407 protein-coding genes, 5 tRNA genes, 3 rRNA genes, 1 pseudogene and 1 riboswitch (1 of these 417 cut by a window edge) are annotated in these 461,373 nt (G+C 70.4%); of the genes and pseudogenes, 257 read left to right on the top strand and 159 right to left on the bottom strand.

Going from position 1 to position 461,373, the window contains the following annotated elements; all coding sequences use genetic code 11:
* Positions 1–107: 107 nt before the first annotated feature.
* Positions 108–482 carry an FKBP-type peptidyl-prolyl cis-trans isomerase gene (locus HNR07_RS14955; RefSeq protein WP_184365526.1) on the top strand — a complete coding sequence of 125 codons (375 nt, stop codon included), beginning with the start codon at positions 108–110 and terminating at the stop codon, positions 480–482.
* A 125-nt stretch (positions 483–607) separates the two neighbouring features.
* Here HNR07_RS14955 and HNR07_RS14950 read toward each other — a convergent pair whose 3' ends face one another.
* Positions 608–1,783 carry an acyl-CoA dehydrogenase family protein gene (locus tag HNR07_RS14950; protein ID WP_184365525.1) on the bottom strand — a complete coding sequence of 392 codons (1,176 nt, stop codon included), beginning with the start codon at positions 1,781–1,783 and terminating at the stop codon, positions 608–610.
* 226 nt (positions 1,784–2,009) lie between these two features.
* Between HNR07_RS14950 and HNR07_RS14945 the strand changes: the two genes are divergently transcribed.
* Positions 2,010–2,651 (top strand): TetR/AcrR family transcriptional regulator, encoded by a 642-nt coding sequence (locus tag HNR07_RS14945; protein WP_184365524.1) that lies wholly within the window; start codon positions 2,010–2,012, stop codon positions 2,649–2,651.
* Between the two features lie 74 nt (positions 2,652–2,725).
* Here the strand turns inward: HNR07_RS14945 and HNR07_RS14940 are convergent, their stop codons facing one another.
* Complete coding sequence (locus HNR07_RS14940; protein ID WP_184365523.1) at positions 2,726–3,307, bottom strand: TetR/AcrR family transcriptional regulator; 582 nt, start codon at positions 3,305–3,307, stop codon at positions 2,726–2,728.
* A 70-nt stretch (positions 3,308–3,377) separates the two neighbouring features.
* Here HNR07_RS14940 and HNR07_RS14935 point away from each other — a divergent pair, with 70 nt between their 5' ends.
* Positions 3,378–4,736 carry an MFS transporter gene (locus tag HNR07_RS14935; protein ID WP_184365522.1) on the top strand — a complete coding sequence of 453 codons (1,359 nt, stop codon included), beginning with the start codon at positions 3,378–3,380 and terminating at the stop codon, positions 4,734–4,736.
* Positions 4,737–4,777: 41 nt separating this feature from the next.
* On the opposite strand, the gene HNR07_RS14930 is transcribed toward HNR07_RS14935, so the two are convergent.
* Complete coding sequence (locus HNR07_RS14930) at positions 4,778–5,740, bottom strand: SDR family NAD(P)-dependent oxidoreductase (protein WP_184365521.1); 963 nt, start codon at positions 5,738–5,740, stop codon at positions 4,778–4,780.
* Positions 5,741–5,848: 108 nt separating this feature from the next.
* Here HNR07_RS14930 and HNR07_RS14925 point away from each other — a divergent pair, with 108 nt between their 5' ends.
* Positions 5,849–6,097, top strand: coding sequence for a hypothetical protein (locus HNR07_RS14925; protein WP_184365520.1), 249 nt, complete (start codon positions 5,849–5,851; stop codon positions 6,095–6,097).
* Between the two features lie 57 nt (positions 6,098–6,154).
* On the opposite strand, the gene HNR07_RS14920 is transcribed toward HNR07_RS14925, so the two are convergent.
* Positions 6,155–7,813, bottom strand: a complete 1,659-nt coding sequence (locus tag HNR07_RS14920) for a hypothetical protein (protein WP_184365519.1) — start codon at positions 7,811–7,813, stop codon at positions 6,155–6,157.
* Positions 7,798–8,589, bottom strand: coding sequence for an ABC transporter ATP-binding protein (locus tag HNR07_RS14915; protein WP_184365518.1), 792 nt, complete (start codon positions 8,587–8,589; stop codon positions 7,798–7,800). Before HNR07_RS14915 ends, HNR07_RS14920 begins: the two co-directional genes overlap by 16 nt.
* A gap of 169 nt (positions 8,590–8,758) precedes the next feature.
* On the opposite strand from HNR07_RS14915, the gene HNR07_RS14910 reads away from it, so the two are divergent.
* The gene (locus tag HNR07_RS14910; RefSeq protein ID WP_184365517.1) at positions 8,759–10,003 is read left to right on the top strand and encodes a sensor histidine kinase; all 1,245 of its coding nucleotides are present in this window, start codon (positions 8,759–8,761) and stop codon (positions 10,001–10,003) included.
* Positions 10,003–10,725 (top strand): response regulator transcription factor, encoded by a 723-nt coding sequence (locus HNR07_RS14905; protein ID WP_184365516.1) that lies wholly within the window; start codon positions 10,003–10,005, stop codon positions 10,723–10,725. Before HNR07_RS14910 ends, HNR07_RS14905 begins: the two co-directional genes overlap by 1 nt.
* A 33-nt stretch (positions 10,726–10,758) precedes the next feature.
* On the opposite strand, the gene HNR07_RS14900 is transcribed toward HNR07_RS14905, so the two are convergent.
* Positions 10,759–11,334, bottom strand: coding sequence for a TetR/AcrR family transcriptional regulator (locus tag HNR07_RS14900; RefSeq protein WP_184365515.1), 576 nt, complete (start codon positions 11,332–11,334; stop codon positions 10,759–10,761).
* 104 nt (positions 11,335–11,438) lie between these two features.
* Here HNR07_RS14900 and HNR07_RS14895 point away from each other — a divergent pair, with 104 nt between their 5' ends.
* Positions 11,439–12,911, top strand: a complete 1,473-nt coding sequence (locus HNR07_RS14895; protein ID WP_184365514.1) for an FAD-dependent monooxygenase — start codon at positions 11,439–11,441, stop codon at positions 12,909–12,911.
* Here the strand turns inward: HNR07_RS14895 and HNR07_RS14890 are convergent.
* Positions 12,886–14,304 carry an MATE family efflux transporter gene (locus HNR07_RS14890; protein WP_184365513.1) on the bottom strand — a complete coding sequence of 473 codons (1,419 nt, stop codon included), beginning with the start codon at positions 14,302–14,304 and terminating at the stop codon, positions 12,886–12,888. The two genes, HNR07_RS14895 and HNR07_RS14890, sit on opposite strands and share 26 nt — an antisense overlap.
* A gap of 95 nt (positions 14,305–14,399) precedes the next feature.
* Here HNR07_RS14890 and HNR07_RS14885 point away from each other — a divergent pair, with 95 nt between their 5' ends.
* Entirely contained in the window at positions 14,400–14,846 is a 447-nt protein-coding gene (locus HNR07_RS14885; protein ID WP_184365512.1) for a carboxymuconolactone decarboxylase family protein, read from the top strand.
* On the opposite strand, the gene HNR07_RS14880 is transcribed toward HNR07_RS14885, so the two are convergent.
* The 3 genes from HNR07_RS14880 to HNR07_RS14870 form a co-directional block, all read right to left on the bottom strand.
* Positions 14,815–16,038 carry a hypothetical protein gene (locus tag HNR07_RS14880; RefSeq protein ID WP_246420313.1) on the bottom strand — a complete coding sequence of 408 codons (1,224 nt, stop codon included), beginning with the start codon at positions 16,036–16,038 and terminating at the stop codon, positions 14,815–14,817. The two genes, HNR07_RS14885 and HNR07_RS14880, sit on opposite strands and share 32 nt — an antisense overlap.
* Positions 16,035–17,153 (bottom strand): hypothetical protein, encoded by a 1,119-nt coding sequence (locus HNR07_RS14875; RefSeq protein WP_184365511.1) that lies wholly within the window; start codon positions 17,151–17,153, stop codon positions 16,035–16,037. Before HNR07_RS14875 ends, HNR07_RS14880 begins: the two co-directional genes overlap by 4 nt.
* 173 nt (positions 17,154–17,326) lie before the next feature.
* Positions 17,327–17,884, bottom strand: a complete 558-nt coding sequence (locus HNR07_RS14870) for a DUF7144 family membrane protein (RefSeq protein ID WP_184365510.1) — start codon at positions 17,882–17,884, stop codon at positions 17,327–17,329.
* A gap of 207 nt (positions 17,885–18,091) precedes the next feature.
* Here HNR07_RS14870 and HNR07_RS14865 point away from each other — a divergent pair, with 207 nt between their 5' ends.
* From HNR07_RS14865 to HNR07_RS14830, 8 genes are all read left to right on the top strand, one after another.
* Positions 18,092–18,637, top strand: coding sequence for a winged helix-turn-helix domain-containing protein (locus HNR07_RS14865; RefSeq protein WP_184365509.1), 546 nt, complete (start codon positions 18,092–18,094; stop codon positions 18,635–18,637).
* Between the two features lie 29 nt (positions 18,638–18,666).
* The gene (locus HNR07_RS14860) at positions 18,667–19,755 is read left to right on the top strand and encodes a serine hydrolase domain-containing protein (RefSeq protein WP_184365508.1); all 1,089 of its coding nucleotides are present in this window, start codon (positions 18,667–18,669) and stop codon (positions 19,753–19,755) included.
* Positions 19,752–20,129: a hypothetical protein gene (locus tag HNR07_RS14855; protein WP_184365507.1), complete on the top strand. Its 378-nt coding sequence runs from the start codon at positions 19,752–19,754 to the stop codon at positions 20,127–20,129. Before HNR07_RS14860 ends, HNR07_RS14855 begins: the two co-directional genes overlap by 4 nt.
* A gap of 362 nt (positions 20,130–20,491) precedes the next feature.
* The gene (locus tag HNR07_RS14850; RefSeq protein ID WP_184365506.1) at positions 20,492–22,396 is read left to right on the top strand and encodes a sensor histidine kinase; all 1,905 of its coding nucleotides are present in this window, start codon (positions 20,492–20,494) and stop codon (positions 22,394–22,396) included.
* 82 nt (positions 22,397–22,478) lie between these two features.
* Complete coding sequence (locus HNR07_RS14845) at positions 22,479–22,898, top strand: roadblock/LC7 domain-containing protein (RefSeq protein WP_184365505.1); 420 nt, start codon at positions 22,479–22,481, stop codon at positions 22,896–22,898.
* On the top strand, positions 22,895–23,317 hold the full coding sequence (locus tag HNR07_RS14840) for a DUF742 domain-containing protein (protein WP_184365504.1): 423 nt from the start codon (positions 22,895–22,897) through the stop codon (positions 23,315–23,317). The genes HNR07_RS14845 and HNR07_RS14840 overlap by 4 nt, the downstream gene beginning before the upstream one ends.
* Positions 23,298–23,975 (top strand): GTP-binding protein, encoded by a 678-nt coding sequence (locus tag HNR07_RS14835; protein ID WP_376769923.1) that lies wholly within the window; start codon positions 23,298–23,300, stop codon positions 23,973–23,975. The genes HNR07_RS14840 and HNR07_RS14835 overlap by 20 nt, the downstream gene beginning before the upstream one ends.
* Entirely contained in the window at positions 23,972–25,288 is a 1,317-nt protein-coding gene (locus HNR07_RS14830; RefSeq protein ID WP_184365503.1) for a cytochrome P450, read from the top strand. The genes HNR07_RS14835 and HNR07_RS14830 overlap by 4 nt, the downstream gene beginning before the upstream one ends.
* Before the next feature lie 48 nt (positions 25,289–25,336).
* On the opposite strand, the gene HNR07_RS14825 is transcribed toward HNR07_RS14830, so the two are convergent.
* Positions 25,337–26,578: a cytochrome P450 gene (locus tag HNR07_RS14825; protein WP_184372042.1), complete on the bottom strand. Its 1,242-nt coding sequence runs from the start codon at positions 26,576–26,578 to the stop codon at positions 25,337–25,339.
* A gap of 449 nt (positions 26,579–27,027) precedes the next feature.
* Between HNR07_RS14825 and HNR07_RS14820 the strand changes: the two genes are divergently transcribed.
* The gene (locus HNR07_RS14820) at positions 27,028–27,948 is read left to right on the top strand and encodes a MerR family transcriptional regulator (RefSeq protein WP_184365502.1); all 921 of its coding nucleotides are present in this window, start codon (positions 27,028–27,030) and stop codon (positions 27,946–27,948) included.
* On the opposite strand, the gene HNR07_RS14815 is transcribed toward HNR07_RS14820, so the two are convergent.
* Complete coding sequence (locus HNR07_RS14815) at positions 27,945–28,286, bottom strand: UBP-type zinc finger domain-containing protein (protein ID WP_184365501.1); 342 nt, start codon at positions 28,284–28,286, stop codon at positions 27,945–27,947. The two genes, HNR07_RS14820 and HNR07_RS14815, sit on opposite strands and share 4 nt — an antisense overlap.
* Positions 28,287–28,446: 160 nt before the next feature.
* On the opposite strand from HNR07_RS14815, the gene HNR07_RS14810 reads away from it, so the two are divergent.
* Positions 28,447–29,211, top strand: coding sequence for an enoyl-CoA hydratase/isomerase family protein (locus HNR07_RS14810; protein WP_184365500.1), 765 nt, complete (start codon positions 28,447–28,449; stop codon positions 29,209–29,211).
* A gap of 68 nt (positions 29,212–29,279) precedes the next feature.
* Here the strand turns inward: HNR07_RS14810 and HNR07_RS14805 are convergent, their stop codons facing one another.
* On the bottom strand, positions 29,280–29,561 hold the full coding sequence (locus tag HNR07_RS14805) for a SelT/SelW/SelH family protein (RefSeq protein WP_184372038.1): 282 nt from the start codon (positions 29,559–29,561) through the stop codon (positions 29,280–29,282).
* 117 nt (positions 29,562–29,678) lie between these two features.
* On the opposite strand from HNR07_RS14805, the gene HNR07_RS14800 reads away from it, so the two are divergent.
* Positions 29,679–30,620 carry an aldo/keto reductase gene (locus HNR07_RS14800; protein WP_184365499.1) on the top strand — a complete coding sequence of 314 codons (942 nt, stop codon included), beginning with the start codon at positions 29,679–29,681 and terminating at the stop codon, positions 30,618–30,620.
* Positions 30,621–30,635: 15 nt separating this feature from the next.
* On the opposite strand, the gene HNR07_RS14795 is transcribed toward HNR07_RS14800, so the two are convergent.
* Positions 30,636–31,433, bottom strand: coding sequence for an SAM-dependent methyltransferase (locus HNR07_RS14795; protein ID WP_184365498.1), 798 nt, complete (start codon positions 31,431–31,433; stop codon positions 30,636–30,638).
* Between the two features lie 2 nt (positions 31,434–31,435).
* On the opposite strand from HNR07_RS14795, the pseudogene HNR07_RS34945 reads away from it, so the two are divergent.
* The 3 genes and pseudogenes from HNR07_RS34945 to HNR07_RS14785 form a co-directional block, all read left to right on the top strand.
* Positions 31,436–31,699, top strand: a pseudogene (locus HNR07_RS34945) (Scr1 family TA system antitoxin-like transcriptional regulator); the annotation flags it as partial.
* Between the two features lie 214 nt (positions 31,700–31,913).
* On the top strand, positions 31,914–32,054 hold the full coding sequence (locus tag HNR07_RS14790; RefSeq protein WP_184365497.1) for a hypothetical protein: 141 nt from the start codon (positions 31,914–31,916) through the stop codon (positions 32,052–32,054).
* On the top strand, positions 32,054–33,193 hold the full coding sequence (locus HNR07_RS14785; RefSeq protein ID WP_184365496.1) for a methyltransferase domain-containing protein: 1,140 nt from the start codon (positions 32,054–32,056) through the stop codon (positions 33,191–33,193). The genes HNR07_RS14790 and HNR07_RS14785 overlap by 1 nt, the downstream gene beginning before the upstream one ends.
* Before the next feature lie 194 nt (positions 33,194–33,387).
* Here the strand turns inward: HNR07_RS14785 and HNR07_RS14780 are convergent, their stop codons facing one another.
* Together HNR07_RS14780 and HNR07_RS14775 are read right to left on the bottom strand one after the other, a co-directional pair.
* Positions 33,388–33,726 (bottom strand): hypothetical protein, encoded by a 339-nt coding sequence (locus tag HNR07_RS14780; RefSeq protein ID WP_184365495.1) that lies wholly within the window; start codon positions 33,724–33,726, stop codon positions 33,388–33,390.
* A 125-nt stretch (positions 33,727–33,851) separates the two neighbouring features.
* On the bottom strand, positions 33,852–34,418 hold the full coding sequence (locus HNR07_RS14775) for an ATP-binding protein (protein WP_184365494.1): 567 nt from the start codon (positions 34,416–34,418) through the stop codon (positions 33,852–33,854).
* 240 nt (positions 34,419–34,658) lie between these two features.
* Between HNR07_RS14775 and HNR07_RS14770 the strand changes: the two genes are divergently transcribed.
* Both HNR07_RS14770 and HNR07_RS14765 read left to right on the top strand, forming a co-directional pair.
* A complete protein-coding gene (locus HNR07_RS14770; protein WP_184365493.1) occupies positions 34,659–35,519 on the top strand; it encodes a helix-turn-helix domain-containing protein in 861 nt (286 codons plus the stop codon).
* Entirely contained in the window at positions 35,519–35,761 is a 243-nt protein-coding gene (locus tag HNR07_RS14765; protein ID WP_184365492.1) for a DUF397 domain-containing protein, read from the top strand. Before HNR07_RS14770 ends, HNR07_RS14765 begins: the two co-directional genes overlap by 1 nt.
* 92 nt (positions 35,762–35,853) lie before the next feature.
* Here the strand turns inward: HNR07_RS14765 and HNR07_RS14760 are convergent, their stop codons facing one another.
* The 5 genes from HNR07_RS14760 to HNR07_RS14740 form a co-directional block, all read right to left on the bottom strand.
* Positions 35,854–37,830 (bottom strand): ABC transporter permease/substrate-binding protein, encoded by a 1,977-nt coding sequence (locus tag HNR07_RS14760; protein ID WP_184365491.1) that lies wholly within the window; start codon positions 37,828–37,830, stop codon positions 35,854–35,856.
* The gene (locus HNR07_RS14755; protein ID WP_184365490.1) at positions 37,820–39,358 is read right to left on the bottom strand and encodes a sugar ABC transporter ATP-binding protein; all 1,539 of its coding nucleotides are present in this window, start codon (positions 39,356–39,358) and stop codon (positions 37,820–37,822) included. Before HNR07_RS14755 ends, HNR07_RS14760 begins: the two co-directional genes overlap by 11 nt.
* Positions 39,351–40,394 (bottom strand): LacI family DNA-binding transcriptional regulator, encoded by a 1,044-nt coding sequence (locus HNR07_RS14750; RefSeq protein ID WP_184365489.1) that lies wholly within the window; start codon positions 40,392–40,394, stop codon positions 39,351–39,353. The genes HNR07_RS14755 and HNR07_RS14750 overlap by 8 nt, the downstream gene beginning before the upstream one ends.
* 148 nt (positions 40,395–40,542) lie before the next feature.
* Positions 40,543–41,670 (bottom strand): winged helix DNA-binding domain-containing protein, encoded by a 1,128-nt coding sequence (locus HNR07_RS14745; protein ID WP_184365488.1) that lies wholly within the window; start codon positions 41,668–41,670, stop codon positions 40,543–40,545.
* Between the two features lie 329 nt (positions 41,671–41,999).
* Positions 42,000–43,532: a BCCT family transporter gene (locus tag HNR07_RS14740; protein ID WP_184365487.1), complete on the bottom strand. Its 1,533-nt coding sequence runs from the start codon at positions 43,530–43,532 to the stop codon at positions 42,000–42,002.
* Between the two features lie 860 nt (positions 43,533–44,392).
* Between HNR07_RS14740 and HNR07_RS14735 the strand changes: the two genes are divergently transcribed.
* On the top strand, positions 44,393–45,067 hold the full coding sequence (locus HNR07_RS14735) for a GAP family protein (RefSeq protein WP_184365486.1): 675 nt from the start codon (positions 44,393–44,395) through the stop codon (positions 45,065–45,067).
* 230 nt (positions 45,068–45,297) lie between these two features.
* Here HNR07_RS14735 and HNR07_RS14730 read toward each other — a convergent pair.
* From HNR07_RS14730 to HNR07_RS14710, 5 genes are all read right to left on the bottom strand, one after another.
* Positions 45,298–45,371, bottom strand: a tRNA-Val gene (locus HNR07_RS14730).
* A gap of 20 nt (positions 45,372–45,391) precedes the next feature.
* Positions 45,392–45,466, bottom strand: a tRNA-Cys gene (locus HNR07_RS14725).
* Positions 45,467–45,515: 49 nt separating this feature from the next.
* A tRNA-Gly gene (locus HNR07_RS14720) sits at positions 45,516–45,588 on the bottom strand.
* A 70-nt stretch (positions 45,589–45,658) separates the two neighbouring features.
* A tRNA-Gly gene (locus HNR07_RS14715) sits at positions 45,659–45,731 on the bottom strand.
* Positions 45,732–45,891: 160 nt separating this feature from the next.
* Positions 45,892–46,323, bottom strand: coding sequence for a roadblock/LC7 domain-containing protein (locus HNR07_RS14710; protein ID WP_184365485.1), 432 nt, complete (start codon positions 46,321–46,323; stop codon positions 45,892–45,894).
* A gap of 399 nt (positions 46,324–46,722) precedes the next feature.
* Here HNR07_RS14710 and HNR07_RS14705 point away from each other — a divergent pair, with 399 nt between their 5' ends.
* Positions 46,723–47,565, top strand: coding sequence for an aminotransferase class IV (locus tag HNR07_RS14705; RefSeq protein WP_184365484.1), 843 nt, complete (start codon positions 46,723–46,725; stop codon positions 47,563–47,565).
* 188 nt (positions 47,566–47,753) lie between these two features.
* Here HNR07_RS14705 and HNR07_RS14700 read toward each other — a convergent pair whose 3' ends face one another.
* Complete coding sequence (locus HNR07_RS14700) at positions 47,754–48,176, bottom strand: SsgA family sporulation/cell division regulator (RefSeq protein WP_184365483.1); 423 nt, start codon at positions 48,174–48,176, stop codon at positions 47,754–47,756.
* 480 nt (positions 48,177–48,656) lie between these two features.
* Here HNR07_RS14700 and HNR07_RS14695 point away from each other — a divergent pair.
* Positions 48,657–48,730: transfer RNA gene (locus HNR07_RS14695), tRNA-Val, on the top strand.
* Positions 48,731–48,929: 199 nt separating this feature from the next.
* Here the strand turns inward: HNR07_RS14695 and HNR07_RS14690 are convergent.
* On the bottom strand, positions 48,930–49,262 hold the full coding sequence (locus tag HNR07_RS14690; protein WP_184365482.1) for a PGPGW domain-containing protein: 333 nt from the start codon (positions 49,260–49,262) through the stop codon (positions 48,930–48,932).
* A gap of 615 nt (positions 49,263–49,877) precedes the next feature.
* Here HNR07_RS14690 and thrS point away from each other — a divergent pair.
* The gene (gene thrS, locus HNR07_RS14685; protein ID WP_184365481.1) at positions 49,878–51,854 is read left to right on the top strand and encodes a threonine--tRNA ligase; all 1,977 of its coding nucleotides are present in this window, start codon (positions 49,878–49,880) and stop codon (positions 51,852–51,854) included.
* A 94-nt stretch (positions 51,855–51,948) separates the two neighbouring features.
* Here thrS and HNR07_RS14680 read toward each other — a convergent pair whose 3' ends face one another.
* The 8 genes from HNR07_RS14680 to HNR07_RS14645 all read right to left on the bottom strand — a co-directional run bounded on the left by HNR07_RS14680 (position 51,949) and on the right by HNR07_RS14645 (position 60,292).
* The gene (locus tag HNR07_RS14680) at positions 51,949–52,107 is read right to left on the bottom strand and encodes a hypothetical protein (protein WP_184365480.1); all 159 of its coding nucleotides are present in this window, start codon (positions 52,105–52,107) and stop codon (positions 51,949–51,951) included.
* Positions 52,108–52,251: 144 nt separating this feature from the next.
* Positions 52,252–52,941: a hypothetical protein gene (locus HNR07_RS14675; RefSeq protein ID WP_184365479.1), complete on the bottom strand. Its 690-nt coding sequence runs from the start codon at positions 52,939–52,941 to the stop codon at positions 52,252–52,254.
* A 355-nt stretch (positions 52,942–53,296) separates the two neighbouring features.
* Positions 53,297–54,241, bottom strand: a complete 945-nt coding sequence (locus tag HNR07_RS14670; RefSeq protein WP_184372035.1) for a serine/threonine-protein kinase — start codon at positions 54,239–54,241, stop codon at positions 53,297–53,299.
* A 352-nt stretch (positions 54,242–54,593) separates the two neighbouring features.
* Complete coding sequence (locus HNR07_RS14665; protein ID WP_221318820.1) at positions 54,594–54,980, bottom strand: PIN domain-containing protein; 387 nt, start codon at positions 54,978–54,980, stop codon at positions 54,594–54,596.
* Positions 54,931–55,194: a type II toxin-antitoxin system Phd/YefM family antitoxin gene (locus HNR07_RS14660; RefSeq protein WP_184365478.1), complete on the bottom strand. Its 264-nt coding sequence runs from the start codon at positions 55,192–55,194 to the stop codon at positions 54,931–54,933. Before HNR07_RS14660 ends, HNR07_RS14665 begins: the two co-directional genes overlap by 50 nt.
* Positions 55,195–55,330: 136 nt before the next feature.
* On the bottom strand, positions 55,331–56,488 hold the full coding sequence (locus tag HNR07_RS14655; protein ID WP_184365477.1) for an acyl-CoA dehydrogenase family protein: 1,158 nt from the start codon (positions 56,486–56,488) through the stop codon (positions 55,331–55,333).
* Positions 56,485–58,674 carry an acetyl/propionyl/methylcrotonyl-CoA carboxylase subunit alpha gene (locus HNR07_RS14650; protein WP_376769922.1) on the bottom strand — a complete coding sequence of 730 codons (2,190 nt, stop codon included), beginning with the start codon at positions 58,672–58,674 and terminating at the stop codon, positions 56,485–56,487. Before HNR07_RS14650 ends, HNR07_RS14655 begins: the two co-directional genes overlap by 4 nt.
* Before the next feature lie 7 nt (positions 58,675–58,681).
* Entirely contained in the window at positions 58,682–60,292 is a 1,611-nt protein-coding gene (locus HNR07_RS14645; RefSeq protein ID WP_184372030.1) for a carboxyl transferase domain-containing protein, read from the bottom strand.
* A gap of 148 nt (positions 60,293–60,440) precedes the next feature.
* Between HNR07_RS14645 and HNR07_RS14640 the strand changes: the two genes are divergently transcribed.
* Positions 60,441–61,088 (top strand): SACE_7040 family transcriptional regulator, encoded by a 648-nt coding sequence (locus HNR07_RS14640; RefSeq protein ID WP_184365476.1) that lies wholly within the window; start codon positions 60,441–60,443, stop codon positions 61,086–61,088.
* Between the two features lie 102 nt (positions 61,089–61,190).
* On the top strand, positions 61,191–62,657 hold the full coding sequence (locus HNR07_RS14635) for a catalase (protein WP_184365475.1): 1,467 nt from the start codon (positions 61,191–61,193) through the stop codon (positions 62,655–62,657).
* Between the two features lie 92 nt (positions 62,658–62,749).
* Here the strand turns inward: HNR07_RS14635 and HNR07_RS14630 are convergent, their stop codons facing one another.
* Positions 62,750–63,217, bottom strand: a complete 468-nt coding sequence (locus tag HNR07_RS14630; RefSeq protein ID WP_184365474.1) for a hypothetical protein — start codon at positions 63,215–63,217, stop codon at positions 62,750–62,752.
* A 303-nt stretch (positions 63,218–63,520) separates the two neighbouring features.
* Here HNR07_RS14630 and HNR07_RS14625 point away from each other — a divergent pair, with 303 nt between their 5' ends.
* A complete protein-coding gene (locus HNR07_RS14625; protein ID WP_184365473.1) occupies positions 63,521–64,897 on the top strand; it encodes an NAD(P)/FAD-dependent oxidoreductase in 1,377 nt (458 codons plus the stop codon).
* Here HNR07_RS14625 and HNR07_RS14620 read toward each other — a convergent pair.
* Positions 64,882–65,664 carry a metal-sensitive transcriptional repressor family protein gene (locus tag HNR07_RS14620; RefSeq protein ID WP_184365472.1) on the bottom strand — a complete coding sequence of 261 codons (783 nt, stop codon included), beginning with the start codon at positions 65,662–65,664 and terminating at the stop codon, positions 64,882–64,884. The two genes, HNR07_RS14625 and HNR07_RS14620, sit on opposite strands and share 16 nt — an antisense overlap.
* 128 nt (positions 65,665–65,792) lie before the next feature.
* A complete protein-coding gene (locus tag HNR07_RS14615; RefSeq protein ID WP_017581550.1) occupies positions 65,793–66,083 on the bottom strand; it encodes a metal-sensitive transcriptional regulator in 291 nt (96 codons plus the stop codon).
* Positions 66,084–66,386: 303 nt separating this feature from the next.
* Here HNR07_RS14615 and HNR07_RS14610 point away from each other — a divergent pair, with 303 nt between their 5' ends.
* The 6 genes from HNR07_RS14610 to HNR07_RS14585 all read left to right on the top strand — a co-directional run bounded on the left by HNR07_RS14610 (position 66,387) and on the right by HNR07_RS14585 (position 74,505).
* Positions 66,387–67,823, top strand: a complete 1,437-nt coding sequence (locus HNR07_RS14610) for an LPXTG cell wall anchor domain-containing protein (protein ID WP_184373096.1) — start codon at positions 66,387–66,389, stop codon at positions 67,821–67,823.
* A gap of 61 nt (positions 67,824–67,884) precedes the next feature.
* Positions 67,885–68,130 carry a DUF2630 family protein gene (locus HNR07_RS14605; RefSeq protein ID WP_017581553.1) on the top strand — a complete coding sequence of 82 codons (246 nt, stop codon included), beginning with the start codon at positions 67,885–67,887 and terminating at the stop codon, positions 68,128–68,130.
* A 128-nt stretch (positions 68,131–68,258) separates the two neighbouring features.
* Entirely contained in the window at positions 68,259–68,987 is a 729-nt protein-coding gene (locus HNR07_RS14600; protein WP_246420312.1) for a DUF4126 domain-containing protein, read from the top strand.
* 1,174 nt (positions 68,988–70,161) lie between these two features.
* Positions 70,162–70,839, top strand: coding sequence for an HAD family hydrolase (locus HNR07_RS14595; RefSeq protein WP_184365471.1), 678 nt, complete (start codon positions 70,162–70,164; stop codon positions 70,837–70,839).
* Positions 70,840–71,084: 245 nt separating this feature from the next.
* Entirely contained in the window at positions 71,085–73,085 is a 2,001-nt protein-coding gene (locus HNR07_RS14590; protein ID WP_184365470.1) for an acetoacetate--CoA ligase, read from the top strand.
* 154 nt (positions 73,086–73,239) lie between these two features.
* Positions 73,240–74,505 (top strand): heparan-alpha-glucosaminide N-acetyltransferase domain-containing protein, encoded by a 1,266-nt coding sequence (locus HNR07_RS14585; protein WP_184365469.1) that lies wholly within the window; start codon positions 73,240–73,242, stop codon positions 74,503–74,505.
* 40 nt (positions 74,506–74,545) lie between these two features.
* On the opposite strand, the gene HNR07_RS14580 is transcribed toward HNR07_RS14585, so the two are convergent.
* On the bottom strand, positions 74,546–75,238 hold the full coding sequence (locus HNR07_RS14580) for a hypothetical protein (RefSeq protein ID WP_184365468.1): 693 nt from the start codon (positions 75,236–75,238) through the stop codon (positions 74,546–74,548).
* A 358-nt stretch (positions 75,239–75,596) separates the two neighbouring features.
* On the opposite strand from HNR07_RS14580, the gene deoC reads away from it, so the two are divergent.
* The 7 genes from deoC (at position 75,597) to HNR07_RS14545 (ending at position 83,118) form a co-directional block, all read left to right on the top strand.
* Positions 75,597–76,544, top strand: coding sequence for a deoxyribose-phosphate aldolase (gene deoC, locus HNR07_RS14575; RefSeq protein WP_184365467.1), 948 nt, complete (start codon positions 75,597–75,599; stop codon positions 76,542–76,544).
* 3 nt (positions 76,545–76,547) lie between these two features.
* Positions 76,548–77,978, top strand: coding sequence for an aldehyde dehydrogenase family protein (locus tag HNR07_RS14570; protein WP_184365466.1), 1,431 nt, complete (start codon positions 76,548–76,550; stop codon positions 77,976–77,978).
* Positions 77,971–78,975 carry an aldehyde dehydrogenase family protein gene (locus HNR07_RS14565; protein WP_184365465.1) on the top strand — a complete coding sequence of 335 codons (1,005 nt, stop codon included), beginning with the start codon at positions 77,971–77,973 and terminating at the stop codon, positions 78,973–78,975. Before HNR07_RS14570 ends, HNR07_RS14565 begins: the two co-directional genes overlap by 8 nt.
* Before the next feature lie 67 nt (positions 78,976–79,042).
* Positions 79,043–79,711 (top strand): GNAT family N-acetyltransferase, encoded by a 669-nt coding sequence (locus HNR07_RS14560; RefSeq protein WP_184365464.1) that lies wholly within the window; start codon positions 79,043–79,045, stop codon positions 79,709–79,711.
* Positions 79,708–80,382 carry a GNAT family N-acetyltransferase gene (locus HNR07_RS14555; protein WP_184365463.1) on the top strand — a complete coding sequence of 225 codons (675 nt, stop codon included), beginning with the start codon at positions 79,708–79,710 and terminating at the stop codon, positions 80,380–80,382. The genes HNR07_RS14560 and HNR07_RS14555 overlap by 4 nt, the downstream gene beginning before the upstream one ends.
* Positions 80,379–81,176, top strand: a complete 798-nt coding sequence (locus HNR07_RS14550) for a purine-nucleoside phosphorylase (RefSeq protein WP_184365462.1) — start codon at positions 80,379–80,381, stop codon at positions 81,174–81,176. Before HNR07_RS14555 ends, HNR07_RS14550 begins: the two co-directional genes overlap by 4 nt.
* A gap of 268 nt (positions 81,177–81,444) precedes the next feature.
* Complete coding sequence (locus HNR07_RS14545; protein WP_184365461.1) at positions 81,445–83,118, top strand: phospho-sugar mutase; 1,674 nt, start codon at positions 81,445–81,447, stop codon at positions 83,116–83,118.
* Positions 83,119–83,136: 18 nt separating this feature from the next.
* Here the strand turns inward: HNR07_RS14545 and HNR07_RS14540 are convergent, their stop codons facing one another.
* Complete coding sequence (locus tag HNR07_RS14540) at positions 83,137–83,631, bottom strand: Lrp/AsnC family transcriptional regulator (RefSeq protein ID WP_017581567.1); 495 nt, start codon at positions 83,629–83,631, stop codon at positions 83,137–83,139.
* A 703-nt stretch (positions 83,632–84,334) separates the two neighbouring features.
* Here HNR07_RS14540 and HNR07_RS14535 point away from each other — a divergent pair.
* The 10 genes from HNR07_RS14535 to HNR07_RS14490 all read left to right on the top strand — a co-directional run bounded on the left by HNR07_RS14535 (position 84,335) and on the right by HNR07_RS14490 (position 95,561).
* Complete coding sequence (locus HNR07_RS14535; RefSeq protein WP_184365460.1) at positions 84,335–85,372, top strand: thiamine pyrophosphate-dependent dehydrogenase E1 component subunit alpha; 1,038 nt, start codon at positions 84,335–84,337, stop codon at positions 85,370–85,372.
* Positions 85,369–86,394: an alpha-ketoacid dehydrogenase subunit beta gene (locus tag HNR07_RS14530; RefSeq protein WP_184365459.1), complete on the top strand. Its 1,026-nt coding sequence runs from the start codon at positions 85,369–85,371 to the stop codon at positions 86,392–86,394. Before HNR07_RS14535 ends, HNR07_RS14530 begins: the two co-directional genes overlap by 4 nt.
* 5 nt (positions 86,395–86,399) lie before the next feature.
* On the top strand, positions 86,400–86,744 hold the full coding sequence (locus tag HNR07_RS14525; RefSeq protein WP_184365458.1) for a biotin/lipoyl-containing protein: 345 nt from the start codon (positions 86,400–86,402) through the stop codon (positions 86,742–86,744).
* 203 nt (positions 86,745–86,947) lie between these two features.
* Positions 86,948–87,691, top strand: coding sequence for an alpha/beta fold hydrolase (locus HNR07_RS14520; RefSeq protein ID WP_184365457.1), 744 nt, complete (start codon positions 86,948–86,950; stop codon positions 87,689–87,691).
* A 376-nt stretch (positions 87,692–88,067) separates the two neighbouring features.
* Entirely contained in the window at positions 88,068–89,129 is a 1,062-nt protein-coding gene (locus tag HNR07_RS14515) for a BMP family lipoprotein (protein ID WP_184365456.1), read from the top strand.
* Between the two features lie 186 nt (positions 89,130–89,315).
* Positions 89,316–90,923: an ABC transporter ATP-binding protein gene (locus tag HNR07_RS14510; protein ID WP_184365455.1), complete on the top strand. Its 1,608-nt coding sequence runs from the start codon at positions 89,316–89,318 to the stop codon at positions 90,921–90,923.
* Positions 90,920–92,518 carry an ABC transporter permease gene (locus tag HNR07_RS14505; RefSeq protein ID WP_184365454.1) on the top strand — a complete coding sequence of 533 codons (1,599 nt, stop codon included), beginning with the start codon at positions 90,920–90,922 and terminating at the stop codon, positions 92,516–92,518. The genes HNR07_RS14510 and HNR07_RS14505 overlap by 4 nt, the downstream gene beginning before the upstream one ends.
* Positions 92,515–93,774, top strand: coding sequence for an ABC transporter permease (locus tag HNR07_RS14500; protein WP_184365453.1), 1,260 nt, complete (start codon positions 92,515–92,517; stop codon positions 93,772–93,774). The genes HNR07_RS14505 and HNR07_RS14500 overlap by 4 nt, the downstream gene beginning before the upstream one ends.
* Positions 93,753–94,169: a cytidine deaminase gene (locus tag HNR07_RS14495; RefSeq protein ID WP_184365452.1), complete on the top strand. Its 417-nt coding sequence runs from the start codon at positions 93,753–93,755 to the stop codon at positions 94,167–94,169. The genes HNR07_RS14500 and HNR07_RS14495 overlap by 22 nt, the downstream gene beginning before the upstream one ends.
* 102 nt (positions 94,170–94,271) lie before the next feature.
* Positions 94,272–95,561 carry a thymidine phosphorylase gene (locus HNR07_RS14490; protein WP_184365451.1) on the top strand — a complete coding sequence of 430 codons (1,290 nt, stop codon included), beginning with the start codon at positions 94,272–94,274 and terminating at the stop codon, positions 95,559–95,561.
* Positions 95,562–95,628: 67 nt separating this feature from the next.
* Here the strand turns inward: HNR07_RS14490 and HNR07_RS14485 are convergent, their stop codons facing one another.
* From HNR07_RS14485 to HNR07_RS14465, 5 genes are all read right to left on the bottom strand, one after another.
* Positions 95,629–96,222, bottom strand: a complete 594-nt coding sequence (locus tag HNR07_RS14485; RefSeq protein ID WP_184365450.1) for a hypothetical protein — start codon at positions 96,220–96,222, stop codon at positions 95,629–95,631.
* 79 nt (positions 96,223–96,301) lie between these two features.
* A complete protein-coding gene (locus HNR07_RS14480) occupies positions 96,302–97,822 on the bottom strand; it encodes a tripartite tricarboxylate transporter permease (RefSeq protein ID WP_184365449.1) in 1,521 nt (506 codons plus the stop codon).
* On the bottom strand, positions 97,822–98,328 hold the full coding sequence (locus HNR07_RS14475) for a tripartite tricarboxylate transporter TctB family protein (protein WP_246420311.1): 507 nt from the start codon (positions 98,326–98,328) through the stop codon (positions 97,822–97,824). The genes HNR07_RS14480 and HNR07_RS14475 overlap by 1 nt, the downstream gene beginning before the upstream one ends.
* On the bottom strand, positions 98,325–99,323 hold the full coding sequence (locus HNR07_RS14470) for a tripartite tricarboxylate transporter substrate binding protein (RefSeq protein ID WP_184365448.1): 999 nt from the start codon (positions 99,321–99,323) through the stop codon (positions 98,325–98,327). Before HNR07_RS14470 ends, HNR07_RS14475 begins: the two co-directional genes overlap by 4 nt.
* Positions 99,324–99,574: 251 nt before the next feature.
* Positions 99,575–100,063, bottom strand: coding sequence for a hypothetical protein (locus tag HNR07_RS14465; protein ID WP_184365447.1), 489 nt, complete (start codon positions 100,061–100,063; stop codon positions 99,575–99,577).
* Between the two features lie 142 nt (positions 100,064–100,205).
* On the opposite strand from HNR07_RS14465, the gene HNR07_RS14460 reads away from it, so the two are divergent.
* The 6 genes from HNR07_RS14460 (at position 100,206) to HNR07_RS14435 (ending at position 108,351) form a co-directional block, all read left to right on the top strand.
* Positions 100,206–102,017, top strand: a complete 1,812-nt coding sequence (locus HNR07_RS14460; RefSeq protein WP_221318816.1) for an acyclic terpene utilization AtuA family protein — start codon at positions 100,206–100,208, stop codon at positions 102,015–102,017.
* A complete protein-coding gene (locus tag HNR07_RS14455) occupies positions 102,014–103,612 on the top strand; it encodes an acyl-CoA carboxylase subunit beta (RefSeq protein ID WP_184365445.1) in 1,599 nt (532 codons plus the stop codon). Before HNR07_RS14460 ends, HNR07_RS14455 begins: the two co-directional genes overlap by 4 nt.
* A gap of 16 nt (positions 103,613–103,628) precedes the next feature.
* On the top strand, positions 103,629–105,785 hold the full coding sequence (locus HNR07_RS14450; RefSeq protein WP_184365444.1) for an ATP-binding protein: 2,157 nt from the start codon (positions 103,629–103,631) through the stop codon (positions 105,783–105,785).
* Positions 105,782–106,954 carry an acyl-CoA dehydrogenase family protein gene (locus HNR07_RS14445; RefSeq protein ID WP_184365443.1) on the top strand — a complete coding sequence of 391 codons (1,173 nt, stop codon included), beginning with the start codon at positions 105,782–105,784 and terminating at the stop codon, positions 106,952–106,954. The genes HNR07_RS14450 and HNR07_RS14445 overlap by 4 nt, the downstream gene beginning before the upstream one ends.
* 37 nt (positions 106,955–106,991) lie before the next feature.
* A complete protein-coding gene (locus HNR07_RS14440) occupies positions 106,992–107,612 on the top strand; it encodes a TetR/AcrR family transcriptional regulator (RefSeq protein ID WP_184365442.1) in 621 nt (206 codons plus the stop codon).
* Between the two features lie 163 nt (positions 107,613–107,775).
* Positions 107,776–108,351, top strand: a complete 576-nt coding sequence (locus tag HNR07_RS14435; protein ID WP_184365441.1) for a hypothetical protein — start codon at positions 107,776–107,778, stop codon at positions 108,349–108,351.
* Between the two features lie 22 nt (positions 108,352–108,373).
* On the opposite strand, the gene HNR07_RS14430 is transcribed toward HNR07_RS14435, so the two are convergent.
* Both HNR07_RS14430 and HNR07_RS14425 read right to left on the bottom strand, forming a co-directional pair.
* The gene (locus tag HNR07_RS14430) at positions 108,374–108,778 is read right to left on the bottom strand and encodes a hypothetical protein (protein WP_184365440.1); all 405 of its coding nucleotides are present in this window, start codon (positions 108,776–108,778) and stop codon (positions 108,374–108,376) included.
* Between the two features lie 61 nt (positions 108,779–108,839).
* Positions 108,840–110,120: an MFS transporter gene (locus tag HNR07_RS14425; protein ID WP_184365439.1), complete on the bottom strand. Its 1,281-nt coding sequence runs from the start codon at positions 110,118–110,120 to the stop codon at positions 108,840–108,842.
* Between the two features lie 126 nt (positions 110,121–110,246).
* On the opposite strand from HNR07_RS14425, the gene HNR07_RS14420 reads away from it, so the two are divergent.
* From HNR07_RS14420 to HNR07_RS14410, 3 genes are all read left to right on the top strand, one after another.
* Positions 110,247–110,990 carry a VOC family protein gene (locus HNR07_RS14420; protein ID WP_184365438.1) on the top strand — a complete coding sequence of 248 codons (744 nt, stop codon included), beginning with the start codon at positions 110,247–110,249 and terminating at the stop codon, positions 110,988–110,990.
* A gap of 69 nt (positions 110,991–111,059) precedes the next feature.
* Positions 111,060–112,043: an ATP-binding cassette domain-containing protein gene (locus HNR07_RS14415; protein ID WP_184365437.1), complete on the top strand. Its 984-nt coding sequence runs from the start codon at positions 111,060–111,062 to the stop codon at positions 112,041–112,043.
* A complete protein-coding gene (locus HNR07_RS14410; protein ID WP_184365436.1) occupies positions 112,040–112,897 on the top strand; it encodes an ABC transporter permease in 858 nt (285 codons plus the stop codon). The genes HNR07_RS14415 and HNR07_RS14410 overlap by 4 nt, the downstream gene beginning before the upstream one ends.
* Positions 112,898–112,919: 22 nt before the next feature.
* On the opposite strand, the gene HNR07_RS14405 is transcribed toward HNR07_RS14410, so the two are convergent.
* The 3 genes from HNR07_RS14405 to HNR07_RS14395 all read right to left on the bottom strand — a co-directional run bounded on the left by HNR07_RS14405 (position 112,920) and on the right by HNR07_RS14395 (position 116,042).
* On the bottom strand, positions 112,920–113,528 hold the full coding sequence (locus HNR07_RS14405) for a PadR family transcriptional regulator (protein ID WP_184365435.1): 609 nt from the start codon (positions 113,526–113,528) through the stop codon (positions 112,920–112,922).
* Positions 113,529–113,598: 70 nt separating this feature from the next.
* Positions 113,599–115,614: an acyl-CoA dehydrogenase family protein gene (locus HNR07_RS14400; RefSeq protein WP_184365434.1), complete on the bottom strand. Its 2,016-nt coding sequence runs from the start codon at positions 115,612–115,614 to the stop codon at positions 113,599–113,601.
* Positions 115,615–115,769: 155 nt separating this feature from the next.
* Positions 115,770–116,042 (bottom strand): helix-turn-helix domain-containing protein, encoded by a 273-nt coding sequence (locus HNR07_RS14395; protein WP_184365433.1) that lies wholly within the window; start codon positions 116,040–116,042, stop codon positions 115,770–115,772.
* 78 nt (positions 116,043–116,120) lie between these two features.
* On the opposite strand from HNR07_RS14395, the gene map (HNR07_RS14390) reads away from it, so the two are divergent.
* Positions 116,121–116,888 carry a type I methionyl aminopeptidase gene (map, locus tag HNR07_RS14390; RefSeq protein WP_184365432.1) on the top strand — a complete coding sequence of 256 codons (768 nt, stop codon included), beginning with the start codon at positions 116,121–116,123 and terminating at the stop codon, positions 116,886–116,888.
* Between the two features lie 240 nt (positions 116,889–117,128).
* Here the strand turns inward: map (HNR07_RS14390) and HNR07_RS14385 are convergent, their stop codons facing one another.
* The 6 genes from HNR07_RS14385 to map (HNR07_RS14360) all read right to left on the bottom strand — a co-directional run bounded on the left by HNR07_RS14385 (position 117,129) and on the right by map (HNR07_RS14360) (position 123,619).
* Complete coding sequence (locus HNR07_RS14385) at positions 117,129–117,614, bottom strand: hypothetical protein (RefSeq protein ID WP_221318815.1); 486 nt, start codon at positions 117,612–117,614, stop codon at positions 117,129–117,131.
* 51 nt (positions 117,615–117,665) lie between these two features.
* Positions 117,666–118,691: a S66 peptidase family protein gene (locus tag HNR07_RS14380; RefSeq protein WP_312893800.1), complete on the bottom strand. Its 1,026-nt coding sequence runs from the start codon at positions 118,689–118,691 to the stop codon at positions 117,666–117,668.
* A gap of 33 nt (positions 118,692–118,724) precedes the next feature.
* Positions 118,725–120,116 (bottom strand): M20/M25/M40 family metallo-hydrolase, encoded by a 1,392-nt coding sequence (locus HNR07_RS14375; RefSeq protein WP_184365430.1) that lies wholly within the window; start codon positions 120,114–120,116, stop codon positions 118,725–118,727.
* Positions 120,117–120,275: 159 nt separating this feature from the next.
* Positions 120,276–121,109 carry a M55 family metallopeptidase gene (locus HNR07_RS14370; RefSeq protein WP_184365429.1) on the bottom strand — a complete coding sequence of 278 codons (834 nt, stop codon included), beginning with the start codon at positions 121,107–121,109 and terminating at the stop codon, positions 120,276–120,278.
* A 350-nt stretch (positions 121,110–121,459) separates the two neighbouring features.
* Positions 121,460–122,269: a HEAT repeat domain-containing protein gene (locus HNR07_RS14365; protein ID WP_184365428.1), complete on the bottom strand. Its 810-nt coding sequence runs from the start codon at positions 122,267–122,269 to the stop codon at positions 121,460–121,462.
* Between the two features lie 498 nt (positions 122,270–122,767).
* Positions 122,768–123,619 carry a type I methionyl aminopeptidase gene (gene map / locus HNR07_RS14360; protein WP_221318814.1) on the bottom strand — a complete coding sequence of 284 codons (852 nt, stop codon included), beginning with the start codon at positions 123,617–123,619 and terminating at the stop codon, positions 122,768–122,770.
* 129 nt (positions 123,620–123,748) lie between these two features.
* Here map (HNR07_RS14360) and HNR07_RS14355 point away from each other — a divergent pair, with 129 nt between their 5' ends.
* Together HNR07_RS14355 and npdG are read left to right on the top strand one after the other, a co-directional pair.
* Positions 123,749–123,940 carry a hypothetical protein gene (locus HNR07_RS14355; protein WP_184365426.1) on the top strand — a complete coding sequence of 64 codons (192 nt, stop codon included), beginning with the start codon at positions 123,749–123,751 and terminating at the stop codon, positions 123,938–123,940.
* Between the two features lie 126 nt (positions 123,941–124,066).
* Positions 124,067–124,762 (top strand): NADPH-dependent F420 reductase, encoded by a 696-nt coding sequence (npdG, locus tag HNR07_RS14350; RefSeq protein WP_184365425.1) that lies wholly within the window; start codon positions 124,067–124,069, stop codon positions 124,760–124,762.
* 105 nt (positions 124,763–124,867) lie between these two features.
* Here npdG and HNR07_RS14345 read toward each other — a convergent pair whose 3' ends face one another.
* Positions 124,868–125,908: an LLM class F420-dependent oxidoreductase gene (locus HNR07_RS14345; RefSeq protein ID WP_184365424.1), complete on the bottom strand. Its 1,041-nt coding sequence runs from the start codon at positions 125,906–125,908 to the stop codon at positions 124,868–124,870.
* 183 nt (positions 125,909–126,091) lie between these two features.
* Between HNR07_RS14345 and HNR07_RS14340 the strand changes: the two genes are divergently transcribed.
* Together HNR07_RS14340 and HNR07_RS14335 are read left to right on the top strand one after the other, a co-directional pair.
* Positions 126,092–126,748 (top strand): ArsR/SmtB family transcription factor, encoded by a 657-nt coding sequence (locus HNR07_RS14340; protein WP_184365423.1) that lies wholly within the window; start codon positions 126,092–126,094, stop codon positions 126,746–126,748.
* On the top strand, positions 126,745–127,998 hold the full coding sequence (locus tag HNR07_RS14335; RefSeq protein WP_184365422.1) for an MFS transporter: 1,254 nt from the start codon (positions 126,745–126,747) through the stop codon (positions 127,996–127,998). The genes HNR07_RS14340 and HNR07_RS14335 overlap by 4 nt, the downstream gene beginning before the upstream one ends.
* A 126-nt stretch (positions 127,999–128,124) precedes the next feature.
* On the opposite strand, the gene panB is transcribed toward HNR07_RS14335, so the two are convergent.
* Positions 128,125–128,979: a 3-methyl-2-oxobutanoate hydroxymethyltransferase gene (gene panB, locus HNR07_RS14330; RefSeq protein ID WP_184365421.1), complete on the bottom strand. Its 855-nt coding sequence runs from the start codon at positions 128,977–128,979 to the stop codon at positions 128,125–128,127.
* A 435-nt stretch (positions 128,980–129,414) separates the two neighbouring features.
* On the opposite strand from panB, the gene HNR07_RS14325 reads away from it, so the two are divergent.
* The 5 genes from HNR07_RS14325 (at position 129,415) to HNR07_RS14305 (ending at position 138,914) form a co-directional block, all read left to right on the top strand.
* Positions 129,415–131,109, top strand: coding sequence for an MFS transporter (locus HNR07_RS14325; RefSeq protein ID WP_246420310.1), 1,695 nt, complete (start codon positions 129,415–129,417; stop codon positions 131,107–131,109).
* 72 nt (positions 131,110–131,181) lie between these two features.
* On the top strand, positions 131,182–131,628 hold the full coding sequence (locus HNR07_RS14320; protein ID WP_184365420.1) for an RrF2 family transcriptional regulator: 447 nt from the start codon (positions 131,182–131,184) through the stop codon (positions 131,626–131,628).
* A gap of 131 nt (positions 131,629–131,759) precedes the next feature.
* The gene (locus tag HNR07_RS14315) at positions 131,760–132,956 is read left to right on the top strand and encodes a globin domain-containing protein (RefSeq protein ID WP_184365419.1); all 1,197 of its coding nucleotides are present in this window, start codon (positions 131,760–131,762) and stop codon (positions 132,954–132,956) included.
* A gap of 86 nt (positions 132,957–133,042) precedes the next feature.
* Positions 133,043–136,000, top strand: a complete 2,958-nt coding sequence (locus tag HNR07_RS14310; RefSeq protein ID WP_184365418.1) for a helix-turn-helix transcriptional regulator — start codon at positions 133,043–133,045, stop codon at positions 135,998–136,000.
* A gap of 40 nt (positions 136,001–136,040) precedes the next feature.
* Positions 136,041–138,914, top strand: coding sequence for a helix-turn-helix transcriptional regulator (locus HNR07_RS14305; protein WP_184365417.1), 2,874 nt, complete (start codon positions 136,041–136,043; stop codon positions 138,912–138,914).
* A gap of 7 nt (positions 138,915–138,921) precedes the next feature.
* Here HNR07_RS14305 and HNR07_RS14300 read toward each other — a convergent pair whose 3' ends face one another.
* Positions 138,922–139,500 carry a rhodanese-like domain-containing protein gene (locus tag HNR07_RS14300; protein WP_184365416.1) on the bottom strand — a complete coding sequence of 193 codons (579 nt, stop codon included), beginning with the start codon at positions 139,498–139,500 and terminating at the stop codon, positions 138,922–138,924.
* A gap of 214 nt (positions 139,501–139,714) precedes the next feature.
* The gene (locus tag HNR07_RS14295; RefSeq protein WP_184365415.1) at positions 139,715–141,076 is read right to left on the bottom strand and encodes a glutamine synthetase family protein; all 1,362 of its coding nucleotides are present in this window, start codon (positions 141,074–141,076) and stop codon (positions 139,715–139,717) included.
* Positions 141,077–141,337: 261 nt separating this feature from the next.
* Between HNR07_RS14295 and HNR07_RS14290 the strand changes: the two genes are divergently transcribed.
* Positions 141,338–143,116, top strand: a complete 1,779-nt coding sequence (locus HNR07_RS14290; RefSeq protein ID WP_184365414.1) for an NAD+ synthase — start codon at positions 141,338–141,340, stop codon at positions 143,114–143,116.
* A gap of 28 nt (positions 143,117–143,144) precedes the next feature.
* On the opposite strand, the gene HNR07_RS14285 is transcribed toward HNR07_RS14290, so the two are convergent.
* Positions 143,145–143,753: a dihydrofolate reductase family protein gene (locus tag HNR07_RS14285; protein ID WP_184365413.1), complete on the bottom strand. Its 609-nt coding sequence runs from the start codon at positions 143,751–143,753 to the stop codon at positions 143,145–143,147.
* A gap of 127 nt (positions 143,754–143,880) precedes the next feature.
* Here HNR07_RS14285 and HNR07_RS14280 point away from each other — a divergent pair, with 127 nt between their 5' ends.
* The 3 genes from HNR07_RS14280 to HNR07_RS14270 all read left to right on the top strand — a co-directional run bounded on the left by HNR07_RS14280 (position 143,881) and on the right by HNR07_RS14270 (position 145,879).
* Positions 143,881–144,459, top strand: coding sequence for a TetR/AcrR family transcriptional regulator (locus tag HNR07_RS14280; RefSeq protein ID WP_184365412.1), 579 nt, complete (start codon positions 143,881–143,883; stop codon positions 144,457–144,459).
* 269 nt (positions 144,460–144,728) lie between these two features.
* Positions 144,729–145,610: a DUF4258 domain-containing protein gene (locus HNR07_RS35905; protein WP_184365411.1), complete on the top strand. Its 882-nt coding sequence runs from the start codon at positions 144,729–144,731 to the stop codon at positions 145,608–145,610.
* 35 nt (positions 145,611–145,645) lie between these two features.
* Positions 145,646–145,879, top strand: coding sequence for a DUF2283 domain-containing protein (locus HNR07_RS14270; protein ID WP_246420960.1), 234 nt, complete (start codon positions 145,646–145,648; stop codon positions 145,877–145,879).
* Here the strand turns inward: HNR07_RS14270 and HNR07_RS34380 are convergent.
* Genes HNR07_RS34380 through HNR07_RS14255 form a run of 3 tightly spaced genes read right to left on the bottom strand, consistent with a single transcriptional unit; the run spans position 145,767 to position 146,585 of the window.
* Complete coding sequence (locus tag HNR07_RS34380) at positions 145,767–146,228, bottom strand: LuxR C-terminal-related transcriptional regulator (protein ID WP_246420309.1); 462 nt, start codon at positions 146,226–146,228, stop codon at positions 145,767–145,769. The two genes, HNR07_RS14270 and HNR07_RS34380, sit on opposite strands and share 113 nt — an antisense overlap.
* Complete coding sequence (locus tag HNR07_RS14260; RefSeq protein WP_184365409.1) at positions 146,228–146,383, bottom strand: hypothetical protein; 156 nt, start codon at positions 146,381–146,383, stop codon at positions 146,228–146,230. The genes HNR07_RS34380 and HNR07_RS14260 overlap by 1 nt, the downstream gene beginning before the upstream one ends.
* 49 nt (positions 146,384–146,432) lie before the next feature.
* Complete coding sequence (locus HNR07_RS14255; protein WP_017581624.1) at positions 146,433–146,585, bottom strand: hypothetical protein; 153 nt, start codon at positions 146,583–146,585, stop codon at positions 146,433–146,435.
* Between the two features lie 307 nt (positions 146,586–146,892).
* Between HNR07_RS14255 and HNR07_RS14250 the strand changes: the two genes are divergently transcribed.
* The 3 genes from HNR07_RS14250 to HNR07_RS14240 all read left to right on the top strand — a co-directional run bounded on the left by HNR07_RS14250 (position 146,893) and on the right by HNR07_RS14240 (position 150,171).
* On the top strand, positions 146,893–147,573 hold the full coding sequence (locus HNR07_RS14250) for a hypothetical protein (RefSeq protein WP_246420307.1): 681 nt from the start codon (positions 146,893–146,895) through the stop codon (positions 147,571–147,573).
* A gap of 89 nt (positions 147,574–147,662) precedes the next feature.
* Entirely contained in the window at positions 147,663–148,001 is a 339-nt protein-coding gene (locus HNR07_RS14245; RefSeq protein ID WP_184365408.1) for a hypothetical protein, read from the top strand.
* Between the two features lie 355 nt (positions 148,002–148,356).
* Positions 148,357–150,171 carry a carbohydrate-binding module family 20 domain-containing protein gene (locus HNR07_RS14240; RefSeq protein WP_184365407.1) on the top strand — a complete coding sequence of 605 codons (1,815 nt, stop codon included), beginning with the start codon at positions 148,357–148,359 and terminating at the stop codon, positions 150,169–150,171.
* 841 nt (positions 150,172–151,012) lie between these two features.
* On the opposite strand, the gene HNR07_RS14235 is transcribed toward HNR07_RS14240, so the two are convergent.
* Together HNR07_RS14235 and glnA are read right to left on the bottom strand one after the other, a co-directional pair.
* A complete protein-coding gene (locus HNR07_RS14235; RefSeq protein WP_184372018.1) occupies positions 151,013–154,102 on the bottom strand; it encodes a bifunctional [glutamine synthetase] adenylyltransferase/[glutamine synthetase]-adenylyl-L-tyrosine phosphorylase in 3,090 nt (1,029 codons plus the stop codon).
* A 179-nt stretch (positions 154,103–154,281) separates the two neighbouring features.
* The gene (gene glnA, locus HNR07_RS14230) at positions 154,282–155,706 is read right to left on the bottom strand and encodes a type I glutamate--ammonia ligase (RefSeq protein WP_184365406.1); all 1,425 of its coding nucleotides are present in this window, start codon (positions 155,704–155,706) and stop codon (positions 154,282–154,284) included.
* A gap of 331 nt (positions 155,707–156,037) precedes the next feature.
* Between glnA and HNR07_RS14225 the strand changes: the two genes are divergently transcribed.
* The 6 genes from HNR07_RS14225 to HNR07_RS14200 all read left to right on the top strand — a co-directional run bounded on the left by HNR07_RS14225 (position 156,038) and on the right by HNR07_RS14200 (position 161,614).
* Positions 156,038–156,544 (top strand): RDD family protein, encoded by a 507-nt coding sequence (locus tag HNR07_RS14225; protein ID WP_184365405.1) that lies wholly within the window; start codon positions 156,038–156,040, stop codon positions 156,542–156,544.
* Between the two features lie 224 nt (positions 156,545–156,768).
* The gene (locus HNR07_RS14220; protein WP_184365404.1) at positions 156,769–158,184 is read left to right on the top strand and encodes an LCP family protein; all 1,416 of its coding nucleotides are present in this window, start codon (positions 156,769–156,771) and stop codon (positions 158,182–158,184) included.
* 444 nt (positions 158,185–158,628) lie between these two features.
* Positions 158,629–158,808, top strand: coding sequence for a hypothetical protein (locus HNR07_RS14215; protein WP_184365403.1), 180 nt, complete (start codon positions 158,629–158,631; stop codon positions 158,806–158,808).
* Between the two features lie 409 nt (positions 158,809–159,217).
* Positions 159,218–160,606, top strand: coding sequence for an LCP family protein (locus tag HNR07_RS14210; protein WP_449407607.1), 1,389 nt, complete (start codon positions 159,218–159,220; stop codon positions 160,604–160,606).
* A 124-nt stretch (positions 160,607–160,730) separates the two neighbouring features.
* Positions 160,731–161,390 (top strand): DUF2975 domain-containing protein, encoded by a 660-nt coding sequence (locus tag HNR07_RS14205; RefSeq protein ID WP_184365402.1) that lies wholly within the window; start codon positions 160,731–160,733, stop codon positions 161,388–161,390.
* Positions 161,390–161,614 carry a helix-turn-helix domain-containing protein gene (locus tag HNR07_RS14200; protein WP_017581659.1) on the top strand — a complete coding sequence of 75 codons (225 nt, stop codon included), beginning with the start codon at positions 161,390–161,392 and terminating at the stop codon, positions 161,612–161,614. The genes HNR07_RS14205 and HNR07_RS14200 overlap by 1 nt, the downstream gene beginning before the upstream one ends.
* 117 nt (positions 161,615–161,731) lie before the next feature.
* On the opposite strand, the gene HNR07_RS14195 is transcribed toward HNR07_RS14200, so the two are convergent.
* The 10 genes from HNR07_RS14195 to HNR07_RS14150 form a co-directional block, all read right to left on the bottom strand.
* On the bottom strand, positions 161,732–162,448 hold the full coding sequence (locus HNR07_RS14195) for a DUF4191 domain-containing protein (RefSeq protein ID WP_184365401.1): 717 nt from the start codon (positions 162,446–162,448) through the stop codon (positions 161,732–161,734).
* A gap of 222 nt (positions 162,449–162,670) precedes the next feature.
* Positions 162,671–163,624, bottom strand: coding sequence for a lipoyl synthase (gene lipA, locus HNR07_RS14190; RefSeq protein WP_184365400.1), 954 nt, complete (start codon positions 163,622–163,624; stop codon positions 162,671–162,673).
* A 96-nt stretch (positions 163,625–163,720) separates the two neighbouring features.
* A complete protein-coding gene (lipB, locus tag HNR07_RS14185; protein ID WP_184365399.1) occupies positions 163,721–164,425 on the bottom strand; it encodes a lipoyl(octanoyl) transferase LipB in 705 nt (234 codons plus the stop codon).
* A gap of 9 nt (positions 164,426–164,434) precedes the next feature.
* Positions 164,435–165,367 carry a TIGR01777 family oxidoreductase gene (locus HNR07_RS14180; protein ID WP_184365398.1) on the bottom strand — a complete coding sequence of 311 codons (933 nt, stop codon included), beginning with the start codon at positions 165,365–165,367 and terminating at the stop codon, positions 164,435–164,437.
* A 431-nt stretch (positions 165,368–165,798) separates the two neighbouring features.
* On the bottom strand, positions 165,799–166,362 hold the full coding sequence (locus HNR07_RS14175) for an NADPH-dependent FMN reductase (protein ID WP_184365397.1): 564 nt from the start codon (positions 166,360–166,362) through the stop codon (positions 165,799–165,801).
* Between the two features lie 208 nt (positions 166,363–166,570).
* The gene (sucB, locus tag HNR07_RS14170) at positions 166,571–168,361 is read right to left on the bottom strand and encodes a 2-oxoglutarate dehydrogenase, E2 component, dihydrolipoamide succinyltransferase (protein ID WP_246420958.1); all 1,791 of its coding nucleotides are present in this window, start codon (positions 168,359–168,361) and stop codon (positions 166,571–166,573) included.
* A 122-nt stretch (positions 168,362–168,483) separates the two neighbouring features.
* Positions 168,484–169,860 carry a dihydrolipoyl dehydrogenase gene (gene lpdA, locus HNR07_RS14165; RefSeq protein WP_184365395.1) on the bottom strand — a complete coding sequence of 459 codons (1,377 nt, stop codon included), beginning with the start codon at positions 169,858–169,860 and terminating at the stop codon, positions 168,484–168,486.
* A 147-nt stretch (positions 169,861–170,007) separates the two neighbouring features.
* On the bottom strand, positions 170,008–171,528 hold the full coding sequence (locus HNR07_RS14160; protein WP_184365394.1) for a leucyl aminopeptidase: 1,521 nt from the start codon (positions 171,526–171,528) through the stop codon (positions 170,008–170,010).
* A gap of 311 nt (positions 171,529–171,839) precedes the next feature.
* Positions 171,840–172,631: an adenosylcobinamide-GDP ribazoletransferase gene (locus HNR07_RS14155; RefSeq protein WP_184365393.1), complete on the bottom strand. Its 792-nt coding sequence runs from the start codon at positions 172,629–172,631 to the stop codon at positions 171,840–171,842.
* Positions 172,628–173,620, bottom strand: coding sequence for a bifunctional adenosylcobinamide kinase/adenosylcobinamide-phosphate guanylyltransferase (locus tag HNR07_RS14150; RefSeq protein ID WP_184365392.1), 993 nt, complete (start codon positions 173,618–173,620; stop codon positions 172,628–172,630). The genes HNR07_RS14155 and HNR07_RS14150 overlap by 4 nt, the downstream gene beginning before the upstream one ends.
* Positions 173,621–173,826: 206 nt before the next feature.
* On the opposite strand from HNR07_RS14150, the gene HNR07_RS14145 reads away from it, so the two are divergent.
* The 3 genes from HNR07_RS14145 to HNR07_RS34370 all read left to right on the top strand — a co-directional run bounded on the left by HNR07_RS14145 (position 173,827) and on the right by HNR07_RS34370 (position 175,454).
* Positions 173,827–174,030, top strand: a complete 204-nt coding sequence (locus HNR07_RS14145) for a hypothetical protein (RefSeq protein WP_184365391.1) — start codon at positions 173,827–173,829, stop codon at positions 174,028–174,030.
* 252 nt (positions 174,031–174,282) lie between these two features.
* Entirely contained in the window at positions 174,283–174,603 is a 321-nt protein-coding gene (locus HNR07_RS34375) for a helix-turn-helix domain-containing protein (RefSeq protein WP_221318717.1), read from the top strand.
* Positions 174,600–175,454, top strand: coding sequence for an IS3 family transposase (locus HNR07_RS34370; RefSeq protein WP_312893595.1), 855 nt, complete (start codon positions 174,600–174,602; stop codon positions 175,452–175,454). The genes HNR07_RS34375 and HNR07_RS34370 overlap by 4 nt, the downstream gene beginning before the upstream one ends.
* 125 nt (positions 175,455–175,579) lie before the next feature.
* Here HNR07_RS34370 and HNR07_RS14135 read toward each other — a convergent pair whose 3' ends face one another.
* Positions 175,580–176,584, bottom strand: a complete 1,005-nt coding sequence (locus tag HNR07_RS14135; RefSeq protein WP_184365390.1) for an aldo/keto reductase family protein — start codon at positions 176,582–176,584, stop codon at positions 175,580–175,582.
* Positions 176,585–176,744: 160 nt separating this feature from the next.
* Positions 176,745–177,407 carry a DUF3043 domain-containing protein gene (locus HNR07_RS14130; protein WP_184365389.1) on the bottom strand — a complete coding sequence of 221 codons (663 nt, stop codon included), beginning with the start codon at positions 177,405–177,407 and terminating at the stop codon, positions 176,745–176,747.
* Positions 177,408–177,503: 96 nt separating this feature from the next.
* On the opposite strand from HNR07_RS14130, the gene HNR07_RS14125 reads away from it, so the two are divergent.
* From HNR07_RS14125 to rpsD, 7 genes are all read left to right on the top strand, one after another.
* A complete protein-coding gene (locus tag HNR07_RS14125; protein ID WP_184365388.1) occupies positions 177,504–178,274 on the top strand; it encodes a PspA/IM30 family protein in 771 nt (256 codons plus the stop codon).
* Entirely contained in the window at positions 178,271–178,549 is a 279-nt protein-coding gene (pspAA, locus tag HNR07_RS14120; RefSeq protein WP_184365387.1) for a PspA-associated protein PspAA, read from the top strand. The genes HNR07_RS14125 and pspAA overlap by 4 nt, the downstream gene beginning before the upstream one ends.
* A gap of 298 nt (positions 178,550–178,847) precedes the next feature.
* Positions 178,848–179,774 (top strand): zinc metalloprotease HtpX, encoded by a 927-nt coding sequence (gene htpX / locus HNR07_RS14115; protein ID WP_184365386.1) that lies wholly within the window; start codon positions 178,848–178,850, stop codon positions 179,772–179,774.
* A gap of 83 nt (positions 179,775–179,857) precedes the next feature.
* Complete coding sequence (gene pspAB / locus HNR07_RS14110; RefSeq protein WP_184365385.1) at positions 179,858–180,463, top strand: PspA-associated protein PspAB; 606 nt, start codon at positions 179,858–179,860, stop codon at positions 180,461–180,463.
* A 313-nt stretch (positions 180,464–180,776) separates the two neighbouring features.
* Complete coding sequence (locus HNR07_RS14105; protein WP_017581678.1) at positions 180,777–181,127, top strand: HesB/IscA family protein; 351 nt, start codon at positions 180,777–180,779, stop codon at positions 181,125–181,127.
* A gap of 231 nt (positions 181,128–181,358) precedes the next feature.
* Positions 181,359–182,330, top strand: coding sequence for a carbohydrate kinase family protein (locus HNR07_RS14100; protein ID WP_184365384.1), 972 nt, complete (start codon positions 181,359–181,361; stop codon positions 182,328–182,330).
* Positions 182,331–182,668: 338 nt separating this feature from the next.
* Positions 182,669–183,280 carry a 30S ribosomal protein S4 gene (gene rpsD / locus HNR07_RS14095; RefSeq protein ID WP_017581680.1) on the top strand — a complete coding sequence of 204 codons (612 nt, stop codon included), beginning with the start codon at positions 182,669–182,671 and terminating at the stop codon, positions 183,278–183,280.
* A gap of 219 nt (positions 183,281–183,499) precedes the next feature.
* Here the strand turns inward: rpsD and HNR07_RS14090 are convergent, their stop codons facing one another.
* A complete protein-coding gene (locus tag HNR07_RS14090) occupies positions 183,500–183,757 on the bottom strand; it encodes a sulfurtransferase TusA family protein (protein WP_184365383.1) in 258 nt (85 codons plus the stop codon).
* 365 nt (positions 183,758–184,122) lie between these two features.
* Between HNR07_RS14090 and ctaC the strand changes: the two genes are divergently transcribed.
* From ctaC to HNR07_RS14070, 4 genes are all read left to right on the top strand, one after another.
* Positions 184,123–185,109 carry an aa3-type cytochrome oxidase subunit II gene (ctaC, locus tag HNR07_RS14085; protein WP_435873514.1) on the top strand — a complete coding sequence of 329 codons (987 nt, stop codon included), beginning with the start codon at positions 184,123–184,125 and terminating at the stop codon, positions 185,107–185,109.
* Positions 185,109–186,782 (top strand): aa3-type cytochrome oxidase subunit I, encoded by a 1,674-nt coding sequence (ctaD, locus tag HNR07_RS14080; RefSeq protein ID WP_184365381.1) that lies wholly within the window; start codon positions 185,109–185,111, stop codon positions 186,780–186,782. Before ctaC ends, ctaD begins: the two co-directional genes overlap by 1 nt.
* A 12-nt stretch (positions 186,783–186,794) precedes the next feature.
* A complete protein-coding gene (locus HNR07_RS14075) occupies positions 186,795–187,220 on the top strand; it encodes a cytochrome c oxidase subunit 4 (RefSeq protein WP_184365380.1) in 426 nt (141 codons plus the stop codon).
* Between the two features lie 259 nt (positions 187,221–187,479).
* Positions 187,480–188,847 (top strand): L,D-transpeptidase, encoded by a 1,368-nt coding sequence (locus HNR07_RS14070; RefSeq protein WP_184365379.1) that lies wholly within the window; start codon positions 187,480–187,482, stop codon positions 188,845–188,847.
* Here HNR07_RS14070 and HNR07_RS14065 read toward each other — a convergent pair.
* The 6 genes from HNR07_RS14065 to HNR07_RS14040 form a co-directional block, all read right to left on the bottom strand.
* Positions 188,844–189,977: a glycosyltransferase family 4 protein gene (locus tag HNR07_RS14065; protein ID WP_184365378.1), complete on the bottom strand. Its 1,134-nt coding sequence runs from the start codon at positions 189,975–189,977 to the stop codon at positions 188,844–188,846. The genes HNR07_RS14070 and HNR07_RS14065 overlap by 4 nt on opposite strands.
* A 97-nt stretch (positions 189,978–190,074) precedes the next feature.
* Positions 190,075–191,121, bottom strand: a complete 1,047-nt coding sequence (locus HNR07_RS14060) for a C40 family peptidase (protein WP_184365377.1) — start codon at positions 191,119–191,121, stop codon at positions 190,075–190,077.
* A 371-nt stretch (positions 191,122–191,492) separates the two neighbouring features.
* A complete protein-coding gene (gene ltrA, locus HNR07_RS14055; RefSeq protein ID WP_184360845.1) occupies positions 191,493–192,740 on the bottom strand; it encodes a group II intron reverse transcriptase/maturase in 1,248 nt (415 codons plus the stop codon).
* Positions 192,741–193,393: 653 nt separating this feature from the next.
* Positions 193,394–194,398, bottom strand: coding sequence for a C40 family peptidase (locus HNR07_RS14050; RefSeq protein ID WP_184365376.1), 1,005 nt, complete (start codon positions 194,396–194,398; stop codon positions 193,394–193,396).
* A gap of 393 nt (positions 194,399–194,791) precedes the next feature.
* Positions 194,792–196,186, bottom strand: a complete 1,395-nt coding sequence (locus tag HNR07_RS14045; RefSeq protein ID WP_184365375.1) for an NYN domain-containing protein — start codon at positions 196,184–196,186, stop codon at positions 194,792–194,794.
* Positions 196,183–196,464 carry a hypothetical protein gene (locus tag HNR07_RS14040; RefSeq protein WP_184365374.1) on the bottom strand — a complete coding sequence of 94 codons (282 nt, stop codon included), beginning with the start codon at positions 196,462–196,464 and terminating at the stop codon, positions 196,183–196,185. The genes HNR07_RS14045 and HNR07_RS14040 overlap by 4 nt, the downstream gene beginning before the upstream one ends.
* Before the next feature lie 133 nt (positions 196,465–196,597).
* On the opposite strand from HNR07_RS14040, the gene HNR07_RS14035 reads away from it, so the two are divergent.
* The 3 genes from HNR07_RS14035 to HNR07_RS14025 are packed head-to-tail and all read left to right on the top strand — an operon-like array spanning position 196,598 to position 199,393.
* Positions 196,598–198,322, top strand: coding sequence for a DEDD exonuclease domain-containing protein (locus HNR07_RS14035; RefSeq protein WP_254417702.1), 1,725 nt, complete (start codon positions 196,598–196,600; stop codon positions 198,320–198,322).
* Positions 198,300–199,064 (top strand): rhomboid family intramembrane serine protease, encoded by a 765-nt coding sequence (locus HNR07_RS14030; protein ID WP_184365372.1) that lies wholly within the window; start codon positions 198,300–198,302, stop codon positions 199,062–199,064. The genes HNR07_RS14035 and HNR07_RS14030 overlap by 23 nt, the downstream gene beginning before the upstream one ends.
* 53 nt (positions 199,065–199,117) lie before the next feature.
* Positions 199,118–199,393 carry an Lrp/AsnC family transcriptional regulator gene (locus HNR07_RS14025; RefSeq protein ID WP_017581693.1) on the top strand — a complete coding sequence of 92 codons (276 nt, stop codon included), beginning with the start codon at positions 199,118–199,120 and terminating at the stop codon, positions 199,391–199,393.
* A 67-nt stretch (positions 199,394–199,460) separates the two neighbouring features.
* On the opposite strand, the gene trpD is transcribed toward HNR07_RS14025, so the two are convergent.
* From trpD to HNR07_RS14010, 3 genes are all read right to left on the bottom strand, one after another.
* Entirely contained in the window at positions 199,461–200,582 is a 1,122-nt protein-coding gene (trpD, locus tag HNR07_RS14020) for an anthranilate phosphoribosyltransferase (RefSeq protein ID WP_184365371.1), read from the bottom strand.
* Between the two features lie 65 nt (positions 200,583–200,647).
* Entirely contained in the window at positions 200,648–200,845 is a 198-nt protein-coding gene (locus tag HNR07_RS14015; protein WP_184373093.1) for a hypothetical protein, read from the bottom strand.
* A 5-nt stretch (positions 200,846–200,850) separates the two neighbouring features.
* Positions 200,851–201,288 carry a hypothetical protein gene (locus HNR07_RS14010; RefSeq protein ID WP_184365370.1) on the bottom strand — a complete coding sequence of 146 codons (438 nt, stop codon included), beginning with the start codon at positions 201,286–201,288 and terminating at the stop codon, positions 200,851–200,853.
* 483 nt (positions 201,289–201,771) lie between these two features.
* Between HNR07_RS14010 and ctaE the strand changes: the two genes are divergently transcribed.
* From ctaE to qcrB, 4 genes are read left to right on the top strand one after another with little or no spacing between them, the layout of a single operon-like run.
* Positions 201,772–202,398 (top strand): aa3-type cytochrome oxidase subunit III, encoded by a 627-nt coding sequence (gene ctaE, locus HNR07_RS14005; RefSeq protein ID WP_169542743.1) that lies wholly within the window; start codon positions 201,772–201,774, stop codon positions 202,396–202,398.
* Positions 202,399–202,415: 17 nt separating this feature from the next.
* Positions 202,416–203,357: a cytochrome c gene (qcrC, locus tag HNR07_RS14000; RefSeq protein WP_449406952.1), complete on the top strand. Its 942-nt coding sequence runs from the start codon at positions 202,416–202,418 to the stop codon at positions 203,355–203,357.
* On the top strand, positions 203,350–204,486 hold the full coding sequence (gene qcrA, locus HNR07_RS13995; protein WP_184365369.1) for a cytochrome bc1 complex Rieske iron-sulfur subunit: 1,137 nt from the start codon (positions 203,350–203,352) through the stop codon (positions 204,484–204,486). Before qcrC ends, qcrA begins: the two co-directional genes overlap by 8 nt.
* Positions 204,487–204,489: 3 nt before the next feature.
* Positions 204,490–206,145 (top strand): cytochrome bc1 complex cytochrome b subunit, encoded by a 1,656-nt coding sequence (qcrB, locus tag HNR07_RS13990; RefSeq protein WP_184365368.1) that lies wholly within the window; start codon positions 204,490–204,492, stop codon positions 206,143–206,145.
* A 426-nt stretch (positions 206,146–206,571) separates the two neighbouring features.
* Here qcrB and HNR07_RS13985 read toward each other — a convergent pair whose 3' ends face one another.
* Positions 206,572–208,380, bottom strand: coding sequence for an AMP-dependent synthetase/ligase (locus HNR07_RS13985; RefSeq protein WP_184365367.1), 1,809 nt, complete (start codon positions 208,378–208,380; stop codon positions 206,572–206,574).
* A 626-nt stretch (positions 208,381–209,006) separates the two neighbouring features.
* Between HNR07_RS13985 and HNR07_RS13980 the strand changes: the two genes are divergently transcribed.
* Together HNR07_RS13980 and HNR07_RS13975 are read left to right on the top strand one after the other, a co-directional pair.
* Entirely contained in the window at positions 209,007–209,492 is a 486-nt protein-coding gene (locus HNR07_RS13980; protein WP_184365366.1) for a hypothetical protein, read from the top strand.
* Between the two features lie 166 nt (positions 209,493–209,658).
* The gene (locus HNR07_RS13975; RefSeq protein WP_184365365.1) at positions 209,659–210,606 is read left to right on the top strand and encodes an ROK family glucokinase; all 948 of its coding nucleotides are present in this window, start codon (positions 209,659–209,661) and stop codon (positions 210,604–210,606) included.
* A 103-nt stretch (positions 210,607–210,709) separates the two neighbouring features.
* Here HNR07_RS13975 and HNR07_RS13970 read toward each other — a convergent pair whose 3' ends face one another.
* Positions 210,710–211,576, bottom strand: coding sequence for a lysophospholipid acyltransferase family protein (locus HNR07_RS13970; RefSeq protein WP_184365364.1), 867 nt, complete (start codon positions 211,574–211,576; stop codon positions 210,710–210,712).
* A gap of 429 nt (positions 211,577–212,005) precedes the next feature.
* On the opposite strand from HNR07_RS13970, the gene HNR07_RS13965 reads away from it, so the two are divergent.
* The 3 genes from HNR07_RS13965 to macS are packed head-to-tail and all read left to right on the top strand — an operon-like array spanning position 212,006 to position 214,908.
* Positions 212,006–212,803, top strand: a complete 798-nt coding sequence (locus HNR07_RS13965) for an alpha/beta hydrolase (protein WP_184365363.1) — start codon at positions 212,006–212,008, stop codon at positions 212,801–212,803.
* Positions 212,800–213,726 (top strand): hypothetical protein, encoded by a 927-nt coding sequence (locus HNR07_RS13960; protein ID WP_184365362.1) that lies wholly within the window; start codon positions 212,800–212,802, stop codon positions 213,724–213,726. The genes HNR07_RS13965 and HNR07_RS13960 overlap by 4 nt, the downstream gene beginning before the upstream one ends.
* A gap of 3 nt (positions 213,727–213,729) precedes the next feature.
* Entirely contained in the window at positions 213,730–214,908 is a 1,179-nt protein-coding gene (macS, locus tag HNR07_RS13955) for a MacS family sensor histidine kinase (protein ID WP_221319445.1), read from the top strand.
* On the opposite strand, the gene HNR07_RS13950 is transcribed toward macS, so the two are convergent.
* On the bottom strand, positions 214,892–215,440 hold the full coding sequence (locus tag HNR07_RS13950; protein ID WP_184365360.1) for a helix-hairpin-helix domain-containing protein: 549 nt from the start codon (positions 215,438–215,440) through the stop codon (positions 214,892–214,894). The genes macS and HNR07_RS13950 overlap by 17 nt on opposite strands.
* A gap of 82 nt (positions 215,441–215,522) precedes the next feature.
* Complete coding sequence (locus tag HNR07_RS13945; RefSeq protein WP_184365359.1) at positions 215,523–216,161, bottom strand: molybdopterin-dependent oxidoreductase; 639 nt, start codon at positions 216,159–216,161, stop codon at positions 215,523–215,525.
* A 391-nt stretch (positions 216,162–216,552) separates the two neighbouring features.
* Here HNR07_RS13945 and aroF point away from each other — a divergent pair, with 391 nt between their 5' ends.
* Complete coding sequence (gene aroF, locus HNR07_RS13940; protein ID WP_184365358.1) at positions 216,553–217,599, top strand: 3-deoxy-7-phosphoheptulonate synthase; 1,047 nt, start codon at positions 216,553–216,555, stop codon at positions 217,597–217,599.
* Positions 217,600–217,692: 93 nt separating this feature from the next.
* Here the strand turns inward: aroF and thiI are convergent, their stop codons facing one another.
* From thiI to HNR07_RS13905, 7 genes are all read right to left on the bottom strand, one after another.
* Entirely contained in the window at positions 217,693–218,985 is a 1,293-nt protein-coding gene (thiI, locus tag HNR07_RS13935) for a tRNA uracil 4-sulfurtransferase ThiI (RefSeq protein WP_184365357.1), read from the bottom strand.
* Positions 218,986–219,159: 174 nt separating this feature from the next.
* Positions 219,160–220,185 (bottom strand): 6-phosphofructokinase, encoded by a 1,026-nt coding sequence (locus HNR07_RS13930; RefSeq protein WP_184365356.1) that lies wholly within the window; start codon positions 220,183–220,185, stop codon positions 219,160–219,162.
* 218 nt (positions 220,186–220,403) lie between these two features.
* The gene (locus HNR07_RS13925; protein ID WP_184365355.1) at positions 220,404–221,057 is read right to left on the bottom strand and encodes a response regulator; all 654 of its coding nucleotides are present in this window, start codon (positions 221,055–221,057) and stop codon (positions 220,404–220,406) included.
* A gap of 89 nt (positions 221,058–221,146) precedes the next feature.
* Positions 221,147–223,183 (bottom strand): Stk1 family PASTA domain-containing Ser/Thr kinase, encoded by a 2,037-nt coding sequence (gene pknB, locus HNR07_RS13920; protein ID WP_184365354.1) that lies wholly within the window; start codon positions 223,181–223,183, stop codon positions 221,147–221,149.
* 355 nt (positions 223,184–223,538) lie between these two features.
* Entirely contained in the window at positions 223,539–224,360 is an 822-nt protein-coding gene (locus HNR07_RS13915; protein ID WP_246420303.1) for a thiazole synthase, read from the bottom strand.
* Positions 224,361–224,365: 5 nt separating this feature from the next.
* Positions 224,366–224,578, bottom strand: coding sequence for a sulfur carrier protein ThiS (gene thiS, locus HNR07_RS13910; RefSeq protein ID WP_184372006.1), 213 nt, complete (start codon positions 224,576–224,578; stop codon positions 224,366–224,368).
* A gap of 17 nt (positions 224,579–224,595) precedes the next feature.
* Positions 224,596–225,855, bottom strand: a complete 1,260-nt coding sequence (locus tag HNR07_RS13905; RefSeq protein ID WP_184365353.1) for an FAD-dependent oxidoreductase — start codon at positions 225,853–225,855, stop codon at positions 224,596–224,598.
* Positions 225,824–225,934: riboswitch (TPP riboswitch) on the bottom strand. (Overlaps the previous gene by 32 nt.)
* A gap of 119 nt (positions 225,935–226,053) precedes the next feature.
* Here HNR07_RS13905 and HNR07_RS13900 point away from each other — a divergent pair.
* Together HNR07_RS13900 and thiE are read left to right on the top strand one after the other, a co-directional pair.
* A complete protein-coding gene (locus HNR07_RS13900) occupies positions 226,054–226,413 on the top strand; it encodes an Rv2175c family DNA-binding protein (RefSeq protein WP_184365352.1) in 360 nt (119 codons plus the stop codon).
* Between the two features lie 81 nt (positions 226,414–226,494).
* On the top strand, positions 226,495–227,166 hold the full coding sequence (gene thiE, locus HNR07_RS13895; RefSeq protein WP_184365351.1) for a thiamine phosphate synthase: 672 nt from the start codon (positions 226,495–226,497) through the stop codon (positions 227,164–227,166).
* Positions 227,167–227,307: 141 nt separating this feature from the next.
* Here the strand turns inward: thiE and HNR07_RS13890 are convergent, their stop codons facing one another.
* From HNR07_RS13890 to HNR07_RS13865, 6 genes are all read right to left on the bottom strand, one after another.
* Positions 227,308–228,477: an acetyl-CoA C-acyltransferase gene (locus HNR07_RS13890; protein WP_184365350.1), complete on the bottom strand. Its 1,170-nt coding sequence runs from the start codon at positions 228,475–228,477 to the stop codon at positions 227,308–227,310.
* A 76-nt stretch (positions 228,478–228,553) separates the two neighbouring features.
* Positions 228,554–228,814 (bottom strand): hypothetical protein, encoded by a 261-nt coding sequence (locus HNR07_RS13885; protein ID WP_184365349.1) that lies wholly within the window; start codon positions 228,812–228,814, stop codon positions 228,554–228,556.
* A gap of 24 nt (positions 228,815–228,838) precedes the next feature.
* Positions 228,839–229,843 (bottom strand): zinc-binding dehydrogenase, encoded by a 1,005-nt coding sequence (locus HNR07_RS13880; RefSeq protein WP_184365348.1) that lies wholly within the window; start codon positions 229,841–229,843, stop codon positions 228,839–228,841.
* Positions 229,844–230,015: 172 nt separating this feature from the next.
* Entirely contained in the window at positions 230,016–230,909 is an 894-nt protein-coding gene (locus HNR07_RS13875) for an SDR family oxidoreductase (protein WP_184365347.1), read from the bottom strand.
* Between the two features lie 68 nt (positions 230,910–230,977).
* Positions 230,978–232,312, bottom strand: a complete 1,335-nt coding sequence (locus tag HNR07_RS13870) for a DUF418 domain-containing protein (protein ID WP_184365346.1) — start codon at positions 232,310–232,312, stop codon at positions 230,978–230,980.
* A 174-nt stretch (positions 232,313–232,486) separates the two neighbouring features.
* Positions 232,487–233,572 (bottom strand): polyprenyl synthetase family protein, encoded by a 1,086-nt coding sequence (locus HNR07_RS13865; protein ID WP_184365345.1) that lies wholly within the window; start codon positions 233,570–233,572, stop codon positions 232,487–232,489.
* Positions 233,573–233,827: 255 nt separating this feature from the next.
* On the opposite strand from HNR07_RS13865, the gene metF reads away from it, so the two are divergent.
* Positions 233,828–234,757 (top strand): methylenetetrahydrofolate reductase [NAD(P)H], encoded by a 930-nt coding sequence (gene metF, locus HNR07_RS13860; protein WP_184372003.1) that lies wholly within the window; start codon positions 233,828–233,830, stop codon positions 234,755–234,757.
* Here metF and HNR07_RS13855 read toward each other — a convergent pair.
* On the bottom strand, positions 234,675–235,283 hold the full coding sequence (locus tag HNR07_RS13855) for a GNAT family N-acetyltransferase (protein ID WP_184365344.1): 609 nt from the start codon (positions 235,281–235,283) through the stop codon (positions 234,675–234,677). The genes metF and HNR07_RS13855 overlap by 83 nt on opposite strands.
* A 297-nt stretch (positions 235,284–235,580) precedes the next feature.
* Complete coding sequence (bldD, locus tag HNR07_RS13850; RefSeq protein WP_013154123.1) at positions 235,581–236,075, bottom strand: transcriptional regulator BldD; 495 nt, start codon at positions 236,073–236,075, stop codon at positions 235,581–235,583.
* Between the two features lie 502 nt (positions 236,076–236,577).
* On the opposite strand from bldD, the gene pyrR reads away from it, so the two are divergent.
* From pyrR to HNR07_RS13775, 15 genes are all read left to right on the top strand, one after another.
* Positions 236,578–237,360 (top strand): bifunctional pyr operon transcriptional regulator/uracil phosphoribosyltransferase PyrR, encoded by a 783-nt coding sequence (gene pyrR, locus HNR07_RS13845; RefSeq protein ID WP_376769920.1) that lies wholly within the window; start codon positions 236,578–236,580, stop codon positions 237,358–237,360.
* The gene (locus HNR07_RS13840) at positions 237,360–238,268 is read left to right on the top strand and encodes an aspartate carbamoyltransferase catalytic subunit (protein ID WP_184365343.1); all 909 of its coding nucleotides are present in this window, start codon (positions 237,360–237,362) and stop codon (positions 238,266–238,268) included. Before pyrR ends, HNR07_RS13840 begins: the two co-directional genes overlap by 1 nt.
* 75 nt (positions 238,269–238,343) lie before the next feature.
* On the top strand, positions 238,344–239,645 hold the full coding sequence (locus tag HNR07_RS13835; RefSeq protein WP_184365342.1) for a dihydroorotase: 1,302 nt from the start codon (positions 238,344–238,346) through the stop codon (positions 239,643–239,645).
* Between the two features lie 56 nt (positions 239,646–239,701).
* Positions 239,702–240,844 carry a glutamine-hydrolyzing carbamoyl-phosphate synthase small subunit gene (gene carA / locus HNR07_RS13830; protein ID WP_184365341.1) on the top strand — a complete coding sequence of 381 codons (1,143 nt, stop codon included), beginning with the start codon at positions 239,702–239,704 and terminating at the stop codon, positions 240,842–240,844.
* 15 nt (positions 240,845–240,859) lie between these two features.
* Positions 240,860–244,168: a carbamoyl-phosphate synthase large subunit gene (gene carB / locus HNR07_RS13825; RefSeq protein WP_184365340.1), complete on the top strand. Its 3,309-nt coding sequence runs from the start codon at positions 240,860–240,862 to the stop codon at positions 244,166–244,168.
* Positions 244,169–244,423: 255 nt separating this feature from the next.
* A complete protein-coding gene (locus HNR07_RS13820; protein ID WP_184365339.1) occupies positions 244,424–245,323 on the top strand; it encodes a dihydroorotate dehydrogenase electron transfer subunit in 900 nt (299 codons plus the stop codon).
* A 62-nt stretch (positions 245,324–245,385) separates the two neighbouring features.
* On the top strand, positions 245,386–246,327 hold the full coding sequence (locus tag HNR07_RS13815) for a dihydroorotate dehydrogenase (RefSeq protein ID WP_184365338.1): 942 nt from the start codon (positions 245,386–245,388) through the stop codon (positions 246,325–246,327).
* A 332-nt stretch (positions 246,328–246,659) separates the two neighbouring features.
* The gene (pyrF, locus tag HNR07_RS13810; protein ID WP_184365337.1) at positions 246,660–247,367 is read left to right on the top strand and encodes an orotidine-5'-phosphate decarboxylase; all 708 of its coding nucleotides are present in this window, start codon (positions 246,660–246,662) and stop codon (positions 247,365–247,367) included.
* A gap of 392 nt (positions 247,368–247,759) precedes the next feature.
* On the top strand, positions 247,760–248,083 hold the full coding sequence (gene mihF / locus HNR07_RS13805; RefSeq protein WP_017581736.1) for an integration host factor, actinobacterial type: 324 nt from the start codon (positions 247,760–247,762) through the stop codon (positions 248,081–248,083).
* A gap of 330 nt (positions 248,084–248,413) precedes the next feature.
* Positions 248,414–249,004, top strand: a complete 591-nt coding sequence (gmk, locus tag HNR07_RS13800) for a guanylate kinase (RefSeq protein ID WP_184365336.1) — start codon at positions 248,414–248,416, stop codon at positions 249,002–249,004.
* 135 nt (positions 249,005–249,139) lie between these two features.
* Positions 249,140–249,406, top strand: a complete 267-nt coding sequence (gene rpoZ / locus HNR07_RS13795) for a DNA-directed RNA polymerase subunit omega (RefSeq protein WP_017581738.1) — start codon at positions 249,140–249,142, stop codon at positions 249,404–249,406.
* 143 nt (positions 249,407–249,549) lie between these two features.
* A complete protein-coding gene (gene coaBC, locus HNR07_RS13790; RefSeq protein ID WP_184372000.1) occupies positions 249,550–250,755 on the top strand; it encodes a bifunctional phosphopantothenoylcysteine decarboxylase/phosphopantothenate--cysteine ligase CoaBC in 1,206 nt (401 codons plus the stop codon).
* Between the two features lie 290 nt (positions 250,756–251,045).
* Positions 251,046–252,239: a methionine adenosyltransferase gene (gene metK / locus HNR07_RS13785; protein WP_026116706.1), complete on the top strand. Its 1,194-nt coding sequence runs from the start codon at positions 251,046–251,048 to the stop codon at positions 252,237–252,239.
* Between the two features lie 164 nt (positions 252,240–252,403).
* Positions 252,404–253,066, top strand: a complete 663-nt coding sequence (locus tag HNR07_RS13780; protein WP_184365335.1) for a DUF11 domain-containing protein — start codon at positions 252,404–252,406, stop codon at positions 253,064–253,066.
* Positions 253,067–253,206: 140 nt separating this feature from the next.
* Complete coding sequence (locus HNR07_RS13775) at positions 253,207–254,181, top strand: hypothetical protein (protein ID WP_221318804.1); 975 nt, start codon at positions 253,207–253,209, stop codon at positions 254,179–254,181.
* An 89-nt stretch (positions 254,182–254,270) separates the two neighbouring features.
* Here the strand turns inward: HNR07_RS13775 and HNR07_RS13770 are convergent, their stop codons facing one another.
* Positions 254,271–255,503 carry a DUF349 domain-containing protein gene (locus HNR07_RS13770; RefSeq protein WP_184365334.1) on the bottom strand — a complete coding sequence of 411 codons (1,233 nt, stop codon included), beginning with the start codon at positions 255,501–255,503 and terminating at the stop codon, positions 254,271–254,273.
* A 470-nt stretch (positions 255,504–255,973) separates the two neighbouring features.
* Here HNR07_RS13770 and HNR07_RS13765 point away from each other — a divergent pair, with 470 nt between their 5' ends.
* The 3 genes from HNR07_RS13765 to HNR07_RS13755 all read left to right on the top strand — a co-directional run bounded on the left by HNR07_RS13765 (position 255,974) and on the right by HNR07_RS13755 (position 260,540).
* Positions 255,974–256,651 (top strand): MBL fold metallo-hydrolase, encoded by a 678-nt coding sequence (locus tag HNR07_RS13765; protein ID WP_184365333.1) that lies wholly within the window; start codon positions 255,974–255,976, stop codon positions 256,649–256,651.
* A 208-nt stretch (positions 256,652–256,859) separates the two neighbouring features.
* A complete protein-coding gene (gene aspS / locus HNR07_RS13760) occupies positions 256,860–258,626 on the top strand; it encodes an aspartate--tRNA ligase (protein WP_184365332.1) in 1,767 nt (588 codons plus the stop codon).
* A 237-nt stretch (positions 258,627–258,863) separates the two neighbouring features.
* The gene (locus HNR07_RS13755) at positions 258,864–260,540 is read left to right on the top strand and encodes an ABC-F family ATP-binding cassette domain-containing protein (protein WP_184365331.1); all 1,677 of its coding nucleotides are present in this window, start codon (positions 258,864–258,866) and stop codon (positions 260,538–260,540) included.
* Positions 260,541–260,625: 85 nt separating this feature from the next.
* Here the strand turns inward: HNR07_RS13755 and HNR07_RS13750 are convergent, their stop codons facing one another.
* Positions 260,626–260,766, bottom strand: coding sequence for a hypothetical protein (locus HNR07_RS13750; RefSeq protein WP_184365330.1), 141 nt, complete (start codon positions 260,764–260,766; stop codon positions 260,626–260,628).
* A gap of 578 nt (positions 260,767–261,344) precedes the next feature.
* On the opposite strand from HNR07_RS13750, the gene HNR07_RS13745 reads away from it, so the two are divergent.
* Together HNR07_RS13745 and HNR07_RS13740 are read left to right on the top strand one after the other, a co-directional pair.
* Positions 261,345–263,405: a SpoIIE family protein phosphatase gene (locus HNR07_RS13745; protein ID WP_184365329.1), complete on the top strand. Its 2,061-nt coding sequence runs from the start codon at positions 261,345–261,347 to the stop codon at positions 263,403–263,405.
* A gap of 81 nt (positions 263,406–263,486) precedes the next feature.
* Positions 263,487–264,821, top strand: coding sequence for a replication-associated recombination protein A (locus HNR07_RS13740; protein WP_184365328.1), 1,335 nt, complete (start codon positions 263,487–263,489; stop codon positions 264,819–264,821).
* Between the two features lie 79 nt (positions 264,822–264,900).
* Here HNR07_RS13740 and HNR07_RS13735 read toward each other — a convergent pair whose 3' ends face one another.
* Entirely contained in the window at positions 264,901–266,484 is a 1,584-nt protein-coding gene (locus tag HNR07_RS13735; protein WP_184365327.1) for a serine/threonine-protein kinase, read from the bottom strand.
* A 406-nt stretch (positions 266,485–266,890) separates the two neighbouring features.
* On the opposite strand from HNR07_RS13735, the gene HNR07_RS13730 reads away from it, so the two are divergent.
* From HNR07_RS13730 to alaS, 5 genes are all read left to right on the top strand, one after another.
* Entirely contained in the window at positions 266,891–267,283 is a 393-nt protein-coding gene (locus tag HNR07_RS13730; protein ID WP_026117097.1) for a DUF948 domain-containing protein, read from the top strand.
* The gene (locus HNR07_RS13725; RefSeq protein WP_184365326.1) at positions 267,280–267,558 is read left to right on the top strand and encodes a hypothetical protein; all 279 of its coding nucleotides are present in this window, start codon (positions 267,280–267,282) and stop codon (positions 267,556–267,558) included. Before HNR07_RS13730 ends, HNR07_RS13725 begins: the two co-directional genes overlap by 4 nt.
* 148 nt (positions 267,559–267,706) lie before the next feature.
* Positions 267,707–268,291, top strand: coding sequence for a hypothetical protein (locus HNR07_RS13720; RefSeq protein WP_184365325.1), 585 nt, complete (start codon positions 267,707–267,709; stop codon positions 268,289–268,291).
* 1,041 nt (positions 268,292–269,332) lie between these two features.
* Positions 269,333–269,734, top strand: a complete 402-nt coding sequence (locus tag HNR07_RS13715) for a hypothetical protein (protein WP_184365324.1) — start codon at positions 269,333–269,335, stop codon at positions 269,732–269,734.
* Between the two features lie 242 nt (positions 269,735–269,976).
* Positions 269,977–272,646, top strand: coding sequence for an alanine--tRNA ligase (alaS, locus tag HNR07_RS13710; protein WP_184365323.1), 2,670 nt, complete (start codon positions 269,977–269,979; stop codon positions 272,644–272,646).
* On the opposite strand, the gene HNR07_RS13705 is transcribed toward alaS, so the two are convergent.
* Positions 272,643–273,602: an IS481 family transposase gene (locus HNR07_RS13705; RefSeq protein ID WP_184362065.1), complete on the bottom strand. Its 960-nt coding sequence runs from the start codon at positions 273,600–273,602 to the stop codon at positions 272,643–272,645. The two genes, alaS and HNR07_RS13705, sit on opposite strands and share 4 nt — an antisense overlap.
* Before the next feature lie 252 nt (positions 273,603–273,854).
* Here HNR07_RS13705 and HNR07_RS13700 point away from each other — a divergent pair, with 252 nt between their 5' ends.
* The 30 genes from HNR07_RS13700 (at position 273,855) to HNR07_RS13555 (ending at position 309,035) form a co-directional block, all read left to right on the top strand.
* Positions 273,855–274,253 carry a transposase gene (locus HNR07_RS13700; RefSeq protein WP_312893788.1) on the top strand — a complete coding sequence of 133 codons (399 nt, stop codon included), beginning with the start codon at positions 273,855–273,857 and terminating at the stop codon, positions 274,251–274,253.
* Between the two features lie 659 nt (positions 274,254–274,912).
* Complete coding sequence (ruvX, locus tag HNR07_RS13695; RefSeq protein ID WP_184365322.1) at positions 274,913–275,401, top strand: Holliday junction resolvase RuvX; 489 nt, start codon at positions 274,913–274,915, stop codon at positions 275,399–275,401.
* The gene (gene mltG, locus HNR07_RS13690) at positions 275,398–277,899 is read left to right on the top strand and encodes an endolytic transglycosylase MltG (RefSeq protein ID WP_184365321.1); all 2,502 of its coding nucleotides are present in this window, start codon (positions 275,398–275,400) and stop codon (positions 277,897–277,899) included. The genes ruvX and mltG overlap by 4 nt, the downstream gene beginning before the upstream one ends.
* Positions 277,899–278,735 (top strand): shikimate dehydrogenase, encoded by an 837-nt coding sequence (locus tag HNR07_RS13685; protein WP_184365320.1) that lies wholly within the window; start codon positions 277,899–277,901, stop codon positions 278,733–278,735. The genes mltG and HNR07_RS13685 overlap by 1 nt, the downstream gene beginning before the upstream one ends.
* A gap of 404 nt (positions 278,736–279,139) precedes the next feature.
* Positions 279,140–279,724, top strand: a complete 585-nt coding sequence (infC, locus tag HNR07_RS35590; RefSeq protein ID WP_184371994.1) for a translation initiation factor IF-3 — start codon at positions 279,140–279,142, stop codon at positions 279,722–279,724.
* A 186-nt stretch (positions 279,725–279,910) separates the two neighbouring features.
* The gene (rpmI, locus tag HNR07_RS13675; RefSeq protein WP_184365319.1) at positions 279,911–280,105 is read left to right on the top strand and encodes a 50S ribosomal protein L35; all 195 of its coding nucleotides are present in this window, start codon (positions 279,911–279,913) and stop codon (positions 280,103–280,105) included.
* 166 nt (positions 280,106–280,271) lie between these two features.
* The gene (rplT, locus tag HNR07_RS13670) at positions 280,272–280,643 is read left to right on the top strand and encodes a 50S ribosomal protein L20 (RefSeq protein ID WP_026117095.1); all 372 of its coding nucleotides are present in this window, start codon (positions 280,272–280,274) and stop codon (positions 280,641–280,643) included.
* 45 nt (positions 280,644–280,688) lie between these two features.
* Positions 280,689–281,537: a TrmH family RNA methyltransferase gene (locus tag HNR07_RS13665; protein ID WP_184365318.1), complete on the top strand. Its 849-nt coding sequence runs from the start codon at positions 280,689–280,691 to the stop codon at positions 281,535–281,537.
* A 572-nt stretch (positions 281,538–282,109) separates the two neighbouring features.
* Positions 282,110–283,237, top strand: coding sequence for a sensor histidine kinase (locus HNR07_RS13660; RefSeq protein ID WP_017583947.1), 1,128 nt, complete (start codon positions 282,110–282,112; stop codon positions 283,235–283,237).
* Positions 283,238–283,422: 185 nt separating this feature from the next.
* Entirely contained in the window at positions 283,423–284,541 is a 1,119-nt protein-coding gene (gene pheS, locus HNR07_RS13655) for a phenylalanine--tRNA ligase subunit alpha (RefSeq protein ID WP_184365317.1), read from the top strand.
* Positions 284,541–287,030, top strand: a complete 2,490-nt coding sequence (gene pheT / locus HNR07_RS13650) for a phenylalanine--tRNA ligase subunit beta (RefSeq protein WP_184365316.1) — start codon at positions 284,541–284,543, stop codon at positions 287,028–287,030. The genes pheS and pheT overlap by 1 nt, the downstream gene beginning before the upstream one ends.
* A 544-nt stretch (positions 287,031–287,574) precedes the next feature.
* Positions 287,575–288,801, top strand: a complete 1,227-nt coding sequence (locus HNR07_RS13645; RefSeq protein ID WP_184371991.1) for an aminotransferase family protein — start codon at positions 287,575–287,577, stop codon at positions 288,799–288,801.
* A 174-nt stretch (positions 288,802–288,975) separates the two neighbouring features.
* Positions 288,976–289,464 (top strand): MarR family winged helix-turn-helix transcriptional regulator, encoded by a 489-nt coding sequence (locus tag HNR07_RS13640; RefSeq protein ID WP_184365315.1) that lies wholly within the window; start codon positions 288,976–288,978, stop codon positions 289,462–289,464.
* A 197-nt stretch (positions 289,465–289,661) separates the two neighbouring features.
* Positions 289,662–291,083 carry an NAD(P)/FAD-dependent oxidoreductase gene (locus HNR07_RS13635; RefSeq protein ID WP_246420297.1) on the top strand — a complete coding sequence of 474 codons (1,422 nt, stop codon included), beginning with the start codon at positions 289,662–289,664 and terminating at the stop codon, positions 291,081–291,083.
* Between the two features lie 155 nt (positions 291,084–291,238).
* Positions 291,239–292,267: an N-acetyl-gamma-glutamyl-phosphate reductase gene (gene argC / locus HNR07_RS13630; RefSeq protein ID WP_184365313.1), complete on the top strand. Its 1,029-nt coding sequence runs from the start codon at positions 291,239–291,241 to the stop codon at positions 292,265–292,267.
* A gap of 22 nt (positions 292,268–292,289) precedes the next feature.
* Positions 292,290–293,081 carry a bifunctional ornithine acetyltransferase/N-acetylglutamate synthase gene (locus HNR07_RS13625; protein WP_184365312.1) on the top strand — a complete coding sequence of 264 codons (792 nt, stop codon included), beginning with the start codon at positions 292,290–292,292 and terminating at the stop codon, positions 293,079–293,081.
* Positions 293,082–293,125: 44 nt separating this feature from the next.
* Positions 293,126–294,079, top strand: a complete 954-nt coding sequence (argB, locus tag HNR07_RS13620; RefSeq protein ID WP_221319433.1) for an acetylglutamate kinase — start codon at positions 293,126–293,128, stop codon at positions 294,077–294,079.
* Positions 294,076–295,284, top strand: coding sequence for an acetylornithine transaminase (locus HNR07_RS13615; RefSeq protein WP_184365310.1), 1,209 nt, complete (start codon positions 294,076–294,078; stop codon positions 295,282–295,284). The genes argB and HNR07_RS13615 overlap by 4 nt, the downstream gene beginning before the upstream one ends.
* Positions 295,281–296,228, top strand: a complete 948-nt coding sequence (gene argF, locus HNR07_RS13610) for an ornithine carbamoyltransferase (protein WP_184365309.1) — start codon at positions 295,281–295,283, stop codon at positions 296,226–296,228. Before HNR07_RS13615 ends, argF begins: the two co-directional genes overlap by 4 nt.
* Entirely contained in the window at positions 296,225–296,758 is a 534-nt protein-coding gene (locus HNR07_RS13605; RefSeq protein WP_017583928.1) for an arginine repressor, read from the top strand. The genes argF and HNR07_RS13605 overlap by 4 nt, the downstream gene beginning before the upstream one ends.
* Before the next feature lie 50 nt (positions 296,759–296,808).
* Complete coding sequence (gene argH / locus HNR07_RS13600) at positions 296,809–298,227, top strand: argininosuccinate lyase (protein WP_184365308.1); 1,419 nt, start codon at positions 296,809–296,811, stop codon at positions 298,225–298,227.
* Positions 298,228–298,528: 301 nt separating this feature from the next.
* Entirely contained in the window at positions 298,529–301,210 is a 2,682-nt protein-coding gene (locus HNR07_RS13595) for a sensor histidine kinase (RefSeq protein ID WP_184365307.1), read from the top strand.
* 1 nt (position 301,211) lies between these two features.
* Positions 301,212–301,643: a roadblock/LC7 domain-containing protein gene (locus HNR07_RS13590; protein ID WP_184365306.1), complete on the top strand. Its 432-nt coding sequence runs from the start codon at positions 301,212–301,214 to the stop codon at positions 301,641–301,643.
* Positions 301,643–302,185 (top strand): DUF742 domain-containing protein, encoded by a 543-nt coding sequence (locus HNR07_RS13585; protein ID WP_184365305.1) that lies wholly within the window; start codon positions 301,643–301,645, stop codon positions 302,183–302,185. Before HNR07_RS13590 ends, HNR07_RS13585 begins: the two co-directional genes overlap by 1 nt.
* Positions 302,166–302,786 carry a GTP-binding protein gene (locus HNR07_RS13580; RefSeq protein ID WP_184365304.1) on the top strand — a complete coding sequence of 207 codons (621 nt, stop codon included), beginning with the start codon at positions 302,166–302,168 and terminating at the stop codon, positions 302,784–302,786. Before HNR07_RS13585 ends, HNR07_RS13580 begins: the two co-directional genes overlap by 20 nt.
* Positions 302,787–302,929: 143 nt before the next feature.
* A complete protein-coding gene (locus tag HNR07_RS13575) occupies positions 302,930–303,847 on the top strand; it encodes a sirohydrochlorin chelatase (RefSeq protein ID WP_184365303.1) in 918 nt (305 codons plus the stop codon).
* Between the two features lie 345 nt (positions 303,848–304,192).
* Positions 304,193–306,604, top strand: a complete 2,412-nt coding sequence (locus HNR07_RS13570; protein ID WP_184365302.1) for a nitrate- and nitrite sensing domain-containing protein — start codon at positions 304,193–304,195, stop codon at positions 306,602–306,604.
* Positions 306,594–307,043, top strand: coding sequence for a DUF742 domain-containing protein (locus HNR07_RS13565; RefSeq protein WP_184365301.1), 450 nt, complete (start codon positions 306,594–306,596; stop codon positions 307,041–307,043). The genes HNR07_RS13570 and HNR07_RS13565 overlap by 11 nt, the downstream gene beginning before the upstream one ends.
* 87 nt (positions 307,044–307,130) lie before the next feature.
* Positions 307,131–308,357, top strand: coding sequence for an L-2-hydroxyglutarate oxidase (gene lhgO / locus HNR07_RS13560; RefSeq protein WP_184365300.1), 1,227 nt, complete (start codon positions 307,131–307,133; stop codon positions 308,355–308,357).
* A gap of 171 nt (positions 308,358–308,528) precedes the next feature.
* Complete coding sequence (locus HNR07_RS13555; protein ID WP_184365299.1) at positions 308,529–309,035, top strand: hypothetical protein; 507 nt, start codon at positions 308,529–308,531, stop codon at positions 309,033–309,035.
* A gap of 137 nt (positions 309,036–309,172) precedes the next feature.
* Here HNR07_RS13555 and HNR07_RS13550 read toward each other — a convergent pair whose 3' ends face one another.
* The 4 genes from HNR07_RS13550 to HNR07_RS13535 form a co-directional block, all read right to left on the bottom strand.
* Positions 309,173–309,937 (bottom strand): HNH endonuclease family protein, encoded by a 765-nt coding sequence (locus HNR07_RS13550; protein ID WP_184365298.1) that lies wholly within the window; start codon positions 309,935–309,937, stop codon positions 309,173–309,175.
* A gap of 127 nt (positions 309,938–310,064) precedes the next feature.
* The gene (locus HNR07_RS13545) at positions 310,065–310,643 is read right to left on the bottom strand and encodes a permease (RefSeq protein ID WP_184365297.1); all 579 of its coding nucleotides are present in this window, start codon (positions 310,641–310,643) and stop codon (positions 310,065–310,067) included.
* Positions 310,643–311,293, bottom strand: coding sequence for a TetR/AcrR family transcriptional regulator (locus HNR07_RS13540; RefSeq protein ID WP_312893787.1), 651 nt, complete (start codon positions 311,291–311,293; stop codon positions 310,643–310,645). The genes HNR07_RS13545 and HNR07_RS13540 overlap by 1 nt, the downstream gene beginning before the upstream one ends.
* The gene (locus tag HNR07_RS13535; protein WP_184365296.1) at positions 311,286–312,116 is read right to left on the bottom strand and encodes an alpha/beta fold hydrolase; all 831 of its coding nucleotides are present in this window, start codon (positions 312,114–312,116) and stop codon (positions 311,286–311,288) included. Before HNR07_RS13535 ends, HNR07_RS13540 begins: the two co-directional genes overlap by 8 nt.
* A gap of 293 nt (positions 312,117–312,409) precedes the next feature.
* On the opposite strand from HNR07_RS13535, the gene tyrS reads away from it, so the two are divergent.
* The 4 genes from tyrS to rrf all read left to right on the top strand — a co-directional run bounded on the left by tyrS (position 312,410) and on the right by rrf (position 319,881).
* Positions 312,410–313,708 (top strand): tyrosine--tRNA ligase, encoded by a 1,299-nt coding sequence (gene tyrS, locus HNR07_RS13530; RefSeq protein ID WP_184365295.1) that lies wholly within the window; start codon positions 312,410–312,412, stop codon positions 313,706–313,708.
* A 1,005-nt stretch (positions 313,709–314,713) separates the two neighbouring features.
* Positions 314,714–316,246, top strand: a 16S ribosomal RNA gene (locus HNR07_RS13525).
* Between the two features lie 332 nt (positions 316,247–316,578).
* A 23S ribosomal RNA gene (locus tag HNR07_RS13520) occupies positions 316,579–319,674 on the top strand.
* A 91-nt stretch (positions 319,675–319,765) separates the two neighbouring features.
* Positions 319,766–319,881, top strand: a 5S ribosomal RNA gene (rrf, locus tag HNR07_RS13515).
* The 16S, 23S and 5S rRNA genes sit together here, the layout of an rRNA operon.
* 203 nt (positions 319,882–320,084) lie before the next feature.
* Here the strand turns inward: rrf and HNR07_RS13510 are convergent.
* Positions 320,085–321,014, bottom strand: coding sequence for a hypothetical protein (locus tag HNR07_RS13510; protein ID WP_184365294.1), 930 nt, complete (start codon positions 321,012–321,014; stop codon positions 320,085–320,087).
* On the opposite strand from HNR07_RS13510, the gene HNR07_RS13505 reads away from it, so the two are divergent.
* Both HNR07_RS13505 and HNR07_RS13500 read left to right on the top strand, forming a co-directional pair.
* A complete protein-coding gene (locus HNR07_RS13505; RefSeq protein ID WP_312893786.1) occupies positions 320,985–321,791 on the top strand; it encodes a tetratricopeptide repeat protein in 807 nt (268 codons plus the stop codon). The genes HNR07_RS13510 and HNR07_RS13505 overlap by 30 nt on opposite strands.
* A gap of 62 nt (positions 321,792–321,853) precedes the next feature.
* Positions 321,854–322,279 (top strand): NUDIX hydrolase, encoded by a 426-nt coding sequence (locus HNR07_RS13500; protein WP_184365293.1) that lies wholly within the window; start codon positions 321,854–321,856, stop codon positions 322,277–322,279.
* On the opposite strand, the gene HNR07_RS13495 is transcribed toward HNR07_RS13500, so the two are convergent.
* Both HNR07_RS13495 and HNR07_RS13490 read right to left on the bottom strand, forming a co-directional pair.
* Positions 322,255–323,193 (bottom strand): N-acetyltransferase, encoded by a 939-nt coding sequence (locus HNR07_RS13495; protein WP_184365292.1) that lies wholly within the window; start codon positions 323,191–323,193, stop codon positions 322,255–322,257. The genes HNR07_RS13500 and HNR07_RS13495 overlap by 25 nt on opposite strands.
* A gap of 70 nt (positions 323,194–323,263) precedes the next feature.
* A complete protein-coding gene (locus tag HNR07_RS13490; RefSeq protein ID WP_184371985.1) occupies positions 323,264–324,268 on the bottom strand; it encodes an MBL fold metallo-hydrolase in 1,005 nt (334 codons plus the stop codon).
* A 194-nt stretch (positions 324,269–324,462) separates the two neighbouring features.
* On the opposite strand from HNR07_RS13490, the gene HNR07_RS34935 reads away from it, so the two are divergent.
* On the top strand, positions 324,463–325,131 hold the full coding sequence (locus HNR07_RS34935) for a single-stranded DNA-binding protein (protein WP_312893785.1): 669 nt from the start codon (positions 324,463–324,465) through the stop codon (positions 325,129–325,131).
* Between the two features lie 5 nt (positions 325,132–325,136).
* On the opposite strand, the gene HNR07_RS13480 is transcribed toward HNR07_RS34935, so the two are convergent.
* Both HNR07_RS13480 and HNR07_RS13475 read right to left on the bottom strand, forming a co-directional pair.
* The gene (locus tag HNR07_RS13480; protein ID WP_184365291.1) at positions 325,137–326,156 is read right to left on the bottom strand and encodes an HAD-IIA family hydrolase; all 1,020 of its coding nucleotides are present in this window, start codon (positions 326,154–326,156) and stop codon (positions 325,137–325,139) included.
* 175 nt (positions 326,157–326,331) lie between these two features.
* Positions 326,332–327,156, bottom strand: a complete 825-nt coding sequence (locus HNR07_RS13475) for an aminoglycoside N(3)-acetyltransferase (protein WP_184365290.1) — start codon at positions 327,154–327,156, stop codon at positions 326,332–326,334.
* Positions 327,157–327,305: 149 nt separating this feature from the next.
* On the opposite strand from HNR07_RS13475, the gene HNR07_RS13470 reads away from it, so the two are divergent.
* Positions 327,306–328,967 (top strand): cation:proton antiporter, encoded by a 1,662-nt coding sequence (locus tag HNR07_RS13470; RefSeq protein WP_184365289.1) that lies wholly within the window; start codon positions 327,306–327,308, stop codon positions 328,965–328,967.
* Positions 328,968–328,972: 5 nt separating this feature from the next.
* On the opposite strand, the gene HNR07_RS13465 is transcribed toward HNR07_RS13470, so the two are convergent.
* Together HNR07_RS13465 and HNR07_RS13460 are read right to left on the bottom strand one after the other, a co-directional pair.
* A complete protein-coding gene (locus HNR07_RS13465; RefSeq protein ID WP_184365288.1) occupies positions 328,973–330,253 on the bottom strand; it encodes a DUF1015 family protein in 1,281 nt (426 codons plus the stop codon).
* A 65-nt stretch (positions 330,254–330,318) separates the two neighbouring features.
* Complete coding sequence (locus HNR07_RS13460; RefSeq protein WP_184365287.1) at positions 330,319–330,669, bottom strand: SCP2 sterol-binding domain-containing protein; 351 nt, start codon at positions 330,667–330,669, stop codon at positions 330,319–330,321.
* Positions 330,670–330,912: 243 nt separating this feature from the next.
* Between HNR07_RS13460 and HNR07_RS13455 the strand changes: the two genes are divergently transcribed.
* The 16 genes from HNR07_RS13455 (at position 330,913) to HNR07_RS13380 (ending at position 350,051) form a co-directional block, all read left to right on the top strand.
* The gene (locus tag HNR07_RS13455; RefSeq protein ID WP_184365286.1) at positions 330,913–331,707 is read left to right on the top strand and encodes a coiled-coil domain-containing protein; all 795 of its coding nucleotides are present in this window, start codon (positions 330,913–330,915) and stop codon (positions 331,705–331,707) included.
* 62 nt (positions 331,708–331,769) lie between these two features.
* Complete coding sequence (locus HNR07_RS13450) at positions 331,770–331,949, top strand: hypothetical protein (protein ID WP_026116872.1); 180 nt, start codon at positions 331,770–331,772, stop codon at positions 331,947–331,949.
* Between the two features lie 30 nt (positions 331,950–331,979).
* Entirely contained in the window at positions 331,980–332,780 is an 801-nt protein-coding gene (locus HNR07_RS13445; RefSeq protein ID WP_184365285.1) for a TlyA family RNA methyltransferase, read from the top strand.
* Positions 332,781–332,889: 109 nt separating this feature from the next.
* A complete protein-coding gene (locus HNR07_RS13440; protein ID WP_184365284.1) occupies positions 332,890–333,816 on the top strand; it encodes an NAD kinase in 927 nt (308 codons plus the stop codon).
* 49 nt (positions 333,817–333,865) lie between these two features.
* Entirely contained in the window at positions 333,866–335,578 is a 1,713-nt protein-coding gene (gene recN, locus HNR07_RS13435; RefSeq protein ID WP_184365283.1) for a DNA repair protein RecN, read from the top strand.
* A gap of 195 nt (positions 335,579–335,773) precedes the next feature.
* On the top strand, positions 335,774–336,946 hold the full coding sequence (steA, locus tag HNR07_RS13430) for a putative cytokinetic ring protein SteA (RefSeq protein ID WP_184365282.1): 1,173 nt from the start codon (positions 335,774–335,776) through the stop codon (positions 336,944–336,946).
* Entirely contained in the window at positions 336,943–338,070 is a 1,128-nt protein-coding gene (locus HNR07_RS13425) for a copper transporter (protein WP_184365281.1), read from the top strand. The genes steA and HNR07_RS13425 overlap by 4 nt, the downstream gene beginning before the upstream one ends.
* Before the next feature lie 23 nt (positions 338,071–338,093).
* Positions 338,094–339,128 (top strand): hypothetical protein, encoded by a 1,035-nt coding sequence (locus HNR07_RS13420; RefSeq protein WP_184371979.1) that lies wholly within the window; start codon positions 338,094–338,096, stop codon positions 339,126–339,128.
* Complete coding sequence (murJ, locus tag HNR07_RS13415; protein WP_184365280.1) at positions 339,125–340,747, top strand: murein biosynthesis integral membrane protein MurJ; 1,623 nt, start codon at positions 339,125–339,127, stop codon at positions 340,745–340,747. Before HNR07_RS13420 ends, murJ begins: the two co-directional genes overlap by 4 nt.
* Positions 340,744–341,826: a glycosyltransferase family 4 protein gene (locus tag HNR07_RS13410; protein ID WP_184365279.1), complete on the top strand. Its 1,083-nt coding sequence runs from the start codon at positions 340,744–340,746 to the stop codon at positions 341,824–341,826. Before murJ ends, HNR07_RS13410 begins: the two co-directional genes overlap by 4 nt.
* A gap of 373 nt (positions 341,827–342,199) precedes the next feature.
* On the top strand, positions 342,200–343,225 hold the full coding sequence (locus tag HNR07_RS13405) for a TerC family protein (RefSeq protein WP_184365278.1): 1,026 nt from the start codon (positions 342,200–342,202) through the stop codon (positions 343,223–343,225).
* A gap of 382 nt (positions 343,226–343,607) precedes the next feature.
* Entirely contained in the window at positions 343,608–346,442 is a 2,835-nt protein-coding gene (gene uvrA, locus HNR07_RS13400) for an excinuclease ABC subunit UvrA (protein ID WP_184365277.1), read from the top strand.
* A 649-nt stretch (positions 346,443–347,091) separates the two neighbouring features.
* Positions 347,092–348,339, top strand: coding sequence for a group II intron reverse transcriptase/maturase (gene ltrA / locus HNR07_RS13395; RefSeq protein ID WP_184360845.1), 1,248 nt, complete (start codon positions 347,092–347,094; stop codon positions 348,337–348,339).
* 83 nt (positions 348,340–348,422) lie between these two features.
* On the top strand, positions 348,423–348,791 hold the full coding sequence (locus tag HNR07_RS13390; RefSeq protein WP_184365276.1) for a VOC family protein: 369 nt from the start codon (positions 348,423–348,425) through the stop codon (positions 348,789–348,791).
* Between the two features lie 107 nt (positions 348,792–348,898).
* Positions 348,899–349,555, top strand: coding sequence for a hypothetical protein (locus HNR07_RS13385; protein ID WP_184365275.1), 657 nt, complete (start codon positions 348,899–348,901; stop codon positions 349,553–349,555).
* Between the two features lie 109 nt (positions 349,556–349,664).
* The gene (locus HNR07_RS13380) at positions 349,665–350,051 is read left to right on the top strand and encodes a Rieske (2Fe-2S) protein (RefSeq protein ID WP_184365274.1); all 387 of its coding nucleotides are present in this window, start codon (positions 349,665–349,667) and stop codon (positions 350,049–350,051) included.
* 95 nt (positions 350,052–350,146) lie between these two features.
* On the opposite strand, the gene HNR07_RS13375 is transcribed toward HNR07_RS13380, so the two are convergent.
* Positions 350,147–351,304, bottom strand: a complete 1,158-nt coding sequence (locus tag HNR07_RS13375) for a mechanosensitive ion channel family protein (protein WP_184365273.1) — start codon at positions 351,302–351,304, stop codon at positions 350,147–350,149.
* Between the two features lie 178 nt (positions 351,305–351,482).
* On the opposite strand from HNR07_RS13375, the gene uvrC reads away from it, so the two are divergent.
* From uvrC to HNR07_RS13325, 10 genes are all read left to right on the top strand, one after another.
* A complete protein-coding gene (gene uvrC, locus HNR07_RS13370; protein WP_184365272.1) occupies positions 351,483–353,546 on the top strand; it encodes an excinuclease ABC subunit UvrC in 2,064 nt (687 codons plus the stop codon).
* The gene (gene rapZ / locus HNR07_RS13365) at positions 353,543–354,427 is read left to right on the top strand and encodes an RNase adapter RapZ (protein WP_184365271.1); all 885 of its coding nucleotides are present in this window, start codon (positions 353,543–353,545) and stop codon (positions 354,425–354,427) included. Before uvrC ends, rapZ begins: the two co-directional genes overlap by 4 nt.
* 206 nt (positions 354,428–354,633) lie before the next feature.
* A complete protein-coding gene (locus HNR07_RS13360; protein ID WP_184365270.1) occupies positions 354,634–355,611 on the top strand; it encodes a gluconeogenesis factor YvcK family protein in 978 nt (325 codons plus the stop codon).
* Positions 355,612–355,684: 73 nt separating this feature from the next.
* Positions 355,685–356,155 carry a DUF488 domain-containing protein gene (locus tag HNR07_RS13355; protein ID WP_184365269.1) on the top strand — a complete coding sequence of 157 codons (471 nt, stop codon included), beginning with the start codon at positions 355,685–355,687 and terminating at the stop codon, positions 356,153–356,155.
* A 165-nt stretch (positions 356,156–356,320) separates the two neighbouring features.
* Positions 356,321–357,301, top strand: a complete 981-nt coding sequence (gene whiA, locus HNR07_RS13350; protein ID WP_017546454.1) for a DNA-binding protein WhiA — start codon at positions 356,321–356,323, stop codon at positions 357,299–357,301.
* A gap of 341 nt (positions 357,302–357,642) precedes the next feature.
* Entirely contained in the window at positions 357,643–358,647 is a 1,005-nt protein-coding gene (gene gap / locus HNR07_RS13345; RefSeq protein ID WP_184365268.1) for a type I glyceraldehyde-3-phosphate dehydrogenase, read from the top strand.
* A 142-nt stretch (positions 358,648–358,789) separates the two neighbouring features.
* A complete protein-coding gene (locus HNR07_RS13340; RefSeq protein WP_184365267.1) occupies positions 358,790–359,974 on the top strand; it encodes a phosphoglycerate kinase in 1,185 nt (394 codons plus the stop codon).
* A gap of 48 nt (positions 359,975–360,022) precedes the next feature.
* The gene (tpiA, locus tag HNR07_RS13335) at positions 360,023–360,802 is read left to right on the top strand and encodes a triose-phosphate isomerase (RefSeq protein WP_184365266.1); all 780 of its coding nucleotides are present in this window, start codon (positions 360,023–360,025) and stop codon (positions 360,800–360,802) included.
* Between the two features lie 287 nt (positions 360,803–361,089).
* Positions 361,090–361,326, top strand: coding sequence for a preprotein translocase subunit SecG (secG, locus tag HNR07_RS13330; RefSeq protein ID WP_184365265.1), 237 nt, complete (start codon positions 361,090–361,092; stop codon positions 361,324–361,326).
* Positions 361,327–361,403: 77 nt separating this feature from the next.
* Positions 361,404–361,775: an RNA polymerase-binding protein RbpA gene (locus HNR07_RS13325; protein ID WP_083926821.1), complete on the top strand. Its 372-nt coding sequence runs from the start codon at positions 361,404–361,406 to the stop codon at positions 361,773–361,775.
* A gap of 377 nt (positions 361,776–362,152) precedes the next feature.
* Here HNR07_RS13325 and HNR07_RS13320 read toward each other — a convergent pair whose 3' ends face one another.
* Positions 362,153–362,413 carry a hypothetical protein gene (locus HNR07_RS13320; protein ID WP_017582643.1) on the bottom strand — a complete coding sequence of 87 codons (261 nt, stop codon included), beginning with the start codon at positions 362,411–362,413 and terminating at the stop codon, positions 362,153–362,155.
* Between the two features lie 135 nt (positions 362,414–362,548).
* Between HNR07_RS13320 and HNR07_RS13315 the strand changes: the two genes are divergently transcribed.
* Positions 362,549–363,244 carry a hypothetical protein gene (locus tag HNR07_RS13315; protein ID WP_184365264.1) on the top strand — a complete coding sequence of 232 codons (696 nt, stop codon included), beginning with the start codon at positions 362,549–362,551 and terminating at the stop codon, positions 363,242–363,244.
* 20 nt (positions 363,245–363,264) lie between these two features.
* On the opposite strand, the gene HNR07_RS13310 is transcribed toward HNR07_RS13315, so the two are convergent.
* The 3 genes from HNR07_RS13310 to tnpA form a co-directional block, all read right to left on the bottom strand.
* Positions 363,265–364,020 carry an IclR family transcriptional regulator gene (locus HNR07_RS13310; protein WP_184365263.1) on the bottom strand — a complete coding sequence of 252 codons (756 nt, stop codon included), beginning with the start codon at positions 364,018–364,020 and terminating at the stop codon, positions 363,265–363,267.
* A 142-nt stretch (positions 364,021–364,162) separates the two neighbouring features.
* The gene (locus tag HNR07_RS13305; protein WP_184365262.1) at positions 364,163–365,428 is read right to left on the bottom strand and encodes an RNA-guided endonuclease InsQ/TnpB family protein; all 1,266 of its coding nucleotides are present in this window, start codon (positions 365,426–365,428) and stop codon (positions 364,163–364,165) included.
* A gap of 16 nt (positions 365,429–365,444) precedes the next feature.
* Positions 365,445–365,843 (bottom strand): IS200/IS605 family transposase, encoded by a 399-nt coding sequence (gene tnpA / locus HNR07_RS13300; RefSeq protein ID WP_184365261.1) that lies wholly within the window; start codon positions 365,841–365,843, stop codon positions 365,445–365,447.
* Between the two features lie 66 nt (positions 365,844–365,909).
* Between tnpA and HNR07_RS13295 the strand changes: the two genes are divergently transcribed.
* The 7 genes from HNR07_RS13295 to hutI all read left to right on the top strand — a co-directional run bounded on the left by HNR07_RS13295 (position 365,910) and on the right by hutI (position 373,821).
* Positions 365,910–366,194: a hypothetical protein gene (locus tag HNR07_RS13295; RefSeq protein WP_184371976.1), complete on the top strand. Its 285-nt coding sequence runs from the start codon at positions 365,910–365,912 to the stop codon at positions 366,192–366,194.
* Entirely contained in the window at positions 366,191–366,592 is a 402-nt protein-coding gene (locus HNR07_RS13290; RefSeq protein WP_184365260.1) for a type II toxin-antitoxin system VapC family toxin, read from the top strand. The genes HNR07_RS13295 and HNR07_RS13290 overlap by 4 nt, the downstream gene beginning before the upstream one ends.
* Before the next feature lie 84 nt (positions 366,593–366,676).
* A complete protein-coding gene (gene hutH / locus HNR07_RS13285; RefSeq protein WP_184365259.1) occupies positions 366,677–368,224 on the top strand; it encodes a histidine ammonia-lyase in 1,548 nt (515 codons plus the stop codon).
* A gap of 38 nt (positions 368,225–368,262) precedes the next feature.
* On the top strand, positions 368,263–369,936 hold the full coding sequence (gene hutU / locus HNR07_RS13280; RefSeq protein ID WP_184365258.1) for a urocanate hydratase: 1,674 nt from the start codon (positions 368,263–368,265) through the stop codon (positions 369,934–369,936).
* Complete coding sequence (locus tag HNR07_RS13275) at positions 369,933–371,171, top strand: allantoate amidohydrolase (protein ID WP_184365257.1); 1,239 nt, start codon at positions 369,933–369,935, stop codon at positions 371,169–371,171. Before hutU ends, HNR07_RS13275 begins: the two co-directional genes overlap by 4 nt.
* Positions 371,168–372,589: a formimidoylglutamate deiminase gene (locus tag HNR07_RS13270; RefSeq protein ID WP_184365256.1), complete on the top strand. Its 1,422-nt coding sequence runs from the start codon at positions 371,168–371,170 to the stop codon at positions 372,587–372,589. Before HNR07_RS13275 ends, HNR07_RS13270 begins: the two co-directional genes overlap by 4 nt.
* Complete coding sequence (gene hutI / locus HNR07_RS13265; RefSeq protein ID WP_184365255.1) at positions 372,586–373,821, top strand: imidazolonepropionase; 1,236 nt, start codon at positions 372,586–372,588, stop codon at positions 373,819–373,821. Before HNR07_RS13270 ends, hutI begins: the two co-directional genes overlap by 4 nt.
* A gap of 69 nt (positions 373,822–373,890) precedes the next feature.
* Here the strand turns inward: hutI and HNR07_RS13260 are convergent, their stop codons facing one another.
* A complete protein-coding gene (locus HNR07_RS13260) occupies positions 373,891–375,360 on the bottom strand; it encodes a potassium/proton antiporter (protein WP_184365254.1) in 1,470 nt (489 codons plus the stop codon).
* Positions 375,361–375,405: 45 nt separating this feature from the next.
* Here HNR07_RS13260 and HNR07_RS13255 point away from each other — a divergent pair, with 45 nt between their 5' ends.
* Positions 375,406–376,236: a universal stress protein gene (locus HNR07_RS13255; RefSeq protein WP_184365253.1), complete on the top strand. Its 831-nt coding sequence runs from the start codon at positions 375,406–375,408 to the stop codon at positions 376,234–376,236.
* A 70-nt stretch (positions 376,237–376,306) separates the two neighbouring features.
* On the opposite strand, the gene HNR07_RS13250 is transcribed toward HNR07_RS13255, so the two are convergent.
* Entirely contained in the window at positions 376,307–377,305 is a 999-nt protein-coding gene (locus tag HNR07_RS13250; protein ID WP_246420296.1) for a DUF2867 domain-containing protein, read from the bottom strand.
* A 53-nt stretch (positions 377,306–377,358) separates the two neighbouring features.
* Here HNR07_RS13250 and HNR07_RS13245 point away from each other — a divergent pair, with 53 nt between their 5' ends.
* The 3 genes from HNR07_RS13245 to HNR07_RS13235 all read left to right on the top strand — a co-directional run bounded on the left by HNR07_RS13245 (position 377,359) and on the right by HNR07_RS13235 (position 380,003).
* Positions 377,359–377,958 (top strand): TetR/AcrR family transcriptional regulator, encoded by a 600-nt coding sequence (locus HNR07_RS13245; protein ID WP_184365251.1) that lies wholly within the window; start codon positions 377,359–377,361, stop codon positions 377,956–377,958.
* Between the two features lie 139 nt (positions 377,959–378,097).
* Positions 378,098–378,733 (top strand): CueP family metal-binding protein, encoded by a 636-nt coding sequence (locus HNR07_RS13240; RefSeq protein WP_184365250.1) that lies wholly within the window; start codon positions 378,098–378,100, stop codon positions 378,731–378,733.
* 178 nt (positions 378,734–378,911) lie between these two features.
* Positions 378,912–380,003, top strand: a complete 1,092-nt coding sequence (locus HNR07_RS13235; protein WP_184365249.1) for a GNAT family N-acetyltransferase — start codon at positions 378,912–378,914, stop codon at positions 380,001–380,003.
* A 142-nt stretch (positions 380,004–380,145) separates the two neighbouring features.
* On the opposite strand, the gene HNR07_RS13230 is transcribed toward HNR07_RS13235, so the two are convergent.
* Positions 380,146–380,427: a hypothetical protein gene (locus HNR07_RS13230; RefSeq protein ID WP_184365248.1), complete on the bottom strand. Its 282-nt coding sequence runs from the start codon at positions 380,425–380,427 to the stop codon at positions 380,146–380,148.
* Between the two features lie 551 nt (positions 380,428–380,978).
* On the opposite strand from HNR07_RS13230, the gene HNR07_RS13225 reads away from it, so the two are divergent.
* Complete coding sequence (locus tag HNR07_RS13225) at positions 380,979–381,416, top strand: DUF485 domain-containing protein (protein ID WP_184365247.1); 438 nt, start codon at positions 380,979–380,981, stop codon at positions 381,414–381,416.
* Positions 381,416–383,170: a solute symporter family protein gene (locus tag HNR07_RS13220; RefSeq protein WP_246420293.1), complete on the top strand. Its 1,755-nt coding sequence runs from the start codon at positions 381,416–381,418 to the stop codon at positions 383,168–383,170. Before HNR07_RS13225 ends, HNR07_RS13220 begins: the two co-directional genes overlap by 1 nt.
* A gap of 22 nt (positions 383,171–383,192) precedes the next feature.
* Here HNR07_RS13220 and HNR07_RS13215 read toward each other — a convergent pair whose 3' ends face one another.
* Positions 383,193–384,251: a hypothetical protein gene (locus HNR07_RS13215; RefSeq protein ID WP_184365246.1), complete on the bottom strand. Its 1,059-nt coding sequence runs from the start codon at positions 384,249–384,251 to the stop codon at positions 383,193–383,195.
* A 304-nt stretch (positions 384,252–384,555) separates the two neighbouring features.
* Between HNR07_RS13215 and HNR07_RS13210 the strand changes: the two genes are divergently transcribed.
* The gene (locus tag HNR07_RS13210; RefSeq protein ID WP_312893783.1) at positions 384,556–385,017 is read left to right on the top strand and encodes a DUF1697 domain-containing protein; all 462 of its coding nucleotides are present in this window, start codon (positions 384,556–384,558) and stop codon (positions 385,015–385,017) included.
* Positions 385,018–385,133: 116 nt separating this feature from the next.
* Positions 385,134–386,081, top strand: a complete 948-nt coding sequence (gene cas6 / locus HNR07_RS13205; protein WP_184365245.1) for a CRISPR system precrRNA processing endoribonuclease RAMP protein Cas6 — start codon at positions 385,134–385,136, stop codon at positions 386,079–386,081.
* Between the two features lie 224 nt (positions 386,082–386,305).
* Here the strand turns inward: cas6 and HNR07_RS13200 are convergent, their stop codons facing one another.
* On the bottom strand, positions 386,306–386,494 hold the full coding sequence (locus HNR07_RS13200; RefSeq protein ID WP_184365244.1) for a hypothetical protein: 189 nt from the start codon (positions 386,492–386,494) through the stop codon (positions 386,306–386,308).
* Between the two features lie 261 nt (positions 386,495–386,755).
* On the opposite strand from HNR07_RS13200, the gene HNR07_RS13195 reads away from it, so the two are divergent.
* Genes HNR07_RS13195 through HNR07_RS13170 form a run of 6 tightly spaced genes read left to right on the top strand, consistent with a single transcriptional unit; the run spans position 386,756 to position 396,269 of the window.
* A complete protein-coding gene (locus HNR07_RS13195) occupies positions 386,756–388,573 on the top strand; it encodes a hypothetical protein (protein WP_376769919.1) in 1,818 nt (605 codons plus the stop codon).
* Positions 388,570–389,247, top strand: a complete 678-nt coding sequence (locus tag HNR07_RS13190; RefSeq protein ID WP_184365243.1) for a hypothetical protein — start codon at positions 388,570–388,572, stop codon at positions 389,245–389,247. Before HNR07_RS13195 ends, HNR07_RS13190 begins: the two co-directional genes overlap by 4 nt.
* A complete protein-coding gene (locus HNR07_RS13185) occupies positions 389,244–391,328 on the top strand; it encodes a type III-B CRISPR module-associated Cmr3 family protein (RefSeq protein ID WP_246420290.1) in 2,085 nt (694 codons plus the stop codon). The genes HNR07_RS13190 and HNR07_RS13185 overlap by 4 nt, the downstream gene beginning before the upstream one ends.
* A complete protein-coding gene (locus HNR07_RS13180) occupies positions 391,322–393,169 on the top strand; it encodes an RAMP superfamily CRISPR-associated protein (RefSeq protein WP_184365241.1) in 1,848 nt (615 codons plus the stop codon). Before HNR07_RS13185 ends, HNR07_RS13180 begins: the two co-directional genes overlap by 7 nt.
* The gene (locus HNR07_RS13175; RefSeq protein WP_184365240.1) at positions 393,166–393,954 is read left to right on the top strand and encodes a hypothetical protein; all 789 of its coding nucleotides are present in this window, start codon (positions 393,166–393,168) and stop codon (positions 393,952–393,954) included. Before HNR07_RS13180 ends, HNR07_RS13175 begins: the two co-directional genes overlap by 4 nt.
* Before the next feature lie 2 nt (positions 393,955–393,956).
* Complete coding sequence (locus tag HNR07_RS13170) at positions 393,957–396,269, top strand: TIGR03986 family type III CRISPR-associated RAMP protein (protein WP_376769918.1); 2,313 nt, start codon at positions 393,957–393,959, stop codon at positions 396,267–396,269.
* Here HNR07_RS13170 and HNR07_RS13165 read toward each other — a convergent pair.
* Positions 396,199–396,678, bottom strand: a complete 480-nt coding sequence (locus HNR07_RS13165; protein ID WP_246420289.1) for a hypothetical protein — start codon at positions 396,676–396,678, stop codon at positions 396,199–396,201. The two genes, HNR07_RS13170 and HNR07_RS13165, sit on opposite strands and share 71 nt — an antisense overlap.
* Positions 396,679–396,944: 266 nt before the next feature.
* Positions 396,945–398,243: a hypothetical protein gene (locus HNR07_RS13160; protein WP_184365239.1), complete on the bottom strand. Its 1,299-nt coding sequence runs from the start codon at positions 398,241–398,243 to the stop codon at positions 396,945–396,947.
* A 375-nt stretch (positions 398,244–398,618) separates the two neighbouring features.
* On the opposite strand from HNR07_RS13160, the gene HNR07_RS13155 reads away from it, so the two are divergent.
* Positions 398,619–398,993, top strand: a complete 375-nt coding sequence (locus tag HNR07_RS13155; protein WP_184365238.1) for a hypothetical protein — start codon at positions 398,619–398,621, stop codon at positions 398,991–398,993.
* Positions 398,994–399,010: 17 nt separating this feature from the next.
* Here the strand turns inward: HNR07_RS13155 and HNR07_RS13150 are convergent, their stop codons facing one another.
* Positions 399,011–399,820 carry a transposase family protein gene (locus HNR07_RS13150; RefSeq protein ID WP_184371353.1) on the bottom strand — a complete coding sequence of 270 codons (810 nt, stop codon included), beginning with the start codon at positions 399,818–399,820 and terminating at the stop codon, positions 399,011–399,013.
* A 771-nt stretch (positions 399,821–400,591) separates the two neighbouring features.
* Between HNR07_RS13150 and ltrA (HNR07_RS13145) the strand changes: the two genes are divergently transcribed.
* The 5 genes from ltrA (HNR07_RS13145) (at position 400,592) to HNR07_RS13125 (ending at position 409,704) form a co-directional block, all read left to right on the top strand.
* Complete coding sequence (gene ltrA / locus HNR07_RS13145) at positions 400,592–402,061, top strand: group II intron reverse transcriptase/maturase (RefSeq protein WP_221318691.1); 1,470 nt, start codon at positions 400,592–400,594, stop codon at positions 402,059–402,061.
* Between the two features lie 233 nt (positions 402,062–402,294).
* Complete coding sequence (locus HNR07_RS13140; RefSeq protein WP_184365237.1) at positions 402,295–404,487, top strand: NERD domain-containing protein; 2,193 nt, start codon at positions 402,295–402,297, stop codon at positions 404,485–404,487.
* Positions 404,488–404,608: 121 nt separating this feature from the next.
* Positions 404,609–406,270 (top strand): alpha/beta hydrolase, encoded by a 1,662-nt coding sequence (locus tag HNR07_RS13135; RefSeq protein ID WP_312893781.1) that lies wholly within the window; start codon positions 404,609–404,611, stop codon positions 406,268–406,270.
* A 129-nt stretch (positions 406,271–406,399) separates the two neighbouring features.
* Positions 406,400–408,007, top strand: a complete 1,608-nt coding sequence (locus HNR07_RS13130) for an alpha/beta hydrolase (RefSeq protein WP_184365236.1) — start codon at positions 406,400–406,402, stop codon at positions 408,005–408,007.
* Positions 408,008–408,141: 134 nt separating this feature from the next.
* Positions 408,142–409,704, top strand: coding sequence for an alpha/beta hydrolase (locus HNR07_RS13125; RefSeq protein ID WP_312893780.1), 1,563 nt, complete (start codon positions 408,142–408,144; stop codon positions 409,702–409,704).
* Here HNR07_RS13125 and HNR07_RS13120 read toward each other — a convergent pair.
* Complete coding sequence (locus HNR07_RS13120) at positions 409,647–410,933, bottom strand: MFS transporter (RefSeq protein WP_184365234.1); 1,287 nt, start codon at positions 410,931–410,933, stop codon at positions 409,647–409,649. The genes HNR07_RS13125 and HNR07_RS13120 overlap by 58 nt on opposite strands.
* Before the next feature lie 111 nt (positions 410,934–411,044).
* Here HNR07_RS13120 and HNR07_RS13115 point away from each other — a divergent pair, with 111 nt between their 5' ends.
* Together HNR07_RS13115 and HNR07_RS13110 are read left to right on the top strand one after the other, a co-directional pair.
* Positions 411,045–411,758 carry a TetR/AcrR family transcriptional regulator gene (locus tag HNR07_RS13115; protein ID WP_246420286.1) on the top strand — a complete coding sequence of 238 codons (714 nt, stop codon included), beginning with the start codon at positions 411,045–411,047 and terminating at the stop codon, positions 411,756–411,758.
* Between the two features lie 117 nt (positions 411,759–411,875).
* On the top strand, positions 411,876–412,403 hold the full coding sequence (locus HNR07_RS13110) for a hypothetical protein (protein ID WP_184365232.1): 528 nt from the start codon (positions 411,876–411,878) through the stop codon (positions 412,401–412,403).
* Here the strand turns inward: HNR07_RS13110 and HNR07_RS13105 are convergent.
* Positions 412,300–413,367: an AraC family transcriptional regulator gene (locus HNR07_RS13105; protein WP_184365231.1), complete on the bottom strand. Its 1,068-nt coding sequence runs from the start codon at positions 413,365–413,367 to the stop codon at positions 412,300–412,302. The genes HNR07_RS13110 and HNR07_RS13105 overlap by 104 nt on opposite strands.
* Positions 413,368–413,495: 128 nt before the next feature.
* Between HNR07_RS13105 and HNR07_RS13100 the strand changes: the two genes are divergently transcribed.
* The 3 genes from HNR07_RS13100 to HNR07_RS13090 all read left to right on the top strand — a co-directional run bounded on the left by HNR07_RS13100 (position 413,496) and on the right by HNR07_RS13090 (position 416,723).
* Positions 413,496–413,921 carry a DUF6069 family protein gene (locus tag HNR07_RS13100; protein WP_184365230.1) on the top strand — a complete coding sequence of 142 codons (426 nt, stop codon included), beginning with the start codon at positions 413,496–413,498 and terminating at the stop codon, positions 413,919–413,921.
* An 84-nt stretch (positions 413,922–414,005) separates the two neighbouring features.
* Positions 414,006–415,484: a UDP-N-acetylmuramoyl-L-alanyl-D-glutamate--2,6-diaminopimelate ligase gene (locus HNR07_RS13095; RefSeq protein ID WP_184371961.1), complete on the top strand. Its 1,479-nt coding sequence runs from the start codon at positions 414,006–414,008 to the stop codon at positions 415,482–415,484.
* A 378-nt stretch (positions 415,485–415,862) separates the two neighbouring features.
* On the top strand, positions 415,863–416,723 hold the full coding sequence (locus HNR07_RS13090) for a MerR family transcriptional regulator (protein WP_184365229.1): 861 nt from the start codon (positions 415,863–415,865) through the stop codon (positions 416,721–416,723).
* Between the two features lie 98 nt (positions 416,724–416,821).
* Here HNR07_RS13090 and pgl read toward each other — a convergent pair whose 3' ends face one another.
* From pgl to tkt, 5 genes are all read right to left on the bottom strand, one after another.
* A complete protein-coding gene (gene pgl, locus HNR07_RS13085) occupies positions 416,822–417,568 on the bottom strand; it encodes a 6-phosphogluconolactonase (protein WP_184365228.1) in 747 nt (248 codons plus the stop codon).
* A complete protein-coding gene (locus HNR07_RS13080; protein WP_184365227.1) occupies positions 417,565–418,491 on the bottom strand; it encodes a glucose-6-phosphate dehydrogenase assembly protein OpcA in 927 nt (308 codons plus the stop codon). The genes pgl and HNR07_RS13080 overlap by 4 nt, the downstream gene beginning before the upstream one ends.
* A gap of 25 nt (positions 418,492–418,516) precedes the next feature.
* Entirely contained in the window at positions 418,517–420,067 is a 1,551-nt protein-coding gene (zwf, locus tag HNR07_RS13075; RefSeq protein ID WP_184365226.1) for a glucose-6-phosphate dehydrogenase, read from the bottom strand.
* A gap of 122 nt (positions 420,068–420,189) precedes the next feature.
* Positions 420,190–421,296, bottom strand: a complete 1,107-nt coding sequence (tal, locus tag HNR07_RS13070) for a transaldolase (protein WP_184365225.1) — start codon at positions 421,294–421,296, stop codon at positions 420,190–420,192.
* A gap of 92 nt (positions 421,297–421,388) precedes the next feature.
* Positions 421,389–423,482 carry a transketolase gene (gene tkt / locus HNR07_RS13065; RefSeq protein WP_184365224.1) on the bottom strand — a complete coding sequence of 698 codons (2,094 nt, stop codon included), beginning with the start codon at positions 423,480–423,482 and terminating at the stop codon, positions 421,389–421,391.
* A 796-nt stretch (positions 423,483–424,278) separates the two neighbouring features.
* Here tkt and HNR07_RS13060 point away from each other — a divergent pair.
* Complete coding sequence (locus tag HNR07_RS13060; RefSeq protein WP_184365223.1) at positions 424,279–425,247, top strand: heme o synthase; 969 nt, start codon at positions 424,279–424,281, stop codon at positions 425,245–425,247.
* A gap of 79 nt (positions 425,248–425,326) precedes the next feature.
* Here HNR07_RS13060 and HNR07_RS13055 read toward each other — a convergent pair whose 3' ends face one another.
* Positions 425,327–425,752, bottom strand: coding sequence for a hypothetical protein (locus HNR07_RS13055; protein WP_184365222.1), 426 nt, complete (start codon positions 425,750–425,752; stop codon positions 425,327–425,329).
* Between the two features lie 195 nt (positions 425,753–425,947).
* On the opposite strand from HNR07_RS13055, the gene HNR07_RS13050 reads away from it, so the two are divergent.
* Positions 425,948–427,267, top strand: a complete 1,320-nt coding sequence (locus tag HNR07_RS13050) for a PrsW family intramembrane metalloprotease (RefSeq protein ID WP_184365221.1) — start codon at positions 425,948–425,950, stop codon at positions 427,265–427,267.
* Here the strand turns inward: HNR07_RS13050 and HNR07_RS13045 are convergent.
* Positions 427,170–428,372 (bottom strand): COX15/CtaA family protein, encoded by a 1,203-nt coding sequence (locus HNR07_RS13045; protein ID WP_184365220.1) that lies wholly within the window; start codon positions 428,370–428,372, stop codon positions 427,170–427,172. The two genes, HNR07_RS13050 and HNR07_RS13045, sit on opposite strands and share 98 nt — an antisense overlap.
* A gap of 153 nt (positions 428,373–428,525) precedes the next feature.
* Positions 428,526–428,714 (bottom strand): hypothetical protein, encoded by a 189-nt coding sequence (locus HNR07_RS13040; RefSeq protein WP_184365219.1) that lies wholly within the window; start codon positions 428,712–428,714, stop codon positions 428,526–428,528.
* Positions 428,715–429,128: 414 nt separating this feature from the next.
* Between HNR07_RS13040 and HNR07_RS13035 the strand changes: the two genes are divergently transcribed.
* Together HNR07_RS13035 and HNR07_RS13030 are read left to right on the top strand one after the other, a co-directional pair.
* Positions 429,129–429,536: a MerR family transcriptional regulator gene (locus HNR07_RS13035; RefSeq protein WP_246420284.1), complete on the top strand. Its 408-nt coding sequence runs from the start codon at positions 429,129–429,131 to the stop codon at positions 429,534–429,536.
* Between the two features lie 561 nt (positions 429,537–430,097).
* Entirely contained in the window at positions 430,098–431,597 is a 1,500-nt protein-coding gene (locus HNR07_RS13030) for a SulP family inorganic anion transporter (protein WP_184371955.1), read from the top strand.
* 138 nt (positions 431,598–431,735) lie between these two features.
* Here HNR07_RS13030 and HNR07_RS13025 read toward each other — a convergent pair whose 3' ends face one another.
* Together HNR07_RS13025 and HNR07_RS13020 are read right to left on the bottom strand one after the other, a co-directional pair.
* Positions 431,736–432,683, bottom strand: a complete 948-nt coding sequence (locus HNR07_RS13025) for an EamA family transporter (RefSeq protein WP_184365218.1) — start codon at positions 432,681–432,683, stop codon at positions 431,736–431,738.
* Positions 432,684–432,689: 6 nt separating this feature from the next.
* Entirely contained in the window at positions 432,690–433,076 is a 387-nt protein-coding gene (locus tag HNR07_RS13020; RefSeq protein ID WP_184365217.1) for a hypothetical protein, read from the bottom strand.
* Between the two features lie 198 nt (positions 433,077–433,274).
* Here HNR07_RS13020 and HNR07_RS13015 point away from each other — a divergent pair, with 198 nt between their 5' ends.
* Entirely contained in the window at positions 433,275–434,003 is a 729-nt protein-coding gene (locus HNR07_RS13015) for an RICIN domain-containing protein (RefSeq protein ID WP_184365216.1), read from the top strand.
* A gap of 207 nt (positions 434,004–434,210) precedes the next feature.
* On the top strand, positions 434,211–435,512 hold the full coding sequence (locus tag HNR07_RS13010; RefSeq protein ID WP_184365215.1) for an MFS transporter: 1,302 nt from the start codon (positions 434,211–434,213) through the stop codon (positions 435,510–435,512).
* Here the strand turns inward: HNR07_RS13010 and HNR07_RS13005 are convergent.
* The 4 genes from HNR07_RS13005 to HNR07_RS12990 all read right to left on the bottom strand — a co-directional run bounded on the left by HNR07_RS13005 (position 435,454) and on the right by HNR07_RS12990 (position 438,933).
* Positions 435,454–436,257: an inositol monophosphatase family protein gene (locus HNR07_RS13005; RefSeq protein ID WP_184365214.1), complete on the bottom strand. Its 804-nt coding sequence runs from the start codon at positions 436,255–436,257 to the stop codon at positions 435,454–435,456. The genes HNR07_RS13010 and HNR07_RS13005 overlap by 59 nt on opposite strands.
* 38 nt (positions 436,258–436,295) lie before the next feature.
* Positions 436,296–437,096, bottom strand: a complete 801-nt coding sequence (locus HNR07_RS13000) for an inositol monophosphatase family protein (protein WP_184365213.1) — start codon at positions 437,094–437,096, stop codon at positions 436,296–436,298.
* A gap of 62 nt (positions 437,097–437,158) precedes the next feature.
* Positions 437,159–437,995 (bottom strand): ABC transporter permease, encoded by an 837-nt coding sequence (locus tag HNR07_RS12995; protein WP_184365212.1) that lies wholly within the window; start codon positions 437,993–437,995, stop codon positions 437,159–437,161.
* Positions 437,995–438,933, bottom strand: coding sequence for an ABC transporter ATP-binding protein (locus HNR07_RS12990; protein ID WP_184365211.1), 939 nt, complete (start codon positions 438,931–438,933; stop codon positions 437,995–437,997). Before HNR07_RS12990 ends, HNR07_RS12995 begins: the two co-directional genes overlap by 1 nt.
* 463 nt (positions 438,934–439,396) lie before the next feature.
* On the opposite strand from HNR07_RS12990, the gene HNR07_RS12985 reads away from it, so the two are divergent.
* From HNR07_RS12985 to HNR07_RS12950, 8 genes are read left to right on the top strand one after another with little or no spacing between them, the layout of a single operon-like run.
* The gene (locus HNR07_RS12985; RefSeq protein WP_221318799.1) at positions 439,397–440,188 is read left to right on the top strand and encodes a helix-turn-helix transcriptional regulator; all 792 of its coding nucleotides are present in this window, start codon (positions 439,397–439,399) and stop codon (positions 440,186–440,188) included.
* Between the two features lie 19 nt (positions 440,189–440,207).
* Positions 440,208–441,620 carry a Fe-S cluster assembly protein SufB gene (sufB, locus tag HNR07_RS12980; protein WP_184365210.1) on the top strand — a complete coding sequence of 471 codons (1,413 nt, stop codon included), beginning with the start codon at positions 440,208–440,210 and terminating at the stop codon, positions 441,618–441,620.
* Position 441,621: 1 nt separating this feature from the next.
* Positions 441,622–442,782 carry a Fe-S cluster assembly protein SufD gene (gene sufD / locus HNR07_RS12975; protein ID WP_184365209.1) on the top strand — a complete coding sequence of 387 codons (1,161 nt, stop codon included), beginning with the start codon at positions 441,622–441,624 and terminating at the stop codon, positions 442,780–442,782.
* Positions 442,775–443,110, top strand: a complete 336-nt coding sequence (locus HNR07_RS12970; RefSeq protein ID WP_017582565.1) for a non-heme iron oxygenase ferredoxin subunit — start codon at positions 442,775–442,777, stop codon at positions 443,108–443,110. The genes sufD and HNR07_RS12970 overlap by 8 nt, the downstream gene beginning before the upstream one ends.
* Positions 443,111–443,118: 8 nt before the next feature.
* The gene (gene sufC / locus HNR07_RS12965) at positions 443,119–443,880 is read left to right on the top strand and encodes a Fe-S cluster assembly ATPase SufC (RefSeq protein WP_184365208.1); all 762 of its coding nucleotides are present in this window, start codon (positions 443,119–443,121) and stop codon (positions 443,878–443,880) included.
* Positions 443,881–443,882: 2 nt separating this feature from the next.
* Positions 443,883–445,181, top strand: coding sequence for a cysteine desulfurase (locus HNR07_RS12960; RefSeq protein ID WP_184365207.1), 1,299 nt, complete (start codon positions 443,883–443,885; stop codon positions 445,179–445,181).
* 20 nt (positions 445,182–445,201) lie between these two features.
* Positions 445,202–445,675, top strand: coding sequence for a Fe-S cluster assembly sulfur transfer protein SufU (sufU, locus tag HNR07_RS12955; protein WP_017582562.1), 474 nt, complete (start codon positions 445,202–445,204; stop codon positions 445,673–445,675).
* Positions 445,676–446,083 (top strand): metal-sulfur cluster assembly factor, encoded by a 408-nt coding sequence (locus tag HNR07_RS12950; RefSeq protein WP_184365206.1) that lies wholly within the window; start codon positions 445,676–445,678, stop codon positions 446,081–446,083.
* 253 nt (positions 446,084–446,336) lie between these two features.
* Here HNR07_RS12950 and HNR07_RS12945 read toward each other — a convergent pair whose 3' ends face one another.
* On the bottom strand, positions 446,337–447,512 hold the full coding sequence (locus tag HNR07_RS12945; protein ID WP_184365205.1) for a hypothetical protein: 1,176 nt from the start codon (positions 447,510–447,512) through the stop codon (positions 446,337–446,339).
* Between the two features lie 341 nt (positions 447,513–447,853).
* Between HNR07_RS12945 and HNR07_RS12940 the strand changes: the two genes are divergently transcribed.
* The 4 genes from HNR07_RS12940 to HNR07_RS34360 all read left to right on the top strand — a co-directional run bounded on the left by HNR07_RS12940 (position 447,854) and on the right by HNR07_RS34360 (position 450,334).
* On the top strand, positions 447,854–448,036 hold the full coding sequence (locus HNR07_RS12940; protein WP_221318798.1) for a helix-turn-helix transcriptional regulator: 183 nt from the start codon (positions 447,854–447,856) through the stop codon (positions 448,034–448,036).
* Between the two features lie 434 nt (positions 448,037–448,470).
* Positions 448,471–448,902, top strand: a complete 432-nt coding sequence (locus tag HNR07_RS12935) for a hypothetical protein (RefSeq protein WP_184365203.1) — start codon at positions 448,471–448,473, stop codon at positions 448,900–448,902.
* 260 nt (positions 448,903–449,162) lie between these two features.
* The gene (locus HNR07_RS34365; protein WP_221318717.1) at positions 449,163–449,483 is read left to right on the top strand and encodes a helix-turn-helix domain-containing protein; all 321 of its coding nucleotides are present in this window, start codon (positions 449,163–449,165) and stop codon (positions 449,481–449,483) included.
* The gene (locus tag HNR07_RS34360) at positions 449,480–450,334 is read left to right on the top strand and encodes an IS3 family transposase (protein WP_312893595.1); all 855 of its coding nucleotides are present in this window, start codon (positions 449,480–449,482) and stop codon (positions 450,332–450,334) included. The genes HNR07_RS34365 and HNR07_RS34360 overlap by 4 nt, the downstream gene beginning before the upstream one ends.
* Positions 450,335–450,394: 60 nt before the next feature.
* Here HNR07_RS34360 and HNR07_RS12925 read toward each other — a convergent pair whose 3' ends face one another.
* The 5 genes from HNR07_RS12925 to HNR07_RS12905 all read right to left on the bottom strand — a co-directional run bounded on the left by HNR07_RS12925 (position 450,395) and on the right by HNR07_RS12905 (position 460,017).
* Positions 450,395–450,898: a hypothetical protein gene (locus tag HNR07_RS12925; RefSeq protein WP_184365202.1), complete on the bottom strand. Its 504-nt coding sequence runs from the start codon at positions 450,896–450,898 to the stop codon at positions 450,395–450,397.
* A 79-nt stretch (positions 450,899–450,977) separates the two neighbouring features.
* Positions 450,978–454,271 (bottom strand): collagen-like domain-containing protein, encoded by a 3,294-nt coding sequence (locus tag HNR07_RS12920; protein WP_184365201.1) that lies wholly within the window; start codon positions 454,269–454,271, stop codon positions 450,978–450,980.
* Positions 454,272–454,372: 101 nt separating this feature from the next.
* A complete protein-coding gene (locus tag HNR07_RS12915) occupies positions 454,373–456,610 on the bottom strand; it encodes a hypothetical protein (RefSeq protein ID WP_221318797.1) in 2,238 nt (745 codons plus the stop codon).
* A gap of 60 nt (positions 456,611–456,670) precedes the next feature.
* Positions 456,671–457,567, bottom strand: a complete 897-nt coding sequence (locus HNR07_RS12910) for a hypothetical protein (RefSeq protein ID WP_184365200.1) — start codon at positions 457,565–457,567, stop codon at positions 456,671–456,673.
* Between the two features lie 224 nt (positions 457,568–457,791).
* The gene (locus HNR07_RS12905) at positions 457,792–460,017 is read right to left on the bottom strand and encodes a DNA topoisomerase (protein WP_184365199.1); all 2,226 of its coding nucleotides are present in this window, start codon (positions 460,015–460,017) and stop codon (positions 457,792–457,794) included.
* A gap of 765 nt (positions 460,018–460,782) precedes the next feature.
* On the opposite strand from HNR07_RS12905, the gene HNR07_RS12900 reads away from it, so the two are divergent.
* A complete protein-coding gene (locus HNR07_RS12900) occupies positions 460,783–461,238 on the top strand; it encodes a hypothetical protein (protein ID WP_184365198.1) in 456 nt (151 codons plus the stop codon).
* Here HNR07_RS12900 and ltrA (HNR07_RS12895) read toward each other — a convergent pair.
* On the bottom strand, positions 461,186–461,373 hold the end of the coding sequence (ltrA, locus tag HNR07_RS12895) for a group II intron reverse transcriptase/maturase (protein WP_221318691.1). 1,282 nt of this gene lie beyond the right edge of the window; only the last 188 of its 1,470 coding nucleotides appear in the window; the start codon falls outside the window, past its right edge; the stop codon is at positions 461,186–461,188. The genes HNR07_RS12900 and ltrA (HNR07_RS12895) overlap by 53 nt on opposite strands.

Below are 461,373 nucleotides of genomic sequence, written 5' to 3'. Positions count from 1 at the left end.
CCGGCCGCACCCGCCAGCGCGGTCGGTCCTACGGGAGCGCGGGCAGTACCGGTCATCAGCGATAGCCTGGGCCCCTCTGTTCACGTCAGTAACTAGGGGGAACCACTATGGCGCTTGAGCGTCCTGAGATCGACTTCATCGAGGGCCCGGCGCCCGCGGACCTGAAGATCACCGACATCACCGTCGGCGAGGGCGACCAGGCCGGGCACGGCAACACCGTCAGCGTCCAGTACGTCGGTGTCGCGCACTCCTCCGGCGAGGAGTTCGACGCCAGCTGGAACCGCGGCGAGCCGCTCCGCTTCAAGCTGGGCGCCGGTCAGGTCATCCCCGGCTGGGACCAGGGTGTCCTGGGCATGCGTGTCGGCGGCCGCCGTCAGTTGGTCATCCCGCCGCACCTGGCCTACGGTGACCGCGGCGCCGGCGGCGTCATCAAGCCGGGGGAGACCCTGGTGTTCGTCGTCGACCTGGTCGGCGTCAACTAGGTTTCGTCAGATCCCGTCACGAGGTTCGGTCACCGGACCCCGTGACGAACACGAGGGCCCGTGCCGCACTTGAACTGCGTGAACTGTTCACACGCGCGGCACGGGCCCTTTCTGGCTCCCGCGGGCTACCCGAGGGTTGCGCCCACCTTTACATGGCCCTTGAGCAGGTCGCGGGCGATCGTGCGGCGCTGGATCTCGTCGGTGCCCTCGAAGATGCGCAGCAGCCGAAGGTCCCGGTAGAAGCGCTCGATGGGCAGTTCACGGGTGTAGCCCATGCCGCCGTGGATCTGCATGACGCGGTCCACGATCTCGTTGGCCTTCACCCCGCCGAAGAGCTTGGCGATGGACTGCGCGTGCCGGGAGTCCCTGCCCTGGGACACCTGCCAGGCGGCGTGCAGCACCAGCAGGCGCAGCGCCTCGATCTCGGTCTGGGAGTCGGCGATCATCCACTGGATGGCCTGCCGGTCGGCGATGGGCGCGCCGAAGGTCTCGCGGGTCTTGGCGTACTCGATGCCCATGTCGAGCAGGCGCTCGCAGCCGCCCAGCGCCCTGGCGGGCAGCAGGTAGCGGCCCTTGCCGATCCACTTCATGGCGAGGGCGAAACCCTGGCCCTCCTCACCGAGGATGTTCTCGTGCGGGACGCGCACGTCCTGGAAGATGAGCGCGGCCGGGCGCCGCTCTCCCATCGTGTCGATGGGCTCGGAGGTCCAGCCCATGTCGCGGTCGACGAGGAAGCATGTCACACCGCCGTTGGCGCCCTTCTCGGGGTCGGTGACCGCGAAGACCATGGCGAAGTCGGCCTCCTCGCCGCCGGTGATGAAGGTCTTCTCACCGTTGATCACCCATGCATCGCCCTCGCGTACGGCCTTGGTGCGGATGGCCTTGGCGTCGGAGCCCGCACCGGGTTCGGTGATGGCGAAGCAGGACTTGCGCTCGCCCTCGATGGTGGGGAGCAGGTAGGTGCGCTTCTGCGCCTCGTTGGCGTAGTAGAGGATGTTGTCGGCCTCGCCGCCGAACTTGAAGGTGAGGAAGGTCCGGCCGAGTTCGATCTCGATGAGGGCCTCGCTGATCGGGTCCAGGCCCATGCCGCCGTACTCCTCGGGGGTGGCCACACCCCAGAAGTCGGACTTGCGGGCGAGCGCGCGCAGGCGGGTGCTCTCCTCGCGGGTCAGGCCGGGCGGGTGGCCCTCGCGCTCGCGGCGCAGCGCCTCGTTCTCCAGCGGCATCAGCTCCCGCTCGACGAAGGTCCGCACCCAGCTCTGGATGGCGCGCTGCTCTTCGCTCAGTGAGAAATCGATCACGGCTGCTCCCAAATAACCTAACGCTGTTCGGTTATTTGAGGGTACGCTGGCCCGGACGGTCCGCGCAAGGGTGTGAGCGAACGGTGTGCGGTTGCGGTGGAATCACCGATACCGGGCCGAATCCGGATCGCCGCCGTGCGATGATCAGCGCGAACGCCGGACGAGCCGGCAACGGGTGCCGGATGGACCGGCGCACGACGGCGCAGCGCAGAAGGAGAGCCTTTCCGTGGCCCGACCCAAGACACCGATCCTGAGCAAACCGGCGATTCGCGAGGCCGCACTCACGCTCATCGACCGGGACGGGCTGGAGAAGCTGTCCATGCGCAAGCTCGCCCAGGAGCTCGCCGTGCAGGCGGCCTCGCTGTACAGCCACTACCGCACCAAGGAGGAGCTGCTCAGCGAGGTGGCCGAGGAGGTCACCACGCACATCGACGTCTCCGGTTTCGACGGCGGAGACTGGCGCGAGGGGCTGGTGGTGTGGGCGCGGTCCTACCGTGCCGCCCTCGCCGAACACCCCAACCTCCTCCCGGTGATCTCCGCGGGCCCCGGCCGCCGCGAGGAGGCGCTGCGCCGCGCGGACGCCGTGCACGGCGGGCTCGTGGGCGCCGGCTGGCCGCCCCGTTACGCCACGATGATCGGGGCCTCCACCAAGTACCTGGTGGTGGGTGCCGCGACCAACTCCTTCGCGCGCGGGTTCGATGACGACGTGCGGGTCTACCAGGACCGTTACCCGAACCTGTCACAGGCGCACCGGCTGGCCGAGGTCGCCGCCGAGATCGACCAGGACAGCTTCGAGCTGGCGCTGACGGCCTTCCTCGACGGGCTCGTCCCGGTCTACGAGAAGGTCCGGGTCGGGGCTTCGGACTGAGCTCTGCCCGAGCGGTCGGCTGGGCGGCCGGCCGCCGGGGGAGTCGCGGGCCGGTCAGCGGGGGCGGGGGCGGGTCAGCGGGCGGGCGCCATGGAGTCGATCCACTCGCACAGCAGGTCCAGGCCGCTCTCGCCGCGCCCCCGGTCGCCGGTGACGAGGTAGTCGGTCTCCAGTCCGGAGAAGGCCGAGTTCAGCAGGGTGGCCAGGGTGAGGGCCCGGTCGGCGGGCACCTCCCGCAGGGTCAGGCAGGAGGCGACGAACTCCGCGCGCCCGCGCACGAACCCCGCACCGGCGGCGGGCAGGCGCCCCGCGGCGGCCAGCCCCTCGATCTCCCGGACGAGCCGGGTCATGGGTAGTTCTTCGTCGCCGAGGTTGCGCCGCCAGGCCTCGCGAACGATGTCGCCGACCGGGACGGCGGGGTCCTCCCAGCCGCGGGTGGCGCGCAGGGATCGGTGCTGGCGCTCGTCCAGTCGGGCCAGGACCGCCGACAGCAGGTCCTCGCGGTCGGCGAAGTGGTGGGTGAGCACGCGCGTGCTCTGCCCCAGTCCCTGAGCGAGGCCGCGCAGCGTGAACCCGCTGATCCCGGTGTGCGCGAGCTGTTCGATCACGGCGTCCAGGACCTCGCGGCGCCTTGTGGGGTCGGCCTTCCGAGCCATGTGTACCTCCTGCTCCCAACGGCCCCAACTCTGACACAAGCATTTGGGTAACAAGTGTTACCTTTATTGGATGCGTGCTCTCCCCACCTGGCTGCTGGCGCTCACCCTGGCCGCGTTCACCGTGCAGACCGACGACTTCATCGTCATCGGAGTCCTGCCCGCCCTCGCCTCGGACGTGGGAGTCTCCGAAACCGCGGCGGGGCAGTTGGTCACCGTCTACTCGCTGGTCTACGCCCTCACCGCCCCGCTCTGGGCGGTGCTGCTCGCCCGGCTTCCAACGCGCGGGGTACTGCCGGTGGCCCTGGCCGCCTTCACCCTCGCCAACCTGGCGGTGCCGTGGGCGCAGGGGTTCGGGGCGCTGATGGCGCTACGGGTGGTGGCGGCCCTTGCCGCCGCCGTGGCGCTGCCCGCCGCGCTGGCCGCGGCGACCACCCGGGCCCCGGAGGAACACCGGGGCCGCTACCTGGCCACGGTGATGACCGGCCTGACCGGCGCGATCCTGCTGGGGGTCCCCGCCGGGACCTGGATCGGCGCTGCCTTGGGCTGGCGGGCCACGTTCGTCTCCTGCGGCCTGCTCGGAGCACTCGCACTGGTTCTGGCGGCCCGGTCACTACCGAGACCCGGGTCCGGAGCACGTGGAACACCCGGGTTGGGGAGCGGGCAGGACCAGCCCCTGACCGGCCGCGCGGGGTCGGAGGTCGGGGCGCCGCCGCCGGGGGAGCCCAAGGCCGGGGCGGAGGCGCACGGAGCGGACGGCCCAGGGCGTCAGGGACGCTCGAGCCCTTCGGCGCAAGAAACGGGTTCTGGTTCGGGTGCGGCGACGGGGGACCGCGCCGAGTCGCGGGCTGCGCTGCGGCCGCTGTTGAACCGGGTCGTCGTGGGGCTGCTGGTGGTCATCGTGCTGGTGGTCGCGGGCAACCTCGCCTTCCAGACCTATCTGGCGCCCTTCCTCGCCGGGCTGGCCGGGGTGGGGCCGCACCAGCTGGCCGCGCTGCTGGTCGCCGCCGGGATCGGCGGGGTGGCGGGCACCCGGTACGCGGGTCGGATGGTGGACCGGGTCGGCGCCAGGTCGGCGTTCGGGCTGGCCTGCGGAGCGTTCTGCCTGACGATGGCCGCCTTCGCGCTCCTGTGGTTGGCCGCGCCGGTCCCGGTCTGGTCGGCCGCCGCGCTGCTGGTGTGCTGGTCCGCCACGGCCTGGGCGGTGCCGACCACGGTGCAGGCGCTCACCCTGGCCCGGGTCGGACCACGGGCCGCGACCCAGGCCATGGCGGTGCTCAGCAGCGCGGTGTACGTGGGTGCCGCGCTCGGCGGGGTGGTCGGCGGGCTCGCCGTGGCCGCCAGTGCCGGCCTGGTCCCGGCGGCCGCCACCCTGTCCGCTGTTTCCGGGTTGGTCCTGGCCCTGCTGGTGACCCGGGCCAAGGCGCGGTAGACGCCGGGGAGGCCGTCCTCGGCCCGGGCCCCGGTGCGGCGTCAGTCGCGGGCGAAGGCGTCCGCGCCGGTCAGTTCGGCGGACCAGGTCCACAGGCGCTCGGCCTGCTCTGGGTCGGTGGCGTGGGCGGCCACCCCGCCCTCGCCCTGAGCCGGGTCGGCCTTCTCCGGGAGTTCGGCGACGTCGCTGTTCTCGCAGTACAGCCCGCCCAGGCCCGCCAGGCGTGCAGAGGTGGCCGCCCACACCTGGGTGGCGGCGCCCTGCTCGGGTGACTTGAAGGTGGGGTTGACCGCGTTGCCCTGCTCGTCGATCCAGCCGCGCTCGACCATCTCCTCGGTGCGCATGTGCCGCTGGAGCGGGGTGAGGATGGCACCCGGGTGCAGGGAGAAGGCCCGGACCCCGTGCTCTCGGCCGAGCCGGTCCAGGTGCACGGCGAACAGCGCGTTCGCCGTCTTGGCCTGACCGTAGGCCTGCCACCGGTCGTAGCCCCGCTCGAACCACGGGTCGTCCCAGCGGATGCCGGAGGCGTGGTGCCCGGCTGAGGACACCGAGACCACGCGGGCGCCCTCGCCGAGTTTGGGCCACAGCCAGTTGACCAGGGCGAAGTGCCCCAGGTGGTTGACGGCGAACTGCGACTCCCAGCCGGGGCCGACGACGGTGTGCGGGTTGGCCATGATCCCGGCGCTGTTGATCACCAGGTCGATCCGCTCGTAGGGGAAGGAGTCGGCGAAGGAACGGACGCTCTCCAGGTCGGCCAGGTCCAGCTCGGCGACCTCCGCCCCCGGGATGTCCGTGAGCGCCTCCTTCGCCTGTCCGGGCCTGCGCGCCGGGACGACCACGCGGGCCCCCGCCCCCGCGAGGGCCCGCGTGGTCTCCACTCCGATCCCCGAGTAGCCGCCGGTCACCAGGGCGGTCCTGCCGGTCAGGTCGATGCCGGCGAGGACTTCGGCCGCGGTGCTGCGCATGCCGAAGCCGGAGCCGATCTTGCTCTGTTCCGTGGTCATGCGGACCACGCTAGGAGCTGGAGCGCACTCCAGGTCAAGCCCTGAGCCGGAGATTTCCGGTGCGGGGCGTGGACGTGGCTCCGGCGGCGGATACGCGCACGGATCCGCATGCCGCGTGGGGCTTTCGACGACCTGGCCCACGCCGCCAGGGCGGCCAGCGGAGGACGGTTCTCCGTGGGTGTTGAGGGGCGCCTGGCTGTGGTGTCGTCGGTCTTCGACGCCATGGCCGGTCCGGAAGGACCGTGGGACCCGGAGGACCTGGACCGTTCACCGCGGTGGGCCGAGGTCCGCCGGGCCGCTGCCGACTTGCTGCGAAACCTCCAGGACACCCCTTTGTGGTCGGGCTACCCGGAGTGACGCAAGAACGCCGGGGAGGGCCCGGGGCCGCCACCGGCACCGCTCTTTCGGAAGGCTTCAGGAGCCGGTTGGCTTGGTCTCCGCGTTGCTGGCCAGTGCGCCCCGTTCCAACTGGTCCAACAGGCTGCCCCCGGACTCGGGTACGGCCTGGGCGGCGATGTCCTTGCCGTAGCGGATGCGGGTGAACATCTCCGGGAGCCGCCGCTCCAGGCGCCGGTAGGCGACCCTGCCCAGCAGCCAGGAGACCAGCGCGCCGTTGGCCAGGGCGATCGGTAGCGCCAGCCACGGCATCCCCTGGAGGCCAAGCCACACGGTGGCCGCTATGGCCGGGGCGGAAAGCACGGGAAAGGCGGCCATCGAGAACCACACCTGGAGCTGGTTGTCTCCGCTGTCGTTGGCGTCCACCCGCTGGTGCGGGTCCACCCCGGGGGTCACCGCCACCACGGACAACAGCACCGCGAGCCCGTTCGTCACACCGACGAACAGCACCAGGCCGGTCAGTACGAACGGCACCGCCCAGTACTCACCGGTGGCGACGACCATCACCGCGCTCATCAGCGCGGTGAGCGGGACGATGAGCACGGCGATCGCGATCTGCCGCCCCCGGATCTCGACGCGGTGCGTGTCCCGGCCCTGACCGACCACGGTCAGCCACAGGGCGGTGCCGTCGTGCCCGTACAGGTTGGAGCTGGCCATGCCCATGATGAGCACGGCGACGACCCCGGAGAAGGGAGCGACCTGGGGAAGGTAGCTGATCAGCCCGAGCAGACCGATGAACAGGCCCGCGTACAGCGAGGAACGCAACTCCAGCCCTCGCCACGGGTCGCGCCACCACTGGCGCAGCTCCTTGCCGACCACCGCGCCCAGCGGGGTGTCCGGCAGGAACGAGCGCCCGCCGTCGAACACGCGCGAACCGAGCGGCCGCGACCGCCGCCGCACCCCACGGGAGGTCACGCTCGGAGCCAGCAGGCGTACGGTCACCAGCACCGTGGCCAGGGTGAGCGCACCGAAGGCGCCCAGCCAGCCGAAGGCCGCGCCCCACGCCCCCATGGTGGCCGCGTCCACCGCCAGCAGCGGCCACGAGGTCGGGATCAGCGACAGCACGGTCGCCGCCGTTCCCTGGACACCGACCTGGGGCAGGCTCCCCATCGCGGCCAGGGCGGGCTGGACGGCCGCCCAGCCGAACATCAGACCGGCCAGGATCAGCCCCCACTGCACCGAGGCGATCTCCATCCCGATCCGGCTGTGCATGGCCGCGCCCAATGCCCGGAACACCAGGCGGGACAGCGACACCATGAACACCACCAGCATCAGCATGCCGAGCAGCCCCAGGAACAGCGTGGCCGGATCGGAGGCCCAGGCGTGCCAGGCCACCGACGCGGCCACGACCAGGGTGAGCAGCGCGCCCGGGCCGACGAACATGGTCACCAGCAGACCGGCGCCCACCCGGTTCCGGTCCAGGGGAAGGAGCGTGAAGTACTGCGAACGAAGCACCCCCACACCGTTGGTGATGGTGGGCCCCAGCACCCAGGCTCCGGCCCACACCGCCAGCACGAGCATCAGCAGACCGGACCGGACCTGGTCGGAGGCGGCGGTGACCGCCAGGTACCAGGTGAGGGCGGCGCCGAGGGCGATCACCGACAGCGTGAACCACCGGGCGCCGCCGAAGGAGTGCCGCCCCAGGGTGAACCTGAGCCGGATCAGGAGTTCAACCACGTCAGATCCTCCTCACCGACCTCGCGCGCCCCGACCAGCCGGACGAAGGTGTCCTCCAAGGTGGCGTCCACACCGCGTACCTGGTCGAGTGAACCGTCGGCCAGCACACGGCCCTCGGCGATGATCGCCACCCGGTCGGTGAGCTGCTCCACCAGGGCCATCACGTGACTGGAGATGATCACGGTGCCGCCGCCGTCGGTGAACCGGCGCAGGATCGCGGTGAGCACCCGGGCCGACACCGGGTCCACGGCCTCATAGGGCTCGTCCAGGACCAGCACCTCGGGCGCGTGCAGCAGCGCTGTGGCCAGACCGATCTTCTTGCGCATACCGGTGGAGTACTCGGCGACCAGCACACCGTCGCGTTCGGCCCCGTCCAGTTCGAGGACCTTGAGCAGCTCCTCGGCGCGGCTGCGGGTGACACCGCGGCCCAGACCGCGCAGCCGCCCCCAGTAGTCGAGCAGTTCGCCACCGGTCAGCCGCTCGGGCAGCGACAGTCCGTCCGGCAGAACCCCGAGCCGCTTCTTGGCCTCGACCGGATCCCGCCACACGTCCACTCCGAGGACCCGGGCGGTCCCGGAGTCGGGGCGCAGCAGCCCCACCGCCATCGAGAGGGAGGTGGTCTTGCCCGCACCGTTGGGGCCGACGAGCCCCAGCATGGCCCCGCGCGGCACGGCCAGGCTCACACCGTCCGCGGCGCGGGTCCCGTTGAAGGTCTTGGTGAGTCCGTCCAGCTCCAGCGCCGGAACGGCTGCCGCTGGTGGGTCGGGGCTAGTCATGGCACCCATGTTTTGCCAACTCCGGTCGGAGCGCATCGGTCACCCGGACAGATTCCCCGGCCGAGTGGCCAGCGTGCCGGCCCCGCCGCTGGCCTGGTGGTGGAAGTGCCGGACGGGGCGCCGTTCTAGGCTGGAAGCCGGACGGGAACGTGAACAGGGGGAGGGGTACATGGAGTCGAGGCGCCGCAGCCGCCGCGACATTGTCGTCGACGTCCTCCTGACGGTGTTCGCGGTGGTCTACGGGTTGATCTCCTTCTCCGGATACGCCCTGGACCTGCACCCGCCGGACCGGGTTCCGACCTGGGTCCTGTGGCTGGACCTGGCCTGCCTTCCCCCGGCCTGCGCGGCCCTGTGGTGGCGCCGGAGCCACCCGCTGGCGGTGGCGGTGGGGATCGTCCTGGTCGCCACCTTCTCCGTCGCAGTGGTCGGCGCGCTGTTCGTCTCCCTGATCTCGCTGGCCGTCTACCGTCCCTTCCCCCAGGCCGCCACTCTGGCTCTGCTGACCATCGTGCTGTCACTGCCCTGGCTGCTGCTCGTCCAGCCGAGCGGCCTCGACGCGCTCGTGACGGGGGTGGTGATCGTTCTGATGATCGGCGTCTGTGTCGCCTGGGGCGCAGCCATCCGTTCCCGGCGGCGCCTGGTCGAGCGCTTGCGGGAGGACGTGCGGCGCGAACGCGAGCTCAGGGGGGAACGGTTGGCCGTCGCGCGAGTGGAGGAGCGCCGCCGGATCGCCCGCGAGATGCACGACGTGGTCGCCCACCGGATGTCCCTGCTGTCCGTGCACGCCGGGGCGCTCGCCTACCGCACCGAGCGGGCCGAGGCCGGACAGGCCGAACCCTTGAAGGCCGCCGAGGTGGGCGCGGCGGTCCGGGTGATCCGTGACAACGCCCACCGGGTGCTGGACGAGCTCAGCGACATCCTCACCGTGCTGCGCTCGGGGGACCTCACCGGGGAGGAGACCGAGGAGGCCGGGCCCCAGCCCCGGCTGGCGGACGTGCCCCGGCTGGTGGCGGAGGCGGTCGCGGCGGGGGAGAAGGTGTCCTACACCTCGGACCTGCCCGAGGGGGCCGCCCCTCGTGAGCAGGTGCAGCGCACCGCCTACCGGGTGGTTCAGGAGGGGCTGACCAACACCCGTAAGCACGCTCCGGGGGCCAAGGCCGCGGTGACGGTCTCCGGGGCTCCGGGGCGCGGCCTGGTGGTGGAGGTGAGCAACGTGCTCCCGGTCGGGAAGGCCGATCAGGAGATCCCCGGAGCCGGGGCCGGTCTGACTGGGCTGGCCGAACGTGTGGAGCTCGACGGGGGGCGGTTGCGGCACGGCCCCGCGCGCGGCCGGTTCGGGCTGACCGCCGTGCTTCCCTGGCCTGAGGAACAGGCTTCGGGGGCCGCCGGGGACGATCGTCGGAAGGTGTCATAGTGGTGGCCGTGAACGCTCCTGTCCGAGTCCTGCTCGTGGACGACGACGCCCTGGTCCGCGCCGGTCTGCGCCTGATGCTCTCCGGGGACGAGCGCATCGAGGTCGTGGGGGAGGCGGACGACGGCGCCGGGGTGGTGGCCGCGGTGGCCGAGCACCGGCCCGACGTGGTCCTCATGGACGTGCGGATGCCGGGGGTGGACGGCATCGCCGCCACCGAGGAGCTGCGTTCGGGCGCGGCCTCCAAACCCAACGGCGCGGGCGGCGGAACCGGACCCCAGGTCCTGGTGCTCACCACCTTCGACGCCGACGCCACCGTGGTGCGCGCCCTGCGTGCGGGAGCCGCCGGTTACCTGCTCAAACACACCGACCCGGCCCGGATCGTGGAGGCGGTGCTGCGCGCGGCCTCGGGCGAACCGGTGCTGTCGCCGAGCGTCGCGCGCGCCCTGATGGACCAGGTGGCCGGTGCCGACCCGGTGGAGCGCTCCGCGGCGCCCACCCGCCGTGAACGCGCCCGCGCCAGGCTGGCCCTGCTTTCGGACCGGGAACGCGACGTGGCCGAGGCGGTGACGGAGGGGCTGTCCAACGCGGAGATCGCCGACCGCCTGTACATGTCCATGGGCACGGTCAAGGCACACGTGTCCAGCGCGCTCACCAAACTGGACCTGTCCGGCCGCATCCAGCTGGCACTGCTCACCCACGACGCCCACGGGCCCGAGGACTGAGACCGGCGAAGGCGGCCGGGGTGGACGGCCGGATCAGGTGCCCGCGGCGGTGGCCATGGCTTCGGCGAGGGCTCGGGCCTCGTCGGCTTCGGGCAGCGGGAGGCCGGTGGCCATCCGGGCCATGATCACCCCGGAGAGCAGGTCAGCGACCAGCCGGGCCCGGGTGGTGTCGGTGAGTTCACCGCGTGCGACCGCGCGTTCGAGGAGCCCGGTGACCAGGGCCAGCCTGCGGTCCAGGATCGCGTGCATGGTCGCCGCGCCGGTCTGCTCCCGGAGCGCGGCCACCAGGGCGTGCCTGGCCAGGGTCTGGGGCTCGGCCTCGCCGAACACCCGGTAGACGGCGCGGACCAGGGCGGCCAGGTCGCCGCGGAGCGAGCTGGTGTCGGGTACCTCGATCCGCTCGACGGTGAGCTGTTCGGCGGCGGACAGCACCAGCTCCTGTTTGGTGGCGTAGCGGCGAAAGACGCTGGTACGCCCCACGCCCGCGCGTTCGGCCACCTCGTCGAAGGTCAGCTCGAAGCCCCGCTCCAGGAGGAGTTCGACCGCGGCCCGCCGGACGGCCTCGTCCACGGCCGGGTCGGGGCGGCGGCCGCCGCTTCCCTTGGCCATCTTCCTCTCCCCGGGGTCTTGACAACAGTTGCGGTACTCATAGTATCGATACTAAGAGTTCCGATATTAAGAGTACCGGAATGCCCTCCGCAAGGAGCACCGCCATGAGCGTGATCGTTGTCGGAGCCGGTCCCACCGGCCTCATGCTCGCGGGAGACCTGGCCGAGGCCGGGGTCGAAGTCACCGTGCTGGACAAGCGCGCCGAGGAGTCCAACCTGACCCGCGCCTTCGCCCTGCACGCCCGCACCCTGGAACTGTTCGACATGCGCGGAATCGCCGACGAGATCGTCGGACAGGGCTACCGGGTCCCCGAGGTCCGAGTCGCCCTCGGATCCAGGGACCTGGTCCTGGACCTGCGTCACCCCGAGAGTCGTTTCCCGTACGTGCTGACCGTCCAGCAGGCCCGCACCGAATCCCTCCTCCAACGCCGTGCCGAGCGCCTGGGGGCCAGGATCCAGCGCGGCGCCGAGGTCACCGGGATCGACCAGGACGAGGACGGCGTCACCCTCACCGTCCGTACCGCCGACGGCCCGCACACCGAGCGCGGCTCCTACGCGGTCGGCGCCGACGGCGCGCACAGCACCGTCCGCGAACGGCTCGGGGTGGGGTTCAGCGGGCGCAGCTACGACACGCGCATCATGCTCGCCGACGTGCGCCTCGAACAGGATCTGCCCCGCGCGGTCAACCCGTTCGTGGGCACCGACGGCGTCGCCCTGCTGCCGCCCTACGGCGACAGCTGGTTCCGCGCCACCGTCTGGGACCGCACCCGGCAGGGGGTGCCGCTCGACCAGCCGGTCAGCCTGGACGAACTCAACGACTCCCTGGACCGCATCACCGGCGGACAGCTGACCGCTGCCGAGACCCGCTGGTCCACGCGCTTCCTCAGTGAACGCCGTCAGGCCGACCACTACCGGGTCGGCCGGGTCCTGCTCGCCGGGGACGCCGCGCACGTGCACTCGCCGTTGGGCGCCATGGGCATGAACACCGGGATCCAGGACGCCGCCAACCTGGCCTGGAAGCTCGTCGCCCTGGAACGGGGCTGGGCGCCGCCCTGGCTGCTCGCCACCTACGAGGCCGAACGCCACCCGGTGGGCCGCGCTACCCTGCGTGTCACCGACGTCATACTGCGCATCGCCGTCGCCCCCGCCCCGATCCGGGCCGTCCGCCCGTTTCTGGCGCCCGCCGCGCTTCGGTTCAGCAAGGTCTCCCGAACGACGCGCAGACTCCTCTCCGGGCTCGGTGTGCGCTACGACCGCCCCGCACAGGTGGCGGACACCGTCTCGGTGGGACAGCGGGTGGACGACCTCCCCCTGATCAGCGAGGGCGAACGCACCCGGTTCCACGAGGTGGCCGACCCCACTCGGTTCACCCTGCTGGACGCCACCGAGGCCGGGTGTCCGGCCGAGGCCGCCGAACCCTGGGCCGACCGGGTCCGCGCCCTGCGCGTCCGGGGTGAGCTGCCCGAGGGCGCGGACGTCCTGCTGGTGCGTCCCGACGGCTACGCCGCCTGGAGTGGTGAACGCCCCTCCGCCGACCAGGTCCGCACCGCTCTCAACGAGTGGACGGGTCCCCCGTGACCGAGGAGCCGACCCCGCGGCACATCCGGCCGAACGAGACCCACTGCAGGACGACCAGTGACGCCACGGCGGCCGCGGAAGCCGACCACAGGCCGGTCAGCCCGCCCAGCTCCACCGCCGGAACCGAGACCAGCGCCAGCAGCCCGTAACCGAAGGCGAAGGCGTACACGGCGGGCCGGGTGTCCTTGAGCCCGAGCATCCCCGAGTTGGGTGCCGACTGCAGGGCGTCGAACAGCCCCACCAGGCACAGCAGCGGCACCAGCGCGACGACCCCCGCGTGCACCCGGGGGTCGTCGGTGAACAGCCACACCAGGGGCCCGGCGGCCCACCACATCAGTGCTCCGCTGGTCAGCACGACCGGCACCGAGACCAGATAGCTCGCCAGCACGGTGCGCACGACCAGCGTCCCGGAGCGCGCTCTGGCCGCCCGCACGGTGAACGGAACGGTGGCCTGACCCACCGCGACGCAGGAGATGAAGGACATCCCGAGGAGCACCGCCACGAGTTGGTGCACGGCGGCTTCCTGGGGGCCGATCCGGGCCACCACCACGGCCACGACACTCAGCGAACCCGACTTGATCAGCAGCGTGGACCCCGAGGGCAGCCCGACCTTCGCCATCCGCCCGATCCCCGGCCACCGGGGCGCCCCGAAGCCGATCCGGTGACCGCGCAGAACGGTCACGCGTCCGACCACCGCGAAGTTCAGCCCCAGGGTGAGCACGTTCATGCTCAGCATCGCCAGGCCCGCGCCGAGCAGACCCAGCTCGGGGAAGGGGCCGGGCCCGAGGACCAGGAGCGGGGTCAGGACCAGGCTGAGCGCCACGGCCGTCAGGGACAGCGCCAGCACCGCCTTGGTGTGTCCCAGCGCCACCATCAGCACCGTGGTGGAGTTCTTGACCGAGGCCAGTACCACGTACCCGGCCATGAGCAGCGGGTAGAGGCCGAGCGCCGCCACGGTCGGTTCGGCCACCCCGATCAGCCGGGCGCCCGGGGGCACGGCGAGGATCAGCAGCCCGCCCACACCTCCCAGGAGCAGGCTCAGCCACAGGCTGTCGCGCACCACCGGGGCCAGGGCCCGCGGCGAGTCCTCGTTCTCGGCGAAGAAGGGCGTCGACCCGCGCAGGGTGCCGTGCACGACCATGATCATCGGGTTGAACACGGCGAGCACCAGCGCGTAGGCGGCCAGTTCCACGGTGCTGGTGTTGCCCAGGACCGCGGCGGTGACCGCGCTGCCGATCAGGGTGGACAGCATGGACAGGTACAGCGGCAGCGCCTTGCCCGCGATCCGCCGGGCGATCAGCCCCGGCTCCTTCGGAAGCTCGGGGGGCTCAGCGGTACCCTGCGGAATCTGGGGGGTCTGGGAAGTCTGGGCGGGTTCCGGGGCGGCTGACATACGGGGGTGACTCCTCGGGGGTTGGGCGTCGCCGCGGGGGAGCGGTCAGTAGTGTCTGATCCGACACTGCGTTCGATGACGAGGGGACGGCTCTCATGGCCGAAAAGCGCGTTGTATGGGCGAAGAAGCTGCCGGAGGTCTACAAGAAGCTCGACGAGATCGACCTCATCCTCGCTGATCACCTGGACGTTCAGCTGCTGGAACTGATCAAACTCCGCGCCTCCGTGCTCAACGGCTGCGCGTTCTGCGTGGACCTGCATACCCACAAGGCCCTGAAGGAGGGCGAGTCCCAGCAGCGGCTCTTCCTGGTCTCCACCTGGTACGAGGCCGGTGACCGGTTCACCGAGCGCGAGCGGGCAGCCCTCGCCCTGACCGACGAGATGACCGAGCTGGGCGGTACCGGGGTGTCCGACGCGGCCTACGAGGAGGCCGCCGAGCACTTCGACGAGACGGAGCTGGCCGCGCTGATGTCGGCCATCGCCATGATCAACCTCTACAACCGTCTCGCCGTCACCAGCCAGCTGCACCCCAAGGAGCGCTAACCACCCGCTCCTGCCCGGCCCGCGCCGGCGGCCGGAACCGGCCACCGGCGCGGGCCGGGTTGCGCCGGACGTGGTTCGGGTGGTCGGGGCTCGGGGTCAGTGCGCGCGGGCGCGGGTTCTGGTGCCGTAGCCGAAGGCTGACCAGAGGAGGTCGGACAGGTCCTGGCTGGTACCGGGGCTGTTCAGGACCTGGGGTACCACCGTGCGCAGGCCCCCGGGGGGCCAGGGTCTCCATCGCCTTGCGCGCCGGGGGCGAGACATCGCTGAGCGCCTCCTCCGGGAGCGGGGCCCAGGCGGCCACGGCGGTGGCGGTCAGCCATAGTTCGTGCAGCAGTCCGTAGCCGAGCGCACCCTCCAACCGTCGACCGGGCGCGCTGGACAGCCAGCCGTCCAGTTCCCGGACCAGGTCGGCGTGGGGCACACCCGTATCGGCCAGGGCCGTGCGCACGTGGGAGCGGTGGCCGGAGTGTCTGCGCCGGTCGGCGTCCCACACGGCCGCCGAGGCGCGTGCCCGGCGCCAGCTGACGAAGGGCACCAGGGACGGGGCGCGCAGGACGCGGGTGTCGGGCGGGGGGTCGGTCCTGCTCCGCAGCAGGACCGAACGGCGCACCCCCATCCGGTGGCCGTTGCCGACCAGACTGAGATCGCCGTCGTGTTCCACCAGGTTGGGCACGGTGACCAGCGCCGCGCGTCCGGTGCGTTCCAGGAAGCGGGCCAGAGCCTCGTCGTCGGGCTCCTCCTCCCGGCCCTCGGGGCTCACGGCGGCCACCAGTTCGCTGGCCGTGGCGGCGGGCAGCAGGATCCCGACCGTGGGCACGTACTGGTCCACGCACTCGGCCAGCCCGTACCCGCCGAGAGCCGCCCACCGGGCCATCGTCGCTGTCGCCGACCCCCACTCGCAGAACAGGCTCACCGGCTCCGCCGGATGGGCGCCGACCAGCGCGGTGAGCGCCTCGACCAGGCCCGGCCGGGGTTCGGCGTCGTCCTGCAGGACCAGGTGGTGGGTGGCCCAGGCGGGGACGGCGGCCCAGGCGGCCAGCGAGGTGCGCAGGGTGGACGGCGGCCCCTCGGGGTAGGGGTCCACGACCACCGCCGGTGCGAGTTCGGGCAGGGATTCGGCCAGGCGGCGGGCGGCCTCGGCCCGGCGCGGGTGGGTCATCACCGCGCAGGAGATCCGCACGCTCGCGCTCACAGGGCCTCCTTCGGGGCGGGGCAGTGTTCGGCCCCGTGCTCCAGAGCGGCCAGGGTCAGCCCGACCACCTCCGACCGGTGCTCCTCCAGGGCCGTGACGTCCACGCGGGTGCGCAGGGCTCCGGGCACCAGCGTGGCCAGCGCCCGTTCCACCGCGGGCTCGCCCAACCGCGCGCGCAACCCGCCGACCACCCCCGGCCAGCGGCCCTCCAGGACGGCCCCGTTGGCCACCGCCGTGTGCCACACCGAGGTCAGGTGCGGTTGCGGCAGCAGGGTCCGCAACGAATCCGCTCCGGGGCGGGCCGTCAGCGCGGCGGTCAGCCCCGAGGCCAGCCCCGCCTCGTGGGCGCCCCAGGACACCAGGCCCCGGGCCAGCGGCAGGTGTGCCCCGGGTACGTCGTTGTCCAGGTCGATCAGGGAGGGCACCCCGGTGGTCCAGTTCAGGTGGGGGAGGGGCCGGGGCGGTTCCAGCACCGAGGTTTCGGGCGCCGCCACTGCTTCGGAGGCGAAGCACGCCGAGAGCCGTGCCCCGTGCCCGGCGTTGCCGACCAGGCTGGGCAGTTCCTCGTGTTCCACCGGGTTGGGCACGGCGACCAGCGCGGACACCCCGGCGCGTCGGACGAACCGCAGTACCTCCCGGTCGTCGGGCTCGGCCGTGCGCCCCTCCTCGGCCAGGAAGCGGCCCAGTGCCACGGACAGCTCCGAGGGCAGTGCCAGGGCCACCGTGGGCACGTAGGGGTTGACCACCGGGACCGCTCCGGCCCCGGTGAACACCGCCCAGCGGGCCAGGGTGGCGGTGCGCGAACCCCACTCGACGAAGAAGGAGACCGCCGCCTCCGGGTGGGAGCCCAGGTAACGCTGAACGGTCCGCGCGAAACCCTCGGCCGGTCGTGCGTCGTCCTGCAGGACCAGGTGGTGCGTGGTGTCGTACCGGGCGGCCGAGCCGAAGGCCACGGCCGCGCTGCGCAGAGCGGTGGGCGGGCCGTCCGGTTCGGGGTCCAGGGCCAGCCCCGCCAGGGGGAGGCCGGTGCGTTCGGCGACCCGTCCGGCCGAGTCGGAGCGGGAGGGGTGGGACATCACGGAGGCGGACACACGGATGCTCTGGGGGGCGTGCATGTTTCCGATCCTAAGCTCTTGTTCCCCACAGAACCGGTTGTCCACAGGCATGGGCCGGTGGGCCGAGAGCTCTCGGGCCCGGGCCGGTGCCCCGCCGCCCAGCGGGGCCGGACACACGAGCGCCCCCGTCCCGTCGACGCGGGCCGGGGGCGCTCGGAGGCGCCCGGCGGGGATCAGCTGGTGGGCTGCTGGCGCTGCCCGGAACCGGAGCCCTGGCCCCGGCCCTGCGCGGTCCCTTGTTCCGGGGACGCGGTCGGACGGGGCGCGGCGGTGGGCTTCTCGTGGGCGGCCTGGTAGCCGGCGCGGTAACTCGACCGGTGGCTGGATTCCCGGGAGCCCTCGGGGTCCTCACCGCGGATCGCGGCGGGCCAGCCCGCGGTGAGGCCGTAGATGACCAGGACGTCGATCGCGATGACCACCACCGACCACAGCGGCATGGCGATGAGGAAGGCCAGCTGGGCGATGGCGTTCATGGCGGCCAGGACGACGGCGAAGATCCGGGCCCAGGTGCTGCCGGACAGGATCGCCAGACCGGCGACGACCAGCACCACCCCCCACAAGCCGAGCAGGATCCCCCAGGCGCCGTATTCCAGGACGAGCATCTGGGCCTCGCCGGCGATGTAGAAATCGGGGGTGAACATCGCCGCCAGACCCTGGATCACGTTGATCGCGCCGGTGACGACGAGCAGCGTGGAGACGAAGTACTGCCAACCGTTGGGCTGTGTCTGCATGGGTGCTCCTCTACCGGCCACCCAGTAGACCGACAGGTCTGACAGGGGTGACCTCTCGGGTGTCTCGAGCAGGCGGGTCCGTACGCCGCATCTTCATCATCGGGCACGTGACGTAAGGGGCACGGCAGCGGTTCACCCGGATCCGGCAAAGCCCGGTCGTGTGCTCCCGGCGATTGAATATCTGTTTTTACGTAACAACGTAGAATCGTGTATCGTGGTCCCGTGCCAGAACCAACGCCCGAACGAGCCACCGCTGAACGCCTCGCCGACCTGGAGGCCCGGGTCGCCGAACTGGAACAGCGCGCCCGGTCGGCCGCCGCCCCCGCCGAGGCCGCCGAGACCGCCTACAGGGATCGCTTCTTCGCCCTGGAGGCGCTCAGGGAGCGCGTCCCCGAGGACGGCATGGTGGTCTATGCCGGTGTCGTCCCCGTCGAGGGCGGCGAACCGCTCCAGTGGCAGTACGGCAGGACCGTCGGCGACATCGAGGGTCTCGACTGGTCCTCCCTGGCCGGGAACCTCGACGCCCTGGGTCACCCCGTCCGCCTCAGCCTCCTCCAGGCCGTCCACGCCGGCACCGCCACCGTCGCCGAACTCAAGGAACGCGCGGAGTTCGGCACCAGCGGTCAGATCTACCACCACATCAACCTGCTGGTCGCGGCGGGTTGGCTGGTCAACCTCAGACGCGGCCACTACGTCATCCCCCCGGAACGGCTGGTCCCCCTGATGGTGGTGCTCACCGCGGCGAAGGGCTGAGCCCAGGGGCGGGACGAGGAGAGGAAACCATGCCCAGCAGCACGCGGGTCACCAACACCCGGGCCAGGGTGAGCGCCGCCGTCGCGGCCGTCGCCGTCCTGGCCGCCGGGTTCGTCCTGCGACCGCAGCCCCCGACCCTGTCCCCGGACACCACCGGCGACGCCGGACTGGCCGAACGCGCACGTCCCCTGCTGGAGGAGGCGCCGCGGGCCACCGCCGCCGTCGTGGAGGTCGACGACGGGCTGATCCGCGCTGCCTACTTCGGCTCGGACGAGACCACCCGCTACGAGATCGGTTCGGTCTCCAAGAGCCTGACCGGGCTGCTGCTGGCCGACGCCGTCGAGCGCGGGGAGGTCACCGAGGACACCGAACTCGGCTCCCTGCTGGACCTGGGGGAGGCGCCCGCCGCCTCGGTCACCCTGGCGGAGCTGTCCGGGCACCAGTCCGGTCTGCCCAGCAACCCGCCCGGAGCGCTGGACCGGATCGCCCAGGCCGTCAACCACACGCGCAACCGGCAGCCCTACACCGCCCAGGACGTCGACGCCCTGGTCGGGATGGTCGCCGACGCCGAACTCTCCGGCCGGGGCGAGCACTCCTACTCCAACCTCGGCGCCGCCGCCCTCGGCCAGGCCCTGGCCGTCGCGGCCGGCACCGACTACCCCACCCTCGTCCGGGAACGGATCCTGGACCCCCTGGACATGAACGACAGCCTCGTCCCCGCCACCCCCGAGGACGTGCCCCCGCAAGCCGCCACCGGGCACGCCAACAACGGCCGCCCGTTCGCCCCCGTGGCCGACGCCGTCTGGGCGCCCTCGGGCGGGGTGTACTCCACCGGCGCGGACATGGGGCTCCTCGCCCTGGCCCTGCTGACCGGCGAGGTCCCCGGAGCGGCGGCCATGGAACCGCGCTGGGAGGACGAGGCCGGAGACGGCGTCGGGCTGGGCTGGTACGTCACCGACCACGACGGCACCGAGGTGACCTGGCACAACGGCATCACCGGCGGTTTCTACACCATCCTGGCCCTGGACCGCGAGGGCGAGCGCGCCGTGGTCATCCTGTCGGACACCCCCGCCGGCACGTACTCGGCCGCCGTCGACCTCCTGCTGGAGGAGGCGTGACCGACCTGTTGCTTCCGGCCCTCAGCTGGGCGGTGCTGACCCTGTTCGCGGCGTCCCAGTCCTGGGAGCTGCTCCGGGACGGGCGCGGCGCCGAGAAACCGCGCGCCTTCCCCGACCGCTGGGGTCTGTTCGGCAGAGGCGCCCTGGTGGCCTTGTTCACCGTGATCCCGCTGTACTTCAACCAGTGGTTGGTGGTCCCGGCGGCCCTGTGGTGGGTCAACGTCGCCGTGCTCGCGGTGACCTTCGCCGTCGGTGCGGCCCGCTGGCACACCCTGCCCCGGAGCGCGGCGGACGAGGGCGCGCGCGGCCGCAGGCGCCGGGCCCTGTTCACCTCGGCCCTGACCGTCTCCTTCGTTCTCTTTTTGGCACTCTGAGTCCTGCTGAGACGGCCGCGGCGGGAGTGCTGTTCGAGGTCGCCCCGTGGCCCGGTCCCTCTTTCCCTCGACTCCGAAAGCCGCAAAGGGTCATCAATGTCCCCGTTCGGCAAAAACTGCCAATAGCTAAATATCATTTCAAAGCGGACTTCGGGCGAGGCGTTTCGCGGGTTTTCGTGCTGGCAGCAGCCCTTCGTTGCGAGAAAGTACCCGTTTCTCTCGGGCGTGGACTAACGTAAAATCCACCCGCCCCGGAAAATCCCGCCGCCGGGATGACCGGGTGCTCTCCCCTGCCCGTGAAACGGCGGGGGAGGTGTCAAACGGCTCCTCCATCCGCACGAAACGCCGCGAGGAATCCATTCATGGCAGTACACCTGTCCGACCGGAAACGGCCTCTTCCGCGCCCCGGCCAACAGGCACTCGTCGCTCTCCTGGTCACCTCCGCCCTGGTCGCCCCGGCCTGGTCCTGGACGGTGATCGAGAGCCCCGAGCCCGCCCGCCCGGTCATCGCCCTGGTCGGCGGTGTGGTCGGACTGCTGCTGTGCGCGGCCGTGGCCACCGCCGTCTACCAGGCGGCCGTCGCGCGTATCGCCCGCGCCCACAGCACCAGGGTCAGCGGCGGCGCCCGGACCCTGGAGGAGGAGGCGGGGTGGGTCGTGGACGCGCTCCTGCCCGCCCTCGCCCACGCCGCCCGTGAGGGGAACCCGGTGAAGACCGTGCTCTCCGAACACCCCCGCCCCACCCACCCCACGGTCGACCGGCTCGCCCACGCGGTCGCCACCCAGGTCGCCGATGCCGAACAGCGCTCCGCCGAGGACCGGGCGGCGCGCACGGAGATCGAGAACGAGGTCATCGATCTGGCGAACGCCGCCCTGCCGCTGATCGTGCACCGGGTGCGCCAGGACCGCACCATCGCCGTCGAGGTACTCAACCAGGAGTTCCAGAATGTCCACCCGCCCGTCGCCCACCTGCGCCGACGCGTGCTGGAGGAAATCCTGGCCGGGGAGCGCCGCTGCGCCACCGCGCTGGTCTCGGCGGCCAACTCCGGCGGGCGCATCCAGGCCCACCTGACCACCCTGCTCGCTCAGCTGCGCACCCTGGAGGAGCGGTACGGCGACCGGCCCGACATCTTCCACGACCTCCTGGCGGTGGACCACAACGTCGCCCGCACCGGCCGCCTCGCGGACGCGTTCGTCGTCCTCGCCCAGGGGCGCTCCGGGCGCCGCTGGACCCGCCCCATCGTCATGGAGAGCATCCTGCGCGGGGCGATGGGCCGTATCACCGCCTTCCGCCGCGTCCGCCTGCACTACACCAGCAAGGTGGCGGTGGTCGGCTACGCGGCCGAGGGGGTCATGCAGGCGCTCGCCGAGCTCATGGACAACGCCGCCAACTTCTCCGCCAACGGCACCGAGGTGCACGTCTACGTGCAGGAGGAGGACACCGGGGTCACCATCACGGTCGAGGACAGCGGGCTGGGCCTGCGTCACCGGGAACGCAGGATCGCCGAGAACCTCATCGCCGAGCCCCGCACCCTGGCCACCCTCCCCGGCACCCGGATGGGGTTGGCGGTCGTGGGCTGCCTGGCGGACAAGTACGGACTCACGGTGAGCTTCCGGCCCTCGGCCCGGGGCGGGATCGGGGTGGTCGTGCTCATCCCGCCCAACCTCATCACCGAACCCCGCATCCCCGAACGCCGTCCGCTCGCCGACGCCCCGCCCCCGGTCAGCGCGCCCGCGGACCCGGCGGAAGGCACCCCGGCGCGAGGGGTGCCGACGGCCCACACGCCGCCCAACGGCACGCCCCGTCCCGTACCCCGGGCCGCACCCCAGCCCGAGGTGCCGGCGGCCAGCGCGCCTTCGGTCGCGGACGCCCACAGCGGACCGAACCGGTCACTCCGGGCTCCGACCCACCAGGGTCCGGCCGCACCCGCTTCGACCAACCAGGGCCCGGCCGATCAGGAGCCGACCGAGAAGGGCACCGGCCGTCCGCCCCTGGCCCGGCGCGACGCCGCCCGCCCCGCTCCCGCCGCCGGCGACGCGGAGCGGCCCGCCCAGCCGGTCAACCTGCCCCAGCGCCGTCGCGGACACACCCTGGCCGAAGCGGTCCGGGAGAACCCCGAACAGCTCTTCCCGACCCGGCGCCGTTCCTTCGACCCCCGGGCGCGGAACGAGCTCCCCACCCGGTTCGCCGCCTTCCGTGACGCCGGAGACACCGACGGCTCACCCGAGGGGGACGGCCCGGACACCACCTGGGAGGACCGGCGTTGAGCACGGCCTCCACCACCATCAGGAAGGAGCAGGGCGTTCGCGCCCGGCCCTGAGCGGCCGGGTTCGCACGCCCGAACGATCGATGACGACCACGGACGCCGGCCTCGACTGGCTGTTGGAGAACCTACGGCACCGCACACCGGGCATCCGACACGTCCTGGTGCTGTCCAGGGACGGGCTCAAGATGTGCCACACCCGGGAGCTGGACATGGACCGGGCCGACCAGCTCGCCGCCATTTCCGCCGGGATCCAGAGCCTTTCCCTCAGCGCCTCCGCGGAGTTCGGTGACGCGACCGGATCGGGCCAGGCGATGCTGGAGTACGGCGGCGGGCTCCTGCTCATCGTCGGTGCGGGAGAGGGCGCGCACCTGGCCGTCATCGCCGACTACGAGGCCGATGTCGGCGTGGTGGCCCATCACATGAACGAACTGGTCGAGCAGATCGGGGCGCATCTGACGGCCGGGCCCCGCCGCAGGCCCCACGAGGTGGACCCGTCCCGATGAACACGGACCCCCTCCCCAGCGGTGGCCCCGGTACCGACCCCCGCGGTGGCGACTCCCTCAAGGCGGAGGCGCCGGACCGGCTGTACACGGTCACCGGGGGGCGCGGTGACGCCGACGACCCCGCCCTGGACGCCGTCGCCCTCGTCGTAGCCGAGTCCGAACCGGCCCCCGACATGCAGTCCGAGCACGCCGCCATCCTCCGGCTGTGCCGCCGGCCCGTCGCCGTGGTGGAGATCTCCGCGGAGCTCGGGCTCCCGGTGAGCGTCGTACGCATCCTCCTCGTCGACCTGCTGGACACCGGGGCGGTGACCGCCCGGCACCCGGTACCCGCCCCCTCCCGGCCCTCTTCCCCCCAGACCGGGCCACGGCACGACCCCGACACCCTGAAGCAGGTGCTCCTTGCCCTCCAACGCCTCTGAAGCCCCCGCCTCCGGAGTCCCATCCTCCGAAGTCCCAGCACAGGCGGCAGCCACCGCCCCCACGGCCACCGGACGGCTGCCCCTCGCCAGCACCGCGAGCAACGCGCTCAAGATCGTCATCGTCGGAGGTTTCGGCGTGGGCAAGACGACCATGGTCGGCTCGGTCAGCGAGATGCGCCCGCTGAGCACCGAGGAGGTCATGACACAGGCCAGCGCCGGAGTCGACGACCTCAGCGCGGTCCGGGACAAGCGCACCACCACGGCCGCGTTCGACTTCGGCCGGATCACCGTGGACGCCACCCGGGTCCTCTACCTCTTCGGCGCCCCCGGCCAGAAGCGCTTCTGGTTCCTGTGGGAACAGCTCTTCACCGGCAGCCTCGGCGCGGTCATCCTGGTGGACACCGCCCGGGTGGAGGAGTCCTGGTACGCCATCGACCGCTTGGAACACCACCGCACCCCGTTCATCGTCGCGGTCAACCGGTTCGCTCCGGGACCGAACCTGGACGAGGTGCGTACCGCCCTGGACCTGTCCGACGACGTCCCCCTGCTGGAGTGCGACGCCCGCCGCCGCGAGTCCAGCCGCGACGTACTCATCGCCCTCGTCCACCACCTGGCCAGGTACCGTCCGCCCGCGTCCGCACCGGAGAGGTCGTCGTGAACAACACCGTGGGAGACCCCGGGATACAGGGGGCGGCCGTCCCCCCGGTCCGGGGGCCCGTGCCCCTGTCCCCCGAGCACCAGCACGCCATGCGCTTCTACGGACCCGACATCGCCCGGGACCCGGTGCCGCTGTACGAGGAGATGCGCCGCCGCTTCGGTCCGGTCGCCCCCATCCTCCTGGACGGCGACATCCCCGCGTGGTTCGTGCTCGGCTACCGGGAACTGCACCACGTCACCGGCCGACCCGAGTGGTTCGCCCGGGACTGCCGCCGCTGGAACATGTGGGACCACATCGGCGAGGACTGGCCGCTCATGCCGTACGTGATGTGGACCCCCTCGGTGATGTTCGCCGAGGGCGCCGAACACCAGCGGCGGGCCGGAGCGATCGGCGACGCCCTCGACGCCACGGACCGCGCCGACCTGCGCGTGCTGTGCCAGCAGGTCGCCGACGGCCTCATCGACCAGTTCGCCGGGGACGGTGAGGCCGACCTGGTCAGCCAGTACGCCCACCACATCCCGGCGGGGGTGATCGCCCGGCTGTACGGCCTGCCCGCGCAGGAGGTCCCCGACATGGTCCGGGACATCCTCATCTCGCTGGACGTCACCGCCGACGCGGGCGCGGCCCACCAGCGGGTCCAGGAGCGGATGCGGCGGACCGTCGGTGAGCGGCGGGCCCACCCGCGCGACGACGTCCCCTCCCGGCTGCTCCTGCACCCGGCCGGGCTCACCGACGACGAGGTGGTCATCGACCTGCTGGTGATCATGTCGGCGGCCCAGGCGCCCACCGGGAACTGGATCGGCAACACGCTGCGGCTCATGCTGATGGACGACGACTTCTCCCTCTCCCTGCAGGGCGGCCGCAGCAGCTCGGGCGAGGCGCTGAACGAGGTGCTGTGGAAGAACACCCCCACCCAGAACTTCATCGGCCGGTGGGCGGTGCAGGCCTGTGAGCTGGGCGGGCGCCACATCAAGCGGGGCGACCTGCTGGTGCTGGGCCTGGCCGCGGCCAACTGCGACCCCCGGCTCAACACCGGTGACCTGGGCATCTACGGAACCAACCGGGCGCAGATGTCGTTCGGGCACGGGGAACACGGCTGTCCGTTCCCCGCGCCCGAGACGGCGGAGGTGATCGCCCGCACCGCCGTGGAGACCCTCCTCGACCGGTTGCCGGACGTGCGGATGGCGGTCCCCTCGGACCGGTTGCGGTGGCGGCCGTCGGTGTGGATGCGCGGACTGTACGAACTCCCCGCCCGGTTCAGCCCCATCGTCGGTCAGGGGCGCGGTATCGGCCCCGGGTGGCGGCTGGGTTAGCGGCAAGGGCCGGGCCGGCGGCGGACAGGGTCGTGGTGGCGGGCCCGGCTAACGGGCTCCGCGCTGCTGCGGGACCGGGGAGAACTCCAATGGCAGCTCGCGCAGCCCGCGGGTGAACAGGCCCTGTTCGACCAGCTCGGCGCCCTCGGCCAGCCGCAGGTCGGGCATGGCGTCGAGCAGGTCGTTCACCCCCACCCGCACCTCGGCCTCGGCCAGCAGCGCCCCCACGCAGAAGTGCCGCCCCAGGGCGAAGGAGAGGTGTTCGGCGGCGGCGGAGAACGACGTGGTCTCCGAGAGCTCCGAGCGGTACAGGTCGAAGGCCTCCGGCGCGTGGAAGCGGTCGGGGTCGCGGTTGGCCGATCCGATCAGGCAGGTGACGGTGGCCCCCGCGGGCACCGTGCCGCCGCCGATCTCCACGTCCCGGGCGGCCTGGCGCATGATCATCTGCACTGGCGGGGTCAGCCGCAGCGACTCGGCGAAGGCGCGGGGGATCAGGGAGCGGTCCTCCCGGACCGCCGCGAGCTGCTCGGGGTGCGTGATCAGGTTGGCGAACAGACTGGCCAGGGCCTTGTCCGTGGTCTCACCGCCGGCGGCCAGCAGGAGGCTGCAGAAGGCCTTGACCTCCTCGTCGGTCATCCGGGTGCCGTCGACCTCGGCCTGACAGAGCTTGGAGAGCAGGTCGTCTCCGGGGTTCTTTCGGCGTTCGGCGATGATCGGCAGCAGGTAGTCCGCGAACTCGTCCCGGGTCCGCAACCCGGCCTCGGTCACCCCGGGGTCCTGGCTGAGGTTGCCCAGGAAGGCGATGATCGCGCTGTACCAGTCGTGGAAGCGGTCGTGGTCGCCCTGGTCCAGGCCGAGCATGTCCACGATGACGTTGATCGGGAACCGGGTCGCGTACTCCGAGACCAGGTCGACCCGGCCCCGGTGGCGGAAGCCGTCGATCAGGGCGCGGCTGTTGCGCTCGATCACGGGCAGGAAGCGCTCCTGGAGCTCCCGGCCGCGGAAGGCGGGCGCGACCAGGGCCCGGCGGGTCGAGTGGTCGCGCCCGTCGAGTTGGAGGATGGTCCGCCCGTGGACCGGCTCCAGCTGCCACCCGTAGTTTTCCGTGGAGAAGGCGCCCTCCCGGTCCTGGAAGACCCGCCGCACGTCCTCGTACCGGGAGAGGACGTAGCTGGAGGTGGGCTCGTGCCAGAGCAGCGGGGAGTGTTCGCGGAGCAGGGAGTAGGCGCGGTAGGGGTCGGCGGCGAACTCGGGGGAGATCAGGTCCGGGGCCTTGCCGGTGCGGGTCACAGCGATCACGCTCCTGGTGGTTGACCGAGGGCCCACAGTAGGCAGGCGTGCGGCCGCAGACCAGTTCCGGAGGCTCATCGGGGCCGTATCCAGGCCGAAAGCGTGATACGTCCGGCTTTTCCTCCTCCGACGTGCTGTCCGCAGCCGGGGGATTCGGCCGACCGGGAGTGTGACGGATGGGGCCCGTGCCCCCACGCCCGTGTGTTCGACAGACTTGCGTTTCGGTTCGAGACGAGGGTTCGGCTCGCGGCGGTTCATCAGTGGCTGGGAACCCTCGGTCTGCCGTCGTGCGGATGCCCCAGCAGGAAACGACGGCCCTGCGGTCACTGCGGAGGAAGGGCACGTTCTCTGGCCTCGGCGCTGGGCGGTGTGTATGGATTTGCACCTTCCGTAACGGCATGTGGTCTGCTGGGCTTACATCCCGGTCCCTTGAGGAGAGGTCACTGCTCATGCGTTCGTCCTTCATGCCGCCCCGCCAGGTCAAGATCGGTGACGCGGCGGCCTTCATCGGCAGCACGCCACGGGCGATCCGTCACTACCACGAGATCGGCCTGCTCCCCGAGCCTGAGCGGGGGTGCGACGACCGCCGCCGCTACAGCTACGAGGACATGATCCGCCTGCTGTGGATTCGCAAGATGGCCGACGCGGGGATCGCCCTGGGCGATATCCGTGTCGCCCTTACCACTGGCACGACTTCCGCCAGCGCCGACAGCGGAGACGGTATCGCGGGCATCCTGGAGCGGTTGGAGGAAACCCTCGCCGAGCAGGAAGCGGAACTGAGGCGGCGACGGACCGCCGTGCAGCGGATGCGCACCGAAGGCAGCCGGACGGGCCTGCTCTCCGACTTCGTCACCGAACGCCTCAAGAGCCTGCCCGAGGGCTCCCTGCGTCAGGCGGACCTGGACAGTCTGCTGGTCACTGAGCGGATCTTCGGCCCGCTCGGCGCGGCCGTCCAGGCCACCCGCTTCGTCGCCCTGGCCACGCATCCCGCTCTGAGGGAGGACTCCGACCGCATCGACGACGCTGAGGAGGCCCTCGACGACAGCGTCGCCGTCGATGATCCACGGGTGGCTCAGGTGGCCGCCGAACGGCACGCCTTCGAAACCGCCCTGCAGGCCGTCATCGAGGAGTCCGGCCTGGGGAAGGACGACGATGCCCTCTTCGACGCCTGGGATACCCTGCACCCCGCACCTGCCGATGACGACGAGGCCGACCTCAGCTTCGGCAGGCGGGAGGCAGACTCCATGAGCGCGTTCGAAGCCATCGGCAAGATGCCCTACGACTTCTCTCCAGCCCGCCAACGCTGTATGGAACTGGCCGCGGAACTGTCCGCCCAGGACTCACCCGCCACCTGGAACACGGCCTACTAGTGGATGAGTTCCCGCCAGTTGGCCGGAACCCGGTCGGCGGGCGCTGGGACCGGTTGGTCCTGCGGGTGCGAGGTCGGCGCCGCCAGCTCGGGGCCCTGACCGGCCTGCTTGGTGCGGAAGTCGTAGAACCACTCCTCGCCAGGCTCGAAGCTCTGGATGATCGGGTGGCCGGTGGACTCGAAGTGGCGGCTGCCGTGCTGGGCGGGCGAGGAATCGCAGCAGCCCACGTGTCCGCAGGCCGCGCACCGGCGCAGGTGCACCCACCAGCCGTCGCCCGCGAGGCACTCCTGGCAGCCTTCCCCGCTGGGCGGAGCGGTCGGGTCGATCTCGTTGCTCATGGGCAGCACGCTACCCACCGGCTCCGTCCCCGGGAGGGAACCACGCCCGGGGCGACGTGCGGCTCTTGCGGTGCCCGGTGTCAACGGACGGGGTGACCGACCGGTAGCCTCGTCGCCGGTCGCACCGACCACCCTGGAAGACAACCTGGAAGGCACCCTTATGAGCGAGGAGCTGTCCGTCCGCGTCGACGGTCACGTCGGTGTGCTGGAGATCCACCGCCCGCCGAACAACCACTTCGACCTCGACGTCCTCACCGAGCTGGCGGACACCGCCGAGGAGCTCGCCGCCGGGGGGTGCCGTGTGCTCGTGCTCTGCTCGGAGGGCAAGAACTTCTGCGCCGGGGTGGACTTCGCCTCCGGCGGGGTGGGCGACACCCCGGTCCGTACCCTCAGCGCCATCTACGGCCAGGGGCTGCGGCTGTTCTCGCTGCCGATTCCGGTGATCGCCGCCGTCCAGGGCGCGGCCGTGGGCGGCGGGCTCGGCCTGGCCTGCGCGGCCGACTTCCGGGTGGCCGCCCCCTCGTCCCGCTTCCACGCCAACTTCGGGTTGCTGGGCCTGCACCAGGGCTTCGGCCTGAGCGCCTCGCTGCCCAGGATCGTGGGTCAGCAGAAGGCCGCCGACATGCTCTACACGGCCCGCCGCGTCACCGGTACCGAGGCGCACGCCATCGGCCTGGCCGATCTGCTGGTGGACGAGCCGAACCTGCGCGAGGAGGCCTTGCGCCAGGCGCACCGCATCGCCCTGTCCGCCCCGCTGGCGGTGCGCTCGATGAAGGCCACCATGCGCGCCGACCTGCTCGCCGAGCTGCCCGCGGCCCTGGACCGGGAGGTCGTCGAACAGACCAAGCTGCTCGGCACCAAGGACAACGAGGCCGGGGTCACCGCCTCCCTCAACCGCACCAGGCCCGCGTTCACGGGGGAGTGACCCAGCTTCGGACCCCCCTCTTCAGCGTGATCTTGCTCCTGGTAGCAAGATCACGGGGGATACGGGGGTCAGGGGCGGCGGTCGGAGTGGCCGAGCGGGCGGTCCGGGGCGATCCGGTCCCGGACCAGCTTCTTGATGTCGGCGGCGTCGGTGAAAGCCGCGTCGCTCTTGCGGGACCAGAGGGTCTCGCCGTCCACACGCACCTCGAACACCCCGCCGGTGCCGGGGACCAGCGCCACCTCACCGAGTTCGGCCTCGAAGGTGGTGAGCAGCTCCTGCGCCATCCAGGTCGCGCGCGGCAACCACTTGCAGCGCGTGCAGTACTCGATTTCCAGCCGTGGGGTCCTCACCTGTTCTGACACGGTCCCCAGTATGCCCGGCACGGGTACGGCACCGGTGCGCGCCCCGGTGGACTTCGCGCTCGAAGCGCCCTAACGTGAGCGCGACCTCGGAAAGGAACCCTCACTGTGCAGAAGTTCAACCTGCCCGGAACCGACATCGCGGCCCCGAACGTGGTGCTCGGCCTCATGCGCATCGCGGACAGCAGTGACGAGGAGATCCGTACTCTGGTGCGCACCGCCCGGGACGCCGGTGTGGACTTCTTCGACCACGCGGACATCTACGGCGGCAGCACGCACGAGTGCGAGCGGCGCTTCGCCGAGGCGATGCGGTTCACCCCCGCCGAGCGCGACGCCGTCACCCTCCAGACCAAGGCCGGTATCGTCACCGGCCCGGAGGGGCCCTACTTCGACCACTCCTACGAGCACATCGTCGCGTCGGTCGAGGGTTCGCTGCGGGCGCTGGACACCGACCGCGTCGACCTGCTCCTCCTGCACCGGCCGGACGCGCTGGTCGAACCCGAGGAGGTGGCGCGGGCCTTCGACGACCTGGAGTCGGCGGGCAAGGTGCGCGCGTTCGGGGTGTCCAACCACACGCCCCGCCAGATCGACCTGCTCCGCCGCCACGTGCGCCAGCCGATCGTGGTCAACCAGTTGCAGCTGTCGATCTCCCACGCGCCGATCATCGCCCAGGGGCTGGCGTCGAACATGGTCGACGAGCCGGGGGCGGTGACCCTCGACGGCGGCGGGGTCGTGGACTACTGCCGACTCCACGACATCACCGTCCAGGCGTGGTCGCCGTTGCAGGCCGGGTTCTTTGACGGGGTCTTCCTCGGCTCGGCCAAGTACCCGGAGCTCAACGCCGTCATCGACCGGATCGCCGACAAGTACGGTGTGCCGCCGATCGCCGTGGCCACCGCGTGGATCACCCGGCACCCGGCCCGCATGCAGGTCGTGCTCGGCACCACCACCCCCGAACGGGTGACCGGGGCGACCCAGGGCTCAGACCTGCCGCTGACCCGCCCCGAGTGGTACGAACTGTTCCGAGCGGCGGGCCACCGACTGCCCTGAGCCCGGCCTCCGGACTCATGGCTTGCGGGCGACCGCGCCGAACTCGTCCATGAACTGCGGCTCACCGACCTCCGCGGGGGCGGGGCGCCACATCGGGATCGACACCAGACCGGGCTCCACCAGCTCCAGGCCCTCGAAGAACCGCTCGATCTCCTCGGGGGAGCGCAGGACGATGGGCACGGGGGAGGCCTCGTTCCACTGGCGCACAGCCTTCTCCATGGCCTCACCGGTGGCGGCGTTGGTGGAGTGTGTGACCACCACGTGGCTGCCGGAGGGCAGGGCCGCCACCAGCTCCCTGACGATGTCGTAGACCGACTCGTCGGGGATGTGGAAGAGCAGGCCGAGGAGGACGAGGCCGACCGGCCGGGAGAGGTCCAGGTGCTCGGCGGCCGCGCGCAGGATGACGTCCGGGTCCCGCAGGTCCGCGTCCACGTAGGCGGTGTGCCCCTCGGTGGTGCTGGTCAGCAGGGCCCGGGCGTGCGCCAGGACCAGCGGGTCGTTGTCGACGTACACGATCCGGGCGTCCGGGGCCGCCCGCTGGGCCACCTCGTGGGTGTTGTCCGCGGTGGGCAGCCCGGTGCCGATGTCCAGGAATTGGCGGATTCCCTGCTCCTCGACCAGGTACCGCACCGCGCGCTGGAGGAAGGCCCGGTTCTGCACGGCCATCTCACCGATCATCGGCAGTACCGACAGGATCTGGTCACCCATGGCGCGGTCCGCCGGATAGTTGTCCTTGCCGCCCAACCAGTAGTTGTAGATGCGGGCCGAGTGCGGTTCGGCGGTGTTCGGGGCGTCGTGGGGGGTGCGCGACATGTGTGCCTCTCGTTGTGGTCCGCGCCCAGAATAGGGCGCGGGACCGCAGGGTCTACGAGCGCACCGTCATCCCGGGGACCCTGCGAACGGAGCCCTGCATCCGGGCGGTGCTCGACCGGTACGCGAGGTTTCGCGGGATGCCCGTCGGGGTGGAGGAGGCGGTCCGCAAACACCTCCAACGCCAGGAAGCCCTCTACAGCAGGCGCAAGAGATTCCGCTTCCTCATCACCGAAGGCGTGCTCCACACCCGCTACACCGACCGTGACGCCATGGCGGAACGGCTCGACCGGCTCACCGCCGTTTCCGCGCTCTCCAACGTCTCCCTGGACGGAGAACAGGCAGGCGTGTTCACATCTGTTCACCCGTGCCCGACCAACACCGGTTCCTCCCGTATAGTCGCGCATTCCGCTTCCGCCCGTTCTGGGTCATCCCTAGTCTGGCTCTGCAAACAGAAACGACGCCCCCACCTCTGGAGCGCCCGTGTTCATCACCGCCATCTCGTACGGCAAGCACGACGACAACTCCACCGCAGACGAATACAAACCCGACCGGCCGGTGCCTTCGCCCGCACCCGACGACGGCGGATCCGGCGGAGGCAAGTACGAGAGGGATGACGAGTAGTGATTCCTCCACACGAGAAGCTGGTCGCCCACCTTGTGCAGGCGGGCGACCTGCCCCGGCACTGGCGGACCGCGTTCGAACAGGTCGAGCGGCACCGCTTCCTCCCCGACCGGTTCACCGACCCGGACGGGGCCACCGTGGACCGGGCGAGGGACGAGGACCGCTGGTTCACGCTGGCCTACGACGACATCCCGGTCATCACCCAACTCGACGACGGCGCCGAGGACGGCCCGGGGTACCCGACCAGCTCCGCCTCACAGCCCTCGATCGTGGCCGACATGCTCCGCCGCCTGGACGTGTTCCCCGGGATGCGGGTCTTGGAGGTCGGGACCGGGACCGGGTACAACGCGGCCCTCCTGGCTCACCTGCTCGGCGACGAGGAGGTGACCAGCATCGAGGTCGACGCCGAGCTGGCCGAGCTGGCACGGGTCCGGTTGATGTCGGCCGGTTTCACACCCCTGGTCGTCACCGGGGACGGAACCCAGGGCTGGCCCGCCCGCGCTCCCTTCGACCGGGTGATCAGCACCGCCGCCGTGCAGCGGGTTCCCTACCACTGGGTGGCCCAGATTCGGCCGGGCGGGAAGATCCTCACCCCCTGGGGCAGCGCCTTCCACAACGGGGTGCTGGCCGACCTGCGGGTCGGCTCGGACGGCACGGCGTGCGGGCGCTTCGACGGTGACGTGGCCTTCATGTGGGTGCGTCACCAGCGTGTGCCGAGGCGGGTCGTCGAGACCTACGTCCACCCCGAGCGACAAGGGTTCGAGAGCACGCGCACGGAGCTGCATCCGTATGAGCCGATCGGCGACTTCGACGCGAGCTTCGCCATCGGGCTGCGCATGCCCGGCGTGCTGAACCGGCTGGAGTTCGCGGAGGGCGAGGAACAGCGGTTCACGGTGTACCTGGTCGATCCCGATACCGGTTCCTGGGCGTCCTGGCACATTGCCCCGGAGCGTCAGGGGTCCGGTTACGAGGTCCGCCAACACGGCCCACGACAGCTGTTCGTCGAGCTGGAGGCCGCCTACCGGTGGTGGCGACGGCAAGGCCGCCCCGAACACACCCGGTTCGGTCTGACCGTGTCGGCCGAGCACCAACTGATCTGGCTGGACAACGAAACCAGCCCCGTCGCCTCCACTCCCTGAACCGAGGCTCCGTCGCTGTGGTTGGGGCGCCGCGTCAACGAGGTCCACTTGGACGCCGTCCCCGCCGTCCCCGCCGAGCTTCCCGGGCCCCCACGGGACAAGCAGCAGTCCGGGGATGACTCCTGACGGCACCGGCCGTGCCGTGCCCGTCCGGTCTGACGGAGAAGGCAGCGGCACGGCGGTGGCCGACGGAATCACCAGAGTTCGAGCAGGGCCGGGAAGAGACGGTCCAGGGTTTGGGCGTCGGGGACCTCGGCCAGGCCGGTGGAGGAGGCCACCCAGTAGGAGCCGGTGTTTTCCCCGTACCAGATGATCAGGTGCGGGTTGCGGGCCTGCACGGCGGCGGCCAGGACGTGCTCGGAACGGTATTCGGCCAGGTGGCCGCCGAGCCGGGGCAGGTGTTGGGCGCGGCGTCGGCGGCAGGAGGGGTGCTCACAGGTGGTGCAGTAGGGGCCGGGCAGCGGGCCGCGCCGGGACGGGGTCCGGTGGAGAGGGTCGCTGGAGGGTCGGGGTGCGGGGATAGGATGCGTCATCGATCCTGCTTTCTGACTTGGCTAGGTCTGGAATTCGGGGTTGTTGGGGCCCGGGAAGCGTTGCAGCGCTTTCCTGGGCCCTTTTTCGTGCGTGGGTGTTGCTCGTGGTTGGTGCTGTGTGGTGGCTAGCGGTTCAGGTCGGGCCAGGCGCTGTCCTTGAGGTCGTGGGCGAGGAAGAACCAGACCTCGCGGTGTCCGGGGCGGCCGTTGTCGCCCCATGCGGTGGCCAGGGCGTCGACCATGGCCAGTCCGCGTCCGGAGTCGCTGCTGGGGTCCAGCCCGCCGGGGTCGGCGGTGAGGTAGTGGCGCTCCTTGGCGCTGATCATTCGGTCGGTGGCCACCCCGTCGTCGCGGCAGCGCAGACGGAGTCCGCCGCGCCGTCGCTCGCAGAGCAGCGTGTAGGAGCGCCCGGGTAGACCCGACCGCGAGTGCTTGAGCGCGTTGCTGGCGAGTTCGCTGCCGATCAGGGTGAACAGGTAGCGGTAGTCGGTGCTGTGCTCGGCCGCGCAGGTGTCCAGGAAGGCCCGCACGAGGGGGAGGAGGAGCGGGGAGGCCCCGAAGTCGTAGCGGCGGGTCTTGTAGTGGGGGCGGTCGGGTCGGCCGTTGAAGTAGTGCCGGTAGGCGTGCGGCACCAGTTCGTTGAGTGCGATGGTCACCTGAGCCATCGGGGGCACGGGGGCGAGTACGGGCATGACGAACAGACTCCTTACGCAGGCGGAAGCAGAGCGAGGTTCGGGGGAGTGCCCGCAAGGCCGAGGGGCCTTCGCGATTTCCCTACGGAGGGAAAGGGGCACGGCGTAGCCTGAGCAGCGGAGGCCTCGCTAGCTGTGAGTGAGATCCCAGTCACTGGCTACACACACATCATGCAACTCGACATTGTCGAGAGTCAAGCGATTCAGGAAAATATCGAGAGCATCGGCTAGGCTTGCCTCATGCGCATCCCTTACAGCCCCACCCTCAGGCTCCGTCTGCTCGTCTCTGAGCTCAAACAGGGCCGTGAACGCTCCAAGCTGACGGTCTCCCAGGCAGGCAAGGCGCTGGGATGGACCGCATCCAAAATCAGCAAGATCGAGACCACCGAGACTCGTCGCATCACCACCGGTGATCTGGACAAACTCATGGATCTCTACAAGATCGACGACCCGTCCAAACGCCTGGCCATGCACGCTTTGGCACGCGACGCCAAGGAGCGGGGCTGGTGGTCGAAGTACCGCGAGGTCTTCGGGGAACAGGCTCTGCCGGACTTCGAGGCAGAGGCCTCAGTCATCCGCAGTTTCGAGGGCCTGGTCATCCCCGGGCTACTCCAGACACCGGAGTACGCCGAAGCCCTGTTCCAGGGTGGGCGCTACACCGATGCCAAGGACATCGCCCACCGCGTGGACGCTCGGATGACACGGCGCGAGATTCTGTCCCGGATCAACCCCGTGCACTTCCGGGTCGTGATGGACGAGGCTGCCCTTCGGCGCATGGTAGGCAACGCCTCGATCATGGCGCAGCAGCTACGGCACCTTCTCGACATGGCGAAGATGCCCAACGTGGATGTTCAAGTAATCCCTTTCTCAGTAGGCTCTCACGCTGCTCTGGTCGCCCCGTTCAGCATCCTGGAGTTCCCCGAACACCTGGCCCCGCCTATCGTCCACGTAGACACCGTGACGGATTCAGTATTCTTCGAGCAGCCCAAGGATGTCGCGCGTTACGGCGCTACGTTCGGTGACATCCAGGGCACCGCACTGAGCACCACCCAGAGCGCCCGGTTCATCGCCGATGTGCTCACATCCCTAGAGAGCGACTGATGAGCAACGAGCTGGTTTTCCACAAGAGCAGCTATAGCGGGCAGGCGCCGAACTGCGTTGAGGTCGCCCACATCCCCACGGACTTCCGGAAGAGCAGCCACAGCGGTGCTGGTGAGAACTGCGTAGAGGTCGCCGACCTCCCCTGCGGTGCGGCCGTCCGGGACTCGAAGAACCCCGCCAAGGGGCACTTCCCCTTCCCCGCTACCGAGTGGTCCGCCTTCCTCCGCTCCGCCCGCCGCTAGGAACACGAACCCCACACGCGGCTTCGCCAGCAACGACAGGGGGTCCGGGGCACATGCCCCGGACCCCCTTGTTCGGTCGGTCAGTCACCCGGTCAGGAGAAGTCCTCGACGTTCTCCTCGGTGACGACCTCGACCGGGACCATCACGCTCTCCTCCAGGTCCTCCCCGTTCGCGGCGGCGATGGCGTTGCGCACCGCCACCCGGCCGATTTCGGCGGGCTGCTGGGCGACGGAGGCGTACAACGTGCCCCCGGTCACCGCTTCCAGTCCCTCCGGGGTGCCGTCGAAGCCGATCACCACGGCCTCCTCGCCCCGGGAGGACAGCGCGGCCGCCGCACCGAGCGCCATCTCGTCGTTCTCCGCGAACACCCCGTCGACGTCCCCGTTGCCCTGGAGCATGTTGGTCATCACGTCCAGGCCCTTGGAGCGGTCGAAGTCGGCGGGCTGCTGCGCGACCACCTCGATGCCGGGGTACTCGGCGATGCCCTCCGCGAAACCGGAGCCGCGCTCGCGGCTGGCGGAGGTACCCGGGGTGCCCTGCAGGACCACGATCCGGCCCTCTCCGCCGAGCTCCTCGGCCAGGGCCCGGGCCGCCAGCCGACCGCCCTCGACGTTGTCGGAGGCCACCAGGGTCTCGATGTCGGCTTCGGTGACCCCTCGGTCGGCCGCGATCACCGGGATGTCGGCGTTGTTGGCGCCGCGCACCGGAGGACCGGCGGCGTCGGAGTCCACCGGGTTGATCACCATCGCGTCCACCCCGGTGCTGATGAAGTTCTGGATCTGGTCGGCCTGCTGCGAGGCGTCGTCCTGGGCGTCGGTGACCACCAGGTCCACCCCGGCCTCGTCCGCCTCGGCCTGCGCGCCGTCGCGCATCTGCAGGAAGAACGGGTTGTTCAGGGTGGACAGCGACATCCCCACCCGGGGGCCGTCGGAGGAGGGGGTCGGCACCAGGAAGGACAGCACACCCACCACGGCCGCCGTGGCGGCCGCCGCGACCGCCAGCTGGATCCCGCGTCGGCGCCCGTTGCCACCGGAACCAGAACCGGTACCGGCACCGGCACCCGCGCCCGCTCCGCCGCCCGCACCGCCGGAGCGGCGGCGCAGGGTGTCGAACAGCACGGCCAGCGCGATGACCACACCGATCACGACCTGCTGCCAGAAGGCGGAGACCGAGAGCAGGTTCAGGCCGTTGCGCAGTACCGCCAGGATCAGCGCGCCGATCAGGGTGCCGAAGGCCGTGCCCACGCCGCCCGCGAGGCTGGCGCCGCCGATCACCACGGCGGCGATCGCGTCGAGCTCGTACCCCTGCGCGGCCTGCGGCTGCGCGGAGGCCAGACGGGAGGCGAGGATGACACCGGCCACCGCCGCGAACAGGCCGGACAGCGCGTAGATGCCCAGCTTCTGGCGCTTGACCCGGATACCGGACAGGCGCGCGGCCTCCTCGTTGCCGCCGATCGCGTACATCGCGCGCCCGGTGAGGGTGCGGCGCAGGATCACGGCGGTGATCAGGCCCATCACGACCATGATGACCACCGGAACCGGCAGCCAGCCACCCAGCGAGCCGCCCAGCTGGGCCACCGAGTCGGGCAGCGCGATGGGACTGCCCTCGGAGATCACCAGGGAGAGCCCGCGCCCCACCGACAGCATCGCCAGGGTGGCGATGAACGGCGGCAGTTTGCCGTAGGCGATCAGGGCGCCGTTGACCAGACCGCAGGCGGTGCCCGTGGCGGCGGCCAGCGGCAGCGCCAACCAGACCGGCACCCCCTCGACGGTGGCGAGGAAGGCCAGCACCGTCGCCGAGAGCGCGGCCACCGAACCCACGGACAGGTCGATCCCGCCCGCGATGATCACGAAGGTGACACCGAAGGCCAGGACCGCGATCACGGCGGCCTGCACGCCCACGTTGAGCAGGTTCTGCGCGGTGAGGAAGTCGCCGGAGAGCAGCGACATGACCACGACCAGCAGGGCCAGGGCGGTCAGGGCGCCGTTCTCCAGCAGGAAGCGGCGCAGGACGGGCCAGACGCCGCCGCTCCTCTGCGCGCCGCCGGTCTTCACTGTGTCAGTGGCCATCGTGGCCCTCCGCTCCGTTCGTGCCTGTGTTGCTTGCGGGGGTGGCGGCCAGCGCCAGGGACATCACGGCGTCCTGCGTGGCGTCCTCGGCGTCGAGCTCCCCGGTGATGCGGCCCTGGGCCATGACGAGGATCCGGTCACTCATCCCCAGCACCTCGGGCAGGTCGCTGGAGATCATCAGCACCGCGTGACCGGAGGCGGTGAGTTCGTTGACGAGCCGGTAGATCTCGACTTTCGCGCCCGCGTCGACACCCCGGGTGGGCTCGTCCAGGATCAGCACCCGTGAGTCGGCCAGCAGCCACTTGCCGATGACGACCTTCTGCTGGTTGCCGCCGGAGAGGGTGCGCACGTGCTGGTCGATACCGGACATGCGCACGCCCAGCTCAGCGGCGATCCGTCGGGCCGAGGCCCGCTGACCGGACCGGTCCACGAAGCCCGCGCGGCTGGTCGGGCCCAGGGTGACCAGGCCGAGGTTCTCCTCCACGGAGGCGTCCAGGACCAGGCCCTGGCCCTTGCGGTCCTCGGGCACCAGGCCCAGCCCGGCGTTCAACGCGGCCCTGACGTCGCCGCCGGGCAGCGGACGGCCCAGCACCTGGACCTCACCGGAGTCGTAGGGGTCGGCGCCGAAGACCGCACGCGCGACCTCGGTGCGGCCCGCGCCCACCAGCCCGGCCAGACCGACGACCTCGCCCGCGCGGACCTCAAGGTCGATGTCCTGGAACTGCCCGGAGCGGGTCAGGCCGCGCACCCTCAGCAGCGGCTCACCCGCTTCGGGGCGCTCACGCGGGTACTGCTCGTCGATGCTGCGGCCCACCATCAGCCGCACCAGCTCGTCCTGGGGGGTGTCGGCCCCCACGTGGGCGACCGAGCGGCCGTCGCGCAGAACGGTCACGCGGTCGGCGAGGGCGGCGATCTCCTCCAAGTGGTGGGTGATGAAGACGATGCCCACGCCCTCCTCGCGCAGCCGCCCGGCGATCGCGAAGAGCCGTTCGATCTCGCCGCTGGTGAGCACGGCCGTGGGCTCGTCCATGATCAGGACCCGGGCGTCCAGGCTGAGCGCCTTGGCGATCTCCACCATCTGGAGCTGGGCGATGCCCAGCCCGCGCACCTTGGCGCGCGGGGAGACGTTGACGCCCACCCGCTCCAGCAGCGCGGCCGCCTCGGCCTCCATACGCCGGTAGTCGACGAGGCCGAACCGGCGGGGCTGGCGGCCCAGGAAGATGTTCTCGGCCACCGTCACGTCGGGGACCAGGTTGAACTCCTGGTAGATGGTGGCGATACCCAGGCGCGCGGCGTCCTGGGCGTCCTTGATGACGACCTCGGCGCCGTCCACCAGGACGTGCCCGCGGTCGGGCCGGTGCGCGCCGGAGAGCACCTTGATCAGGGTGCTCTTACCGGCCCCGTTCTCGCCGAGCAGGGCGTGCACCTCGCCGCGGCGGAGGTCGAAGTCGACGTCGTCGAGCGCGACCACCCCCGGGAAGGCCTTGCGCAGGCCCTCGATGCGCAGCAGTTCGTCCGGACTACTCACGTGCGGCTCCTCCGGTCGCGGCTCGGTCGGTCTGGGGCGGTGTCGCGGGTTCGCCGCAGGAGCGGCGCACCACGAGGTGGGCGGGCAGGACGGTCGAGGCGGCCGGTTCCCCGGCGATGAGCGCGGCCAGCGCCCGCACCGCGACCCGGCCGAGCTCGGCGGTGGGCTGGGAGATCGTGGTGATCGGCGGGTCGGTGTGCGAGAACCACGGGATGTCGTCGAAGGCCGCCAGTCCGATGTCGTCCGGAACGCGCAGTCCGCGCGCGGCGATCGCGTCGAGGGCGCCCAGCGCCATGAGGTTGTCGGTGGCGAAGACGACGTCCGGGGGTTCGGGCAGCTCCAGGAACCGCTCGGTGGCCAGCCGTCCGCTCTCGGCCTGGAAGTCGCCCCGGCCCACGTACTCCTCCGGCAGCGGGATCCCGTGGGTGGTGAGCGCCTCGCGGAAGGAGTCGATGCGTTCGAGGCCGGTGGTGGTGGCCGTCGGCCCGGTGATGACCGCGATCCGGCGCCGGCCCAGGGCGTGCAGGTGGTCGACCAGGTCGCGGATGGCATCCCGGCCGTCGGCCCGCACCACGGGTGCGTCGGCGCCGGGGATCCAGCGGTCCACGAAGACCACCGGGGTCGGGCCCGCCGCGGCTTCGAGGGTCATGGGGGAGCGGCCGTCAGCGGGGGAGACGAGCAGCCCGTCGATGCGCCGCTCCAGCAGTCCGCGGACGTGGTGGTCCTCCAGGTCGGCCCGCTCGTCCGCGTTGCCGATGATCACGCTGTACCCCAGGGCCCGGGCTTCCTCCTCCACCGCTCTGGCGAGTTCGGTGAAGTACGGGTTGAGGACGTCGCTGATGACCAGGCCGATGGTGCCGGTCCGGTCGGTGCGCAGGGAGCGCGCGACGACGTTGGGCCGGTAACCGAGCGACTCGACCGCCGCGAGGACCCTTTCCCGAGCCCCGTCGCTGACCGACGGATGCCCGTTGAGCGCCCGGGACACCGTCGCCACGGACAGCCCCGACTCCGTGGCGACGTCCTTGATGCTCACCAAACCCGCTCACCCCCTCCTCGACCCGCGGCTACGGGCCGCTGCCGCGCCGCATGGAAACGTTTACATGGTTGAAAACGATTACATCATGCGTCATGACCACAGGAATTCACAAATCAGCTGCTCAGCGGGGTGGGGCCGTTCGGGCTGGTCAGCCTGTCGGCGCGTCGATCCGGGCGCGGTCGCTCCCGCCCTCGGACAGGAACAGGGCCAGCCGCTCCGCCTGCTCGACGACCTCGTCCTGTTCGCTGCTGTGCAGCGGCCGCAACGGGATGACGGCCACGGCGCCGTCCTTCCCGGTACGCCAGGTGGCGGCGACGCGGCCGTCCACCAGCACCACGCGTTCACCCGCGACCGACAGGCCCCGGTGCTCGTCGTCGATGATCCGGCTCCGGTAGTGGTAGCCCAGGACCGCGTTGTCGAAGGCGGGCAGGAAGCGCACCGGGGCCGGGGCGTCGGGGTCCGGGCGCGGGGCGTCGGGCAGGTCCAGTAGTTCGCGCCCGCGCTGGTCGCGGAAGGAGACGAGTCCGGGACGCAGCGCGGACACCGCCGCGGGCAGTCCGGCCAGCCCGCACCAGGAGCGCAGGTCGGTGGAGGTCGCGGGGCCGTACGCGGCGAGGTAGCGCCGGACCAGAGCCTGGCCGACCGGGTCCGCGCCCTCGGGCCCCTCCGGGGTGAGCGGGTCGATCTCCCGGCCCAGCCAGGACGAGAGCAGGACGTTGCGCACCCCGCCCCTGGCCCGCCAGAGGCCGCGTGGCGGGGCTTGGGCGACGGGAAGCAGCGCCGAGACCAGCATTTCGCCCAACGGCCGCCTGCCCACCGCGGGCCAGCGCTCGGCGAGCGCGGCGACCAGTTCGCTCATGCTGCGCGGCTCACCGTCGGACATCACCGCGCGGCCCGCCGCGGCCAGCTCGGCCAGGTCCACGTCCTTGAGGTCCTCGCGGTACACGCCCATGACCCTCTGGCGCAGCATGGCGTCGAACCGCGAGCGCCAGGCGAGGGCGTCCTCGGCGGTGACCAGGTGCACGGTGCGCCGCATGAGATGGACGCGTACCGCACGGCGTTCGGTCAGCAGGTCCGACAGCTCCACCGGGGCGAAGGAGCGCAGCCGCGCCCAGAGCCCGACGAACGGTTCCTGGGGTTCCTGGGCCTGGATGCCGCCGAGGTGGGCCACGGTGTCCAGGGGTGAGAGGTCGGTGGGGGCCAGCAGCGCCTGCCGGGCCAGGGTGGCGCGGTTGAGCGCCCGGTCGTCCAGCACGGTCGCGGTCTTGGCGGGCATCGTGTGTTCCTCTGTTCCGGTTGTTCCAGGAGCACCATGGCAGAAGTGGAGGTCAGGTTCTGTCCTCTTGACCCGTGTCCCGGCTCAGCGGGGGAGGGCAGGTGGAACGGCAGCGGCTTCGAGGCGGTCGCGGTGCCGCTCCTGGTCTGGGTCTTCTCCGGGTTGAGGGGACGGTGAGAAGGGGCTGAGCGTGTCCGATTCCGGGCAGCGGCCTATTCACCGGCTTCCAGCCAGGGCTGCGACCACAGGGCCGGGGAGCGGAGGAGCAGGGCAGCAGGGGAGACGACGCAGGCGGGCCCCGAAGGAGCCCGCCTGCGTTTCCTGCATCGTCAGTCCGATCTGGGTGGTTCCGTGACCGCCGGTTCCGCGGTGCGGGAGTGGTGCTGGCAGCTGGTGTCGTCGGGTTCGGTGCGCAGGTCGCGCAGGAAGCTGACGACCACGCCCACGATCACCACGAGGAAGGGTGCCGACGCCACGATGACGGTCTGCTGGAGGGCGCCGAGGCCTCCCGAGAGCAGCAGGATGATCGCCAGGGCTCCGGTCATCGCACCCCACAACAGCAGGATCGGGGTCCTGGGTCGGATGGAACCGTGGGTGGTGAGCATGCCCAGCACGTAGGTGTTGGCGTCCGCCCCGGAGACGAAGAAGAGCACCGCCAGGACCACCACCAGCGTCGCCGTCACCACGGGGAACGGGAACTCCGCCAGGGTCGCGAAGAAGGCGCTGTTCAGGTCTGCCGCCGTGGCGCCCGCGATGTCCGTGCCCTGGTCCATGTCCAGCTCGATGGCCGTACCGCCGAAGACCGAGAACCAGGCGAAGAAGGCCAGGCTCGGCATGCCGAGCACGACCAGGATGAACTGGCGGATGGTACGGCCGCGCGAGATACGCGCGAGGAACAGGCCGACGAAGGCGCCCCAGGACACCCACCATGCCATCATGAAGTAGGTCCACCCCTGGAGCCACTCGGTGTCACCGAAGGCCGGGCCGCGCAGGCTCATCAGCAGGAAGTCGCCGCCGTACTGGCCGAAGGACTCCAGGAAGAGCGAGAGCAGGAACGCCGTCGGGCCCAGGAACAGCACGAACAGGAAGAGCACCGCTGCGACGGAGAGGTTGACCTCGCTGATGTAGCGGATACCGCGCTTGATCCCGGAGGCCGCCGAGAGGCTGAACAGCACCGTGACCGCGACCACGATGACGACCTGGGTGGTGGTCCCGGTGGGCGTGCCCAGGATCCGGTTCAGTCCGTTGTCGATCTGCAGGGCCCCCAGACCGAGCGACGTGGTGGTGCCGAACAGGGTGGCGAAAACCGTGAAGACGTCGATGGCCTTGCCGACCGGCCCGTCGGCGTGCCGTCCCAGCAGCGGCCGGAACAGGGCGCTGACCAGGCCGGGCCGCTGCTTGCGGTGCATCGAGTAACCCAGGGCGAGACCGAAGACCGCGAAGATCGCCCAGGCGTGCAGGCCCCAGTCGAAGAAGGAGTACTGCAGCGCCAGGACCGCGGCCTGCGGGGTGCCCGGCTCGGCCAGGCCGTGCGGGGGAGTGGTGAAGTGCGAGATCGGCTCGGCGATGCCGTAGGAGACCAGGCCGATACCCATCACCGTGCACAGGATCATGGCGATCCAGGTGTGCGTGGCGAACTCGGGGCGGTCCTCGTCGGCGCCCAGCCGGATCCGCCCGAACCGGCTGAAGGCCAGTCCGACCAGCAGCGCCAGCAGGAGCAGCGGGAGCAGCAGGTACGCCCAGCCGAAGCCGGAGGTGACCCGGTTCAGGGCGGCGTTCATCGTGGCCGTCTGGTGCTCCGGGGCGAGGACGCCCCAGACCACGAACAGCGCCGAGAGCGCCAGGGAGGCCCAGAAGACCACCCCGACCCGTCCTCCTCCGGCCGTGACTTCCCGTCCGTCCGGTCCCTCCGGTTCAGCTCGCTCGTCTGTGCTCGGGCCATGGGTGGCTTGCAAGGAAGTGGACCGCCTGTGTGTCGGTGGATGCTGGAGAGCCTGCCTGTGGCGCGCACGACGGATGACGCGAAGCTACGCGGAGAACCTGTGTGCCGTGCGAAGAATCAGCCGGTCGGTTTCAAGGCGAACGTGACGGATCCCAAGGGGGAGCAAGCGCGGTGGCGAACGCAACGCCGCGGAACGGTCGGAAACCGCCTCCTGGCGTCGGCATCCGCACACCGAACCCGCGCGGGGCGAACGGTGGATGATCCAGCCGCCCGGGCCGCGGGGTCGGCAGAAGCCTCTGACGAGCGTACTCGCACGTGGGGGCAGGTGTACTACCAGGAGGTACGGGAGGCGGGTCACACTTTCCGGGACGGGTGACCGGGTGGCCCGCTCTGCTGGGAAGGGGATCGACACGATCACGCTCGTCGGCTCCATCAGGTCAAGGGGGCCAAGCGGGTGCCTCCCGGCCGCAGGTAACCGTGGGCCGAGCCCAGGAAGCCGCTGTTCCGCTGCCCTGCCTGTGCGGGGAGCAGCCTCCTCGGAACGGAGGTTGGCTCCTCCCGAGCGCCCGTTGGCACCCCGGACGGCTCGTGTGGCAGTGACCCTTATATACGGTGTGTTCTGGCGGGCTTCTTCGCCCGCACGCATCACGAGCACATCCCGGCTGACTGCCCGTCCCGCCGTGTGAATCTCTGGCGGGAACAGGCGACCGACCACCGGTCAACGCACCTTCCACTTGGTTCCCCACCCGGCTTCGCGGGCCCGGGGGAGAGGAAGCCGAGTTGAGCTGGGGGATCCTGGGGACTCTCGTCTGCCTGTCTTTTCTCGACATGGCCAGCCCGGCCATCATCGGGGTCACGCTCTACATCCTCCTGAGCCGGTCGAACTCCGCGGCCAGGCCGCTGGCCGTCTACCTGTCCACCATCACCGCGTTCTACTTCGCGTTCGGCTGCTCGCTCATACTCGGCCTGGGGAAACTGGTCGACCACCTGGTCGAGCTTTCCCACAGCCCCGTGCTGGCCTGGGGAGCCCTCGTGGTCGGTGTCGCCCTGTCGGCCCTGGGCCTCGTCGTCCGCTCCAAGCCGGGGCTCCGGCTCAGACCGCCCGCGCTGAAGGCCAGGTCGATGGTGGGACTGGGGCTGGCCACGGCAGTGGTGGGGGCGGGCACGGCGTTGCCCTATCTGGGAGCGATCGGTGTCATGACAGCGGCGGGGCTCCCAGCGGTGCAGTGGGTCCCCGCCCTCGCCGTCTACAACATCGTGATGGTGTCGCCGTCGATCCTGCTCTACCTGGGCCACCGCACCCTGGGAACGGGGTTCCGCGACCATCTGAGGCGCTGGCGGGAGCGTTTGGAGGCCGGTTCCCGGAAGGTGACCGGATGGATGCTGACCATCTCAGGCGCAGCACTTGCGGTCTCCGGCCTCGTGGGAACCGGTGTGTTCACGGGCGCCGGGTAGCGATCCGACGGGGGCGTGACAGAGTCAGGACGAAGCGCTGGCCCCGAGCCTGTGAAGAGCGTTGGGGCCGTGGGAGGGTCTGACAGCAGCTGGGCTCGGTGTGCCCTCTGGTGAAGTACTTGAACGGCCGGGTTCGCTCGGAGGCCCCCAAGCCCCCCGTGTGACGCGGACACGCCTAGGGGCGGGTGCCGGATGTCTTCCGGTACCCGGCCCTAGGCGATCAAACCATGTGGGCGATACAGGACTCGAACCTGTGACCCCTACCGTGTCGAGGTAGTGCTCTAGCCAACTGAGCTAATCGCCCTTATGGAAATGTGGTGCGCATGGAGCCGGAGACGGGAATCGAACCCGTGTGCAGGGATTTGCAGTCCCTTGCCTCAACCACTCGGCCACTCCGGCTTGCAGAAGCACGGGGGAACCGAGTGGCACCCATGCGTGCCTTTCTCCGAGCGGACGACGGGATTCGAACCCGCGACCCTCACCTTGGCAAGGTGATGCTCTACCAGCTGAGCCACGTCCGCGTGTGGTCCGGGGTCTCCCCCGGGCCCGATCCGATTGTGCCACCTGTGGCGGCCCAACGCGAATCGCTCGAGCGGACGACGGGATTCGAACCCGCGACCCTCACCTTGGCAAGGTGATGCTCTACCAGCTGAGCCACGTCCGCGCGGCGAGTTCCTGTGTGGCCCCGGTGTCCCCGGCGCCGCGTCCCTCGCTGCGTTAAGAACTCTAGCGGAAGGTTGGGGGAAGTGCGAAATCGGTTGTGTGCGGGGGCTCGTGCGCGCCCTGCCGGGGCAGGCCTGGCCGGCCCGCCGCGGCGACAGGAGCTACTTCTCCACGTGCGCGGGGGTGGACGGCATGTCCGGGCGCGGAGGAGCGGACAGGTACTGGCCGACCCGCTCGATCACCTTGTTCATCTCGTAGGCGATCAGGCCCACGTCGCTGTCGGCGTCCGACATCAGGGCCATGCACGCACCCTCGCCGGCGGCGGCGACGAAGAGGAACGCTCGGTCCATCTCGATGATGCTCTGTCGGATGTTCCCCGCGGCGAACTGCTTGCTCGCTCCTCCCGCGAGACTGTGCAGACCGGAGGCGATGGCCGACAGGTGCTCGGCGGCGGGGCGGTCGAGCCCGCTGGAGGTGGCCATGAGCAGGCCGTCGGTGGACAGGACGATGGCGTGTTGTGTGCCCGAGGCGCGGGTGAGGAGGTCGTCCAGCAGCCAGCTGAGTTCGCCGCGGGCGGTGCTCGGTGGGGTCATGTCTCTCTTTGCTGTGTCTGGTGTGGTCGTGCGTGGCGGGACACGCGCGCTGCGGGACGCTTCGCGTGCACCGGACTGCAGAGGCGGCTAGGGGAGGCTGCCACCGGTCCCGCATAAGCGTTGCCCAGATGATAGTCATTCGTAACTTATCTGTCCGGCTGCAGCCATCGGCCCCGGGTGGGCCACCCCGCGTGGCCAACGGTTCTGACCAGTGATGACGGGGGCCCGCGCAGAGTTGGAAAACCGGACCAGCGGCCGGTGCCGGACAGGGGACTTGTCAGGGTCTCGCCCCGGCGGTACGGCTGGCCTGTCGGATCTCCAGGCGAGGGGAGGGCCCGAGGTGGGAGGATTCGAGGTGTCACCGGCCCGAGCAGGGCCCTTGAGGACTTGGGGGTTGGAATGAGGGTGTGGATCGCTGGCGCCGGTTACGGTCGCGGCGCCGTTCTGGAGGAGAAGGAAGCGCGGATCCCGGTGCTCGACCACGGGATCACCGTGGGGGACGGCGTCTTCGAGACGGTACGCGCGCGCAACGGCAGGCCGTTCGCGCTCACCCGGCACCTGAAGCGGCTGGCCCGCTCCGCGCGGGGGCTGGGTATGGACGAGCCCGACCTGGAACTGATCGGGGACGGGGTGGCCCAGGCCATCGCGGCCAACCCGGAGCTGACCGACGCCCGCGTGCGCGTCACCGTCACGGACGGGGCCGGACCGCTCGGTTCGGACCGCGGCACGGGGGAGCAGACCGCGATCGTGGCGCTGGGCCCCTTCCCCGGTATCGCCCCGGTCACGGACGTGTCCCTGGCGCCCTGGCCGCGTAACGAGTTCGGGGCGCTGGCCGGGCTCAAGACCACCTCTTACGCGGACAACGTGCGGGCCCTGGCCTACGCGCGCGAGCGCGGGGGCAGCGAGGCGATCTTCCGCAACATCAGCGGGAACCTGTGCGAGGGAACCGGGAGCAACATCTTCGTGGTGCTCGACGGCAAGCTCGTCACCCCGCCGCTCTCGGCCGGTCCGCTGGCCGGCATCACCCGGGAGCTGGTCCTGGAGTGGTTCGGCGGAGAGGAGGAGGACGTTCCGATGGAGCGGCTTCCGGAGGTCTCCGAGGCCTTCCTGACCTCCACCGGCCGTGACGTGCAGCCGATCCTCAACATCGACGACCAGCGCGTGTCGGACGAGGCGGGGCCGGTCACGGCGAAGGCGATGGCGGTGTTCGCCGAGCGCTCGGCGGCCGACATCGACCCGTGAGGGGTTGACGGCGCACGGGAACCCGTGCGGAAGACGACAGGGGAGGGGGACGGCGCCCAGGCGCCGTCCCCCTCCCCGCCTCCTGCGGTCCCGCGACTTCTCGGGCGCGCCCGCTCCTGGGGGCGAGGGGCGGCGTGCGCTCCCGCGGGCGTGTGCTCCTGGGAGCGGCTCGGGAACGCGCGTGACCCTCAGGAGTGGAGGTGCTGCTCGATCTCGTCGTCGAGGTCCACGAACTGGGCCTCCTGGCCGGCCGGGACGATCTCGTAGGTGCGGTGGAGGAACTCCGCCAGCGGGGAGACCTGGGTGTCGAACTCGGCCTGGCCGAAGGGCGAGGAGAGCGCGATGCTGACCGAACGGTCGCCGCTCTCGTCCTTGGAGGGCCACACGCGGACGTCGCCCTCGCCGACGGGGCGCACGATGCCCACGGTGAGGAGTTCGCGCGCGAAGATCCACTCGACGGGGTTGTCCTCGCCGGTGTGGAACGCCACGCGGATCGCGTACGGGTCGTCAGCGCTGTAGTCGAGTCGTGCGATCAGGGGAACCGCGGTGCGCTCCGGGACCACGAGTCGCAGGCCCAGCTCGGCGGTGGCAGTCGTGTCGCTACTGTTCATGTTCGCCAAACCTTTTCTCGTCCGGCCCAGAGTCCTGGGTCGCGGGCCGGGTTGCCGTCTCACTCGCTCCAACGCGGCTGGCCGCGGACTATGACGTGAGTACGGAGAATTTCTTGGTCGGTGGGACCGGAGGTCTCGCTGCCCGCCCAGCGGGGCCAGCGCGCCGCGTCGCGGCACCACGATCCTTCGTCACTGTAATGACCAGGGGAAACCAAAGATTTCCCCATGATGAGTGGCCCGTGTCACGCGGAGGTCAATCCGCGGTCGCTTCGGGAGGGTCCACGGGTGCGGGAACTCCTACTCATTGCGGGGATCGCGGTCGGCAAAGGAAACCTGTGGGATCCCGCCGACCATTAAATGTGACCTCGGTCACATGCCTCTGGGGTCGCTGGGCGAAGCCGGGTGCGTCGACCACTCCCGAACATGCGCTAGAGTTTTTCTTGTCAGGCCGACGAGGCCGGACGGGGCGGCAGCCCAGAGGGGCGATTAGCTCAGTTGGCTAGAGCGCATCGTTCACACCGATGAGGTCACTGGTTCGAGTCCAGTATCGCCCACATGGCAGAGGGACCCACTCCGTATCACGCGGACTGGGTCCCTCTTTTTTGTTTTTGGTCCGGGCAACCCCGGGCAACGTGCGGGTATGCGGCCGGGGCCGGGTTTCGGTATCGGGTCGGAACGGGAAAAGTTCCCGCCCGTAAGTCCCGCCCAGGATCAGGTCCCCGCGGGCGGGCTCCGCTCACCCCGTCGAGGTGCTCACTCGCTCGGACTGCCCGCAGGAGGGGAGTCCGGCCCGGAGGCGTTTCCACGGCGCGCGGCCTTGACGTCCCTGCGCTCGCGTCGGCGCTCCAGGTACTGGTTCTTGGTCCTGACCGCCCACTTCTCGCCCCTGCGGGCCCATACGCGCGCGGGGCGCAGCAGACGGTGGGCCCAGCGGAACTCGGTGCTGAGGATGAGCAGTCCGAGGAGGACCGAGGCGATCCCGGGGCCGGGCAGGACCATCATGACGATCCCGGCCAGGACGACGACGGTGCCCACCGTGCCGACCAGGACACGCCAGGGGATGTGCAGGACGGGGTGGGTGTGCATCCGCTTCCGGAACAGGCGAAGCCGTGCGCGCAGGCGCCTCCACCGTCGTACGCGGGCATGGTGAGTGGGGGATGTCTCCGGGGCCGGGGGCCCGTTGGGTGGGCTCGGTGACATGCGCTCACAGTATTCGGTCGGTGCGACGGATGCATTCAGGTCGAGCTTGATGGGCGTGATCGGATGTCTGCTGATTCTCACCGATCCCGCTGGTCTGATCAATGGTTCCCGCGGGGGCTGCGGAGAATCCCCGGAAAACGTGATGATCTATGACAGAACCTTCCGGTGCCGGCCGCTCCAAACTCTCCAGTGAGCTTCGCGGGTACGGCGGAGAACCGGGCGAGGGTGCTCCCTCGCGGCCGAATCCCCCGGCCGAATCAGGACGGTTCGCCCTTGGTCCCCCCGTGCCCCCCTCCGAGACCCCGGGCCGCTGTCGCCGCCTCAGGGCCTCTCGCCCGCCGCTCGGGCGCACCCGCCGCTCCCCTGTGGACAACCAGAAGCACCTCCACCCCGGAGCCGATAGCATCGGGGGAGCGAAACGCCTGGCCTCGAAGTGTCGGCCACTGGCCCGGCCGTCGGCCGGTTCGCTCCACGACATCGACGTAATCCCTAGGAGTCACCGTGTCCGCCGCGTCTGAGCTGCACATCACCCTCGCCGGAACCCAGCGTGCGGTGGCGGCCACGACTACCGCGGGGCAGGCGCTGGAGGCGGACGGCAGGACCGTGATCGCCGCCCTGGTCAACGGTGAGCCCCGCGACCTCGCCTGGGAGCTCTCCGACGGCGACGCCGTCGAGCCCGTCGCGATCGACTCCGAGGAGGGGCGGGCGATCCTGCGCCACTCCACCGCGCACGTGCTCGCCCAGGCCGTCCAGGAGCTCTTCCCCGAGGCCAAGCTGGGCATCGGCCCGCCCGTCGACAACGGTTTCTACTACGACTTCGACGTCGCCGAGCCCTTCACCCCCGCCGATCTCAAGAGCATCGAGAAGAAGATGCAGCAGATCATCAAGCAGGGGCAGCGCTTCGACCGCCGCGCCGTCTCCGACGACGACGCCCGCGCCGAACTGGCCACCGAGCCCTACAAGCTGGAGCTGATCGGCCTCAAGGGCGGCGCCGCGGAGGCCGCCGAGGGCGCCTCCGCCGAGGTCGGCGCCGGTGAGCTCACCATCTACGACAACATCCACTCCCGCACCGGCGAGCTGTGCTGGAAGGACCTGTGCCGCGGTCCGCACGTCCCCACCACCAAGGCCATCCCGGCCTTCAAGCTGATGCGCACCGCCGCCGCCTACTGGCGCGGCAAGGAGACCAACCCGCAGCTCCAGCGCGTCTACGGCACCGCCTGGGAGTCCAAGGACAAGCTCAAGGAGTACCTGGCCTTCCTGGAGGAGGCCGAGAAGCGCGACCACCGCAAGCTCGGCTCCGAACTTGACCTGTTCTCCATCCCGGACGAGATCGGCTCCGGCCTGGCCGTCTTCCACCCCAGGGGCGGCATCATCCGCCGGGTGATGGAGGACTACTCCCGCAAGCGCCACGAGGAGGGCGGCTACGAGTTCGTCTACTCGCCGCACGCCACCAAGAGCGCCCTGTTCGAGAAGTCGGGGCACCTGGACTGGTACGCGGACGGCATGTACCCCCCCATGCAGCTCGACGGCGGTCAGGACTACTACCTGAAGCCGATGAACTGCCCGATGCACAACCTGATCTTCGACGCGCGCGGGCGCTCCTACCGTGAGCTGCCGCTGCGCATGTTCGAGTTCGGCACCGTGTACCGGTACGAGAAGTCCGGTGTGGTGCACGGCCTGACCCGCGCCCGCGGCTTCACCCAGGACGACGCGCACATCTACTGCACCAAGGAGCAGATGGCGGACGAGCTCGACTCGCTGCTCACCTTCGTGCTGGACCTGCTGCGCGACTACGGCCTGGAGGACTTCTACCTGGAGCTGTCCACCAAGGACCCGGAGAAGTACATCGGCGACGACGCCAACTGGCAGGAGGCCACCGACACCCTGCGTCGGGCGGCCGAGAAGCAGGGCCTGGAACTGGTCCTGGACCCGGGCGGCGCCGCCTTCTACGGCCCGAAGATCTCCGTACAGGCCAAGGACGCCATCGGCCGCACCTGGCAGATGTCCACCATCCAGGTGGACTTCAACCTGCCCGAGCGCTTCGACCTGGAGTACACCGCGGCCGACGGCACCCGCCAGCGCCCGGTGATGATCCACCGCGCGCTGTTCGGTTCGATCGAGCGGTTCTTCGCCGTGCTGCTGGAGCACTACGCGGGCGCGTTCCCGGCCTGGTTGGCCCCGGTCCAGGCGGTGGGCATCCCGATCGCCGACGAGCACGTCCCCTACCTCCAGGAGGTCGCCGCCAAGCTGCGCGCGGAGGGGATCCGGGTCGAGGTCGACGCCAGCGACGACCGCATGCAGAAGAAGATCCGCAACGCCCAGAAGCAGAAGGTCCCCTTCATGCTGCTGGCCGGTGACGAGGACATCAGCAAGAACGCGGTGTCCTTCCGCTACCGCGACGGTTCGCAGAACAACGGTGTGCCGGTGGAGGAGGCGGTGGCCGAGATCGTCGCCGCCGTCCGCGAGCGCCGCCCGTAGGGGCAGCCGAGGCGCGTTCGGCGCCCCCCGCACGCGAAGAGCGCCCGCCCCCCAGCTGGGGGGCGGGCGCTCCACCGTTTCGGGAGGGGCCGGATCAGCCGCGCTCACGCGGGCTCTTGTCGTCCTTGTCGTCCTTGAAGAGGTCCTCACGGGAGATCTTCGCGGTGGCGTTGGGGTCCGGCGCGGTCTCCTCCTCGTCGTCGCGGAACAGGTCCGCGCGCGAGATGCGGTGCGTGGCATTGGGGTCGCTCATGGGGTAACTGCTCCTCGTGCGTTGGGGTATGCCGGATTTTATCCGCCTCGCCTGACGGAACCGTACGCTCGGGGCCGGATACCCACGGTTGTGCTCTGTCCGTAGATGATGGGTTCGTACTCGCTGATCCCGTGGTGCTGTGGTTCAGGACCCCGTGGTGTTGCGTTCCCAGGCTTGCTCGGGGACCCGGCTCATCAGTTCGATCAGGTAGTCCGCCGCGGTCAGGGCGCGGTCGGGGTCCAGGCGCATGGCCGCCCAGGTCATGACGTGGCCGCCGGTGAAGCGTACCGGCAGGGAGCGCGAGCGGCAGTCCGACAGCAGCCAGGAGACCGTGCCGTGGTCCAGGACGGCGCGGGCGAAGCGGTCGTCGGAGCTGACGGTGTGGAAGGCCTCGGCGAAGGCCCGGTCGACCTCCTCCGGGTCGCCCCGGCCGTCCAGGGACACGGTACGCGCCAGGTCGCGGCGGCGGATCTCCAGTTCGCCTCCGCCGCCCGGCGCGTGCACGGCCACGACGCGGTGGGTGTGCCGGGCCTGTCCGGTGCCGCGCCGCGCGGACGTGGGGGCGCTGTGGCTGAGTTCGTACATCGTGACCAGGTGCGCGCCGCGGCGACCGGTGAGCACGTGCCGTACCCGGGGGTCGCGCCCGCGCAGGGCCAGGGGCGGCGTCGCCTCCTCCAGCGGCCGCGGATGGTGCTCGGTGTAGTGCCAGCCGTGTTCGTCGGCCCAGTGCCGCAGCTCGCTGACCCGTTCCTTGCGAAAATGCGCGGCGACCGTGATCACCCCGGCCGACACCACCACGGCGACCAGGGCGATCAGGGACAGAGCGCCTTCCATCCGGTCTCTCCTCCGGTGGGGAAATGTGGGGGCCAGGGGCCCGTGGCTGCCCCGCGTCGCGGGCCGGGCGCCGTGAGCCCGAAAATCAGGGGGCCCGCACTGGCCGTATGGGTCCATTCTGTTCCGATAAGTGGTGCTTGTCACCCCTCGGTGTTGTCTCTCGGTGACACTGGGCAGGTGTGCGCCCTGCGCTGGGCCCCTCTCCCCGGCCGACCCACGGCCCTCCCCGACGGACCGCGGACACCGGCGGGGACCGGTCCCCAGCAGCGCGCATGCTCGGATTTCGTGGGTCTGGCGGGCGTCGGTTCCGAACTCATCGCCGGGGCGAACCACGCAGGGCCGATACTGAGAGTGACTAGGTGAATGCGGGCTTCCTGTTGTCCGGAAGTGGCCAGGGAGTCGCCGGAATCAGCTGGAGGTCGCGCAGGATCTGTTCCGGGGTGGGCCGGTAGGCGGCGGGTGCGGTCAGCGCGGCGTGCACCGGGGGGAACAACTCCGATGGGAGCCCGGCCAGGTCGGCCGCACCGCGCAGCACCCGACGGGTGACGGTGCCGACGCTCCCGCGCCCGAAGGGGTTGCGGCCGGTGGCGGCGTAGGCGGTCAGCTGCCCCCACGAGAACACGTCAGAGGCGGTGGTGGCGGGCGCGCCCAGGAGCCGCTCGGGCGCGATCCAGCCGGGGGTGCCCGCCACCCCGCCCGCCCGGGTGTTGGCGGCGACGTCCACGGAACGCCCGTCGCGGCCCGGGGCGTACGCGTGACCCGTCGGGGGATAGGGGGCGCTGTCCAGGGCACGGGCGATTCCGAAGTCCAGGATCCGGGGGCCGTCCGGGGAGATGATGACGTTGCTCGGCTTGAGGTCGCGGTGCACGAGCCCGGCGCCGTGGATGTCGGCCAGCGCCGAGGCCACTCCGGCGGCCAGCCGGGTCAGGGAGCGGCCGATCAGCGGGCCGGTGCTCCTGACCCGTGCGTGCAGGGTCGGCCCGGGGATGAACTCGGTGGCGAGCCAGGGGCTCGGGGCCCGGGGCGCGGCGCCGATGAAGCGCGGCACGAAGCGGCTGCGGACGCGGCGCAGTGATCCGACCTCACGGGCGAAGCGGGCCCGGAACTCCGGCTCGTCGGCCAACTCCGGGTGCACGGCCTTGACCGCGACCAAACGCCCGAACCGGGAGCGGCCCAGATAGACGGTGCCCATCCCGCCGGACCCCAGACGCCCCAGTAACCGGTGCGGGCCCAACCGGGCGGGGTCGTGCGCGCCCAGGGGCGTGAACGCGGGCAGGGAACGGCGTGGGGAGGTGAACACGGCGTCGGTACCTCGCGGGGGGTTAGGGGGCGGAGGGGCGGCCGCCCTGACCGGTGACGGAACCGTCACACAGTGAGAGGCTCTGGTGTGTCCGACGCGCCGGAACCCCGAGAAGTTCGGCGCTGCAGGGGGTCTCTGCCGGTTTTCGGGTGGCGGAGAGGCAGGTATTCCGTTCCCGGGAAGAGAAGGAGCGCGCGCCCGGCTCCCGGTGCCCGGTGTCCCCGACTTGACGACCCCGGAGGTTTCGGTGGCCTCGACGCAGTCGCCCCGACCGTGCCGACGCGGGCGAGTCCAGACCGCGATGACCTCTAGGGCGCCTTCGAGGCCCTTGAAGTCCTCCGCGTTCCGTGTGTCAGAGGGGCGGCCCGTGAACGGAGGCGATCGAGGCGATCATCAGATCCATCCTGCGCGGTTTCGGGCCGCGGTTCGCCGCGATGGTCAAGGCGACCAGGGTGCCGTAGCGTGCGGCAGCTTCACCACCCAACGGCAGCGGCACGAAATCCACGGCCGCGCCCCGGAGCCGTTCTGTGCGCACGGCTCTGGCCACGGGCTCCTTCGCCATGGCGACCCCCTGATGGAGTTCAGCCACGGTGACGGAGGTGATCTCGGGAAAGTCCGGCGGGACCGCAGGGTCGAGATCGGGTCGGTCGATGACGGCGCGGGTGCCGAGGACCCCGGACGCGTGGCCTTCAGGCGTGTTCGTCCTCGCCGCCCCGATCTTCGTCGCCGAGGAACTCATCGGCTTCGTCCCTCATTTCGGCATGGTCGACGCCTGGCGGGCGCCGGTGGCGCTCGACCAGTTCCTGAGCGCTGAGTTTGCGCCCGCGGGCGATGGGCCTCACTTCGGCGACCTCCACCCCGTTACGCGTGACATGGAAGGTTTCCCCGGCCTCCACCGCGTCCATGACAGCGGCGGCCTTGTTTCGGAACTCCCTCTGCGTGATCCTCTTCACGTATCGAACGCAGCCCTGCGTGTCTCATCGTGCTACGGACTCCTTTGAGGCGCGGACACGGGAACGCGGCCCCGGGAACTCCATCTGGGTTTCGATGACGCCGTCCGGGGCCGCGGGTCTGTGGGCCTGCGGGGCTCTAGGCGGGGAGCCCGAGTTCCCTCGCGATGAGCATCTTCTGGACCTCGCTCGTCCCTTCACCGATCTCGAGGATCTTGGCGTCGCGGTAGAAGCGGCCCACGGCGTAGTCGTTCATGAATCCGTAGCCGCCGAAGACCTGGGTCGCGTCGCGGGCGTTGTCCATCGCGGCGTTGGAGGCGATGAGCTTGGCGATCGCCGCCTCCTTCTTGAAGGGCTCTCCGGCGAGCATCCGGGAGGCCGCGTCGTAGTAGGCCAGACGCGCGCTGTAGGCGCGGGACTCCATCTCGGCGATCTTGAACTGGATCGCCTGGTAGGCGCCGATGCTGTGGCCGAAGGCCTGGCGCTCGTGGGCGTAGCGCACGCTCTCGTCCACGCAGCCCTGGGCCAGCCCGACGGAGAGCGCGGCGATGGCGATGCGGCCCTCGTCGAGGATGCGCAGGAACTGGGCGTAGCCGCGCCCGCGCTCACCGACCAGGTTGGCTTCGGGGACGCGGCAGTCCTCGAAGACGAGCTCGTTGGTGTCCGAGGCGTTCCAGCCGACCTTGGAGTACTTCTGGCCCACGGAGAAGCCCGGGGTGCCCTTGGGGACCAGGATCGAGGAGATCTCCGGTCGGCCGTCCCCGCGCTTGCCGGTCACCGCGGTCACCGTGACCAGGGCGGTGATGTCGGTGCCCGAGTTGGTGATGAACGACTTGGTCCCGTTGATCACCCACTCGCCGTTCTCCAGGCGCGCGGTGGTCTTGGTCGCCCCGGCGTCGGAGCCGCCGTCCGGTTCGGTCAGGCCGAACGCGCCGAGTGCCTCGCCCGAGGTGAGCTTGGGCAGGTAGGTCTTCTTCTGTTCCTCGGTGCCGAAGCGGTGGATCGGCATCGCACCGAGGGACACCCCCGCTTCGAGGGTGATCGCCACCGAGGAGTCCACCCGGGCCAGTTCTTCGAGAGCCAGGCACAGGGCGAAGTAGTCGCCGCCCATGCCGCCGTGCTCCTCGGGGAAGGGCAGCCCGAACAGGCCCATCTGGCCCATCTTGGCGATGATGCCGTAGGGGAACGCGCCCCGCTCGTAGAAGTCGCCGATCACCGGCGCGACCTCGGTCCGGGCGAAGGTCTCCACGGCGGCCCGCAGGTCGGCGTGCTCGGTCGAGAGTTCGTGGCGGTTCATCGCTGCTCCTCGGTGGTGGAGGTGGAAGGGGCGCCGGCCGGGTTCTCGGCCGACGCGGTGAGGGGGTCGACGGTGACCAGGACGGCGTCCATGGGCACGGAGGAACCGGGGCGGACCGCCACGGTGGTGACGGTTCCGTCCACGGGCGCGGCCACGGAGTGCTCCATCTTCATCGCCTCGACCACCACGAGGGTGGTCCCGGCGGTGACCTCCTGGCCCACCCGGACCGGGACGTCGAGCACGGTGCCCGGCATGGGGCTGCGCACCGTGCCGTCGGCGGCGGCGTCGTCCTCGCGCAGCGCGGCGGTGACGGGCTCCTCGTGCAGGGTCCAGGCCGAGCCGTCTGCGCCCAGCCACCGGTGCGCGGTGGCCGGGTCGTCGGCGCGCAGGTAGGTGCGTGTCCGGTCGGGGGTGGTGACGGTGAGCCGGGTGCCGTCGGCGGAGCGCCGGGCGTGGACCCGCACGGGCTTCCGGCCGGTCGTCCCGTGCTCTGCGGTGACGGGTTCGGTCCCCGAACCGGGCTCGGAGCCGGGACCCTCCACGCTCACCAGGTAGCGCCCGGCGGCGCCGTCGCGGCGGACCCGGACCACGGTCGCCTCGTGCCCGGGCGCGCGCAGCCGCCACGGGGTCCAGGCCGGGCCGCCCATCCGCCAGCCGTCGGGTACGGCGAACCGGTCGGGGCTGGGCGGACCTTCGAGGTCGAGCTGGTGGTCCACGGCCGCGGCCGCGTACACCTCCTCCGGCACGCCCTCGGGGGCGGCGGGCGGCGGGTCCTGGGCGATCAGGTCGGTGCTCAGGTCACCGGCCACCACCCGCGGGTGCAGCAACAGCCTGCGCAGGTAGGCGGTGTTGGTCACACAGCCCAGCAGGGTGTAGGAGCCCAGCGCCGCGTCCATCCGGCGCAGCGCCCCGGCCCGGTCCGCGCCCCAGGTGATCACCTTGGCCAGCATGGGGTCGAAGTCGGAGGTCACCGCGCCGCCCTCAGCCACCCCCGAGTCCACGCGCACGCCCGGGCCCGAGGGCTCGCGCAGCGCCAGGATCGGACCGCCCGAGGGCAGGAAACCCCGGTCGGCGTCCTCGGCGTAGATCCGTGTCTCCACCGCGTGCCCGACCCACGAGACCTCCTCCTGGGTGAAGGGCAGCGGCTCACCGGCGGCCACGCGCAGCTGGAGCTCCACGAGGTCCACGCCGCGCTCGCCGCGCACCGCCACGACCTCCTCGGTCACCGGGTGCTCCACCTGCAGGCGGGTGTTCATCTCCAGGAAGGAGAACGACAGCTCGCCGTCGGCCCCGGTCTCGGCGATGAACTCCACCGTGCCCGCGCCCACGTAACCGCAGGAGCGGGCGGCGGCCACCGCCGCCTCGCCCATGGTGGCCCGCTGCTCCTCGCTGAGCAGTGGGGAGGGCGCCTCCTCCACCACCTTCTGGTGGCGGCGCTGCAGGCTGCACTCGCGCTCGCCCAGGTGCAGGACGTTGCCGTGGGCGTCGGCCAGGACCTGCACCTCGATGTGGCGCGGCCGCTGGACCAGCTTCTCCACCAGCAGGGTGGCGTCACCGAAGGAGGCCAGCGCCTCGCGGCGGGCGGCCGCGGCGTCGGCGACCAGCGCCTCGGGTGCGTGGACCGCCCGCATGCCCTTGCCACCGCCACCAGCGGAGGGCTTGATGAGCAGCGGGTACCCGGTCTCGGCGGCCGCGCGCAGCAGCTCGTCGTCGGGCAGGGGTTGGCCGGGCTTCTCGGTGAACCCGCCCAGGACCGGCACGCCCGCGGCGGCCACGGTGTCCTTGGCGCGGATCTTGTCGCCCATCGCCTCGATCGCGGCGGCGGGCGGGCCGACGAAGACCAGACCGGCGTCGGTGCAGGCCCGGGCGAAGCCGGCGTTCTCGGAAAGGAAGCCGTAGCCGGGGTGGATCATGGTGGCCCCGCTGGCCAGGGCCGCGGCGACGATGGCGTCGGCGTCCAGGTAACGCTCCACCCGGTAGGCCTCGTCGGCGGCCAGGGTGTGCGGGGAGGCGGCGTCGGCGTCGGTGTACACCGCGACCGAACGCAGTCCGGTGCGGCGCAGGGTGCGCATCACCCGGAGCGCGATCTCGCCCCGGTTGGCGACCAGCACGGTGGTCGGGCCGAGACCGTCGGCTGTACCGGCTGTGCCGGGTTCGGTCGAAGTTCTGCTTGGCGTCGTGGTCAAGGGTTCCTCACATCCGGAAGACGCCGTAGCCGACCGGCTCAAGGGGCGCGTGGCGGGCGGCGGACAGGGCCATGGCGAGCACGTCGCGGGTGTCGGCGGGGTCGATGACGCCGTCGTCCCACAGGCGGGCGGTGGAGTAGTACGGGCTGCCCTGTTCCTCGTACTGGTCGCGGATGGGCGCCTTGAAGGCCTCCTCGTCCTCGGCCGACCACTCCTCGCCGCGGATCTCCTTCTGGTCCCGGCGCACGGTGGACAGCACCGAGGCGGCCTGTTCTCCGCCCATCACGGAGATGCGGGCGTTGGGCCACATCCACAGGAAGCGGGGTGAGTACGCGCGGCCGCACATCGAGTAGTTGCCCGCACCGAAGGACCCGCCGATCACCACGGTGAACTTGGGCACGCGCGCGCAGGCCACGGCGGTGACCATCTTCGCGCCGTGCTTGGCGATACCGCCCGCCTCGTAGTCGCGGCCGACCATGAACCCGGAGATGTTCTGCAGGAACACCAGGGGGACGGAGCGGCGGTCGCAGAGTTCGATGAAGTGCGCGCCCTTGAGCGCGGACTCGGCGAACAGGATGCCGTTGTTGGCGATGATCCCCACCGGGTGGCCTTGGACGCGCGCGAAGCCGGTGACCAGGGTGGTGCCGTACTCGGACTTGAACTCGGTGAACTCGCTGCCGTCGACGATCCGGCCGATGACCTCGCGCACGTCGTAGGGGGTGCGGGTGTCGGCGGGGACCACCCCGTACAGCTCTTCGGGATCGAGCTCGGGCGGGCGCGGCTCACGCGTCTCCCAGGCCGGAGGGCCCAGCGGCCCGAGGGTGTCGGCGATCTGGCGCACCTTGGTCAGGGCGTCGGCGTCGTCGTCGGCCAGGTGGTCGGTGACCCCGGAGACCCTGGAGTGCAGGTCGCCGCCGCCCAGTTCCTCGGCGGTGACGACCTCGCCGGTGGCGGCCTTCACCAGGGGCGGGCCGCCCAGGAAGATCGTGCCCTGCTCGCGGACGATCACGGCCTCGTCGCTCATCGCCGGGACGTACGCGCCGCCCGCGGTGCACGAACCCAGGACCGCGGCGATCTGCGGGATGCCCGCCCGCGACATGGTGGCCTGGTTGTAGAAGATGCGGCCGAAGTGCTCGCGGTCGGGGAACACCTCGTCCTGCATGGGCAGGAACGCGCCGCCGGAGTCGGCCAGGTACACGCAGGGGAGGCGGTTGTGCAGCGCGACCTCCTGGGCGCGCAGGTGCTTCTTGACCGTCATCGGGTAGTAGCTGCCGCCCTTGACGGTGGCGTCGTTGGCGACCACGACCGTCGGCCGTCCGGCCACGCGGCCGATGCCGGCGATCATCCCGGCTCCGGGGGCGTCCTGGCCGTCCTCGCCGTAGAGGCCGTAGGCGGCCAACGGGGCGATCTCCAGGAACGGGGAACCGGGGTCGAGGAGGAGATCGACGCGGTCGCGGGGGAGGAGTTTGCCGCGTTCGACGTGGCGCGCCCGGGTCTTCTCGGGGCCGCCGAGGGCCGCGGTCGCGATCCGCTCCCGCAGCTCCAGCGCGAGCGCGCGGTTCGCGGCGTCGTTGGCGGCGAACGCGGGACCGGCGGTGTCGACCGCCGATCCGAGCACAGGTGCCCTGCTCATGGTGTCCTCTCGTGGAGGGATGTTAATGCTCACTAACAACAGTGATGTTAGTAACTACTAACATGGGTGTCCAGAGCCGGGGTGGCGCGGGTCACGCGGAGCGCTCTGCGGCAAGGCGGCGGAAGGTGCACGGATGGGGACGAGACCGAGCGGCAGGGCCACGCACGAGCGGTCCTCGGGTCAGAGACCGACGAGCCAGCGGCCCACGGGTGAGAGGCGGACGGCGATCCTGGGGGCGGCCGCCCGGCTCTTCGCCGCGCACGGGTACCGGGGCGTGACCATCGACGACCTCGGCCGGGCCGTGGGGACCACCGGGCCCGCCCTGTACCGGCACTTCCCCGGTAAGGAGGCGCTGCTCGGCGAGGTCCTGGTGGACATCAGCGAACGCCTCGCCCGGCGCGGGCGCGAGCTCGCCGACGCGGCGGACGGGCCGGAGACGGCCCTGGAGGCGCTGCTGCGCGGGCACATCGAGTTCTCCCTGGACGAACCCGACCTGATCACCGTGCACGACCGCGAACTGGGAAACCTCACCGACCAGGACCGCCGCCGGGTCCGACGTCTCCAGCGCGGCTACGTCGAGGAGTGGGTCAACGTCCTGGCCGCACTGCGCCCCCGGGACTCGCACGCCACCCTGCGAGCCTCGGTGCACGCCGCGTTCGGGTTGCTCAACTCCACCCCGCACAGTCGCGGGGCGCTCTCCCGTGGCGAGATGGCCGAACTGCTCATGAGGATGGGCTCGGCCGCACTGCTCGCCGGAGACCCCGTGCCAACCCCGAGATAAGGCTGCGTTGAACGTGCCTTTAGCTCCCCACGGGTAGACAGCGCACGAGTCCCGGACCCGACAACCGGGACGCGCGCGTCTACCTCTAAGGGGAGATCCTTCATGGTCGACTACCGGCCAGAATCCCAGGGCACCACCACCAACGCAGGAATCCCGGCACCCAGCGACGAGCAGTCCCTGAGCGTGGGCCGGGACGGGCCCGTCGTCCTGCATGACGCCTACCTCATCGAGAAGATGGCGCAGTTCAACCGGGAACGGGTGCCCGAGCGGGTGGTACACGCCAAGGGCAGCGGAGCCTACGGCACCTTCCGGGTGACCAACGACGTCAGCCAGTACACCTGTGCGGATCTCTTCCAGCCCGGGCGTGAGACCCCGATGCTGGCCCGCTTCTCCACGGTGGCGGGGGAGATGGGCAGCCCGGACACCTGGCGCGACCCGCGCGGCTTCGCTTTGAAGTTCTACACGCAACAGGGCAACTACGACATGGTCGGCAACAACACGCCGGTCTTCTTCATGAAGGACCCGCAGAAGTTCCAGGACTTCATCCGGTCCCAGAAGCGAGACCCGCGCACCGGCCTGCGCGACAACACCATGCAGTGGGACTACTGGTCCCTCTCGCCGGAGTCCGCGCACCAGGTCACCTGGCTCATGGGTGACCGGGGCATCCCGAGGACCTGGCGCAACATGGACGGGTTCAGCTCGCACACCTACCAGTGGATCAACGCCAAGGGGCAGCGCTTCTGGGTCAAGTACCACTTCCGGACCGACCAGGGCAACGACTTCCTCACCCAGGAGGAGTCGGACCGGATCGCCGGTGAGGACGCCGACCACCACCGCCGCGACCTGTTCGAGGCGATCGAGCGCGGCGACCACCCCTCGTGGACGCTGAGCATGCAGATCATGCCGATCGACGAGGCCGCGGACTACCGGTTCAACCCGTTCGACCTGACGAAGGTGTGGCCCAAGGGCGACTACCCACTGATCGAGGTCGGGCGGATGACGCTCAACGAGAACCCGGGGAACCACTTCATCCACATCGAGCAGGCCGCGTTCGAGCCCTCGAACCTGGTGCCGGGCATCGGCCCCTCGCCGGACAAGATGCTGCTGGGCCGCCTGTTCTCCTACCCCGACACCCACCGCTACCGGATCGGGGTCAACTACACCGAGCTGCCGCCGAACCGGCCGCATGTGCGGGTGCGCTCCTACGCCAAGGACGGGCACATGCGTCAGTTCCCACCCGACACCGCGGCGGTCTACCACCCCAACTCCTTCGGCGGCCCCGACGCGGGACGCCAGGAGGGTGTGGAACAGGCGACCTGGCAGGTGGAGGCGGCCGAACTGGTGCGCGAGGCCTACACCCAGCACCGTGACGACGATGACTTCGTCCAGCCCCGCGCACTGATCCGCGACGTCATGGACGACGCGGCCCGCGACCGGCTCGTGCGCAACGTGGTCGGTCACGTCTCCGCCGTCACCGACGACGGCGTGCGCTCACGGGCGGTCAAGTACTGGACCGACATCGACAGCGAGATCGGTTCCCGTGTCTCCCAGGGCCTCAACGGAGGCTGACCCGGAAGCCGGGAGGCGTACACGGCTGGGGCGGGTGGCCGCGGCCACCCGCCCCTCACCGCTCACCGGGAACCATCCCGGCCAGCCCGCCCCTACCGGAGGCTGAGGCCGAGGCCGCCCACGACGTCCTCCACCGGCTGGGTGACGTCGCCGGTGTCGACGTCCTCGACCGGCAGGTCCCCGGTGACGTCGTCGGTGTCGACCGGGAGCTCCCCGGTCACGTCGTCGGTGGAGACCGGCAGGTCGAGCGCCTCGAGGGCGCCCAGCGGGTCCTCGAGTTCCAGCAGCGCCTGGAGCGCTGCCAGGGCGTCGGGATCGCTGAGCAGCTCGACGGCGTCCTCGTTGGCCAGGATCTCCTGGACCTGCGGGTCCTCGAGCAGGGCCTCCGCCTCGGGTGAGAGGCCCTCGAGCTCTCCGGTCACGTCATCGGTGACTTCGGTGACCTCGTCCACGGTGTCGGTGACCTCGTCCGGCGGGTCGGCGAAGGCCGCTCCCACGCCGAACACGGTCAGTCCTGCGGCCAGTACGGCCGTGGTGGCGATCCTGGTGAACGCACGCATACGCGTTCTTGCCCCTCTCTGCGACACGGGTCAGCACTTTCCGTTTGTGCATGACCACACACAGTCACCAAGTCTCGGCTCCAGGAAACCAATAGCGGGTTTTGTCCCGGTGAAGACCCCGTATGCCTTTGCGGAGGCGGCCCAATGGCCGACAAAGTCCCGGGAACGACTCGCGTGGGGACCCGTCGAATCGAACCCCGCGGCCGTACATTCGGCAGCGGTGAAGTGGGTACGCCCGCATCCGACGGCCCACAGACGCGAAGGACGTCCCGCCCCCCGATACGAAGAAGGAGCGGTGAACACATGTCTCGGCCTCGGATCGTGGTGGTCGGCGCAGGTTTCGGCGGCCTGCACACCCTGCGGCACCTGGAACGACGCATCCCCAACGGTGCGGCTGACATCGCGCTCGTCGCGCCGCACGACTACATGCTCTACAGCCCCCTGCTGCCCCAGGTGGCCTCGGGGCTGCTCACCCCGCAGTCGGTGGCCATGTCGGTGCACCGGCTCACCCGCAAGACCCGGCTGGTCCCCGGGCACGCGATCGGGGTGGACACCCAGGACCGCACGGTGGTGGTGCGCAGGCCCACCGGGGAGCTCCTGCCCTGTAAGTACGACCGGCTCGTCCTGGCACCCGGCGCGCTCACCAGGGAGTTCGACATCCCCGGGCTCACCCAGCACGCCTACGGCGCCAAGACCCTGGCCGAAGCGGTCCTGCTGCGTGACCACGTGCTCGCCCAGCTGGAGCTGGCCAACGACTCCAGGGACCCGGTCGAACGCGAGGAGCGCTGCCGGTTCATCGTGGTCGGCGGCGGTTACACCGGCGTGGAGACCGCGGCCTCGCTGATGCGCCTGTGCGAGGAGGCCGCCCGGCGCTACCCCGAGCTGCGCTCGGTCATCCGCTGGCACCTGGTGGACATCGCGCCCAAGGTGCTGCCCGAACTCGGCGACCGGCTCGGCCGTAAGGCCCTCGACCTGCTCCGCAACCTCGGTATCGAGGTCAAGCTCAAGGTGACCGTGCGGGAGGTGACCGCGGACAAGGTGGTCCTCACCGACGGGCGCGCACTGCCCTGCCGCACCCTCATCTGGACCGCCGGGGTCACGCCCAGCCCGCTGATGGAGACCCTCGGCAAACCGACCCAACGCGGCCGCCTGGAGGTGGGTGCTGACCTGGCGGTGCCCGGGCAGCCCGACGTCTTCGCGATCGGCGACGCCGCGGCGGTGCCCAACCTCTCGCACGCCGAGAGCGCCTACTGCCCGCCCACGGCCCAGTACGCCACCAGGCAGGCCGCCACCGTCGCCCAGAACGTGGTCAACTCGGTTCTGGGCCGTCCGCTGCGGGAGTTCAAGCACAAGGACATGGGCCTGGTGGTGGACCTGAGCGGCAAGGACGCACTGGCCAGGATCCTGCAGTTCGACCTGAGCGGGCTGCCGGCCCTGGCGGCCACCCGCGGCTACCACCTGGTTTCGGTACCGTCCCCGACCGCGCGGGCGCGCATCGCCGCCAACTGGGGCATCCGCGCCTTCACCGGGGGAGAGGTCTCCCGGATGGGGTTCGCCGACGAGGGCCGCCCCTCGTCGTTCGTGGCCAACGAGAGCGTTCAGTACCTGGACGAGGCGGCCTCCCGTTCGGAGGGCGCCCGGCTGCTCGACAACGAGCGCGAGCGTTACGGCGAGGACTGAGGCGGAGCCTGGGGGTCGAACCCGGATCCGGTCGCGGGCGCTGGTCCGGGCCCGCAAGCCGGTTCGGACTCGGCCGCGGGCTTGGGAGAAGTCCCGGGCCCGGGGCCGGACCCGCGGAGCGGGTAGCGGGCCCGGCGCCAGCGGTGGACGATCACCACGGCGATGGCGCCCGAGAGGAGCACGGCGGCCAGGACGACCGGCCAGACCCCGACGCTCTCCAGCAGGGACTCGGCGTACCGGCGGCTGGTGGAGGTCGGGTCGGCGAGGACCGCCGTGACGAAGACCGCGGACAGGACGGTGGTGGCCACGGCCACCACCGTCCCGCCCCTGCCGGTCAACCCCATCCGGCGGCGCAGGACCCCGCCGGCCTCGATGATGCGGGTGACGCGCAGGAGCCGCAGGGTCCCGGCGACCCGCAGGAGCCGCAGCACCTGGGTCGGGCCGAGCGCGAAGAAGACCGCGGGCAGGGTCACCGCCGCCACGAACGTGCTCCACTTGTGGGTGCGCAGCCAGCCCAGCTTGTTCTCGGCCAGAGCGATGAGCAGGATCCACTCCACCCACAGGACCAGCCCGGCCAGCCAGTTGACCCGGTGCCCGAACTCGGCCCACCAGCCGTCCCCCCACATGCCGAGGAAGACGGCGGGGACGGAGACCGCCGCGCAGACCAGCACCGGCAGGGCCAGCCGACGCTCCAGTGTGCGGGCACGGCTGTTCTCCGCGGGGTCGTCTTCGGGCACTTCGGCGGCAGGAGGATCTTCGGGGGACATGACCGGTACGTTAACCGTGGTGCTCGGCCCTCGGCGCGGGCTGGCCGGGTCCGGCCGAGGGCTCGTGGAGGTGCGGGGGAGAGAACGGCGCCGAGGGGCGGTGTCGGCGGAGCCGGTGGTGGGAACGGTCAGGAGCGGACCAGGCGGGCGATCGCGTCCGAGGCCTCGCGGACCTTCTCGTCGGCCTCGTCGCCGCCGTTGGCGACGGCGTGCGCAACGCAGTGCTTGAGGTGCTCGTCGAGCATGGACAGCGCGAAGGAGCGCAGGGCCTTGTTGACCGCGGAGGTCTGGGTGAGGATGTCGATGCAGTACTGGTCGTCCTCGACCATCCGCTGAAGGCCGCGGATCTGTCCTTCGATCCGACGGAGCCGGTTGATGTGGCTCTGCTTGTCGTTGCTGTAACCGTGGTTCGCCGCCATGCCACCGTTTCCGTGTTGTTCCTGCTCAGCTGCCATAACAATACCCCCTCAAGGTATTCAAGTGAGGAGCTTCGCGGTCTATTCCGCCCTTCCGGCCGCCGTCGGGGGAACCATTTGTCACCAACCTGGCCGTACGAGAAGTTTCCCAGACGGGAGGGGTTCTGGGGTCCGCGAGGGCTGGGTGTCCCGTTGGTGCGGCCCGGGAGCCGCCGTGTCTCCGAGACGGGGCGGTCGAAAACCGTACTATTACTCATAGTGGTTACAAAGTTACTTTGAGTGGGGGTAGTGGTGGCGGCACGGACAGTGGCAGAACGTTCCACGTCGGTCAGGCGGGCGGGGGCGGCCGTGGTGGCCTCGATCCTGCTCGCCTCGGGGGCCATCGCGGCCGGGGCGACCTTCAGCGCCCGTGACGCGATCGCCCAACCGGCCACGCCCTACGCGTCCAGCACCTGGGGTCAGCTCGTCCTGGGCCCCACGGTCTACGGTGACGGCGCGGTCTCCGGCACTCTCACGGAGCTGGAGGTGAGCGGCGACGGCAACCAGCAGTGGGACATCAACACCGGTCCCGGCTCCGACATCTCCAACAACCTCACCTCCGCGACCGGTACCGCCGAGGTCAACGTGGTCAGCGAGCCGGAGTCGGCGATGACCAACGCCAACGGCGCCTTCACCAATCTGGACGTGCCTCCCCCCACCGCTGGCGGGGCGGCCTCCCTCATCACCCAGGGGGCGCGACAGCCCGACGGCCAGTACCGCATCTTCACCGTCTCCACCTGGAACAACCGGGTGCAGTGCGCTCCACCCGCCGGGGTCATCATCCAGGATTCCACCACCGCGCCCATGTTCATGGGGCGGTTGGTGGACGCGCCTTTGCCCAACGCCCCCGGAACCGCCGTCACGGAGCTCGACTTTCCGGGGGACTACGGGGACGGGATCACCAACGCGCACGTCACCGTGACCATCACGCACGTCTACGAGGTCGACGACCCCTACATCGGTCACGCGCGCACCGACTACACCGCAGCGGTGCAGGGACAGGACGCGGAAGGCAACCCGGTCGGCGCCCCGGTGACCCTGTTCGACATGACCCTGGGCGACGTCCGCGCCGACTGCCACCCGCTCCAGCCCTCGCCCAGCCCGACTCCGAGCCCGACCCCGAGCCCTACTCCGAGTCCGAGTCCGAGTCCGAGTCCGTCGCCGACCGAGTCGCCCAGCCCGACCCCGACCCCGACCCCGACCCCGACCCCGACCCCGAGCCCGACCCCGAGCCCTACTCCGACTCCGACCCCGAGCCCTACTCCGACTCCGAGTCCATCGCCGGATCCGAGTCCGTCGCCGGATCCGATCCCGTCTCCCACACCGAGCCCGACCGAGTCGCCCAGCCCGACCCCGAGCCCTACTCCGAGTCCGAGTCCGTCGCCGGATCCGACGCCGACGCCGACGCCGACGGAGTCACCCAGTCCGGATCCGACCCCGTCTCCGTCGCCCACCGAATCTCCGAGCCCCAGCCCGAGCCCGACCGAGTCGCCGAGTCCGGCACCGTCGCCCACGGTGTCGCCGAGTCCGTCTGACCCGCCCACCTACCCCACCGACCCCGTGCAGCCCAAGCCCGAGCCGTCGGCCGACAAGCCCAGGCTCCCGGTGACTGGCGCCAGTGTGACAGCACTGGTGATCGGGGGCCTGATGGCCATCGGCGCCGCTGTCCTCGCGTTCGTGGTCTCGCGCAAACGTTCCGTCTAGACCGGGCAATCCCGGGACCGGAGCCCTTGCCCCGGTCCCGGGCCGTGCTGACCATGGCGATATGAGCGACAGCGACGAGCAGGACATCATGACGACCATCCGCGGTCTGATGGACGAGGAGCACACGCTCCGCTCTACTCCGGGAGGGCTGGACCCGAAGGAGCGCGGCCGGATGAAGGAGGTCGAGGAGTCACTCGACCAGTGCTGGGACCTCCTCCGTCAGCGCCGGGCCCGCCGTGAATTCGGTCAGGACCCGGACGAGGCCGAGGTCCGACCCGTCTCCGAGGTCGAGAATTACCGCCAATAAAGGCGTGTAGGCGAAACCACCCGCCGTCCGCGAGCATCTACGACAGGTGACCGGTGCCGGTCCGTGCCCTCGGCCCGGCACTCCGTCCTGTCCGGACCCCCTTTGTCCGGCGCGCGCGAAGGAACCGCATGTTCGCCTCCCTTACCGGCATCGGCCTGGCCTCGGCCGCCGGGCTGAACGCCTACGTCCCCCTCCTCGTCGTCGGTCTGCTCGCCCGTTACACCGACTTCCTCCCGCTGAGCCCGACCTGGATGTGGCTGGAGCACCCCGTCACCCTGATCATCCTCGGGGTGCTGCTCGTCGTGGAGTTCGTGGCTGACAAGGTGCCCGCCGTCGACACCATCAACGACGTCCTGCAGACCTTCATCCGACCCACCTCGGGCGGTATCACCTTCGGGGCCGGGGCCTCCACCTTCACGCTCACCGAGATCACCGGTGAGGCCTCCGGGATATCGGCCGTCGCGGGCGGGGTCATCTGGGGAGCGGTGATCGCGGGGGCGACGATCGCCCTGTTCTTCCACCTGGCCAAGGCGATCGCCCGGCCGGTGATCAACGTCCTCACCTTCGGTCTCGGCGCGCCCGTGGTCTCCTTCCTGGAGGACGTCGCCAGTTTCTTCGTGGCGCTCCTGGCCGTGCTGCTGCCCCTGCTGATCGTGATCGTGTTCCCGCTGATGCTCATCCTCGGGGTGTGGGCGATCCGCAAGGGCGGTAGGGTCCGCGCCGAGAAGCGCGCTCAGAAGCAGGACCAGCGCGCGGCCAGCCGAACCACTCAGGGCCCCGGCCAGGAGCCCCGGCACAGGCCTGGGATGCTGTTGGCGGATCCGCAGCGTTGGGGCCCGGAGAAGCGGAGAGGCTGAGGAGAAGCGGAGAGGCTGATCCGTGGAGGCTGGTACGGAGCGGCTCTCCGGATCAGGCTCGGGTAGGACATTCGGGATTGGTCCTGTGCGGGGCCTGGGGCCTGCGGTTCGGGTTGGGGTTCCCCGTTTCCCGCCGCGTGATGGTGGCCGTCTGCGCTGCGCGCGTCAAGGTCGTTCGTCCTCGCTTCGCTGCGGGCGCTCCACCTTGACCCGCTTCGCTACGACGGCGTTTGGCGGCTATCGGGAAACGGGGGAGGTGTGGTCCGGGGCGGCAGGCGGGCCCCTAAAGGGGCCCAACGGCAACCACCAACGGCAACCGCGACTGCGCGGCCTTCGGCCGGTGCCTTCCCCCGGCCGGAGCGCAACGCCTGGCCGTGTCGCGGCCGGTCATTCGCCCGAACGGACAAGCGGCAGCGAGGGAAGCGGTCTCCCCAGCCCTACGGGGATCGGGGTGCGTGTCGCGGCCGGTCACTGCCCCGGACGGGAAAGCGGCGGCGAGGGAAGCAGTCTCCCTAGCCCTGCGGGGATCGGGTCGCGTGTCGTGGCCGGTCATGCGTGCCATCGGACCAGCCGGTGGTGAGGGTGGGGTTCAGCGCTGTGGTGTTGGCTCTGTGCAGGCTGGGGTGTCCGTAACCTGCGCCTGGGGTGGTCCGCTGCTTCCGAAACCCCTTCATTCCCGGTGATCTTGCTACCAGGGGCAAGTTCGGCGCCGAACTTGCCCCTGGTAGCAAGATCATCTTTGAAAGGGGGGCCGAAACCGGGCCCGGGGGCCTGGTGGGCTGCTGGTGGTGTTCGCTGGTACGGGTGACCGGCCGCGACACGGGCAACCGGTCCGCGCAGGGCTGGGGGCGCTTCTGCCTTCGCTGCCGGTTTTCGTTGCCGACCTTGACCGGCCGTGACACGTGACCTGGTCCGCTCCGGCCTGGGGAGGGCACCGGTCTGGGAGGGCACCGGCCGAAGGCCGGGGTAGTTGGGCCCCTTTGGGGCCCCGTCTGCCACCCCGGACCACACCTCCCCGTTGGGCGGCCGGTAACCAGTAGGGCGCCTCCGGCGGACCTGCCCTGGCCACCGGAGCCGGCCCCACCGCCAGAGCACCGCCTGGCCAGGGCAAACCCCCATGGGGTGGCGGAAAACGCATATCGGAGGCGGTCCCTGGGGTCGTAAAGTTCTCCCAATGGCTGAGATGACTTCCCTGAAAACCAACACCCACCACATCGTCTGGGACTGGAACGGCACCCTCCTGGACGACAACCACGCGAACCTCGCCGCGGTCAACGCTGTCTGTGCCCAGTTCGGCCGCGCGCCGGTCGGGATGGACTACTGGCGCTCCGTCTTCCGCCGCCCCCTCATCCCCTGCTACGAGGAGCTCCTCGGCCGGAGCTTCGCCGAGGACGAGTGGGAGCGCGCCGAGAAGATCTACGACTCCAGCTACCTGGAGCAGCTGCACACCTGTGAGCTGGCCTCGGGTGTGCCCGACGTCCTGCACCAGTGGGCCGGTGCGGGCGGTACCCAGTCCCTGCTGTCCATGGCCTCGCACGAGCACCTGGTGCCCCTCATCGACGAGCGCGGGCTGGCCTCGCACTTCACTCGGGTGGACGGCCGCAAGTTCGAGACCAAGCACGACTCCAAGGCCGAGCACCTGGTCCACCACCTGGAGTACCAGGAGCTGGACCCGTCGAAGGTAGTGCTCATCGGCGACATCGACGACGACGCCCGCGCCGCCCGCGAGGCCGGGGCCCAGCCGATCCTGGTCGCCAGCGGCCTGATGGCTCGCGAGCGCCTGGAGGCCACCGGCGCCCTGGTCGTGGACACCCCGCTGGACGCGGTCGCCGCCGTCCGCCAGCTCATCTGATGGTCGGATCTTTGGCCCGGGTGTCGCACGGAACCTGATCCCCCGTCTCGGTCAACGTGGCCCGCCCACCCTTCGAATCCTCCTCGGGGGTGGGTGTTCCACGTTTCGGTGCCCCCGCCGTGACCTGCGTACTTCGCCGCTGTCGCGGGTGTCCGTTAGGCCGGACCGGGCCGTGTCCCCGATCATGGGGTGTTGTTAGATGGGTCTCACAGCAACACACAGCCACGCTATTGGGAAGGCCTGTAATGACGGAGAGCAGCGCGCCCCGTGTGCTCTGGGAGCCCGACGAGGACCGGATCGAGTCGTCCAACATCGTCGCGTTCGCCCGATGGGCCGCACAGGACAAGGGGGTCAAGGCCTTCGGCGAGAGCGGGTCCACCGCCGCCGCGGACTTCGACTACGACGCCCTGTGGCGCTGGTCGGTGACGGACGTCGACGGCTTCTGGGCGTCGATCTGGGAGTTCTACGGGGTCAGCTCCAAGACCCCCTACGAGCGGGTCCTGGCCGACCGGAGCATGCCGGGCGCCCAGTGGTTCCCCGGCGCCACCCTCAACTACGCCGAGCACGTCTTCGAAGGGCGTGCCGCCGACGAGGTGGCCATCCGGCACGCCACCGAGCTCCGCGCGCTCGACTCCTGGACCTGGGGCGACCTGCGCGAGCGCACCGCCGCGATCGCCGCGGGCCTGCGGGAGCTCGGGGTGGGTGAGGGCGACAGGGTCGCCGCGTACCTGCCCAACCTCCCCGAGACCGCCGCCGCGTTCTACGCCGTGGCCTCCCTCGGCGCTATCTGGTCCTCCTGCTCGCCCGACTTCGGGGTGCGCAGCGTGATCGACCGCTTCGCCCAGATCGAACCCAAGGTCCTGCTGGCCGTGGACGGGTACCGCTACGGCGGCAAGGACTTCGACCGCCGCCCGGTGGTGGAGGAGCTGCGCGCCGCGCTGCCCACCGTCGAGCACACGGTCCTGCTCGACTACCTCGCCCCCGGTGCCACCCTCGAGGGGAGCCTGCCCTGGGCCGAGCTCACCGAGCGCGGCGCGGGCGCCGAACTCACCTTCACCCCCGTCCCCTTCGACCACCCCCTGTGGGTGCTCTACTCCTCGGGAACCACCGGCCTGCCCAAGGCGATCGTCCAGGGCCACGGCGGCATCCTCCTCGAACAGCTCAAGAACCTGAACCTGCACCTGGACGCCCAGGCGCACGACCGGGTCTTCTGGTTCACCACCACCGGCTGGATGATGTGGAACTTCCTGGTCAGCGTGCTGCTGACCAAGGCCTCCATCGTCCTGTACGACGGCAGCCCGGCCTCTCCCGACCTGGGTGCCCTGTGGGACCTGGCCGCCGAGGCCGGGGTGACGGTCTTCGGGACCAGCGCCGGCTACCTGTCCTCCTGCATGAAGGAGGGCGTCCACCCGCGCCAGGGCCGCGACCTGTCCGCGCTCAAGGCGATCGGCTCCACCGGCTCCCCGCTCAGCCCCGAAGCCTTCTCCTGGGTGTACGAGGAGTTCGGCGACGACCTGTGGCTGTTCTCCACCAGCGGCGGCACCGACATCTGCAGCTGCCTGGTCGGCGGCACCCCCACCCTGCCCGTGTACGAGGGCGAGATCCAGTCGCGCGGCCTGGGCATGGCCGTGGCCTCCTGGGACCCCGACGGCAACGAGCTCATCGGTGAGGTCGGCGAGCTCGTGGTCACCGAGCCCGCGCCGTCCATGCCGCTCTTCCTGTGGGGCGACACCGACGGGGAGCGGCTCAAGGACAGCTACTTCGCCGTCTACCCGGGCATCTGGCGGCACGGCGACTGGATCGAGATCACCGAGCGCGGCACCGCGATCATCTACGGCCGCTCGGACTCCACCATCAACCGCGGCGGCGTGCGCATGGGCACCAGCGAGATCTACCGCGCCGTCCTGGCCCTGGATGAGGTGGTGGACGCCCTGGTCGTGGACGTCCCCCAGCAGGACGGGTCCTCCCGGATCGAGCTCTTCACGGTGCTGCGCGAGGGCGCGGACCTGGAAGGCGACCTGCCCAAGGAGATCGCCCGCCGGATCCGCACCGACTGCTCGCCGCGCCACGTCCCGGACCGGGTGCGCGTCATCAGGTCCGTGCCGCGCACCCTGTCGGGCAAGGTGCTGGAGGTCCCGGTCAAGCGCATCCTGATGGGCGAGAGCCCGGAGAAGGTCGCCAGCCGCGACTCCCTGGCCAACCCGGAGGCGCTGGACTTCTTCAGCGACCTGGCCGCCGACGACTGAGTCCGGGCACGATCCCGCTCGCGGTTCACCCGCGGCTGAGGGGCCCCGGGCAGCCGGCCCGGGGCCCAGGCGTTCGCGGATGTGGCCGGGTGTGGCCGTTAGGGGAGCGTCAGGACTGTGGAGACCCGCGTGAACGCGGCATAGCCTGGCGGACGTGGCACAGAATCAGTCAGAGGACACCGGCGCGGCCCCCGACGCCCGGCCTCCAGCCAAACGACGTATCGACGGCATCGACGCCGCTCGGGCACTGGCGGTGTTCGGGATGTTCGCCGTACACCTCGGTGTGGTCTCCTTCGGGCTGCTGCCGGAAGAGCAGGGGTGGGAGCTGCACAGCCTCGTGCGCGGCAACTCCTCCGCCCTGTTCGCCTTCCTCGCCGGGGTGTCCCTGGCCCTGATGACCGGACGGACCCAGCCGGTCGAGGGGGACTCCCTGCGCCGGGCCGGGGTGCGCATCCTGGCCCGCGCGCTGCTGATCGGGCTGCTCGGATTCGTCCTGGACGCCTTCGCCGTCCCGGTCGCGATCATCCTCACCTACTACGCCGGTTTCTTCGTGCTGGCGCTCCCACTGCTCAGGGCGCGCGCAGCCCTGCTGTGGACGGCCGCCGGGATCCTCGCCCTGCTGGGGCCGGTCGTGTCGTTCCTGCTGCGCCAGGACCTGTTCCCGGGTGGCCTGCGCACGGCCGCGCTCACCTCCTTCACCGAGTTCTTCCTGACCGGCTACTACCCGGCGATCACCTTCATGGCGTTCGTCATCGCCGGTATGGCGGTGGGGCGGACCGACCTCACCGCCACCGCCGTACGGATCCGGATGGCGGTCGGCGGTGTGCTCATGGCGACCACCGGATACCTGGGCTCCTGGCTCCTGCTCAACCCGCTGGGCGGCTGGGACCGGCTGACCGAGGCGCACGTCCTCAACGGCGGCTCGCTCGACTCGGTCGACCCCGGGACGGCCGAGGAGGCTCGGTACGCCGCGACCGACGCCGCGCACAGCATCAGCGGGCAGGTGCCCACGGACTCCTGGTGGTGGCTGGCGGTGAACACCCCGCACACCGGCACCACCTTCGAGATCTTCGAGGCGGTCGGTCAGGCGCTGGTCGTACTGGTCGTGTGCATGCTGCTCGCCGAACGGCTGCCGCGCCTGATGTACCCGCTGACCTCCGTGGGCCGGATGCCGCTGACCGTCTACTCCGGGCACATCCTGGTCCTGGCGGTGATCGTGGCCCTGCACCCGCAGAACGCCGCGGGCGGCCCCTGGTACCTGGAGATGTTCATCCTGGGCTCGTTCGTCTTCGCCTGCCTGTGGCGCTGGGCGGTGGGCCGGGGCCCGTTCGAACTGCTTCTGGGCAACTTCGCTGACGGGGCGGTCAGCGTCGTGGAGAGCGCCCGAGCCGACCGGGAACGCGGCCGCGGCACGGGCTGAACCCGCACGGACCGAACTCCCCGGGGCTGGCCGTTGAGTGTCAGTCCGTGCGGTCCTCGGGGCGCTTGATGTGCGCCGAGGTGCGGTCCTGGTGCGCCAGGGTGTCCGTGGTGGTGCGCGTGTTCTGCCGGATGAGGCGGCGGGCGTCGTCGGCGGCCGACCGCGCCACCGCCGGGCTGGCCACCGGCCGCGCCGAGAGCTCGGTGTCCTCGGGCAGGCCGATGTCCATCGGCAGCCCGGCCTTGCTGATCACCCGCAGCTGCGCCGACTCCTGCGACTGGGAGGGCCGGATGTCGCCGTCCGGGGTCTTCCAGGCCGCCAGTCGGTGGGCGAACCAGCGGGTGCCCCGGTACTCGGGCCCCCGGTCCCAGTCCACCCCGTCCGGCCGGTGCGTCAGGGCGTGCTGGAGGTCGCCCAGGGTCCACCCGGCGGAGAAGAACCGGGCGCTCTCGGCCTTGAGGTAGGGGAAGTCCACCCCGCGCAGCGAGGGGTCCTCCCGGCGGAGCAGCTCACAGGCGTCGTGCACCGCGTGCGGAGTGTGCCTGGGGCGGTGCAGCGGGTCGGCCTGGGGCCTGCGTAGCAGGGCGTCGTTGATCGTCACGATCACCTCGCCCCGGCGGTTGTCCCAGATGTCCACGTCCTCGCGCGCCCACCCCTGCGACTCGGCCAACGCCGTGGCCAGTCTGCGCAGGTCGACCTGGCTGTCGTCACTACTGATCCGGAATTCCGCCATGGCCCCAGGGTAGGACAGGGGCCGGACGAACGGCCGGGGCGGCGGGCTCTGCCGAAAGGCCGAGGGGAGTGGTCCGGTCTAGACCGCAAGTCAGGTCAGAGTCTCGGATTCCTCGGCCAGAACCACGTTTTTTGGGCATTTCTTGAGCAAAGTTGGAGGAAAAGACGAGGCCAGTGGTTATTCGCTCTTGGAGTCTCCTCCAACCTTGCCGGGCGTGAACCCGCGGGGGCCTGACGGCGACCCGGCCCGGGGTTATGGTGACTGCCTGACGGCGGGGGACACCCACCCCGCGTCGAGCGAGGACACGCCGTTTGCGCTGGCAGCAGCGCACGGCCCCAGTTGAACCGACGAGCTGTAGGTGCCCGTGCCCCACACCGCATTCGCGCCCGAGGCGACGACCAACCACGCGCTCCGGGCCTATCTGCACGGCCTTCCGGGGGTCGACGAGGTCGGCGCCCGCGCCCGTGCCCAGGACCTGTCCACCCGGTCGATCAAGACCACCGCCAAGGCGAAGGCCATCGACCTGGCCATCTCCATGGTGGACCTGACCACCCTCGAGGGCGCCGACACACCGGGCAAGGTCCGGTCCCTGTGCGCCAAGGCCGCCCTGCCCGACCCGACCGACCGCACCGTGCCGCACGTGGGCGCCGTGTGCGTCTACCCGGACATGGTCGCCACCGCTGTCGAGGCGCTGAGCGGCACCGGGATCGGCGTGGCCTCGGTGGCCACCGCCTTCCCCGCCGGGCGCGCGCCCCTGGAGGTCAAGCTGGCCGACACCCGGCAGGCGGTCGCCGACGGCGCGAGCGAGATCGACATGGTGATCGACCGCGGCGCCTTCCTGTCCGGCGACTACCTGAAGGTCCACGAGGAGATCGTCGCGGTCAAGGAGGCCTGCGGTGACGCCCATCTGAAGGTCATCCTGGAGACCGGTGAACTGGTCACCTACGACAACGTGCGCCGCGCCTCCCACCTGGCGATGCGGGCGGGCGGCGACTTCATCAAGACCTCCACCGGCAAGGTCGCCCCGGCCGCGACGCTGCCGGTCACGCTGATCATGTTGGAGGCGGTGCGCGACCACTTCGCCGCCACCGGCCGCCGGATCGGCGTCAAGCCCGCGGGCGGTATCCGCAACACCAAGGACGCCATTCGCAACCTGGTCCTGGTCAACGAGACCGCCGGGCCGGAGTGGCTGAGCCCGGACCTGTTCCGGATCGGCGCCTCCAGCCTGCTGAACGACCTGCTCATGCAGCGCACCAGGCTGGCCACCGGCACCTACCCGGGCCCCGACTACTACACGCAGGACTGAGCCGTGATCTTCGAGTACGCGCCCGCACCGGAGTCCCGCTCCGTCGTCAGCCTGCGCGAGACCTACGACCTGTTCATCGACGGCGAGTTCGCCCCGGCCCAGAGCGGTGAGTACCTCACCTCGCTCAACCCGGCCGACGAGGGCAAGCTCGCCCAGGTCGCCGTGGCCGGCCGGGCCGACGTCGACCGCGCCGTCGCCGCCGCCCGCCGCGCCCACGAGACCGTGTGGAGCCGCATGAGCGGTGCCGAACGCGGCAAGTACCTGTTCCGCATCGCCCGGATCATCCAGGAGCGCTCGCGCGAACTGGCCGTCCTGGAGTCCATGGACAACGGCAAGCCCATCAAGGAGACCCGCGACGTCGACCTCCCGCTGGTCGCCGCGCACTTCTTCTACTACGCCGGCTGGGCCGACAAGCTCGCCCACGCCGGACTGGGCCCCGACCCGAAGCCGCTCGGCGTCGCCGCCCAGGTCATCCCGTGGAACTTCCCGCTGCTCATGCTCGCGTGGAAGATCGCCCCGGCCCTGGCCACCGGCAACACCGTGGTGCTCAAACCCGCCGAGACCACCCCGCTGACCGCGCTGGTCTTCGCGCAGATCTGCCAGGAGGCCGAACTGCCCCCGGGCGTGGTCAACATCCTGACCGGCGCGGGGGAGACCGGCCGGGCCCTGGTCGAGCACCCGGGCACCGACAAGGTCGCCTTCACCGGTTCCACCGAGGTCGGCCGCCAGATCGCCCGGTCCGTGGCCGGGACCGACAAGCGCCTCACCCTGGAACTGGGCGGCAAGGGCGCCAACATCGTCTACGACGACGCCGCCCTGGACCAGGCCGTGGAGGGCGTGGTCTCCGGCATCTTCTTCAACCAGGGCCACGTGTGCTGCGCCGGTTCGCGCCTGCTCGTCCAGGAGTCCGTCGCCGAGGAGTTCCTGCCCCGGCTCAGGGCGCGCATCGAGAAGCTGCGCCTGGGCGACCCGCTGGACAAGAACACCGACATCGGCGCGATCAACTCCGCCGCCCAGCTGGAGCGGGTCCGCGAACTCACCGCCACCGCCGACGAGGAGAACGTCGAGCGCTGGTCGCCCGCCTGCGAACTGCCCGAGCGCGGCTACTGGTTCGCGCCCACCGTGCTCACCGGCGTCAGCCAGGCGCACCGGGTGGCGCGCGAGGAGATCTTCGGGCCCGTACTGTCGGTGCTGACCTTCCGCACCCCGGAGGAGGCCGTCACCAAGGCCAACAACACCCCCTACGGGCTGTCCGCGGGCGTGTGGACCGAGAAGGGCTCCCGCATGCTGTGGACCGCCGAGCGCCTGCGCGCCGGTGTGATCTGGTCCAACACGTTCAACAAGTTCGACCCGACCAGCCCCTTCGGCGGCTACAAGGAGTCGGGATACGGCCGCGAGGGCGGGCGACACGGTTTGGAGGCCTACCTTGGCTGAGCGGCGCGAGAACAAGAAGAAGGGCGCTGCCAAGGGCGGCGCCAAGGCCAAGGCCGCCAGGTCGGCTGAGACCGCGAAGGCTTCCGAGACGGCGGCCCGGTCGGCTGAGCAGGTTGCCGTTCCGGCGCGCCTGGCCGTGAAGAAGACCTACAAGCTCTACCTCGGCGGGGCCTTCCCGCGTTCGGAGTCGGGCAGGAGTTACCCCGTGACCTCAGCGGACGGCACCCACCTGGCCAACGCCTCGCTGGCCTCCCGAAAGGACGCGCGCGACGCCGTCGGCGCGGCCCGCAAGGCCTTCGGCGGCTGGTCCGGGCGCACCGCCTACAACCGAGGCCAGATCCTGTACCGGGTCGCCGAGGTCATGGAGGGGCGCCGCGCCCAGTTCGCCGCCCGGCTCGCGGACGGCCAGGGGCTGTCCGCGGCCGAGGCCGACCGGATCGTGTCCGCGGCCGTGGACCGCTGGGTGTACTACGCGGGCTGGACCGACAAGTTCGCCCAGGTCCTGGGTGGGGCCAACCCCGTCGCCGGGCCGTTCTACAACCACTCCGCACCCGAACCCACCGGGGTGGTCGCGGTGTTCGCACCGCAGGACGCCCCGCTGCTCGGGCTCACCTCGGTGCTCGCCCCGGTCATCGCCACCGGCAACACCGCCGTGGTGGTCACCTCCGAGGCGGCGCCGCTGGCCGCGATCGAGCTGGCCGAGGTGCTCGCCACCTCCGACCTGCCCGGCGGCGTGGTCAACCTGCTCACCGGCAAGGCCGCGGAGATCGGCCCGCACCTGGCCTCGCACGCCGACGTCAACGCCCTGGACCTGACCGGGGCCGGGGACTCGGCGGTGGAGTTCGAGCGGGACGCGGCGACCACCCTCACCCGGGTGCTGCGCCCCGGGCCCGAGGCCGACGGCGGCGAGGACGCCTGGCTCGACACCGACCCCGGAACCTCCAGGCTGACGCCCTTCCTGGAGACCAAGACGGTCTGGCACCCGGTCGGGGTGTAAGACTGGCGGCCCGGCCCGTCCCCACTTTCCGGGGACGGGCCCGGTCCGACAGCCGAGTGGAGGAACGGTGTCAGCGAACACCCCCGAGCAGGCCGAACCCAACACTTCCGAGACCCCTGCCCCGCAGGTCGAGGTGCCCGGACCCCAGCGCGTCCCCGGGCTGCGCCTGGTCCGCCTGGACCGCACCACCCCCGAGGTGGCCCTGCTGCGCGAGGTCCTGCCCCGCCACCGGGTGGCCCCCGACCAGAAGCGGTTCGTCACCGAGGCGGTGCACACCCTGCCGCGCGCGGACGAGGACCCCGAACGCCACCCCTACGCCGTCGTGCGCAACGACGTCCCGCTGACCGACCGGAGCGCCGTCCTCGACGCCTGCGTGGGTTTCGGCATCATCGACCGCCGCCTGCCCGTGCTCCGCGACCTCGTCGAGGACCCCCACCAGGCCGTCCTGCTGCGCGCCTTCTACGTCACCCCCGAACACCAGGGGCAGGGCGTGGGCCGCGCCGCCTGCACCGCCCCGCTGCTCGACCTCCTCGTGGCGGCGATCGCGCCCGAGGCCACCCGGATCGTGCTGTGCGTGAGCGAGGGCAACGAAGCCGGGGAGCGGACCTACCGCTCCGCCGGTTTCACGCCCACCGGCCGCCGCCACGACGCGGGCGATCAGGGCGTGCAGAACGTGTTCGCGCGGCCGGTGGAGACCGGCTACCATCCCGTGCCCCAGCTCCCGGAGCCCCGATGACGCGGTGGCGGGGTTCACGCAAGAGGGCGGCCGGGCGCTGGGACACCACCCAGGTACGCCTGGTCCGGCTGGACGTCGAGTCCGCCGAGTCCGCCCTGCTGCGCGAGGCCGTGCTCGAGCACGACCTACCGCCCGAGCAGCTGCGCTTCACCGGGCTGCCCGTGCGGACCCTGCCCGACGCCGACCAGGACCCCGAACGCGTCCCGTACGCGATCGTGGCCCTGGACGCCGCGCTGACCGGACCGGACTCGGCGCGGGCCGCCTGCGCCGGGTTCGGGGTCCTGGACCGGGTGATCGGCTCGGAGCTCGTCGACGCGCCGGAGCGCGCCGTACTGATGCGCGCCTACTACGTCACGCCACAATGGCAGGGCCGGGGGGTCGGCCGGGCCTCGTGCTCCGCGCCCCTGCTGGACCGGCTGGCCGCGGAGGTCGCACCGCACGCCGAACTGATCGTGCTGTGCGTCAACCAGGCCAACCAGCAGGCCCAGCGCGCCTACCGGGCCGCGGGGTTCGACTTCACCGGCAAGGTCGTCCCCGGCACCGCGGGCCCCCAGGACGTGATGGCGCGCCCCCTCGGTCCGCCTACCGAGACCCGGGCTCACGCAACCCCGGAACCCGCAACCCACCCCGAACCGCGTACGCGGTACCGACGAACGGAGAACTCGCAGTGACTCGCACACCCCAGGCCGCGGCCGAGGAAGCCGCAACCGAGCTGCGTTCGCGCACCGGTGTGGACAGTTACGACGTGGCCCTGGTGATGGGGTCCGGCTGGGCCACCGCCGCCGACCTGATCGGCGACTCCGAGGACGAGTTCGCCTCGGCCGAACTGCCCGGCTTCCTGCCCCCGGCCGTGGACGGCCACAGCGGCACCATCCGCAGCATCGCCGACGGCGACCGTCACGTGCTCGCCTTCCTGGGCCGCACCCACCTGTACGAGGGCCACGGCACCGACGTGGTCGTGCACAACGTCCGTACCGCCGCCGCGGCGGGCGCGAAGACGATCGTGCTCACCAACGCCGCGGGCGGGATCAACACCGACTACGCCGTGGGCTCGCCGGTGCTCATCGCCGACCACATCAACATGACCGCGAAGTCGCCGCTGACCGGCGCGACCTTCGTGGACCTCACCGAGACCTACACGTCCGAGCTGCGCGCGATCGCCCGCGAGGTCGACCCCGACCTGCCCGAGGGCGTCTACGCGGCCATGCCCGGCCCGCACTTCGAGACCCCCGCCGAGATCCGGATGCTCCGCGCGATGGGCGCCGACCTGGTCGGCATGTCCACCGTCCTGGAGGCCATCGCCGCCCGCGAGGCCGGCGCACGCGTCCTGGGCATGTCCCTGGTCACCAACATCGCCGCCGGGCTGGAGGGCGCCAACCTCGACCACGAGGACGTCCTGGCCACCGGCCGCGACTCCGCCGCCACCGTGGGCCGCCTGCTCGCCGACATCGTGGCCAAGATCTGAGAGATCTGATTTTGGGCCTCCGCTTCGCTTTGGCCCGTGTTCTCCGCCTTTGCGGAGGGATTGGGTTTAGGCAAGCACGGCATCCTCGACGGCGCCCACCCGTCGCCCGCCACCAACCCTCAACGGACGCCTGCGGCGCAGACTTGTCTCTGGCTCGTTCCTCGCTAGCGGCTTGTCTCGTCTTGCAGCACCCTCCCCGGCGGTCGAACGGGAAAGAACACCCCCGGTGGCTCGCCATCCGGACTCGTCATTCGGAAAGGACCTCCCCATGCTCGACTCCGCCCTCCTCAGCCAGGCCCGGGAATGGCTGGACCAGGACCCCGACCCCGCGACCAGGGGAGAACTGGGCGCCCTGCTGGCCAGGGTGGAGGTCGGGGACGGGCAGGCCCTGGCCGACCTCACCGATCGTTTCGCCGCTCGGCTGGAGTTCGGTACGGCGGGGTTGCGCGGTGCGCTGGGGGCCGGACCCAACCGGATGAACCGGGTGGTCGTCATGCGCGCCGCCGCGGGGATCGGTGCGTGGCTGGGCGAAGGCGGCAGGCACGTGGTGATCGGCTACGACGCCCGGCACCGGTCGGCGGACTTCGCGCGGGACAGCGCGGCGGTACTGACCGGTGCCGAGCACCGGGTGTCCCTGCTGCCCGGACCGCTGCCCACGCCGGTGCTGGCGCACACCCTGCGCGCGCTGGGCGCGGACGCCGGGATCGTGGTGACCGCCAGTCACAACCCGCCCCAGGACAACGGCTACAAGGTCTACGTGGGCGGGTCCGGTGACGACGCGGGATCCCAGATCGTCTCCCCGGTGGACACCGAGATCTCCGCCGCCATCGACGCGGTGGGGCCGGTCGGCGCGCTGCCGCTCGGTGAGGACTGGACGGTGCTGGGGCCCGAGGCGGTCGCCGGGTACCTGGACGCGGTGACCGCGCTGGTGCCGGAGGGCCCCCGGGACCTCTCGGTGGTCTACACGCCCATGCACGGAGTGGGCGGCCGGGTGCTGATGGAGGCGGTCGAAAGGGCCGGCTTCGCGGCTCCGGCCGTGGTGGCCGAGCAGTTCGAGCCGGACCCGGACTTCCCCACGGTCGCCTTCCCCAACCCGGAGGAGCCGGGGGCGATGGACCTGGCCCTGGCCGCGGGCCGGACCCGCGGGGCCGACCTGGTGGTGGCCAACGACCCCGACGCCGACCGGTTGGCGCTGGCGGTTCCCGGGCACGGTCTGCTCACCGGGAACGAGGTGGGCGGCCTGCTCGCCCAGTACGTGCTCGACCACACGAGCGGCGACGACCGGGTGGTGGCCACCTCGATCGTCTCCTCCAGCCTGCTCGGCAAGATCGCCCGGGACCGGGGAGTGCACTACGAGGAGACCCTGACCGGGTTCAAGTGGCTGGCCCGCGCGGGCGCTCCCGGGCACAAGCGGGTGTTCTCCTACGAGGAGGCGCTGGGCTACTGCGCGGGCGGTGACCGGGGCCGTCCGGTGGCCGACAAGGACGGGATCAGCGCGGCGCTGCTGGCGCTGTCGATGGCGGCCGAGGCCAAGAGCCGGGGGCGCACCCTGGTGGACCTGCTCGACGACCAGGCCCGTAAGTACGGCCTCCACCTGAGCGACCAGCTGTCGGTGCGGGTGGAGGACCTGTCGGAGATCTCCGCGGCGATGCGGCGGTTGCGCGCCGAACCGCCCGCCGCGTTCGGCCCCCTGAAGGTGACGGGGGTCGTCGACTTCGCCGACGGTCGCGAAGGGCTGCCGCCGACCGACGCGCTGCGCTTCGAGCTGGGGGACGGGGTGTGGGGGCGGGTGACGCTGCGCCCCTCGGGGACCGAACCCAAACTGAAGGCCTACGCCGAGGTGGTGTTGGGGGTTGACGGCGACGTCGCTGCCATCCGCGCGCGCGGTTCGGAACTGCTGGCTGAACTGATGGCGTCGGTCGCCGTGGCGGTCAGGGGATGATCCGGGGGAGGGGCGGGGTCACTCGCTCCCCTCGGACGGCTCGACGACAGGCCGGTGCACGACCTCGTCGATGACGGTGAGCGTCTGGGTGGACGTCACGCCGGGGAGGGACTGGAGGCGGCTCAGGATCAGGTCGCGCAGCTGGTTGGTGTTGGCGACGCGGACCAGCAGGACGATGTCGGCCGATCCCACGACGTACCAGCAGTACTCGATCTCGGGGTAGGAGGAGAGGATCTCCCGGTTGGCCCGCCAGTCGGGCTGACTGCCCGAGATGAGCACGAGCGCGGTGACGCCCAGGCCCATCTTGGAGTGGTCGGTCACCACGGAGTAGCCGCGGATGACCCCCTCGTCGGTGAGCCGCTTGATCCGGTTGTAGGCGGTGGCCCGGGAGACGTTGGCCAGTGCGGCGATCTCCGTGATGCCGGTCCGAGCGTCCTTGGCGAGCGCGCTCAGAATGGTCTGGTCGGTCGAGTCCGGCCGCCGGCCGCTCCTGCGCTGTTCGCCCATGGCCATGTGCGTGCTCCTCGTGTGCTCTTGTCGCAGTGCTCAGCTCCTTGCTGTCATCTTTGACAGGGAGCTAAGGAAGTACCAGGTAAACGTTGTTTTCGTCCATTGAAATCTCAGTCGGCGAGATACTGGGCGCACGTTCGTCGGATGTGGGGGTCGGGGTGGGGGATCAGGGGATGGTGCGCCCGTACTTCTTGTGCGAACCGCCAAACGGGTGTGTGGTGGAGGGGTTCCGACTGTACTCATGGTTGACGCACGGGATGGAGCGTGAGTTTCCCCGACCGGCCAGTAACTACACCGAACTGTCCTGATTCAGTCAGAAATTCTCGCTTGAAGGCCTATTTCGGTCATGTTTGTCGCATCTGTGGAGACATACAACGACTCCTGTGGGCGGTGCTGGCGAAGGTGCTCGCTCCTGCCTCCCGGGCGCACTCCCCGTGCTCGGATCGCAGCGCTCGGGTGGCCTGCGGTGTGCAGGGTGTTGATGGCGATTCGTGATGTTTGGCGCTGTGTGTCGTTTTCCCTCGCGTGAGGCGTCCAGGCCTGGACATCTGAGGACGAGGTGAGGCACTTCGTTCTCTGATGTATCGACTGTTCGGACATATCTAGCGTAACTGTCCAGTTAGTCGGAGAATCAAGGCATACCGTGACCACCCCGAGCCCCGGCCGCGCCACCCGGCGCGCAGGGCCACGTTGGGAGCCGCTCGACATGCCACCCGAAGAGTCGACGGGCCAGGGCGCCATCACCGTGGCGCACCTGGCACCCGAACTGACCCGCGGCCTCTACCGCGACATGCGCACCGCGCGCGACCTGGACACCGAGGCCATCGCCCTGCAGCGCCAGGGCGTCTTCCCCGCCTACGTCTCCGTCCGGGGCCAGGAGGCCGCGCAGGTCGCCAGCGCCACCGCGCTCGACCCCGCCCGCGACTTCGTCTTCCCCACCTACCGCGAGATGGCCGTCGCCCTGGCCTACGGCGTCGAGATGGTCGGCTACATGGCCACCCACCGCGCCCTGTGGCACGGCGGCCTCTACGACGTCATGGGCTCGCGCTTCGGCGCCATCAACGCCGTGGTCGGCGGACCCGTCCCGCACGCCGTCGGCTGGGCGGTCGGCGAGAGACTGCGCGGTGACCAGGGTGTGGCCATGGCCTACTTCGGCGACGGCGCCAGCTCCGAGGGCGATGTACACGAGGCCATGAACTTCGCCGGGGTCTTCACGGCACCGGTCGTCTTCTTCTGTCAGAACAACCAGTGGGCCCTGTCCGTGCCCAACGAACGCCAGGTCGCGGGCGGCTCCATCGCCGCGCGCGCCGAGGGCTACGGGATGCCCGGCGTCCTCGTCGACGGCAACGACGCCGGAGCGGTCTACGCGGCCACGGCCGAGGCCGTCCAGCGCGCCCGTACCGGCGGCGGCCCCACCGTCATCGAGGCGCTCACCTACCGCGTCGAGCCCCACTCCACCTCCGACGATCCCGGCCGCTACCGCGACGAGGCCGCCGCCGACCGCTGGCGCCGACGCGACCCCATCGACCTGCTGCGCACCGCGATGCTCCAGGCCGGGCACGCCGACGAGGCCTTCTTCGCCACCGTCGACGCCGAGGCCGCCCGGCGCGCCGAGCAGATCCGGGACGGGGTCGCCGACGCACCCGAACCCGACGGATCCGAGCTGTTCACGCACGTCTTCCGGGAGACCACCGAGGAGCTGACCCGGCAGCACCGCACCTGGCAGGAAGAGGTCGAGCTGTGACAGAGCTGATCGAGCACGAGCACGCCGACACCGCGGTCGGGCCCCGCACGGTCGAGCTGTCCATGCAGCAGGCGATCAACCGGGCCCTGCACACCCTGCTCACCGAGGACCCCGACGTCCTGGTCTTCGGTGAGGACGTCGGCGCCCTCGGCGGGGTCTTCCGCGTCACCGACGGACTCCAGAAGGAGTTCGGTGACCAGCGCGTCTTCGACACCCCGCTGGCCGAGTCCGCCATCATGGGCATGGCGGTCGGCCTGGCCATGAACGGCTGGCGGCCCGTCCCCGAGCTCCAGTTCGACGGCTTCGCTTATCCGGCCATCGACCAGATCGTCAACCAGGTGGCGCGCATGAACTACCGCACCCGCGGCGCCGCACCCATGCCGATCACCCTGCGCCTGCCCTCCTTCGGCGGCATCCAGGCCCCCGAACACCACGGTGAGAGCCTCGAGGCCCTCTTCGCGCACACCCCCGGGCTGAAGGTCGCCGTCCCTGCCGATCCCGCCGAGGCCTACAGCCTGCTGCTGCAGTCGGTGCGCTCCGACGACCCGGTCGTGTTCATGGAGCCCAAGGCCCGCTACTGGGACCGCCGCCCGGTCCAGCTCAGCGAGCCCACGGACCCCATCGGCACCAGCCGGATCGTGCGCCCCGGCCGCCACGCCACCCTCGTCGCCTGGGGCGCGATGGTGCACAAGTGCCTCCAGGTCGCCGAGCTCGCCGCCGAGGACGGGGTCGAGCTGGAGGTCCTGGACCTGCGCTGGCTCAAGCCCATCGACGCCGCCGGGCTGGCCGCCTCGGTCGCCCGCACCAAGCGCGCCGTGGTCGTCCACGAGGCCCCGCTCACCGCCGGGCTCGGCGCCGAGGTGTCCACCCTCATCACCGAGAACTGCTTCCGTGACCTGGCCGCCCCGGTCCAGCGCGTCACCGGATTCGACGTCCCCTACCCGGCGGGGCCGCTGGAGCCCCAGTACCTGCCGACGATCGACCGCGTCCTGCTCGCGGTCCAGCGAACCCTGGAGTACTAGCCCACATGGCAGAAGAGAACATCACCTTCACCCTCCCTGACCTGGGGGAAGGCCTGGTCGAGGCCACCGTCCTGGAGTGGCAGGTCTCGGTCGGGGACACCATCGGCCGCAACGACCCGCTGGTGGAGGTGGAGACCACCAAGTCGGCCGTGGTCATCCCCTCGCCCAAGGCCGGGCGCGTGGTGGAGCTGCACGCCGAGGAGGAGCAGGTGGTTCCGGTCGGCGACCCGCTGGTGACCTTCGCCGTCCAGGTCGAGGAGAGCGCCCCGCAGGCCGGGATCGTCGGCCGGGTCCCGAGTGAGGACGCCAAACCCAAGCGCCGGGTCCGGCTCAAGCCGCCGACGGACTGACCCGGTCACCCGGTTGTGCTCCCTCCGGGTCGCCGACACGGAGTGCCAACCGATACGCCAAAGGTCCCACCAATGACGAGGGTCCGTTCGGATGTCGACACAAGCGGAACACGCCAAACAGGCTCACCGTTTATAGAAACATCTGAATGGGCCTTCGTCTGTTCGATCAAATCCCACCCCCGGCATAAGAAACGGAAGGATTCATGACCGCGAATCTCGTCGGAGACGTGACAATGCGCTATACGGATTTGCCTTCACCCGCTCCGACGGACTCCGTACCGGTGCTTCTGTTGCACGGTTTCGGCACCGACTTCGACATGAATTGGCGCGCCGCGGGCTGGCCGCGCGCGCTGGAGGCGGCCGGGCGCCGGGTGATCGGCCCGGACCTGCGCGGCCACGGGGCCAGTGACAAGCCCACCGACAGCGGGCTCTACCTGCCCGAACACTTCGTCGCCGACATCCTGGCGATGCTCGATGACCTGGGTGTGAACAGCGTCGACGTGGTCGGCTACTCCATGGGGTCCCGGCTGGCCTGGGAGCTCGCGCTCACCGCACCCGACCGGGTTCGCCGCCTGGTCCTGGGCGGGTTCGGCCCGGCCAACGCCCTGGCCGGTCTGGACACGGCCGAGCCCGGCGCGGGCGACAGCCCGTTCGACCACGTCTACCGCACCGTCGCCGCCCTGCCCGGCAACGACGCCGCGGCGCTGGCTGCCTGTGTCCGGGGACAGGCCTCCCGCCCCTTCCAGGAGGAGCCGCGCCCCCAGGGCATCCCGATGCTCCTGGTCTCGGGCGCCAAGGACACCGTCGCCGAGGGCGCGGCGGAGCTCGCCGAACGCTGCGGGGCCTCCTTTGTGGAGATTCCCGGCCGGGACCACGCCAACGCCGTCTCCTCCAGGGTCTTCAAGCAGGCCGTGGCGGCCTTCCTCGAGGAGGGGCAAGAGCGGTAGGAGGGGCCGGGGAGGGTGCTGTGAAGGGGTCCGGACCCGAGGGGCCGGGGGGCGAAGTGGGTTAGCCCGGTCTAGACCGGTTGGGGTGATGTGGGGCCCGCTGAGAGTAGTGAAGATCACGATACGGACGGTCACGGCGCTGGTTTTCCGTGGGGAGGGCGAGGCCAATAACAGCGAATAGCCCGCTAGTTGCCCAGATTCGGTGTGCTCTTGGTAACTTCCAAGTAAGGCCCCGTGTCACTCTGCTCTCGCCTTCATAACAACTCCGTCCGTTGGTTAGGTGTACTTTCGGCCAGCGGATATCGTCCGGCAACAGAACTCAGGTCGGTTCCGCGCGGAATGCGGACCGCTGAGAGGGCGAAGGGGAGACTTTCTAGTGAAGCGCAGCAACGCAGCCAAGTTCGCCGCGGTCGCCGCGGCGGGCGTGCTGGCTCTGACCGCGTGTGACAACGCGGCCGACGACAACGGCGCCGGCGGCAACGGCGGGGGAGACGGCGAGGCCGCCTCCGAACTGAAGGTCGGTCTGGCCTACGACGTCGGCGGCCGCGGCGACCGCTCCTTCAACGACTCCGCTTACCGGGGTCTGGAGCAGGCCGCCGAGGAACTGGGCGTGGAGACCCAGGACTTCGAGCCCGCCGACGGTGAGGCCGAGTCCGCCAAGGAAGAGCGCCTGGCCACCATGGCCGAGGAGGGCTACGACCTCGTCATCGCCGTCGGGTTCGCCTACGACGCGGCCGTCCAGTCTGTCGCCCCCGAGTACCCGGAGGTCGACTTCGCGATCGTCGACTCCGAGATCGAAGAGATCGACAACGTCACCAGCCTGGTCTTCGCCGAGGAACAGGCATCCTTCCTGGCCGGTGCCGCTGCGGCGCTGACCACCGAGGAGGACCACGTCGGCTTCGTCGGCGGCGTCGAGACCCCGCTGATCCGCAAGTTCGAGGCCGGGTTCGTCGCGGGCGTCGAGCACGTCAACGAGGACATCAACGTCGAGATCGACTACCTCAGCCAGCCGCCGGACTTCTCCGGCTTCAACGACCCGGCCCAGGGCCGTGAAGCCGCTCAGGCGCAGCACGACCGCGGCGCGGACGTCATCTACCACGCCGCCGGCGCCTCCGGTAACGGCATCCTCCAGTCCGCCGTCGAGAACGAGTTCACCTTCATCGGTGTCGACAGCGACCAGTACGAGAACGCCGAGGACGAGCAGAAGCCGTACGTCCTGACCTCCGCGATCAAGCAGGTCGACGTGTCGGTCTTCGAGCTGATCAGCGCGGCCGTCGACGGCAACGTCGAGGGCGGCATCCAGCGCTTCGACCTCAGCGAGGGCGGTGTCGACTACACCACCTCCAACGAGGAGGCCATCGAGCCCATCCAGGAGGAGCTGGACGAGCTCAAGCAGCAGATCATCGATGGGGACATCGAGGTTCCCACTCAGCCGTAACGGGCACGGGAAACAGCACAGGAGCGCGGGCACCGGGCCCGCGTCGTGACCTGACGTCGCGAAAACGGAGCCGAAGGGGAGTGCCCCTTCGGCTCCACCCGGTAGCCGCACCGCGACGAAGGCGTCCCGGCCGTGGCCCATTCCAGGCCCGCCGCGCCCCGCCGCAAGTTCCCACAGAGGAGTCTGATGAGCAGCACGCCATCGGGCGGCGGGTCGAACGGACCCGCTGCCGTTGAGCTGCGCGGGATCACCAAGCGTTTTCCCGGCGTCGTGGCCAACCACGACATCGACATCACCGTGGCTCCCGGTACCGTGCACGCCATCGTCGGCGAGAACGGGGCGGGTAAGTCCACGCTGATGAAGACCCTGTACGGCATGCACAAGCCGGACGAGGGCCACATCTACATCCGCGGCCAAGAGGTGCGCTTCAACTCGCCCTCCGACGCCATCAAGCACGGCATCGGCATGGTGCACCAGCACTTCATGCTGGCCGACAACCTCACCGTGCTCGAGAACGTCGTCCTGGGCGCCGAGCGCAAGCACGGTATCGGCCGCAGGGCTCGGGCCCGCGTCCTGGAGCTGTCCGGACAGTACGGGCTCGGGATCGACCCCGACCGCCTCATGGAGGACCTGGGCGTGGGCGACCGCCAGCGCGTGGAGATCCTCAAGGTGCTCTACCGCGGCGCCGAGACCATCATCCTGGACGAGCCCACCGCCGTCCTGGTCCCGCAGGAGGTCGACGAGCTCTTCGACAACCTGCGCGAACTCAAGCGCGAGGGCCTCACGGTCATCTTCATCTCGCACAAGCTCGACGAGGTCCTGTCGGTCGCCGACGAGATCACCGTGATCCGGCGCGGGACCACGGTGGCCACCGCCGACCCGAGCAGCACCAGCGCACGCCAGCTGGCCACACTCATGGTCGGCGGTGAACTGCCGGTGCCCGAGCTGCGCGAGTCCACCGTCACCGACCACGTCGTCCTGTCCATGACCGGGGTCACCGTGCACTCCCCCGAGGGGCGTCCCGTCGTCGATGACATCACCCTGGACATTCGTCAGGGCGAGATCGTCGGCATCGCCGGTGTCGAGGGCAACGGCCAGTCCGAGCTGATCGAGGCCATCATGGGGATGCGCCGGATCGCCTCCGGCACGATCTCCCTCGAGGGTCGGGACACCACCGGCTGGACCACGCTGCACCTCCGCGAGGCCGGGGTCGGCTACATCCCCGAGGACCGCCACCGGCACGGCATCCTGCTGGAGTCCCCGCTGTGGGAGAACCGCATCCTGGGCCACCAGACCCGCAAGCCCAGCGTCAACGGTGCACTGATCAACCGGACCGGCGCCCGCGCCGACTCCGAGCGCATCGTCGCCGAGTACGACGTGCGCACCCCCAACATCGACGTCATCGCCGATGCGCTGTCCGGTGGTAATCAGCAGAAGTTCATCATCGGCCGGGAGATGAGCGGTGCCCCGCGCTTCCTGGTCGCCGCCCATCCCACCCGCGGCGTGGACGTGGGCGCGCAGTCGGCCATCTGGGAGCAGCTGCGCGAGGCGCGCGCCGCCGGGCTGGCGGTTCTGCTGGTCTCCGCCGACCTCGACGAGCTCATCGGCATGTCCGACACACTCCACGTCATCCTGCGCGGCCGCCTGGTCGCGGAGGCCGACCCGACCAGCGTCACCCCCGAACAGCTCGGCTCCGCCATGACCGGTGCCGGACTGGACGGCGCGGACGCGCACACAGAAGGTGACAGCGGTGCTGAGGGTGCCCACCGGAACGAGAGCGAGGGCGGCGCATGAGTAACACCACAGGCCGCACCATCGCGGCACCGATCGTGATGCTCCTGGCCGTCGTCGTGGGTGTCGTGACCACCGTCGCCCTGGACCTGTTCCTGCTGCACTGGGCGGCGCTGCTCATCGGCGTCACGCTCGCCTTCGCGCTCGTGGCGGTGCTGGCACCGATGACCCCGGACGAGAGCCGGGTCGGTGCCGACGGGACCAGGGAGGAGGGCACGCCCCTCCACAACGTCCTGGTCGTCCCGATGGCCCTGGTCCTGGCGGTCGTGGGCGGTCTGGTCTCCTCCTGGGTGCTGGACCTGCAGCTGCTCGAACCCGTCGCCGCCGCACTCGGCGCCCTCGTCGGTTCCGTTCTGGCCTTCGTGCTGTTCCACCGCCTGGCGGCGATGATGGCGCTGTCCTTCGCCGCGGTCCTGGTGGCCGGTGTGATCGCGATCGGCGTCACCGCGGCCGTGCTGTACTTCAGCGGTATCCCGCCGCTGGCCACCTTCGACCGCATGCTGGAGTACGGCACCCGGCCCAACAGCCTGGTGCAGATCATCAACGAGAGCACCACCTACTACCTGGCCGCCGTGGCCGTGGCGATCGGCTTCAAGATGAAGCTGTTCAACATCGGTGTGGACGGCCAGTACAGGCTGGCCGCGCTGATGGCCGCCGCCGTGGGCGGTTACCTCGTGCTGCCTCCGGTGCTCAGCCAGTTCGTCGTCATCCTCACCGCCATCGCCGTCGGCGGTGCGTGGGCGGCCATCGCCGGTTACCTCAAGGTGGCCCGCGGCGTGTCCGAGGTGATCTCCACGATCATGCTCAACGCGATCGCCACGGGTATCACCGCCTACCTGCTGACCGAGGGCCGCCTCGCGGTCGAGATCAGCACCAACAACATCGGCACCCCGCCCATCCCCGAGTCCGGTTGGGTTCCCGGTATCCCGGCGACCTTCCTCGGCTCGGAGCGGGAGATCTACGGTCTGATCTTCCTGTCCATCGCGGTGGGTATCGGTTACTGGTTCATGCTCAACCGCACCCGGTTCGGTTTCGAGCTGCGTGCCACCGGCCAGTCCAAGACGGCGGCCGAGGCCAGCGGTGTGAACGTCAAGAAGATGGTCTTCCTGTCCATGCTCTTCTCGGGCATGGTCGCCGGACTCGTGGGCCTGCCGCAGTTGCTGGGCAGTTCCCACTACTACGCGCTGGACTTCCCGGTCGGGATCGGCTTCATCGGCATCGCGATCGCGCTGCTGGGCCGCAACCACCCCGTGGGTATCGTGTTCGCCTCCCTGTTCTGGGCGTTCCTGACCCAGGCGTCGGGCATTCTGCCCTTCGACGGCATCCCGCAGGAGATCGCGGTCATCGCGCAGGCCACCATCGTCCTCACGGTCGTCGTGGTCTACGAGATCGTGCACCGCTGGGGCCGCCGCTACCAGCAGCAGCAGATCGGCAAGCAGCTCGGTCGCACCACCGAGACCACCCCGGAGCCCGCGACCGTGTCCCACGGCAACGGCCCGGACCACGGTTCCGCCGAGAACCCCGAGGATGCGAACGGCACCCCCGGCGGTTCCGACACTGACGGCACCGACGACAAGCGCGGCGGGGAGGCACAGTGAGCCAGGAACTCAACGTGATGGAGCCGGTGGCCAAGCCGTCCCGGCCCAAGGGGTGGGCGCGCTGGCGCGTCCTCACCCTGCTGATGGCGGTCTTCGTCTCCCTGGCGGGCCTGCGGGTCATCACCGGCCAGGACATGCTGACCGACGCGGGAACCGTCCGCACCACGCTGACCTTCGCGGTTCCGATCGGTCTGGCCGCCCTCGGCGGTCTGTGGGCCGAACGCGCGGGCATCATCAACATCGGTCTCGAAGGCATGATGATCTTCGGGACCTGGTTCGGCGCCTACTTCGCGTGGAGCTTCGACAACCCGTGGATCGGTCTGCTGGCCGGGACCATGGGCGGCATGCTCGGCGGTCTGATCCACGCGGTGGCCACCGTGACCTTCGCGGTGGACCACATCGTGTCCGGTGTGGCGATCAACATCCTCGCCCTGGGCGCCATGCGCTACCTGTCGATCCTGGTCTACGCCGACATCCCCGGCGCCGGCGCGGCCCAGTCCCCGTCGGCCCCGTCGTTCCCGACGCTGACGGTTCCATGGCTGCCGGAGGCGCTCGCTCCGGTGGCCCAGAGCGGAATCTTCCTCATCAGTGACTTCGCGGCGCTGGTCATCGGTCTCACCACCCGCATGTCGGCGCTGACCCTCATCGCCATCCTGCTGGTCCCGATCAGCTACCTGGTGCTCTGGAAGACCACCTTCGGCCTGCGGTTGCGTTCGGTCGGTGAGAACCCCGACGCCGCCGAGTCGCTCGGTGTGCCCGTGTACACGCTCAAGTACATCGCCGTGGTCATCTCCGGCGGTCTGGCCGGCATGGGCGGCGTGTTCCTCGCGATCGTCGCCTCGCAGATCTATCAGGAGGGTCAGACCGGCGGCCGCGGATACATCGGTCTGGCCGCGATGATCTTCGGTAACTGGCGACCGGGCGGTCTGGCCATGGGCGCGACCCTGTTCGGCTACACCGACGCCCTCCAGCTGCGCGGCGGTGGCGCGGCCATCCACGCGCTGCTGCTGCTTCTGGCCGTGGTGCTGCTGGTGGTGGCCGTGTGGCAGGTGCGCAAGGACCGCAAGGGCATCGCGGTGGCCGGCTTCCTCGCCGCGATCGTCCTGCTGTTCTGGTACTTCAGCACCGACTCGCTGCCGCGTGAACTGGCCACCTACAGCCCGCACATCGCCACCCTGCTGGTGCTCTCGTTGGCTTCCCAGAAGCTGCGCGCACCCGCCGGGATCGGTAAGCAGTGGAGGGCGAGCAGGTCATGACCGCACCCCTCGACGTGGACTGGGCGGCCCTGCGTACGGCCGCCCGTGAGGCGATGGCCAACGCCTACGCGCCCTACTCGAAGTACCCGGTGGGCGCGGCGGCGCTGGTCGACGACGGCCGGACCGTGAGCGGCTGCAACGTGGAGAACGCCTCCTACGGTCTGGCCCTGTGCGCCGAGTGCGGGCTGGTCAGCGCGTTGCACGCCACCGGGGGCGGGCGCCTGGTCGCCTTCGCCTGCGTGGACGGTCAGGGTGAGACCCTGATGCCGTGCGGGCGCTGCCGTCAGCTGCTGTACGAACACGGCGGACCGGAGCTGCTGGTGGACACACCCGAGGGCATCTGGCCCATGGAGCGGGTGCTGCCCCAGGCCTTCGGACCGCACAACCTGGCCTGACTTGCTGGCCGGCCTGACCGACTGGCGTCTCCCCGGCCGCCGAACCACGGCGGCCGGGGAGACGCCTTTTCTTATCGCTACTCACCACGGAAGGGACATGACATGGACGTCATCGAGATCATCCGAGCCAAGCGCGACGGGGGCAAGCTCACCCCGGAGCAGATCGACTGGGTGATCGGGGCCTACACCCGTGGTGAGGTGGCCGAGGAGCAGATGGCGGCGCTGGCGATGGCGATCTTCCTGCGCGGCATGGACCGCGCCGAGGTGAGCCGCTGGACCGAGGCGATGCTCTCCTCGGGGGATCGGCTGGACTTCTCCGACCTGGCCCGGCCCACCACCGACAAGCACTCCACCGGCGGGGTCGGCGACAAGATCACCCTGCCGCTCACCCCCACCGTCGCCGCCTGCGGCGCGGCCGTCCCGCAGCTGTCCGGGCGCGGGCTCGGCCACACCGGCGGCACCCTCGACAAACTGGAGTCCATCCCCGGCTGGCGGGCTTCGCTGTCCACCGAGGAGATGCGTCAGGTCATCACCGACACCGGCGGCGTGATCTGCGCGGCCGGATCCGGGCTGGCCCCGGCCGACCGCAAGCTCTACGCGCTGCGCGACGTCACCGGCACGGTGGAGTCCATCCCGCTGATCGCCGCGTCCATCATGAGCAAGAAGCTCGCGGAGGGGACCGCTGCCCTGGTCCTGGACGTCAAGGTGGGGTCGGGGGCCTTCATGAAGGACGCCGACTCCGCCCGCGAACTGGCCCGCACCATGGTGGACATCGGCAACGACCACGGCGTGCGCACGGTCGCCCTGCTCACCGACATGGCCACCCCGCTGGGCCGCCAGGTCGGCAACGCCCTGGAGGTCGCCGAGGCCGTGGAGGTGCTCTCCGGCGGCGGCCCGGCCGACGTCGTGGAGCTCACCGTGGCTCTGGCCCGGGAGATGCTGATCGCGACCGGACTGACCCCGGGCGAGAACGGCGTGAAGGATCCGGCCGAGGCCCTGCGCGACGGCAGCGCCCTCCAGGCCTGGAAGGACCTCATCCGGGCCCAGGGCGGCGACCCGGACGCGCCCCTGCCCGAGGCCGCCGAGCGCCGCGTGGTCCTGGCCCCGGCCGACGGTGTGCTGACCAGGCTGGACGCCTACCAGGTCGGCCTGGCCGCCTGGCGCCTGGGCGCGGGCCGGGCCCGCAAGGAGGACGCGGTGTCCTTCGGCGCGGGGGTGACCCTGCACGCCAAGCCGGGTGAGGCGGTCAAGACGGGGGAGCCGCTGTTCACCCTGCACGCAGACGAGCCCGAGCGCTTCGACCGCGCGGCCCTGGCCCTGGAGGGCGCCTTCGACATCGAGGACGCGGCGGTCTGGAAGGCCGAACCCCTGCTCATCGACCGCGTGTCCTGACGGGACGCGGGTACGGAGGGGCTGGCGTGGCGCCAGCCCCTCCCGCGCACCTTCAAGGGTCCTGCGGTCAGTCCATGATGGGCGGCAGCATCTGCTGCGGGGCGGCCTCCGGGATCAGCAGGAACGCGGCAGCGGCGACCAGGACGAACAGGAAACCCACGATCGTCGTCGCGGTGGCGGTCCACTTGGCCCAGTGGCGGGTGCCGCTGTTGAGCAGGGCCAGCGCCAGGGTCGAGGACAGCACGGTGAGCAGGGCCACCGCGCCGCCCAGCCAGATCTGCATCTCGATCTGCCGGATCTGGTTCGGGTCTATGGGCTGGCCGCCGACCAGGATCATGCTGGTGAGGATCTCCAGCAGCTGCCCGGTCAGGACGGTCACGGCGAGCAGGATCACGCCGACGATGCTCAGGGTCTCCGAGGAGAACGCACCGCCGGTACGGGGCTCAGCCGGAGGGACCTCGAACTCGTGCTCGTGGTCGTACTCCTGACCGTGCTCCGCACCCTCGACGCCGTCCTCCGGGGTCTGGGCGCCCTGCCCCGCGACGGCGGGATCCGTGGCGTACCCCGGCTCGAATCCCGGTTCGAACTTCGGCTGCGGGGCACCTTCTGCGGGTCTGTTGGTGTTCTCGGGCCTGGTGTTGTCTTCCGGTGCGGTACTCACGCGGCCAACGTACCCGCGGGCCCGGGTAAGCAGGACCTAAGAATCGCCTGTTCAGCCACGGAATACGATCAAGAACCGGTCAGGCGCGTTCCGCCTCCTCGGGTTCGGAGACCGGCTGGCGGCGGGCCAGTGCCCGCCGGCGTCCGAAGGCCACGAGCACGACCGCGGCGATGACGGCGAGGATGCCAAGGGAGACCGGGCGGGTGACGAAGATGGAGAAGTCGCCTCCGGAGATCAGCAGCGACTGGCGCAGCGAGACCTCCAGGATGCCGCCGAGGATGAACGCGAGCACCAGTGGCCCGACCTCGTAGCCGAACTTGCGCAGGGCGTACCCGAGCAGTCCGAACACCAGCATCACGACGATGTCGGACACCCGGTTCTGCACGGTGTACACGCCGACCAGCATCACGACCAGGGCTACCGTTGACAGGATGGTGATGGGCACCCGAAGGACCTGCACCCAGGCGCCGATGAGAGCGGTGTTGAACACCAGCAGCAGGACGTTGCCGACGAACATCGAGGCGATCACACCCCAGAACACGTCGGGCTGGTTGACCATCAGGGACGGTCCGGGGGTGATGCCCTGGATGAGCAGGGCGCCGTAGAGCAGGGCCAGCACCACGTTGGGCGGGATACCCAGGGTGAGCAGTGGAACGAAAGCGCTGGTGGAACCGGCGTTGCTGGCTGCTTCGGGCCCCGCCACACCCTCGATGGCGCCCTTGCCGAACCGGGAGGGGTCCTTGGCCCGCCGCTTCTCCACCACGTACGCGGTCATCGACGAGACCACGCTGCCGCCGCCGGGCAGCAGTCCCAGGACGCTGCCGAGGAGGGTGCCGCGCGCCAGGGCCCCGCCGGACTGGCGGAAGTCGGAGCGCGAGGGCCAGATCCGGCCGATCTTGTGCTTGATCTTCGTGCCTGTGGGGCTCTTGTCGATGCTGTACAACACCTCGCCCAGCCCGAACAGGCCCATCGCGATGGGGATGAAGCTCAGCCCGGCGAGGAGGTCGCTGCTACCGAGGGTGAACCGCGGTTCCCCCGAGACGGAGTCGAGGCCTACAGTGGCCAGGAAGAGCCCCAGCCCGGCGGCGACCAGCGCCCGGCCGATGGACACGTTTCCCATCCACGCCACGAGCAGGACCCCGGTCAGGGCGACGAGTGTGTACTCGGGCGGTCCGAAGTTCAGTGCGACCCCGGCGAGCAGGGGAGCCAGCACCACGAGGAAGACGGTCGCGGTGATGCCGCCGATGAAGGAGCCCACGGCGGCGATACCCAGGGCCGGTCCCGCCCGGCCCTTCTGGGCCATCGGGTATCCGTCGAAGGTGGTCACCACCGAGGAGGCCTCCCCGGGGATGCGCAACAGCACCGAGGTGATGGTTCCGCCGTATACCGAGCCGTAGTAGATCCCGGCGAGCAGGATGATCGCCGGAGCCGGGTCCAGCACGTAGGTCAGGGGCAGGAGCAGGGCGATGGTGGCGGTCGGGCCGAGGCCGGGTAGCACCCCGATGAAGGTGCCGATGAGCACACCCAGTGCCACGAACATGAGGTTCCCGGGCTGGAAGGCCACCTGGAAACCGTGCAGGACGCTGTCGAGGTGGTTCATCAGCTCGTTCCCTTCAGAAGCGCGATGATCGGGTCCGGTGGCAGGGGGATGTTGAGCCCGTAGACCAGACCCGCTGTCAGGAAAGCGGTCACCGCCACCGAGAGCAGGAGCGCGGTCCACCAGCGCATTCCGGCGAGGACGCGCAGCCACAGCAGCTGGAGGGCGAACACCGGCAGCACCAGGCCGACCACTGTGAACAGGGCGGTGAAGACCGCCATGCTGACCAGGGCTGTCAGAAGCCGTCGGGGATTGTGGCTGAAGGCCTCCTCGGGGGGTTGGTCACCGACGGGCGGCCTGATGGCGAAGGCGGCGACCAGGATGATCGCTCCGGCTGCGAACGGCCAAAACCCCGGTCCGGGCTGTTGGGGCGAGCCCAGGCCCAGCAGAACCGAGCCCAGTACGACCAGGCCGCCGAAGCCGCCCCACACCAGGCGTTGGGGCCACACGGGCCGGGTCGTGCGGTCCCCGCCGCCCACCACGGCGGCGGGGGTGTCCTGTGCGGTCATGACTCCTCCTCCCCGATCAGCTCGACGAAGCTCTGGTGCATCTGGTCCATGACTCCCCGGCTCAGCTCCGAGGAGGTGGGGCGGTCGTTGGCCACGTAGTTCTCACCCACGGCCTCGGCGAGTTCGGGCGACTCCGCGCAGGTGCGGATGTGCCCCTCCAGCAGTTCCACGAGCTCGTCGGGGGTGTCCCCGTGCAGGACGGGAAACCAGAAGGAATCGGACATCGGCAGGCCGTCGTAGCCCAGCTCCTCGAAGGTGGGCACGTCCGGGATGTGCGGCATCCGCTCCTGACCGCCGGAGACCGAAACCTGGAGGCCGGTGCCTGCCAGCTGGTCCATGACCTCCTGGGAGCTCTCGGTGAACACGGCGTTGACGTCTCCTGCGAGCAGTGCGGTGATGGCCGGCCGCGAGCCCTGGTAGGGGACGGCGCGAACGGGTGCGTCCCGCACGTCCGCCAGCAGGTTCAGGGTCTGGTGCGGTGCGCTGAGCGCGCCGGGGGTGGAGACCACCAGCTCCTCTTCCCGGTCGAGGAACCCGGGGCCGACCTCTTCGTGCAGTTCAGGCGGGGTGATCAGGACGGAGGGTGCGTGGGTGACCTCGTTGAGCGGGGTGAAGTCGTCCTTGTCGTAGCCCACGGTGGGTACGCGCAGTGGGACGACCACCGGTCCGCTGGTGGTCACCATGGCCATGGTGTGGCCGTCGGCGGGTGCGTTGAGCAGGTCGTTGAGGGCGATGGCCTGGCTGCCGCCCGGTTTGTTCTCCACCACGACCTCGCGGTCGAGCGATGAGTTCAGGCAGCGGGCGACGTTGCGGGCGATGGTGTCGGTGCCGCCGCCGGGGGCGAAGCCCACCAGCATCGTGACGGGGCGTTCGGGGTAGTGGTCGGGGTCGGCCGTGGCCGCTGTGCCCCCGCAGGCCGTGGCCGCCAGGGCCAGGGCACAGGTGAGGGCGGGCAGGGTCGGTCCTGGGGCGGGTAGGCCTGGTCGTCGTTTCATCGGTGCGCCTTCCGTTGACGACGGGGAGGTGCTCTGCCCGGAGGGGCGCCGTACGCGCGAGCGGCGAGAACCGGGTCAGGAGCGCTCCCGACGGCATGCTGAGCCATAACCTGACGGTGTTAGGTTTTGGGCGAGTGTAGGGACCCGAACACGGCTCCGCAAGGGTGGTGGCGCACATGAAGAGAGGCCGGAGGCGCTGCCTCCGGCCTTGCGGTCTGCTGGTGTGTGGGTGGGGTGTGCTGGGGTGGGGATCAGGTGCTCGGGAGGACCGGGGTCGGCATCAGGACGAAGGTCAGCACGGCCAGCACCACGCACAGGATGCCCGCCAGTATCGTCGCCGAGGCCAGTTGCCGAGCCCAGGCGCGGGTGGTGGCGCCGACGCGGAACAGGGCGATGGCGGCGCAGATCACGGCCAGACCGGCGAGGGCCGCCGAACCGGTGAGGGACCCCTGGACCACGACACTCGGTGCGTCGTACCCCTCGGCCGGAATCGAGGGGGTGAGGACCCAACGGCTGAAGATCGCGATGAGCTCGGTGGCGAACAGGGTGGTGGCCAGCATGAGGAAGCCCGCCACGCTGAAGGTCTCGGCGCCGAAGAGGCTGGGGCGCGGGGCGGTGTGCTGACCGGTGAGGAAGGCCTCGGGGGTGGAGACGGCCTCGGGGGTGGAGACGGCCTCGGAGTTCTCGGGCTTGTCGTCGGTGGGGGCGGTGGTGCTGGTGTCTTCGGAGGAGGTACTCACGCGCGCCAAAATACCGGGCGCATATCCCGTTTTCGCCATCTTTAACAGGGCTATTGCGGCCGGTTCCGGCCATGGGCCTGGTTGAGGAAAAAACAATCATGAGTGCTTGTTTTTTTCTGTGTCCGGTGTCACTCTCTTTGCCATGACCGCTACCTCCCTGTGGGTCGGGAACGCCTCGGGCTTCTACGGTGACCGGCTCTCGGCCGTTCACGAGATGCTCACCGAAGGCCCTGTGGACGTTCTGACCGGCGATTACCTGGCCGAACTCACCATGGCCATCCTCGGCCGCGACCAACTGGCCGATCCGAGCCGGGGCTACGCCAGAACCTTCCTGAAACAGATGCGCGAGTGCCTGGCGATCATCATGGAACGCCGCGTCCGCGTGGTCACCAACGCGGGCGGCCTCAACCCCCGAGGCCTGGCCGACAAGCTCACAGAGCTGGCCGAGAGCCTCGGCTTCGAACCCCGCATCGCCTGTGTCACCGGGGACGACCTGCTGGACCGAGCCGAGGAACTCAATCTGGGCGGGCCGCTGACCGCCAACGCCTACCTGGGTGCCTTCGGGATCGCGCGCTGCCTGGACGCCGGGGCCGACATCGTCGTCACCGGCCGCGTCACCGACGCCTCGCTCGCGGTGGGTCCGGCCATCTCGCACTTCGGCTGGACTCGCGAGGACCTCGACGCCCTCGCCGGGGCGACCGCCGCCGGGCACGTCATCGAGTGCGGGACCCAGGCCACCGGCGGTAACTACGCCCTGGCCCGCGAACTCGCCGACCGGCGCCTGGACCACCCCGGCTTCCCGATCGCCGAGATCGCCGCCGACGGCTCCTCGGTGATCACCAAGCACGCCCGCTCCGGCGGTGCGGTCACCGTGGGCACCGTCACCGCCCAGCTCGTCTACGAGATCGCGGGCGCACGCTACCCCGGCCCCGACGTCACCACGCGCCTGGACACCGTTCACCTGGTTCAGGAAGCCGACGACCGGGTGCGGATCAGCGGGGTGCGCGGAGAAGCACCGCCGCCCGAGCTGAAGGTCGGGCTGACCGGGATCAGCGGCTTCCGCAACGAGGTCGACTTCCTCATCACCGGCCTGGACGCCCGGGCCAAGGCGGACCAGGCCGAACGCCAGATGCGCGCCGCCCTGGCCCACAACAGGCCCGGTGAGCTGAGCTTCGAGTTCACCCCGGCCCTCGACCCGCACGGGGACACCCAGGACGAGGCCACCGCCCGGCTGCGCGTGGTCGCCCGCGACCACGACCCCGCCGTCATCGGACGCCGCTTCGGCGCCGCCGCCGTGGAACTGGCCCTGGCCAGCTACGCCGGGTTCCACCTCACCGCGCCGCCGCGCGAGGCCCGCCCCGACGGGGTGGCGGTCACCCACGCGCTGGTCCCCGCCGCCGAGGTCGAGCACACCGTCATCACCCCCGAAGGCGACCGCGAGAGCGTCCCGCACCCCGAACACACCAGGGAGCTGACCGAGCTCCCCGAACCCCCGCTGCCCGAGCCGCTCTCAGGCCCGGTGATCGACGGGCCCACCCGACTGGCCCCCCTCGGCCTGCTCCTGGGCGCGCGCAGCGGAGACAAGGGCGCCGACGCCAACGTGGGCGTGTGGGCCACCTCGGACGAGGGCTGGCGCTGGCTGGCGCACACCCTCACCGTCGAGGCGCTGCGCGAACTCCTCCCGGAGACCGCCGACCTCAAGGTCACCCGCCACCTGCTGCCGAGTCTGCGCGCCGCGAACTTCTGGATCGAGGGGATGCTCGCCCCCGGTACGGCCCGCCGTGAGGGCCAGGACCCGCAGGCCAAGGGGGTCGGTGAGTGGCTGCGCGCCCGGCGCTTCCCCATCCCCGAGTCACTGCTGGCCGACTCCCCGCTGCCCCCGAACCCGCTGCCCCCGAACCCGCTGCCCCCGAACCCGCTGGCCCAGTCCCCGCTGCCCCAGGAGGGCCCGTGAGCGTCCTGACCTCCAGACTCGACACCCGGGGCCCGGCCTACGCCGAGGCCCGGGACGCCATGCTCGCCAAACTCGCCGAGCTCGACACCGAACACGCCAAGGCCCTGGCCGGGGGCGGTGAACGCTACGTCGAACGCCACCGTTCCCGGGGCGGACTGCTGGCCCGCGAACGCATCGAACTCCTCCTGGACGAGGGCAGCCCCTTCCTCGAACTCTCACCCCTGGCCGCCTGGGGCAGCGACTTCCACGTGGGCGCCAGCGTGGTCACCGGCGTGGGCGTGGTCTCGGGCGTGGAATGTGTGATCGTCGCCAACGACCCCACCGTGCGCGGCGGCTCCAGCAACCCCTGGACCCTCAAGAAGTCCCAGCGGGCCGGGGAGGTCGCCGAACGCAACCGGATGCCGATGATCAGCCTGGTGGAGTCGGGCGGCGCCGACCTGCCCACCCAGAAGGAGATCTTCATCCCGGGCGGCGGCACCTTCCGCCACCTCACCCAGCTCTCGGCCGCCGGGATCCCCACCATCGCCCTGGTCTTCGGCAACTCCACCGCGGGCGGCGCCTACGTCCCCGGCATGAGCGACCACGTGGTCATGGTCCGGGACCGCTCCAAGGTCTTCCTCGGCGGCCCGCCGCTGGTCAAGGCGGCCACCGGCGAGGAGAGCGACGACGAGTCCCTGGGCGGCGCGCGCATGCACGCCGAGGTCTCCGGGCTCGCCGACCACCTGGCCGAGGACGAGCGGGACGCCATCCGCCTCGGCCGCCGGATCGTGGCCCGCCTCAACCACACCAAGGCCGGGCCCGCCCCGGCCGCCCAGGTCCGCGAACCCCTCCTGCCCGCCGAGGAGCTCCTCGGGATCATGCCGCCCGACCTCAAGGTCCCCGTGGACCCCCGCGAGGTCCTCGCGCGCGTGGTGGACGGTTCGGAGTTCGACGAGTTCAAACCCTCCTACGGCCCCGGCCTGGTCACCGGCTGGGCCACCCTGCACGGCTACCCCGTGGGCGTCCTGGCCAACGACAACGGCGTGCTGTTCAGCGCCGAGGCGCAGAAGGCCACCCAGTTCATCCAGCTGGCCAACCGCTCGAACACCCCGCTGGTCTTCCTGCACAACACCACCGGCTACATGGTCGGCGCCGAGTACGAGCAGGGCGGCATCATCAAGCACGGCTCGATGATGATCAACGCGGTCTCCAACAGCACCGTCCCGCACTTGTCCGTGCTGATCGGCGCCTCCTACGGGGCCGGGCACTACGGCATGTGCGGCCGCGCCTACGACCCCCGCTTCCTGTTCTCCTGGCCCAGCGCCCGTTCCGCCGTCATGGGCCCCAAGCAGCTCGCCGAGGTCATCTCGATCGTCTCGCGCGCCTCGGCCGCGAAGAAGGGCCAGCCCTACGACGACGACCAGGACGCCGCCATGCGCGAACTGGTCGAGCACCAGATCGAGGCGGAGTCCCTGCCGATGTTCCTGTCCGGCCGGGTCTACGACGACGGCGTCATCGACCCCCGCGACACCCGCACCGTCCTCGGGCTGTGCCTGTCCTTCGCCAGCAACGCACCGGTACGCGGCACCGACCGCTTCGGTGTCTTCCGAATGTGAGAAGGGGAGGACCGACATGACCCCCACCACCACCCCCACCACCTCCGCCAGCCCCGACGGCGCCCGGCCCATCGGCACGCTGCTGGTCGCCAACCGGGGCGAGATCGCCCGCCGGATCATCCGCACCTGCAAGGCCCTGGGCGTGGCCACCGTCGCCGTGCACGCCCCCGGTGAGGAGAACGCCGCGCACGTGCGCGAGGCCGACGCCGCCGTGCGCCTGAGCGTCCCCGAGGGGCGCGGCCCCGTGGACGCCTACCTCGACCCCGAAGCGCTGGTCGCCGCCGCCCGCACCGCCGGAGCCGACGCCGTCCACCCCGGCTACGGCTTCCTGTCCGAGAACGCCGCCTTCGCCCGCGCCGTCACCGGCGCCGGGCTGACCTGGGTGGGCCCCGCCGCCGAAGCGGTCGAACAGATGGGCTCCAAGACCCTCGCCAAGAAGGTCGCCCGCGACGCCGGGGTACCGGTCGCCGACGCCCTCGACCCCGAGGACGTGCGGGCCGAAGACCTCCCCGTCCTGGTCAAGGCGGTGTCCGGCGGCGGCGGGCGCGGCATGCGCGTGGTCCGTGACCTCGACGCGCTCGCCGCCCAGGCACAGGCCGCGCGCACCGAGGCCGCCTCCGCCTTCGGCGACCCCACGGTGTTCTGCGAGCCCTACGTGGAACGCGGCCGCCACGTGGAGGTCCAGGTCCTGGCCGACCTCCACGGCACCGTCTGGGCACTGGGCGAACGCGACTGCTCGGTGCAGCGCCGCCACCAGAAGGTCCTGGAGGAGGCGCCCGCCCCCGGGCTGCCCGAACAGACCCGGCAGAGGCTGCACCGGGCCGCCCGCGACCTCGCCGCGGCCATCGGCTACACCGGCGCCGGAACCGCCGAGTTCCTCGTGCCAGTCACGGAGGAAGGGCTCGGTGAGCCCGTCTTCCTGGAGATGAACACCCGCCTGCAGGTCGAGCACCCCGTCACCGAGTGCGTCACCGGCCTGGACCTGGTGGAGTGGCAGCTACGGATCGCCGAGGGTGAACCCCTGCCCGGTGCCGAACCCCCCGCCCCGCGCGGCCACGCCGTCGAGGCCCGCCTGTACGCCGAGGACCCCCGCAACGGCTGGCGGCCCCGGGCCGGGCTCCTGCACGCCTTCGACGTCCCCGCCGCCACCGTCAGCTTCACCCCCCTCACCACCCCCGGGGTGCGCCTGGACCACGGCGTGGCGGCGGGCGATGTCGTCGGCACCGACTTCGACCCCATGCTCGCCAAGGTCATCGCCTACGGCACCGACCGCCGCGACGCCCTGCGCCGCCTGGCCGCGGCCCTGGCCGACGCCCGCCTGCACGGGGTGGGCACCAACCGCGACCTGCTCGTGCGCGCCCTGCGCCACCCCGACTTCGCCGGGGCCCACGACCGGCCCGAACGCCTGCACACCGCCTTCCTGACCGGCGACCGCCTCGCCGCTCTGGCCCAGCCCCTGGCCGAACCCGCCACCGAGGAACTGGCCGCGCTCGCCGCGTCCCTGGCCTCGATGGAGGCCGCCAGCGGAAAGGGCGCTCTCCCCGCCGGTATCCCCGCGGGCTGGCGCAACCTGCCCTCGGCCCCGCACCGGCGCCGCCACACCACCGACGCGGGCCGCGAGATCACCTCGGCCTTCCGATCGGTGCGCGGTGCGCACCTGCCCGAGCGGGACGGCGTGCGGGTGCTCTCGGCCGCCTCCGACCAGGTGGTCCTGGAGGTGGACGGACTACGCCGCGCCTTCACCGTTCTCTCGGGTGAGAGCTCTTCCAGGGCGGGCGAGGTGTACGTCGAGTCCGCGCTGGGATCGGTCACCCTGACCCCCGTCGACCCCCTCCCCGAGCCCGAGGCCACCGTCGACCCCGGCGCCCTGCCCGCGCCCATGCCCGGCACGGTCACCGCCGTGGACGTCAGCGTGGGGGAGAAGGTCCGCGAGGGCCAGACCCTGCTGCGCATGGAGGCGATGAAGATGGAGCACCGCGTCACCGCCCCCGCCGCCGGAGCCGTCCGCGAACTCCCGGTCGCCGCCGGGGAACGCGTCCCGGCCGGGGCGCCACTGGCCGTGCTCGACTACACCGGCCCCGGGACCGGTGACCCCGACGACACCCCGGACAGCGACGACCACGGCTCCCAGGGCGCGAGGAGCACCCCCCACAACGAAGGGCTCGACCCATGACCGGTGCCATGAACTTCAACGAACCCGCCGAGCGCGTCGAACTCCGCGCCGCGGTCGCCGACCTCGCCGCCGAGTACGGCTCCGAGTACTACAGGGCCAGAGCCAAGGAGGGCGCCTACCTCACCGAACTGTGGCGCGAGGCGGGCAAGCTCGGCTACCTGGGCGTCAACATCCCCGAGGAGTACGGCGGCGGAGGCGGCGGTATCGGCGACCTGGCCGCCGTCCTGGAGGAGCTCAGCGCCGCGGGTTGCCCCACCCTGATGATGGTGGTCTCCCCAGCCATCTGCGGCACCGTCCTGGCCCGCTTCGGCACCCCCGAACAGCGCCAGCGCTGGCTGCCCGGCCTGGCCACCGGCGAGTCCATCATGGCCTTCGCTATCACCGAACCCGACGCCGGATCCAACGCCCACCGCATCACCACCACCGCCCGCCGCGAGGGCGGGGGCTGGGTGCTCAACGGCCGCAAGACCTACATCTCCGGCGTGGACGTCGCCGACGCCGTACTGGTGGTCGGCCGTATCGAGGACGAGGACACCGGGCGCCTGTCCGCCGCGCTGTTCGCGGTCCCCACCGACACCCCCGGGTTCGAGGCGCGGCGGATCGAGATGGACATCGTCAGCCCGGACCACCAGTTCCAGCTGTTCATGGACGACCTCCGCCTGCCCGCCGACGCCCTGGTCGGCGACCCCGACGCCGGGCTCCTCCAGCTCTTCGCCGGGCTCAACCCCGAACGCATCATGGCCGCCTCACTGGCCACCGGCAGTGCCCGCCACGCCTTGGACAAGGCGGTCGCCTACGCCAAGGAGCGCGTGGTGTGGCGGGACCGGCCCATCGGCGCCCACCAGGGATTGGCCCATCCGCTGGCGCAGGTCAAGATCGAGACCGAACAGGCCCGCCTGATGACCCAGCACGCGGCGCTCCGCTACGATTCCGGCGACGACGCGGGTGCCGGGGAGGCGGCCAACATGGCCAAGTACGCCGCCGCGGAGGCGTGCGTGCGGTCCGTCGACCAGGCCGTGCAGACCCTCGGAGGGAACGGTCTGGCCAGTGAGTACGGGCTGGGCGCGGCGATCGCCGCCTCCCGGCTGGCCCGGATCGCCCCCGTGAGCCGGGAGATGGTCCTCAACTACGTGGCCCAACAGTCCCTCGGCCTGCCCAAGTCGTACTGACCGCGGGGGCGGCACACCAGGGGAGAAGAGGCGCGCAGTGGACACGGCATCGGGGGTCTCCGACCGGGAGCCGAGACAGGAGCGCAGCCGGGCCACCCGGGCCCGGCTGCTGGACGCGGCGGTGGGATGCCTGTCCGAACGCGGAGCGGCCGGGACCACGGTGGGCGCGGTCGCCGAACGCGCCGGGGTGTCCCGGGGCGCCGCGCAGCACCACTTCCCCACCCGCGAGGACCTGCTGCTGGCGGCGCTGCGGCACATCGTGGACAGCCGCGGAACCGACCTGCGCCGCCGGGTGGAATCGGTTCCCGGGGGGCCCGGCCGCACCGAGGCCGTGGTGCAGATGGTGGTGGACGCCTTCAGCGGGACCGGTTTCAACGCCGCCCTCCAGCTGTGGGCCGGGGCCGCCAGCGACCCCGCCCTGCGCGAACGCGTCATCCCCCTGGAGGAACAGGTGGGTCGTGAGGTGCACCGCGCCGTGGTCGACCTGCTGGGCGCCGACGAGTCGGTCCCCGGCACGCGGGAGGCAGTCCAGGCCACCCTCGACCTGGCCCGGGGACTGGGCCTGGCCAACCTCCTCACCGACGACGGAGCGCGCCGCCGCCACATCGTCCGCCAGTGGGCCCGCATGCTCGACCAGGCTCTGGCGGCGGGAGACTGACCTGTGGCCGGGGCCGGCTGCCGGGGTCAGCGGTGTTTACTGGTGAGTGGGTTCTATCGTCGGCCGCCTACCACCTCCCGGTGGCGGGCGCTTATGATCGAAAAGGCCGGGCAAAGCAGCGGTCACAACAGTTCTTCACAACGGTTTCTCTGGACAAGGCGGTGTGCCGGTGGGTGCGGATACGGGCAGGGACCTTCCCGGCCTGGCCAGGCGGGCAGTGGAGGCGTTCGAGGAGAGTGCCACACGGGGCAGGGACCGTGACGCCCTCATGGACACCGCGTTCGCGCGGCTCTTCGAGCTCTACCAGGCCACTTCCCAGGCCGAACGGCAGTCCCCGGCGGGACAGAACTTCAACGCCAGGCTCGCCGAGGTCCTGGTGAGCGGGAACAACCCGGTCCGGATCAGCCTGTACGTGGTGCGCACCCAGACCGCCGCCGAGAACGGGCAGCACGAGGGCTACCGCCCGGCCTGCTGGCGCCGCTCCATGCTCCAGCTCCTGGGCGACGAGTTCGTGCCCCTGCAGAGCTTCCTGCGCCCGGTCGACCTGGACGCCCTGCCGCGCATCGACGACGCACTGGAGGCCGTGGCGGCCAACGCCAGCCCGGCCACCGTGGAGGCGGTGCCGTCCTGGGTGCCCGAGACCCACTGGTGGTGGTGGGAGCCGGCCCGCCAGCGCGGCGAGGAGACCCCCTCGCACACCCGCGCCGACAGCGGAACCCTGGACGCCGTCACGGACTGATCCGGCCCTGTCGCCCCGGGCCTCAGGGCGGGGGTTCGCGCAGGGAGTCGAAGCCGCCGCGGGCCGGGACGAGGTGGACCTCGCCCGGCCTGGCGGTCTCCACGGTCTCCTGCAGGTGGACCATGAACAGCGCACGGGCCGCCACCAGGCCGCCCTCGCGCCTGGTGCCGAACGCCGCCACCGCGTCCTCCACCAGGTCCCGCAGCCGCGCGGCCAGCGTGGGCGGGTCCAGGTGCAGGACCATCGGTTCCTCCAGTTCCAGGCCCTTGAAACAGCTGATCCGGATGCCGCGCTCCCCGGGCAGCACCTCGGCGCGGCTGGTGGCCCGGTAGGTGACCGGGGTACCGATCCCGCCGGTGTCGACGGTCATCTCCGTGCCCTCGGCCAGCTCCCTGACCAGCCGGTCCCACTCCTGCCGTTCGTCCATGAACCCATCCTCACCCCGGCGGCACGCGCGTACCAGGGGCCACACGGGGTCCAGGCCCAGCTCAGCGCACGCCCCTGATCCTCCAGACCACGACCGCGCCCAGCAGGGAGATCAGCCCGCAGGCCGTGTACAGGACCGGGTAGCCGCCCAGGTGGACCACGATGGGCCCGGCCAGGGCGGGGGCGATCACCTGCGGGCCGGAGCTGGCGACGTTGACGATGCCCAGGTCCTTGGCACGGCCCCCGGCGCTCGGCAGTACCTCGGTGACCAGCGCGTTGTCCACGGACAGGAACACACCGAACCCCACGCCCAGCACCACCGCGCAGACCACCGCGGCCGTCCAGGTGGGGTACAGGGCCAACCCGAAGGCGGGCAGGCCCATCACCACCCCGGCGAACGCCACCATGCCGCGCCGTCTGCCGAGCCGGTCCGAGACCACGCCCGCCAGCACGGTGGTGGCCACGACCGCCGCCGTGTAGAGGAGGATCAGGGTGAGCAGCCCGTCCGTGGCAGGGGAACCGGGGAAGAGTTCCTCGTAGCCCACCTCGTCGCGTAGGAAGTACAGCAGGTAGAGGACGAACATCGCGTTCCCGGTGCCGATGAGGAACCGGGTGAGGAAGGCCCAGGCGAAGTCCGGGTGGCGGCGGGGCGACACCCACAGGCTCCGGGCGAAGTCGCGCCAGGGCGGGCGGGCCTCGCGGGGCAGCGGCGGGTCCGGGGAGAGCAGCGCGAACGGCAGGGCGCACGCGATGGTCAGGACGCCGATGAGCGTGTAGCCGGGGGATATCTCGGTGACGACCACGGTGACCAGGACGACCGCCGCCACCACCCCGGCCGACTGGGGGATGCCGATCCAGCCCGAGACCGCCCCGCGCTGGCTCCGCGGCACGTGGTCCGGAACGGCGGCGAGCAGGGTGGCGTTCAGGCAGGACAGCGCCGTCTGCACGAACGACCAGCCCAGCAGGATCCCCGTGACGCTCTCCCGGGTGCCCAGGACGATCAGCCCGGCGCCGCCCAGCAGCGCTCCGGCCAGGACCCAGGGCCTGCGGCGGCCGAGCGGGCCGGTGGTGCGGTCCGACAGGGCCCCGGCCAGCGGGGTGGCGATCATGGCCATGGCCGCACCGATCCCGGTGACCCAGGCCAGGACGGTCTCCTTGTCGGCGGGGGAGACCCGGCCGACCTGCTCGGGCAGCAGGACTTGGAGGGGACCGAAGAAGGCCATCCACATGCCGAGGTTGGCCAGGCTGATCCCGGCCACCCACAGGGCGCTCACGTTGCGGGTGGGTTCGGCCAGGGCTCGGGGGAGTTCGTTCGGGGGTCGCGCCGCGGGGGGTGTGCGCACAGTGTGACCTGCCTAACATGAGAAGGGTTCATGTTAGGCCGGGCGGGTCGGTTCGGGGAAGGTTCTGGTCAATGCGGGAAAGAATTCATGTGCATCTAGTCAACTTTGACTAGTAAGGTGAGCGGCATGAACGAGACGCAGGAGATTCGAGCCAACGAGACCGTGGTACCGCTGCTGCACACCCACGATCCCCAGGTCACGCTGGACTTCTACCAGTCGCTCGGCTTCGAGGTCACCTGGAAGCAGTTCAAGCCCTACCTCTACCTGGCCTTCCGGTGGAGCGGGTTCGAACTGCACTTCGGGGGCGCGCCCAAGGGGCTGGATCCCGCTGCGGAGAACACCGGCGGCGCCCTGGTCATGGTCGACGCGGTGGCGCCCTACCACGAGGCCTTCACCGCGGCCATGCGCGCCGCCCACGGCAAGGTCCTGGCCCGCGGCCTGCCGCGTATCACCCGCTACCGGCCCGGCGCCACCCGCTTCACCATGATGGATCCCTCCGGGAACTGCATCATCTTCATCCAGCGCGACGAACCCGAAGGGCTCGACTACGGGGGCTCCCCGGAGCTGGAGGGCATCGCCAAAGCCCTGGACCAGGCCCGCAACTTCCGCGAGTTCAAGAACGACGACCTCGCCGCCTACCGCCATCTGAAGTCCGCCCTGCGTCGGCACGCGGACACCGCTCCGGCCCTCGATCGCGCCCTGGCCCACGCGACCCTGGTCGAACTGTCCATCGCCCTGGACGGCCCGGAACAGGCGAAGGCCTGGCGCGCCGAGCTGGAGAAGGTGGAGCTCACCGGGGAGGAGCGCCGCAGGGTCGAGGAGGAGCTGGGGCGCGCCGCCGACCTGATGGAATGGCGCGGCGACGAGTAGGGGGAGTCTGCCCCACTCGGGTCGGCTTTCGCCGCTCAGCTAGTCAAATTTGACTAATCAAGGAGGAGTATGAACGACGAAGCACCGGTGGTCCGCGCGGAGGGACTGCGCCGGACCTATGGCACCACCAGGGCGCTGGACGGCCTCGACATGACCGTCGCGCGCGGCAGCGTGCACGGGGTGCTCGGCCCCAACGGCTCCGGCAAGACCACCCTGGTGCGCACCATGGCCACCCTGCTGCGGGTGGGGGAGGGGCGTGCCGAGGTCGCCGGGTTCGACGTCGCGGCCCGTCCCAAGGACGTCCGGCGGCGGATCGGGCTGCTCGGCCAGCACGCCGCGGTGGACGAGGAGCTCTCCGGGCGCCAGAACCTGGAGCTGTTCGGCCGCCTGTACCACCTGGGCGGTCGTCGGGCCGCGGCCCGCGCGACGCAACTGCTGGAGCGTTTCGGTCTCGCCGACACCGGCCGCAAACCCGTCGGAACCTACAGCGGCGGTATGCGGCGCCGCCTGGACCTGGCCGCCTCGCTCATCGTCGACCCCGAGATCCTCTTCCTGGACGAACCCACCACCGGACTGGACCCGCGCGGGCGAACCGAGGTGTGGGAATCGGTCCGCTCCCTGGTCGGCGGCGGCACCACCGTGCTGCTCACCACCCAGTACCTGGAGGAGGCCGATCAGCTGGCCGACCGGATCTCGGTCCTGGACCACGGACGGGTGATCGCCGAGGGCGCCCCCGAACGGCTCAAGGCGGATCTGGGCGGGGACCGGATCGACGTCGTGGTCCGCGACGCCGACCGGCTCGCCGAGACCGCCGCGCTCCTGGCCGCGACCGCCGGGGTCCAGGGGGCCTCCGGGCGGGCGGACGTGGAGACCGACCCGGACGGCCGCCGGGTCAGCGCCCCGGTCGCGGACCGCATGGCCGCGCTCACCCGCCTGGTCGGCGCCCTGCGCGACCACGGCATCGAGGCGGAGGACGTGGCCGTCCGCCGCCCCACCCTGGACGAGGTGTTCCTGCACCTCACCGGTGACCAGAAGGAGAAGACGCCCCGATGACCTCCGTGAACACCCTCCCCGCTCCCGAGAAGCGCACCTCAGCCGCACCCGTGCCCGTCCCCGGAACGGCGCTCGGCTGGTGGCTGGCCGACTCCTGGACCATGACCCGGCGCGAACTCGCCCGCTGGGTCCGGCGCCCCGGACTGGCTCTGCTCAACGTGGCCTTTCCGGTGCTGATGCTGCTCCTGTTCGCCCTGTTCATCGGCGGCAGTATGACCGTGGCGGGCGGAGGGGACTACACCGAGTTCCTCGTCCCCGGCATGTTCGTGATCACCATGGCCTTCGGACTGGAGGGCACGATGACCGCCATCTCCCGGGACCTGGAGAGGGGCGTGGTCGACCGCTTCCGCTCCATGCCCATGGCACCCTCCGCGCTCCTGGTCGGACGAGGCGTCGCGGACATGCTGGACTCGGTGGTCGGTCTGCTCGTCATGATCGGCGCCGGGTTCCTGATCGGCTGGCGCTGGCACGGCTCGCTCACCGCCGCCCTGGCCGCGGTGGCGCTGCTGCTCCTGTTGCGCTTCGCGATGCTGTGGTGCGGGATCTGGCTGGGGCTGGTCGTCGGCCGCCCGGAACTGGTGATGGCCGTGCAGATGCTGGTGTGGCCGGTGGCCTTCACCTCCAGCGCCTTCGCCTCGACCGAGGCCATGCCCGGCTGGCTGCGCGTGGTCGCCGAGTGGAACCCGCTCTCGGCCACGGCCACGGCGGTGCGCGAGCTGTTCGGCAACCCGGGGGTCGTGGGCGGCTCCTGGCCCACCGAGAACGCCCTGCTCCTGGCGGTGCTGTGGCCGCTGCTCCTGCTCGCGGTGGCCTGCCCGATGGCGGCGGCCAGATTCCGCGGACTGAATCGCTGAGGAGGTGAGGTGGCGGGCGGGGTCAGTCCTCGGTGTCGGGGGCCAGGACCCCTTCGTAGGGGGCGGCGCCCTCCTCGCCCGCGAAGGTGTACGCGCCGCCCTCGATCCGGCCGATCAGCCCGCGGGTCCAGACGGCCTCGGAATCCGAGGTGTGCACCCACAGGTCCATGACCTCGCCGATGTGGCCCTGCTGCTCGGGCCCCTGTTCGGGGTCGTAGTACCTGACCACCTCGGCCCGCCAGGCCTCCAGCCCGGCCAACCGCTGCCGCAGCAGGGCGAGGGCCTCCTGGCGGGGCAGGTCCACGGCGAAGCCGAGCCCGGCGGCGAGCACGTCCGGCTTGGTCTCGTGTCCGCGCAGCGCCGAGCGCAGCAGCGAGAAGTACTCCTCGCCGCCGCGCTCGGTGACCTCGTACTCGATCCGGGGCGGCCCGCCGACGGTGGACGGCGCCACCTCGTGCGCGACCAGCAGACCCTGCCTGGCCATCTGCTTCAGCGCGTGGTAGACCGACCCCGGTTTGGCGTTGGACCACTGGTGCGCGCCCCAGCCCTCCAGGTCGTTGCGGACCTGGTAGCCGTGCGCCCGCCCGTGCAGCCGGACCGCCCCCAGGACCAGCAGACGGATGGCTGACATCCCACACCCCTCACCCCGCGTGTCTGGTCAATCTTGACTAGCATACGGGGTGGGGGAGGGCGGGGCACGGTCAGGCCTGCTGCTCCTGCTTGGGCCGCTCCGCGCGCTCGTCCGCCTGCTGTACCTCCTGGCGCCGCTCCTCGGCGCCCAGGGCGATCGGCGCGCCCAGCCACTCGTCGCGCAGCCCGAAGGCGTCGGCCAGCCGCACCGCGTACGGGCGCAGTCCACGGCACAGGTCGTTCACGGCCGCCGAGACCGCCTTGGTCCGGGCGGTGGAGAGCCGCTCGTGCTCCAGGAACCAGGCCCGGTCCTCCTCGATCACCGACAGCACGTACAGGTCGCACAGGCGGTTGAGCAGCTTGGCCGTGGACTTGTCGCCGCAGCGGTCGATACCCGCCACGAACGCCTCCAGCACCACCCGGTCCATGTGCGCCCGACCGGCCGCGAGTACGTGGTCCTGGGCCCGGTTGAACACCTCGAAGGCGTCGCTGCCGTCCTTCTTGGCCCGGCGCAGCCGCCTGGCCAGCCCTTCGGTGATGTGCTTCTCCCGGTCCTCGAACAGCTCCAGGTGCCAGCCCCGGTTGTACAGGCTCGCCTCGTCGCGGCCCGGGGCGGCGGCGATGAGCCGGTCGATCAGCGGGATGGCGGCGGTGCGCTCGATGACGGTCTCGAACACCCTGCCCGCCATGAACCGGGCCAGGCCCAGCTGGTCCAGGTCGCCGAAGGAGTCCTTGAAGTTGGTCAGCAGGGCCTTGGTGAGCTGCTGCAGCAGGACGGTGTTGTCGCCCTCGAACGTGGTGAAGATGTCCGAGTCCGCCTTGAGCTGCGGGATCCGGTTCTGAGCCAGGTAACCGGAGCCGCCGCAGGCCTCCCGACAGGTCTGGATGGTCTCGGTGGCGTGCCAGGTCGCGACCGCCTTCAGCCCGGCCGCGCGCGACTCCAGCTCCCGCTGGGCGCGCTCGTCGCGCTCCTCGGACTTGGACAGCTCGTGCAGGCGGGTGACCAGCTCCTCCTGGGCGAAGTGCAGCCCGTAGGTGCGGGCCAGTGCGGGCAGGAGCTTGCGCTGGTGGGCGAGGTAGTCCAGGATCCGCACCTCCCGCTCCGGCCGGGAGTCCGTGGCCGGGCGGGTGAACTGGCGGCGGGTGTCCGCGTACCGGATCGCGATGGCCAGCGAGGCCTTGGTGGCGGTGCCCGCGCCCCCGGCCACGCTGATGCGGCCGCGGATCAGCGTGCCCAGCATGGTGAAGAAGCGCCGGTTCTGGTTCTCGATCGGGCTGGAGTAGGTGCCGTCGGCGGCCACGTCGCCGTACCGGTTGAGGAGGTTGGTGCGCGGCACCCGCACGCCGTCGAACCACAGGCGGCCGTTGTCGACCCCGTTCAGCCCGGCCTTGGGGCCGCAGTCCTCGATGGTCACCCCGGGCATCGGCTTGCCCTTCCTGTCCCGGATGGGAACCATCAGCGCGTGCACGCCGTGCTCGATCAGTCCGCCCTCGCCGTCCGGGGTGCGCAGCTGGGCGAAGACCACCGCCATGCGGCCGTCCCGGGCGGCGTTGCCGATGTAGTCCTTGCGCGCGGACTCGTCCGGGGTGTGCACCACGAACTCACCGGATCCGGCGTCGTAGGTGGCGGTGGTGCGCAGCCGCTGCACGTCCGAGCCGTGCCCGGTCTCGGTCATCGCGAAGCAGCCGGGCAGGGCCACGGTCATGACGTCGGGCAGGTACTTCTGATGGTGCTCGTCGGTGCCCAGGGCCTTGATGGCCCCGCCGAACAGTCCGAACTGCACACCCATCTTCACCATGAGCGACATGTCGGCGACGAGCATCTCGAAGGCCACCACCGAGGCGCCGATGTCGTCGGTTCCGCCCACGGACTCGGGGAACCCGTAGGCGGGCATGCCGGTCTCGGCCAGCGCCATGAGCTGCTTGAGGGTGCGGGCGCGGTGGTCCTCCATGGACAGCCCGTGCACGGGGGCGAACTGTTCGCCCTGGATGACGTCGCGGGCGCGTTCACGGATATTGGCCCATCGCCCGTCGAGCAGACCGCGCAGCTCGGCCTCGTCCAGTTTCAACAGTGCCTGTTCGCTCATGTGCTCCCCCTGTGGTCGTCGTTGACGCGATGTCCACGTGGTTACCACCCCGCGCCTGTGGGCGGCCGTGAACACGCCCGGGTCGCGGGTGTGTGAGTCCCAACGTTAGGGGGTGCCCGGCCGGGGTCGCGGCCGGGCACGGGGAGAGCCGCCGCTCAGACGGCGACAGCGGAGGAGGGCGCGACGGCGGTGTCGATCCGGGCGAGGAGGGTGTCCATGGACAGGTCCAGGGTGGCGGCGACGGCCGCGACGGTGAAGAAGGCCGGGGTGGGGATGCGCCCGCCCTCGATCTTGCGGAGGGTCTCCACGGAGATCCCGGCGGCGCGGGCGACGTCCACCATCGTGCGGTCGGCTCGGGCCTGGCGCAGGAGGGTGCCCAGGGCGCGGCCGCGTTCGATCTGCTCTTCGGTCAGCGGTTCTCGAACCATGGGGCGAGTGTATCCCGGGCGCCTTGAGTCGTATAGTAATGCCGGTATAGTTATCCCAACTCCCCTGGAAGGACTCCCGTGGTCGAGATCAAGACCCCCGAAGAAATCGCCCTGATGAGGGAGGCGGGCCGTGTGGTCGCCCACGCGCTGGCCGCCGCACGCGACCTCGCCGAGCCCGGCCGCACCACCGCTGACCTCGACCGTGCGGCCGCCGGGGTCATCGCCGAGGCGGGCGCCGAGCCGCTCTTCCTGGGCTACCAGCCGGCCTGGGCGCCCACCCCCTTCCCCGGGGTGATTTGCGTCAGCGTCAACGACGAGATCGTGCACGGTCCGCCCGGGCAGCGGGTCCTGGCCGACGGCGACCTGGTCAGCGTCGACTGCGGGGCCCGGTTGCGCGGCTGGTCCGGCGACGCCGCGATCAGCTTCGTGGTGGGCGAGGCCGACCCCGCAGACCTCGCCCTGATCGCCGCCACCGAGGCCGCGCTGGCCCGGGGCGTCGCGGCGGCCCGCCCCGGGAGCCGTCTGGGCGACGTGGGGCACGCCATCGCCGCCGAGGCCCGCGCGGCCGGATACGGGCTCACCGCCGACCACGGCGGGCACGGCATCGGCCGCACCATGCACGAGGCCCCGGACGTGGCCAACGACGGCCGCCCGGGGCGTGGGTACGAGCTCCGTCCGGGACTGGCCCTGGCCATCGAGCCCATGCTGGTGCGCGGCGGCTCGGACGGCTACGCCCACGGTGAGGACGGCTGGACGGTGCTCAGCGACGACGGCGGCCGGGCCGCCCACTGCGAGCACACGATCGCGGTCACCGAGGACGGCCCCGTGGTGCTCACCCTCCCCTGAGGGTAGGAGCGGGACGATACGGACGCACCCCCTCCGCACCAGGATCGGGTCCAGGAAAAAACATGCATCCTGATGTCCGAAACTCCGAGCGGGGGCGTCTCGGTTGCGCGACAATGAGTCATGAGGCGGCGTCGCGAAAGCGGTGCTGGCAGGCCTACCTGGTACTCCAGTACCGGCCGGGGTCCGGAGCGGTGTCCCGCCCGTGGAGCGTGCGGGCGGGCCACCGCTCATTGACCGCATCTACTGTGTCCGAAACTCCTGAGCGATAGCCACCAGCTGATCGACCACCTCGGTGCGGGGCCCACGGGTGTCGATCTCATGGGTGGCCCCCGCACGCGCCAGCGGCTCGACCTCGGCCAGGTCCCGCCGGATCTTCTCCCGCTCGCCCGGACGCTTGCCGAAACCGTGCTCCGCGCGGGCCGCGACGCGCCCCAGAACGACCTCCTCCGGGGCGCTCAGCGGCACCACCGCGTCGAACCGGTCGTAGAACCGGCCCTGGTCGGGCACGGTGCCCGAGACGAACAGCGTCCGCTCGCTCTCCTCGGCGAGCAGAGCCGCGACCCGGTCCTCAGGCCAGAAGCGATCGTACTCCGTGCCCTCGAAGCGCGGCTCCCACCAGCCCGCCCCGTCCGCCTCCACCACCCGGTGGCCGAGCCCTCCCAGAGCGATCAGTGCCGAGCTCCTGCCGTTGCCCGACATCCCGGTCACCAGCACACGTGCGGCCATCACCACCCCCAGACCTGGGCGCTCGCTACCCCGGTGACCACTCCTCGGCGGTTACTCCAGGCCGGGGACCTGCAGCAGTAGACTGCCGTTCTCGCTGTCCAGCACCGCCGGGACGCCCAACGGGACGGTGAGCTGCGCGGCGCAGTGGCCGAACTCCAGCCCCCACAGCACCGGGACCCCCAGGGGCCCGAGACGGTCGCGCATCAGCTCGGCGATCACCCCGAGATCCGGCGGACAGTCGGTCCACGTGCCCAACGCGACCCCCGCCACACCGTCCATCCAATCGGTGCGCAGCAGATGGGTCAGCATCCGGTCGATCCGCGCCGCGTCCTCGTTGATGTCCTCCAGGACCAGGACGCCGCCCGCCGCCGAGAGCCGACTGTGCGGAGTGGCCAGGCCGTTGTTGAGCAGACTCAGGTTCCCGCCGAAGGTCACCCCCTCGGCCCGGCCCGACACCAGGGCGTGCGCGCCCGGGGAGGTGAGCACCAAGCGCTGTTCGGGGGCGAAGAGCGTCGTGTGCAGCTCCCGCTGGGCCGCCTCGTCACCCACGAAGTAGCGCGTCCCCACCACCGGCCCGTGCACGGTCGCCACGCCCAGCTCCACCGCGAACGCCTCGTGCAGCGCGGTGATGTCGCTGAACCCGATCAGCGCCTTGGGCTCGGCCAGCCGCATCTGGTCGAAGTCCAGCAGGTCCAGCATCCGGTGCGCCCCGTCCCCGCCGCGCGCGCAGAACACCGCGCGCACATCCGGGTCGCACCAGGCCTCCTGGAGGTCGGCGGCCCGGTCCCGGTCGGTCCCGGCCAGGTAGGGCAGCAGCGGGTGGCGGTCGCGCACGTGCGGGGCCAGCTCGACCTCCAGACCCCACCCCCGGAGTACCTCCACCGCGGTGTCCAGCTGCGCGGCCGGAACCGGGCTGCAGGGGGCGACCAGGCGCACCCGGTCGCCCTCCCGGAGCCGGGGCGGGCGGGTCAGCGCCCGCGCCGCCCGGGGGCTCGGGCCCTGAACCGGGCGGGGGCCCGTCACCGGCCCGGGGGCCCCGTCCCGATCGCCGCGCACCTCGGTCACCGACTCACCCACGTCTGTCCCCGTCCCTCTTCGTTGTCCGTTCCGTCAGGCGCGCAGGAAACTGTCCAGCACCCGCACCCCGAAGCGCAGCCCCTCCAGCGGCACCCGCTCGTCCACCCCGTGCAGCAGGCTCGGGTAGTCGACCCCCGCCGGCATACGCAGGGGGGAGAAGCCGTAACAGTCGATCCCCAGCCGCGCGAATACCTTCGCGTCCGTTCCGCCGCCCAGGCACACCGGGACCACCAGACCCTCGGGGTCGTGCGCCAAAACCGCGGCGCGCAGCGCCTCGAAGGCCGCGGAGTCCACCGGCGCGGCCACAGGCGGCGAACTGTGCGCGTACTCCCACTCCACACGGTCACCGGTCAGCGCGTCCATGGTTTCGACGAACTGCTCCTCGGCGCCGGGCAGTACCCGGCCGTCCACGCCCGCCGTGGCCTCGCTCGGGACCACGTTCACCTTGTACCCGGCCGAGAGCATGGTGGGCGCGGTGCTGTTGCGCACCGTCGCCGAGACCAGCGGCGCGGCGGTGCCGAACTTCGCCACCAGTGCGTCCACGGCCTCGTTGCTGTCCAGGTCCCCGGAGGTACGGCCGACCTCCAGCGCCTCGGCGATGGCGTCGATCGCGGCCCGGGTGACCGGGGTCAGGTGCAGCGGCCAGCGGTGCTGGTCGATCCGGGACACGGCGGCGGCGAGCGCGCCCACGGCGTTGTCCCGGGGCGGCCGGGAGCCGTGCCCGGCGGTGCCGTAGGAGCGCAGCGTCAACCACGCGCTGCCGCGCTCGGCGGACCCGATCGGGTACAGGCGCCGCACGTCACCCCCGACGCTCTCGGCGTGCACGGTGTGGCCGCCGCCCTCGCCGATCGCCACCGTGCAGCCCTCGAACAGGTCCGCGTGGCCGCGCACGAGGTAGTCGGCCCCGTAGGCCGCGCTGTCCTCCTCGTCGGCCACGAACGCCAGCACGATGTCCCTCCGCGGCCGCAGGCCCAGCTTCGACCAGTACCGGACCACGGCGGTGACCATGCCGATGGTGTTCTTCATGTCCACGGCGCCGCGGCCCCACAGCGAGGGAGCCCCGGTGACCGGGCAGTCGGCGATCTCGCCCGCGAAGGGCGGGAAGGTCCAGTCGTGGGCGTCGGCGGGTACCACGTCCAGGTGGCCGTGGACCAGGAGCGCGTCCGCGTCCGGATCGGTGCCGGGGACGCGCACGACCACGTTGGCGCGCCGGTCCGCCGACTCCAGGACCACCGGCGAAAGCCCGGCGGCCCCGAGTGCCTCGGCCGCGAACTCGGCGGCGGCGCGCTCGTCGCCCACGCCCGTGCCGTGGTTGGTGGAGTCCCGCCGGATCAGCTCGCGGGTGAGGCGGATGGCGTCCTCGCCGGCCTCGACGAGGGCGTCCTCTCGGACGCTGTCGGGCAGGGAGGTATTCGTGTGGCCCACGGGCTCGGCCTCGCTCTCAGCAGGGGTTCAGGGGTCTTGCTCAAGTCGGACACACGGATCCCCCGTGTGGTTCGATGCCGGCCCCGCCACAGTTCTACCGGTTTCGACGGGGGAGTGTCCCGGCGTTCGGCCAGAACCTCGGCCAGTCGACCGGAAGAGTCAACCGTAGTCATTCTCCATGGAACTGGAGATGAGGGTGCAGACCGCCTTGAACGCGCGGATCATCTCGTAGGCGTTCGGCGACGTGTACCGGACCCGCCGCGTACCCGTACGCGTCACCCCCGGCACCATCGCCGCGGCCTGCGCCAACTGCGCGGAGTCGACCTCGATCTCCATGGCCCTCTCCGCGGGCGGGGGCGGCTCCAGCCGTCCCGCCAACAGCATGGCCTTCTCCGCGGCCTCCCGAATGTCCGCCGCCGTCCGCGCGGGCGGTCGGCACCGGGCGGCGTACCGGCTCACGTGGTCCTTCACCGCGACCGTTCGCGCGAAGGGAGCGTAGGACCCGGCGTCCTCACAGGCCCGGTCGTCCCCGGTGACCAGGATCACCGGTGTCCCGTACTCGGCGACCACCGCCGCGTTCAGGTAGCCCTCACTCGCAGGTTGGCCGCCCAGCCACACCCCGGTGATCGCGTTCGGCAGATAGGTATGGGCGAGCACCCCGTCCTCCCCGGCCCCGCAGTGATACCCGAGAAAGACGATCCCGTCCACGTCCCCGGCCTGGACGCCCTCCACCATGGAGAGCTCCTTGTGCCGCCCGGTGATCATCGTGGCCCGCTCGTCCAGCTCCTCCAGAAGGAGGTTGCGCATCGTCGAGTGCGCCTCGTTGACCAGTACCTCGGTGGCACCGCCCTCGAAAAGCCCGCCGATCGCGGCGTTGACGTCACTGGTGAACATGCCCCGGCACCGCCGCCACTGCTCGGTCCCGGGCTCGCAGTCAGCGGGCCAGGTAACGCCGGTGGCGCCTTCCATGTCCGCGGAGATGAGGATCTTCATCCACAAGACCCTAGCCCCGCAAGCCTCCGCTCATCCAGAGCCCCCGCGGCCAGAGCCGATCCTCCACAGTCGTCCGCGGTCCGGAGCGGAACGCCTGGCCGCGTCGCGGCCGCTCACCCGCCCCGGCGAACACCAACAGCAGCCCGCGAGACCCCTGAGAACGGTTGGGGCCCCTGGTCCAAAGATGGTCTCGCCACCAGAAGCGAAACCAGCGCTTGGGGTCAAGTGGTTGTTGCGATGAGGGTCTGGTTGAGGATCCCGGCCGGGGTGGCCCTCACCCGCCAGAGGGCTCTTCGCCTTCGGGAGTCCTCCTCCTCACCCTCAGGACCCCCAAGGGCTGCTGGAAGGGCTCAGCCGCTGGAGTTCGTCGAGCGGGTTTCGATGGCCAGGGTTGCGGCTTCGCGGACCTTGGGGTCGGGGTCCTCGGCCAGGTGGGCTAGGAGGGTGTCCACGCCCGGGGTGCCCCAGGGGGTGATCGCCTCGGCCAGGGTCGCGCGTACCAGGGGTTCGGGGTGGCCGGACAGGGCGGTCACCCGGTCCAGGGGGCCGCGGCGGCGGTGGCCGAGCCAGGACAGGGCCTCGCGCAGGGCGATGGTGTCGCCCCTGTGGGAGGCCTCGGCGATGCGCTCCAGCAGGACCCGGGGCGGCGGCGGGCCGTCCGATGGGTGTGGGTTCCGCTCCAGCAGGCGCCTGGAGCCGTAACCGCCGGGTTCGACACAGCCCCGGCAGGCGCACGGGGCGGTGCCGTGGGCGTCGGGGAAGTAGCGCCAACCGGTGATCTGGTGGACCTCGCGGATGCGGTGCACCTCGCTCCTGGTCACCTCGCGGGGTACGAACACCTCCCAGCCGCGCGGGTCCTCCAACCCGGCGACCACGCGCACGGCCTCGGCGGCGGCCACCTGCTCAGGGCCCTCGCTGTCGCCGTAGTGGCCGACGGTGACCGGTTCGTCGTCGGGCAGCCTCAAGTACACCCCGACGAGCCCGCGGGGCCCGTGGTGACGGGCCAGCTCGCGCAGCCACTGGTGGGTCACCGTGTAGGAGGGAAGGACGGGGAAGCAGAACACCCCGTGGACGCCCTCGTTTCCCATGGTGGTGCGTACACCGGACCTTCGGACGCGAGAGATGTTGGCGCGGGGGGTCAGGTGGACGAACATCGCCATGGCTTGGTTCCTGTGTGTTGATCGTTCGTGACGGTGGGTCGGTAGTACAGGGATCAGTCAATCCGGAAGCGAGGCCTCGGTGCAGGGGGTTTTCCCAACCTGCTCCGAACCCGCTTCGTGGTGACCGCACGGGTGAGGGCCCCGGCGCCTACCGGCGGCCGAGGCCCTGGTGTTCTGGTCCTTCAAGCGGTCAACCGGCTCACCCCGGACACTAAGGCGGTCCACTCGGGATCGCCGAAGGAGAAATACCCTGGTTCGCGCTCGTTCGAACACCGGTGCTCGCATCGGCCGCGGGTTCCCGACCGCCTCCCTGAATCCACCCGGCACCGACCCGCACCAGCCCGGCGGACCACAGCGGATATCCCCGGAGGCTTCGGCGAACTCGCTCGGAGAGTCCGACGGTTCAGCCGCGCAGGTGTGCTCAGCGGTGGATCTGGACCCCGGACAGGCGAAGGACCCCGGGCCTGGCGGCGTCCGGGGTCCTTGCGGGGCGGGTGCCTACGGCAGGGTGAGGATCTCCGCGCCGGAGTCGGTGATCACCAGGGTGTGCTCGAACTGGGCCGTCCACTTGCGGTCGGCGGTGACGGCGGTCCAGCCGTCGTCCCACATGTCGTACTCCACGCCGCCCAGAGTGATCATGGGCTCGATCGTGAAGGTCATGCCCGGCTCCATCACGGTGGTGGCGCGCGGGTCGTCGTAGTGCGGGACGACCAGACCGGAGTGGAACTCCGGACCCACGCCGTGGCCGGTGAAGTCGCGGACGACCCCGTAGCCGAAGCGCTTGGCGTACGACTCGATGACGCGGCCGATCACGTTGATCTGGCGCCCCGGGCGGCAGGCCTTGATGGCGCGCATGGTGGCCTCGCGGGTGCGCTCGACGAGGAGGCGGTTCTCCTCGGAGACCTCGCCCGAAAGGAACGTGGCGTTGGTGTCGCCGTGCACGCCGTCCTTGTAGGCGGTGATGTCGATGTTGACGATGTCGCCGTCGCGCACCACCGTGTCGTCGGGGATGCCGTGGCAGATGACCTCGTTGAGCGAGGAGCACAGCGACTTCGGGTAGCCCTTGTACCCCAGGGTGCTCGGGTAGGCGCCGTGGTCGAGCAGGAACTCGTGGCCGATCCGGTCCAGCTCGTCCGTGGTCACCCCGGGCTGGATGTTCTTGCCGACCTCCTCGAGCGCCTGGGCGGCGATGCGCCCCGCCACCCGGATCCTCTCGATGGTCTCCGGGGTCTGGACGTCCCCCAGGACACCCTCCACCGGGTGCTTCTGCCCCACGTACTCCGGCCGGATGATGTGCGAGGGGACCGAACGTTGTGGCGAGATGCGCCCAGGAACCAGCGGAGTAGTCATGGACACTGATTGTAGTTCGTGGGCACACCCTCCGGGCCGGGCGAGGGCTCCGGCCGGACGGGTGTGAGCAGCGCCCCAGCTGCGGGTAGGTCCCCACGTATCCGCCAAGCGACGAGAGGTGGTTCGGCAGTGAACGACGTACAGGACGACGGCTGGTGGTACTGCCTGCGGCACAACCAGGTCGAACACGGCGCGGGCTGTCCGAACAGCCAGCGGATGGGCCCCTACGAGGACGAGGCCACGGCGGCCCGTGCCCTGGGCATCGCCGCCGAACGCAACGAGGCCTGGGAAGAACAGGACGAGGACGAGGGTGACAGATAGCGAACAAGGGTGACAGCCGACGGGGTGGCACCTGACGGTGTCCTCAGGGATTCCCGGGCCGGGCGGAACGTTCTCCGACCGGCCCTGTGCGTTCCCCGCCCCACCCCGTTCTGACAGGATCGCCCCATGAGTGAACAGAACGCGTCGCAGGGCACGGACATCTCCGAGCTGACCATCGCCGTCCTAGGCGGTACGGGTGACCAGGGGCGCGGGCTCGCCCGCCGGTTCGCCCTGGCCGGACACACCGTCTACATCGGTTCCCGCAACGCCGAGCGCGCCGCCAAGGCCGCGGGCGAACTCGTGGAGGCCGAGTCCGCCACCCTCCAGGTGCACGGGTTGGCCAACGCCGACGCCGCCGCGCGGGGGGACATCGTCATCGTCGCCGTCCCGTGGGACGGCCACCGCGAGCTGCTGGTCTCGCTGGCCGACCGCCTCGCCGGCAAGATCGTGGTGGACTGCGTCAACCCGCTGGGCTTCGACAAGAAGGGCCCCTTCGCCCTGGACGTCGCCGAGGGCAGCGCGGCCCAGCAGGCCGCCGAGGTCCTGCCGGGCAGCCGGGTCACCGCAGCCTTCCACCACGTCTCCGCCGTGATCCTGCTGGACCCCGAGGTCGACCAGGTCGACCTGGACGTGCTGGTGCTGGGAGAGGACCGCGACGCCACCGACGTCGTACGCGCCCTGGCCGAGCAGATCCCCGGGGTCCGGGGCGTCTTCGGCGGGCGGCTGCGCAACGCCCACCAGGTCGAGGCGTTCACCGCCAACCTCATCGCGGTCAACCGCCGCTACAAGACCCACGCGGGCATCCGGATCACCGGCCTCTAGACCGGTCTCCGGGCCCGCGGTACCCCCCCCGAACACGCGCGAACGGCGCCGCTTCCCGTCCTCTCGGGAGGCGGCGCCGTCGGCGTGCCAGGCAGCCGGGTCAGCCTAGGAGGCCCACTCCTTGACCTTCTCGATGAGCTTGGCCGGGTTCTCGCCCACCGGTGTGACGTTGAGCTGCGTGACCCCGGCGGCACGGAAGGCCTCCACCCGCTCGCGCACGTACGACTCGGGGCCGACCAGGTTGGTCAGCTCCACGAACTCGTCCGGGACCGCCGCCGCGGCCTCTTCCTTCTTCCCGGCCAGGTAGAGGTCCTGGATCTTCTCCGCGGCCTCCTCGTACCCGTAGCGCTGGGCCACCGTGTTGTAGAAGTTCTTGCCCTTGGCGCCCATGCCGCCCACGTACAGGGCGATCATCGGGCGGGTGAAGTCGGCGAGCTTCTTGGTGTCCTCGCCTTCCCCGACGGCCAGTAGCCCGCCCGCGGAGATCTCCAGAGCACCCAGCTCGGGGTCGCGCTTGGCCTTGCCCTTGGCCAGGAAGGAGCCCCACACGCTCTCGGCCTTCTCCGGGATGAACAGGTGCGGCAGCCAGCCGTCGGCGATCTCGGCGGTCATCTCGACGTTCTTCTCGCCCAGGGAGGCCACGAAGATCGGGATCGCCGGGCGCACCGGGTGGTTGATGATCTTGAGCGGCTTGCCCAGGCCGGTGCCCCGCTCGGCGGGGAGCGGTAGCTGGAACACCTTGCCGTCGTGGGTCAGGTGCTCCTCGCGGGCCCAGACCTTGCGGCAGATCTCGATGGTCTCGCGGGTGCGGCCGAGCGGTTTGGTGTAGGGGATGCCGTGGAAGCCCTCGATGACCTGCGGGCCGCTGGCACCCAGGCCGAGAATGGCGCGCCCGTCGGAGAGGTAGTCCAGCCCGGCGGCGGTCATCGCGATCAGGGCGGGGGTGCGGCTGTACATCGGCAGGATGGCCGAGCCGATCGTCACCCGCTCGGTGCGTGCGGCGAGGTAGCCCATCAGGGTGGGGCTGTCGTAGCCGTAGGCCTCGGCCACCCACACGGTGTCCAGCCCGGCCTTCTCCAGCTCGACGACCTGTTCGACGGCGTCCTTGGGCTCGCCCGCGTACTGGAGCGGCATCGAGATGCGCATGTGCTGTCCTCCCGGTGGGCCGGACCCCGGCCCGCGTAGGTGCTCGGTGTGCCGTCACTGTACTACCGAGTCATATTCGGTTAGTTGTCTGGCTCACCCCTGCCCGGAGTCTGTCGCACCGTGCCCAGGATTTGTTGGCCAATAAGTCTTGGCCAAGACTCCTTGGGCATCTATGGTCGAGGTATGAGCACACCCTTCGAAGACCGCCCGGCCGAAGACCGCCCGGCCGTCCCTGACCCCTTCGAGAGCGCCGCCGTGCTGGACGCCCGGTCCCTGCGCGGCCTGGCCCACCCCCTGCGCATGCGCGTGTACCAGCTGCTCCAGAAGGCACCGGCCACCGGCAAGGCCGTCGCCGAGAAGCTGGGCGTCTCCTCGGCCTCGGCCAGCTACCACCTGCGTCAGCTGGAGGCCTACGGGTTCATCCGGGAGGACCCGGACCTGGGTACCAGCCGGGAGCGCTGGTGGCGGGCGGACGCCGACGGCTTCCGCCTGCCCGAGCACCTGGACACCGAGGCCCCCGAACTCACCACCGCGCTGCGCCACGCCATCGCCGCGGGCTGGTCCGAACGCCTGGGCGCGGCGGTCAACCAGTGGTCGGCCCAGCCCGAGGGCTGGCGCGAGGCCCAGTTCATGTCCGACCGCACGCTCTCCCTGACCCTGGAGCAGGCGCAGAGCCTGCGCGCGGAGCTCGTCGAGGTACTCAACCGGCACACCGCCGAGGGAAACGCGGGTACCCCGGGCGAGCGCACGGTGCACGTCCAGCTGGCCGCCTTCCCCCAGCCCGGCCCCGACCCGGCCCCGGACCTCGCTGCCGACCCCGGCCCCGAGGACTCCCCATGAGACCGGTCATCGGCCTGGTCACCTCCGAGGCCTTCGCCTACACGGGCACCCGGCTGGCCATGATCGCCATCCCCTGGTTCGTCCTGGAGACCACCGGCAGCCCCGCCCTGATGGGGCTGGTCACCCTCTTCGAACTGGGCTCCTACACCCTGGCCCGGCTGTTCGTCGGCCCGGTCCTGGACCGGGTGGGCCAGCGCGCCGTGAGCGTCCGGGTGGACCTGCTGGCCGCCGTCGCGCTCCTCGCCGTGCCACTGCTGTTCTCCGCCGGGTTGCTCCCGTTCCCGGTACTACTCGTCCTGGTCACCGTGATCGGCCTGGCCACCGGCCCTTCGGAAGCGGCCAAGGTGTCGCTCTCCCCGTTCGTGGCCGCCGCGGCCAACGTGCGCCTGGAACGGGTCACCGGCCTGACCGGTACCGTCGACCGCCTCTCCATGACGGTGGGCCCGATCGCGGCCGGCGCGGTGGTCGCCGCCCTGGGCGCGCTCACCGCGCTCTACGTGAACGCCGCGCTCATGGTGCTCTCCGCCCTGGTGATGATGTTCCTGCTGCGCCGCGACACCGAAACGGCGGGCCGGGCCGAGGCCGACCCGGAGGCCGAGGACGGCTACCTGGCCCGCCTGCACGCGGGTTGGCGGGCGGTCTGGGGCGACCTGCCGCTGCGGATGCTGGTCGCGATGATCCTGGTGACCAACGTCGTGGACGTCGCCGTGATGAGCCTGGCCCTACCGATCTGGGCGCACGAGGGCGGCTGGGGTCCCCAGGCCGTGGGACTGGTCGCGGGCGCGCTCGGCGGCGCCTCCGTGGCGGGTTCACTGCTCGCGGTGTGGATCGGCCACCGGCTGCCCCGCCGGGCCGCCTTCTTCGCCGCCATGGTGGTCGCCGGTCCGCCGCGCATCCTCGTGCTGGCCCTGGACGTCCCGCTGTGGGTGGTTCTGGCGGTCTGGGCGGTGTCCGGGCTCGGCGGCGGACTGATCAACCCGATCCTGTCCGCGGTGATCTTCGAGCGCCTGCCCAGACACGTGGTCGGCCGGGGGACGTCCATGGTGGGGGCGCTGGCCCGGCTGGGCGCACCGGTCGCGGCCCCGGGCATCGGCGTGGCGATCGGTCTGCTCGGGGTCGCCCCGGTCCTGGCGGCCGGAGCGGCCGTGTACCTGGCGGCGGTGACCCTGCCCGCCTTCGGCCGCGCCGCCAAGGGGCTGGAGCGACCCCCGGCGGAACCGGAGGCCGCTTCGCGGAACGCAGAGACCTGAGGAACCCGACGTCCGCTTCGGCCTCGGAATCGGTCCGCGCGCCCGGGGCGTGAGAAAACCGCCGGTCGGAGCACAGCGGCCCCGACCGGCGGCGTGGTCAGCCGCTCAGCTGGGAAACAGCGGAAATCAGCTGGCGTAGGTGTGCTCCGCGGCCGGGAAGCTGCCGTTGACGACCTCGTCCGCGTAGTCGGAGGCGGCCTCGCGCAGGGTCTCGGCCAGGTTGGCGTAGGTCTTGACGAACTTCGCCACCCGCGGGCTCAGCCCGGCCATGTCCTGCCACACCAGCACCTGGGCGTCGGTGGAGGGGCCGGCGCCGATCCCGATGGTCGGCACGGACAGCTGTTCGGTGACCTCGGCGGCCAGGTCGGCCGGGACCGCCTCCAGCACCACCGCGAACGCACCCGCGCGCTCCAGCTCCTTGGCGTCCTTGAGTAGACCGGCGGCGGCCTCGCCCCGGCCCTGCACACGGTAGCCGCCCAGGGTGTTCACCGACTGCGGGGTCAGGCCGACGTGGCCCATGACCGGGATGCCCGCCGAGGTCAGCAGCTCGACCTGGGGTGCGACAGCGTGGCCGCCCTCCAGCTTCACGGCTTGGGCGTTGCCTTCCTTCATGAACCGGGAGGCCGCCTCCAGCGCCTGCTGGGGAGAGCCCTGGTAGGAGCCGAAGGGAAGGTCGGCCACGACCAGCGCCCGCTTGGTGGAGCGGGCGACGGCCGCGGTCAGCGGGACGAGCTCGTCCACCGTCACCGGGACGGTGGAGTCGTATCCGTAGACCACGTTGGCGGCGGAGTCGCCCACGAGGAGGACGGGGATGCCCGCCTCGTCGAAGATCCGCGAGGTCAGGGCGTCGTAGGCGGTCAGCATCGGCCAGCGCTCGCCGCGCTGCTTGGCCAGGGCCAGGTCACGGATGGTGACGCGTCGGCTGGTGACCCCGCCGTAAAGGGCGTTCCCGGCGGAAGGGGTCTTGGCAGTGGTGCTCATGATGGGTTCTTCCTCCGTCGTCTCGAAGCACCCGCGTGGGGTGTCCCCGGACCTGTGGACGAAAACAGTTGTCATGCGTGCTCGCGCACGCGGGTTCCCCGGCAGGGGAGGGGTTCCCCGAAAGGAACGGTATGCCGGTGCGGCTTGTTCCCCGATACCGTTTCCGGACCGCCCGGACGCGCCGGTGTGGAGGAACAGGTGTGCGGGGCCCGCACAGGAGCATCATCGCACGGAGCGGTACCGCCGCGCTCCCCGGGGCGGCCGCCTTTTTCACATTCCCGAACACCGAACGCAACAACTGCGGGAAAGCGTGTCCGGGCGGGCTTGAAGGCGGAGCGGTGGGATTAAGGGTGAATATTTGTGAGCCTTTCCCACTCCCGGGCGCGCGCTCGGCTCCTCCGGCGGAAACGGCCCGGCCGGGGGCGGATGGCTAGCATGACAGCGGCACCGGCCCGCGCCAGGGGCGGGAGCCGTGGACCGAGGGGTGGGCCCGTGGATCAGCAAACGGCGTATCGGCGCAGGTGGGGCGGGCTGGCGGTGCTCATCATCTGTCTGCTGGTGATCGTGGCCGACAACACCATCCTCAACGTCGCGCTGCGCACCCTCTCCGATCCGGTCGACGGGGTGGGCGCCAGCCAGTCGCAGCTGGCCTGGGCGATCAACTCCTACACCCTGGTCTTCGCCGGTCTGCTGTTCCCCTTCGGGGTGCTCGGCGACCGCTGGGGCAGGCGGCGGCTGCTCGTGGCCGGGTTGGCGGTGTTCGGTACGGCCTCGGCGCTGTCGGCCTACTCCCAGAACCCCGAACAGCTCATCGCGGCCCGCGCCGTGATGGGGCTGGGCGCCTCCATGGTGATGCCGCAGACCCTTTCGGTGATCACCAACGTCTTCCCGGCGCAGGAGCGCGGCCGGGCGATCGGGTTGTGGGCGGGTGCGGTAGGCCTGGCCATGGCGATCGGCCCGTCGGCGGGCGGCCTGCTCCTGGAGAACTTCTGGTGGGGTTCGATCTTCCTGGTGAACGTGCCCTTCGTGATCGTCGGGCTGGCGCTGATGTACCTGCTCATCCCCGAGTCCAGGGATGAGGCCCCCGGGCGACCGGACGTGATCGGTGTGCTGTTGTCCGTCCCGGGCCTGGTGCTGCTCGTCTACGGCATCATCACGGCGGGGGAGCGGGCCTCGCTGGCCGACTGGGACGTGTTCGGTTCGCTGTTGCTGGGCGCGGCGGTACTCGCGCTGTTCCTGCTCCACGAGTCGCGCACCCCCGAACCCTCGCTGGACGTGCGGTTCTTCCGCAACCCCCGGTTCAGCGTGTCCATCGCCACGATCATGGTGCTGTTCTTCAGTATGGCCGGGATCATCTTCTTCCTGAGCTTCTACTGGCAGAGCGTGCGCGAATTCTCGCCGTTCACCGCGGGCCTGCTGGTGCTCCCGGCCGCGCTGGGCCAGATGATCTTCGCTCCGCTGAGCCCCGCCCTGGTGCGCTGGGTCGGTCCGCGCACGCTCGCCGCGGTGGGGGTCGTGATCGTGTGCTGCAGTTTCGTCTTCTACACCCAGATCGAGGCGGACACCCCGCTGGCGCTGATCATCGGGTTCTTCTTCCTCCAGGCCTCGGCGATGGCGGTGGTGCTCACCCCGGCCACGGACGCGATCATGTCCTCGGTTCCGCCGGGCAAGGCGGGGGCCGCGTCGGCGGTGCAGAACACGGTGCGCCAGGTCGCCACCGCCATGGGGGTGGCGGTTCTGGGCGCGGTGATCTCCTTCAACTACCGGGCCCGGATCGCGCCGGTGCTGGACGCGGCGGCCGAGAGGTCCGACGGGGTGGGCCCGGACGAGCTGCATACGGCCGGCGAGTCGATCGAGGGCACCATGGCGCTGGCCCGCAGCATGGGCGTGCAGGGCGAGGCACTGGTCGCCCCGGCAAAGGAGGCCTTCCTGGCGGGGCTGCACCTGGCGGCGCTGGTCTCGCTGTGCTTCGGGCTGATCGGGCTGGTGGTGGTGCTGGTGTGGATGCCCCGGGACGCCGTCGGCCACCAGCGTGACGCTCCCTCCGGCGACCCCGAGGGGGCGGAAGGCACGGCGGGAACAGAGGAGGGACGCCCCCACGGCTCCGCTGAGGAACACCCCAGGAGTTAGGGTCGGGAGGACGAAAGCCCCCGAGGCCCGGAGGGCGAACGTCCCATCTCCCGGGCGACCTAGCATGGGCGCATGCGCCTGACCGCCTTCACCGACGTCTCCCTTCGTCTGGTCATGCGGCTCGCGGTGGCCGGGGAGGGCGAGCTGCTCACCACCCGTACCGCGGCCGCGATGCTCGCCGTGCCCTACACCCACATGGCCAAGGCCGTGGCGCGCCTGGCCGAGATGGGGCTGGTGGAGACGCGGCGCGGGCGCGGCGGCGGGCTGCTGCTGACCGAGGCCGGACGGCGGTCCTCGGTGGGCGCGATCGTCCGTGAACTGGAGGGGGCGGGCGATCTGGCCGGGTGCGAGGACGACCCGCCCTGCCCGCTGCGCGCCGCCTGCCGTCTGCGCGGCGCCCTGGCCCAGGCCCGTGAGGCCTTCTACGCCTCCCTGGACGAGGTGACCGTGGAGTCCCTGGTCTCCCCGTCTGTGCGCCAGGTGCTCAGGGTGCTCCGTGAGGACGGCTCCCCGGCCTGAACTGGGCTGGCCTGAACTGGGGTTTCGCTGGTTCACCCACCCCGCTGCGGGGGTTGCGCGCGTCGGTTTTAATATGCATTTCAGATGCCAATTATCTGATTCGGGGCCCCGGCCCCGCCAAAGGAGGACGCGTGCTCTCCACCGAGTCCGCAGCCACGGTCCGCGCCACCATCCCCGCCGTCGCCGGGGCCCTGGACACGATCACCACCCGGTTCTACGAGACCATGCTGGGCGAGCGCCCCGAGCTCCTGGACGGCCTGTTCAACCGCGGCAACCAGGCCAGCGGCCAGCAGCGCAAGGCCCTGGCCGGTTCGGTGGCCTCCTTCGCCACCAGCCTCCTCGACCACCCGGACGAGCGCCCCGACGCCCTGCTCTCGCGCATCGCGCACAAGCACGTCTCCCTCGGCGTCACCGAGGACCAGTACGTCATCGTGCACAAGTACCTGTTCGCCGCGATCGCCGAGACCCTCGGCGAGGCCGCCACCCCCGACGTCGTCGCCGCCTGGGACGAGGTCTACTGGCTCATGGCCGGGAGCCTCATCGCCTTGGAGGCACGCCTCTACCAGGAGGCCGGAACCACCGGCCGCGACGTGTGGCGCCCCTGGCGGGTGGCCGACCGCGTCGAGCAGACCGCCGACACCGTCTCCCTCACCCTGGAACCCGAGGGCGGGGAGCCCGTGCCCGGCTTCCGGCCCGGCCAGTACGTGAGCGTGCGCGTCCAACTGCCCGACGGCCTCCACCAGGCCCGCCAGTACTCGGTCTCCGGCTGGGACGGAAGCCGCCGCCGCATCACGGTCAAGCGCCTGCGCGCGGGCGAGCACCCGGCCGGGGAGGTCTCCACCCTCCTGCACGACTCCGCCGCCCCCGGCGACACCCTGATGGTCTCCGCCCCGGCGGGCGACGTCACCCTGCCGGGCGGCGACCACCCCCTCGTGCTGGCCTCCGCCGGGATCGGCTGCGCTCCGATGGTCGCCATGCTCAAGCACCTGGCCGAACAGGGCAGCACCCGCCCGGTCCTGGTCCTGCACGCGGACCGGTCACCGCAGGCGCACGCCCACCGCGAGGAGATCGCGGCCCTGGTCGGGGCGCTGCCCGGCGCCACCGCCCACACCTGGTACGAGAGCGGAGCGCAGGCCTCCCCGGGGTCGCGTCCGGGAACGATGGACCTGGCCGGGGTCGAGGTGCCCGAAGGCGCCGAGGTGTACCTGTGCGGCCCGCTCCCGTTCATGCGCGACGTCCGATCCCGGTTCCTGAGCGCGGGTGTGCCCGCCCGTTCAGTGCGCTACGAGGTCTTCGGCCCCGACCTCTGGCTCGGTGCCGAGGACTGACTGATCGCCCGGCTGGCCGCTTCCGGACGTGCGGACGGCCCTGAAGCCCGGTGGGGCGGCCGGTCCGAACAGACATACTGGGCAGCATGCAGGTCCACGAAACCTCCGCTGTCTTCGTCGGTCGCCACACCCAGCTGTCCCTCCTCGCCGCGGACGCGCGCCGGACCGGTCCGGAGGGAGCCCGGGCCGTCCTGGTCTGCGGCGGGGCGGGGGTCGGAAAGTCCCGTCTGCTCGACGAGCACCTGCGGCGGGGCTCCGACACCCCCTCCGCCGTGGGCGGCTGTCTGGAGCTGGGCACGGAGGGTATCCCCTTCGCGCCCTTCACCGCCCTGCTGCGCGAACTCGTGCGCTCCGGCGGACCCGCCACGGACCCCACCGGTGACCTGGGCCGACTCCTCCCCGAGCTCGGCGGTGCCCTCGGCACCGCCGACCAGGGGCGGGCCCGGCTCTTCGAGTCCGTCCTCACCTACCTGGAGGAACGGGCTCGGCCCGACGGCCTCACCCTGGTCATCGAGGACCTGCACTGGGCCGACGCCTCCACCCGGGACCTGCTCGTCTTCCTGCTGCGCAACCTCGGCCCCGCCCCCATCCACCTGCTGGTCAGCGTCCGTACCGACGACCTGCACCGCGCCCACCCGCTGCGCCGTCTGCTCCCCGAGATCGAACGCCTGCCCCGGGTCCGGCGCCTGGACCTGGAACCGCTCTCCCGGGACGAGGTCGGCGCCCAGGCCACGGCCCTGCGCGGCGGTGAGCTCGACCCCGCCGACCTGGACCTTCTCTACGAGCGCAGCGGCGGGAACCCGCTCTTCGTGGAGTCGTTCCTGGCCGTGGAGCACGACCCCGCCGGAGCGCCCCTACCGGACGGTCCCCGTGACCTCCTCCTCGCATCCGTCGAACCCCTCCCCGAACGCACCCGTCGTGTCCTCGGCCTGGTCGCCACCGCGGGGACCCGGGTCCGGCACACCCTCCTGGCCGACGTCGCCCGCCGCGCCGGGATCACCGAGGACGCCCTGGACTCCGCACTGCGCCCGGCCATCGACGCGCAGATCCTGCGCACCACCGATGAGGGCTACGTGTTCCGGCACGCCCTGCTCGCCGAAGCCGTCCAGTCCGAACTCATGCCGGGCGAACGCGTACGCGCCCACCGCCGGTACGCCGAGGCTCTCCAGAAGGGCGTGGACCGCATACCCGAGGGGGAGCGGGCCATCCAGCTCGCCCACCACGCCCACTCCGCGCACGACCAGCCCCTGGCCCTGGCCGCCGCCTGGCAGGCCGCCGAACACGCCGCCGCCGTGGACGCCTCCCCCGAGCACCTGGCCCTGATCGAACGGGTCCTGGAACTGTGGGACCAGGTGCCAGACGCCGCCGAACGGGTCGGTCTGCCCCGCGACCAGGTCCTGGTCCGCGCCAGCGAGGTCTGCCTGGTGGCCGACTCACCGCGCCGCGCGGTCAGCTACGCCACCGACGGCCTGGACGAACTCGGCGTCACCGGGGTCCACGACCCCACTGCCGACCCACCGGTCCACGCCGAACGCATCTCCCGGCTGCGCCACGCCCGCGCACGGGCGCTCAAGGAGATGGGCCGTGACGGTGCTCTGGAGGACCTGGCGGACGCCTCCATCCTGCTCCCCCACGACCACCCCGACTCCCCGGCGATCGGGGCGACCCTGGCCGCCACCTTCATGATGCGCGGCCACCACGACCAGGCGGCTACCGTCGCCCGACGCGTCCTCAACAGCTCCCGTGAGCTCGGTGACCGGCGCAGCGAGGCCGACGCCCTCATCACCCTGGCCAGCCTCACGGACCCCGCCGAGACCGAGGAGGGGCTGGAGCTGTTCGGTGAGGGCATCACCCTGGCCCGGGAGACCGGCAACGTCCCGACTGAGATCCGCGGGATGAGCAACCTCAGCGGCTTCCTCAAGAACCTGAACCGCCTGGAGGAGAGCGCCCAGGTGTCCCTGGAAGGGCTGCGCCGCTGCCGTGAACTCGGCCTGACCCGCACTCAGAGCGGGGCCTTCGCCTACGGTCTGGCGGTCACCCGGTTCAGTCAGGGCCGGTTCACCGAGAGCGAGGAACTGCTGTCCGGTATCCGCGACGGCGGGGTGACCTCGGCGCGGGCGCTGACCCTGCGCATGCACCTGGACCTGTACCGGTGGCGGCCGGACGCGGTACGCGCCGCCGTGGAGGAGTTCCGCCGTGTGCTGCCCGAGCGGGTCAGCTCCCCGGTGGAGCACCTGCCGGTCCACATGGTCCTCCAGCAACTAGCCCTGTACGAGGGGCGCCGGATCGACGCCGGACGGATGGTCCGGGACCTGCTGGCCAAGGCGGTCGCCAACGGCGCCCTGGCCACGATGGCGCACGGCCTGTACCGCTCCGTTCTGGCCTGGCACACCTCGATCGCCGCCCTGCTCGCGGAGGAATCGGGGGAGGAGGCCCGGGAACTGGTGGAGCAGATCCGCCAGCTCCTGGCCGAACTGCCCGCTACCTCTGGTCATCCGGACGCCACCCCGGCCCGACTGGCCGCCGAAGCCTGGCTGGCCCCGGACGCCCGGGACGCTCTGGCCTTGTTCGAGGCGGCCCTGGCCGAGGTGGGGCCCGCTGGCCACGTCATCCTTCAGGCTGAGTACGGTCTGGCCGCGGCGCACGCCGCCCTGCGGGCCGGGGACCGGGACAGGGCGGTCAAGCATGTGGACGGGCTCCACCGGCTGGCGGTCCGGCACGGCATGGCGCTGTTCGAGCGCCAGACACGGGTCCTGCGCGCCCGCCACGGGCTGCCCGATCCGGGGGAGAGGGCCGCCCTCCCCGCGGGAGACAGCCCGGCCGCGCCCGCCCAGGCTTCCGCGGCCCTGTCGGCGGGGCTGACCCGCCGCGAGCTGGAGGTGCTGGGCGAGGTCGCCAAGGGGCTGAGCAACCGGGAGATCGGCCAGGCCCTGTTCATCTCCGCCAAGACGGTGAGCGTGCACGTCACCAACCTCATGGGCAAGCTCGGGGTGAACAACCGCACCGCGGCCGTGGCCAAGGGTCGCGAGCTCGGCGTGATCTGAGCCGTGGGCGTACCGGCCTGGGCCGGGCATACTGTCACGTATGTCCCCCAGCGAACCCGTCTCCGCCCTCGTCGGCCGCCAGCAGCAACTCGACCACCTCCTCTCCGACGCCGCCCGGGCGCGTGAGGGCGAGTCCAGGGCGGTTCTTCTCTGCGGTGACGCCGGGATCGGCAAGTCCCGGCTGTTGGAGGAGTACCTGCGACGCACACCCATGCGGTACTCGGCGCTGGGCGGCTGTCTGGAGCTGGGCGCGGAGGGCATCGCCTTCGCCCCCTTCACCGCCCTCCTGCGCCAGCTGGTCCGCGTGGTCGGCGGGGGCGGTGAAACCACTGGCGGAGAGCTGTCCCGGCTGGTACCCGGGCTGGGGCCGGTGCGGGAGAGCACCGACGACCACGGCCGCGCCCGGCTGTTCGAGGCGGTGCTCACCTTCCTGGAGGAGCGCGCCCGCCCCGGCGGGCTCAGCCTTGTCATCGAGGACCTGCACTGGGCCGACGCCTCCACCCGGGACCTGCTCGTCTTCCTGCTGCGCAACCTCGGCTCAGTCCCGGTGCACCTGGTGGTCTCGGTCCGCTCCGACGACCTGCACCGCACCCACCCGCTGCGCCGGGTGCTCCCGGAGCTCGAACGGCTGCCCGGTGTGAGGCGACTCGACCTCGAACCGCTCTCCCGGCAGGCCGTCGCCGAACAGGCCACCGCTCTGCGCGGGGTGGCTCCGGATCCCACAGCCCTGGACCTGCTCCTGGAGCGCAGCGGCGGTAACCCGCTGTTCGTGGAGTCCTTCCTCGCCGCGCCTGAGGGAGGCGCTGTCCCCGACGGTCCGCGCGAACTCCTCATGCGTCGCGTCGAACCCCTCTCCGCGAGCACCCGCAAGGTGCTGGGTCTGGCCTCGGTGGCCGGGGACCGGGTCGAGCACGCCCTGCTCGCCGAGGTGGCCGAGGCCTCGGGGATCGGGGAGGACGACCTGGACGAGGCGCTGCGCGAGGCCGTCGACGCCCGGGTCCTGCGGGCCAACGACACCGGTTACGTGTTTCGGCACGCCCTGTTGGCCGAGGCGGTCAAGGGCGACCTGCTTCCGGGGCAGCGGGTGCGGGCCCACCGCCGTTACGCCGAGGTCCTGGACGCCGGGGTGCCGGGGTTGCCGCGTGCCGGGGCCGTCGCCCAGCTGGCCCACCACGCCTACGCCGCGCACGACCATCCGCGCGCCCTGTCCGCCGCCTGGGAGGCCGCGGCTCAGGCCAGCGCCGCCAGTGCCTACCCCGAGCACCTTGCTTTGCTCGAACGCGTGCTGGAGCTGTGGGAACTGGTCCCCGACGCCGCCGAACGTCTGGGACTGGCACCCGGAGAGCTGCTACTGCGGGTGTGCCGGGTGGCACAGATCTCGGGCAGCCTGACCCGGTCGGTCAGGCATGCCACCGACGGGCTCACCACCCTGGACCCGCTCTCCGAACCCGAGACCGCGGCCCGCCTGCTGGTCGCCCGCGCTCGGGCCTACAAGGACCTGGGGCGCATCGCCGCCCTGGACGACCTGCGCACCGCCGCCGAGCTCCTGCCCGAAGGACATCCGGAGCGGGCCGCTGTGAGCGCCGCCACCGGTGCGGTGCTGATGGTGTGGGGCCGGGACGCCGAGGCAGGGGAGGTCACCCGCGCCGCGATCGGTGAGGCACGTGCCTGCGGGGACCGGGCCAGTGAGGCCGATGCGCTCATCACCCTGGGCAGCCTGCTGGACGTCACGGGTTCGGAGGAGGCCCTGGGGATGCTGCGCGAGGGCGTGCGCATCGCACGGGAGATCGGCGAGGTCCAGGTGGAGATGCGCGGCCTCAACAACCTGGGCAACAACCACGTGAGCCGGTTCGAGTTCGAGGAGGCGCTGGCCCTGGCCCGTGAGGTCATGGAACGGCGGGCCGCGCTGGGAGCGCTGCGCGCCACGGACACCAGCTACATCAACGGCGTGACCAAGGCGCTGATGGACCTGGGGAGGTTCGACCAGGTCCGGGCCGCGCTGAACGAGGCCCCCTCCGCGGAGGGCCGGATCGGCGCTCACCTCCAGTACGACCTCGCCCTGCTGCACATCGTGGAGGGTGACTGGGAAGCCGCCCGGGAGGCCACCGACGGGATCGCCCGGCTGCTGCCTCAGGAGACCTCCCCGCCGGTGGAGTACATGTCGTACTACTACATGCGGACCCTGCTGCTCGTGCACGGCCCGGGTGAACGGCTGGCCGAGGCGGCCCGGCTGCTCCTCGCAGGTGAGGCGGACGCCGGTGTGCTCTCACAGGTTCGTCTGGTCGCCGACGGCCTGTCCACCATGGCCGAGGTGGCCTGGCGGCTGCGGCGCCGGGCCGCGCCCGGGGACCGCGACCTCGCGGACGAACTGGCCGGGCTCCTCCTGGCCACCCTGGCGCGAGAGGACTGGGCCACCTCACCCGTGGGGGAGCTCACCCTGCACGCCAGCAGGGCCTTCCTGGAGGTGGAGCCGGACCTGGCCCTGGCTCATTGGAAGCGGGCGCTGCCGCTGGTCGCGCGGGCCAGCTGGGTCATGCGCGTCGAGTTCCTCCACGGCGCGTTCTGGGCGGCCCACGAGGCGGGCGAGCCAGCCCTCGCCAGGGAGCTCGTGGAACGGGTCGAGGAGCAGCTGGCTGGGTTCGAAGCCCCGTTCGTGCGCCAGCAAGCGACACGGATGCGCGTGGCACTCGGCGGGTCCCATGACCCGAGGGTCGCGCTGCCCGCCGGGTTGACCCCGCGTGAGGCCGAGGTCCTGGTCCAGCTGGCCAAGGGGCTGTCCAACCGGGAGATCAGCGAGGCGCTGTTCATCTCGGCCAAGACGGTGAGCGTGCACGTGAGCAACCTGATGGGCAAGCTCGGCGCACGCAACCGCACGGCGGCGGTCGCGAAGGCGCGCGAGCTCGGTCTGGTGTAGTCCTCTGTCAGGTTCGGGAACCGGCCCGGCTCATCCGGGCCAGCGAGGCCTCGATGTCCACCTTGTTGACCGGCTGGTTGTAGGGCAGCTTGGCGAGCATGAGTGCCATGCCGCAGGTGTTGGTCAGCCCGGCGAAGGTCAGCCCGGCGCCGATGAAGGCGGCGACGAACACGGCCGGGGTCCACCACAGGCTCAGCAGGGCGGTGACCAGCACGATCGAACCGGCGATCAGGCGCACCTGGCGCTCCAGGGCCCAGCGTTCCCGGCCGTGCACGGCCGGGGCGTCTGCGGCGGCCCAGGCGTTCATGCCGCCGGAGAGGACCACGGAGTCGCTCAGGCCCGCGGCCGCCAGCTTGGTCTGTGCCTGTTCGGCGCGGGGGCCGGACTGGCAGATGAGGACGACCTGCTCGGAGGTGTCCCGGGCCACGCGCCCAGCGTGCTGGTCGAGCTGGCCCAGGGGGAGGTTGACGGCGCCGGGGATGTGCGAGCTCTCGAACTCGGCGGGGGTGCGCACGTCCACCAGGAGTGGGGCGGAGTTGCTGTCGACCCGGGTGCGTACGGTCGCTACGTCGACGAACTTGCTCATGTCTCTGGCTCCTGAAGGGAGTCGGGCAGGGCGGAGGGGGTAGGCGCGGTGGGCGGGACCGGGGTAGTCCACCAGCCTAGTAGGAATACTACCCCGGGGGGTATGTGACGTGCTTGGCAACGGGATCGGGAATAGCCGGGCGACAGAACGAGGCCCGTCCCCGGCCAGGGGGACGGGCCTCGACGCTCGGTACTCCCGGGCTCGGTACTCCCGATCAGAGAGTCGGCAGGTAGCGCTGGAGTTCGTAGGGCGTTACCTGGCGGCGGTAGGAGTTCCACTCCGCCTTCTTGTTGCGCAGGAAGAAGTCGAAGACGTGCTCACCGAGGGTTTCGGCGACCAGTTCGCTGTTCTCCATGAGGCGCAGGGCCTCGTCGAGGCTCTGCGGGAGGGGCTTGATGCCCAGGGCGCGGCGCTCGGAGTCGGTGAGGGCCCAGACGTCGTCCTCGGCGCCCGGGGGCAGTTCGTAGCCCTCTTCGATGCCCTTGAGGCCCGCGGCCAGGATGACGGCGTAGGCGAGGTACGGGTTGGCCGAGCTGTCCAGGGAGCGGATCTCGATCCGGCTGGAGTTCGACTTGCCCGGCTTGTACATCGGTACGCGGACCAGGGCGGAACGGTTGTTGTGGCCCCAGCAGATGTAGGCCGGGGCTTCGCCGCCCATACCGGCGGAGGCCGCGGGGTCGTCCCAGATGCGCTTGTAGGAGTTCACCCACTGGTTGGTGACGGCCGCGATCTCGTCGGCGTGACGGAGCAGGCCCGCGATGAACCCGCGACCGACCTTGGAGAGCTGGTACTCCGCGCCGGGCTCGTAGAAGGCGTTGCGGTCGCCCTCGAAGAGGGAGAGGTGGGTGTGCATGCCCGAACCCGGGTACTGGGTGAAGGGCTTGGGCATGAAGGTGGCGTACACGCCCTGTTCCATGGCCACCTCCTTCATCACGAGCCGGAAGGTCATGATGTTGTCGGCGGTGGTCAGCGCGTCCGCGTAGCGCAGGTCGATCTCCTGCTGGCCCGGGCCGCCCTCGTGGTGGCTGAACTCCACCGAGATGCCCATGGCCTCGAGCATGTTGATCGCGTTGCGCCGGAAGTCGTGCGCGCTGTTGTGCGGCGTGTGGTCGAAGTAGCCGCCGGAGTCGTTGGGCTCGGGGAACTCACCGTGCTCGGGGAACTTCTTCAGGAGGTAGAACTCGATCTCGGGGTGCGTGTAGAACGTGAAACCGAGGTCGGAGGCCTTGCCGAGCTGCCGCTTGAGCACGTGCCGCGGGTCGGCCGGGGACGGCGAGCCGTCGGGCATGAGGATGTCGCAGTACATGCGCGCGGTGCCGTGCGGTTCGTTGCGCCAGGGCAGCACCTGGAAGGTGGAGGGGTCGGGCTGGGCGAGCATGTCTGCCTCGTACACCCGGGCGAAGCCCTCGATGGCCGAACCGTCGAACCCGATGCCCTCGGAGAAGGCCGCCTCCAGTTCGGCGGGTGCCACCGCCACGGACTTGAGGTACCCGAGCACGTCGGTGAACCACAGCCTCACGAACCGGATGTCGCGCTCCTCCAACGTGCGGAGCACGAATTCCTGCTGTCGATTCACGATCAACCTTCCTCGATGCCGGTCGGTCCCGGTCCAGGCCCACCTGAGCGGAGCCGAGCCGGACGCGTTGTCCCGGGACCAGTGTGCCGTGCGGATATTTCCAGGGTATTTCCGCACACGCCAGCCAGCCTGCCCGGTCCGTCCCCCGCACACGCATTATGACCTCCGGCGCGGGGGTTTCGGGCCACCCCGGGCCGTATTCGTCGCGCCGGACCGGTGATGTAACACGCCCCGGAAACAATCGGTGGATACGCTCGGCCCGTGGCACAGCTGAGAATCGCACTGGCCCAGGTCAACCCCACCGTGGGTGACCTGGAGGGAAACGGTCGGCTCGTGCTGGGCTCCGCCCGGCGAGCCGCGGCGGCCGGCGCCCACCTGGTGGTGCTGCCGGAGATGATCGTCACCGGTTACCCGGTCGAGGACCTGGCCCTGCGCGACTCGTTCGTGTCGGCGTCGGTGCGGGCCACCCGGGCGCTGGCCACCGATCTGGCCGAAGCGGGGCTGGGCGAGCTGCCGGTGGTGGTGGGTTTCCTCTCCCGGAGGGAAGGCCCGGGTGAGCGGTACGGCCAGCCCTCGGGGGCGCCGCAGAACGCGGTCGCCGTGCTGCACGGGGGACGTGTCGAGCTCACCTCCGCCAAGCACCACCTGCCCAACTACGGGGTCTTCGACGAGTACCGCAACTTCGTGCCCGGCGACACCCTGCCGGTGATCCGGGTGCGCGGGGTGGACGTGGCACTGGCCGTCTGCGAGGACCTGTGGCAGGACGGCGGCCCGGTCACCGCGGTGCGAGCGGCGAGGGCCGCTCTGCTGGTCACGCTGAACGGCTCTCCCTATGAGCGGCACAAGGACGACGCACGCCTGGAACTCTGCTCGCGCCGCGCCCGCGAGACCGGCGCGGCCGTGGCCTACGTGAACATGGTCGGCGGTCAGGACGATCTGGTCTTCGAGGGCGACTCCCTGGTGGTGGACGCCGAGGGCGAGCTGATGGCGCGTGCTCCGCAGTTCGAGGACGCTCTGCTGCTCGCCGACCTGGAGCTGGCGGAGGCCGCGCAGACCAGGGGCGGCGCCGGTGACGGCGAGGTGGTGGACGGTCTGCGGATCGTCCGGCGCACGCTGTCCGCCGCGCCCGCGGAGCCCTGCGCACCGGTGCGCGACACCGTCACCCCGCGCCCGGATCCGCTTTCCGACGTCGGGGAGGTCTACCGCGCGCTGGTGGTGGGCCTGCGCGACTACGCGGCCAAGAACGGGTTCGCCTCGGCGGTCCTGGGGATCTCCGGGGGGATCGACTCGGCCCTGGTCGCGACGATCGCCGTGGACGCGCTGGGCCCGGAACGGGTGCACGGTGTCCTGCTGCCCAGCGCCTACTCCAGTGGGCACTCGGTCGCTGACGCGGAGGACCTGGCCCAACGCCAGGGTTTCGCGGCCCGCACGGTGCCGATCGCCCCGGTGGTCGAGGCCTTCGAGCAGGCGGCGGAGGGCGCTGACGCTCCGTTGAGCGGGCTCGCCGCGGAGAACCTCCAGGCGCGGGTGCGCGGCACGCTGCTCATGGCGTTGTCCAACCAGGAGGGCCACCTGGTGCTGGCCACCGGCAACAAGAGCGAGGCCGCCACCGGCTACTCCACGCTGTACGGCGACTCGGTGGGCGGTTTCGCCCCGATCAAGGACTGCTGGAAGACGCTGGTGTGGGAGCTGGCGCTGTGGCGCAACGCCGAGGCGGCCCGGCAGGGGCACACCCCGCCGATCCCGGAGAACTCGATCACCAAACCGCCCAGCGCGGAGCTGCGCCCCGATCAGCTCGACGCGGACTCCCTGCCCGACTACGCGCTGCTGGACGCGGTCCTGGACGCCTACGTGGGCACCGATCGGGGTGAGGCGGAGCTGGTCTTCGCCGGTTACGACCCCGAGCTGGTGCGTCGGGTGATCCGGCTGGTGGACCGGGCCGAGTACAAGCGCCGCCAGAGCGCGCCCGGCACCAAGATCAGTTCCCGCAACCTCAGCCGGGACCGCCGTCTGCCCATCACCAACCGCTGGACGGTGTGAGCGCGCACGGCGGGCCCGGCGTTGCGGGTCACGTCGCGACGGCGGCGCGCCGGCGGAAGAGGGTGTAGTCGGCACCCTTCTCGAAGACGTGGCTCTCCACCCGCTCGAACTCGGCGGGGTCGAAGGCCGCGCCCTCGAAGAAGGGCTTTCCGTGTCCGGCTACGACCGGGTACCGCTTGATCATGAGCTCGTCGATCTCCGGCAGCAGGAGTCCGGCGATGCTGGGCCCGCCGACCAGGCAGATTCCGAGCTCGCCGTCCTCCCTCTTGAGCTCACGGACGATCTTCAGCGGGTCGGCGGCCACCACCGTGACGTTCGGGTCGACGTCGGTCGGCAGGGTGCGTGAGAAGACGTACTCGCGCATGTGCCCGTAGGGGCTGGTCATCCCCTCGTCGAGGCCGACCTGGTAGGAGCCCCGGCCCTGCAGCATGGTGTCGAAGTGCTTGTTGGGCACGTCCACCCCGAGCGCTTGGCGGGCTGGGGCGGGGAGCAGTTCCGGGTACTCGTTCACATGGAACTCGCCGGTCTCCCCGAGGCCCTCAGCGGGGTCGCCGAGGGGAAAGAAGCCGAAGGAACCGTCGGGCGCGCAGACGTAGCCGTCGAGCGAGGCCGCGACGAAGTAGGTGAGGGTTCGCATGTGTCTCCTCGTGAGGGTGTCCTCGTGGCCGAATGACCACTATGATTAAAGTACTTCAAACAAAGTACTTCGAATGTAGTAGTTTGCCAAGGGGTTTTCGGGACCCCTCGATGAGAGGGAGAAACACGTGGTCAGGAACCCGGAGCGGCGTGCGGCGCTACTGGACGCCGCCATTGGGGTGCTCGCCGAGGAGGGCGCCCGCGGGCTCACCTTTCGGGCCGTTGACACCAGGGCGGGGGTGCCTGTCGGCACCGCCTCCAACTACTTCACCAACCGCGAGGAGTTGCTCGCCCAGGCCAGCGTCCGCACCTATGAGCGCTTCATGCCCGCACGGGCCGAGTGGGACAACGTGCTCTCCGGCCCCCGCGACCGGGCCAAACTCGCCGAGATCATGCGCGCCACGGTCACGCGTCTGGCCGCCGATCCCAACGTCTACCTGGCCGCGCTGGAGCTCCAGCTGGAGGCCACCCGCCGCCCCGAACTGCGCGCGGACCTCACCGCCCGCGTCCGCGCGGACCTGGACGCCAACATCGCCTTCCACGAGGAGGCCGGTATGCCCGGCGGCCGTGACACCGTCCTGGTGCTGTACCTGGCCCTGAACTGGCTGGTGACCGAATACCTCACCCTGCCCGGGGTGCTCGCCTCCGAGGGCGGATTGGAAGAGCTGGCCACCCGGGTGGTCAACCGCATCGATCTCGAAGGCTGACGTCCCGCTCGGGGCGGTACCGCTGGGGGCGGCCCCGAGCGAGCCCTGCCGCTCCACCCCGGACCTGACCAAAGTCAGGGATCGGGAAGCCGCCTACGCAACGAAGGTCATGACCGACTTCCTTCCTCGGTGGGAGGTTTGTGGCCTTCTGTTCCCGAGAGGATATTCACCTCCCCGACCGCGCTCCCGACCCATACGGCCACGAACCGTAGTGGTCGGGGGCGCTGCCGTGTTCCTGGAGAATCCATAGACGTAGACGGGACACCCCGGTGAAGAAGCAGTACCCGGCCCTAGCCCTCGGAGTCGTAGCCGCGCTCCTTCTCTCGGAGACGGCGGTGGTCGCCGACGAGCGGCCCGACCACACGCGCGACACTCTCGACCGTATCGACGAGGTGGCCGACGCTGTCGCCGCGGAGGAGTCCGCGGCCTACCCCGAGGAGTTCTTCTCCTCCGGCCGGCCGGAGGAGGTGACCATCGGCTCCGAGCCGGACTCGGCCCTGCGCGTCCCCCTCCCAGACGGCGAGGAGATCCTCATCGGGATGCCCGCCCCGGACCGGGCCCGCGCGTCCGTGGGCGCGTCGGGCACGATGCTGTTCGCCGGGGACTCCGCCGACTTCTCTTCGGCGGTTCGGACGGAAGACGGTGGCACAGCGCGCCTGCTGCTGTACATTGACTCCCCGTCCGCCCCGGACGAGTACCGCTTCGACCTCGACCTGCCTGAGGGCGGTGAGCTCGTGGAGCTCGAGGACGGCGGTGCGTTCGTCCTCGACGGGAACGGCGACATGGTCGGGACCGTCGCCCCGCCGTGGGCGGTGGACGCCGACGGCGCCCCCTTGCCCACCGAGCTGACCGTCCAGGGCGACTCCCTCGTGCAGCGGGTGGAGTTCGGCGAGGACACGGTCTACCCCGTGGTCGCCGACCCGTTCTGGATCCCCGCGCTGATGGTGGGGGCGAGGATCACCGCCCATGCCGCCGGCCAGATGGCCAAGCGGAAGGTCAGCCAGAAGGTCGTCCAGCAGGTCGTCCAGAATGGGAAGAAGACCGCGGGGAAGGGCAACACCAGTGTTTTCGTCCAGGGCAAGGGCAAGAACAGGATCCGCGTGGTCGTGAACAACAAGAACGGCAACATCGTCACCGTCACCAAGGGCTGACGGGGATGTCCCGGCCCGCGCACGAGGAGCAGAGCATGCGGATCACCTACGACAGTGAGGCGGGCGCCGCCTATATCTACGTCGTCGACCCCATCGGAGCGGGGGAGGCCGTCACCCAGCAGCACTCGATCACCACCCCCGACCCGGACGGGGAGATCATCCTGGACTTCGACGCCGACGGGAAGCTGCTCGGCATCGAGGTCCTCGACGCGGAGCGGGTGTTGCGCACCGACACCTTGAAGGCAGCGGGCCCGCCCACGGAGGGCTAGCGGCTGCCTGCTGGGCCGTAGCCGATCGGGTACGGCCCAGCACGTTTCCCACCGCTTCCGTGCTCAGCGGTTCCCGCCCCTCAGACGAGGCCGAATGCGCTGGCTCGGGCCCGGCGGTGGCGCGGTTGGGAACGGCCAGCTTGCCGAGGATGTTGGACACGCGCACGCTGGCCGTCTTGGGGCTGATGAACAGCTCGGCGGCGACGCCGACCCCGGCGTTCCCTCCGACCAGCAGCGCCCCCGGAGGCCCGGTCCGTACGCGGTGTGCCTGGTCGGCCAGCAACCGCAGATGGTCCAGGCGGCCGACGAAGACGGGACTGGTGTCCGAAAGGAGGGGCATATCGCCCATCATGCTCTCGGTGGCTGGTAGCTCACCTGGTTTTCCCGGCGGCGGGTCCGCGCCCCGTTGCGCAGACGTCGGGTGCGGCGGCTGGGTTCGGCCCGGCGCGGGCGCTCCTGGTACAGGGCGTGCGTGCTGGCCAGGCGCAGGTCGTCGTAGCCCATGCTGTTCCCCCGTGGTGGTGTTGGCGCGGTCTTGTCGTGGGGCGCGCCCTCAGGTCGTGTCGGAGCGTCGGCCCTCGCGTGCGGCCCGTCGGCGGGCGCGGGCCTCGGCCCGCGCCTCACGGACCGCGTGGAGGTGCTCGCTGCGCTGGGCGGCCCGCTCGGAGAGGGCCCGGCTGCTGTGCTGTGGTGCGAGGTGGAACACGGTGAGTCCTTCGGTTGTGCGGCGGAACCGGTGCCCCGCCCTTGTGTCCTCCACGATCCGGCTAAGGGGGTCCCTCGCGCATCGGGAGGATTCACCGGTTTTGCGCACGGATCCGGGGAAGCGGTGCCTAAGGCGTCCAAGACGTGTGAGGTGCCTCCTAAGCATCCGGTCTCAGACCCGTTCGGCCGTGCTCAGGAGGGGTTTCCGTCGCAGGTTCCTCTGGTCGGGGGCGTGTCACCGGGCGTTCTCGGGCGGTGGCGCGTAGTTGTCTTGAGGTGTCACAGGGTGAACCTCAAGGAGGCGTGGGATGACTCTGGTCGCTTGTGGGGCCGGTCGGCGGGTCGCGGGCGGGCGCGGGGGAGGGCTCGGGCGAAGGTCCGGATGGGCCCTCGCCGGCCTGGCCGCCGCCGCGTTGTGCGCGGCCCCCGCCGTCGCGGACGAGGACGAGCCGGAGCGAGGGCTGCCCGGTGTGCTCTCCGGGGGTGAAGGGCTCGCCGACACCGACCTGGTGGGGCTGACGCTGTTCGGGGTGGACCAGCCGCCGCTGCCGGGGGAGGAGGTCGTCTACCGGGCGACCGTGGCCAACGGCGGCGGGACTCCGGTGGAGGGCGCGCTGCTCGCCCAGCACCTGCCCGACCCCCTGGAGGTGCTGGAGATCGACCAGGGCGGGCTGGTGGAGGAGGGGGTCGCCAACTGGCGGGTGGACGTGCCCGAGGACGGGGAGGCCGTCTACACCGTGCGGGTCCGGGTGCCCGAGAACGCCGAGGCGGGGGCCCGGGTGGTGAGCACCGCCTGCCTGCTGCTGGACCGCGACGCCGAGCCCTCGGCCTGTGCGAGTGACACCCTCCTGGTCGCCGACCGGACGGTGCTCTCGCGGGCGGGGGAACTGGTCGACTGCGACGGCGTGCTGCGGGCGGTGGGCGTGGGAGTGTTGATGGTGCTGGTCTGGTTGCTGTGGCGGCAGTGGGGGCCGGCCCGGAAGGCCTGAGGGTGCGTTCGGGGTGGGTTGTCTGTTTTGTTACGTCAGGGCGTCAGTAAAGCAGGGTCATCAACTACAGGGCGTAGTAGTCTACGGGCATGGACATTCTCTACTCCGCGCTCGTCTTCCTGCACATGCTCGGCCTGGCCGGCATCATCGCCGGTTTCCTGATGCAGCTGATGACCGACAACCTCAAGTCGACCAAGGTCCTGCTGCACAGCGCCCTGCTCCAGTTCGTCACCGGCCTGCTGCTGGTCGGCGTCGCCGAGATGGCGGACATCGTCGAGATGAACCACGTCAAGGTCGCGGTGAAGCTCCTCGTCGCCCTGGGCGTGGTGGTCGTCGGTGTGCTGAACCTGCGCAAGCCCGCCAAGAACCTGGCGATCATCGCCGGTGTCCTCGCCATCGTCAACATCGGTGTCGCGGTCTTCTGGTAGCCCTCTCCAGCCATGTCGGCGTACCCGCCCGCACGGGTCGCCGTCTCGCCGCCGGTGGCGGCTCGGACCACACACGGTCCGGGCCGCCACCGGCGTTTCTGCTGTCCGACGGTGTCCTGTGTCGCCTGTTCCTGCTCGGTCCGGGGTGTGGTTTCGAATTTCTTGCAGGTTCTTTCGTTGAGGTCAGGGCGTTGTTGCGTGGCTCTGGGTGCTTAACGCACCGGTCAACACCTGTTCACAATCGAAGGTTCTTCTGTTACCTTCATCACCTCCACGCAAACTCTTGCGGATTCTGCAAGATGATGCGGCGGGGCAGCGCGGCCCCGCTTCAGGACTCCCCCCCAAGGAGCGCTCCATGAGAACAGCCCGACTCGGTGCCCTCGCCGGTGCCGTGGTGCTGGGAACCGGCCTGCTAACGGTTCCCGCGTCCGCGACCCCCCGGGAAGCCGCCCAGGCACCCCCCGCCGCCGCCCAGGAGGGCGCGGCCGACACCATCGTCCACCTCTTCCAGTGGAACTGGGACTCCGTCGCCGCCGAGTGCGCCGACTTCCTCGGCCCCGCCGGATACGGCGGCGTCCAGGTCTCCCCGCCCCAGGAACACGTGGTCATCCCCTTCTCCGAAGGCGGCAACTACCCCTGGTGGCAGGACTACCAGCCGGTCTCCTACCAGGTCGACAACACCCGGCGCGGCACCGCCGAGGACTTCGAGGACATGGTCGCCACCTGTGCCGACAACGGCGTCCGGATCTACGTAGACGCCGTCATCAACCACATGACCGGCCCGCAGGAGGAAACCAGCACCGGCAGCGCCGGGACCGAGTGGAAGCAGTACGAGCACCCGGACCTGTTCGGGGACGGCTCGGCCGCCTACGCCTACGACGACTTCGGCCCGTGCTACGACACCATCGAGAACTGGAACGACAAGTGGGAGGTCCAGAACTGCCAGCTCCTCGACCTGGCCGACCTGGACACCGGCTCCCCGCACGTTCGGGAACAGATCACCCGTTACCTGAACGAGCTGATCGCCATGGGCGTGGGCGGCTTCCGGGTGGACGCCTCCAAGCACGTCGCCGAGGATGACATGGGAGCCATCATCGGCGCGCTGGACGAGGTCCCCGGCTTCGGCGGCGCTCCGCACGTCTACCACGAGGTCTACGGCGACCAGACCGTCCCCTACACCGCGTACACGCCCTACGGTCAGGTCACCAACTTCGACTACAAGCGCGACATCGCCTCCGGCTTCGCCAACGGGAACATCACCGGACTCACCGACATGCCGGACCACGGCGGCCTCACCTCCGCCGAGTCCGTGGTCTTCGTCGACAACCACGACACCCAGCGCTACGAGCCGACCCTCACCTACGTGGACGGCGACCGCTACTACCTGGCCACCGCCTTCATGCTCGCGCACCCCTACGGCACCCCCGTGGTGATGTCGAGCTACGACTTCCAGGGCAACGACACCGAGGGCCCGCCCAGCATCGGCGAGGTCGACGGCAACCCCGCCGGATGGATCACCGAGGACAGCGACTGCGCCAGCTCGGACTGGGTCTGCGAGCACCGCGACGAGGCCGTCAGCGGCATGGTCTCCTTCCGTAACGCGGTGAGCGGCACGGGCCTGACCGAACGCGCCCAGGACGGATCGTCCCGTGTGGCCTTCGACCGTGGTGAGAGCGGTTTCGCCGCCTTCAACGCCTCGGGCCAGGCCTGGCAGCTGAGCGCCCCGACCTCCCTACCCGACGGCGACTACGACAACGCCGCGGGACCGGGCGGTGCCACCGTCTCCGGCGGTCAGGTCTCCGCGACCGTCCCCGCCGACGGCGCCCTGGCACTGCACGTGGGCGGCGAGTGCGGGCAGGACTGCGGCGGCAACGGCGGCGGCCCGGGTGAGCCCGGCGACCCGCAGACCGTCACCGCGACCGTGCACACCCAGTTCGGCCAGGAGGTGCACGTGGTCGGCTCCACCCCCGAACTGGGTTCCTGGAACCCGGCGGACGGCGCCCCGCTGACCACCGACTCCGGCACCTACCCGCAGTGGTCCGGCAGTGTCACCATCGGCCCGGACACCGAGTGGAAGCTGGTCAAGGTCTGGCCCGACGGCGGCGCGGACTGGGAGCCCGGCGCCAACCGGGTCGGCCCCGCCGCCTCCGTCACCTGGGGCCAGCGCTGATCCCGCCCCGCTGACCCGGCCCCGCGGGTTCATCTCCGCTGAGCCATTCTTGCGGGCGCATCCCCACGGAGCCATCTCCAGGACCGTTCACCCCCCCCGGTCCGACCCTCGGGCACCTTCGCGCCACACTCCTCCGGCGCGGAGGTGCCCTTCCCCTTTTCGCTGCCGTCAGCCCGCGGAGGCGTCCTCGAGAGGGCCGGGCAGGCGCGGCAGGGCTCCTAGGCCGCACAGGAAAGGGGACGCGGCCGTGAGCTGTTCCGTGATTCATTGACAAACACTTATCTCTGTAATCACAGATCACCACCATGGAAGCCTGCGGAGTCCAGGGTCTGAGGCATGGGCCGTCTACACGAGTAGAAGAAGTCGGCGGGTTGTCGTATTCGGCGGGCACGACTCCGCCCGCCCCGCTAGCGTTTGGTCTCGAACACCTGAACGATTGCGATGAATGTCCCCTGGTGTTGGACCGGGACGTCAACGCCGCACGCAACCTCGCCCAACTGGCGCAGAGCATGAGTAATACCGGTACCGGAGTGGCCGGAGACCGGGGAGCGCGAGCTCCGAAGCCCCGTGGAGCCGACCGTAGGACCCGCACCACCCGCCGGGGTCGCACGACCCCGGCGGTGCGGGCTGGTGGCGCAACACCGCGTACGCGGAAGGAAGCGGGAGACCGTCGTCGAGGCACCCAACTTAGGTTGTGGTGAGACCGTCACGGACCTGCCGGGCAGAAATGTTCGGGATGCTGATGTTCGACCAGAGAATCAGCAACGGGAGGGCTGACCGTCACGGTCATGTTCCCTCCCCCGCCCGCCCGGGTGGCTCCGCCCGGTGCCGCTCAGCCGTCTCAGTCGTCGTAGAAGACCCGCTCCATGACCGCCCGCGCCCGGCGGGTGGTTCGCAGGTAGGCCTCGGTCAGCTGCTCCGCGGGGCCCTCCGGGTCCGGACCCTCCTGGTTCGGGACCTCCTCCTCGGCCTCACCGTCACCGCTGTCGTCGCCGAAGCCCATGGCCTGGGCGAGCGCCGCGCGCACCCGAAGGTCGTGCGGGAGCGAGTCACCGCCCCGGCCGCGCACCAGCATGACCATCCCGCGCACACGCGACGCCAGTCGCCAGGCCTCCTCCAGCACCACACCGTCGTCGGCGGCCAGCAGACCGTGGGCCACCGCCACCGACAGCGTGGACAGTGTCTGGGGGGTGCGCAGGTCCGGGTACTCGTGGGCGTGGCGCAACTGCACCAGCTGCGCCACCCACTCCACGTCCGACAGTCCGCCCCGGCCCAGCTTCGTGTGCAGGGTGGGGTCGGCGCCGCGCGGCAGCCGCTCGGCCTCCATCCGCGCCTTGAGCTTGCGGATCTCCAGTACGGAGGCGGGCTCGATGCCCCCGTCCGGGTAGCGGATGGGGTCGATCAGCGCGATGAACGCCGACCTCAGCCCTTCGTCACCGGCGATCGGCCGGGCCCGTAGCAGGGCCTGGCTCTCCCACACCTGGGACCAGCGGCCGTAGTAGGCGGCATAGGAGTCCAGGGTGCGCACCACCGGTCCGCTCTTGCCCTCCGGCCGCAGGTCCGTGTCCACCTTCAGCGGCGGCTCGGCCTGCGGCATCTCCAGCAGCCGGGCCAGTTCCCGCACGATCGCCAAGGCCTGCTTGGTCGCCGCGCCCGTGTCCACGCCCGGCACGGGGTCGTGCACGTACATGACGTCCGCGTCGCTGGCGTAGGTGAGTTCACCGCCGCCGAACCGGCCCATGGCCACCACGCACACCCGGGTGAGCTCCTCGCCGCCCGCTTCGGCCACCACCTTGGTGTAGGCGGCGCGCAGGGCGGCGTCGATGGTCACCGCGGCGATGCCGGTCAGCGCCCGGCCGACCTCCTCCACCGAGGACACCCCCAGCAGGTCGGCGGCGGCAGTACGCAGCAGCTCACGGCGGCGCAGGGCGCGCACCGCCGACACCGCCTCCTCCGGGGTGTCGTAGCGGCGTAGGGCGGCGTCCGCCTCGGCCATCAGCGACGCGGTCTCCCTGCGCTTGAGGTCGGCGTCGTCGGCCAGCATCGCGACCGCCTCGGGCGCCCGCAGCAGCAGCTCGGTCACGTAGCGGCTGGTGCCCAGCAGCCACGCCATCCGCTCGGCCACCCGCACGTCGTCGCGCAGCAGCCGCAGATACCAGGGTGTGGTGCCCAGGGAGTCGCTGACCTGCCGGAACCCGAGCAGCCCGGCGTCCGGGTCGGGGGAGTCGGCGAACCAGCCCAGCATCACCGGCAGCAGCGTGCGCTGGATGGCCGCCCGCCGGGACAGCCCCGACGTCAGCGACTCCAGGTGGCGCAGCGCCCCGCGCGGGTCCACGAATCCCAGGGCGCCCAGCCGCTCGACCGCCTGGTCGGGGGAGAGCCGGATCTCGTCCTCGGGGAGCTTGGCCACCGCGTTCAGCAGCGGACGGTAGAAGAGCTTCTCGTGCAGGCGGCGCACCTCCGCCGACACCCGCTTGCGGGCCTCGGTCAGCTCGCGCACCGGGTCGGCGGTCAAGCCCAGCGCCCGGCCCAGCTGGCGCAGCTGCGCGGGGCCGTCCGGGGCCTTGGGGTCGGGCAGCAGGTGGGTGCGGCGCAACCGCTCCAGCTGCAGCAGGTGCTCCACCCGGCGCAGGAACCGGTAGGCGTCGGCCAGCCCGGCCGCGTCCTTACGTCCCACGTAGCCGTACTCCGACAGCGCGGCCAGCGCCTGGAGGGTGTTACCGGACCGCAGCCGGTCGTCGGAGCGCCCGTGCACCAGCTGGAGCAGCTGCACGGAGAACTCGATGTCGCGCAGGCCGCCCGGGCCCAGTTTGAGTTCGCGTTCGGCCTGGCCCGCGGGGATGTGCGCCACCACCCGACGGCGCATCGCCTGCACGTCCTCCACGAAGTCCTTGCGCCCGGAGGCCTCCCAGACCAGGGGCGCGATCGCCTCGGTGTACTCCCGGCCCAGGGCCACGTCTCCGGCGATGTGCCGGGCCTTGAGCAGCGCCTGGAACTCCCAGGTCTTGGCCCAGCGCTCGTAGTAGGCCAGGTGCCCGGCCAGGGGTCGCACCAGCGGGCCGTTCTTGCCCTCGGGGCGCAGCGCCGGGTCCACCTCCCACAGGGTGCCCTCGGCGTCGGTCTCCGAGGGGATGCGCATCATCGCGGTGGCCAGCCTGGTGGCCGCGCGCTGGGCCTCCTGCTCGTCGAGGGGAAGGCCGTCCTCGCCCAGGGCGGGCTCGGCCACGAACACCACGTCCACGTCGCTGACGTAGTTCAGTTCCCGGCCGCCGCACTTGCCCATGCCGATGACGCTCAGCCGGCACAGCGCCGCGTCCTCGGGGGCCTCGGCGCGCGCCACCGCCAGCGCCGCGTCCAGCGTGGAGGCGGCCAGGTCGGCCAGCTCCGCGGCGACCTCGTCGACGGTGTTCACCCCGGTCAGGTCCCGCCCGGCCAACCGCAGGACCCGGCGCCGGTAGGCCACCCGCAGCGTGTGGCGGAGCACGGCCGAGGGGGCCTCGTCGGAGCCCAGCCCCAGGGAGAGGTCGGCGACGGGTGCGGCCTCGTCGGGTTGTGCGCCCACGGTGTGCATCAGTCCCCGGCGCAGCTCCTCGGGATCGGGGGTGCGCGAGGCGTCGGCCCCGCGCAGCTCGCGCCAGTCACCGGGGTGCCGTACCAGGTGGTCGGTCAGGGCCGTGCTGGCCCCCAGGAGCCGGCACAGCCGGGTCCGCAGGTCCGCCTCCTCCCGCAGCGCCACCAGCACTTCGTCGGGGTCGGGCGAGGCCTCCAGCAGCCGGAGCAGACCCAGCAGGGCCTGGTCGGGGTCGGCTGCCGCCGCGAGGGAGCCGATCACGTCGGTGTCGGCCCGGGCGTCCAGCCCGGCCTCCGTCACCAGCCGCAGGGCCCGGGTGCTGTCGCTGAAACCGAGCCGGGCGAGCACGCCTGCTGTCATGTTGGTCTTTCCGTCCCTTGCCACGCGTCAACGGTAGCCGTACGCCCGGCATCGCGGCCGTACGGCGGGCCACCGGGTGCCGACCGCGCCGTGACCGCACCTCGACCACACCGCTGACCGGCCCCGGAACCGACTCGGGGCCGGTATCCAGTGCGGATACCGGCCCCGAGGGGTGCTGCTTAGATGTCGTAGTAGAGCTCGAACTCACGCGGGTGCGGGCGCAGGCGCAGGGAGTCGATCTCCTCGGTGCGCTTGAAGTCGATGTAGGTCTCGATCAGGTCCTTGGTGAAGACACCGCCCTCGAGCAGGAACTCGTGGTCGGCCTCCAGGGCCTCCAGGGCCTCGTCCAGGGACGCGGGGACCGTCTCGATGGCCGCGGCCTCGGCCGGGGGCAGCTCGTAGAGGTCCTTGTCGACCGGCTCCGGCGGCTCGATCTTGTTCTTGATGCCGTCCAGGCCCGCCATCAGCATGGCGGAGAAGGCCAGGTACGGGTTGGCCGACGGGTCCGGCACGCGGAACTCGATGCGCTTGGCCTTGGGGTTGGAACCGGTGAGCGGCAGGCGGATGCAGGCCGAACGGTTGCGCTGGCTGTAGACCAGGTTGATCGGGGCCTCGTAGCCCGGCACCAGGCGGTGGAAGGAGTTCACCGTCGGGTTGGTGAAGGCCAGCAGCGCCGAGGCGTGCTTGAGCAGGCCGCCGATGTAGTAGCGGGCCGTGTCCGAGAGCTGGCCGTAGCCGGACTCGTCGAAGAAGAGCGGCTCGCCGTCCTTCCACAGGCTCTGGTGGCAGTGCATGCCGGAGCCGTTGTCGCCGAAGAGCGGCTTGGGCATGAACGTGGCGGTCTTGCCCGCCTCGTTGGCGACGTTCTTGACGATGTACTTGTACAGCTGGACCTTGTCGGCCTGCTGGAGCAGCGTGCCGAACTTGATGCCGATCTCGGCCTGGCCCGCGGTACCGACCTCGTGGTGCTGCAGCTCCACCTCGATGCCGGACTCGATCAGGGTCTGCACCATGTCGGAGCGCAGGTCGCTGTAGTGGTCGACCGGCTCGACGGGGAAGTAGCCGCCCTTGAAGCGCGGACGGTAGCCGCGGTTGCCGCCCTCGATCGCGGAGCCGGTGTTCCAGGCGCCCTCGATGGAGTCGATCTCGTAGTAGCCGGTGTTCGCACGCGTCTCGAACTTGACGTCGTCGAAGATGTAGAACTCGGCCTCGGGGCCGAAGAACGCGGTGTCCGCGACGCCCGAACCCTTGAGGTAGGCCTCGGCCTTGCGGGCGACGTTACGCGGGTCGCGGCTGTACGACTCCAGCGTGAGCGGGTCGTGGACGAAGAACGTCATGTTCAGCGTCTTGTGCTTGCGGAACGGGTCCAGGACGCCGGTGCTCAGGTCGGGGAGCAGCAGCATGTCGGACTCGTGGATGGCCTGGAAGCCGCGGATCGAGGAGCCGTCGAACATCTGGCCGTCGGTGAAGGTGGACTCGTCCACGTTCTGGATCGGGAGGGTGACGTGGTTCACGCCTCCGAACAGGTCCGTGAATCGGACGTCGAGGAACTTGACGTCCTCGTCTCGGATGTAGGCGAGTACCTCGTCGGCGCTGCTGAACAAAACGGAACCTCCGTGCAGGTGGCTGAGACGGCGGGTCCGTGGTCCGCTTCGTCGCGGACATGTCGGACCAACGCGCCGTCTCCCGGCTTCTTTGTCGAAGCTAGGAGCGCGTGATTTCCACGCGGTGTCTCGATTGTTTCCTGCATGTTACGGAGCTGTCCGTTTTCGCAGACCAAGGCGGTTGACCCGGTGATTCCGCCTGTTTCATGGTGAAATCAGGGCGCATCGACCTCCTCGGTGTGACGGGGGACACGGTCGTCTCCCTGTCGCGTCACAGCGCTCGCGCGGGCCCGCGCGCAGGGTGCGCTGGGCGGCGGATAACGTGAAAACCATGAGCGACAAGAGTCGGAGCGGTCCCCCCGCGCCTCCTGAAGACGACTTCCGTTACCGGGGCAACCGGCTCGGCCTGCCCGAGGAAGGCACCGGTTCGGTGCCCGGAGTGGTGCGCCGCCTGGTCGGACTCGCTCTGGACTGGGGCATCTCCGCGATGCTCGTGTGGGGCGCGATCAACCTCGGCCTGATCGGGCAGGAGGTCGCGGCGGCCGCGGCCGCGGGCGGTGAGCCCGAGGCCCTGGCGCTCACCAACTTCACCACCCTTTCCACCCTGGTGGTGTTCGCGGCGATGAACATCCTTCTGCTGACCCTGTTCGGTACAACGATCGGGCGGCGGATCGTCGGGGTCGGTATCACCGCGACCGGGGAGCGCGGCTGGCCCTGGTTCGTGTCGATGGCCCTGCGCACCCTGCTGTTGTGCCTGGTGATCCCGGCCGTGGTCTACGACCGTGACACCCGTGGTCTACACGACCGCGCCGCGGGGACGATCGCGACCCGCTACTGACCGCTCACCAGTGGTACCGAAGCCCGCTCCCGCGTGGTTTCGAGCCGTGCGCACCCTTTCCGAGCTGCTGTTAGCATCCGTTCACGGTATTTTCGCAGGGGCCCCGCGACCTCGGGCCGTGTCCTTTCACGTTTCCCCGCCTTCGGGCGGAATCCGCGCCTGGGACACGCCCTGGCTGCCCTGACCCCGCCCCCTCAGGTCTCACCGCACCCTCGAAGGTTCGCATGGCTGGAAGACGCTCCGCCCCCCACACCTCAGGCGCCCTGAGCGCCGCCCGGCTGTCCGCCGGCCAGTGGATCGCCTGTGTGGCCACCGCCCTGGCCATCATCGCGAGTCTGGGCGGTTACGGCTGGTACCAGGGCCTGATCGGTAACATCACGACCGCCCAGGTGGACACCGACGAGTGGGACCGGCCCACGAGCGTTGAGGGGGTGATGAACCTCCTGATCATCGGCTCGGACGTGCGCTCGGGGGAGAACGCCGACTACGGCGACGCCGAGGGTGAGCGGCCCGACACGATGCTCATCGCGAGCATCAACGTGGACAACGGCGCCGCCACCCTGGTGAACCTGCCCCGCGACCTGATGGTCGACCTGCCCGACTGCGAGGCGGTGGAGGGGTACGAGGGCATGTCGGCTCAGCACGGCATGATCAACTCCGCGATGAACTTCGGCGGGGTGGGCTGCCAGTGGAAGGTCGTCGAGCAGGTCACCGGGGTGCATCTGGACCACTTCGTGATGATGGACTTCGGCGGGTTCAAGGACATGGTGGACGCCATCGGCGGTGTGGAGATGTGCATCCCCGAGCCGATCGACGACGTCAAGGCCCATCTGAAGCTGGACGCCGGGCTGCAGACCCTGGACGGTGAGGACTCGCTGGGGTTCGTGCGCTCGCGCTACGCCCAGGGCGACGGCAGCGACCTGTCCCGGATCGACCGCCAGCAGGAGTTCATGGGCGCGATGCTGCGCGAGGTGCTCAGCAGCGACGTGATGACCAGCCCCATCACCATCACCAACTTCCTCGGCGCGGTCACCGACTCCATCACCACCGACGACGACCTCACCGTGGACACCATGGCCGACATCGCGATCTCCATGCGCGAGGTCGACCTGGACCGGGTCCAGTTCGTCACCGTCCCCAACGGGGAGCATCCCGCGGACAAGAACCGCATCATCATGAGCGACGCGGCTCCCGCGCTGTTCGAGGCGATCAACAACGGCGTGGACCTGGCCGGTGGAGACGACGAGGACGAGGAGAAGGCCGACGACGGCGCGCCGTCCCCCGGTGACATCTCGGTGGAGGTCGTCAACAACACCGGGATCGAGGGCCTGGCCCTGGAGATCCAGGCGGTCCTGGTCGACGACGGCTACGTGGTCACCGGCACGGGCAACCCGGAGCTGCGCGCCCCCGAGTTCACCACCGTCTACCACGGCCCGGGCGGGGAGGCCGCGGCCGAACTGCTCGCCGGTGAGCTGAGCAACGCCGTGACCGAGGAGGTCGAGGGCCTGGAGCAGACCCTCGAACTGGTCGCCGGGGCCGACTGGAACGGCTTCGACACCGGCTCCTCGTCCGAGAGCGAGCTGTCCATCACCGACGACCTCGGTGGCAAGACCGCCGAAAAGAAAGAAAGCGCCTGCTAGGGCATTACTTTCCAGCGTATTCAGCCGCGCATTCCGGCGGGCCCTTCGAGGGCCCGCCGGTTTTCTTTTCCGTCCATCGCTCAGGACCCCCGAAGAGGCGGTTCGCCGTTCCTCCGTGCGGGCGGTCTTTCCCGAACAACGTCCTGTTGTCTTTCTGGGGAATCCCCTTCCCCAGCGGAGAACCCCATGCGGAGTGAACTGCCCCCCGGGGGCGGGGCCCGCGCTGGCCCCGTCGCGGTCGCCGAGGCGCCACCCGTCGGCTCCGATGTGGGGCTGCTGGCTGGTGCCTGCCCGCACCGGCCCGCGGCCACCACCGAACCGGCCCGTGCTTTGCGTTCGTCATGGTTCGACGCCCTGTGTCCGCTAGTGGTTCGCCACTCCCACTCCAGCCCCGGAAAGGGCGCCATGTTCAGGAATGACCCCCCAAACTCCACTCGGCTGCGTGTGTCTCTGACTGCTGCCGCCACCGCCCTGTGCGTCGGACTCGTGGCCCTCGGCTGTGCCGGGCCGGAGAGCGTCAGGCTCGAACCCGAACTGCCTGAGGACGCGCAGGGCCCGGCCCCGGGGGCGGACGAGGAGATGGCGGCGGTTCTGGAACGGGCCGTGGAACTCACCGGGGCGTGAGGGCGTCAGATACGGGAGACGGCTTCGGTAGTGGTCGCGGAAAACGTATGACGTGCCGGTAGTGCCTTTCCGTCTTCGTCTCCGGACGCGTCTTCCGTGAATTTCCGTCGGCACTCCTCGCTTTCCCGTGGGGGAGTTGTTCGCCACCAGTGGTGATCACGCGCGGTCGCCGAATTCCCGCGGGAGCTGTTCGTCGGTTCGGGGTGGGCGATCGCCCACCCCGAACCGACGGCCGTGATCTGACGCACCGAGACCGGTCCGGTACCATCCGGTGGGTTACGTCCGGGTAGTCGCACGGTTCCCTCCCGCCGCGGCGCCCCTCACCGGGCGGCAACTCTCCTCTCATGTCCCAGATCGGATCGCAGGTGCCCTCTTGGCCCCAAGAAACGTGTCTACGGCCGCCGCCAAGATGAGCCTTGGCAAGTGGGCGGCGTGCGCGATGACCGGCGTGGTCATCGCCGGGAGCCTGGCCGGCTACACCGTCTACCAGGACGTCTTCGGTATCGCCACGGCCGACGTCGACCCCGACGGCTGGGGCGACCGGCCCGCCCAGGTGGACGGACTGCACAACATCCTGCTCCTGGGCACCGACGAGCGCGCGGGGGACGACGCCAGCTACAACGAGCTCAACGGCATCCGCCCCGACGTCCTCGTGGTCGTCAGCATCGATGTCGACCGGGGCGGGGTGACCATGGTCAACCTGCCGCGCGACACGATGGTCGAGATCCCGCCGTGCGAGGGCGGCGGGGAGGGCGGCGGTTGGAACGGCGGCGTCGACCAGGTCAACCACGCCATGGTCTACGGGGGGATGGACTGCCAGGGCAACACCGTGGAGACGGTCACCGGCATCCACCTGGACCACATGGTCATGGTGGACTTCGCCGGGTTCGAGAACATCGTCGACGCTGTCGGGAACATCGAGATGTGCGTCCCCGAGCCGATCGACGACCCCAAGGCGCACCTGCAGCTGGACGCCGGACTCCAGGAGCTCAACGGCGAACAGGCCCTGGGCCTGGCACGCTCTCGGGAGAGCACGGAGACCGGTAGCGACCTGGACCGGATCGAGAACCAGCAGCGCATGATCGGTGCCATCCTGCGCGAGGTCACCGACGGCGAGGTCCTGTCCAGCCCCAGCAGTCTCTACGGCTTCCTGGACTCGATCACCGACAGCCTCACGACCGACAGCGGCTTCACCGTGGACAAGATGACCGAACTGGCCATCGCCATGCGTGAGGTGGACCTGGGCCGGATGAACATGGTCACCGCCCCGGTCGTGGAGTACCCCCCCAATGACAACAAGGTGATGCTGGACGAGGTACCGGCGCAGGAGCTGTTCGCGGCGGTGGCCGCCGGCGAGCTGACCGAGGGGGACGACGGGGGGACGGACGAGGAGGAGTCCGGGGGCGGCGTCGAACCCTCCGACGTGTCCCTGCGGGTGCTCAACAACACCGGCATCGACGGGCTGGGTAGTGAGATCGAGCAGTTGCTGTCGGCGGAGGGCTTCGTCGTGACCGAGGCCACCAACCCCGAACCGGGCGCACCCGACGCGACCACCGTCTACCACGGCCCCGACCGGGCCGAGCACGCGGAGGTCCTGGCCGATGCCCTGGCGGTCGCCGATGTGGTCGAGGAGCCCTCACTGGGCGAGGAGTTGGAACTGGTCATGGGCGGGGTCGACTGGGGCGGTCTGGCCACCACCGCGAGCGAGGGCGAGGACGAGGGCGAAGGCGGCGGAGGCGCCTCACTGGACGACCTCGAGTCCACCTCGGCCGCCGAGGACACGGTCAGCTGCTCCTGAGCCCGCTGGCGCCCGTGTGACGCCTCTCCAGGGGGCGGTGACCCGGTCGGGTCACCGCCCCTTTGCCATGTGTGCTTCTTATCGTTTATCGTTAATATCGATAATCGATAAGATAGAGGTGGGCATGCCGTCTCCACACCGTCCCCGGATCCGCTGGACTCGAGCGGATTCGCTGCTCCTCCAGGGCACTCTGTTCCTGGTGCTGCTCCTGTTGGCCCTGTCCTTCGGGGCCACCGTCCTATGGATCCTGCCGGTGATATCGGTCGGGGCCATGGAATGGATGAACCAGATCACCGTCCACCACACGTCCGAGGTCGCCCGGGCGGTGCCCGACCTGACGCTCCTGAGCGAGGACGTCAGCGTGCGCGGTACTGACACGCTGGTGCTCGTGTTCGAGAACCCCGACACCCTCGAACGCCTTCTGCTGGCGCTTCCCGCGCTCGTGCAGCAGGCCCTCGGGCTGTTCGTGGTCTACCTGGTACTGCGGGTGCTCCAGGGCCTGGGCTCCGGGGACCCGTTCGTGCCCGCCAACGTGCGCCGTGTCTACGCCGTGGCCTTTGCGGTCCTCGTCGGCTCACTGGTGCTGCCCCTGGTGGAGGCCGTCGCCAACACCGCCCTGTGGGCCGACCGGGTTCCGGCCGACGAGGTGGCGCTGCTCGCCTTCGACCTGGGGCTGGGCTCGGGGCCGGTGATCGGGGTCCTGGTCGGGCTGCTTCTGGCCTCCCTCGCCGAGGTCTTCCGGCGCGGCGCCAGGATGCGCGAAGACGTCGAAGGGCTGGTCTGATGCCGCCGGAGGAGGCCACCGGTATCCGGATTCACCTGGACAAGCTCCTGGCCGAGCGGGGTATGACGCTCACCGAACTCGCGGAGCGGGTGGGCGTCAGCGTCGTGAACCTGTCCGTGCTCAAGAACGACCGCGCCAAGGCGATCCGCTTCTCCACGCTGGCCGCGCTCTGCCGAGTGCTGGAGTGCCAGCCGGGAGACCTCATCAGCCACGAGAGGGACTGAACGGGGCCGCCGGGCGTGGCCCCCGCGCACCCGGACCCAACACACGCGAACGGGGCCGGCGCACCCTGGAACGACCCAGGTGCGCCGGCCCCGTCGGGTCCGCCGGGAGGGGGCGGCTCAGCCTCCGGCCTTGTTGCCGCGCATGCCCTTGGGCAGCTTGGCCCCCTTGGGCATGGGCCCCTTGGGCATCTGCATCGCGGCGGGCAGCGCCTTAAGCCGGTAGTTCAGCTCGGCGGTGCCGGACTTGTCCAGGTTGCGGGGCAGCTTGACCAGCGTGCGCTGGAGCTTGGACACCGGCACCTGGCCCTCGCCGTTACCGACCTTGAAGTCGTAGATGGGGGTGTCGTGGGCGACACGGGCGACGCGCTTCTTCTCCCCGGCCATCAGGCCCTTGAGGCGACCGGGGTCGCCCTCGCCGACCAGGACCACACCGGGACGGCCCACCACGCGGTGGACGACGTCCATCTGCTTGTTGGCGGCCACGCCCGGCTCGACCACCCAGTTGCCGCGCATGTTCTCCAGGATCGCCATACCGGCGCCCAGGCGCCCGTCCAGCATCTGGTACTGCACGCGCTGGGCGGCGCGGGTGAACATGATGAAACCGACCAGGAACGCGACCGGCAGACCGGTCAGCGGCCAGATGATCCAGGAACCGGTCCAGATACCGATACCGATGAAGACGGCGAAGATCAGGATCGCCACGCTGACCGCGATCGGGATCGTACGCGGGCTCTGCTTGTGCACGACCTTGGCGACCATGCCGATCTGCTTCAACCGGCCCGGCTGCTTCTCGCCACCCTTACCGGCGGTCGTGTTGTCGGACTTCTTCGCCATCGTGCTTTCAGGCAGCGCACACCGAACGGATCGGCGGGGAAGGAGATCCCTGTGCTGCCTTGCCTCCTCTTCGCGATCGACCTACGGTGCGGCGCCCTCTGGCGCCGCTGGGGCGTGCCCGGCGCCATGGAGACACCAGGATATGCGTCCGGACCCCGGGATGCGGAACGGTGGCCCTGGGGCCACCGTTCCAGGTTGGTCACGACTCGGGTTAATCAGCCGTTATGCGTTGCTTGTGGCTTGTGCTGCCTCGGCGTCCCGCTTCTCGCGGGCCTGCTTGTACAGGGTTCCGGCGCGGTAGGACGAGCGCACGAGCGGGCCGGACATGACCCCGGCGAAGCCGATCTCCTCGGCCTCCTTGCCCAGCTCCACGAACTCCTGCGGCTTCACCCAGCGGTCGATCGGGTGGTGCAGCTTGGAGGGGCGCAGGTACTGGGTGATGGTCAGCAGGTCGCAGCCGGCCTCGTGCAGGTCGCGCATGGCCTCGCTGACCTCCTCACGGGTCTCGCCCATGCCCAGGATCAGGTTCGACTTGGTGACCAGACCGGCCTCGCGGGCCATGGTGATGACCTTGAGGGAGCGCTCGTAGCGGAAACCCGGGCGGATGCGCTTGAAGATCCGCGGTACGGTCTCCACGTTGTGCGCCAGGACCTCCGGGCGCGAGCTGAAGACCTCGGCCAGCTGGTCGGGGTCGGCGTTGAAGTCCGGGATGAGCAGCTCGACGCCGCCACCGGGGTTGAGCTCGTGGATCTTGCGGACCGTCTCGGCGTAGAGCCAGGCGCCGCCGTCCTCGAGGTCGTCGCGGGCCACGCCGGTGACGGTGGCGTAGCGCAGCTCCATCTTCTGGACGGAGGTGGCGACCTTGGTCGGCTCCAACTTGTCCAGGGGGCTCGGCTTGCCCGTGGCGATCTGGCAGAAGTCGCAGCGCCGGGTGCACTGGTCACCGCCGATGAGGAAGGTGGCCTCGCGGTCCTCCCAGCACTCGTAGATGTTGGGGCAGCCCGCCTCCTGGCACACGGTGTGCAGGCCCTCGCCCTTGACCAGGGACTGGAGCTCGGTGTACTCCGGCCCCATGTGCGCCTTGATCTTGATCCACGGCGGCTTTCTCTCGATGGGGGTCTCGCTGTTGCGCGCCTCCACGCGCAGCAGCTTGCGGCCCTCAGGAGCGATGGTCAACGCGAACCCGTTCCCTTCTGTACCCCTTGACGGGGACCCTCGCGCCCCTTGTGGGGGCGACACGTCCCGATGGGGACTGGCTCATGGTGTGGTCTGTCATCCCAGGGCGGTGGCGTCGGAGAGCATTCCGCTGCCGTCGGTGTGGCTGTACTCCGCCGCGCCCAGGACGTCGGCCAGGTGCCGTTCGAGACGCGGCCGTGCGTCGGTGACGGTGACGGCGCGCCCCAGTTCGTTGGTGAGCGAGGTGACCCCCGCGTCGGAGATCCCGCAGGGGACGATCCGGTCGAACCACGACATGTCATTATCGCAGTTCAACGCCAGGCCGTGCATACCGACCCCACGGGCGATGCGGCAGCCGATCGCGGCGATCTTGCGCTCGGTCAGTCCGCGCTCGGGATCGGCGTCCAGCCAGACCCCGGTGCGGCCCTCGACCCGGCGGCCGGTGAGGCCGTAGTCGGCGAGCGTGCGGATGATCGCCTCCTCGAGCATGCGCACGTAGGCGATCACGTCGATCGGGTCCGGCAGCTTGACGATGGGGTACACCGTGAGCTGGCCGGGACCGTGCCAGGTGATCTTCCCGCCCCGGTCGATGTCCACGACGGGAGCACCGGGGTCGGTGATGGGACGATCCCATCTCCCGGTGCGCTTGCCCGCCGTGTAGACGGGTTCGTGCTCCAGGAAGAGGACCGTATCGGCCACCTCATCGGCGACGCGGCTCTGGTGGAGCCGTTTCTGGAGATCCCAGCCCTGGTGGTACGGGACGGGAGTGTCGCCCAGCCATGCGTAAACGAGATCACTCACACCACCAACCTACCTCCCGGCGGGAGGGGCGGGTCTGGGCAGGATGTCGGAAAGCGCACTGTCGACGGTGGGTAGGAGGAAGGAATACCCCGCCTCCTCCAGGCGTTTCGGCCGCGCCCTGAGGTCGATCAGGGCGGTCTCCTCCGCGAAGTCCCCCAGCGCCGCGCGCATCGCCGTCGCCGGAACCGGAAGGATGGTCGGACGTCCCAGGGCCCGACCGAGCGCCTCGGTGAAGGCGGCGTTGGTGACCGGTTCGGGCGCGCACATGTTCACCGGACCGGTGATCTCGGGCCGCTCCAGCAGGAACCGGATCGCGCCGATCTGGTCGACCAGCGCGATCCAGGTCATGTACTGCGCCCCCGAGCCCAGCCGCCCGCCCAGCCCGAGCCGCCACAGCGGCAGCAGATGCCGGAGCAGCCCGCCGGAACGGGCCAGCACCACGGCCGTGCGCAGGTGCGCCACGGACAGCCCCGCCTCCTCGGCGGGGGCGGTGGCCGCCTCCCAGTCCCGGCACACCCCGGCCAGGAAACCCTTGCCGGGCGGACTCTCCTCGGTGGCCACGCTTCCGCCCGTGTCCCCGTAGAAGTGCATCCCCGAGGCGCTGAGAAGGCGGGGAGGGGGCGTGGACATCCCGGCCAGGGCCTGGGAGAGGGTCTGGGTGCCGCGGACCCTGCTGCGGCGGATGGCGGTCTTGCGCTGCCGGGTCCACAGGGTGGGGCCGATCGGTTCGCCCGCCAGGTGGACCACGGCGTCGGCGTCCTGGAGGGCGACGGTGTCCACGCGCCCCTGCTCGGCCCGCCACTCGGCCTCCTCCAACCGGGGAACCCGGGTGTCCCGGGGCAGTCGGCGCACCAACCGCACCACCGTGTGCCCGTCCTCGAGCAGGGAGTCCGTCAACGCCCCGCCGATCAGTCCGGTCGCACCCGTGATCGCCACTCTCATGAGGAGGTGTCTACCCGCCCAGCCGTACTTTCAGCACCGGTGGGCTGCCTGCTCTCGCCCGGCCCTGGAGCAGGCCCGGAAGTTTTCTCGGCTTTTTCGGCGAAAGCACTGCGCGGAGGGGGCGGGTCTTCTAGGTTGAGTGTGGGACATGGAACTCCGCGTCAGCGCGGGGCTACCGTGGGCGACGCCCTGTCGGGCTGGCTGGGGCTCGCTTACCCGCAGACCTTTGATGATGGGGATCATCAGGGGATGGTGATTGGTGGGGTAGAAAGACGGGGCGGTGCCGTTCAGGCGCCGCCCCGTCCACCTTTTCGGCCTCTGAGGGCACTGGCGGGGTCCTACGGGCGCCGGAGGCGGGATTGCCCGGGAAGTCCTGTCGGTCGCCGGGCCGTCCGTCGAGGGCGGTGGCGGGCGACGGAAAGCAAGCGCGGCTAGCCCGGGAACGGGCGGCGGGTCCGGGCCTCGCGCAGGGACAGGGCCCACCAGACCAGTTGGTCGAGCATCTCCTCGACCGCGTCCTCCGCGCCCCGCAGCTCCGCCACGGGCGCTCCCTCGGGGCCGAACATCCGCTGTGCGTTGTGCAGGCTCACCGAGGTGCGCACCGACGTCACGTGCAGTTCGGCGAAGACCGCTCGCAGCTGCTCCACGGCGCGTAGGCCGCCGGACATGCCGCCGTAGGAGACGAACGCGACCGGTTTGGCGAACCACTCCTTGCGCGCGGTGTCGATCGCGCTCTTGAGCGGTCCGGGATAGCCGTGGTTGTACTCCGGGGTCACCACCACGAACCCGTCCGCGGCGGCGATGCGCGAGGGGAACGAGTCCGAGGACGTGCCGTGGCCGTCGCCCAGGTCGAGTCCGGCCACGTCCAGCACGTCGAGGGTCACGCCCTCGCGGGAGGCGGCCCGGTCGAGGAACCAGTTGGAGACCACGGGTCCGGTGCGGCCGTTGAGGTTGCCGCCCAGGACGACCGTGATCCGAAGGTTCTCCTGCTGCATGTGGTTCCTCGTCTGGGGCTGTCCGGGGCATGGGTTCCGCGGGGGTGTGTCCACGGTAGAACGTCAAGTGAGGTTGAGGTCAACCCGGAGGCCGTTACCGGACGGGAGACCGTCGTCACGCGTACCCGAACGAGAAGCGGCCCGGGCCGGGCACCGTCGCACGGTGCCCGGCCCGGGCCGAGGAAAACTCCCCTGGCGGGGACCCGGGTCAGGACAGACCCAGGTCACCCTCGAAGGCGCCCTCTTCCAGGCGCTCCTTCACGGTCTGCAGGAAGCGGCCGGCGTCGGCGCTGTCGATCAGACGGTGGTCGTGCGCCATCGACAGGTAGACCATCGACCGGACCGCGATGACCTCGCCGCCCATGGCCTCGTCCTCGACGACGACCGGGCGCTTGACGACCGCGCCGGTCTCCAGGATCGCGACCTGCGGCTGGTTGATGATCGGCGTGCCGAACAGCGCACCGGTGTGGCCGGTCTCGGAGATCGAGAACGTGCCGCCGCCCAGCTCGTCCGGGCCGAGCTTGCCGGTGTGGGCGCGCTCGGTCAGGTCGGTGAGGCCGCGGGCCAGGCCGCCGAGGTTCAGCGAACCGGCGTCCTTGACCACCGGGGCGAGCAGGCCGCGCTCGGTGTCCACCGAAACGGCCAGGTTCTCGACGTCGTGGTAGGTCACCGTCTGGTCGGCGGCGTTGATCACCGCGTTGACCTTCGGGTGGGCCTTGAGGGCCTCCACCGCGGCCTGCGCGAAGAACGGGAAGAAGCTCAGCTCCACGCCCTCGCGCTTGGCGAAGTCGGCGCCGACCTGGTCGCGCAGGCGCGCGATCTTGCTGACGTCGACCTCGATGACCTGGGTGGTCGTGGCGGACACGCGCAGCGACTCGACCATGCGGTCCGCGATGGACTTGCGCAGACGGCTCAGCTTCTCGGTGCGACCGCGCACCGAGGTGTCCGAGGTGACCTTGCGCGGGGCCGCGGCGGCCGAACGCTGGGCCTCGGCGGCCTTGAGCACGTCCTGCTTGCGGATACGACCGCCCACGCCGGTGCCGGAGACGCGGCTCAGGTCGACGCGGTGCTCGCCCGCGAGCTTGCGGACCAGCGGGGTCACGTACGCCTCGGTCACGGCGTCGGTGCCGGAGGCCTGGCCGGTGCCGCTGAGCGTCTCGATGTCCACCGACGGGGCGCCAGCGTCCTGCTCACGTGCGGCGGGAGCAGGTGCGGACTGGGCGGCCGGGGCGGGCTCGGGCTCGCTCTTGGGCTCGGGCTCGCTCTTGGCCTCGGCCTCGGGCTCACTCTTGGGCTCGGCCTCGGGCTCACTCTTGGGCTCGGCCTCGGGCTGGGCCGTGGCGGCGGAACCGGAGCCGCCGCCGATGATCGCGATCTCGGTGCCGATCTCCACGGTCTCGTCTTCCTCGACGAGGATCTTGGTGAGTACACCGGCCACCGGGGACGGGATCTCGGTGTCCACCTTGTCGGTGGAGACCTCGAGGAGCGGCTCGTCCTCCTCGACGGTGTCGCCGACGCTCTTCAGCCACTGGGTGATGGTGCCCTCGGTGACGCTCTCACCCAGGGCGGGGATGGTCACGGAGGTACCGGGACCGTCGGAGTCGGAACCACCGGAGGCCGGGGCCTCGGGAGCGGGCTCGGGCTTGGCCTCCTGAGCGGGCTCCTCGGCCTCGGGCTCCTCGGCCGCCGGGGCGGCCTCGGGCTCGGCCTCGGGCTCGGCCTCCTGAGCGGGCTCCTCGGCGGTGGGCGCGGCGTCGGCGTCGGCGTCGGCGCTGTCACCCTCACCGCCGATGACCGCGATCTCCGCGCCGATCTCCACGGTCTCGTCCTCGTCGACGAGGATCTTGGTGAGTACACCGGCCACCGGGGACGGGATCTCGGTGTCCACCTTGTCGGTGGAGACCTCAAGGAGCGGCTCGTCTACCTCGACGGTGTCGCCCACGTTCTTCAGCCACTGGGTGACGGTCCCCTCGGTGACGCTCTCACCCAGGGCGGGCATGGAAACGGAAGTCGGCATGAGTTCCTCGTTGGATCTGGACGCGGTACCTGCCCAGGCCTTGATGGGCAGCGCGGATGTGTACGGGGGCGGGCCCGTGGGGCCCGCCCCCGGGGGTGAAGCGGTCAGTCGTGAACGTGCAGCGGCTTGCCCGCCAGCGCGAGGTGCGCCTCGCCCAGTGCCTCCGACTGGCTCGGATGCGGGTGGATCAGCTGCGCCACCTCGGAGGGCAGGGCCTCCCAGTTGTAGATCAGCTGCCCCTCGGCGATGAGCTCGCCGACACGGCTGCCGACCATGTGGACGCCCAGCACGGGGCCGTCCTTCTCGGCGATGACCTTGATCGCGCCCTGGGTCTGCAGGATCTGGCTCTTGCCGTTGCCCGCCAGGTTGTAGTTCATCTCGACGACGTCGTGACCGCGTTCCTTGGCCACCTTGGTGGTGAGACCGACGGAGGCGACCTCAGGCTCACAGTACGTGACGCGGGGAACACCGTCGTAGTCGATCGCGGGCGGGTTCTGCCCGGCGATGTGCTCGGCGACGAAGATGCCCTCGGCGAAGCCGACGTGCGCGAGCTGGAGGGTCGGGATGAGGTCGCCGACGGCGTAGACGTTGCCCACGCCGGTGTGCAGGTTCTCGTCGACCTGGACGAAACCGCGGTCCAGGGTGATGCCCTGCTCCTCGTAGCCCAGGCCCTCGGAGACCGGGCCGCGGCCGATGGCGACCAGCAGGACCTCGGCCTCGAGGGTCTTGCCGCCCTGGAGGGTCACGACCACGCCGGAGTCGGTGGTCTTGACCGACTCGAACGGGGTGCCCAGCTCGGACTTGATCTTCCGCTTGCGGAAGGCGCGCTCCAACAGCTTGGAGCTGGACTCCTCCTCGACGGGGACCAGGTGCTTGAGGGCCTCGACGATGGTGACGTCGGCGCCGTAGGAGCGCCACACGCTGGCGAACTCCACGCCGATCACGCCGCCGCCCAGGACGATGACGGACTCGGGGACGCGTCCGAGCTCCATGGCCTGGTCGCTGGTCATGACCTTCTCGCCGTCGATCTCCAGACCCAGGGTCTTGGGCTTGGAGCCGGTCGCCAGGAGGATGTTCTTCCCCTTGAAGACCTTGCCGTCGACGGTGACCTCGTCCTTGCCGGTGAGCTTGCCCTCACCCTCGACGACGGTGATCTTGCGGGACTTGATCAGCCCGCTCAGGCCCTTGTGGAGGCCGCTGATCACCTTGTCCTTGTACTTGTGCACGGCCTCGATGTCGATGCCCTCGAAGGTGGCCCTGACACCGAAGTTCTCGCTCTCCTTGGCGGAGTCGGCGACCTCGGCCGAGTGCAGGAGGGCCTTGGTGGGGATACAGCCGCGGTGCAGGCAGGTGCCGCCGAGCTTGTCTTTCTCGATCAGGACGACGCTCATGTCCAGCTCGGCGGCGCGCAGTGCCGCCGCGTAGCCGCCGCTGCCGCCGCCAAGGACGACGAGGTCGAAGGTGCCGCCGCTCTCACTCACGGGAACGAACTCCTAGTTGTGGTGGCTGGTGATGGGTGGTGGAAGACCGCGGTCCGCTACCGCCGGGGGCGGCGTGTCAACGGGGACCGCGGCTGCCGGGGAAGGGGCGGCACACCGGCTCGGGAGTGCCGCCCCCACCTCGCAGGACTACTGCTTGCGGGCGTAGTCCTCGGCGATGCGGACGAGGGTGCGGGTACCCGCACCCGTACCGCCCTTGGAGGTGTAACCGTGGGGGCCGCCCTGGTTGAAGGAGGGCCCGGCGATGTCGAGGTGGGCCCACTTGGTGCCCTCCTCGATGAACTCCTGGAGGAAGATGCCCGCGGAGAGCATGCCGCCCCAGCGTTCGGCCGCCACGTTGGCGATGTCGGCGACCGAGGAGTTGAGGCCGGCGCGCAGCTCGGCCGGGAGCGGCATCGGCCAGGAGGCCTCGCCCTCGGCGGTGGCGGCGGCGACGATCTCGTCGCGCACGGCGTCGTCGTTGGACATGACCGCGAACACGCGGGTGCCGAGCGCGACCAGCTGGGCGCCGGTCAGCGTGGCGATGTCCACGATCAGGTCCGGCTGGTCCTCGTGGGCGCGGACCAGCCCGTCAGCCATGACCAGACGGCCCTCGGCGTCGGTGTTGAGGACCTCGACGGTCTTGCCGCCGTAGATGCTCAGGACGTCGGAGGGGCGCTGGGCGGTGCCGCTGGGCATGTTCTCGGCCACGGTCAGGTAGCCGATCGCGTTGACCTTCAGGCCCAGGGAGGAGATGGCGCGCATGGCGGCGAGCACGGAGGCGGCGCCGCTCATGTCGGACTTCATCGACTCCATCCCGCCCGAGGGCTTGAGGGACAGGCCACCGGAGTCGAACGTGATGCCCTTGCCGACGAAGGCGACCGTCTTGGTGGCCTCGGGGTGGCTGTGGGACAGGCGGACCAGGCGCGGCGGGTTCGCCGAACCCTGACCGACGCCGGTCAGGCCGCCGTATCCGCCCTCGGCCAGTGCGCGCTCGTCCAGGACCTCGATCTCCAGCCCGGTCTGCTGGGCGATCTCCTGGGCCGCGGCGGCCAGGTCCTCGGGGACCAGGTCGGCCGGGGCGGTGTTGACGAGGTCGCGCGTGAAGGAGACGGCCTGGGCCAGGACGGCGGCGCGCTCGACGGCGTCGTCCGCGCCGTCGGCCTCGCTGACCACGGTCAGCGAGGCAGCGGGCAGGGCGGCCTTCTTCTCGGCCTTCTCCCCGGTGCGGTAGCGGTCGAAGCTGTAGCCGCCGAGTTCGGCTCCCAGGGCCACGGCACCGGCCTGGTCGGCGGTGGTGGCGGGCAGGGCCAGAACGACGCGGCCCGCACCCTCGGGGCGCGAGCTCAGCGAACGCAGCGCGGCACCGGCCGCGCGGGACAGGACGTCGGAGTCGACGGGTCCCTCGGCGGGCGCCGGGCCGAGACCGACCGCGACGACGACCGGGGCCTTGACGGCTCCGAGGGAGGCAATGGTGTGCACCTCCTCGGGTGCGCCGCTCGCTCCCAGGAGCGACAGGGTCGAGCCGAGGCCGCCGGCGAAGGCGGCGTCGACGGAATGAGCGCCCGACGCGGGTTCCGGGGCGTCGCCTCCGGAGTGGTAACCGACGACAACCGCGTCGGCGTCGAGCGAACTGGGGGACTCCGTGTTTACTGACAACGTCGTGCTCACGTCCTCGATGCTAGTCCTCTCGCGCCCCCGGCGGGGACGCGGCGCCCCGCGCTCCCGGAGGTCTGACACGGCGCTCCGCGCCACCCGGGAGTGCGGGGGTGTTCCCCCGGTGGGTCCGTCGCCGTCCGCGCCATGAGGGGGCTCTGGTCCCTCGCGGGGTGTGTCGCACGCGGTTGGCGGCGCGGACGCGCGCCTGTCCGGGCGCTGGCAGCGTGAAACCCCGTGTGAAAAAATGTGATGATGGCGACATTGGGCCGCCCTGGAAGGCTACCGGTCAGTACAAACCGCCTGGTGGGGCTCCCCGGAGACCTTCACAGCCACCCGCTCGCGGCCGCCGCCACCAGCAGGACCGCGGTCGCCGCCGTCTCCACCAGAGCGCCCAGGACGTCCCCGGTCAGACCGCCCAACCGCCGCACCGCACGGCGCAGCAGCAGCCCGGCCGCCAGCAGTCCCAGCACCGTCCCGGCCGCGCAGGCCGCGGCGAAGGCGGGGGAGTGGACCAGCCCGAGCCCGCACAGCGCCAGCACCCCCGCCGAACACGCCGCGGCGGGCAGCGGCCGCACCGTGCCCGCCACGAAGGAACCCAGCCCGTCGGGCCGGGCCGAGGGCACCCGCGGCGAACACGCCAGGGTCACCGCCAACCGCCCGGTCGCGCCCGCCGCCACGGCGGCGGCCAGGGCGGCCCAGGGGGAGGCTTCGAGGAGCTGGGCCAGGGCCAGTACCTGGGCGCCGACCGCCACCAGCAGGGTGATCACCCCGAACGGGCCGATGTCGGAGCGCCGCATGACCTCCAGCGCTCCCTCGGCTGGCCGACCGCTGCCCAGGCCGTCCGCCAGGTCGGCCAACCCGTCCAGGTGCAGCCCCCGGGTGAGCAGCGCGCCCAGGCCCACCGCGAGCAGCGCGGCCAGCGGGGCCGACCAGCCCCACCAGGCACCGGCCACCGCGGTCGCCCCGGTGACCGCGCCCAGCAGCGCGCCCAGGGCCGGTGCCCAGCACATCGCCCAACCGGCTACGGCGCGGTCCACCCGGTCCACCCGCACCGGCCAGACCGTGAAGGTGCCCACGGCCATCCGGGCACCGGCCACGGCGTCGGCACCGTTCACGGAAGCTCCACCACCCGCCCGGCCACGGCCAGCACCACTTCCTCGGACTCGGCGCCCACCCACTGGTTCAGCAGCCCGAGCTGGTCACGGAAGATCCGACCCGAGCGGGTCGGCGGAACCACACCCGACCCCACCTCGTTGGTGACCGCCACGACGTAGGCCTGGGTCGAACGCCAGGCCTCCAGCAGCTCGTGCACGGCCGCCTCCACCCGCTCCTCGGCGTCCCCGGCCGGCTCCTCCTCCCACAGGCCGGCCTCGTCCATGACCGAGGTCAGCCAGGTCCCCAGGCAGTCGACCAGGACCGCGCCCCGCGCCTTCCTCAGCACCAGCGCGAGATCGGTGGTCTCCTCGGTCCGCCACCACCAGGGGCGGCGCCGACGGTGGTGGGCGACGCGCTCCGCCCACTCCGGGTCCGTGTCGGGGGCGGCCACCGGTCCGGTGGCCGCGTAGACCACCCGGGGCTCGGCCAGCAGGCGCAGCTCGGCCTCGGTGGACTTGCCCGAACGAGCCCCGCCGGTGACCAGGGTCCGGTGCGGTCCGTGCGGACGCGACTCCGGCCACACGGCGGGCGGGCACGACACGACGCTGCCGTCCCCCGGTACCAGGGCGCCCCACAGGCGGGCGCGCCGCGCGAACTCCTCGGGGGAGCGGATCCGGTGGTCGCCGCCGACAGCCACCACGGCGGTGGTCACCCCGATCACTCCGGAACGGCGCAGCTCCCCGATGATCTCCGGGCGCTGGGCGGCGTCCACGATGACCATGTCCACCTGTTGCTCGGGCGCGGAGGAGTACACCGACGACCCCGTGGGCGGGGCTTCTGCGGGCGGCCCCCCGGGCAGCGGCCCCGGGCCGGAACGGGCGTAGAGCAGACGCCCGCCGTCGGCGCTCTCGACCAGGACGCCGTCCGGAGTGGGCGTCACCGCGTACCCCGGCGGGACCGGGCCCACGGCTCCGGACTCGCGCAGGCGGAAACGGTCGTCGACGGTCACCCTCAGCGGCAGTCGGCGATCCGCGCGGGCCTTGTTGCAGGACGAGCAGGTGCACTGTGGGGCTGGCCAGCCCGTGTGACCCGCTGTCCCCAGAAATCGGATACGCACCCGAAAAAGTAAACAGCATCGTGGGCCAAGCCTTGGTTAAGCTCGGCACAGGATCGCGGTGTACCCACCGTGGAACCGGCGACGAAGGGCGGTCGAACATGACGTGGACGTGGCGGTATCACGAGGCGGACGGGGCCCAGTCGAAGGCGGAGGAGCTGCCGACCGAGTCGTTCACGTCGCGCGGCGACGCCGAGAGCTGGCTGGGCGAGAACTGGGCCGAACTCGCGGAGGGCGGCGTGGGCAGCGTCGCCCTGCTGGAGGAGGACCGGGAGGTCTACACGATGCCTCTCGCGGCCGAGTAGCCCCCGCTGGACCTACGAGGGCCCCGGTGTCTGAACTGCTCCCTGGAAGTTGGACTGGAAATCCAGTTCCATCGACCAGGGAGCAGTCCCATGAGAGCGAACAGCTCACTCACCCAGGACCAACGCCACCAAGCGATAGCGTTGTTCGAGCAAGGCAGAGCCGATCACGCGGTAGCGGCCTCTCTGGGGGTCTCGCGATGGGCGGTCCGAAGCCTGTACCGACGGTGGCGGATCCACGGCCCGGGAGCGCTGGTGACCAAACAAGCGAAGAAGTCCTACTCCTTCGAGTTCAAGGTCGAGGCGGTGCGCCGCCTCCTGGCGGGCGAGCCCAAGACCGAGCTGGCCAAGGAACTGGAACTGTCCTCACCCAAGCTGCTGGAATCGTGGGTGCGCACCTACCGCACCCAGGGCTCAGAAGGGCTACGCCCCAAGCAGCGAGGACGCCCGCCCAAGAGCGCACCACAAGAGCCAGCCTCAGAGCTGGAACGACTACGCCGTGAGAACGAGCTCCTGCGTGCCCAGAACGCCTACCTGGGAAAAGTGCGGGCCTTGAGGGAACATCCACCAGAGTGAGGGTTCACGCTGTGGTCGCCCTCAAGGCCGAACACCGATTGGACGTGCTGCTGCGGGTTGCTGGGCTGGCCCGCTCCACGTTCTTCTACCACCAGGCCCGACTCCAAACCCCGGATCCCCACGCAGCGCTCAAGGCCCAGATCAGGCAGCTCTTCGACAAGAACAAGGGCCGCTACGGGCACCGCCGGATCCATGACCAGCTCCTCAAGAAGGGGTGGCGGGTAGCGAAGAAGACCGTACTCAAGCTCATGAACCAGCTGGGCCTGGTCTGCCGGGTGCGCCGCAAGAAGCCCTACGGCTCCTACCGGGGCCAGGCGGGCCAGGTGGCGCCGAACCTGCTGGAGCGTGACTTCACCGCGCAGGGGCCGAACCAGAAATGGGTGACCGACGTGAGCGAGTTCGCCGTCGCGGGCCACAAGGTCTACCTGTCACCGGTCATGGACCTGTTCGACCGGCAGATCATCTCCTACACGGCCGCTCTGTCACCGAACCTGGAGTTGACCAACACCTCCTTGCGGGAGGCGTTGAAGACCCTGCCCCCTGGTCAGAGCCCGCTGGTCCACTCCGACCAGGGGTTTCAGTATCAGCACGTGTCCTGGCGGCGGCTGCTCGCCGGGGTCGACGGTCTTCAGTCGATGTCGCGCAAGGGCAACTGTCTGGACAACGCGGTGATCGAGAGTTTCTTCGGTCACCTGAAGGAGGAGTTCTTCACCCACTCCGAGTTCGAGACCGTCGAGGAGTTCACCGCAGGGCTGGATGAGTACATCGCCTGGTTCAACCACGAACGCGTCCATAGCTATCTTGAGGGCCTGAGCCCGGTGCAGTACCGAGCTCAGGCCCTGGCGGCCTAACCTTTAGTTAGCCGGTCCAACTATCGGGGACCAGTTCAGTCCGCCCGGACACCGGGGCCCTCGTACGTCGTGGTGTCGGTCAGCGCTGGCTGGTGCCGGTTAACGCTGGCCGGTGGCGGACGTTGCTAGCCGCGGATGTTCTCCGGGCTCCTGGTGAGTGCCGGATCGCGCTCGATACTGTCGCCCAGGACCTCGTCGATCCGGGCCATCAGGCCAGCGTCGAGCTTGACCCCGGCCGCCTGGACGTTGCTCTCGACCTGCTCGGGCCGGGAGGCGCCGATGATGGCGGCGGACACGTTCGGGTTCTGCAGCACCCACGCCACGGACAGCTGCGACAGGGTCAGCCCGGCCTCGGCGGCCAGCGGCTCCAACTGCTGCACCCGCTCCAGCAGGGTCTGGTCGGAGACCTTGTCGGCGAGGAACTTCTCGCTCTTGGGGTCGCTGGCGCGCGAACCCGGGGGGAGCTCCTGGCCCGGCTTGTACTTACCGGTGAGGATGCCGCCCGCGATGGGGGACCAGACGATCTGGCCGATGCCCTCGCGCTCGGAGAGCGGGACGACCTCGGACTCGATGACCCGCCAGATCATGTTGTACTGCGGCTGGCTGGAGACGATCCGGTCGAAGCCCATCTCGTCGGCGATCTTGAGCGCCCGCTCGATCTCCTCGGCGCGCCATTCGGAGACGCCGATGTAGAGGGCCTTGCCCTGGCGGACCAGGTCCTCGAAGGCCCGCATGGTCTCTTCCAGCGGGGTGGTGTAGTCGAACCGGTGCGCCTGGTACAGGTCCAGGTAGTCGGTTCCGATACGGCGAAGGGAGTCCTCGCAGCCTCGGATGATGTGCTTACGGGACAGGCCCTTGTCGTTCCTGCCCGGGCCCATGGGCCAGTAGACCTTGGAGAAGATCTCCAGGCCGTCGCGGCGCTCGCCCTTCAGGGCGCGGCCCATGACCTCCTCGGCCTTGCCCTGGGCGTAGACGTCCGCGGTGTCGAAGGTGGTGACGCCCGCGTCGAGTGCGGCACGGACGCAGGAGGCGGCGGTGTCCTCCTCGACCTGGGAGCCGTGGGTGATCCAGTTCCCGTAGGCGATCTCGCTGATGATGAGACCGCTGTTGCCTAGATGCCGAAATTCCATGGGAGAACTCTAGTGGTCGGCACCACCGTTGCCGAGCTCCGGCCACCGGTTGATGGGAACGCTCCCAGGAGGCGGGGCGGTACACGGGGTGAAGGGCCGGTGCGCGCACCGGCCCTGCTCACGTCGGACGGGATGGGGATGTGGTGGGACCGCTCGCCGTTCAGCGGGCGCTGTTCGGGGTGGGGTCCTCGCCGACCTTGACGCGGGGCTTGGGCAGGCGCAGGCGCCGGAACTGCAGCTGGCGCATCGCGGCGTACATGCCGATGCCCTTGATCGCGGGGTCGTCGGGGAAGTACTCCGTGGCCCGGCGCTTGACCGTGCGGCCGACCATGACGCCCTCGGCGATGATCGTGACCATCATCAGGGGCCACAGGACGTAGGCCACACCCACCTGGAAGAGCGGGTTGTTGATGAACAGCAGCGCGATGATCAGGATCGAGAACGGCAGGAAGAACTCACTGGCGCTGCGACGCGAGTCGATGAAGTCGCGGGCGAAGGCGCGGGCCTTCCCGAGGTCCTGCTGACGGAAGTACTTCTCGTCGCCCTTGGGGGCACCGGAACGCCGGGCGGTCGTGCCGCGTTGACGTTCGAGACGATCCCGGTAGGCGCGGTAGGCCTCCTTACGGGTCTCAGGGGCCTTCACCGGTCGGCGCGGGGCGGTTTCGGATTCCCTGCGCTTAGGGGTGGGCACACCCTTCTTCGGGGTATATCCCTTAGGTTGGGTGGCCTCAGTGGCCTCAGGGCTGGCGGATTCGGCAGAGTTCGAATCCGGGGCTGCGGAAGCGGAGCGACGTCGGAACACACCCTCAGGGTAGCCGGTCATAGCTTTATGGCGACCGCGGGCCAGACCGCGTAGGGTTGGGCAAAGCGCCCGCTGGGAACAGCCGATGTACGCACCGAGAAGGGGACGGCCACGCCGATGAGCGTGTTTCAGCGACTTTCGATGATCTTCAAGTCCAAGGCCAACAAGGCCCTGGACTCTGTCGAGGACCCCAGGGAAACCCTCGACTACTCGTACCAGAAACAGCTCGAACTCCTGCAGAAGGTTCGTCGCGGTGTCGCTGACGTCGCGACCTCCCGCAAGCGGGTCGAGCTCCAGATCCAGCAGCTCGAGCAGCAGTCCGGCAAGCTGGAGAACCAGAGCCGGGCGGCCCTGACCCAGGGCCGTGAGGACCTCGCCCGCGAGGCCCTCACCCGTCGCTCCGGCCTCACCAGCCAGATCGAGGGCTTGCGCGAGCAGCACGCCAACCTCCAGGGCGAGGAGCAAAAGCTCACGATGGCCGCCCAGCGCCTGCAGGCGAAGGTCGACGCCTTCCGCACGCGCAAGGAGACCATCAAGGCGACCTACACCGCCGCCCAGGCCCAGACGCAGATCAGCGAGGCCTTCTCCGGCATCTCCGAGGAGATGGGCGACGTCGGCATGGCCGTGCAGCGGGCGGAGGACAAGACCGCCGAGATGCAGGCCCGTGCCGGCGCGGTGGACGAGCTCCTGGCCTCCGGCGCGCTGGACGACGTCACGGGCACTGGCCCGCGCGACGACATCCAGCACGAGCTCGACCAGCTGGCGAGCACGACCGGTGTCGACGCCGAGCTCGAGCGCATGAAGCTTGAGCTGGGCGGCGGCAACGGCGGCAGCGCCACGCCGCAGATCGAGGGCGGCAACGGTGCCGGGAACCGGGAGGGCTCGTGATCGTTCGCATCATGGGTGAGGGCCAGGTGGACCTCACCGAAGCCGACCTGGAGCTGCTCAACGAGTTCGACGCCGCTCTGGAGGCGGCGATCGAGTCCGGTGACGAGGCCACCTTCCGCACGGCCCTGCACGACCTCCTGGAGAAGGTGCGGCAGGACAGCAAGCCGCTGCCGCCCGACTCCCTGGAGCCCTCGCAGTTCATCCTCCCCCACGCTGAGGCCAGCATGGACGAGGTGCGCGAGATGCTGCAGGACGACGGACTCATCCCGGGCTAGGGGCCCCTCCCAACCGGTCCCACCGCCGTCCGGGTGAGCCCCCGGGACAGACGTGTTCCCACCAGCGGGCAGCTGTCGGGGAACACGTCCGGCCACGCTCGGTGCCTGCGTGCGCGTTTTCCACCGCGGCCGCCGTGACCCCGTGTCACGGCGGCCGCGGTGTGTCGTCTCCAGGTCCGGCCACCGCGCGTCCTGTGGCCCGCTTCACCCGAATCAGGGAACACGCGGCGGCCCGCTTTAACCCGTTTCTCACCTGCCCGAACTACACTCCGAACAACCGCGGAGGGAAGGAAACGGCGTGGCAGGTTCGAAGTTCCGTCCAGACCGGGGGCTGACGGCCCGGATGGTCATGACCATGGTCCTTCTCTTCCTGGTCTACGTCGCCTTCGTCGCGGGTCTGGTCCTGGCCGGACTCAACATCTGGCTGGTGCTGGTCCTGGTCGCGGCCTTCGCCGCCTTCTCGTACTTCTCCTCCGACAAGATCGCCATGTTCGCCATGGGCGCCAAGGAGGTCAGCCCCCAGCAGGCCCCGGACCTGCACGCCATGGTCGACCGCCTGTGCGCGATGGCCGACATGGCCAAGCCGCGGGTGGGGATCGCCGACACCGACGTCCCCAACGCCTTCGCCACCGGGCACAGCGAGAAGTCCGCGGTCATCTGCGTGACCACCGGGCTGATGCGCCGCCTGGACGGGCCCGAGCTGGAGGCGGTCGTCGCCCACGAGCTCTCGCACATCGCCCACCGCGACGTCATGGTGATGACCATCGCCGGTTTCCTCGGTATCGTCGCGGGCTTCCTCACCCAGGCCGGACTGCGCTTCGCCGTGTTCGCCGGGGCGGGCGGCAACCGCGGCAACAACAGCGGTCCGGCCCCGGCGGTCGTCGCCCTCCTGGTCGTCCTGGTCAGCGCCGTTGCCTGGGTGCTGAGCTTCCTGCTCACCCGGGCCCTGTCCCGCTACCGCGAGCTCGCCGCGGACCGCGCCGCCGCCTATCTGACCGGCCGCCCCTCCATGCTGGGAAGCGCCCTGTCCAAGATCACCGGGGACATGGCCCGCATCCCCACCCGCGACCTACGCCAGGTCGAGCCGTTCAACGCCTTCTTCTTCGCCCCGGCCTTCGCCAAGAAGGGCTTCAGCATGAACCAGCTGATCGCCACCCACCCGCCGGTGGAGCAGCGCCTGGCCCAGCTCTCCGACATCTCCCGCCAGCTCGGCCGCGGGGCCTGACCACACCGTGCCCGGCCACAGCGTGCCGGGCACGCCACTGACGACGCCGCCCACCAGAGCACCCACGAGGGGAACCCACCAGTATGAGTTTCTGGCGCGCCCTGCTCGGCCGGTCCGCACCGGTCAAGCCCGACCTCGACGCGCTCTTCGGCCTGCCCTCGGCCGCGCTCACCCTGCGGGCCGGGGTCGGCCTGACCCCCACCGGTTCGGGGTCGGTGGCCTTCCGCGCCGCCGAGGGCGCCGCCTTCGCCGACGTCGAGCGCGACGTCACCGCGCTGCTCAACGCCGGGGACGGACCGCCGGTCGAGCAGAGCACCGACGACTACGGCTACACCTGGCTGGTCGTGCGCGGCTCCCAGGCGGCGGCGGGGGAGTCCGGCGGCGAGCTCGTGGACACCGACATCACCGGGATGGTCACCGACCTGCACGCGGTCAACTCCACCTTGGAGGCCAACGGCTACGGCCCCTCCCTGCTGTGCTCCCTGGTGGGTTTCACCGACAGCGGGGGCCGCTCGGTCGGACTGGTCTACCTGTACAAGCGCGGGACCTTCTACCCCTTCGCGCCCAAGAGCGGCAAGCAGCGGGACAACGCGCTGGAACTCCAGGTGGAGGCGGCGATCGGGGACGACCTCCCGATGGAGAAGGACCGCTCCCGCTGGTTCCCGGTCTACGGCGCCCCGGGCCTGTGAAACCGGCCGGTGCACCCGGGCACCGGGTCCGGAACGCCTCCGTCCTTCGATCTCCGGGACCTGTGGAGATGGCATCCGGGCCCCGGACAAATTACCCTTGGAGGTACGAGCACACCCGTGCGTCGCCGAGGTCACACGTGCACCGTGCGGCAGAGGCGGCAGGGCGAACACAGCGGCCACGCGGCGGAATGCCACACGGGATTCCGGCGTTGGGACCCGTTGAAGAGGACTGGACCCGCCCCGGCGGGGCAGATCCGGTACGCGACCGGGGTCGCCAGACGGCCGCAACCCCTTTCAAGAGGAGCTTTACAACATGACGGTTCAGAGCGAAGCCACCGCGCAGGGAGTCATCCTCACCGAGGGTGCGGCCGACAAGGTTCGGGCGCTCCTTGACCAGGAGGGCCGCGACGACCTGCGCCTGCGCGTCGGTGTCCAGCCCGGTGGTTGCTCGGGGCTGCGTTACCAGCTCTACTTCGACGAGCGCGACCTCGACGGCGACGTCGTCGCCGACTTCGACGGTGTCGAGGTCGTTACCGACCGCCGCAGCGCCGCCTACCTCATCGGTGCGAGCATCGACTTCGTGGACACGATCGAGAAGCAGGGGTTCACCATCGACAACCCCAACGCCACCGGTTCCTGCGCCTGCGGTGACTCCTTCAACTAGGGGCACCTGACGGCTCTCGGAGCCACCGGGGGAGGGCGGACGCACCCGAGGCGTCCACCCTCCCCCCTGCTTTTCCGCAGGTGCGGGACCGGGCGTGCGCCCACCCGTGTAGCGGCCCGGCGCTCTGGGTACCCTTGGCAGGTCCGAACGGGCACGTCCTCGGCATGCCCGCACCAGCTCGCTCAGCTCGTCTGCGAGCGAACCACTTCCCCAACAAGGAGCCCACGTCCCGTGCGTATCGCGGTTGCCGGATCCATCGCCACCGACCACCTGATGACCTTCGAGGGTCGGTTCGCCGAGCAGATCATCCCCGAGCAGATCCAGCAGTTGTCCCTCTCCTTCCTCATCGACGAGCTGGACGTGCGCCGCGGCGGCGTCGCGGCCAACATCTGCTTCGGCATGGGAGGTTTCGGTCTCAACCCGGTCCTGGTCGGTGCGGCCGGTGCCGACTTCGAGGAGTACCGCGCCTGGCTGGACCGCCACGGCGTCGACACCTCGGCCGTGCACATCTCCGAGCTGCGCCACACGGCCCGGTTCGTCTGCACCACGGACCGTGACCAGAACCAGATCGCCTCCTTCTACACCGGTGCGATGGCCGAGGCCCGCAACATCGAGCTCCAGCCGATCGCCGACCGCCTGGGCGGTCTCGACCTCGTCCTGATCGGCGCCGACGACCCGGCCGCCATGGTCCGGCACAGCGAGGAGTGCCGTACGCGCTCCATCCCCTTCGCCGCCGACCCCTCCCAGCAGCTGGCCCGCATGGACGGCCCGGAGGTGCGCACGCTCATCGAGGGCGCCGCCTTCCTGTTCAGCAACGAGTACGAGAAGGCCCTGGCCGAGCAGAAGACCGGGTGGTCCGACTCCGAGATCCTGGCCAAGGTCGACACCCGGATCACCACCCTGGGCGCCAAGGGCGCGCGGATCGACCGTCAGGGCGAGCCGAGCACCCACGTACCCTCCGCCGCCGTCGACGAGCTTGTCGACCCCACCGGTATGGGCGACGCCTTCCGCGCCGGTTTCCTGTCCGCCCACTCCTGGGGCCTGTCCCTGGAGCGCGCCGCCCAGGTCGGCAACGCCACCGCAGTCCACTGCCTGGAGGCCGACGGTCCGCAGGAGTACACGCTCACCGGCGCCTCCCTGCTGGAGCGCCTGGAGCGTTCCTACGGAGCCGAGGTCGCCGCCGAGGTCAAGCCCTTCGTGTGACCCGGGTCCTCGTGGGACCGGGGTTCTCTCGCCGACCCCCGTCGGCGTGTGACCCGCACCCGCCCCGACCGGAAAAACGCGGCTTCTGGTCGGGGCGGTGTCTTTGAGCCCGTAAAGTGGATGGTCGTGACCCGCACGGGGCTTCCCCGTGCCCGCTCGGTGCGTTGAAACGCGTGCCGGGTCATTCGCCCAAGCCGTTCGCGCCGGGTCACGCGCGACGGTGGGGAACCCGCTTCCGACCCGCACCGCGGGACACCGGGGCTCGGGCGCCCTGAGCGCCTCCCAGATTTAGGCAAGCCTTACCTGGGATTCCCTGATTCACCCTGAAAGGACTTTGCATGCGCTACACCGGACCGAAGGTGCGGTTGTCCCGGCGCGCCGGCACCCCGCTGACCCGTAAGGCGGTCAGCTACTTCGAGAAGCGTCCGTACCCGCCCGGCGAGCACGGTCGTCGCGTCCGCCGCAACAGCAGCGACTACGCCGTTCGTATGGCGGAGAAGCAGAAGGTGCGCTGGTACTACGACCTGACCGAGAAGCAGCTGGTCAGGATCTACGAGAACGCCAAGAAGCGTCCCGGCCGTACCGGCGAGGAGATGCTCGGCGAGCTCGAGCTGCGTCTGGCCACGGTCGTGCTGCGCGCCGGTCTGGCCGCCTCGATCTACGCCGCGCGTCAGTTCATCAACCACGGCCACATCACCGTGGACGGCAAGAAGGTCGACATCCCGTCGTACCAGGTCAAGCCGGGCCAGATCATCAGCGTTCGGGAGAAGTCCCGCTCGATGGTCCCGTTCGTCGAGGCCGCTGAGGGCGTTCACGCCGACGACAAGATCGCCGGCTACCTCGCCGTCAGCCACAAGGACCTGCGCGTGGCGGTCATCGACCGCCCCAAGCGCGAGCAGATCCCGGTGCCCTTCGACGAGCAGCTCGTCGTCGAGTTCTACGCTCGCTAAGCACCTCCCGCGCAGCGGCTCCATCCCTGGTGGTACCGTGCTCGCGGGCCAGGCCGCGCGGACCCCGTGTCCGCGCGGCCTTCGCTTTGCCCGGCGCCTCCCCGAGGCGGCGGGCGGGGAAACGCGTGCTTCGCGCCACTCCCAGAAAACCGGATAGTGCGAATCGTTATCGCAACGGAACCGAAAACCCGGATCGCGCCCCGAAGGGCTGGCCGGGGGTCAGTACATCCTCCGAATGTGAAACTCGCTACCTCGCGTCACGGGTCGCTCGGCGACGAACTCGTGCATCTTCATCCGGCACCAGGACGGTATGTCCGCGCTCGCCGCGGGATCGTCCGCGGTGACCGCGATGACCGCTCCGATGGGCACTTCGTGCAGTCGGGCGGCCAGCATGATGATCGGAATCGGGCACTTGCGGCCCACCGCCTCCACGGTGACCAGAGGCTGTTGCGAAGTCGGTCGCTCGGACACGTCCACCCCCGTTGGTTGTCGTCCTGTGTCCCAATCTTGACCCGGTGCGCGCCAAAAGGCGCACCCGGTTAAGGGTGTCGTAAACCCAGCGATACGCTCGCCTTAGTCTCGTGCCGCGACCGTGCACACCACCACCTCGGGTGGGGATGTGGACGGGCGTGAACGAGGGCCCGGGGGAGCGCCGGGCCGCGCCTCGTAGCCAGCTGGGAGGACATCCCTCGCGGGCGACCTGGCCCGGCTCTGTGAGACCACCGCGCGTTCCGTCAGAGGGCGCGTCTGGCAACACGCTGACCAGGCAAGCCCATGAACGGCACGCTGGGCGGTTCGCGATAATGTTTCCCCCTGACAAGCTTTGGATACTTAGGCCGCCCGTGGAGGATCCACGGGCTTCACCGCTGGGAAGGCAATCCGTGAGTCCGACCCGCCAAGAAAATCGGCGCTCAACTCTGCGCCGATGGGCACCACGCGGCGCCGCGCTCGCCGTGCTGGGGCTGGCCGCGACCGGCTGCGCGTCGAACGATCTCACTCGTTTGGGCATGCCGGAGCCGATCACCGAGCAGGCCGAGCGTGTTCTCTCGCTCTGGCAGGGCTCGTGGGTGGCGGCTTTCGCGGTCGGCATTCTCGTGTGGGGACTGTTCATCTGGACAATCCTCTTCCACCGCAAGCGCTCTGAGCAGTTGCCGCCGCAGGTGCGGTACAACATGCCCATCGAAGCGCTGTACACCGTTCTGCCGATCGTCGTCATCTCGGTGCTCTTCTTCTTCACCGCGCGAGACCAGGCTTACCTGCTCGACACGGAAGAGCCCGCGGACGTCCATGTAGAGGTCGTGGCCTTCCAATGGGCCTGGCAGTTCAACTACATGGACGACACCAAGGAGAACGGCGGGGAGGTGCTCTTCTCCGAGGTCGGTATCCCCAACCCGGACGGCACCGCTGACCCCGAGACCCAGACGACCCTCGTTCTTCCCGAGGGCGCCATCGTTCACTTCGACCTCTACTCGCCCGACGTGATCCACTCGTTCTGGATCCCGGCGTTCGGCTTCAAGATGGACGTCGTCCCGGGCCGTGACAACGCCTTCCAGGCGAACGTCAAGGAGGGCACCGCGGGCGAGTACGTCGGCCGTTGCGCCGAGCTGTGCGGTGTGGACCACACCCGCATGCTCTTCAACGTCGAGGTCCTGCCGCAGGACGAGTACGACGCCTGGGCCTCCGAGCAGGAGGAGGCCCAGGCCGCCGAGGCCGCCGAGGCCGCTGAGACGGACGACGACCCGGACATGGCCGAGGGCACTGGCCCCGCCGGGGATGATGCCGAGGGTGCGGGCGTCGGAGCGGCTGACGCCGAGGAGAATGACGACTAATGACCACCACGGCAACCGAACCCCGCACTGACGGTCAGGCACCGTCAAGCAAAGGGTCGATCATCGTCAGTTGGATGACGTCGACCGACCACAAGGTCATCGGGTACATGTACCTGATCACCTCCTTCGCCTTCTTCCTCGTCGGTGGCGTGATGGCGCTCCTGATGCGGCTGGAGCTGTTCTCGCCGGGCATGCAGTTCATGGCCAACGAGCAGTTCAACCAGCTGTTCACGATGCACGGCACGATCATGCTGCTGCTGTTCGCGACCCCGCTGTTCGTCGGGTTCTCCAACGTGATCGTGCCGCTGCAGATCGGCGCCCCCGATGTGGCCTTCCCCAGGATGAACCTGTTCAGCTACTACCTGTTCCTGTTCGGCGGCCTCATCGTCCTCGGCGGGTTCCTGACCCCGGGTGGCGCGGCCAGCTTCGGCTGGTTCGCCTACACGCCGCTGTCCGACGCGGTCCGCTCGCCGGGTCTGGGCGGTGACCTGTGGATCCTGGGTCTGATCGTGTCCGGTCTGGGCACGATCCTTGGCGCGGTCAACTTCATCACCACCGGCCTGTGCATGCGCGCGCCCGGTATGACGATGTTCCGCATGCCGATCTTCACCTGGAACACCCTGCTCACCAGTGTGCTGGTGCTCATCGCGTTCCCGGTACTGACCGCGGCCCTGATCGCGCTGGGCGCGGACCGCATGGTCGGCACCCAGGTCTTCAACGCCGAGCACGGCGGTGCCATCCTCTGGCAGCACCTGTTCTGGTTCTTCGGTCACCCCGAGGTGTACATCATCGCGCTGCCGTTCTTCGGCATCGCGACGGAGATCCTGCCGGTGTTCAGCCGCAAGCCGATCTTCGGTTACAAGAGCCTGGTGGCGGCCACCATCGCCATCGCCGGTCTGTCCGTGACCGTGTGGGCCCACCACATGTTCCCGACCGGCGCGGTGCTGCTGCCGTTCTTCTCGTTCATGACGTTCCTCATCGCGGTCCCCACCGGGGTGAAGTTCTTCAACTGGATCGGGACGATGTGGCGCGGTCAGCTCACCTTCGAGACGCCGATGCTGTTCACGATCGGTTTCCTGGTCACCTTCCTCTTCGGTGGTCTGACCGGTGTGCTGCTGGCCTCGCCGCCCATCGACTTCCACGTCACCGACTCCTACTTCGTGGTGGCGCACTTCCACTACGTGGTGTTCGGCACCGTGGTGTTCGCGATGTTCGCGGGCTTCTACTTCTGGTGGCCCAAGTTCACCGGCAAGATGCTCAACGAGAAGCTGGGCAAGTTCCACTTCTGGCTGCTCTTCCTGGGTTTCCACGGCACCTTCCTGGTCCAGCACTGGCTGGGTGCCATGGGCTTCCCGCGCCGGTACGCGGACTACCTGCCCGGGGACGGCTTCACGGAGCTCAACCAGATCTCCTCGATCTCGTCGTTCGTGCTCGCGGCCTCGACGCTCATCTTCTTCTGGAACATGTACATCACCGCGAAGAACGCGCCGATGGTCAACGTGGACGACCCGTGGGGCTACGGCTGCTCGCTGGAGTGGGCGACCTCCTGCCCGCCGCCGCGACACAACTTCACGTCGCTGCCCCGGATCCGGTCCGAGCGTCCGGCCTTCGACCTCAACCACCCGCACGCCGCGGCACCCGGTGCCGTCGCGGCCGGTGCCGAGAAGAAGTAGGGGGTAGCGCACATGAAGATGCAGGCCTACCTGTTCATGGGCATCTCGACCTTCTTCGGTCTGGCTGCCGCACTGTACATCTACTGGTCGTACCAGGACACCGGTGCGATCGAGTGGACGGGCACCACCGCCCTGGTCATCTCGGTCGGCTTCGGCTGGATGATCGGTTACTGGCTCTGGCAGTCGGCCCGCCACAGTGAGCACCACCACGGCCTTCCGGCCGAGGAGCGGCTCGACGGCGAGATCGCCGAGAACGCCGGTGAGTACGGCTTCTTCAGCCCGCACAGCTGGTGGCCGCTGTTCGTCGCGATGGCCGTCGCCTTCACGGCGGTCGGCGTGGCGATCGGCTGGTGGATGGTGTTCATCGGTTTCCTCGCGATCATGCTCACCTCGCTGGGCTGGGTCTTCGAGTACTACCGCAAGGAGTTCCAGCACTGACGTGCGCGCCCCGCGCGTCGACCACTCTTCGAGAGTGAACGAGTGCGCAGGGTAGGATGTGAGTATCGCCGCCCCGGTGGCCGGAGGCCGTCCCCAGGACGACTCCGGGCACCGGGGTACTCTTTTTCGGTGGCCCCCACGTGACTGCTGCTCCCTGCGCAGTTCACGCCGCATCCAGGCCCTGACGGCGTCACGCCGGCGCGCCCCCGCTCCGCGAACGCCCGGGCCCCGTCGAGAACGGACGCTGGAGGTCCTTGGTGTGAAGCGACGAACCACCCAACCCCGACTGGCCGTGACAGCCGCCGCCCTGGTCCTCCTGGCGGCGGGGTGCACCTCCGGCGGCGGGGACGAGCCCGGCGGCGCCTCCGCCCCGGAGGGATCGGGACAGGAGCAGGAACAGGAGCAGGGGCCGCGGGTGGAGATCACCCCCGCGCCCGGCGCCACCGGGGTCGCGCCCAACACCCCGGTCCGGGTCGAGTCCGCGGACGGGACCATCACCGACGTGCGGATCGAACAGGCCGCCGCCGACGGCACCGCCGAGGGCGAGACCGGGACCGGAGCCGGGGGTCAGGGCCCCGAGAGCTCAGCTGACGAGGAGGACCCCTTCGCGGTCACCGGCACGCTCAGCGAGGCCGGGGACGCCTGGATCAGCGACTGGAACCTGATGCCCGGGGCCGCCGTCACGGTCACCGTCACCGCGGCCGACGCCGACGGTGAGGAGACCGAGACCGTCTCGGAGTTCACCACTCTGGAGGCCGTACCCGGGCAGCGCCTCGAACTCGCCTCCAACTTCCCCAACAGCGGCGACGTGGTCGGGGTCGGCATGCCCGTGATCATCAACTTCGACCTGCCCGTCACCCACAAGGCGCAGGTGGAGAACTCCATCGAGGTCACGGCGGAGCAGGAGACCGAAGGGGCCTGGAACTGGGTCACCGACGAGATGGCGGTCTTCCGGCCCAAGGAGTACTGGGACCCCTACCAGGAGATCACCGTGGACCTGCGGCTGGCCGGGGTCGAGGCCGCCGACGGCGTCTACGGGGTGGCCAACCACCGCATCGAGTTCGAGGTCGGCCGCGAGCTGATCTCCACGATGCACGTGCCCGACCACGAGATGAACGTGACCGTCGACGGGGAGACCGTCCGCTCCATCCCGGTCAGCAACGGGGCCGCGGAGGAGCGCTTCGACACCACCACCTCCGGCACCCACCTGACCATGGAGAAGTACGAGTCGCTGGTGATGGACTCCGCGACCGTGGGTATCCCGGAGGGGGAGCCGGGCTACTACCGGCTGGACGTGGACTGGGCGGTCCGCACCTCCAACAGCGGCGAGTTCACCCACGCCGCCCCCTGGAACTCCGACAACCTCGGCAGCGCCAACACCTCCAACGGCTGCACCAACATGTCCGTGGAGGACGCCCGCTGGTTCCACGACCAGTCGCTCATGGGGGACATCCTGGAGACCACCGGGACCGATCGCGAACTGGAGTGGGACAACGGCTGGGGCTACTACCAGCGCTCCTGGGACGAGTGGCTGTCCCACAGCGTGACCGGGGAGCCCCAGATCATCGGCGGTACTGGCACCGACGGCAGCGGCACCCCCGGCTCGGTCCACGGTGAGGGCCTCTAGGCGCCGCTGAGAAGGCCGTCCAGCCGTTCCAGGGTGCGGCCCCAGGACCACTCATCCGAAACCCATTCCCGGCCGCGTGCGCCCATCAGGGCGGCGCGGTCGGGGTCCTTCAGCAGCCGGATGAGCGCGCGGGCGGTCGGCCCGGGCACCGAGCCGTCGACCACGTGCCCGGTCTCGCCCTCCAGGACCGCGTCGGGGGCGCCGCCCGAGGCCCCGGCGACCACCGGCAGCCCGGTGGCGGAGGCCTCCAGGTAGACCATGCCCAGCCCCTCCACGTCCAGACCGCCCCGCCGGGTGCGGCAGGGCATGGCGAAGACGTCCCCGGCGTCGTAGTGGGCGGGGAGCTCTGCGGCCGGAACCGGCCCGGTGAAGCGTACCGAGTCCAGGCCCTGCGCGGCCGAGCGGAGTTTCGCCGCGTAGGGGCCGTCGCCGACGAACAGCAGGACGGCGTCGGGCACGTCGGCCAGCACCCGGGGCCAGGCCCGGACGAGGGTGTCCTGACCCTTGCGGGGCACCATGCGGGACACGCACACGACCACGGGCCGCGAGCCCAGGCCCAGACGTTCGCGGACCCGCTCGCCGCCGCAGCCGGGCCGGAAGCGTTCGGTGTCCACCCCGGGGGCCAGGCGCCGCATCCGGGCGGCGGCCGCGGGGGAGAGCGAGCGGGCCAGCCGCCGCCGGGTGTACTCGCCCAGGTAGGTCACGGTGTCGACGTTGTCACCGATGCGCCGCAGCGCCGCACTCGCGCCCGGCACCACGGTCCAGCCGGTCTCGTGCCCGTGGGTGAGCGCCACCTGGCGGCGCACCAGGGGCCGCAGTCCGGCGGCGACCAGTCCCAAGGGCGCGGCCGCCCCGTAGAGCACCGAGTCGCAGTCCTCCAGCTCGGCGATGACCCGGGCCCGGCGGGCCACCCGTGGCGTGGGCAGCAGCACCTGGGCCGCGTCGCGCACGATCGGGAACGGCTGGAGCAGGTCGAAGTCCGGGGCGGCGCGGTGGTCAGCGGCGGCGGGGGAGGAGCAGTAGACCAGGACCGACCCCTGGGGGCGGCGCCGGGCCAGCTCGTGCACGAAGGACTCGATGCCGCCCGCGCGCGGAGGGAAGTCGTTGGTGATGATCAGGGTTCGCGACACCCCAGCGAGTCTAGGGGGAAGCGGGTCCGGGAGCGGGCGGACACGGGAAAGGGCCGCTGGGAACGGGGTGGTTCCCAGCGGCCCTGCTCGCCGCGCCCTAGGGGCGCACGGCTGCCACGAAGTTGGAGCGGTAGTAGTCGCTCAGCTGGACCGTGCCGATGGGCCGGGCCGAGGTCGAGGCGTGCACCATCACGCCGTTGCCCGCGTACAGGCCCACGTGGCTCGGGTTGGGGCCGTAGAAGAACAGCAGGTCGCCGGGCTGCTTGTTCTCCCAGGACACGCGCTGGCCCGCGTTGATCTGGTCGTAGGTGACGCGCGGCAGGGTCACGCCGACCTGGGCCCAGGCGGCCTGGGTCAGGCCGGAGCAGTCGTAGCCGTTGGGGCCGGTGCCGCCCCAGATGTAGGGCTTGCCGATCTGGGCGTAGGCGAAGTCCAGCACGGTCTGGGCGTTGCCGGAGGCCGGGCCGGTGTAGCTGGCTCCGCCGCCGCCTCCGCTGCCTCCGCCGCCACCACCGCTGCTCGCGCTCTCTTCGGTGCTGATGTTCTCGGTGGCGGCCGCCTGTTCCTCGGCGGTCAGCTCCGAGAGCAGCTCCTCCTGCTCCCCGATGGCCTCCTCGGCCGCCTCGGTGGCCTCCTCCGCCTCCTCCAGGGCGTCGGCGGCGGCCTGCTCGGTGGCCTCGGCCTCGGTACGCAGGCCCTCCAGGTGCTCGAGCTCCTCCACGTACTGGGCGAGGTTCTCCTGGTGCTGTTCCGAGAGGTAGGTGAGGTCGGCCTGGTGCTCCAGGGCCGCCTCGGGGCCGGTGGCGCCGATCAGCTGGGCGGGGGAGGTCAGGTCCACGCCGGTGTAGGTGGTGTTGGCCAGGGCGCGCACACCGCCGCTGAGGGCCTCGACCTTGTTCTCGGCGGTCTCGATGTCGCCGAGGATGCCCTCGAGCTTCTCCTCGGCGGCCTCGTAGCTCTCCTTGGCCTCGTTGTAGGTCGCGTTGAGTTCGATGAACTCCTCTTCGAGGCGTTCGATCTCCTCCTGGACGTCACTCGCCGTGGGTTCGGCGTGGGCCACGGCTGCGGGCAGGAGGAAGGCTCCGAGAACGAGGGAGGAGATGACCGCGGTTCGGCGCCGGCGGTCGCCACGGGATGCAGACACTGAAACACCTTTCTCCCCTTGTCCCAGGCCATGCGGGATCAAGGGACTGCACCGGGTGGGGTCCTGGGGGCCAGAGCGGGTGGCCGAAACGGTGTGGGGGTGTGCCCGACCCGGGCGCGGTCGTCGCCACCGGGGGGTGGCGAAAAGGGAGCAACCACGCTCGGTGGTGAACACTAGTGCATTCCTTGGGGCGCACTCAACTGTTTCGTGATGTTCCCTTGAATGAACAGAACTGTCCGAAAAGCCCTCCGCTGACCCTAAAGGCGGTCCGCTCCGGACACGCGCAGGAGCCGGGCAATCGGGTAGGAGGGCCGGGTCGCCCGGCCCTCCCCCCACACCACCGGACATGCGGGCCCGCATCCGGCGGTTCGTCAAACTGATCTCAACCGCTGCCAGGTCGGCTTGAGCATCCGCAGACCAAAGCCCTCCCAGTAGGAGTTGGGCAGCGCCTGCTGAAGGACGACCGAGCCACCGATCCGCCAGTACCCCTTGCTGCTGATCGCCCAGTCCCGGGCCACACGATCCGAGATACCGAGCGAGCGCAACATCCGGCGGCGGGTCCTGGCCCGCTTCCATTCCTTCCAACGGACCTGCCGCATCCTGCGGCGGAGCCATTCATCCAACCCCTGGAACACCCTGGGGGTGTCCGCGAGCCGGAAGTAACCCATCCACCCGACGATGAACCGGTTCAACCGGCCGATGCGATACTCCATCGCAACCGACCACCGGCGCGAGGTCAGCTCCCGGATCCGCACCTTCCAGCGCCTGAGCGCCTTGGGATCGACCCGGATACGCACCCCGGCCCGGGTGAAGTAGAAACCGAACCCCAGCAACGTCGCGACGGATGCCGGAACCACCTTCGACTTCTCCCGGTTCACCTTCAGCTTCAACCGCTGCTCGACCACGACCGTGATCGAGTCGAGCACCCTGTGAGCGGCCCGCCTGCTACGCGTGAAGACACGGATGTCATCGGCGTAGCGCACGAACCGGTGACCGCGACGCCACAGCTCCCGATCCAGGTCGTCGAGCATGATGTTGGACAGGACCGGCGAAAGCGGAGACCCCTGCGGGGTCCCCTGCGCGCTCGGCATCTTGACCCCGTCCGCCATGATCCCGGCTTCCAGAAAGGACCGGATCAGTCGCAGCACCCTGCGGTCGTCAACCCTGCGCGCCACCCGGGCCATCAACACATCGTGCTGGACCCGGTCGAAGAACCGGTCCAGGTCGATGTCCACGACCCATCGGTGGCCGTCCTCAATAGCCCGCCGCGCGACCCGCACCGCCTGATGGGCGGACCGGCCGGGACGGAACCCGAACGAAGACCCGGAGAACTCCGGGTCGAAGATCGGGGTGAGGACCTGCGCGATGGCCTGCTGGATCAAACGGTCCAGCACCGTGGGAACACCCAGCATCCGCTCGCCGCCCCCGGGCTTGGGGATCATCACCCGGCGGACCGGCGAGGGCCGGTATCTCCCCGCGTCGAGTTCTTCCCGAACGCCCTCCCAGTGCTCGCGCAGCCATCCCCGCAGATCAGCGGTAGTGACTCCATCCACACCCGGGGCACCCCGGTTGGTCTCGACCCGTTCGAGCGCCGCGGCCAGGTTCGCGCTGGACAGCATTCGCTGCCACAGATCCCCCTGGCCGTGGTGGACATCGTCTCCAGGCCGCGCCGACAGGTCACTACGCTCTACGGCGGTACTCAACGGAAATGCACCGTCCCCTCCCACCGCAGGCCCGCCTTCGGCGGGGTGGCTGCGATCTGTGTGACCAGCACGAGCGGCACCGGTTCCTCTGTCCCATTTGACGTTCGGCCCTTCCCAGCCCACGAGCGATCCCGGCTGGTACTACGACCTCTGCTGACTTCTGCCCGGTCAGCCGCTCCCTTGCGGTCGCGGCCGTCGGCGCGGCGACATACTCAGCACAACCGACACCCGGACAGACCTCCCCAGGTAAGAACAGCTACTTTCCCCCTACGCCTGCCGCATCTACACCCCGGCCGTCTTGGCAGTGACGGGCTTCGCCATCCATGGCTGGCTCACCCCGACCGGACTGCCTTGTATGCGGTTCGTGTTCCTCAGTGCAGGGTTTCGCCTCGGGCTTCCTCCCGACCCCACCTCGCGGTGACGCCGTTGCCTCCGGCTCAGAGTTAGCACTGCCGCTTCCTCTAGAGGACTTCCACCTCCAAGCAACTGCCCATGCTGGGCACACCACGAGCGAGGCCGCCGCCCCGGAGGGGACGGCGGCCTCGGAAACCGCTGCGGTGCCGGGTCGCCTACGGGCGCACGGCGAACTGGAACTGGCCGCCCCAGTAGGCGGCCAGACCGACCACCTCGAGGTTGCGGCCGCTCCTCGGGGCGTGCACCATCTGGCCGTTCCCGGCGTAGAGCCCGTTGTGGCCCAGGTCGCCGAAGAAGAACAGGATGTCGCCCGGCTGGACGGCGCTCATGTCGTAGATGCGGGTGCCCACGTCGGCCTGACCGTACGTGGTGCGCGGCAGGTCGACGCCGCCGGCGCGCCACGAGGCCTGGACCAGGCCGGAGCAGTCGTAGCCGTTGGGGCCGGTGCCGCCCCAGATGTAGGGCTTGCCAACCTGGGCGTAGGCGAAGTCCAGGGCGGCGGAGGCGCCGCCGCTGCCGACCGGAGCGTCGGGGGTCTGGCCGGCGCTGTCGTCGCCGCCCTCGGCGGAGGCGTCGGAGTCGGGGAACTGGGACAGGATCTCCTGCTGCTCCTCGATCGCCTCCTCGACCTCCTCCTTGGCCTCCTCGGCCTCGTTCTTGGCCTCCTCGGCCTCCTCGAGGGCCTTCTCGGCCTCGTCCTTGAGCGCGAACAGGCGCTCGGCGGACTCGCCGAAGTCGTCGAGCTGGGCCTGCTGGTTCTCCGACAGGTAGTTCAGGTCGGCGTTCTGCTCCAGCAGGGCCTCGGGGCCGTCGGAGGTCAGGACGTTGGCGGTGGAGTTGAGCTCACCGCCCTGGTAGGTGGCGTTGGCGAACTGCTGGACCTTCTCGCGCAGCTCGTCGTAGCGCTCCTGCTCGTCGCCGACCTGGCCGTCGAGCTCGTCGAAGGCGGCCTTGGCCGCCTCGTAGTCCTCTTCGGCCTGGTTGAAGGTCTCAACCGCGGTGGCGGCCTCCTGGTTGAGCTCCTCAATGCGGTCCTCGACCTCGTCCTGGGTCGGCTCCGCGTGTGCGATACCGGGGGCGATGAAGGTACCGGCGGCAACCACGCCTAGGCCGGTCGTAGCGATTCGGCGAGCCGTACGCCGACCACCGGGATTCTTCATGGCGGTCCACGCTCCTTGAAATTGAGAAGTGCGCAAAGGGGTGCTTGGGAGACGAACAAAGCTGGGGGAACCCGTGTGTGGGCACGGGTCCGACGAGAGTGCGCGGGTCTGCCGTCGGGGCGGGTAGGCGCAAGGGTGGTCTTCTATCCAACGGAGCACTCACGTTCCGGGAAGAGCCTAGCGGACCCGCCTGCCCAGCTCAACCACGACATGAAACGAAAAACGTCCGTCTCGCTGGTCACCGGGGTCCCGGAGGCGGGTCTTTCGGCGGTCGCCGCCGGCCGTGAACTGGGGGTTGGGCGCGGTCGTGACGGTTCGCGGGGGCGGGTCCGGCGCGCTGGTTCGCGTGGTCGGTCTCTCAGTCGAAAACGGCGCACCGGCCCCGACCCGTGCTCAGCTGTACGACTCCAGACGGCGCAGGAAGACGGGGGAGGGGACCGCGCGGGCGCCCACCCGCCGGACCGCCGAGACGATCTCCTTGTCCGAGGTGACCACCGCGATCGGCCGCCCGGGCGGTTCGGCCCGCACCAGCCGCACGATCAGCGTGTCCGCGGTCTCCCCGGGGGCGCTGAACAGCAGCCGCACCCTGCGGCTGGGCACGACCGGGGGCGCCTCCACGTCGGCGCCGTCGAACACACAGGTGATCTCCGCCTTGGTCCGGCTGGCCAGCCCTTCCAACGAGTTGAGCAGCCGGTTGCGCTGGTCGGCCAGCGGCAGGGTCCCGTACCCGGTCTTGGTGACGTTGTAGCCGTCCACCAGCAGGTGCACCCGGGGCACCGTCAGCAGGTGCTCCAGCAGCCCGGGGGCGTCGTCGGGCAGCCCGCCCAGCGACACCCGGCGCCGCTCCTCCTGGGCCTCGGCTACCAGGTCGGCCGGGCTGTCCAGGGAGGCGGGCAGCGCCAGCTCACGGCGCAGGCCGTGCGAGGCGTCCACCAGCACGTCCAGGAGCACGCGCAGCCGGGCCTCGTCGGCGTTGCGTCCGGTCCGGACCGCCCGTCGGGCGTTCTCCACCTGGGCCTCCGCGTCAGCCAGCCTGGACCGCAGCCGGCGGTTCTCCACCTCCAGGGCGCTGACCTGGCTCTCGGTCTCACTGCGGTGGTCGGCGGTCTCGCTCAACGCCTGCCGGGCCTCGGCGGTCGCCTTCTTGGCCCGCTGACGCTCGGTGTGCACCTTGCGGCGCAGCTCGGCGATCTCCGCCCGCTGTTCCCCGATCTGCCCGCGCAGCCGCTCCAGCTCAGCCTGGTGGACGCGCTGGCTCTCCTCCAGCCGCCGACGGACGTCGTCGAGGGCCTCGGCGGTCTCGTCCGCCTCCTTGGCGCTGGTCTGCCGCTCCAGCTCCTCGTGGACGCCCTCGATGATCTCCGGCCAGCCCTTGGGCCGCAGCAGATAGGCGCTGGCCGCCACCGCCACGGGGTCGGCGGCGGGCGGGACCACCCCGGCGCGCATCCCCTCGGCCAGCTCGGGCCAGACCTGCTCCACCCGGGCGGCGACCATGCCCCGGAAGCCGTGGTCGTTCTCCAGCTGGGCGGCGATCTGCGGACCGGCCAGCCGCGCCCTGCGGCGGGGTTCGAACTTGGCGACCCTGCGCAGCAGCGGGGGAAGGTCGGACGGGCGCATCCCGCCCAGCACGTCGGAGCCGTACTCGACGACCCGGGCGCGAACCGGCTCTGGCAGGGGGCGTCGCAGGCGCTCCCCGCCCTCCTCGGGGGGTACCGGACCGGCGGTGCCGTTTCCACCGGTCGGATCGGTGCCGTCGGCCTCGCCGCCCGTGTCCGGGCGGGCGCTCATGCCCGACCCGTCGCGCTCTCCGCCGAAGAGCCGGAGACCGACCGGTCGGCGTCGGGACGGGAAACGATCTCCACGCTGTCGGTGGCGCCGCACCAGCGGCACTTCACCCGCTCGACCGACTCGGAGAGCACCGTGCGCTCCTCGACCGCACCGGCCCCGGAGAGCTCCTGGTGCACGAAGTCCTGGGAGCGCACCGTCCGGGTCACGTCGAACCGGGTGAGGTTCCCGCACCCGGTGCATCGCCAACGCTCACTGTCACCCGGCATCGCGATCCCCACGGTGTTCCTCCTTGCGTCGTGCTTCGTCACGGGCGGCGGGCTCTGCCGCTCCGCCACCCACATCTTTCCATGTCGGACGGGCCGGGCCGTAGCCCGGCGGTGTTTGGTCGTGGGGCCCGACTACCCTGACCGCGTGGTTCGACAGTCCGCGGCGCCCGTCGGCGTCCAAACCAGCATCGGGGACCTGGGCACACCGCTGACCGGGGTGTCCTTCGTCGTCGTCGACCTGGAGACCACCGGCACCAGCGCCTCGAAGTCCCAGATCACCGAGATCGGCGCGGTCCGGGTACGCGAAGGCCGTGTCGTGGACGAGTTCACCACCCTGGTCAACCCCGGCGTGCTCATCCCGGCCGCCATCACCCTGCTGACCGGCATCACGCAGTCGATGGTGGCCACCGCCCCGCCGATCACCGAGGCCCTGCCCGGACTGCTGGCCTTCCTTGCCGCCGAACCCGACACCGTGCTGGTGGCGCACAACGCGCCCTTCGACACCGGCTTCCTCAAGGCCGCCTGCGAACGGGAGGGCGCGGAGTGGCCCGACTACCCGGTCGTGGACACCCTGCGCCTGGCCCGGGCGGTCCTGGTCCGGCCCGAGGTGCGCAACCACCGGCTGGGCACCCTGGCCGCGTTCTTCGGGACGCCCACCGCCCCCAACCACCGCGCGCTCGACGACGCCCGCGCCACCGCGGACGTGCTCAACGGGCTCCTGGCACGGCTGGCACCCATGGGGGTGACCAGCCTGGAGGAGCTGCGGGCGGTCAGCAAACCCCCCACCCGCGCCCAGCGGGCCAAACGGCACCTGGCCGAGGACCTGCCCGAGCGCCCCGGCGTGTACGTGTTCACCGACGCCCAGGGGCAGAGCCTGTACGTGGGCAAGAGCAACAACCTGCGCCGCCGGGTCGCCACCTACTTCACCGCCGCGGAGTCCCGCCGCCGCATCAGGGAGATGGCCGGGCTGGTGGCGGGGGTCACCCCCATCGTGTGCACCACCGACCTGGAGGCCTCCGTCCGCGAGCTGCGCATCATCGCCGAACGCAAACCGCCGTTCAACCGCCGCTCGCGCCACCCCGAACGCGCCGCCTGGGTCAAGCTCACCACCGACGCCTACCCGCGCCTGTCCGTGGTGCGGGTGATCAAGGACGACGGCGCGCCCTACCTGGGCCCCTACAACTCGCCCAGGGCGGCGGAGGAGGCCAAGGAGGCGCTCCTGCACGCCTTCCCGCTGCGCCAGTGCACGCACACCTTCAGCCCTGGGAAACCGGTGCCCCCCTGTGTCCTGGCCCAGCTGGGCCGTTGCGGCGCCCCCTGCGACGGCACGGAGTCGCTCACCGACTACACCGGGCACGCCGACGCCGCCCGCGCCGCCATGACCGGCGACCCGGCCGTGGTCGTGGACGCCCTCACCGGCCGGATCCGCGAGTTCGCCGCCGAACTGCGATACGAGGAGGCGGCGGCCCTGCGCGACCGGCTCACCGCCTTCCTGCGCGGCGCCCGGCGCGCGCAGCGGCTCACCGCGATCGCCGCCGTCCCGCACCTGGTCGCCTCCCGCCCAGGCGCCACCGGCTGGGAGACGGTCGTGGTCCGCCACGGCCGCCTGGCGGCCAGCGCCGTCCTCGAACCGGGCACCGAACCCGCCGCCTTCCTGAGCTCCCTCACCGCCACCGCCGAGCGCGTTCCCGCCGGGTTCGGCCCGGTTCCCAACGCCACGGCGGGGGAGACCGAACTGGTCCTGGACTGGCTCGTGTCCCCCGGGACCCGCCTGGTCGAGATCGACGGCGAGTGGACATGCCCGCTGCGGAGCGCCGAGGCGCATACCGAGATGACACACTGGGCCCATGGCCGCGCTTCCGCTCAATGACGACTACCCCGTCCGTCGCGCACCCGTCATCGCCTTCGGGCTGATCGCGGTCAACGTACTCGTCTACCTGGTCTCGCCCCAGGCGGCCACCGCCGTCTGGTACCCGGTGGACATGGTCGGGCGCTTCTGCGCGATCGACGACTACTTCATGCGCTGGGGCGCGATCCCCGACGAGATGCTGGGCCGTACCGACCTGGCCGGACCGCTGATGCCCGAGTGCGGCGGAATCGAGGGCAAGTCCGTCTGGTTCTCCGTGCTCAGCTCGATGTTCCTGCACGCCGGACCCATGCACCTGCTCGGCAACATGGTCTACCTGTTCGTGTTCGGTCCGGTCGTGGAGGACCGCATCGGCAAGCTCCGCTTCCTGGGGCTGTACCTGGGCACCGGGGTCGTGGCCGCCTACGGCTTCGCGCTGGTGGACGCGGACGGCACCGTGCCCATGGTCGGCGCCTCGGGCGCGATCTCGGGCGTGCTCGGCGCGTACCTGGTCGTGCAGTTCCGCAGCAGGGTCACCACGCTGGTGTTCGGGGTCATCCCGATGCGTCTGCCCGGGTGGGCCGTGGTGGGCAGCTACTTCGCGCTTCAGTATCTTCTCTACGTCACATCCTCGACCGCCCCGGGCGCCGGATCCAACGTGGCCTACGCGGCGCACGTCTACGGGTTCGTCGCCGGAGTGCTCGCGGGACTGGTGGTCTACCGGCTGCGATGGCGCTCCGGGACGCGGCTCTCCGACGTCTACTAGCGCTCCCCGGCCCGGCGGGCACCGTTTCCGCACCGAACCGCCCAGGAGGCACAGTGATCACCGCGATCGTCATGATCAAGGCCGACGTCCACCGCATCCCCGAGGTCGCCGAGGCCATCGCCGAGATCGACGGGGTCAGCGAGGTCTACTCCGTCACCGGCGGGGTCGACCTCATCGCCATGGTGCGGGTGCGCCGCCACGAGGACCTCGCCGACGTGATCCCGGGCCGGGTCAACAAGGTCCCCGGTGTGACCTCCTCCGACACCCACATCTCCTTCCAGACCTACTCCAAGCACGACCTGGAGTCGGCCTTCGCCATCGGCTGGTAGCCGGCAGACACGAGAGGGGCACGGTGACCGGTCACCGTGCCCCTCTCGTGTGCGTTCCAGGACTGCCTCAGAGCGACTTGGCCAGGCCCTGGCTGGTCTCCACCCACGAGGCCAGCAGGCGCTCGGCGGCGCCGCTGTCCACCGCCGCGGCGGCCCGCTCGTAGCCGACGCGCACCGCCCCGGTCAGGTCCTCGCCCACCCCGTCCACCGCGGCCAGCGCCGCGCCGGCGTTCAGCAGCACCGCGTCGCGCACCGGCCCGGGCCGCCCCGCGACCAGGTCCCGGACCGCCTGGGCGTTGAACTCCACGTCACCGCCGCGCAGCGCGTCCGGGGCCGAACGCCCGATCCCCAGATCGGCCGGGTCCAGCCGCTCGCGCCGCGCCTGGCCCTCGGAAACCACCCAGACCGTGGAGGTGGTGGCCGTGGTCAGCTCGTCCAAGCCGTCGTCGCCGCGGAAGACCAGGGCGGCGGAGCCGCGGCGGGCGAACACCCCGGCGATCACCTCGCACATGCGCTCGTCGAACACCCCGATCGCCGAGGCGGTCGGCTGGGCGGGGTTGGTCAGCGGACCGAGGAAGTTGAACACGGTCGGCACCGCCAGCTCGCGGCGCGGCTTGGCGGCGAAGCGCAGCGAGGGGTGGAACAGCGGGGCGAAGCAGAAGGTGATGCCCGCCTCCCGCGCCACCCGCGCGGTCAGCTCCGGCGGCAGGTCCAGGACCACGCCGAGCCGCTCCAGCACGTCGGCGGTACCGCAGGAGGAGGACGCCGCGCGGTTGCCGTGCTTGACCACGCGCGCGCCCGCGGCGGAGGCGACGATCGCCGCCATGGTGGACACGTTCACGGTGTGGGCCCGGTCGCCGCCGGTACCGACGATGTCCAGGGTCGGACCGTCGACGCTGATCCGCACCGCGTTGTCGAGCATGCCCTGGGCCAGGCCGGACACCTCGGAGACGCTCTCGCCCTTGGCCCGCAGGGCGATCGCGAAGCCCGCGATCTGGGCGTCGGTCGCCGAACCCGACATGATCTCGTTCATCGCCCACCCGGTGTCGGCGGTGCTGAGGGTGGTCCCGCCCAGCAGGGCGGTGATCAGGTTGGACCAGGTCCGCTCCTGGACAGCGGAGGCTTCCTGGCCGTTGGTATCGACCGCGTTGTTCTCGGCCGGGGCGGCCGAGGAGGCGGGGACGTTCACGTGGACTCCTGAAAGGGTGGGAAAGGGCACGCCGGGGGCGGGCACGGTGGCCGTGCCCGCCTCGCTCAGCGGTTCTGGGCGAAGAGGAGGGCGGGGTCGGCGCGGGTGCGCCATCGCCCGATATCAGCGCCGTGGTTGAGCGCCCCGCCCACCACGAGCCGACGGCGCATGTCCCTCTCGCCGTTGTCCACCTCAGCCGTCGCCCCGGCCGTCGACGCAGCCGTCAGTCGGCCGTGCCCGGCGCGGCCCCGGCCAGCACCCACGAAGTTCACCCGCTGAGCGCCGCGACGCGCTGGCGCATGAGCTCGGCCAGCGACTCGGCGAGCGCGACGGGGTCGATCGGGTGGCTCACCACCTGCTCGGCCTGCGACCAGGTCGCCAGCCAGCCGTCGTCGCGCCGGCCCACCAGTAGGAGCACCGGCGGGCAGCGGAAGATCTCGTCCTTGACCTGGCGGCACAGGCCCATCCCGCCGGTGGGCGCGGCCTCACCGTCGAAGACGGCCACGTCGATCCGCTCGGCCGGGTCCTTGGACTCCAGCTTGCGCAGGACGCCGGGCGCGGTCGCGCACTCGACGAACTCGACCTTGGGAACATCGGCGGCGGGGCGGCGGCCGATGGCCAGCCGCACCTGCTCACGGGTGTCCGCCTTGTCGCTGTAGACCAGTACGCGCATCCTGGCATCCGTGTCCGTACCGCTGATCACCATCGCGCAACCGTCCCATCGCGTCTGTCCGCGGCCGCTGCCGTGGGGGGTGCGACCGTGGCGTTCGTTGGCTGTATGCCTATGACTGTATTGCCTCGGGGCCACTCGGCCCAGATGGGAGCCGGGGGACCGGTGAAGGGGCTGAGACCTTCGACACCACAGGATGCCAGGGTCGTGCGGCGCTTCGCTAACCCGCCCCGGGTGCGGCGTTGTCCAACGGTAACCGTTTCGATACCTCCGCGTTGGCTGGGGCGGGTTGAAGCGACTTCTGGCGGGGTACGGAACGCCTCAGCCGCCCCGGTTCGAGCTTTTCGGCGCGTCTGGGCGCGTCAGACGCGGACCCAGGGCACGCGAGCGGTTACAGTAACGCCCGAGTCACGACGACAGAGCCGAGCCGGGCCCCGACGGCGGCCGATACCGGGGCCGATCCGTCTCCTTACGGGGGGTCGAGTACGGACCTTCGCGAGAAGCCGTAATAATGCTCCCGTGGCGACAGCAACCGCGAACCCAAAAACAGCAACCGCATCAGCGCATGGTGTGGCAAAGCGTCCTGACCTGGTGAGTGTTGGCACCATCGTGTGGCTGGCCAACGAACTCATGTTCTTCGCTGCGCTGTTCGCGATGTACTTCACCATCCGATCGGTGACCAACGGGAACCCCGAGCTCGGCGAGTGGGCGGACGTCCACCTCAACGTGCCGTGGGCGACCACGATCACCGTTGTCCTGGTGGCTTCCAGCTTCACCGCGCAGTTCGGCGTCTGGGCCGCTGAGCGCGGCGACGTCAAGAAGCTGCGCATGTGGTTCTACATCACGTTCTTCATGGGCCTGTTCTTCATCCTCGGACAGGCGTATGAGTACTACGAGCTCATCTTCCACGAGGGCCTGACTCTGCAGTCGAGCGCCTACGGGTCGATGTTCTACCTGACCACGGGCTTCCACGGACTCCACGTCATCGGTGGTTTGATCGCGTTCCTCATCATGCTGGGACGTACGTACGCCGCGAAGCGCTTCACTCACCAGCAGGCGACCAGTGCGATCGTCGTGTCCTACTACTGGCACTTCGTCGACGTCGTCTGGGTCGCTTTGTTCATCACCATCTACTTCATCCAGTAACCCGAAACGGGGAAACCGTGAAATGGATTACCGCGCGGCGACGGCATCCCCTGGCGGGGTATGTCGTCGTCATCCTCGCGCTAGCCCTGTTCGGGGTGGGGTACGCCGCACTGGCCCCCACCGCCGACCAGGCGCAGGCGCAGACCCTTGCCGCTGAGGCGCCGTCCGCGGACGACGTGGACATCGCCCAGGGCAAGACCATCTTCGACCAGACGTGTGCCTCGTGCCACGGACTGGACGGCGCTGGGTCCGAGACCGGTCCCGACCTGCGTGAGGTCGGATCGGCAGCAATCAACTTCCAGGTCAGCACCGGGCGTATGCCCTCCATGGACCCGGACAGCCAGATGCCGCGCAAGCCGATGGTCATGTCCGAGCAGGACCTGGCCGACCTGATCGCGTACTACGACGCGCAGATCAGGGACAACGGTGCCGGTGCCGACGTGCCCTACGAGGTGCCCGGCTCCGCTCCGCAGCGTGCCGACTTCGTCGACGAGGACCTCGACGAGGAGGAGGTCGACGCCCTCTACGAGGAGGCCGTCGCCGCCTACGAGTCCGAGTACGACGCCTACATCGAAGGCGCCGACGACGTCGACATGGGCATGAAGCTCTACCTGACCAACTGTGCGCACTGCCACAGCTGGTCCGGTGGCGGCGGCGCCCTCACCGACGGCCGCTGGGCTCCCGAGATCCATGAGTCGACTCCGCGGGAGATCTACGAGGCCATGGTCAGCGGACCCGGCGCCATGCCGATGTTCAGCGACGGCGCCATCTCTCCCGAGGAGAAGCAGGAACTGATCTCCTACGTGAAGACGCTCCAGGCCGAACCCAACGCCGGCGGCATCTTCGACCTGCAGCGGGTCGGTCAGGTCGCCGAGGGTTTCATCAACTGGACCATCGGTCTCTCCCTGATCATCGCCTGCGCGATCTGGATCACCGCGAAGCAGCGTGCCCATGACTGAGAACAGCAACAACGACAACAAGGCGGGTGACGACGCCGCCGAGCGCGTCGTCGGCACCCCGACGGACACCGCGGACGTGGTGACCGAAACCGCCGCCGAGGCGGAGAGCGAGCACAACGGGCCGTACCTGGCCTCGGAGACTCACCACCACCCGGAGGAGCAGCAGCGCCGGGGCGAGAAGATCGCCGCGGTGTGGTTCATCATCGCCATGCTGGCGGGGATCGGGTTCATCGTTTCGTACTTCCTCTTCCCGCCGAACGCGGCGGGGGAGCCCGCGATCGCCGATCCGCAGATCAGCCAGTACTCGAACATGCTGCTGGGTGGCACGCTCACCCTCGCGATGTTCGGTATCGGTGCCGGTATGACGGTCTGGGCGCGCAACATCATGCCGCACTACGAGGTGGCCTCGTCCTACGACGACCTTCCCTCCAGCCCGGAGGAGAAGAGCTCGTTCAGCGAGTTCTTCATGAAGAGCGCCGACGAGAGCGGCTTCACCAAGCGTCCGCTGATGCGCCGCACGCTCATCGCGGCCATGCTGCCGCTGGGCATCGCGCCGATCGTCCTGCTGCGTGACAGTGGACCCGTGCCGGGCGACCTGATGAAGAGCACCCCGTGGGTGGACGGCATGCGCATGCACGTCGAGGGGACCCACCGGGAGATCAGGCTCGAGGACCTGGAGAACGACCCGTACGGGATGATCTCCGCCCTGCCCGCGGTGAACGACGACCGCTACCCGCACGGCATCAGCCTGAACGACCAGGCCAAGTCCGTCATCCTGCTCATCAAGATGCCGGAGGAGGACTGGAAGCCCGGGATGGACCAGCCCGTCCGCGAGGGCAGCGACGAGACCCACATGAACTGGACCCACCAGGGCATCGTGGCGTACTCGAAGATCTGCACGCACGTGGGTTGCCCGGCCGCGCTCTACGAGCGCACCACGCACCGCATCCTGTGCCCGTGCCACCAGTCCACGTTCGACGCGGCCGACGCCGCGAAGGTGGTCTTCGGTCCCGCGCACCGGCCCCTGCCCCAGCTGCCGATCGGTGTGGACGACGAGGGCTACCTCGTCGCCAGGGGCGACTTCAACGAGCCGGCCGGGCCGACGTTCTGGGAATACAGGAAGGACTAGTCGATGAGTAAGACCACGCAAGCCCCCAAGGCGCTGCGCGGCGTCGGAAACTTCATCGACGACCGCTTCCACCTGGCCAAGGGCGGTGAGAAGAACCTTCGCAAGGTCTTCCCGAACCACTGGTCGTTCATGCTGGGCGAGATCGCGCTGTACTCGTTCATCATCCTGCTCGTCACCGGTGTGTTCCTCACGCTGTGGTTCAAGCCGAGCATGGCGGAGATCGTCTACGACGGCTCCTACGAGCGCCTCCAGGGCGTTCCGATGAGTGAGGCCTACGCCTCCACCCTGTACATCAACTTCGATGTCCGTGGCGGCTTCCTCATGCGCCAGATCCACCACTGGGCCGCGCTGATCTTCGTGGCCGCGATCGTGGTGCACATGCTCCGGGTGTTCTTCACCGGTGCGTTCCGCAAGCCGCGTGAGATCAACTGGCTCATCGGTGTCGCCATCTTCACCCTGGCCATGGTCGAGGGCCTCTTCGGCTACTCGCTGCCGGACGACCTGCCCTCGGGCATGGGTGTCCGCATCCTCCAGGGCGTCATGCTGGCGCTGCCGCTGGTGGGCTCGTACATATCGATGTTCCTCTTCGGCGGGGAGTTCCCCGGCGAGGACATCATCACGCGGCTCTACATGCTGCACATCCTGCTGATCCCGGCCCTGTTGCTGGCGCTGATCGTGGCCCACTTCATGATCCTGTGGCACCAGAAGCACACGCAGTATCCGGGACCGGGGCGAACAGACAAGACCGTGGTCGGGACACCCATGTTCCCGGCGTTCGCGGTCAAGGCCGGCGGGTTCTTCTTCTTCACGTTCGCCGTGATCGCCGGTCTGAGCGCGTTCGTCCAGATCAACCCGATCCACCTGTTCGGCCCGTTCACGCCGACGTCCATCACCTCCGGCCTCCAGCCGGACTGGTACATGGGCTTCATGGAGGGTTCGCTGCGAATCTTCCCGAACACCCTGGACTTCACGCTGCCGATCGGCGACGGGTACCCGATCGTCACGGCGGTCCTGGTCCCGGGCCTGGTCGTGCCCGGCCTGATCTTCGGTGCCCTGGCCGCCTGGCCGTTCATCGAGCAGTGGATCACCGGTGACAAGCGCGCCCACAACGTCGCCGACCGTCCGCGCAACGCCCCGGTCCGCACCGGTCTGGGCGTCGCCGGCATCGTCTTCTACGGCGTGCTCTGGATGGCTGGCGCGAACGACGTCCTGTCGGAGACCTTCTCGATCGACCTGTACCTGACCACGTACATCTTCCGTACGCTGGCCATCTTCGGTCCGATCGTCGGCTTCATCATCACCAAGCGCATCTGCCTGGGCCTTCAGCGCCGTGACCGGGAGATCCTGGAGCACGGTTACGAGAGCGGCACCATCCAGCAGCTGCCCAGCGGTGAGTTCATCGAGGTCCACAAGGAGAGCTCCGCCGAGACCACGCACGTGCTGGAGAGCAAGCCGGTCATCACCTCGACCGCTCTGGAAGAGGACGAGACCGACGAGAAGGGAGTGGAGAACCCCCAGGCCCGCAAGGGTATGGGCAAGCTCCGCCGAGCCCTGGCTCACTGGTACACGAAGGACAACGTGTCCTTCGAGGGGGTGGAGGCGCACACCGGCCACCACCTGCACCACTCCGCTGACCACGGAGACGACAAGGCTCACTAGGGCCCGCCTGTCGTGACGACGGACCCGGCCGCACAGCGCGGCCGGGTCCGTCGTGTGTCCGGCGGTGGTGTCGGCCCGACGGCTGCGCCGCTCGGGCGCGACACTCAGAGCCACGCTGCGGGGTCCGTGTCCCGGCACGTGCCCCCGCCGGTCGTCCAGTCCGGCTTCCGCCTCCTGGGAGCCCCCTCAGAGGCAGTGCCCCGGTCCACATGTCCGCGGTGTGCGCGTCGGCCCCGGGCCCCTCGTGAGCGCTCTCACGAGGGGCCCGGGAGCGCGGAGAGCGGACGGAGGGCACGGGCCGGGTACGGAGAAGGGGCCGACCGCCCGTAGGCGATCGGCCCCCTCAGCTCTCAGGAGCGACGGAACCTGGCTGTTGAGAACCGATTCGCTGAAACCTTGACCGGTGAAACCCTGGCCGCCGAAACCCTAGCCGCCGTAGATGTCGTCGATCTCCTTGCTCCACTGCTTGCTGACGACGTGGCGCTTGACCTTCAGTGAGGCGGTCATCTGGCCGCCCTCCTCGGTGAAGTCGCTCGGCAGGATCTTGAACTTCTTGATGCCCTCGGCCTTGGAGACGGCCTTGTTGGCGTCGTCCACGGCGTCCTGGATGGCCGCCTGGAGGTCGGGGTCCTCGGTCAGGTCCGCGATCTCGCCGGTCTTGTTGTTCGACTCCTTCCAGAGGTCGAACGACTCGGGGTCGATCGTGATCAGGGCCGCGATGAACTTGCGGTTGTCACCGACGACCATGCACTGGCTGACCAGGGCGTGGGCGCGGATGCGGTCCTCGAGGACGGCCGGGGCGACGTTCTTGCCGCCCGCGGTCACGATGATCTCCTTCTTGCGGCCGGTGATACTGAGGAAGCCGTCGTCGTCCAGCGAGCCGAGGTCACCGGTGCGGTAGAAGCCGTCCTCGAAGGCCTCCTCGGTGGCCTTCTCGTTCTGCCAGTAGCCGACCAGGATGTGGTCGCCCTTGAGCAGGATCTCGCCGTCGTCGGCGATGCGCACGGTGGTGCCGGGCAGCGGCTGGCCGACGGTGCCGATCTTGTTGAAGCCGGGGCTGTTGACCGTGCTCGGGGCTGTGGTCTCGGTCAGACCGTAGCCCTCGATGATGGTCAGGCCCACGCCGCGGAAGAAGTGGCCGAGGCGGTCGCCCAGGGCCGAGCCGCCCGAGACCGCGTACTTGGCCTCACCGCCGAGGCGGGCCATGATCTTTCCGTAGACCAGTTTCTTGAACAGGCCGTGCTTGAGCTTCAGGGTGAACGGGACGTTCCCCGTGCTCAGCGCCTTGCTGTAGGCGATGGCGGTGTCGGCGGCGGCGTTGAAGATCTTGCCCTTGCCCTCGCCCTCGGCCTTCTGCTGGGCCTTGGTGAAGACCTTCTCGAACACGCGGGGGACCGCGAGCAGGAAGGTGGGCTTGAACACGGAGAACTGGTCGATCAGGTCCGGTCCGGTGCTGGGGTAGTGGCCCAGGACGGCCTTGCCCTCGATGACCATGACCTGGACGAAACGCGCGAAGACGTGGGCCAGGGGCAGGAAGAGCAGGGTGGAGGGGGTGCCCTCGTGGCCCAGGATGACGGGCTTGGCCGGGCCCTCCAGCGCGGAGTGCGAGATGAAGAGGAAGTTGCGGTGGGTGAGCTCGCAACCCTTGGGGCGGCCGGTGGTGCCGGAGGTGTAGATGAGGGTGGCGAGGTCGTCGGCCTTGACCGCGGTGCGGCGCTTGTCGAGTTCCTCGTCGGTGACGTCGCTCCCGGTGGCGCTCAGGGCCTCCAGGTCACCGCCGTCGAACTTCCAGATGTTGGCCAGCTCGGGGGCCTCGGCACGGATGGACTCGACGCGCTCGGCGTGGGCCGCGGTCTCGACGAAGGCGGCCTTGGCCCCGGAGTCGGAGAGGATCCACTGGACCTGCTCGGCGGAGGAGGTCTCGTAGATCGGTACGGTCACGGCGCCGATGGACCAGATCGCGTAGTCGACCGCGGTCCACTCGTAGCGGGTACGCGACATGAGCGCGACACGGTCGCCCTGCCCGATGCCCGCGTTGATGAGGGCCTTGGCGTATCCGACGATGTCGCCGTGCAGCTGCGCGACGGTCACGTCGCGCCACTGGCCGGACCCGGTCTCCTCCTGGCGGCGGGCGGCGACGGCGTTCGGCTCGCTGGCCGCGCGCGCAAAGAGCGTGTCGGTCAGCCGCGCGTCGTCGGAGATCTCAGCCTTCGCGGGAGAGCTGTATTCGCGCACGTGATGCTCCTGGACGTGTACGGGTTCTTGGTGTTGGGGACGTGACGACCGTAACAACAGGAGCCTACTCGTGAGTAGAACAGGTTGCCGTTCGGTATCCAACGGTGATCCGAGCTTGACGCGCGGCTGAAGGTCAACGCGCTGTTCAGCCGGGTGCGCACCGTCGGTCTCGAGCGGGCGGTCCGGGACGTCCCCCTGTGCTGTTGTACGCGTGATCATGCCCGCTGGGAGGTCGGTCGACTCTCGTTGGGCCTTCCGGGAGTGCGCAGGTCAAGCAGGTGATCCCGGTTACTTCTCGCGTGCGGTCGAGACTATCGCTTGCCGGGTGTTTTGTGCACATCTGGTTAAATTCACGTTGTTTCCGCGCCAAGTGGCCTCAGCTCCCGTAGGGAGACGAGTATCCTTTTCCGCTCCGCCAGCGCGTCGGCGCCCGGGGTCGCCCCCGACCGCATCCCCGCCCCGCGTGCTCGCCGCATCCGGCCAGTCCCCGCCCCGACGCCGGTTCGCCCCGACCGGACCCCGCCTCTTCCCTGGTTCGTCCCTGAACCTGCCCTGAGACGCCCTCTCCCGCCCGGTTCGGGCGGTTAACGTGATGCCAGAGGACCACTCACAGGAGGCTCACGAACATGACCGACGACAACAGCACCGGGCGCTCGGAACGGTCGAACACCGGGCGTTCGGACCAGCCCGACCTCATCGACGACGCGCTGCGCCTGGTCGACAGCCTCCAGCGCAAGCTGCTGGTCGCCGGGGTCAAGCGCGGTGTCAGCGCGGTCACCAGCCCCCCGCCCAAGAAGGGCGACGTGTGGGAGGAGGCCATCCGGGTCGAGACCCAGCAGGAGCGCCCCCCGCTGGAGGAGTTCGTCGAGATCGTGCGCAGGAGCGCGCCCGAGGTCGCCGGACACCTCGGACGGGCCGGACTGTCCCTCGCCAGCGCCGTGGGAAAGACCTGGGGCGTGATGGAGCGCTCCTTCGAGCAGGGCCGGGAGGAGGCCGCCCGGGCGCGGGCGGAGCGTGAGCAGCGCGAGTGGGCCGACCGCGAGCGTGACGAGCGGGCCCGCCGCCAGTCCCCGGCCGACTCCGGAGAGGACGCCCGGGGCGGTGCGGAGTAGCAGGTCACACCGGGGGAGCAGGGCGAACCGGCGGGTATGCGCCGGTGGGGTGTTCGCGGCCGCCTGAGCCTGGTTTAATCGAATGGTTTACACCATTTGAAAACCCTCTGCCATGAACCTTGAGACTTATGTCAGAGTTCGGGCGTAAGTAGAAGGAGCTGCCCCCATGCTGACCATTGGCGTAGACATCGGCGGAACCAAGGTCGCCGCCGGTGTCGTCGACCACGACGGGCAGATCCTGGACAAGGTCAAGTACCCGACCCCGACCGACGACCCCCGCCGGCTGGCCGAGGTCGTCGGTCGGGCGGTGGCGGAGCTGCGCTCCCGCAAGCCCGACGGTGAGATCGGCGCGGTGGGCGTGGGCGTGGCCGGGTTCGTCGACGAGGACCGGGCCACCGTCCAGGTCGCGGTCAACCTCGGCCTGCGCGACGAGCCGCTCAAGGAACGCGTGCAACAGCACGTGGACCTGCCCGTGGTCATCGAGAACGACGCCAACGCCGCGGCCTGGGCCGAGGCCCGTTTCGGCGCGGGGCAGGGCAGCGACCACATCGTCTGCGTCACCCTGGGCACCGGGATCGGCGGCGGTCTCGTGCTCGGCGGCGCCCTGCACCGGGGCCGCTACGGGGTGGCGGCCGAGGTCGGCCACTACCGGATGGTCCCGCACGGCCGCCGTTGCGCCTGCGGCAACCACGGCTGCTGGGAGCAGTACGCCAGCGGTCGCGCCCTGGTGGCCGAGGGGCAGGACCTGGCCCGCACCGACCCCCAGCGGGGAGAGCGGCTGCTCAAGCTCGCCGACGGCGTCGTGGAGCAGATCAGCGGCCGGATCATCACCCAGGCCGCGATGGAGGGCGACCCGGCGGCGCTGGAGTGCTTCCGGATCGTGGGGGACTGGGCCGGTCTGGGCCTGGCCGACCTGGCCGCGATCCTGGACCCCGAGTGCTTCGTCCTGGGCGGCGGGGTCTCCGACGCGGGCGACATCATCCTCGACCCGGTGCGCGCCTCCTTCGCCCGACACGTCTCCGGCCGCCCGGGCCGCCGTCTGGCCGAGGTACGGGTGGCCGAGCTCGGCGGCGAGGCGGGCATCGCCGGCGCGGGTGACCTCGCCCGGTACTGACCGGCCGCGCCCGGCGGGGCACAGCAACCGCCATGACGCAACGCTGAAGGGGCGGTCACCCCAATCCGGTGACCGCCCCCCTTCGCCGCGCAGGTCTCAGGCGCTACTCGGCGCCGCCCGCGGTGTCGTCCACGGGCGAGTCCTTCTTCGCCTTCTGCTCTGCCTTCTTCTGCGCCTTCGCCGCGCGCCTGGCCTCCTTGCGCGCCTTGCGGTCAGCCTTCTTGTCCGCGCGCTTGCTACGGCGCTCATCCTTGGCGCTGGCCTGCTGCTCGCGCTTGGCCTCCTTCTCCTCGGCCTCGATCTCGGCCTTGACCGCCTGCGCGTAACGGTCCACGTACTCCTGGCCGGAGAGCTCCATGAGGGAGTACATGATCTCGTCGGTGATGGCGCGAAGGACCCGCTGGTCCTTCTCCATGCCGTAGTAGCGGGAGAAGTCGAGCGGCTTGCCGAAGACCACCTTGGGGCGCACGCCCAGCTTGGGAACGGTGCGGCCGGGGGGCATGATCTTCTCGAGGTTGATCATCGCCATGGGCACCACCGGGGCCTTGGCCTCCAGCGCCAGCCGGGCCACGCCGGTCCGCCCCCGGTACAGCTTGCCGTCGGGGGAGCGGGTGCCCTCGGGATAGATCCCCAGCAGCTCGCCGCGCTTGAGCACGCGCAGTCCCGTACGCAGGGCCGCCTCGCTCGCCTTGCCGCCGGAACGGTCGATCGGGATCTGTCCCACGCCGGTGAAGAAGGCCTTGCTGAGGAACCCCTTCACGCCGGTGCCGGTGAAGTACTCGGCCTTGGCGAGGAAGATGATCTTGCGCGGCAGGGGCAGCGGCCCGAAGAAGTGGTCGGAGAACGACAGGTGGTTGCTGACCATGATGGCCGGACCACGCCGCGGCACATTCTCCACGCCCTCCGCGCGAGGTTGCCACAACACGGCCAGAATCGGCCCCAGGATCGCCTTGACCACCCAGTAGAACATTGCTTCAGATCACCCCTGCACACGCGGGGAGCACTGAGGCAGGGTCTGCCGCGTCTCACTGTCCCGCTCGGCCGTCATTGTCCGGAACGCTCCCACCGCGGATGCGGGGAGGCTGACAAGCGTCATCTTCCCACCACGTGCGGGTAACCGCCAAAAGCAGCCAGAACGGACCGGGTCGTCCGTAGCCGGGGAAGGGGGAGCCGCGCCGCGGGGGCACTGTCGAGGATACTCACCACGGGTGACGCCCCCGTCTCCCGACCCGGGCCGCGGGGCCGCCGCAAGCGCGGGAACACGCCGGGCCCCCACGGGGTTCGGGCAGGGGAACGCTAACGTTCTTGCGATGACAAACGCTCACCCGAGCGACTAGCCTCACGGCTGGGGCCGCGATCCCATCGGAGCCCTCCGCCGCACGATCCCGGGAGCAGACCTGTGAGACCGACCAACGCCATCCCCCTGATCCCGGGTGCGGACCCCTTCAGCCACTCGGGTTCAGGCGTCGGTGTCCTGCTCTGCCACGGTTTCACCGGTTCGCCGTACTCGATGCGCCCCTGGGCCGAGTACCTGGCCGAGGCCGGGCTGACCGTCGAACTGCCCCGACTGCCCGGGCACGGCACCACCTGGCAGGACATGGCGACCACCACCACCGACGACTGGTACGCGGAGGTGGAACGGGCGCTGCTCGACCTCGCGGAGCGGTGTGACGAGGTGTTCGTGATGGGACTGTCCATGGGCGGCGCGCTCACCCTGCGCCTGGCCCAGGAGTACCCCGGCATCGTCCAGGGCGTGGTTCTGGTCAATCCCTCCCTCGTGGTGGAGGACCACCGGCTCCCCGTCATCGCGCCGATCCGCCGCCTGGCCGCCCGGCTCCTGCCCACCACCCCCGGTCTGGAGAGCGACATCGCCCTCGAGCAGGCCGGGGAGGGCGGGTACGACCGGGTGCCCACCGCCGCGGCCGCGACACTCCCGAAGCTGTGGCGCACGGTTCAGGGCGGCATGTCCGGTTTGCGGGCGCCGGTTCTGGCCTACCGGAGCCCCCAGGACCACGTGGTGGGGCCGGGCAGTCTGCGTATGCTCGCTAAGAGAGCGGTCAACACCCGGCTGACGATCCACCTGCTTCACGACAGCTACCACGTGGCGACCCTCGACCATGACGCCGCCACCATCTTCGAAGGAAGTCTCGCGTTCGTGCGCGAGCGCAGCAGAAGCGGGGAAGGAGCCGACCGATGACACAACGTCGGGGCAACGGCCTGCTCGCCGACGCCTACGTTCCCCTGATCCTGCTCGCACCCTCACACGCCGACCTCATGCTGGAAGCGCTCCGGCGCAGTGGGATCGCCGCCTACGCGGTCCCTCTGGAAGAGGACGTCCTGGAGCCCACCGGCGGCCAGGCCGAGGACCCGCCCACCGACCACCTGTACGTCGACGCCGAGGAACGCGGCGCCGCCGAACGGGTGCTCGGCTCCGAACTGCCCGACCTCGGCGGCCGCGAACGCGAGACCGGCCCCGACCTGCTGGCGCCGCGCGGCGAGGGCAGGGCCGAGGCCGAGGGGGAGGAGGGCCAGGAGGCGTCGGCCGCGCACGAGGGCGGCGACCCCCCGGTCGGCGGCGACCTGCTGGACGGGCCGCCCGCCAACGTGGACCCCGACGCGCCCCCGGCCAGGAGCAGCGACGAGGACGACGTCTGGAAGGACCTCGTCTCCCGCTTCTACGACGACTCCGAGGGCGTCAGCGAGCAGCGCGGCCGGGTCGCCTGGCCCGACGCGGAGAACCTCAGCGCCCCCGACGAGCAACACACGCGGCTCGGCGACATCCTCGCCAACCTCCCCCGTGACCGGGACTCCGACGAGGACGACGAGCAGTCCCGGGAGGAGGACCGGCGCCGGGCCGAGGCGGAGCTGGAGGGGCACTACGAACCCCCGCCCCCGCCGCCCCTGCTCCAGGGCGACCGCGTGGGCATCGCCGCCTGGTTCGGTCTCCTCGGCGGCCCCGTGCTGCTGTTCGGCGCCGCCTTCCTGGGCATCTCACTGCCCAACTGGATCATGTTCCTGGCCGTCGCTGCTTTCCTGACCAGCTTCGTCGTGCTCATCCTGCGTATGACCGACTCTCGCCCGCCCGGCGACAACGGGCCGGACAACGGGGCGGTGGTCTGAGCCCTGGGCTTCGACGTCCCCCTCTGGCGCGCCTTCGCCCTCTACCGCGCCGTCGCCCTGGTCTACGCCCTGGTACTGGTCGTCCAGTACCACGAGCACCTGGCCAGGCCCTGGCTGGCCTGGGCGGTGCTGGTCGTCATGTCCGGCTGGACCGTGCTGACGACCTACGCCTACGCCCGCCCGGCCTGGCGCACCTGGCGGCTGCTCACCGCCGACCTCGTGGTCGCCTTCGGCTGCCTGTTCGCCACCGGCCTGGCCGCGACCCCCTTCTACCTCACCCAGGCGCCGCCGCTGAGCTCCTACTGGTTCGCCGGGGCCGCGCTGTCGGCGAGCGTCATCTGGGGCCGCCGGGGCGCCGCCACGGTCGCCCTCGCCTACGGGTTCGCCGACATCACCCTGCGCTTGCTCATGGACGCCGCTGTCACCGCAGCCACCGTTCGGGGCGTGGTGCTGCTCCTGCTGGCCTGCCTGGCCGTGGGCTACATGGCCAGGGTCGCCGAGCAGGCCGAGGAGCGCTTCGCCCAGGCGGTGACCCTGGAGGCGCGCATCCGCGAACGCGAGCAGCTGGCCCGATCCATCCACGACTCGGTGCTCCAGGTGCTCGCCCTGGTCCGCCGCCGCGGGGACGAGATCGGCGGGGAGGCCGCCGAACTGGGCCGGATGGCCGGTGAACAGGAGGTGCGGTTGCGCTCCCTGATCACCGACGGCCTGGACTCGGCCGCGGCGGGTTCCTCGGCGCCGGGCGGGGCGCCAGCGCCGGCCACTGCCATGGACCTCAGGGACGCGCTGCGCCGCCTGGAGTCGGTCCGGTTCTCGGTCTCGGCGCCCGCCACCCCGGTGCTCCTGCCCGGGTACGCGGTGGCCGAGCTGACCGCCGCGGTGGCGGCGGCCCTGGACAACGTGGACCGGCACTGCCCGCCGCAGACCCGGGCGTGGGTTCTGGTGGAGGACGAGGAGCACGCCGTCACCGTGACCGTGCGCGACGACGGCCCCGGCATCCCGCCGGGCCGACTGGATCGCGCCCGCGCGGATGGGCGTCTGGGCGTCGCCCAGTCCGTCCTGGGCCGGGTCCGCGACCTGGGCGGCAGCACCGAGCTGTACTCGGAACCGGGAGAGGGCACCGAGATCGAGATGGTCGTCCCCCGTGACCGCCCCCTGCAAGGATTCAGGCGCGGGCGCTGAACTCCAGGCCCGCCTCGGCGAGGGCCCCGTCGAGTACCCGGACCGCTTTGGGGCCCACCCCGTGCAGCGCCAGCAGCTCCGGGCGCGTCATCGAGGACACCTCGGCGAGGGTGGTGAACCCGGCCTGGACCAGCGCCTGGGTCGCCGGTCTGCCGATCCCCCTGGGCAGGTCGCCGACCTTTCCGGGAACCGCGTGCTCGGCGGCGACGGCCCGCTCTGCCAGTTCCCTGGGGGCGTGCACCAGCCAGGCGCGGCGCACCCAGCGGTTGAGCGGCTGTCCGTCGACGTCGGCGAGGGGGACCCGTACCTCGACGGGCGAGGCGCCGTGGGCGCGCAGCTCGGCCGTGCGGTGGGCGGCCAGCAGTTCGTTGGCCTCGGCCGTGGGCAGGACCAGGCTCACCCGTCCCGGACCGTCCACCCAGGCGAACCGCACCCCCTGGACGAAGAACTCGCTCCCCAGCGGCCCGGAGTGCTTCTCGGTGGTCTCGGGGTGTGAGAGCGCTGCCTTGCGCAGCTGGGCTCTGGTCGTCATGCCACCACCCTAGACACCCGCGCCGACACTTCCACCGGGGTGTTCACCGGGGTGGCGCTCCCCGGCCGGGGCGGCGCTCCGTTCACTGGAGCGGCGGCCCGGCACCGGGTTCCTCCTGGTGGGAGAAGCGCTCCTCACCCCAGGGGTCGGCCCGGTTGTGGTAGCCGCGCTCCTCCCAGAACCCGCGCCGATCGCCGACCATGTACTCCACCGACCGCAGCCACTTCACGCTTTTCCACCCGTACAGGTGCGGTACCACGAGGCGCAGCGGGAAGCCGTGCTCGGGGGCGAGCGGGAGGCCGTCGCGGTGGGTGGCGAGCAGGACCCCGTCGTCGAGGAAGTCGTCCAGGCGCATGTTGGCGCTGTAGCCGTACTCGCCCCAGGCCATCACATGGGTGACGTCGGGGGAGGGGGGTGCCAGCCCTACGAGGTCGGCCGCGCGGACCCCTCCCCAGGGGACGTCGGGGACGCTGAAGCGCATCACGCAGTGGAAGTCGCGCACCACGTCCGCGCGGGGCAGACCGCCGAACTCCTCCCAGGTCCACCGGTAGGTGCCCAGGGACTCGGTGGCGCCGAACACCCGGAAGTCCCACCGCTCGGGCCTGAAGGTGGGGACCCGGCCGTAGTGCAGCGGCCTGTGCTCGTACCGGACCGCCTGCCCGGGAGGCAGCCGTAGCCGCTGTCTCCCGCCCGTGCCCGCGGCCTCCTCGCCTTCAGACAACCCGACCCCCGCTCGCTTTCTACGACTTCGGCCCTTCACGTCCGGCCCCCCGGCCCCTGGTGCGTTCCCCGCTCCTTGGGCGGGGGACGCCGGCGTCCTGACATCCTGTCAGGCGCCGAAGAGAGCTAGGTCACTCCCCCCGCCTGTGCGAGGAGTCGCTGACTGTGCGCTATAGTCACAGCCATGCAGCGAAACTTTTGGCGCTTTTATGGCTACCGGCCCCACTCCCCGGTCGCCTGTAAAGCGCTGCGCTGACACAGACGACTTCCCAGGAGCCCCGGGCCGGTAACGGTCCGGGGCTCCTTTGTTTTCGCCCCGGGTCGGACCACCCCCGGCACCGGCGCGACATCCGCGCGGCTCAGCCACCCAACCCACGAAACAGGGAAACCACATGGTCATCGTTATGGCGCCGGGCGCCACCGCCGACAACATCGACGCGCTCGTCGAGCTGGTCACCTCCGCCGGAGGCGAGGCCTACGTGACGCGCGGTGTGAGCCGCACGATCATCGGCCTGGTCGGCGACGTCGAGCGCTTCCAGGACCTCGGCCTGGCCGCCAAGCCCGGTGTCAGCGACGTCCTGCGCATCTCGGCCCCGTACAAGCTGGTCAGCCGGGAGAACCACGACAGCCGTACCGTGGTCAGCGTGCGCGGCGTCCCGATCGGCGGCGACAACATGACCGTCATCGCCGGTCCGTGCGCGGTCGAGACCCCCGAGCAGACCCTCGAGGCCGCCCGGATGGCCAGGGCCGCCGGCGCCGCCCTCCTGCGCGGTGGCGCGTACAAGCCCCGCACCTCCCCGTACGCCTTCCAGGGGCTGGGCGAGGAAGGCCTGAAGATCCTCGCCGACGTGCGCGAGAAGACCGGCCTGCCCATCGTCACCGAGGTCGTGGACGCCGCCGACGTCGAGCTGGTCGCCTCCTACGCGGACATGCTCCAGGTGGGCACCCGCAACATGCAGAACTTCGCCCTGCTCCAGGCGGTCGGCGACGCGGGCAAGCCCGTCCTGCTCAAGCGCGGCATGAGCGCGACCATCGAGGAGTGGTTGATGGCCGCCGAGTACATCGCACAGCGCGGCAACCTCGACATCGTCCTGTGCGAGCGCGGCATCCGCACCTTCGAGAAGGCCACCCGCAACACCCTGGACATCAGCGCCGTCCCGGTGGCGCAGAACCTGACCCACCTGCCGGTGATCGTGGACCCGTCGCACTCCGGCGGCAAGCGGGACCTGGTGCTGCCGCTCTCCCGCGCGGCCATCGCGATCGGCGCCGACGGCGTGATCGTGGACGTGCACCCGAGCCCGGAGACCGCCCTGTGCGACGGGCCCCAGGCGCTGCTGGAGGAGGACTTGGCCGAGCTGCGCGACCTGTCCGCCACCCTGGCCACCCTGAGCGGCCGCACCCTCACCCCGGCGCCCGAGCGCGAGCTCGCCGCCCTGTGACGTGCCGGTCTGACGGCTGAGACAAGGGTGCCCCGGACGCTTGTGAGCGTCCGGGGCACCGTGCGCAGGTGCGGCCCCTGTGACCGACCTGCGTTACCGAGCCGGGGCGGCGGCCTTGGCGGCGCTGGGAGTGACCCGGCCGGGCGCGGCCTCGCCCAGGAAGCTGGGCTTGTGCAGCTGGGCCGTGGTGACCAGCTGCTCGGCCAGCTCCTCGGCGTCCAGGCGCTTCTCGATCTGGCGCAGGTCCGGGATCTTGGCCGCGGTCTCCACCTGACGCGGGGTCAGCATCGTGCAGCAGTCCTCGTCGGGCAGCTCCGAGATGGCCAGCGTCCCGATCTTGCGGGCCTGGTCCATGATCTCGGTCTTGTCCATGCCGATGAGCGGCCGCAGGATCGGCAGGTCCACGGCGTCGTCCAGGGCGGTGATGTTGGTCATCGTCTGACTGGACACCTGGCCCAGGGCGTCACCGGTGATCAGGCACTCGGCCTTGAGGTCGTCGGCCAGGGCCTCGGCGGTCTTGAGCATCAGACGGCGCTGGGCGACGATCTGGAGCCGCTCGATACCGGAGCTCTTCAGCTGCTGCTGGGCCTTGCCGAAGGGCACCACGAACAGTCGTGAACCCACCTGGTAGCGGTCCAGCTGGCGGACCAGGCTGTAGGCCTTGTAGATGGACTCGGGGCCGGTGAAGGGCATCCCGGAGAAGTGCAGGAAGTCGACCTTCAGGCCGCGCCGGATCATCCGGTGGGCGGCGACGGGGGAGTCGATGCCACCGGACATCAGCACCAGGCCGCGACCGCTCATCCCGGCGGGCAGACCGCCCTGGCCGGGGATGCCGTCGGTGAAGACGAACGCCTCGTCCTTGTCGATCTCGACGTACAGGGTGTTGTCGGGGCGCTTGAGGTTCACCTTGTAGCCGTGCGCCTCGATGATCTTGGACCCGAGGAACCCGGCCAGCTTGCCGGAGTCCATCTCGAAGCGCTTGTCGCGGCGGCGGGCGCGCACCGCGAAGGTGCCCTCGCGGCCGGCCATCGAGCGCACGCCGATGTCCACGATGGCGTCCAGGTCCTTGGCCACCCGGCGCACCAGGTGCACCCAGACCACGCCCATGACGTTGGCCATGCGGTCGGCGATCTCGGCGACCTCGAGGTCGGAGGCGCCGGGCTTGCGCACGATGATCACACCGGCGCCGCGCTGGGAGAGGCGGATGTCGCCCAGGTCGCGCACGGAGGCGCGGATGTTGTTGTGCAGGCGGCGCTCGAACAGCTTGCGGTTGGAGCCCTTGAGAACGATCTCGCCGAGCTTCATGAGCACGCAGAGCTCGCCGAGCCCGGCGTCGGCTCCGACCTCGGTTACGGGGAGCGGCGCGGACTCCAGCGACGCGGACATGGTGCTACCTCCGGAGGGTGATGCCTGGGTTTCGCGAAAGGACGACGCCTTCCAGTATCGAACAATCCCCGGACCGCTCGGTCCATTCCCGGTCCCGGCCGCACCGGGGTGAGACCCCGGACACGGCCGCGGCCCCTCCCGGGCGGGAAGGGGCCGCGGCGGGGGCGGGAGTGACTAGCCGAAGAAGACCTCGGCCTCCTCGTAGCGCTCCGCGGGAACGGTCTTGAGGGTGTCGGTGGCCTCGGCCAGGTCCACCCGCACGATGTCGGTGCCCTGCAGGCCGACCATCTTGCCGAAGGACTTGTCGTGCACCGCCTCGATGGCGTTCACGCCCAGGCGGGTGGCGAGCACCCGGTCGAAGGCGGTGGGGGTGCCGCCGCGCTGGACGTGGCCCAGCACGACCGAGCGGGACTCCTTGCCGGTGCGCTTCTCGATCTCCTCGGCCAGGGTCTGGCCGATACCGCCCAGGCGCACGTGGCCGAAGGCGTCCTTCTCACCGGTGGCCAGTTCCAGCTGCCCCTCCTTGGGGTGGGCGCCCTCGGCGACCACGAGGATGGGGGCGTACTGGGTCTCGAAGCGGCTCTCGACGTGCTTGACGACCTCGTCCATGTCGAACGGGCGCTCGGGGATGAGGATGACGTTGGCGCCCGCGGCCATGCCCGAGTGCAGGGCGATCCACCCGGCGTGGCGGCCCATGACCTCCACGACGAGGGCGCGGTGGTGCGACTCCGCCGTGGTGTGCAGGCGGTCGATCGCCTCCATGGCGATGTTGACCGCGGTGTCGAACCCGAACGTGTAGTCCGTGGCGTTGAGGTCGTTGTCGATGGTCTTGGGCACGCCCACGACGTTGACGCCGCGGTCGTGCAGCTGGCGGGCCACACCCAGGGTGTCCTCGCCGCCGATGGCGATCAGGGCGTCGACGCCCAGCCCGGCCATGTTGTCCTTGACCCGCTCGACACCGCCCTCGATCTTCATCAGGTTGGTGCGGGAGGAGCCCAGGATCGTGCCGCCGCGCGGGAGGATGCCGCGCACGGCGCTGATGTCCAGGGGCATGGTGTCGCCCTCCAGGGGGCCGCGCCAGCCGTCCCGGAAGCCGATGAACTCGTACCCGTAGTCCTTGATGCCCTTCCGGACCACGGCGCGGATGACCGCGTTCAGACCAGGGCAGTCTCCACCGCCGGTCAGCACCCCGACTCGCATACGACTTCTCCTCGACGTTGTGGGTGTTCACGGCGCAAGGCGCCATATGGTCTAGACCATAGTGGGCCCGGGCTCCCCGGGCCAACCCCTGCGCAAAGAAGCTTTCCGAAACTCCGGACTTTCTGACACCCGGCTTTCCGTAACCTTCGCGGAAGTGGAGCCAAGGCCACCGCACCGCGGCCGCGTCCGGCGGTGCCGAAGGGGAGAGCTCGCCGAGGTCATTCGTCCAAGCCCCGGTCGATGGCGTAGCGGACCAACTCCACCCGGTTGTGCAGGTGCAGCTTGGTGAGGGTGTTCTGGACGTGGTTCTGGACCGTGCGGTGGGAGATGGTGAGGCGGCGCGCGATCTGTTTGTACGCCAGTCCCTTGGCGACCAGCCGCAGCACCTCGGTCTCGCGCGGGGTCAGCACCGGCGCGTCATCGGAAGGCTTCTCCTCGGCCGACAGCCGCCGGTACTCGCCGAGCACCAGACCGGCCAGCCCGGGCGTGTAGACCGCTTCGCCGGTGTGGACCCGCCGGACGGCGTCCAGTAGCTCCTCGCGCCCGGCGGACTTCACGAGGTAGCCGGTGGCCCCGGCCTTGACCGCGGCCAGCACGTCGTCGCTCTCTCCGCTGGCCGACAGCACCAGGACCCGAGGGGGGTCGGCCAGCGCCACCATGGCCGCGGTCAGTTCCACGCCGTTGGTGTCGGGCAGGTGCAGGTCCACCACGGCCAGGGTGGGCCGCACCGCGGGGGCGATCCGCAGCGCCTTGGCGCCGTCGCCCGCCGTCCCCACCACCGTGAGGCCGGCCTCGGTCAGGTCACGCGCCACCGCTTCGCGCCACATCGGGTGGTCGTCCACCACCAGTACCCGGATCTCGTCGCCGCTCATGCCGCTGACGATAGCGCGCGACCCCCCTTCCGCACAGGGGAAGAGGGGTCGCGGTTGCTCAGGTCCGCTTCGTGCGGCCGGCCGCCGGATCAGTTGTTGCCGCGGCCGTTCCCGTTACCGTTCCCGTTGCCGTTCCCGCGTCTGTCGTCGTCATCGTCGTCGTCGAGGTCGCCAAGGCCGATGCCGCCGGGGGTGGCGGTGATCTTGATCTTGGTGCCCTCCGGGGCGGTGCCGGTGTGCGACTGGTGGCCGATCCTGCGGCCGCCGAAGATCCGTTCGACCTCGACCTCGAACCCGGCGTCCTCCAGGGCGTCGCGGGCGTCGCGGATGGAATCACCGACCACGTCGGGGATCTCGACCTCGGGCGGACCGCTGGACACGGTCAGGGTGACGGTGGCGCCGGGACCGACGTTGGTGCCGGTGTCCGGGCTCTGGCTGATCACCGTGCCCTCGTCGATGCTCTCGCTCTCCTCCTCGACCACCTCGACCGTCAGGCCCAGGTCGCTGAGGGTCTCCTCGGCGTCCTCCCGGGTCTCCCCGGCCAGGCTGGGCACCGGGATGCCGCTGCTGACGGTGAGCGTCACCGTGCCCTCGCGGTCGGCCTCCGCACCCGCCTCGGGGCTGGTGGCGAGCACCTCGCCCGGAGCGTTGTCCGGGGAGTCCTGCTTCTCCTGGACGATGTTGCCCTCGTCGAAACCGAGGTCCTCCAGGGCCTTGACCGCGTTGGCGAAGTCGTCGCCCACCAGGTTGGGCATGGACACCTCCTGCGGCCCCTTGGACAGGAACACCGTCACCTCGTCGCTGGGAGACAGGCGTTCGCCGGCCTCGGGGTCGGTCCTGCCGACCTGACCGGCTTCGGCCTCGTCGCTGTAGACGGTCTCGTCGGACAGCTCGAAGACCAGCCCGGCGCCGCGGATCTGCTCACTGGCGGCCTCGGGGCCCAGCCCCACCACGTCCGGGACGGACTCGAACTGGCCGATGAGGAACCACCAGCCCGCCACACCCACGACCAGGGCCATGACGGCCGCGCCGACCACCAGCATGCGGTTGCGCGAGAACCACGACCCGCCCCCCTCGGGGTAGTCGTCGTACTCGTCGTCGTACTCGACCGGCGGCAGGTCGGCGCCGTTCATGTCCACGACCATGGTGGCGTTCTCGGTACCCGGACCTGCGCCGCCCGCGATCAGCTGGGGCGCGGTCATGGTGGCCGCGGAGTTCGCCTGCGGTGCCACGGGGGCCAGCGGGGCGCCCGCGGCCGCGCCCGTGACGGTGTCCGGCAGGGTCCGAAGGACGTCCAGGACCTTGGCCAGGTACTGGCCCGCGTTGCTCGGCCGGTACTTCGGGTCGCGCTCGGTGGCCTTGGTGACCAGCGCGTCCACCTCGGCGGGCAGGTTGGGCAGGAAGTGCGAGGGCCGCGGAACGTCCTCGTTCACGTGCTGGTAGGCGATCGCGATCGGCGTCTCACCGGTGTGCGGCTGCCCGCCGGTGAGCAGCTCGTAGAGCATGATGCCCGCGGCGTAGACGTCGCTGCGCGCGTCGGCCACGCCCTTCTCGATCTGCTCGGGCGCCAGATAGGCGGCGGTGCCCATGAGCGTGCCGGTGCGGGTCAGTCCCTGGTTGGACTGCTCCACCGCGCGGGCCAGACCGAAGTCGGCTACCTTGACCCGGCCGTCCTTGCTGATCAGGACGTTCTCGGGCTTGACGTCGCGGTGCACCATGCCGGCCTGGTGGGCGGCGCCCAGCGCGGCCAGCACCGAGGCCATGAAGTTCAGGGCCTGCTTCGGAGCCAGTCGTCCGCGGTCCTTGAGCAGGTCGCGCAGGGTCTGGCCGGGCACGTACTCCATCGCCAGGAAGACGTGTCCCTGGTCCTCACCCTGGTCGAAGACCTGCACGACGTTGGGATGGGAGAGCTTGGCGACCGAGTGGGCCTCGTTGATGAACCGCTGGACGAAGGTGGGGTCCTGGGCCAGGGAGGGGTGCATGACCTTCAGGGCCAGACGTCGGTCCAGTCTGAGGTCGTGGGCGACGTACACCGTCGCCATGCCGCCACCGGCGATCCTTGACTCGACGAAGTAGCGACGGTCCAGCGTCGCGCCTACTAGCGGGTCGGAAGTCGTCATGTCCACGACGGAGTAGTGTCCTTGCTGCGGGGAGCGCGGGCGGTCGCGGCCGGTGGCGCGTACCCGACACCTGGTGTCGAACCGCCACGATAGCGGAATACGGTGTCAGGTCCTGCCCCGCGGTTCACGGTCGCGGCGCCCCCGTGTCCACCGTCATGGAAACCGACGAGGTCATCGGCGTGGGGCGTTCGCGCCTGGGCGGTCTGTCGGTGCGGTGCCGCGGGCGGCACATACACCCCTCCCACGGTAGGGGACGGAGCCAAACCCGGCCGTGACGCCGCGCTGGACTTCTCTTTGCCCGCGCGCCCTCCCGGGCTCTGACCTCTCCGACCTCCTACCGCGGGATGGGCCGTGTGTTCGCTCAGACGACGTCGGGGCTGGAGGCCTGGGCGTGTCTGCGGACCGGGATGCGACCGGCCAGCCGGGCTCCGCGCCCGGCCCGGACGGCGTCGCGCATCGCGGCGGCCATGCGCACCGGCTCCTGGGCGCGGGTCACGGCCGTGGCCAACAACACCGCGTCGCAGCCCAGCTCCATCGCCAGGGCGGCGTCACTCGCGGTCCCGATGCCCGCGTCCACGATCACCGGGACGTCGGCCTGCTCGACGATGAGCTCCAGGTTGTGCGGGTTGCGGATCCCCAGCCCCGAGCCGATCGGTGCGGCCAGCGGCATGACGGCGGCGCAGCCCAGCTGCTCCAGGCGTCGCGCCAGCACGGGGTCGTCGTTGGTGTAGGGCAGGACGGTGAAACCGTCGTCGACGAGCGCCTCGGCGGCGTCCAGCAGCTCCACGGGGTCGGGCAGGAGGGTGTGCTCGTCGGCGACCACCTCCAGCTTCACCCAGTCGGTGCCCAGGGCCTCACGCCCCAGCCGGGCGGTGCGCACGGCGTCGGTGGCGGTGAAACAGCCGGCGGTGTTGGGCAGCGGCCGGATCTCGTTGCGCTCCAGGACGTCCCACACCGAACCCTGCGTGCCCGGGGTGATCCTGCGCATCGCCACGGTGGTGAGCTCGGTCTCCGAGGCCAGCAGGGCCTCCTCCAGGACCTCCAGGGAGGGCGCCCCGCCGGTGCCGGTGATCAGCCGCGAGCCGAAGGAGACCCCCGCGATGACCAGTGGGTCCTCGAGGGGCACCGCGCTGCCGGAAGCCGGTGCGTCGCCAGCGGTGCGTGTGATGGTCGTTTCGGACATGGCTGTCAGCCTCCCTGCACTGCGGTGAGTACGTCCACGCGGTCGCCCGCGGCCAGCGCGGTGTCCGCCCACACGGCGCGGGGCACCACCTCGTCGTTGACGGCCACCGCGATCCCGCCGCGGATCTCGCCGTCCCCGGCCGAGGTCAGGTCGCGCACGACCGCCTCCACCGTGGCCGCCGCGGTCTCCTGGGCCTGGCCGTTGATGATCAGTTCCACTGCTTCTCCCACGTCTTCTACTCCCACGTCCATCTGTCGGCGGCGAACCGGCGCGCGTGCGAGGGCAGCGCGCCGGTGACCAGGGCCTCGGCCATGACCTCGCCGGTCACCGGGGCGAGCAGCACCCCGTGCCGGAAGTGCCCGGCGGCCAGGTGCAGGCCGGGGACCCGAGTGGGCCCCAGCAGGGGTTCGTTGTCGGGCGAGCCCGGCCGCAGCCCCACACAGGTCTCGGTGATCTCCAGCTCGCTCACCCCCGGGACGAGTTCGCGCGCGTCCCGCAGGACTTGCCAGAGCCCGCCCACGGTCAGGGAGGTGTCGTGACCCAGCTCTTCCTGGGTCGCGCCCACGATCACCTCGCCGTCGGCCCGGGGCACCAGGTACACCGGGAAGCCGCGGACCAGGCCGCGCACGGTGCGGTTGACCAGCGGGGGCTCCCCGGCGGGGACCCGGGCGCGCAGCAGCTGCCCCTTGACCGGGCGCAGCGGTGGCACCACCGGCTCGGGCACCTTGACGCGATCGCCCCAGCAGCCCGCGGCCAGGACGACCTGATCGGCGGGGAGGGTGAAAGGCAGTGCGCCGAAGGCGTCCGTCGAGGGCGGTGGCGGGTCCGCCAGGCGCACGCCCAGCCGGGCGCCGTCGGGGCCGGGGGAGGTGACCTCCTCGGCGTGTCCGGCGATCTCGCGCACCCCCGCCCGCTCACCGGCCCGGGCCAGCGCCAGCAGCAGCCTGCGCGGGTCCACGGAGTGGTCCTCGGGGGCCAGCACCCCGCCGCGCACACCCGGGGCGAGTGTGGGCTCCAGGCGTCGGCACTCGCGGCTGGTGAGTCGTTCGGTGGCGATGCCCAGGCGCTGTTGGAGGGCGTGCAGGTCGGTCAGGACCGCCAGGTCGTCGCGGTCGAAGGCGACCAGCAGCGTCCCGGTGCGCCGGTATCCGACGTCGAAGCCGCCGGCTTCCTGGAGTTCGGTGACGAAGTCGTCGTACAGGCGCGCGGAGCGCACGCCGAACTCCATCAGCTCCTCCTCCCCGAACACCGCTTCGGTGGCGGGGGTGAGCATGCCGGCCGCGACGGTCGAGGAGGCGCGGGCGTCGGAGGGCTCGGTGACCGGGTCGGGTTCGACCAGGGTGACGGCCAGGCCGCGCTGTGCGGCCCGCCAGGCGGTGACCCGTCCGATGACCCCGCCGCCGATCACCACGACGGTATTGGTAGGACGAATCTGTTCGTGAGGAGGAACTTCGAAGGTGCGCACGGCGCCGTGTTCCACTCCCTTCGCCGGCATGACCCGGATCAGGTTCGTGCGGTCGGAAGCGGTGAGCCTCCCTCTCAGCCGGGTCCACCCGGCTCCCGCGGGACGTGTCTGTTCAACCTCCATCCTAGGGGAGGACGTCCAGCGGGGAGTGGTGGGGATCTCCGAGACGGGCGCCCCCACGCCGCCCGATGGTCTCCGGGAAGCGGCGGGGTGTGGCAGATTGGTGGGGTGACACAAAGCGATCGTGAACTCGACGAACTCGTCGGCGAATGGCTGACCCTGCGTGAGGCGGCCAGGCCGCTGGGCGTGAGCCCCAACCGGATCAAGACCTACATCCGTGAGAACCGCCTGATGGGCGTGGTCCGCGCCGGTGAGCTCTCCATCCCCGCCGCCTTCCTGGACGGCGACGACCTGGTCAAGGGCCTGCCGGGCACCATCGTGCTGCTCACCGACGCCGGTTTCTCCACCGAGGAGGCCCTGCGCTGGCTGTTCACCCCGGACGACACCCTGCCGGGTACGCCGATCCAGGCCATGCGCGAGAACCGGGGCACCGAGGTGCGCCGCCGGGCCCAGGGCATGGCTTTCTAGCAGTACGGAGCATGGCGTTCCAGCGACGTGCCGTGGAGCCTGCCCTAGGCCGCTGGTGTTCCAGGGCCTAGGGTGGATGGTGTGAGGACCAGCCACGGAACCAGCCTGCGCAAGCGCCTGGACGCATCCCTTCTGTACCTGTGCACCGACGCTCGGACCGGGCGCGGTGATCTCGCGGAGTTCGCGGACGCCGCCCTGGCCGGGGGAGTGGACATCATCCAGCTCCGGGACAAGGGCCTGGAGGCCCGCCAGGAGCTGGCCGCGCTCGAGACCATGCGGGAGGCGTGCGAGCGCCACGGGGCCATGCTCGCGGTCAACGACCGAGCCGACATCGCCCGCGCGGTGCGCGCCGACGTCCTGCACCTGGGCCAGCGCGACCTGCCCGTGCCCATGGCCCGCGACATCGTCGGCGCCGATCCGGTCATCGGCCGGTCCAACAACGACCCCGAGGCGGCCGCGCGTTCCGCGGAGGAGCCCGGGAGCGACTACTTCTGCGTGGGCCCGACCTGGGCGACCCCGACCAAGCCGGGGCGTCCGGCGGCCGGGCTCGAACTGGTGGAGCGCGCCGCCGCGCTGGCCACCGACCGGCCGTGGTTCGCGATCGGCGGTATCGACCTCACCAACATCGACCGGGTGCTGAGCGCCGGGGCCACCCGGGTGGTCGTGGTGCGCGCGATCACCGAGGCCGAGGACCCCCGGGCGGCGGCCAACGCGCTCAAGGCCCGGCTGACCGCCCGCGTCGACAACACCTGACCGGCACTGCCACGGCCCCGGAACCCGAGAAGGGGTTCCGGGGCCGCGGCAGTGTGTGCCGTGGCCCCCGCGGGAGGCCGCCCCTCGGGGCGACGGCACGTTCTGGGCGGCCCGGGCATCGTGCCCGGGCGGCGGAACCGGTCAGAGGCGTTCGACGACCATGGCGTTGGCCAGTCCGCCCGCCTCGCACATCACCTGGAGCCCGAAGCGGCCGCCGTGCTCGTGCAGGCCGTGGGTGAGGGTGGTGGCCAGCCGGGCGCCGCTGGCGCCGAGCGGGTGGCCGATCGCGATGGCGCCGCCGTTGACGTTGACCCGGTCCAGGTCGGCGCCCAACTCGTCGGCCCAGGCCAGCACCACGGGGGAGAAGGCCTCGTTGACCTCGAACAGGTCGATGTCGGCCAGGGCCAGCCCCGCGCGGGCGAGCAGCTTCTCGGTGGCCGGGATGATCGCGGTGAGCATGTACAGCGGGTCGTCGGCGGCCACCGCGAAGGAGTGGAAACGGGCCAGCGGGGTCAGCCCCAGCTCCTCGGCGCGGCTGCGGCTCATCACCAGCACGGCCGCGCTCCCGTCGCTGAGCGGGCTGGCGTTGGCCGCGGTCACCTTCCAGTCGATCTGCGGGAAGCGGCGCTCGGCGGCCTCGTCGTAGTAGGCGGGGCGCAGCCGGGCCAGGGTGCCCAGATCCCCGCCCTCGCGGATCCCCTCGTCCCGGGTGAGCCCGGCCAGCGGGGCGAGCTGGGTGTCGAAGGCGCCCCGTTCGGTGGCCTCGGCGGCCCTGGCGTGGCTGGTCAGGGCGAACTCGTCCAGCCGGGTGCGGGGCAGGTCCCACTTGGCGGCGATGAGTTCGGCGGAGATCCCCTGGCCGACCCACCCCTCGGGGTAGCGGGCGCCGAAGCCCTCGCCGAAGGGGTCGTCGGAGCCGGCCAGGTTGGCCCCCATCGGTACCCGGCCCATGGACTCCACCCCGGCGGCCACGACCACGTCGTAGGCGCCCGACATCACGCCCTGCGCGGCGAAGTGCAGTGACTGCTGGCTGCTGCCGCACTGGCGGTCCACGCTGACGCCCGGTACGGATTCGGGGTACCCGGCGGCGAGCAGGGCCCTTCGGGTGATGTTGAAGGCCTGCTCGCCGACCTGGGTGACGACCCCGCCGATGACGTCGTCGATCACGGCGGGATCGATCCCGGTGCGGTTCACGAGCGCGCGCAGGCTGTGCGCGAGCAGGTCCACGGAGTTGACGCCGTGCAGGGCCCCGTCCGGTTTGCCCCGCCCGACGGGGGTGCGGACCGCGTCGACGATGACGGCTTCGATCATGACTGCCCTTTCCCGGGTGGCTCGTGCCTGCTGACTATACATATCTATAGCCAGCTTGGCCAGGGCGGGATTCGGGTCAGCGCCGTCCGGCCCGGTGCAACAGCCACTGGGTCAGTGCCGGGGCGGCCGGGGTGAGCCAGCCCGGCCAGAGCGCCAGCGCGGTGGCCTGGCCGCCGACGGGTGCCCCGGAGGTGAGTTCGCGCAGGGTCTCGATGGCCGGGGTGACCGGCTGCCGCTCAGCGAACCCGCCCAGGGAGGACGGCAGCCCCTCCACCGGTACGAAGGCCGAGGACGGGTAGGGCACGAACAGCGCGACGAAGGCGAACTCCTCCCGCACGGGGTCGCCTTCCGGGTCGCCCGGTCAGGGAACGAGTAGGACCTTGCCCAGCACCCGGCGTCCCTCCAGGGCGGCGTGCGCCTCGGCGGCGCGCTCCAGCGGCAGGGTCAGCCCCACGTGCGGCCGGACGTGTCCGGCCCGGGCCTCCTCCAGGATCAGCCGGACCAGGTCCCTGTGCCCCGCCCCGTCCGGCGGGTCCAGGTCGAACAGGCCCAGGGCGGTGATCCCGCGGCGTTCGGCCTCCGCCTCGTCGACCTGGGCGAACTCACCGCTGGCGGTCCCGTAGCTGACGAACCGGCCGCCGTCGGCGGTGGCGGCGAAGGCGGCGGTGCCCAGGGTCCCACCCGCACCGTCGACCACCACGTCCGCGCCGTTCCCGGTGATCCCGGCGACCCGCCGCACCCATCCGGGTTCGGAGTAGTCCACCGTCTCCTCGGCTCCCAACTCGCGGGCCAGGGCCAGTTTCTCCGGGCCCCTGGCCGCACCGATCACCCGGGCCCCGGCGAGCCGGGCCAACTGGACCACCAGGCTGCCCGCGCCCCCGGTGGCGGCCAGCACCAGGACCCAGGAGTCAGGGGTGAACCGGGCGGCCCGTTCCAGGGTCAGGGCGGTCGCCCCATCGATCATCAACGCGAGGGCGTCGGCGGCGTTCATGCCCTCGGGCACCCTGACCAGGGCGTCCTCGTGAACCACTGCCCGCTCGGCGTAGCCGCCGACCGGCAGCCTGGCCCGGTCGTCCGCCGTGTCCGGTTCCCCCGTCTCCCCGACGACCTCGGCGCCCAGCCACGCCGGGTCCGTCCCCGGTCCCCCCGCCACGACCCTGCCCGACACGCCCCCGCCGGGCACGTACGGCGGGGTGACCGGGAAGTGGTTCCCGGCCAGCCCGGAGCGGATGAGGGTGTCCAGGTAGATGATGTTGACACCGCTCACCTCCACCAGTACCTGGCCGGGGCCCGGCACCGGGTCGGGTGCATCTCGGACGACCAGCACCTCGGGGCCGCCGAACTCGTCCACTCGTACCGCGCGCATGTCCACCACACTCCTTCTCGGGGGTCGTTCCCCCGGAACCCACAGTGCTTCCTCAACTAATGTTGAGGTCAAGGGGCGCCAGGGAGGGAACACGGCCGGGGAGCGCGGGGCCGGAGAAGACGGAACCGCCGCGCACGGGGCACGGCGGTGGCGAGAAGAAGCAGGGGCGCGGTCAGACCGCGACGTGGGAGAGCGCGCTCGGATGGCGGCGCAGGAAGCCCTCTATCGACTGTGCGGGATGCCCGGTCAGGTCGGGGACGGTGGTGGCGACCACGTCCATCTCCCCGGCCGCGATCGCCGAGTACGACGAGGCCCAACCCTCGATCTCCCACTCGGCCGCCCCGGTCCTTCGGCGCGACTCCAGCGCCTCCTCCCAGGTCTCGGGCACGTACTGGATGCTCCGGCCGGTCAGTCGGCCCAGCTTCGCCACGGTTGCGCCTACCGACAGGGCCTCGGGCCCCGTCACGTCGTAGGTCGTCTCCTCGGAGGCGGCCACCACCACGGGGTCGGTCAGCACGGCCGTGGCCACGTCCGCCACGTCGTCCCGCGAGACCCACGCGATCCTGCCGTCCCCGGCAGGTCCGCGCACCACGCCCTCATCGTCCACCCAGTGCGGCAGCAGGTCCAGGTACAGGCTGGGTCTCAGGAACGTGTGCGCGACCCCCGTCGACCGGATGTGCGCCTCCGTGAAGAAGTGCGTGCGGGCGAAGGTGAACGTGGACGCCGGGCCCGCACCGAGGAACGACAGGTACACGATCCTGGACACTCCGGCACGGACCGCCCCGTCCACCGCGCTCAGGTGGGTCTGGAGCCGGTCCTCCGACTCGGTCGCCGAGACCAGGAAGAGCGTGTCCACGCCGCGGCAGGCCCGCTCGAAGGCGTCGGTGTCCTCGTAGACCGCCATCGCCGCGCTGCTCTCCGGGTACTCCGGCGCCCGGTTGATGTCGCGCACGATGAGGCGCTGCGCCAGCCCGAGCCTGGCGATCCGCGCGGCCACACGCCCGCCCAGCGCACCAGTGGCCCCGGTCACCCCTATGGTGTGGTTTGTCATGTGTTCGTCGCCCATGAAAACCCATCCTGGGGTATGACCGGTCGTCGAGCGCTCATCGGCGCGCCCCTTTTTGCGGCTGCCGGTCAGGGGGTGGTGCGCTCTTGGTGCGCACCCTCCGCAACGCCCTGCTCCGCCGCTCCGCTTGTTCCGGGCGGCCCCGCTGACTCGGGCGCTCCTGCCGCTCCGACCGCTCCGGACGGCTTCCGGTAGGCCAGCTTGCGCAGCAGGACCTCCGCCGGTCCGCGCCGCCCCGAGCGTTCCAGGGCGTAGGCGGCCGCCACCGTGACCAGCCACACGGCGATCGCGTACAGGAACATCGTCCACGAGGACATGTGCTCGGCCAGCCCCAGTCCCCAGGCGGCCAGGATCGGCGCGCACAGCACCGACTGGGCCAGGTAGGCGCTGAGCGAGCGCTTGCCGGTGGCGCTCAGGGCGGTCACCACCGGGCCCCGGGTCCGCCCGCGCTCCTGCAGCCGGTGCGCCACCAGGGCGATCAGCGCCACGTAGCCCACGCCGCAGAACACGCCGGTCAGCATGTGCGGCATGGTCAGCATCTGCCCCTGCGCGGCGGTCAGGTCCCAGACCCCGGTCTGGGCCAGGGCCATGGGCAGTCCGCCCAGCCAGCCCACCGAGATGCCGACCACGGCCGTTCGGCGCAGCGCCCCCAGGTGCCGTCCGGGCTCCTCCAGGAAGCCGCGGCGCGCCGCCCAGAAACCGAGCAGGATCGCCGCGGGGACGGCCAGGCCCAGCAGCCCCTGGCCGACGACGACCAGCGGCCAGGTCATCACCCGCAGCAGCGCGGCGGACAGGAAGGACGGGTCGCCGATGTTGGCTGCCGCCTGGCTCATGTCGAAGCCCGTCGGGGCTTCGGCACCGGCGTCGCTGACGAACGGCAGGGCCAGGAGGCTGACCGCGGCCAGCAGCGCCATCAGGCCGGTCAGCACACCGCCCCACACGAGCAGGGTCACGTCCTTGCGGCGGAAGAACAGCCATCCCAGCACCAGCCCGGCCAGGCCGTAGGCGCCGAGGATGTCGCCCATCCACAGCAGTAGGGCGTGGAAGAAACCGAAGACCAGCAGCCACAGGTTGCGGCGGCGCAGCAGGGCGTTGACGCTGCGGACGTCGGCGCCCGCCGCCTGTTGGCGCCGGGCCAGCTGCACCATGCCGTAGCCGAACAGGAAGGCGAACATCGGGTAGCTGCGCATGTCCACGGCCATGACCGTGAAGAACTGCGCGGCGCTGTCGAGGGCGCCCTCGGGCTCCGGGTGCATGGTGGTTCCGGTGCTCGGCGCCGCCCACAGGTACCAGACCGTGTTGGCCAGGGCGATGAACAGCAACATGAAGCCGCGGGCGAGGTCGGGGGCGAGCGCCCGCTCGGCCGAGCCGGTCGGCCCGAGCACGGCGGTGGTTCTGGACATGGCAGGGCTCCGATTTCAAGATCTATCGTGACTTCCGATTCAAGTCGGAACCGGATAGACGGCGCAACCGGAAAAGGCATGGGAAAACCCCCGAAGTCCTCAGGGGCGACCCCTAAGGGCTTCGGGGGTTCGGGTGTCGGTAGCCCGGGTGCTCGCAGTCCGAGTGCCGAGGTATCAGTGGGAGCGCCGGGTCGCGGCCACGACCAGGTCGCCGAGCGGGCCGCGGGCGGACTCGTCCAGCTCCGGACTGTCCAGGGCGGCCACCGCCCGCTCCGCGTACTCGGAGACCATCGACTCACAGGCGGCCAGCGCGCCGGAGGACTCGATCAGCCCGCACATCCACTCCACCGACTCCACCGAGAGGTCCGGCGTGCCCAGCAGGCTCAGGAAGCGTTCGGCGTCGGCCGCGCCGGAGCGGGACAGCGTCTCGGCCACGATCAGGGTGCGCTTGCCCTCGCGCAGGTCGTCACCGGCGGGCTTGCCGGTGGTGGAGGGGTCGCCGAACACGCCGAGCACGTCGTCGCGCAGCTGGAAGGCGATCCCCAGCGGGATGCCGTAGTCGGTGTAGGCGCCGGCCAGTTCCTCGCCGCGCCCGGCCAGGGCGGCACCCAGGTGCAGCGGCCGTTCCACCGTGTACTTCGCCGCCTTGTAGCGCATCACCCGCAGCGCGGCCTCGCGGGTGGCGGTACCCCGGACCTGTTCCAGGGTGTCCAGGTACTGGCCGGCCATCACCTCGGTGCGCATCGCGTCGAAGGGGGGCCGGCCGCCCTGGAGGGTCTGCGGCGGGAAACCGCTCGCCTGGTACATCTCGTCGGACCAGGCCAGGCACAGGTCGCCGATGAGGATCGCGGCGCCCTGGCCGAACTCCTCGCTGTCCCCGCCCCAGCCCTGGTCGGCGTGGAGCTTGGCCATGCGCTTGTGCGTGGCGGGGGCCCCGCGCCGGGTGTCGCTGTTGTCGATCACGTCGTCGTGGACCAGTGCGCAGGCCTGGAGGAACTCCAGGGACGCGGCGGCCCGGACCATGCGCTCGTCGCCGGCGGCACCGCCCGCCCCGCGCCACCCCCAGTACGCGAAGGTGGGGCGCAGGCGCTTGCCTCCGGAGACCATCGCCTCCAGGGAGTCCATCGCCGGAGCCAGTTCCTCCCCGATCTCCAGCAGCAGCCCGCGGTGTGAGGCGCAGAAGGAGGAGAGTTCGCGGTCCACGTCGGAGCGGATGACGGACACGGCTGAGAGGGCTGAGGAAGATGAGGAAGCGGCCATACCCTGCACATTATCGGCTGCCCGCGCAGGTGTGCCCCGGGTTCGGGAAACGGTCCTTGGCCTTGGGGTGCGCGGATCCCGAGACCAGCTCTGTCCGGTGAGTGGAATGATTCTTCCTGATGTCCGATTCGCTGTCTCGCATCATGGGAAATGAGAGAAGGCCTTGCCTGTGGTCTCACAAAGTGGGACGCAGTGTCCGGGGGTCAGGGGGGCTCGCCTAAAGTTGGAGGCATGCTCGCTGCACCGACCCGCCCCGTGGCGCCCCGAACCCCGGCCTCCAGGCCGCGTCATATCCGTGACCTCCTCGACTCGGGCGAGCCGATGTTCTCCTTCGAGTTCTTCCCGCCCCGCAACGCCAGGTCGCAGGAGCGGCTGTGGCGTGCGATCCGCGAGATCGAGGCCCTCGGTCCGTCCTTCGTCTCCGTGACCTACGGTGCCGGCGGCGGCACCCGCGACCTCACGGTGGAGACCACCGAGCGCATCGCCACCGACACCACCCTGATGCCGGTCGCGCACATGACCCTGGTGGACCACTCCGTCGCAGAGCTGCGCCACCTCATCGGCCGCCTGGCCGACGCGGGCGTGTCGAACATGCTGGCCGTGCGCGGGGACCCGCCCGGCGACCCCGACGGCGAGTGGGTCAGGCACCCCGAGGGGCTCACCTACGCCGAGGACCTGGTCCGGTTGCTCAAGGAGAGCGGGGACTTCTCGGTGGGCGTGGCCGCCTTCCCCTACAAGCACCCGCGCTCGGCCGACGTGGAGACCGACACCGACCACTTCGTGCGCAAGTGCGAGGCGGGCGCCGACTACGCCATCACCCAGATGTTCTTCGACCCCGAGGACTACCTGCGCCTGCGCGACCGCGTGGCCGCGCGCGGCTGCGAGGTGCCGATCATCCCCGAGGTCTTCCCGGTGGTGAAGATGGCCTCGATCCCGCGGTCGGAGAAGCTCTCCGGAGCGCCGTTCCCGCGCGATCTGGCCGCGCGCTTCGAGCGCCTCGGCGACGACGAGAAGGCGGTGCGCGCCTTCGGGATCGAGCACGCCCAGCGCATGTGCGAGCGGCTGCTGTCCGAGGGGGCCCCGGGCATCCACTTCATCACGTTCAACCAGTCCACGGCCACCAGGGAGATCTACCGCGAGGTGGCGGGGCACCGGGTCCGACGAGCGGCAGCCGAGCGGCCATGATCGAGAAGGGTTGGTCCGGGGTGCCGGGGAACGAGAAGGACTCCAGCACCTCGACGAACCCGCACGAGCGGTAGAGGTGGCGCGCCGCTGAGGGGCCCGAACGCGTGGACAGCACCGCGGTGCGCTCCGGCCGCCCCGAGCACAGGGCGTGCAGGAGGGAACGGCCGACGCCGCGGTTCTGCGCGTCCGGGTGTACGTGCACCTCGGCGATCTCCAACGGGTCGGCCAGGTAGCGGCGGACGTGCCGCGCGTGTCCGTGCGCGCGCAGCCCCTCGATGACGACGTCGTGCCACCACTGGCCCTCGCGGCCGTGGAAGGCGTAGGCGAAGCCGACGGGTCGTCCGTCGTCGACCGCCACCACGGACCGGAATCCGGGGTGGCCGGCGTGGCTGCCCATCACGGCGGCCCGCCCGGGCAGTTGCTCGGGTGGCGGGCGCATGGCCGCCTCGTAGACCTCCAGGAGGGCGGGGACGGCGTGCCTGAACGCCCGGGGGGCGAGTTCACGGAGCTCTGTGCTGGCTGCCACGCCCCCAGGGTAGATCGTGCGGGGCCGCCGCCGCTGGTCTTCGCGGGCGCCGGTCTCCGCGCGTTTCCTTGACGTCCCCCGACCGGGGAGTGTTAACTGGTGCGAGTCGAACACGAGTTCGACTCCTCCCGCCGGTTCGTCCGGTGGGGAGCGGTGCGGCCGGGCCGGGGAGGGGAAGCCCTTGCCCGGCCGCACTCTTTTCGGGCGCGCGGACTTCTGGCACGCAAAGGCCGGGCGTCCCCTGCGGGGCGCCCGGCTTCGTTGTTCCGTTCCAGGGAACTCCTGGAGGAGGGCTCGCTAGAAGGCGTCGACGGCGCGACGGGCCTCCGGGTCGAGGACACCCCAGTTGATGAGCTCCTCGGTCAGGTCGCCGGGCGACTTGTCGTAGATGACCGCGAGTGAGCGCAGGTCCTCCTGGCGGATGGACAGTACTCGCCCGTTGTAGTCACCCCGCTGACTCTGGATGGTGGCGACGTAGCGGGAGAGGGGACCGGCCTTCTCCTGCGGGAGCTGCTGCATGCGCTCCAGGTCGATGACCAGCTTGGGTGTCGGACCCAGGGGCGTGGGCGCGGCGCCGCCGGGCAGCAGCTCCGACATCGGCACTCCGTAGAAGTCGGCCAGCTCGGCCAGCTTCTGCACGGTGACCGCGCGGTCGCCGCGCTCGTAGGAGCCCACCACGACGGCCTTCCAGCGTCCGTGGGACTTCTCCTCCACCCCGTGCAGGGAAAGGCCCTGCTGGGTGCGGATGGCACGCAGTCGCGCACCGAGGGACTTGGCGTATTCGGATGGCATCTTCTTGTCGCTCCCGGCCGTGACGGTGGCTGGCGTGAGTGGGGGAGACGTCCGCTCGTACTCGGCGGGCCGCCTGAGCGGTCCAGCGGATGGTCACGGGGTGCAACCCCACCCGGCAGTGATTACAGACAGTGACGGTAGAGGGGGGCCGGTGTCCAGGTCAAGCCGTTGGTGTGAAACGCGACTAATCAGTGGCCAAACCGTGCGTAGGTGAGACGCCTCTCATTTCGGGAGCAGTGGGGGCGAGTAGGACACGTTCCGAGGTCGGAAAGCCCGCTCCTACAGGGAATTTCGTGTTTCCCCCGAATGGGGTGCGAATCCGGAGTGTCATGAAACGGATACCCTTTGTTGGGCAATCGATGGCATGGGATGTGATTAGAATCACATTCTCGATCCCGTGGCGCGGAACGCGCCCGAAGCTCCCGCCGTCCGCGCTGGTAGCGTGGGCCCGATCGACATCCTTTAACGACCTGTTCCGTGAGGCAGGGAAGGAGTCAGTACTTTGCGTGCGCGAAAACCAACCGAAGGTGATACGGGTTCTGGCGTCCCCGCACCGGCTTCCGAGGTACCGGAGACCCCCGACGTACCCGAAGGCACCAGAGCCGTCCTCGACGGCAACGAGATCAACCGGGCACTGACCCGCATCGCCCACGAGGTGCTCGAACGCACCAAGGGCGGCGAACACGTCACCCTCCTGGGCATCCCCTCGCGCGGCGTCCCCCTGGCCGAGCGCCTGGCCCGCCGCATCGAACAGGTCGAGGACCTCAGCGTCCCCTTCGGCTCGCTCGACATCACGATGTACCGCGACGACCTGCACCTGGCCCCGGCCCGCGCCCTCGGCAAGACCGAGATCCCCGCCGGCGGCCTCGACGACCGCACCGTGGTCCTGGTCGACGACGTCCTCTTCTCCGGCCGCACCGTCCGCGCCGCCCTCGACGCCCTCGGCGACCTCGGCCGCCCCCGAGCGGTCCAGCTCGCCGTCCTCGTCGACCGCGGCCACCGCGAACTCCCCATCCGAGCCGACTACGTGGGCAAGAACCTGCCCACCTCCCTGCGCGAGGGCGTCACCGTCCTGCTGTCCGAGACCGACGGCCAGGACGCCGTCCTCCTCGGCCCGGCGAAGGCCCGCCCCTCGCCCGCCCTCCCGTCACCCGCCACCGCCCGCAAAGGACACGCCTCGCGCGCGGTGCCGCCCTCTTACCGGGACCCGCGATCCAATCCCGCTTCGAGCCCCGGTACCGGCACCACGGCCGACAACGCCGGCAGCAAGGAAGGGGACGCCTGATGCGCCACCTGCTCTCCACCGGTGACCTCAGCCGTGACGAGGCCACACTCATCCTGGACACCGCCGCCGAGTTGGCCCAGGTCGGGGACCGCTCCGTCAAGAAGCTCCCCACCCTGCGCGGACGCACCGTGGTCAACCTCTTCTACGAGGACTCCACCCGCACCCGCACCTCCTTCGAGCTGGCCGCCAAGCGCCTGTCCGCCGACGTCATCAACTTCTCGGCCAAGGGCTCCAGCGTCTCCAAGGGTGAGAGCCTCAAGGACACCGCGCTCACCCTCCAGGCCATGGGCGCCGACGCCGTCGTCATCCGGCACAGCGCCTCCGGGGCCGCACACCGCCTGGCCAACTGGGTGGACGGGTCCGTCCTCAACGCCGGCGACGGCACCCACGAACACCCCACCCAGGCCCTGCTGGACGCCTACACCATGCGCGACCGGCTCGGCAGCCTGGAAGGGCTGCGGGTGGCCGTGGTCGGCGACATCCTGCACAGCCGGGTCGCCCGCTCCAACGTGCTGCTGCTCACCACCCTGGGCGCGCACGTCACCCTGGTCGCGCCGCCCACCCTGCTGCCGGTCTCGGTGAACACCTGGCCCTGCGAGGTCTCCTACGACCTCGACGAGGTCCTGCCCAAGTCCGACGTCGTCATGATGCTGCGCGTGCAGGCCGAGCGGATGCGCGACTCCTTCTTCCCCTCCGTGCGCGAGTACAGCCGCAACTACGGACTCGACGGCGAGCGCCTAGGCCGGATGCCCGCCGAGGCCATCGTCATGCACCCCGGCCCGATGGTCCGCGGCATGGAGATCTCCGCCGAGGTCGCCGACTCCCCGCGCTGCACCGTCACCGAGCAGGTCGCCAACGGCGTCAGCCTGCGCATGGCCGTGCTCTACCTGCTGCTCGGCGGCTCCTGAGAGGGCCAGCGCCCCCGCGCGCCCCGACGAGCCCGCCGCACCGAACTCCACGAACTCGAGAAAGCCGACACACCCATGCCCGAATCCACCGGACCGCACCTGATCCGCGGCGCCCGACCGCTCGGCGGCGATCCCGTCGACCTGCTCTTCGCCGACGGCGAGATCGCCGCGATCGGCCCCGACCTGGAGGCCCCCGAGGGCGCGCGGGTCGTGGACGCCACCGGCCTGATCGCCCTGCCCGGACTCGTGGACCTGCACACCCACCTGCGCGAGCCCGGCCGTGAGGACGCCGAGACCGTCGCCTCGGGCTCCCGCTCCGCCGCCATGGGCGGCTACACCTCCGTGCACGCCATGGCCAACACCGACCCCGTCGCCGACACCGCCGGCGTGGTCGAGCAGGTCTGGCGGCTGGGCCGCGAGGCCGGCTACTGCGACGTGCGCCCGGTCGGCGCCGTCACCGTCGGCCTGGCCGGGCAGCAGCTCTCCGAGATCGGCGCCATGGCCGACTCCGCCGCCCGGGTCCGGGTCTTCTCCGACGACGGTATCTGCGTCTGGGACGCCCTGCTCATGCGCCGCGCCCTGGAGTACGTCAAGGCCTTCGACGGCGTCATCGCCCAGCACGCCCAGGAGCCCCGCCTGACCGAGGGCGCCCAGATGAACGAGGGCTGCGTCTCCGACCGCCTCGGCCTGCCCGGCTGGCCCGCGGTCGCCGAGGAAGCGATCATCGCCCGCGACTGCCTGCTCGCCCAGCACGTCGGCTCGCGCCTGCACGTGTGCCACGTCTCCACCAAGGGCTCGGTGGACATCATCCGCTGGGCCAAGGAGCGCGGCTGCGACGTCACCGCCGAGGTCACCCCGCACCACCTGCTCCTCACCGACGAACTGGTGGAGAGCTACGACCCGATCTACAAGGTCAACCCGCCCCTGCGCACCGCCGAGGACGTGCAGGCGCTGCGCGAGGGCCTGGCCGACGGCACGATCGACATCGTCGCCACCGACCACGCCCCCCACCCCAAGGAGGCCAAGGAGACCGAGTGGTCCACGGCCGCCATGGGAATGGTCGGACTGGAGACCGCGTTGGCGGTCGTGCAGCAGACCATGGTCGACACCGGCCTGCTGACCTGGGCGCAGGTCGCCGACCGCATGTCCACCGCCCCCGCCCGCATCGGCCGGGTCGGCGGACACGGCCGCGAGCTGGCCGTCGGTGAGCCCGCCAACGTCGTCCTGTACGACCCCGCGGCGCCGGTCGGCGTCGACGGCGAGGCCATGGCCACCAAGAGCAGCAACACCCCGTTCCGGGGCCTGACCCTGCCGGGCCAGGTGCGCGCCACCTTCCTGCGTGGCGCGCCCACCGTCCTGGAGGGGAAGATCAATTGAGAACAGACAACGCAGTGAACGCCCAGGCCACACCTGGCGCGACAGAGGGGGAAAACGTGTCCGAGGAGATCGGCGGCCCGGCGATCCTGGTGCTTGAGGACGGGCGTGTGTTCCACGGCCGCTCCTTCGGCGCTGCCGGCGAGACCTTCGGCGAGGCCGTCTTCAACACCGGGATGACCGGCTACCAGGAGACCCTCACCGACCCCTCGTACCACCGGCAGATCGTCGCGATGACCGCACCGCACATCGGCAACACCGGCGTCAACGACGACGACCCCGAGTCCGGCCGGATCTGGGTCGCGGGCTACGTCGTCCGCGAGCCCGCCCGCATCCCCTCCAACTGGCGCGCCCAGCGCACCCTCGACGAGGAGCTGCGCCGCCAGAACGTGGTCGGCATCGCCCTGAACGGCACCCGCGCCCTCACCCGCCACCTGCGCGACCGGGGCGCCATGCGCGCGGCGATCAGCAGCGTCGAGACCGACCCCGAGGCGCTGCTCGCCCGTATCCTGGAGCAGCCCCGCATGGCCGGTTCGGACCTCGCCGCCGAGGTCAGCACCGACACCGCCTACGAGGTCCTGCCGCCCGAGGGCGTCCGGACGCGCTTCCACGTCGCCGCCGTCGACCTCGGCATCAAGGCCATGACGCCCCAGCGCCTGGCCGAGCGCGGCTGCAAGGTCACCGTGCTCCCCGCCTCCGCCACCGCCGAGGACATCCTCGCCCTGGACCCGGACGGCGTCTTCTTCAGCAACGGCCCCGGCGACCCCGCCACCGCGGACCACTCGGTCGACGCCATGCGCGGCGTCCTGGACTCGGGCAAGCCGCTCTTCGGCATCTGCTTCGGCAACCAGATCCTGGGCCGCTCCCTGGGCCTGGGCACCTACAAGCTGCCCTTCGGCCACCGCGGCGTCAACCAGCCGGTCATCGACACCCGCACCAAGAAGGTGGCGATCACCAGCCAGAACCACGGTTTCGCCGTGGACGCCCCGCTCGACACCCCCTTCGACACGCCCTACGGCCGGGCCGAGGTCAGCCACATCGGCCTCAACGACCAGGTCGTCGAGGGCCTGCGGCTGCTGGACCGCCCCGTGTTCAGCGTCCAGTTCCACCCGGAGGCCGCCGCGGGTCCCCACGACGCCGCCGGGCTCTTCGACGAGTTCGTCGACCTGATGTCCGCCCAGCCCGCACCGGCTGCCAAGTAGTAAGAGGAACAGAGCATGCCGCGCCGTAGTGACCTTTCATCCGTCCTCGTCATCGGCTCCGGCCCGATCGTGATCGGGCAGGCGGCCGAGTTCGACTACTCGGGCACCCAGGCCTGCCGTGTCCTGCGGGCCGAGGGCCTGCGGGTCATCCTGGTCAACTCCAATCCGGCCACGATCATGACCGATCCGGAGATCGCCGACGCCACCTACGTCGAGCCGATCACCCCGGAGATGATCGAGAAGATCATCGCCAAGGAGCGCCCCGACGCGCTCCTGCCCACCCTGGGCGGACAGACCGCGCTCAACGCCGCCGTCGACCTGGACGAGGCCGGGATCCTGGCCAAGTACGACGTCGAGCTCATCGGCGCCAACATCGCGGCGATCCAGTCCGGCGAGGACCGCGAGGTCTTCAAGGGCATCGTCGAGCGCATCGGCGGCGAGTCCGCCCGCTCGCGCATCTGCCACACCCTCCAGGAGTGCCTGGACGCGGCCGAGGAGCTCAGCTACCCGGTCGTGGTGCGCCCCTCCTTCACCATGGGCGGCGCTGGGTCGGGCTTCGCCCACAACGAGTCCGAGCTGCGCCGGATGGCCGGCCAGGGCCTCGCGCTCTCCCCGACCACCGAGGTACTCCTGGAGGAGTCCATCCTCGGCTGGAAGGAGTACGAGCTGGAGCTGATGCGCGACACCAACGACAACGTGGTGATCGTGTGCTCCATCGAGAACCTCGACCCCATGGGGGTGCACACCGGTGACTCCATCACCGTGGCCCCGGCCATGACCCTCACCGACCGCGAGTACCAGAAGCTGCGCGACATCGGCATCGCGGTCATCCGCGAGGTCGGCGTGGACACCGGCGGCTGCAACATCCAGTTCGCCGTCCACCCCACCACCGGCCGGATCATCGTCATCGAGATGAACCCCCGCGTGTCCCGCTCCTCGGCGCTGGCCTCCAAGGCCACCGGCTTCCCGATCGCCAAGATCGCCGCCAAGCTCGCCGTCGGCTACACGCTGGACGAGATCCCCAACGACATCACCAGGGAGACCCCGGCCAGCTTCGAGCCCTCGCTCGACTACGTCGTGGTCAAGGTGCCCCGCTTCGCCTTCGAGAAGTTCCCCGGAGCCGACCCCACCCTCACCACCACCATGAAGTCGGTGGGCGAGGCCATGGCCATCGGCCGGTCCTTCCCCGAGGCGCTGCAGAAGGCCATGCGCTCCCTGGAGAAGGCGGGCGTCGGCCTCACCTGGGCCGGACGCCCCGGCGACAAGGACGAGCTCCTGCGCCAGGCCGCCCAGCCCACCGAGCACCGCCTGCGCCAGGTCCAGCAGGCCTTCCGCGCCGGTGCCACGGTCGAGGAACTGCACGAGTCCACCAAGATCGACCCCTGGTTCCTGGACCAGATGCTGCGTCTGGAGGAGACGGCCCGCGTCCTGGCCACCGCCCCCAAGCTCGACGCCGACCTGCTCCGCGACGCCAAGGGCCTGGGCTTCTCCGACGCCCAGATCGGCGAGATCACCGGTAAGACCGAGGACGTCGTCCGCGAGCTCCGGCACGCCCTGGGCATCCACCCCGTCTACCTGACCGTGGACACCTGCGCCGCCGAGTTCGAGGCCCAGACGCCGTACCTGTACTCCAGCTACGACGAGGAGACCGAGGTCCCCGCCGGGGACAAGCCCAAGATCATCATCCTGGGCTCGGGGCCCAACCGCATCGGCCAGGGCGTGGAGTTCGACTACTCCTGCGTCCACGCCTCCTTCGCGCTCTCCGACGCCGGGTTCGAGACCGTCATGGTCAACTGCAACCCCGAGACCGTCTCCACCGACTACGACACCAGCGACCGGCTCTACTTCGAGCCGCTCACCCTTGAGGACGTCCTGGAGGTCGTGCGCGCCGAGCAGGCCGCCGGCCCGGTCGTCGGCGTCATCGTCCAGCTGGGCGGCCAGACCCCGCTCGGACTGGCCCGCCGCCTCAAGGACGCCGGGGTGCCCATCATCGGCACCAGCCCCGAGGCCATCGACCTGGCCGAGGACCGCGGCGCGTTCGGCAAGGTCCTGGCCGCCGCCGGGCTGCCCGCGCCCAAGTACGGCATGGCCTACTCCTTCGCCGAGGCCAGGGCCGCCGCGGACGAGATCGGCTACCCGGTCATGGTCCGCCCCTCCTACGTGCTGGGCGGCCGCGGCATGGAGATCGTCTACAGCGAGAAGATGCTCGCCGACTACATCGAACGCAACGCCGAGGTCAGCCCCGAGCACCCGGTCCTGATCGACCGGTTCCTCGACGACGCCATCGAGATCGACGTCGACGCCCTCTACGACGGCAAGGACCTGTACCTGGGCGGTGTCATGGAGCACATCGAGGAGGCCGGCATCCACTCCGGCGACTCGGCGTGCACCCTGCCCTCGATCACCCTGGGCAGCGAGGACATCGAGCGCATCCGCTACTCCACCGAGGCCATCGCGCGCGGTACCGGGGTACGGGGCCTGCTCAACGTCCAGTACGCACTCGCCTCCGGAGTCCTCAACGTCCTCGAGGCCAACCCGCGCGCCTCCCGCACGGTCCCGTTCGTCTCCAAGGCCACCGCGGTGCCGCTGGCCAAGGCCGCCGCCCGCGTCATGGCCGGGACCAGCATCGCCGAGCTGCGCGCCGAGGGCATGCTGCCCGCCAAGGGCGACGGCGGCGACCTGCCCGCCGACGCCCCGGTGTCGGTGAAGGAGGCCGTGCTGCCCTTCAACCGGTTCATCAACAAGGAGGGCGAGGGAGTCGACACCATCCTCGGCCCCGAGATGCGCTCCACCGGTGAGGTCATGGGCCTGGACACCGACTTCGGTTCCGCCTACGCCAAGTCCCAGCTGGCGGTCAACGGCAACGTGCCCACCCAGGGCAAGGTGTTCGTATCGGTCGCCAACCGCGACAAGCGCTCGATGATCTTCCCGGTCAAGCGCCTGGCCGACCTCGGCTTCGAGATCCTGGCCACCGAGGGCACGGCCGTGGTCCTGCGCCGCAACGGCGTCCACGCCACCGTGGTCCGCAAGCACAGCACGGGCACCGGCCCGGGCGGCGAGCCCACCATCGTGCAGCTCATCCACGACGGTGAGGTCGACCTGATCGTCAACACCCCGTTCGGCAGCGCGGGCCAGTCCGGCCCGCGTCTGGACGGGTACGAGATCCGTACCGCGGCCATCGCGCGCGGGGTGCCCAGCGTCACCACCGTGCAGGGTCTGGCCGCCGCCGTCCAGGCGATCGAGGCGCGCGTGCGCGGCGACATCGGGGTGCGCTCCCTCCAGGAGCACGCCCAGTCGATCACGGAGAGCCGCCGGAGCTCCTAGGCTGTAGTCCAGTCGCCGGGGAGTCCGGCTGTCGGGGCACAGCACAAGAGGAGTCAAGCCGCCAGGCAGAGGAACCGGGCCGGGCGTAGACGACGATGCTGTGTCGTTGAAACCCGAATCCCTCCGCAACGGCGGCGGACACGGGCCAAAGCGAAGCGGAGGCCCATGGCAGGCACGGTCCGCGTGTCGCGGGGGACCCGATCCCCCGCGACACGCGGACCGTACACCTGAGTTCCAGAGAGGCCACCACCACACATGAGCGACAACGGACCGGTGCAGACCAGGTGCCCCGTGCTGAACGTGCGCAGGGTGGACGCCTACTACGCCATCACCGTCGTCGCACCGGGCATCGCCGAACGCTTCCGTTCCGGCCAGTTCGTGTCGGTGGCGGTCGGCGGAGACCACTCCAGCACGCTGCTGCGCCGCCCCTTCGCCATCCACGACGTCAAACCGGACTACGGCGGCACCGTCGAGTTCCTGTTCGCGGTGCGCGGCAGCGGGACCGCCTGGCTGGCCGAGCGAAGATCACGCGACCTGCTCGACGTGGTCGGCCCCCTCGGTCGCCCCTTCCCCCTGCCCCGGGACCCGGTCAACTGCGTGCTCGTGGGCGGGGGCTCGGGCAGCGCGCCCCTGTTCCCGCTCGCCCAGTCGCTGCGCCGGCGGGGCTGCCGGGTGGACTTCGTGCTGGGCGCCGCCTCCGCCGACCGCGTGTTCAGCGCCATCACGGCCCGCCGCATCGCCGAGACCGCCGCCTTCACCACCGACGACGGCTCCTTCGGCACGCGCGGACGGGTCACCGACGTCCTGGGCAAGGTGATCGAGGAGGCCCGCTCCGACGCCGTCTACGCCTGCGGTCCCATGCCGATGCTGCGCGCCGTCACCCAGGTGGCGGGCGGCCACGGCGTCCCCGTCCAGGTCGCCGTCGAGGAGACCATGGCGTGCGGGATCGGAATCTGCATGACCTGCGTGATCCCGGTGGTGGGGGAGGACGGCATCACCCGGATGGTGCGCTCCTGCGTGGACGGCCCGGTCTTCCGGGGCGAGCAGGTGCGCTTCGACGACGTGGGCACCATTCCCTTCGACGCACTGGGCGCACCCGGCTGGAAGGGGACCGGCGCCTCCCTGGCCGCGGAGTCGGCCCGCGACATCGCCTGACACCAACAGAGCCACGACAACCACGGCAGTGCCGCTGGCAGGCCACGAGTGAGCGAAGGCACGTGAACGCAGACCTCAGGACCAGGCTGGGCTCCCTGCGACTCCCGAACCCGGTGGTCACCGCCGCCGGGTGCGCGGGGTCCGGGCGCGAACTGGCGCAGTTCTTCGACATCGGGGAGATCGGCGCCGTCACCACCAAGTCGTTGATGCTGGAGCCGCGCGCGGGACGGCCCGCACCGCGCATGGCCGAGACCCCCAGCGGAATGCTCAGCACCACGGGCATGCAGGGGCCGGGGGTGGACGTGTTCCTCCAACGCGACCTGCCCTGGCTGCTCTCCCGCGGCGGCCGGGCGATCGTGTCCATCGCGGGCTCCAGCGTGGGCGAGTTCGGTGAACTCGCCCGACGGGTCTCGGAGGCGGAGGGGGTCGGCGCCATCGAGGTCAACCTCTCCTGTCCGAACCCGGCCGACCCCGCGGGGCGCCACTTCGCCGACGACGCGGCCCAGGCCGCGACGGTGGTGCAGACGGTGCGCTCGCACGCGCGCTCGGACGTGCCGGTCCTGGCCAAGCTCGCCGCGGACGCGCCCGACGTGGTGGAGCTGGCCGGTGCCTGTGTCGGCGCCCGCGCCGACGGGCTGACCATGATCAACACCCTGCGGGGGATGAGCGTGGACACCCGTACCCTGCGCCCGGCGGTGGCCGGGGGGATGGGCGGGCTGTCCGGCCCGGCGATCCGGCCCCTCGCCGTGGGGTGTGTCTTCCGGGTGCACGAGGCCTTCCCCGAGGTGCCGATCATCGGGGTGGGCGGGGTGCGCACCGGGACCGACGTCCTGGAGTTCATGGCGGCGGGGGCGAGCGCGGTGGCCGTGGGGACGGTGAACTTCTCCGACCCCTCGGCCTGCACGCGGGTGCTCCGGGAATTCACCGAGGCACTGGACGCACGGGGTGTGTCCCGGGTCTCGGAGATCGTGGGAGCCGCCCACCGGGCCGGAGCTGGCGTGTGACGGACTGTGTACAGGTCCGCACCGCGCCGACCTGCCTGAACGGCTTTGAGATGGCTCTGTGTGGCCGTTCGGCTGCGACCGGCTCCATCGTGTGGGTTCGCGGGGAACGCGCGCCTACGGCCTTCTGAGTGGCCGTTACGGGGAAGTGACGTGGAATACGTGCATGAAGCGTCCGATCCGGGGAACCGCACACCTTGATGGTGTGCACATGACAGTGAACGTGCATCGGAAAGTACTTACGTAAGAACAGCCGCAAGTACGGACGTAAGGCACGAACGGATGTTTTCTGGCACCGGCGCCGAACGCCGGTGGCACACGATTGGAGATACCGAATGACCGCGCCCTCCGCGCCCATCGCCGTCGCGATCGACGCCAACGAGATCGAGACGGCGGCCACCTGGGCCTCCGCGGTCGCACCTCACGTGAGCACGGTGAAGGTGGGCCTGGAGCTGTACCTGCGGTACGGCCCCGATGTGGTCAGCGCTGTGCGCGGCGCCAACCGGGTCGGGGTCTTCCTGGACCTGAAGCTCCACGACATCCCCGCCACCGTCGCCGGTGCGGCGCGCAGCGTCGCGGGCCTGCGGCCATCGATCCTGACGGTGCACGCCACCGGGGGAGCGGACATGGTCCGGGCGGCGGTCGAGGCCGCGCCGGGCACCAAGATCGCGGCGGTGACGGTGCTCACCTCCATGAACGAGACGGACCTGGAGCAGGTGGGGCTGCTCGGTCCGGCACGGGACGCGGTGCGGCGCCTGGCGGCGCTCTCGGTGGGCGCGGGTGCGCGCGCACTGGTGTGCTCGCCGCAGGAGGTCGCGCTGGTGCGCTCCGAGGTGGGCCCCGACATCACCCTGATCACCCCGGGCGTGCGCCCGGTTGGCGCGGACAAGGGTGACCAGTCCCGGGTGGCCACCCCGGAGGAGGCGATCGAGGCAGGGGCGGACCTTCTCGTCATCGGTCGACCGATCACCCGTGCCGCGGACCCCGGCGCGGCGGCGGCCGCCATCGCGGCCGCCGTACGCCGCGCCGGGGTCCGTGTCTAAAACCCTCGGGGCGCGGTCGCATGGCCCTGCGCTGGACGGATGCGGTGCGGACGCGGGCAGGGTGGGAGCGAACGGTGCACCTGCCCCATCACTCACGGTTGTGGGTCACAGACGGTCACTAATTTGGTGTGACCGAAACTAGGAAAACATGGCGAAGAGTGACCCGCGTCACCGCTGGGTGACCTGCGCTGGTGGAACGCTTTCCCAGGTCGTCAATCGGGACCAAAGTCCTCATTTTCGTCTCCGACCGCAATGGGCTAGTGACTCTGGGTAGTTAGTTCAATGAAATAGCCCTTGAAAGGGCACTTTACGTTGCCTAACAGGGGTCAGACCTACTAACTTGCGCAGGCGTCCGCCCTCTACAAACGAGTAGAAATCCGAGGTGACCCGGCGTGGCCCTTCCTCCCCTCACACCCGAGCAGCGCAGCGCGGCTCTCGAGAAGGCCGCCAAGGCCAGAAAAGAGCGTGCGGAGGTCAAGAACAAGCTCAAGAACGGCGGCATCTCGCTGTCCGAGGTCCTCTCCAACGGCCTCAAGGACGACGTCATCGGCAAGATGAAGGTTTCGGCTCTGCTGGAATCCCTCCCCGGTGTCGGCAAGGTGCGAGCCAAGCAGATCATGGAGCGGCTCAACATCGCTGAGTCGCGTCGTGTCCGGGGGCTCGGTACCAACCAGCGTGCCGCCCTGGAGAGCGAGTTCGGCGACCTCGCCAAGTAACACCGGTCCGGTGCGCACACCGGCCAGCACCGCGTCCGCAGCGTCCCCCACAGTCGCGCGGAGCCGTCGCAACTGGTGGCGGCAGGCGGTGAGCAGCAACCCGACGCCGCGGTCGGCGGACGGATGGGCCCCAGGTCGCACTCCGTCCGCCGTGCCGCGGCTCGGTGGTATAAAGGGAGCTTCCCGCGACCGTACGCTGCGCCCCCGGGCGTCAGCACGAGCCGCCCGCGGCGCGTGCGTGCCGGACCGCGAGGCCGGTCCCAGGCAGCTCGCGCACGAGGCCCACGGCCCACCGCGTGGCGGAGAGCCGAATGGAAGCCTGATACTCACATGCCTGCGCAGACCGCAGACCAGTCCCGACCGGCCGAGAAGCGGCTGACCGTCCTGTCCGGCCCCTCCGGCGTGGGAAAGAGCACGGTCGTGGCGCACCTGCGCCGGGTCAACCCCGACGTGTGGCTCTCGGTTTCGGTGACCACCCGCAAGCCCCGCCCCGGCGAGCGCGACGGGGTCCAGTACCACTTCGTCACCGACGAGGAGTTCGACCGCCTCGTCGCCGAGAACCAGCTCCTGGAGTGGGCCCAGTTCGCGGGCAACCGCTACGGCACCCCGCGCGGACCCGTCGAGGAGCGCCTGGGCGAGGGAGTCCCCGTCCTGCTCGAGATCGAACTCCAGGGCGCGCGCCAGGTGCGTGAGTCCATGGCCGACGCCCTGCACGTCTTCCTCGCTCCGCCCTCCTGGGAGGAGCTGGTGCGCAGACTGACCGGCCGCGGCACCGAGAGCGACGAGGTGATCCAGCGCAGGCTGGATGTCGCCAAGGTCGAACTGGCCGCGGAGAAGGAATTCGACACAACCCTCGTGAACACGTCCGTACAGGAAGTGTGCGACGAGCTGCTAGCGTTGATGACCGCACCCAAGGTGTGATATTCGGCCGCGCCAGGCTCCCAAGCGCTGGCGGCGGCCTCCGCCTCGGGTCGCCGAGAACCTGGCTTTTCGAGAACACATACATCCAACGTCACGGCTTTCGACGAGCCGGAGACCGTCCCTGGGGGTAACAAAGTGGCTGGTACCGAGCCCGTCGCCGAAGGCATCACCAACCCGCCGATCGACGACCTGCTGGAGTGCGTCGACAGCAAGTACAGCCTGGTCACCATGGCCTCCAAGCGGGCCCGCCAGATCAACGCCTACTACGCCCAGCTGGGCGAGGGCCTGCTGGAGTACGTCGGCCCGCTGGTGGAGACCCAGGTCCAGGAGAAGTCCCTGTCCATCGCCCTGCGCGAGGTCAGGGCTGGCCTGCTCAGCGCCGAGCCGTACGAGGGCAACTAGGACGTCCGGCGCACGCCCGGCGCACCTGGCCGGGGTTCCTCCCGGCGTCACCGACCGCGCCCGTCGCACCCCCCACCCGGGGCGTGTGGCGGGCGCGGCCTGGTAGAACTCCTTGTGTGAGTGACACAGAATCCGTTCCCCAGGTGGTCCTCGGCGTCGGCGGGGGCATCGCCGCCTACAAGGTGTGCGAGCTGCTCCGGCGGCTGACCGAGTCAGGCCACCGCGTCCGGGTCGTGCCCACGGCCGACGCCCTACGCTTCGTCGGTGCGCCCACCTGGGCCGCCCTGTCCGGCCAGCCCGTCGAGACCGGCGTGTGGGACGAGGTCCACGAGGTCCCGCACGTGCGCATCGGCCAGTCGGCCGACCTCGTCTTCGTCGCCCCGGCCACCGCCAACCTCATGGCCAAGGCCGCAGCGGGTCTGGCCGACGACCTGCTGACCAACACCCTCCTCACCGCCCGGTGTCCGGTGGTCTTCGCCCCGGCGATGCACACCGAGATGTGGGAGCACCCCGCCACCCAGGCCAATGTGGCCACGCTGCGCTCGCGCGGAGCCATCGTCCTGGACCCGGCCGTGGGCCGCCTGACCGGTGCCGACACCGGCCGCGGCCGCCTGCCCGACCCCGTCGAACTCTTCGAGGCCGCCCGCCTGGTGCTCCGCCGCGGCGCCGACGCCGAGCCCGACCTCGCCGGTCGACGCGTGGTGATCTCCGCCGGAGGCACCCGAGAGGCCATCGACCCGGTCCGTTTTCTCGGCAACCACTCCTCCGGCCGCCAGGGGTACGCCCTGGCCCGCACCGCTGCCGCCCGCGGTGCCGACGTGACCCTGGTCGCGGCCAACGTCAGCCTGCCCGACCCCGCCGGGGTCCGCCTGGTGCGCGTGGGCTCGGCCGTGGAACTGGCCGAGGCCATGGAGGCCGAACGCGGCGGTGCCGACGCCCTGGTGATGACCGCCGCCGTCGCCGACTTCCGCCCGGTCACCAGCGCCGCCTCCAAGATCAAGAAGTCCGGTGCGGCCCCCGCGCCCATCGAGCTCGTGGAGAACCCGGACATCCTGGCCGGACTGGTCGAGTCGCGGAAGAAGGAGCGGAGCGGGCAGACGATCGTCGGGTTCGCGGCCGAGACCGACGACGTCATCGACAACGGCCGGGCCAAGCTGACCCGCAAGGGCTGCGACCTGCTCGTGGTCAACGAGGTCGGCGCAGGCAAGGCGTTCGGCACCGACGACAACAAGGCGACCGTGCTCGGCGCGGACGGGACGGTCGTGGACATTCCCACAGGTCCCAAGGAGGACCTCGCCGACCGCGTGTGGGACCTGGTGGTCGCACGCCTGCCTGACAGGGCCTCCTGAGGGTTCAGCGGGCCCTCGTTCACCAGGGCTCCAGGAAGCTTCGAGCCCGTCCATGTGAAATCCCCCCATCGCCACGCTGGATTCCTACCGCCGAGTACGACACACTTCCCTCGGGTGCCCTTGTCCAGCTGACTAGGCTGGCCACGGGGCGTCCGCCCCCACCAGTCCCGTTAGAGTGGACCAATAACCAACCGCGTCGGTCGGTATTGCCGCCCCGGCAAGCAGCCGGGGAGCGTGCGACGCCGCACCGACACATGTCAGCCAGCAGCCGCTGCAAGGAGTCACGCAACGTGTCCCGCCGCCTTTTCACCTCCGAGTCGGTCACCGAAGGCCATCCCGACAAGATGGCCGACCAGATCAGTGACGCGATCCTCGACGCGATGCTCGCCACCGATCCCGGCAGCCGGGTCGCGGTCGAGACGCTGATCACCACTGGTCAGGTCCACATCGCGGGTGAGGTCACCACCCAGACCTACGTCGACATCCCCGCCATCGTGCGCGAGAAGATCCTCCAGATCGGATACGACTCCTCCGCCAAGGGCTTCGACGGTGACTCCTGCGGGGTCAACGTCTCCATCGACGCGCAGTCCCCGGACATCGCCCAGGGGGTCGACACCGCCTACGAGGCGCGTGTCGAGCACGAGGACGACGCCCTCAACCGGCAGGGCGCCGGCGACCAGGGCCTGATGTTCGGCTACGCCAACCGCGAGACGCCCGAGCTCATGCCGCTGCCGATCAAGCTGGCGCACTCGCTCTCCGAGCGCCTGGCCGAGGTCCGCCGCGGTGGTACGGTGCCCTACCTGCGTCCCGACGGCAAGACCCAGGTCACGGTCGAGTACGAGGGCCAGACCCCGGTCCGTCTTGACACCGTGGTGCTCTCCACCCAGCACTCCGCGGACATCAACCTCGAGGAGATGCTGACCCCGGACATCCGGGAGCACGTCATCGAGCCCGTGATCGCCGCCTACGGCCTGGAGTCGGACGACTACCGCCTCCTGGTCAACCCGACCGGCCGCTTCGAGATCGGCGGCCCGATGGGTGACGCCGGTCTGACCGGCCGCAAGATCATCGTCGACACCTACGGCGGCTACGCCCGCCACGGCGGCGGCGCCTTCTCCGGCAAGGACCCGTCGAAGGTCGACCGCTCCGCTGCCTACGCCACCCGTTGGGTCGCGAAGAACATCGTGGCGGCCGAGCTGGCCGAGCGCGCCGAGGTCCAGGTGGCCTACGCGATCGGCAAGGCGCACCCGGTGGGTGTGTTCATCGAGACCTTCGGCACCGAGAAGGTGGCCCCGGAGCTGATCGAGAAGGCCGTCAAGGAGGTCTTCGACCTGCGTCCGGCCGCCATCGTGCGCGACCTGGACCTGCTGCGCCCGATCTACTCCAAGACCGCCGCCTACGGCCACTTCGGCCGTGAGCTGCCGGAGTTCACCTGGGAGAGCACGGAGCGCGCCGCGGCGCTGCGCTCGTTCGTGGGCGCCTAGGCGCCACGCCCCCTTCCACCCGTCGAGGACGGGCGGCCGATACGGCCGCCCGTCCTCGGTGTGTTCGGGACTCCCCGCACGCCTTACGCCCCATTTGACTACTCTGTGTTATTAATTGTGCGCAGAAAGTCATTAGATGTGCCGCCATGCGGAGGGGGAGCACCATGGCCGTGTCAGCGGCGGTGTCGGCGTTCGGGCTGGCTGCGTTGATCGCACTGCCCGGTCAACCGCTCTCGACGGAGGAGGGGCCGGTGCTCGGGGCCGGGAGCCTGCACGTCACGGTCGAGGAGGAGCAGTCCGAGGAGCGGCTGCGCCCCGGGGATCGGGTGGAGTACACCGTCAAGGTGCGCAACGCCGGTTACGAGGCGCTGCCCGACGCTCAGGTCGTACAGTTCCTGCCGCCCTCGATGCGCTACGTCTCCGGAGCCCCGGAAGGGGTTCAGGGGGGCGTGGCGGAGTGGGCGCAGCCCTTGGAGCCGGGGGAGCGCGCCGTCCTCACCGTGGTCGGCGAGATCACCAGGGTGCCCGAGGGCGCCGGGCAGCCGGTCTCCACCGTGTGCCTGCGCCCCGAGTCCGGCGCGGCCCTCGCCTCCTGCACCTCCTCCGTCCACGAGGTCCAGCGCGTCCTGCCCTTCGTCTGGGTGGCGGCGGGTCTGTTCATCGTGCTGTCGGCGGCGGTCGCCGTGGGCGGCTACCTGCGCTACCGGAGCACACGCAGGCCGCGTCCGGAGCCGCCGGCGCCGAGCAGCCACAGCCCGGGTTCGGTGCCCAACATCCGCACCTTCCCGGGTCGGGCGCCCGTCTGCCAGCTGGATTCCCGCCGGTAGGCGCGAAGATCGCACGGGTCGTACCCCCAGGGGAGCGGCCCGTTTCATATGTCGGAGATGGCAAGGGTTTGCCCGAGTCTTTCCACATGGGCCCGGTGTCGCAATGTGACTTTCTGTAGTCGCGAGCGCACCATCTGCTTATGGATTACTGCTCTGAATACGCGCCCAAGGCGCCCAAGTCCACCGTCAGCGCCCGCAGTCTGATCCGGATGGCGGCTGTCTCCGCCAGCGCCGCGATCGTCGCTCCGTTCCTTTGGGGGATGACCCCCGCTCTGGCCGATGACACCCAGCGTGCGGACCAGGCGGTCGAGTCGGTCGTCGCGCCGTCCGCTCCCACCGCTCCCACCGCTCCCGCGGCTCCGGTGGTCGTCGAACTCCCCGATGTGGTCGCCAATACCCTGCCTGACCAGGTCCCCGCTGAGGTCAGGGCCCAGGTCGAGGCCCCGGCCGCGGTCCCCGCCGGAGAGGGCGGGGACTCGCAGAAGGGCGGGGAATACTACCCGCCCGGGAAGCCCGGGAAGCCTGGTGAGGACGGCAAGGACGGGAAGGACGGCAAGGACGGCAAGGACGGGAAGGACGGGAAGGACGGGAAGGACGGCAAGGACGGGAAGGACGGCAAGGACGGGAAGGACGGCAAGGACGGGAAGGACGGCAAGGACGGGAAGGACGGCAAGGACGGGAAGGACGGCAAGGACGGGAAGGACGGCAAGGACGGGAAGGACGGCAAGGACGGGAAGGACGGCAAGGACGGCAAGGACGGCAAGGACGGGAAGGACGGGAAGGACGGCAAGGACGGGAAGGACGGGAAGGACGGCAAGGACGGCAAGGACGGCAAGGACGGCAAGGACGGCAAGGACGGCAAGGACGGCAAGGACGGCAAGGACGGGAAGGACGGCAAGGACGGGAAGGACGGCAAGGACGGGAAGGACGGCAAGAAGGGGAAGGACCACAAGCACAAGGACAAGGACCACAAGCACGAGGGCCCGGTCCTCGCGCAGACCGGCGCTTCGGTCGCCATCCCGGCTGTCGGCGGTGCCCTCGCCGCTCTGACCGGTATCGGCGCCATGGTGCTCGGCCGCCGTCGCGCCTCCTCGGAGCAGGACGACAACAACTAGCGCACCCGGTCACCCCGGCCTGAACGCGCGAACGGGCCGCACCCCGCGAGGGGTGCGGCCCGTCAGTGTCTTCTCTTCGGGCGCGAGCCTCAGCTCATCTCGCCCAGAGCCTTCTCCGCCTCGGCCAGCCAGGAGCGGCGGGCCTCCAGGGCGGCCTCGTGCTCCTTGATCCGTCGGGTGTCGTTGTTGGCCCGGGCCTTCTCCAACTTGGTCTCCAGCCCCGAGATCGCCGCAGACAGCTGGTCGACGGTGTCCTTGGCCCGGGCCCGTGCCTCGGGGTTCGTGCGCTCCCACTCGGCGTCCTCGGCCCGGCGCACGCTGTCCTCGATCTGCCGGAAGGCGCCCTCCAGCTGGTCGCGCACGTCTCGGGGCAGGTCCCCGGCCTCCTCCCAGGCCTCCTGGAAGTCACGCAGGCGGGCGCGGGCGCGGCGCGGGTCGGTGATCCCGGGGATCTCCGCCTTGGCCTCGGCCAGGATCCGCTCCTTGGCCTCCGCATTCACCTGAAGCTCCGCGTCACGCTCTGCGAAGGTCGCGTTGCGGGCGTCGAAGAAGGTGTCCTGGGCGGCCTTGAACCGGGTCCACAGCTTGTCCTCGCTGGCCCGGTCGGCCCGGCCGCTGGCCTTCCAGCGCTGCATCAGGTCGCGGTAGGCGCGGGCCGTGGGTCCCCAGTCGGTGGAGCCCGACAGGGCCTCGGCCTCGGCGACGATGCGCTCCTTGTCGGCGCGCACGCCCTCCCGCTGCTGGTCCAGGTTGGCGAAGTAGGCCTTGCGCCGCTTGGAGAAGGAGTTGCGGGCCGCGGACATGCGCTTCCACAGGGCCTGTTCGGTGGGGCGGTCGGCCCGAGGGGCCTTCTTCCACTCCTCGATGAGCTGGAGCATCCGCTCGCCGCCGGACTTCCAGTGCGTGGTCTCGGCCGCGACGCGCTCCGCCTCGGCGACGATCCGCTCCTTGGCCTCGCGGGCCTGGCCGCGGGCCTCCTCCTGTGCCTGCTTCTGCTCGACCTTGCGCTCCTCGGCGCGGCCGGACAGCTGGTCCAGGCGGCGGATCAGCGACTCCAGGTCACCGACAGCGTTCGCGTCCTTGACGGAGTCGCGCAGCTTGTCGATGCTGGTCATCGCGGCGGAGGCGGACAGGTCCGTGCTGCGCAGCCGCTTCTCCAGCAGCTCCACCTGGGTCACGAGCGCGTCGTACTTGTTCCGGTAGAAGGCCAGCGCCTCTTCCGGAGCACCCGCCTGCCACGATCCGACGACCCGTTCGCCTTCACCTGTGCGCACATAGACCGTGCCGTCATCGTCTACGCGGCCCCAAGGGTCCGTGGTCACCGTGTCCTCCTGCTGTCATGAACCCGACCGGTCGGGGTCGGGTTCGGGTCGTCGCGGCGGTACCGCGCCTGTTCGTGATGGGAACCACCGTGCACCAGCACGATATCCATACGTTTCGGCGGACAACGACGCGCCGTGTTTCAGATCAACGCAGACCGGGGTTTCTGCTGCCGGTCGTCCTGCCGCCGGTCGGGCTCGTCTCCCGCTCCGCGAAGGAGCGCAGGTGAAGGCCTCGGTATACCCGGCGACGATGACCAATATTGCATTACCACGCGCTTTGGCAAAGAGCCCGGGCGCACCCGGTGATCGAATGGTGATCAAATGCGTTCGCCTGCCGAACCCGCCGGTTGGCCCGCTCGGAAGCGGCTGGGTAGGCTCTGGGCGCAGGGATAACCGCTCCGGCCGTGGCCGGAGGCGTTCCAGCACCCTCACCGCCAGCAGAACCACCAGGACTTAGGACGACAACCGCCGTGCTCATCGCCGCGCTTCCCACCGGGCCCCTCTCCGCGAACTGTTACGTGATCGCACCGGCCCCGGGCGGGGAGTGCGTCATCGTCGACCCCGGCCAGGACGCCGCCCCGCAGGTGGCCAAGGCCCTGGCCGAGCACGGGCTCACCCCCGTCGCGGTCCTGCTCACCCACGGGCACTTCGACCACGTCTGGTCGGCCGCCGAGCTCGGCGGCCACCACGACGTTCCGGTGTACCTGCACGGCGCGGACCGCGGCCTGCTCACCGAGCCCGCCGCGGGGGTCGACGCCGGTTTCGCCGCCCAGCTCCAGATGCTTCTGGGCCCGGGCCCCTACCCCGAGCCCGCCCGGCTGACGCAGCTGGCGGGCGGGGAGTCGCTCGCCCTGGCCGGGATGGAGTTCGCGGTCGAGCACACCCCCGGCCACACCCCGGGTTCGGTCGTCTACGTCACGCACACCGGGGACGGGGTGCCGGTGATGTTCTCCGGGGACCTGGTCTTCGCCGGGTCCATCGGCCGCACGGATTTCCCCGGCGGTGACGGTGAGGCGATGAACACCAGCCTCGCCGAGGCCGTCCTGGCGCGCGGCGACGACACCCAGATCCTGCCGGGCCACGGGCCGGCCACGACGGTGGAGCGCGAGCGCGCCACCAACCCGTACCTGCGCGGCATCGCCGGATGACCACGGGCTGACCACCGGCCCCACCCGCGTCCGGAGCCTGACCGTCCTCGGGCTGACCACCGGGCCTCCCGATTCAACCGGGGACCGGGCGGTGCCGTTGGCGGTAGGATTCCAGTGTTCAAGGGGCAATGCCATGCCTGCAGCCGGGCCCGGTCTCGGGCTCCCCGGCATCCTCACCCAGCCGTGTAGTTAGTGGACTTGGTAACTCATGCATCGTTACAGGACTCATTCGTGTGGTCAGCTCCGTGAGGAGCACGTCGGGCAGCAGGTGCGCCTCTCTGGCTGGGTGCACAACCGCCGGGATCTCGGTGGCCTGCTCTTCGTCGACCTGCGCGACCACTACGGCGTCACGCAGCTCATGGCCCGCCCCGAGTCCCCGGTGTTCGAGGAGCTCAGCAGGATCTCCAAGGAGTCGGTGATTCAGGTCACCGGTCTGGTCGCCGCACGCAGCTCGGAGAACGTCAACCCGAACCTGCCCACCGGTGAGATCGAGATCGAGGCCGCCGAGGTGGAGGTGCTCGGTACCACCGAGGAGCTGCCGCTGACGGTCTTCCCCGAGGACAACACCTCCGAGGAGCGCCGCCTCACCTACCGCTTCCTGGACCTGCGCCGCGAGCGCATGCACCGCAACGTCATGCTGCGCTCGCAGGTGGTGGCCTACATCCGCCAGAAGATGACGGAGCTGGGCTTCAACGAGTTCCAGACCCCCATCCTCACCAGCTCCAGCCCCGAGGGGGCCCGCGACTTCCTGGTCCCCTCCCGTCTGCACCCGGGTGAGTTCTTCGCCCTGCCGCAGGCACCGCAGCAGTTCAAGCAGCTGCTGATGATCGCCGGGTTCGACCGCTACTTCCAGATCGCGCCCTGCTTCCGCGACGAGGACAGCCGCGCCGACCGCTCGCCCGGCGAGTTCTACCAGCTCGACGTCGAGATGAGCTTCGTCGAGCAGGAGGACGTCTTCGAGGTCATCGAGAAGGTCATGACCGACGTCTTCCGCGAGTTCTCCACGGACTGGGAGATCACCTCCCCGTTCCCGCGGATCGCCTACCGCGACGCCCTGCAGTGGTACGGGACCGACAAACCCGACCTGCGCGCGCCGATGAAGATGGTCGATGTCTCCGAGCTCTTCGGCAAGACCGACTTCCGAGCCTTCGCGGGCAAGAAGGTCCGTGCCCTGGCCGTCCCGCAGGTCGGCGACAAGCCCCGCAAGTTCTTCGACGGCATCGGTGACTACGCCGTCGAACAGGGCGCCAAGGGCCTGGCCTGGCTGAAGGTCGGCCCGAATGGTGAACTCACCGGTCCCATCGCCAAGTTCGTCACCGAGATCACCGACGAGCTCCTCCAGACCCTGGGCGCGGGCCCCGGCTACGGCCTGTTCTTCTGCGCCAGCGAGGACGAGGCCGAGATCAACAAGATCATGGCCCCCGTCCGCGTCGAGGCCGCCAAGCGCGCCGACCTCTTCGAGGACAAGGTCTACCGCTTCTGCTGGATCGTGGACTTCCCGATGTTCGAGCGCTCCGACGAGGGCCACGTCGAGTTCAGCCACAACCCGTTCTCCATGCCCCAGGGCGGGATGGACGCCCTGGAGAACCAGGACCCGCTGGACATCCTCGCCTGGCAGTACGACATCGTTTGCAACGGTACGGAGCTGTCCTCCGGCGCGATCCGTAACCACTCGCCCGAGATCATGTACAAGGCCTTCGACATCGCGGGCTACGACAAGGACGCGGTCGAGGCGGAGTTCGGCGGCATGCTCAAGGCGCTGAAGTTCGGCGCCCCGCCGCACGGCGGCATCGCCCCCGGCATCGACCGGATCGTGATGCTCCTGGCGGACGAGCCCAACATCCGCGAGACCATCGCCTTCCCGCTCAACCAGAACGCGCAGGACCTGATGATGGGCGCCCCCGCGGTCGTCTCGGACCAGCAGCTGCGCGACGTGCACATCCGCACGGTGATCCCCGAGGACAAGAAGAAGTAACCGGGCAGCCCCGGAACGCACCGCGAGGCGCCGGTCATCGGATCCGTCCGATGACCGGCGCCTGGTTTCTACCGCCTGGACTTCCGCTCCGACCCCTTGCTAACCTGGGCCCGTGCCGTACGTCATGTACCTCTAGAGCGAGCCGAGGCACCCGTCCACAGCTGTGTGGCCACGGGTGCCAGACGCATGTCCTGACCCCTTATGCGGGTCACATCGTCAGCTCGTGTCGGAGGAACGTTGACCGCCCTCAAACTCAGATCAGCGCTGCCCGCCGGAGATCGCGCCCAGCTCACCGCGACCGGCCTCCACATCGCCCGAGGCGGACGCACCGTGCTGTCCGGCGTGGACATGACCGTCACCCCCCGCTCCCGGTGGGGCGTGGTCGGTGAGAACGGCCGCGGCAAGTCCACCCTGCTGCACATCCTGACCGGGGCACTCGAACCCGACTCCGGAACCGTCCAGCGCGTCGGCACGCTCGGCGTCGCCGAACAGGAGGTGGAGTCCGCCGGCGGCCGTACCGTCGGGGACCTGATCGACCTCGAACTCGCCGACGCCCGCGCAGCCCTGGCCGCTCTCGACGCCGGCGCCGAGGGGCTCTCCACCGGGGACCCGGAGGCCACCGAACGCTACGCCGAGGCGCTGGACACCGCGCAGGTGCTGGATGCCTGGGACGCCGACCGTCGGGTCGACCTCGCCCTGGAGAACCTGGACGCGGTCACCGACCGGTCGCGCCCGCTGGCCGAACTGTCGGTCGGGCAGCGCTACCGGGTCAGACTCGCCTGCCTGCTCGGTGCCTCGCACGACTTCCTCCTCCTGGACGAGCCCACCAACCACCTGGACGCCGCCGGGCTCGACTTCCTCACCCAGCAGCTGCGCGGCCACGTCGGCGGCGTGGTGCTGATCAGCCACGACCGCGCCCTGCTCTCGGACGTGGCCACGACCATGCTCGACCTGGACCCGAGCCGGGACGGCCGCCCCCGTGTGTACGGCGGGGGCTTCGCGGGCTACCAGGAGGGCAGGCGCGCCGAGCGGGAACGCTGGGCACAGGAGTACGAACAGCAGCGGGCCGAGTACACCCGCCTCACCCAGGACCTGTCCCAAGCACAGAACCGTCTGGTCAGCGGTTGGCGTCCGGACAAGGGCACCGGCAAGCACCAGCGGGCGACTCGTGCGCCCGGGCTGGTCCGCGCCGTGCACCGCCGCCGGGACGACCTGGAGGCGCACGCGGTCACCATGCCGCCTCCCCCGATGCGGTTTCGGATGCCGGAGCTGCCCACGCGGCCCGGGGTGACCCTGCTGCGAGCGGAGGAGGTCACCGTCCGCGGAAGGCTGGACCGGCCGGTCACGCTCGCCCTTGAGTCGGGTGGACGGCTGGTGGTCACCGGCCCCAACGGGGCGGGCAAGTCGACCCTGCTGTCGGTGCTCGCCGGACGGGTCGAACCGACCGGGGGAGCGGTACGCACCGCGCGTACCGCCCGGGTGCGGCTGCTGACCCAGGAGTCGCCGAGCGCCGGGGCCGAGCGCGCCCACGACGTGTTCGCCGCCCATATCGGGCGACTGGTCAGCCAGGGCGTGCTGGGGCAGAGCGAGACGGTCTCGCTGAGCTCCCTCGGGCTGCTCGCCGCGGCGGACCTCCGAAAGCCGCTGCGTGATCTGTCCATGGGCCAGCAGCGCAGGCTCGACCTGGCGCTGGCGCTGGCGTCGCGCCCGCACGTGCTGCTGCTCGACGAGCCGACCAACCACCTGTCCATCGCGTTGGTGGACGAGCTCACCGAGGGCCTCGGCGCGACGGGCGCGGCGGTGGTGCTGGCCACCCACGACCGTCAGCTCCGGCGGGACGTCGGTTCCTGGGAACAGCTCGGCCTCGGGCTGATCGAACCGGCGCCCGAACCGGTGGTCGAACCGGCCGGCTAGCGACCTGCGGGGGCGCCGCGCGGAGCAATGCGCGGCGCCCGTTGTCCGTCCGTTTGCCTGTGCGTCAAGGGCGGGAAGGCAGAGGTCAGGGTTTGGTGGCTCCGCACCGCTGGCAGCAGATGTCCTCGTCCTCGGGGTTGCTGTGGGTGCAGAGCCGGCAGGTCCACTCGCACGCGGTGCCGTGGAGGAGCGATCCTGTCGCGGTTCGGGCGCGTTCAGGGTGCATGGTGAGTCCTCGGGGTGTTTGACGAGTTCTCGACTGACCAGTTCGGTGCCCGTAAAGTCCCTGCTTTGAACGTGCCACATTCGGCCAGAAAGTGAAAATAGGTGATAAACAGGCCAAAGACCCCGTCCGTAAAGGGGAAGAAGACGACACGCGGATGCGGGCGGGCCCGTCATCCCCTACCGTTGGGGGCGAATCACCCTCCCGCGCCGAGAGTCGCACGTGTCCTGGAGTGAACACAGTGCATCTACGGGGCCCATTCCCATCGGGGGCGAAGTGGGGGCGGAGTGCATTTCTGGGCTGCCGAGTCACACGGGCGTAACGATTCACGCCCTGTGGTCGGTAGGGTACGGCCCCGGAGCGGAACTAGCCGTTACCCCATCACGTTGACGGACCATGAGGGATCCGTGTTCGACGAGGTGGCGCAGCCGACGGAGGACGGGTGCCGAGGCATCCGGTCCGGTTTCCTGCCCGGGCCGGTCCAGACGTCGGACATTACAATGAGCCGAATCGGTACGTTCCAGGGGTGACCGCGCCTGACGCGGGTGTGACGTCCGAGCCGACATGAGGATGAGTCATACGTGAACGGAAAACGCGCTTCAGGCGATGGCTCCGAGGGCGCTCTCGCGGAGGCGTTCCGTCATGCGCCCGAGCCCATGGCGGTCACGGGGGCCGACGGCGCGATCCAACACGCCAACCACGCGTTCACCGAACTGTTCGGCCGCGGTGCCGCTGAGCTCACCGACCGGCCCTGGTTCGGACTCCTGGACCCGTCCGACACCGAACACGGTTCCCGGGCCCACCACGATGTGCTCGCCGGGAAGTGGAACCGCCGCTTCCGCCTGCGCTTGGCCGTCAGCGACAAGTCCTCCCGGCTCTCCGAGGTCGAGCTGCGGCCCTTCCCGGCCGACGGCGAGGGCGCCGCCCTTGCCCGTGGTTCCTCCGGGCCCGCCGTGATCGTGCTCTTCCACGTGCTGTCCACGGAAGAAGCCGATCTGCGCGTGGTCGGTGACCTGCGCACCGACAACTCCGACTCCGTCCTGTGGAGCCTGGACCTGAGCAGCGGGCGTCTGCGCGAGCTCTTCGGCCCCACTCCGCTGGGCGCGCTCCTGGCCGGGAACGACCGAGAACTCGAGCGCATCCTCGAACGCATCCACCCCGACGACACCGCCCGCGTACGCGACGCCATGGCGGCCTCCTTCGCGGGGCGGGACTACGAACAGCGCTTTCGTATCTTCGACCGCCTAGGCGACGAACGCTCCCTGCACGTGCGCGCCAGGTACGTGCCCGGCCAGCCCGACCGTCTCGTCGGGATCATCGACGACGTCACCGAGCACGTCCAGCTGGTGCGCAGGCTCGCCGACCGCCGCCGCACCGAGGCCGAGCACGGCCGGCTGGTCACCGAACTCTCCGCCAAACTGGTCTCCGCCACCACCGTCGACAAGGTGATGGACCTGCTCAGCGAGGAGTTCCTGCCGATCTTCGGCGGTACCGGCGCCGCGGCCCTCTACGTCGAGGACGGCCTGCTGCGCACCTCGCCCAGCACCCGTGAACGCGGCAACGTCTCGCAGATAGACGGCCGCCGGGCCGACGACACCGACTACCCGATGGGCGCGGTGATCCAGGACCGCCAACCCCGGTTCTTCGAGAGCCGCGCCGAGATCGTCAGCCGATTCCCCGCCGCCGTCGAACTCATGCGCTCGGTCCGCGGCCAGGCCTGGGCCACCGTGCCGATCTTCGGCGACGGCAAGGTCGCCCTCGGCGTGTGGCAGATGATCTGGGACCGCCCCCACCACGCCAGCCGCGACGAACGCGCCCTCATGCTGACCTTCGCGGGGCTGGCCGGGCAGGCGCTGCAGCGGATCAAGGCCCAGCAGGCCGAGCTGGAGCTGGCCGACGCCGTGCAGCGCCGCATGCTGCCCCGTCAGGTGGCGAGCTTTCCCGACATGGACATCGCCACCAAGTACCTGCCCTCCCGCGCGGAGTGGCGGATCTGCGGCGACTTCTACGACGTCATCGAGCTGCCCGACAACAAGGTGGGACTGCTCGTCGGCGACGTGCAGGGCCACGGCGTGGAGGCGGCCGCCGCCATGGGCCAGATCCGGGTGGCCTTCCGCGCCTACGCCACCAACCAGTCCGACCCCGGAGTGGTCCTGGGCGAGACCAACCGGTTGCTCACCGAGACCGGCGAGATCGTCTTCGCCACCTGCGGTTACCTCGTGGTGGACCGGGGAAGCGGCGTCATGCAGGCAGCCTGGGCGGGCCAGCCTCCTGCGGTGCTCGCCGCCAAGGGCGCATACGAACTGTGGTCCCCCGAGACCGGCCCGCCCCTGGGCGTGCTCGCCGACACCGAGTACACCGTCACCACTCGGGTCCTGGCCCCGGGTACCGCGCTTCTGCTGTGCTCCGACGGGCTCGTGGAGAGCTCGGAGGTCGACATGCAGGACGGGCTGGCCCAGGTCGGGGAGGCGCTCGCCGAGCACGGGGAGAACCCCAAGGCCGCCGCCCAGGTCCTGGCCGAGATGGCCCCTGCGGGCCGGGGCGACGACATCGCCCTGCTGGTCACCCGGATGATCCCCCGCGCGGCGCCGCCGCCCGAGCAGGCGGAGAGCCCGGAGAACCTGTCCGTCCCCACCACCTGAGCGCTCGGGAACGCCTCCGGGGCCGACACCGAACGCCGGGAACCGGCCGGGAAAGTCCTCGCTCTCACCTACCCTGGGTGGGTGCCCGAAACACTGTTCGACGATGCCGGGGCCGAGGCCGCCAAGGGCCAGGAGCCGCTGGCCGTACGCATGCGGCCGCGCTCCCTCGACGAGGTCGTGGGCCAACGCCACCTCCTGGGCGAGGGCAGCCCGCTGCGCCGCCTGGTCGAGGACGACGCGCCCATGTCCGTGTTCCTGTGGGGACCCCCGGGGACCGGGAAGACCACCCTGGCCACCGTGGTCAGCCGGGTCACCCGACGCCGGTTCGTGGAGCTGTCCGCGGTCAACGCGGGCGTCAAGGACGTGCGCGCCGTGGTGGACGAGGCCAAGCGCCGGATGGGCATGAACGGTACCCGCACCCTGCTCTTCGTGGACGAGGTGCACCGCTTCAACAAGACCCAGCAGGACGCCCTGCTGCCCGCGGTGGAGAACCGCTGGGTCAGCTTCATCGGCGCCACCACCGAGAACCCCTTCTTCTCCGTGGTCAGCCCGCTGCTCTCGCGTTCGCTGCTGCTCTCCCTGGAGTCCCTGGACGACTCCGAGGTCCGTGCCCTGGTGGACCGCGCGCTCACCGACGAACGCGGGCTGGACGGCCGCTACACCCTCACCGAGGAGGGCGCCGACCACCTCGTCCGGCTGGCCGGGGGCGACGGCCGCCGCTCCCTGACCTACCTCGAAGCCGGTGCCCTCGTCGCGGGGTCTCCCAGCAAGGACCCCGTCGAGATCACCGCTGAGCACGTCGAACGCGCAGTGGACCGCCACGCCGTGCGCTACGACCGCTCCGGCGACCAGCACTACGACGTCATCAGCGCCTTCATCAAGAGCATGCGCGGCTCCGACCCCGACGCCGCCCTGCACTACCTTGCCCGCATGATCGAGGCGGGAGAGGACCCCCGGTTCATCGCCCGCCGCCTGGTCGTGCACGCCAGCGAGGACGTCGGGATGGCCGACCCCAGCGCCCTGCAGACCGCCGTCGCCGCCGCACAGGCGGTCGATCTGATCGGCATGCCCGAGGCCCGGATCAACCTCGCCCAGGCGGTCATCCACATCAGCATCGCCCCCAAGTCCAACGCGGTGATCACCGCCATCAACGAGGCCCTGACCGACGTCCGCAGAGGCCAGGCCGGACCGGTCCCCGCACACCTGCGCGACGCCCACTACAAGGGCGCGGCCGACCTCGGACACGGCAAGGGGTACCGCTACGCCCACGACTTCCCAGGCGGGGTCGCCCCGCAGCAGCACGCCCCCGAAGGGCTGACCGAACGCCGGTACTACCGCCCCACCCAGCACGGGGCCGAACGCCGCTTCAGTGAGATCCTGCAGAAGATCAGGGGCGTCCTCAAGAGCGAGAAGTAGCCCACGGCCCCAACCGAAGAATGGTCCCGGCATCGGAACGGCCCCGGCGTTGCGCCGGGGCCGGATCGGTTCCCAGAGGTCAGTCCGAGAACAGCTCGACGACCTCCACCACCTCGCGGGGGCCGTCGCCCTCCTGGTCCTCGGCGAAGGTGATCTCGACGATCATCACCGGCCCCCAGGTCAGGTAGTCCATGAAGTCGTTCCCGGTCAGGTCCCAGGTGCCGCGCGCCTCCTCGTCGAGGAAGACGTGCTCGGGGGCGGCACAGAACCTGGCGCACTTGACGTCGGCGTCGGGCCGGATGACCGCCTCACCGGCCTCTCCGTCCTCGTCCCACTGCTCGGACCAGGCCTCGTGGCTGGGGATGCCCTGGTTGCGGGGGATGTCGTCGTCCCGGGTGACCGGCGTGTACACCCAGGTCCGCTCCTCGACCCCGGCCTCCGGCTCCTCCTGTTCCGAGGGGTCGAAGCGCACCACCAGGGTGTTCGGCTCCTCTTCCTCGTCGGCGGCCTCGTCCTCGGGTTCCTCGGCGATGCCGTCGGCCACCGGATCGGCCTCGGCGCTCCCGCCGACCATCTGTGAGATCCCCCAGACCCCGCCGCCGATCAGTACCGCGGCCATTGAGGCCGCGCCCACCAGGAACAGGGTGCGGGTGGGGCGGCGGTTGGACATGCGCCCCTCCAGCCGGATCACCTCGGGCACCCGGGCGGGCGGTTCCACCGCGTGCCACTCGCGTTCGAGGATCCGGCCGATCTCCTCGCGGTTCCCGCTAACCGGAACCTCGCCCTCCCCGCCCGTCTCGGGCTGGGCGGCCTCCGTCTGCCACACCGCGATGACCGCCCCGATCACCTCCCGCAGGCTGGGCCGCTGGTCCGGGTTGGGGTCCAGGGCTCGGCTCACGACCGGGCGCAACCCCTTGGGCAGCCCGTCCAGGTCGAAGGAGCCGGTCGCCACCCGCTGGGCGATCTCCTCGGGCTCGCCCGGACCGAAGGGCAGGCGCCCGGTCCCGGCGAACGCGACGACCGCCCCCCAGGCGAACACGTCCGCGGCGGTGGTCGCCACACCGCCCCGGTAGCGCTCGGGGCTCAGCCAGGTGGCTCCCGAACCGCGCAGCCGTTCGGAGTCCGCGGCGATCGCGCACTCCATGATGTGCGGACCGTGCGACTCCAGGAGGATCTCGCTGGGCCGCAGCGAACCGTGCGCCACCCCGCGCGCGTGCAGGGCCGAGAGCCCCTCGGCCAGCGCGGTGGCCAGCGCTATCACCTTGCCGAAACCGAGTCCGCCGCGTTTGGTCACGTAGTGGGAGAGCCGCTGACCGGCGAGGTAGGGCATGGACAGCCACGGCGGGTTCGCGTCGGCGTCGAAGGCCAGCGGGGTGACCACCCGCTGCGAGTCGACCGCGGACAGGTTGCGCAGCCGCTGCGCGAGGGCGGGGTAGACGTCGGGCGACTCCAGTTCGGGGGAGCGGAGCACCTTCACGGCGATCAGGCGGTCGCCCGCGGTGGCGGAGGCGGTGTCCACCGCGGCGTAGACGGTACCCGTGGCACCCGAGCCCAGACGTCCGAGCACGAGGTAGGGGCCGATCCGTGACGGGTCGTCCGGGTAGAGGGGGGCCAGGTCCGGTGGTACCAGTACGGAGATCTCTCGGGGAGAACGAGGGCTCATGGGTGTCCTGTCGGTGCTTCTCGGCCAGCGGGGGCGCTGCGGTGTCCGGACATCGTAGTGAAGATCCCGCTCTGCAGTGATTCTCGCTCACGACCGCCGCCTGCGTCGATCCCCTCGGCCTCCACCGGCCAGGACGGAATAGACCCTTGTCGAATTCGTGACCGGTTCCACCACGAGCCACACCGTGGCGTGCCCACGCGCCCCGACCGAGGACGCGATAGGGTCAGCCGAAACCGGCCGCCCCGGCCCTCACGGAGTGGGGCGGCGGACACGGCTCGGGAGCCCTGACCCGGCGCTGTCGCTGGCCCCCGTACCCGTTTTCCGGTCCGCCGGTGCGCGCCCGAGCGCGCGCCGCGGCCGTTCGCACACCCTCGAAGCAACCCTCTATCTGCCCTACGGAGCCTTCATGCTGACCGGAGGAGAGGTCGCCGCACTCGTCGCCGCGGTGGTCTGGGCGGTGCTGGCCACGTTCATGTGCGTGGCGCTCGTCAAACTGATCAAGCTCATCAACGAGACCACCAAGGTCGTCTCGGAACTGGGGGACCGGACCCCGCCGTTGCTGGACGACGTGGCCTCCACGGTGGAGCGCACCAACACCTCGCTGGAACGGGTCGAGGAGATCACCGCCAACGTGCAGGCCTCCTCGGAGGACGTCTCCACGATGACGGCGCTCACCAGGTCGGTGTTCACCGGCCCGCTGGTGAAGGTCGCCTCGTTCTCCTACGCCATCCGCCAGGTGCTGGGCCGCCGCAAGGCCCTGGCCGTGATGCGGGGCCGCAAGCGGAAGGAGAACAGGTGATCGGCCGACTGTTCTACCTCGCCGCGGGGGCCGCGCTCGGCGGCTACGTGGTCCACCGGGTCAACCGTGCCCGCAACGCCCTGACCCCCGGCGGTATCGCCGACCGGGTCGAAGGGCGTGTCAACGAGTACCGGGGCGCCCTCCAGGAGCTCAACGAGGACCTCACCGAGGAGGTCCGGTTGCAGGAGGAACAGATGCTCCGCCGCTACGCGCCCGGGCGCCGGTCCCCGCGTTCGGCCGACGACACACCGCGAGAACTCTCCGATCGGGAGTGATCAAGGGTCGTGGCGGCTGGAAACAGTGCGGCGGCGGGAACCGAACACGACGGGATCCGGTCGGACTCACAGGTCACATCCGGGAACCACGGGCTTGTGACGTGCGTCCGTAGGATTGACCGTCCAGCCGACCGACGGAGGTAGTGCCGTGTACCCGCCGCAACCGCCCCAGGGCCCCGACCAGGGTGGCCACGACCCGTACCAGCAGGATCCGTACGGGAACCCGGGCCAGCAGGGACCGACCGCCTACCCGGGGCCCTACCAGCAGCCGAACAAGATGCCCGGCACGGCGATCACCGTGCGGGTCCTCATGTTCATCGGGGGTGCCTTCGGCCTTCTCTTCGGCGGGCTGCTCCTGCTGGTCTGGCTCGGTCTGCTGGCCGACCCCGAAATGACGCAGGAGGTCCTCCGGGAAGTCCAGGACTCGGGCCTGTACATCGACGCGGCCGAGCTCACCGTCCTCTTCGGAGCGATGGGCGGCGTCATGTTCGGGTACGGCATTATCTCCACCGCCCTCGCCTCCTTCATGGGCAAGCGCAGCGCGGTGGTCCTGTGGCTGATCGTCGTGTTCCAGGTCCTGGCGTCACTGACCCTGATGCTCGGCATCGCCTTCGGCGGTACCCTTTCGGTCATCCCACTGCTCTTCGCGATCGCCATGATCGTGCTGATGCTGCTCCCGCCCACCCGCGCCTTCTACACACCCGAGCCGACCACGCCCTACACCGGCTACTGACGGCCCACGCGCAGGCCGGGCCCGGGGCGGGGCCGTTCAATCCGGGTCGTTCTCGACCCTCTCGGCCCCCTCACGGCCGGCCGGTCCGGTGGGAGCGGCCGTATCGACAGACGGGGCCCGGTGGGAGACCACCGGGCCCTTCGTCGTGGGCCGCCCCTACCGCCCCGAACCCCGGCCGTCGCCACGGGGGCGCCTCGTTTCGGGTACGTGTGGTGCGCGGCGGCAAACGCCTGCTCGACACCCGCCACCACCTCGATGCCGCTGAGCTCACCGCATCCCAGTGGCGGCAACAGTGGGAAGCCAGGCCGACGGGGAGTCGGGCAAACGGTTCGGCAACGAGACCATCCGCAGCACCCCCAGGGCGAGGTGTCCGTCAGACTCCCGGCCCCGCTGGCCGCTTGGGCGAACGCCCCGCACGGCCGGTACGTGCTCGCGGGCACGGCGGCCTTCTCCCACCGGGGGCAGGTGCGGGCCTCGGACCGTCCACGCCGAACCGGACGACTCTAGGTGTGAGGGATCCCGTCACCCCGGCCCGGAGCGCGCACACGATGCGCGCGCCCGGGGCAAGGGCACAAGAACGCGGGGGAGCAGCGCACCCAACACCGTTCGGGGCGCGCGCAGTACCGGGGAGTGGCAGCAGCTGCCACTCCTGGACACTGATGAGGAACGGTTCTCGGTAGAGTTCTCCCGCTGCCCGCACCTTCCCCAGAGAGGACCACGGTGTACCCCACACCTCCTTCCGGCCCCCACCACCCCCACGGGCAGGGCCAGCCCTCGGAGTCCTTCAAGTCGGGTGGTGGTTATCCTGAGCCGCCGCAGTCGGGTGGTGGTTATCCTGAGCCGCCGCAGTCGGGTGGAGACGGTTACCCCGAGCCGCCGCAGCCGGGTGGAGACGGTTACCCCCAGCCGCCGCAGCCGTCTCCGCGGCCGGCCGATGCCGGGTATGCGCGGCCCGCGCCTCAGAAGGCCTCGGCCGACCGGGCCTACCAGGCTCCGAAGGCCCCGGCGCCCTTCCGTGAGGCCCCGCCAGTCCCGGGCACGATGCCGGTCGGGGCGAAGGCGGTCCGCGTCCTCATGTTCATCGGTGGTCCGGTCGGAATCCTCCTGGGCCTGTTCAGCGGCCTACTGGCCATGGCCAGTTTCGGGTTCGCCCCCGACGGAGGGGCCGAGGGCTTCGGGGGCAGGAGTCTCATCCTGACGGTGATCCCCCTGATCTACGGCGTCGCCTCGATCGCGCTCGCCAGCATGATGGGCCGCCGCACGAAGAAGGTCCACGAGGGTGTCGTCTACTTCAACATCGCCGCGATAGCGCTCCTGGTGATCCTCGCTCTGGTCACTCTCCTCACGGGTGCGCCCTTCGACGGACTGATCCCGCTGATCTTCCACGGCGTCATGCTCGGTCTCATGTACTCCGCGAGCGTGAAGGCCTTCTACGGGGTCTGACGGTCCCGATCGCGGCCGATCCGTTCTGGATGCGCTGGTGGCCAGCGGCGATAGCCTTGGAATGGCCGAGCCGCCGCCGTTGTCATCAACGGTGCGGGTCTTCGGCGGCCACAGCAAACCATGCGCGCAGGCGTGGCGGTTCCCTCTACGATGGGCCCCTATCGACCACGCGTGACCACGGTCCCACCCAGGGACAACCCCGCCGCCACGGGGCGGCGGAGCCAAATACCAGGAGGGCATCAATGGAGACGGCAGAGATCGCGCGCCGCTTCCTCAGTTTCTTCGAGAAGAACGGACACACCGTGGTGCCCTCGGCAAGCCTGATCGCCGAGGATCCCACGCTGCTGCTGGTGCCGGCAGGCATGGTCCCCTTCAAGCCCTACTTCCTGGGTCAGCGCACTCCCTCCTACAGCACCGCCACCAGCGTCCAGAAGTGCATCCGCACCAAGGACATCGAGGAGGTCGGCAAGACCTCCCGGCACGCCACCTTCTTCCAGATGCTGGGCAACTTCTCCTTCGGTGACTACTTCAAGGAGCAGGCGATCCCGCTGGCCTGGGAGCTCGTCACCACCCCGGTGGCCGAGGGCGGCTTCGGGATCGACCCCGAGAAGCTGTGGGTGACCGTCTACCTCGACGACGACGAGGCCGAGGCGATCTGGCGCGACAAGGTCGGCGTCCGCCCCGAGCGCATCCAGCGGATGGGCATGGAGGAGAACTACTGGTCGATGGGCGTGCCCGGTCCCTGCGGCCCCTGCTCCGAGATCTTCTACGACCGCGGCCCCGAGTACGGAGCCGAGGGCGGCCCCGAGGCGGACGAGAACCGCTACATCGAGATCTGGAACCTCGTCTTCATGCAGTACGAGCGGGGTGAGGGCGGCGACAAGAGCGGCTTCCCGATCCTCGGCGACCTGCCCAAGAAGAACATCGACACCGGCCTGGGCCTGGAGCGCCTCGCGGCGGTCCTGCAGGGCGTCGACAACATCTACGAGACCGACATCATCGGCCGCGTGCTGCACCGCGCCGCCGAGCTGACCGGCACCACCTACGGCGAGAACCACGAGCAGGACGTGATGCTCCGCGTGGTCGCCGACCACGTGCGCAGCGCCGTCATGCTCGTCGGTGACGGCGTCAAGCCGGGCAACGAGAAGGCCGGGTACGTCCTGCGCCGCATCCTGCGCCGCTCGATCCGCAACCTGCGCCTGCTCTCGGGCACCGAAGACTTCTTCCTGCACGAGCTGACCGAGGTCAGCATCGACGCGATGAAGGACATCTACCCGGACCTGCTCGACAAGGCCGGGGTCATCCACGGCGTCATCGACAACGAGGAGCGCAACTTCGCGGACACCCTCCGCGCGGGCACCACGCTCTTCGGCCGCGCGGCCGAGCGCACCCGCGCCGAGGGCGGCACCGTCTTCTCCGGCACGGACGCCTTCCAGCTGCACGACACCTACGGCTTTCCCATCGACCTCACCCTGGAGATGGCCGCCGAACAGGGCCTGAGCGTGGACGAGGGCGCCTTCCGCGAGCTCATGCAGCGCCAGAAGGACACCGCCAAGGCCGACGCCAAGGCGAAGAAGCTCGGAAACGCGGACATCTCGCTCTACGCGCAGATGCACGAGAGGGCCGGGAACACCGAGTTCCTCGGCTACACCGAGGCCGAGAGCGACTCCCACGTCAAGGGCATCGTCGTGGACGGGGCCGGGGTGCCGGCCGCGCGCGCGGGCGACAAGGTCGAGATCGTCCTGGACCGCACCCCCTTCTACGGGGAGAGCGGCGGCCAGCTCGCCGATACCGGAACGCTGACCGTGGACGGGCGCGGCGTGGTGGACGTCGAGGACGTCCAGAAGCCGCTCCCGGGCCTGTTCGTGCACCGCGGTACCGTGCGCTCGGGCGAGATCGTCCTGGACGACACCGTGCACGCGGCGATCGACACCGGCCGCCGCCACGCGATCGAGCGGTCCCACTCGGCGACCCACCTGATCCACTCGGCGCTGCGCAACGCGATGGGCCCCGCCACCGGGCAGGCCGGTTCGGAGAACCGCCCGGGCCAGCTGCGGTTCGACTTCACCGCCGACAACGCGCTGGGCAACGAGCGCCTGGCCGAGGTCGAGGAGGAGGTCAACACCGTCCTGGCCGGTGACATCTCGGTCCAGACCGAGGAGAAGAGCCTGGACGAGGCGCTGAAGATGGGCGCCCTGGCCATGTTCGGCGAGAAGTACGGCGACCGCGTGCGGGTCGTGGAGATGAGTGACTACTCGGTCGAGCTCTGCGGCGGTACGCACGTGGGTTCCACCGCCAGGCTCGGCATCGTCAAGCTGCTGGGGGAGTCCTCCATCGGCTCCGGCGTGCGCCGGGTCGAGGCGGCCGTGGGCGTGGACGCGTTCAAGCGCCTGTCCAAGGAGTCGGCCCTGGTCGGCCAGCTCTCCGAGCAGCTCAAGACGCCGCGCGAGGAACTGCCCGAGCGGATCGACTCGATGGTCTCCCGGCTGCGCGCCGCGGAGAAGGAGATCGAGAAACTGCGCGCGGCGCAGGTGCTCCAGGCCGCCGGTGAGATCGCCGCGAAGGCGCGCCGCCACGGTTCGGCGCTGGTCGTGGCCACCGAGGCGCCCGAGGGCGCCAGCGGAGACGACCTGCGCAAGCTGGTGCTGGACGTGCGCGGCCGCCTCGGCGAGGACGAGCCCGTGGTCGTGGCGATGACCGCCGTGCCCAAGGACCGTCCGGTCGTGGTGATCGCCGCGAACAAGGCCGCGAACAAGGCCGGGATCAAGGCGGGAGAGCTCGTCGGGGTGGCGGCCCGCGCCCTCGGCGGCGGTGGCGGCGGCAAGCCGGACATCGCCCAGGGCGGTGGCAGCGACGCGGCCAAGGTCGACGAGGCCCTGCGCGCCGTGGAGGCGCGCGTCGCGGGCGCCTAGGTGTACTGACCTGAGAGGTTAGGAACACGAGAAGCGGGAGGGCCGCCAACGGCGGTGTGGAACCGGTGGTGATTGTACTCGTGCAACCACCCACCGAACGCCTCCCGCTTCTCGGTCTCTGATCGATAGGGGCGGGCGTAGGCCCATTCGTCGACCAGGGTGCGGTTGAACCGCTCGACCTTGCCGTTGGTCTGAGGCCGGTAAGGGCGGGTGCGTTTGTGCTTGATCCCGGCCTTGACCAGGGCGTCGCGCCACAGGTGGGACTTGTAGCAGGACCCGTTATCGGTCAGTACCCGCTCCACGGTGATCCCGACCGAGGCGAAGTAGGAGTTGGCTCGTTCCCAGAACCCGACAGCGGTCTCCTTTTTCTCGTCGGCCAGGATCTCGGTGTAGGCCAGCCGCGAGTGATCGTCCACGGCGTTGTGGAGGAAGGCATAGCCAACGTTGGCGCGGTTCTTGCGGCCTTGGGGCCGCCCCAGCGTCTTGTGGCCGCCGCCGTCGGGGATGTTGCCGAGCTTCTTGATGTCCACGTGCACGAGTTCACCGGGCCGCTCGCGTTCGTAGCGGCGCACGGTGCGGCCGGTGGCGCGGTCCAGGTGGGACAGGCGGGCGCACTTGTAGCGGGTCAGGACGCGGTGCACGGTCGAGGCGCACATGCCCAGGTGCCCGGCGATGCGGGCTGGTCCCCAGCGTTTGAGGCAGCGCAGTTTGATGACGCGGCGCTCACGGTGGGTGGGGGTACGCCGGGGTGAGTGGTGCGGGCGGCTGGAGGCATCGACCATGCCCGCCTCGCCATGGGCGCGGTAGCGGTCGGCCCAGCGTTTGGTGGTGCTCACGCTGGCCTGGAAGCGTTCCGCGGCCCTACGCAGTGTCCAGCCGTCTTCGACCACGCAGCGGGCCAACTCCAGGCGTCCGGCGGGTGTGAGACGGGCGTTGGCATGGGTAGTGTGGGCCACGGAGGGCCTCCTGACCTACTTCAGGTGTTGATCTAGACAATCCACACCTATGTCGGAGGCCCTCTCTTGCTGTCAAATCACTGCCGGGCCGTACTCAACCTCTGTGGTCAGTACACCTAGGCCCGCCCGGCCCCGCCCCCGGGTCCGCTGGCAGCGCTGGTCCGGGAACCCCGCTGATCAGGCGTGTGTGAAATCCACCTAAAGTGGTCTCACACACGCCTGACGCGTCTCCTGGGTCTCAACACCAAGGGCATGAGCGCGTCCGCGCGTGGAACCGTTGTGGAGCCAGGGATGCGGGTGCGTCAGAAGACGGGGCTCAACAAGGCGATCCTGGACAAGGGGTGGCATCGGCTCGAACTCGCCCCGCACAACGCGGCCCGGTACACGGGTACCGCCATCGTCAAGGTCAATCCGGCGCTCCCGTCCCAGACGTGCCATGAGTGCGATCACACGGATCCGGAGTCGCGCGAGAGCCAAGCGCGTTTCCGGTGCACCCGGTGTTCGTATGAGTGCCACGCTGACGTGAACGCCGCCAAGAACACCCTCGGCGCCGCAGGGCATGCGGTGCCAGCCTGTGGAGACCTCGCCGTTAGGCGGTCTGAGAAGCAGGAACCAGTGCGCGCTGCGAGGCGCGCAGCGCCACACCGCTAGGTGTGGTCGGAATCCCGGTCCTTTCAGGGCCGGGAGGAAGTCAAGAGGGTGTCTGGTGCCACGGCGCCCCGACTTTCGGCTACCTCGACGGTGAGGTGGTGAAGGTCCACCACCTCCTGACCGCGGACGACCCGATGCGCTGCCCCAGCGGGGGACAGTTCATCCAGACCTGCTCCTTCTCCGGCGGCCGGGTGGTCTACGGCGAGACGGGCCGCCCGGCGGCGACACGTCCGGTGCAGCCGCCCCGGAACCGAGGTTCTGCCGCGGTCCGATTCCCGAGCGCCCCGGCCACCGAGGGTGCGGGGCCCGCCTGCCGCGGCCACCGGGGGCGCGGGGCCCGCCTGCCCCGGGGCAGGGGCCGGGTGATTTACACTCGGACGGTACGAGTTCGCCCCGGCCCCCGCCGCCACAGCCCGATCTGAGGCATGAGGCCTGATTGGGGAGGGGCGGCGAGCGTGCCATGGGCGAGGCTGCGCACCGTCATCGAATCGGGCATACTGTGGCGCGTCACAGCCGATTCCCATGGCTGTCTGCGCGGATTTCGCCGCGATCCAGCTGATGAACAGGACCACCGTGTTGAGGATTTTCCGGCAGCGGTGCTGTGCCGTCGACCGCACAGCCCGACCGAGCGGCTTCCCCACCAGCGGGGAGGCATCCTCTTGAGGCAAGGTGTACGCCTGGCGATCGACCCGGGCAACGCGCGTATCGGGGTCGCGGCCAGCGACCCGAGCGGTATGCTCGCCAGCCCGGTGGAGACCATCGCGCGCGGCCGGGGCGACCTGCAACGTATCGCCCTCCTCGTGCTGGAGAAGGAGGCCCGCGAGATCGTCGTGGGCTACCCTGCTTCACTGTCTGGCCAAGAGGGACCGGCAGCCCGGTCCGCTCGCGAGTTCGCGAGCACCTTGGCCCGGCTCCTTGACCCCGTCCCCGTCAGGCTCGTGGACGAACGACTCACCACGGTGACCGCCCAGGGACAGCTGCTCTCCGGTGCCTCCTTCGGCAAGAAGGGCGCCAAGGGCGGCCGGGCCCGCCGCTCGGTCATCGACCAGGCGGCGGCCACCGTGCTCTTGCAGAGTGCCTTGGACCAGGAACGGTCAACAGGCCATCCCCCGGGCGAGATCGTCCGTGCCAGCCAGGGAGATTCATGACCGACAGGGATGACTACCCCGATCCCTACCGTCGTCGTGCCGACCGCGAAGGCGGCTACGACTACGATCCGCTGACCGACCCGCTGCCCGCCCAGCCGCCCTCGCGCGGCCGCCGGGCGCGCCCGGGGCCGCCGGACACCGGTGAGTTCGGGCACACCGGACCCTCCACCGGCGAGTTCCGCACCCCCAGGTACGCCGATGCCGGGCCGACTGAGTTCGACACGCAGAACCCGCCCGCGCCGCCTCCCGGCCGCCGCCGCAGGGCCGAGCCGCCCGAGGACCAGGCCGCCTGGGGCGGCGAACAGCCGACGGCCCCGCCCCGGCGTTTCGGCGCCGCGGACGCGCTGCGCGGCAGCCGTGCCGCACGCGGCGGCGGACAGGGTCCTCAGCGACCCGCCCAGGGATCGCCCTCGGACACGGGCAGCCATCAGCGGCCCGCTCCCGGATCGCTTTCGGACACGGGCAGCCATCAGCGGCCCGCTCCCGGATCGCTTTCGGACACGGGCAGCCATCAGCGGCCCGCTCCCGGATCGCTTTCGGACACCGGCAGTCAGCAGCGGCCCGGCGGCGACCCCACTCAGGAGGCCCTCGCGGCCCTGGCCAACCTGGGCGGGGCCCAGAACCCCGGCAACCAGGCCGGTCCCGGGGCGCCGTCGGCTTCCGGCACACCGGTCCCGGGAGCCCACGACGAACCCCCTCGCCGGGCCCGGCGCGCACGCGCCGAGGAACCAGAGGAGGGGCAGTCACTCTTCTGGGGCGACGACGCGGACGCGCCCGCACCCGCCTTCCTGGCCGATGACGCCGCTGAGGAGCCCAAAGGGCGCCGCGCCCGCCGCAAGCGCGCCAAGCAGGCCGAGGCCGGGCCGGTGCGCGACTCCGGCGCCTTCCCCGCTCAGGAACAGGAACCGGGGGCTGAGGAGCCCAACGGGCGCCGCGGCCGTCGTCGTGCCCGGCGCGCGGCTGAGGAGCCGCTCGCGGACTCCGGCGCCTTCCTAGCCCAGGAACCCGTGGAGGAGGAGCCCAAGGGGCGCCGCGGCCGCCGTCGTGCGGCCCCGGAGCCGGAGGAGGAGCCCCGCCACTCCGAGACCTTCGCCACCGCCCCGGTCACCGACACCGGGACCTTCGCCGAGCTGTCCAACCTGGATGACGAGGAGCCCCTGACCGACACCGGTTCCTTCCTCGCTCAGGAACCGGAGGCCGAGGAGCCCAAGGGGCGCCGCGGCCGCCGTCGTTTCCGCCGCGGACGCCGCGCCGAGCCAGAACCGGAGCCCCGGGCCGAGGAAGAGCCGGAGGAGGTCGAGGAGGACCCCTACGAGGAGGACAGCCTCGAGGACATCGCCGCCTCCTACGGCGACAGCCGCGCCAACCGCAAGCGAGCCAAGCGGGCCAAGGCCGCGCAGGCCGCCCGGCGCAACGCGGGCAAGCCCAAGAGGCGCAAGAGCAAGGGCCTGATGATCCTGCTCGTCCTGGTCCTGATGCTCGTGGTCGCCGGCGGCGGTTTCGCGGTCATGCGTACCTACGTTTTCCCGCCCGACCACGAGGGCGCGGGGGAGGGCGAGGTCGTCTTCACCATCGCGGAGGGCCAGAGCGGTACCGCCGTCGGGCAGAGCCTCGTGGACCAGGGCGTGGTCGCCAGTGTCCGGGCCTTCACCAACGCGCTTGGCGAGCAGGGCGACGCCCTGGTGCCCGGCACCTACTCCCTGGCCGAGAACATGAGCGGCGAGAGCGCCGTCGCGGCCCTGCTGGACCCGGAGAACCGGCTCGGTGGACGGATCACCATCCGCGAGGGCCTGCGCTCCGAACAGGTGCTCGAAATGGTGGCCGACGGCACGGGGCTGGCCTTGGAGGATCTCGCGGAAGCCTATGCGCAGACGGACGAGCTCGGTCTGCCCGACTACGCGACGGAGGGCCCCGCGGGCTACCTGTTCCCGTCCACGTACCGGTTCGAGCCGGACACTGAGCCGCTCTCGATCCTGCGCACCATGGTCACCCAGTACCGCCAGGTGGCCGAGGAGCTTGATCTGGAGGCGCGCGCCGCCGAACTCGGCTATGACGCCAACGAGATCATGGCGATCGCCTCCATCGTCCAGGCCGAGAGCGGCGGGGTCGACGACATGGCCAAGATCTCCCGGGTGGTGTACAACCGCCTGGACGACGGCATGATGCTCCAGATGGACAGCACCTGCTTCTACGCCATCGGCGAGTACGGCATCGCGCTCAACAACGACCAGTTGGCCGAATGCGAGGCCGACACCAGCGGTTTCGACACCTACCACAAGACCGGTCTCATCCCGGGCCCGTTCGTGGCCCCGGGCGAGGACGCCATCGAGGCGGCCCTGGAACCGGAGGACGGCGAGTGGCTGTACTTCGTGGCGACCGATCCGGAGAACGGTGTCACCGAGTTCGCCGAGACCTACGAGGAGTTCGAGGTCCTCAAGCAGCGCTTCCAGGAGACCTGGGGCGGCGGCGGTCAGGCCGAGAGCGAGGGCGAGGAGTGATGCGCGCCGCGGTCCTGGGTTCGCCGGTGGCCCACTCCCTCTCCCCGGTCCTGCACTCCGCGGCCTACACGGCCCTGGGGCTCGGGGACTGGTCCTACGGACTGTTCGAGTGCGACGAGAAGGGGCTGGCGCCCTTCCTCGAAGGGCTCGACCCGGCCGAGTGGGCCGGGCTCTCCCTGACCATGCCGCTCAAGCGCCGGGCCATGGAGCTGGCGGTCGAGGTGACCGACCTGGCCACGGCGGTCGGCGGGGCCAACACCCTGGTCCGGCAGGGGGCGGGCTGGGCGGCGCACAACACCGACGTCGAGGGCATCGCCACCGCGCTGACCGAGGCCGGTGTGGCCGCCCCCGGCAGCACGGTCGTCCTGGGGGCGGGGGCCACCGCGGCCTCCGCCCTGGCGGCCCTGCGTGAGCTCGGCTCCGCCGGGCGGGTCACCGTGCTGGCCCGCGACACCGGACGCACCGGAGAGGTCGTCGCGGCCGCCGAGCGCCTGGACCTTCCGGTCGAGGTGGCCCCGCTGGCCGAGATCGACCGCCACCTGGACGCCGACCTCGTGGTCTCCACGCTGCCCTCGGGCGCCGCGGACGCGCACGCCGAACGCCTGGCGGCCTCCCGTGCCGATCTGTTCGACGTGGTCTACGCCCCGTGGCCGACCACGGCGGCTGAGGCCGTCGCGGCCCGGGGCGGGCGGGTGGTGGGCGGTTTCCCGATGCTCCTGCACCAGGCCGTCGCCCAGGTCAGGCTGATGACCGGGGTCGAGGACGTCCCGGTCGCGGCCATGCGGGCCGCGGGCGAGGCCGAGCTGGAACGGCGCTCGGCCCAGGCCGGGGCCTGACCCCGGGGCCGGAGGGCGGTACGGGTGGTCAGGCGGCCTCCAGGTCCTGCTATATTGGACGTAATCGACTTGGTCCGGTGTGCACAGCACACCGGAACCGCAAGCGGAGATGATCCTCCCACCTACCGGGCCCCGCCCGCGTGGGTCCCGGTCAGACGATGGGTATACCATCCCGTGTTCGTCGTTCACCCCTGTGCGGGTGGCCGAAGGCCACGTGGCGGCTCCGTCGTGAATGTCCGGTCGGATCGCCCCGCTTGCACACGCTGGCGGGGTTTTCGCTTTTTGGTGAGATCCCAACGCGGGCGGGTGGCCTGAACAAGCACGGGCGACCCGGTCGAACAGGCCGACCACCACACGGTGGGCGGCCGGTCCCAGGTAATCCGAGAAAGCTAGGGAGGGGTCTCATCAGCACAGAGCCCCGCATCAATGACCGTATCCGGGTGCCCGAGGTCCGACTTGTCGGACCCAACGGTGAGCAGGTCGGAATCGTCTCCGTGCAGGACGCGCTGCGTCTGGCCCAGGAGTCCGACCTCGACCTCGTCGAGGTCGCGCCGACCGCGCGCCCGCCGGTCGCGAAGCTGATGGACTACGGCAAGTTCAAGTACGAGTCCGCGGTCAAGGCCCGTGAGTCGCGCAAGAACCAGTCGAACACGATCATCAAGGAGATCAAGCTCCGCCCGAAGATCGACCCGCACGACTACGAGACCAAGAAGGGTCACGTCGTCCGGTTCCTCAAGAGCGGTGACAAGGTCAAGGTGACGATCATGTTCCGCGGCCGTGAGCAGTCCCGGCCCGAGCTCGGGCGCAGGCTGCTGGCGCGTCTCGCCGAGGACGTCCAGGACCTCGGGACGGTCGAGTCCCAGCCCAAGCAGGACGGCCGCAACATGGTCATGGTGATCGGTCCGCACAAGCGGCGTTCCGAGCACAAGGCCGAGGCCCGTGCGGCGGCGGGGGACAAGACCCGCCGCGACGAGAGCGACCAGGCGTAAGGCGTCAGGGTTAGTCCCCCACCGCCCGGCCGTCGTGAAGGCGGGAACCGGGTGGTGGGGTGGGCTGTGCGCGAACAGCTCGTGATGCACCGGTGTGCGACGGGATCCCGCCGTAGCGGCGGAACAATCGCGTCATCCGTTCCGAGGAACGGGTGACGCGCCGACGGAGTAGGAGACGACGGCGACATGCCGAAGAACAAGTCCCACAGTGGAGCCAAGGACCGCTTCAAGGTCACCGGCTCCGGCAAGATCATGCGCCGCCGTGCCAACAAGAACCACATCCTTGAGCACAAGACCTCCAAGCGCAAGCGGAAGCTGGGCACGGAGGCCGAGCTCGCTCCGGCTGACACCAAGAGCATCAAGAAGCTCCTGGGCATGTAGCTCCAGAGCATCTTCCGTCCTCCTTGGCAGGCCCGTGCGCCCGACCCGGTCGGCGCGCTGAGGCGCCCGGAGGACAACCACCTGAAGCGAACACGGCCGCCGGGCCCGTCCTGGCCGGACCGGTCGGCGCGCCGTGCGCGCCGGAAGAACCAATGAGGGAGTCACTGTGGCACGCGTGAAGCGGGCTCTCAACGCCAAGAAGAAGCGCAAGGTCGTTCTCGACCGGGCCAGTGGTTACCGCGGGCAGCGCTCGCGCCTGTACCGCAAGGCCAAGGAGCAGATGCTCCACTCGATGACCTACTCCTACCGGGACCGCAAGGACCGCAAGGGGCAGTTCCGTCGTCTGTGGATCCAGCGCATCAACGCCGCCTCCCGTGCGCACGGCCTGACCTACAACCGTCTCATCCAGGGCCTGAAGCTGGCTGAGATCGAGGTCGACCGTCGCATGCTGGCCGAGCTGGCCGTCAACGACGAGGCCGCCTTCGCCGTCCTCGTGGAGAAGGCCAAGCAGGCCCTCCCCACCACCGCCGCGGCCTAAGAGCGGGCAGCAGCTGGCAGGCAGTAGAAAACAGATCAGGTAGCGATGGCGAGCCACGAGTTCACGAGTGTCCGGTCACCCAGGATCAAGGGGGTTCGGCGGCTCGCCAAGCGCACCTTCCGTCAGCGCGAGCGGCGCTTCCTCGCCGAGGGGCCGCAGGCTGTACGGGAGGCCCTGGCCGCCGTCAACGGCGGAAACGGGCGGTCCCCCTACGGCGGGGCCGCCCGCGGCGTTGTCGAGGTCTACGCCACGGCGGAGGCCATGCAGCGCCACATCGACCTGATGGACGCCGCCCACACCGCGGGCGTGCCCACCCACCGGGTCAGCCTCGACGTCATGTCCGAACTGGCGCAGACCATCACCCCGCAGGGGGTCATCGCGGTCTGCGACTTCGTCGACGTCCCCCTGGAGAGCGTCACCGACGTGCGGCTCGCCGTCGTCCTCTCCCATGTGCGCGACCCCGGCAACGCGGGGACGGTCCTGCGCACCGCCGACGCGGCCGGCGCCGACGTCGTGATCTTCACCGACGCCTCGGTCGACCCCTACAACGGCAAGTGCGTGCGGGCCTCCGCCGGGAGCCTGTTCCACCTCCCCGTGGTGGTGGGGGTCCCGGTGGCCCGGGCGGTGGACTTCCTCCACGGCACCGGAGCCAAGGCCTGGGCGGCAGACGGAGGCGGCGACCGCGACCTGCACCAGCTGGCCGACGACGGCGACCTGGACGGACCGGTCGGCTGGGTCTTCGGCAACGAGGCCTGGGGCCTGCCCGAGGAGATCGTCCAGCTCACGGACGGCGCGGTCAGCGTTCCGATCTACGGCGGGGCCGAAAGCCTGAATCTGGCCACGGCCGCCGCGGTCTGTCTGTACACGACCGCGCGGCAGCAGCGGCGCTCCTGAGAACCTCTTCCGAGCCGCTCACGTCTGGCCCCCGCGCCCCGATTGATTACTCCCGGTGACTGTCAGGGCTCTGACCCGGGGTGACGAAGCGCGGGGCTGGCACGTTCGGTAACAGGTTCTGCCAACCCGTCGAAATGCACGTGCACGGGGCCCGAGTGTCGATAGGGTCGGGCCAGCAGCACGGTGGTTCATGCGCATCCCGCTTGGCCACCCCCACCTGACCCGCGTCACGGGTAGGGCGGTGCGCGTGGCCACCAGGGCACGGCAGGATGCTTGGCGACACGGCATGAGCGATGTCCGGTCACCGACTCCGCCACACGTTCTGTGACGCGTGCTGTCCTATCGGGACCCCGGTCGTCGGCGGTCGTCCCCGGCCTGCCGGTGCGGGGCGGCGCACCCGGTCCCACCGCCCGGGCGCCTCGACGAGGCCGTATCCCGGGCCATGAGGCGTACCAGGGGGGAGTGCAGGGTAGATCTGCGGTGGTGTCCGGGGGAGAGACGGGCGGCACCGGTCAGCGTCCCGACCCAGGAGTCCTGTGGTCGCGGACCTTCGGAGGGGAGCGGGGAGAGGCGTGGGCAGCGGCCGGCAGGTGGGCCAACCGGCGGAGGACTCCGGCGGTGCGGCGGCGCCGAACCTTTGGGACGTGGACACCGCCTCGGCCCGGCCGGGTGAACCCCCGCTGCACGCCGACGACCTGCCCGACGGCGTGGTCGTCGCCGACGCCCGGGGCCGGGTCGTCCTGTTCAACACCATGGCCGCGCAGCTCACCGGGGTCCCGGTCGAGTCCGCGCTGGGCCGCGACTATCGCACCGCCCTGCCGCTGAACGGGCTCGACGGCAACAACTGGTGGGAGTCCAGCGACCCCTACGGCGGTGACCGCGAACGCACCCGCCAGCCCGAGCGGATGCTCTGCCTGCCCGACGAACGCGAGATCCTCGTGGCCGCGCGCTACGTGCGGGCCAGGCCCGGCGGGGCCCTCGTCCGCCTGGTCGTCACGCTCCGGGACGCCTCCGCTCGGGCCGAACGCTCCCGAGCCGACCTGGTCTCTGAGGTCGCGCACGAGCTGCGCTCCCCGCTCACCAGCGTGAAGGGCTTCACCTCCACCCTGCTCAACAAGTGGGAACGGCTCACCGACAAGCAGAAACTGTTCATGCTGGAGACGGTCAACGCCGACGCCGACCGCGTCACCCGGCTCATCCACGACCTGCTGGACGTCTCCCGCATCGAGTCCGGCCGCCTGGAGGTACGCCGCCAGGTCGTCGACCTGCCCGCCGCCGTGCGCCGTCTGGTCGCCAGCAAGATCGCCGCGGGCGAGTCCGAGGAGCGCTTCCGGGTCGAGACCCGCGGCGAACTCCCGCAGATGTGGCTGGACGCGGACAAGATCGAACAGATCCTCGCGAACCTCGTGGAAAACGGGGTGCGGCACGGCGCTGGTACTGTCAGTATCGTGATCGAGCCGTGTGAAGGAGGAGCAGCGGTGTCGGTGCGCGACGAAGGCCAGGGCATAGCACCCGAGACCATTCCGCGCGTCTTCCGCCAGTTCTGGCGCGGCAAGCGCCGTGGCGGGACCGGCCTCGGACTGTTCATCGTGAAGGGCCTCGTCGAGGCCCACGGCGGCACGATCACCGTCGGACGCGCCCCCAACGGCGGCGCCGAGTTCCGATTTACCATGCCCGCCGGGACGCCCGAGTTCGTCTGAGCCCTCAGACCCTTCGGCCGCCCGGTGGGCGCACGTGGCATGTCCCGGACCCCGTGACGGACCTTTCCCGGGCTGCCCGCAAACCGCCTGTGCTTTTCCTGTCGGCTTCGTCCGCCCCGCGCGGACCGTGACTGCCGTCCCGTCCCCTGATCCGTGGGGGAGCGGCGACGGCGAGGCAACCAACCATGTCTGCACCGAACAATTCCTTCGACCCGGTCGAGGTGGCCCCCCTGCACCCCGACGAGGTCGCCCGCATGCGCGAGGAGGCGCTGGCCGCCATCGAGGCCGCCGCCGACCTCGCCGAACTCAAGGAGGTCCGGCTCGCGCACGCCTCCGACCGCTCCCCGCTGGCCCTGGCCAACCGGGAGATCGGCGCGCTGCCCCCGGCCGCCAAGGCCGACGCGGGCAAGCGCGTCGGCGGTGCCCGGCGCGACGTCGGCCAGGCCCTCAAGGCCCGCCAGGCGGTGCTGGAGGCCGAGCGCGACGAGCGCGTCCTGGTGGAGGAGCGCGTCGACGTCACCCTGCCGTGGGACCGCACGCCCCGCGGTGCCCGCCACCCCCTGACCACCGTCGCCGAGCGGATGGCCGACGTCTTCGTCGGCATGGGCTTCGAGGTCGCCGAGGGCCCCGAGATCGAGGCGGAGTGGTTCAACTTCGACGCCCTCAACTTCCAGCCCGACCACCCGGCCCGCAGCATGCAGGACACCTTCTTCGTCGAGGGTCCCGACGGCGGCGAGTCCGGCCTGGTCATGCGCACCCACACCTCCCCGGTGCAGATCCGCGCGCTGCTCTCGCGCGAGCTGCCGGTGTACGTGGTCGCGCCCGGCAAGACCTTCCGCACCGACGAGCTGGACGCCACGCACAGCCCGGTCTTCCACCAGCTGGAGGGCCTGGTCGTCGACAAGGGCATCACCCTGGCGCACCTGCGCGGCGCCATCGACGCCTTCGTCGAGTCGGTCTTCGGTGAGGGCCTCAAGACCCGCTTCCGGGCCTCCTACTTCCCGTTCACCGAACCCTCCGCCGAGGTGGACATCGAGTGCTTCGTCTGCCGGGGCGAGTCCGTGGGCAACCCGGACGAGCCCTGCCGCACCTGCTCCAGTGAGGGCTGGATCGAGATCGGCGGCTGCGGTGTGGTCAACCCGCGCGTGCTCACCGCCGCCGGGGTGGACCCGGAGGTCTACAGCGGCTGGGCCTTCGGCCTGGGAATCGAACGGACACTGATGTTCGCGCACGGCGTGCGCGACATGCACGACATGGTCGAGGGCGACATCCGCTTCACCTCGGCGTTCGGGAGTGAGAACTGATGCGCGTCCCCCTGACCTGGCTGCGTGAGTACGTCGAGCTTTCCGCCGACGTCTCCGCCCGCGAGCTCGCCTCCCGGCTGACCCTGGCCGGGCTGGAGGTCGAGACCGTCGACGAGCTCGGCTCCGACCTGACCGGCCCCATCGTCTTCGGCCGCGTGCTGGAGATCGAGGAGCTCACCGAGTTCAAGAAGCCCATCCGCTTCTGCAAGGTGGACGTGGGGCGGGCCAACGGCACGGGCGAGCCGCAGGAGATCGTCTGCGGCGCCCGCAACTTCGCCGAGGGCGACCTCGTCGTGGTGTCCCTGCCCGGCGCCGAACTGCCCGGTGGCTTCAAGATCGGTGCCCGCAAGACCTACGGCAGGATGTCCGCCGGCATGATCTGCTCGGCCACCGAGCTCGGCCTGTGGGAGGACCACAGCGGCATCGTCGTGCTGCCCGAGGGCTTCGCCGAGACCGGCACCGACGCCATCGCGCCCCTCGGCCTGCGCGAGGACGTCCTCGACATCGCCGTCACCCCGGACCGGGGTTACGCGCTGTCCATGCGGGGCGTGGCGCGCGACGTCGCCGCCCTGTACGGTGCCGCCTTCCACGACCCCGCGGGCCTCACCGTCGCCGAGCCCACCGGCCCCGGCCACCCGGGCATGATCGACGACGCCAAGCGCGCCGACCGCCTCGTGCTGCGCGGCGCCACCGGCTTCGACCCGGAGGCGCCCACCCCGCTGTGGATGAAGCGCCGCCTGCACCAGAGCGGGGTGCGCCCCGTCTCCCTGGCCGTGGACGTCACCAACTACGTGATGCTCGAGCTCGGCCAGCCGCTGCACGCCTGGGACCGGGAGAAGGTCAACGGCCCGATCCGCGTCCGTCAGGCCGAGGCGGGGGAGAAACTGGAGACCCTGGACCACGTCCAGCGCTCCCTGGACCCCGACGACATCGTCATCGCAGACGACTCCGGCGCCCAGGCGATCGCCGGGGTGATGGGCGGACTGCACACCGAGATCGGCCTGTCCTCCTCGGAGGTCCTGGTCGAGGCCGCGCACTTCGACGCCATGAGCATCGCCCGCGCCTCCCGCCGCCACCAGCTCTCCTCGGAGGCCTCTCGGCGCTTCGAGCGCGGCGTCGACTCCGCCGAGCAGCTGGCCGCGGCCACCCGCGCGGTGGAGCTGCTGGCCGAGCTCGGCGGCGCCTCGGTCGAGTCGGCCTACACGGTGGTTGATCACGGCACGCCGCGTGAGCCGATCGTCGTCAAGGCCTCCCACGCGGGCAGCGTGGCCGGGGTCGACTACCCGGCGGGCACCAGCGAGCACTGGCTGCGCGCCATCGGCTGCTCCGTGGAGGCCGACGGAGACCTGCTGCGGGTCACCCCGCCCACCTGGCGGCCCGACATCACCGACCCCAACGACCTCGCCGAGGAGGTCATCCGCTTCGAGGGCTACGAGAACATCCCCTCGATCCGGCCCTACGGCTCCGGGCGGGGACTGACCGCCAGTCAGCGCCTGCGCCGGGCGGTCGGCCGCGTCCTGGCCGACACCGGGTACAACGAGGTGCTGTCCTACCCGTTCACCAGCGAGCGCGACCTCGACGGCCTCCAGTTGGCCGCGGACGACGCGCGCCGGACCGCCCTGCGCCTGGCCAACCCGCTCAGCGAGGAGGAGCCGCTGCTGCGGACCACCGTGCTGCCGGGCCTGTTCAAGGCGTTGGCCCGCAACGTGGGCCGGGGCATGACCGACGTGGCCCTGTTCGAGACCGGCCTGGTCTACCGGCCCAAGCCGGGCGCCACCCGCGCCCCGATCCTGCCCGTGGACCGGGGTCCCGGCGCCGAGGAGCTCGCGCTCATCGACGCCGCCCTGCCCGAGCAGCCGCGCCGCGTGGGCGTGGTCCTCACCGGCGACGCCGAGCGTGCCGGCTGGTGGGGCCAGGGCCGCGCGGCCTCCTGGGCCGACGCGATCCAGGCCGCCCGGGACATCGCCCGGGTCGCCGGGGTCGACCTGGAGGCCGAGGCCGACACCCATGCCCCGTGGCACCCGGGCCGCTGCGCCGCGCTGTACGTGCGGGTGGACGGCGAGCGCCGACCCGTGGGGCACGCCGGTGAGCTGCACCCGCGGGTGATCAAGGCGTTCGGTCTGCCGGACCGCACCGCGGCCATGGAGATCGACCTGGACGGCGTCGAGCGCGCCCGCACCGACGCGCCCGCCCCGAAGGTGTCCACCTACCCGGTGGCCACCCAGGACGTGGCCCTGGTCGTGGACGCCTCCGTGCCGGTCGGCGAGATCAGCGCCGCCCTGGCCGAGGGCGCGGGCCCCCTGCTGGAGAGCGTGCGGCTGTTCGACGTCTACACCGGTGAGCAGGTCGGCCAGGGGCGCAAGTCCGTGGCCTTCGCGCTGCGCTTCCGGGCCGAGGACCGGACGCTGACCGCCGAGGAGGTCGGCGCCGCGCGTGAGGCGGCCGTGGCCCTGGCGACCGAGCGCACGGGCGCTGTCCTGCGCGGCTAGCCGACTACTCGGCGCGGCCCACGCGACTCTCGCTGGGCTCGCCGCAACGCCGGGTCGGCCACACCGAAATACAGCGTTAACACGGCGGGGCGGGGCGGTTACTCCCAGGGGGGAGACCCGCCCCGCCCTTCTGTGTTAGGACAGTGCTGTGGGGCCGGGCCGCCCGTGTCCGGGAGCGGCGGCAACCCCCCGGTGTGTTGCGAAAAGACTGACCGACGAGCCCGGATTCCAAGAAAATTATGGCCGTGTTTTTCCAGCCCAGTAGGGGTTTTGGCGCCAAGTGCCGAGGGTAGCCGGAATGAAGTTTGGGTTTCGGGGCATGAAAGCTCGTTTTGGCTCTTGCTGTGGGGCGGTCCGAGAACTTAGCCTTCGAGTACCTGCCACAACCTGGGCGCCCGGGTAAGGGGTCAGATCCGTTTTCCGCTGCGCACTCTCGCGCATGTCACGGCTCGGAGGTCGCCATATGACCGAAACGGTTGTCTCGTCCGCGCTCACTCCCAAGGAACACCGGGAGCCCAGCCGTCTCTGGCATACCTTCTGCGATATGAACACCGTGGCCAAGGGCCCGGAGTTCGTCGTGGCCCGCGCCGAGGGCGTGTGGCTCTGGGACCAGTCCGGTGACCGTTACCTCGACGGGACCGCCAGCCTCTGGTACTGCAACGTCGGCCACGGCCGTGCCGAGATCGCGGACGCGGTCCACCGGCAGATGACCACCCTGGACGCCTACACCGTCTACGGCGACTTCGCCAACGCGCCCGCGATGGAGCTGAGCGAGCGCCTGGCCGCCCACGCGCCGGTGGCGGACCCGCGCGTCATCCTCACCTGCGGGGGAGGAGAGTCGATCGACACCGCCGCCAAGCTGGCGCGCAGCTACTGGGTCACCCAGGGACAGCCGCAGCGCCAGCACCTGATCAGCCGGACCGGCGGCTACCACGGCCTCAACGGCTTCGGTACGAGCATCATCGGGATGGAGCGCTTCCGTTCCGGCTACGGCAAGCTGATCGAGGACACCTCCGTGGTACGGCACGACTCCGCGGCCGCCCTGGAGGCCGAGATCCTGCGGGTCGGCGCCGACCGGGTCGCCGCCTTCTTCGCGGAGCCGGTGATCGGGGCGGGCGGGGTGTTCCTGCCGCCGGAGAACTACTTCACCGACGTGGCGCGGATCTGTCAGAAGTACGGCGTGCTGTTCGTGGTCGACAGCGTGATCTGCGGCTTCGCCCGGATGGGGAACTGGTTCGGGATCGAGCGGTTCGGGGTGAGCCCGGACATGATCGTCTTCGCCAAGGGCGTGTCCAGCGGTTACCTGCCGCTGGGTGGTGTGGTGGTCAACGGCCGGGTGGCCGACCCGTTCTGGAACGAGGCGGGCAACCCGTTCCTGCACGGCACCACCTACGCCGGGCACCCGTCGGCCTGCGCCGCGGCCATGGCCAACCTGGACATCCTGGAGCGCGAGGACCTGTTCACGGTCTCCCGCGAGGTGGAGACCCACCTGGACTCGGCGCTGCGCGGACTGGCCGACCACCCGCTGGTCGCCGAGGTCCGATCCGGTACGGGGGTGATGGGTGCGGTGGAGCTCACCGAGGAGGCGCTCAACGAGCGGGGCGTCACCACGGCGGAGGTCTTCGCCGAGGCACGCACTCGGGGCGTCATCGTCCGGCCGGTGCCCAAGGCCCTGCTGGTCTCGCCGCCCCTGGTCATCACCTGGGAGCAGATCGACCACATGACGTCCACCCTGTCGTCGGCCCTGGACGCGGTGATGGCCCGCCACTGACCCGAGCAGGCCCTTGCTGGACCCACCGGTGCCGTGTCACGTGCCGGTGGGTTATTTATTTTCCTGGGAAACCTCTGTCCGGTACTGATATCGTGGAGTAATATTTTCTGGGAAGATACTTCTTTTGGGGCGGGTGTGGCGTTTCCTCCCCGAGGGCACGACAGGGGGCAGCACATGACCGCACAGCCGACCGGCGTGGACGAGCAGCACGGTACCGGACCCAGTGACGACGACCTGATCACGGCCTGGGGCCTGCTCCACGAGGCGATGAACTCCATCCAGCCCAAGCTGCTGCACGGGATAACCCCCGACGGCAAGGACATGGCGGGTCCATGGTTCGAGGTCCTCATCCGGCTCCAGCGCACCCCGGGGCACCAGCTGCCGATGAGCCGCCTGGCCCGCGAGGTCAGCCTGAGTACCGGAGGGTTCACCAAGCTGGCCGACCGCCTGGAGAGGGAGGGCTACCTGGAGCGGCACAACTGTGCCACCGATCGCCGGGTCGTCTACGCCACCCTCACCGAGAAGGGGATCGAGTTCATCGTCGCCGCCCGGATCCGCCACGTGGAGCGCCTGCGTGAGCACGTGCTCGCCCCGCTCGGGGAGGGCGGGGTTCGACAACTCGCCACGATCGCGCGTACGCTCCGTGACAGCTCCTGCGATTAAAAAGGCATGGAACAGCGACGTTGCGTAGTCGAATCGCCGTTTCCGTGACCGGACGATCCTCGTGAATGTGCAGAAAACATGCCACGTGCCGTCGTTCCCGTGTAGGTTGGCGAGAGTTCGGGGGACCCAACGCGGGGTGGGTCGGGAGCACTGAGGTTCCGGGGGGAATGATGAGGCTGTTCACCACTGCTGCCCAGATGAGGCCGATTCCCCGATCCGCCCGCTTCGCCAACGGCGGGGTTTCCTTCTGGTTCCGGGAGAGCGGTCTCCCCGAACGCAGAGCGCCCCTGCCGGGCGACGCCGACTACGACGTCTGTGTGGTCGGAGCCGGTTACACCGGCCTGTGGACCGCCTACTACCTCAAGAAGGCCCAGCCGGACCTGCGCGTATGCGTGGTCGAGCGCGAGTTCGCCGGTTTCGGCGCCTCCGGCCGTAACGGAGGGTGGCTGACCGCCGAGTTCTCCGGTTCCCAGGAGGACTACGCCCAGTCACACGGCAAGGCCGCCATGGTCGCCCTGCAACGCGCGCTGATGAACACCGTGGACGAGGTCGTCTCGGTCGCCGGGGCCGAGGGGATCGACGCCGACATCGTCAAGGGCGGCATGCGCGTGGTCGCCAGCAACGCGGCCCAGCACGAACGGCTCCGGAACAACATCGACTACCTCCAGGACTGGGGGTACTGGCCCGACGACATCCACATGGTCGACCTGGACCACGCGCCCCCGATCGCGGTCAACGGCGCCGTGGCCGCGGGCTACTCGCCGCACGCCGCCCGTATCCACCCGGCCAAGCTGGTCACCGGCCTGGCCCGGGTGGTCGAGGCGCTGGGCGTGGAGATCTTCGAGGACACCCCGGTCACCGAGATCCGGCCCCGCGAGGGCGGAATCCGCCCGGCCGTGGTCACCGAACACGGCACCGTCCGCGCCGACCACGTGGTCCGCGCCACCGAGGGCTTCACCTCCACCCTGCGCGGCCAGCACCGCCGCTGGCGGCCCATGTCCTCCTCGATGATCGTCACCGAGCCGATCGCCCCCGAACTCTGGGAGCGGATCGGCTGGGAGGGCCGCGAGCTGCTGCGGGACGCCGCCCACTCCTACGTCTACGCCCAGCGCACCGCCGACGACCGCATCGCCATCGGCGGCCGCGGCTCCTCGCGCCGATCCGGGGGTTCGGAGGGCAGCGAGGGCACCACCCAGCCGCAGGCCATCGCCGAGCTCTGGCGCTCGCTGACCGCGCTGTTCCCCGACGTCGCCGACGCACCCGTCGAGCACGCCTGGTCCGGGGTGCTCGGGGTGCCCCGCGACTGGTCCCCGACGGTGAACCTGGACGCCGAATCCGGCCTGGGCTGGGCTGGCGGCTACTCCAGCAGCGGGGTCGCCACCAGCAACCTGGCCGGGCGTACCCTGCGCGACCTCATCCTGGGCCGCAGCACCGACCTGACCCGCCTGCCGTGGGTCGGCCACGAGGTGCGCGGCTGGGAACCCGAGCCGCTGCGCTGGATGGGCACGAAGGTCGTGCGCGGCCTCTACCGCACGGCCGACCGCCGGGAATCACAGGCCGAGGGCAAGGCCCACACCTCCCGCCTGGCCGACCTGGCCACCCGGATGCCCGGCAACTGATTCGCACCCGGAGGCGGCCTCCCCCGTCGGCGCTGTGTCCTCTTCCGGTGTTGTGACCGTCACCGACCCCGCCCTGGTCGCGACCGCCCATGGTTGCATAAAATTGCAGAGCCATGCATGATGGTTCAGTCCAGTCGAGAAGAGAGGGTCTCACCATGGGATACACGGCGGCCATCGCCGGAGCCAGCGGCTACGCCGGGGGCGAGCTGCTGCGTCTGCTCCTGGGACACCCCGACATCGAGATCGGCGCGGTCACCGCGGGCGGCAACGCCGGGACCCCCCTCATCCAACACCAGCCGCACCTTCTCCCGCTGGCCGATCGCATCCTCGGGCCGACCACCGTCGAGGAGCTGCGCGGCCACGACGTCGTCTTCCTCGCCCTGCCGCACGGACAATCCGCCGACATCGCCCAGCAGCTCGGCGACGACGTCCTGGTCGTGGACTGCGGAGCCGACTTCCGCCTCAACGACCCCGCCGCCTGGGAACGCTTCTACGGCACCCCCCACGCCGGGACCTGGCCCTACGGCCTGCCCGAACTTCCCGGCCAGCGCGAGCGCCTCACCGGGGCCCGCCGGGTCGCCGTCCCCGGCTGCCACGTCACCGTCGCCACCCTCGGCCTCTTCCCGGCCCTGGCCCAGCAGCTCGTCGAGACCGACCTCACCGTCGTCGCCGTCACCGGCACCTCCGGCGCGGGCAAGGCACCCAAGCCCAACCTGGTCGGCAGCGAGGTCATGGGCGCCCTCAGCCCCTACGGCGTCGGCGGCACCCACCGGCACAACCCCGAGATCGTCCAGAACCTCACCTCGGTCACCGGCGAGCCGGTCCGCCTCTCCTTCACCCCGGTCCTCGCGCCCCTGCCCCGGGGCATCCTCGCCACCTGCACCGCGCCCCTCAAGCCCGGCGCCAGCGCCGACCAGGTGCGCGCGGCCTACGAGACCGCCTACGCCGACGAGCCCTTCGTCCACCTGCTCCCCGAGGGCACCTGGCCCAACACCGCCATGACGGTCGCGGCCAACACCACCCTCGTGCAGGTCACCGTGGACCCCGACGCGAACCGCGTGGTCGCCGTCGCCGCCCTGGACAACCTGACCAAGGGCACCGCGGGCGGCGCGATCCAGAGCACCAACCTCGCCCTGGGCCTGCCCGAGGACACCGGCCTCCCGCTCGCCGCGGTCGCCCCCTGAGAACCCGGGAAGAGGCATCGACGTGAGTGTCACCGCACCCAAGGGCTTTCGCGCCGCGGGCGTGGCCGCCGGGATCAAACCCGACCGCGCCCGCGACGTCGCCGTCGTCGTCAACGACGGCCCCTCCCTCGCGGCCGGAGCGGTCTTCACCGACCACCCCGACCCCGCCGCCCCGCTCCTGTGGTCCCGGCAGGTCGTCGCGGGCAGCCGCGTGCGCGCCGCCGTCCTCAACTCCGGCTGCGCCAACGCGGGCACCGGACCGCTCGGCTTCCAGGCCGCCCATGCCGAGGCCGAGCACACCGCCGACCTGCTCGCCGACTCCGCCGCCGAGATCGTGCTGTGCTCGGCCGGCCCGATCGGCACCGCCCTGCCCACCGAAGCCCTGAACACCGGGCTCACGGCCGCGCTCGCCGAGGCCGAACGCGGCGGCGGACTCCCCGCGGCCGACGCCATTCGCACCGGGGACACGGTCGCCAAGATCGCCTTCGGTCGCGGCGAGGGCGTCACCGTCGGCGGGATGGCAAAGGGGCCGGACGCCTCCGTCGGATCGGTCCTGTGCGTACTGACCACCGACGCCGACCTCAGCGCCGAGCAGTGCCAGAGCCTGGTCGCCGACGCCGCCGCCAAGGCCTTCGCCCCGCTGACCGGGACCAACGACACCGTCCTGCTCATGGCCAGCGGCGCCGCTCCGGCCACCCCCGGCGAAGGGGTCCTCGCCGACCTGCTCACGAAGGTGTGCGAGGAGCTCGCCGCCCAGCTCGCCGCGGACACATCCGATACCGGAACCCCCCAGGACAGGCAGGCCAACCCGTGAACTCCCGGATCTCCGACAACCCCACCCAGGACCAGGCCCAGGCCATGGACAAAGCGGCCAACCTCATCGAGGCGCTGCCCTGGCTCTCCCGCTTCCACGGCCGCACCGTCGTGGTCAAGTACGGCGGCAACGCCATGGTCAGCGAGGAACTGCGGGTACGCTTCGCCGAGTCCATCGTCTTCCTGCACTACGCGGGCCTGCGCCCCGTCGTCGTCCACGGGGGCGGACCGCAGATCAGCGCCATGCTGGACCGCTCCGGGGTGGAGTCGACCTTCACCGCCGGACTCCGGGTCACCACGGACGAGGCCATGGACATCGTCCGCATGGTCCTCACCGGCCAGGTCAACCGCGAGATCGTCGGCCTGATCAACCAGCACGGACCCTTCGCCGTCGGCATGTCCGGCGAGGACGCCAACCTCCTCTACGCCGAGCGCAAGAGCGTCGAGGTGGACGGCGAGACCGTCGACATCGGCCGGGTCGGCGAGGTCAGCGAGGTCAACCCCGGCGCCGTCTCCGCGCTCATCGCCGACGGCCGCATCCCGGTGATCTCCAGCGTCGCCCGCGCCGACGACGGCGGCGTCTACAACATCAACGCCGACACCGCCGCCTCCGCGCTCGCCGTCGCGCTGGGCGCGAGCAAGCTCATCATGCTCACCGACGTCGAGGGCCTGTTCGCCGACTTCCCGGCCAACACCGACCTCATCCGGCGCCTGAACGTGGACGAGCTGCGCGCCCTCCTGCCCTCCCTGTCCTCCGGCATGCTCCCCAAGATGGAAGCCTGCCTGACCGCCGTCGAGGGCGGTGTACCCCAGGCACACATCATCGACGGCCGTGTCCCGCACTCCCTGCTCCTGGAGGTCTTCACCGACCAGGGCGTGGGCACGATGGTCGCCGACGAGGAACTGGAGGCCGAACTCCTCGCCGGGAACGGCCACTACCCGCGCCCCTGGCGCCCCACCGACACCACCACTGAGCACAACCCTGGAGCCGCCAAGTGACCAGCAGCGAACTGAGGGAGCGCTTCGCCGCCTCGATCATGCCCAACTACGGGGTGCCGCCCGTGGCCCTGACCCTCGGGCGCGGCTGCGAGGTCTACGACGCAGACGGGCGCCAGTACCTCGACCTCATCGCGGGCATCGCCGTCTCCAGCCTGGGCCACGGGCACCCCGCCCTGGTCAAGGCGGTCGCCCACCAGGCGGCCACCCTCGCCCACACCAGCAACCTCTTCGTGCACGAGCGCGAGGTCCAACTCGCCGAACGCCTCGTGGGGCTGCTCGGCGGTGACGCCAAGGTCTTCTTCGCCAACTCCGGCACCGAGGCCAACGAGGCCGCCCTCAAACTGGTCAAGCGCGCCGCCGGCTCCGGCCGCCACTACTTCGTCGCCGCCGACAAGGGCTTCCACGGCCGTTCCGCCGGATCCCTCGCCCTGACCGGCAAGGAATCCATCCGCGAACCCTTCGGCCCCTTCGGCATGGACGTGCGCTTCGTGCCCCACGGCGACCTGGAGGCCCTGACCGAGGCGGTCGACGAGAACTGCGTCGCCGTGTTCGTCGAGCCCACCCAGGGTGAGGCCGGGGTCGTCCCCGCCCCCGAGGGCTACCTCGCCGGGGTCCGCGCCCTGTGCGACGAGACCGGAGCGGCCTTCGTCCTGGACGAGATCCAGAGCGGTATCGGCCGCACCGGCCAGTGGTTCGCCCACCAGGAGGAGGGCGTGCGCCCCGACGTCCTCACCCTCGCCAAGGGCCTGGGCGGCGGACTGCCCATCGGCGCCTGCGTCGGCTTCGGCCGCTACGCCGACGCCTTCCACAAGGGCGACCACGGCTCCACCTTCGGCGGCAACCCGGTGGCCTGCGCCGCCGCGCTCGCCGTCATCGACACCATCGAGAGCGAGGGCCTGCTCGCCCACACCTCCGTGATGGGCGACCTGCTCGCCGAACAGATCGAGGGCGTCAAGCACCCCCTCCTGGCGGGGCAGCGCGGCAGCGGACTCTGGCGCGCCCTCGAACTCACCGGACCGCACGCGGCCCACGTCCAGGAACAGGCCGCCGTCCGCGGGTTCCTGGTCAACGCCGTGGCCCCCGACGCCATCCGCATCGCCCCGCCCCTGGTCATCACACCCGAGCAGATCGGCGTGTTCATCGAGGCCCTGCCGACCGTCCTGGACGCAGCTGAGGCCGCCGCGACGAAGGAGCACCAGTCATGACCCGGCACTTCCTGCGGGACGACGACCTCACGCCCGAGGAGCAGACCCGCGTTCTCGACCTCGCCGACGAGATGAAGCGCGACCGCTTCTCCTACCGGCCCCTGGCGGGGCCGCGCACGGTCGCGCTCCTCTTCGACAAGCCCTCCACCCGCACCCGCCTGTCCTTCTCCGTGGGCGTCGCCGACCTCGGCGGCAACCCGCTGGTCCTGGACTCCGGCAGCACCCAGATGGGCCGCGGTGAACCCATCGAGGACACCGCCCGGGTCCTGGAGCGCCAGGTCGCCGCCGTGGTCTGGCGCACCTTCGCCCAGACCGACCTCGAGAACCTCGCCCGGCACATCAACGTCCCGGTGGTCAACGCGCTCACCGACGAGTTCCACCCCTGCCAGGTCCTCGCCGACCTCCAGACGGTCCGTGAGCACAAGGGCACCCTGGCCGGGCTCACCCTCGCCTACCTCGGCGACGGCGCCAACAACATGTCCCACTCCTACCTGCTGGGCTGTGCCATCGCCGGCATGCACGTGCGGATCGGTGCCCCCGAGGGCTACCACCCGGACCCGGTCATCCTGACCAGGGCTAACGAGATCGCCGAGAGCACCGGAGGGTCGGTCACCGTCACCGCCGACGCCCACAAGGCGGCCGAGGGCGCCGACGTCGTGGCCACCGACACCTGGGTCTCCATGGGTATGGAGGACGCGAAGGAGGACCGCGAGGCCCCCTTCCGCCCCTACACCGTGGACGAGGCGCTCATGGCCGCCGCCCACCCCGAGGCGATCGTCCTGCACTGCCTGCCCGCCTACCGGGGCAAGGAGATCACCGCCGGCGTCGTCGACGGCCCGCAGAGCGTGGTCTGGGACGAGGCCGAGAACCGCCGCCACGCCCAGAAGGCCCTGCTCGCCTACCTGCTCGAGAGCAGCGACAACCCCGAGCCCGAGACACGATGACCAACGACCACAGCGGTACGGCCCCGATGACCAAGGCCGCCCGCCACGCCCGCATCACCGACGTCCTCACCCGCGAGGACGTCCGCTCCCAAGGGGAACTGGCCAGGCGCCTCTCCGACGCCGGGGTCCAGGTCACCCAGGCCACGCTCTCCCGCGACCTGGACGAACTGGGCGCGGTCAAACTCCGCACCGCCGACGGCCACCTGGCCTACGTCCTGCCGGGGGAGGGCGGTGAACGCCTCCAGCGCACCCGCCCGGACACCCTCGGCCTCGAACAGGTCTCCGGGGCCCGTCTGAACCGGCTGGCCGAGGACCTGCTCGTCTCGGCCGAGGCCTCCGCCAACATGGTCATCATCCGCACCCCGCCCGGGGCGGCGCAGTACCTGGCCTCGGCCATCGACCACACCGACTTCCACGCCATCCTGGGCACCATCGCGGGCGACGACACCATCATGGTGATCGCCCGCGATCCCCGGGGCGGTGAGGAACTGGCCGCGGCGCTCCTGCGGTTGGCCGACCGTAAACCCTGACCGCACCCGTGCGGCCCGGCACCACCTGAACGTTCACTAAGGAGACCACGATGGCCGACCAGCCCGAGGCCCTGCGCCTGTGGGGCGGCCGCTTCGAGGGAGGACCGGACCAGGCTCTGGCCCGTCTCTCGCTGAGCACCCACTTCGACTGGCGGCTCGCCCGCCACGACATCGCGGGCTCACGCGCCCACGCCCGCGCCCTGCACCGCGCCGGACTGCTCTCGGCCGACGAACTCGACCGCATGATCGCGGGCCTGGACCGGCTGGAGGCCGACGTGGCCTCGGGGGAGTTCACCCCCGTGCTCGAGGACGAGGACGTGCACACCGCGCTGGAGCGGGGCTTCATCGAGCGGGTCGGCCCCGAACTCGGCGGCCGGCTGCGCGCCGGACGCTCGCGCAACGACCAGATCGCCACCCTGGTCCGCATGTACCTGCGCGAGGAGGCCCGGTCCATCGCCGACCAGCTCCTGGACCTGGTGCGCGCTCTCGCCGACCAGGCCGGGGCCCACCCCGACGCCGCCATGCCGGGCCGCACGCACCTGCAGCACGCCCAGCCCGTGCTGCTCGCCCACCAGCTGATGGCGCACGCCTGGCCGCTGGTCCGCGACGTCGAGCGGCTGCGCGACTGGGACCGCCGCGCCGCGGTCTCGCCCTACGGTTCCGGCGCCCTGGCCGGTTCCTCCCTGGGCCTGGACCCCGAGGCGGTCGCCGCCGAGCTCGGTTTCCCGGCCTCCTCGGAGAACTCCATCGACGGCACCGCCGCCCGCGACGTCGTCGCCGAGTTCGCCTTCGTCACCGCGATGATCGGCGTGGACCTGTCCCGGCTCTCGGAGGAGGTCATCCTGTGGGCGACGAAGGAGTTCTCCTTCATCACCCTGGACGACGCCTTCTCCACCGGCTCCTCGATCATGCCGCAGAAGAAGAACCCCGACGTCGCCGAGCTCGCCCGCGGCAAGGCGGGCCGCCTGGTCGGAGACCTCACCGGCCTGCTCACCACCCTCAAGGGGCTCCCGCTGGCCTACAACCGGGACCTGCAGGAGGACAAGGAGCCGGTCTTCGACGCCGTGGACAGCCTGCACCTGCTGCTGCCCGCCATGACCGGCATGGTCGCCACCCTGACCTTCCACACGGACCGGATGGCGGAGCTGGCCCCACAGGGCTTCTCCCTGGCCACCGACATCGCCGAGTGGCTGGTCCGCGAGCGCGTCCCCTTCCGCGAGGCCCACGAGATCGCGGGCACCTGCGTGCGGGTGTGCGAGGAGCGCGGCATCGACCTGCCCGATCTCGGCGACGCCGACTTCGCGCGGATCTCCGAACACCTGACCCCGGCCGTGCGCGAGGTCCTGACCGTGCCCGGTTCCCTGGCCTCCCGCGCGGGCCGCGGCGGCACCGCCCCGGCCCGGGTCGCCGAACAGCTCGACCGCCTGCGCTCGGACGTCGAGGCACACCGCAAGGCCTTCATTTCCTAGCCGCGCCCAGTCGTGCAGGGGCCCTGCCGGATCCGTATGGCGATCCGGCAGGGCCCCGCCGCCGTCATGGGCGCACTGTTCCTGTACGTCCTGTTCCCCGGCCCGCGCGGGTGCGGCCGTCAGGGCCGGTAGGAAACCAATCTGGAATTCCCCCCGCACGGCCGTGGCTGGTGCGGTAGCGTCCTGAGTCTGCGGGCACCACACGTGTTCCCTCCTGCGCGTACCGTGACGACCCGCGTGGGAACCGGCACGCACTACGCGTGGCCTCCGGTGCCCGCGCCGAGTCCGTGGGAGGAGCGCAGTGGGTCAGCCAGGGGGCACAGGGCGCGGGGCCAAGACCGGGATCAGGGCGCAGCTCAACAGGATCGTGCTGATCCCCAGCATCACCTTCCTCGTACTGTTCGTCGTGCTGAGCAGTGCCACCCTCGCCCAGGCGATCTCGCTGCGCTCCTCGGTCACCGACGGCCGGGCCGGGGCCGACCTCGCCGAGGCGCTCACCGCGCTCCAGACCGAACGCCGCCTCAGCGCCGAGTACCTCACCGCCCCCGGCGGCCAGACCCGGCAGCGGCTCGTCGGCGCTGCGGAGACCACCGACGAAGCACTCATCAGGGTCCGGGACGTGCGCGACACCCTGGAGGGTGACGGCGACTCCCCGGACCCGCTGGCCCAGGGGTTCTTCGACTCGCTGGACCAGGTCCAGGCCCTGCGTACGGACGACCTCGCCGACCCGGGGCCGGCGGCCGACGCCCTGGACGCCTACACCGCCGCGATCCACCAGGGCATCCGCCTCTACGCGAACACCGTCCGAGGGCTGGACGACGGGCCCGCCTCCGACGCCGCCTCGGCCGCCGACAACCTGCTGTGGGCCCAGGAGAGCTTCGGCCACGCCGACGCCCTGGTCACCACGGTCCTGGCCGAGCGTGATCTCAGCCGGGCCGAACAGGCCGAGATCGCCTCCCTCACCGGTGACACGCGCCGCCGCCTGGACGCCATGGGCCCGGTCACGGACGCGGTCACGGACTCTGCGGAAGACACAGCAGAGGCCGCATCGGTGGAGACAGCGGGGGCCACCACCGAACCGGTGGCCAGCCGGGACCAGGCCCCCACCGTCGAGCGGATCACCGCGGGCGCGGCCTGGGCCGACGCCATGGAGATGGCCGACACCCTCGTCCAGCACGAGGCGCGCATCGACACCGACCCCCTCACCGGTGAGCTGACCCGCGACACCGCTCCGCCGGACGGACTCGGCGGCTGGCGCGCGGCCGCCGACCAGGTCAACATCGAGCTGGCCGAGGTCACCGCCGAGCGGGTGGACACCGTCGTCTCCGCCACCGAGGAGGCCAGCTCGTGGATGTTCACCCTGGCCCTCGGCGGTGGAATCACCTCCATGTTCGCCGGAACGGTCGCCTACGGCACCGCCGCTCGCTCGGCCGGACGCCTCACCTACCGGCTGGCCAAGCTCAAGGCGGAGACGCTCGGTATCGCCCGCAGCGACCTCCCCCGGATCGTGCGCCGCCTGGAGGCGGGCGAGAGAGTCGACCTGGACACCGAGATGAAACAGCTCGACCACGGCGCCGACGAGGTCGGCCAGGTCGCCGACGCCTTCAACACCGCCCAGCGCACCGCGGTCGGCGCCGCCGTCAAGCAGGCCGACATCCGGGCCGGAGTCGGCCGGGTCTTCCTCGGTATCGCGCACCGGAACCAGTCCCTCGTGCAACGCCAGCTCCAGCTCCTGGACCGGATGGAACGCGAGGAGGAGGACCCCGACCTGCTGGAGAGCCTCTTCCAGCTGGACCACCTGGCCACCCGGGGCCGCCGCCACGCGGAGAACCTCATCATCCTCGGCGGGGCCCAGCCGGGCCGCCGCTGGCGCCACCCCGTCCCGCTCGTGGACATCCTGCGCGGCGCCATCTCCGAGACCGACGAGTACGCCCGGGTCGAGCTCACCTCCGCCCCGGACCTGTCACTGGTGGGCGCGGTCGTCGCCGACGTCATCCACCTCCTGGCGGAGCTGGTCGAGAACGCCACCGCCTACTCGCCGCCGCACACCGACGTCACCATCGCCACGGACAACGTCCCCAAGGGTGTGGTGATCGAGATCGAGGACCGCGGTCTGGGGATGACCGAGGAGGTCCTCGCCGACAACAACGAGAAGCTCGCCAAGGCGCCGGAATTCGACATCATGACCCCCGGCAGCGACGGCCGCCTCGGTATCTTCGTCGTGGCCAGGCTCGCGCGCAAACACGAGATCGGCGTGCAGCTGCGCCACTCCCCGTACGGGGGCACCCGGGCCGTGGTGCTCGTGCCCAGCACCCTGGTGGTCTCCGCCGGCACCGCCATGACGGAGCGCCCCCGGGCCGCCGTGCTCGCCCGCTCCAGCGCGGCCCGGCTCGACCACTCGGGAGCCTCTGGACACGGTGACCGGGACAACCGGGAGGACCCCGCGGACCTGCTGTCGGAAGGGGCCGGGTCCAGGCCGGCCCGACCGGTGCTGCGCTCGGTCCCCGAACACGGAGAGCGCGTCCCCGAGGCCGTACCGCGGGAGCACGCCCAGGGTGCCCCGCTGCTGCGCCAGGTGCCGGACCTGGAACCCGAGCCGAGGGAACGGGTTCAGGGGGAGGTCCCCGCGCAGCTGCCCAGACGCGGGGCCGACAGCGCGACGGCGGACGCCACCCGGGCCGGGGGAGTCCGGGCAGACGGCACCCGGGTGGGCGCGGGGCCGGACCGGGCCGGACTGCCCCGGCGCAGAAGGCAGGCCAGCCTCGCCCCCCAGCTCCGCGACGAACCCGCCTCCGGTGCCCCCGCCCACGAACCCGAACCGCTGCCACAGCGCAGCCCCGAACAGGCGCGCCGGATGATGGACGCCTTCAGTGCGGGGACCCGGCGGGGCCGGGCCGAGGAGCTCGGCGGGGAAGGTCCCGAGCACAGCAGTGATGACCAGGTCGGTGCAGGCGCCGACGACCATACGGGAGAGAGCGACTGAGATGGTGAGCAAGAGCAAGGCTGCGGACAACCTGGACTGGCTCCTCGATGACCTGGTCGACCGTGTGGTGGGGGCCAGCCACGCGATCGTCCTGTCGGCCGACGGACTGCTGCTCGGCCGCTCCCGGGGACTGGCTTCGGAGGACGCCGAACACCTGTCCGCGCTGGCCTCGGCGTTCCAGAGCCTGGCTCGGGGCACCGGTCGCCACTTCGGCGGCGGCGACGTACGGCAGACCGTGGTGGAGATGGAGCACGCGTACCTGTTCGTCACCGCGGCCGGTGCCGGTGCCTGTCTGGCCGTGCTGGCCACGGAGGACGCCGACGTCGGCCTGGTCGCCTACGAGATGAACCTGAGGGTCAAGCGGGTCGGCCAGTTCCTCACCGCGGCGCCCCGGCACCCGGCACACCTGACGGCCATGGGAGGCGGGAGTTAGTGAACACCCCCGGAGAGCAGCGCGGGGCCAACCAGCGCGGCGCACCGCTGTCGAGCGTGGCGTCCCCGGCCGGGGAACGGGAGGGACGGGGGAGCGGGCAGGAGCCCGGATCGTCCCGGCGCCCGCCCCCGACCTGGCACCGGGGGCGGGGACACCCCACCTCCGAAGGGCCCTCCGCCGGGGTCAACCCGGGCGACGCACCGGCCGGTCCCCTGGTCCGGCCCTACACGATGACCAGGGGAAGGACCCGGCCCGGTAACGAGGGGCGCCGACTGGACCTGATCACGATCGTGATGGCCGCCCGCGACCGCGCCGACCGCGTCCGCGATCCCGAACTCCAAGCGATCCTGACACTGTGTCGCAGGCCCATATCGGTGGCGGAGATCTCCGCGCGCCTGGACATACCGCTGACGGTGGTCAAGGTGCTCCTCGGTGATCTCGTGGCCGAGGGCGACGTTCACACCCGGGCCATGGCGCCCGTGACCCAGCTCCCCGAGAAGAAAGTACTTCAGGCGGTACTCGATGGCATCCGCAGACTCTGAGATCCGGCCGGGAACCCAGGAGGCGCGTCAGGCGCCGGAGGCGATCCCCCAGGCCGTCAAGATCATCGTCGCCGGGGGGTTCGGCGCGGGCAAGACCACGATGGTGGCCTCTGTCAGCGAGATCACCCCGCTGAGCACCGAGGAGGTGATGACCGAGGCCAGCCAGGGGGTGGACGATCTCGGGGGAGTGGAGGACAAGACCACCACCACGGTCGCGCTGGACTTCGGCCGCATCACCATCAACGAGGACATCGTGCTGTACCTGTTCGGTACCCCGGGACAGGACCGCTTCTGGTTCATGTGGGAGGAGCTGGTGGAGGGCGCCCTGGGCGCCGTGGTCCTGGCCGACACACGGCGCCTGGACACCTGCTTCCACGCGGTGGACTTCTTCGAGCGCCGGGGGCTGCCGTTCGTCGTCGCGGTCAACCGCTTCGAAGGGTCCGCCGAGTACAGGATCGAGGAGGTGCGCGAGGCCCTCGACATCCCGCCCGAGGTCCCCGTGCTGGTGGCGGACGCCCGCGAACGCGAATCCGCCAAGGAGGTCCTCGTCCGGCTGGTCACCCATGTCATCAACAGCCGACGCCCGGCGCTGAGCGGCTGACCTGGCCCCGCGCTTCGGAACAGCGTCGGTCCGGTATACGTTCAGGAGAAACGCCCGTGAATGTGGTGTTGAACGCTACAATGTCGCGGCAGTGACCACCCGCTTTGACAGCGCACCCATCCACCTCTCGTCTGAATCCTGGTATGCGAAACTCTGACCGACTTCCCCCACGCGAACTGCCCAAGCGGCGTTCCGGACGCCACCGCAACCCGCTGTCCTTCGACAACTGGTTCGGTACCCCCGCCCTGATCATGGCGGTCCCGGGCACGGCTGAACAGGCCAGGGACGCCGACGGTGAGTTGATCGGTGCCCGAATGGCCGATCTCGTCCGGGCCTACCGCCCCGAGGTCACCATCCGGTTCGGACACACCGAGGGTCGGGAACAGAGCCTCGACGAGGCCCTGACCGGCCTGGAGAAGTCCGACGAACGCCCGCTCGCCGGGGTCGTGGTCCCGCTGGTCACCGCCCCGCACGCGGCCACCAGCGCCGCGATCGGGGCGGCCGTGGCCAAGGCCGGGGCCGACGCCCGCGTCACCGAGGGCCTGGGCCCGCACCCGATGCTGGCCGAAGTACTGCACCTGCGCCTGGCCGAGGCCGGGTACGTGCGCGCCGACCGCATGCGCTTGATCAGTGTGACCGCCCGCAACACCACGATGGCCGACGGCGTCGTGGTGGGGGCCGTGGGCGGTGAGGGCGCCGTGGGCGCCGCCGGGGTGACCGCGGTCCTGCTCGCGGCCCGGCTCGGCTTGACTGTGCTTCCTGCGGACCTCGAGAACGAGGCCTCGCTCGAGCAGGTCCTCGCCCAGCTCCGCCAGGGTGGCTGCCAGCGCCCGGTCATCGCGCCCAGCGCGCTGGGCCCGGAGATGCCCGCCGATCAGCTGGCCGGCCTCGCCGAGCGCTTCGGCGCCAGGCCCTGTGCTTCCCTGGGGGCGGACAGCCTCCTGGGCAAGATCGCCGCGCTGCGCTACGCCGAGGTGCTCAACTCGCTCGGTGTGGAGCAGCCCCCCACTGCGGAGGAGCTGCCCGCCCCGGTGGGTTCCCGGCACCGTCCGGAGTCCTGAATCCGCGCCATCCCGCGACACGCCGTACCCGATACGCGAGGCGCTCAGCCACACGCGACACGCCACACCAGGACCTCATCCTCAGGAACTCTCACGCAGGGCCGCTCGGACCTCCGGGTGGCCCTGCGGCGTTGCCCGGGGTCCCCGATCGTGTGTGACCTGCTTTTTCGTTCCGTTCTGGTCGCTCTCTAGCACGCTCGGCTCCGATCAACCAATGATGTTGGATAACTAGTCGTGATGGTTTGACAACGTACGGCAATGATTTTTCGATAGCCTCGGCAGGACCGAAAGCCGCCGGGGCACCTCTCCAGGACGCCGCGGCACCCGCACGGGCTGGAGGGGGCCATGCGAAGAACTCACGCGTCCACCCGGACGATCCGCGGGCAGCTCACCCGAATCGTGCTCATCCCGAGCCTGTGCTTCCTCGCGCTCTGGCTCGTCGTGGCCACACTCGGCACCGTCCAGGCCGCCCAGCTCATGGGCGCCGTCAGCCAGGCCAAGGAGGGCACCGAGGTCCTCTCCCGGGCCGCGACCGAACTCCGGGCCGAGCGCCGCCTGTCCATGGTTCACCTGGGCGTCCAGGACGGTGCCGGCGACTCTAACTTCCACGGAGAGCTGGAGGAGCAGCGACAGAGCACGGACGAGGCCCTGACCGAGGCCCTGGCCCTGGCCGAACGGCTGCAGGACGGCCGCGACGACGAGGTGATCCGTAACGCCGCCCTGGTGACCGGAACCCCGGACCTCCTGACCCCCCTGCGCTCGGCGGTCGACGCCCGCACCGCCAACCGTGAGGAGACCCTGGTCAGCTACGGGGGCCTCCTGTCCACCCTCACCGACACCGCCACCGCGCTGCTGCACACCACCGACGGCGGCGAGAACCTCACCGACGCCGTCCTCACCAGGGAGCTCCTCGCCGCTCGCGACGACTACGCGACCGCCGACGCCCTGCTCGCCGGGGTCATCCCCGCAGGGAAGATGACCTACGAGGAGACGGCCCACTTCACCTTCCTCACCGCCTCCTACCGCGCCACCCTGGACACCGTCACCCACGCGATGCACCCCAGCGTGCGCGCCGACTACGAAGCCCTGGTCCAGGAGGATCTCTGGACCACCGCCGAGGCGCTCAGCCGCCGCGTCGTCACCCGGCCCCCGGTCGCCGAGGCCGACGAAACCGTCCCCGGACAGGAACCCCTGACCGAGTGGAACTCCGTCATCGAGGTCGAGGCCGACGCCTGGGACGCCTCCTCGTCCGTCGCCGCCCTGGCCCTGGACGGCATCGCCGAGGCCCAAACCGCGCGCACCGTGGACCTGGCCTGGAGCGCCGCCCTGCTCAGGGTCGCCCTCGGGGTCGCCGCCGCGGCCGTCACCCTGATCGGCGGGATGGTCGCCATCGCCCTGGTGAGCCGCTCCTCACGCCGCCTCTCCGAACGCCTCACCGGCCTGCGCGAACAGATCCTGGACCGGGACGCCGACCTGCCCGAGATCATCGACCGCGCCCAACGGGGCAACAAGGTCGACGTGGTGGACGAACTCCCGGCCCTGGACGAGACGGGTGACGACGAGATCGGCCAGGTCGCCGAGGCCTTCGACAGCGCCCAGATCACCGCGGTGGAGGCGGCCGTCCGGCAGGCCGAGATCCGCCGCGGCGCCAACCGCGCCTTTCTCGGGATCGCCTTCCGCAACCAGACCCTGGTCCAGCGCCAACTGCGCCTGCTCGACGAGATCGAGTACAACGAGCAGGACCCCGAGGCCCTGCGGCGGCTCTTCCGCCTGGACCACCTGGCCACCCGGGCGCGCCGCTACGCCGACAACCTCATCATCCTGGGCGGCGGCCAGTCCGCCCGCCGCTGGCGCCAGCCCCGGCCGCTCGTGGACGTGCTGCGCGCCGCCATCGCCGAGACCGAGGACTTCGACCGGGTCCGGCTCACCTCCGCACCCCGGGTGCTCATGCACGGCCAGGTCGTGGCGGACGTCGTCCACCTCCTTGCCGAACTGGTGGAGAACGCAACCCAGTTCTCACCCGCCGGGACCCCCGTGGACGTCGGCTGCACCCCGGTTGGTGGGGGCCTGGTCGTGGAGATCGAGGACCGCGGCCTGGGCATGTCCGAACAGGGGTACGCGGCCGCCGAGCGCACGCTCACCCGGCCGCCGGAGTTCGACGTGATGGCCCTGCCCGAGGACCCCCGCCTGGGCCTGTTCGTCGTGGCCCGCCTGGCCGAACGGCACGGCATCCGCGTGTGGCTGCACCCCTCGCCCTACGGGGGGACCCTGGCCACCGCGCTCATCCCGGACAGCCTGCTGGAGCCCGCGGACAATCCGGCCGCGGTCAACGGCGCCCCCGTCGGGGCGCCCTCCTTCCCGGGGGTACTCGGCCACCTGCACCCCCAGGGGACGGTGCCTTCGGGGCCCGGGCAGCCGGGACCGACGTACCCGTCGGGGCCGCAGGGAGCACCGGGCCCGTACGGGTACTCCGGCCCCCAGGGGATCCCGTTCCCCACCGATCCCCGGGCGCGGAGCGGACCACAGGCCTCAGGCGGCCACCAGCCGCCGAGCGGCCCGTTGAGCGGTCCCCAGTACCAGATCGGCGCCTCCGGACCCCAGGGGCCGTACGGACCCTCCGGCGGGACGGTCTCCTTCGGGGGACAGGAGCCCTCCACAGCGCAGGAACCCTTGGGGGAAGCCGAACCCTTCGGCCCCGCCACCCCCGACACCACAGCTTTCCCGACACCGCCCAGAGGAGGACACAGTGAGCGCTGAGGGCCGCCACGCCCGTCGCCTGACGGACCGTGGCACGGCCAACCGCACCGACGGGAACGAAGCCAGACCCGTGGGCGGAGGAGAGGACGCGGAGAACGAGAGGTTCCTGCGCCCCTACGCCGTCGACGCCGGAACCGCGGCGGCCGTGCCACCCACCACCAGAACCACCGACCTCGACCTGCTGACCCTCGTCATGGCCGCCCGTACCCCCGGCCGCCACGAGTGGTTGCGCCCCGAACGGGAGACCATCCTCAACCACGCGCTGCGGGCCCGAACCGTGGCCGAACTCGCCGCGGAGGTCGGGCTTCCCATGGGGCAGGTCCGCGCGATGGTCGCCGACATGGTCTCCGACGGCTCACTCCAGCGCTGCGGTCCCTCCCGGCCACTGGGGCGAGAGGACATACTGCACGCGGTCCTCGTCGGACTCCGCTCCCTGTGATTTCGGGCCGCGGGTGAGGCTCTGCTTCCACGATGACTCCGGGACCCTCACCCCGGCGGTCGGACAGCGGGTTGCTAGCGTGCGCCCATGCGCAGCACCGAACACATCGGCATCATCGGAGCGGGGATCGTCGGACTGGCCCTGGCCCGCCACATCACCCTCCACCGTCCCGGCACCCGGGTCACCGTCCTGGAGAAGGAGAACCGGGTCGCCGCGCACCAGACCGGCCACAACAGCGGCGTCGTCCACGCCGGGCTCTACTACCGGCCCGGATCCCTCAAGGCCACGCTCTGCCGCAGGGGCGTCGGGCTGCTCAGGGACTACTGCGCGGAGAACGGCCTGCCCTACGAGGAGGCGGGCAAGCTCCTCGTCGCGGTGAACCCCGACGACGAGGCCCGCCTCGACGACATCGAGCGCAGAGCCAAGGAGAACGGTGTCCCCGGCATCACCCGACTGGGCCCCGAGGGCCTGCGCGGGATCGAACCCCACGCGGCGGGCACCGCCGCCCTGCACTCGCCCACCACCGCCATCACCGACTTCGTCGCGGTCGCCGAGCAGATCGCCGACGACGTGCGCCGCTCAGGCGGCCGGGTCCTGCTCAACACCCCCGTCATCGACCTCCGCCAGGACCACGACGGCACCGAGGTCCTCACCGGCGACCCCAAGGGGGAGCGGGCCATCCACCGGTTCGACCGGCTGGTCCTGTGCGGTGGACTCCAGAGCGACCAGCTGGCCCGTATGGCCGGCGGCGCCGCTGATCCCCGAGTCGTCCCCTTCCGCGGCCACTACCACGAGCTCGTCCCCGAACGCAGCTACCTCGTGCGCGGCCTCCTCTACCCGGTCCCAGACCCCCGCTACCCCTTCCTGGGCGTGCACCTGACCCGCCACGTCCACGGCGAGGTCATGGCCGGACCCAACGCCATCCTGGCCCTGGCCCGGGAGGGCTACCGCGCACGCGACCTGCGCGCCCGCGAACTCGCCCAGACCCTGGCCTGGCCCGGGTTCTGGCGGTTGGCCCGCAAGCACTGGTCCGTCGGCGCCCGGGAGACCCTGGTCTCGGCCTCCCGCGCGGTCTTCGCCGCCCAGGCCCGCCGCCTGCTCCCCGAACTCACCACCGCCGACCTGCGCCCTGCTCCCGCCGGGGTCCGCGCCCAGGCCCTGGGCCGCGACGGCGGCCTCCTGGACGACTTCCACGTGGACACCCGCGGCCGGGTGGTGTGCGTGCGCAACGCGCCCTCGCCCGCGGCGACCTCCTCCTTGGCGATCGCCGAGTTCCTGTACGACAACCACATCCGCAACGGCAGCGGCTACTGATCCAGGCACCGCTGCCGAGGCGGTCGCCGAAAGGGGCACCGACCCGCCCAGGGTGTGTCGGAACGGAGTTATCCACAGGTTCGGGCACACCCTGGTACTGGTCGTCGCCCTCGCGGAGCATGGAGGAACCGGTGCTTCGGGAGGGTCCCGAGGTCACCGGTGGAGGTGACCATGCCCCTGACCAGGTGGGCCGCGGCGGCCCTCGCCACCGCGCTCGCACTCGCTCTCACGGCGGCAGCGCCCGCCGTCGGCCCTCGAGGAGGACCCTTGGACGGATTCACCATCGGACACCTGCCCGCCCAGGTCGAGGCACAGGCCTCGACCCTGGACTCCGACTACGAGTGGGAGGACGTCGCCTTCACCGCCCGGTTCTGGGAGCAGGCCAAGGAGGGCGGTGGATTCCAGGTGGTAATGCAGGTCCTGGTCCTGCGAGGGGAGAAGCTCACCGACCTGGCCGCGGTCCGCGAGTTCCTCACCCACTACCACGAGCGCGATCCGGACACCTGGAACCTGAGGGACTTCGACAACAACGGCACCGAAGGCCTGTACGGGGAGACCGAGGCCTTCTGGACCCCGGGCCCGGGGGTCGCCGTCGAGGTCCGCGACGCCTCCGGCCTCCTCGGCGAGGAGGAGCTGCTCGCCACCGCGAGGGGGATCGGCCCGGAGAACCCGGCGTAGGCGGAGGCCCGCGGCAGGGCCGATGCCGGTACAGGTCGGGGACTGCGAGAACGGATCGGGCCGTGGAAACACCGCGGGTCGGGCCGACCACACGGGAGAAGGTCGGCCCGACCCGGTGAAGTACGGCGCGGCAGGGATCAGCAGCCGTCGAGGACCTCGCGCAGCGCCGCCTCCTCCTCCGGGTCCGCGCTCAGGTTCCACACGTGCTTGACCTCGATCCAGGAGACCACGTAGTCACAGTGAAAGGACTCTGTCGGCGGTAGCCAGTTCGCCGGGTCCGCGTCGCCCTTGGAACGGTTGCTCGAGGCGCTCACCGCCCACAGCTGGGAGGAGTCGAGGTCGTTGGCGAACCGCTGGCGCTCCTCGGTCGACCAGGCGTGGGCACCCGACCGCCACCCCTCCTTGAGGGCCACCATGTGGTCGATGTCGATGTCCTGCGCGTCGGTGAAGGTCTCGCTGTCGAAGGGGCTGTACCAGGAACCGGACACCGGCTGACAGTTCTCGTCGGTCTCCACGTCCTCGCCGTCGCGGAGCAGCACGACCTGGCGGGTGGTGCAGTTGTCCTCCACCCCTCTGTCCCAGTGCGGGAAGAGCGCCCGGTCGTATCCGGGCGGGTCGTACTCCTCCTCGATCGTCAGCTCCTCCAACTGCTGTCTGGCCTGTTCGACGTCGGAGGAGGAGGTGCCTGCGGGGGATCCCTGCTGTCCGGTGCCGGAGTCAGTGACCTCCAGGTCGATCACCCCCAGCTGCTGCAGCGCGAAGGCGGCGATCACCAGCAGACCGATGACCGTACCGGCGATCGCGGTCAGCCTGGAGGCGGGCTTACCGCCCTTGCTGCTCTTGCCGCCCCTGCCGGTGGATCCGGTCCTGCTCGGGGGTTTGGCGGAGGACTTCTTGGCCATTGGGGAACTCCAACACTTTCTTGCCTGCCGTGACGGGCGGGTCGTCCGGTCCGGGTCCCTCAAGCTTGGCCCATCACATGGCCGGCCCGTAACACCGCCCGCGGTCAGACCTGCCTGGCCACACGCCTCAGCCCAGGAGGTCGAGCACGAAGGAACCCACCAGCAGCAGCGTGATCCCGGCGCTGTAGGACCAGGCGCGCACCGGGCGGGGCTGGTCGCGCAGGGTGCGCCAGGTGTAGAGCACGACACCGGCCAGGACCAGCGCACCCTCGACCACGGCGCTCGCCGCGGGGTTCTCCCACAACCCCATGCCGAGCAGGGGGAACGCACCCGCGTTCCCCGGGAGGATCGGCAGGTCCGGGCGGTGCACCAGCAGGTCGAGGAGCCAGTGGCTGAACACCACCGAGCCCAGGACCAGACCGGCGTCGCGCCCCCACCGCTCCCTGAGGAAGTAGTGCACGAGCAGTCCCACCAGGACGGCGAGAAGGAGGTTCCCTACCAGCGAGTGCGAGTATTCGGCTGCGATGAGCAGGGAACCGTACCCGGACAGGCCGGGTTCGGCGGCTTCCATGGTCTCCAACCCGGCCAGGCTCAGGGGTACGAAGACCAGGTCAGGTAACTGGGTGGCGACCAGCAGTGCCGCCATGGGGATCCCGGGTCGCCACGCCTTGACGATCCCGGCTACTCCGAAGTGTCCGGCCAGCATCAGTTCTCTCCCTCGGGTGTGGTGTGGTCAGCGGCGTGTCCGGTGCCGTGTCGGGTGTTGTGTCCGGTACCGCGTCCAGTGGCACTCGCGGGCCAGCGCTCCAGGGCGCGGATGAAGCCCTCCACCAGTACGTCGTAGCTCTCGTCGATGTTCTCGGGCATCCTGAACCCGCCCTGCGCCTCCAGGTCGATGAAGCCGTGCACGGCGCTGCGCAGCGCACGGATCGTGTGGACCATCTGGTTCTCGGGGATGTCGAAGCCGCGCAGCACCGCCGCGATCACCTGGACGGGCCGGGCGTAGATCCTCGAGGCCTCGGTGTCCGACGGGTCGGGCGCCCGCTGTGTCGCGGTGTAGCCGCCAGGGTGCTCGTGCGCGTAGTTCCGGTAGGCGGTGAAGAGCGCGCGGACCGCCTCTGGTCCGGAGAGCCCGACCGCGGCGCTCTGGAGCCGGTCGCCCAGTTCGGTCACGGTGAGCAGGGACACCTCCCGGCGCAGCCCGGCCAGTCCGTCGACGTGCTTGTACAGGCTCGGCGGCGCGACCCCGAATCGTTTGGCGACCGCGGCCAGGGACAGCTCGTCGAAACCCCGTTCGTCGCTGAGCGCGGCGGCCTCGGCCGCGATCAGAGCGGGGGTGAGGCCGACCCTAGGCACCGGCGTTCACCCTCTCTGCGAGGTCGACCAGGGCGGGCGCCACCACGTCGGGGCGCTGCGACTGCGGGTAGTGGCCGCACTCGGGGACCATGACCACGCGGCCCTCCACCACCGAGGCCACCCAGGCCGCCTCGGCCCGGGGATCCGGCCAGTCCGGATCCTGCTCGCCCATGATCACCACGGCCTCGGCTACGGGGGGCTCGGCCCCCTGGATCCGCTCCTCCGACACCTTCGGGCCGTTGATGGTCTCCCGGATCGCCCGGTAGCGCTCGGCGGGGCGGAGCATCCGGAGCACCCGCTCCAGCTGCTCGGCGTGTCCTTCGGGGATCCGCCCGGCGTGGAGCTTGTCGTAGAAGAGCGTCAGCGCCCGGGGCGCCCAGGGGCGGGCGAGCAGGACCTTGAGCAGGGCCCGCTTCGCCCAGCCGGCCTCCGGGGCCCGCAGGAAGGGACCGAGCAGGGCGATCCCGGCGACCAGGTCCGGACGGTCGAGGGCGGCGATGGTCACCGCTCCGGCGCCCAACGAGTTGCCCGCCATCACGACCCTCGCGCCGGCCGCCCCCTGGTTCAGCTCCTCGGCCAGGGCGATCGCGTCGGTCGCCGCTGCGCGGTCGGTGTGATCGCTGAAGGTGAGGTCGCTGTCCCCGTGCCCGCGCAGGTCCATGGCGGCCACGCGGTACCCGGCGGTCGCGAGAGCCGCACCCACGAAGCGGAAGGAGGCACGGTGGTCGAACATCCCGGGCACGCAGACCACCAGTGTTCCGGCGTTCTGGGCCCCGTAGAGGTCGTAGGCGATACGCCCCTCGGGGCGCTGGAGGTGGTGCATGGCGGTGCTCCCTCGTCCGTTGAGCCGGTGGCGTTGGCTGGGCGCGCCGGGTGCGCGGCCCGCGTCAGTAGGCTCATGGGTATAGCCTTAAAGCTAATGGCATTAGCTTTGTTGGTCAAGGGCTCTCGCTCCGAGGCCGGGAAGCGGGGCTCGGGAGGTCGTGTGAACTGGAGTGGCGTGCAGCCGATAGCGTTGCCGTGTGAGGGAAAACCGGGTGATCCACGTGTGTACCCGACCTACACTGCTAGGCAGATCGGGCCGAAGGGCCCGCCTACACAACAGAGAGCCACACAGTGATCGACATCATCGACGAACTCCAGTGGCGCGGCCTGATCGCGCAGACGACCGACCTTGACGCACTTCGCAAGGCGCTGGCCGATGGTCCGATCACCCTCTATTGCGGTTTCGACCCGACCGCGGGCAGTCTGCACGTGGGCCACCTCACCCAGGCACTCACCCTGGCCCGCTTCCAGCAGGCCGGGCACCGCCCCATCGCCCTCGTCGGCGGTGGCACGGGCCTCATCGGTGACCCCAAGCCCAGCGCCGAGCGTCAGATGAACTCGGTGGAGACGGTACGGGGCTGGGTGGACAACCTGGCCGGGCAGCTCTCGGCCTTCCTGCGCTTCACCCCCGAGGGCGAGCAGGCGGGCCCCACCGACGCCATCCTCGCCAACAACGGCGACTGGCTGGGCGGGATCAACGCGATCGAGCTGCTCCGCGACGTCGGCAAGCACTTCAGCATCAACCAGATGCTGGCCCGCGAGACGGTCAAGAGCCGTCTCGACGGTGAGGGCATGAGCTACACCGAGTTCAGCTACGTGCTCCTGCAGTCCTACGACTACGTCGAGCTCTACCGGCGCTACGGCTGCACGCTCCAGACCGGCGGCTCCGACCAGTGGGGCAACATCACCGCCGGCCTGGACCTGGTCCGCCGGATGGACGGCAACGAGCCGCACGGCCAGGCGCACGCCCTGACCACCAACCTGCTGACCAAGGCCGACGGCACCAAGTTCGGCAAGACCGAGACCGGCACGGTCTGGCTCGACCCCGAGCTCACCTCGCCGTACGCCTTCTACCAGTTCTGGTTCAACGCCGACGACCGCGACGTCATCCGCTACCTCAAGGTGTTCAGCTTCCTCTCACGGGAGGAGATCGAAGACCTCGAGCAGCAGACGCAGGAGCGGCCGCAGGCGCGGGCCGCGCAGCGCAGGCTGGCGGAGACGCTGACGACGCTTGTCCACGGTGAGGCGGAGACCCGCAAGGTCAAGGACGCCAGCCTGGCCCTGTTCGGCCGTGCCGACCTGTCCGACCTGGACGGTCGCACCCTGGACGCGGCCCTGGCCGAGGTGCCCAAGGCCGAGGTCGAGGGTCCGGTCGGCGAGCTGCTCGTCACCGACCTGTTCGCACAGAGCGGTCTGACCCCGAGCAAGTCGGCGGCCCGTCGCGCCATCCAGGAGGGCGGCGCCTACGTGAACAACGTGAAGGTGACCGACGTCGAGGCCAGGCTCAGCGCGGACGACGTGCTCGCGGACCGCTTCGTCGTACTCCGCAAGGGCAAGCGCAACATCGGTGGGGTCGTCCTCAAGGGCTAGCGCCGACCGATGGCGGATGACGTGATGGTGCCATGACGTCACGCTGACCGAGCACGTGCTGACAGAGGCGTGTGCTGACGGAACAGGCCAAGGGCCGGCCCCTCCCCGGGGGCTGGCCCTTCGTTGTTTCCGGCTGACTCCCCGTCCACCCGTAGGGGGCCTCCATCGGGTCCCTCCTGTGGCTGGGGTGTTCGTCGGGGCTGATCGCAGATGTTCGCTCAAGCTGGGGTTTGGTCTTGGCATGATCCGGGCAAGATGGTCGATGTCTGACAACTGCCGACGTAACGACGCGATCCTGGTGTGAGGACCGCGCACGTCAGGGCCTTGAGAAGCCGCCCGATCAGGGGCGACCGAGGCCCGGATCGCCGAGATGGCGCCTGATCCGGGTCCTGACTTGACGTCTGTCGAAGAGCTGCCTATAGTCTTAGGAGTCGCTGCGGGACGGTGAGCAGGCCCTGTTCGGGTTCTGGCTCAGCACCGTGCCGCGATCACAGACATCCTCTTCCGAGCAAGTTGATCCGAGCAGTGCTCGGAGCATGTAGGCTCGGGGAGTTGCTTCGAACAGGCCAGCGGAAACAACGCGGTGAAAACACCGCCGAGGAAACGCTAGACTGGGAAAAGCACAACGGGCTTTACCCCGATCAGGAACAACACAAACCGCCGATTTGGCGGGGCGCGGAACACCTGATAAAGTAAAGACACAACACAGCGTATCTGCCGCTCACGCGGTGGACCGGACGCGAAAGCGGCCAAAACGCAGAAAGCCTTCCACGGAAGAGCAGACGGAACCAGCTGGTTCCGGCGCTTGTACGGGAAGAGTGATTGTTTCTTGAGAACTCAACAGCGCGTGTTTGATTTTCTTTAAGCCATGTTTGTTTTGGCCCCGACGCACTTCGGTGCGTAGGGTTCCTTTGATTGGTCATCGCGAGATGATCGGTCAGGATTTCTTCTAGGTTTACTCACCCCAGGCTGACCCTCGCGGTCGCCGGGATGGGTTGTTTGACCTTTATGGAGAGTTTGATCCTGGCTCAGGACGAACGCTGGCGGCGTGCTTAACACATGCAAGTCGAGCGGTAAGGCCCTTCGGGGTACACGAGCGGCGAACGGGTGAGTAACACGTGAGCAACCTGCCCCTGACTCCGGGATAAGCGGTGGAAACGCCGTCTAATACCGGATATGACCTGTCACCTCATGGTGGCGGGTGGAAAGTTTTGTCGGTCAGGGATGGGCTCGCGGCCTATCAGCTTGTTGGTGGGGTAACGGCCTACCAAGGCGATTACGGGTAGCCGGCCTGAGAGGGCGACCGGCCACACTGGGACTGAGACACGGCCCAGACTCCTGCGGGAGGCAGCAGTGGGGAATATTGCACAATGGGCGAAAGCCTGATGCAGCGACGCCGCGTGGGGGATGACGGCCTTCGGGTTGTAAACCTCTTTTACCACCAACGCAGGCTCCACGTTCTCGTGGGGTTGACGGTAGGTGGGGAATAAGGACCGGCTAACTACGTGCCAGCAGCCGCGGTAATACGTAGGGTCCGAGCGTTGTCCGGAATTATTGGGCGTAAAGAGCTCGTAGGCGGCGTGTCGCGTCTGCTGTGAAAGACCGGGGCTTAACTCCGGTTCTGCAGTGGATACGGGCATGCTAGAGGTAGGTAGGGGAAACTGGAATTCCTGGTGTAGCGGTGAAATGCGCAGATATCAGGAGGAACACCGGTGGCGAAGGCGGGTTTCTGGGCCTTACCTGACGCTGAGGAGCGAAAGCATGGGGAGCGAACAGGATTAGATACCCTGGTAGTCCATGCCGTAAACGTTGGGCGCTAGGTGTGGGGACTTTCCACGGTTTCCGCGCCGTAGCTAACGCATTAAGCGCCCCGCCTGGGGAGTACGGCCGCAAGGCTAAAACTCAAAGGAATTGACGGGGGCCCGCACAAGCGGCGGAGCATGTTGCTTAATTCGACGCAACGCGAAGAACCTTACCAAGGTTTGACATCACCCGTGGACCTGTAGAGATACAGGGTCATTTAGTTGGTGGGTGACAGGTGGTGCATGGCTGTCGTCAGCTCGTGTCGTGAGATGTTGGGTTAAGTCCCGCAACGAGCGCAACCCTTGTTCTATGTTGCCAGCACGTTATGGTGGGGACTCATAGGAGACTGCCGGGGTCAACTCGGAGGAAGGTGGGGACGACGTCAAGTCATCATGCCCCTTATGTCTTGGGCTGCAAACATGCTACAATGGCCGGTACAATGGGCGTGCGATACCGTAAGGTGGAGCGAATCCCTTAAAGCCGGTCTCAGTTCGGATTGGGGTCTGCAACTCGACCCCATGAAGGTGGAGTCGCTAGTAATCGCGGATCAGCAACGCCGCGGTGAATACGTTCCCGGGCCTTGTACACACCGCCCGTCACGTCATGAAAGTCGGCAACACCCGAAACTTGTGGCCTAACCCTTCGGGGAGGGAATGAGTGAAGGTGGGGCTGGCGATTGGGACGAAGTCGTAACAAGGTAGCCGTACCGGAAGGTGCGGCTGGATCACCTCCTTTCTAAGGAGTCTTTACAGGTCGGCGCTTTTTCTACAGCCGGCCGGACTCGAAAGTGGACCTGAGCGTCCGGGCCTTGAGGGTCTGGTGCGACTCGGGAGTGGCTGAAGTGGAATCGGACTTGACCCCTGGCGACTAGAAGCGTCGGGGGGCGCGCTGTTGGGTATCTGAGGAAGCAATCCCGGCCATCGGCTCCTTTCGGGGGGCGGGTGGTCGAGTTGGTTCCCGCTACCACCTCTGAGAACTCCCAGCTTTCGGGTTGGTGTGAGGTATCGGGGTTTGTGGTTGGTGTTTTGATTTGTGAATAGTGTGCGCGAGCATCTTATTATCTGTAGTGGCCAAGTGATAGTGGCACACGGTGGATGCCTTGGCATCAGGCGCCGATGAAGGACGTGGGAGGCCACGATAGGCCGCGGGGAGCTGTCAACCGAGCTTTGATCCGCGGGTGTCCGAATGGGGAAACCTAGCCCGAGTTGTGTCGGGTTGCCGCTACCTGAATGTATAGGGTAGTTGGTGGTGACGCGGGGAAGTGAAACATCTCAGTACCCGTAGGAAGAGTAAACAACAGTGATTCTCCTAGTAGTGGTGAGCGAACGGGGAAGAGGCTAAACCGCATGCGTGTGATAGACGGCAGTCGTTGCGTGTGCGGGGTTGTGGGATGCATCTTTTCAGGTCTGTCGGCCTGGAGCGCTGATGATTTTTCTAGCTGAATCCGTTGGGAAGCGGTACCGGAGTGGGTGAGAGTCCCGTAGGTGAAGGAAGAGTCTAGGTGTTGGTGTTCTCCCGAGTAGCGCGGAGCCCGAGAAATTCCGTGTGAATCTGGCAGGACCACCTGCTAAGCCAAAATACGTCCTGATGACCGATAGTGCACTAGTACCGTGAGGGAAAGGTGAAAAGTGCCCCGGTGAGGGGTCGTGAAATAGTACCTGAAACCGTGTGCTGTCAAGCCGTCAGAGCTGAAGCTTGTCTTTGGTGATGGCGTGCCTTTTGAAGAATGAGCCTGCGAGTCATGGTGTGTGGCGAGGTTAACCCGGGTGGGGTAGCCGTAGGGAAACCGAGTCTGAATAGGGCGTTTGAGTCGCATGCTGTGGACCCGAAGCGGAGTGATCTACCCATGTCCAGGGTGAAGCGGGGGTAAGACCTCGTGGAGGCCCGAACCCACCAGAGTTGAAAATCTGGGGGATGAGGTGTGGGTAGGGGTGAAAGGCCAATCAAACTCCGTGATAGCTGGTTCTCCCCGAAATGCATTTAGGTGCAGCGTCACGTGTTTCTTGCTGGAGGTAGAGCTACTGTTTGGCTGATGGGCCCTACAAGGTTACTGACGTCAGACAAACTCCGAATGCCGGTTAAGTGAAGCGTGGCAGTGAGACTGCGGGGGATAAGCTTCGTAGTCGAGAGGGAAACAGCCCAGATCATCAGCTAAGGCCCCTAAGCGTGTGCTAAGTGGGAAAGGTTGTGGAGTTGCTGAGACAACCAGGAGGTTGGCTTAGAAGCAGCCATCCTTTAAAGAGTGCGTAATAGCTCACTGGTCAAGTGGTTCTGCGCCGATAATGTAGCGGGGCTTAAGTACACCGCCGAAGCTGTGAAGTTCAGTCCTTAGGGACTGGGTTGGTAGGGGAGCGTCGTGCATCCAGTGAAGCTGCCGAGTGATCGAGTGGTGGAGGGTGTGCGAGTGAGAATGCAGGCATGAGTAGCGAAAGCAACGTGAGAAACGTTGCCGCCGATTGACTAAGGGTTCCTGGGGCAGGTTAATCCGCCCAGGGTGAGTCTGGACCTAAGGCGAGGCCGACAGGCGTAGTCGATGGATAACGGGTTGATATTCCCGTACCCGTGCACGAGCGTCCAGTACCGAATCAGGTGATGCTAACCACGCTGGATCCTTCAAAATCCTTCGGGAGATTGTTGGTGTCTGGTCTGGGACCCGAGCTTGTAGTAGGTAAGTGATGGGGTGACGCAGGAGGGTAGCTCTACCCGGCGGTGGTTGTCCGGGGGTAAGCGTGTAGGCCGAGGGGTAGGCAAATCCGCCTCTCATGAAGGTTGAGACGTGATGCCGAGCCGTTTTCGGTGAAGTGAGTGATCCCATGCTGTCGAGAAAAGCCTCTAGCGAGTTCGTGTGTGGCCAGTACCCTAAACCGACGCAGGTGGTCAGGTAGAGAATACCGAGGCGTTCGGGTGAACCATGGTTAAGGAACTCGGCAAATTGTCCCCGTAACTTTGGGAGAAGGGGAGCCCTGTCTGGTGACGGATCTTGCATCCTGAGCTGGGTGGGGTCGCAGATAGCGGGGGGAAGCGACTGTTTATTAAAAACACAGGTCCGTGCGAAGTCGTAAGACGCTGTATACGGACTGACGCCTGCCCGGTGCTGGAACGTTAAGAGGACTGGTTAGTTGGGGTTCGCCCCGGCGAAGCTAGGAATCTAAGCGCCAGTAAACGGCGGTGGTAACTATAACCATCCTAAGGTAGCGAAATTCCTTGTCGGGTAAGTTCCGACCTGCACGAATGGCGTAACGACTTCCCCACTGTCTCAACCATGGGCCCGGTGAAATTGCACTACGAGTAAAGATGCTCGTTTCGCGCAGCAGGACGGAAAGACCCCGGGACCTTCACTATAGCTTGACATTGGTGTTTGGGATGGTTTGTGTAGGATAGGTGGGAGCCGGTGAAGCTGTCACGCTAGTGGCGGTGGAGGCGTTGGTGAAATACCACTCTGACTGTTTCGGGCATCTAACTTTGGACCGTGATCCGGTTCGGGGACAGTGTCTGGTGGGTAGTTTAACTGGGGCGGTTGCCTCCCAAAGAGTAACGGAGGCGCCCAAAGGTTCCCTCAGCCTGGTTGGTAATCAGGTGTTGAGTGTAAGTGCACAAGGGAGCTTGACTGTGAGACGGACGTGTCGAGCAGGAGCGAAAGCTGGGACTAGTGATCCGGCACCGGCGTGTGGAAGCGGTGTCGCTCAACGGCTAAAAGGTACCCCGGGGATAACAGGCTGATCTTCCCCAAGAGTCCATATCGACGGGATGGTTTGGCACCTCGATGTCGGCTCGTCGCATCCTGGGGCTGGAGTTGGTCCCAAGGGTTGGGCTGTTCGCCCATTAAAGCGGCACGCGAGCTGGGTTTAGAACGTCGTGAGACAGTTCGGTCCCTATCCGCTGTGCGCGTTGGAGACTTGAGAAGGGCTGTCCCTAGTACGAGAGGACCGGGACGGACGAACCTCTGGTGTGCCAGTTGTCCTGCCAAGGGCATGGCTGGTTGGCTACGTTCGGGAGAGATAACCGCTGAAAGCATCTAAGCGGGAAGCTTGCTTCGAGATGAGGTCTCCTGCCTCCTTTGAGAGGGTAAGGCTCCCTGTAGACGACGGGGTTGATAGGCTGGATGTGGAAGCCCTGTGAGGGGTGGAGCTGACCGGTACTAATAGGCCGAGGGCTTGTCCGCTGCAGATAATTGGATGTTCGCGCACGCTTGTTCACGAAAGCTTGGCTGTCGTGATTCCCTTTCGGGGTTGAGTCATGGTGGTTGTTGGTTTCCGTGGTGGTTTTAGCAGGAGGGTCACACCCGGTCTCATTCCGAACCCGGTCGTTAAGTCTCCTTGCGCTGATGGTACTGCTCTGTGATGGGGTGGGAGAGTAGGTCGCTGCCACGGTTTTTCTTGAGGGGAGGGGGTTCGTTCTTCGGAGCGGGCCTCCTCCTTTTTTGTTGTGGGGGTTTGTGAACATGTGAATGCGGGGGTGGGGGTGTTGTGTGGTAGGTGGGTTGTCAGGAGAGTCAGATCACCACACGGTCCTGTCCTGCGGCTTTGGTGATGCGTGGGTGCGCTATGTCGTAAGCTGGAAGGTACGAGTACTACTACGCGCTGCTACTGCTCAAGGTGGCAGCGCTTTTGAGTGTTGACGGACGGGTTGGATGACTGAGGACAGCCGATCGGGAGACCGCGAGGGCTCCGGAGCAAACGACCAAAGCGGTAACCGCTCCGGTGAGCCTGACGGTCGCGGGCGCGGTGACGAGTCCCGTTCCCGGTCTGGCGACGGGGGTTCCCGGGACGACAGAAGTGGTGAACGCCGGAACTTCCGGGGTGGCGGCGACCGTCGTGATGACCGGGGTGGTTATCGGGGCCGTGATGATCGTTCGGGCGGTAGCGACCGCGGCGGGTACCGCGGTGACCGGGACCGTCGGGACGACCGCGGTGGTGACCGTCGCGGTGGCGGTCGCGACTTCCGTGGTGGGGACCGCGGGCGTGACGACCGTGGCGGCTACCGGGGTGGTCCCGGTGGAGACCGCGGACGCGACGACCGCCGTGACAACCGCGGTCGCGACTTCCAGCGGGACGACCGTCGACCGCCGCGTCAGGACGGTGCTGGCTACCGGGGTGGTCCCGGTGGAGACCGCGGGCGTGACGACCGCGGGGGCTATCGGGGTGGCGGCGACCGTCGTGATGACCGGGGTGGTTATCGGGGCCGTGATGATCGTTCGGGCGGTAGCGACCGCGGCGGGTACCGCGGTGACCGGGACCGTCGGGACGACCGCGGTGGTGACCGTCGCGGTGGCGGTCGCGACTTCCGTGGTGGGGACCGCGGGCGCGATGACCGTGGCGGCTACCGGGGTGGTCCCGGTGGAGACCGCGGACGCGACGACCGCCGTGACAACCGCGGTCGCGACTTCCAGCGGGACGACCGTCGACCGCCGCGTGAGGACCGGGATCCGGCGGACATCGCTCCGCCGCTGCCTGAAGAGGCGACCTACGACCAGGTGGACAAGGACACCAAGCGCGACCTGCACTCGCTGCCCAAGACCTTGGCCGAGCTGGTCGGCAAGCACATCGTGGCCGCTGGTCTGCTCGTGGACGAGGACCCGGAGCGGGCTTACAAGCACGCCGCCTACGCACGTCGGAAGGCCTCCCGCCTGCCCAGTGTCCGTGAGGCCTCTGGCATCGCCGCCTACACCGTGGGCAAGTGGCAGGAGGCTCTCTCCGACCTGCGCGCTGCTCGGCGGATGAGTGGTCGGGACACCTTCCTGGCGATCATGGCTGACTGCGAGCGAGGCCTCGGCCGTCCCGAGCGGGCCCTTGAGATCGCCAACGACCCGGCCGGCAAGGACCTGGACGCGGACGAGCGCATCGAGCTGCGGATCGTCGCCGCTGGCGCCCGCCGCGACATGGGTGACGTCAAGGCCGCTTTGGCCGAGCTTCAGGTACCGGAGCTGAAGGAGCGTCGCGCCCGGCCGTATGTGGCGCGGTTGTTCTACGCCTACGCCGACGTCCTGGAGGAGCTCGGCCGGACCGAGGACGCCCGCGAGTACTTCGCACGTGCCTCCTCGGTGGACCGTGAGGGCGTCACCGACGCCGACGAGCGCCTCGCCGCGATCGAGGGTGTGGAGCTGGTCGACAGCGACGTCGAGGACGGTGTCGTCTGGACCGACGTCGAGGAGGAGGCTGACGAAGCCGCCGCCGAGGCCGAGGCGGCCGCCGCTCCCCGTGAGCGTCGTGACAACCGTCGGGACGACCGGGACCGTGGTGGTCGCGATGACCGTGGCGGCTACCGGGGTGGCCGGGACTGACCCCCTCGGAACACAGTGACGGAGCGCCGCCGGGTGGCCTGGAGCCACTCGGCGGCGCCGTCGTGTACCTGGGCACGGTCCCCGAGGAGTACGACTCGGTGGTGTGCCTGACCCACCTCGACGGGCGCCCGCTCATGGTCCGCAACCGGCGGCGGGCCTGGGAGTTCCCCGGCGGGCACCGGGAACCCGGTGAGGACCTCTACGCCACCGCCCGGCGGGAGGCGTGGGAAGAGGCCGGAGCGACCCTCGGCGAGGTTCGGGTCGCGGGCTACTACGTCCTCTCCGGCGGACACACCACCGTGGTCACCCACGCGCTGGTGACGTCCTTGGAGCCGCTCAGCGGGGAGTACGAGACCGTCGAGGTACGGACCTTCGACCGCCTTCCACCTGAGCAGGAGCTGTCGTGGTCGGACGGTCTGTACGCGCACCTGCTACGCGTTCTGGGGCTCCCCGGTGCCAGGGATCAGAGTTCCAGCCGTTTGGCGTAGGTGCTCTCGCTCCCGACCAGCGTGTACCCGATCCGGTCGTTGATGGCGAGCATCGGCTTGTTGGTCTCGTGGTTGCCGGTGTAGGCGTGCGTGAAGCCCCGTTCCCTGGCCCGGTGCAGGGCCATGCTCTTGGTGTATCCGGCCAGCCCTCGGCCCCGGTACTCGCGCAGGGTGCCGGTCATCGCCGACTCCATGCGGGTGCGGCGGTCGGACGAGTAGCAGGAGATCGTCACCGGGACCCCGTCGAGCAGCAGGACGAGGCTGAGCTCCAGATCGGACATCGGGTTGTGCCACACCGCGTCCAGCCAGACCTCGTAGGGCAGGAACTCCTCCGCGGTCTCGCCCGGCTCGTCCTGCTCGGCGGCCTTGTCGATCTCGTAGAGCGGGCGGGGGTCGTCGGCGAACTCGCTCCACCGGCGCAGCTCGGCCCCCGCCGGTGCCTTCGGTGGGTCCGGAAGCTCGCCCAGATCCAAACCGAGGACGTGGTGGCTCTCGACCAGCTGGTAGCCCCGCTGTAGGGCCGCCGCGCGGAAGAGGTCTCCGCTGACCTGGACACCCTCCTGTGCGGCATCGGTACGCAGGACGCTGGCCCCCTCCTCGGCCAGGTGGGCCTCCGAGGCCTCCAGGAGCCGCGCGGCGAGCTCCTCGTTCCGGTGGCCTTCGGCCAGGGCCCCGTAGAAGGACCTGCCCTTGCGGGTCCCATCCGCGTCCGTGTGCAGCCTGCTCATCACGTGCCCGACCACGGTGTCGCCCACCACCGCGACCAGGCGGTTGTCCTCGACGTCGGGGCGGGGGTGGCCGAACCGCCACCGCATGTGCTCCTCGGTGAGCACCAGGGCGGGAAAATCGTTTCTGATGAGGGCGTAGGTCTCAGCGAGGTCGCCCTCGCGTGCCGGGCGGATCTGGGGAGTCATGCCGGGAGAGTACGGGGGCCGGTACCGGGACCGCACGTGGTTTTCCGCCGTCCCGGCGCCTTCCCGGGGACTAGGCCCGCTCCTCCTCGGCCTTCCTCTTCGCTTCGGCCTGCTCCTGGGCGAGCTTGTCCAGCCAGTGCACGATCCCGCCCACGTTGGCCTCCGGTCCGCTGAGCGTGTCCAGGACCGCGGCGGCCTCGGGGGAGGCGCCCGGAGGGAGGGGCTTGTACCGGGAGATTACCCTGTCGCGCACCATCGCGATGGCGTGGTCCAGGTCCCCGCCGGTGTCCCGCGACTCCCGGACGGTCTCCACCCACAGGCGCAGCTCGGCCTCGGCGCGGTCGATGGTCTCCGCCACGGCACCGTGCGCGCCGAAGTGGGAGAACATCAGCCGCTGGGCGCCGATGTCACCGAACAGGCGAAGGGTGCGCAGGCAGGCCTCCATGTCGAAGTCCGGCGGCGGGGTCGCCGGGCGCAGGTCGCCCGTGAGGGGGTTGTACACGCCGAGGGCGTCACCGACGTACAGGTCGCCGGTCCCGGTGTCCACCAGGCCCATGTGGTGTTTGGCGTGCCCGGGTGCGTAGTGCGAGACCAGCCTGCGGCCCGCGCCCAGGTCGATCTCACCGGTCTGGGCCACCGAACGGATCCGGGCCGCCTCGGTGGGGTGCATCTGTCCGAACAGCGTCTCCAGCCGGTCGCCCCACACCATCTTCGCGCTGGCCATCAGCCGGCTGGGGTCGGCCAGGTGGCGGGCGCCGCGCTCGTGTACGACGATCTCCGCGTTGGGGAACAGCGCGGCCATGTCTCCGGTGCCGCCCGCGTGGTCCAGGTGGATGTGGGTGACCACGATGGTGGCGAGGTCTTCGGGGGCCAGCCCGAGCCGGATCACGGCGTCCCGCAGGACCGGCGCCGAACCGGCGGTGCCCACCTCGACGATGCAGGGCCGCTCCGTGCGAATGAGGTAGGCGGACACGACCCCGGGATAGCCGGCGAGCATCGTGTCGATGGCATAGATCTCGTCGCCCAGGGGAGTGATCCCCTCGGGCAGACCGCTGACGTCCACGTCGTCGTGCACGGCAGACACCCCTCTTCCTCAGGCTTTGTGCGATCCGTCCCGGACCGAACCCGACTCTAGAACAAGGGTGTCACGCCAGCTGACGGCGGGGCCATGCCGGTTACCCACAGCTTTCAGGAGGGTCTTTTCTCCGGAGCCCGCCCGGGTGACGCTGGAACCAGCGCGCGCACCAGGTCACTCCCCGAAAGGCCCTCGTGCTCGAACCCACTTCCGACCCCGGCATCGCCACGCCCAGCGAGAACGAGAAGAGGGGAAAGGAGCCCAACCCCGCCCTGGAGCCGCCCGCCGCGAAGAAGGTGGTGGGGCGGCGAGCCTCCGCCTCGGCCCCGGAGCCCGAGGCGGTACCCGAGAGGGCCCGTGAGTCGGCCCCGGTCGTCGGGAACAGCAAGCGAAAGGGGCAGCGGAACATCACCCCGGAGTCGGCCTCCGGATCGGAGGGCGGGGCTGTGGAGCAGCGCGCCCCTGGTTCGGAGAGCGTGAAGGCGGCTGGTCCGGGCCCACCGATGCCGCCTCTGACGGAGCGGCCGGACCGGGCCGAGGGGCACCGGAACGAGGCCTCCGTGGTCGGGCGGGTCACCTCCGCCCCCTTCGAACGGCAGTTTCCCGGCGGGGCGCGGTTGGTGACCTGGCGGGTCCGCATGGCCCGGCCCGAGGTCCCCGGGCGGCCCGCCCGGTCCGACTCGCTGACTCTGGTCTCCTTCGACGAGGCCCTCCGCGCGAAGGCGCACGGGTGGCGGGTCGGTGACGTGGCCCGGGTGACCGGGGAGCTGCGCCGACGGATCTGGCGCGGGTGGAAGGGCGTCCAGAGCGTGCTGGAAGTGGAGGCGGACACCGCCACGCTGGTGCGCGGGGCGAACCGGTGAGCCGGTCACCAACCCAGGGCGCTCAGGGCCTCGTTCACCGTGGGCCCGGTCGGGTCGATGGAGTCGTCGGCCCAGATCGCCGTGCACAGGGCGCGCAGACCGTCCAGGCGGTCGCCCTCCCCGGACAGCCGTACCGCGGCGGCCTCCGCTTTGACGGTCCAGCCGCCGCACTCGGTCCGGGCGGTGTCCCCGTCGACGTGGCGGAGCGGGCCCGGGTGGGTCTCGTTCATCCCGGACACGTCCCAGGACAGGTACCGGGGGCGCTGGTGGGCGGGGGCGGCCAGGGCGTCCTGGGGGGTGGCGACCCCGGACAGGACCAAGAGTCCGGCGGCGCCGTGCGTGGTGGCGCCCTCGATGTCGGTGTCGAGCCGGTCGCCCACGATGAGGGGGTTGGCGGCGCCGGTGCGCATCATCCCCTCCTCGTGCAGTGGCCGCATCGGCTTGCCCGCGATCACCGGCTCAACCCCGGTGGCGTGGGCGATCACCCGCACGAAGGATCCGTTCGCGGGGGTGATCCCCCACTCGGTGGGCGCGGTCGCGTCGGAGTTGCTGGCCACGTAGAACGCTCCGCCGGAGACGGCGAGGGTGCCCTGGTCGAGGAGGTCGCGGGACATGTTCCGCGAGTAGCCCTGGACCACCGCCACCACGGACTCCGTGGCGACCGTGACGGGCCGCAGACCCATCCTGCGCACGGCCTGGCGCAGACCGGTGTCGCCGACCACCAGCACGTCCGAACCCTGGGGGTAGCGGGCGGACACCAGGCGGGCGGCGGCCTCGGCGGAGGTCACCACGTCCTCGGGGGCCGCGGGGACGCCCAGGTGGGTGAGGTGTTCGGCGATGCGGGCGGGGGTGCGTCCGGCGTTGTTGGTCACGAAGGCGACCCGCGTCCCGGCGGCCCTGGCCTTGCCCACGGCCTCGGGCGCGGCGGGCACCGCCTCGGGCCCGATGTAGACCACGCCGTCCAGGTCGAGGAGCATCGCGTCGTAGAGCTCGTTGAGCGGGAGTTCAGCTGCCTGCAAGGCCATCGCGCAAGGTCCGATTCCATGTGCTGGGAAAGGTCACCCCCAAGGCTAGGCGGCTGGGCGCCCCGCGCCCGTCCCGGGGTGTGTGCTCCGTTGCAGCCCGGCTCCTTGAAGCGGGGCGGCGGGCGATTCGGACCTCGCGGGTTCTGCCGCTGTCCTGGCTCGGTGTCGCCGGGTGTTATCGGACCGGGCCGCGAAGATGTGGTCCGGGGCGGTTCTCGGTGAGCCAGGCGGTGGCGAAGGTGATGGCTTCGGGGAGGGGGAACAGGCGGGCGGTGGCCGAGCCCACGCGGCCGACGGTGACCGCCCCGGCGGCCTCGAAGGCCGCGCCCAGGGCTGGGAAGTCGCTCTCGTCCAGGGCGACGCCGGTGTAGGTCACCCACTTCCGTCTTCCTTCGGGGGTACGGACGGCGCAGGACGAGGGTTCGGTGGGCGGGTGCGGGACCCGGTACTCGGCCAGGTGGAAGGCGGTGCAGGAGTCGTAACCGGTACCCAGGAGCAGGACCCTGGCGTCGGTTTTCGCCAGGCGGGCCAGGGGTGAGTTCTCGCCGAGGGCCGACTCGAGGGGATGGGGGCGCATGAGCTCGGCTGCGTTGGGGCCGAGCGCGGCGAAGGAGGTCTGCGGGTGGGCGCTGCGTACGGCGCCCGGCCAGGTGCGGACCCGTTCGGCGACGCGGCCCATGTGAGGGCTGGGGGTGGTCGCGGGGTCGAAGGCGGGTGTCTCGGCGCGGATGGTCTCCCACCAGGTCTCGGGGACGGGCGGGTTGGCCCAGCCCGCGGGGTCGGAGTTGTCGCCGGTCTGGGTGGGAACCACGAGGGTGCCGGTGGGTCCGACGGCGTCCAGGAGGGCTTGGACCACGGCCTCGTCGGCCCCGCACACCCAGCCGAGTGAGCGCAGGGAGGTGTGGACCAGCAGGGTTTCGCCGGGGGCTACCCCGAGAGCGGTCAGGTCCTCGGCGAGGCTGGTGCGGGTTCGGGGTGTGTCCTGTGTCTGCTCGGGCATGGGGTGGCTTCCTCACGGGGGTCGGGATCACTCAGTATGGTTTCCCGGGGCTTGGGGCGGACACTCGTTTTTCGCCTCCGGCGAGGGAAACACCCGCAGATGACGTAGCGGAGCTTCCGACTCCGCCCGTGAGGTGTTTGCATGAGGGGATGGGCAACGATGAGTTCGTGACGCTGGCCCTGGTGCTCGCCGTGGTGGTGGCCCTGGGGCTGGTGGGCAATCTGCTTCGACAACCCCTGATCGTGGTCTTCATCGCGGTCGGGATCATCGTCGGCCCGGTCGGGCTCGGCTGGCTCTCGCCTTCGGGGACGTTGGAGCTCCTGGCCCACGTGGGTATCGCTCTGCTGTTGTTCCTGGTGGGGCTGCGGTTGGACCTGCACCTGATCCGGGCCACCGGGCCGGTGGCGCTGGCCACGGGTATGGGACAGATCGTGTTCACCTCGGCGGTGGGCTACGGTCTGGCCCGGCTGCTCGGTATGGAGCCGCTGACCGCGCTGTACGTCGCGGTGGCGTTGACCTTCTCGTCCACGATCATCATCGTCAAGCTGCTGTCCGACAAACGCGAGCTCGACAAGCTGCACGGGCGCATCGCCATCGGTTTCCTCATCGTGCAGGACATCGTCGTGGTCCTGGTGATGATCGCGCTGACCGCCTTCGGCCAGGCCACCGGGGATTCGGTTCCCGCTGAGATCCTCCAGGTGCTGGCGGTCGGCGGCGGCCTGCTCGTGGGGTTGGCCCTGCTCGCCCGTTACGTCCTGCCCCGGGTGGTGGCCGTGGTGGCGCGCTCACAGGAGCTCCTGGTCCTGTTCGGGGTGGCCTTCGCGGTGTCCGTGGCCGCGCTCAGCGAGTGGTTGGGCTTCAGCGCCGAGGTCGGTGCGTTCCTCGCGGGGGTGTCCCTGGCCTCGACCGACTACAGGGACGCGCTCGGAGCCCGTCTGGTGAGTCTGCGCGACTTCATGCTGTTGTTCTTCTTCCTGCAGTTGGGCGCGAACCTGGACTTCTCGGACGCGGGCCGCCAGATCAGCGAGGCCGCGGTCCTGTCGGTGTTCGTGCTCGTCGGAAACCCGCTCATCGTCGTGTTGATCATGGTGCTGATGCGCTATCCGGCCAGGGTCGGTTTCCTGGCGGGGCTGACCGTGGCCCAGATCAGCGAGTTCTCGTTGATCTTCGCGGCGCTGGGGTTGAGTCTGGGGCACATCAGTTCGGCGACGGTCAGCCTGATCACGGTCGTCGGTCTGATCACCATCGGTGGGTCCACCTACATGATCCTCTACTCCCATCAGATCTACCGCTGGCTGGGGCGTTGGCTGGACCCCCTGGACCGGCTCCTCCCCGACAGGCGCCACCCCGGTGAACCGCCGACCAGGGACGTCGACGTGATCGTCTACGGTCTGGGCCGGTTCGGCAGGGAGGTCGTCACACGGGTCGCCGCGGCCGGTTACCGCGTTCTCGCGGTGGACTTCGATCCGCAGAAGGTGGCGGCCACCGAGCAGGAGAACGTCACCGCCGCGTTCGGCAGCGCCGAGGACCGGGAATTCCTGGAGACGCTTCCTCTGGAACAGGCCCGCATGGTGCTCAGCGCGATTCCTTCCTCACAGGCCGACCTGGTGCTCATCCACGCTCTGCGCCAGCACGGCTACGAGGGGACGATCGTGTTGACGGCGCTCGATCCCGCCCTGGCCGACCAGCTCCGTCGGGCCGGTGCCGACCACGTGCTGGAGCCCTACCGTGCGGGGGCCGAGGACCTGCTCGACGACCTGCGTGAACACATGGGGCCGCCGCCGGGGTCGACCGGCCCCGGGGCGGGCTGAGGTGTTCAGGGGATGACGCGCATGACCAGGCCGGTGCGGGGTTTGGGGCCGAAGGAGGTGGACTTGCGGGGGGTGAGTTCGCCGCGGTCGGCGACGGCGTAGACCTGCTCCACGCGCAGCGGGGGCACGATGACGGCGGTGCCCTTCTCGTCGCGGGCGGCTGCCGCGGCCTCGGCCGGGTCGTCGTGCACCATCCGGACCCGGTCCTCGGGGAACTCCCACAGCGGCATGAGTACCTCGTGCAGGGCGGCCGTGGCCAGGTGGCGCCAGTCCGGGGAGCGGCCGGGCATGGCCTGGGCCAGGGCGGTCTCGTCGAATCCGCTCACCAGGTGGGTCTCGCCCTCGGCGGAGACCAGGAGCAGGGCCGGGGCCGGGGCCTGGGCGGTCGCGCCGGCGTCCGGGACCGGTTCCACCGTGGCCACGGTGCGGGCGGCGGCCAGCGCCCGGGCGGTGTCCAGGCCGGGCAGGATCCGGTGGATGGCGCCGAGCCGGGGCGGGTGGGTGTCGCTGTCCACGAGCAGGGCCAGACCGTGGCTCCACCCCTGGCCGGCGCTCTCCTGGCGCAGTCTGAGATAGGCGGCGTAGCGGTGGTGGCCGTCGGCGATCAGGGCGGACCGCGCGGCCAGGTCGGCGGTGATCTCCTGTTGGATCCCGGGGTCGGTGATGGCCCACAGGCGGTGTCGGGCGCCGTCGCGGGTGCGGGTGGAGACCACGGGCCGCCCCTGGGCGCCGGTGGCCTCGGTGGCGGCGGAGGCCGCGCCGCCCGCGCCGCGGTAGACGAGGAAGATGGGTTCGAGGTTGGCGCGGGCCACCTCCATCAACCGGAAGCGGTCGCGCACCGGCGGGTCGGCGACGTCCTCGTGCGGGCGTACGGCCGAGTCGGTTCCGGTGCCCTCCTCGGGTAGCCCCAGGGCGCCCACGAGGCCGCGCTGCACCTGGCCGTCCGCGGTGACCTGCTCGTACACGTACAGGGCCGGTTCCTCGTCCAGGGCGAGAACCCCTTCGGTGATCCAGCTGCGCAGGAGGTCGGCGGCGGCCCGGTAGCGCCGGGAGACGGCGTCCTCGCCCTCGGGTGCCTGCCGGGAGAGTTCGAAGGGCAGTGTGACCCTCGCCGCGTTGTGCGGGTCGGAGCGCTGGAGCTCGCGGGCCTCCTCCGCGTCGGGGATGTCGTAGGGCGGGGCCAGCAGCCGTGCGATGTCGAAGCCCCCGTCGATGAAACGGTCGACGTCGGGAGCCGCGTAGCGCAGGCCGCGGAAGGGGGCCAGGACGAGTGGTTGGCGAGGCATCCCAGCAAGGTACCCGCCGTCCGGCGGTGCCGGTGCGCTCCGGCGGCGTGAGGTGGGCGGGCGGGTCACAGCAGGCGACGCATGCGCAGCAGGTCGCTGAGGCTGGCGTCGACCTTGAGCCGTCGGCTGAACAGCGCCTTGGCGGGGTCCAGCCGGTCCTCGGCCAGGTCCACGAGGTCGTCGCTGGAGACGGTCACCCGGACCTGGGGGGCGGCCGCCGCGGCCGCCGCCGGACCGGAGGTGATGTCGGTGAGGCCGTCGACTGTCAGACGCATGTCGAAGGCGGTCGCCAGGTCGGGGACGATCACGCGCACGGTGCGTTCGCGGATGACTTCGCGGCGCCGGTCCAGTGGTTGGGCGAGGATGCGCTCGTTGGCCCGGGCGATGCCCTCCAGGCACGCGTCGATGCTGCTCATGGGCACATGATGCCCTATTCGAGGGATACCGTCCGCTGTCCGGCCAAGGGTGTCTCGGCCGGACCAAGGGCGCGGATCGCTTCTGGGGCGGGTGGTGCCGGTGGGGTGAGCTCCGTCGTTTGCGTGTCACACGCGCCCCGGCCCCGGTAGCGTTGGCGTCACCCCCCGGAGCACGAGGCCCCTCCCTCAGCGCGCCCGCTTTCCCACATTCCCTCCTGCGGTCCCATCAAGGAGCAAGTCATCATGGTCGTCGACGCGGTTCGCACCTACCTGGACGCCGCCAATGGCCTTACCGAACTCTCGCGCAAGCAGGCCGTGGCGGCCGCCAAGACCCTGATCCGGGCCAACGGGGCAGCCGCGCCCGCCGAGGGCGAGGCCCCGCCGAGGGTGGGGCAGAGCATCCAGGCCCTGGCGGGCGAGCTCATCGAGACCAGCCAGGCCAACCGGGCGGCCGTGGCCGACCTGGTGCGGGCCGAGGTGCGGTCCGCGCTGGAGCAGATGGACATGGTCCCGCGCGCCGAGTACGAGCGGGTGGTGCGCCGGGTCGCTGAACTGGAGCGCCGGATGGCCGCGCGGCAGACCGTGGAGCGGGTGCTGGCGCCCCGCGGCGGTGCGTCCTCGGTGCTTCCCGCCCGGGAGGAGGGCCGCGGACCGGCGGCTCAGGAGGTGGCCCCGGAGGTCGAGGAGCCCGTTGAGTCCGAGAGGGCCGTGACGGCTCTGCGCTCGGATGACGCCCGGAGCTCCGAGAGCGGCGAACACTCCGGGGGCGGGGAGGGCGGCGAAGCCGGGCAGACGGCGCTGAGTGGGGGCGAGGACACCTCCTCCGCCGACATCCCTGACGCCCCCGACACCTCCGAGGAGGGCGCTGAGGGCGGCGCGGACACCGCGGACGCGGACGGAACCGGCGACGAGGCCGATCCCCAGGCCGCCGCCAAGCGCACGGCCCCGACCCGTGGCAAGGCCAAGACCGGTGCCAAGTCCACCCGTGCGCGTTCGACCGCCAAGCGCACCACCAAGGGCAAGGGCGCCAAGAAGTAGGGTCTTGTCCCGGGCGGTGTGCCCGAAGACACAGGTGAGACCAGGCGAAGGGACGGGGCGTGATGGATCCGAGTGAGCAGGCCGAGGCCATGGCCGAGCAGACTCTCAGCTCGACCAGGGAGCGGCTGGCCGGGCTGGACGCCCTGCCCACCCACGAGCACGTGGCGGTCTTCGACGGACTCCAGCAGGAGCTGTCGGGTGTTCTGGGCGCACTGGGGCAGAGCGCCCAGGGTTCCCGATAATGGCCGGAGCTGCCGGTACCCTAGGTGACCATGGCAAAACGTAGTCGGCTCGACGCGGAACTGGTCCGCCGCGGTCACGCACGCTCCCGGGGTCACGCGGCCGAGATGATCGAGAGCGGTTTCGTCCTCGTGTCCGGCATGGTGGCGTCCAAGGCCGCGAGCCAGATCGGTACCGACCAGCCCATCGTGGTGCGCACCCCCTCTGAGGAGCCGCCCTACGTCTCCCGGGGCGCGCACAAGCTCATCGGGGCGTTGGACGCCTTCGAACTGGACGTGAAGGGACGCCGGGCCCTGGACGCGGGTGCCTCCACCGGGGGTTTCACCGACGTCCTGCTGCGGCGCGGCGCCGCCCACGTCACGGCGGTCGACGTCGGGTACGGGCAGCTGGCCTGGTCGCTGCGCAGCGACGACCGGGTGCGGGTGATGGAGCGTGTCAACGTCCGCGAGCTCACCCCGGAGCAGATCGGTGAGCCGCGCCCGGACCTGGTCGTCGGTGACCTGTCGTTCATCTCCCTCAAGCTCGTGCTCGGCGCGCTGCGCGAGTGCGCGGCCCCCGACGCCGACTTCTCGATGATGGTCAAGCCCCAGTTCGAGGTCGGCAAGGCGCGGGTGGGCGCGGGCGGCGTGGTCCGTGAACCCGGGCTGCGGGCCGAGGCAGTCTCCGACGTGGCGGCGCACGCCCTGACCCTGGGGCTGGGTGTGGTCGACGTGAGCGCCAGCCCCCTGCCGGGCCCCTCGGGCAACGTCGAGTACTTCCTGTGGATGCGTGCCGGGGCGTCGCCGCTGGACCCGGCGGTGCTGGAGCGGGCGATCCAGGAGGGCCCCTCCTGAGAGCATGGCCTCCTGTCGCAGGAGTCCGGTAACGTGACCCGGCCGGGTGCGGTCGAGCATCCGGTCGGCACCAGGCTTCCCGTCGGGGAGTGAACGTAAGGGGACGGCGATGACCAGCGGACGCAGTGTTCTCCTGCTGGCCCATACCGGTCGGCCCGCGGCGGTACGCAGCGCCCAGCTCGTCCACGAGAGGCTCAGTCGTGCGGGGTTGACCGTGCGCATGCTCAAGAGCGAGGTCGAGGATCTGGCGGCCAGCGGCCTTGAGCTGTCCCCGGTCGAGCCGGTGGAGGCGGCGCAGGCCGCCGAGGGTGTGGAACTGGTCATGGTGCTCGGCGGGGACGGGACCCTGCTGCGGGCGGCTGAGATCGCGCGTCCGGCCGGTGCGCCGCTGCTGGGGGTGAACCTGGGGCACGTGGGGTTCCTGGCTGAGGCCGAGCGCGAGGACCTGGGTGCCACGGTGAACAGCGTGGTCAACCGCGACTACGTCGTCGAGGAGCGCATGACCCTGGACGTGGCCGTCTTCAACGGGGGCCGTGGTGACGGGACGCCTCCGGTGCGTTCGTGGGCGCTCAACGAGGCGACGCTGGAGAAGGCCGATACCCGTCGCATGCTGGAGATGGTCCTGGAGGTGGACGGGCGTCCCCTGTCCAGCTGGGGCTGTGACGGCGTGGTGTGCGCGACCCCCACCGGGTCGACCGCCCACGCGTTCTCGGCGGGTGGCCCGGTCGTGTGGCCGGATGTGGAAGCGCTGCTGGTCGTGCCGATCAGCGCGCACGCCCTGTTCGCGAGGCCCCTGGTCGTGGGGCCGGAGGCGACGGTGGCGCTCGAGGTCCTGCCGGAGACCACGCCGGGCGTGCTCTGGTGTGACGGACGGCGTATGGTCGAATTGCCCGCGGGGGCACGAATCGAGATCACCCGTGCCGATACGCCGGTCCGGCTGGCCCGGTTGCACCGTGCGCCTTTCACCGATCGGTTGGTGGCCAAGTTCGGCCTGCCGGTCACCGGGTGGCGGGGGCGGGCCAAACACGGACGCTGAAGCAGCGCCGTCACATGCAAGGGGCGTCAACTATTCAGGAGAGGGATCGGTGCTGGAAGAAGTCCGCATCCAAGGCCTCGGTGTCATCGATGACGCCGTGTTGGAGCTGTCACCGGGCCTGACCGTCGTCACCGGTGAGACCGGCGCTGGTAAGACCATGGTCGTCACCGGGCTGGGACTGCTCTTCGGTGGGCGCGCCGACCCCCAGCGGGTTCGCCCGGGGGCCGACCGCGCGGTGGTCGAGGGGCGGCTGACCGTTCCCCGGGGCGGCCGGGTGGCCGACCGGGTGCTGGAGGCCGGCGGTGACATCGACGACGACGTCCTGATCCTGACCCGCGCGGTCTCGGCCGAGGGCCGTTCCCGGGCGACCATGGGCGGCCGTTCGGCCCCGGTGAGTCTGTTGGCCTACCTGGCCGACGACCTCGTGGCCGTGCACGGGCAGTCCGACCAGCAGCGTCTGCTGCGCGCGGACCGTCAGCGCTCGTCCCTGGACCGGTTCGCCGGTGAGGACCTGGCCAAGGCGCTGAAGCGTTACTCGTCCGCCTACCGCCGCTACCGTGAGGTCTCGGCGGAGTTGGACGAGTTGGTCGAGCGGGCGCGTGAGCGTGCTCAGGAGGCCGACATGCTGCGGTTCGGGGTGGAGGAGATCACCGCCGCCGAGCCGCTCCCGGGGGAGGACGAGGAGCTTCTCGCGGAGGAGACCCGGCTGGCGCACGCCGACGGGTTGCGGGTGGCCTCGACCACAGCGCACGAGGCGTTGGCCGGTGACCCGGCCGCGGCGGACGTGCAGGCCGACGTGGTGGGGCTGCTGTCCGCGGCCCGCCAGGCGGTGGGCTCGGTGCGTGAGCACGACGCGGAGCTGGCCGCCATCGGCGACCGGTTGGACGAGGCGTCCTACATCCTCACCGACGCCGCCACCGAGCTGGCCTCCTACGCGGAGTCGGTGGACGCCGACCCGGCCCGGCTGGCCGCGATCCAGGAGCGCCGTGCGCTGTTGACCCAGCTTTCGCGCAAGTACGGCGCGACCACGGACGAGGTGCTGGCCTGGGCCGAGAACGCGGCCAAGCGCCTGGGTGAGCTGGACGGTGACGACGAGCGCATCGACGCCCTGCGCGCCGAGGCCGATGAACTGTACGCGCGGATGGACGAGGCGGCGACCGCGCTGACCGGCATCCGGACCGCCGCGGCCGAGCGCTTCGGCGCGGCGGTGACCGAGGAGCTGACCGCGCTGGCCATGCCGCACGCGCGGGTGAGCGTGCGTATCACCACGGGCGAGGAGTTCGGTCAGCACGGGCGCGACGAGGTCGAGCTGCTGCTGGCGCCGCACCCGAGCTCACCGCCGTTGGCGCTGCACAAGGGCGCTTCCGGCGGTGAGCTCTCGCGGGTGATGCTGGCGATCGAGGTGGTCTTCGCCGGGGCGGACCCGGTGCCCACCTTCGTGTTCGACGAGGTGGACGCGGGTGTGGGCGGTAAGGCCGCGGTGGAGATCGGGCGGCGGCTGGCCCGGTTGGCCCAGCGCGCCCAGGTCATCGTGGTCACGCACCTGCCGCAGGTGGCGGCTTTCGCCGACGCGCACCTGGTGGTGGAGAAGTCCACCGAGGGTCTGGTCACCGAGAGCGGTGTGGTGCGCCTGGACCGGGGCGGGCGGGTGCGTGAGCTCTCGCGGATGCTCGCTGGTCTGGAGGACTCCGAGCTGGGCCGGGCCCACGCCGAGGAGCTGCTGGACAACGCCGACCCGGACCGCGCCTACCCGGCCGCCTGAGCGGCGCCCCTGACCTGGAGCCTGTTCTCCGTGGTGCCCGTACCGGTTCGGTACGGGCACCGTTGTTTTCCGGATGCTGCTGCAGAACTGGGTGCTTTGCCCCGAAAACGCCGATCGATCGAGTGTTGTAACTCAGGGTGATCAAGTTCTGACATTATGCCAGCGATGAAGGTATCGGATGCGTTCAGAGCCACAATGCGATTCCGCCGCACGCGGGCGGACGCCCCCATCGGGCTGGTCGCGCCCGTCCGTTCGGACCGCCGCACCAAGAACCTGACCAAGAGACTGCGCCCCGGCGACATCGCCGTGATCGACCACGTCGACCTGGACCGGGTCAGTGCCGAGGCGCTGGTGGGCTGCGGGGTGTCGGCGGTGCTCAACGTCGCCCGCAGCATCAGCGGGCGCTACCCCAACCAGGGCCCCGAGATGATCGTGGCCGCGGGGATCCCGCTGGTGGACGACGTCGATCCCGAGGTCCTGACCCGGGTCCGCGACGGTGAACGACTGCGGCTGGTGGAGGACACCCTCTACCGGGGGGAGGAGGCCGTCGCCCGGGGCATCCGCCAGGACAAGGAGACGGTGGCCGCCGCCATGGCCCAGGCCCGCGCCGGGCTCGCCACCCAGCTGGAGGCCTTCGCCGCCAACACCATGGCCTACCTCCAACGCGAACGCGACCTGCTGCTGGACGGCATCGGTATCCCGGTGATCGGCACCGTCATGGAGGGTCGCCACGTCCTGATCGTGGTGCGCGGCTACCACTACCGCGAGGACATCGCCGCGCTGCGACCCTACATCCGCGAGTTCCGGCCGGTCATCATCGCCGTGGACGGGGGAGCCGACGCCGTCATGGAGGCCGGGTACCGGCCCGACATCATCGTCGGCGACTTCGACTCGGTCTCCGACCAGGCACTGAGCAGCGGTGCCGAACTCGTGGTGCACGCCTACCGGGACGGCCGCGCCCCCGGGCTGCAACGCCTGAACGACCTGGGTCACGAAGCTGTGGTCTTCCCCGCCACCGGAACCAGCGAGGACGTGGCGATGATGCTCGCCGACGGCTCGGGCGCCAGTCTGATCGTCGCGGTGGGCACCCACGCCACCCTGGAGGAGTTCCTCGACAAGGGCCGCTCGGGCATGGCCAGCACCTTCCTGACCCGGCTGCGGGTGGGCGGAAAGCTGGTGGACGCCAAGGGCGTGAGCCGCCTCTACCGCTCCCGCATCTCTCCGTGGGCACTGCTCGGCCTGGTGGCCGCGTGCCTGCTCACCATCCTGGTCGCCGCCTACAGCTCACCGGCCGGGCAGGTCTATCTCACCTTTCTCGCGGCGCGCTGGGACGCGTTCGTCTACTGGATGACGGGGCTGTTCACGTGATCGACTTCCGCTACCACCTCGTGTCCATCGTGGCGGTGTTCCTCGCACTCACCGTCGGTCTGGTCCTGGGCACCACGATGCTCCAGGACCCGCTCCTGAACACCATGAAGTCCGAGACCGCGGACCTGCGCGGGCAGAGCGAGGAGCTGCGCGCCGAACGCGACGACTCCGAACTGCTCAACGCCGGGGCCGACCAGCTCACCGACGCCGTGGCCGGCGACATGCTGGAGGACCGGCTGCTCGACCGCGGCGTGGTCCTGGTGGCCTCGCCCGGCGCCGACGAGGACGTGCTGCTCGCCCTGGGCGGACGCGTCGAGGAGGCGGGCGCAGAGGTGGTCGGTCAGCTGCTGCTGGAGGAGGCGTTCCTGGACGTGGGCAGCGCGACCTTCGTGGACGAGCTCGCGCTCCAGGTCTCGACCGAGCCCGGTGACCTGTCCGGTAACCCCTACGACAAGGCCGGAACCGAGTTGGGTCGTGCGCTGGCCGCCAAGAACGGACAGACGGACGACGACGGGAACGAGGACGACGCAGACGGGGACACCGAGGCCGACGGGGCGGCCGGGGACGAGGACGGGGAGGGCGGCCTCCGCCACGACGCGAGCACGGTGCTGTCCGCCTTCGCCGAGGGCGGCCTTCTCACCATCGAGGATTCCCCGGCCCGTTCCGCCGACACCGTGATCGTGCTCGCCCCGGCCACCGCCGCCCCCGAGGACGACGGGGAGCGCGCCAACACCGCCCTGACCAGCTTCACCGCCGCCCTGCACGAGCAGGTCGGACCCACGGTCCTGGTCGGGGGCACCGAAACCGGACGCCCGGGCGGGCTCATCGCCCAGGCCCGCGCCCTGGATCCCGCCTACGCCACCGTGGACGTGGCCGGCCGCCCGACCGGCGACCTGGTCGCGGTCCTGGCCCTGGCCGAGGCCCTGTCCGGTTCGGGCTCGGCCTACGGCATCGGTGAGGGGGTCACGGGGTTTCTTCCCACACCGCTGCCCGGCCCGGTCGAGCCCGCGGACCCCGACGCGGAAAGCGACTCCGGATCCGAGGCGGACGCGGAGGCCGACACCGCGGCCGAGCCCGGCGTCGAGGACGAGGCCCGCCGCACCGTGCCCAGGAACGGGGAGTGACCCCGGTGACCGCCACATCCCCGATCACCCCTGCCACCCCCGCCACACAGGCCGCCCGAGGACTGGCCGGGGCCGCGCTGGGCGCCCTGGCCGCCCGCTCCGTCTACCGGCTGCTGAACCGCGACGGGGAGCGCTCTCCCACCTGGCAGCGCGTCAACTTCCGCGGCCGCACCGTCACCCTCCAGGAGGGGCCGGCACTGGTCTCGGGGGTGTGCGCGGGCTGCGTGCTCGCCCCTGGACTGCCCCCGCGCGTGCGCGCGGCCACGACCCTGGCCGCCGCCGGTTCGGCGGTCTTCGGCGCCTACGACGACCTCGCCGGAGACGCGCGGGCCAAGGGGCTGCGCGGACACCTGGGGGCACTGGCCCACGGACAGGTCACCACGGGCGCGGTCAAGATGGCGGGCATCGGGGCGACCGGTCTGGCCGCCGCCTCCCTGCTGCGCCGCGGACCGCTGCGCGCCCGCATCGTCGACACCCTGGCCGACGGGGCCCTGATCGCGGCCAGCGCCAACCTGGTGAACCTGTTCGACCTGCGCCCGGGACGGGCGGTGAAGTTCGCACTCCTGGCCTCGGCCCCCGCGCTGGCCTCCCCGGCCGCGGCCGTGGTCGGCCCGGTCCTGGGCGCCTCGGCCGCCCTGCTCCCCGACGACCTCGCCGAGCGCTCGATGCTCGGCGACGCCGGGGCCAACGCGCTCGGTGCCGCCCTGGGCGCGGCCGCCGCGGCCCGGGCTCCGCGCCCGGTGCGCCTGGCCCTGCTGGGCGGGGTGGTCGGCCTGACCCTGCTCAGCGAGCGGGTCAGTTTCTCCAAGGCCATCGACCGGGTTCCCGCTCTGCGCCGTCTGGACCGCTGGGGACGCCTGGATCCCGACCTTCCCGGTGCCGCCACCGAATCCGCCGCCAACGCCGAAGCCGAACCCGCGGACGCCGCCGCAAACGGCACTCGCACCGAAGCCGCCGCCCCGGGCCCCGACGGGGTGCGCGGGCGGGGAGCGGCCGAGGACGATCCCACGGGCGTTCCGCGGGCGCGGCGATCGGCCGCCTCCCCGGCACCGGGGTGACCCGCGGGGTCGCCACGGCGGCGGCGCTCATCGCGGTGGTCACGGTGGGCGCCCGGCTGGCCGGGTTCGGTCGGACGGTCGTCTTCTCCCAGACCGTGGGCGACACCTGCCTGGGCACCGCCTACGTCACCGCCAACCAGCTCCCCGCGGTGCTGTTCGAGATCGTCATCGGCGGCGCCCTGACCGCCATGGTCGTCCCGGTCCTGGCCGCCGCGGTCAAGCGCGGCGACCACGAGCAGGTCCGGCGCACCGCCTCCGCCCTGGTCACCTGGGTCCTGCTGCTCTCGCTGCCGCTGGCCACCCTGCTCGCGCTGGTCTCGGTTCCGGCCATGGCCCTGATGCTGGGAGCGGGGACCGGCTGCGACTACGGTGCCCTGCTCGGCCTGTCCGCGCGCATGCTGGTGGTGTTCGCCCCCCAGATCGTCTTCTACGGGCTGGCCGCGGTGCTCTACGGGGTGCTCCAGTCGCACCGCCGCTTCCTGGCCCCGGCCCTGGCCCCGCTGATCTCCAGCCTCGTGGTCATCGCTGCCTACCTGGCGTTCGTTCCGCTGGGCGGCGAGCACCGCCAGGACATCGACGCCCTGCCGCTCTCCGCCGAGCTGGTGCTGTCCCTGGGCACCACCGCCGGGGTGGTGGCGCTCTTCCTCACCGTGCTGGGTCCCGCCCGGGGCCTGCGGCTCCGGTTGCGACCGCGCCTGACCTTCCCCCCGGGTGTGGGGGAGCGGGTGCGGTCCCTGGCCGCGGCCTCCCTGCTGCCGTTGGTAGCCATGCAGGTGTGCCTGCTGCTCTCGGTGGCCCTGGCCAACTGGGGCGGGGGAGCGGGCGCGGCCGTGCTCTACAGCTACGCGTGGGCGCTGTTCACCCTGCCCTACGGGGTGATCGCCGTGCCCATCGCGACCAGTGCCTTCACCGCGCTGGCGGTCGCCGACGCCGAACGGGACCAGGCCGGGTTCGCCCGGCTGCTGTCGGGCAGCGCCCGGGCGTGTGTGGTGATCACCTCCGGGGTGGGTACGGCACTGGCCGCGGCCGCCGGTCCGATCGCGGTGGTCTTCGCGCAGCTGGATCCCCCGCCGCTGGAGCGGGCCCTGTTGGCCTACGCCCCGGGTGTGGTGGGGTTCGGATTAGTGGCCCTGCTCAGCCGGGCCCTGTACGCCTCACACCACGGGCGTAGCGCCGCCTCGGCGCAGGTCGTGGGCTGGATCGTGGTGATGGCCTGTGCGGTGGGGCTGGTGTGGGCGCTGCCGCCGGGCTGGGCGATCGCGGGACTGGGCGCGGCGAGCACGGCGGGGCTCAGCCTGGCCGCGCTGCTGCTGTGCGCGGGTGTGCTGCGCGCCCACGGCGGTCAGGCCCTGGCCGGGCTGCCCCGATCCCTGATCGCGGCGCTGCTGGCGGGCGCCGCCGGTTGGCTGGCCGGGCGGGCGGTGGCCGCCGCTCTGGCCCGGGGGCTGGACACGGCCCGGGGCGAGGGGTTCTGGTGGGCGGTGCTGGACTCCGCGGTGGCGGGGGCGACGGCGCTGGTGGTCTTCGGTGCGGTCGCGGTCCTGGTGGACCGCTCCGCGCTGCGCACGGTCGCCGATCGTGCTCGGAACGTACGCGAACGCAGGAGGCAGACGCGGTGAACGGCAGGATCGCATTGGTCGTGGGAAGCGTCAGCGGCGGGGTGGGCCGCCATGTCCGCTCGCTGGGGGAGGGTTTGCTGCGGCGGGGGTACCGGGTGGCGGTGGTCGGGCCGCCCTCGGCCGAGCGGGAGTTCGGGTTCGCCGCTCTGGGGATGCGTTTCTCCCCGGTGCAGATCGGGCCCGCGCCCTCCCTGGGCGACCCCGGGGTGGTGCTGCGGTTGCGCGCCCTGCTGCGCGGGGCCGACGTGGTGCACGCGCACGGGCTGCGGGCCGGTGCCCTGTGCGCGTTGGCGGGGGCCCGGCCGCTGGTGGTCACCGCGCACAACGCCCCACCCGTGGTCGAGGGGGCGCTGGGCGCGGTCTACCCGGTGTTGGAGCGGATCGTGGCGCTGCGGGCCGAAGCGGCCCTGGGCGTGTCCGGTGACCTGGTGCGCCGGCTGCGCGCGGCGGGAGCGCGGGACGCCCGCATGGCGGTGGTGGCGGCTCCGGAGACGGGGCGGCCGCTCAAGGGGCGGGCGGAGACCCGGGCGGACCTGGCGGTGCTTCCTGAGCGGCCGCTGTTGTTGACGGTGGCCCGGCTCGCGGAGCAGAAGGGGCTGGACATGTTGTTGGCCGCGGCGCCGCGGATCGCCGACCGGGCGCCCGAGCCGGTGGTGGCGATCGCGGGGGACGGTCCGCTGTGGGGGGAGTTGCACGACACCGCCGCCGAGATGGACGTGGACGTGCGGATGCTGGGGCACCGGAGCGACGTGGCGGACCTGCTGGCCGCCGCGGACGTGTTCTGTCTCACCAGTCAGTGGGAGGGGCCCTCGTTGGTGATCATGGAGGCGCTGCGGGCGGGTCTGCCCGTGGTCGCCACCCGGGTGGGCGGTATCCCCGACCTGTACGCGGGGACGGTCCTGATGGTGCCGCCGGGTGATCCCGAGGCGTTCGCGGCGGCGGTCGGCCGGGTGCTGGACGATCCGGTTCTCGCCGCTGACCTGCGGGCGCGCTCCGCGGAGGCGGCTCGGGAGCTGCCTTCGGAGGAGGACGCGGTGGAGGCCGCCTGCTCGGTCTACAAGGCGGTGGCCCGCTGGTGAACGCCGTGGTGAGCGGGTCCTGTAGGGGGACAGGGCCCCGAAGCGGCGGGACCGGCGGAGGATGTCCGGCCGGTGCGGAGGATGTGTCCTCGCGGAGAGGTGGTCATCCTCGTGCGGGTCACTTCCCCAGAGAGGTTTTTGATGGCATGCTGGGGGCCGGTGCGGATGGCGTAGCCTGTTCTGGTGCGCTTTACGCGCCTGCTTCACCACGTGAGGGGAGTATCCCTGTCGCGGCGGCGCCGTCATCACGGAGTACAACGGTGTGCTCCCGGTTCCGTCGGTTCGCGCCTTCCGGGCGTGGGCGGGAGAGACCTCCGGTTAATCGCCGTGCGTGCACAACGCTCGCGCGCACCAACCGGAGGAGAATCCGTCCGTGAACGTTCCCCTGTGGGTCTGGGCCGCCACGATCGCAGCCATGGTCCTGATCCTGGCCGTGGATCTCGTGATCGTCGACCGCCCGTGGAGCAAGAGCAAGGGTCCCAAGGAGTTCGGGATCAAGCAGGCCTCCTGGTGGGCGGCCTTCTACATCGGCATCGCCATCGTGTTCGGCCTCGGAGTCATGTACTTCGGCAACCCGACCTCGGGCGCCGAGTACTTCGCCGGGTTCGTCACCGAGAAGAGCCTGAGCATCGACAACCTCTTCGTGTTCTACCTCCTGATGACCGCTTTCGCGGTTCCGAAGAAGTATCAGCACGAGGTCCTGCTCGTCGGCATCGTCATCGCGATCGTGATGCGCGGCATCTTCATCGTCCTGGGCGCCCAGGTCATCAACGCCTGGAGCGAGGTCTTCTACCTCTTCGGCGTCTTCCTCATCTACACCGGTTACAAGATCGTCCGTGACCACGTGAGGGGTGACGAGGAGGAGAAGGACTTCACGCAGACGCCGGTCGTGCGCCTGGTGAAGCGCTTCTGGCCGGTCACGAAGGACTACCACGGCGCCAAGCTGACCGTGAAGCTCGACGGTCGCCGCCACGTCACCCCGATGCTGCTGGTGATCGTCGCGATCGGCGTCATCGACCTGGTCTTCGCCGTCGACTCCATCCCGGCGATCTTCGGCCTGACCCAGGACGCCTACATCGTCTTCACCGCCAACGCCTTCGCCCTGATGGGTCTGCGCCAGCTGTACTTCCTGCTGGCCGGTCTGATGGACCGCCTGGCCTACATCAGTTGGGGCCTGTCCGCGATCATGGTGTTCATCGGAGTCAAGATGATCCTGCACGCGCTGCACGAGAACGGCGTGCACGTGGTGGAGGTCGGCATCGGCACCTCGCTGACCGTCATCCTGGGCATCATGACCATCACCGTCGTCGGCAGCCTGGTCAAGTCCGGCATCGACAAGCGCCGCGAGCCCGCACGGGTCAGCGGCCGCGACGAGGGCGCCACCGCCGACCGCTCCTGATCCCGGTCGTTCCCGACCCGGCGTGGAGCCGGGTGGCCCCGGGGCGCGTGCGGGGCCGGGGCCCGTTCGCGGGACGTTCACCGGATCTGTGGAAAACGACCTCGTTCGAACGGCTGTTCGCCTATAGTGGTGGTGTCCTGGTGCCTGAGCACCGCGGACACCACCACTTCTGCGTGGTGGAAGAAACCGTCACAGGCGATCGTTAGTCTTGTCGGACGGGGAGGGGCCTCATCCTCCGCCCACCCCTCAGCGGCCCGGTTCCGGGGCCGCGGCGGCCCCGGGGGGTCTGCGACCGCCGCAAAGCGAAGCCACACACGGGTCCACCGACGTCACCCGACGTGGTCCACGTCCTGTGCGTCAGAGCCGAAGGATGTCTCACTCGATGGTCGAACAACTCGTGGTCCGTGGAGCACGGGAGCACAACCTCAAGGACGTGTCCCTGGACCTGCCACGCGACTCCATGATCGTGTTCACCGGCCTGTCCGGTTCGGGCAAGTCCTCGCTTGCCTTCGACACGATCTTCGCCGAAGGGCAGCGCAGATACGTCGAGTCCCTCTCGGCGTACGCCCGCCAGTTCCTCGGCCAGATGGACAAGCCCGACGTCGACTTCATCGAGGGGCTCTCCCCCGCGGTGTCCATCGACCAGAAGTCGACCAGCCGCAACCCGCGGTCCACGGTGGGCACCATCACCGAGGTCTACGACTACCTGCGCCTGCTCTGGGCCCGCGTAGGCGTTCCGCACTGTCCGGAGTGCCGTCGCGAGATCGCCCGGCAGACGCCGCAGCAGATCGTGGACCGGGTCATGGAGATGACCGAGGGCACCCGCTTCCAGGTGCTCGCGCCGGTCGTGCGCGGCCGCAAGGGCGAGTACGTCGAGCTCTTCAAGGACCTGCAGTCCAAGGGCTACACGCGCGCCGTCGTCGACGGCCAGGCGGTCCGGCTGGACGAGGCGCCCAAGCTCGGCCGCTACGACAAGCACGACATCGCCGTGGTCGTGGACCGGCTCAGCGTCAAGCCGGGCGCGGAAGGGCGGCTCACCGACTCGGTGGAGACCGCGCTGAAACTGGCCGGGGGCACCATCGTCCTGGACTTCGTGGACGTGGAGCCCGAGGACCCCGAGCGCGAGAAGGTCTTCTCCGAGCACCTGTACTGCCCCTACGACGACCTCTCCTTCGAACAGCTCGAACCGCGCTCCTTCTCCTTCAACGCCCCCTACGGCGCCTGCGCCGACTGCTCGGGGCTGGGCACCCGCATGGAGGTCGACGCCGACCTGCTGGTGCCCGACCCGGAGAAGACCCTGGCCGAGGGCGCCATCGCCCCCTGGTCGGGCGGGCCCAACGGCGGCTACTGGGAACGCATCCTCAAGGCGCTGGGCGAGGCCGTGGGCTTCGACACCGACACGTCCTGGGAGCGGCTCCCGCGCCGCGCGCGCAAGGCCATCCTGGAGGGCCACGACACCCAGGTGCACGTCAGCTACCGCAACCGGTACGGGCGCAACCGCTCATACTACACCGAGTTCGAGGGTGTGGTGCCCTGGGTCAAGCGCCGCCACTCCGAGGTGGAGAGCGACCACACCCGTGAGCGGCTCGAGGGCTACATGCGCTCGGTGCCCTGCCCCACCTGTGAGGGGACCCGTCTCAAGCCGGTGGTCCTGGCGGTGACGGTGGGCGGCAAGTCCATCGCCGAGGTCGCCTCCATGGCGCTCAGTGAGAGCGCGGCCTTCCTGGCCGATCTGCGGCTCTCCGACCGCGACATGGTCATCGCCGCGCAGGTGCTCAAGGAGATCAACGCCCGGCTCGGCTTCCTGCTGGACGTGGGCCTGGACTACCTGAGCCTGGCCCGCTCCTCCGGTTCGCTCTCGGGTGGGGAGGCCCAGCGCATCCGCCTGGCCACCCAGATCGGCTCCGGCCTGGTGGGTGTGCTCTACGTCCTGGACGAGCCCTCCATCGGCCTGCACCAGCGCGACAACGCCCGCCTGCTGGAGACCCTCCAGCGGCTCCGCGACATCGGCAACACGCTCATCGTGGTCGAACACGACGAGGACACCATCCGCGCCGCCGACTGGGTGGTGGACATCGGCCCCGGCGCCGGTGAGCACGGCGGCCACGTGGTGGTCTCGGGCATCGTCGACGAACTGCTCACCTCGACCGAGTCGATGACCGGCGACTACCTGTCCGGCAGGCGCGTCATCGAGCTGCCGGCCTCGCGGCGCCCGCTCACCAAGGGGCACGAACTCGTGGTGCGGGGCGCGCGGGAGAACAACCTGCACGGCATCGACGTCTCCTTCCCGCTGGGCGTGTTCACCGCGGTCACCGGTGTGTCCGGTTCGGGCAAGTCCACCCTGGTCAACGAGATCCTGTACAAGGCCCTGGCCAAGGAGCTCAACGGGGCGCGCAACGTGCCCGGCCGTCACCTGCGGGTCAACGGTATGAACAAGGTCGACAAGGTGGTGCACGTCGACCAGAGCCCGATCGGCCGCACCCCGCGTTCCAACCCGGCCACCTACTCCGGTGTCTTCGACCACGTGCGCAAGCTGTTCGCGCAGACCACCGACGCCAAGACGCGCGGCTACCAGCCCGGCCGGTTCTCCTTCAACGTCAAGGGCGGCCGCTGCGAGGCCTGCTCCGGTGACGGCACGCTCAAGATCGAGATGCAGTTCCTGCCGGACGTGTACGTGCCCTGCGAGGTCTGCCACGGGGCCCGGTACAACCGGGAGACCCTGCAGGTGAAGTACAAGGGCAAGAACATCTCCGAGGTGCTGGACATGCCGATCTCGGAGGCCCTGGAGTTCTTCGAGCCGGTCAACGCGATCCGCCGCCACCTGCAGACGCTGGCCGACGTCGGGCTGGGCTACGTGCGCCTGGGCCAGCCCGCCACCACGCTCTCGGGCGGTGAGGCCCAGCGGGTCAAGCTGGCCGCCGAGCTCCAGCGCCGCTCCACCGGCCGGACCGTGTACGTGCTCGACGAGCCCACCACCGGTCTGCACTTCGAGGACATCCGCAAGCTCCTGGGCGTGCTCAACCGGCTGACCGACACCGGGAACACGGTGATCGTCATCGAGCACAACCTCGACGTCATCAAGACCGCGGACCACGTCATCGACATGGGCCCCGAGGGCGGCTCCGGCGGCGGCACGCTCGTGGCCGAGGGCACCCCGGAGGAGGTCGCCGCGGTGGCGGAGTCCTACACCGGACAGTTCCTGGCCAAGATGCTCTGACCCGAACAGCCCCGAACAGCGGAGCCCGCGCCGTGCCCGCACGGCGCGGGCTCCGCCATGGTGTGCCCAGCATGGGCAGTTGCTTGGAGGTGGAAGTCCTCTAGAGGAAGCGGCAGTGCTAACTCTGAGCCGGAGGCAACGGCGTCACCGCGAGGTGGGGTCGGGAGGAAGCCCGAGGCGAAACCCTGCACTGAGGAACACGAACCGCATACAAGGCAGTCCGGTCGGGGTGAGCCAGCCATGGATGGCGAAGCCCGTCACTGCCAAGACGGCCGGGGTGTAGATGCGGCAGGCGTAGGGGGAAAGTAGCTGTTCTTACCTGGGGAGGTCTGTCCGGGTGTCGGTTGTGCTGAGTATGTCGCCGCGCCGACGGCCGCGACCGCAAGGGAGCGGCTGACCGGGCAGAAGTCAGCAGAGGTCGTAGTACCAGCCGGGATCGCTCGTGGGCTGGGAAGGGCCGAACGTCAAATGGGACAGAGGAACCGGTGCCGCTCGTGCTGGTCACACAGATCGCAGCCACCCCGCCGAAGGCGGGCCTGCGGTGGGAGGGGACGGTGCATTTCCGTTGAGTACCGCCGTAGAGCGTAGTGACCTGTCGGCGCGGCCTGGAGACGATGTCCACCACGGCCAGGGGGATCTGTGGCAGCGAATGCTGTCCAGCGCGAACCTGGCCGCGGCGCTCGAACGGGTCGAGACCAACCGGGGTGCCCCGGGTGTGGATGGAGTCACTACCGCTGATCTGCGGGGATGGCTGCGCGAGCACTGGGAGGGCGTTCGGGAAGAACTCGACGCGGGGAGATACCGGCCCTCGCCGGTCCGCCGGGTGATGATCCCCAAGCCCGGGGGCGGCGAGCGGATGCTGGGTGTTCCCACGGTGCTGGACCGTTTGATCCAGCAGGCCATCGCGCAGGTCCTCACCCCGATCTTCGACCCGGAGTTCTCCGGGTCTTCGTTCGGGTTCCGTCCCGGCCGGTCCGCCCATCAGGCGGTGCGGGTCGCGCGGCGGGCTATTGAGGACGGCCACCGATGGGTCGTGGACATCGACCTGGACCGGTTCTTCGACCGGGTCCAGCACGATGTGTTGATGGCCCGGGTGGCGCGCAGGGTTGACGACCGCAGGGTGCTGCGACTGATCCGGTCCTTTCTGGAAGCCGGGATCATGGCGGACGGGGTCAAGATGCCGAGCGCGCAGGGGACCCCGCAGGGGTCTCCGCTTTCGCCGGTCCTGTCCAACATCATGCTCGACGACCTGGATCGGGAGCTGTGGCGTCGCGGTCACCGGTTCGTGCGCTACGCCGATGACATCCGTGTCTTCACGCGTAGCAGGCGGGCCGCTCACAGGGTGCTCGACTCGATCACGGTCGTGGTCGAGCAGCGGTTGAAGCTGAAGGTGAACCGGGAGAAGTCGAAGGTGGTTCCGGCATCCGTCGCGACGTTGCTGGGGTTCGGTTTCTACTTCACCCGGGCCGGGGTGCGTATCCGGGTCGATCCCAAGGCGCTCAGGCGCTGGAAGGTGCGGATCCGGGAGCTGACCTCGCGCCGGTGGTCGGTTGCGATGGAGTATCGCATCGGCCGGTTGAACCGGTTCATCGTCGGGTGGATGGGTTACTTCCGGCTCGCGGACACCCCCAGGGTGTTCCAGGGGTTGGATGAATGGCTCCGCCGCAGGATGCGGCAGGTCCGTTGGAAGGAATGGAAGCGGGCCAGGACCCGCCGCCGGATGTTGCGCTCGCTCGGTATCTCGGATCGTGTGGCCCGGGACTGGGCGATCAGCAGCAAGGGGTACTGGCGGATCGGTGGCTCGGTCGTCCTTCAGCAGGCGCTGCCCAACTCCTACTGGGAGGGCTTTGGTCTGCGGATGCTCAAGCCGACCTGGCAGCGGTTGAGATCAGTTTGACGAACCGCCGGATGCGGGCCCGCATGTCCGGTGGTGTGGGGGGAGGGCCGGGCGACCCGGCCCTCCTACCCGATCTTGGGCGCATGTTCGCACGACTGCGCGCGGTGACCATCGACTGTCCGGACGCGAGCGCCCTGGCCGACTTCTACTCCGAGCTTCTCGGCCTGCCCGTCACCAGGCGCGACGCCGACTGGGCGCGGATCGGCGACGGCAGCTCTCCGGGCATCGAATTCCAGCAGGTCAGCGACCACCTACCCCCGGCTTGGCCGGACCCGGAACGGCCCCAACAGGTGCACTTCGAGATCGAGGTCTCCGACATCGAGGCCGCCCAGGAACGGGTGCTGGCCATGGGCGCCCGGCTGCTGGCCGTCTGCGAGGACGATCCGGGCAACCTCTACCGGGTCTACGCCGACCCTGCTGGCCACCCCTTCTGTCTGGAGTTCTCGCGCTGACCACTCGTGGTCCGCCCTCGCGGGGAACTTGCCGCTTCGCGTACTTTGTCGGTTGAATTTCCTTCACCCCGCGAAGAACCGAGTTCCCCCGAGCCAGAGAGGGCCACGTGCCTCTACACCGCGAGTTCCACAAGACCCAGCCTCAGAAGCTTCCCGCGGGGAGCTGGCGCAGCCTGAGGTTCGACGTCGACGACCAGGGGCGTGAGGGTGAGTTCTACGCGCTGGTGGGTCAGGGCGAACCCCAGGGGGCCCTGTACGACCTGTCCGTGGGCGTGGTCCTGGACGAGGTCGACCCCGGCTCGGAGGTGCAGCTGCGCGCCAGCGAGTACGTCAGGACCCGGGACGGGTGGGAGGTCGCCCGCGACCGGCCGATCGACAGCCCGGTGCACGCGGGCGGCAAGGCCCACTTCACCTACTCCTGGAAGGACTACCTGGAGCCGGGCCGCCGGGTCCGCATCCGGCTGGCCCAGTACGGGCGCTCCCCGGCGGTGATCCTCAGGGCCGAGGCGACCGCCTTCTACTGGCCCGAGGGAGGGTTCGCGCCGGAGGCGCAGCCGGTGCGGGAGCAGGCTGGTCAGTACGGTCAGCCCGCCCCCTACGGTCAGTCCGGTTACTACGGGCAGTCCGGTCAGTATCCGACACAGGAGCCGGGCGTTGGCCAGCCGCCCGTCTCCTACCCGCCGTACGAGGTTTCCGGTGGCTACCAGCCCCCGGCTGACGGTGGCTACCAGCCGCCCCGGCAGGGCTACCCCGGGCAGGCTTGACCGGGGGCGGTGCGGGGCACCCCACCTGAGCTACTACAGTTCGTAGTGGAATTCAGGCGCAGGTGAGGAGCGTTCGGTCGTGGCTGGAAAGAGGGCATGCGGGTGCGGGGTGAGCAGGCGCCGTCTGCTCGGTACGGCCGGGGCGGCGGCCGCCGTCACCGCTGTGAGCGCCTGTGGCGAGCCTCCCAGCCCGCAGGAGGTGCGGCGCGGTCACGTGGTCGGTCAGACCACGGACGTGCCGGAGGGCGGGGGGAAGGTGTTCAGCCACAGCAAGCTGGTGGTCACCCAGCCGGAGGAAGGCGAGTACAAGGCCTTCAGCGCGGCCTGCACCCACGGCGGCTGCACGGTGCAGGAGGTCGACGGTGAGGTGATCCGCTGCCTGTGCCACGGCAGTGAGTTCGACATGGTCTCGGGGGAGCCGCTGGCCGGTCCGGCCAAGGAGCCCCTGGCGCCCTTCACCGTCACGATCGACGGGACCGACATCATCCTCGACTGATCACGCGGTCGATCACCGGGTGCAGAACGACGGAGCCCCACCAGGCGCTCCTGGTGGGGCTCCGTCATGGTCCGTTCTGCGGGGTGGGGCGCGGTTCAGACCTCTTCGGCGTTGCCGGACTGCGCGGTCCCGTTGCTGCTGTCGTGGACAGCGCCGGAGGCGGCGGTGGCCCGGCGAAACGCCGAGGTCGGGAACTGCTCGGCATAGGAGGACTCCTCCTCGGTGCCGCCGACGAACTCGGTGCGCTTGCGCGGCAGGGACTGCGGGTAGTTCTCGACCAGCCAGGTGACCAGGTGCTCACGGATCTCGCAGGCGATGTTCCACTGGTTGCCGGTGTCGGAGGCGCTGGCCACCACACGGACCACGACCTCACCGGACTCGGTGACGTCCACGACCTGGCAGGACCAGCTGCGCCCGTCCCAGAACTTGCTGGCGGTGATCAGCTTGCCGGCCTCCTCGCGCAGCTCGCCGACAGGCACCTCCCAGTCCAGGGGCAGCTGTACCTTCGCGGTGATGTTGGTGCCGGACTTGGTCCAGTTCTCGAAGCTGGTGGTGGTGAAGTTGGCGACCGGCACGACCAGGCGGCGCTCGTCCCAGATCTTGATGGTGACGTTGACCAGGCTGAGCTCCTCGACCCGCCCCCACTCGCCCTCGACCACGACGACGTCGCCGATGCGCAGGGCGTCGCTGAAGGCCAGCTGGAGTCCGGCGAACAGGTTGCTCAGGGTGGACTGGGCGGCCACACCGGCGACGATACCGATCACACCGGCCGAGGCCAGAAGACCGGCGCCGAGCGCGCGGACCCCTTCGAAAGTGAACAGGATCGCGGCGATCGCCAGGACGACGACGACGGAGGTGATGACCCGTCGCAGCAGCCGTACCTGGGTCTGGAGCCGACGGGCCCGGCGGTCCGCGTCGCCGTTGCGCACCGACAGCCGCTCCAGGACCATGTCGGTGGCCGCGTACGCCAGGCTGAGGATCAGCGCGGTCAGTGTGCCGATCATGAGGATCGTCATCGCGTGGTCGATGGTCTGGAAGGTGCTCCAGGGCACGTCTCCCCGGCTGGGGAGGGCCAGGTTGGCACCGACGACCGCGGCCGCGGTGTAAGCGGTCACCGCGGAGCGCGAGACCACGTAGCGGGCCATCGGCCAGACCTTGCCCAACTTGTGGTTGAGCAGCCACTGGAACACGAAGACCAGTGTCATCGAGATCGCGACGGCGACACCGATCGCGATCCATTGGGCTGGAGACACGACGAAGATCCCCCTTGTCGTTCATGTCGGAAGGTTCGGCTGTACCCGCCCAACCTAGAGCATCAAGATATGCAATCGTGACGTTTGGTTGAACGAATCGTGCCTAAGTGATCCGCTCCACGGAGCGCCTCGCGCGGGCGAGTGGCCGTCTGTCCCCGGGACAGACCAGAATGGGGGCATGGCTGCGACTCCTCACCTGCGCCCCGCCCCCGGCTCCATCCCGACCGCACCCGGCGTCTACCGCTTCCGGGACGCCGCTGACCGGGTCATCTACGTGGGCAAGGCCAAGAACCTGCGGTCGAGGCTGTCCTCCTACTTCCGTGACTTCGCCGGGCTGCACCCGCGCACCCAGCAGATGGTCTCCACCGCCGCCGACGTGGACTGGACCATCGTCGGCACCGAGGTCGAGGCCCTTCAGCTGGAGTACTCCTGGATCAAGCAGTACGACCCGCGCTTCAACGTCAAGTACCGCGATGACAAGAGCTACCCCTATCTCGCAGTCACCCTCAATGAGGAGTTCCCCCGAGTACAGGTGATGAGGGGGGCCAAGCGCAAGGGGGTGCGTTACTTCGGTCCCTACTCCCACGCCTGGGCGATCCGGGAGACGGTCGACCTGCTGCTGCGGGTCTTCCCGGTGCGTACCTGCTCGGCCGGGGTCTTCCGGGGCGCGCGCAACAGCGGCCGCCCCTGTCTGCTCGGCTACATCGGCAAGTGCGTGGCCCCGTGCGTGGGCAAGGCGAGCCCGGAGGAACACCGCGCGCTGGCCGAGGACTTCTGCTCGTTCCTGGCCGGTGACACCGGGCGCTTCATGCGCGAGCTGGAAAAGCGGATGAAGGAGGCCGCCCGTGAGATGGAGTACGAGCGGGCCGCGCGCGTCCGCGACGACATCGAGGCCCTGCGCGCCGCCCTGGAGAAGCAGGCCGTGGTCCTGCCCGACTCCACCGACTGCGACGTCATCGCGATGGCCGAGGATCCGTTGGAGGCGGCGGTGCAGATCTTCCACGTCCGGGGCGGCCGTATCCGCGGCCAGCGCGGTTACGTGGTGGACAAGGTCACCGACGCCGGTGCGGGCGAACTCATGCAGACCTTCCTGCGCCAGCTCTACGGCGCCCTGGACGGCAGCGAGGAGACCGAGGGCACCGGAACGTCGGTGCCGCGCGAGGTCCTGGTCTCCCACGAACCCGACGACCCCGAGGCGGTGGCCGGCTGGCTGGCCGAGCACCGGGGTGGCGCGGTGGACCTTCGGGTGCCCCAGCGCGGCGACAAGAAGTCCCTCATGGAGACCGTGGACAAGAACGCCCGCGAGGCGCTGGCCCGGCACAAGACCCACCGGGCCGGGGACCTGAGCACCCGCGGCCGCGCCCTCAACGAGATCCAGGAGGCGCTGGAGCTGCCCGAGGCGCCGCTGCGCATCGAGTGCTTCGACATCTCCAACCTCCAGGGCGAGCACGTGGTGGCCTCCATGGTGGTCTTCGAGGACGGACTGGCCCGCAAGTCCGAGTACCGGCGCTTCTCGGTGCGCGGCAGCGGGGCCGGGGGCGCCGAGCAGCACGACGTCGCCGCCATGTACGAGGTGGTCAGGCGCAGGTTCCGCCGCTACCTGGAGGAGAGCTCCCGCTCGGGTGAGGTCGCGCGCATGGGTGAGCTCGGCGGCCACAGCGGTGAAGGCGGTCAAACAGCGCGCGGCGGCGGTGTGACCCAGGGCTCAGAGGAGGAGCCGGCCCCCGGAAAGTTCGCCTACCCGCCTAACCTGGTGGTGGTGGACGGTGCCCGGCCCCAGGCCGAGGCGGCACAGCGCGCGCTGGAGGAGCTCGGGATCGAGGACGTGGCGGTCTGCGGCCTGGCCAAGCGTCTGGAGGAGGTGTGGTTGCCCGGCGACGAGGACCCGGTGATCCTGCCGCGTAGCGGCGAGGGCCTCTACCTGCTCCAGCGGGTGCGCGACGAGGCGCACCGCTTCGCCATCCAGTACCACAGGCAAAAGCGCGCCAAGGCGCTCACCGGAAGCAGCCTGGACGAGCTCCCGGGCCTGGGCCCGGCGCGCAGGACCGCCCTCATCAAGGAGTTCGGCTCGGTGAAACGACTGGCCTCGGCGAGCGCCGAGGAGATCGCGGCGGTGCCCGGGATCGGCCCCAAACTGGCCGAGTCCGTGCACGCGCACCTGTCCGGTGGCCCCGGCCGGAAGGACGGGGAGGGTGACGGGGCGACGGCAAGGCAGAGTACAGACGGGGGAGGAGACACATGACGGTCGAACTGGGTGGGGAGCTGCCGCCCGAGGTGGTCATCGTCACCGGGATGTCCGGTGCGGGCCGGAGTACGGCGGCCAGGGCCCTGGAGGACCTGGACTGGTTCGTGGTGGACAACCTGCCACCGGGCCTGCTGCCGACGATGATCGAACTGGCGGGCCGCACCCACGGGGCGGTCCCCAGGGTCGCCGTGGTGGTGGACGTGCGGTCGCTCGCCTTCACGGAGGACCTGCTGTCCACGGTGGAGGAGCTGCGCAAGCGCGACATCACCGCGCGCGTGCTCTACCTGGAGGCCGGGGACGACGCCCTGGTGCGCAGGTTCGAGGGGGTACGCCGACCGCACCCCCTCCAGGGTGACGGCCGGGTGACCGACGGCATCTCCCGCGAGCGCGAGACCCTGCGCGCCATCCGCGGCGAGGCCGACCTGGTCATCGACACCTCCCAACTCAACGTGCACCAGCTCAAGGCCCGGGTGATCGGGTTCTTCGGGGAGAGCGACGAGGTGCGCCCGCGCGCCAACGTGGTCTCCTTCGGTTTCAAGCACGGCCTGCCCGTGGACGCCGACCTGGTCCTGGACTGCCGCTTCCTCCCCAACCCCCACTGGGTGCCCGACCTCAGACCGATGAGCGGCCGCGACGAGCCGGTTCGTGACTACGTGCTCTCCCAGGACGGCGCCAAGGAGATGTTGGAGGCCTACTCGGAGGTGCTGAAGCTGACGATCGCCGGCTACCAGCGGGAGGGCAAGCACTACATGACCCTGGCGGTGGGCTGCACCGGCGGCAGGCACCGCAGCGTGGCCATGACCGAACAGTTCGCCGAGCGTTTGCGCGGGCAGGGCGTTGACGTGCACGTGGTCCACCGGGACGTGGGCCGCGAATGACCTACGGGTGACGCGCGCCCTCCCGTCGAGTGAACCGAATCGCCAAGAATGGCGTCTTCCCTTACATTGGCCCGGTCATTATCGGTGCCGGTCCGGCAAGGGACCGGGACACGGCGGGCCGGGGGCGCGGGGCGGCCGTTCGCACATCCTTCGGGGTGCGGTCCGAAGCGTCCACCGGACACGGGACGAGGAGGCAGGCCCAAGGCATGTCGAAGATCACCGCTCCGGACGGGGACGACGCCTCGCGTCCGCCCCGGGTGGTCGCGCTGGGGGGCGGGCACGGCCTGCACGCCTCGTTGTCGGCGCTGCGCAGGGTGACCACGGACGTCACGGCGATCGTGACGGTCGCCGACGACGGCGGCTCCAGTGGCCGGCTGCGCGAGGAACTGGGTGTGCTTCCACCCGGGGACCTGAGGATGGCCCTGGCCGCGCTGTGCGGGGACGACGAGTGGGGGCACACCTGGAGCCAGGTGCTCCAGCACCGGTTCCGTTCGGAGGGCGATCTGCACGGTCACGCCGTCGGCAACCTGCTGATCGTCGCGCTCTGGGAGTTGTTGGGCGACTCGGTGGCCGGTCTGGACTGGGTGGGGCAGCTGCTCGGCGCCCACGGCCGGGTCCTGCCGATGTCGTCGGTGCCGCTGGAGATCTCCGCGGAGGTGTCGGGGATCGACCCGCGCGAACCCGAGGCGCTCACCACGGTGCGCGGGCAGGTGGCCTGCGCCAGCACCAGTGGTCGGGTGCGGTCCGTCTCGCTGATCCCCGAGGACCCTCCGGCCAGTCCGCAGGCGGTCAAGGCGGTGCGCGAGGCCGACTGGGTGGTGTTCGGGCCCGGGTCCTGGTTCACCAGTGTGCTGCCGCACCTGCTGGTGCCCGAGCTGGCCCACGCCCTGGTCACCACGCGCGCCAAGCGGGTGGTCGCGCTGAACCTGTCGCCCCAGAAGGGGGAGACCGAGGGCTTCCGGCCCGAGACCTACCTGGAGGTACTGCGAGAGCACGCGCCCAAGCTGGGGGTGGACGTGGTGCTGGCCGACACCGGGACGGTGGAGGACACGGCTCCGCTCACCTCGGTGGTGGGTGAGCTCGGCGGCCGTCTGGAACTGGCCGATCTGAGCAGGGGGGACGGGACTCCGCGCCACGACTCCGACAAGCTGGCCGCCGCTCTGGAACGGATTCTGACGAACTAGCGCGGGCTCCGCGGACGTGATGATCGGGGCCCGGCCGGGGTGGCGGTGACCTTCGGCCGGGAAGGGCGTTCGTATGGCTGATCACCGTATCCACCTGGAACGCGTCTACGACGAGGTCCGTGCCGAGGAACACCCCGGGCAGGAGGGTGCTCTCCCGCCCGGGCCCCGGTTCCTCGTGGACCGCCTGTGGCCCCGGGGTGTGCCCAAGAGCGCGGTCGCCGGGCACGCCTGGGTCAGGGACGTCGCTCCCAGCCCGGGGCTGCGCACGTGGTTCGGGCACGCCCCGAGCCGCTTCGCCGAGTTCGCGGAGCGCTACAGGGCTGAGCTGGAAGCGCGACCCGGGGTGCTCGAACCGATCCTGGCGGCCGCGCGCCGGGGGCCGGTCACCCTGCTGTACGCGGCCAGGGACACCGAGCACAACCACGCGGTCGTTCTCCGGGACCACCTGGAGTCGCAGCTGTCCCCTTCCGGTTCCCGGAGCGCCTCCCGAGCTCCGGGAGCAATTGACCGCACACCGCCACGAAGGCCGACACGCCGCCTCTGAGCAGGGCGGGGGGATCGACGACACGCCGTGCGGGGGTCGGCGTAAAGGCCCGAGTCACGTAGTCTGCAACGAGAAAGCCGCCCGGGGCAGGGCCTCGTGTCGGCTATTCCGGTACCAGGGTGTGCGGTGCCGGTGTTCTGCCAGAACAAGGGGAGGATCGCAGCGATGGCGATGACCGGCGTGGTGAAGGATGAGTTGAGCCGGTTGGCGATCCTCAAGCCATGCTGCCGCAAGGCGGAGGTGTCCACCATCCTGCGGTTCACCGGAGGCCTGCACCTCGTGGGCGGCCGGATCGTGATCGAGGCCGAGCTCGATACGGGGGCCGCCGCCAGACGTCTGCGCAAGGACATCTCCGAGGTCTTCGGGCACGAGTCCGAGGTCGTGGTGCTCTCCCCGAGCGGCCTGCGCAAGGGCAACCGGTACGTGGTCCGGGTGATCAAGGACGGCGAGTCCCTGGCCCGCCAGACCGGCCTGGTGGACAACAACGGGCGCCCGGTGCGCGGTCTGCCCCGGCACGTGGTCGCGGGCGGCGCCTGTGACTCGGAGTCCGCCTGGCGCGGCGCCTTCATCGCGCACGGTTCGCTGACCGAACCGGGCCGCTCGATGTCGCTGGAGGTCACCTGCCCCGGCCCGGAGGCGGCGCTGGCCCTGGTCGGCGCGGCCCGCCGCCTGAAGGTGCACGCCAAGGCCCGCGAGGTGCGCGGGGTCGACCGGGTGGTGGTGCGCGACGGCGACTCCATCGGTGCGCTGCTGACCCTGCTGGGCGCCCACCAGAGCGTTCTGGCCTGGGAGGAGCGGCGGATGCGCCGGGAGGTGCGGGCGACCGCCAACCGGCTGGCCAACTTCGACGACGCCAACCTGCGGCGCAGCGCCCGGGCCGCGGTCGCGGCCGGCGCGCGTGTGGAGCGGGCCCTGGAGATCCTGGGAGAGGATGCCCCCAAGCACCTGGTGGCCGCCGGCCAGCTGCGGCTGGCGCACAAGCAGGCGTCCCTGGAGGAGCTGGGTCAGCTGTCGGTCCCGCCGCTGACCAAGGACGCGATCGCCGGGCGTATCCGCAGGCTGCTGGCCATGGCGGACAAGCGGGCCAGCGACCTGGGCATCGAGGGAACCGAGGCGAACCTCACTCCTGACATGCTGGTTCCCTGAGGCCGTAGGACCCTCTCATCAGGGCACGAGTGCTCTGGAACACATCGGCAACACCGATGTTCGGCTTTGTTAACTGCGAAAACTCCGGGATAACTTCCGAAAATGGTATAGACCTCTTCGCTTTGCGGTGCCAGGATGGACGCGAATCCGCGAGGGGCGATGAGCCGCTGGGCGGGGGCGAGAACGGTTCCCCGCCAGTGCTCCGCTAGGCTCTTTGTGAACACCTGTTATGCGTTCACGCTGCTCAACACGGTTGGCCCGGGCTGTACCAGTCCCAGCCCCCGGGAGCGGCCGCACGCTCGGGTGAAACTGCTGTGCGACAAAATGAGGAGAATGGTTCCGTGACCATCCGTGTAGGCGTCAACGGCTTCGGTCGGATCGGCCGTAACTTCTGGCGAGCGGTCGCCGCCGGCGGCAGCGACATCGAAATCGTCGCGGTCAACGACCTCACCGACACCAAGACGCTCGCGCACCTGCTCAAGTACGACACCGTGCTCGGCACCCTCGACGGTGACGTCGAGGCCGGCGACGACTTCATCCGCATCGGTGACAAGACCCTCAAGGTCCTCTCCCAGCGCGACCCCGCCCAGCTGCCCTGGGGCGAGCTGAACGTCGACGTCGTCGTCGAGTCCACCGGTATCTTCACCAAGGCCGAGGCCGCCCGCAAGCACATCACCGCCGGCGCCAAGAAGGTCATCATCTCCGCCCCGGCCAAGGGCGAGGACATCACCATCGTGATGGGCGTCAACGACGACAAGTACGACGCCGCCAAGCACGACATCATCTCCAACGCCTCGTGCACCACCAACTGCGTGGCGCCCATGGCCAAGGTCCTCAAGGACGCCTTCGGCATCCAGCAGGGCTTCATGACCACGGTGCACGCGTACACCAACGACCAGGTCATCCTGGACTTCCCGCACTCGGACCTGCGTCGCGCCCGCGCGGCCGCGCAGAACATCATCCCGACCAGCACGGGTGCGGCCAAGGCCACCGCCCTGGTCATCCCCGAGCTCGCGGGCAAGCTGGACGGCATGGCCATGCGCGTCCCCGTGCCGGACGGCTCGGCCACCGACCTGGTCGTGACCCTGGACCGCGAGGTCTCCAAGGACGAGGTCAACGCCGCGTTCAAGGCCGCCGCCGAGGGCGAGCTCAAGGACGTCCTGGTCTACACCGAGGACCCGATCGTCTCCTCCGACATCGTCGGCACCTCGCCCTCCTGCACCTTCGACGCCGGTATGACCATGGCGTTCGGCAACCAGGTCAAGATCCTGGGCTGGTACGACAACGAGTGGGGCTACTCCAACCGCCTGGTCGACCTGGCCAAGCTGGTCGGCTCCAACCTGTAACCACCGGGCCCCGACCCGTGGACGCAGTCGCGTGACCCGGCACCCCTTCCGCCTGTGCGCGGCAAGGGGTGCCGTCGCATGCGCCCCTCCCGGCCCAGCGCCGGTGACCCCAGACTTTCGCAACCCCAACGAGGAGACCAGCATGCGGACGATCGACGACCTCGACGTCTCCGGCAAGCGCGTGTTCGTCCGAGCCGACCTGAACGTGCCCCTGGACGGTGAGCGCATCACCGACGACGGCCGTATCCGCGCGGCCCTGCCGACGATCACCAAGCTCCGTGAGCGCGGCGCCCGCGTCATCGTCGCCGCCCACCTGGGCCGCCCCAAGGGCGCCCCGGACCCCCAGTACTCCCTGCGCCCGGTCGCCGCCCGCCTGGGTGAGCTGCTCGGCACCGAGGTCGCCTTCGCCGCCGACACCGCCGGCGCGTCCGCCCGCGCCACCTCCGCCGCCCTCAAGGACGGTGAGGTCGCGCTGCTGGAGAACGTGCGGTTCGAGCCCGGCGAGACCAGCAAGGACGACGCTGAGCGCGGCGAGCTCGCCGACCGCTTCGCCGAGCTCGCCGACCTGTACGTGGGCGACGCCTTCGGTGCCGTCCACCGCAGGCACGCCAGCGTCTTCGACCTGCCCGGCAAGCTTCCGCACGCCGTCGGCGGCCTGGTCCTGGCCGAGGTCGAGGTGCTCAAGAAGCTCACCGAGACCCCCGAACGCCCCTACGCCGTGGCCCTGGGCGGTTCCAAGGTCTCCGACAAGCTCGCCGTCATCGACAACCTCCTCGGCACCGCGGACCGCCTGCTCATCGGCGGCGGCATGGTGTTCACCTTCCTCAAGGCCAAGGGCTACGAGGTCGGCTCCAGCCTCCTGGAGACCGACCAGCTCGACACCGTCCGCGGCTACCTGGAGCGCGCCGAGCGCGAGGGCGTGGAGATCGTCCTGCCGGTGGACGTGGTGGCCGCCGAGAAGTTCGCCGCCGACGCCGCGCACGACGACGTCGACGTCGACGCCATCCCGGCCGACCGCATGGGCCTGGACATCGGCCCCAAGAGCCAGGCGCTGTTCGCCGAGAAGCTGGCCGACGCCCGGACCGTGTTCTGGAACGGCCCCATGGGCGTGTTCGAGCTGGCCCCCTACGCGGGCGGCACGCGCGCCCTGGCCCAGGCCCTCATCGACTCGGGCGCCTTCACCGTGGTCGGCGGCGGCGACTCCGCCGCGGCCGTGCGCTCGCTGGGCTTCGACGAGGCGGCCTTCGGCCACATCTCCACCGGCGGTGGCGCCAGCCTGGAGTACCTGGAGGGCAAGAACCTTCCCGGCATCGACGCCCTCGCCTGACCAGCTCAGCTCAGCAAGCCTCCTCCGACGATTCGAAGAGAGTCAAAGATGACCAAGCGCCAGCCGCTCATCGCGGGCAACTGGAAGATGAACAACAACCACTTCGAGGCGATCGCGCTCGTCCAGAAACTGGCCTTCGCCCTGAAGGACAAGGACTACGACAACGCCGAGGTCGTCGTCCTGCCGCCGTTCACCGACCTGCGCAGCGTGCAGACGCTGGTGGACGGTGACAAGCTGCGCATCGGTTTCGGCGCCCAGGACATCTCCGCGCACGACAAGGGCGCCTACACCGGTGAGATCTCCGGTCCGATGCTCGCCAAGCTGGAGTGCTCCTACGTCCTGGTCGGCCACTCCGAGCGCCGCGAGTACCACAACGAGGACGACGCGGTGGTCAACTCCAAGGTCAAGGCCGCCTTCAAGCACGGCATCGCGCCGATCCTGTGCGTGGGCGAGGGCCTGGAGGTGCGCAAGGCCGGGCAGCAGGTCGAGCACGTCCTGTCCCAGTTGGACGGCGCCCTGAAGGAGATCCCGGCCGAGCAGGCCGAGAAGATCGTCATCGCCTACGAGCCCGTGTGGGCCATCGGAACCGGCGAGGTCGCCACCCCCGAGGACGCCCAGGAGGTCTGCGCCGCGATCCGCGTCCGCCTGGCGGAGCTGTACTCCTCCGAGGTCTCCGGTGCGGTCCGCGTGCTCTACGGCGGTTCGGTCAAGGGTGACAACGCCGGTGACATCATGGCCAAGGACGATGTCGACGGCGCCCTGGTCGGCGGTGCCAGCCTGAAGGCCGACGAGTTCGCCAAGATCATCCGTTTCAACGAGAACGGCTGACCAAACGTCTTGCGAAACCCGGCCCGTCACTCTCTGGCGTCCAGGAGTGACGGGCAGGGTGCCCGACAGGTGCCCCGGTCGGGCTAGACTTCGCTGTGGGGATTCCCGTGCCTCGTGGTTTCCCCTCCCGTGCCGCCAGCGGCACGGTAAAATCCGAAAACGTCCCCGGTCTCCTCCTTCCGCGACCCGCTCCCGCTCGGCTCCCTCATGCCGTCGCTGGTGCGGGTGGGGAAAGGGGGGCCGAGGTGTCCATCCCCCCGCTGCGGGGTCGAGCTACGGGTGAGCGTGTGATCCTCGGTCTGTCCATCTTCGTGATGCTTCTCAGCGTGCTGTTGATCCTCCTTGTGCTGATGCACAAGGGCAAGGGCGGCGGCCTGTCCGACATGTTCGGCGGTGGCGTCACGTCCTCGCTCGGCGGATCGTCGGTTGTCGAGCGCAACCTCGACCGGATGACCGTGGTCGTCGCGGTCGTGTGGATCCTGACGATCGTCGTTCTCGGCCTGCTGATCAACCGGGGAATGTAGCGCGCCGATCGGCCGCAGGCCCCTCGTCCAGTCAATCTCGCGCGAGTACATGAGCGAGTTCGCCGAAGGAGTTATTCGTGGGTAGTGGCAGTGCCATCCGTGGCAGCCGAGTCGGAGCCGGCCCTATGGGCGAGGCGGAGCGGGGCGAGGCTGCTCCCCGTGTCCGGGTTCCGTTCTACTGTGCGAACTTGCACGAGGTCATCCCCAGCTTCGCCAGCGAAGCCGCGGTCCCCGACGAGTGGGACTGCCCGCGTTGCGGTTTCCCCGCGGGCAAGGACAAGGCCAACCCGCCCTCGCCGCCGCGCACCGAGCCGTACAAGACGCACCTGGCGTACGTGAAGGAGCGTCGTAGCGAGGAGGAGGGCAAGCTCATCCTCGACGAGGCCCTCGCCAAGCTCCGTGCCGACCGTGCCGCGGTCGAGGCCCACATGCGGGCTTCCCAGAACTAGTCTTGAGCGCGCCGCGCCCCCTTCGGGCGTCCGGTGCGCCGTCGGGGCCCGCCACCGGATCAACACCGGTGGCGGGCCCCGACGCGTGCCTGGATCCAGGTCCGGCCTGCCCGGAGTGTGCCCGGATCACAGGTCCGAGTCGCTCGGATCAGTGCCCACTGTGACCAGATCAGGCCCAGGGTCCCGAGAAAGACATGAGGAAACCACAGACCTTCTCATTCTCGGGACTGATGTGGCTGGTGGGAAATACGATGACCGACACACCCCCGAAGCCCCCTTCCTGAGGAGTTGGTGTCGATGTCAGCGTGCCCTACCGGCGGGGACCACGACTGGATTCTCGGCGACGACCGCAAGTTCCAGTGCGCCAAGTGCGGAGCTCAGAGCGCCAGGCGGTTCTGAGTCACCCCGCCCGGCCGGGCGGTACCCCGGGCCTCGGGTTCGTTCTTGGCCTTGGCCCGCCAGGTCACGGGTCGCCCCAGGCTCTCGGCGACCCCCTTGGCCCAGCGCTCCAACGGCGCGAACCGCGCCTCCCCCTCCTCGTCGAGCATCGTCTGCCCCCGGTAGACGATCCCCTCGATCGCCAGGACCTCCCCGTCCACCAGGAGCGCGGTCTCGTACTCTCGTGTGCTGCGCCTCATGGGACAGGACTGTAGCGCCGGTGAGCGCCGGACATCAGGCGTTTGCCGGGATTGACCGAACACGGCCGCACGCGAACGACAAACCGGGGTGAGCCACCGCACCAAGCACACCGGAACCTTGGAAGAATGGGGGGTATGGCTTCCCCCGAACCACCGGACGTCACCCCTGCCGCACGGGGCGTCCCCTCGGACCTGACCCAGCCACCCGCGAGCGTGTCCCACCTGCGCCGCTACGTCAGCCTGCGCGGCCCCAACGCGCGTATGTGGATGACCGCGGCCTACTTCTCCGCCGGCCTCACCCTGGGGTTCCTGGTGGTGGTGGGCTCCATGTTCTGGCACGTGCTGCGCGAGGAGACCACGGTCGGCTCCGTCACGCTGTGGGCGTTCGCTGCGCTGGTCATGTTCTTCATCGGCCCGGGCAGCAACGTCTTCCTGGTACGCGGGCTGCCCCAGCGCATCACCCGCCAGGGCATCAGCGCCGACAGCGACGGCGTCACCGTGCTCCAGGAGCGCAAGTGGTGGTTCCCCGGCGAGGGCACCTTCATCGCCTGGCCGGAGATCCGCCGCGTCCGCGAGGTGCACACCGGCGGGCGCAGGGTCACCTACTTCATCGAGTTCGCACTGGACACCATCCGCACCGATCCCGAACTGCCCAGCTGGGCCGAGACCCCCGAGAGCCTCGACCTGGAGGTCGACCCCGAGGCGGCCACGCAGTTCTTCGTGCAGGTACCGCGCGACCGCAAGGAGCACATCCTCAAGATGGTGGAGCGCACCGCGCCGCTGCCCGCCATCGTCGAACGGTCCCGGCCGCTGCGTTCACGCCACGCCTGATCCGGACGCTGGCGGGTGGATCAGGCGCGGCCGCTGAGTCTTCGGGTGAGCTCCCCGGCGGCGTCCCGCACCCGCGAGGCCAGCGCCCGCGGGGTGACCGGACGCGCGCTGGGAACCGTCAGGCTGATCGCCGCGGCGGGCCGTCCGTTGTGGTCCGCGGCGGCCGCCGCCACCGACAGGAAGCCCTCGGTGACCTGGCCGCTCTCGATCGACCACCCCTGCTGGCGCTCCTCGCCGAGCAGCGTGCGCAGTTCCCCCGGTGTGCCCGGCCCTCGTCCGGTGCGGTCGGTGAAGGCCGCCGCGTCCGGGTACAGGGCGCGCACCTGCGCGCGCGGCAGCTGGGCCAGCATCGCCCGCCCCGAAGCGGTCAGATGCGCGGGCAGCCGCACCCCCACCCCGGTGATGAGCGTGGGCGCGTGCGGCGGCTGCTCCTTCAACAGGTACAGGGTGTCGGCGCCGTGCAGCACCCCCAGGTGCGCGGTGGCCCCGGTGGTCTCGGTCAACTGGTGCAGCAAGGGGCGCGCCAGCCGCTCGATCCCGTCGTGGCGCAGGTACGCCGACCCGATCTCGAAGGCCGCCACCCCCAGCCCCCACCGCCGCTCCTCGGGCAGATGGGTCACGAACCCCTCCTCGGCCATCGCCTCCAGTAGCTGGTAGACGCTGGACCGGGGAAGGTCGAGCCCGTTGGCGATCGCCGAGGCGGAGACGGGCCCGGGCCGCGACGCCAGGAACCGCAGCAGCCGTAGCGCACGGGTGGCCGCCGGCACAACACTCATCCCCTCATCTTCGCACGGGCGCTCTTTCAGTGTCGCCATGGGCATTTCACGCCCACCTGTGGCGCCAAAATGCATGTGCTTATGCTCGCCCTCTTGCTGCTGTGGCGCCATGGTTGCTATTCAGTTGACTTCCTCCCCACGGCTAAAGCCGGGGGATCCCAACCAGCGGCAACGCCAGTTGGAGAGGTACTCCCTCGCGGGTTCCCTCAGGTTCCTGCTTCGCAGACCAGGTAACCCCGAGGTCTCCACAGGCTGGCACCGCATGCCCTGCGGCGCGAAAAATGTTCTTGGCGGCGTTCACGTCCGCGTGATCCCGGTGCCCGCAGGCGGTGCACTCGAATGTCGCTTGGCTCTTGCGACTCTCCGAGTCCACGTGCCCGCAGGGGTAGCAGGTCTGGGACGTGTATGCCGGGTTGACCTTGACAATCCGGGTGCCCGTGTACCGGGCAACGTTGGTGAGAGCGAGTTCGAGCCGGTGCCATCCCTTGTCGAGGATGGCCCGGTTCAACCCTGCCTTCTGCGCCACCCGTTTCCCGGGATGTGCGGCTGTGCCCTTCGCGGACGCCGTCATGCCCTTGGTGTTGAGGTCCTCCAGAACCACCGTGGCATGGTCCCGGGCCAGCCGGTTCGCGGTGTACGCACAAAAGTCCGTGCGCCGGTCCACCGCACGCGAACTGATCCGCCCCATGGATCCGAGGGTCGTGGAACGGTTCGCGCTGCCCTTCTCTTGGCGGGCGAGCTTCTTCTGGAGCTTGAGGTATCGGGTCTTCTCGCCCTCGGTGGTGAACTCGCGGTCGTGGAAGGTTCCGTCGCTGGTGGTCGCGGCTACCTTCACCCCCCGGTCCACACCAACCGCGCTGTCTGGGCGGGCGTGCTGTTGGGGGGTGAGCTGTCCGTCCTCGACGAGGAACGACACAAACCACTGGCCGCTCTTACACGAGACGGTCGCGGACCGGATCTGCCCGCTGATGGGGCGGGACATGCGGAACCGCACCCACCCAAGCTTGGGTAGCTTGGCTCGACCCCACCGGCGGTTCAGCTTCTCCACAGTGATGAGGTTCCCAGCAGGGAAACGGAACGAGGGGTTCCACCTGGCCTTGGCGCGGAAACGGACGTTGAATGTTCCGTGCTCACGGCACGCCCGGTCCAGGTCCTTCAACGTCTGCTGGAGGATGTGCGACGGGGCGGCCCTCAGCCAGGTCTCCTCGGTCTTGGCCTCCGCCAACTCGCGGGCTTGCAGGTGGTATCCGCAGAACTGGCCGTCGCGGCCCCGGGTGTATCGGTCGACGTACTGGCGGCGCTGGTCCAGGGCGGTGTTCCACACCGCACGGCAGATCGCCCCGAACGCGATACACGAAGCTTCCTGTTCTTCAGTGAGTTCGATCCGGTACCGCTGACCAGCCAGCATGGAACACCCCCTTTCCTCAGCGGCTCTTCTGGTTCTCCACGTACTTCTTGATCTGCTCCAACGGCGCACCGCCCACGGTGGCGACGAAATAGGAGTTCGTCCACAAAGTCGGAAGCCGCGACTTCAGTGTGGGGAACTCCTGCCGCAACAAGCGGGAGGAACGCCCCTTGATCGCCTTGACGAGCCGGTGCACCCCGAACTGGGGGTCGACCTCGACGAGCAGGTGCACGTGGTCGGGCATGACCTCCATCTGGACCAGCCAGGCGCCCTTCTCGGTAACGGCCTCGCGGACGATCTCCTTCAGTCGTTCCTCGATGCGCCCTCCGAGAACCGGGCGCCGGTACTTGGGGCACCACACGACATGGAAGGCGCATTGGAACGTGATGTTCGCGTTGGAGCGCAAGGTGACAGCCACACCAAACAGTATATAGCAAGGATCTATCTACTGTTGTCTGTGAGGCGAAGCATCTCTGTGGGGCGGCTGTCCCCAGGGCCGAAGCCCGGGGTCTGCGCCGCCAAAGAACGGATCAAGGATGTTCCGGACGAGGTCAGAGAGGCGCTGACGGCGGAAGTCAAGAGGTCGGGCAAGTCGCTCCAGGCCTACCTGCTCGGCCTTCTGGAGAAGGAAGCCCGCTTTGCGCGCAACAGGGAGATCGTGGAGCAGACGCCCTTGCCGGGAGCCGACCTGAGTATGGATGAGATCGTCGCCGCAGTGCGCGAAGCCCGAGGTGACAGCGGATCCGGGACTGAAAGCGGAGCCGCGTGATCGTTGTTGACACTTCAGTACTGATCGATCTCTACGCGGGGTCGCCCGGGCGCACGTCCAACACGGTTCGAAAGGTGGTGGGGTCGAACGTCGAATGGTACGCGCCGAGCCATCAGCCGGTCGAACTGCTCAATTCGCTGCGTGCACTGGTCCTGGGGCGGAAGCTCTCCGCCGCCGACGCAGAGGCCGCTCGCAAGCTCTACGGTTTGCAGACGATCGCGTATATCGAAGTGGTGGGTTCCGTCGCAGACCGGGTCTGGGAACTGCGGAACAACCTGACGGCCTACGACGCGGCCTATGTGGCGCTGGCTGAGGCCCTGGACTGCGCTCTGGTCACCGGTGACGCTCGCCTGGCGGCCGCACCGGGGCTCAGGTGCGAGGTGCGGGTGATCCGGTAGGCCAGCCCTGGGGTGTCTGGGATTTCGGACAGAACTCACGTGTTGGCACTTCCGGCGGGGTTGCGGACAAGGTCGAATGGGGGCATGTCCACAGCAGTTGCTTCCGTAGCCGTCGGCGGTGCCCCGCTCACCCCGGCCCAGGTCCTGTCCGTCGCCCGCGATGGCGCCCGCGTCGTTCTCAGCGAGGAGACCCGCAAGGCCGTGCGCCACGGCCGTGAACAGGTCGAGGCGCTCGCCCGGGGCGAGGTCCCCGCCTACGGGGTCAGCACCGGTTTCGGTGCCCTGGCCACCCGGCACATCGCCCCCGACCTGCGCGCCCGTCTCCAGCGCTCGCTGATCCGCTCGCACGCCGCCGGGGCCGGCCCCGAGGTGGAGCGCGAGGTCGTGCGCGCCCTGATGCTGCTGCGGCTGCGCACGCTGGCCTCGGGCAACACCGGGGTCGAGGTCGCCACCGTCGAGACCCTCGCCGCCCTGCTCAACGCCCAGATCACCCCGGTCGTGCACGAGTACGGCAGCCTGGGCTGCTCCGGCGACCTGGCGCCGCTGTCCCACGTGGCCCTGGCACTGATGGGCGAGGGCCGGGTGCGCGACGCCGACGGCGAGCTCAAGGACGCCCAGGAGGCCCTGGCCGCGGCCGGCGTCCAGCCGGTGGAGCTCGGCGCCAAGGAGGGCCTGGCTCTCATCAACGGCACCGACGGCATGCTCGGCATGCTCGCCATGGCCTGCATGGACCTGGAGCGCCTGCTCAAGGTCGCCGACATCACCGCCGCCATGAGCGTCGAGGCCCTGCTGGGCACCGACCGCGTCTTCGCCGAGGAGCTCCAGCGCCTGCGCCCGCACCCCGGCCAGGCCGCCTCCGCCGCCAACCTGCGCGCGATGCTCGCGGACTCGCCGATCGTCGCCTCCCACCGGGGCCCGGACTGCAACCGCGTCCAGGACGCCTACTCGCTGCGCTGCGCCCCCCAGGTCGCCGGGGCCGCCCGCGACACCCTGTCCCACGCCCTGCTCGTGGCCGGGCGCGAACTGGACAGCGTCATCGACAACCCCGTCGTGCTCGACGACGGCCGCGTGGAGTCCAACGGCAACTTCCACGGGGCTCCGGTCGCCTACGTGCTGGACTTCCTGGCCGTGGCCGTGGCCGACACCGCCTCGATCGCCGAGCGCCGCACCGACCGCATGCTCGACGTCTCCCGCTCCCACGGCCTCCCGGCCTTCCTCGCCGACGACCCCGGCGTGGACTCGGGGCACATGATCGCCCAGTACACCCAGGCCGCCATCGTCTCCGAGCTCAAGCGCCTGGCCGTGCCCGCCAGCGTCGACTCGATCCCCAGCTCGGCCATGCAGGAGGACCACGTGTCCATGGGCTGGTCGGCCGCGCGCAAGCTGCGCCGGGCCGTGGACGGACTCACGAACGTGCTGGCCGTGGAGCTGCTCACCGCCGCCCGCGCCCTGGACCTGCGCTCCCCGCTGGAGCCCGGCCCCGCGACCGGCGCGGTCCTGCGCACCGTGCGCGAGAAGGTCGGCGGCCCCGGCCCCGACCGCTACCTGGCCCCCGAGATCGCCGCGGTGGCCGCCCTGGTCGCCGACGGTTCGGTGGTCGCGGCCGCCGAGTCCGTCACCCCGCTCGCCTAGCACCAGCCCCGCCCCCTCCGCTGTCGAAGGAGACCACGATGAGCAACCCACGCACCGTCCGCGCCGCCCGCGGCCTCACCCTGTCGGCCAAGGGCTGGCAGCAGGAGGCGGCCCTGCGCATGTTCCACAACAACCTCGACCCCGAGGTCGCCGAGCACCCCGAGGACCTGGTGGTCTACGGCGGTACCGGCAAGGCCGCCCGCGACTGGCGCAGCTTCGACCGGATCACCGCCTCCCTGCGCGACCTGGAGGGCGACGAGACCCTCCTGGTGCAGTCCGGCCGCCCGGTGGGCATCATGCGCACCCACGAGTGGGCGCCCCGCGTGCTGCTGGCCAACAGCAACCTGGTGGGGGACTGGGCCAACTGGCCCGAATTCCGCCGCCTGGAGGCCGAGGGCCTGACCATGTACGGGCAGATGACCGCCGGTTCGTGGATCTACATCGGCACCCAGGGCATCCTCCAGGGCACCTACGAGACCTTCGCCGCCGTGGCCGCGAAGCTGGGTTCGAAGAAGCACAGTGGGGCAACCCTGGCCGGGACCATCACCCTGACCGCCGGGCTCGGCGGCATGGGCGGCGCCCAGCCGCTGGCCGTCACCATGAACGACGGCGTCGCGATCGTGGTGGAGTGCGACGGCAGCCGGATCGACCGCCGCATCGAGCACCGCTACCTGGACGTGCGCGCCCGCAACCTGGACGAGGCCCTGGAACTGGCCGTGCGCGCCCGCGACGAGCGCCGCCCGCTGTCCATCGGTCTCCTGGGCAACGCCGCCGAGGTCTTCCCCGAACTCCTCTCCCGCGGCGCGCCGATCGACATCGTCACCGACCAGACCTCGGCCCACGACCCGCTCGCCTACCTGCCGGCGGGCGTGGCCTTCGAGGACTGGAAGGACCTGGCCGCGGCCAAGCCCGAGGAGTTCACCGTCCGGGCCCGTGAGTCCATGGCCGCGCACGTGGAGGCCATGGTCGGCTTCCTGGACGCGGGCGCCGAGGTCTTCGACTACGGCAACTCCATCCGCGACGAGGCCCGCGAGGGCGGGTTCACCCGCGCCTTCGACTTCCCCGGCTTCGTGCCCGCCTACATCCGCCCCCTGTTCTGCGAGGGCAAGGGCCCGTTCCGCTGGGCGGCGCTGTCCGGTGACCCGGCCGACATCGCCCGCACCGACCAGGCCGTCCTCGACCTGTTCCCCGAGAACGACCACCTGACCAAGTGGATTCGCATGGCGCAGGAGCGGGTCGCCTTCCAGGGCCTGCCCGCCCGTATCTGCTGGCTGGGCCAGGGCGAGCGCGCCGCCGCCGGTCAGAGGTTCAACGAGCTGGTGGCCTCCGGCGAGATCTCCGCTCCGCTGGCCATCGGCCGCGACCACCTGGACACCGGTTCGGTCGCCTCGCCCTACCGCGAGACCGAGGGCATGAAGGACGGCTCGGACGCCATCGCCGACTGGCCGCTGCTCAACGCGCTGGTCAACACCGCCTCCGGCGCCTCCTGGGTGTCCATCCACCACGGCGGCGGCGTGGGTATGGGCCGCTCCATCCACGCCGGTCAGGTCAGCGTCGCCGACGGCACCGAGCTGGCCGCCGCCAAGTTGCGGCGGGTGCTCACCAACGACCCTGCCATGGGCGTCATCCGCCACGTGGACGCCGGGTACGAGGACGCCGAGCGGGTCGCCGACGCCCACGGCATCCGGGTGCCCATGAAGGAGGGCGAGTGAGCTTCGACCGGCTCTGGGCCGACCTGGCCCCCGTCGGGCGCTCCGCCGACAGCGGTGGCTACCACCGGTACACCTGGGCGGGCGCCGACACCGACGCCCGCGCCTGGTTCACCGAGGCGGCCGCCGCCCGCGGCCTGGAGGTGCGCACCGACCGCAACGGCAACCTGTGGGCGTGGTGGGGCACGCCCGGCCCCGGCGCCGTGGCCACCGGCTCGCACCTGGACTCGGTGCCCGACGGCGGGGCCTTCGACGGCCCCCTCGGTGTGGCCAGCGCCCTGGCCGCCGTGGACGAGCTCCGCTCGCGCGGGTTCACGCCGGCGCGGCCGCTGGTCCTGGGCGTGTTCGTGGAGGAGGAGGGTGGCCGCTTCGGTGTGCCCTGCCTGGGCAGCCGCCTGACCACGGGGGAGATCGACCCCGCCCGCGCCCGCGGCCTCACCGACGCCGCCGGGGCCACCTGGGAACGGGCCATGGAGCAGGCCGGGCTGGACCCCGACCGGATCGGCCCCGACCCCGAACTCCTCGGCTGGCTGGACGTCTTCGTCGAACTGCACGTGGAACAGGGCCGGGCTCTGGAGGACACCGACCATCCCGTCGGCGTGGCCAGCGCGATCTGGCCGCACGGGCGCTGGCGGATGGACTTCACCGGTCGGGCCGACCACGCGGGCACGACCCGTGTGCAGGACCGCAACGACCCCATGCTGCCGTTCGCGCACACGATCCTGGCCGCTCGCGCCCTGGCCGAGAAACACGACGCCCGGGCGACCGTGGCCAAGAGCCTGATCACCCCCAACGGCACCAACGCCATTCCCTCGCTGGTCAGCGCCTGGCTGGACGCGCGGGCCGCCGACGAGGCCACCCTGGCCTCGGTGGTGGAGGGTGTGTGCGAGGCCGCCGAGCGGGCCGCCCGCGACCACGGGGTCACCCACACCATGGCGGCCGAGTCCACTACGCCGCTGGTGGAGTTCTCGCACGACCTGCGCGACCGCCTGGCCGCGATCGTGGGCACCCGCGCCGCCGAGTCCGCCGGGCCGGTCCCGGTCCTGCCCACCGGTGCCGGACACGACGCCGGGGTGCTCTCGGCGCACGTGCCCACGGCGATGCTGTACGTGCGCAACCCCACCGGGGTCTCGCACTCGCCGCAGGAGTGGGCCCGGCCCGAGGACAGCCACGCCGGGGTCCTCGCCCTGGCCGACGTCCTCCAGGACCTGCTCGCCGTTCCGGGAGGGACCTATTGAACACGCAACCGTCGCCCGGATCCCGCCGGTACTGGTGCGAGTGGGCCTGGCTCGGCGGAGAGGCCCCCGAAGCCGGGGTGCTCCTCGAGGTCGACCGCGCCGGACGTCTGGCCTCGGTCAGTCAGGGCGAGCCCCCGGCCGACGCCGAACGCCTGCCCGGGCTCACCCTGCCCGGTCTGGCCAACGCCCACTCGCACGCCTTCCACCGGGCGCTGCGCGGCCGCACCCACAGCGGGGACGGCCGCACCGGGGCGGGGCACGGCGTCGGCGGTCACGGGGGCGGCGGGTCCTTCTGGACCTGGCGCGAGGTGATGTACCGGGCCGCCGAACTCCTGGACCCGGACTCCTACCACCGCCTGGCCCGGGCCGCCTACGCCGAGATGGCCCTGGCCGGGGCGGCCTGCGTGGGCGAGTTCCACTACCTGCACCACGGTCCCGGAGGCCACCGCTACAGCGACCCCAACGCCATGAGTGAGGCCCTGGTCGCGGCCGCCGCCGACGCCGGGATCCGCATCACCCTGCTGGACGTGTGCTACCTGTCCGGCGGGCTCGACGAGCGCGGTTCCCACCTGCCGCTCACCGGACCCCAGCTGCGTTTCGGCGACGACACCGTCGGGGCGTGGGCCGAGCGGGTCAGCGCTTTCACCCCGAGCGGGGCGCACGCGAGGGTCGGTGTCGCCGCCCACTCGGTGCGCGCGGTTCCCAGGACCGACCTGTCCGAGGTGGCGAGGTTCGCCGACCAGGGCGAACTGCCCCTGCACGTGCACGTCTCCGAGCAGCCCGCCGAGAACGCCGCCTGCCTGGCCGCCCACGGGCTCACCCCGGTGCGGGTACTGGCCGAGGCCGGGGCGCTCACCGAACGCACCACCCTGGTGCACGCCACCCACCTCACCGACGCCGACGTGGACACCGTCCGCGCGCACGGGTCCGCCGTGTGCCTGTGCCCGACCACCGAGCGCGACCTCGCCGACGGCCTGCCGCGCACCGGCGACCTCGTGGCCGCCCCGCACCGGGTCCCGCTGAGCCTGGGCACCGACCAGCACGCCCAGCTGGACCTGTTCGAGGAGGCCCGCGCGGTGGAACTGCACGAGCGACTGCGCACCCACCGCCGGGGCACCCTGGGCAGCGGGGCCCTGCTGCGCGCCGCCACCGCGGCCGGGCACACCGGGCTCGGCTGGCACGACGCCGGAACCCTGCTGCCCGGGGCCCGCGCCGACCTGGTCAACGTCCCCCTGGACAGCGTGCGCCTGGCCGGGGCCGACCCCGAACGCGCCACCGACGCCGTGGTCTTCGCGGCCACCGCCGCCGACGTGCGCCACGTGATGGTGGACGGGCGGTGGACCGTCCGCGACGGCGTGCACGTCCGTCTGCCCGACACCGCCCGCGAACTCGACGCCGCCATCAAGGAGCTGCTGTGACCGACCACAGGACCGAGACCGAAGCCGTTCCCGGGACGCCCGGCACGATCCTCGTCGACGCGATCGGCACCCTGGTCACCAACGACCCCGCGCTGGGGGAGGGGCAGCTGGGGGAGATCAGCGACGCCGCCCTGGTGATCGAGGGAGGTCGGGTGGCCTGGGCCGGTCCCCGCGCGCAGGCGCCCGCCGCCGACGCCCGGGTGGACGCGGCCGGACGCTGCGTGCTGCCCGGTTTCGTGGACAGCCACTCGCACATCGTCTTCGCCGGTGACCGCAGCCGCGAGTTCGCCGCCCGGATGAGCGGACAGCCCTACTCCGCGGGCGGCATCCGCACCACCGTGGCCGCCACCCGCGCCGCCACCGAGGCCGAACTCCTCGACGGCGCCCGCCGCTTCGTCCGCGAGGCCCGCGCCCAGGGCACCACCACCCTGGAGGTCAAGTCCGGGTACGGGCTCACCGTCGAGGACGAACGCCGCTCCCTGGAGATCGCCGCCCGGGTCACCGACGAGGTCACCTTCCTGGGCGCGCACGTGGTCGCCCCCGAGTACGCCGACGACCCCGGCGGCTACGTGGACCTGGTCACCGGGCCGATGCTGGACGCCTGCGCCCCGCACGCCCGCTGGGTGGACGTGTTCTGCGAGCGCGGCGCCTTCGACGAGGAGGACTCGCGCCGGGTACTCGCCGCCGGGATCGAGCGCGGCCTGCTGCCCCGCGTGCACGGCAACCAGCTGGGCGAGGGGCCCGGGGTCCGGTTGGCGGTGGAGCTGGAAGCGGCCTCGGTCGACCACTGCACCTACCTGACCGGCGAGGACGTCGACGCCCTCGCCCAGGCCGCCAAGCGGCCCGAACCCACGGTCGCCACGCTGCTGCCCGGGGTGGACTTCTCCACCCGACAGCCCTACCCGAACGCGCGCGCCCTCGTGGACGCCGGCGCGATCGTCGCCCTGGCCAGTGACTGCAACCCTGGTTCGTGCTTCACGTCCAGCCTGGCCTTCTGCATCGCGGTGGGCGTGCGCGACATGGGGCTGACCCCGGACGAGGCCGTGTGGGCGGCCACCAGGGGCGGGGCCCTGGCGCTGCGCCGCACCGACGTGGGCCACCTGGCCCCGGGCGCCCGTGCCGACCTCACGCTTCTGGACGCGCCCAACCACCTCTACCTGGCCTACCGTCCCGGTGTGCCCCAGGTGGCGGCGGTGTGGAAGGACGGTGAAATGGTGGCCGGGCGCCCCTGAGCTGCGGTGTCCCCGGGGCCGGCGTCCCGGCCCGCAGGGAAGCCGACCCGCGGGGGCGTTACCGGATCCTCAGGTGTGGGTTTCGCCCTTGGCCCAGGCGGTGACCAGTTTGTTCGCGTCCGGACGCCTCGGCATCGCCACGATGATCAGGTCACCTTCCCTGATCCTGGTGCGGGGGGTCGGCAGGAGCACATGTGAGCCCCGCACGATCGTGGTCACCAGACCGTGCGGGGGATCCAGCTTCTCCAGCCGTCGGCCGACGATGTACAGACCCGGCGTCGCCCGGACCTCGACCAGTTCGGTGTTGACGTCACTGAGCGGAACGTCCGTGGCCACGGGCGAGAGCGTGTGCTCCTCACCCCGGGTCAGCCCGAGCCAGCGCGCCGCCGTCTGGATGCTCATCCCCTGCACCGCGGCCGATACCAGGACCACGAAGAAGACCACGTTGAAGATGAGTGCGCCATCGGGGTAGCCGGCCACGAACGGGAAGGTGGCCAGCACGATCGGCACCGCGCCGCGCAGCCCCACCCAGCTGATGAAGACCAGTTCCCGCCAGTCGTAGCCGAACCACACCAGGCACAGGAGGACGGATACGGGCCTGGCCACGAGGATGAGGATCAAGGAGACCGCGAGCGCGGGCACGGCGACGGAGGGCAGCTGGGAGGGGAAGACCAGCATCCCCAGCATGAGGAACAGCCCGACCTCGGCGGTGTTGGACAGCCCTTCGTGGAAGCTGCGGATACCGCGGCGGTGCAGGGGTGCCCTGGCGCCGACGATCAGGCCGGTGACGTAGACGGCCAGGAAACCGGACGCTCCCAGCATCGCTGCCGACCCGTAGGAGAGCCCTGCCACCCCCAGCGCGAGCACCGGATAGACCCCGGCGGGACCCAGGTTGACGCGGGTCAGCAACCAGCTTCCGGCGAGGCCGGCCAGAGCGCCCACCGCGATGCCCCCACCCAGCTGTAGGAGGGCGAACACCGTCCAGTCAGCGGGTGTGGGGGCACCCTGCCAAGTGGCCAGGAGCCCGATCGTGAGCATGATGGCGATGGGGTCGTTGGCACCAGACTCCACCTCCAGCAGTGATGCCAGCCGACGGGGCAAGGGGGCGCGGCGCAGCATCGCGAAGACGGCCGCGGCGTCGGTGGAGGCCACGACCGCGCCGATCAGCAAGGCGGTGAGCGGTTCGACGTCCAGCAGCAGGTAAGTGCCCCAGCCCACGAGGCCGGCGGTGATGAGTACGGCGAACGTGGCCAACAGGAACCCTGGCGCGGCCGCGCGCCGGATGTCGCCCGGTTTGGTGGTCAGGCCGCCCTCGAACAGGATGATGAGCAGGGCCACGGAGCCTGCGACCTGGGCCAGTCCGGGGTCCTCGACGCTGACCAGAGCGAGTCCGTCGTCGGCGATCAGCATGCCCAGTGCGAGAAAGAGCAGCAGACCCGGCAGCCTGATCCGGCTGGCGAACCCGGCCGCTACGATGGCTGCTATCAGCAGGGCGCCTACTGCCAGGATCCAACCGTCGGCAGGTAGTTGAACGCTCATCGTCCCCCGTTGTCGGGTATGTGATGGTTTATGGGGAGCTTATCGGTGCTGAGGGGATTCCAGTGGCGCGGACACGGTACGGCGGCGCAGCCGTCGACCATCCGCCAGCTGCTCGTCCCGCTGGACGGCTCCCAAGAGGCCGCCCGTGCGATCGAACCCGCGCTGCGGATCGCCCGCTCCCTGCAGATTCCGGTCGAACTCATGACCGTGCATGACCCCGTACACGGTAAGTGGGCCCAGGACATCGACGAAACCGCTGCCGGTCTGTCCTACGAACACGTCGAGGTCGCCGTGGTGGGCGCAGGTTGGGCCGGTGACGTGATCGTGAATGCGGTCGCCGAGCACCCGGGCACCGTGGTGTGCATGGCCACGCACAACCGGGACCGGTTCTCACGGCTGGTCGCGGGGAGTGTGACCGAGCACGTGCTGCGCTACGCCGAGGCACCGGTGGTGATGGTGGGGCCGCGGTACCTGCCGGGCGAGGCCGAGGGTCTCTTCGAGCGCGCCGTGGTCTGCTGTGATGGCGGTCACCGTGACGAAGTGACGCTCGCCGCCGCCGAGAGCTGGGCCCGACAGCTCAAATTGGAGCTAGAACTCGTGCACGTCCTCGGCGGGGGCGCGGACGACGGCACAGCCGCACGGATCCCGGACGAGGCCGTGCGCCTGGAGGAGAACGGCCTGGCGGCCCGTGCCACGGTGACCACCGGGGCGGATCCCGCTGAGAGACTCATCGAGCTCTTCGCGCAGCGCCCCGGTTCACTGGCGGTACTTGCCAGCCACGCCCGGGTGGGTCTGCCCCGGATCGTGCTGGGCAGTGTCAGCTCCAAGGTGCTGGAGGCCAGCCCGGTCCCACTGCTCCTGACCCGCGTTCCCTGACCGGTCGCCAGCGACCACAGCCCCGGCTCCGGTGGCCGGCCCTGAGACGCCCCGTTGCCCTGGTCGCCGGTCAGCCCTGAGTCCGGGCGCCGACGCGCGCCGCCCGGTCCCGTTCGGCCAACCGGTCTGCGGCGCGCCGCAGCATGGCGCGGATCACGAAGGGGTGCAGTCGGCGGACCACCGCCCAGTACAGCCGACCGCGCCGGTTGTTCAGGCGCACCACCGTGCTCAGGGTGACGCTGCCGGAATCTTCCTCGACCAGGACCGAGGCCCGAAAGTCCAGGTGGCCGGAGTCGGTGCCCAGAAGTACCTCGCCGGGGCGGGACGCGACCGTGTCGAAGGCGGACCGGCCCCCGCGTTCGATGCCGACCAGACCCACCAGCGACTCGCGCAGCAGGAGCAGCGCCATCACCCAGCGGGGCGGGTCGCGGAAGACCGCGTCCGCCCATTCCTGGGGGTCGGTGCTGATGCCCGGGCGCAGGCCCAAGGAGAAGGCTCCTGCGTGGTCCGTCTTCTCGAAGGCCGTGCGGGCGAGCCGCGCCGCTTCCGGTACCGGGCAGGCCCGGGCTCGCTGGCGTGCCACGCGGCGGAGCAGGCGTACCCACGGTGACCAGCGGCGGGCCGGTGGACGCTGCCCGGTCGCGGCGTGTTCGGCGTTGTCGAACAGGTCCTCGATCAGGGCGTCGTGGATCGGGCGGATCACCAGCGGCCACATCAGGAGTGTGCTTCCGCGCGGGCTCGCCTCGATGCGGTGGCGCAGCATCGAGGAGCCGTCGGGGCGTGGCTCGATGGTGAACTCGTGGAAGCCGCCGAGCCCCGTCCGCTGGCCGAACTCGAACCGCACCCGGCGGCCGGGCTCGTACTCGCTCACCCGGTAGCGGATCGGCCCGTGCCCGCCGTCGGCGCCGACCGACAGCGGCCGGTCCAATCGCAGCGGCATCCACTCCGGGTTCGGCCACAGCCGGTCCCGGTCGCCGCCGAGTGCGGCCGTCAGATCGCCCAATGTCTCGGGGGGTGCGGAAACGACCCGTTCATGAGTGTTGTGGACGAGTGCCACGTGGACCTCCATCGAGTTCACCATACGGTGCCGTATGGTGCTTTTCCGTACGGTACCGTATGGCTATGGCCGACGAAAAGACCCGCAAGCGACTCACCGCCGAGGACTGGGCCCGCGCGGCCATGGCAGCGATCAGCGAGGGCGGTCTGAGCGCCGTCGCTGTCGAGCCGATCGCTGCCCGCCTGGGCGCGACCAAGGGCAGCTTCTACTGGCACTTCGCCAACCGCGACGCATTGATCGCGGCGGCGCTGGATCTGTGGGAGCGCGAGCACACCGAGGCCGTGGTCGCATACGTGGAGGCCGAACCGGACGCGCACGCCAAGCTTCGGAGGCTGTTCAGGGACGTGACCGTCTGGGCCGCCAGCGCAGCGGAGAACCGGATCGAGGTCGCCCTGCTCGCCACCGCCTCGCACCCGCTTGTAGCCCCCGCCGTCGCTCGCATCACCGAACACCGGGTCTCCTATGTAGCCTCCCTGTACGAGGAACTGGGCGCCTCCCCCGAGCGGTCGCGGCACCAGGCCCTGCTCGCCTTCACCGCCTGGCTCGGGTACATGCAGCTGGTCCACGCGACCCCCGGGGTACTGCCCGGTGGCGCGGGTGCTTCGGCCTACCTCGACTTCGTCCTCGACCAGTCCGTCACCCCCCAGGGGATCGCGGACGGTTAGCCGTCCGGGTGGCGAGGCCGGGGCCGAGGCCGTCTCCCGCGGTGGCCTTCGGTTCGCATCCGTTCCGGGCGTAGCCGGACGCCGACCGCCGGGCGTAGTCTGGCGCCGGTCGACGCCGAGAATCGGATGGGAAACAGTCATGAGGTACACGGCAATGGCCGGGCTCGCCGCCACGGCACTCGTGCTCACAGCGTGCGCCGGCTCAGAGGAACAGAGCGCTCTCCCGGACGAGACGGGCAACGGGACAGCGGGTGAGGCGGGCGGTGAAGCGGCACCGGAGTCCGGTCCGGGTGCGGAGCTGCTGGCCGAGCACGGCCTCGACGGCCTGACCGCCGAGGAGATCGTGGACCGCCTGGACCTGCTGCCGGTGGACGAACGCCCCACCGACCTCGTCGCCTCCGTGCGCTCCGACGTCCTCGTCCTCGCCGACGGGCCGGAAGGGGAGGAGATTGAACTCGGCCTGCCCGAGGACCTCTTCTACCTGTCGATGGCGCCGTACGTGGGTCACACGCACGACTGCTTCTTCCACAACCTGACCTCCTGTCTGGGTGAGCTGCGCGGCGAGGCCGTCTCCGTGACCGTCACCGACGACTCCGACGGCACCGTGCTGGTGGAGGAGGAGGGGACCACCTTCGACAACGGGTTCGTCGGGTACTGGCTGCCCAGAGGCGTCCACGCCACCGTCACCGTCGAGCACGAAGGCCGGTCCGGCACCGCACGGGTCTCCACGGGCGAGGACGACCCCACCTGCCTGACCACGCTGGAACTCAGCTGAGCGCCAGCGACACCCGGTGTTACACGACGTCCTCGGACGGCACACCGAACTCAACCGCGACCTAACCTCCGCGAAACCTCGGGCCACCACAGTGGAAGCACGTCGGTGCGCGTCCCCGTCGCGGCCACAGCGTCGTGACGCGGCGGGGGAGCACCTTCTCCACCAGGAGGTTTGGCCCATGAGCCTGTGGCGTATCCGTACCGCGGTCGAGGACCGCCCCGGCGGGCTCGCGGGGGTCGTCGGCACCCTCGCCGAACACGGCGGGAACATCGTGGGACTGGCCATCCACACCGACGTCTCCGGGGTGGTGGACGAGTTCGTCGTGGACATCCCCGGCAACCACGGCGCCGCCGTCCGCGCACTCACCGAACAGTGCCCGACCGGTACCGTGACGGCGGTCGCCGCCGGGCGGCGCGAGGTCGGCGACGAGGTCACCCGGGCCCTGCTGCTCACCGCGCGGCTGCGCTCCCACCCGAACCGGCTCCCCGAGGCCCTTGCCGAGCTGCTGCTCGCCGACGACGCCCGCTGGACCAACCTCACCGCCGAGGACGCCGAGGACATGGGCCGGGGCACCTCGATGCTGGTACCGGTCGGACCCCTGCGCGGGGTCCTGGTCACTCGGGCCTCGCACCCCTTCACCTGGACCGAGTCGAGCCGGGCCGACGCACTGGTGCGCTCGGTGATGCCCTCCACCGGTCCGGTGCCCACCGACCGCGTCATCCGCACGGCGGACGGCACGCCGCTCTCCCTGCGCCAGGTCCGCGAGACGGACGCGCCGGCCCTGAGCGAGCTGCACCGCCGCTGTTCACCCGGCACCCTGCGCAACCGCTACTTCGCGGGGATCAGCGAGCTGGGCCCGCGCATGCTCCGGGTGTTCTGCGACGCCGAACGCGGCCTGACCATCGCGGTGCGCCCGCAGGGCCAGGAGGAGCCGATCGCCCTGGGGCACCTGATGTACACGCTGGACCCCGGGGTGGGCGAGATCGCCTTCCTCGTCGAGGACTCCTGGCAGGGGAGCGGGGTGGGCACCGCCCTGACCCGCGCGCTCACGGTCATCGCCGGTGACTGGGGGCTGGCCGAGGTGCGGGCCGAGACCACGCTCGCCAACACCGGGATGTTGCGGATCATGCGCCGCCTGGGTGCTTCGGTGCAGACCCAGGAGGGTGTGTACGTACACGCCCGGCTGCCGGTCGCCGCGGCGCTTCAGGGCGGACTCGGCGAGGAGAGCCGCAAGGGCGGCCAGGTCGCGCGCCTGATGGGCTCGGCGTGACCGGAACCGCCTGAGGGGAATCACCCGGGGCGGACACGAGCGCGGGGGTCGGCGGCCACTGGGGGTGTCGCCGACCCCCGCTTCGCGGTTGACGCGATGAGGTCGTTCTCGCACGGCCCTGACGGGCCACGCGGCTGGAACCCTAGCCTTCCTCGCTGTCCGCGGCGGAGTCGGAGCTCTCGGGCTTCTCGGTCTTCTCGGCGGCGGGCGCGGCCTTCTTGGTGACGCGGCGCTTCTTCACCGGACGCGAGTAGTCGACGAGGGGCTCGTAACGGGTCTCGTGCTCCTTGAAGCACTCCTCGCAGGCGTCGACCTCGCGGACAGCGCCTTCCCAGGCGAACTGGATGACCTCAGTCGCCTCGACCTTCTCCTCGCGAACAGCGTGGGGATCGCAGTACTTGCGCGTGAAGACCTCGGTGACCACGGCGGGGATTTCCCTTCGGTATCGCGTGAACTGTGCGGACCCCGTAATCATACACATGTACGAACACGGAAACGGGTGTTGAGCCCGGTTTCCGTGATGGGTCGGGGTCGCCCCGAAGCCTAGCGAAGTCGGAGGGGTCGCTGCGCCGTCCCACGGCGCGTGTGGCCGGGATGACCAGGCGGTCCGTTCCGGGCGCGCACTGTGATCCCGGTCGCCGTTCGGCCTTCTCCAGGGCGGGGCGGACGTGGGTATTTGGTCCGGGCTGTGGTTCGGCAATGCCCTTCGTCCCTTTTCTTATTCTCACTCACCGTATTTGTGCCAGCCGATTTGTGCATTTGGTGAACGCGGCGCTCGGAGTGTCGTTAGTGTGATGCCCACCCCGGGGAGAGGGGCGTCCCGCGACGGTGACGAATCGCCCCGGGAAACCGGCCGACGCGCCCTTGGCGGCGCGCGCCGGGGAAAGGCCGCAGTCCGTGGGGGGCGGATTGGGCGTCACAGACAAGGGCCCCGCTCGCGCGGGGAGGGACTTTGCCGTGTTCGGGGGGATGGCCGTGGTCGAGTACATGGAAGGCACGTCCAGAAGGCGTGGTGACGGAGCGGGGGAATCGCCGCGACCGGCTGGCGGGAGGTCGGCCCGCATGCGGGCCGAGGCGGATATGGCGCATGCCTGTGAACGCGTGTCCGTCGACCCGCGTTTTGTGAAACTACGAAGGAGATTCGCACTCCAGGCGGGGGTTCTGGTCGGTGCCTTCCTGACCAGCTACATGTCCTATCTCCTCCTTTCCGCCTACGCGCGCGATTTCATGAGCGTGCAGATCGTCGACTCCGTCAACGTCGCCCTGCTCATGGGAATCGGACAGTTCCTGCTCACCTTCGCGCTCGCCTGGGCCTTCGGCCGTTTCTCCGCCCACTCCATCGATCCGCTGGCCGAGGAGATCCGTGACCGCGCCCGCGGCGAGGACACGATCAGCGGACGGGTGATCGGCTGATGGACACCGGCACCCTCGATCCGGGCAGCGCCACCCGTCTTCTGGAGAGCGCCGCCCCCGACCTGGGCAGCGCGCTCGGCGGTCAGTTCGGCGTCGCGCACGCCTGGACCGTCGGCCTGTGCGCCCTGTTCGTCCTGGTCACCCTGGCCGTCACCATCCGCGCCCGGCGCACCACCAAGGGCGCCGTCGACTTCTACGCGGGCGGTCGGGGCTTCTCCAGCACCCAGAACGGCCTCGCCCTGACCGGCGACTACCTGTCCGCCGCCTCCTTCCTCGGCATCGCCGGGATGATCGCCCTCCAGGGCTACGACGGCTTCCTGTACTCCATCGGCTTCCTGGTGGCCTGGCTGCTGGTACTGCCCATGGCCCAGCTGATGCGCAACACCGGCCGCTTCACCATGGCCGACCTGCCCGCCTTCCGCATGCGCCGGATGCGCGTCCGGCTGGCCTGCACCGTCTCCACGGTCACCGTGTGCGTGTTCTACCTGGTCGCCCAGATGGTGGGCGCGGGCGCGCTGGTCTCCGTCCTGCTCGGCCTGCACGACGGCGGCACCTTCCTGGGGCTGAGCGCGGGCCAGGCCCGCACCGGCGCCATCGTGCTGGTGGGCGTGCTGATGATCGTCTACGTCATGTACGGCGGGATGAAGGCCGCCACCTGGCTGCAGATCATCAAGGCCGTGGTGCTGCTCAGCGCCACCGGACTGCTCACCGTCATGGTGCTGGCCCTCTACTCCTTCGACCCGCGAGCCCTGCTCAGCGGCGCGGCCGAGGCCAGCGGACACGGGCAGGCCTTCCTCGAACCCGGGCTGCGCTTCGGCGTCGAGGTGCCCGGCGAGGCGGCGCAGACCTTCTTCAACAAGATGGACCTGATCAGCCTCGGTCTGGCACTGGTCCTGGGCACCGTGGCCCTGCCGCACATCCTCATCCGCTTCTACACCGTGACCGACGGCCGCGCCGCCCGCTCCTCGGTCAACCGCACCATCGTCATGGTCGGCGCCTTCTACCTGATGACCCTCGCCCTGGGGTTCGGGGCCGCCGCGATCGTGGGCTCCGAACGCATCATGTCCCTGGACCCCTCGGGCAACTCCGCCGTCCCGATGCTCGCCGAGGAACTGGGCCGACTGACCGCGGGCCCGGTGGGCGCCGCGGTCCTGCTCGCCCTGATCTCGGCGGTGGCCCTGGCCACCATCCTCGCGGTGATCGCCAGCCTCACCCTGGCCTCGTCGTCCTCGATCGCGCACGACCTGTTCGGCCACATCCTCATGTGGGGGCGCCCGCGCGAGTCCCAGGAGGTGAGCGTGGCCCGCTTCTCCGCCTGTGTGATCGGCGCGATCTCCATCGCCCTGGCCGTGCAGGCCCAGGCCCAGAACGTCGCCTTCCTGGTCGGGCTGGCCTTCGCCATCGCGGCCGCGGCCAACCTGCCGGTCATCGTCCTGACCATGTTCTGGCGCCGCTTCAACACCAAGGGCGTGGAGTGGGGGATCTACGGCGGGCTGTCAACGACCCTGCTGCTGATGCTGTTCTCCCCGGTGATGTCCGGCAAGACCGACCCGGTCACCGGGGAGAACCTGTCCATGCTGCCCGCCTGGATCGACATCCAGTTCTTCCCCATGGAGAACCCGGCGCTGGTCGCGGTGCCCGTCGGCTTCGCCTGCGCGGTCATCGGCAGCCTGCTCTCCCCGGAACGCAACAGCGCCCGTTTCACCGAACTCCGGGTGCGCTCCCTCACCGGCTGGGGCGCTGACCGCGACTGACCGGCGGTGCCCGGGGAGGGGGTCAGCCGCGGTTGCGCGGCCGGGCCGTCGCCAGGGACTCGGCCACCTCGCCGAGGAAGCCGGGCAGCTCGGGCAGGGCGCGGGCGAGGTCGTCCCAGCCTCGGACGAACTCCGCGGAGTGTTCCGCGACGGAGGGGCTGCCGGCCCGGCGGACGGAGCGCACCAGCGCCCAGAAGACCGCCGCCACCAGCGGCCGGGCCAGTCCGCGGCCGCGCACACTCAGGTCGCCGGAGACCGACCAGAGCCCGTTCGGGCCCGGGGCGGGCACCACATACCCGTGCGCCCGGACCAGCCGGTGCTCCACCTCCAGGGTCACCGGGGGAGCGGTCGCACCTCCGGCGGCCGCCGCGAACCAGCCGCGCAGCTCCACCCGTGCGGTGATCCGGGCGCGCAGCAGGCTCGAACCCCAGCGCGCCATCGCGCTCTCCATCGGAAAGCGCATGTCGGCGCGGACGGTGAGGGTCTCCTCCGCGCGGTCGTGGACCACACTGCCGATGGTCACCGGCGGGGCGCCGTCCTCGGCCGAGGTGGCGTCCTCGCGCATGCTGAAGTCCACCGAACACACACCGGATTCCTCCCACGCGGTCACGGTCAGGTCGGTGCCCAGCCAGCCCTCGCCGCCCTCGTCGAAGAGGGGTCTGCCGTCGGCGTCGACCTCGGTCGCCAGATAGGTGCTGCCGGGGGCCAGGTGCTCCCCGGAGAGCAGCCGCAGCGTGAGGGTCGCCTCGCGCACCGCGGCCTCGTCCGAGCGGTCCTGCTCCCAGAGCTCCCGTTCGGTGTCACCGTCCGGGGCTCCGGCGGGCTGTTCCGGATCCGGCAGGTCGGCCAGCCGGGCCCGGTTCCGGCGCTCGCGCTCCTCGCGCTCGGCCTCGGCGGGGACGATCCCGAGTTCCTCGGCCTGCCGTTCCAGGCGCTCCGACTCCTGCTCGGAGGGCAGGATCAGCTCGCCCGTGTCGTCGAAGCGCGCACTACGCAGGACCTCGTGCACCGCGGACACCGCCCGGGCGACGTCCCCCCGGTCCACCGGGGCCAGGTCCAGGGTGTGGCTCAGGCGGGGCATGTCCCCTCCGCTTCGACGTGGGTCAGTGTGGCCAGGCCATTGTGGTCCCTGCGCGCACGGAGGGACAAGCGACCGGAAGACACCGGCAGCGGGGGCGCCCCGCCTCGGCCGCGGCGCTGTCGAGTGTCGTGGCGCGGCCGAGTGTCGTGGCCTTCGGGCACCATGGACAGTATGACCGGACACATCGTGCTGCTGCGCGGGATCAATGCCGGGGGCACCGGAAACCGCCCATGGCAGATCTCAGAACCCTGCTGGCCGGGCTCGGGTACACCGACGTGTTCACCTACTCCAGAGCGGCAGCGCGGTGGTCACCGCGGACGAGCCCGCCCCCGAGGCGGTGGGAGCGGCCGTGCGCGAGGCGGTCCATACGCGGTTCGGCTTCGACGCTCCCGTGCTGGTGAGCACCCTGGAGCGGTTCCGTGCGACGGTCGCCGCCAATCCCCTGGACGCGGCCGGCCCCTCCGTGTTCATGGTGCTGTTCTGCTCCGAACCCGTGGACACCGCCGGTCTGACCTCGATCGACCCGGCCGCCTACCCCGGTGAGCGCATCGCCCTCACGCCCACGGAGGTGTCCACCCACCACGAGCGCGGCGCGCACGAGGCGCTACTGCCCGCCGTGGTCGGACGACACCGCCCGGGGGAGATCACCGCGCGCGACTGGCGTACGGTACTGCCTCCGCTGGAGATGGCCGGAGGCTCCCGAGGCCGCACGAGCGTCCCCGGGGACGGCGCCCGCGAGCGACCGGGGACGGTCGGCGGCGCGTGATCGTCGCCGAGGGCCTGCGGGAGCCCGGTTGTGCGGGACTGTCCGAGAGAAGTCATCGGTGAACCGAGTACGGCGGGAACCATCGCCGTCATGACCACGTGAAGGGGTGGTGTGCGGTGCCCAGACGGTGGACCGTGATCCTGCGGGACCAGGCGGACACGGCGCGGCCGGTCCGGCCCGAGGACTGTCACGGGCTGCTCAACCGTTGGTGGCCTCAGCCCGCGTCCGAGCACGCCGCCGCCAAACGCTGGGCGATGAACGGCTGGCTCCGCCCCCTGGGCGATCGGCTGCACCACTGGACGCTCACCTGGTTGGACGACGAGAATCCGGCGCCCCTGGACCCGGGGGAACTGGTCGGCTCCGCCCAGCGGGTCGGCGACCACGTCCTCGAACCCCTCTCGGCCACGCGGACCTTCGACTCCTCCTACACCGAAATGCTCACCGCGCCGCGCGGTCCCGCCGTCGTACGCGCCGCCGAGGTGCGGACCCAGACCCCCGTGGTGATGACCACGAGGGACGCCACCGGCGAGCGGGTCCCGCACATCTGGCCCACCCCCCGGCGCCTCTTCGGCGCCGTGCACCGGTCCGGCGGCGAGATCGTCGGCGGCAGCGGCGCGGTGGGCGCGGTGGCCAGGTTCGCACCGCCCGCCCTGGCCGCCTCCTGGCTCGAGGAGGCGCTGACCGGCCTGGCCCAGGTGCGGCGCTCGACCCTGCCGGGACAGGAGGTACGGCTGGCCGAACACCACCACGCGGAGAGCCGGACCGTCCTGGGCTGGCGCGGCGGGCTGCGTCTGGAGGTGGCTGGCGGTGGACACCGCGGCACCGAAACCTTCGCGGCCCTGCTGGAGCTCCTGGAACTAGCCGGTGTCGGCAAGTACACCGCCCAGGGGTTCGGGTCGGTGCGGGTGGACACGGTCACCCAGAGCCGGCTCGCCGCCCAGGTCCCCGCCCCGCGTTCGGGCCGGGCCACGCGCCGGGTGCGGCCCAACCCGCCCCGGGCGGCCGACAGCCGGGCGCACGCGGTCGCCGAGGCCGAGGAGTTCGGGGGCCCGTTGTTCGACTGACCCACAGACCGCCGGTTCCCACCCGAGGACGGCGGGCGGGGACCGGTGCCCCACCCTGACGGCCGTTCGGCCGCCTCCATGGCTCCCACCCGGTGGACGGGGTGGGAGCCACTTCCTTGTTCTGGTCCGCTCTGCGGGACGCCGTGCCGTAGGCGGGAACCACGCTGGCGGCCTGCCAGGAACCGGGGCGGTCTCGGCCTGTACGGTTGCTCAGGCCGAGCGGATCAGGCGCTGCCCTCGTGGGGCATCGGACCCGGGGGCGTGCGCCCGTCGCCCTGCCGCAGGGAGCGAGCCAGGCCGAGCAGGTGCGGGACGAGATCCTCCGGGGTCAGCGCGGGACCGGTTCGCTTACTGGCGGAGGGGCGCTCGCGCGCGGATCGGGAGAGCTGGTCGTGACTGTGCGGGGTCGCCATGGAGGGCCTTTCCTTGCTCTGGGCGCTGCTCCGGACGGGGACGGTCCGTGCACTGAGCTCTCTCGGACAGACACGGGCGGTCGCGCGCCCACAGGGAAACGAGTGACCGGAAGGGGCCAACAAGATGACGGGGGACCGTGACAGCTGGTATCGGTGGTGCTGACGGCGTCACCGTCCGAGAGAGGTCAGCAGGACACCCGCTTCCCGTTCGGCGCTCCCGCGCCGTCCCCGCCGTCCCCCGGCCATGAGGAGTCCGTCGCGGTGACCCAGGCCCCCGAGCACCGACCGACCGAACCCCGCACCCCAGTCCCGCTCGCCCCCGACCATGCTGCCTCCCCACCGGCCAGCGGGGTGCTCGTCGGCGTGGACCTGCGCGGGATCCAGGCCTACGTCTACAGCGGCCGCCGCATCCTGGACGCCGTGGGCCGTGCCGCCCTGGTCGCCGAGCTCACCGACACCTCCGACCCCGTCCACGGGGTGGCCGACCTGGTTCCCCCGGACAGCCTGGTGCTGCGGGACGCGGGCGGGGCCCTGACCCTGGTCGTGGCCGATCCGGCGGTGGCCCGGGACTTCACCGGACGCTACACGCGCAGGCTCCGCGACCGGGCGGGGGACCTCATCCCGGTGGTCGCCCACGTCCCCTACGGACCGGGAGCCGTCCCGGTCCCGGGGGAGCCGGCGCTGCCCGACCTCGACACCGCGCTGGCCCAACTCCCGGTCCGGCTGCGCCGCGCCCGCCGCCACATGTCCGCGCTGCACACCCCGGCGCACGGTTACGGGATCACGGCCGTGTGCTCGGTCAGCGGCGCTCCGGCCGAGTCCGTGGACAGCAGCAGGCCCCTGGGCGACCGGGGGCGCGTGCACGAGCGGGTGGCCGCCGACGTCGCCCGGGCCCGGGGGATCGGCCGCCGCTGGCACCGCGCGCACAGCGACGCCTGGCTCGCGGGGGCGGACTCCGCCGACGGCTCCGAACTCGCTCTGCCGATGGAGGTGGACCGGCTCGGCCGCGATCACGGCGAGGTGAGCCGGGTCGCGGTGGTGCACCTGGACGTCAACGGCCTGGGCACGATCCTGGGCGAGTACCGCGAGCGCGCCGGCGACCCGGCGGTGCCCGGTTCCGGTGCCCTGGCCCAGAGAGCGCTCTCCACCCGGATCGCCGGCCTCACCGAAGGACTGGCCCGGGCCCTGGTGCGCGCGGTGGCCGCCACCGTCCGGGCGGAGCCGGGCCGAGCCCCCACTGTCCCGGGCGCCGGTGCGGGCGGACCCCTGACCCTGGACCACGAACCACCCGGCCCGATCCGCTTGCCGGTGCGGCCGATCGTGGTGGCCGGGGACGACCTCACCCTGCTGTGCGACGCCCGGCTGGCGCTGAGCATGGTGCGGTACGCCCTGGAGTGGCTGGACGCCGACCCGGAGGCGATCGGGGACCCCGTTGACCCCAGGGTGGCCCTGCACCGCGCTCTGGCCCGCGCCCGAGTCCCGGGCCGCACCGTGGCCGCCGCCGACGGTCGCCGCCACACCACGTGCGTGCCCACGGTCGGTGCGGGGATCGCGGTGCAACCGGTGGGCGCCCCGCTCTCCCTCGGGTACGACCTGTGCGAGGCCATGTGCCGCCTGGCCAAGGCACGACGGCTGGCCTCGGCCGCCACCGACCCGACCGCCGCCCAGGAGCACGTCGTGGCCTGGACGACCCGCTTCGACGGGGTCGACCGGGTCGTGCGCCGCTTCGAGCTCGCCCTACGGGCCGAGCGCCCGCGCACCGCACTGCCGATGACCGGCACCGCCTTCGCCGGTTTCCTGGACCGCTACCTGTCCGCGCACGGCGGTCTGGTCGCGGACGGCGACACCCGCCACCGGGGCTGGCTGGTCTCGGCGCTGGTCCCCCTGCTGGAGTCCGGTGCGGACCCCGCCCCGGAACTGGCCCGCCGCGCTCACGTGACCGGGAACCCCGTGGCGCTGCCCGAGGGGTGGACCCCCGGTGAACTGCTCGACGCGGTCGGGGTGATGGACCTGCACGTGGATCCGGGGCTGTCCGCGGCACTCGACCCCCGCCTGCCCGCCGGGGGTGGGCCGCGATGACCGATCCGGACCGGATCGTGGTGCGTCTGGCCTCTCCCGCGCTGTTCGTCGGGGCCAGCGCGGACGGCACGGGAGCCGACACCGACGTGGTCACCGACGAGCACGGGCTGCCCTACCTGCCCCGCCACCGGCTCGCCGCCCGACTGCGCACGGGCGCGCTCAGCGCTCTCCGGGTCGCCCCGGACCTGGCCGAGGCGGTGGACCGGGTATTCGGCCGGAGCCGCTCCCACGGTGCTGACCGCATCCTGAGGACGGGCCACGCGGTCACCGGCGACGAGGTGCGCGCCGCCGTCGCCCACGCGCTGGCTGGCCGCGCCGAGCCCATCCGTTCCACCCTGCGCCGGGCGGTCACCGACGCGCACACCACCCTGGAATCGGGGATCGAGGTCGGCCCGCACGGTGCACCCGAACCGGGACGGCTGCGCACCAACCGGGTGCTCCTGCCCGGACTAATCCTGATCGCCCCCCTGACCTGGGCGGTTCCGCCGGAGGAAGAGCACTGGCGCTGCCTGGCCCGGGCCTGTCTGGCCACCGATCAGATCGGCCGGAAGGCCAGCCGGGGCCGCGGCCGCGTGGACGTGCACCTGGCCCTCCCCGACGACCCGAACCCCCTCGCCACCACCCTGGCCCTGGCCGCACCCCCGGCCCGGGCAGGGGAGGCCCCACCACCATGACCCCCACCCGATCCCTGCCCCCCGGTCCAACCTCCACCCCCGCCGAGCACCTGGACCCGACCCACACCACGAGGCCCGCCTGCTCCCCGCTCCCCGGCCTGCCGGCGGACCCTGTCCGGCCCTTCGCTCCCGTCCGTCACTGGAATCCCTCCAGCCCCTCCCACCACCCGCACCCCCTTCGTCTCTCGGAGCTGACCCGGTCCGTGCACCCCGACCAACCCGCCCACCTCCCTCGGTCCCCGGACCCGCAAGAGCACGCAACTCCCGAACAGCGCCCGCCGTCCGGTCCCGTGAGCGCCTACCTCCCCCTGCGCTATGTGCTCACCGACTCCCTGGCGGTGCGTACGTCCTTCGACCCCCTGCGGGTGGACTCCGAGACCACGGTGAGCGGGCGCGCACAGCGCGGCATGCTCGCGGCGGCCCTGCGACGGGCCGGGCTGGAGAAGGAGCTCACCGCATGGGTGGCCAGGGGCGAGCACGTACGCTTCGCTCCGGCCCACCCCCGGCTCGAACAGCACGCCTGGGACGGGGCGCAGGTGGTCGCCCACCCGCCGCCCGCCCACCTGTACACCCCGGGCAAGGACGGGGACACCCTCGTGGACGTGTTCGCCCCCGGAGCGGACCGGCCGGGCGTCCCCTACCGGGCGGTTCGCGATCCGCTCACCCCGGACCGGTCACTGCGGGCGGCCGTGCGCACCACCGCCGAGCGTTATCTCGGACGCTCCCGAACCGGGGAGGCGGGCCAGGGCGTGCCCTTCTTCACCACGAGCCTGGACCCGGGACAGGTCTTCGAGGCCCGGTGGCAGTTGCGCGGCCCCGACCACGCCTTCCTGCGCGACCTCGCCGAGCGGATCGTCACCGTCCTGACCGACGCCGAGGGCAGCCTCACCCTCGGGGGCGGCGGCACCCGGGCCCACGGCGGGGTGACGGTGGGGCCGCTCCGCCCGGACCGGCTACTGTCCCCGGACCGGGTGGAGCGGCCGGGGGCGGACCGCTCCCTGCGGGCGGGGGAGGAGGTCGACCTCCTGCTTCTCTCGCCCGCGCTGCTGGTGGGCGAACAGGGCCAGGGCCGCCCGCACGCGTTGGTCCCCGCGGTACGCGAACTCCTGGCCCGGCGGTTGCCCGGCACCGCGGTGGCGGTGGTGGCCGCCCACGTGGAACCGGTACTGGTCGGCGCCTACCACCGCGCCTACCGGGGCCCGATGGCCCAGCGGTGGGCCGCCGCCCCCGGCTCGGTGGTGCGGTTGCGCGTGGAACGGGAGCTGACCACCGCCCTGGTCCGCGACCTGGAGGCCCATCCGCTGGGCGAGCGCCTCGTGGACGGGTACGGCCAGTTCACCCTGGCCGACCCGCCGCCGCCCCACCCCGAACCGCTCCCACCGACCTCGGAACCGATCAGCGCGCGCAGCGAGGGCACCGTCACCCTGCCCGACGGACGGGTGCTGCCCGCCCCCGCACCGCTGACCCCCGAACCAGATTCCGAGCTGGGCACCCTCTACGACGAACTCCTGTGGAACGCCGCCGCCCAGCGGGTCCGGGACCACGCCCGGGCCCTCGCCCAGGCCTCGGTGCACACCCTCGCCCCGCTCACGCCCAGCCTCCTGGGGCGGTTGCGCGAGGTGGTGTCCCACCCCGACCGCACCGCTGACGAGGCGTTGACCGCTCTCGGGGACACCCTCAACGGCGAGGATGGCCGTACCGCCCACAAAATCCTGCGGGAGCGGGCGGTGCGGGTACTGGAACGGGCCCGGCTGGTCCACCCGGGGGAGCAGCGTCCGGTCGCGGTTCACACCTGGCTGAGCGGGCTCTCGGGCGGGGCCGCCGCCGTCGCCTGGTGGCAGCGGAACCGCCCCCGGTTCGCACAGGACCCGGCCTACGCCCAGGCGCTGGCCGCCGTGGACCTGGCCTCGCCCGACGGTCTGCCCTCGACCGCCCGGGAGAGCGCTCTCTCAGCCGGCGCGCAACAGTGGGAGCGCCGCGCCTCGGCCCGGCTGTGTCTGCTGCTGGTCTCCTCCTGGCTTGCCGAGGCCGCGCGAGTCCTGCGTGCCGAACCGGACCGGGCCGGAGACGCGCAGTGCTGAACACCGGCCCCGGCCCCGAGCGCGCGCACGGCCCCGGACCGGCCGGAGCGGTCTGGGAGTTCGCCGTCCGGCTTCTCCTGCTCACCGACACCCACGTCGGTGCGGCTCGGGCCACCCCCCGGCACGCCGCCGAGAGCGACGTGGACCTGCACCTGGACCGTGATCCGCGCACCGGGGTGCCCCGGCTGCGCGCCACCACCCTCGCGGGCCTGCTCCGCCACGAACTGCTCGCGCGCACCGCCGACCCCGTCGGCGCCGCCGCGCTGCTGGGCTCCAGTGACGCGGGGGAACCCACCGGGGAGAGCGCTCTCACGACGCTGCCCAGCCCCCTGGACATCGACGACTCCCACGCCACCCTGCCGGAGGAGGCCGGTGTCACGGTTCGCGTGGGAACCCGGGTGGACCCGGCCACCGGCAGCGTGTTCCCCGGCCGGATGTGGCAATGGGAGGTCCTGCCGCCGGGCACGGTCTTCAACGCCCACCTGCGACTGCGTGTCACCGCACCGGCCGAGGAGGCCCATCTGCTCACCCTGCTGGCCCTGGCCGCCCGAGGGCTGGGCGACGACGGCCCGGGCATCCGGATCGGCGCCCGTTCGGGCCGGGGCCACGGGGCGGTCCGGGCCGTCCGCTGGGTCGCACGCCGCCACGACCTCACCGACGAACACGGCTGGTTCGCCTACCACGCGAGCGACTGGTCCACCCGTTGGCAGGAAGGGCTGGCGGCCCTCGCCACCCCCGACGAGCAGCCCACCGAGCGCCCTCTCCGCCGATGCGCGTCCAGCAGAGAGCTCCCGGTTGGGGTTCGGCCCGACCAGGGACGGACCTCCGGGAGCGGGGCCTCGCAGGACCAGACCCCAATGAGCGCCTTCCCGAGGTATCGGTCCGGTGCGGAGCTGGCCGGGCTCCTGGACGTCCTGCTGCGGGAGAACGGCCGGGCCGCTGCCGCGGCCCGTCTGGCGGCCCGGGCCGTGGGCGTGGACCGTCGGCGTCGGGCCGAACTGCGCATGCGGTTGCACGTGGCCGAGCGCCCTGAGCCCCTTCCCGCGGGGCGGCCACCCCGCTCCGGGGAACTGCGACCGGGGCTGCTGATGATCGGCGACACCCCCGCGGACGATCGACTGGCCGAGGTCGACCGCGCTCACCGGCGACGCCCGGTCGTCACCGGTACCGGCTCCGAGATCGGGAATCGGGCGGTGGAGCTGCGTCCGGTCCTGGGTGACACCGCACTGTTCGCCCTGTTCAAGAGGATCGGCGGTCGGCTCGTCCGCGACGCGGCCGAACACCTGGCGGGGGAGGAGGCCGGCTGGCGGGAGTGGCACGCGTACTGGTGGGGTGCGCAGTCACACACCGGAGGGGGCGACGAGCGCCCCGACACCCCGCCCGCCCCCTCCCGCGTGCGCCTGCGCGCCACCCCCGCCCTCACCGGCGGTGCGGCCCTGACCACCACTCGCCTGACCGTGGACGCACTGTTCGGTGACGCCGTGGACGGACGCCTGTTCACCACCGACCTGCACTGCGGCGGGTCGGCTGAGGTGGTCTTCGACGTCACCGAACCCGACGACGCCGTCCGAGGGCTGCTCGCCCTGGTCGTGCGCGAGCTGGCCACGGTCCCCCTGGACGCACTCGGTGCGGGCTCGGGGAGCGGAAACGGCAGACTCGTCGCCACCCGCGCGGTGCTGGTCAGCCACGAAGGAGACGGCTCCGAACCACAGGAGGTGGACCTGATCGCCGCCCTCGCGAACCCGCACGGCCGCGACGCCGAGGTCGCACGCGGTTGGCTGCCCGCCCTGCACCGCAGGATCCGCGCACCCCGACCAGCCGATGGCGGGGAGTTTTCATGAACCGGCACTCCCATGAACCTCCCACTCCGGTCGGAGTGGACGTCAGAGGGCTCTCGGCGGCGATGATCGACGAGGTCCTCGACGACGTGTTCGTCCGGGCCCGGCGCTGTCGTGCGCTCGACGCGGCCGGGCCGCCGGGAACCTCCGGCGGCCCCCAGTGGTTGCTGGCCGAGCTCGGGGACGGGAGGATCACCGGGGCTTGCCCGGGCGAGCGCTGGTCCCGCTCGGACACCCCGCCCACCGAGCAGCTCTCGGCGCCCTCACTGGATCCCGGCACCGACCGGTGGCGGGTGCTGGAGGTCCTGGTGTTCGGTCCGCACGCGCAGATCCGCCTGGGCGAGGGCGCGGCATCGGGGTGGGTCAGCGCCGAGGGGCGGCACGACGTCCCGGAGTGGTTGCGCCCCCGCGACCGGTCGTTCCTGCTGCAGGGGTGGCCCGGGGCGGACCACAGCCGCACCCTGGAGGGGGGCGTGCCCCGATCCGTGACCAGGGAGCCGTCAGGGGCCGAGGCGGTGCTCCCGGTGGCCTGGACCGACTTCTCCGGGCGGCTCCGGCCGTTGCCGGAGCGGGGCCGGGGCGCGCTGGAGAGCACCGGGACCTGGCTGACCGTCCGGGAGTACTGGGCGGCCGACCCCCTCACGGGCGCGGTGGGGGTGGCCTTCCACCGGCTCACCGGGCTGCGCGCCGGGACCAAGCCCACCGGCCCGGAGTTCGACGTCGGCACCGGTGACCAGGTAGAACCCGGGGGCCGGGATCGCGGCCGGGGGCAGGAGGAGGAACGCTGACGGTGGACCCGAGACAGATCGCCGCCGACCGGAGCCCGCACCGAACCACGGGCACCCACCAGGCCACGGCCCCCTTCCGCGCCACGGCGCCCTACGGACTGGTCCGCCTGGCCGAGGCCCCCGTGCCCGCGGCCGCGCTGCACCCCGACCACGACACCCGGGAGCTGCTCCGCTCACACGACCGCACCGTCCCGGGTACCCGTACCGGGTGGATCGATCTCACCCTGACCACCCTGACCCCCACCTTCGTCGGCCAGGCCCCGGGCCGGGGCCGCGTGCACCACTCCGCCCGCCTTCCCCACGGAGAGCGCTCCGTGCCCGTCGTGCCCGGCTCCACCCTGCGCGGCCTGGTCCGCAACACGCTGCGCATGCTCACCAGCGGTGAGAGCGGCCCGGTCAACACCCCCATGCTGTTCTTCCGCGCCCCGGTGCGCGTGGACCCCGGCGGCACCGACAGCTCCTTGTCCACGCGCGCCCGCCAGGTCATGGCCCAGCAGCACGACCACTACCGCAAACGCCGCGCCGGGACGCACACCAAGCAGGGCTTCCTGTACCGGTCACCCCAGGACGCGGGCTGGTACGTCGTCGAGGTCCCCGCCACGACGCTCGAGCCCGAACCGGGCCGGGTGCTCAAGGTGCCCTTCGAGGTACTCCGGCAGAGCCTGCGTACCTGGGATTTCGGAGTCGGGGACTTTCCCGACCCGCCCCGGAGCAACACCTACGTGCCCACCACCCACGAACAGCACGGCCGGCTCCAGCACCGCTGGGTCCACGCCGTCCACCTGCCAGGGCAGCACGGGGTCGCCGCGGTCGCCCCCACCTGCGGCGAAGCCCTCGCCCACCTGACCGCGCACGCGGGGTCCGGCGGCGGTGGCGGAGTGATCCCGGCCCTGGTGGTCCTGACCGGGGCCGCCGCCGGGGAGCGGCGCAACGCCTACCTGTTCCCCCAGCCCCCCAACCTGCGTACCGGCCGGCTCCCGGTCCCCGACGCCATGGTGGAGCTGTTCGAGTCCGCCGAGCAGGTCACCGGCTACCAGCGCGTGGCCTTCCCCGAGACGCTGGGAGCCGGGGGCGGCGACCCGGCCCGGCCGCCCGTCGCCGGAACCGGGGGCGGCGGACTGCCCCGGCGGAGCCTGGAACCGGTCTGGTTCGACGTGGACCCGTCCGGCCACGTGGTCTCCTTCGGCCGCTCCGGCGGCTACCGCATCGCGGTCAGCGACGACAACCCGATCCGCCGCGCCGTCCCCGGCCCGGTGCTCGGCCCCCAGCACGGTGACCCCGACCGCGCCGACCGGGCGGGGCGCACCGTGGACGTGTGCCGGGCGGTCTTCGGCGACGTCGACGTCTTCGCGGGCGAGGCGGGGGCGCTCAAGGGACGGGTCTCCTTCGGACCCGCCCTGGCCACCGAACCCGGACACCCGGTTCCGGTCCCCGGCCACGCCGAGGACTCCCGCCACCCCGGCCCCGACTACCCCGACGGCGCCGCCCTGCGCGTCCAACTGCTCTCCCCGCAGCGCGGCTGCTTCGCCAACTACCTGGTCCAGGGCCCCGACACCGCGGCAGGGGAGCGGCCGGACATCGTCACGTGGTCCCACGAAGGACGCATCCGCCTGGGCGGATACAAGACCTACCTGCACCGGCACGATCCCCGCCTCGGCTCGCCCGTCCGCTACGACGAACGCGCCCAGGACGAACTCGGGCTCGAGGTGATCCCCGCAGGATCCGAGGCCGCGCCGCCCCGGGACACCCAGCGCGACATCGTCCCGCTCCGCGACGGTCTCACCCTGCGCTCCCGTATCACCTTCACCAACCTCACCGACGCCGAACTCGGCGCGCTGATGCGGGCGCTGCTCCTGGCCAACCCGGTCGACGGCGGAGACCCCGCCGACCCCGAGCACGCCCACAAGGTCGGCATGGGCAAGTCCCTGGGCATGGGCAGTGTGCACCTGCGCCCCGAACTCCACCTGGTGGACCGCCGCGCCCGCGCCGCCGACCTGTCCCTGGACGCCGCCGCGGGGGTCACCGCCGCCACCCCCGGGCAGGTCACCGCCTTCCTGGACGCCTTCTCGACAACCCTGGCGGAGTACCGCGCGGTCGATGACTGGCGCCAGGTGGACCAGGTGGTGGACGTGCTCCTGGCCAGTCGTTGGCGCGGGCGCCTGCCGTGGTCGGAGACGGCGGTGATGTCCCTGCGCCAGTTCGCCGAGTACCCGGTCCTGCCCCCGCTCACCGAGCGCTTCGGGCTCACCGGACACTCCGGGAAGCCGGGGCGGCCTGAGAAACCCGGGCAGCCCGGGGGACCAGACGCAGGATGAGCAGCCCCACGGCGAACGACGCCGCGCTGCCGATCACCACCGCCACATGCATCCCGCTCAGGAACGCCGCCCGCGCGGACTCGGCCGCGCCCTCCGCCAACCCCGGAACCGCCAGGGTCTCGTTGAGCGTGCCCGCCACGTCGGGGCCGCTCAGCCGGAAGACCAGTGCCGCGGTCGCGCCCAGGGGAGAGATGCCCAGAGCGTTGCCGAGCTCGTTGCTGGTCCCGGCGATCGCGCCGGCCGCCCCCGCCCGCTCCGGCGGCACCGCCAGCAGCGCGGCGGTCAGCACGTCCAGCCCCAGCACCGACTGCGGGCAGATCCCGGTGAGGTCGCTGGTCGCGGCCCAGACCAGCAGGGACAGCAGCCCGGTGGCGATCGCGACGCGCTCCGCCTGCTGAGCGGCCAGCACGGGGTCACCCCGGCGCTGGCCCCTTCCCCGATCCCCTCCTGAGCTCGATCCTCCCGGTGGTCAGGGGCGGGCACGGGGAAGTCCGTGCGGGCCTCGCCTCCCCCGCGTTCATCTACCCCCGCCCCTGACCCTCTTCCTCCTGCACCTTCTCTCCTCGCGAGCTCGCTCCCATGAGCCCGCGCCCCTCCCGGGGTGTTGTCCCGCACCCCCGGGAGGGGCACCTCTTCGGCTGAGTCTGCGGCCCGGCTTCCGGCTCAGCCTCCAGGTCAGCTGTTGATGGTCTCGGCGAGCGCCTCCAGCAGGTCGGCTCGGCGGTCGGGGTCGTCCTGGGCGCCGCGCCACAGTTCGGGGACCTCGGGCCCCTCTTCCAGCAGGCGGCACAGCAGGGCGTCCAGGGAACCCCGCGGGTCGGCGTCGAAGGCCGCCCGGTGGGCCTGGGCCTCGGCCGCCAGTTCCTGGGCGAGCCAGCCCAGCCACACCTGTTCGGCCTCGCGCAGGACCTCGCGCCGTCGCCCGTAACCGTCGTCGTGACCGTCACCGTGCTCGGCGTCGCCCCCGGTCGGCACGGGCAGGTCGGGCACGGGGGTGTAGGGGGCGCTGCGGGCCCGGCCCCGGGCGCGCTGGACCAGTTCGAAGTGGCCGGGCATGTTCACGGCCATCCGCCCCAGGACCCCGGTGAGCCGCCGGGCCACGTCCTCACCGCTCAGGTTCGGCAGGAGCCCGCGCAGGAGCAGGCGGCGTCGCTGGTCGGGGGTGCGGCCGGGGTCGGCGTCACGGCCCGCGGCCAGTTCGGCGAGCTTGCGCAGCAGGTAGTCGCCGGTGGCGGTGGAGACCATCGGGGGTTCCTTGACCGCGGTGAGCGGGCGCCCGTGCAGGTCGGCGGCGGGGACCGCGCTGCCGTCCTCGGTGAAGGACACCGACTCGCCGGGGTGGATGTCCTCGGGCAGGTCGGCGGCGGGGTTGCCCCACCCGGCGGTGAGCACGAGCATGGCCAGGGCCTCCTGCTCGACCACGTTGGTGGCGACCCGGGCGACATCGCGCCGCTGCACCCAGCGGCGGGGGCGCTCGGAGAAGGCGCAGCGAACCTTGCCGTCGGGGGAGGGCTGCGGGTAGACGCGGCGCAGGTTCTTGTAGGACCGGTCGCGGCGTTCGTCGTCGAGGGCGTCACGGAGCCGGTGCGCGGCGGTGCGGTCCACGGTGTGCGCCGAGCCCGCAGCCGTGCCCGTGATGGTGCCCGCGCCGGACACGCTCTTGGCACCTACCGAGCGCCGCTTCTCGGGCACGGCGGCGAGCGCGCTCGATGCCACGCCCGCGTCAGCCGCCGCATCGGTCATGACGGCGACCATGCGCACGGCGATGACGCTGCGCGGATCGCCCTGGTGCCGCTCGCACGGACAGTGTTCGAAGCACAGGTCGACATAGTCGCAGAACTGCTCTGAATGGCCGACGCAGCCCTGCGCGGTTCCGTCCGCCGAGCATGGTCCGCATCCCAGCACGCGCGTGAACACGTGCAGGAAGGTGGCCGAACCGAACAGCTCCCCGGCGGAGCAGTGGTACTTGCTCACGGACTCTTCTCCCCGGATGTTCCGGGGCTGGGACGCTCCCCCAGCCCTTCCGGGGAAACGTGCGAACGAGGCGTGAGACTCGTGATGACACTCCTGCGTTAACGGGAGGTCGTACAACAAAATATGGCCAGTGTGGCTGAAATGTCAATTATCGACCATGGAACCGAATGCGACTAGCCGCAAAAGAGGCTAATAAAACGGTCATAGAAAACAGTGGTCCCAGAAGCAACAACGGTGTTTTGCTCCTGGTGGCGGTGCCCGTCGCCCGAAAGGGTGTCCGAGAGAGGGCGGTGAGAGCCTCGGAGCGGGGTGCGTCGCGGCGGTCCGGGCGAAGCGGGCGGTCGGCGGGGAACAAGAGTTACGGGAGGTCGCTGGATGTCCGTGGTCAATCTGACACCGCATGAGGTGACAGTGGTCGACGAGCACGCGCGGGTGATCCGGACCTGGCAGGGGTCGCCCGACCCCGCCCGGGTCGAGGCCGTGCGCGTCCACCTCCAGGAGGTGGAGGGGATTCCGTTGCTGGCGGAGGAGCGCACCCGCGCCCGCCTGCCCGAGCCGGTGGAGGGTGTCTGGTTCATCGTCTCCTCCGTGGTGAGTTCGGCCCACCCGGAGCGGCACGACCTGCTGGTCCCCTCCGACCTGGTGCGTGATGACAAAGGCGTGGTCAGGGGGTGCCGTTCCTTCGTCCTCACCTGCGCTCCGGTGTACGAGCGCGAGTACGGGCACAAAGGGGAGAAAGTTCTCCAGTGAGGTTTTCTCAGCGAAGATCATTTCCACTGCCTGTTGAGGACAAGAGCCGCACGGGCGATGTCTCCGATCCGGCTCGGGCTAAGCGTGACGTACTTCAGCGTCCGCCAGCGCTCCTTGAGTTCGGCGGCGGTGCGCTCACCGAGCGCACGCACGTGCCGCAACAGCGCGTTATACATCCGTGTGTCCACGTGCAGAGCCCCTTCGCCCTGGCCCGTAGGGCGCTTGATGGGGGTGTGCACGCCGATACCGGCGCCTTGGTAGCCCTTGTCAGCCAGGGTGGGCAGGCCCTCGGCCGCTGCCTTGTACAGGGCGGGCAGGGCGTGGAGGCGGGCGGCGGTGATGTCGGGGGTGGATCCGGGCTCGACTGCGGAGACCCACAGCGGGGTGCCGTCCGGTGCGGATAGGAACTGGATGTTGCCGCCGAAGGCCTTGTGTTTTTGGCTGAACCACAGGTCGTTGCCGTTCTCGCGGACGCCCGCGAGGCGGTCGGAGGCGATCAGCGTGCCGTCCAAGACTACGCGCGCTATCCCTTCGTTGTGGCAATTGGCCAAGACTTCGTGCAGGTCGGGGGCCTGGCCGGCGAGGACGTCGATGCCTTCGTGTAGGTAGCGGTAGCTGGTGGCCTGGGAGATTCCGGCGTCACGGGCCAGGCAGTGCACACAGCCGCGCTCACGGAACCAGCGCAGCACCAGCACCGCTTGGCGGAACGGCCCGAGTGCCCGTGAGCCCTTCGGAGTGGCGATGCTTCGGCGGTGGGCGGCCAGGTGTCGGGCGAGGAACTCGACGATGTGGCGTGGGACGTCGAGGGTGGCAGAATAGGTGACCAACGTGAAGCCTCTGGTGGTTACGGACATGATCTTGTGGTGAGACCTGTCCTACCAGGGGCTTTACGTCTGCTCGCATCCAGGTGCCACTCGTCCGGCCCGGCGGGGATCCGAAAATCACCCTGCTCCGCAGAGATCATTTCGCTGAGAAAACCTCAGGTGCGCCACGAGGCGCTGTTCAAACACATATCCGAGTGGAGGTGAAAGCAACTCCGCCGCCTTCTCGTCGTAGCGAGAAGGTGAAGCAAGGGGCAGTCTGAAGCGGAGATCGCCGCCAAGGACGGGAAGCAGCCCTGACAATGCCTGGATGGCCCAGTACTACCGGATGGGTCATGCCGCGGTTAGCGAGATGGGACGGTATACGAAAGGAACCGGTGCCATAAAACCCCCTAATTTTTCGCCAGCTCTAACCCGGTGGATCCGGGCTGGAAAGCAGTGCGCATCCACCAACGGAGAGGACCATAGTTCTCTCTCGTGGTGGAAAACTCCCGAGCCGGTATGTGAGATCTGGCAGGGAGGCCCTGGTGAAGGTCTACGGCGTAACCAGGGCGATACTGCGGGGGTAAAGCCGGGTACCTCGCCCGTCGATCGGAGAACAGCGAACGTGGGAACCACCGGTCCTCACTCCCTTCCCTTCTCGATGCCATCGAGAAAGGAAAGGATAGGTGCGATGCTCACCGAAGAAGGCCAGTGGGGCGGAGACGCCGTAGTAGTCCGAGACCGGGAAAGCCGGTCACATGGCGAAGGGCGGCAGCGATTCCAAGGAGAACACAGGTGAATGCAAGATCCGAAGACGCACCGGTGAACACCGGAGCTTCGATCGTATGGCCGGATTCCGATACCGCCTACTTTCGGGTACGGAAGATGCAGACCAAACTCCATCAATGGGCGAAGGAGGATTCTTCACGCAGGTTCGATGACGTATTCAACCTGGTCTATGATCCGGCGTTCCTGGTCGATGCGTTCGAACGCACCGCCCGGAACAAAGGTGCCAGGACAGCAGGAGTCGACGGGGTCACCGTGCACATGGTCCGATCCCGTATCGGAAGGGATGCGTTCCTCCAACAGGTGCGCGACCTGCTCAAAAGCGGGGAATTCCGACCCAGTGAAGTACGTCGGGTGGCGATCCCCAAAGCGGGCGGGAAGCTGCGCAAGCTGGGGATCCCCACCGTGATCGACAGAGTGGTTCAGGCATCACTGAAAGCGGTGCTGGAACCGGTCTTCGAGGCGGACTTCCTTCCCTGCTCCTATGGTTTTCGGCCCAACCGGCGCGCTCAGGACGCGATCGCCGAGATCCACAGCCTCGCCTCACCGGTGAAGAACCACCACTGGGTTCTGGAAGCCGACATCAAAGCGTGCTTCGACGAGATCGATCACACCTCTTTGATGGATAGGGTGAGAGGACGGGTCAAGGACAAGCGGACCAACGCGCTGGTGAAATCGTTCTTGAAATCCGGCGTGATGACACAGTCCGGGAATCGAGAGGAGACCATCACCGGGACGCCGCAAGGCGGAATCCTGTCACCGTTGCTGGCCAACATCGCGTTGTCAGCACTGGACGAATACATCGCAGCGCAATGGGAAACCAGTGCATACCGTAGACGTGTTCGTCGCCAGAAGGGAATCGGTAACTGGAAACTGGTTCGTTACGCTGATGACTTCGTCATCATGGTGCAAGGGAGCCGTGACCGGGCCGAGGTCTTGAAAGAAGAGGTGAGCCAGGTACTGACCCCGTTAGGGCTGCGCTTGGCCGAGGAGAAAACCGGGGTTGTCCATATCGACCAGGGGTTCGATTTCCTCGGGTTTCATATTCGCCGCAGGGTGAAGAGAGGGACCCGACGTCGGTACGTCTACACCATCCCGTCTAAGAAATCCGTTCAGGCGATCAAGGACGGGGTGCGGCGGGCAACGAACAGACCCACCCGGAACACGGCCACCGAACGCAAGATCGCGGAGGTGGACACGATGGTTCGGGGGTGGGCGAACTACTTCCGTCATGGTGTGTCCAAGAAGATGTTCTCCACTGTGGATTCCTTTTCCTGGTGGAGGTTGTCTTCTTGGATCCGCCGCAAGCACTCCAATATTGGTCTGCGTGAGTTGAGGCGGCGGTTCACCGATCGTGGGTGGCGGCTCGCCTATCAGGGATCTGTTTTCCGTGGCGCATCCAACGTCACGGTGTCCCGGTATCGGTTCAGGGGGTATTCGATTCCCACCCCGTGGACCACACGACCTGCAACCTGTTGAGGAACCGTGGAGAGCCCGTTGCGTTGAAAGGCGCACGGCGGGTTCGGAGGGCGGGCCGTGGAAACCTGTCGTGAGTGATCACGGTAAGGCGCCACGGTCCGACCCTACTGATCCACTGCGGTTAAAAGTAGGCACAGCGTTAAAATGTGATCACTGTGGACACGGGTGAGTACTGTGGTCCCGTTCCTGTTGTCTGGTGACGGCCGCAAACGGTACGTCCTGGAAGGGAAACCGTGGCCGCCGCCCCCCGTGTCGCCGTCGTCCTCGTGGGACAGAACCCCACCCCCGCCCTGCTCAGCGCCCTGACCCTGCCCGTCGACCACCTTCTTCTGGTCGCCAGCGACGGGACCCTGGCCGTGGCCCGCCGGGTCGCCAGCGCCGTCGAAGCCCTGGCCGCCGACCGCTCCGTGCGTGTCCTCAGCGTGGGCTCGGACCCGCACGACCCCGGCGGGGTCACCGGACTACTGGAGAGTGTCCGCACCGCACTGAACGGCCGACCCTGGTACCTGGACTACACCGGCGGAACCAAGGTCATGAGCGTGGCAGCCGCCCTGCACCACGAACACGCACTGCCGCCCGAGGCCCGCGCCTGGCGCTTCTACCTGGACTCCCACAGCGACCTGTTGCGCAGCGCCGACACCGCCAGCCCCGGCCGCCCGGTGACCGGGCACGGCGTCGACCTGCGCACCCTGGCCGGGATCCACGGCGCCCGCTGGTTGGCCGACCGCGACCCCAAGCCCCTGCGCCTGTTCCTGGACGGCGGCCCGGCCGCCCTGGCCGAGGCGTTCCCGAAGCTGCCCGAGAGCGAACTCAACGGAATCGCCGCGGAGGGGCGTGTGCTCGCCCACCTGCGCCGGTTGCTGGGCGGACGGCCCGACAGCGAGGTCCTGGGCTCGCGCAGGGTCGCCGACCCCTTCCGCCCCGGCGGATCCATCGCCGACTTCGACATCCTGGTCCGGCACCGGCACCGGGTGCTGTGCGTGGAGACCAAGACCCGCGCCGAGGACGTGGTAGCCCGCGCGGGCTGGACCGTGGCCAAGGCCCGGCGGGTCTTCGGCGGGGCCACCCACGTCCTTTTCGTCTACTCGGGCCCGGTCGTGGCCGACCTGCGCGACCAGGTCACCGCCTACAACCCGGCGCTGTCCGCACGCCACGTCCACGTGTGGAACCTGGACACCCTTACCGAGCGGGTGAACTCCTTCGACGCGGTGCGTGACGCCTTCTTCCCCAGCCTGGCCGACACGCCTCCGAGGGCGGCCGTCCCCGCCGTGCTCCCACCCGGACCCGCTCCCGTCCCCGAACCCGGGCCGCCGACCGAACCGCCCGCCCACCACCCCGGGCCGGAGGAGGCCCCGCTCCTGGTCACTCCGCTGGGCGGAAGCCGCCTGGGCGCCCTGGCCGCCATGCACGCCCACCGTCCGGCCCGCGCGCTGGTCCTGCCCTCCAAGCAGAGCCTGCGGGCCAGGGTGCGCGAAGCCGCCGCGCGGGCCCTGCGCGCCGCCGAGCTGCCGGACGCACCCGCGGCCGACAGCGCCGCCCTGCGTGCCGAGGGCTACCGGGACCGGGTGCGCCTGGCCGCCGACCCGGTGGACGGCTACGACTCCGGCGCGGTCCAGCGGGCCGTCCAGGAGTGGATCCAGGCAGAGCGGGGGCGTGGCCCGGGCGAACGCGACGGCGCCCCCCGCCCGGTGGTCGTGGACATCACCACCGGGACCAAGGCGATGAGCCTGGGCCTGGCGCGGGCGGCCCGGCACGTCGGGGCCTGCGCCACCTACCAGCTGCCCAAGGACCGGGCGGTGGTGTGCCTGACCCACGGCCGCCGGGGGTTGGCGGGGCGGGCGCGGATCGACTGGTCGCTGGTGCTGTCCGGGTACGAGCCCCTGTCCGTGCCCCTGGGCGAGATGGTCACCGGGCCGGCCAGGGACCAGGTGGACGTCGCTCTGCTGGAGCGGGCCGGATCCGCTCTCGCCGAGGCCGCCACGGGGGAGTGCGGGGTGTGGTGGGACGTCTCCCTGAGTGACCCGCAGGGGTTCCTCACCGCACAGGAGCGGCCCGGGCTGGTGCTGACCTTCGACGATCGCGCGGTGGGGCTGGCCGCTCCGGCCCGGCTGCGCCGACGCACCGCCGAGGGCCCGTTGCGGGGGGTGAGCCCGGGTGCGTGGGCGCAGAGCGTGTTCGCGGCGACCACGCACCTCAACGCGCGCTGCGACGTGGCCGGGAGGGTACTGGCCCTGACCCGGCCCGGGCGGAACGTGACCCGGGCGGGGGAGCTGGTCGACTGGATCGCCCAGGCCGATCCCGAGGCCCCGGACCTCACGGAAGAGCTCAACTTCGGTGAACCGCTGCGGCCGCTGGTCGTGGCGGTGGATCCGGAGGCCGAGGCGGTCGACTGCGCTGCGCTCAACACGGATGTCAGCCAGCTCTGAGCGCGGTCGGATGTTTCGTCTGGGTGTTTTGTCTTATTTGTTACGCGTGGGGTGCCAACCGGTCCATACCGGAGATCGTCCTTGATGCGACACGTCCCCCTCGCATGAATGGAGCCGCCGCGTGCGGTACCGATCCACCCCGGCCCTGGCGGCCGGGGCCCTGAGCATGGCCCTGCTGACGGGGTGTTCCCTGCTCCCGGTCCTGGAAGAGACACGGGACGCCGCTGTCGAGCAGTTCGGCTCGGCCCTCGAACTGGAACGCTTCCGCTCCCAGCACGTGAACTGGCAGCCCTGCTACACCCGCTCGGAGATCGACGAGATCCTCGAGTTCTGGCACGTGGACGAGGACTGGCAGCGGAATCTGGAATGCGGCGCCATGGTCGTCCCCCTCGACTACTCCGCCCCCGAGCGCGAGCGGATCCAGATCGCCCTGGTCCGCCAGCCCGCCACCGGCGACGCCGAACAACGGCGGGGCTCACTGGTCCTCAACCCGGGCGGCCCAGGCGGATCGGGCCTGGACATGCTCTTCGACGAGGTGTTCAGCCCCGAGATCCGGGAGGCCTACGACCTGGTCTCCTTCGACCCGCGCGGTGTGGGCGGCAGCGCTCCGGTGGCCTGTCACGGCACCGGGGAGGAAGAGGGGGCAGACCGCTGGGCCGACCTGCTGGCCTGGGACCTGGAACCGGACGACCTCGGCGACGACGACCTCCGGGAGCTCGACGGACTGGCCCGCGAGTACGCGCACGCGTGCGCCGAGGAAGCGGGCGAGGACTTCCTCGCGCATATCGGCACGGTCAACGTCGCCCGCGACATGGACCTGGTCCGCCAGGTCCTGGGCGACGACGAGCTCTCGTACGTGGGCTACTCCTACGGGACCCACCTGGGTTCGGTGTACGCCGAGCTGTACCCCGAGAAGGTCGGGTCGATGGTCTTGGACGGCGGTGTGGACCTGGACGTCTCCCCGGCGGACACACTGATCGACCAGATCGGGAGCTTCCAGGAGACCTGGGAGCTGTTCGTCGAGGACTGCGCCGAGTACCGCAACAACTGCGCGTTCACCGGGCCGGACCGGGCCACCGAGGAGATGTCCAGGATCCTGGCGTCCCTTGACGAGGAACCCCTCGTCATCTACGACCCGGAATGGGCCAGCGAGGAGGTCGTGATCGACGGCGCGACCATGCTCGACATCACCATGCTGACCCTCTACCACGAGGAACTGTGGCCCGACCTCAGCGACGGCCTGGCGGACGTGGCCGCCCAGGACCACGGGCGCGCCGGCTACTTCCTGGGCTACCTGTACGTGGTGGCCTACGGGCACCCGGACGAGGAGTTCGACGAGGCCGACCAGGTGAACGCCGACACCACGCGGACCGCCATCGAGTGCGCCGACCACCCGGTGGACGCCGCGGACCTGGGCACCTCCGACCACCGCGAGCTCCTGGAGCGCGGCCACGAGGCCTCGGAGCTGTTCGGCGGTCTGGCGGTGTGGCCCCTGATGGTGTGCTCGCACTGGGTCCGGGGCGAGGAACCGCCGACCGGGTTCACGGCTTCGGGCGCCCCGCCGATCGTGGTGGTCGGCACGGTCGGCGACCCGGCCACCCCCTACAGCTGGTCGCAGAGCCTGGCCCAGCGGTTGGAGAGCGCGACCCTGGTCACCTACGAGGGGTCGGGACACGGGGTATATGGCTTTGATCGCAACGAGTGCGTCGACGAGGTGATCGACGCCTACCTCCTTGAAGGCATCACCCCCGGTAGCGGGCACTTCTGCCAGCCCGTCGGCTGATCGGGCCGGTACAGCCCGATCGGACCCTGGCGAAGGCCGGTGCCCCGGCCACCGGCCCGTGCGCAAGGATGGTGGCCGGGGCGCGGCTGCCTGGCCGCGTGTGAAACGAAACGGTGGGGCATACGGGCCATGCGCAAAACGGTCGGTGGGGTTCGGGGGAGTGCGCTGGGGAGCGCACTGGTACTGCTGGTCGCGGGGTGTACCGCACCGGAGGAGGACACGGGGGCGCCCGACGCGGGCAGCGTCGAGTGGGCGCCCTGCCTGTCCGAGGAGGAACTGGACGAGGCTCCCGAGTGGGGCGGTGACCCGGACTGGCTCCAGGACCTGGAGTGCGGGACGGTCGCCGTCCCGCTCGACCACGCCGACCCCGACGGAAGCACCGTGGAGCTGGCCCTGACCCGGCGCCCCGCCGGCGGATCCGCCGGCGAGCGGATCGGCTCCCTGGTGCTCAACCCCGGCGGCCCCGGGGAGTCCGGGGTGGCGATGCTCGACCACCCGCTCTTCGACGAACAGATCCAGGACGCCTTCGACCTGGTCGGCTTCGACCCCCGCGGGGTGGGCGAGAGCGAGGGGATCGCCTGCGGCGACTGGTACGCCATGGACGAGGCCCGCCGGGCGGTGACCGACCCCGGGGACGTCACCGACGCCGATCTGGCCGCGCTGGAGGAGAGCGCCCGCGCCTACGCCGACGACTGCGCCGAGACGGTGGGGGAGGACTTCCTCGCCACCATGGGCACGGTGAACGTGGTCCGCGACCTGGACCTGCTCCGGGGCGCGCTGGGCGACGAGCAGCTCACCTTCGTGGGCTTCTCGTACGGCACCTACATCGGCGCCCTGTACGCGGAGATGTTCCCGGAGAACACCCGTGCGCTGGTACTGGACGGGGCGGTGGAGACCGAACGCCCCAACGTGGAGGTCGCCGCCGACCAGGCCGACGCCTTCCAGGCCGCCTGGGACCTGTTCGTCGCCGAGTGCCTGGGCGGTCCGGGCTGCCCGTTCAGCGGGTCGGACGCGGCGGACGCGGAGATGGGGGAGCTCCTGGACCGGCTGGACGCGGACCCGCCGGTGGTGCGGGACATGCCGGTGGACGGGGTCACGCTGCTGGGCATGGTGAGCCTGCAGCTGTACCACGAGGACGCCTGGGCCGGCCTGACCGAGGCCCTGGCCGCCGTGGCCGAGGATCCGGCGCAGGCCGGCCCCGAACTGGAGCGGCTCTACGACGACACCTACGGTCAGGACGAGGAGCCGGCGCAGGACGGCGAACCGGCGCCGACCGGGCCGGAGGACTCCGTGGCGCCCGGCCCGGAGTTCGGCGGACCGGACACCGAGGCCGCCCTGACCGCGGTGAACTGCGCTGACCGGGTCGACCCCACCGATCCCGAGGTCTACCGGGACACGGCCCAGCGGGCGGCCGGGGACTCCCCGTTCTTCGGCACCGGCCTGGTGTGGGAGCAGCTGCCCTGCGCCTACTGGGTGGACACCGAGGAGGCGCCCACCGGGTTCTCCGCCCCCGACGCCCCGCCGATCCTGGTGATCGGCACGGTCGGTGACCCGGCCACCCCCTACACCTGGGCCGAGGAGCTCTCCGACCAGCTGGCCACCGCGACCCTGATCACCTACGAGGGCAACGGGCACACCGCCTACGGCTACGGGATGAGGTGCGTGGACGAGGCCGTGGACGCCTACCTGCTGGAAGGTGAGGTTCCGGAGGCCGGACTCTCCTGCCCCGCCTGGTAGGTCCCGCCCGGTAAAGGGGCGGTGGCACGGAGTGTTTACCCGCCCACCGGGATGTTCTCCGCGCTTCCAGCCATGACCACTCAGAGTATGGAACTTTCGATGGTTCCTTACTCGGAGTAGAGGTGGATGTGCGGGTGCGCTGTACGGGTGGGCGGGTACTCGGGGCCGCGGGGCTGGCGGCGGTACTGGTCGTCACGGCCGGTTTCGCCCCGGCCGACCAGTGGGACGGTCAGCGCACGTTCTACGGCCAGTACATCGACTGGGCCCCGTGCCTCACCCCGCAGGAGCTCGCGGCGGCCGAACCGGCCGAGGGGGACCCGGACTGGACGGCCCGGTTGGAGTGCGGCACCGTCACCGTCCCCGTCGATCACGGTGACCCCCGGGGCGAGACGATCGAGACAGCGGTGGTCCGGCACCCAGCCCAGGGCACCCTCGAACAGCGCCGGGGCTCCCTGGTGTTCAACTTCGGCGGACCGGGCGGCGCGGGGGTCGAACGGTTCAGGTCCGGGCCGCTGCCCGTGAGCAGGCAGATCCGCGACTCCTTCGACCTCGTCTCCTTCGACCCGCGCGGGGTGGGGGAGAGCGCGGGCTTCACCTGCTCGGAGTGGGACGCCATGGAAGAGCCCCTGGCGCGGGTCCGGGGTGTCGAACCCGCGCAGGTCAGTGAGGAGCAGCTCCGGGAGCTGGATCGCGCGGCCGGGGAGTTCGCCCGGAGCTGCGTGGACGAGGTCGGCGCGGACTTCCTCGCCACCATGGGCACGGTGAACGTGGTCCGCGATCTCGACCTGATCCGCGATGCCCTGGGCGACCCGAAGCTGAGCTATGTCGGCTACTCCTACGGCACCCACATCGGCGCCCTGTACGCGGAGATGTTCGCGGAGCGGACCCGTGCCCTGGTCCTGGACGGTGCGGTGCAGCTCGAACGGGACGTCATCGCCGACGGCATGGAACAGAGCGAGGGCGCGCAGACCGCCTGGGAGGCCTTCGTCGCCTACTGCCTGGACGGGGCCCCGGAGTGCCCGTTCACCGGTGCGGAACAGGCTCCCACCGAGGCCGAGGCGCTCCTGGCCGGACTCGACGCCGACCCGATCGCCGTCGAGGGGCAGAGGATCGGCCGACACGAGATGCTCGCGCTGCTGAGGGACTCGCTGTACCTGGAGCGGCAGTGGGAGGGGGAAGCCCGCCTCCTGGCGCGCATCGCCGCGGGCGACACCGGGGACGATTTCGTCCAGGCCTACCTGGCGCGTTACGTCGCCGGCCAGGAGGAGGACCCGGGCGCGACCGAGTCGGCCTTCACCGCGGTGCAGTGCGCCGACCACGTCAGGCCCACCGACCCCCGCTCCTACCGCAAGGGCGCCCAGCGGGCCGCGGACCTCTCCCCGTTCTTCGGCGGTGGCGAGGTCTGGTCGTTCCTGCCCTGCGCCCACTGGCCCGACACCGAGCTCGTCCCTACCGGGGTGAACGCCCTGATGGCGCCGCCGATCCTGGTCATCGGCACGCTGAACGACCCCGCCACCCCGTACGTGTGGGCCGAGGAGCTGGCCGAACAGCTGGTCACGGCGAGGCTCTTCACTTACGAGGGCGGCGGGCACACCGCCTACGCTGGCGGGCGCGCCTGCGTCGACGGTGCGGTGGACGCCTACCTGCTGGAGGGCGAGCTCCCCGAGGCGGGCGCCTCCTGCCCGGGCGAGCTCTGACCCTGTTCGCCTCGTTCTTCCGTGTCCGTCGGGAAACGCACGAACAGCAGCACCAGGGCCATCGCCCCCACGCCCGCGGCCAGCACCAGGTGGCCGGTGGCGATCGAGGTGGCCGCCATCAAGGGGCCGAGCAGCAGCGGGGACAGGAACTGCCCGACGAAGACCAGCGTGCTGGAGACCGAGCTCACCCGCCCCATCACCGGGGCGGGTGCCAGCACACCCATGAGCACGGTCAGCGAGGTGAGCCACACCCCGCCGCCCGCACCCAGCAGAACGGCGGCCGCCACCAGGGCCGGGACCGCGTCGACCAGCCCCAGCAGGAGGAAGGCGGCCGTCCACAGTGCGGCGGTGGTCCGCAGCAGCGCGTTGATCCCCGCGGCCCGGCGCAGGCGGGCGTAGAAGAGCCCCACCAGGGCGGAGGTCCCGGTCAGCAGGGACACGTTCACCGAGACCGCCACCGGGTCGTGCACGCCGAGCTCGGCCAGCCGCGGGGGCAGGAACACGAGCAGCCCGTAGGTGATCACCATGTACGCGCTGGACAGCGCGAACACCCCCAGCAGTGCGGGCCGGGCAGCGAGCGCCGCGCGCAGGGTGGTCGCTCCGACAGCTGACCCGCCGGTGCCGGAGGCCGCTCCGGTTTCGGGTGTGCTGACCAGGAACAGCGCGGCCACACCCAGGGGAATGCCGATGAGGAACACGGCGAACGGCGCCTGCCAGGAGATCCCGCCCAGAGCGCCGCCGAGGAGCGGCCAGGCCACGCCGCCCAGGCTGACGGCGGTGGTCCGCCACCCCATCACCCGGTCGCGGTCACGGCCCCGGTATCCGTTGAGGAAGGCGACCGTGAGGGCGGAGAGCGCCATGGCCGTGCCGATCCCGAACACGACCCGACTGGCCAGCAGCAGTGTGTAGTCGTCGGTGACCAGCCCGGCCCCGCCCGCCAGCCCGTAGACGAGCAGACCGACGAACATCGGGCCGCGCACCCCCACCCGGTCCACGAGCCAGCCGGTGAGAGGGCTGACGACGGCGATGGTCAGCCCGTTGAGGGTGAGCAGGGTCCCGGCCTGGGTGGAACTGATCCCCAGACCGGATCGGAGGAGTTCCAGCACCGGCATGAGGATCGTGCCGGACATGGCACCGAGGGTGGAGGCGAGCAGGAGGACGGCCAGTGTGCCGTGCCGCCGTTGTGTCGAGGGGGTTGGGGGGTTGGCTGGGATCGCCGTTTCGGGCATGGGGGTCCCTTAGAAAGTGCCATTGAGTGGCATTAGTTACTTGGGGGCACTTTATGCCCGGGGGCTCATCTTTTCCAGGGGTCCGGGAAGGGGCTGGCTAGGATGCGTGGCATGGCCGTGAACGACACCGAGGGCACACCCCTGTCCCTGCGCGAACGCAAGAAGCAACGCACGCTGGAGGAACTTGCCGACTGCGCGGCCAGGCTCTTCGAGGAACAGGGCTTCGAGGCCACCACCCTGGAGGAGGTCGTGGCGGCGGCCGAGGTCTCCAAACGGACGTTCTTCCGCTACTACGCCTCCAAGGAGGCGGTCGCCCTGGCCCCCGAAGGGCTGCTGTGGGAGCGCTACGTCGCCGAGGTCGCCGACCGGCCCCTGCGCGGAGCCGTGCTGGACACCCTGCGCACCGCCCTGCTCGACACCGTCGAGGCGATGCCGCCGGGATGGGAGGAACGGTTCTACGCCTGCCGTCGGCTGGCCGCGCACAGTCCCACTCCGGCGCTGCGCGAGCACACCGTCGTCTCCTCGTTCCACGCCCAGTCGGAGCTCACCGCCATTCTCGAACGCCGCCTGGGCATCAGTTCCGAGGCCGACGTCCGGCTGCGGATGCTCGGGGAGTTCGCGCTCAGCGCCTGGCGGTGTGGAGCCAAGGAATGGGTGATGGGCCGCGAACCCGGGCAGATCGGGCACCCGGCCATGGACGCCACCCCCGACCCCCGCGACGCCGCGACCGCTGTCCGGGTCCGGGGCGGGCGCGAACGCCTGCTGCGGCGGGTGGACGAGGCCTTCGCCGCGATCCCCGCCAGCCTGGCGCTGTCCGCTGACTGACCACCGCCCGCCCCTCCCTCTGCCGGATGACACGGTTCCCCCGTATGGGGGAGGTGCGCCCGGGCCGAGTCGAACAGACTCGGACACGAGCGGGACAGCCGAGCGTGGGGACGGGTCATGGACGTGTGGACACGGGGGCCGGAACGGGCCGTCACGGGGGACGGCCCGAGGCGGACCGCGCCCGTGCGGCTCGGCTACGCGGCAGCCGCGGCGGGTCTGCTGCTGGGAGCCGCGCACCTGCTGGTCACCGGCTGGTTCGCGGTCTCCGGACAGCAGGAGGCCTCAGCGGGCTACCTGGTCTGGGTGATCGGCCCGCTCGTCGTCACCCTCGGGTTGGCCGCCGCGGCCATCGCCCTGGTGCGCCCCGGGGCGGGACGGGCCCCGAGGCGCGGGCTGACCTGGGTCACCGGCACCGCCGCGGTGCTCTGCTTCCTGCTCAGCGCGGTCGGGTTCGCGTCGCTGTTCTTCGGTGCGAGCCCGACCTCCCTCTTCTTCGGGCCCGGGCCCTACGCACTGCCCGGGGCGGTGCTCTTCGGAGCCCTCACCCTGAGTGCTCGGTCGGCGCGGGGTCGAAGGCTCCCTCCGGCGGATCCAGCCGCGCGGCCTCCCGGTAGCGCCCCGGGGAGCGGCCGAACTCCCGTTTGAAGGCGCTGGCGAAGGCGAACTGGGACGAGTACCCGACCCGCGTCGCGATCGCGTTGATCGGCGCGTCGCTCTCGCGCAGCAGCTTTCCGGCGGTGGTGAGCCGCCACCACGTCACATAGGCCAACGGGGACTGGCCCACCAGCGCGGTGAAGCGCCGGGAGAAGGCCGCCCGGGACAGCCCGGCCCGCTCGCCCAGCTCCGCCACCGTCCACGGGTGAGCGGGGTCCAGGTGGACGGCCTGAATCGCGGCGTGCACGGCCGGATCGCGCAAGGCTCCCGCGAAACCGCATCCGGGGCCCTCTTCGGTGGCGGCCTCCTCCAGGTAGGTGCGCAGGATGTAGACGATCAGCATGTCCAGCAGGTGGGGGACCAGGGTGTCCCCGCCGGGCCGGTGCGATCCCAACTCACGGCCGAGCAGACCGACGGCGAGCGGTAGCTCGGAGCGTTGGCCCACCCGCGCGGGCAGGTGCACCACGGCGGGGAGCTCGGTGAGCAGGGGGTGGGGCCGGGTGGGACCGGCGTGGTAGAAGCCGCCCACCGTGACGCAGGTGGGTTCCCCCGAAGCGGCGTCCCCGACGGAAGTGGCACCGAACCGCTGGAAGGGCTGCGGGAACTCGTTGGAGCACGTCAGGTTCGGAACCGGCTCACCCGGCTCGGGCAGCATCAGCTCGCCCCGATCCCGGAGGAAGTCCACACAGTTCAGGTCCAGGGGCGCCACGGAGGGGTCGCTGGTCAGGGAGTGTTCGTGGCCCCGGGGCAGGAAGAGCACGTCGCCCGTGCCCAGCTGGACCGGTTCACCGCCGTCAACCAGCAGCCAGCAAGACCCCTGGAGCACGACCTGGAACGCGGCCGCGGGCGACTCTCTTCCGGTGAAGCGCATGCCCCACAGGGCGTACCACTCGACCCTGGCCGAACGCGGCTGCCCGGTGCGCACCGTCGAGATCACGTCACTGAGTACGTCCATGCTCCCACCGTATCCACACATACCCCATGAAGAGACGACTGAGTATAGAAGGGAGCCTTTCGCGCATAGGAAGTCTTGCCGCAAGTTCATACGGTCAAAGTCCTACCTACGACAACAGAGGAACGACCATGGCCGAGACCCGCATCGAAACCCGTACCGCCATCCGCCCGTCCTGGCGGCCCCGCCTGATCGCCGTCGTGGCGGTGACCGTCGTCAACGCCCTCCTGGCCCTCCTCGCGCCCCTGATCGGCGCGGACCTGGTGGTCACGGCCCCGGGGGAGGACCCGATGACCCTCACGCTGGTGGACTTCGCCCTCTTCAGCGCGGGGTTCGCCCTCCTCGGATGGGGCGCACTCGCCCTGGCCGAACGCCTCCTGGGCACCGGGCGCGGCCGCCTGGTGTGGACGGTCGCCGCGGTGCTCATCCTCCTGGTGATGTTCGTGCCGCCGCTGATCACGGACGCCTCGGTCGCCACCACCGTGGTCCTGGAGCTCTCCCACCTGGTGGTCGCCGCGGTCATCCCGGTGTTCTGGAAGACCTCCAGGGCCTCCTGAGGGCTGGCGGGCGGGCGCGTATACTCCGGGTTATACCGGTGTGGGTCGCGCCCGCGGCCGCACCGCCTCTCGAAGGGACACCCCCTGCAACTGAGCGCACTGCTCAACGGCCATGCCCACCAGGTCATCTTCGGGGACTCCGACATCCCCATCGCCGCGGCCCCCTGCGCCGACCTCGACCGGGTGGCGCCGGGATCCCTCTACCTCGCGCTCCCGGGGCACCGCCAAGGCGGCCCGGAGGGCATCGCCACGGCGTTCGCCCGGGGCGCCGTCGCCGCCCTGACCCAGGAACCGCTCTCCGACGACGGCCTGGACACTCCACCTGGTGCCTGTGTGGTCCGGGTCGCCGACGCCCGCGTCGCGGCGGCCCTGGTCTGCGCCCGGTACCACGGCGAACCCGGCTCCGCCATGGACGTCGTCGCGGTCACCGGTACCAACGGCAAGACCTCGGTGGCTTCCATGTACGAGTCCCTGCTGCGGGTCGCCAACGGCGCCCGGGTCGGGGTCATCGGCACCTCCGGGGCCCGGACCGGCGGGGACCCGATCCCGATGCCCCACACCGTGCTCAGCACACCCGAAGCACCCGACCTGCAGTACCTGCTGGCCCGCATGCGCAGCCGGGGCACCCTCAGCGTCGTGCTGGAGGCGACCTCCATGGGCCTGCTCGAACACCGTGTGGACGGCTCGCACATCGACGTCGGGGTCTTCACCAACCTGACCCAGGACCACCTGGACGACCACGGGACGATGGAGCTCTACCGGGACGCCAAGCTGCGGCTGTTCCAGGGGCTGTGCCGCCGCGCCGTGGTCAACGTGGACGATCCCGTCGGCGCCACGATCCCGGCGATGATGCCGGGCGCGGCGGTCACCTACTCCGTCGAGACCGAGGCGGACTACCGGGCCACCGATCTGGTGGTGGAGGCCTCGGGCACCCGGTTCGTCCTACACCACGACGGACGCAAGTACCCGGCGGCGATCCCCATGCCGGGGCGCTTCTCGGTCTCCAACGCGCTCGCCGCGCTGGCCGCCTGCCACGTCCAGGGGCACGACCTCACCGGGCTGGTGGCGGCGCTGGAGCGGATGCCCCAGATCCCGGGGCGCTTCGAGCACTTCGCGGCCCCGCGCGGGGTCTCGGTGATCGTGGACTACGCCCACTCGCCCGACTCCCTCGACAAGGTCCTGGCCACGATCCGGGGTTTCGCCCCGGGCCGGGTCTTCACCGTCTTCGGCTGCGGCGGGGACCGAGACACCACCAAGCGCGCGAAAATGGGCCGGATCGCCGGGACCTACTCCGACCGGTGCGTACTGACCTCGGACAACCCGCGCCACGAGGACCCGGAGACGATCATGGCGCAGGTCGCCGAGGGCATCGAGGAGACCGGCACCCCGTTCACCCGTATCCCCGACCGCCGGGCCGCCATCGACCGGGCCCTCTCGGTGGCCCGCTCCGGTGACGTGGTGCTGATCGCGGGCAAGGGCTGCGAGCCCTACCAGATCGTCGGCGACGAGATGCTGCCCTTCGACGACATGACCACCGTGCACGAGGTCGTCGCCGGGCACTGACGCACGGCCCTCCCCTTCGATGAGGTTCGCCGCACCTCATCAGGGGAGGCGCGTTCCACCTTGACCCGCTTCGCTGCGACGGCGGTGGGCGGCCATCGGGTGACGCGGAAGGAGAGGTCGGGATGGCGGACGGGCCACAAGAGCCCACCACCAACGACCAAGTGTCTCGGCCATCTGCCGGTGCCCGCCCCAGGCGCGCCCCGACAGCAAGAGCGGCAGCACCCTTTCTCCGTGACGCTTCTATGTCAAGTGGCGGGCTGAAGACAGACCTCAGCCCGCCCTCTCACCACTTGACATAGAAGCGTCACGGGGCCAGAGCGGGGCAGCCTCAGCGTGCTCGGTTGACCTTGTGGTTACTGCAAGCCCGAAACTGGCACCATGAGCCTTTCGGTCAAGGATTTCAGCCAGATGAGCGGGTTGTCGCCGCAGACGCTGCGCTTCTACCACTCCGAGCGACTGTTGGTCCCCGCCGGGGTCGATGAGCGGACCGGGTACCGGTACTACGAATTCGCGCAGGTCGAGACCGCCCTACTGGTCACGGCCCTGCGTGGCACCGGCATGAGCGTCAAGCACGTTCGCCGTGCCCTGGAGGCTCCCGACACCGCCGCCGCGCTGCTGAAGGAACACATCGAAGCGCTGGAGCGCCAGCGCGAGGCCGAGGACGAGGCGATCGCCGCCGTCCGCAAGCTGCTTGCCTCCCGGCCCGAGGTCCAGTGCAGGGAGACAGCGGGGGTGACGGTGCTGTCGAAGGCCGTTCCCGCGACCGCCGTGGAGAGCCAGCGGGGCCAGGCCGACCAGTACGACTGGGAGCAGGTCACCGTCGCCGTCATGGCCACCGTGGGGGAGCTGACCGCCCTGGCCGCTGAACACGGCGCCACCGTGACGGCTGCCCCCTGGTTCAGTTGGGCAGCAGAGACCGCTGAGCAGAAGGAGCGGGCCCTCACGGAAAAGGGGCCGCACTGGCTGGCCAAGCTTCCGGTCGTCGCTGACGCCGAGGTGCTCGCTGTCCTATCCGAGAAGGTTGACGTGCAGGCCTTCGAAGCTCGGGAGGAGCTGTCGATTCACCTGCCCGGCAGGAACTCGATGCCCAAGTACAGCACGGCCCTTTCCCGGCTGGTGCCCCGGGTTCCGGAAGGGTTCTTCCCCGACTTCTCCGGGATGCGCCACATCCTGCATGAGGAGGGTGTGGAGACCGCGATCCGTCTGCGTCCCCTCGGCGAGGCCGAGGACCTCACCTGAGCGAGGGGGCACACGCCCCCGCATGAGGAGGCCCCGGCTGGGGATCTCCTGAGAGACCCCAGCCGGGGCTTTCGTGTGTACCCGCTGACCACGTACTGCTACAGCTTGGAGGCAGCCGCCCCGTCCACCCAGAAGACCGTCTTCTCGGCGCCGCGCGCACCGGCCACCGGTGCCTCGTCGACACTGCCACCGGCCACGCCCAGGCGCACGGCCTCGGCCTTGCCCTCGCCCGAGGCCAGCAGCCACACCTGGCGGGCGCTGCGGATCGAGGGCAGCGCCAGGCTGATCCGGGTCGGCGGCGGCTTGGGGGCGTCGTGCACCGCGATCGCCGCGGCCTCGTCCTCGTGCACGCCCGGCAGCCCCGGGAACAGCGAGGCCACGTGCGCGTCCGGGCCCACGCCCAGCAGGCACACGTCGAACTCGGGCACCGGGCCGCGACCGCGCGCCGCCACGGACAGGGCCGCCGAGTACTTGGTGGCCCCCCGCACCGCGTCGTGGTTGTCGGTCCCGTCCGAGGACGGCATCGGGTGCACGTTGTGCGCCGGGATGTCGATGTCGTCGATCAGCGCCTCGCAGGCCTGGGTCTCGTTGCGCTCGGGGTCGCCCTCGGGCAGGAAGCGCTCGTCGCCCCACCACAGGTGCACGTGCGACCACTTCATCCCGCTGGCCTTGGCCTCGTCCCGCAGGGCGGCGAGGGTCTTGATGCCCACACCGCCGCCGGTCAGCACCAGGTGGAACTCACGCTCGGCCGCCTCGGCGCTCACGATCAGCTTCGCCAGCCGGGCCGCCGCGCTCTGCGCGAGCTGCTCGGCGTCGGTGGTGCGGACGATCTCCGGTTCGCTCATCCCTCTACTCCGCTTCCAGCGAGCTTCGACCCCAGGTGGCGGGCCGCGCTCGCGTACGTCTCGTCGGCGTCCAGGCGGCGCAGCTCCTCGGCGAGCGCCAGGGCGGCGCCGCGTCGGGCCAGCGCCACCGTCTGGTCGGGCTGCCCGGTCCTGGACAGTGTGGCGACCCGGCCGTCCACCCGGGAGATCGTGATGTCCCCCTGGTCGGTGGTCAGCCGGACCTCGGTCAGGCCGGGGCCGTGCGAGGTGCCGCGTTCCACCTCGACCTCCAGCCGTTCGGACAGCCAGGCGGCCAGGAGCTCGGCGCTCGGATAGTGCGGCTCCGCCGTCACCCTGGCCGAGGTCACCCAGCCGCACGGCTGGTCCATGGCGCTGGCCAGCAGCGAGCGCCACGGGGTCAGTCGCGTCCAGGTCAGGTCCGTGTCCCCCGGACGGTAGTGGGCTACCCGCTCCATCAGGTCCGCTACCGGATCCGGGGCGCGCAATGCGTCGGTGATCCTTCTCTGCGCCAGTTTGCCCACCGGGTCGGCGGCCGGGTCGGTGGGGCCCTGGCCGGGCCACCAGACCACCACGGGTGCGTCCGGGACCAGCAGCGGGGTGAGCACCGAGTCGGGGTGCTCGCCCAGCGGCCCGTACAGGCGCAGCAGCACCGCCTCGCCGGGGCCGGAGGTGCCCGGGCGGCGGATCTCCGCGTCGATGGCCGGTTCGGCCCCCGGGTCGCGGCGGATCAGCGCCACCACCCGCGAGGGGTGCTCGCGGCCGGCCTCGGTGGCCGCGCGCACGGCGTCGTAGTGGTCGGCCTCGTCGGTGACGATGACCAGGGTGAGCACCATGTTCATGGCGCCCCCGCCCACGCTGAGCCGCTCGGCCATGAGCGCCTCGGTGATCTGCGAGGTCGTGGTGCGCGGAAGATAGAGCGTCATCTGTTCCTCCCGGGGCGGACGGTGGTCACGGGCGGCGCCACTGGCGGCCGTCCCTGGTGAGCAGTTCGTGGGCGGACTCGGGTCCCCAGGTGCCCGCACCGTACTGTTCGGGCTGGCCCGCCTTGGCCCAGTACTCCTCGACCGGGTCCAGGATCTGCCAGGACAACTCCACCTCCTCCTGGCGCGGGAACAGCGGCGGGTCGCCGATGAGCACGTCCAGGATGAGCCGCTCGTAGGCCTCGGGGCTGGCCTCCGTGAAGGACTGCCCGTACGTGAAGTCCATGCTCACGTCGCGCACCTCCATGGAGGCGCCCGGCACCTTGGATCCGAACCGCAGGGTCACGCCCTCGTCGGGCTGGATGCGCAGTACCAGGGCGTTCTGGCCGAGCTCGCTGACGTCGCTGCGCGCGAACATCTGCTGCGGGGCGGCCTGGAACACCAGCGCCACCTCGGTCACCCGGCGGCCCAGCCGCTTGCCGGTGCGCAGGTAGAACGGCACCCCCGACCAGCGTCGGGTTCCCACGTCCAGCTTCAGTGCCGCGTAGGTCTCGGTCACCGAGTCGGACGGGATACCCTCCTCCTCCAGGTAGCCGCGGACCGCTGCGCCGCCCTGCCACCCGGCCGCGTACTGGCCGCGCGCGGTGCCCTTGGCCAGGTCGTCGGGGAGCGTGACGGCGGACAGGACCTTCTCCTTCTCCGCGCGGATCGCGTCGGCACTGTAGGAGACCGGCTCCTCCATCGCGATGAGCGCGAGCAGCTGCAGGAGGTGGTTCTGGATGACGTCGCGGGCCGCACCGATCCCGTCGTAGTAGCCCGCGCGACCCCCCACGCCGATGTCCTCGGCCATGGTGATCTGCACGTGGTCCACGTAGCTGCGGTTCCACAGCGGCTCGAACAGGGTGTTGGCGAAGCGCAGCGCCAGGATGTTCTGGACCGTCTCCTTGCCCAGGTAGTGGTCGATACGGAACACCGACGACGGCGGGAAGACGTCGTCCACCACCGCGTTGAGCTCCTTGGCGCTCTCCAGGTCGTGCCCGAAGGGCTTCTCGATCACCACCCTGCGCCAGGGCGTGACGCCCCCGACGCCTTCCCCCTCTTCGGGGGTGGCCAGACCGCAGCGCTTGAGCTGGGTGACCACGGTGGGGAACAGCTTGGGCGGCAGCGACAGGTAGAACGCGTAGTTGCCGCCGGTGCCCCGGTCGGCGTCCAGTTCGCGCACCGTTCGGGCGAGTTCGTCGAAGGCCGCGTCGTCGTCCAGGTCGCCCTGGACGAATCGCACGCCCTCGCTGAGCTGGCGCCACACGTCCTCGCGGAACGGGGTCCGGGCGTGCTCGCGCACCGCCGCGTGGGCTTCGGCGGCGAAGTCCTGGTCCTCCCAGTCGCGGCGGGCGAACCCGACCAGGCCGAAGCCCGGCGGCAGCATCCCGCGGTTGGCGAGGTCGTAGATGGCGGGCAGGAGCTTCTTGCGGGCCAGGTCGCCCGTGACGCCGAACAGCACCAGCACGCTGGGCCCGGCGATACGGGGGAGCCTTCGGTCCAGGGCGTTGCGGAGCGGGTTGGGTACCGCTCCCGGCATCACCGGTTCTTTCACGGGTTCCGTCTCTTCCTGTCAGGAACGGCCTGGTGGTGGCTGGTGGAACCCGCGTCCGCGCGGCTCGGGCGCGGACGCGGGTCGGTGATCGGGAAGCGGGGCCCGGGTCAGGAGAGCTCGTCGAGCTTCATGGTGAGGCGGCCGAGCAGGCTCTCCCAGGAGTCGACGAACTTGACCACGCCGTCCTCCTCCAGGTGACGGGTCACGTCGGCCAGGTCCACGCCCGCCTCGGCCAGCGCGTCCAGGTCGGCCTGGGCGGAGTCGTAGCCCGCGCGGACGGTGTCGCCGGTGACCTCGCCGTGGTCGGCGGTGGCGTCCAGGGTGGCCTGCGGCATCGTGTTCACGGTGCCCGGGGCGACCAGCTCGGTGACGTAGCGGGTGTCCGGGTAGGCCGGGTCCTTCACCCCGGTGGAGGCCCACAGCGGGCGCTGCGGGGTGGCGCCCTCGGCGGCCAGGGTCTTCCAGCGCTCCGAGGAGAAGACCTCCTCGTAGTCGCGGTAGGCCAGGCGCGCGTTGGCGATGGCGGCGCGGCCGAGCAGCTCCTCGGCGCGCGGGGTGCCGATCTCCTTGAGGCGCTTGTCCACCTCGGAGTCCACCCGGCTGACGAAGAACGACGCCACGGACTGGATCCGGGACAGGTCGTGGCCGTTCTCCCTGGCCAGTTCCAGGCCCTCCAGGAACGCCTCCATGACCGCGCGGTAGCGCTCCAGGGAGAAGATCAGGGTCACGTTGACGCTGATGCCGAGCCCGAGCACCTGGGTGATCGCGGGCAGGCCCTCGACGGTCGCCGGGATCTTGATCATCAGGTTGGGCCGGTCGACCATCCACCACAGCGACTTGGCCTCGGCGACGGTGCGCTCTGTCTCGCGGGCCAGGCGCGGGTCCACCTCGAGGGAGACCCGCCCGTCCACGCGGTCGGAGGACTCGTACACCGGGCGCAGGGTGTCCGCGGCCCAGCGGATGTCGTAGGCGGTCAGCAGCCGGACGGCCTCGCCCACCGAGACTCCGCGCACACCGAGCTCGTGCACCTGGAGGTCGTAGGCGTCGCCCTCGGCGAGCGCCTTGTCGAAGATGGAGGGGTTGGAGGTGACGCCGGTGACGTGGTGGGTCGACAGCAGTTCGGCCAGGTTGCCGGTGCGCAGCCGGTCACGGCTGATGTCGTCCAGCCAGACGGACTGACCGGCCTCGGCCAGGTCCTTCAGAGCGGTGCTCATGTGCTTCTCACGCCTTCCTCACGGGGCCTCGTCGGCCCTGGTTCACACAGCGGGGCGGGCCCGCCGGGGATCCTCCCGGCGGGCCCGCGTCGTCAGCTTCCGGCCTTGGCCAGGCTGTCGCGGACCGCCGCGACGACGGCCTCGGAGGTGATGCCGAACTTCTCGTACAGCGTCTGGTAGGGAGCGGAGGCACCGAAGTGCTCCAGGCTCACCGACACGCCGGCGTCGCCGACGTAGGAGCGCCAGCCCATGGCGATCCCGGCCTCGACGGACACGCGGGCGCGCACCGAGGAGGGCAGGACCTCCTCGCGGTACTCCTCGCTCTGGGCCTCGAACCACTCCACGCACGGCATGGAGACCACGCGGGTGGGCGTACCGGCCTCCTCCAGCTCGGTGCGGGCGGCCAGGGCCAGCTGCACCTCGCTGCCGGTGGCGATGATGATCGCCTCGGGGCTGCCGCCGGAGGCCTCGGCCAGCACGTAACCGCCCTTGGCCACGCCCTCGGCGGAGCCGTGGGCGTCCCGGTCCAGGGTGGGCACGTTCTGCCGGGTCAGGGCCAGCGCGGACGGGCGGTCGGCGTTGGCCATGACCTCGCGCCAGGCCACCACGGTCTCGTTGGCGTCGGCCGGACGGATCACGTCCAGGCCGGGGATGGCGCGCAGGGCCCACAGGTGCTCGACCGGCTGGTGGGTCGGTCCGTCCTCGCCCAGGCCGATGGAGTCGTGCGTCCACACGTAGGTGACCGGCAGCTTCATCAGCGCGGCCAGACGAACGGCCGGGCGCATGTAGTCGCTGAACACCAGGAAGGTACCGCCGTAGGGGCGGGTGGGGCCGTGCAGGGCGATGCCGTTGAGGATCGACCCCATGCCGTGCTCGCGGACACCGAAGTGCAGCACGCGCCCGTAGGGGTTGCCCGGGAACATCGAGCTGGCCCGGTCGAACGGGAGGAACGACGGCTCGCCCTTGGGCGTGGTGTTGTTCGAACCGGCGAGGTCGGCCGAACCGCCCCACAGCTCCGGCAGGACCGGGGCGACGGCGCTGAGCACCTCACCGCTGGCCTTGCGGGTGGCCAGACCCTTGTCGCTGGCCTCGAAGGTGGGCAGGGACTTCTCCCAGCCCTCGGGCAGCTTGCCCGACTGCAGGCGGTCGAAGAGCTCGCCGTGCTCCTCGGCTCCCTTGCGCCAGGCGTTGAAGGCCTCGTCCCACTCGGCGTGGGCGTCGCGGCCGCGGTCCAGCGCCTTGCGGGTGTGCTCGATCACGTCGTCCTGGACACCGAACGGCTCGTCGGGCAGGCCGAGGATCTGCTTGGTGGCGGAGATCTCGTCGGCGCCGATCGCCGCGCCGTGGATGGCGCCGGTGTTCTGCTTGTTGGGCGCGGGCCAGCCGATGACGGTGCGCAGACGGATGAAGGTCGGGCGCTCGGTCTCGGCCTTGCCGCGCAGGATCGCCTGGTAGAGGGCGTCGACGTCCTCGACGTACTCGCCGGTGGCGGTCCAGTCGACCTCCTCCACGTGCCAGCCGTAGGCGGCGTAGCGGGCCACGACGTCCTCGCTGTGCGCGATGCGGGTGTCGTCCTCGATGGAGATCTGGTTGTCGTCCCAGATCATGATGAGGTTGCCCAGGTTCTGCGTCCCGGCCAGGGCGCTCGCCTCGTGGCTCACACCCTCCTGGACGTCGCCGTCGGAGCAGAAGGCGTAGACGTGGTGGTCGAAGGGGCTGGCACCCGGACCGGCCTCGGGGTTGAACAGGCCGCGCTCGCGGCGGGCCGCCATGGCCATGCCGACGGCGTTGCCCACACCCTGGCCCAGCGGGCCGGTGGTGGTCTCCACACCGGCGGTGTGGCCGACCTCGGGGTGCCCCGGGGTCAGGCTGTCCCACTGGCGCAGCGCCTTGAGGTCGTCGAGGGTGAGGCCGTACCCGGCCAGGTAGAGCTGGATGTACAGCGTGAGGCTGGAGTGGCCGATCGACAGCACGAAGCGGTCCCGGCCCACCCACTCGGGCGCGGCGGGATCGTGCCGCATGACCTTCTGGAAGAGGAGGTAAGCGGCGGGCGCGAGGCTCATCGCGGTGCCGGGGTGGCCGTTACCCGACTTCTCTACCGCGTCCATCGCCAGCGCCCGAACCGTGTTGACGGCACGGAGGTCGAGGTCCGACCACTCCAGGTTTTGCGGGGTGTGGGCGTTCACGGACTTTCGTTCTCCTTCTCGGGCACCCGTGCACCCGGTTCCGGGGCGGGTGTGGGTTGTGTGTGCATGGTTGTCGCCGGGCACCCTGCGGGCGACCCGCCGGTCGGGCGGGCCGCGGGGGAGTGCTGGAGGGCGGGATCGTCTTCGGCTTCGACTGTGGACGTGACTCCGTGGCACCCGTGGCACGGAGTTTCGGCCTGGTCACCCGGGCCGGAGCGCCGTTGCCCCAGCGTCTGGCCATGGCGACCGGAGCGCGGTCCCACGGTGAAGGGACCGAGAACAGGGCCGACTGTGAGCCTATCGTCCGTGGTCGGGAGTGTGGTTGCCCGACACCTCCACTTACCGGGGGGTAACCCGCAAGGCGTACGGGTTCGTGCCCGCCCCTTGGGTCCCCCTTTGGGTCCCCGTGGGGGCCCGTGGGGTACGCGTCGGCCCCCCGCCCGGGGCGCGTGGCACGTTGGAAGCACGGTGGGGCCTGTGCGAACCTTCTGTACACCCGCGGGCGCCGGGCACCGGGAGGTAACGGGCGCCCGGGACCTGGACCGGGACCGGGGTCGCGGGCCGTCCGGGGCGGAGGCCACCCGTACGGAGGGGGCTGGTCACTGGTTTGCGCGAGGAAGTACTACAGTATGTCGTTGACGGGGTTTTCGCTGATCCTGCCGCTTTGTCGGTCCGGTCGACCCCGCGTGGCGAGCAGTGTCGAAATCCCTAAGAGTTGTCGAGGTATCCGCGTGTCTGAAACCGAGCCGGCCCCCCAGGGGACACGAGTGCTTCCGGACGTGAGGACGCGGAACTGATGGCCCTCACCAACCGCGCACCCCATACCGAAGAGACCGGCGAGCCCGCCGCCGAGGCCCCCCGCAAGGCCTCCTTCGGCGAGCACGCCCGTGCCTACGTCGCGCTCTCCAAGCCCCGCGTCATCGAGCTCTTGCTGATCACCACCATTCCGGTGATGTTCGTCGCCGCCGGAGGTGTGCCACCGCTGTGGACCGCGGTCGCCACCCTGGTGTTCGGCACCATGTCCGCGGCCAGCGCCAACGCGATGAACTGCTACATCGACCGCGATATCGACCGTGAGATGCGTCGCACCCGTCAGCGCCCCGGTGCGATGGACCTGGTGACCCCGCGCGGGGCCCTCTTCTACGGTCTGACGCTGGCGATCGGCTCCACGGTCGGTTTCCTCGTGTTCGTCAACACGCTCTCGGCCGTGCTGTCGGTCTTCGCGATCGCGTTCTACATCTTCGTCTACACGATGCTGCTCAAGCGGCGCACCGCGCAGAACGTCGTGTGGGGCGGCATCGCCGGGTGCATGCCGGTCCTCATCGGCTGGGCCGCCGTCACCAACAGCCTCGACTGGGCGCCGTTCGTGCTCTTCCTGGTGGTGTTCTTCTGGACGCCGCCGCACACCTGGACGCTGGCCATGCGCTACCGCGAGGACTACGCGGCAGCCAAGGTCCCGATGCTGCCCGTGGTCGCCAGCGACCGCCGGGTGCTGCTGGAGTCGGTGCTCTACAGCTGGGCGACCGTGATCGTCTCCCTGATCTTCTGGCCGGTGGCCGGGACCACCTGGTTCTACGGCGTGGTCGCCCTGGTCCTGGGCGCCCTGCTGGTCATCCAGGCGCACCGCCTGCTCAGCCGCTCCATGGCGGGAGTGACCGGAGCCCAGCTCAAGACGATGAACTTCTTCCACCTCACCAACGCCTACCTGGCGCTGCTGTTCGTGGCCGTCACCATCGACCCGCTCATCGCGCGCTTCCTCCTCTAGCGGCGCCCGGGGGGGTACGAAACCGGCGGCGGCGCTCCTTGCGCGAGGGAGCGCCGCCGCGCGGGAGCGCGGGTCGTCCTTATCCGGTGCGGCGTCGGCTGAAGACCAGAACCGCCGACCACACGACCAGCGCCACCAGCAGCATCGCCAGCGGCACGTGCGCCTGGAGCGGTCCGTAGGTGCCCACGGCTGCCTGCGGGAAGCCCACCACGAACGCCAGCAGACTCACCACGGCCACCAGCCGGTCGTGCCCGGGGCCGCCGGGCGAGCCAGCCCCGGGCAGGCGCCAGACCAGGATCGCGGCCAGCAGCTGCACCCCCGAGGCCGCGTGCACCGCGAAGGCGCCGCCGTAGTGCAGTGGCAATGCGTCCATGTTGTACGTGATCAGCTGCCCCGCCGTGACGAACTCCCACAGGAGCGCGGCCAGGCTGGCCCCCACCGCGATGCGCAGGAGCAGGAGCCAGGTCGGGTTTCGGGTGCGCTCGGCGGTCGTGTTCGGATCCATGGTGCGGCCTTTCTCCGTGGCGGGCGACACATCAGATTCTCGCGCACCGGCCCCGGCCGGGACAGGGAGTCAGCGAAGCTCCCGCGCGTCGCCGAAACCGCGGCTCACACCCCGCGGCCACCACGGCTCCGGTAGCGCCGCGACCACGACCGCGGGCGCTGCCGCAGGCCCGCTGAACCGCTACGATCTGTGCTCATGCCCCGACTCGACAGCAAGGCGATCCTGCAAGGACGCCGCTCCCGCTACTCCCTGACCCTCATCCTGGGCACCACCGTCAGCGTGGTGTGCATGCTCGGCATGCTCGGGTACCTGTGGCTGCTGGCGATCGCCGGGGGAACGGCGGCCGGGATCGACGGGGCGACGGGCTTCTTCGTCAGCGTGGTCACCGCGATCATCCCGGTCGCCATCCTCGTGCCGCTCATCCTGATGCTCGACCGCCTCGAACCCGAACCCGGCTGGGTGCTGTTCTTCGCCTTCGTCTGGGGCGCCGGGGTGGCGGTCCTCGCCTCGTTCCTGCTCAACAGCTGGGGGCTGGCCTACCTCACGGAACCGGTGTTCGGTGACGGCGTGGCCGACTTCCTGAGTACGTCGCTGGTGGCACCGGTGGTGGAGGAGAGCGCCAAGGGCATGGTCCTGCTCATCCTGCTGTGGCGGCGCCGCCACGAGATCGACACCTTCACCGACGGTGTGGTCTACGCCGGAATGGTGGCGACCGGCTTCGCCTTCACCGAGAACATCCTCTACTTCCTCAGTGCCTTCTTCGACGGCACGCTCGTCGCCACCTTCGCCATCCGAGGGCTGATCGCGCCGTTCGGCCACCCGCTCTACACCGCGATGATCGGCCTCGGGGTGGCCTACGCCGCCATGCGCACCGGCCGCTTCCGGTTCCTGGCGCCGTTCGGCGGTTGGGTGGCGGCGGTCCTGCTGCACGGTATGTGGAACGCGTCCACCTACTACGGCTGGACCGGCCTGGGCGTGGCCTACCTGGTGCTGTTCGTGGTGCTGCTCGGCATCCTGGCGATCGCGGCCCGGGACCGCCGCAGCCAGGTGGCGGCGATCGACCGCTACCTGCCGCCCTACATCTCCACGGGCCTGGTCACCCCGGCCGACATCACCATGCTCAGTTCGATGACGGCCAGGCGCCAGGCCCGCGAGTGGGCCTCACGCAACGCGGGCACGAGGGGTCGCGCCGCGATGAAGGACTACCAGCTGGCCGCGACCGAGCTCGCGCTCCTGCACCAGAAGCTCGACGCGGGTGTGTCCCGGGAGAACTGGAAGGTCAACCGGGACTCGTTCCTGGCGTTGATGCACGTGGCCCGGGACACCTTCCTCGGGCGCCTGCCCCAGCCGGTGACCCCTGGCTGGGCGGAGAACCCCACCGACTCGGGCTTCATGCGCCGAGCCGACTTCGCGCACGTCATCGCCCAGGCGAGGTCTCAGCAGGCCCAGATTCAGCAGACCCAGCGGAGGGCTCCGCGGAACTACGTTCCCCGCCACGGTCAGCCGCCGAAGTGAGCTCCGCCCCCGGCTCGTCACCGGGTTCGGTACCGGTCTCCTCGCCGGGCTTGTCACCGCCGGGGACCAGGCGCGTGGTGGCGAAGTACAGGCGGGCGATCGCGATCCAGGTGAGCGCGGAGCCGAGCACGTGCAGCACCACGAGGGCCTCGGGCAGTTCCAGCGCGTCCTGGGTGTAGCCCAGGACCCCCTGGAGGAGTACGAGCACCAGCAGCGCCGCACTGCTGGTGCGCACGATCCGGGAGGCGCCGCCGCGGAAGGCGATCGCGGTCGCCATGACACTGCCCAGCAGGGTGAGCCAGGCCAGTACCGAGTGCACCCGGGTGATCGCGGGAAGGTCCAGGTCCCAGCGCGGGGCCGCGGCGTCACCGCCGTGCGGTCCGGTGCCGGTGACCACGGTCCCGGCGACCAGGAGCAGGAAGCCCACCACGACCAGGCCGATGCTCACCGCGTGCAGCATGGGACCCGCGGCCAGCTGGGGCTTGCCCTCGGGCTCCTGCAGGCGCACGTACAGCGCCACGGTGATGAAGACCATCACCATGGACAGCAGGAAGTGGGTGGCCACCGCGGCCGGGTGCAGGTTGCTCCAGACGGTGATGCCGCCGACCACGGCCTGACCCATGACACCGAACGGGATGATCGCCGCCATGACGAAGAGGTCGCGTCGGCGCGGGATCATGCGGGCGACGGCGATGAGCGTGATCACGCCGACCGCCAGGACCAGGAAGGTCAGCGTGCGGTTGCCGAACTCGATGGCGGCGTTGAAGGCGGCGTGCCCGGTGTCGATCGGTACGAAGCTGTCCGGGGTGCACTGCGGCCACTCGGAGCATCCCAGGCCCGAGGAGGTGACTCGCACGGTCGCGCCGGTGACGGCGATCCCGGCGTTGACGGCGATGTTGCCCAGCGCCCAGACGCGCAGCGACTTCTGGGTCGGGTTCCAGATACTGCGGGCCAGCAGGACCAGGGCCAGGACGCCCACGGCGGCCAGGGCGATCTGCCAACCCCAGAAGGGGACGCCGAGGAGCACGATGTCCTCGAATTCGTCCGCAGCGAGCGGTGAGAGAGCGTGGGTGACCGTCGCCGCGGAGGTCGGGGATGCAAACATACGACAGACTGTAGTACACGCGCGGCCGTTCCCTGACGCGCCCCTGCCACACGTCGCCACCTGCGAGGACGACACCCGCTCCGAACGCGGGAGGGGGTCCCGGAGCGCGCTCCGGGACCCCCTCGGCCGGGCCGTTCGGCCAGGCTGCTCTTCCTACCAGCCGCTGTTCTGCGCGATGCACTGGTTGAGCAGGTTCAGGTTGAGGTTGAGCAGACCGAGGGACTGCTGCTCCTGGACACACTGCTGGTAGACCGACGTGCCGGCGGAAGCGGCCCCGGCCCCCAGCCCGAGCAGGCTGGCGGTGAAGAACAGGGTCAGGGCGAGCTTGGCGGCGATACGCATGGGTGTTCCCTTCGAATGCGAGTGCTCAGGAATGGGTCGGCCGTCCCGCAGGCAACGATTGCCTGACCCGGGCGGGGGGAAACGCGACCCGCGCGAGGTTTGCCCGCCCTGTGGCGTTGTGCTGCCCAGCTGATGGTCGGGGAGGCGGAGCCATGGTGTCCCGTTGTCCAGTCCCGTTCGCTCCTTGGTCCGGTCGCGGACCGGGGCGCGCAGGAACCCACCTTCAACCTTCACCTCCCTCGAAGTTCGGCCCGCGTTCTCGCGCAGGAACCCCCTGTCCCTCTCGGCGTGGACCGCCGCACGTGGCATGCCATCCTTCAGGTGCGGGAGCGCACTAACATTGCGCCTTCGGCTGCCAAACACCACGCGAACGATCCCGACGTCTGTGTGGAGTCAATGAGAAGGGGTGCCTCGATGCCCGAACCGGGCCACATGCAGATCGGTGAGGTGGCCGAACGTACTGGCCTGTCCCTGAGGACCATCCGCTACTACGGTGAGGTCGGTCTGGTCGAACCCTCGGCTCGATCGCGTGGGGGCTTTCGTCTCTACACCCAGGAGGACGTGGACCGGCTCAACCTCATCAAGCGGATGAAGCCGTTGGAGTTCAGCCTGGAGGAGACCCGCGAACTGCTGGAGACCTTCGACCGGCTGGGAGCTGCGCAGACCCCGGCCCAAGACCGGGAAGCCCTGAGCGAGCGGCTCGACGCCTTCGAAGCGGCTGTCGTCGCCCGTTGTCACGCCCTGCGGAAGCAGCTTGCCATGGCCGAGGAGTTCGCCGGGCGACTGCGTGAGCAACGAGCCAGGGCCAACACCCCCGTCTGAGGCCCGGTACCCGTCAGGAGCGGCCGTCACGACGCTGTTACCGGTCATGGGAGGGCAGGATGCGCAGGTCATCCGGGAGGCGGAGAGGTAGCGGATCCTCGTGCTCGCCGCCCGCGCCAGCGCTGGCGACGGTAAGCCGAAGCTGACCGGGGATTCTGCTCTGCGCGCCGTCGCGACCTCCTGCGCAGGCGGTTCCAGGTCCGGGTGTTCTGCCTTGCTGGGCCGCCTGGGTACGGCGGCCTCCGCTGCCTGTGATGGTTGTCTCAGTCGCTCTGCGTGATTCCAACCCTCACGTAACTGTAAGTTTGGCTCGGGTTGGTCCCGTGCACCGAGCCCGAACCTCCGCATGCCTCCCGGCTCGCCTTCGGGGACGAAACCGGGCACGCGGCGACGAAGCCGCGCTCCGGGGCACCATCGGTGCCGCACCGCAGACCCGGGTGCCCCGCCGCGGCCCCGCGCCGGGTTCAGCGGCGCCCCCGCGCCGTCGCCGTACCTCCTGACGTGAACAACGCATCTCCTGACGTGAACAACGCGGTCCTCGACGCGGGCTGCCCGGACCAGATGGGTTCCATGAGTCTGTTGAAGACCCGCCGAGGGTCGCTGAAGTCCAAGATCCCCAGCGCGGCCCAGATCCGCGCTGACGTCATGGCCGGACTGGTCGTGGCCCTGGCGCTGATCCCCGAGGCGATCGCCTTCTCCCTGATCGCCGGTGTCGACCCCCGGGTGGGCCTGTACGCCTCCTTCGTCATGGCCGTGTCCATCGCCTTCCTGGGCGGGCGTCCGGCGATGATCTCCGCCGCCACCGGTGCCATGGCCCTGGTGGCCGCGCCCCTGTCCATCGAGTACGGGGTCGACTACCTCATCGCGGCCACCCTCATGGCCGGTGTGATCCAGATCGTTCTGGGCCTGCTGGGCGTGTCCAAGCTGATGCGGTTCGTACCGCCCAGCGTGATGACCGGGTTCATCAACGCCCTGGCCATCCTCATCTTCCTGGCCCAACTGCCGCACCTGGCCGGGGTCGGAGTGCCCATCTACGCGATGGTCGCGATCGGGCTGGCCATCATCTTCGGCCTGCCGCTGATCACCAAGGCCGTGCCTGCCCCGCTGGTGGCCATCGTCGTGCTGACGGTCGGCGCGCTCGCGATGGGCATCCCCGCGCGCACCGTGGGCGACATGGGCGAGCTGCCCGACACGTTCCCGGTCCCGCTGATCCCGAACGTGCCGGTCAACGCCGAGACCTTCCTGCTGATCCTGCCCTACGCCATCACCCTGGCGCTGGTGGGGCTGATGGAGTCGCTGATGACCGCCAAGGTCGTCGACGACCAGACCGAGACCAGCTCTAACCACGCCCGTGAGGCCCGCGGGCAGGGCATCGCCAACATCCTGGTCGGCTGCTTCGGCGGTATGGCCGGCTGCGCGATGATCGGCCAGACCATGATCAACATCAAGTCCGGTGCCCGCACCCGGATCTCGACCTTCCTGGCCGGGGTTTTCCTGCTCATCCTGTGCGTGGGACTGGGCGACATCGTCGGGATGATCCCGATCGCCGCACTGGTGGCGGTCATGTTCTTCGTGGCGATCGTGACCTTCGACTGGCACAGCATCGCGCCCAAGACGGTCAAGCGCATGCCCTGGACCGAGACCCTGGTCATGGTCGTCACCGTGGCCGTGGTGGTCTGGACCCACAACCTGGCCCTGGGCGTGATCGTGGGTGTGATCGTGTCGATGGTGCTCTTCGCCCGCAAGGCCGCCATGCAGGCCGACGTGACCAGTGTCCTGGACCCCGAGGGCGGTACCCGGGTGTACTCGGTCAACGGTGAGGTCTTCTTCGCCTCCACCGGTGAGCTGGTGCAGCGCTTCGACTACGCCGAGGAAGGGCTGAGCAAGGTCGTGGTGGACATGGCCGGGGCCCACGTGTGGGACTCCTCGGCGGTGGCCGCGCTGGACCAGGTCTCGGAGCACTTCCGCAGGCACGGCGTGCAGGTGGAGATCACCGGCCTCAACGAGCCCAGCGAGCGCCTGCACAAGGAGCTGACGGGCAGCACGGCCGGCGGTCACTGAACCTCGGGAAACAGGAGCGGGGCCGCCGGATGTGCTACTCCGGCGGTCCCGCCGTCTTGAGACGCCCACTGAAGCGACCGGAGCGGGTAGGGTGCCGCGCGGGCCAGTACCCGCTCCACCTGTCGCCGAGGGTGTACCTCAGCCCTCCGGGCCCGCGCCCGTACGCCCCTGGTGGCCGACGCCGTCCTGTGCTCGAAGGCGCTCCTCGCGTTTGGCCGCGCCGCGGGTCGCGCCCGCGCTCGCGGTGATCACACAGGCCACCGCAAACCACTGCCACAGGGTCAACAGCTCGCCCAGCAGCACCAGCCCCACCATGGCGGCGGCCGCGGGCTGGAGGCTCATCAGCACTCCGAACACCCTCGGCGGCATCCGGCGCAGCGCGTTCAGTTCCAGCGTGTAGGGCACCACGGAGGAGAGCACGCCCACGGCCAGGCCGAACAGCAGCAGCCGCCAGTCCAGCAGGGCCGCACCGCCCTCGGCGATCCCGGCCGGAGCCATCACCACCACGCCCACCACGCTGGCGATGGCCAGACCGGAGGCCCCGCTGAACCGCTGCCCGGTGGCGGCGCTCAACAGGATGTACCCGGCCCAGGCGACGGCGGCCAGTACGGCGAACAGCACGCCCACCGGGTCGAGTTCAGCGAATTCCACGCCCAGCGCGACCACGCCGAGCCCGGCCAGTCCGGCCCACAGCAGGTCGATGCGGCGGCGCGAACCGAGGATCGCGATGGCCAGCGGCCCCAGGTACTCGATGGTCACCGCGATACCGAGCGGGATGCGCGCGAAGGCCTGGTAGATGAAGTAGTTCATCGAGGCCAGGGCGAGGCCGTAGCCGATGACCACCATCCAGTCGGCGCGGCTGCGGGCCTTCAGCGCGGGCCGTACCAGCAGGACCAGGAGCACCGCCGAGGTGACCAGGCGCAGCCACACCACCGCGGCCGGGGGCAGGGCGTCGAACAGGTTCTTGGCCACGCCCGCGCCGGTCTGCACGGAGACGATGCTGACCATCACCAGCCAGACCGGGGGCAGGGACCCCAACGCGGCGCTGGGGGAGAGGGTGCTCGTCGAGCCGGTCCGGGATCTCATGATCAGTCATCCTACGTTTTGTGGCGCCCTCTCCGTCTCGCCGCTGTCCGCCTCGCCCCCGTCGCCCCGGTCGCCGGGAACGGCCACCTCGATCTTCGGCTGGGACACCAGCGCCAGCAGGAGCAACAGCCAGGCAACTGCCACCACACCCGGCTGCAGCAGCGTCATGACCAAGCCGATCACCGTCAGGTCGGCCTGCCCGGTGAGGACCTGCGCACCGATCCACAGGAAGGGCAGCGCCGCCGCGAACAGGTTCACCACCAGCGCGGCCCAGGCCAGCCCGGAGCGGGCGGGCCGCCGCCAGAGCAGGAGCGCCCCACCCGCCACGAGTAGGAACAGGGGCGGGCCGAGATAGCGCACGACGATGAACCAGGGCACTCCGATGGCTTCCATGGCGGCACAGCCTATCGAGAGCGCGCGCGGCCGGACCCGCGGGGAAGGCTCCGGAAAACGATCCGGGAAACAGGGAGGTCCTCAGAGAACGGGGGCCCTCAGGAAACCCCGAACGTGCGATGAGCATGGCAAGTGGTGTGAAATGGTGCGAGTCCGTAGCCCCACGGAAGCCCCGTCCCCCGCAGGAGAGCCCCCGCCATGTCCCGGTCCCGACGCAGAGCCCCGCGAGCCGCCGCCACGGAGTCGTACGTTCCCCGGTGGCCGGTCCTGGCCGGTGCGACCGCCCTGGTCCTGGTAGTAGGTCTCGGCGGGTACGTCGCGGGGGTGCTCGTCGCCGAGACCGAGGCCGAGCCCGAGGAGATGACCGTGGTCTCGGGCATCCTCGTCCAGCCCCCGGGCGCCCCCGAGGAGGAACCGGAACCCGAGGAGCCCGAGGAGCCCGAGGAGGAAGAGGAGACCCATCCCGCCGAGCTCGACCCCGAGCTGACCTACGTCCTCCAGAACGTGCACGGCGACCGGGTCGCCGACGTCGCCGGCGGCTCCGACCAGAACGGCGCCCACATCCACCTGTGGGACCGTCACGACGAGGGCCACCAGCAGTGGCGGTTCGTCCACGTGGAAGACGACTTCTACGAGATCGTCGGGGTGGGCAGCGGCAAACTGCTGGAGATCCCCGCCGACGAGGAGGCCCAACCCGGTTCGGCGCTGCTCACCAGGACCGGCCAGCACAACCAGCACTGGCGGGTGGTGGAGCTCGGCCCGGGCCACGTCCGCCTGCTCAACCGCGCCACCGGCCAGGCCCTGGAGGGCCAGGGCGGCGGACCCGACAACGGCACCCTGGTCGCCCAGGGCGAGGACGGCGGCCACGCCCACCAGCAGTGGCGCCTGATCCCACTGGACGCGGAAGCCGCCGAAGAGGACGAGTAGCCGGAGGAACCACAAGCGCGAGGGTGACGCCCGGGGAGGCGAGGGATGACACCCGCCGCCCCGCTGCTACCCTCGCTCGCATGTTCTCCCCCTGTGCGTAGAGCGACGCCCCCGACCGCGGCCAGGCCCTGAGCCCCGCGGTCCTTCGGCGTCCACGCACATCCGCGGCGCTGTCCACGCGCGCCGCCCTCCTGACGGAGAACACCCATGCCTTCGCCCGACCGGGCGCCGACCTACCGTGCCGTCCTGCGCGTCACGGGGGTCCCCCGTTTCCTGACCCCCGCCATGCTGGGCCGCCTGTCCTACGGGATGGTCTCGCTCGCCCTGATCCTGGCCGTCGTCCACACCACCGGCTCCTACGCCCGCCTCGGACTGGTGATGGGTCTGTTCGGCCTCACCGTCGCGGTCCTGTCACCGCTGCGGGCCTCGCTCATCGACCGCCACGGCCTGCTGCGGGCCCTGCTCCCGATGGCCCTCCTGCACGCGTTGGCCCTGCTGGGGCTGGCCGCCGCCTCCTGGAACCCCGGGGCGCACCTCGGGACCCTGGTCGTCCTGGCCGCGGTCGCCGGGGCGTGCGCGCCCCCGCTCGGACCGGTCACCCGCAGCGTGTGGAGCCACCTCATCACTGACCGGGGCCTTCTCCAACGGGCCTACAGCCTGGACACCGTCACCGAGGAGCTCATCTTCTTCACCGGGCCGCTGCTCCTGGGCGCCTTGATGTGGGTGTGGCCGCCCTCCGCCGGTCTGGCGCTCGGCGCGGTCCTGGTCGTGTCCGGGACCGTGGGCCTGGTGACCTCGGCCGCCGCCCGCTCCATGGACGCCGCACGCACCGGGCCCGGCTCCGCCACCGAACCCGCTCCGAAGCCTGATCCGGGTGCGGGGCGGGCGCGCGGCCCGAAGCCGACCGCGCGCGGGGGCTTCCTGTCCGCCGTCGCGATCTCCGGCGCCGCCGGTCTCACCCTGGGCTCGGCCGTACTGCTGAACGTTGCCTTCGCCGAGCGGCAGACCGCGGGCAGCGCCCTGGGCGGACTGGCCTACGGCGCCCTCGCCTGGCGGACCGGTACCCGCACCAGGCTGGCGCTGCTCGGGCTGGCACTGGGCGGGGGCGTGGCCGCGGCCGCCCTGGTCCCCGGGGTCCCTGCCCTGGTGGCGCTGCTGTTCGTCGTCGGGGTGTTTGGCGCGCCCCTGCTCACCACCGCCTACCTGCTCGCCGACGAGTCGGTGGCCCCCGGTTACCGGACCCGGGCCGGAAACTGGGTGAACACCGCCTACAACGCGGGTTCGACGGTGGGCGGCGCGGGCGTGGGCCTGTTCCTCACCGTCGCCCCGCCGAGCGCCGGCTACCCCCTGATCGGTGCGGTGCTCGTCCTGGTGGCCGCGACCGTCCTGCTCACCGCGAGGCGCACCGCCGCGCCCCGGCCCGGGACATCAGGGCTCAGGATGGCGGTACTCAGGACGGCAGCAGGAGGGAGCGCACCGTCCGCCACGAGGTCTCGTCGGCGGCGTTGAGCAGGCCGACCCGGTCGTCGTCGGGTCGGTAGGGGTCGCCTTCCAGGCGGAGGGCGACCCCGCCCGCTTCGCTCAGCAGCAGCCCGCCGGGGGCGTGGTCCCAGGGCAGCGTGCGGTTGAACAGCACGAAGTCCAGCGCGCCCTCGGCCAGCCGGGGATAGTCCACCCCGGCGCAGTACGCGCCCGCGCCCACCTCGGCGAACTCCGGGGTCACCGCTCTCACGTGCTCGCGCTGCCTGGGCGACAGGAACCGGGAGAGCACCGCTCCGCGCATCCGGGCCGGTTCGGCGGGCGCGGGTGCGCGGTGCAGGCGGGTCCCGTCGCGCCAGGCGCCCGATCCCAGTTCGGCGGTGTAGAGGGTGCCCTCGGTGGGGCGCAGGATCCAGGAGGCGACGGTCCGCCCTTCGCGGACCAGGGCCGCCATGACCGCGAACTCCCGCTCGCCCCGGGTGAAGTTGCGGGTGCCGTCCACGGGGTCGACCAGCCAGGCCGCGGGTTCGTTTCGCAGGGCCCGGGCCAGCTCGGGGTCGGCGGCGGTCGCCTCCTCGCCCACCACGGGGACGTCGAGCAGGTCCCGCAGGCGCGGACTGATGATGGCCTCGGCCTCGCGGTCGGCGACGGTGACGATCTCGCCGGGCGACTTCTCCGAGACCTGGTCCTCGCGCAGGGTCTGGAAGTGGGGGAGGACCGCGGTGGCGGCCGCCTCGCGGAGGATCTCGGTTACCGCGTCGAAATCGATCGTCATGGACGACAGCCTAGGGACCCGGCCGCCGTGATCCGCGCTCAGGGCAGCAGCAGTGAACGTGCTTTCTCCCATGTCCGCTGGTCCGCGGCGTCCAGCAGGATTCGTTCGTCCTGGTCAGGCCGGTAGGGCGTGCCCTCGGGCCGGAGGCTGAGCCCGCCCGCCTCGCTCAGCAGCAGCCCGCCGGGAGCGTGGTCCCAGGGCATGGTTTGGGAGAACAGCATGAAGTCCAGGCCGCCCTCCGCCAGCCGCGGGTAGTCCACCCCCGCGCATCCGGAGCCCCGGCCCAGCTCGGCGAACCCGGCGGCCGCGGCCTCCACCCGCTCGCGCTCTGCGGGGGACAGGAAGCGGCGCTGGACCGCGCCCCGCAGTTCGCCCGTCCTCTCGGGCGCGGGTGCGCGGTGCAGGCGGGTCCCGTCGCGCCAGGCGCCCGATCCCAGTTCGGCGGTGTAGACGGTGCCCTCGATCGGGCGCAGGATCCAGGAGGCCACGGCCCGGCCTTCACGGACCAGGGCCGCCATGACCGCGAACGCGGTACTGCCCCGAGTGAAGTTCTTGGTGCCGTCCACGGGGTCGACCAGCCAGGCCGCGGGTTCGTTCCGCAGGGCTCTGACCAGGTCGGGGGCGGCGGAGGCGGCCTCCTCGCCCACCACGGGCACGTCGAGCACCTCCCGCAGGCGCAGACCGATGATCTCCTCGGCCTCGCGGTCGGCGACGGTGACGATCTCGCCGGGCGACTTCTCCGAGACCTGGTCCTCGCGCAGGGCTCGGAATCGGGGGAGGACCGCGGTGTCTGCGGCCTCGCGGAGGATCTTGGTTACCGCGTCGATGTCGATCGTCATGACCGACACCCTAGACCTGAGAGGTTGCGCCGGATCCGGGCGGTCACCGCGGACCCGGGCGGTCACTCCCAGCGGAACAGGCGGGAGGCCAGGAAACCGCAGACCGCCGTCCACCCGGCCAGTACCACGAAGACGCCCGGCCCCGGCAGGGCGCCGTGGGCGAGCACGTCGCGCAGACCCGAGCTGAGGGCGGTGATCGGCAGGACCGAGACCGCCTGCTCCATCGGCCCCGGGAAACTGCTGGTGGGGAACAGGACCCCGCCCAGGCCGAGCATCAGCACGTACACCAGGTTGGCTCCGGCCAGGGTCGCCTCGGCGCGCAGGGTGCCCGCCATCAGCAGCGCCAGCGAACTGAACGCCGCGGTGGCCAGCAGTACCAGCGCGAGCACCGCGAGCACGCCGGCCGGTTCCAGGGACGGCGCCCAGCCCAGCAAGAGCGCCACCACGCACAGCACCGTGACCTGGATGGCCTGCACCCCCAGCACGGCGAGGGTCTTGGCGGCGAGCAGCCCGAACCGGGACAGCGGGGTCGCGCCCAGGCGCTTGAGCACCCCGTACCTCCGCTCGAACCCGGTGCCGATGGCCAGGCCGGTGAACGAGGTGGACATGATCGCCAGAGCCAGGACACCGGGAGTCAGCGCGTCCACGCGTGCGCCCTCGCCCACGTCCAGGACGTTGACGAGGCTGAACCCCACCAGGAGCAGGACGGGGATGACCATGGTGAGCAGGAACTGCTCGCCGTGGCGCAGCATGACCCGCAGTTCCATCCCGGCCTGGGCGGCGATCATGCGCCACATCGGGGCGGCACCGGGCGCCGGGATGAACAGGCTCGCGTCGAGGGCGGGTGTCGGGGCGTCGGTGACGGCCGCGCGGGCCGTCCCGGAGGTGTGCTCGGTCATCAGTCGCGCAGTTCCCGGCCTGTGGTTTCGAGGAAGACGTCTTCGAGGGTACGCCGCCGCACGCGCAGGTCCTCCGCCAGCACACCGGAGGAGGCGCACCAGGCGGTGACGGTGGCAAGGAACTCCGGACCCAGGGCGTCGGGCTCGTCGGCGGCCACGGCGTACTCGTGCCGCCCGCCAGCGGCGCTGGCCAGTACGCGGCTCCCGGCCGGCAGGGCCGCTTCCAGGGCCTCGGCGTCCAGCGGGACGTCGGTGTTGAAGCGGACCTCGCGGCGGCCCTCGGTGAGTTCGGCGGGGGTGCCCTCGACCACCACGGCACCGCGGTCGATGATGACCACGTGGTCGGCGAGCCGCTCGGCCTCCTCCATGTAGTGCGTGGTCAGGATCACGGCCACGCCCGCCTCGCGCAGGGTCGAGACCAGGTCCCATGCGGCCATGCGCGCCTGCGGGTCCAGTCCGGCGGTGGGCTCGTCGAGGAAGACCAGTTCGGGGCGGCCGATCACGGCGCAGGCCAGGGACAGGCGCTGCTGCTGGCCGCCGGACAGGCGGCGGAAGGGGGTCTGCGCGGCGGAGGCCAGGCCCAGGCGTTCCAGCAGGACGCCGGGGTCGATCGGGCTGGCGTGGAAGGACGCCATCAGCCGGAGCCACTCGGCGGTGCGGGCCCCCGTGGGCACACCGCCGGACTGCGGCATCACGCCCACGCGGGGCTTGAGCGCGGTGGCGTCGGATACCGGGTCGAGCCCCAGGACCCGCACCTTTCCGCCGTCGGCGTGGCGAAAGCCCTCGCAGATCTCGATGGTGCTGGTCTTGCCCGCGCCGTTGGGGCCGAGCAGGGCGGTCACCGCGCCGCGGCGCGCGGTGAACGTGAGGCCGGTGACGGCCTCGGTGGCGCCGTAGCGCTTGACCAGGTCGACGACCTCGACGGCGGGTGTGTCCATGGGGCCTGAGTTTACGTGCGCCGCGGTGCCGGGCTTCACCGCCCCGCCTCAAGGCGGACAGCCGTGTTCGCGTGTGGACCGAACGCCCTGATCCGGATGAGGTGGAACACGGGGGTTCCTTTTTCTCCGATGGTGGAAGAATGGTGCGCCGTGTCTGGTTGTGATCGGGTGGCGCACGGCTCTGGATGTGCGCGGTCCCGTTCGGATTCCGCTCCGCCGCGCCCGAGTCGCATCACTGCTGCCTCCGCGGGTTCCTCCAACGGAATGGCCGAATGGTGGTACGTCCATCCCGCTGGATGAGAAATCGAAAAGGGTTCGGGCGCCCGCGGCGCAGTTCTCCTGTGTCACGTCCGGATGAACTCCCAGGTTAGGCAAGCCTGACCTTCGTGACGAAGCGCATGAATCCGGGTTTGCCATGGTGGACTTATTTAGGACACACTGATGTTGTCTAAACCAGGAGCCGATGGACGAACGGGAGGGGATCGCTGTGGCCGACATGTCGAGCGCACCCCGACCCCTGAGCGGGCCCGACCACGGAACCCGTGCCCGCGTCGCCCGCCTCATCCTGGAGAAGGGTCCGATCACCGCGTCCTCCCTGGGAGAGCGGCTCGGACTCACCCCGGCGGCGATCCGCCGCCACCTCGACAACCTGACCAGCGAGGGCATGGTCGAAGCCCGCGACGCGCGGCCCACGCACGGCCGCCGCCGCCGGGGCCGCCCCGCCCGCGTCTTCGCCATCACCGAAGCCGGGCGTGACGCCTTCGTCCACGCCTATGACGACCTCGCCTCCAACGCCCTGCGCTTCCTGGCGCAGACCGCTGGTCCCGAGGCCGTCAGCGAATTCGCGCAGAGCCAGGTAGCCGACCTGGAGCGGCGCTACAAGCCCCTGCTGGACGCCGTTCCCCAGGAACAGCGGGTCCGGTTGCTGGCCGAGGCGCTCTCCAACGACGGCTACGCCGCCACCGCGGGCCAGGCGCCCGCGCCCGGAGGCGGCGACCAGCTGTGCCAACACCACTGCCCCGTCGCGCACGTGGCCGCCGAGTTCCCGCAACTCTGTGAGGCCGAGATCGAGGCCTTCGCGCGGCTTCTGGGCACCCCGGTGCGCAGGTTGGCCACCATCGCCCACGGCGACGGTGTGTGCACCACGCACGTCACCCCACGGGGGGACGGGGCGAGCGGGGAGGACGGCACCCCCGCGTCCATGAAGGCCATCCGCCAGCGGGCGGGCGGCTCAGTTCACCAAAAGGACGTCTGAGTCCAGGAGGAGTCCGCGCATGACTTCTGTCGCGCACCCCGAGCTCGAAGGGCTCGGAACATACGAGTACGGCTGGGCCGACTCCGACGCCGCTGGGGCCACGGCCCGCCGCGGCATCAACGAAGACGTTGTTCGGGACATCTCGGACAAGAAGAGCGAGCCGGAGTGGATGACCAAGCTCCGCCTCAAGTCGCTGAAGCTCTTCGACAAGAAGCCCATGCCCGACTGGGGCGCGGACCTGTCCAAGATCGACTTCGACAACATCAAGTACTTCGTGCGGTCCACGGAGAAGCAGGCCACCTCCTGGGAGGACCTGCCCGAGGACATCAAGAACACCTACGACAAGCTGGGCATCCCCGAGGCGGAGAAGCAGCGCCTGGTCTCCGGTGTCGCCGCCCAGTACGAGTCCGAGGTCGTCTACCACCAGATCCGTGAGGACCTGGAGGAGCAGGGCGTCATCTTCCTGGACACCGACACGGCTCTCAAGGAGCACCCGGAGATCTTCGAGGAGTACTTCGGCTCCGTCATCCCGGCCGGTGACAACAAGTTCTCCGCGCTGAACACCGCCGTGTGGAGCGGTGGGTCCTTCATCTACGTTCCCAAGAACGTGCACGTGGAGATCCCGCTCCAGGCCTACTTCCGGATCAACACCGAGAACATGGGCCAGTTCGAGCGGACGCTGATCATCGTCGACGAGGGCGCCTACGTCCACTACGTCGAAGGTTGCACCGCGCCGATCTACAAGTCGGACTCGCTGCACTCCGCGGTCGTCGAGATCATCGTCAAGAAGAACGCGCGCTGCCGTTACACGACCATCCAGAACTGGTCGAACAACGTCTTCAACCTGGTCACCAAGCGCGCCATCGCCGAAGAGGGCGCGACCATGGAGTGGGTCGACGGCAACATCGGCTCCCAGGTCACCATGAAGTACCCGGCCGTCTACCTGATGGGCGAGCACGCCAAGGGTGAGACCCTGTCCATCGCCTTCGCGGGCGAGGGCCAGCACCAGGACACCGGCGCCAAGATGGTGCACTGCGCGCCCAACACCTCTTCCAAGGTCGTCTCCAAGTCGGTGGCGCGCGGCGGCGGCCGCTCCTCCTACCGCGGCCTGATCCAGGTCCAGGAGGGCGCGCACAGCGCCAAGTCCTCGGTCGAGTGTGACGCCCTGCTGATCGACACGATCAGCCGCTCGGACACCTACCCCTACAACGACCTGCGCGAGGACGACACCGAGCTCGCGCACGAGGCCACCGTCTCCAAGGTCAGCGAGGACCAGCTCTTCTACCTGATGAGCCGGGGGATGGGCGAAGAAGAGGCCATGGCCATGGTCGTCCGAGGTTTTGTGGAGCCCATCGCACGGGAGCTCCCGATGGAGTACGCACTGGAGCTCAACCGTCTGATCGAGCTCCAGATGGAAGGATCGGTGGGATAAGTTGACGACCGCGAACACAGAGCCCAAGGCGCACAGTCACGGGCTGGGGCAGATCCCTGTCTCCAAGCTCGACACGCACGGCTCCAAGGACGTGGACGCCTTCCCCGTGCCCAACGGCCGTGAGGAGGAGTGGCGCTTCACCCCGCTGCGCCGCCTCAAGGGCCTGCACGACTGGAAGGGCACCGCCGACGGTACCGACGAGGTCACCGTGGACGCCCCCGAGGGCGTCACCGTCGAGCAGGTCGGCCGGGACGACGAGCGCCTGGGCAAGGCGGGCCTTCCCGTCAACCGCGTCATCGCCCAGGCCTACACCTCCTTCGAGCAGGCCACCGTCGTCACCGTTCCGCAGTCGCTGGCCGCCGACAAGGCGATCCGGATCGACCGCAAGGCGCTCGGCGGTACCGCCTTCGAGCAGCTGGTCATCGACGTCAAGCCGCTGGCCGAGGCCACCGTGATCATCAGCAACACCGGTACCGGTGTGCGCGCGGGCAGCCTCGACGTCCACGTCGGTGAGGGCGCCAAGCTCACCCTGGTCAGCCTCCAGGAGTGGGACCACGACGCCGTCGACGTCAGCCAGCACAACGCGCGCGTGGGCAAGGACGCCAGCCTGAAGTCGATCGTCATCACCCTGGGCGGTGACGTGGTCCGGCTCTCCCCGCGCGTGTCCTACGAGGAGCGCGGCGGCAACGCCGAGCTGTACGGCCTGTACTTCGCCGGCAAGGGCCAGCACCACGAGCACCGCTCGCTGATCGACCACAACGTGTCCAACACCCGCTCCCGGGTGGACTACAAGGGCGCGCTGAGCGGCAAGGACGCTCGCGCGGTGTGGATCGGTGACGTGATCATCGGCGAGGGCACCACCGGTACGGACTCCTACGAGAACAACCGGAACCTCCAGCTCACCGACGACACCCGAGTGGACTCGGTGCCCAACCTGGAGATCTTCACCGGTGAGGTCGCCGGCGCCGGTCACGCCAGCGCCAGCGGTCGTCTCGACGACATCCACCTCTTCTACCTGCGCTCGCGCGGTATCCCGGAGGAGGAGGCCCGCCGCCTCATCATCCGTGGTTACTTCCTGGACATCGTCAACCGCATCGACGACGAGGAACTGCGCGACCACGTTATGGAGAAGGTCGAGCGGAAACTCGCCACGCATGAGTGAGCAGGGCGGTTGGACCAAGGTCGCCGAGCTCGACGAGATCCCCGAGGAGGGGGTCCTGGGGATCGAGACCGACGACGAGACACCCATCGCGCTGGTGCGCACCGAGGGTGAGGTCTACGCGCTGCGGGACGTGTGCTCGCACGCGGAGGTCCGCCTCTCCGAGGGCGAGGTCGAGGACGGCACCATCGAGTGCTGGCTGCACGGCTCCTGCTTCGACCTGAGCTCGGGGGCGCCGATCAACCCGCCCGCCACCCAGCCGGTCCCCACCTACGACGTGAAGATCGACGGCGACGACGTGCTCGTGTCGCTGGATGAGAAGAATTCCTGAGGCCTGAAATGACGAAGTTCGAAATCCGCGGTCTGCGCGCCGACGTCCTCATCAACGAGGACGAGCGGCAGGAGATCCTCAAGGGCGTTGACCTCACCATCAACTCCGGTGAGACCCACGCCATCATGGGCCCGAACGGCTCCGGCAAGTCCACCCTCGCCTACGCGATCGCCGGCCACCCGCGCTACGAGATCACCGAGGGCGAGGTCCTCCTCGACGGCGAGAACATCCTCGAGATGGAGGTGGACGAGCGGGCCCGCGCCGGCGTCTTCCTCGCCATGCAGTACCCGGTCGAGGTTCCGGGCGTGTCCATGTCCAACTTCCTGCGCAGCTCCGTCAGCGCGGTGCGCGGCGAGGCCCCCAAGCTCCGCCAGTTCTCCAAGGAGCTCCAGGGCGCGATGAAGAACCTGTCCATCGACACGTCCTTCGCCGCCCGCGGCGTCAACGAGGGCTTCTCCGGCGGTGAGAAGAAGCGCCACGAGATCCTCCAGCTGGAGCTGCTCAAGCCGAAGATCGCCGTTCTGGACGAGACCGACTCCGGCCTGGACGTCGACGCGCTCAAGGTCGTCTCCGAGGGCATCAACCGCGCCCAGGAGGCCAACGGCCTCGGCGTCATGCTGATTACGCACTACACCCGCATCCTCAAGTACGTGCGGCCCGACTTCGTACACGTCTTCTCCGGCGGCCGCATCGCCGAGTCCGGCGGCTCCGAGCTGGCCGACGTGCTGGAGGCCGAGGGTTACGAGCGGTTCGTGAAGGCGGGCGCGTAACCATGACCCTCCGCGAGCTCGGTCAGCCCGACACTGGCCTGCTCAATGTCGCGGCGATCCGGGAGGACTTCCCGATCCTCTCCCGGACCGTCCGCGACGAGCGTCCGTTGGTGTACCTCGACTCCGGGGCGACCTCGCAGAAACCGCGCCAGGTGCTGGACGCCGAGCGCGAGTTCTACGAACGCCACAACGCGGCGGTGCACCGTGGGGCGCACCAGCTCGCGGAGGAGGCCACCGACGCCTACGAGTCAGCCCGGGAGACCATCGCCCGGTTCATCGGCGCCGACGCCGACGAGGTGGTGTTCACCAAGAACGCCACCGAGGCGGTGAACCTGGTCGCGTACGCGATGAGCAACGCGGCCACGGCCGATGACAAGCTGCGTGGTTTCCAGGTCGGTCCCGGCGACGAGATCGTCGTGACCGAGATGGAGCACCACGCCAACCTCGTGCCCTGGCAGCAGCTGTGCCAGCGCACCGGCGCGACGCTGCGCTGGTTCCCGGTGACCGAGGAGGGCCGACTGGACCTCTCGGGCATCGAGGACCTGGTCAACGAGCGCACCAAGCTGGTGGCCTTCGCGCACCAGTCCAACGTGCTCGGCACCGTGAACCCGGTCGGCGCCATCACCGCCCGGGCCCGCGAGGTCGGCGCGATGGTGCTGCTGGACGCCTGCCAGTCGGTGCCGCACATGCCGGTGGACGTCCGCGAGCTGGACGTCGACTTCCTGGCCTTCTCCGGGCACAAGATGCTCGGTCCCAACGGGATCGGCGTGCTCTGGGGGCGCCGGGAGCTGCTGGCCGCCATGCCGCCGTTCATCAGCGGTGGTTCGATGATCGGAGTGGTGCACATGAGCCACTCCACCTGGGCGGACCCGCCGCAGCGCTTCGAGGCCGGGGTGCCGATGGCCCCGCAGGCCGTCGGTCTGGCCGCGGCCTGTGACTACCTCTCCGAGGTAGGTATGGACCGGGTCGCCGCGCACGAGCACACGCTCACCGAGTACGCCCTCAAGCACGTGGGCGCGATCGAGGGCGTGCGGATCGTGGGCCCGACCGAGGCCGTGGACCGCGGTGGCGCGGTGTCGTTCGTGGTGGACGACATCCACCCGCACGACCTGGGACAGGTCCTGGACGACAAGGGCGTCGAGGTCCGGGTGGGGCACCACTGCGCCTGGCCGCTGCACCGCAAGCTCGGTATCGTCGCGACCACGCGCGCGTCCTTCTACCTCTACAACACGATTGAGGACGTGGACGCGCTCGTGGAGGCCATCCGGGCCGCCCAGAGGTTCTTCGGAACCAGGGCCTAGTACGAGGATTCTGCCTGACCATGCAGTTGGACGCGATGTACCAGGAGATCATCCTGGACCACTATCGGAACCCGCACCACAAGGGGCTGCGGGATCCGCACAACGCCGAGGCGCACCACATCAACCCCACCTGTGGGGACGAGGTGACACTCCGGGTCGCGCTGACCCCCGCACCCGGTTCGGAGCTGGACGAGAAGGCCGTCGTCAGCGATGTCTCCTACGAGGGGATGGGCTGTTCGATCAGCCAGGCCAGCACCTCGGTGCTCACCGACCTCCTGATCGGGAAGTCGGTGGCCGAGGGTATGCAGACCCTGGACGCGTTCACCGAGTTGATGCAGTCCAAGGGCAAGGGCGAGCCGGACGAGGACGTGCTGGAGGACGCCGTGGCGTTCGTCGGCGTGTCCAAGTACCCGGCCCGGATCAAGTGCGCCCTTTTGGGGTGGATGGCCTGGAAGGACGCGGTGTCGCAGTCCTTGGAGAAGGAAGGCGCCTGAATGAGTGACAACGAGACCACGACGACCGACGACAAGGCCGAGAGCGTCGAGTCCGCCGAGACCGCCGACAAGGCCGCGGCCGCCCCGCTCACCCCTGAGCAGGAGGCGCTGGCCGAGGAGATCGGCGAGGCCCTCAAGGACGTGATCGACCCCGAGCTCGGCGTGAACATCGTCGACCTGGGGCTGGTCTACGGGGTGAACCACGACGACACGTCGATCACCCTGGACATGACCCTGACCAGCGCGGCCTGCCCGCTGACCGACGTGATCGAGGACCAGGCCAACAGCGCCCTGGACGAGTTCGAGCGCGAGGTCAAGATCAACTGGGTCTGGATGCCGCCGTGGGGTCCGGACAAGATCACCGACGACGGTCGGGACCAGCTGCGCATGCTGGGCTTCAACGTCTGATCGTCTGGATCACGCTCTCTGGCCTGCATATCCGCAGGTCAGAGAGCTTTTTTCTGCATCGGAACGCCTCGTTCGGACGCTGTCTGGATTGCCATCGAGCATGCCTCGGCTCGATCCGGATGATGTGATCCCCACATAGTGATTCAGTCATCATGTGATTCTAGGGTGACCGGAGGTGCTCCGGGCGGGCGCACGTTACTCACACTGTGCGGGATATTGCGCGGTACTGTGCGGGACTCTCCAGCGGCCGACGCTACTCATCGTCGACCAGCTTGGCTGCCTGGGCGAGGCCGTTGAGGTCGGAGGCATCGGTGTAGTAGAGGTTGGCGACTTTGGTCGAGTGGCCGAACTGGGAGTTGAGTACCGCCTCAGATACCTGACCCACGAAGAACGAGCGCAACGTCGTGCGCCACAAGTGCGAGCGCTGCTCTTCGAACAGTGCGATCCTGGTCGCCTTGGCCATGCGCATGTAGAGCTTCCGGCACACCTCACCGCACCTCTGTCGATGCCAGGGTTTCAGAGGATCCATCGGCGCACCGACGATGAACCCTTCGCCACCCTGCTCATCACGGCGCTTGAGGAGTCGCTCGGTCACCCGTTGATCAAGGACCAGGACGACACGCGGGTGGTCGCCCTTAGCCACGTGCTCCGGTACGTCGATGCTCAGGACCCCGTTGCCGGAAACGTGCGCCATGGACCAGTCGACCAGACGAGCCTCGCTCTGCCGTAGCCCGGTGGTCGCCTGAAGCAGGGTCATGTCGATGCTGGTGCGGAAGGTGGCGACCTGGAGCTCAGGGCGCCATATCCACCCGTGCTTCTTGTGCGAAACCGGCCAGTCGGTGGGATCGGCATCGAGGAGCCACTGCAGCGTGAGCTCGTACTCCTGGCGCATGAGAGCTCGACCCCCGCGCTTCCTCTGCGGCCTCTGAACGCCGGTCAGGTCGGTCAGGCTTGCTTCCGTCACGGGGTTGAAGTCCATCATCCCGTCGCGAACGAGGCGCTTAGCGATGTACTTGTTCCACACCGTGCGGCACGACTTCGCCGTGGACAGGCCGTGCAGCTGGGCGATCTCTGTGAAGGTCTCCTCGAGGGCTCGAGGGGTCGTGCCCGACCCGATGGTGTGCCGGTTGAACCCATGCTGGTGGCGCTTGCCCTTGCTCTTGCACTTCGCGCAGTCTCCGAGGAGGAACCGCAGCCCCGCCTCGTATTTCGCCCGGCTCAGGTCCTCGAGCTTGGCCTTCTCGAGTGCCGGCCGGGTCACCTTGTTGATGTAGTCCGACAGCTGGTCTGACAGACGCCAGGTGCCGCCGCCCGTGCGCAACAGCTCCTCGGCCTTACGCTTCGCCTTGCGCCGGGTCTCACCCTTGGTCGCGCCGTAGGAATCCTTCCGCACCTTGCGTCCATCGCGATGGACCAGCGTCCAGGTCATCCGATACGTACCATCGGCCAGCTGTCTCGGGGTCGAGCGTTCGGCAGTGTGCTCCCCTGGAGCCAGCTTGCTTGTCGTCGCGCGTGTCATTGGGTCAGTGTAAACATCGGCTGCTGTCGCCTCTGCATGGGCCACGCATGACGCATAATCACCAATGAGCGCTTATCTGAATCACGTATAGCTCACTACATGAGTGGTCTATCAATCATGATTCGGATAGACTGTCCGACGTGTGCACCGGAGTGGATCGGTGCCAAAGACGAAAGAGAGAACCTACGATGCCCACTGCAGCGGGTCGGTCCACCACGGGCGGGTCCACCACGAGCCGACGTACGACCTCCGTGAGAATCGACCCTGCTGCCCTGTCTACCGAAGAAGCCGCACACTACACCGGGTTCTCGTATGGAACACTGAAGAAGTGGCGCGTGACCGGTGATGGTCCGGCCTATGTCCGCATCGGATCGCGCGTCGTCTATCTCATCGACGATCTCGACACATGGTTGCGCGAGCACCGCGTCGCTTAACAACACCTCGCCCGCGACATTGACGAAGCCCCTGGCCGCTCTGCTCCGGGGGCTTCCCACATGCCGGGTCGACGCTCGTCGCTGTGTCCGTCAAGGGGAGGGCCGACACGATGACCTGCATCCAGTGCTCCATCAACTTTTGTCTGAGACTGTGAGTGCTCGGCTTACCGCAGATCAGACACAGTGTGAATCCCGATGAACCCCCAGTTCAGTCGAGGATTCTCAGTCAAGCAATGCCCAAGTGGTACAAGTGGTACACGATCTCTGGGGCAATTAGAGCAGCAAGTACTGCCTGTGTCGATAGAGACGGGGGTGGATTAGATAGTCATGTGTATAGTCTTTGGTCCAGCTTTGGCTTCCGGGCGTGGGCGCGAGTCCTGGAGCGATTGCATCAGAGCTGACCCCCGCCACCTCGACAAACAAGGACGAAAACCATGAAGACCCCCAGGGCCGCCGTACGGACCAGGGCCACCGCCGTCAGTGCTGTCCTGGTCGGTCTCAGCCTCTCCCTCACCGCCTGCTCGGGCGGCGGTGTGCTCGACGGCACCTACTACGCCGAGGACGTCAACGGCACGTCCAACCTCGGCCAGCTGGTTGTCGACGGCGACGACGTCACGCACAACGAGTACAAGTGCGACGCGGTCTACACCAAGGCCGACGTCGAGTCGACGGGCCAGTTCAGCGACGACCATTCGCAGATCTCTTGGATCACCATCGGCGACGATCAGCGCAATGAGCGCACCGGGACCGAGACGTTGAGCATGACCGACGATACGATCACTCTCGGCGACACGACCTACGTTCGCGTGGACAGCGACGCCGGCAAGGCCATGCTCGACAAACATCGGGCCGAAGAGTGCGACTGACGCCGCCAGCGACGATGAAGGCCCCGTGAGCGCTGGACTTGAACTGCTCCCTGGAAGTTGGACTGGAAATCCAGTTCCATCGACCAGGGAGCAGTCCCATGAGAGCGAACAGCTCACTCACCCAGGACCAACGCCACCAAGCGATAGCGTTGTTCGAGCAAGGCAGAGCCGATCACGCGGTAGCGGCCTCTCTGGGGGTCTCGCGATGGGCGGTCCGAAGCCTGTACCGACGGTGGCGGATCCACGGCCCGGGAGCGCTGGTGACCAAACAAGCGAAGAAGTCCTACTCCTTCGAGTTCAAGGTCGAGGCGGTGCGCCGCCTCCTGGCGGGCGAGCCCAAGACCGAGCTGGCCAAGGAACTGGAACTGTCCTCACCCAAGCTGCTGGAATCGTGGGTGCGCACCTACCGCACCCAGGGCTCAGAAGGGCTACGCCCCAAGCAGCGAGGACGCCCGCCCAAGAGCGCACCACAAGAGCCAGCCTCAGAGCTGGAACGACTACGCCGTGAGAACGAGCTCCTGCGTGCCCAGAACGCCTACCTGGGAAAAGTGCGGGCCTTGAGGGAACATCCACCAGAGTGAGGGTTCACGCTGTGGTCGCCCTCAAGGCCGAACACCGATTGGACGTGCTGCTGCGGGTTGCTGGGCTGGCCCGCTCCACGTTCTTCTACCACCAGGCCCGACTCCAAACCCCGGATCCCCACGCAGCGCTCAAGGCCCAGATCAGGCAGCTCTTCGACAAGAACAAGGGCCGCTACGGGCACCGCCGGATCCATGACCAGCTCCTCAAGAAGGGGTGGCGGGTAGCGAAGAAGACCGTACTCAAGCTCATGAACCAGCTGGGCCTGGTCTGCCGGGTGCGCCGCAAGAAGCCCTACGGCTCCTACCGGGGCCAGGCGGGCCAGGTGGCGCCGAACCTGCTGGAGCGTGACTTCACCGCGCAGGGGCCGAACCAGAAATGGGTGACCGACGTGAGCGAGTTCGCCGTCGCGGGCCACAAGGTCTACCTGTCACCGGTCATGGACCTGTTCGACCGGCAGATCATCTCCTACACGGCCGCTCTGTCACCGAACCTGGAGTTGACCAACACCTCCTTGCGGGAGGCGTTGAAGACCCTGCCCCCTGGTCAGAGCCCGCTGGTCCACTCCGACCAGGGGTTTCAGTATCAGCACGTGTCCTGGCGGCGGCTGCTCGCCGGGGTCGACGGTCTTCAGTCGATGTCGCGCAAGGGCAACTGTCTGGACAACGCGGTGATCGAGAGTTTCTTCGGTCACCTGAAGGAGGAGTTCTTCACCCACTCCGAGTTCGAGACCGTCGAGGAGTTCACCGCAGGGCTGGATGAGTACATCGCCTGGTTCAACCACGAACGCGTCCATAGCTATCTTGAGGGCCTGAGCCCGGTGCAGTACCGAGCTCAGGCCCTGGCGGCCTAACCTTTAGTTAGCCGGTCCAACTATCGGGGACCAGTTCAACTCACGGGGCCTCTTCTTTCTTCACACCTCCTCATCTGTCCCCCGCAGCCGCTCGGCCTTGTACTCTTCGATCGTCTCCGGAGGCCGACCGTAGCGCGGTGCCCAGGCGGCGACGAAGTCGATGACCGACCACTCCGCCTGCCTGGCCCACCGCGAGCGGGCGACGAGAAATAGGGCCAGGCCCGCCGTCGCCGCGTTCACCAAGGCCCACGCCACGGACAGGACAAGGAGAAGCGCCGGCACTGCCGTCAACTCGCCGCGCAGGCCGAGCACCGCCAGGCCGAGGAGACCGGCGAGATGGGCGAGGAGTCCGGCCAGACAGCCCTCGAGACATCGATCGAAAACCGACAGCGCCCCCGGCTCGTCCCGTGAGCGCAGTCCGCGCACTGCCCGGCGCAGCAGGGCGACGGTGGCCACGACGGCCACGACCCCCAGGCCTATCTCCCGCAGGCCCGCCAGCCACCACGGCGCCGAGCGCCACCAGCCGCGGGGGAACTCGTTACGTAGTCCCGTCCTCAAGCCCATCGCACCTCCTGACAGCAGGCAGGGAAGGTGGTCTTATCGACCGCATCCCCTGCCGGACGAGACCTCATCCGATCGGCTCCTACGAGCCGTCCGGCCGCTTGACCGGCTTCGGGCGCTCCGCGATCTTGCGGGCCCCGGGCTGTGAACTGGTCCTCTGGCCGGGGCCCGCCTCGACCTTCGAGTCCCTGGTTTTCGGCGAGCCCTGCGCCCCCGAGCCGGACGGGCTCGAGTACCGATGCGAGAACCCGTTGCCTCTGGGAGCGCCGCCGCCGGTGCTCGGCCCGCCGATCACCGTGGGACCGGCGTTCGACGGTGCCTTCGGCGTCGCGGCCGCGGGCACGGTTGATGCAGCGGGGGTCGGACCGGCTGGCAGCGGGATCGCCCCGCCGGGGCTTCTCGGGCTCTGCGGAACCGGCTTCAGGCCCGGGGTCCCTGCCTGGCCCCCGGGTCCGGCCTGCACGTCGAACCGCGTCGGAACCGATGTACCGTCGCTCCTGCTGCCCGAACGGGGCGTCGATCGGGTCTGCTGGTCGCCGGGGTTCGAGCCGGAGAAGTTCGTCTGACCTGCGCCGGGCTCGACGCCCTTCGGCCCGCGGCCTCCAGGACGGTTGGGGACGACCTCGCCCTGGGCGCCCCGACCCTGGCCGCCGGGCACCTGCTGACCCGGGTCCGAGCCCGCGACGTCGCCGGTCGTCACGCCGCCGCCAGGGATCTCGACCTTCTGCTGGTCCTTCGCGTCGAAGCCCAGCCTCGACAGGCCTCCTTGCCGATCAACACCATCGGCCGCAGCCCTGTCCTCCTGCGCCGATCCCGGAGGCGCGCCAGCCAGCTGCAGCGGTCCTCCCCTCCTGCTCTGCCCCGGCTGACCGGCCGAGCCTTGCTCGTTGGACGACTCCTTCGGCGAGGACTTCGGCCCGTTGAAGGTGCCCGGGCCGCCCTGAGGTGATTTCCTGCCCCCGGGGCCCTGCTCCCCGGGACCGGACTGGCCTGACCCGAGAGCTTTGGTATTGCCGCCCTTGAGCTGGGCGTTGCTCGGGATTCCGCCGACGTTGGGCTTGTTCTTGCCCCCTCCGCCGGGGCCGGGCTGGCCGCTGCCGTTGGGCTTCGTCAGCCCGCCGAGCTTGCCGCCGGTGGCCTGGGCGAGCTTGTTGCCCGCCGCCATGCCCGCACCGGCGCCGAGGCCCCCGGCCGCGGCCTGCATGGCCCCGCCCTGTCTCGCCTTCGGAGCGGTGTCGGTCTCCAGGAACTTGTCGACGAGCTTCGTCACGGCCTCGTCCAGGGCCTGGAGCACGGTTTTGCGCACGCGCAGGAGGATGAACGTCACGGCGATGATGAGCAGCGTCGACAGGAAGGTGAGGAGGACCACCGCCACCGGGCCCAGACCGAGGTTGGACAGGAGCCCGTTCTCGGTCACGAGGTTCGTCAGCGGCCCCGAGGCGATCGCCGGCACGCCCATGATCAGTCGTGCGACGAGCTGATAGAGGAAGATCGTGAGGATGACCTCGAGGATCATCGCCACCGAGTAGATGATCACTTTACTGATCGCCGCGATCGCGCCCAAAGTGGCGAACGGGATCGCCGCGATCAGCGAGAAGGTCCGCTTGAGTGCGCCGATGACCATGCCGAAGGCGTACCAGATGCCCAGCAGACAGACGCTGCCCAGTAGCGTGACGGTATTGGCCCAGTACATGAAAGAGGCCGGTCCCGAGCCGACCTGGCTCACCGAGGAGTGGTTCTCGCGCACTAGGCCCGACATCGCGTTCTCCGAGCTGAACGAAGTGAGGCTTTCCGAGGAGAACGAACTGTTGAGGTAGTTGTACATCGATAGGGGCGACATGCTGCACTGCGCCGGGTCGCCGTTGTCGGTCGTGACCATGAAGCCGCAGTCCTTGGCCGAGTCCTCCTGATTCTTCGTCGTGAACGTCCGCACGCCGTCGGAGACCTCCGACTGCAGGCCCTCACCCTGGGTCGAGATCATCGGGGCCTCGGAGGCCTGCGGGTCGTCCTCGTCACCGAATTTCTCGACGTCGCCGTAGCTGGCCGTGTTGGTGAACCAGTCCTCCTTGATGTCCTCATCGGCGTTCTCCGACAGCCAGCTCTTCACACCCGACTCGAAGTTCGAGGCTGGCGTCTCCTGCCCGCTGATGTAGCGGTTGAGGATGTCCAGCGTCGTGGCCACCTGCAGCCACGAGCCCGGCTCTTCCTGGGTCAGGTCGACGTTCGAGGCGCCCGTCCACGCGTCCTTCGCATTGCTGGACACACCTCCGGCGTCCCAGCCAGCGTCGCGGTAGACCGGGTGGGAGGCGATGTTGATCGCCAGCGCCGAGGTCCGCGCCGACATCGTCGACTTCGGGTCGGCCTGCCCCTTGTCCGCGTTCCAGCCGATGGTCGCATCCTCGGGCACGAGAAGCCGGGAGTTCATCGCCCAGGCGTCGAAGTCGACGTAATTGGACAGGACCACCTGGGTGGCACCGGCCGAGGCGTCGACGCCGGATTCGGAGAAGCCGTCGAGGACGGCGGTGTACATCGATCCGAAGACGGGCAGGCCGAAGCCGAGAAAGAGCAAACGCACGACGAACTTCTTGATCGCCGAGCCGCGGTCCATCTTCTTGAACAGCACGAGGCCGATGAGAAGGAAGCCGAGGAAGAGCGGGACGAGGAAGTTCCACGACAGGTCGACGAGCAAGCCGTACCACTCGCCGATGAAGTTGGCCACACCCGACAGGGCCCCAGGAGGTCCGCAGTCCCCGCCCTCACAATTGTTGAGCATCCCGTCGGCCAGGCCCTGCTGGTAGCCCCCGCTCGTCCCTTCGGCCGTGGTCACGTCGGCGACGGCCGTGTAGAACCACGCGAAGGGGTTGAGGAACTTGAGCAGCTCGATGAAGGCGAAGAAGAGTCCCGATATGAGCAGGGACACGCCATAGCAGAACCACACCACCGATCCCGCGAAGCCACCGATGATGTCGCCGATGACTCCGCTCGACATTGAGTCGAAGCCCAGGTCCTTGTTGACCGCCCCGAACTGGCCGTAGGCCAGGAAGGCGTCACCCCCCTTGCCCAGCGTCTCGTGCGTGATCGTCTGCGTTGAACCCGACAGTCCGGCCGAGAGCCAGCGTTTGAACTGTGAGACCGTCGGGTCGCCGTAGCCGAGCAGGGAGCCCGCAGCCCCCGGCTCGGACTCCGCGATGTCCCCCCACGCTCCGCCGAGGCTCTCGCCGGGCTCGTTGGAGTTGGAGAAGTAGCCTGCGCCGTTGGACGCGAGCTGGTACAGGCTGTAGTTGTCCTCGTCTTCGGAAGCGTTGTCGTTGGCCAGAGCCGTGGTGCTCCCCAAGAGCCCGATCAGGAGGGGGGTCACGAGCATGACGAGGAGCACGCCGACGACCCTGCTCCACCTCGGCCGGAGCAGGACGCCGCCGACCCCCCCTCGCACGCGCGTGATCGCCGTGCCCAACCGTTCCATCGCGTCCCCTCGGTTCATTTCTTGGCCAGCTTCGTTCGCTTGCCCCTCTTCGTCGTGCCACGGCGCGGGGCCTTCTTGGCGAGCCCCGCGGCCGGCTTCACCTTTCGATCCTCAGCCGGTCCGTCATTCGAGTCATCGTCCAAATCATCATTTTTCTTGTTGCCCAATGATGTGAGATTCGCGCCCGGAGTAGGTTCGTCGTCGAGGATCTGGGCCATCCGCTCGGCCTCCTCGGCCCGGGCCGCCTCGAGGCGGACCTTGCGCCGCTGGGCCTCCCGGTAGGGGTTGATCCCCAGGGCCAGGTCGAGGTGGAAGACGACGTTGGTCACGCCGCGGCGCAGGTACGACAAGCTCTCGCCGCGAGTCGTGATGAGGTTGGCGAGGTCGCGGGGGATCTGCTGGGCCAGCTGCTTCTGATACTCGAGCACCGTTGAGTCGCGCATCGGCCCGAGCACGGTGTAGTCGGCGGCGTCGAACTTGTTGAACTTCGAGTCCGAGAGCATCTTGTCGACGTCGTTGTAGCTGTAGACGACGCGCCCTCCCCGGTCGAAGAGGTGCTCGAACTGCTCGGTGATGTACGTCTTCACCCGGTCGTCAATGAGGTCGGCTCCATGGATGATCACGGTGTCGCCCACGCCGAGCTCAGCCACGGCGAAGCCGACGATGTTGACCAACTGGGCCATGGCCACGCCGCGCCCGCGCGTCATCAGCCGCGAGAAGTCATAGAGCACCCGGCGGGCGTCGCGGATCCCGTCAATCGCGGCAGCCGTGGTGTTGTTGAACAGGTCGCCGTTGGTCGAGAGCATCGTCTGGCCGATGGTCTGGAGCAGGTTGAGCGCCCGGAGCTGGTCGGGGTCGCTCTTGTCCGAGGCCAGCAAACGCTTGTGCGCCATGTCGAGGTAAGACACGAACAGCTGCAGCTTCGGCACATGCGCGTGGTTAATGCCGACCACACGTAGCTTCTTGCGCATGTGCTGGGCGTTCTCGCGCCACATGCCCTGGTCGATGTAGAAGTCCGTGGCGATTCGCTCGAGATTGCCCCGGATGATCGAGGTCACTGCCCCATCCGAGGACTCGTAGAGCTGCTCGAACATGAGCTTGAGCTTCTCCATGTGCGTGGAGAAGATCGCCAGCTCGTCCTTCTCCTCGCCGAACATCTCGAACATGTTCACGTCGCCGGAGTTGAGGTCGACGCGGGCGGTCAGACGCTCGAACGTCGGCCCGAGCTTGTCCATCTTGGCCCCGTCGAGGACGAGGTGGACGACGCGGCCGTTGTCGAGCATCGTCGACTGAGACAGCTTCGAGCACCACATGTTCGACACCCGCTCGCGGTCGAGGTACTCCGACAGCGTGGGGTCGGCGATGACGACGTGGTGGGCGTAGTTGTTGACACCCATGAGCACGGCCGAGGAATTGACGTCACCGACCATGAACCCGACGTATTCGCCGTCCTTGTCGTTGAGCCCGTTGGTCACCAGCGAGTAGGAGCCAGCGAACTCGGTCGAGGTGTAGTGGAAGCCCTTGCCGCGCTTCTTGTCGTTGTTCTTGAACAGGCTCGATAGCTCCTGGCGCTGCTCGCCGACGTAGGCCGCGGCTTTGAGCGTGCCGAAGCGGTCGATGTAGAGGCGCGTGATGCGCTCAATGGTGTCCTCGAGGGTCTCCAGGTCCGGTGCCTTGAGGAAGAGGCGGTTGTGCACGTGCAGGTAGGCCGCTCCGTCCTGGAGCTCGCCGATGATCGCCTCGCGGTCGGCCGAGGCCTTGGCGGCCTTGCGTTTTGACGAGGTCGTGCCCGAGGCTTCCTGCTCGCTGGTCTCGAGAGAGTCGAGCTTCTCCGACTGCTTGGTGTACTGGTCGACCCACTTGTCGTCCTTACGCACGACCTGCTCGAGCACGACCGCCGTGACCCGCTCGTCGAGCCCCGACGGGATCCTGTCGATGCCCCAGAACGGGGCGAAGGCGTCGTGCGAGGCGTCGTCGTGGAAGTAGCCGAGGACGCAGGCGACCGAGGAGTCGACCTCGAAGTAGTCCGAGCGGAAGAAGAGGCGCTCCTTGGGCTTGAGCGCCATGAGGTGCGGGTAAAAAAAGTAGGATCCGGCCAGTTGCCGCTCTTCCTGCCGTCGGGCCCACCAGCCGAGCAAGCCGCGCCGAGTGGCGGTCGTCATCTGGGGCTCGGGCCCCTCAACCGGTCCGCTCTGCTCGGTCTCGGGCTTGGTACCGTTCGGGATACCCAGGTGCTTCCTGTTCTTCATCATCAGCGCCATGGTTCGTCCGCATCCTTACTTCGTCGTCTCGTTGGGGAGGAGGAAGCTCGCTCAGGTCACGGTGGGGTTGAGCTGATCATCGATGCCGGAGTAGAAGACCCGCAGCATCGGCTGGGTCTCTTCGCGATCGAGCATCGTGGCCTCCTTGATCATCAGATCGCTGTTCTCTACCTCGGCCCGAAGGATCGTGTGCCCGCGACGCAACGCATCCTCGCTCTTGCCCTTGAGCAGCAGGTACTGGTGAATTGATGCGAACTTGCCACCGACGTGCTGGGTGAGGATGTCGTACTGCTCGTTCTGCAGCTCGATGAGATCGGGGTCCCGGACCTCCAAGGCCCGGTTGCGTCGCTCGAGATTCGCCACCTGGTGGTAGATCCGCTGCGGTTCCTTCGTCGTGATGAAGACGTGCTCGCAGGTCGTCTCGACCTTCTTCCAGAAGTCGTCGTTGCGCTTGAGGATCCCGACACGGTCCTCGTCGAAGAGCAGGTAGCTCGCTGACCCGACGACGAGGTAGACCTGTCCCTGCCCACCGTCGGAGTAGTAGATCCGGCCGTCCTTGTCGATCGATTCGATGCCGACAATCGAGTAGAAGCCCGATGGGTTCGAGTCCCGCCTGGTGAAGACCCGGCGCGCCGACTTCGGCAGGTAGGCCAGCAGCGGCGGCACGGTTGTGATCCGCAGCTCCTCGGTCTTGGTCAGCTGACCCATGTAGAGGACGAAGACAACCGACCACAAGACGAAGAGCGCGATGAACTTCGCGCCGGAGTCGGCGATGAAGGTCGAGGTCGCGCACCAGGCGACGACGATACTCCCGCCTAGGAAGAAGCCGATCTGTTTGATCGGCATCGGCCGCATCTGCCAGCTGTTGCCGCCGAGACCGATCTCATGGTCCGGCAAGCCCTTGGCCAGGCTGACCGGGACCTTGTACGCACTCTTGACTTCAGGCATGCCGCGCACCCACTCCCGCCGTCGGCTCAGTGATCGTTCGCATCCGCCCGCTCACCTCTCCATCATCTATTACTCGATTATTCTAATGACTTCATAGATGAATGATCTATAGGGTAACCGTATCGTATTGATTGGTGATTCATGGCTATTCGCGGACCATTGAAACGAGTTTGGCCGCCTGGACGAGTCGTCCGGGCGGCCAGCAGCCTCGAGCGGTCACTAGATCAGACGCGCGCCTTCGCCCGCGGCTTGGACTTCTTGTCGTCGAAGTGGGGGACGATCCGCTTGGCCTTCGCGTCCCAGCTCACCTTCGCGGGAAAGGTCTTGCCGTTCTTGGAGACGAAGCCGTCGAGCTCGAGGATCTCACCGGCCTCCAAGGCCTGCTTCTCGTCCTCGGAGAACGAACGTTTGCACCAAGCCTCGGGGCGGTCGGGGACCTCGAGCTGGAAGCCTACGTAGCGTCGACCCTTGAACTCGCTGACCCCGAGCCTGCCCTTGGCCGAGAAGGACTTGCCAGCCTTGGACGTCGCCTCGAAGGCGATCTCCTCACCGGCCAGCAGGCGGCCGATCTCGTCATCGGTGAACTCGTGGCCGGCCCAGACCTTCTTGAACGAGACCTTCTTCGCCCCATCGGGCGCGGCGGCCCACACGCCCTCGGCGCGGGCGGACACCTCGGTCTTGGCCAGGCCGAGCGTCGCACGCATGGCGTCAGCGTTCCTCGTCATCACCTCGATGTCCTCGCGGACCCAGTCGGCGACCCGGGTCAGCAGTTGGTCGGGATCAGCGCTGCCCTCGGCGACGGCGCGCATGTCGGCGTAGATCTGCTCGGTCAGCGACAGGTCGCCGATGCGGGTGCCAGGCAACAGCAGCCAGCTCATCTCGCCAGCCGAGGCCAGGGTGAGCTTCTTGCCTTTCTCGACGAGCAGCGGGTTCTTCGCCTTGGCGTTGGTGACCTCGGAGTAGGTGCTCGTCCGCGTTGCGCCGGTGCCGACGTCCCTCTTCTCAAGCTGCTTCATCAGCCACTTCATGCTCGGGTGCTCCGGGCGCTTGTTCGCGCCCTCGTGCACGTACGGCTCGGCGCCGGTGCCCAGGCCATGAGCGGACTCGTTCTCGTCGCTGGCCGTATCCTCGTCCCCGGCGTCGGGGTCGAAGACCAACTTCCAGCCCATCTTCTTCGGCACGTTGGCGAGGCCTTTGAAGTCGGGGTACTTCTCGACGTGGCCCTTGTGCTGTTCGTACTCGTAGTCAGCGGCAAGCATGGCCAGATAGTTCTTCGCCAGCGTCTGATAGATGATGCGGCCGGCGGTCCCGAAACGCTGCTCGACGTCATCGAGGGAGGAGGGCACGTTCGGGCCGGGGCGGTTCGCGCCGTGCGCGCCGACCGGCTTGACGTGGGTTTTCCTCGGCTCGCGGTGGGTTAGGTGCTTGGTATCCACGCCCGCCACCGCGGCGATCCGGTCGGCCAACGGCGCGAGCTCGGCGTGCTGCTGCGGGGTGATCGTCTTGTCCTCGGTGCGCGGGTAGGACACGACCTGCTGCTCGTACATCGCCTGGTAGGTCTTGAGCGTGAGCTGGGCCTTCACACCCTTGTTCACGAGCATCGACGACAGCGCCGCGAGGTCGAGCAGCTTCGGGGGAGCCGTCCGTCTCATCTCCACGCTGTCCCTGACCACCGGCGATGCGGTGTACTCCTGCGGCACTTGGTTGGCCCTGTCGAAGCGCGGCTCGTCCGGGTTGGTGTAGACAACGGCGTTCTCGTCGCGGAAGCGGTTCTGGAAGAACGGCTGCTTCACGTAGTCGTTGTAGGCCTTGAGCTGGTCACCGACGAGCTTGACCATCGCCGACTTCAGCCGCCCCTGGCGCAGAACCGTGTCCTGGCCGGACTGGCGGGCCATGATCGTCGCCGCCCGCGACCACTGCATCGAGGCGAAGTCGAACATTGAGCGGAAGCGGGCCTTCTTGAACGCCGGGTGCTCGTGCACCGACTGCACCGGCCGGCGGTCCTTGAACGCCTGCTGCAGGGACTTCTCCGACTCGTCGGTGAAGTGCAGCCGCGAGATCTTCTTGTCGGTCAGCCCTAGCTCGACGAGCGCGTTGATGGCGATGGCGTCGCCCTCGCCCGACTCGTCCCAGTCCGTGGCGATGGCGATCTCCTCGCAGCCCGACAGGGCCTGCTTGACGTTGTTGCGGACCTGGGCGGTGTCCTTGATCGGTTCGTTGGCCCAGGAAAAGTCGCGGAGATCCCAAGGGAGGTTGGTCAGGTCCCAGTTCTTGTACTTGCCGGCCAGCGACGGGTCGACCATCTTGTCCGGGGCGGCGAACTCGTAGAGGTGCCCCCTGGCGTGGGCGATGACGTACTGCTCGCCATCGAAAGTGCCCTTCGTCCCGCCCCACGCCTTGCTCCCGTTGCGCGCCGCAGACGGCTTCTCCATCAAGATCCCGACAGTCATGCTGCCTCCTGTCGAATAGATGACTAGCTCACCAGTTCGAGTCTATCTGATGGATGACTAAGAGTAGTGATTAAAAGACGAATCAATACATGGGTGAAAGTGAAGAAGAGTCCAGGGGGTGGGCCCGGGACTCTTCTTCACTGCCGCCGCGTCCGGCGCGGTTTGGTGCCCGTTGACGGCGATGACGCTGGTAGTGGACTGCCGGGCCGTCGTGGACGAGTGCTCGCCAAGCCAGTGCAGGACCACGGTGCCGTTGCTGAACTCGCAGCCAGTAGTGACCCCGGCCCGTGCCGAAAATCCCGGATGGATCCGCGTGCCAAAGACGCACGAAACACCTCATCGGAACAGCACTGCTCCTGCGACGAAGCTGGCACCGGCGGCGAGATTAGTCGTCGGTATCATGCTCCCGCCCTCAGCCGCCCATCGTCCTCGCCCGGTGGCCAGCTGGGGAAGGCTATGCGTCTCAATTTGGCGATCCTGCTGCGCTGTCATCGGAGCTGGTCGCCCTCGGGCATCGTTTCGATGGTCTCGAGTAGCGCGTTCCACAACGGGTGGGTCGTGTCACCCGCGAGGCCTTCATGCATACGGTCGAACAGCCATCCTGCTGCCCTCTCGGGAGGGTTCGCGCCCTCGCCAGTCCTCGTCTCGCCTCTGTCGACCGCCGTCGGGCGGCAGGGCCCGTTCGGGTTCGGTCAGGTACTTGAGTCCGTTCCCATTTGGAAGGGCGAGTGATAGGTATTTCAAATGGGAACGTACAGAGGCGCAATGATTGACCCCATGTCGACGGGGGTTCCCGAATCAGCTGTGGTCGTAGGCATGGCCATCGTGGGGATCGCATTCGGCGTGTGGTTCGTCCATGCCAAGAACCCGATCATCGAGGTGCTCGCCGGGGTCTGCGCTGCGGTCATGGTGATGGTGGCCGCGTACCGCACGGTGACCGGGGTCTGGCCGCCTGCGGAGACCGCAGATGCCACGGTGGGTGTGAGCCTGCTGGTCATGGTGATCTGGGTGGCGCTGGACCGGCTTCGGAAACGAAACAAGGCAACTGCGGATGCTGACAGTAGGGTCGGACCGTGGCGCCTTACCGTGATCACTCACGACAGGTTTCCACGGCCCGCCCTCCGAACCCGCCGTGCGCCTTTCAACGCAACGGGCTCTCCACGGTTCCTCAACAGGTTGCAGGTCGTGTGGTCCACGGGGTGGGAATCGAATACCCCCTGAACCGATACCGGGACACCGTGACGTTGGATGCGCCACGGAAAACAGATCCCTGATAGGCGAGCCGCCACCCACGATCGGTGAACCGCCGCCTCAACTCACGCAGACCAATATTGGAGTGCTTGCGGCGGATCCAAG

The sequence above is a fragment of the Nocardiopsis metallicus genome, assembly GCF_014201115.1.
In the GTDB taxonomy this organism is placed as follows: domain Bacteria; phylum Actinomycetota; class Actinomycetes; order Streptosporangiales; family Streptosporangiaceae; genus Nocardiopsis; species Nocardiopsis metallicus.
The sequence above is the reverse complement of the archived record's forward strand: the minus strand, read 5'-3'. Positions and strand labels throughout refer to the sequence as shown.

What these genes read in the sequence shown, in the direction of transcription:
- HNR07_RS14955 (WP_184365526.1), top strand. Translation starts at nt 108, where the DNA reads ATGGCGCTTGAGCGTCCTGAGATCGACTTCATCGAGGGCCCGGCGCCC.
- HNR07_RS14940 (WP_184365523.1), bottom strand. Translation starts at nt 3,307, where the DNA reads ATGGCTCGGAAGGCCGACCCCACAAGGCGCCGCGAGGTCCTGGACGCC.
- HNR07_RS14935 (WP_184365522.1), top strand. Translation starts at nt 3,378, where the DNA reads ATGCGTGCTCTCCCCACCTGGCTGCTGGCGCTCACCCTGGCCGCGTTC.
- HNR07_RS14930 (WP_184365521.1), bottom strand. Translation starts at nt 5,740, where the DNA reads ATGACCACGGAACAGAGCAAGATCGGCTCCGGCTTCGGCATGCGCAGC.
- HNR07_RS14925 (WP_184365520.1), top strand. Translation starts at nt 5,849, where the DNA reads ATGCCGCGTGGGGCTTTCGACGACCTGGCCCACGCCGCCAGGGCGGCC.
- HNR07_RS14915 (WP_184365518.1), bottom strand. Translation starts at nt 8,589, where the DNA reads ATGACTAGCCCCGACCCACCAGCGGCAGCCGTTCCGGCGCTGGAGCTG.
- HNR07_RS14910 (WP_184365517.1), top strand. Translation starts at nt 8,759, where the DNA reads ATGGAGTCGAGGCGCCGCAGCCGCCGCGACATTGTCGTCGACGTCCTC.
- HNR07_RS14900 (WP_184365515.1), bottom strand. Translation starts at nt 11,334, where the DNA reads ATGGCCAAGGGAAGCGGCGGCCGCCGCCCCGACCCGGCCGTGGACGAG.
- HNR07_RS14895 (WP_184365514.1), top strand. Translation starts at nt 11,439, where the DNA reads ATGAGCGTGATCGTTGTCGGAGCCGGTCCCACCGGCCTCATGCTCGCG.
- HNR07_RS14890 (WP_184365513.1), bottom strand. Translation starts at nt 14,304, where the DNA reads ATGTCAGCCGCCCCGGAACCCGCCCAGACTTCCCAGACCCCCCAGATT.
- HNR07_RS14885 (WP_184365512.1), top strand. Translation starts at nt 14,400, where the DNA reads ATGGCCGAAAAGCGCGTTGTATGGGCGAAGAAGCTGCCGGAGGTCTAC.
- HNR07_RS14875 (WP_184365511.1), bottom strand. Translation starts at nt 17,153, where the DNA reads ATGCACGCCCCCCAGAGCATCCGTGTGTCCGCCTCCGTGATGTCCCAC.
- HNR07_RS14870 (WP_184365510.1), bottom strand. Translation starts at nt 17,884, where the DNA reads ATGCAGACACAGCCCAACGGTTGGCAGTACTTCGTCTCCACGCTGCTC.
- HNR07_RS14860 (WP_184365508.1), top strand. Translation starts at nt 18,667, where the DNA reads ATGCCCAGCAGCACGCGGGTCACCAACACCCGGGCCAGGGTGAGCGCC.
- HNR07_RS14850 (WP_184365506.1), top strand. Translation starts at nt 20,492, where the DNA reads ATGGCAGTACACCTGTCCGACCGGAAACGGCCTCTTCCGCGCCCCGGC.
- HNR07_RS14845 (WP_184365505.1), top strand. Translation starts at nt 22,479, where the DNA reads ATGACGACCACGGACGCCGGCCTCGACTGGCTGTTGGAGAACCTACGG.
- HNR07_RS14840 (WP_184365504.1), top strand. Translation starts at nt 22,895, where the DNA reads ATGAACACGGACCCCCTCCCCAGCGGTGGCCCCGGTACCGACCCCCGC.
- HNR07_RS14820 (WP_184365502.1), top strand. Translation starts at nt 27,028, where the DNA reads ATGCGTTCGTCCTTCATGCCGCCCCGCCAGGTCAAGATCGGTGACGCG.
- HNR07_RS14815 (WP_184365501.1), bottom strand. Translation starts at nt 28,286, where the DNA reads ATGAGCAACGAGATCGACCCGACCGCTCCGCCCAGCGGGGAAGGCTGC.
- HNR07_RS14810 (WP_184365500.1), top strand. Translation starts at nt 28,447, where the DNA reads ATGAGCGAGGAGCTGTCCGTCCGCGTCGACGGTCACGTCGGTGTGCTG.
- HNR07_RS14795 (WP_184365498.1), bottom strand. Translation starts at nt 31,433, where the DNA reads ATGTCGCGCACCCCCCACGACGCCCCGAACACCGCCGAACCGCACTCG.
- HNR07_RS14780 (WP_184365495.1), bottom strand. Translation starts at nt 33,726, where the DNA reads ATGACGCATCCTATCCCCGCACCCCGACCCTCCAGCGACCCTCTCCAC.
- HNR07_RS14775 (WP_184365494.1), bottom strand. Translation starts at nt 34,418, where the DNA reads ATGCCCGTACTCGCCCCCGTGCCCCCGATGGCTCAGGTGACCATCGCA.
- HNR07_RS14770 (WP_184365493.1), top strand. Translation starts at nt 34,659, where the DNA reads ATGCGCATCCCTTACAGCCCCACCCTCAGGCTCCGTCTGCTCGTCTCT.
- HNR07_RS14765 (WP_184365492.1), top strand. Translation starts at nt 35,519, where the DNA reads ATGAGCAACGAGCTGGTTTTCCACAAGAGCAGCTATAGCGGGCAGGCG.
- HNR07_RS14760 (WP_184365491.1), bottom strand. Translation starts at nt 37,830, where the DNA reads ATGGCCACTGACACAGTGAAGACCGGCGGCGCGCAGAGGAGCGGCGGC.
- HNR07_RS14745 (WP_184365488.1), bottom strand. Translation starts at nt 41,670, where the DNA reads ATGCCCGCCAAGACCGCGACCGTGCTGGACGACCGGGCGCTCAACCGC.
- HNR07_RS14710 (WP_184365485.1), bottom strand. Translation starts at nt 46,323, where the DNA reads ATGACCCCACCGAGCACCGCCCGCGGCGAACTCAGCTGGCTGCTGGAC.
- HNR07_RS14705 (WP_184365484.1), top strand. Translation starts at nt 46,723, where the DNA reads ATGAGGGTGTGGATCGCTGGCGCCGGTTACGGTCGCGGCGCCGTTCTG.
- HNR07_RS14700 (WP_184365483.1), bottom strand. Translation starts at nt 48,176, where the DNA reads ATGAACAGTAGCGACACGACTGCCACCGCCGAGCTGGGCCTGCGACTC.
- HNR07_RS14690 (WP_184365482.1), bottom strand. Translation starts at nt 49,262, where the DNA reads ATGCACACCCACCCCGTCCTGCACATCCCCTGGCGTGTCCTGGTCGGC.
- HNR07_RS14680 (WP_184365480.1), bottom strand. Translation starts at nt 52,107, where the DNA reads ATGAGCGACCCCAATGCCACGCACCGCATCTCGCGCGCGGACCTGTTC.
- HNR07_RS14675 (WP_184365479.1), bottom strand. Translation starts at nt 52,941, where the DNA reads ATGGAAGGCGCTCTGTCCCTGATCGCCCTGGTCGCCGTGGTGGTGTCG.
- HNR07_RS14665 (WP_221318820.1), bottom strand. Translation starts at nt 54,980, where the DNA reads ATGAGTTCCTCGGCGACGAAGATCGGGGCGGCGAGGACGAACACGCCT.
- HNR07_RS14655 (WP_184365477.1), bottom strand. Translation starts at nt 56,488, where the DNA reads ATGAACCGCCACGAACTCTCGACCGAGCACGCCGACCTGCGGGCCGCC.
- HNR07_RS14640 (WP_184365476.1), top strand. Translation starts at nt 60,441, where the DNA reads ATGGGGACGAGACCGAGCGGCAGGGCCACGCACGAGCGGTCCTCGGGT.
- HNR07_RS14635 (WP_184365475.1), top strand. Translation starts at nt 61,191, where the DNA reads ATGGTCGACTACCGGCCAGAATCCCAGGGCACCACCACCAACGCAGGA.
- HNR07_RS14630 (WP_184365474.1), bottom strand. Translation starts at nt 63,217, where the DNA reads ATGCGTGCGTTCACCAGGATCGCCACCACGGCCGTACTGGCCGCAGGA.
- HNR07_RS14625 (WP_184365473.1), top strand. Translation starts at nt 63,521, where the DNA reads ATGTCTCGGCCTCGGATCGTGGTGGTCGGCGCAGGTTTCGGCGGCCTG.
- HNR07_RS14620 (WP_184365472.1), bottom strand. Translation starts at nt 65,664, where the DNA reads ATGTCCCCCGAAGATCCTCCTGCCGCCGAAGTGCCCGAAGACGACCCC.
- HNR07_RS14615 (WP_017581550.1), bottom strand. Translation starts at nt 66,083, where the DNA reads ATGGCGGCGAACCACGGTTACAGCAACGACAAGCAGAGCCACATCAAC.
- HNR07_RS14605 (WP_017581553.1), top strand. Translation starts at nt 67,885, where the DNA reads ATGAGCGACAGCGACGAGCAGGACATCATGACGACCATCCGCGGTCTG.
- HNR07_RS14600 (WP_246420312.1), top strand. Translation starts at nt 68,259, where the DNA reads ATGTTCGCCTCCCTTACCGGCATCGGCCTGGCCTCGGCCGCCGGGCTG.
- HNR07_RS14595 (WP_184365471.1), top strand. Translation starts at nt 70,162, where the DNA reads ATGGCTGAGATGACTTCCCTGAAAACCAACACCCACCACATCGTCTGG.
- HNR07_RS14590 (WP_184365470.1), top strand. Translation starts at nt 71,085, where the DNA reads ATGACGGAGAGCAGCGCGCCCCGTGTGCTCTGGGAGCCCGACGAGGAC.
- HNR07_RS14580 (WP_184365468.1), bottom strand. Translation starts at nt 75,238, where the DNA reads ATGGCGGAATTCCGGATCAGTAGTGACGACAGCCAGGTCGACCTGCGC.
- HNR07_RS14555 (WP_184365463.1), top strand. Translation starts at nt 79,708, where the DNA reads ATGACGCGGTGGCGGGGTTCACGCAAGAGGGCGGCCGGGCGCTGGGAC.
- HNR07_RS14545 (WP_184365461.1), top strand. Translation starts at nt 81,445, where the DNA reads ATGCTCGACTCCGCCCTCCTCAGCCAGGCCCGGGAATGGCTGGACCAG.
- HNR07_RS14540 (WP_017581567.1), bottom strand. Translation starts at nt 83,631, where the DNA reads ATGGCCATGGGCGAACAGCGCAGGAGCGGCCGGCGGCCGGACTCGACC.
- HNR07_RS14535 (WP_184365460.1), top strand. Translation starts at nt 84,335, where the DNA reads ATGCCACCCGAAGAGTCGACGGGCCAGGGCGCCATCACCGTGGCGCAC.
- HNR07_RS14525 (WP_184365458.1), top strand. Translation starts at nt 86,400, where the DNA reads ATGGCAGAAGAGAACATCACCTTCACCCTCCCTGACCTGGGGGAAGGC.
- HNR07_RS14520 (WP_184365457.1), top strand. Translation starts at nt 86,948, where the DNA reads ATGACCGCGAATCTCGTCGGAGACGTGACAATGCGCTATACGGATTTG.
- HNR07_RS14510 (WP_184365455.1), top strand. Translation starts at nt 89,316, where the DNA reads ATGAGCAGCACGCCATCGGGCGGCGGGTCGAACGGACCCGCTGCCGTT.
- HNR07_RS14505 (WP_184365454.1), top strand. Translation starts at nt 90,920, where the DNA reads ATGAGTAACACCACAGGCCGCACCATCGCGGCACCGATCGTGATGCTC.
- HNR07_RS14490 (WP_184365451.1), top strand. Translation starts at nt 94,272, where the DNA reads ATGGACGTCATCGAGATCATCCGAGCCAAGCGCGACGGGGGCAAGCTC.
- HNR07_RS14480 (WP_184365449.1), bottom strand. Translation starts at nt 97,822, where the DNA reads ATGAACCACCTCGACAGCGTCCTGCACGGTTTCCAGGTGGCCTTCCAG.
- HNR07_RS14475 (WP_246420311.1), bottom strand. Translation starts at nt 98,328, where the DNA reads ATGACCGCACAGGACACCCCCGCCGCCGTGGTGGGCGGCGGGGACCGC.
- HNR07_RS14470 (WP_184365448.1), bottom strand. Translation starts at nt 99,323, where the DNA reads ATGAAACGACGACCAGGCCTACCCGCCCCAGGACCGACCCTGCCCGCC.
- HNR07_RS14460 (WP_221318816.1), top strand. Translation starts at nt 100,206, where the DNA reads ATGACCGCTACCTCCCTGTGGGTCGGGAACGCCTCGGGCTTCTACGGT.
- HNR07_RS14450 (WP_184365444.1), top strand. Translation starts at nt 103,629, where the DNA reads ATGACCCCCACCACCACCCCCACCACCTCCGCCAGCCCCGACGGCGCC.
- HNR07_RS14445 (WP_184365443.1), top strand. Translation starts at nt 105,782, where the DNA reads ATGACCGGTGCCATGAACTTCAACGAACCCGCCGAGCGCGTCGAACTC.
- HNR07_RS14430 (WP_184365440.1), bottom strand. Translation starts at nt 108,778, where the DNA reads ATGGACGAACGGCAGGAGTGGGACCGGCTGGTCAGGGAGCTGGCCGAG.
- HNR07_RS14420 (WP_184365438.1), top strand. Translation starts at nt 110,247, where the DNA reads ATGAACGAGACGCAGGAGATTCGAGCCAACGAGACCGTGGTACCGCTG.
- HNR07_RS14415 (WP_184365437.1), top strand. Translation starts at nt 111,060, where the DNA reads ATGAACGACGAAGCACCGGTGGTCCGCGCGGAGGGACTGCGCCGGACC.
- HNR07_RS14410 (WP_184365436.1), top strand. Translation starts at nt 112,040, where the DNA reads ATGACCTCCGTGAACACCCTCCCCGCTCCCGAGAAGCGCACCTCAGCC.
- HNR07_RS14405 (WP_184365435.1), bottom strand. Translation starts at nt 113,528, where the DNA reads ATGTCAGCCATCCGTCTGCTGGTCCTGGGGGCGGTCCGGCTGCACGGG.
- HNR07_RS14400 (WP_184365434.1), bottom strand. Translation starts at nt 115,614, where the DNA reads ATGAGCGAACAGGCACTGTTGAAACTGGACGAGGCCGAGCTGCGCGGT.
- HNR07_RS14395 (WP_184365433.1), bottom strand. Translation starts at nt 116,042, where the DNA reads ATGGTTCGAGAACCGCTGACCGAAGAGCAGATCGAACGCGGCCGCGCC.
- HNR07_RS14385 (WP_221318815.1), bottom strand. Translation starts at nt 117,614, where the DNA reads ATGGCCGCACGTGTGCTGGTGACCGGGATGTCGGGCAACGGCAGGAGC.
- HNR07_RS14370 (WP_184365429.1), bottom strand. Translation starts at nt 121,109, where the DNA reads ATGAAGATCCTCATCTCCGCGGACATGGAAGGCGCCACCGGCGTTACC.
- HNR07_RS14365 (WP_184365428.1), bottom strand. Translation starts at nt 122,269, where the DNA reads ATGGCGATGTTCGTCCACCTGACCCCCCGCGCCAACATCTCTCGCGTC.
- map (WP_221318814.1), bottom strand. Translation starts at nt 123,619, where the DNA reads ATGACTACTCCGCTGGTTCCTGGGCGCATCTCGCCACAACGTTCGGTC.
- npdG (WP_184365425.1), top strand. Translation starts at nt 124,067, where the DNA reads ATGAGTGAACAGAACGCGTCGCAGGGCACGGACATCTCCGAGCTGACC.
- HNR07_RS14345 (WP_184365424.1), bottom strand. Translation starts at nt 125,908, where the DNA reads ATGCGCATCTCGATGCCGCTCCAGTACGCGGGCGAGCCCAAGGACGCC.
- HNR07_RS14340 (WP_184365423.1), top strand. Translation starts at nt 126,092, where the DNA reads ATGAGCACACCCTTCGAAGACCGCCCGGCCGAAGACCGCCCGGCCGTC.
- HNR07_RS14335 (WP_184365422.1), top strand. Translation starts at nt 126,745, where the DNA reads ATGAGACCGGTCATCGGCCTGGTCACCTCCGAGGCCTTCGCCTACACG.
- panB (WP_184365421.1), bottom strand. Translation starts at nt 128,979, where the DNA reads ATGAGCACCACTGCCAAGACCCCTTCCGCCGGGAACGCCCTTTACGGC.
- HNR07_RS14325 (WP_246420310.1), top strand. Translation starts at nt 129,415, where the DNA reads ATGACAGCGGCACCGGCCCGCGCCAGGGGCGGGAGCCGTGGACCGAGG.
- HNR07_RS14320 (WP_184365420.1), top strand. Translation starts at nt 131,182, where the DNA reads ATGCGCCTGACCGCCTTCACCGACGTCTCCCTTCGTCTGGTCATGCGG.
- HNR07_RS14310 (WP_184365418.1), top strand. Translation starts at nt 133,043, where the DNA reads ATGCAGGTCCACGAAACCTCCGCTGTCTTCGTCGGTCGCCACACCCAG.
- HNR07_RS14305 (WP_184365417.1), top strand. Translation starts at nt 136,041, where the DNA reads ATGTCCCCCAGCGAACCCGTCTCCGCCCTCGTCGGCCGCCAGCAGCAA.
- HNR07_RS14300 (WP_184365416.1), bottom strand. Translation starts at nt 139,500, where the DNA reads ATGAGCAAGTTCGTCGACGTAGCGACCGTACGCACCCGGGTCGACAGC.
- HNR07_RS14285 (WP_184365413.1), bottom strand. Translation starts at nt 143,753, where the DNA reads ATGCGAACCCTCACCTACTTCGTCGCGGCCTCGCTCGACGGCTACGTC.
- HNR07_RS14270 (WP_246420960.1), top strand. Translation starts at nt 145,646, where the DNA reads ATGCGGATCACCTACGACAGTGAGGCGGGCGCCGCCTATATCTACGTC.
- HNR07_RS34380 (WP_246420309.1), bottom strand. Translation starts at nt 146,228, where the DNA reads ATGGGCGATATGCCCCTCCTTTCGGACACCAGTCCCGTCTTCGTCGGC.
- HNR07_RS14260 (WP_184365409.1), bottom strand. Translation starts at nt 146,383, where the DNA reads ATGGGCTACGACGACCTGCGCCTGGCCAGCACGCACGCCCTGTACCAG.
- HNR07_RS14250 (WP_246420307.1), top strand. Translation starts at nt 146,893, where the DNA reads ATGACTCTGGTCGCTTGTGGGGCCGGTCGGCGGGTCGCGGGCGGGCGC.
- HNR07_RS14245 (WP_184365408.1), top strand. Translation starts at nt 147,663, where the DNA reads ATGGACATTCTCTACTCCGCGCTCGTCTTCCTGCACATGCTCGGCCTG.
- HNR07_RS14240 (WP_184365407.1), top strand. Translation starts at nt 148,357, where the DNA reads ATGAGAACAGCCCGACTCGGTGCCCTCGCCGGTGCCGTGGTGCTGGGA.
- HNR07_RS14235 (WP_184372018.1), bottom strand. Translation starts at nt 154,102, where the DNA reads ATGACAGCAGGCGTGCTCGCCCGGCTCGGTTTCAGCGACAGCACCCGG.
- HNR07_RS14225 (WP_184365405.1), top strand. Translation starts at nt 156,038, where the DNA reads ATGAGCGACAAGAGTCGGAGCGGTCCCCCCGCGCCTCCTGAAGACGAC.
- HNR07_RS14220 (WP_184365404.1), top strand. Translation starts at nt 156,769, where the DNA reads ATGGCTGGAAGACGCTCCGCCCCCCACACCTCAGGCGCCCTGAGCGCC.
- HNR07_RS14210 (WP_449407607.1), top strand. Translation starts at nt 159,218, where the DNA reads ATGAGCCTTGGCAAGTGGGCGGCGTGCGCGATGACCGGCGTGGTCATC.
- HNR07_RS14205 (WP_184365402.1), top strand. Translation starts at nt 160,731, where the DNA reads ATGCCGTCTCCACACCGTCCCCGGATCCGCTGGACTCGAGCGGATTCG.
- HNR07_RS14200 (WP_017581659.1), top strand. Translation starts at nt 161,390, where the DNA reads ATGCCGCCGGAGGAGGCCACCGGTATCCGGATTCACCTGGACAAGCTC.
- HNR07_RS14195 (WP_184365401.1), bottom strand. Translation starts at nt 162,448, where the DNA reads ATGGCGAAGAAGTCCGACAACACGACCGCCGGTAAGGGTGGCGAGAAG.
- HNR07_RS14180 (WP_184365398.1), bottom strand. Translation starts at nt 165,367, where the DNA reads ATGAGAGTGGCGATCACGGGTGCGACCGGACTGATCGGCGGGGCGTTG.
- HNR07_RS14175 (WP_184365397.1), bottom strand. Translation starts at nt 166,362, where the DNA reads ATGCAGCAGGAGAACCTTCGGATCACGGTCGTCCTGGGCGGCAACCTC.
- sucB (WP_246420958.1), bottom strand. Translation starts at nt 168,361, where the DNA reads ATGCCCGCCCTGGGTGAGAGCGTCACCGAGGGGACCGTCACCCAGTGG.
- HNR07_RS14145 (WP_184365391.1), top strand. Translation starts at nt 173,827, where the DNA reads ATGACGTGGACGTGGCGGTATCACGAGGCGGACGGGGCCCAGTCGAAG.
- HNR07_RS14135 (WP_184365390.1), bottom strand. Translation starts at nt 176,584, where the DNA reads ATGGAATTTCGGCATCTAGGCAACAGCGGTCTCATCATCAGCGAGATC.
- HNR07_RS14130 (WP_184365389.1), bottom strand. Translation starts at nt 177,407, where the DNA reads ATGACCGGCTACCCTGAGGGTGTGTTCCGACGTCGCTCCGCTTCCGCA.
- HNR07_RS14125 (WP_184365388.1), top strand. Translation starts at nt 177,504, where the DNA reads ATGAGCGTGTTTCAGCGACTTTCGATGATCTTCAAGTCCAAGGCCAAC.
- pspAB (WP_184365385.1), top strand. Translation starts at nt 179,858, where the DNA reads ATGAGTTTCTGGCGCGCCCTGCTCGGCCGGTCCGCACCGGTCAAGCCC.
- HNR07_RS14105 (WP_017581678.1), top strand. Translation starts at nt 180,777, where the DNA reads ATGACGGTTCAGAGCGAAGCCACCGCGCAGGGAGTCATCCTCACCGAG.
- rpsD (WP_017581680.1), top strand. Translation starts at nt 182,669, where the DNA reads ATGCGCTACACCGGACCGAAGGTGCGGTTGTCCCGGCGCGCCGGCACC.
- ctaD (WP_184365381.1), top strand. Translation starts at nt 185,109, where the DNA reads ATGACCACCACGGCAACCGAACCCCGCACTGACGGTCAGGCACCGTCA.
- HNR07_RS14075 (WP_184365380.1), top strand. Translation starts at nt 186,795, where the DNA reads ATGAAGATGCAGGCCTACCTGTTCATGGGCATCTCGACCTTCTTCGGT.
- ltrA (WP_184360845.1), bottom strand. Translation starts at nt 192,740, where the DNA reads ATGCTGTCCAGCGCGAACCTGGCCGCGGCGCTCGAACGGGTCGAGACC.
- HNR07_RS14050 (WP_184365376.1), bottom strand. Translation starts at nt 194,398, where the DNA reads ATGAAGAATCCCGGTGGTCGGCGTACGGCTCGCCGAATCGCTACGACC.
- HNR07_RS14045 (WP_184365375.1), bottom strand. Translation starts at nt 196,186, where the DNA reads ATGAGCGCCCGCCCGGACACGGGCGGCGAGGCCGACGGCACCGATCCG.
- HNR07_RS14030 (WP_184365372.1), top strand. Translation starts at nt 198,300, where the DNA reads ATGGCCGCGCTTCCGCTCAATGACGACTACCCCGTCCGTCGCGCACCC.
- HNR07_RS14010 (WP_184365370.1), bottom strand. Translation starts at nt 201,288, where the DNA reads ATGGTGATCAGCGGTACGGACACGGATGCCAGGATGCGCGTACTGGTC.
- qcrA (WP_184365369.1), top strand. Translation starts at nt 203,350, where the DNA reads ATGACTGAGAACAGCAACAACGACAACAAGGCGGGTGACGACGCCGCC.
- qcrB (WP_184365368.1), top strand. Translation starts at nt 204,490, where the DNA reads ATGAGTAAGACCACGCAAGCCCCCAAGGCGCTGCGCGGCGTCGGAAAC.
- HNR07_RS13980 (WP_184365366.1), top strand. Translation starts at nt 209,007, where the DNA reads ATGACCGACGACAACAGCACCGGGCGCTCGGAACGGTCGAACACCGGG.
- HNR07_RS13975 (WP_184365365.1), top strand. Translation starts at nt 209,659, where the DNA reads ATGCTGACCATTGGCGTAGACATCGGCGGAACCAAGGTCGCCGCCGGT.
- HNR07_RS13970 (WP_184365364.1), bottom strand. Translation starts at nt 211,576, where the DNA reads ATGTTCTACTGGGTGGTCAAGGCGATCCTGGGGCCGATTCTGGCCGTG.
- HNR07_RS13960 (WP_184365362.1), top strand. Translation starts at nt 212,800, where the DNA reads ATGACACAACGTCGGGGCAACGGCCTGCTCGCCGACGCCTACGTTCCC.
- HNR07_RS13950 (WP_184365360.1), bottom strand. Translation starts at nt 215,440, where the DNA reads ATGACGACCAGAGCCCAGCTGCGCAAGGCAGCGCTCTCACACCCCGAG.
- aroF (WP_184365358.1), top strand. Translation starts at nt 216,553, where the DNA reads ATGGTCATCGTTATGGCGCCGGGCGCCACCGCCGACAACATCGACGCG.
- thiI (WP_184365357.1), bottom strand. Translation starts at nt 218,985, where the DNA reads ATGTCCGCGTCGCTGGAGTCCGCGCCGCTCCCCGTAACCGAGGTCGGA.
- HNR07_RS13930 (WP_184365356.1), bottom strand. Translation starts at nt 220,185, where the DNA reads ATGCGAGTCGGGGTGCTGACCGGCGGTGGAGACTGCCCTGGTCTGAAC.
- HNR07_RS13925 (WP_184365355.1), bottom strand. Translation starts at nt 221,057, where the DNA reads ATGAGCGGCGACGAGATCCGGGTACTGGTGGTGGACGACCACCCGATG.
- HNR07_RS13915 (WP_246420303.1), bottom strand. Translation starts at nt 224,360, where the DNA reads ATGTCCGAAACGACCATCACACGCACCGCTGGCGACGCACCGGCTTCC.
- HNR07_RS13905 (WP_184365353.1), bottom strand. Translation starts at nt 225,855, where the DNA reads ATGCCGGCGAAGGGAGTGGAACACGGCGCCGTGCGCACCTTCGAAGTT.
- HNR07_RS13890 (WP_184365350.1), bottom strand. Translation starts at nt 228,477, where the DNA reads ATGATCGAAGCCGTCATCGTCGACGCGGTCCGCACCCCCGTCGGGCGG.
- HNR07_RS13880 (WP_184365348.1), bottom strand. Translation starts at nt 229,843, where the DNA reads ATGCGCGCGGTACGAGTGGACGAGTTCGGCGGCCCCGAGGTGCTGGTC.
- HNR07_RS13875 (WP_184365347.1), bottom strand. Translation starts at nt 230,909, where the DNA reads ATGGGCGACGAACACATGACAAACCACACCATAGGGGTGACCGGGGCC.
- HNR07_RS13870 (WP_184365346.1), bottom strand. Translation starts at nt 232,312, where the DNA reads ATGTCCAGAACCACCGCCGTGCTCGGGCCGACCGGCTCGGCCGAGCGG.
- HNR07_RS13865 (WP_184365345.1), bottom strand. Translation starts at nt 233,572, where the DNA reads ATGGCCGCTTCCTCATCTTCCTCAGCCCTCTCAGCCGTGTCCGTCATC.
- bldD (WP_013154123.1), bottom strand. Translation starts at nt 236,075, where the DNA reads ATGCCATCCGAATACGCCAAGTCCCTCGGTGCGCGACTGCGTGCCATC.
- HNR07_RS13840 (WP_184365343.1), top strand. Translation starts at nt 237,360, where the DNA reads ATGCGCCACCTGCTCTCCACCGGTGACCTCAGCCGTGACGAGGCCACA.
- HNR07_RS13835 (WP_184365342.1), top strand. Translation starts at nt 238,344, where the DNA reads ATGCCCGAATCCACCGGACCGCACCTGATCCGCGGCGCCCGACCGCTC.
- carB (WP_184365340.1), top strand. Translation starts at nt 240,860, where the DNA reads ATGCCGCGCCGTAGTGACCTTTCATCCGTCCTCGTCATCGGCTCCGGC.
- HNR07_RS13820 (WP_184365339.1), top strand. Translation starts at nt 244,424, where the DNA reads ATGAGCGACAACGGACCGGTGCAGACCAGGTGCCCCGTGCTGAACGTG.
- pyrF (WP_184365337.1), top strand. Translation starts at nt 246,660, where the DNA reads ATGACCGCGCCCTCCGCGCCCATCGCCGTCGCGATCGACGCCAACGAG.
- gmk (WP_184365336.1), top strand. Translation starts at nt 248,414, where the DNA reads ATGCCTGCGCAGACCGCAGACCAGTCCCGACCGGCCGAGAAGCGGCTG.
- HNR07_RS13780 (WP_184365335.1), top strand. Translation starts at nt 252,404, where the DNA reads ATGGCCGTGTCAGCGGCGGTGTCGGCGTTCGGGCTGGCTGCGTTGATC.
- HNR07_RS13775 (WP_221318804.1), top strand. Translation starts at nt 253,207, where the DNA reads ATGGATTACTGCTCTGAATACGCGCCCAAGGCGCCCAAGTCCACCGTC.
- aspS (WP_184365332.1), top strand. Translation starts at nt 256,860, where the DNA reads ATGCATCGTTACAGGACTCATTCGTGTGGTCAGCTCCGTGAGGAGCAC.
- HNR07_RS13750 (WP_184365330.1), bottom strand. Translation starts at nt 260,766, where the DNA reads ATGCACCCTGAACGCGCCCGAACCGCGACAGGATCGCTCCTCCACGGC.
- HNR07_RS13735 (WP_184365327.1), bottom strand. Translation starts at nt 266,484, where the DNA reads ATGAGCCCTCGTTCTCCCCGAGAGATCTCCGTACTGGTACCACCGGAC.
- HNR07_RS13730 (WP_026117097.1), top strand. Translation starts at nt 266,891, where the DNA reads ATGCTGACCGGAGGAGAGGTCGCCGCACTCGTCGCCGCGGTGGTCTGG.
- HNR07_RS13715 (WP_184365324.1), top strand. Translation starts at nt 269,333, where the DNA reads ATGCCGGTCGGGGCGAAGGCGGTCCGCGTCCTCATGTTCATCGGTGGT.
- alaS (WP_184365323.1), top strand. Translation starts at nt 269,977, where the DNA reads ATGGAGACGGCAGAGATCGCGCGCCGCTTCCTCAGTTTCTTCGAGAAG.
- HNR07_RS13700 (WP_312893788.1), top strand. Translation starts at nt 273,855, where the DNA reads ATGAGCGCGTCCGCGCGTGGAACCGTTGTGGAGCCAGGGATGCGGGTG.
- mltG (WP_184365321.1), top strand. Translation starts at nt 275,398, where the DNA reads ATGACCGACAGGGATGACTACCCCGATCCCTACCGTCGTCGTGCCGAC.
- HNR07_RS13685 (WP_184365320.1), top strand. Translation starts at nt 277,899, where the DNA reads ATGCGCGCCGCGGTCCTGGGTTCGCCGGTGGCCCACTCCCTCTCCCCG.
- rpmI (WP_184365319.1), top strand. Translation starts at nt 279,911, where the DNA reads ATGCCGAAGAACAAGTCCCACAGTGGAGCCAAGGACCGCTTCAAGGTC.
- HNR07_RS13665 (WP_184365318.1), top strand. Translation starts at nt 280,689, where the DNA reads ATGGCGAGCCACGAGTTCACGAGTGTCCGGTCACCCAGGATCAAGGGG.
- pheS (WP_184365317.1), top strand. Translation starts at nt 283,423, where the DNA reads ATGTCTGCACCGAACAATTCCTTCGACCCGGTCGAGGTGGCCCCCCTG.
- pheT (WP_184365316.1), top strand. Translation starts at nt 284,541, where the DNA reads ATGCGCGTCCCCCTGACCTGGCTGCGTGAGTACGTCGAGCTTTCCGCC.
- HNR07_RS13645 (WP_184371991.1), top strand. Translation starts at nt 287,575, where the DNA reads ATGAACACCGTGGCCAAGGGCCCGGAGTTCGTCGTGGCCCGCGCCGAG.
- HNR07_RS13640 (WP_184365315.1), top strand. Translation starts at nt 288,976, where the DNA reads ATGACCGCACAGCCGACCGGCGTGGACGAGCAGCACGGTACCGGACCC.
- HNR07_RS13635 (WP_246420297.1), top strand. Translation starts at nt 289,662, where the DNA reads ATGAGGCCGATTCCCCGATCCGCCCGCTTCGCCAACGGCGGGGTTTCC.
- argC (WP_184365313.1), top strand. Translation starts at nt 291,239, where the DNA reads ATGGGATACACGGCGGCCATCGCCGGAGCCAGCGGCTACGCCGGGGGC.
- argB (WP_221319433.1), top strand. Translation starts at nt 293,126, where the DNA reads ATGGACAAAGCGGCCAACCTCATCGAGGCGCTGCCCTGGCTCTCCCGC.
- argF (WP_184365309.1), top strand. Translation starts at nt 295,281, where the DNA reads ATGACCCGGCACTTCCTGCGGGACGACGACCTCACGCCCGAGGAGCAG.
- HNR07_RS13605 (WP_017583928.1), top strand. Translation starts at nt 296,225, where the DNA reads ATGACCAACGACCACAGCGGTACGGCCCCGATGACCAAGGCCGCCCGC.
- argH (WP_184365308.1), top strand. Translation starts at nt 296,809, where the DNA reads ATGGCCGACCAGCCCGAGGCCCTGCGCCTGTGGGGCGGCCGCTTCGAG.
- HNR07_RS13590 (WP_184365306.1), top strand. Translation starts at nt 301,212, where the DNA reads ATGGTGAGCAAGAGCAAGGCTGCGGACAACCTGGACTGGCTCCTCGAT.
- HNR07_RS13580 (WP_184365304.1), top strand. Translation starts at nt 302,166, where the DNA reads ATGGCATCCGCAGACTCTGAGATCCGGCCGGGAACCCAGGAGGCGCGT.
- HNR07_RS13575 (WP_184365303.1), top strand. Translation starts at nt 302,930, where the DNA reads ATGCGAAACTCTGACCGACTTCCCCCACGCGAACTGCCCAAGCGGCGT.
- HNR07_RS13570 (WP_184365302.1), top strand. Translation starts at nt 304,193, where the DNA reads ATGCGAAGAACTCACGCGTCCACCCGGACGATCCGCGGGCAGCTCACC.
- lhgO (WP_184365300.1), top strand. Translation starts at nt 307,131, where the DNA reads ATGCGCAGCACCGAACACATCGGCATCATCGGAGCGGGGATCGTCGGA.
- HNR07_RS13555 (WP_184365299.1), top strand. Translation starts at nt 308,529, where the DNA reads ATGCCCCTGACCAGGTGGGCCGCGGCGGCCCTCGCCACCGCGCTCGCA.
- HNR07_RS13550 (WP_184365298.1), bottom strand. Translation starts at nt 309,937, where the DNA reads ATGGCCAAGAAGTCCTCCGCCAAACCCCCGAGCAGGACCGGATCCACC.
- HNR07_RS13545 (WP_184365297.1), bottom strand. Translation starts at nt 310,643, where the DNA reads ATGCTGGCCGGACACTTCGGAGTAGCCGGGATCGTCAAGGCGTGGCGA.
- HNR07_RS13535 (WP_184365296.1), bottom strand. Translation starts at nt 312,116, where the DNA reads ATGCACCACCTCCAGCGCCCCGAGGGGCGTATCGCCTACGACCTCTAC.
- HNR07_RS13495 (WP_184365292.1), bottom strand. Translation starts at nt 323,193, where the DNA reads ATGACTCCCCAGATCCGCCCGGCACGCGAGGGCGACCTCGCTGAGACC.
- HNR07_RS13480 (WP_184365291.1), bottom strand. Translation starts at nt 326,156, where the DNA reads ATGGCCTTGCAGGCAGCTGAACTCCCGCTCAACGAGCTCTACGACGCG.
- HNR07_RS13475 (WP_184365290.1), bottom strand. Translation starts at nt 327,156, where the DNA reads ATGCCCGAGCAGACACAGGACACACCCCGAACCCGCACCAGCCTCGCC.
- HNR07_RS13470 (WP_184365289.1), top strand. Translation starts at nt 327,306, where the DNA reads ATGGGCAACGATGAGTTCGTGACGCTGGCCCTGGTGCTCGCCGTGGTG.
- HNR07_RS13465 (WP_184365288.1), bottom strand. Translation starts at nt 330,253, where the DNA reads ATGCCTCGCCAACCACTCGTCCTGGCCCCCTTCCGCGGCCTGCGCTAC.
- HNR07_RS13460 (WP_184365287.1), bottom strand. Translation starts at nt 330,669, where the DNA reads ATGAGCAGCATCGACGCGTGCCTGGAGGGCATCGCCCGGGCCAACGAG.
- HNR07_RS13455 (WP_184365286.1), top strand. Translation starts at nt 330,913, where the DNA reads ATGGTCGTCGACGCGGTTCGCACCTACCTGGACGCCGCCAATGGCCTT.
- HNR07_RS13450 (WP_026116872.1), top strand. Translation starts at nt 331,770, where the DNA reads ATGGATCCGAGTGAGCAGGCCGAGGCCATGGCCGAGCAGACTCTCAGC.
- HNR07_RS13445 (WP_184365285.1), top strand. Translation starts at nt 331,980, where the DNA reads ATGGCAAAACGTAGTCGGCTCGACGCGGAACTGGTCCGCCGCGGTCAC.
- HNR07_RS13440 (WP_184365284.1), top strand. Translation starts at nt 332,890, where the DNA reads ATGACCAGCGGACGCAGTGTTCTCCTGCTGGCCCATACCGGTCGGCCC.
- steA (WP_184365282.1), top strand. Translation starts at nt 335,774, where the DNA reads ATGCGATTCCGCCGCACGCGGGCGGACGCCCCCATCGGGCTGGTCGCG.
- uvrA (WP_184365277.1), top strand. Translation starts at nt 343,608, where the DNA reads ATGGTCGAACAACTCGTGGTCCGTGGAGCACGGGAGCACAACCTCAAG.
- ltrA (WP_184360845.1), top strand. Translation starts at nt 347,092, where the DNA reads ATGCTGTCCAGCGCGAACCTGGCCGCGGCGCTCGAACGGGTCGAGACC.
- HNR07_RS13390 (WP_184365276.1), top strand. Translation starts at nt 348,423, where the DNA reads ATGTTCGCACGACTGCGCGCGGTGACCATCGACTGTCCGGACGCGAGC.
- uvrC (WP_184365272.1), top strand. Translation starts at nt 351,483, where the DNA reads ATGGCTGCGACTCCTCACCTGCGCCCCGCCCCCGGCTCCATCCCGACC.
- rapZ (WP_184365271.1), top strand. Translation starts at nt 353,543, where the DNA reads ATGACGGTCGAACTGGGTGGGGAGCTGCCGCCCGAGGTGGTCATCGTC.
- HNR07_RS13360 (WP_184365270.1), top strand. Translation starts at nt 354,634, where the DNA reads ATGTCGAAGATCACCGCTCCGGACGGGGACGACGCCTCGCGTCCGCCC.
- HNR07_RS13355 (WP_184365269.1), top strand. Translation starts at nt 355,685, where the DNA reads ATGGCTGATCACCGTATCCACCTGGAACGCGTCTACGACGAGGTCCGT.
- whiA (WP_017546454.1), top strand. Translation starts at nt 356,321, where the DNA reads ATGGCGATGACCGGCGTGGTGAAGGATGAGTTGAGCCGGTTGGCGATC.
- HNR07_RS13340 (WP_184365267.1), top strand. Translation starts at nt 358,790, where the DNA reads ATGCGGACGATCGACGACCTCGACGTCTCCGGCAAGCGCGTGTTCGTC.
- tpiA (WP_184365266.1), top strand. Translation starts at nt 360,023, where the DNA reads ATGACCAAGCGCCAGCCGCTCATCGCGGGCAACTGGAAGATGAACAAC.
- HNR07_RS13320 (WP_017582643.1), bottom strand. Translation starts at nt 362,413, where the DNA reads ATGAGGCGCAGCACACGAGAGTACGAGACCGCGCTCCTGGTGGACGGG.
- HNR07_RS13315 (WP_184365264.1), top strand. Translation starts at nt 362,549, where the DNA reads ATGGCTTCCCCCGAACCACCGGACGTCACCCCTGCCGCACGGGGCGTC.
- HNR07_RS13310 (WP_184365263.1), bottom strand. Translation starts at nt 364,020, where the DNA reads ATGAGTGTTGTGCCGGCGGCCACCCGTGCGCTACGGCTGCTGCGGTTC.
- HNR07_RS13305 (WP_184365262.1), bottom strand. Translation starts at nt 365,428, where the DNA reads ATGCTGGCTGGTCAGCGGTACCGGATCGAACTCACTGAAGAACAGGAA.
- hutH (WP_184365259.1), top strand. Translation starts at nt 366,677, where the DNA reads ATGTCCACAGCAGTTGCTTCCGTAGCCGTCGGCGGTGCCCCGCTCACC.
- hutU (WP_184365258.1), top strand. Translation starts at nt 368,263, where the DNA reads ATGAGCAACCCACGCACCGTCCGCGCCGCCCGCGGCCTCACCCTGTCG.
- HNR07_RS13260 (WP_184365254.1), bottom strand. Translation starts at nt 375,360, where the DNA reads ATGAGCGTTCAACTACCTGCCGACGGTTGGATCCTGGCAGTAGGCGCC.
- HNR07_RS13250 (WP_246420296.1), bottom strand. Translation starts at nt 377,305, where the DNA reads ATGGAGGTCCACGTGGCACTCGTCCACAACACTCATGAACGGGTCGTT.
- HNR07_RS13245 (WP_184365251.1), top strand. Translation starts at nt 377,359, where the DNA reads ATGGCCGACGAAAAGACCCGCAAGCGACTCACCGCCGAGGACTGGGCC.
- HNR07_RS13240 (WP_184365250.1), top strand. Translation starts at nt 378,098, where the DNA reads ATGAGGTACACGGCAATGGCCGGGCTCGCCGCCACGGCACTCGTGCTC.
- HNR07_RS13235 (WP_184365249.1), top strand. Translation starts at nt 378,912, where the DNA reads ATGAGCCTGTGGCGTATCCGTACCGCGGTCGAGGACCGCCCCGGCGGG.
- HNR07_RS13220 (WP_246420293.1), top strand. Translation starts at nt 381,416, where the DNA reads ATGGACACCGGCACCCTCGATCCGGGCAGCGCCACCCGTCTTCTGGAG.
- HNR07_RS13215 (WP_184365246.1), bottom strand. Translation starts at nt 384,251, where the DNA reads ATGCCCCGCCTGAGCCACACCCTGGACCTGGCCCCGGTGGACCGGGGG.
- HNR07_RS13200 (WP_184365244.1), bottom strand. Translation starts at nt 386,494, where the DNA reads ATGGCGACCCCGCACAGTCACGACCAGCTCTCCCGATCCGCGCGCGAG.
- HNR07_RS13190 (WP_184365243.1), top strand. Translation starts at nt 388,570, where the DNA reads ATGACCGATCCGGACCGGATCGTGGTGCGTCTGGCCTCTCCCGCGCTG.
- HNR07_RS13185 (WP_246420290.1), top strand. Translation starts at nt 389,244, where the DNA reads ATGACCCCCACCCGATCCCTGCCCCCCGGTCCAACCTCCACCCCCGCC.
- HNR07_RS13175 (WP_184365240.1), top strand. Translation starts at nt 393,166, where the DNA reads ATGAACCGGCACTCCCATGAACCTCCCACTCCGGTCGGAGTGGACGTC.
- HNR07_RS13155 (WP_184365238.1), top strand. Translation starts at nt 398,619, where the DNA reads ATGTCCGTGGTCAATCTGACACCGCATGAGGTGACAGTGGTCGACGAG.
- HNR07_RS13130 (WP_184365236.1), top strand. Translation starts at nt 406,400, where the DNA reads ATGCGCAAAACGGTCGGTGGGGTTCGGGGGAGTGCGCTGGGGAGCGCA.
- HNR07_RS13120 (WP_184365234.1), bottom strand. Translation starts at nt 410,933, where the DNA reads ATGCCCGAAACGGCGATCCCAGCCAACCCCCCAACCCCCTCGACACAA.
- HNR07_RS13115 (WP_246420286.1), top strand. Translation starts at nt 411,045, where the DNA reads ATGGCCGTGAACGACACCGAGGGCACACCCCTGTCCCTGCGCGAACGC.
- HNR07_RS13110 (WP_184365232.1), top strand. Translation starts at nt 411,876, where the DNA reads ATGGACGTGTGGACACGGGGGCCGGAACGGGCCGTCACGGGGGACGGC.
- HNR07_RS13105 (WP_184365231.1), bottom strand. Translation starts at nt 413,367, where the DNA reads ATGGACGTACTCAGTGACGTGATCTCGACGGTGCGCACCGGGCAGCCG.
- HNR07_RS13100 (WP_184365230.1), top strand. Translation starts at nt 413,496, where the DNA reads ATGGCCGAGACCCGCATCGAAACCCGTACCGCCATCCGCCCGTCCTGG.
- HNR07_RS13090 (WP_184365229.1), top strand. Translation starts at nt 415,863, where the DNA reads ATGAGCCTTTCGGTCAAGGATTTCAGCCAGATGAGCGGGTTGTCGCCG.
- pgl (WP_184365228.1), bottom strand. Translation starts at nt 417,568, where the DNA reads ATGAGCGAACCGGAGATCGTCCGCACCACCGACGCCGAGCAGCTCGCG.
- HNR07_RS13080 (WP_184365227.1), bottom strand. Translation starts at nt 418,491, where the DNA reads ATGACGCTCTATCTTCCGCGCACCACGACCTCGCAGATCACCGAGGCG.
- zwf (WP_184365226.1), bottom strand. Translation starts at nt 420,067, where the DNA reads ATGCCGGGAGCGGTACCCAACCCGCTCCGCAACGCCCTGGACCGAAGG.
- tal (WP_184365225.1), bottom strand. Translation starts at nt 421,296, where the DNA reads ATGAGCACCGCTCTGAAGGACCTGGCCGAGGCCGGTCAGTCCGTCTGG.
- HNR07_RS13060 (WP_184365223.1), top strand. Translation starts at nt 424,279, where the DNA reads ATGGCCCTCACCAACCGCGCACCCCATACCGAAGAGACCGGCGAGCCC.
- HNR07_RS13055 (WP_184365222.1), bottom strand. Translation starts at nt 425,752, where the DNA reads ATGGATCCGAACACGACCGCCGAGCGCACCCGAAACCCGACCTGGCTC.
- HNR07_RS13050 (WP_184365221.1), top strand. Translation starts at nt 425,948, where the DNA reads ATGCCCCGACTCGACAGCAAGGCGATCCTGCAAGGACGCCGCTCCCGC.
- HNR07_RS13045 (WP_184365220.1), bottom strand. Translation starts at nt 428,372, where the DNA reads ATGTTTGCATCCCCGACCTCCGCGGCGACGGTCACCCACGCTCTCTCA.
- HNR07_RS13040 (WP_184365219.1), bottom strand. Translation starts at nt 428,714, where the DNA reads ATGCGTATCGCCGCCAAGCTCGCCCTGACCCTGTTCTTCACCGCCAGC.
- HNR07_RS13035 (WP_246420284.1), top strand. Translation starts at nt 429,129, where the DNA reads ATGCCCGAACCGGGCCACATGCAGATCGGTGAGGTGGCCGAACGTACT.
- HNR07_RS13030 (WP_184371955.1), top strand. Translation starts at nt 430,098, where the DNA reads ATGGGTTCCATGAGTCTGTTGAAGACCCGCCGAGGGTCGCTGAAGTCC.
- HNR07_RS13025 (WP_184365218.1), bottom strand. Translation starts at nt 432,683, where the DNA reads ATGAGATCCCGGACCGGCTCGACGAGCACCCTCTCCCCCAGCGCCGCG.
- HNR07_RS13020 (WP_184365217.1), bottom strand. Translation starts at nt 433,076, where the DNA reads ATGGAAGCCATCGGAGTGCCCTGGTTCATCGTCGTGCGCTATCTCGGC.
- HNR07_RS13015 (WP_184365216.1), top strand. Translation starts at nt 433,275, where the DNA reads ATGTCCCGGTCCCGACGCAGAGCCCCGCGAGCCGCCGCCACGGAGTCG.
- HNR07_RS13010 (WP_184365215.1), top strand. Translation starts at nt 434,211, where the DNA reads ATGCCTTCGCCCGACCGGGCGCCGACCTACCGTGCCGTCCTGCGCGTC.
- HNR07_RS13005 (WP_184365214.1), bottom strand. Translation starts at nt 436,257, where the DNA reads ATGACGATCGATTTCGACGCGGTAACCGAGATCCTCCGCGAGGCGGCC.
- HNR07_RS13000 (WP_184365213.1), bottom strand. Translation starts at nt 437,096, where the DNA reads ATGACGATCGACATCGACGCGGTAACCAAGATCCTCCGCGAGGCCGCA.
- HNR07_RS12995 (WP_184365212.1), bottom strand. Translation starts at nt 437,995, where the DNA reads ATGACCGAGCACACCTCCGGGACGGCCCGCGCGGCCGTCACCGACGCC.
- HNR07_RS12990 (WP_184365211.1), bottom strand. Translation starts at nt 438,933, where the DNA reads ATGGACACACCCGCCGTCGAGGTCGTCGACCTGGTCAAGCGCTACGGC.
- HNR07_RS12985 (WP_221318799.1), top strand. Translation starts at nt 439,397, where the DNA reads ATGGACGAACGGGAGGGGATCGCTGTGGCCGACATGTCGAGCGCACCC.
- sufB (WP_184365210.1), top strand. Translation starts at nt 440,208, where the DNA reads ATGACTTCTGTCGCGCACCCCGAGCTCGAAGGGCTCGGAACATACGAG.
- HNR07_RS12970 (WP_017582565.1), top strand. Translation starts at nt 442,775, where the DNA reads ATGAGTGAGCAGGGCGGTTGGACCAAGGTCGCCGAGCTCGACGAGATC.
- sufC (WP_184365208.1), top strand. Translation starts at nt 443,119, where the DNA reads ATGACGAAGTTCGAAATCCGCGGTCTGCGCGCCGACGTCCTCATCAAC.
- HNR07_RS12960 (WP_184365207.1), top strand. Translation starts at nt 443,883, where the DNA reads ATGACCCTCCGCGAGCTCGGTCAGCCCGACACTGGCCTGCTCAATGTC.
- sufU (WP_017582562.1), top strand. Translation starts at nt 445,202, where the DNA reads ATGCAGTTGGACGCGATGTACCAGGAGATCATCCTGGACCACTATCGG.
- HNR07_RS12950 (WP_184365206.1), top strand. Translation starts at nt 445,676, where the DNA reads ATGAGTGACAACGAGACCACGACGACCGACGACAAGGCCGAGAGCGTC.
- HNR07_RS12945 (WP_184365205.1), bottom strand. Translation starts at nt 447,512, where the DNA reads ATGACCTGGACGCTGGTCCATCGCGATGGACGCAAGGTGCGGAAGGAT.
- HNR07_RS12935 (WP_184365203.1), top strand. Translation starts at nt 448,471, where the DNA reads ATGAAGACCCCCAGGGCCGCCGTACGGACCAGGGCCACCGCCGTCAGT.
- HNR07_RS12925 (WP_184365202.1), bottom strand. Translation starts at nt 450,898, where the DNA reads ATGGGCTTGAGGACGGGACTACGTAACGAGTTCCCCCGCGGCTGGTGG.
- HNR07_RS12915 (WP_221318797.1), bottom strand. Translation starts at nt 456,610, where the DNA reads ATGATGAAGAACAGGAAGCACCTGGGTATCCCGAACGGTACCAAGCCC.
- HNR07_RS12910 (WP_184365200.1), bottom strand. Translation starts at nt 457,567, where the DNA reads ATGCCTGAAGTCAAGAGTGCGTACAAGGTCCCGGTCAGCCTGGCCAAG.
- HNR07_RS12905 (WP_184365199.1), bottom strand. Translation starts at nt 460,017, where the DNA reads ATGACTGTCGGGATCTTGATGGAGAAGCCGTCTGCGGCGCGCAACGGG.
- HNR07_RS12900 (WP_184365198.1), top strand. Translation starts at nt 460,783, where the DNA reads ATGATTGACCCCATGTCGACGGGGGTTCCCGAATCAGCTGTGGTCGTA.